Annotated in this window: 344 protein-coding genes, 2 tRNA genes and 11 pseudogenes (1 of these 357 only partly in view); 210 read left to right on the top strand and 147 right to left on the bottom strand. The window is 71.9% G+C overall.

The window, feature by feature from the left end; genetic code table 11:
• The 7 genes from cysC to ACZ303_RS13120 form a co-directional block, all read right to left on the bottom strand.
• The coding region (cysC, locus tag ACZ303_RS13150) for an adenylyl-sulfate kinase (protein ID WP_467338186.1) at window positions 1-409 on the bottom strand (409 nt) is incomplete at its 3' end.
• Window positions 410-429: 20 nt separating this feature from the next.
• Complete coding sequence (locus tag ACZ303_RS13145; RefSeq protein WP_467338184.1) at window positions 430-1113, bottom strand: phosphoadenylyl-sulfate reductase; 684 nt, start codon at window positions 1111-1113, stop codon at window positions 430-432.
• A complete protein-coding gene (locus ACZ303_RS13140; RefSeq protein ID WP_467338182.1) occupies window positions 1100-1276 on the bottom strand; it encodes a hypothetical protein in 177 nt (58 codons plus the stop codon). Before ACZ303_RS13140 ends, ACZ303_RS13145 begins: the two co-directional genes overlap by 14 nt.
• Complete coding sequence (locus tag ACZ303_RS13135; RefSeq protein WP_467338180.1) at window positions 1273-3015, bottom strand: nitrite/sulfite reductase; 1743 nt, start codon at window positions 3013-3015, stop codon at window positions 1273-1275. The genes ACZ303_RS13140 and ACZ303_RS13135 overlap by 4 nt, the downstream gene beginning before the upstream one ends.
• Window positions 3016-3212: 197 nt before the next feature.
• Window positions 3213-3296 carry a putative leader peptide gene (locus tag ACZ303_RS13130; RefSeq protein ID WP_467338228.1) on the bottom strand — a complete coding sequence of 28 codons (84 nt, stop codon included), beginning with the start codon at window positions 3294-3296 and terminating at the stop codon, window positions 3213-3215.
• Window positions 3297-3507: 211 nt separating this feature from the next.
• Window positions 3508-4074, bottom strand: coding sequence for a GNAT family N-acetyltransferase (locus ACZ303_RS13125; protein ID WP_467338226.1), 567 nt, complete (start codon window positions 4072-4074; stop codon window positions 3508-3510).
• Between the two features lie 32 nt (window positions 4075-4106).
• Entirely contained in the window at window positions 4107-5375 is a 1269-nt protein-coding gene (locus tag ACZ303_RS13120; protein ID WP_467338178.1) for a helix-turn-helix domain-containing protein, read from the bottom strand.
• 238 nt (window positions 5376-5613) lie between these two features.
• Between ACZ303_RS13120 and ACZ303_RS13115 the strand changes: the two genes are divergently transcribed.
• The 4 genes from ACZ303_RS13115 to ACZ303_RS13100 all read left to right on the top strand — a co-directional run bounded on the left by ACZ303_RS13115 (window position 5614) and on the right by ACZ303_RS13100 (window position 10229).
• Window positions 5614-6789 (top strand): YihY/virulence factor BrkB family protein, encoded by a 1176-nt coding sequence (locus ACZ303_RS13115; RefSeq protein WP_467338176.1) that lies wholly within the window; start codon window positions 5614-5616, stop codon window positions 6787-6789.
• Between the two features lie 215 nt (window positions 6790-7004).
• Complete coding sequence (gene rsgA, locus ACZ303_RS13110; protein ID WP_467338174.1) at window positions 7005-8096, top strand: ribosome small subunit-dependent GTPase A; 1092 nt, start codon at window positions 7005-7007, stop codon at window positions 8094-8096.
• 154 nt (window positions 8097-8250) lie between these two features.
• Window positions 8251-9729: an AlkA N-terminal domain-containing protein gene (locus tag ACZ303_RS13105; RefSeq protein ID WP_467338172.1), complete on the top strand. Its 1479-nt coding sequence runs from the start codon at window positions 8251-8253 to the stop codon at window positions 9727-9729.
• Between the two features lie 2 nt (window positions 9730-9731).
• Window positions 9732-10229, top strand: coding sequence for a methylated-DNA--[protein]-cysteine S-methyltransferase (locus tag ACZ303_RS13100; protein WP_467338170.1), 498 nt, complete (start codon window positions 9732-9734; stop codon window positions 10227-10229).
• Between the two features lie 22 nt (window positions 10230-10251).
• On the opposite strand, the gene ACZ303_RS13095 is transcribed toward ACZ303_RS13100, so the two are convergent.
• Both ACZ303_RS13095 and ACZ303_RS13090 read right to left on the bottom strand, forming a co-directional pair.
• Window positions 10252-10734 carry a DUF456 domain-containing protein gene (locus ACZ303_RS13095; RefSeq protein ID WP_467338168.1) on the bottom strand — a complete coding sequence of 161 codons (483 nt, stop codon included), beginning with the start codon at window positions 10732-10734 and terminating at the stop codon, window positions 10252-10254.
• Between the two features lie 99 nt (window positions 10735-10833).
• Window positions 10834-11565, bottom strand: a complete 732-nt coding sequence (locus ACZ303_RS13090) for a helix-turn-helix transcriptional regulator (RefSeq protein ID WP_467338166.1) — start codon at window positions 11563-11565, stop codon at window positions 10834-10836.
• Between the two features lie 2128 nt (window positions 11566-13693).
• On the opposite strand from ACZ303_RS13090, the gene ACZ303_RS13085 reads away from it, so the two are divergent.
• The 3 genes from ACZ303_RS13085 to ACZ303_RS13075 all read left to right on the top strand — a co-directional run bounded on the left by ACZ303_RS13085 (window position 13694) and on the right by ACZ303_RS13075 (window position 17314).
• Entirely contained in the window at window positions 13694-14674 is a 981-nt protein-coding gene (locus ACZ303_RS13085) for a protein phosphatase 2C domain-containing protein (protein ID WP_467338164.1), read from the top strand.
• Between the two features lie 89 nt (window positions 14675-14763).
• Window positions 14764-16506 carry a pyruvate dehydrogenase gene (locus ACZ303_RS13080; RefSeq protein ID WP_467338162.1) on the top strand — a complete coding sequence of 581 codons (1743 nt, stop codon included), beginning with the start codon at window positions 14764-14766 and terminating at the stop codon, window positions 16504-16506.
• 208 nt (window positions 16507-16714) lie between these two features.
• On the top strand, window positions 16715-17314 hold the full coding sequence (locus ACZ303_RS13075) for an ATP-binding protein (protein ID WP_467338160.1): 600 nt from the start codon (window positions 16715-16717) through the stop codon (window positions 17312-17314).
• Window positions 17315-17362: 48 nt separating this feature from the next.
• On the opposite strand, the gene ACZ303_RS13070 is transcribed toward ACZ303_RS13075, so the two are convergent.
• Window positions 17363-18415: a DUF2637 domain-containing protein gene (locus ACZ303_RS13070; RefSeq protein ID WP_467338157.1), complete on the bottom strand. Its 1053-nt coding sequence runs from the start codon at window positions 18413-18415 to the stop codon at window positions 17363-17365.
• A gap of 198 nt (window positions 18416-18613) precedes the next feature.
• Complete coding sequence (locus ACZ303_RS13065; protein ID WP_467338155.1) at window positions 18614-19480, bottom strand: (2Fe-2S)-binding protein; 867 nt, start codon at window positions 19478-19480, stop codon at window positions 18614-18616.
• Window positions 19481-19595: 115 nt separating this feature from the next.
• Here ACZ303_RS13065 and ACZ303_RS13060 point away from each other — a divergent pair, with 115 nt between their 5' ends.
• Window positions 19596-20369: a GntR family transcriptional regulator gene (locus ACZ303_RS13060; RefSeq protein WP_467338153.1), complete on the top strand. Its 774-nt coding sequence runs from the start codon at window positions 19596-19598 to the stop codon at window positions 20367-20369.
• Between the two features lie 288 nt (window positions 20370-20657).
• Here the strand turns inward: ACZ303_RS13060 and ACZ303_RS13055 are convergent, their stop codons facing one another.
• Together ACZ303_RS13055 and ACZ303_RS13050 are read right to left on the bottom strand one after the other, a co-directional pair.
• Window positions 20658-21470, bottom strand: a complete 813-nt coding sequence (locus ACZ303_RS13055; protein ID WP_467338225.1) for a hypothetical protein — start codon at window positions 21468-21470, stop codon at window positions 20658-20660.
• Window positions 21471-21736: 266 nt separating this feature from the next.
• Window positions 21737-23443: a PucR family transcriptional regulator gene (locus tag ACZ303_RS13050; RefSeq protein WP_467338151.1), complete on the bottom strand. Its 1707-nt coding sequence runs from the start codon at window positions 23441-23443 to the stop codon at window positions 21737-21739.
• A 240-nt stretch (window positions 23444-23683) separates the two neighbouring features.
• On the opposite strand from ACZ303_RS13050, the gene ACZ303_RS13045 reads away from it, so the two are divergent.
• The 6 genes from ACZ303_RS13045 (at window position 23684) to ACZ303_RS13020 (ending at window position 32167) form a co-directional block, all read left to right on the top strand.
• Complete coding sequence (locus ACZ303_RS13045) at window positions 23684-24571, top strand: FAD binding domain-containing protein (RefSeq protein ID WP_467338224.1); 888 nt, start codon at window positions 23684-23686, stop codon at window positions 24569-24571.
• Window positions 24562-25125: a (2Fe-2S)-binding protein gene (locus tag ACZ303_RS13040; protein WP_467338149.1), complete on the top strand. Its 564-nt coding sequence runs from the start codon at window positions 24562-24564 to the stop codon at window positions 25123-25125. The genes ACZ303_RS13045 and ACZ303_RS13040 overlap by 10 nt, the downstream gene beginning before the upstream one ends.
• A gap of 2 nt (window positions 25126-25127) precedes the next feature.
• Window positions 25128-27506: a xanthine dehydrogenase subunit D gene (gene pucD / locus ACZ303_RS13035; protein ID WP_467338147.1), complete on the top strand. Its 2379-nt coding sequence runs from the start codon at window positions 25128-25130 to the stop codon at window positions 27504-27506.
• Window positions 27507-27629: 123 nt separating this feature from the next.
• Window positions 27630-29090 carry an NCS2 family permease gene (locus ACZ303_RS13030; RefSeq protein ID WP_467338146.1) on the top strand — a complete coding sequence of 487 codons (1461 nt, stop codon included), beginning with the start codon at window positions 27630-27632 and terminating at the stop codon, window positions 29088-29090.
• 42 nt (window positions 29091-29132) lie between these two features.
• The gene (locus tag ACZ303_RS13025; RefSeq protein ID WP_467338144.1) at window positions 29133-30263 is read left to right on the top strand and encodes an XdhC family protein; all 1131 of its coding nucleotides are present in this window, start codon (window positions 29133-29135) and stop codon (window positions 30261-30263) included.
• Window positions 30264-30382: 119 nt separating this feature from the next.
• Entirely contained in the window at window positions 30383-32167 is a 1785-nt protein-coding gene (locus ACZ303_RS13020) for a trypsin-like serine peptidase (RefSeq protein WP_467338142.1), read from the top strand.
• A 119-nt stretch (window positions 32168-32286) separates the two neighbouring features.
• On the opposite strand, the gene ACZ303_RS13015 is transcribed toward ACZ303_RS13020, so the two are convergent.
• Window positions 32287-32787 (bottom strand): hypothetical protein, encoded by a 501-nt coding sequence (locus ACZ303_RS13015; RefSeq protein ID WP_467338140.1) that lies wholly within the window; start codon window positions 32785-32787, stop codon window positions 32287-32289.
• A gap of 172 nt (window positions 32788-32959) precedes the next feature.
• A complete protein-coding gene (locus tag ACZ303_RS13010; RefSeq protein ID WP_467338138.1) occupies window positions 32960-33322 on the bottom strand; it encodes a hypothetical protein in 363 nt (120 codons plus the stop codon).
• A 793-nt stretch (window positions 33323-34115) separates the two neighbouring features.
• On the opposite strand from ACZ303_RS13010, the gene ACZ303_RS13005 reads away from it, so the two are divergent.
• On the top strand, window positions 34116-34922 hold the full coding sequence (locus ACZ303_RS13005; protein ID WP_467338136.1) for an MgtC/SapB family protein: 807 nt from the start codon (window positions 34116-34118) through the stop codon (window positions 34920-34922).
• A gap of 201 nt (window positions 34923-35123) precedes the next feature.
• Here ACZ303_RS13005 and ACZ303_RS13000 read toward each other — a convergent pair whose 3' ends face one another.
• Window positions 35124-35333, bottom strand: coding sequence for a hypothetical protein (locus ACZ303_RS13000; RefSeq protein ID WP_467338134.1), 210 nt, complete (start codon window positions 35331-35333; stop codon window positions 35124-35126).
• Window positions 35334-35384: 51 nt separating this feature from the next.
• On the opposite strand from ACZ303_RS13000, the gene ACZ303_RS12995 reads away from it, so the two are divergent.
• The 4 genes from ACZ303_RS12995 (at window position 35385) to ACZ303_RS12980 (ending at window position 41739) form a co-directional block, all read left to right on the top strand.
• Window positions 35385-35615, top strand: a complete 231-nt coding sequence (locus ACZ303_RS12995) for a hypothetical protein (RefSeq protein ID WP_467338132.1) — start codon at window positions 35385-35387, stop codon at window positions 35613-35615.
• Window positions 35616-35787: 172 nt separating this feature from the next.
• On the top strand, window positions 35788-36594 hold the full coding sequence (locus ACZ303_RS12990; RefSeq protein WP_467338130.1) for a hypothetical protein: 807 nt from the start codon (window positions 35788-35790) through the stop codon (window positions 36592-36594).
• Entirely contained in the window at window positions 36591-38870 is a 2280-nt protein-coding gene (locus ACZ303_RS12985) for an NHLP family bacteriocin export ABC transporter peptidase/permease/ATPase subunit (protein WP_467338128.1), read from the top strand. The genes ACZ303_RS12990 and ACZ303_RS12985 overlap by 4 nt, the downstream gene beginning before the upstream one ends.
• Window position 38871: 1 nt before the next feature.
• Window positions 38872-41739, top strand: coding sequence for an NHLP bacteriocin export ABC transporter permease/ATPase subunit (locus ACZ303_RS12980; RefSeq protein ID WP_467338126.1), 2868 nt, complete (start codon window positions 38872-38874; stop codon window positions 41737-41739).
• 66 nt (window positions 41740-41805) lie between these two features.
• Here the strand turns inward: ACZ303_RS12980 and ACZ303_RS12975 are convergent, their stop codons facing one another.
• On the bottom strand, window positions 41806-42300 hold the full coding sequence (locus ACZ303_RS12975) for a MarR family winged helix-turn-helix transcriptional regulator (RefSeq protein WP_467338124.1): 495 nt from the start codon (window positions 42298-42300) through the stop codon (window positions 41806-41808).
• Window positions 42301-42468: 168 nt separating this feature from the next.
• Here ACZ303_RS12975 and ACZ303_RS12970 point away from each other — a divergent pair, with 168 nt between their 5' ends.
• The 3 genes from ACZ303_RS12970 (at window position 42469) to ACZ303_RS12960 (ending at window position 46433) form a co-directional block, all read left to right on the top strand.
• Window positions 42469-43536, top strand: a complete 1068-nt coding sequence (locus ACZ303_RS12970; RefSeq protein ID WP_467338122.1) for an alkene reductase — start codon at window positions 42469-42471, stop codon at window positions 43534-43536.
• A 285-nt stretch (window positions 43537-43821) separates the two neighbouring features.
• Entirely contained in the window at window positions 43822-45282 is a 1461-nt protein-coding gene (locus ACZ303_RS12965) for a cytochrome P450 (protein WP_467338120.1), read from the top strand.
• Window positions 45279-46433 (top strand): terpene synthase family protein, encoded by a 1155-nt coding sequence (locus tag ACZ303_RS12960; protein ID WP_467338118.1) that lies wholly within the window; start codon window positions 45279-45281, stop codon window positions 46431-46433. The genes ACZ303_RS12965 and ACZ303_RS12960 overlap by 4 nt, the downstream gene beginning before the upstream one ends.
• Before the next feature lie 375 nt (window positions 46434-46808).
• Here the strand turns inward: ACZ303_RS12960 and ACZ303_RS12955 are convergent, their stop codons facing one another.
• The gene (locus ACZ303_RS12955; RefSeq protein ID WP_467338116.1) at window positions 46809-47543 is read right to left on the bottom strand and encodes a dienelactone hydrolase family protein; all 735 of its coding nucleotides are present in this window, start codon (window positions 47541-47543) and stop codon (window positions 46809-46811) included.
• A gap of 277 nt (window positions 47544-47820) precedes the next feature.
• The gene (locus ACZ303_RS12950) at window positions 47821-48228 is read right to left on the bottom strand and encodes a hypothetical protein (RefSeq protein ID WP_467338114.1); all 408 of its coding nucleotides are present in this window, start codon (window positions 48226-48228) and stop codon (window positions 47821-47823) included.
• Window positions 48229-48274: 46 nt separating this feature from the next.
• Here ACZ303_RS12950 and ACZ303_RS12945 point away from each other — a divergent pair.
• Both ACZ303_RS12945 and ACZ303_RS12940 read left to right on the top strand, forming a co-directional pair.
• Window positions 48275-48403 (top strand): annotated as a pseudogene (locus ACZ303_RS12945) (MarR family transcriptional regulator); the annotation flags it as partial.
• A 199-nt stretch (window positions 48404-48602) separates the two neighbouring features.
• On the top strand, window positions 48603-50165 hold the full coding sequence (locus ACZ303_RS12940) for an FAD-dependent monooxygenase (protein WP_467338112.1): 1563 nt from the start codon (window positions 48603-48605) through the stop codon (window positions 50163-50165).
• Between the two features lie 90 nt (window positions 50166-50255).
• On the opposite strand, the gene ACZ303_RS12935 is transcribed toward ACZ303_RS12940, so the two are convergent.
• Together ACZ303_RS12935 and ACZ303_RS12930 are read right to left on the bottom strand one after the other, a co-directional pair.
• Window positions 50256-50471, bottom strand: a complete 216-nt coding sequence (locus ACZ303_RS12935; RefSeq protein WP_467338110.1) for a DUF6243 family protein — start codon at window positions 50469-50471, stop codon at window positions 50256-50258.
• 339 nt (window positions 50472-50810) lie between these two features.
• Window positions 50811-51938, bottom strand: a complete 1128-nt coding sequence (locus ACZ303_RS12930; RefSeq protein ID WP_467338108.1) for a magnesium and cobalt transport protein CorA — start codon at window positions 51936-51938, stop codon at window positions 50811-50813.
• A gap of 146 nt (window positions 51939-52084) precedes the next feature.
• On the opposite strand from ACZ303_RS12930, the gene ACZ303_RS12925 reads away from it, so the two are divergent.
• Window positions 52085-53200 carry a winged helix DNA-binding domain-containing protein gene (locus ACZ303_RS12925; RefSeq protein ID WP_467338106.1) on the top strand — a complete coding sequence of 372 codons (1116 nt, stop codon included), beginning with the start codon at window positions 52085-52087 and terminating at the stop codon, window positions 53198-53200.
• Between the two features lie 9 nt (window positions 53201-53209).
• Here ACZ303_RS12925 and lysA read toward each other — a convergent pair whose 3' ends face one another.
• The 3 genes from lysA to ACZ303_RS12910 all read right to left on the bottom strand — a co-directional run bounded on the left by lysA (window position 53210) and on the right by ACZ303_RS12910 (window position 56285).
• On the bottom strand, window positions 53210-54556 hold the full coding sequence (gene lysA / locus ACZ303_RS12920; RefSeq protein WP_467338104.1) for a diaminopimelate decarboxylase: 1347 nt from the start codon (window positions 54554-54556) through the stop codon (window positions 53210-53212).
• Window positions 54557-54661: 105 nt separating this feature from the next.
• Window positions 54662-55060: an SAV_915 family protein gene (locus ACZ303_RS12915; RefSeq protein WP_467338102.1), complete on the bottom strand. Its 399-nt coding sequence runs from the start codon at window positions 55058-55060 to the stop codon at window positions 54662-54664.
• A 388-nt stretch (window positions 55061-55448) separates the two neighbouring features.
• On the bottom strand, window positions 55449-56285 hold the full coding sequence (locus ACZ303_RS12910) for a helix-turn-helix transcriptional regulator (RefSeq protein ID WP_467338100.1): 837 nt from the start codon (window positions 56283-56285) through the stop codon (window positions 55449-55451).
• Between the two features lie 156 nt (window positions 56286-56441).
• Between ACZ303_RS12910 and ACZ303_RS12905 the strand changes: the two genes are divergently transcribed.
• Both ACZ303_RS12905 and ACZ303_RS12900 read left to right on the top strand, forming a co-directional pair.
• The gene (locus tag ACZ303_RS12905) at window positions 56442-58145 is read left to right on the top strand and encodes an AMP-binding protein (protein ID WP_467338098.1); all 1704 of its coding nucleotides are present in this window, start codon (window positions 56442-56444) and stop codon (window positions 58143-58145) included.
• The gene (locus ACZ303_RS12900; protein WP_467338096.1) at window positions 58142-59773 is read left to right on the top strand and encodes an AMP-binding protein; all 1632 of its coding nucleotides are present in this window, start codon (window positions 58142-58144) and stop codon (window positions 59771-59773) included. The genes ACZ303_RS12905 and ACZ303_RS12900 overlap by 4 nt, the downstream gene beginning before the upstream one ends.
• A 174-nt stretch (window positions 59774-59947) precedes the next feature.
• Here ACZ303_RS12900 and ACZ303_RS12895 read toward each other — a convergent pair whose 3' ends face one another.
• The 4 genes from ACZ303_RS12895 to ACZ303_RS12880 all read right to left on the bottom strand — a co-directional run bounded on the left by ACZ303_RS12895 (window position 59948) and on the right by ACZ303_RS12880 (window position 64398).
• Window positions 59948-60637 carry a hypothetical protein gene (locus ACZ303_RS12895; RefSeq protein ID WP_467338094.1) on the bottom strand — a complete coding sequence of 230 codons (690 nt, stop codon included), beginning with the start codon at window positions 60635-60637 and terminating at the stop codon, window positions 59948-59950.
• 182 nt (window positions 60638-60819) lie between these two features.
• Window positions 60820-62574 carry a glyoxylate carboligase gene (gene gcl / locus ACZ303_RS12890; RefSeq protein ID WP_467338092.1) on the bottom strand — a complete coding sequence of 585 codons (1755 nt, stop codon included), beginning with the start codon at window positions 62572-62574 and terminating at the stop codon, window positions 60820-60822.
• Window positions 62571-63470, bottom strand: coding sequence for a 2-hydroxy-3-oxopropionate reductase (locus ACZ303_RS12885; protein WP_467338090.1), 900 nt, complete (start codon window positions 63468-63470; stop codon window positions 62571-62573). The genes gcl and ACZ303_RS12885 overlap by 4 nt, the downstream gene beginning before the upstream one ends.
• Window positions 63471-63519: 49 nt before the next feature.
• The gene (locus ACZ303_RS12880; RefSeq protein ID WP_467338088.1) at window positions 63520-64398 is read right to left on the bottom strand and encodes a TIM barrel protein; all 879 of its coding nucleotides are present in this window, start codon (window positions 64396-64398) and stop codon (window positions 63520-63522) included.
• 243 nt (window positions 64399-64641) lie between these two features.
• On the opposite strand from ACZ303_RS12880, the gene ACZ303_RS12875 reads away from it, so the two are divergent.
• The 4 genes from ACZ303_RS12875 to ACZ303_RS12860 all read left to right on the top strand — a co-directional run bounded on the left by ACZ303_RS12875 (window position 64642) and on the right by ACZ303_RS12860 (window position 67070).
• On the top strand, window positions 64642-65889 hold the full coding sequence (locus ACZ303_RS12875; protein ID WP_467338087.1) for an MFS transporter: 1248 nt from the start codon (window positions 64642-64644) through the stop codon (window positions 65887-65889).
• Between the two features lie 130 nt (window positions 65890-66019).
• The gene (locus ACZ303_RS12870; RefSeq protein ID WP_467338085.1) at window positions 66020-66352 is read left to right on the top strand and encodes an ArsR/SmtB family transcription factor; all 333 of its coding nucleotides are present in this window, start codon (window positions 66020-66022) and stop codon (window positions 66350-66352) included.
• A gap of 53 nt (window positions 66353-66405) precedes the next feature.
• Entirely contained in the window at window positions 66406-66657 is a 252-nt protein-coding gene (locus ACZ303_RS12865; RefSeq protein ID WP_467338222.1) for a YkoF family thiamine-binding protein, read from the top strand.
• A gap of 74 nt (window positions 66658-66731) precedes the next feature.
• Window positions 66732-67070, top strand: coding sequence for a helix-turn-helix domain-containing protein (locus ACZ303_RS12860; protein WP_467338220.1), 339 nt, complete (start codon window positions 66732-66734; stop codon window positions 67068-67070).
• A gap of 53 nt (window positions 67071-67123) precedes the next feature.
• On the opposite strand, the gene ACZ303_RS12855 is transcribed toward ACZ303_RS12860, so the two are convergent.
• On the bottom strand, window positions 67124-67624 hold the full coding sequence (locus ACZ303_RS12855; protein ID WP_467338083.1) for a hypothetical protein: 501 nt from the start codon (window positions 67622-67624) through the stop codon (window positions 67124-67126).
• A gap of 11 nt (window positions 67625-67635) precedes the next feature.
• Between ACZ303_RS12855 and ACZ303_RS12850 the strand changes: the two genes are divergently transcribed.
• The 7 genes from ACZ303_RS12850 to ACZ303_RS12820 all read left to right on the top strand — a co-directional run bounded on the left by ACZ303_RS12850 (window position 67636) and on the right by ACZ303_RS12820 (window position 75122).
• Entirely contained in the window at window positions 67636-67803 is a 168-nt protein-coding gene (locus ACZ303_RS12850; protein WP_467338081.1) for a hypothetical protein, read from the top strand.
• 795 nt (window positions 67804-68598) lie between these two features.
• The gene (uraD, locus tag ACZ303_RS12845) at window positions 68599-69192 is read left to right on the top strand and encodes a 2-oxo-4-hydroxy-4-carboxy-5-ureidoimidazoline decarboxylase (RefSeq protein WP_467338079.1); all 594 of its coding nucleotides are present in this window, start codon (window positions 68599-68601) and stop codon (window positions 69190-69192) included.
• Window positions 69189-69548 (top strand): hydroxyisourate hydrolase, encoded by a 360-nt coding sequence (gene uraH, locus ACZ303_RS12840; protein WP_467338077.1) that lies wholly within the window; start codon window positions 69189-69191, stop codon window positions 69546-69548. Before uraD ends, uraH begins: the two co-directional genes overlap by 4 nt.
• Before the next feature lie 3 nt (window positions 69549-69551).
• The gene (gene pucL, locus ACZ303_RS12835; protein WP_467338075.1) at window positions 69552-70448 is read left to right on the top strand and encodes a factor-independent urate hydroxylase; all 897 of its coding nucleotides are present in this window, start codon (window positions 69552-69554) and stop codon (window positions 70446-70448) included.
• A 38-nt stretch (window positions 70449-70486) separates the two neighbouring features.
• A complete protein-coding gene (locus ACZ303_RS12830) occupies window positions 70487-71875 on the top strand; it encodes an 8-oxoguanine deaminase (protein WP_467338073.1) in 1389 nt (462 codons plus the stop codon).
• Between the two features lie 250 nt (window positions 71876-72125).
• Complete coding sequence (locus ACZ303_RS12825) at window positions 72126-73517, top strand: nucleobase:cation symporter-2 family protein (protein ID WP_467338071.1); 1392 nt, start codon at window positions 72126-72128, stop codon at window positions 73515-73517.
• 69 nt (window positions 73518-73586) lie between these two features.
• Window positions 73587-75122 (top strand): YfcC family protein, encoded by a 1536-nt coding sequence (locus ACZ303_RS12820; protein WP_467338069.1) that lies wholly within the window; start codon window positions 73587-73589, stop codon window positions 75120-75122.
• Between the two features lie 18 nt (window positions 75123-75140).
• Here ACZ303_RS12820 and aceB read toward each other — a convergent pair whose 3' ends face one another.
• Both aceB and ACZ303_RS12810 read right to left on the bottom strand, forming a co-directional pair.
• Window positions 75141-76760 carry a malate synthase A gene (gene aceB, locus ACZ303_RS12815; RefSeq protein ID WP_467338067.1) on the bottom strand — a complete coding sequence of 540 codons (1620 nt, stop codon included), beginning with the start codon at window positions 76758-76760 and terminating at the stop codon, window positions 75141-75143.
• Between the two features lie 153 nt (window positions 76761-76913).
• Window positions 76914-77552: a nucleotidyltransferase family protein gene (locus tag ACZ303_RS12810; protein ID WP_467338065.1), complete on the bottom strand. Its 639-nt coding sequence runs from the start codon at window positions 77550-77552 to the stop codon at window positions 76914-76916.
• 153 nt (window positions 77553-77705) lie between these two features.
• On the opposite strand from ACZ303_RS12810, the gene ACZ303_RS12805 reads away from it, so the two are divergent.
• Window positions 77706-78065 (top strand): DUF5955 family protein, encoded by a 360-nt coding sequence (locus ACZ303_RS12805; RefSeq protein ID WP_467338063.1) that lies wholly within the window; start codon window positions 77706-77708, stop codon window positions 78063-78065.
• A 30-nt stretch (window positions 78066-78095) separates the two neighbouring features.
• On the opposite strand, the gene ACZ303_RS12800 is transcribed toward ACZ303_RS12805, so the two are convergent.
• A complete protein-coding gene (locus ACZ303_RS12800; RefSeq protein WP_467338061.1) occupies window positions 78096-78878 on the bottom strand; it encodes an IclR family transcriptional regulator in 783 nt (260 codons plus the stop codon).
• 252 nt (window positions 78879-79130) lie between these two features.
• Here ACZ303_RS12800 and allB point away from each other — a divergent pair, with 252 nt between their 5' ends.
• On the top strand, window positions 79131-80483 hold the full coding sequence (allB, locus tag ACZ303_RS12795) for an allantoinase AllB (RefSeq protein ID WP_467338218.1): 1353 nt from the start codon (window positions 79131-79133) through the stop codon (window positions 80481-80483).
• Window positions 80480-81607, top strand: coding sequence for an allantoicase (gene alc, locus ACZ303_RS12790; RefSeq protein WP_467338059.1), 1128 nt, complete (start codon window positions 80480-80482; stop codon window positions 81605-81607). The genes allB and alc overlap by 4 nt, the downstream gene beginning before the upstream one ends.
• Here the strand turns inward: alc and ACZ303_RS12785 are convergent.
• The 4 genes from ACZ303_RS12785 to ACZ303_RS12770 are packed head-to-tail and all read right to left on the bottom strand — an operon-like array spanning window position 81588 to window position 83649.
• Window positions 81588-82127, bottom strand: coding sequence for a GNAT family N-acetyltransferase (locus ACZ303_RS12785; RefSeq protein ID WP_467338057.1), 540 nt, complete (start codon window positions 82125-82127; stop codon window positions 81588-81590). The genes alc and ACZ303_RS12785 overlap by 20 nt on opposite strands.
• Window positions 82128-82131: 4 nt before the next feature.
• Window positions 82132-82824, bottom strand: coding sequence for a thiaminase II/PqqC family protein (locus ACZ303_RS12780; RefSeq protein WP_467338055.1), 693 nt, complete (start codon window positions 82822-82824; stop codon window positions 82132-82134).
• A gap of 34 nt (window positions 82825-82858) precedes the next feature.
• Window positions 82859-83008, bottom strand: coding sequence for a DUF6126 family protein (locus ACZ303_RS12775; RefSeq protein WP_467338053.1), 150 nt, complete (start codon window positions 83006-83008; stop codon window positions 82859-82861).
• On the bottom strand, window positions 83005-83649 hold the full coding sequence (locus ACZ303_RS12770) for a helix-turn-helix domain-containing protein (RefSeq protein ID WP_467338051.1): 645 nt from the start codon (window positions 83647-83649) through the stop codon (window positions 83005-83007). Before ACZ303_RS12770 ends, ACZ303_RS12775 begins: the two co-directional genes overlap by 4 nt.
• Before the next feature lie 161 nt (window positions 83650-83810).
• Between ACZ303_RS12770 and ACZ303_RS12765 the strand changes: the two genes are divergently transcribed.
• The 3 genes from ACZ303_RS12765 to ACZ303_RS12755 all read left to right on the top strand — a co-directional run bounded on the left by ACZ303_RS12765 (window position 83811) and on the right by ACZ303_RS12755 (window position 87354).
• Window positions 83811-84230: a guanyl-specific ribonuclease gene (locus ACZ303_RS12765; protein ID WP_467338049.1), complete on the top strand. Its 420-nt coding sequence runs from the start codon at window positions 83811-83813 to the stop codon at window positions 84228-84230.
• A 68-nt stretch (window positions 84231-84298) separates the two neighbouring features.
• On the top strand, window positions 84299-86035 hold the full coding sequence (locus tag ACZ303_RS12760) for a coagulation factor 5/8 type domain-containing protein (protein WP_467338047.1): 1737 nt from the start codon (window positions 84299-84301) through the stop codon (window positions 86033-86035).
• A 116-nt stretch (window positions 86036-86151) separates the two neighbouring features.
• Window positions 86152-87354, top strand: a complete 1203-nt coding sequence (locus ACZ303_RS12755) for a cytochrome P450 family protein (protein WP_467338045.1) — start codon at window positions 86152-86154, stop codon at window positions 87352-87354.
• A 10-nt stretch (window positions 87355-87364) separates the two neighbouring features.
• Here the strand turns inward: ACZ303_RS12755 and ACZ303_RS12750 are convergent, their stop codons facing one another.
• Both ACZ303_RS12750 and ACZ303_RS12745 read right to left on the bottom strand, forming a co-directional pair.
• Window positions 87365-88075: a DUF6875 domain-containing protein gene (locus ACZ303_RS12750; protein ID WP_467338043.1), complete on the bottom strand. Its 711-nt coding sequence runs from the start codon at window positions 88073-88075 to the stop codon at window positions 87365-87367.
• A 125-nt stretch (window positions 88076-88200) separates the two neighbouring features.
• Window positions 88201-88830, bottom strand: a complete 630-nt coding sequence (locus tag ACZ303_RS12745) for a LysE family translocator (RefSeq protein ID WP_467338041.1) — start codon at window positions 88828-88830, stop codon at window positions 88201-88203.
• Window positions 88831-89078: 248 nt separating this feature from the next.
• Between ACZ303_RS12745 and ACZ303_RS12740 the strand changes: the two genes are divergently transcribed.
• From ACZ303_RS12740 to ACZ303_RS12715, 6 genes are all read left to right on the top strand, one after another.
• Window positions 89079-89798, top strand: coding sequence for a GntR family transcriptional regulator (locus ACZ303_RS12740; RefSeq protein ID WP_467338216.1), 720 nt, complete (start codon window positions 89079-89081; stop codon window positions 89796-89798).
• A gap of 254 nt (window positions 89799-90052) precedes the next feature.
• On the top strand, window positions 90053-91063 hold the full coding sequence (locus ACZ303_RS12735; RefSeq protein WP_467338039.1) for a sugar ABC transporter substrate-binding protein: 1011 nt from the start codon (window positions 90053-90055) through the stop codon (window positions 91061-91063).
• The gene (locus ACZ303_RS12730) at window positions 91060-92112 is read left to right on the top strand and encodes an ABC transporter permease (protein ID WP_467338036.1); all 1053 of its coding nucleotides are present in this window, start codon (window positions 91060-91062) and stop codon (window positions 92110-92112) included. Before ACZ303_RS12735 ends, ACZ303_RS12730 begins: the two co-directional genes overlap by 4 nt.
• The gene (locus ACZ303_RS12725) at window positions 92079-92906 is read left to right on the top strand and encodes an ATP-binding cassette domain-containing protein (RefSeq protein ID WP_467338034.1); all 828 of its coding nucleotides are present in this window, start codon (window positions 92079-92081) and stop codon (window positions 92904-92906) included. Before ACZ303_RS12730 ends, ACZ303_RS12725 begins: the two co-directional genes overlap by 34 nt.
• A 502-nt stretch (window positions 92907-93408) precedes the next feature.
• Window positions 93409-94527 (top strand): ROK family glucokinase, encoded by a 1119-nt coding sequence (locus ACZ303_RS12720; protein WP_467338032.1) that lies wholly within the window; start codon window positions 93409-93411, stop codon window positions 94525-94527.
• Window positions 94528-94535: 8 nt separating this feature from the next.
• Window positions 94536-95096 (top strand): hypothetical protein, encoded by a 561-nt coding sequence (locus tag ACZ303_RS12715; protein ID WP_467338030.1) that lies wholly within the window; start codon window positions 94536-94538, stop codon window positions 95094-95096.
• Window positions 95097-96000: 904 nt separating this feature from the next.
• On the opposite strand, the pseudogene ACZ303_RS12710 reads toward ACZ303_RS12715, so the two are convergent.
• Window positions 96001-97039 (bottom strand): annotated as a pseudogene (locus ACZ303_RS12710) (IS701 family transposase); the annotation flags it as partial.
• Window positions 97040-97909: 870 nt separating this feature from the next.
• On the opposite strand from ACZ303_RS12710, the gene ACZ303_RS12705 reads away from it, so the two are divergent.
• Together ACZ303_RS12705 and ACZ303_RS12700 are read left to right on the top strand one after the other, a co-directional pair.
• Window positions 97910-98485: a TetR/AcrR family transcriptional regulator gene (locus ACZ303_RS12705; RefSeq protein WP_467338029.1), complete on the top strand. Its 576-nt coding sequence runs from the start codon at window positions 97910-97912 to the stop codon at window positions 98483-98485.
• Window positions 98486-98820: 335 nt separating this feature from the next.
• Window positions 98821-99654 carry an NAD(P)H-binding protein gene (locus ACZ303_RS12700; RefSeq protein WP_467338027.1) on the top strand — a complete coding sequence of 278 codons (834 nt, stop codon included), beginning with the start codon at window positions 98821-98823 and terminating at the stop codon, window positions 99652-99654.
• Between the two features lie 77 nt (window positions 99655-99731).
• Here ACZ303_RS12700 and ACZ303_RS12695 read toward each other — a convergent pair whose 3' ends face one another.
• Window positions 99732-100436 (bottom strand): hypothetical protein, encoded by a 705-nt coding sequence (locus ACZ303_RS12695; protein ID WP_467338025.1) that lies wholly within the window; start codon window positions 100434-100436, stop codon window positions 99732-99734.
• Between the two features lie 36 nt (window positions 100437-100472).
• A complete protein-coding gene (locus ACZ303_RS12690; protein WP_467338023.1) occupies window positions 100473-100832 on the bottom strand; it encodes a DUF4190 domain-containing protein in 360 nt (119 codons plus the stop codon).
• 78 nt (window positions 100833-100910) lie between these two features.
• Here ACZ303_RS12690 and ACZ303_RS12685 point away from each other — a divergent pair, with 78 nt between their 5' ends.
• The 3 genes from ACZ303_RS12685 (at window position 100911) to ACZ303_RS12675 (ending at window position 103399) form a co-directional block, all read left to right on the top strand.
• Window positions 100911-101414 (top strand): ATP-grasp domain-containing protein, encoded by a 504-nt coding sequence (locus ACZ303_RS12685; RefSeq protein WP_467338021.1) that lies wholly within the window; start codon window positions 100911-100913, stop codon window positions 101412-101414.
• A 479-nt stretch (window positions 101415-101893) separates the two neighbouring features.
• Window positions 101894-102118 carry a DUF397 domain-containing protein gene (locus tag ACZ303_RS12680; protein WP_467338019.1) on the top strand — a complete coding sequence of 75 codons (225 nt, stop codon included), beginning with the start codon at window positions 101894-101896 and terminating at the stop codon, window positions 102116-102118.
• A 447-nt stretch (window positions 102119-102565) separates the two neighbouring features.
• Window positions 102566-103399, top strand: a complete 834-nt coding sequence (locus ACZ303_RS12675) for a hypothetical protein (protein WP_467338017.1) — start codon at window positions 102566-102568, stop codon at window positions 103397-103399.
• Window positions 103400-103633: 234 nt separating this feature from the next.
• On the opposite strand, the gene ACZ303_RS12670 is transcribed toward ACZ303_RS12675, so the two are convergent.
• Window positions 103634-103993, bottom strand: a complete 360-nt coding sequence (locus ACZ303_RS12670) for a hypothetical protein (RefSeq protein ID WP_467338015.1) — start codon at window positions 103991-103993, stop codon at window positions 103634-103636.
• Between the two features lie 588 nt (window positions 103994-104581).
• Entirely contained in the window at window positions 104582-104833 is a 252-nt protein-coding gene (locus ACZ303_RS12665) for a hypothetical protein (RefSeq protein WP_467338013.1), read from the bottom strand.
• A 279-nt stretch (window positions 104834-105112) separates the two neighbouring features.
• Here ACZ303_RS12665 and ACZ303_RS12660 point away from each other — a divergent pair, with 279 nt between their 5' ends.
• Genes ACZ303_RS12660 through ACZ303_RS12645 form a run of 4 tightly spaced genes read left to right on the top strand, consistent with a single transcriptional unit; the run spans window position 105113 to window position 108610 of the window.
• Window positions 105113-105466, top strand: a complete 354-nt coding sequence (locus ACZ303_RS12660) for a tyrosine-type recombinase/integrase (RefSeq protein ID WP_467338214.1) — start codon at window positions 105113-105115, stop codon at window positions 105464-105466.
• A 29-nt stretch (window positions 105467-105495) separates the two neighbouring features.
• Entirely contained in the window at window positions 105496-107106 is a 1611-nt protein-coding gene (gene pcaC / locus ACZ303_RS12655; protein ID WP_467338011.1) for a 4-carboxymuconolactone decarboxylase, read from the top strand.
• A 40-nt stretch (window positions 107107-107146) separates the two neighbouring features.
• Window positions 107147-107788, top strand: coding sequence for an MBL fold metallo-hydrolase (locus ACZ303_RS12650; protein ID WP_467338009.1), 642 nt, complete (start codon window positions 107147-107149; stop codon window positions 107786-107788).
• 42 nt (window positions 107789-107830) lie between these two features.
• A complete protein-coding gene (locus ACZ303_RS12645) occupies window positions 107831-108610 on the top strand; it encodes an exodeoxyribonuclease III (protein WP_467338007.1) in 780 nt (259 codons plus the stop codon).
• 36 nt (window positions 108611-108646) lie between these two features.
• On the opposite strand, the gene ACZ303_RS12640 is transcribed toward ACZ303_RS12645, so the two are convergent.
• Window positions 108647-110491 (bottom strand): SGNH/GDSL hydrolase family protein, encoded by a 1845-nt coding sequence (locus ACZ303_RS12640; RefSeq protein ID WP_467338005.1) that lies wholly within the window; start codon window positions 110489-110491, stop codon window positions 108647-108649.
• Window positions 110492-110630: 139 nt separating this feature from the next.
• On the opposite strand from ACZ303_RS12640, the gene ACZ303_RS12635 reads away from it, so the two are divergent.
• Complete coding sequence (locus tag ACZ303_RS12635) at window positions 110631-111071, top strand: DUF6278 family protein (protein WP_467338003.1); 441 nt, start codon at window positions 110631-110633, stop codon at window positions 111069-111071.
• 14 nt (window positions 111072-111085) lie between these two features.
• On the opposite strand, the gene ACZ303_RS12630 is transcribed toward ACZ303_RS12635, so the two are convergent.
• Window positions 111086-111832, bottom strand: a complete 747-nt coding sequence (locus tag ACZ303_RS12630) for a GntR family transcriptional regulator (protein ID WP_467338001.1) — start codon at window positions 111830-111832, stop codon at window positions 111086-111088.
• A 209-nt stretch (window positions 111833-112041) separates the two neighbouring features.
• Here ACZ303_RS12630 and ACZ303_RS12625 point away from each other — a divergent pair, with 209 nt between their 5' ends.
• From ACZ303_RS12625 to ACZ303_RS12605, 5 genes are read left to right on the top strand one after another with little or no spacing between them, the layout of a single operon-like run.
• A complete protein-coding gene (locus ACZ303_RS12625; protein WP_467337999.1) occupies window positions 112042-112785 on the top strand; it encodes an amino acid ABC transporter ATP-binding protein in 744 nt (247 codons plus the stop codon).
• 33 nt (window positions 112786-112818) lie between these two features.
• Window positions 112819-113748 carry a glutamate ABC transporter substrate-binding protein gene (locus ACZ303_RS12620; protein ID WP_467337997.1) on the top strand — a complete coding sequence of 310 codons (930 nt, stop codon included), beginning with the start codon at window positions 112819-112821 and terminating at the stop codon, window positions 113746-113748.
• Between the two features lie 8 nt (window positions 113749-113756).
• Window positions 113757-114401 carry an amino acid ABC transporter permease gene (locus ACZ303_RS12615; RefSeq protein WP_467337995.1) on the top strand — a complete coding sequence of 215 codons (645 nt, stop codon included), beginning with the start codon at window positions 113757-113759 and terminating at the stop codon, window positions 114399-114401.
• Window positions 114398-115267, top strand: coding sequence for an amino acid ABC transporter permease (locus ACZ303_RS12610; RefSeq protein ID WP_467337993.1), 870 nt, complete (start codon window positions 114398-114400; stop codon window positions 115265-115267). The genes ACZ303_RS12615 and ACZ303_RS12610 overlap by 4 nt, the downstream gene beginning before the upstream one ends.
• A gap of 49 nt (window positions 115268-115316) precedes the next feature.
• Window positions 115317-116333: an aldo/keto reductase family protein gene (locus ACZ303_RS12605; RefSeq protein WP_467337991.1), complete on the top strand. Its 1017-nt coding sequence runs from the start codon at window positions 115317-115319 to the stop codon at window positions 116331-116333.
• Between the two features lie 95 nt (window positions 116334-116428).
• Here ACZ303_RS12605 and ACZ303_RS12600 read toward each other — a convergent pair whose 3' ends face one another.
• From ACZ303_RS12600 to ACZ303_RS12590, 3 genes are all read right to left on the bottom strand, one after another.
• Window positions 116429-117637 carry a cytochrome P450 gene (locus ACZ303_RS12600; RefSeq protein ID WP_467337989.1) on the bottom strand — a complete coding sequence of 403 codons (1209 nt, stop codon included), beginning with the start codon at window positions 117635-117637 and terminating at the stop codon, window positions 116429-116431.
• Window positions 117634-117864 (bottom strand): MbtH family protein, encoded by a 231-nt coding sequence (locus ACZ303_RS12595; RefSeq protein WP_467337987.1) that lies wholly within the window; start codon window positions 117862-117864, stop codon window positions 117634-117636. Before ACZ303_RS12595 ends, ACZ303_RS12600 begins: the two co-directional genes overlap by 4 nt.
• An 84-nt stretch (window positions 117865-117948) precedes the next feature.
• Window positions 117949-125466, bottom strand: a complete 7518-nt coding sequence (locus ACZ303_RS12590) for an amino acid adenylation domain-containing protein (RefSeq protein ID WP_467337985.1) — start codon at window positions 125464-125466, stop codon at window positions 117949-117951.
• A gap of 562 nt (window positions 125467-126028) precedes the next feature.
• On the opposite strand from ACZ303_RS12590, the gene ACZ303_RS12585 reads away from it, so the two are divergent.
• The gene (locus ACZ303_RS12585; protein ID WP_467337983.1) at window positions 126029-127207 is read left to right on the top strand and encodes a tryptophan dimethylallyltransferase family protein; all 1179 of its coding nucleotides are present in this window, start codon (window positions 126029-126031) and stop codon (window positions 127205-127207) included.
• On the opposite strand, the gene ACZ303_RS12580 is transcribed toward ACZ303_RS12585, so the two are convergent.
• The 3 genes from ACZ303_RS12580 to ACZ303_RS12570 all read right to left on the bottom strand — a co-directional run bounded on the left by ACZ303_RS12580 (window position 127204) and on the right by ACZ303_RS12570 (window position 130713).
• Window positions 127204-128808 (bottom strand): CocE/NonD family hydrolase, encoded by a 1605-nt coding sequence (locus ACZ303_RS12580; protein ID WP_467338212.1) that lies wholly within the window; start codon window positions 128806-128808, stop codon window positions 127204-127206. The genes ACZ303_RS12585 and ACZ303_RS12580 overlap by 4 nt on opposite strands.
• A gap of 184 nt (window positions 128809-128992) precedes the next feature.
• Window positions 128993-130183: a globin domain-containing protein gene (locus ACZ303_RS12575; protein WP_467337981.1), complete on the bottom strand. Its 1191-nt coding sequence runs from the start codon at window positions 130181-130183 to the stop codon at window positions 128993-128995.
• 86 nt (window positions 130184-130269) lie between these two features.
• Window positions 130270-130713 (bottom strand): RrF2 family transcriptional regulator, encoded by a 444-nt coding sequence (locus ACZ303_RS12570; protein WP_467337979.1) that lies wholly within the window; start codon window positions 130711-130713, stop codon window positions 130270-130272.
• A gap of 191 nt (window positions 130714-130904) precedes the next feature.
• Between ACZ303_RS12570 and ACZ303_RS12565 the strand changes: the two genes are divergently transcribed.
• The 3 genes from ACZ303_RS12565 (at window position 130905) to ACZ303_RS12555 (ending at window position 134918) form a co-directional block, all read left to right on the top strand.
• Window positions 130905-131828: an SGNH/GDSL hydrolase family protein gene (locus ACZ303_RS12565; protein ID WP_467337977.1), complete on the top strand. Its 924-nt coding sequence runs from the start codon at window positions 130905-130907 to the stop codon at window positions 131826-131828.
• Between the two features lie 103 nt (window positions 131829-131931).
• Window positions 131932-133791 (top strand): gamma-glutamyltransferase, encoded by a 1860-nt coding sequence (ggt, locus tag ACZ303_RS12560; RefSeq protein WP_467337975.1) that lies wholly within the window; start codon window positions 131932-131934, stop codon window positions 133789-133791.
• A 146-nt stretch (window positions 133792-133937) separates the two neighbouring features.
• A complete protein-coding gene (locus tag ACZ303_RS12555) occupies window positions 133938-134918 on the top strand; it encodes a ligand-gated ion channel (RefSeq protein WP_467337973.1) in 981 nt (326 codons plus the stop codon).
• 16 nt (window positions 134919-134934) lie between these two features.
• On the opposite strand, the gene ACZ303_RS12550 is transcribed toward ACZ303_RS12555, so the two are convergent.
• Both ACZ303_RS12550 and ACZ303_RS12545 read right to left on the bottom strand, forming a co-directional pair.
• Window positions 134935-135486, bottom strand: a complete 552-nt coding sequence (locus ACZ303_RS12550) for an isochorismatase family protein (protein WP_467337971.1) — start codon at window positions 135484-135486, stop codon at window positions 134935-134937.
• Between the two features lie 86 nt (window positions 135487-135572).
• Window positions 135573-136070, bottom strand: a complete 498-nt coding sequence (locus ACZ303_RS12545; protein WP_467337970.1) for a MarR family winged helix-turn-helix transcriptional regulator — start codon at window positions 136068-136070, stop codon at window positions 135573-135575.
• 163 nt (window positions 136071-136233) lie between these two features.
• On the opposite strand from ACZ303_RS12545, the gene ACZ303_RS12540 reads away from it, so the two are divergent.
• From ACZ303_RS12540 to ACZ303_RS12505, 8 genes are all read left to right on the top strand, one after another.
• On the top strand, window positions 136234-137076 hold the full coding sequence (locus ACZ303_RS12540) for a nitrilase-related carbon-nitrogen hydrolase (RefSeq protein WP_467337968.1): 843 nt from the start codon (window positions 136234-136236) through the stop codon (window positions 137074-137076).
• Window positions 137077-137186: 110 nt separating this feature from the next.
• Window positions 137187-138461, top strand: coding sequence for an aspartate aminotransferase family protein (locus ACZ303_RS12535; RefSeq protein WP_467338210.1), 1275 nt, complete (start codon window positions 137187-137189; stop codon window positions 138459-138461).
• On the top strand, window positions 138458-139858 hold the full coding sequence (gene hydA / locus ACZ303_RS12530; protein ID WP_467337966.1) for a dihydropyrimidinase: 1401 nt from the start codon (window positions 138458-138460) through the stop codon (window positions 139856-139858). Before ACZ303_RS12535 ends, hydA begins: the two co-directional genes overlap by 4 nt.
• Window positions 139859-139869: 11 nt before the next feature.
• Window positions 139870-140871: a TIGR03842 family LLM class F420-dependent oxidoreductase gene (locus ACZ303_RS12525; protein WP_467337964.1), complete on the top strand. Its 1002-nt coding sequence runs from the start codon at window positions 139870-139872 to the stop codon at window positions 140869-140871.
• A 467-nt stretch (window positions 140872-141338) separates the two neighbouring features.
• Window positions 141339-141542, top strand: coding sequence for a cold-shock protein (locus ACZ303_RS12520; RefSeq protein ID WP_467337962.1), 204 nt, complete (start codon window positions 141339-141341; stop codon window positions 141540-141542).
• Between the two features lie 326 nt (window positions 141543-141868).
• A complete protein-coding gene (locus ACZ303_RS12515) occupies window positions 141869-143383 on the top strand; it encodes a DEAD/DEAH box helicase (RefSeq protein ID WP_467337960.1) in 1515 nt (504 codons plus the stop codon).
• 47 nt (window positions 143384-143430) lie between these two features.
• Complete coding sequence (locus tag ACZ303_RS12510) at window positions 143431-143835, top strand: CBS domain-containing protein (RefSeq protein WP_467337959.1); 405 nt, start codon at window positions 143431-143433, stop codon at window positions 143833-143835.
• A gap of 54 nt (window positions 143836-143889) precedes the next feature.
• Window positions 143890-144201: an SCO5918 family protein gene (locus ACZ303_RS12505; protein ID WP_467337958.1), complete on the top strand. Its 312-nt coding sequence runs from the start codon at window positions 143890-143892 to the stop codon at window positions 144199-144201.
• A gap of 110 nt (window positions 144202-144311) precedes the next feature.
• Here the strand turns inward: ACZ303_RS12505 and ACZ303_RS12500 are convergent, their stop codons facing one another.
• The 4 genes from ACZ303_RS12500 to ACZ303_RS12485 all read right to left on the bottom strand — a co-directional run bounded on the left by ACZ303_RS12500 (window position 144312) and on the right by ACZ303_RS12485 (window position 149092).
• Complete coding sequence (locus tag ACZ303_RS12500) at window positions 144312-144671, bottom strand: hypothetical protein (protein ID WP_467337956.1); 360 nt, start codon at window positions 144669-144671, stop codon at window positions 144312-144314.
• Between the two features lie 248 nt (window positions 144672-144919).
• On the bottom strand, window positions 144920-146335 hold the full coding sequence (locus ACZ303_RS12495) for a phytoene desaturase family protein (protein ID WP_467338208.1): 1416 nt from the start codon (window positions 146333-146335) through the stop codon (window positions 144920-144922).
• A 36-nt stretch (window positions 146336-146371) separates the two neighbouring features.
• Window positions 146372-147199, bottom strand: a complete 828-nt coding sequence (locus ACZ303_RS12490; protein ID WP_467337954.1) for an inositol monophosphatase family protein — start codon at window positions 147197-147199, stop codon at window positions 146372-146374.
• Window positions 147200-147286: 87 nt separating this feature from the next.
• Entirely contained in the window at window positions 147287-149092 is a 1806-nt protein-coding gene (locus ACZ303_RS12485; protein WP_467337952.1) for a gamma-glutamyltransferase family protein, read from the bottom strand.
• 130 nt (window positions 149093-149222) lie between these two features.
• Here ACZ303_RS12485 and ACZ303_RS12480 point away from each other — a divergent pair.
• Window positions 149223-149762 (top strand): annotated as a pseudogene (locus ACZ303_RS12480) (lipoate--protein ligase family protein); the annotation flags it as partial.
• A gap of 232 nt (window positions 149763-149994) precedes the next feature.
• Window positions 149995-150429 carry a VOC family protein gene (locus ACZ303_RS12475; RefSeq protein ID WP_467337950.1) on the top strand — a complete coding sequence of 145 codons (435 nt, stop codon included), beginning with the start codon at window positions 149995-149997 and terminating at the stop codon, window positions 150427-150429.
• A 72-nt stretch (window positions 150430-150501) separates the two neighbouring features.
• Here ACZ303_RS12475 and ACZ303_RS12470 read toward each other — a convergent pair.
• The 3 genes and pseudogenes from ACZ303_RS12470 to ACZ303_RS12460 all read right to left on the bottom strand — a co-directional run.
• A pseudogene (locus tag ACZ303_RS12470) lies at window positions 150502-151266 on the bottom strand (transposase); the annotation flags it as partial.
• Window positions 151267-151308: 42 nt separating this feature from the next.
• Window positions 151309-151656 (bottom strand): hypothetical protein, encoded by a 348-nt coding sequence (locus ACZ303_RS12465; RefSeq protein ID WP_467337948.1) that lies wholly within the window; start codon window positions 151654-151656, stop codon window positions 151309-151311.
• Between the two features lie 15 nt (window positions 151657-151671).
• The gene (locus tag ACZ303_RS12460; protein ID WP_467337946.1) at window positions 151672-152124 is read right to left on the bottom strand and encodes a hypothetical protein; all 453 of its coding nucleotides are present in this window, start codon (window positions 152122-152124) and stop codon (window positions 151672-151674) included.
• Window positions 152125-152692: 568 nt separating this feature from the next.
• On the opposite strand from ACZ303_RS12460, the pseudogene ACZ303_RS12455 reads away from it, so the two are divergent.
• The 14 genes and pseudogenes from ACZ303_RS12455 to ACZ303_RS12390 form a co-directional block, all read left to right on the top strand.
• Window positions 152693-152953 (top strand): annotated as a pseudogene (locus ACZ303_RS12455) (ATP-binding protein); the annotation flags it as partial.
• Window positions 152954-153306: 353 nt separating this feature from the next.
• Complete coding sequence (locus tag ACZ303_RS12450; protein ID WP_467337944.1) at window positions 153307-153855, top strand: GNAT family N-acetyltransferase; 549 nt, start codon at window positions 153307-153309, stop codon at window positions 153853-153855.
• 63 nt (window positions 153856-153918) lie between these two features.
• On the top strand, window positions 153919-154527 hold the full coding sequence (locus tag ACZ303_RS12445) for a hypothetical protein (protein WP_467337942.1): 609 nt from the start codon (window positions 153919-153921) through the stop codon (window positions 154525-154527).
• Between the two features lie 105 nt (window positions 154528-154632).
• Window positions 154633-154866, top strand: coding sequence for a hypothetical protein (locus ACZ303_RS12440; RefSeq protein ID WP_467337940.1), 234 nt, complete (start codon window positions 154633-154635; stop codon window positions 154864-154866).
• A 296-nt stretch (window positions 154867-155162) separates the two neighbouring features.
• Window positions 155163-155510, top strand: coding sequence for a hypothetical protein (locus tag ACZ303_RS12435; RefSeq protein WP_467337938.1), 348 nt, complete (start codon window positions 155163-155165; stop codon window positions 155508-155510).
• Between the two features lie 291 nt (window positions 155511-155801).
• Window positions 155802-156857, top strand: coding sequence for a lipoate--protein ligase family protein (locus ACZ303_RS12430; protein ID WP_467337936.1), 1056 nt, complete (start codon window positions 155802-155804; stop codon window positions 156855-156857).
• Window positions 156858-157039: 182 nt separating this feature from the next.
• Entirely contained in the window at window positions 157040-157297 is a 258-nt protein-coding gene (locus ACZ303_RS12425) for a hypothetical protein (protein ID WP_467337934.1), read from the top strand.
• 149 nt (window positions 157298-157446) lie between these two features.
• Window positions 157447-157770, top strand: a complete 324-nt coding sequence (locus ACZ303_RS12420) for a hypothetical protein (protein WP_467337932.1) — start codon at window positions 157447-157449, stop codon at window positions 157768-157770.
• A 60-nt stretch (window positions 157771-157830) separates the two neighbouring features.
• Window positions 157831-158901 (top strand): pyridoxal-phosphate dependent enzyme, encoded by a 1071-nt coding sequence (locus tag ACZ303_RS12415; protein WP_467337930.1) that lies wholly within the window; start codon window positions 157831-157833, stop codon window positions 158899-158901.
• A complete protein-coding gene (locus tag ACZ303_RS12410; protein ID WP_467337928.1) occupies window positions 158888-159814 on the top strand; it encodes a diiron oxygenase in 927 nt (308 codons plus the stop codon). Before ACZ303_RS12415 ends, ACZ303_RS12410 begins: the two co-directional genes overlap by 14 nt.
• A gap of 50 nt (window positions 159815-159864) precedes the next feature.
• Window positions 159865-160905: an ornithine cyclodeaminase family protein gene (locus ACZ303_RS12405; RefSeq protein WP_467337926.1), complete on the top strand. Its 1041-nt coding sequence runs from the start codon at window positions 159865-159867 to the stop codon at window positions 160903-160905.
• 59 nt (window positions 160906-160964) lie between these two features.
• Entirely contained in the window at window positions 160965-161924 is a 960-nt protein-coding gene (locus ACZ303_RS12400; protein WP_467337924.1) for an ornithine carbamoyltransferase, read from the top strand.
• Between the two features lie 78 nt (window positions 161925-162002).
• Window positions 162003-162926, top strand: a complete 924-nt coding sequence (locus tag ACZ303_RS12395) for a methyltransferase domain-containing protein (protein WP_467337922.1) — start codon at window positions 162003-162005, stop codon at window positions 162924-162926.
• 12 nt (window positions 162927-162938) lie between these two features.
• A complete protein-coding gene (locus ACZ303_RS12390) occupies window positions 162939-164060 on the top strand; it encodes a hypothetical protein (protein ID WP_467337920.1) in 1122 nt (373 codons plus the stop codon).
• Here ACZ303_RS12390 and thpD read toward each other — a convergent pair.
• From thpD to ACZ303_RS12375, 3 genes are all read right to left on the bottom strand, one after another.
• Window positions 164023-164949, bottom strand: coding sequence for an ectoine hydroxylase (gene thpD, locus ACZ303_RS12385; RefSeq protein WP_467337918.1), 927 nt, complete (start codon window positions 164947-164949; stop codon window positions 164023-164025). The genes ACZ303_RS12390 and thpD overlap by 38 nt on opposite strands.
• 170 nt (window positions 164950-165119) lie before the next feature.
• Complete coding sequence (locus ACZ303_RS12380) at window positions 165120-165755, bottom strand: Clp protease N-terminal domain-containing protein (protein ID WP_467337916.1); 636 nt, start codon at window positions 165753-165755, stop codon at window positions 165120-165122.
• Between the two features lie 2 nt (window positions 165756-165757).
• Entirely contained in the window at window positions 165758-165982 is a 225-nt protein-coding gene (locus ACZ303_RS12375) for a hypothetical protein (protein ID WP_467337914.1), read from the bottom strand.
• Window positions 165983-166117: 135 nt separating this feature from the next.
• Here ACZ303_RS12375 and ACZ303_RS12370 point away from each other — a divergent pair, with 135 nt between their 5' ends.
• Window positions 166118-167593: an AlkA N-terminal domain-containing protein gene (locus tag ACZ303_RS12370; RefSeq protein WP_467337912.1), complete on the top strand. Its 1476-nt coding sequence runs from the start codon at window positions 166118-166120 to the stop codon at window positions 167591-167593.
• 39 nt (window positions 167594-167632) lie between these two features.
• Window positions 167633-168136, top strand: coding sequence for a methylated-DNA--[protein]-cysteine S-methyltransferase (locus ACZ303_RS12365; protein ID WP_467337910.1), 504 nt, complete (start codon window positions 167633-167635; stop codon window positions 168134-168136).
• 16 nt (window positions 168137-168152) lie between these two features.
• On the opposite strand, the gene ACZ303_RS12360 is transcribed toward ACZ303_RS12365, so the two are convergent.
• Together ACZ303_RS12360 and ACZ303_RS12355 are read right to left on the bottom strand one after the other, a co-directional pair.
• A complete protein-coding gene (locus tag ACZ303_RS12360) occupies window positions 168153-168743 on the bottom strand; it encodes a hypothetical protein (protein ID WP_467337908.1) in 591 nt (196 codons plus the stop codon).
• A complete protein-coding gene (locus ACZ303_RS12355) occupies window positions 168740-169063 on the bottom strand; it encodes a hypothetical protein (RefSeq protein ID WP_467337906.1) in 324 nt (107 codons plus the stop codon). The genes ACZ303_RS12360 and ACZ303_RS12355 overlap by 4 nt, the downstream gene beginning before the upstream one ends.
• Window positions 169064-169199: 136 nt before the next feature.
• On the opposite strand from ACZ303_RS12355, the gene ACZ303_RS12350 reads away from it, so the two are divergent.
• The gene (locus tag ACZ303_RS12350; protein ID WP_467337904.1) at window positions 169200-169778 is read left to right on the top strand and encodes a TetR/AcrR family transcriptional regulator; all 579 of its coding nucleotides are present in this window, start codon (window positions 169200-169202) and stop codon (window positions 169776-169778) included.
• Between the two features lie 82 nt (window positions 169779-169860).
• Window positions 169861-170643, top strand: a complete 783-nt coding sequence (locus tag ACZ303_RS12345; RefSeq protein ID WP_467337902.1) for an oxidoreductase — start codon at window positions 169861-169863, stop codon at window positions 170641-170643.
• Here the strand turns inward: ACZ303_RS12345 and ACZ303_RS12340 are convergent.
• Window positions 170640-172358, bottom strand: a complete 1719-nt coding sequence (locus ACZ303_RS12340) for a BCCT family transporter (RefSeq protein ID WP_467337900.1) — start codon at window positions 172356-172358, stop codon at window positions 170640-170642. The genes ACZ303_RS12345 and ACZ303_RS12340 overlap by 4 nt on opposite strands.
• A 146-nt stretch (window positions 172359-172504) precedes the next feature.
• Here ACZ303_RS12340 and ACZ303_RS12335 point away from each other — a divergent pair, with 146 nt between their 5' ends.
• Window positions 172505-173662 carry a glycerate kinase gene (locus ACZ303_RS12335; protein WP_467337898.1) on the top strand — a complete coding sequence of 386 codons (1158 nt, stop codon included), beginning with the start codon at window positions 172505-172507 and terminating at the stop codon, window positions 173660-173662.
• A 489-nt stretch (window positions 173663-174151) separates the two neighbouring features.
• On the opposite strand, the gene pssA is transcribed toward ACZ303_RS12335, so the two are convergent.
• The 9 genes from pssA to ACZ303_RS12290 all read right to left on the bottom strand — a co-directional run bounded on the left by pssA (window position 174152) and on the right by ACZ303_RS12290 (window position 185016).
• Window positions 174152-175006, bottom strand: coding sequence for a CDP-diacylglycerol--serine O-phosphatidyltransferase (pssA, locus tag ACZ303_RS12330; RefSeq protein WP_467337896.1), 855 nt, complete (start codon window positions 175004-175006; stop codon window positions 174152-174154).
• Complete coding sequence (locus ACZ303_RS12325; RefSeq protein WP_467337894.1) at window positions 174993-175649, bottom strand: phosphatidylserine decarboxylase; 657 nt, start codon at window positions 175647-175649, stop codon at window positions 174993-174995. The genes pssA and ACZ303_RS12325 overlap by 14 nt, the downstream gene beginning before the upstream one ends.
• 170 nt (window positions 175650-175819) lie before the next feature.
• On the bottom strand, window positions 175820-177031 hold the full coding sequence (locus tag ACZ303_RS12320) for an acyl-CoA dehydrogenase family protein (RefSeq protein ID WP_467337892.1): 1212 nt from the start codon (window positions 177029-177031) through the stop codon (window positions 175820-175822).
• A 1-nt stretch (window position 177032) separates the two neighbouring features.
• A complete protein-coding gene (locus ACZ303_RS12315) occupies window positions 177033-177545 on the bottom strand; it encodes a MaoC family dehydratase (protein ID WP_467338206.1) in 513 nt (170 codons plus the stop codon).
• 5 nt (window positions 177546-177550) lie between these two features.
• Window positions 177551-178513 carry an HpcH/HpaI aldolase/citrate lyase family protein gene (locus ACZ303_RS12310; protein ID WP_467337890.1) on the bottom strand — a complete coding sequence of 321 codons (963 nt, stop codon included), beginning with the start codon at window positions 178511-178513 and terminating at the stop codon, window positions 177551-177553.
• A complete protein-coding gene (locus ACZ303_RS12305) occupies window positions 178510-180522 on the bottom strand; it encodes a protein meaA (RefSeq protein WP_467337888.1) in 2013 nt (670 codons plus the stop codon). The genes ACZ303_RS12310 and ACZ303_RS12305 overlap by 4 nt, the downstream gene beginning before the upstream one ends.
• 15 nt (window positions 180523-180537) lie before the next feature.
• On the bottom strand, window positions 180538-181875 hold the full coding sequence (ccrA, locus tag ACZ303_RS12300) for a crotonyl-CoA carboxylase/reductase (RefSeq protein ID WP_467337886.1): 1338 nt from the start codon (window positions 181873-181875) through the stop codon (window positions 180538-180540).
• A 392-nt stretch (window positions 181876-182267) separates the two neighbouring features.
• Window positions 182268-183104, bottom strand: coding sequence for a TetR family transcriptional regulator (locus ACZ303_RS12295; protein ID WP_467337884.1), 837 nt, complete (start codon window positions 183102-183104; stop codon window positions 182268-182270).
• Between the two features lie 85 nt (window positions 183105-183189).
• On the bottom strand, window positions 183190-185016 hold the full coding sequence (locus ACZ303_RS12290) for a 3-hydroxyacyl-CoA dehydrogenase family protein (RefSeq protein WP_467337882.1): 1827 nt from the start codon (window positions 185014-185016) through the stop codon (window positions 183190-183192).
• A 350-nt stretch (window positions 185017-185366) separates the two neighbouring features.
• Here ACZ303_RS12290 and ACZ303_RS12285 point away from each other — a divergent pair, with 350 nt between their 5' ends.
• On the top strand, window positions 185367-186011 hold the full coding sequence (locus tag ACZ303_RS12285) for a HEAT repeat domain-containing protein (RefSeq protein WP_467337880.1): 645 nt from the start codon (window positions 185367-185369) through the stop codon (window positions 186009-186011).
• Here the strand turns inward: ACZ303_RS12285 and ACZ303_RS12280 are convergent.
• Window positions 185981-186490 carry a GNAT family N-acetyltransferase gene (locus ACZ303_RS12280; protein ID WP_467337878.1) on the bottom strand — a complete coding sequence of 170 codons (510 nt, stop codon included), beginning with the start codon at window positions 186488-186490 and terminating at the stop codon, window positions 185981-185983. The two genes, ACZ303_RS12285 and ACZ303_RS12280, sit on opposite strands and share 31 nt — an antisense overlap.
• 197 nt (window positions 186491-186687) lie before the next feature.
• Between ACZ303_RS12280 and ACZ303_RS12275 the strand changes: the two genes are divergently transcribed.
• The 4 genes from ACZ303_RS12275 (at window position 186688) to ACZ303_RS12260 (ending at window position 193109) form a co-directional block, all read left to right on the top strand.
• Window positions 186688-187149 carry an SRPBCC family protein gene (locus tag ACZ303_RS12275; RefSeq protein ID WP_467337876.1) on the top strand — a complete coding sequence of 154 codons (462 nt, stop codon included), beginning with the start codon at window positions 186688-186690 and terminating at the stop codon, window positions 187147-187149.
• 221 nt (window positions 187150-187370) lie between these two features.
• Window positions 187371-189764, top strand: coding sequence for an MFS transporter (locus ACZ303_RS12270; RefSeq protein WP_467338204.1), 2394 nt, complete (start codon window positions 187371-187373; stop codon window positions 189762-189764).
• A gap of 162 nt (window positions 189765-189926) precedes the next feature.
• Window positions 189927-192305 carry a SpoIIE family protein phosphatase gene (locus ACZ303_RS12265; protein ID WP_467337874.1) on the top strand — a complete coding sequence of 793 codons (2379 nt, stop codon included), beginning with the start codon at window positions 189927-189929 and terminating at the stop codon, window positions 192303-192305.
• 84 nt (window positions 192306-192389) lie between these two features.
• Window positions 192390-193109, top strand: coding sequence for a class I SAM-dependent methyltransferase (locus ACZ303_RS12260; protein WP_467338202.1), 720 nt, complete (start codon window positions 192390-192392; stop codon window positions 193107-193109).
• A gap of 94 nt (window positions 193110-193203) precedes the next feature.
• Here the strand turns inward: ACZ303_RS12260 and ACZ303_RS12255 are convergent, their stop codons facing one another.
• Window positions 193204-193602, bottom strand: a complete 399-nt coding sequence (locus ACZ303_RS12255) for a rodlin (RefSeq protein WP_467337872.1) — start codon at window positions 193600-193602, stop codon at window positions 193204-193206.
• A gap of 119 nt (window positions 193603-193721) precedes the next feature.
• Complete coding sequence (locus ACZ303_RS12250) at window positions 193722-194165, bottom strand: hypothetical protein (protein ID WP_467337870.1); 444 nt, start codon at window positions 194163-194165, stop codon at window positions 193722-193724.
• A 121-nt stretch (window positions 194166-194286) separates the two neighbouring features.
• Here ACZ303_RS12250 and ACZ303_RS12245 point away from each other — a divergent pair, with 121 nt between their 5' ends.
• The 10 genes from ACZ303_RS12245 (at window position 194287) to ACZ303_RS12200 (ending at window position 208234) form a co-directional block, all read left to right on the top strand.
• Window positions 194287-195120, top strand: a complete 834-nt coding sequence (locus ACZ303_RS12245; protein ID WP_467337869.1) for a M55 family metallopeptidase — start codon at window positions 194287-194289, stop codon at window positions 195118-195120.
• A gap of 8 nt (window positions 195121-195128) precedes the next feature.
• A complete protein-coding gene (locus ACZ303_RS12240) occupies window positions 195129-196490 on the top strand; it encodes a M20/M25/M40 family metallo-hydrolase (protein ID WP_467337867.1) in 1362 nt (453 codons plus the stop codon).
• Window positions 196491-196495: 5 nt separating this feature from the next.
• On the top strand, window positions 196496-198478 hold the full coding sequence (locus tag ACZ303_RS12235; RefSeq protein ID WP_467337865.1) for a dipeptidyl-peptidase 5: 1983 nt from the start codon (window positions 196496-196498) through the stop codon (window positions 198476-198478).
• Between the two features lie 197 nt (window positions 198479-198675).
• Window positions 198676-199455, top strand: coding sequence for a 2,3-dihydro-2,3-dihydroxybenzoate dehydrogenase (locus ACZ303_RS12230; RefSeq protein ID WP_467337863.1), 780 nt, complete (start codon window positions 198676-198678; stop codon window positions 199453-199455).
• Between the two features lie 191 nt (window positions 199456-199646).
• Window positions 199647-200873, top strand: a complete 1227-nt coding sequence (gene dhbC, locus ACZ303_RS12225) for an isochorismate synthase DhbC (protein WP_467337861.1) — start codon at window positions 199647-199649, stop codon at window positions 200871-200873.
• Complete coding sequence (locus ACZ303_RS12220) at window positions 200870-202537, top strand: (2,3-dihydroxybenzoyl)adenylate synthase (protein WP_467337859.1); 1668 nt, start codon at window positions 200870-200872, stop codon at window positions 202535-202537. The genes dhbC and ACZ303_RS12220 overlap by 4 nt, the downstream gene beginning before the upstream one ends.
• Window positions 202538-202557: 20 nt before the next feature.
• Window positions 202558-203190: an isochorismatase family protein gene (locus ACZ303_RS12215; RefSeq protein ID WP_467337858.1), complete on the top strand. Its 633-nt coding sequence runs from the start codon at window positions 202558-202560 to the stop codon at window positions 203188-203190.
• Between the two features lie 6 nt (window positions 203191-203196).
• Window positions 203197-203427, top strand: a complete 231-nt coding sequence (locus tag ACZ303_RS12210; protein ID WP_467337856.1) for a phosphopantetheine-binding protein — start codon at window positions 203197-203199, stop codon at window positions 203425-203427.
• Window positions 203424-207530, top strand: a complete 4107-nt coding sequence (locus ACZ303_RS12205; RefSeq protein ID WP_467337854.1) for an amino acid adenylation domain-containing protein — start codon at window positions 203424-203426, stop codon at window positions 207528-207530. The genes ACZ303_RS12210 and ACZ303_RS12205 overlap by 4 nt, the downstream gene beginning before the upstream one ends.
• The gene (locus ACZ303_RS12200) at window positions 207530-208234 is read left to right on the top strand and encodes a 4'-phosphopantetheinyl transferase family protein (protein WP_467337852.1); all 705 of its coding nucleotides are present in this window, start codon (window positions 207530-207532) and stop codon (window positions 208232-208234) included. The genes ACZ303_RS12205 and ACZ303_RS12200 overlap by 1 nt, the downstream gene beginning before the upstream one ends.
• Before the next feature lie 25 nt (window positions 208235-208259).
• Here ACZ303_RS12200 and ACZ303_RS12195 read toward each other — a convergent pair whose 3' ends face one another.
• Window positions 208260-209909, bottom strand: coding sequence for an FAD-binding oxidoreductase (locus ACZ303_RS12195; RefSeq protein ID WP_467337850.1), 1650 nt, complete (start codon window positions 209907-209909; stop codon window positions 208260-208262).
• Window positions 209910-210264: 355 nt separating this feature from the next.
• Window positions 210265-211035, bottom strand: coding sequence for a glucose 1-dehydrogenase (locus ACZ303_RS12190; RefSeq protein ID WP_467337848.1), 771 nt, complete (start codon window positions 211033-211035; stop codon window positions 210265-210267).
• A gap of 79 nt (window positions 211036-211114) precedes the next feature.
• Between ACZ303_RS12190 and ACZ303_RS12185 the strand changes: the two genes are divergently transcribed.
• The 4 genes from ACZ303_RS12185 (at window position 211115) to ACZ303_RS12170 (ending at window position 216172) form a co-directional block, all read left to right on the top strand.
• Window positions 211115-211714 (top strand): TetR/AcrR family transcriptional regulator, encoded by a 600-nt coding sequence (locus tag ACZ303_RS12185; RefSeq protein ID WP_467337846.1) that lies wholly within the window; start codon window positions 211115-211117, stop codon window positions 211712-211714.
• A gap of 343 nt (window positions 211715-212057) precedes the next feature.
• On the top strand, window positions 212058-213440 hold the full coding sequence (locus ACZ303_RS12180) for a CoA transferase (protein WP_467337844.1): 1383 nt from the start codon (window positions 212058-212060) through the stop codon (window positions 213438-213440).
• Window positions 213441-213517: 77 nt separating this feature from the next.
• Window positions 213518-214090: a GNAT family N-acetyltransferase gene (locus ACZ303_RS12175; RefSeq protein WP_467337842.1), complete on the top strand. Its 573-nt coding sequence runs from the start codon at window positions 213518-213520 to the stop codon at window positions 214088-214090.
• Window positions 214091-214147: 57 nt separating this feature from the next.
• Window positions 214148-216172 carry a DUF5107 domain-containing protein gene (locus tag ACZ303_RS12170; protein WP_467337840.1) on the top strand — a complete coding sequence of 675 codons (2025 nt, stop codon included), beginning with the start codon at window positions 214148-214150 and terminating at the stop codon, window positions 216170-216172.
• 31 nt (window positions 216173-216203) lie between these two features.
• On the opposite strand, the gene ACZ303_RS12165 is transcribed toward ACZ303_RS12170, so the two are convergent.
• Window positions 216204-216920 carry a TetR/AcrR family transcriptional regulator C-terminal domain-containing protein gene (locus ACZ303_RS12165; RefSeq protein WP_467337838.1) on the bottom strand — a complete coding sequence of 239 codons (717 nt, stop codon included), beginning with the start codon at window positions 216918-216920 and terminating at the stop codon, window positions 216204-216206.
• Window positions 216921-217029: 109 nt separating this feature from the next.
• Between ACZ303_RS12165 and ACZ303_RS12160 the strand changes: the two genes are divergently transcribed.
• Window positions 217030-218685: a CocE/NonD family hydrolase gene (locus tag ACZ303_RS12160; protein ID WP_467337836.1), complete on the top strand. Its 1656-nt coding sequence runs from the start codon at window positions 217030-217032 to the stop codon at window positions 218683-218685.
• Between the two features lie 44 nt (window positions 218686-218729).
• Here the strand turns inward: ACZ303_RS12160 and ACZ303_RS12155 are convergent, their stop codons facing one another.
• The 3 genes from ACZ303_RS12155 to ACZ303_RS12145 form a co-directional block, all read right to left on the bottom strand.
• Window positions 218730-219080, bottom strand: coding sequence for a VOC family protein (locus ACZ303_RS12155; RefSeq protein ID WP_467337834.1), 351 nt, complete (start codon window positions 219078-219080; stop codon window positions 218730-218732).
• 104 nt (window positions 219081-219184) lie between these two features.
• Window positions 219185-220666 carry a phosphatase PAP2 family protein gene (locus tag ACZ303_RS12150; protein ID WP_467337832.1) on the bottom strand — a complete coding sequence of 494 codons (1482 nt, stop codon included), beginning with the start codon at window positions 220664-220666 and terminating at the stop codon, window positions 219185-219187.
• Window positions 220667-220708: 42 nt separating this feature from the next.
• On the bottom strand, window positions 220709-221071 hold the full coding sequence (locus ACZ303_RS12145; RefSeq protein ID WP_467337830.1) for a CBS domain-containing protein: 363 nt from the start codon (window positions 221069-221071) through the stop codon (window positions 220709-220711).
• A gap of 368 nt (window positions 221072-221439) precedes the next feature.
• On the opposite strand from ACZ303_RS12145, the gene ACZ303_RS12140 reads away from it, so the two are divergent.
• Window positions 221440-222012 carry a TIGR03086 family metal-binding protein gene (locus ACZ303_RS12140; protein WP_467337828.1) on the top strand — a complete coding sequence of 191 codons (573 nt, stop codon included), beginning with the start codon at window positions 221440-221442 and terminating at the stop codon, window positions 222010-222012.
• A gap of 6 nt (window positions 222013-222018) precedes the next feature.
• On the opposite strand, the gene ACZ303_RS12135 is transcribed toward ACZ303_RS12140, so the two are convergent.
• The 5 genes from ACZ303_RS12135 to ACZ303_RS12115 form a co-directional block, all read right to left on the bottom strand.
• Window positions 222019-222378: a DUF488 domain-containing protein gene (locus ACZ303_RS12135; RefSeq protein WP_467337826.1), complete on the bottom strand. Its 360-nt coding sequence runs from the start codon at window positions 222376-222378 to the stop codon at window positions 222019-222021.
• A gap of 107 nt (window positions 222379-222485) precedes the next feature.
• Complete coding sequence (locus ACZ303_RS12130; protein WP_467337824.1) at window positions 222486-223016, bottom strand: type 1 glutamine amidotransferase domain-containing protein; 531 nt, start codon at window positions 223014-223016, stop codon at window positions 222486-222488.
• On the bottom strand, window positions 223013-223636 hold the full coding sequence (locus ACZ303_RS12125; protein ID WP_467337822.1) for a diguanylate cyclase: 624 nt from the start codon (window positions 223634-223636) through the stop codon (window positions 223013-223015). The genes ACZ303_RS12130 and ACZ303_RS12125 overlap by 4 nt, the downstream gene beginning before the upstream one ends.
• Window positions 223637-223719: 83 nt before the next feature.
• Window positions 223720-225555 carry a thiamine pyrophosphate-requiring protein gene (locus tag ACZ303_RS12120; RefSeq protein WP_467337820.1) on the bottom strand — a complete coding sequence of 612 codons (1836 nt, stop codon included), beginning with the start codon at window positions 225553-225555 and terminating at the stop codon, window positions 223720-223722.
• 53 nt (window positions 225556-225608) lie between these two features.
• Entirely contained in the window at window positions 225609-226565 is a 957-nt protein-coding gene (locus ACZ303_RS12115) for an LLM class F420-dependent oxidoreductase (protein ID WP_467337818.1), read from the bottom strand.
• Window positions 226566-226808: 243 nt separating this feature from the next.
• Between ACZ303_RS12115 and ACZ303_RS12110 the strand changes: the two genes are divergently transcribed.
• The gene (locus tag ACZ303_RS12110) at window positions 226809-227690 is read left to right on the top strand and encodes a SigB/SigF/SigG family RNA polymerase sigma factor (protein WP_467337816.1); all 882 of its coding nucleotides are present in this window, start codon (window positions 226809-226811) and stop codon (window positions 227688-227690) included.
• A 30-nt stretch (window positions 227691-227720) separates the two neighbouring features.
• Here the strand turns inward: ACZ303_RS12110 and ACZ303_RS12105 are convergent, their stop codons facing one another.
• Complete coding sequence (locus ACZ303_RS12105; RefSeq protein WP_467337814.1) at window positions 227721-228890, bottom strand: PAS domain-containing protein; 1170 nt, start codon at window positions 228888-228890, stop codon at window positions 227721-227723.
• Window positions 228891-229021: 131 nt separating this feature from the next.
• Here ACZ303_RS12105 and ACZ303_RS12100 point away from each other — a divergent pair, with 131 nt between their 5' ends.
• From ACZ303_RS12100 to ACZ303_RS12090, 3 genes are all read left to right on the top strand, one after another.
• A complete protein-coding gene (locus ACZ303_RS12100; protein WP_467337812.1) occupies window positions 229022-229900 on the top strand; it encodes an ANTAR domain-containing protein in 879 nt (292 codons plus the stop codon).
• 121 nt (window positions 229901-230021) lie between these two features.
• Window positions 230022-231230, top strand: a complete 1209-nt coding sequence (locus tag ACZ303_RS12095) for an aminotransferase class I/II-fold pyridoxal phosphate-dependent enzyme (RefSeq protein WP_467337810.1) — start codon at window positions 230022-230024, stop codon at window positions 231228-231230.
• A gap of 88 nt (window positions 231231-231318) precedes the next feature.
• Window positions 231319-232323 (top strand): MBL fold metallo-hydrolase, encoded by a 1005-nt coding sequence (locus tag ACZ303_RS12090; RefSeq protein WP_467337808.1) that lies wholly within the window; start codon window positions 231319-231321, stop codon window positions 232321-232323.
• 54 nt (window positions 232324-232377) lie between these two features.
• Here ACZ303_RS12090 and ACZ303_RS12085 read toward each other — a convergent pair whose 3' ends face one another.
• The 3 genes from ACZ303_RS12085 to ACZ303_RS12075 are packed head-to-tail and all read right to left on the bottom strand — an operon-like array spanning window position 232378 to window position 234363.
• On the bottom strand, window positions 232378-233025 hold the full coding sequence (locus ACZ303_RS12085; protein ID WP_467337806.1) for a DedA family protein: 648 nt from the start codon (window positions 233023-233025) through the stop codon (window positions 232378-232380).
• Window positions 233022-233804, bottom strand: coding sequence for an MBL fold metallo-hydrolase (locus tag ACZ303_RS12080; RefSeq protein ID WP_467337804.1), 783 nt, complete (start codon window positions 233802-233804; stop codon window positions 233022-233024). Before ACZ303_RS12080 ends, ACZ303_RS12085 begins: the two co-directional genes overlap by 4 nt.
• Before the next feature lie 34 nt (window positions 233805-233838).
• The gene (locus ACZ303_RS12075) at window positions 233839-234363 is read right to left on the bottom strand and encodes a GNAT family N-acetyltransferase (protein ID WP_467337802.1); all 525 of its coding nucleotides are present in this window, start codon (window positions 234361-234363) and stop codon (window positions 233839-233841) included.
• 119 nt (window positions 234364-234482) lie between these two features.
• Here ACZ303_RS12075 and ACZ303_RS12070 point away from each other — a divergent pair, with 119 nt between their 5' ends.
• A complete protein-coding gene (locus tag ACZ303_RS12070) occupies window positions 234483-236624 on the top strand; it encodes a phage holin family protein (RefSeq protein WP_467337799.1) in 2142 nt (713 codons plus the stop codon).
• A gap of 84 nt (window positions 236625-236708) precedes the next feature.
• Entirely contained in the window at window positions 236709-238121 is a 1413-nt protein-coding gene (locus ACZ303_RS12065; protein WP_467337797.1) for an amino acid permease, read from the top strand.
• Here ACZ303_RS12065 and ACZ303_RS12060 read toward each other — a convergent pair.
• The 3 genes from ACZ303_RS12060 to ACZ303_RS12050 all read right to left on the bottom strand — a co-directional run bounded on the left by ACZ303_RS12060 (window position 238111) and on the right by ACZ303_RS12050 (window position 239881).
• On the bottom strand, window positions 238111-238872 hold the full coding sequence (locus tag ACZ303_RS12060; protein ID WP_467337795.1) for an SDR family NAD(P)-dependent oxidoreductase: 762 nt from the start codon (window positions 238870-238872) through the stop codon (window positions 238111-238113). The genes ACZ303_RS12065 and ACZ303_RS12060 overlap by 11 nt on opposite strands.
• Before the next feature lie 119 nt (window positions 238873-238991).
• The gene (locus tag ACZ303_RS12055) at window positions 238992-239573 is read right to left on the bottom strand and encodes a TetR/AcrR family transcriptional regulator (protein ID WP_467337793.1); all 582 of its coding nucleotides are present in this window, start codon (window positions 239571-239573) and stop codon (window positions 238992-238994) included.
• A gap of 107 nt (window positions 239574-239680) precedes the next feature.
• Window positions 239681-239881, bottom strand: a complete 201-nt coding sequence (locus tag ACZ303_RS12050) for a hypothetical protein (protein WP_467337791.1) — start codon at window positions 239879-239881, stop codon at window positions 239681-239683.
• A gap of 430 nt (window positions 239882-240311) precedes the next feature.
• Between ACZ303_RS12050 and ACZ303_RS12045 the strand changes: the two genes are divergently transcribed.
• Both ACZ303_RS12045 and ACZ303_RS12040 read left to right on the top strand, forming a co-directional pair.
• The gene (locus ACZ303_RS12045; RefSeq protein WP_467337789.1) at window positions 240312-241094 is read left to right on the top strand and encodes an AfsR/SARP family transcriptional regulator; all 783 of its coding nucleotides are present in this window, start codon (window positions 240312-240314) and stop codon (window positions 241092-241094) included.
• Window positions 241084-244761: an AfsR/SARP family transcriptional regulator gene (locus tag ACZ303_RS12040; RefSeq protein WP_467337787.1), complete on the top strand. Its 3678-nt coding sequence runs from the start codon at window positions 241084-241086 to the stop codon at window positions 244759-244761. The genes ACZ303_RS12045 and ACZ303_RS12040 overlap by 11 nt, the downstream gene beginning before the upstream one ends.
• 17 nt (window positions 244762-244778) lie before the next feature.
• On the opposite strand, the gene ACZ303_RS12035 is transcribed toward ACZ303_RS12040, so the two are convergent.
• On the bottom strand, window positions 244779-245171 hold the full coding sequence (locus tag ACZ303_RS12035) for a hypothetical protein (RefSeq protein ID WP_467337785.1): 393 nt from the start codon (window positions 245169-245171) through the stop codon (window positions 244779-244781).
• Window positions 245172-245298: 127 nt separating this feature from the next.
• Between ACZ303_RS12035 and ACZ303_RS12030 the strand changes: the two genes are divergently transcribed.
• Window positions 245299-248493, top strand: coding sequence for a tetratricopeptide repeat protein (locus tag ACZ303_RS12030; protein WP_467337783.1), 3195 nt, complete (start codon window positions 245299-245301; stop codon window positions 248491-248493).
• Between the two features lie 152 nt (window positions 248494-248645).
• Entirely contained in the window at window positions 248646-249014 is a 369-nt protein-coding gene (locus ACZ303_RS12025; protein WP_467337781.1) for a nuclear transport factor 2 family protein, read from the top strand.
• On the opposite strand, the gene ACZ303_RS12020 is transcribed toward ACZ303_RS12025, so the two are convergent.
• Together ACZ303_RS12020 and ACZ303_RS12015 are read right to left on the bottom strand one after the other, a co-directional pair.
• On the bottom strand, window positions 249004-249816 hold the full coding sequence (locus tag ACZ303_RS12020; RefSeq protein ID WP_467337779.1) for a helix-turn-helix transcriptional regulator: 813 nt from the start codon (window positions 249814-249816) through the stop codon (window positions 249004-249006). The two genes, ACZ303_RS12025 and ACZ303_RS12020, sit on opposite strands and share 11 nt — an antisense overlap.
• A 38-nt stretch (window positions 249817-249854) precedes the next feature.
• Complete coding sequence (locus ACZ303_RS12015; RefSeq protein WP_467337777.1) at window positions 249855-251633, bottom strand: hydroxysqualene dehydroxylase; 1779 nt, start codon at window positions 251631-251633, stop codon at window positions 249855-249857.
• 178 nt (window positions 251634-251811) lie between these two features.
• Here ACZ303_RS12015 and ACZ303_RS12010 point away from each other — a divergent pair, with 178 nt between their 5' ends.
• Window positions 251812-252117 carry a 4a-hydroxytetrahydrobiopterin dehydratase gene (locus ACZ303_RS12010; RefSeq protein WP_467337775.1) on the top strand — a complete coding sequence of 102 codons (306 nt, stop codon included), beginning with the start codon at window positions 251812-251814 and terminating at the stop codon, window positions 252115-252117.
• Between the two features lie 39 nt (window positions 252118-252156).
• Here the strand turns inward: ACZ303_RS12010 and ACZ303_RS12005 are convergent, their stop codons facing one another.
• From ACZ303_RS12005 to ACZ303_RS11980, 6 genes are all read right to left on the bottom strand, one after another.
• Window positions 252157-252654: an Asp23/Gls24 family envelope stress response protein gene (locus ACZ303_RS12005; protein WP_467337773.1), complete on the bottom strand. Its 498-nt coding sequence runs from the start codon at window positions 252652-252654 to the stop codon at window positions 252157-252159.
• Window positions 252655-252884: 230 nt separating this feature from the next.
• The gene (locus ACZ303_RS12000) at window positions 252885-254306 is read right to left on the bottom strand and encodes a cryptochrome/photolyase family protein (RefSeq protein WP_467337771.1); all 1422 of its coding nucleotides are present in this window, start codon (window positions 254304-254306) and stop codon (window positions 252885-252887) included.
• Window positions 254307-254354: 48 nt separating this feature from the next.
• Window positions 254355-255497: a DUF1266 domain-containing protein gene (locus ACZ303_RS11995; RefSeq protein ID WP_467337769.1), complete on the bottom strand. Its 1143-nt coding sequence runs from the start codon at window positions 255495-255497 to the stop codon at window positions 254355-254357.
• A gap of 103 nt (window positions 255498-255600) precedes the next feature.
• Complete coding sequence (locus tag ACZ303_RS11990) at window positions 255601-256443, bottom strand: aldo/keto reductase (RefSeq protein ID WP_467337767.1); 843 nt, start codon at window positions 256441-256443, stop codon at window positions 255601-255603.
• Window positions 256444-256555: 112 nt separating this feature from the next.
• Entirely contained in the window at window positions 256556-258397 is a 1842-nt protein-coding gene (locus ACZ303_RS11985; RefSeq protein WP_467337765.1) for an AMP-dependent synthetase/ligase, read from the bottom strand.
• 130 nt (window positions 258398-258527) lie between these two features.
• Window positions 258528-259409, bottom strand: coding sequence for a LysR substrate-binding domain-containing protein (locus ACZ303_RS11980; RefSeq protein ID WP_467337763.1), 882 nt, complete (start codon window positions 259407-259409; stop codon window positions 258528-258530).
• A gap of 85 nt (window positions 259410-259494) precedes the next feature.
• Between ACZ303_RS11980 and ACZ303_RS11975 the strand changes: the two genes are divergently transcribed.
• On the top strand, window positions 259495-260535 hold the full coding sequence (locus tag ACZ303_RS11975; RefSeq protein WP_467337761.1) for a bile acid:sodium symporter family protein: 1041 nt from the start codon (window positions 259495-259497) through the stop codon (window positions 260533-260535).
• Between the two features lie 163 nt (window positions 260536-260698).
• Here the strand turns inward: ACZ303_RS11975 and ACZ303_RS11970 are convergent, their stop codons facing one another.
• On the bottom strand, window positions 260699-262657 hold the full coding sequence (locus ACZ303_RS11970; RefSeq protein ID WP_467337758.1) for an exo-alpha-sialidase: 1959 nt from the start codon (window positions 262655-262657) through the stop codon (window positions 260699-260701).
• A gap of 164 nt (window positions 262658-262821) precedes the next feature.
• A complete protein-coding gene (locus ACZ303_RS11965) occupies window positions 262822-263778 on the bottom strand; it encodes a quinone oxidoreductase family protein (RefSeq protein WP_467337757.1) in 957 nt (318 codons plus the stop codon).
• Window positions 263779-263862: 84 nt separating this feature from the next.
• On the opposite strand from ACZ303_RS11965, the gene ACZ303_RS11960 reads away from it, so the two are divergent.
• Window positions 263863-264300, top strand: a complete 438-nt coding sequence (locus tag ACZ303_RS11960) for a MarR family winged helix-turn-helix transcriptional regulator (RefSeq protein WP_467337755.1) — start codon at window positions 263863-263865, stop codon at window positions 264298-264300.
• Between the two features lie 31 nt (window positions 264301-264331).
• Here ACZ303_RS11960 and fdhD read toward each other — a convergent pair whose 3' ends face one another.
• Window positions 264332-265171 carry a formate dehydrogenase accessory sulfurtransferase FdhD gene (fdhD, locus tag ACZ303_RS11955; RefSeq protein WP_467337753.1) on the bottom strand — a complete coding sequence of 280 codons (840 nt, stop codon included), beginning with the start codon at window positions 265169-265171 and terminating at the stop codon, window positions 264332-264334.
• A 171-nt stretch (window positions 265172-265342) separates the two neighbouring features.
• Between fdhD and ACZ303_RS11950 the strand changes: the two genes are divergently transcribed.
• Together ACZ303_RS11950 and ACZ303_RS11945 are read left to right on the top strand one after the other, a co-directional pair.
• Entirely contained in the window at window positions 265343-266911 is a 1569-nt protein-coding gene (locus ACZ303_RS11950) for an aldehyde dehydrogenase family protein (RefSeq protein WP_467337751.1), read from the top strand.
• A 286-nt stretch (window positions 266912-267197) separates the two neighbouring features.
• Window positions 267198-267285: transfer RNA gene (locus tag ACZ303_RS11945), tRNA-Leu, on the top strand.
• An 88-nt stretch (window positions 267286-267373) separates the two neighbouring features.
• On the opposite strand, the gene ACZ303_RS11940 is transcribed toward ACZ303_RS11945, so the two are convergent.
• The 7 genes and pseudogenes from ACZ303_RS11940 to ACZ303_RS11910 all read right to left on the bottom strand — a co-directional run bounded on the left by ACZ303_RS11940 (window position 267374) and on the right by ACZ303_RS11910 (window position 271791).
• Window positions 267374-267916, bottom strand: coding sequence for a hypothetical protein (locus ACZ303_RS11940; protein ID WP_467338200.1), 543 nt, complete (start codon window positions 267914-267916; stop codon window positions 267374-267376).
• A gap of 618 nt (window positions 267917-268534) precedes the next feature.
• A complete protein-coding gene (locus ACZ303_RS11935; RefSeq protein ID WP_467337750.1) occupies window positions 268535-268966 on the bottom strand; it encodes a hypothetical protein in 432 nt (143 codons plus the stop codon).
• 73 nt (window positions 268967-269039) lie between these two features.
• Window positions 269040-269471 (bottom strand): glycine-rich domain-containing protein, encoded by a 432-nt coding sequence (locus ACZ303_RS11930; RefSeq protein ID WP_467337748.1) that lies wholly within the window; start codon window positions 269469-269471, stop codon window positions 269040-269042.
• A 159-nt stretch (window positions 269472-269630) separates the two neighbouring features.
• A complete protein-coding gene (locus tag ACZ303_RS11925; RefSeq protein WP_467337746.1) occupies window positions 269631-269849 on the bottom strand; it encodes a hypothetical protein in 219 nt (72 codons plus the stop codon).
• Window positions 269850-270152: 303 nt separating this feature from the next.
• Window positions 270153-271001 (bottom strand): helix-turn-helix domain-containing protein, encoded by an 849-nt coding sequence (locus ACZ303_RS11920; RefSeq protein WP_467337744.1) that lies wholly within the window; start codon window positions 270999-271001, stop codon window positions 270153-270155.
• Between the two features lie 26 nt (window positions 271002-271027).
• Window positions 271028-271558, bottom strand: a complete 531-nt coding sequence (locus ACZ303_RS11915; protein ID WP_399957443.1) for a DUF6879 family protein — start codon at window positions 271556-271558, stop codon at window positions 271028-271030.
• Window positions 271533-271791: pseudogene (locus tag ACZ303_RS11910) on the bottom strand (hypothetical protein). The gene ACZ303_RS11915 and the pseudogene ACZ303_RS11910 overlap by 26 nt, the downstream one beginning before the upstream one ends.
• A gap of 171 nt (window positions 271792-271962) precedes the next feature.
• Here ACZ303_RS11910 and ACZ303_RS11905 point away from each other — a divergent pair.
• From ACZ303_RS11905 to ACZ303_RS11870, 8 genes are all read left to right on the top strand, one after another.
• Window positions 271963-275220: a hypothetical protein gene (locus ACZ303_RS11905; RefSeq protein ID WP_467337741.1), complete on the top strand. Its 3258-nt coding sequence runs from the start codon at window positions 271963-271965 to the stop codon at window positions 275218-275220.
• A 214-nt stretch (window positions 275221-275434) separates the two neighbouring features.
• Window positions 275435-276973: a TIGR02677 family protein gene (locus tag ACZ303_RS11900; protein WP_467337739.1), complete on the top strand. Its 1539-nt coding sequence runs from the start codon at window positions 275435-275437 to the stop codon at window positions 276971-276973.
• Window positions 276973-278328 (top strand): TIGR02678 family protein, encoded by a 1356-nt coding sequence (locus ACZ303_RS11895; protein ID WP_467337737.1) that lies wholly within the window; start codon window positions 276973-276975, stop codon window positions 278326-278328. Before ACZ303_RS11900 ends, ACZ303_RS11895 begins: the two co-directional genes overlap by 1 nt.
• A complete protein-coding gene (locus ACZ303_RS11890) occupies window positions 278328-282527 on the top strand; it encodes a TIGR02680 family protein (RefSeq protein WP_467337735.1) in 4200 nt (1399 codons plus the stop codon). Before ACZ303_RS11895 ends, ACZ303_RS11890 begins: the two co-directional genes overlap by 1 nt.
• Window positions 282524-283786, top strand: coding sequence for a TIGR02679 family protein (locus tag ACZ303_RS11885; protein ID WP_467337733.1), 1263 nt, complete (start codon window positions 282524-282526; stop codon window positions 283784-283786). Before ACZ303_RS11890 ends, ACZ303_RS11885 begins: the two co-directional genes overlap by 4 nt.
• Before the next feature lie 187 nt (window positions 283787-283973).
• Complete coding sequence (locus ACZ303_RS11880) at window positions 283974-284963, top strand: DMT family transporter (protein ID WP_467337732.1); 990 nt, start codon at window positions 283974-283976, stop codon at window positions 284961-284963.
• A gap of 94 nt (window positions 284964-285057) precedes the next feature.
• Window positions 285058-285606 carry an inorganic diphosphatase gene (locus tag ACZ303_RS11875; RefSeq protein WP_467337730.1) on the top strand — a complete coding sequence of 183 codons (549 nt, stop codon included), beginning with the start codon at window positions 285058-285060 and terminating at the stop codon, window positions 285604-285606.
• A gap of 10 nt (window positions 285607-285616) precedes the next feature.
• Window positions 285617-287188 (top strand): hypothetical protein, encoded by a 1572-nt coding sequence (locus ACZ303_RS11870; protein WP_467337728.1) that lies wholly within the window; start codon window positions 285617-285619, stop codon window positions 287186-287188.
• Window positions 287189-287205: 17 nt separating this feature from the next.
• Here ACZ303_RS11870 and ssgD read toward each other — a convergent pair whose 3' ends face one another.
• Entirely contained in the window at window positions 287206-287619 is a 414-nt protein-coding gene (gene ssgD / locus ACZ303_RS11865; protein WP_467337726.1) for a spore wall synthesis regulator SsgD, read from the bottom strand.
• 176 nt (window positions 287620-287795) lie between these two features.
• A complete protein-coding gene (locus tag ACZ303_RS11860; protein ID WP_467337724.1) occupies window positions 287796-289088 on the bottom strand; it encodes a sensor histidine kinase in 1293 nt (430 codons plus the stop codon).
• Between the two features lie 155 nt (window positions 289089-289243).
• On the opposite strand from ACZ303_RS11860, the gene ACZ303_RS11855 reads away from it, so the two are divergent.
• Window positions 289244-290365: a WD40/YVTN/BNR-like repeat-containing protein gene (locus ACZ303_RS11855; RefSeq protein ID WP_467337722.1), complete on the top strand. Its 1122-nt coding sequence runs from the start codon at window positions 289244-289246 to the stop codon at window positions 290363-290365.
• On the opposite strand, the gene ACZ303_RS11850 is transcribed toward ACZ303_RS11855, so the two are convergent.
• The gene (locus ACZ303_RS11850) at window positions 290354-290653 is read right to left on the bottom strand and encodes a YciI family protein (RefSeq protein WP_467337720.1); all 300 of its coding nucleotides are present in this window, start codon (window positions 290651-290653) and stop codon (window positions 290354-290356) included. The genes ACZ303_RS11855 and ACZ303_RS11850 overlap by 12 nt on opposite strands.
• 40 nt (window positions 290654-290693) lie before the next feature.
• Here ACZ303_RS11850 and ACZ303_RS11845 point away from each other — a divergent pair, with 40 nt between their 5' ends.
• The 8 genes from ACZ303_RS11845 (at window position 290694) to ACZ303_RS11810 (ending at window position 299374) form a co-directional block, all read left to right on the top strand.
• Window positions 290694-291404, top strand: coding sequence for an endonuclease V (locus ACZ303_RS11845; RefSeq protein WP_467337718.1), 711 nt, complete (start codon window positions 290694-290696; stop codon window positions 291402-291404).
• A 230-nt stretch (window positions 291405-291634) separates the two neighbouring features.
• Window positions 291635-291907, top strand: a complete 273-nt coding sequence (locus ACZ303_RS11840) for a hypothetical protein (protein ID WP_467337716.1) — start codon at window positions 291635-291637, stop codon at window positions 291905-291907.
• Between the two features lie 98 nt (window positions 291908-292005).
• Window positions 292006-292926: a dihydrodipicolinate synthase family protein gene (locus ACZ303_RS11835; protein ID WP_467337714.1), complete on the top strand. Its 921-nt coding sequence runs from the start codon at window positions 292006-292008 to the stop codon at window positions 292924-292926.
• A gap of 113 nt (window positions 292927-293039) precedes the next feature.
• Entirely contained in the window at window positions 293040-293420 is a 381-nt protein-coding gene (locus ACZ303_RS11830) for an MmcQ/YjbR family DNA-binding protein (RefSeq protein ID WP_467337712.1), read from the top strand.
• Between the two features lie 172 nt (window positions 293421-293592).
• A complete protein-coding gene (locus ACZ303_RS11825) occupies window positions 293593-294756 on the top strand; it encodes a CaiB/BaiF CoA transferase family protein (RefSeq protein ID WP_467337710.1) in 1164 nt (387 codons plus the stop codon).
• Window positions 294753-295895 (top strand): acyl-CoA dehydrogenase family protein, encoded by a 1143-nt coding sequence (locus ACZ303_RS11820; RefSeq protein WP_467337708.1) that lies wholly within the window; start codon window positions 294753-294755, stop codon window positions 295893-295895. The genes ACZ303_RS11825 and ACZ303_RS11820 overlap by 4 nt, the downstream gene beginning before the upstream one ends.
• 31 nt (window positions 295896-295926) lie before the next feature.
• On the top strand, window positions 295927-297141 hold the full coding sequence (locus ACZ303_RS11815; RefSeq protein ID WP_467337706.1) for an acetyl-CoA C-acetyltransferase: 1215 nt from the start codon (window positions 295927-295929) through the stop codon (window positions 297139-297141).
• A 67-nt stretch (window positions 297142-297208) separates the two neighbouring features.
• Window positions 297209-299374, top strand: coding sequence for a 3-hydroxyacyl-CoA dehydrogenase NAD-binding domain-containing protein (locus ACZ303_RS11810; protein WP_467337704.1), 2166 nt, complete (start codon window positions 297209-297211; stop codon window positions 299372-299374).
• 33 nt (window positions 299375-299407) lie between these two features.
• On the opposite strand, the gene ACZ303_RS11805 is transcribed toward ACZ303_RS11810, so the two are convergent.
• Window positions 299408-300124: a MerR family transcriptional regulator gene (locus ACZ303_RS11805; protein ID WP_467337702.1), complete on the bottom strand. Its 717-nt coding sequence runs from the start codon at window positions 300122-300124 to the stop codon at window positions 299408-299410.
• A 201-nt stretch (window positions 300125-300325) separates the two neighbouring features.
• Here ACZ303_RS11805 and ACZ303_RS11800 point away from each other — a divergent pair, with 201 nt between their 5' ends.
• Entirely contained in the window at window positions 300326-301117 is a 792-nt protein-coding gene (locus ACZ303_RS11800; protein WP_467337700.1) for a VOC family protein, read from the top strand.
• 109 nt (window positions 301118-301226) lie between these two features.
• Here ACZ303_RS11800 and ACZ303_RS11795 read toward each other — a convergent pair whose 3' ends face one another.
• Entirely contained in the window at window positions 301227-302726 is a 1500-nt protein-coding gene (locus tag ACZ303_RS11795; protein ID WP_467337698.1) for a M1 family metallopeptidase, read from the bottom strand.
• A gap of 188 nt (window positions 302727-302914) precedes the next feature.
• On the opposite strand from ACZ303_RS11795, the gene ACZ303_RS11790 reads away from it, so the two are divergent.
• Both ACZ303_RS11790 and ACZ303_RS11785 read left to right on the top strand, forming a co-directional pair.
• Window positions 302915-304903, top strand: coding sequence for a Xaa-Pro dipeptidyl-peptidase (locus tag ACZ303_RS11790; RefSeq protein WP_467337696.1), 1989 nt, complete (start codon window positions 302915-302917; stop codon window positions 304901-304903).
• A 75-nt stretch (window positions 304904-304978) separates the two neighbouring features.
• Window positions 304979-306616 carry an ABC-F family ATP-binding cassette domain-containing protein gene (locus ACZ303_RS11785; protein WP_467337694.1) on the top strand — a complete coding sequence of 546 codons (1638 nt, stop codon included), beginning with the start codon at window positions 304979-304981 and terminating at the stop codon, window positions 306614-306616.
• 450 nt (window positions 306617-307066) lie between these two features.
• Here ACZ303_RS11785 and ACZ303_RS11780 read toward each other — a convergent pair whose 3' ends face one another.
• From ACZ303_RS11780 to ACZ303_RS11770, 3 genes are all read right to left on the bottom strand, one after another.
• Window positions 307067-309424 carry a Tex family protein gene (locus ACZ303_RS11780; RefSeq protein ID WP_467337692.1) on the bottom strand — a complete coding sequence of 786 codons (2358 nt, stop codon included), beginning with the start codon at window positions 309422-309424 and terminating at the stop codon, window positions 307067-307069.
• Window positions 309425-309517: 93 nt separating this feature from the next.
• The gene (locus ACZ303_RS11775) at window positions 309518-309730 is read right to left on the bottom strand and encodes a hypothetical protein (protein WP_467337690.1); all 213 of its coding nucleotides are present in this window, start codon (window positions 309728-309730) and stop codon (window positions 309518-309520) included.
• A 91-nt stretch (window positions 309731-309821) separates the two neighbouring features.
• Window positions 309822-310685: an SCO6745 family protein gene (locus ACZ303_RS11770; RefSeq protein ID WP_467337688.1), complete on the bottom strand. Its 864-nt coding sequence runs from the start codon at window positions 310683-310685 to the stop codon at window positions 309822-309824.
• Between the two features lie 134 nt (window positions 310686-310819).
• Here ACZ303_RS11770 and ACZ303_RS11765 point away from each other — a divergent pair, with 134 nt between their 5' ends.
• The 3 genes from ACZ303_RS11765 to ACZ303_RS11755 all read left to right on the top strand — a co-directional run bounded on the left by ACZ303_RS11765 (window position 310820) and on the right by ACZ303_RS11755 (window position 313256).
• On the top strand, window positions 310820-311794 hold the full coding sequence (locus ACZ303_RS11765; RefSeq protein ID WP_467338198.1) for a GlxA family transcriptional regulator: 975 nt from the start codon (window positions 310820-310822) through the stop codon (window positions 311792-311794).
• Between the two features lie 58 nt (window positions 311795-311852).
• Window positions 311853-312479: a DJ-1/PfpI family protein gene (locus ACZ303_RS11760; RefSeq protein WP_467337686.1), complete on the top strand. Its 627-nt coding sequence runs from the start codon at window positions 311853-311855 to the stop codon at window positions 312477-312479.
• A gap of 78 nt (window positions 312480-312557) precedes the next feature.
• On the top strand, window positions 312558-313256 hold the full coding sequence (locus ACZ303_RS11755) for an ester cyclase (RefSeq protein WP_467337684.1): 699 nt from the start codon (window positions 312558-312560) through the stop codon (window positions 313254-313256).
• Window positions 313257-313307: 51 nt separating this feature from the next.
• On the opposite strand, the gene ACZ303_RS11750 is transcribed toward ACZ303_RS11755, so the two are convergent.
• On the bottom strand, window positions 313308-313679 hold the full coding sequence (locus ACZ303_RS11750) for a cupin domain-containing protein (RefSeq protein ID WP_467337682.1): 372 nt from the start codon (window positions 313677-313679) through the stop codon (window positions 313308-313310).
• A 79-nt stretch (window positions 313680-313758) separates the two neighbouring features.
• Window positions 313759-314511, bottom strand: a complete 753-nt coding sequence (locus tag ACZ303_RS11745) for an enoyl-CoA hydratase/isomerase family protein (protein WP_467337680.1) — start codon at window positions 314509-314511, stop codon at window positions 313759-313761.
• 74 nt (window positions 314512-314585) lie between these two features.
• On the opposite strand from ACZ303_RS11745, the gene ACZ303_RS11740 reads away from it, so the two are divergent.
• Both ACZ303_RS11740 and ACZ303_RS11735 read left to right on the top strand, forming a co-directional pair.
• Window positions 314586-315248 (top strand): HdeD family acid-resistance protein, encoded by a 663-nt coding sequence (locus tag ACZ303_RS11740; protein ID WP_467337678.1) that lies wholly within the window; start codon window positions 314586-314588, stop codon window positions 315246-315248.
• Between the two features lie 127 nt (window positions 315249-315375).
• Window positions 315376-315903 carry an ATP-binding protein gene (locus ACZ303_RS11735; protein WP_467337676.1) on the top strand — a complete coding sequence of 176 codons (528 nt, stop codon included), beginning with the start codon at window positions 315376-315378 and terminating at the stop codon, window positions 315901-315903.
• Here ACZ303_RS11735 and idi read toward each other — a convergent pair.
• From idi to galE, 3 genes are all read right to left on the bottom strand, one after another.
• Window positions 315878-316489: an isopentenyl-diphosphate Delta-isomerase gene (idi, locus tag ACZ303_RS11730; RefSeq protein ID WP_467337674.1), complete on the bottom strand. Its 612-nt coding sequence runs from the start codon at window positions 316487-316489 to the stop codon at window positions 315878-315880. The genes ACZ303_RS11735 and idi overlap by 26 nt on opposite strands.
• Window positions 316490-316545: 56 nt before the next feature.
• Complete coding sequence (locus ACZ303_RS11725) at window positions 316546-317493, bottom strand: cation diffusion facilitator family transporter (protein WP_467337672.1); 948 nt, start codon at window positions 317491-317493, stop codon at window positions 316546-316548.
• A gap of 142 nt (window positions 317494-317635) precedes the next feature.
• Entirely contained in the window at window positions 317636-318622 is a 987-nt protein-coding gene (gene galE, locus ACZ303_RS11720) for a UDP-glucose 4-epimerase GalE (RefSeq protein WP_467337670.1), read from the bottom strand.
• Between the two features lie 288 nt (window positions 318623-318910).
• Here galE and ACZ303_RS11715 point away from each other — a divergent pair, with 288 nt between their 5' ends.
• From ACZ303_RS11715 to ACZ303_RS11635, 17 genes are all read left to right on the top strand, one after another.
• Window positions 318911-320740 carry a DUF5941 domain-containing protein gene (locus ACZ303_RS11715; protein ID WP_467338196.1) on the top strand — a complete coding sequence of 610 codons (1830 nt, stop codon included), beginning with the start codon at window positions 318911-318913 and terminating at the stop codon, window positions 320738-320740.
• Window positions 320737-321474 (top strand): phosphocholine cytidylyltransferase family protein, encoded by a 738-nt coding sequence (locus ACZ303_RS11710; RefSeq protein ID WP_467337668.1) that lies wholly within the window; start codon window positions 320737-320739, stop codon window positions 321472-321474. The genes ACZ303_RS11715 and ACZ303_RS11710 overlap by 4 nt, the downstream gene beginning before the upstream one ends.
• Window positions 321462-322523 carry an iron-containing alcohol dehydrogenase family protein gene (locus tag ACZ303_RS11705; protein WP_467337666.1) on the top strand — a complete coding sequence of 354 codons (1062 nt, stop codon included), beginning with the start codon at window positions 321462-321464 and terminating at the stop codon, window positions 322521-322523. Before ACZ303_RS11710 ends, ACZ303_RS11705 begins: the two co-directional genes overlap by 13 nt.
• Window positions 322501-323286: a CDP-alcohol phosphatidyltransferase family protein gene (locus ACZ303_RS11700; RefSeq protein WP_467337665.1), complete on the top strand. Its 786-nt coding sequence runs from the start codon at window positions 322501-322503 to the stop codon at window positions 323284-323286. Before ACZ303_RS11705 ends, ACZ303_RS11700 begins: the two co-directional genes overlap by 23 nt.
• Window positions 323283-324179, top strand: a complete 897-nt coding sequence (locus tag ACZ303_RS11695) for a glycosyltransferase family 2 protein (protein WP_467337663.1) — start codon at window positions 323283-323285, stop codon at window positions 324177-324179. Before ACZ303_RS11700 ends, ACZ303_RS11695 begins: the two co-directional genes overlap by 4 nt.
• A gap of 78 nt (window positions 324180-324257) precedes the next feature.
• Entirely contained in the window at window positions 324258-325193 is a 936-nt protein-coding gene (locus tag ACZ303_RS11690) for an ABC transporter permease (protein ID WP_467337661.1), read from the top strand.
• Window positions 325186-325977 (top strand): ABC transporter ATP-binding protein, encoded by a 792-nt coding sequence (locus tag ACZ303_RS11685; protein WP_467337659.1) that lies wholly within the window; start codon window positions 325186-325188, stop codon window positions 325975-325977. Before ACZ303_RS11690 ends, ACZ303_RS11685 begins: the two co-directional genes overlap by 8 nt.
• A gap of 447 nt (window positions 325978-326424) precedes the next feature.
• Complete coding sequence (gene hpnC, locus ACZ303_RS11680; protein WP_467337657.1) at window positions 326425-327333, top strand: squalene synthase HpnC; 909 nt, start codon at window positions 326425-326427, stop codon at window positions 327331-327333.
• Window positions 327330-328280 carry a presqualene diphosphate synthase HpnD gene (hpnD, locus tag ACZ303_RS11675; RefSeq protein ID WP_467337655.1) on the top strand — a complete coding sequence of 317 codons (951 nt, stop codon included), beginning with the start codon at window positions 327330-327332 and terminating at the stop codon, window positions 328278-328280. Before hpnC ends, hpnD begins: the two co-directional genes overlap by 4 nt.
• Before the next feature lie 91 nt (window positions 328281-328371).
• Window positions 328372-329841, top strand: a complete 1470-nt coding sequence (gene hpnE / locus ACZ303_RS11670; RefSeq protein ID WP_467337653.1) for a hydroxysqualene dehydroxylase HpnE — start codon at window positions 328372-328374, stop codon at window positions 329839-329841.
• Window positions 329842-329912: 71 nt separating this feature from the next.
• Window positions 329913-330977 (top strand): polyprenyl synthetase family protein, encoded by a 1065-nt coding sequence (locus ACZ303_RS11665; protein WP_467337651.1) that lies wholly within the window; start codon window positions 329913-329915, stop codon window positions 330975-330977.
• A 115-nt stretch (window positions 330978-331092) separates the two neighbouring features.
• The gene (gene shc / locus ACZ303_RS11660) at window positions 331093-333099 is read left to right on the top strand and encodes a squalene--hopene cyclase (RefSeq protein WP_467337649.1); all 2007 of its coding nucleotides are present in this window, start codon (window positions 331093-331095) and stop codon (window positions 333097-333099) included.
• On the top strand, window positions 333099-333752 hold the full coding sequence (locus tag ACZ303_RS11655; protein WP_467337647.1) for a phosphorylase family protein: 654 nt from the start codon (window positions 333099-333101) through the stop codon (window positions 333750-333752). Before shc ends, ACZ303_RS11655 begins: the two co-directional genes overlap by 1 nt.
• Before the next feature lie 5 nt (window positions 333753-333757).
• Window positions 333758-334780, top strand: a complete 1023-nt coding sequence (hpnH, locus tag ACZ303_RS11650; RefSeq protein ID WP_467337645.1) for an adenosyl-hopene transferase HpnH — start codon at window positions 333758-333760, stop codon at window positions 334778-334780.
• Window positions 334781-334785: 5 nt separating this feature from the next.
• The gene (ispG, locus tag ACZ303_RS11645; RefSeq protein WP_467337643.1) at window positions 334786-335952 is read left to right on the top strand and encodes a flavodoxin-dependent (E)-4-hydroxy-3-methylbut-2-enyl-diphosphate synthase; all 1167 of its coding nucleotides are present in this window, start codon (window positions 334786-334788) and stop codon (window positions 335950-335952) included.
• Between the two features lie 121 nt (window positions 335953-336073).
• On the top strand, window positions 336074-338044 hold the full coding sequence (gene dxs / locus ACZ303_RS11640) for a 1-deoxy-D-xylulose-5-phosphate synthase (RefSeq protein WP_467337640.1): 1971 nt from the start codon (window positions 336074-336076) through the stop codon (window positions 338042-338044).
• Window positions 338041-339453, top strand: coding sequence for an aspartate aminotransferase family protein (locus tag ACZ303_RS11635; RefSeq protein WP_467337638.1), 1413 nt, complete (start codon window positions 338041-338043; stop codon window positions 339451-339453). The genes dxs and ACZ303_RS11635 overlap by 4 nt, the downstream gene beginning before the upstream one ends.
• A gap of 55 nt (window positions 339454-339508) precedes the next feature.
• Here the strand turns inward: ACZ303_RS11635 and ACZ303_RS11630 are convergent, their stop codons facing one another.
• A complete protein-coding gene (locus ACZ303_RS11630) occupies window positions 339509-340306 on the bottom strand; it encodes a tyrosine-protein phosphatase (RefSeq protein ID WP_467337636.1) in 798 nt (265 codons plus the stop codon).
• A 212-nt stretch (window positions 340307-340518) separates the two neighbouring features.
• On the opposite strand from ACZ303_RS11630, the gene ACZ303_RS11625 reads away from it, so the two are divergent.
• On the top strand, window positions 340519-341310 hold the full coding sequence (locus ACZ303_RS11625) for an SGNH/GDSL hydrolase family protein (protein ID WP_467337634.1): 792 nt from the start codon (window positions 340519-340521) through the stop codon (window positions 341308-341310).
• Window positions 341311-341338: 28 nt separating this feature from the next.
• On the opposite strand, the gene ACZ303_RS11620 is transcribed toward ACZ303_RS11625, so the two are convergent.
• On the bottom strand, window positions 341339-341824 hold the full coding sequence (locus tag ACZ303_RS11620; RefSeq protein ID WP_467337632.1) for an ATP-binding protein: 486 nt from the start codon (window positions 341822-341824) through the stop codon (window positions 341339-341341).
• A gap of 141 nt (window positions 341825-341965) precedes the next feature.
• On the opposite strand from ACZ303_RS11620, the gene ACZ303_RS11615 reads away from it, so the two are divergent.
• The 6 genes from ACZ303_RS11615 to ACZ303_RS11590 all read left to right on the top strand — a co-directional run bounded on the left by ACZ303_RS11615 (window position 341966) and on the right by ACZ303_RS11590 (window position 347187).
• Window positions 341966-342832 (top strand): helix-turn-helix domain-containing protein, encoded by an 867-nt coding sequence (locus tag ACZ303_RS11615; RefSeq protein ID WP_467337630.1) that lies wholly within the window; start codon window positions 341966-341968, stop codon window positions 342830-342832.
• Window positions 342833-342835: 3 nt separating this feature from the next.
• On the top strand, window positions 342836-343108 hold the full coding sequence (locus ACZ303_RS11610) for a DUF397 domain-containing protein (RefSeq protein WP_467337628.1): 273 nt from the start codon (window positions 342836-342838) through the stop codon (window positions 343106-343108).
• Entirely contained in the window at window positions 343105-343953 is an 849-nt protein-coding gene (locus ACZ303_RS11605; protein WP_467337626.1) for an SAM-dependent methyltransferase, read from the top strand. Before ACZ303_RS11610 ends, ACZ303_RS11605 begins: the two co-directional genes overlap by 4 nt.
• Before the next feature lie 95 nt (window positions 343954-344048).
• On the top strand, window positions 344049-344693 hold the full coding sequence (locus tag ACZ303_RS11600; RefSeq protein WP_467337624.1) for an alpha-ketoglutarate-dependent dioxygenase AlkB family protein: 645 nt from the start codon (window positions 344049-344051) through the stop codon (window positions 344691-344693).
• A 265-nt stretch (window positions 344694-344958) separates the two neighbouring features.
• Window positions 344959-346131 carry an MBL fold metallo-hydrolase gene (locus ACZ303_RS11595; RefSeq protein ID WP_467337622.1) on the top strand — a complete coding sequence of 391 codons (1173 nt, stop codon included), beginning with the start codon at window positions 344959-344961 and terminating at the stop codon, window positions 346129-346131.
• Between the two features lie 162 nt (window positions 346132-346293).
• The gene (locus tag ACZ303_RS11590) at window positions 346294-347187 is read left to right on the top strand and encodes a chitosanase (RefSeq protein WP_467337620.1); all 894 of its coding nucleotides are present in this window, start codon (window positions 346294-346296) and stop codon (window positions 347185-347187) included.
• Window positions 347188-347250: 63 nt separating this feature from the next.
• Here the strand turns inward: ACZ303_RS11590 and ACZ303_RS11585 are convergent, their stop codons facing one another.
• Window positions 347251-350463, bottom strand: coding sequence for an amidohydrolase family protein (locus ACZ303_RS11585; protein ID WP_467338194.1), 3213 nt, complete (start codon window positions 350461-350463; stop codon window positions 347251-347253).
• Between the two features lie 301 nt (window positions 350464-350764).
• Here ACZ303_RS11585 and ACZ303_RS11580 point away from each other — a divergent pair.
• Window positions 350765-350841, top strand: a tRNA-Pro gene (locus ACZ303_RS11580).
• A 348-nt stretch (window positions 350842-351189) separates the two neighbouring features.
• Here ACZ303_RS11580 and ACZ303_RS11575 read toward each other — a convergent pair.
• Together ACZ303_RS11575 and ACZ303_RS11570 are read right to left on the bottom strand one after the other, a co-directional pair.
• Window positions 351190-351960, bottom strand: a pseudogene (locus ACZ303_RS11575) (site-specific integrase); the annotation flags it as partial.
• Between the two features lie 688 nt (window positions 351961-352648).
• A complete protein-coding gene (locus tag ACZ303_RS11570) occupies window positions 352649-353011 on the bottom strand; it encodes a hypothetical protein (protein WP_467337618.1) in 363 nt (120 codons plus the stop codon).
• A gap of 422 nt (window positions 353012-353433) precedes the next feature.
• Here ACZ303_RS11570 and ACZ303_RS11565 point away from each other — a divergent pair, with 422 nt between their 5' ends.
• The 9 genes from ACZ303_RS11565 (at window position 353434) to ACZ303_RS11525 (ending at window position 370107) form a co-directional block, all read left to right on the top strand.
• The gene (locus ACZ303_RS11565) at window positions 353434-354654 is read left to right on the top strand and encodes a ComEC/Rec2 family competence protein (RefSeq protein ID WP_467337617.1); all 1221 of its coding nucleotides are present in this window, start codon (window positions 353434-353436) and stop codon (window positions 354652-354654) included.
• Between the two features lie 10 nt (window positions 354655-354664).
• Window positions 354665-360043: a DUF6603 domain-containing protein gene (locus ACZ303_RS11560; protein WP_467337615.1), complete on the top strand. Its 5379-nt coding sequence runs from the start codon at window positions 354665-354667 to the stop codon at window positions 360041-360043.
• Window positions 360040-362397 carry a hypothetical protein gene (locus ACZ303_RS11555; RefSeq protein WP_467337613.1) on the top strand — a complete coding sequence of 786 codons (2358 nt, stop codon included), beginning with the start codon at window positions 360040-360042 and terminating at the stop codon, window positions 362395-362397. Before ACZ303_RS11560 ends, ACZ303_RS11555 begins: the two co-directional genes overlap by 4 nt.
• A gap of 77 nt (window positions 362398-362474) precedes the next feature.
• A complete protein-coding gene (locus tag ACZ303_RS11550; RefSeq protein ID WP_467337611.1) occupies window positions 362475-366266 on the top strand; it encodes a hypothetical protein in 3792 nt (1263 codons plus the stop codon).
• A complete protein-coding gene (locus ACZ303_RS11545) occupies window positions 366263-367678 on the top strand; it encodes a hypothetical protein (protein WP_467337609.1) in 1416 nt (471 codons plus the stop codon). Before ACZ303_RS11550 ends, ACZ303_RS11545 begins: the two co-directional genes overlap by 4 nt.
• A gap of 616 nt (window positions 367679-368294) precedes the next feature.
• Complete coding sequence (locus tag ACZ303_RS11540; protein ID WP_311609420.1) at window positions 368295-368483, top strand: hypothetical protein; 189 nt, start codon at window positions 368295-368297, stop codon at window positions 368481-368483.
• A complete protein-coding gene (locus ACZ303_RS11535) occupies window positions 368459-369205 on the top strand; it encodes a hypothetical protein (protein WP_467337606.1) in 747 nt (248 codons plus the stop codon). The genes ACZ303_RS11540 and ACZ303_RS11535 overlap by 25 nt, the downstream gene beginning before the upstream one ends.
• 18 nt (window positions 369206-369223) lie before the next feature.
• Entirely contained in the window at window positions 369224-369871 is a 648-nt protein-coding gene (locus ACZ303_RS11530) for a transposase (protein WP_467337604.1), read from the top strand.
• A complete protein-coding gene (locus tag ACZ303_RS11525; protein WP_467337602.1) occupies window positions 369802-370107 on the top strand; it encodes a MafI2 family immunity protein in 306 nt (101 codons plus the stop codon). Before ACZ303_RS11530 ends, ACZ303_RS11525 begins: the two co-directional genes overlap by 70 nt.
• On the opposite strand, the pseudogene ACZ303_RS11520 reads toward ACZ303_RS11525, so the two are convergent.
• Together ACZ303_RS11520 and ACZ303_RS11515 are read right to left on the bottom strand one after the other, a co-directional pair.
• Window positions 370064-370419, bottom strand: a pseudogene (locus tag ACZ303_RS11520) (transposase); the annotation flags it as partial. The gene ACZ303_RS11525 and the pseudogene ACZ303_RS11520 overlap by 44 nt on opposite strands.
• Window positions 370329-370693: pseudogene (locus tag ACZ303_RS11515) on the bottom strand (DNA-binding protein); the annotation flags it as partial. The pseudogenes ACZ303_RS11520 and ACZ303_RS11515, both read right to left, overlap by 91 nt.
• A 379-nt stretch (window positions 370694-371072) precedes the next feature.
• Here ACZ303_RS11515 and ACZ303_RS11510 point away from each other — a divergent pair.
• Window positions 371073-371885, top strand: a complete 813-nt coding sequence (locus tag ACZ303_RS11510; RefSeq protein ID WP_467337599.1) for an SDR family NAD(P)-dependent oxidoreductase — start codon at window positions 371073-371075, stop codon at window positions 371883-371885.
• 189 nt (window positions 371886-372074) lie between these two features.
• Window positions 372075-372875: a GNAT family N-acetyltransferase gene (locus tag ACZ303_RS11505; protein ID WP_467337597.1), complete on the top strand. Its 801-nt coding sequence runs from the start codon at window positions 372075-372077 to the stop codon at window positions 372873-372875.
• Between the two features lie 232 nt (window positions 372876-373107).
• Here ACZ303_RS11505 and ACZ303_RS11500 read toward each other — a convergent pair whose 3' ends face one another.
• Window positions 373108-374298, bottom strand: coding sequence for a cytochrome P450 (locus ACZ303_RS11500; RefSeq protein ID WP_467337595.1), 1191 nt, complete (start codon window positions 374296-374298; stop codon window positions 373108-373110).
• A gap of 182 nt (window positions 374299-374480) precedes the next feature.
• Here ACZ303_RS11500 and ACZ303_RS11495 point away from each other — a divergent pair, with 182 nt between their 5' ends.
• The gene (locus tag ACZ303_RS11495; protein WP_467337593.1) at window positions 374481-375155 is read left to right on the top strand and encodes a helix-turn-helix domain-containing protein; all 675 of its coding nucleotides are present in this window, start codon (window positions 374481-374483) and stop codon (window positions 375153-375155) included.
• Between the two features lie 487 nt (window positions 375156-375642).
• Here ACZ303_RS11495 and ACZ303_RS11490 read toward each other — a convergent pair whose 3' ends face one another.
• Together ACZ303_RS11490 and ACZ303_RS11485 are read right to left on the bottom strand one after the other, a co-directional pair.
• Entirely contained in the window at window positions 375643-377589 is a 1947-nt protein-coding gene (locus ACZ303_RS11490) for an APC family permease (protein ID WP_467337592.1), read from the bottom strand.
• 987 nt (window positions 377590-378576) lie between these two features.
• A complete protein-coding gene (locus ACZ303_RS11485) occupies window positions 378577-378969 on the bottom strand; it encodes a nuclear transport factor 2 family protein (RefSeq protein WP_467337590.1) in 393 nt (130 codons plus the stop codon).
• Window positions 378970-379075: 106 nt separating this feature from the next.
• Between ACZ303_RS11485 and ACZ303_RS11480 the strand changes: the two genes are divergently transcribed.
• Window positions 379076-379531, top strand: a complete 456-nt coding sequence (locus ACZ303_RS11480) for a MarR family winged helix-turn-helix transcriptional regulator (RefSeq protein WP_467337588.1) — start codon at window positions 379076-379078, stop codon at window positions 379529-379531.
• Window positions 379532-379906: 375 nt separating this feature from the next.
• Here ACZ303_RS11480 and ACZ303_RS11475 read toward each other — a convergent pair whose 3' ends face one another.
• Complete coding sequence (locus ACZ303_RS11475; protein ID WP_467337586.1) at window positions 379907-380644, bottom strand: SDR family oxidoreductase; 738 nt, start codon at window positions 380642-380644, stop codon at window positions 379907-379909.
• Between the two features lie 218 nt (window positions 380645-380862).
• Here ACZ303_RS11475 and ACZ303_RS11470 point away from each other — a divergent pair, with 218 nt between their 5' ends.
• On the top strand, window positions 380863-381654 hold the full coding sequence (locus tag ACZ303_RS11470; protein WP_467337584.1) for a helix-turn-helix transcriptional regulator: 792 nt from the start codon (window positions 380863-380865) through the stop codon (window positions 381652-381654).
• 148 nt (window positions 381655-381802) lie between these two features.
• A pseudogene (locus ACZ303_RS11465) lies at window positions 381803-383155 on the top strand (Tn3 family transposase); the annotation flags it as partial.
• A 78-nt stretch (window positions 383156-383233) separates the two neighbouring features.
• Here the strand turns inward: ACZ303_RS11465 and ACZ303_RS11460 are convergent.
• Both ACZ303_RS11460 and ACZ303_RS11455 read right to left on the bottom strand, forming a co-directional pair.
• The gene (locus ACZ303_RS11460) at window positions 383234-384079 is read right to left on the bottom strand and encodes an ABC transporter permease (RefSeq protein ID WP_467337582.1); all 846 of its coding nucleotides are present in this window, start codon (window positions 384077-384079) and stop codon (window positions 383234-383236) included.
• A complete protein-coding gene (locus ACZ303_RS11455; protein WP_467337580.1) occupies window positions 384076-384984 on the bottom strand; it encodes an ABC transporter ATP-binding protein in 909 nt (302 codons plus the stop codon). The genes ACZ303_RS11460 and ACZ303_RS11455 overlap by 4 nt, the downstream gene beginning before the upstream one ends.
• Before the next feature lie 133 nt (window positions 384985-385117).
• Between ACZ303_RS11455 and ACZ303_RS11450 the strand changes: the two genes are divergently transcribed.
• Both ACZ303_RS11450 and ACZ303_RS11445 read left to right on the top strand, forming a co-directional pair.
• Window positions 385118-386371 (top strand): sensor histidine kinase, encoded by a 1254-nt coding sequence (locus tag ACZ303_RS11450; protein WP_467337578.1) that lies wholly within the window; start codon window positions 385118-385120, stop codon window positions 386369-386371.
• On the top strand, window positions 386368-387027 hold the full coding sequence (locus tag ACZ303_RS11445) for a response regulator (protein WP_467337576.1): 660 nt from the start codon (window positions 386368-386370) through the stop codon (window positions 387025-387027). The genes ACZ303_RS11450 and ACZ303_RS11445 overlap by 4 nt, the downstream gene beginning before the upstream one ends.
• A gap of 106 nt (window positions 387028-387133) precedes the next feature.
• Here the strand turns inward: ACZ303_RS11445 and ACZ303_RS11440 are convergent.
• A pseudogene (locus ACZ303_RS11440) lies at window positions 387134-388108 on the bottom strand (tyrosine-type recombinase/integrase).
• A gap of 423 nt (window positions 388109-388531) precedes the next feature.
• Window positions 388532-389149 carry a TetR/AcrR family transcriptional regulator C-terminal domain-containing protein gene (locus tag ACZ303_RS11435; RefSeq protein ID WP_467337574.1) on the bottom strand — a complete coding sequence of 206 codons (618 nt, stop codon included), beginning with the start codon at window positions 389147-389149 and terminating at the stop codon, window positions 388532-388534.
• A gap of 66 nt (window positions 389150-389215) precedes the next feature.
• Between ACZ303_RS11435 and ACZ303_RS11430 the strand changes: the two genes are divergently transcribed.
• The gene (locus ACZ303_RS11430; RefSeq protein ID WP_467337572.1) at window positions 389216-390478 is read left to right on the top strand and encodes a beta-ketoacyl-[acyl-carrier-protein] synthase family protein; all 1263 of its coding nucleotides are present in this window, start codon (window positions 389216-389218) and stop codon (window positions 390476-390478) included.
• 570 nt (window positions 390479-391048) lie between these two features.
• Here ACZ303_RS11430 and ACZ303_RS11425 read toward each other — a convergent pair.
• A complete protein-coding gene (locus ACZ303_RS11425; protein WP_467337570.1) occupies window positions 391049-393358 on the bottom strand; it encodes an FtsX-like permease family protein in 2310 nt (769 codons plus the stop codon).
• Window positions 393355-394065: an ABC transporter ATP-binding protein gene (locus ACZ303_RS11420; protein WP_467337568.1), complete on the bottom strand. Its 711-nt coding sequence runs from the start codon at window positions 394063-394065 to the stop codon at window positions 393355-393357. The genes ACZ303_RS11425 and ACZ303_RS11420 overlap by 4 nt, the downstream gene beginning before the upstream one ends.
• A 138-nt stretch (window positions 394066-394203) precedes the next feature.
• On the opposite strand from ACZ303_RS11420, the gene ACZ303_RS11415 reads away from it, so the two are divergent.
• The 3 genes from ACZ303_RS11415 (at window position 394204) to ACZ303_RS11405 (ending at window position 397627) form a co-directional block, all read left to right on the top strand.
• Entirely contained in the window at window positions 394204-395043 is an 840-nt protein-coding gene (locus tag ACZ303_RS11415; RefSeq protein WP_467337566.1) for a sensor histidine kinase, read from the top strand.
• The gene (locus ACZ303_RS11410) at window positions 395040-395762 is read left to right on the top strand and encodes a response regulator (RefSeq protein ID WP_467337564.1); all 723 of its coding nucleotides are present in this window, start codon (window positions 395040-395042) and stop codon (window positions 395760-395762) included. Before ACZ303_RS11415 ends, ACZ303_RS11410 begins: the two co-directional genes overlap by 4 nt.
• A gap of 509 nt (window positions 395763-396271) precedes the next feature.
• Window positions 396272-397627 (top strand): phosphatase PAP2 family protein, encoded by a 1356-nt coding sequence (locus tag ACZ303_RS11405; protein ID WP_467337562.1) that lies wholly within the window; start codon window positions 396272-396274, stop codon window positions 397625-397627.
• A gap of 11 nt (window positions 397628-397638) precedes the next feature.
• Here the strand turns inward: ACZ303_RS11405 and ACZ303_RS11400 are convergent, their stop codons facing one another.
• Window positions 397639-398067, bottom strand: coding sequence for a Rieske 2Fe-2S domain-containing protein (locus tag ACZ303_RS11400; protein ID WP_467338192.1), 429 nt, complete (start codon window positions 398065-398067; stop codon window positions 397639-397641).
• A 52-nt stretch (window positions 398068-398119) separates the two neighbouring features.
• On the opposite strand from ACZ303_RS11400, the gene vph reads away from it, so the two are divergent.
• The 3 genes from vph (at window position 398120) to ACZ303_RS11385 (ending at window position 400555) form a co-directional block, all read left to right on the top strand.
• On the top strand, window positions 398120-399004 hold the full coding sequence (gene vph, locus ACZ303_RS11395) for a viomycin phosphotransferase (protein WP_467337560.1): 885 nt from the start codon (window positions 398120-398122) through the stop codon (window positions 399002-399004).
• Between the two features lie 229 nt (window positions 399005-399233).
• Entirely contained in the window at window positions 399234-399851 is a 618-nt protein-coding gene (locus tag ACZ303_RS11390) for a GNAT family N-acetyltransferase (RefSeq protein WP_467337558.1), read from the top strand.
• A 104-nt stretch (window positions 399852-399955) separates the two neighbouring features.
• Window positions 399956-400555: a 2'-5' RNA ligase family protein gene (locus tag ACZ303_RS11385; protein WP_467337556.1), complete on the top strand. Its 600-nt coding sequence runs from the start codon at window positions 399956-399958 to the stop codon at window positions 400553-400555.
• Window positions 400556-400704: 149 nt separating this feature from the next.
• On the opposite strand, the gene ACZ303_RS11380 is transcribed toward ACZ303_RS11385, so the two are convergent.
• Window positions 400705-401832, bottom strand: coding sequence for a PP2C family protein-serine/threonine phosphatase (locus tag ACZ303_RS11380; RefSeq protein ID WP_467337554.1), 1128 nt, complete (start codon window positions 401830-401832; stop codon window positions 400705-400707).
• Window positions 401833-402101: 269 nt separating this feature from the next.
• On the opposite strand from ACZ303_RS11380, the gene ACZ303_RS11375 reads away from it, so the two are divergent.
• Window positions 402102-402590, top strand: coding sequence for a DUF6314 family protein (locus ACZ303_RS11375; RefSeq protein ID WP_467337552.1), 489 nt, complete (start codon window positions 402102-402104; stop codon window positions 402588-402590).
• Window positions 402591-402977: 387 nt separating this feature from the next.
• Window positions 402978-404051, top strand: partial view of a hypothetical protein gene (locus ACZ303_RS11370; RefSeq protein ID WP_467337550.1) — the 5' portion only. The gene runs 753 nt beyond the window's last position; 1074 of the gene's 1827 nt are visible here — the first part of the coding sequence; it begins with the start codon at window positions 402978-402980; its stop codon lies beyond the right edge, outside the window.

Below are 404051 nucleotides of genomic sequence, written 5' to 3'. Positions count from 1 at the left end.
CCCCGGCCGCCTGCTTCGCGTACAAACCCTTCACATCCCGCACCGAGCACACCTCCACCGGCGTCGCCACATGCACCTCCACATATCCGGTGCCGTGCTGCTGATGGCGCTTGCGCACCGCCTCCCTCGCGTCCGCGTAGGGGGCGATGACGGGGACGAGGACCTTCACCCCGTGCGAGGCCAGCAGTTGGGCGACGAAGCCGATCCGCTGCACGTTCACCGAGCGGTCCTCGCGGGAGAAGCCGAGCCCGGCCGAGAGGAACTCCCGGATCTCGTCCCCGTCGAGCACCTCCACCCGGTGCCCCTCGCCGCGCAGCCGCTCCGCGAGCGCGCGGGCGATCGTCGTCTTGCCGGCGCTGGGCAGGCCGGTGAGCCAGACCGTGGTTCCCTGGTCGAGGGCGGTCGCCATGGGTATCTCCTGAGCGTCGTTCATCCGTGCAGCCCGCACTCCGTCTTGGTGAGCCCGGCCCAGCGGCCGGCGCGCGCGTTCTCGCCGTCGGCGACCCTGCGCGTGCAGGGTGCGCAGCCGACGGAGGTGTAGCCGTCCATCAGCAGCGGGTTGGTGAGCACGCCGTGTTCGGTGACGTAGGCGTCCACGTCGTCCTGGGTCCAGGCGGCGATCGGCGAGATCTTGACCTTGCGGCGTCGCTCGTCCCAGCCGACGACGGGGGTGTTCGCCCTGGTCGCGGACTCGTCGCGGCGCAGGCCGGTGGCCCAGGCGTCGTACGCGGCCAGGCCGGCCGTCAGCGGCTCGACCTTGCGCAGCGCGCAGCACAGGTCCGGGTCCCGGTCGTGGAGCCGGGGTCCGTGGTCGGCGTCCTGTTCGGCGACGGTGCGGCGGGCACTGAGCGTGATGACGTTGACGTCCATCACGGCGGCGACCGCGTCCCGGGTGCCGATGGTCTCGGGGAAGTGGTAGCCCGTGTCGAGGAAGAGGACGTCCACGCCGGGCAGGGCGCGGGACGCGAGGTGGGCGACGACCGCGTCCTCCATGGAGGAGGTGACGCAGAAGCGCGGTCCGAACGTCTCGGCGGCCCAGCGCAGGATGTCGAGCGCCGGGGCGCCCTCCAGCTCGCGGCCCGCCCGCTCGGCGAGTGTCTCAAGGTCGGTCATCCGGTGCTCCCTTGCTGAGTCCCCGGGACAGCAGCCCGAGGAACGAGAGCCGGAACGCGCGGTTGCAGGCGCCGCATTCCCACGCGCCGTGGCCCTCTTCGGACGGCCGCAGGTCCTCGTCGCCGCAGTAGGGGCAGTAGAAGGGGGCGGCCCGGCCGCTCATGACAGGTCCTCCGCGCTCGCCCGTGCCGCCCAGGTCGCGAACCGCTCGCCGTCCTCGCGCTGCTCGCCGAAGCGGGTGAGGACCCGCTCGACGTAGTCGGGGAGTTCGTCGGCGGTGACCTTCAGGCCGCGCACCTTGCGGCCGAAGCCGGCCTGGAGGCCGAGCGCGCCGCCGAGGTGCACCTGGTAGCCCTCGACCTGCTGACCGGCCGAGTCCAGGACCAGCTGGCCCTTGAGGCCGATGTCGGCGGTCTGGATGCGGGCGCAGGCGTTGGGGCAGCCGTTGATATTGATGGTGACCGGCTCCTCGAAGTCGGGCATCCGGCGCTCCAGCTCGTCGATCAGCGAGGCGCCGCGCGCCTTGGTCTCCACGATGGCGAGCTTGCAGAACTCGATGCCCGTGCACGCCATGGTGCCGCGCCGGAACGGCGAGGGCCTGACCTGGAAGTCGAGCGCCTCCAGGCCGGCCACGAGCGAGTCGACCTGTTCGGCCGCCACGTCGAGGATGATCATCTTCTGTTCGACGGTGGTGCGCAACCGGTCGCTGCCGTGCGCGCCCGCCAGTTCCGCGATCTTGGTGAGGGTCGCGCCGTCCACCCGGCCGACGCGCGGGGCGAAGCCCACGTAGAACCGGCCGTCGCGCTGGCGGTGCACGCCCACGTGGTCGCGCCAGCGGGACACGGGCTCGGCGGGCGCGGGGCCGTCGAGCAGTTTGCGCTGGAGGTACTCGTCCTCCAGCACCTGGCGGAACTTCTCCGGCCCCCAGTCGGCCATCAGGAACTTCAGCCGGGCGCGGGTGCGCAGCCGTCGGTAGCCGTAGTCGCGGAAGATGCCGACGACGCCGGCCCAGACGTCCGCGACCTCGTCCAGGGGCACCCAGGTGCCCAGCCGTTCGGCGAGGCGGGGGTTGGTGGACAGCCCGCCGCCGACCCAGACGTCGAAGCCGGGCCCGTGGTCGGGGTGGTCCACGCCCACGAACGCGATGTCGTTGATCTCGTGGACCACGTCCTGCACGGGCGAGCCGGAGATCGCGGTCTTGAACTTCCGCGGCAGGTTGGAGAACTCCTTGCTGCCGATGTAGCGGTCGTGGATCTCGTCCACGGCGGGGGTGCCGTCGATGATCTCGTCCGCGGCGATCCCGGCGACCGGCGAACCTATGATCACGCGCGGGCAGTCGCCGCACGCCTCGGTCGTGGACAGCCCGACCGCCTCCAGCCTGTCCCAGATGGCGGGCACGTCCTCGATGCGGACCCAGTGCAGCTGGATGTTCTGCCGGTCGGTGATGTCGGCGGTGCCGCGCGCGTAGGTCTGCGACACCTCGCCGATGGCGCGCAGCTGGGCGACGGTCAGCCGGCCGCCGTCGACGCGCACTCGCAGCATGAAGTACTTGTCGTCCAGCTCCTCCGGCTCCAGGATCGCGGTCTTGCCGCCGTCGATCCCGGGCTTGCGCTGGGTGTAGAGCCCCCACCAGCGCATCCGGCCGCGCAGGTCGTTGGGGTCGATCGAGTCGAAGCCCGCCTTGGAGTAGATCGTCTCAATACGTGTCCGCACGTTGAGACCGTCGTCGTCCTTCTTGAACTGCTCGTTCCCGTTGAGCGGGGTGAAGTGGCCGACGGCCCACTGGCCCTCGCCGCGGTGGCGGCCGGCCTTGCGGCGGCTCGGGACGGCCGCGGCGGCGGCGGTGGGGGCGTCCCCGGCCGTCGGCTGGGGGAGGCCTGAGGGTGCGGCGGTGGCAGCCATGGCGTTGTGTCCTTCTGGGGGTGGCTCTCACGGCGCGGGGTGGGGCAGGCGCTTGTGGCCGGTGGTCCCGCGGTCGACCTGCGGATATGCCTCGGCGGCCCGCGGCGGCGACGCTGTCGCGGTGCGGATCGTGACGGGCGGAGTGGGCGCTCGTCCGCGACGGTGGGGACGGCGGGAAAGCGGTGGTGCTGAGCCGGTCAGCGCGCCGGACAGATGGCGCTGGACAGGCGGCCGAGGTCGACATGACGTCGACTCACCAAGGCAACTCCTGCGCGGGACATGACGGAAGCGTGGCACGACGGTCTCCGGGCAGTCCACCACTGTCCGCGATGCGGACCAAATCATCCCGGATGATGGGATGCGAAAGCCCCGGACCCCGGCTCCGCCGAGGCCCGGACCCCGTGGTTCCGCAGGTCTGGCGCGCCCGTCCTCAAGGCCGCGCGCGGCCCGTCCTCAAGGCGCCGCGTCCATGGGCCAGGCCGGCCCCCGACCCTACGCGCCGGGCCAGGGGCCGGGCGCCGGGGCGGCCGGCTCCTCCTCGGTCCTCGTCTCGAAGAGGCGGAAGCCGCGCCGCTCGTAGTTGGCCATCGCGTGCTCCCCGTCCTTGGTGCAGGTGTGCAGCCACACCCGCTTCGTCGGCGTCCGCTCCGGCCACCGCGCCGCCAGGTCCCAGGCCCGGGCCGTGCCGAACGACAGCAGGTGGCCGCCGATCCGGCGGCCCCGGAACGCCGGGAGCAGACCGAAGTAGGCGATCTCCACCGCGCCCTCGTCCTGCGGGTCCAGCTCGATGTACCCGGCCGGTGTCCCGTGCTCGTACGCCACCCAGGTCTCCACGCCCGGCCGCGCGAGGAATCCCTGCCACCGCTCGTACGGCCACGCCAGGCGGTCGGTCCAGAACAGGTCCCCGCCCACGGCCGTGTAGAGGAAGCGGCTGAACTCGGGCGAGGGCACCTCGGCCCGGACGATCCGGATCGCGGCCGGGTCGGGTCCCCGGGCCGGGATCAGATCGGCCGGGGACGTCTGCTCCAGGGACCAGGTGGTCACGGTGGTCGAACTGATGCTCATATCACCAGCCAATCACGATCCCCGCGCTAACCGGCGGGCACATCCCCGCGGGCGGCCACCACCGCCGGCGCCGACGAGCCGGGCAGCAGCTGCCCCGGGAGGGTGGGGGTCAGCAGTCGGACGTCGACGCTGTCGGCGAAGCGGTACGGGCGGTGGCCGAGCACCCCGGCCAGCGTTCGCCGCATCCGGGACATCTCCGCCCGTACCGTCACCGTGCGCGTGGGATCGCCGAAGAGGTCCGCGGCCAGCTGCGCGGCCGAGCGCCCCGCCGGGTGCCGGGCCAGGACGTACAGCAGCTCGGCATGGCGCGGGCTCAGCTCCTGCGACCACTCGCCCGCGGGGCCCGCGACCGTCACCGTCCAGTCGCGCGGGCGCCGCAGGTCCAGCACCACCCGGTAGGCCGACGCCTCCTGGCGGCCGCTCGCCGCCGCCTCGTCCACCCGCACCAGCCAGCCGTCCGGCAACGGCTCCAGCGAGCACAGGCCGAGCGAGGGCAGCCACACCCGCCCCGCCTGTACGGACTTGGGCAGCGCCACCCGCCCCACCGGCCCCATGCCCGTCACCGCCGCCGCCCAGCCCTCCCGGTCGACGGCCAGCGCCCGCCCGCCCACCCGGGACAGCATCGGGGCCGCCACCGACCGCAGCCGGTCCACGGACTGCCAGTGCCGGACCCGCAGCTCCGCCTCGGCGACCTTGGCGACGGCCGTCACCAGCGGCAGCGTCGCCGGATTGAAGGCGGGCGCGGGACCGCTGAGGTTCAGCACGCCCAGCAACCGCCCGTCGCGCGGATCGTGCAGCGGCGCCGCCGCGCACGTCCACGAGTGGTGGGTGCGGACGAAGTGCTCGGCCGAGTGCACCTGCACCGGACGGCGCTCCACCAGCGACGTGCCGATGCCGTTGGTCCCCACCAGCTCCTCCGTCCAGGAGGCGCCCACCGTGAAGTCCAGCCGGTCGGCGCTGCGCAAGACCCCCCGGCTGCCGTCCCGCCACAGCACCCGGCCCTCGGCGTCCGTGACCGCCATCAGATGCCGCTCCACGTCCACGATCGCGCCCAGCCCCTCGCGGAGCTGCGGCAGCAGCCCGCCCAGCTGTGACACATGGCGCCGGTGCTCGACCTCCTCGGCGCGCAGCGGCGGCGGGGCCGGGCGCCCGATGTCGGGGTCGACGCCGTGCAGCCGCACCCGGCGCCACGACTGCCCGATCACCGGGCGAGGGGGAACGGGAGGCGCACCGTCACCGAGGCAGGCCTCACGGACGGCCGGCAGCAGGCTCTCGTCGATCGTTCCGCGGTTCACGCTGCCATGGTGCCGTCGCGCGGGCCCGGCCGTAGGGGCATCCGCAGGATTGCAACGGCATGCAACCGTTGCGGGTGGCCCCCGCGCGGGCGGAAGCTTTCGGGGAGCGGTCGGAGGGTGGTGCCGAGTCGGCGCAGCATCACCCTCCGCCGGACCGCCCCGGCCCGTCGGCGCCCCTCCGCCCGGGCGCTTCGGCCACGGTGCGAACAACCTGGCCAGGGGCCGATACGGTTAGGGCGTGCAGGCAGCAAACGAACCATCGGGGCGGCGTACGGGCCGACTCCACAGGGCGAGGGTCCTGTACCGAAATGTCTCGAAACGCAGGATGGCGTGGCTGCTCCTCAAGGACACCGTCAACTCCTGCATCGAATACCGCGTCACCGGACTCGCCGCCGAGGCCGCCTTCTTCACCCTGCTGTCCCTGCCGCCGCTGCTCCTCGGCCTCCTCGGCCTGCTCGGCTATCTGGACCTCTGGACCGGCACCAACACGATCGGCTCCATCCAGGAGAACATCCTCAAGGCGTCGGCGACGGTGCTCAGCGACAAGGGTGTCAACGAGATCGCCAAGCCGCTCCTGCGGGACGTCACCAAGGGTCGGCCCGACATCATCTCGATCGGCTTCGCCATCGCCCTGTGGTCGGGCTCGCGCGCGGTCAACGTCTTCGTCGACACCATCACGATCATGTACGGGCTGGAGGGCAAGCGCGGCATCGTCAAGACCCGGCTGCTCGCCTTCCTGCTCTACCTCGTCGCCCTGATCGTCGGGGCGGTGGCGCTCCCGCTGATGGTCGCCGGGCCCGAGGCCGTGGTGGACATCGTGCCCTGGAGCGCGGACGTCGTCCGGTTCCTGTACTGGCCCGTCGTCATCCTGCTGTCGATCGCCTTCCTCACCACGCTCTACCACGTGTCCGTGCCGGTGCGTTCGCCCTGGCAGGAGGACATCCCCGGCGCGCTCGTGGCCCTGACGATGTGGGTGCTCGGCAGCTTCCTGCTGCGCATCTACCTCACCCATACGGTGGAGGGCCCGACCATCTACGGCTCGCTCGCCGCGCCCGTGGCCGTGCTGCTGTGGATCGGCGTCTCGGCGTTCGCCGTGCTCGTCGGCGCCGCCGTCAACGCCGCCCTCGACCGCGTGTGGCCGTCCGTCGCCACCGCAGCCGCCCGCGCCGAGGTCGACCGGCTCCGGGTCGCCGCCGCGGCGCAGGAGGCGGCCGAACGGGCCGCCCGCGCGCTGGAGGCCGGCCTGGAGGACGACGTCGACGACGAGCCGTACGACGAAGGCTTCGTGGGCCGGGACTGCGAGCCGCCCTCGGAATTCCCCGAGCGGTGGGCCCAGTTCCTGCCCCCGGAGGACGTGCGCTCCCGGATCCACAAGCCGGAGCACCGACCCAAGCACGCCAAGCCGCGCGACTAGCCGCTCAACCGCACACCACCACCGCGTCGTTCACCACCGGCCCCCGGCCCGCGAAAAATCATTCGCGGGCCGGGGGCCGGTGGTGTCAGGATCGGTTCCGCGCGAGATTCGCGCCGCACACGAAGGGAGGCGAGGTCCGATGACTGTCACGGCGACGGGCGCTGCCCGCACTCGGAAGTCCACTCACTCCACCTCCCTTCCTAAGGACCACTGTCTTGTCCGAGCTGTCACACCCGCTCTCCCGCTACGGCTGGGACGCCGGGTTCGCTGAAAGCTTCTCCCGCCACGCCGCCGAGGGCCTGACGCCCGGCCGCATCGTCCGCGTCGACCGCGGCCGCTGCGACCTCGTCGTCCCCGACGGCGACGGCGTACGGACCGTCCACGCCGACACCGCGCTCGTCACCACCGGCGACCCGCTGCGCATCATGTGCACCGGCGACTGGGCCGCCGTCGACCTCGCCCAGGGGTACGTACGAGCACTCCTGCCGCGCCGCACCGCGTTCGTGCGCTCCACGTCCTCCAAGCGGTCGGACGGCCAGATCCTCGCCGCCAACGTCGACCGCGCCGTCATCGCCGTCTCGCTCGCCGTCGAGCTGGACCTGGGCCGTGTCGAGCGGTTCCTCACCCTCGCCTGGGAGAGCGGCGCCGAGCCGCTGGTCGTCCTCACCAAGGCCGACCTCGCCGGCGACCCGGCGGTCCTCGGGCACCTCCTCGACGACACCGCCGCCGCGGCCCCCGGCGCCCAGGTGCTCGCGGTCAGCGCGGCGACGCGCGAGGGCGTCGACGTCCTCGCCGCCGCGCTCGCCGGCGGTACGACCGTCCTGCTCGGCCAGTCCGGCGCGGGAAAGTCCACCCTGGCCAACGTGCTCGTCGGCGAGGACGTCCAGGACGTCCACGCCACCCGCGACAGCGACGGCAAGGGCCGCCACACCACCACCACGCGCGACATGCTGCCGATGCCCGGCGGCGGTGTCCTCATCGACACCCCCGGCCTGCGCGGGGTGGGCCTGTGGGACGCCGAGGGCGGCGTCGCACGGACCTTCGCCGAGATCGAGGAGCTCTCCGCCGACTGCCGCTTCCACGACTGCGGGCACGTCGCCGAGCCGGGCTGCGCGGTCCTCGCCGCGGTCGACTCCGGCGACCTGCCCGGGCGCCGCCTCGACAGCTACCGCAAGCTGATCCGTGAGAACGAGCGGCTCGCCGCCCGCACGGACGCGCGACTGCGCGCGGAGAAGCTGCGCGACTTCAAGGTCAAACAGGCGGAGGGCCGCCGGGCGCTGGAGTGGAAGCGGGGGAAGGTGCGGTAGCGCCGGGCCCGGCATGGCCCTCGATCGCCGGGCAGGCTTGATCAAGCCTGCCCGGCGATCGAGGGCCGGGGTCCCCGGATCCCCGAAACCACCGCCGAGGGTCACGTCCGATTTCCGCCAGTCGAACGACAGACGCATACCGCAGACTGGAGGCATGACAGACACAGCGGCCACCCTCGACGACTCGCGTTACGACGCGGTCCGCAGTCGTGACGCCCGCTTCGACGGCCGCTTCTTCTTCGCCGTCACCACCACCGGCATCTACTGCCGGCCCAGCTGCCCGGCGGTCACCCCGAAGCGGCCCAACGTCCGTTTCTTCCCCTCGGCCGCCGCCGCCCAGGGCGCCGGCTTCCGCGCCTGCCGGCGCTGCCGGCCGGACGCCGTGCCCGGCTCGGCGGAGTGGAACGTCCGGGCCGACCTCGTCGGCCGCGCGATGCGGCTGATCGGCGACGGCGTCGTGGACCGCGACGGCGTCGCCGGGCTCGCCGCCCGGCTCGGCTACAGCTCCCGCCAGGTCCACCGCCAGCTCACCCAGGAGCTCGGCGCCGGGCCCGTCGCCCTCGCCCGGGCGCAGCGCGCCCACACCGCAAGGGTCCTGCTCCAGACCACCGCGCTGCCGGTCACGGAGATCGCGTTCGCGGCGGGGTTCGCCAGCGTCCGCCAGTTCAACGACACGGTCCGGGAGGTCTACGCCCGCACCCCCAGCGCCCTGCGGGCCGAGGCGCGCGGCGCCCGCACCGGCGGCTCCGCACCCACCGGCGTCCCGCTGCGCCTCGCCCACCGGGGCCCGTACGCGGCCCGCGAGATCTTCGACTTCCTCCAGCGCCGGGCCATCACCGGCATCGAGGAGATGACGGGCACCCCCGGCGCCCGCCGCTACCGCCGCACCCTGCGGCTGCCGTACGGCACCGGCGTCGCCGAGGTGCGGGAACCGGCGACGGCCCGCCGCGGCCGCTGGCTCGACTGCCGCCTGCACCTCGGTGACCTGCGCGACCTGTCCACCGCCGTCCAGCGGGTACGCCGCCTGTTCGACCTCGACGCCGACCCGTACGCCGTCACCGAGCGGCTCGGCGCCGACCCCCGGCTGCGCCCGCTCACCGAGGCCCGGCCGGGGCTGCGCTCGCCGGGCGCGGCGGACGGCGACGAGCTCGCCGTACGGGCCGTGCTGGGCCAGCAGGTGACCGTCGCGGCCGCCGCCCGGCTCGCCGGCGCGCTCGTCGCCGCGTACGGAAAGCCCCTCGCCGCGCCCTGCGGCACGCTCACCCACGTCTTCCCCGAGCCCGGCACCCTGGCCGGCGCCGGGCTGGAGGAGCTGGGCATGCCCGAGGCGCGCCGCAGGGCGCTGCGCGCCCTCGCGACCGCCCTGGCCGACGGCGACGTGAGCCTCGACCCGGGCGTCGACCGCGACGCCACCGAGCGCGCGCTGCTCGCCCTGCCCGGCGTCGGCCCGTGGACGGCCGGCTACATCCGGATGCGGGCGCTCGGCGACCCGGACGTCTTCCTGACCGGTGACGCGGGCGTACGGCACGGACTCGCCGCCCTCGGCGCGACACCGGACGCGGCGGCCGACTGGCGCCCGTGGCGCTCGTACGCCCTGCACCACCTCTGGAACCACACCGCTAAGGACAACTGACCATGCTCTACACCGAATTCGACAGCCCCCTCGGCCGTCTGCTCCTCACCGGCCGACCCTCCGCGACCGCGCCCGGCACCACCGCCATCTGCTCACTGACCGTGCCCGGCCAGAAGAACGCCCCCACCGTGGCGGCCGGTTGGCGGCGCGAGCCCGCGGCCTTCGCCGAGGCCGAGCGGCAGCTGACGGCGTACTTCACGGGGGAGTCGAGGGACTTCTCCCTCGAATTCGCCGTCGAGGGTACGGAGTTCCGGAAGAAGGTGTGGGACGCGCTCGACGCCGTGCCCTACGGATCCACCACCAGTTACGGGCAGTTGGCCGCCCGCATCGGAGCCTCACGGGCCGCGGTGCGCGCGGTGGGCGGCGCCGTCGGCGCCAACCCGCTGCTGGTGCTGCGACCCTGCCACCGCGTGATCGGCGCGGACGGCACGCTCACCGGTTACGCGGGCGGCCTGGAGCGCAAGCGGCTGCTGCTGGGGCTGGAGGGCGTGGCGGGCTGACCGCCGGGCCCGCCCGTCGCGTTCAGCCCCATACGGCCGTTCCCACCCACGCCCCGAAGACCAGCAGGCAGGCGAACAGCTCGACCAGCACGCTCGTCCCCAGGACCCGCATCACCTGGCGCGTCGACGCCCACGCCTCGCCGCGCCGGCCCAGCCGCCGGCGCTCGACCCCGTAGATCCCGGCGACGAACCCCGGCACGGCACCCAGGACCGGGACGACGAAGAAACCGGCGATCCCGGTGACGCCGGCCACCAGAAAGGCGCGGCGTGTGATGCCGGCGCCCCTCAGTCGGCGCGGCGGCAGCAGCCAGATCACGGCCTGGTCGACCAGCAGCACACCCGTGGACCCGGCCAGGACGGCCCAGGCCGCGGCGGTCCGCGTGGTCATCGACCACCACAGCACACCGGCCCAGACGATCGGCGGCCCCGGCACGCCCGGGGTGACGACACCGAGCAGGCCGAGCAGCATCACCAGACCGACCAGGACCAGCTGCCACGTCCCCATGGGCCAACTTTGCCGGAACGCGAGCGCCACCGCTTCCGGACGATTGCGGCCGCCGTGGCCGGTAAAGCCCCCACCTGCGGTGATGCGGGGGCGGGCGGGTCAGCGCCGAGGGGTCCAGCCACGCTCGGCCGCGTGCCAGCCCAGCTGGAGCCGGGTGGTCACCCCCGCGAGCTCCATCAGGCGCTTCACCCGCCGCTGGACCGTCCGCAGGCCCAGGCCCAGCTGCTTGGCGACGCTGGCGTCGGTCAGCCCGACGAGCAGCAGCGAGAGGACCTCCAGGTCCACGGCGTCCGGCCCGGCCACCGGGCCCTCGTAGCGGCTGCCGTCGGCGCAGACCCGGAGCGGGAGGGCCTCGTGCCACACGTCCTCGAAGAGGTCGACGAGGGAGGCGAGCAGCACGCCGGGGTGGACGACCAGGGCGGTGGGTTCCGTGGGGTCTCCGGAGCGCGGGGTCAGGGGCACCAGGGCGACCGCGCGGTCGGCGACGACCAGCTCGGCGGGGACCCGGTCGACGACCCGCACCCGGGCGGGACCACTCCGGCCGAACGCCGCCGACAGTCTCGGCAGCCCCATCAGACCCGCCAGTGCCGCGCGTTCGACGACGGCCCGGTGGGGCACGTTGTTGACCATGTCCGCCGCCGCGGATCCGGGCCGGTCCGCCAGGAGGGCGCACACCTCTTCGGTCGCGCCGATCCGCAGCCGCAGCAGCCGTTCCGCGACGGCGGACGCGCCGGTCACCAGTTCCACCGCACTGTGCCCGGCGAGCCGTTCGGCCCCCCGTTCGCACGACACCGCTTCCCGGACGGCGTCCAGGCCTATGGCACCCAGCACGCGACACCCCTCCCCACAAGCGTGTTCCGACTCGGTTCATCATCCCCGGGTGACGTCTGCCGTGCACTCTTCCCGTAAGCCACACAGTGTGGACAATAAGGGCATGAGTCAGCAGGGGGACCAACGCACCGGTCAAGAGGACGCCTGGTGGGGCGAGTTGTACGACAAGAATGAACCCGACACGGGTTCGTCCACCGCCACCAAGGACGACAGCCTCGACGAACGGTTCACCTCCGCCTCGGCGGTGGTGGGAGCGGCACCGAGGTCCACGAACAGAAAAGCGAAAACGGCGCCGAGGCCGAAGACCAGGCCACCCGCGCCCCCCGACCCGCCGGAGCCGGGCGGGCTGCCGCCCCTGCCGAAGGGGTACGGAGGGCCGCACACCAGCGGCCTGCCCGGGCCGCCCGACCTCCCGCCGCCACCGGATCTCGGCGGCCCGCCGCGGCTGCCGTCGCCGACGGCGTCGGAGCGGATCGTCAGCGACACGCACACCGACCCCAGAGCGCAGGTCCCACCCCCACGGACGCCCCCTCCGCCCAACCTCCCCGGCCCGCCGGACCTCCGGGCGCCGGTCGTCGGGCGACAGACCGACAAGCAGACGGGGGACCGGGGCGGGAGCCGGCCGCCGCAGGCCGAGGGCCGGGCCGGGGGCCGCGCCGAGAAGTGGCCCAGGAGGCCGGCCGGAAGGCCGACCGCCGCGCAGGCCGGCCCGCTGGCGGACAAACCACTGAAGCCGCCGCGCCGGCCGATGCCGCCGAAGCCGCGGCGGTCGCCCGGCGACGAGAGCCCGAAGAGGACGACGGAGCCCCTCCCGCCCGACGAGCCCCGTGGGGCCGCGGGGCCGGTGGACGCCCCGCGGCAGCCAGGATCCGCGGAGGCCGTGGACCCCACGGCGCCGGGGAACCCACCGGGGCTGCCGGGGCCGGCGAACCCGATCGGGCAGTCCGATCCGATGGCCCTGCCGCAAGCGACGACCGCCGCCGAGCCCAGTGCGCCCGCGGAGCCGCCGGTCCCGAAGGACGTGTGGGTCCGGCAGCCCTCGGAGCCCCAACCGGACCGGGAAGCGCCGGGACCCGTACGAGGCCGGGAGCCCGAAGGGCGGCGGGAATCCCCCGAGTCCGCACCGGGCCGTGAACCCCAGGATTCCATGTGGGGCCGGCAGGCCCCTGACCCTCAGCCGGGTCGGGAAGCGACGGGGCCCGTACGGGGCCGGGAGCCCGGAGGGCGGCAGGAGACTCCCGAGTCGGCACAGGGCAGTGAAAGCCGACAGCCAGGCCCGGAGCCCGTACCGGATCGGGCAGCCCCCGAGTCCGTACGGGGCTGGGCAACCCTGGAGCCCGCAGGGGGGCCTGAGGACCCGCAGTACGTGCAGGGCCAGGTATCCCCGGAGCCTGTGGGGCCTCAGGAGCCCCCGGAGGGCGTGGGGGACCGGCAGCCCTCGGAGCCCGAACCAGGCCGGGAAGCGCCGGAGCCTGTACGAGGCCGGGAGCCCGGAGGGGGGCAGGAAGCCCCCGAGTTCGCACCGGGGTGTGGGCCCCGGGATTCCGTGTGGGGTCAGCAGGCCCCTGACCCTCAACCGGGTCGGGAAATCCCCGGACCCGTGCAAGGCAGGGAGCCCGGAAGGGGGCGGGAAGCCCCCGAGCCCGAACCGGGCCGTCAACCCCGCGATTCCGTGTGGGGCCAGCAGCCCCCCGACCCCCAACCGGGCAGGGAGACCCCCGAATCCGCCCAGGGCGGGGACCCCCGGGAGTCCCCGGGACGCCGGGAGCCCCTGGACGCGCTGTGGGGCCCGGAACCCCTGGAACCCGGGGACCGGCGGGAGAGTCCCGAGCCCGTACCGGGTCGGGCAGGCCCCGAGCCCGTACGGCGTCAGGAGCCCTGGGACTCCCTCCTGCGCCAGGAACCTCCGGCGCCCAGCGAGCCCACCGGACCCGCAGTACCCAACGAGCCCGACGGACCCACGGCGCCCCAGGTGTCGACCCCGGCCGTGCCACCCGCCCCACCTGCCGCTCCACCCGCCCCGCTTGCCGCCCCACCCGCTCCGCTCTTCCCGTCCGCCCCCTCCGTACCGCCGGCGCGAGCCGCCCGGCTCGAACGGCCGCGGGTTGCCCTGCCCCGGCCGCGCACCGTGCCCCGGCAGCAGCTTCGGAAGCCCGCCCGGGCCGCCGAGTTCGTCGGTGAGGGGCCGCCCACCTACGACGCCGAGCCGACCGCCTGGCCGGCCGCCGAGCCCGGCCGGCTGGACGACCTCGTACCGGACACCGTCCTGGACGGCGCGCGGTACGGCGGGGTCACCCTGCGCGCCCTGTCGCTGCGCGGCGACTCCGCGCGCTACCGCGGCGAGCAGCGGCGCGACGCCCTGCTGACCGCCCGCTTCGGCGAGGGCGACAGCGCGCTGCTGTTCGTCGCGATGGCCAGCGGTACGCGCGCCGCGGGCGCGGCGCACCGCGCGGCGCGGGACATCTGCGCCTGGCTGGGCGGTGCCGTCGGCCGCAGCCACGCCCGGCTGGCCGACGACATCCGCAGCGGTCGGCGCGGCGAGCTGAGGTCCGGGCTGCACCGGCTCACCGACCGCTCGTACGGGCGGTTGCGGGGCCGCGCCGCCGAACTGGGCCTGCGGCCCGAGGAGTACACGGCGGCCGTGCGCTGCCTGCTGCTGGCCGCCGATCCCGAGTGCCGCACGCGGGTCTTCTTCGGCGTCGGCACGGGCGGCCTGTTCCGGCTGCGGCAAGGGCTCTGGCAGGACCTGGACCCCGACCCGGAGCCGGGTGGAGCCGGCCGTCCGTCGCCGGACGACCCGTTGGGCGACCGGATGACCGTGGATCTCGGCATCCCCACCCCCGGCCTCACCCCCGTCGTCGAACCCCCGGCGGTGCCGGGCGAGCCGTTCCGCTTCCGGGCGTCCGTCGCCCGGCCGGGTGACACGCTGCTGCTGTGCAGCACCGGCCTGGCCGAGCCGCTGCGCGGCGAGCCGGCGCTCGGGGCCCGGCTGGCCGAGCGGTGGGCCGGGAAGGAGCCCCCGGGCCTCGCCGCGTTCCTCGGCGACGTGACCCTGCGGGTGAAGGGCTACGCCGACGACCGGACCGCCTGCGCGCTCTGGGAGGCATAGCGGGGTGTTCCATGGGTTCATGGGGGCAGGGGTGGATGTGAGAGCAGGCCCGTGACCTGCCCCATGACCCGATCCGGAGGAGACACGCCGTGGCCAAGCAGTCGGTGGCGGAGCAGTTCGTGGAGATCCTGGTGCGCGCCGGGGTGCGACGGCTCTACGGGGTCGTCGGCGACAGTCTGAACCCGGTCGTGGACGCGATCCGCCGCGACGCCGCCATCGACTGGGTGCAGGTCCGCCACGAGGAGGTGGCCGCCTTCGCCGCGGGCGCGGAGGCGCAGCTGACGGGCCGGCTCGCCGCCTGCGCCGGCTCCTGCGGCCCCGGCAACCTGCACCTGATCAACGGCCTCTACGACGCCCACCGCTCCATGGCCCCGGTGCTCGCCCTCGCCTCGCACATCCCCAGCGGCGAGATCGGCACCGGGTACTTCCAGGAGACCCATCCCGACCAGCTCTTCCGTGAGTGCAGCCACTACAGCGAGCTGATCTCCAGCCCCCGGCAGATGCCGCGCGTGCTGCGGACCGCCATCCAGCACGCGATCGGGAAGGGCGGCGTCAGCGTCATCACCCTGCCTGGTGACATCGCGGGCGAGCCGGCGTCTGAGCGCACCGGGGACAGCGCGCTGCCTCCCGCCCGGCCGTCCGTACGACCGGGCGACACGGAGATCGACGAACTTGCCCGGATGGTCGACGAGGCCCGGCGGGTCACCCTGTTCTGCGGCAGCGGCACCGCGGGCGCCCACGAGGAGGTGATGCGGTTCGCGGAACGGGTGAAGTCGCCGGTCGGGCACGCCCTGCGCGGCAAGGAGTGGATTCAATACGACAATCCCTACGACGTGGGAATGAGCGGCCTGCTCGGCTACGGTGCCGCGTACGAGGCCACCCACGAGTGCGACCTGCTGATCCTGCTGGGCACCGACTTCCCGTACAACGCCTTCCTGCCCGACGATGTGAAGATCGTCCAGGTGGACGTCCGCCCCGAGCGGCTCGGGCGCCGCTCCCGGCTCGACCTCGCGGTGTGGGGCGATGTGCGCGAGACGCTGCGCTGCCTGACGCCGAAGGTGCGGGCCAAGAGCGACCGGGCGTTCCTGGACAAGATGCTGAAGAAGCATGCCGACGCCCTCGAAGGCGTCGTCAAGGCGTACACGCGCAAGGTCGAGAAGCACACGCCGATCCACCCCGAATACGTCGCGTCGGTGCTCGACGAGGAGGCCGCGGACGACGCGGTGTTCACGGTCGACACGGGCATGAACAACGTCTGGGCTGCCCGCTATCTCACCCCCAACGGGCGCCGCCGGGTGATCGGTTCGTTCACGCACGGCTCGATGGCCAACGCCCTTCCCCAGGCGATCGGCGCCCAGTTCCTCGACCGTGACCGGCAGGTCGTCTCCATGTCGGGCGACGGCGGCTTCTCCATGCTGATGGGTGATTTCCTCACCCTCGTCCAGTACGACCTGCCGGTGAAGATCGTGCTCTTCAACAACTCCTCGCTCGGCATGGTCGAACTGGAAATGATGGTGGGCGGACTGCCGTCGTACGGCACGACGAACCACAATCCCGATTTCGCGGCCATCGCCCGCGCGGCGGGCGCGCACGGCGTCCGGGTGGAGAAGCCCAAGCAGGTGCGCGGCGCGCTGCGGGACGCCTTCCGGCACAAGGGGCCGGCGCTGGTGGACATCGTCACCGACCCGAACGCCCTGTCCATTCCGCCGAAGATCAGCGCGGAGATGGTCGGCGGATTCGCGCTCTCCGCGGGCAAGATCGTGCTGGACGGCGGCGTCGGCCGGATGCTTCAGATGGCCCGCTCCAACCTCCGCAACGTGCCCCGTCCCTGACCCCCGGAATGGCGCGGGCAAATGCGCCGACGGCCTGACGCCATTGGCATATTCGCGCACAGCACAAGGGGCGCCAGCATTCCAGTCATATCAGCATGTTGATAGGTCAACAGGCGTCGTCGTGTGCGGCTCGGGGCATGCATTGCCGTGAGTGTGCGTGAGCGTGTTCGATGCCGGGGCGCCGGGGAGGGGTCGGGGGCAGGGAAGGATGAAACGGCAGACTGCGAACTGGGCGGGTACGGACGGCCACGCGACGCGGACGAGGGGTGCGGAGGGGAACGGCGCGGCGCTTTCGGAGCCGCGCTTCGAAAGACGGCTCGGGCATGGGGATCTCACGGCGGTCGCGGAGGTGCGGAATCTGCTGCGCGAGCTGCTGGCGCACTGGGGTGCACCGGGGCGCGCGTACACCGCCGAGCTCCTCGCCAGCGAACTGGTCACCAACGCCCTCGTGCACACGGACGGCGGCGCGGTGGTGAGCGCGACGCTCACCGGCGGCGCGGGCGCGCGGTCCAAGGGCCTGCTGCGGTTGGAGGTACGGGACTTCGTCGCCCGGCACCCTGCGCTGCGGCCCGCCGACGCGGGGGCGGGGGAGGGCGCCGAAGGCCGTGCCGGAGCGCGTGACGTCGCCGGACGCACCGCCGGGCCGGCGGCGCGGTCGCCGGAGGCCGCGGAGATCAACGCCGTCGAGACGGCCGCCACCTCCGGGCGCGGGCTGCTGCTCGTCGACTCGCTCGCGGACGCCTGGGGCGTGCGGTCCCACGGCGTGGGAAAGGCGGTCTGGTTCGAGCTGGGCGCACAAGAGCCCTGAACCGCCGCACCGCGACGATCCAGGGCCCGTGGTGTGCCGGCCGACGTGTCAGCCGAACTGCCGCTCGATCTGGGCGAGTTTGGCCTCCAGCGAGTCGAGCCGCGGGATGGCCTGGGTGTCGTCCTCGGCGGTGAGATCGATCGGCTCGGGGCCGTTCACCGCCTGGAGCGGACGCGCGCGTACGGGGAGCTGTCCCTGGTCAGCGGCTATGGAAGGGTCCGCGCCGAGCTGTGCGGGCGGTGGCCCGGCGGCGACGGCCGGCGCGCCGACCTCCACCTGCCGGCCGCCGCGGGTGACCCGGCCCCACACCCGGTTCTGCCGGTTGTACGCCTTGAGCCGGGCGCGCTCCAGCTTGCCCGCCTCGCGCCGGCGGACCCGGTCGCGCTCCATCTGCCGCTTGTCCTCGCGGACCTCCTCGACGGCCTCGTCCAGCGTGCGCACACCCTCCAGGAGCATCAGCGACCAGGCGCCGAAGGTCTCCCGGGGGGCCCGCAGCCACCGGACTATGCGGATCTGGGGCAGTGGGCGGGGCACCAGTCCCTGCTCGCGCAGCGCCGCCCGGCGGGTCTGCTTGAGCGCCCGGTCGAAGAGCACCGCGGCGGACAAGGACATGCCGGCGAAGAATTGCGGGGCGCCCGCGTGGTCCATCCCGCGGGGCGCGTGGACCCAGTTGAACCAGGCCGCGGCGCCCGCGAAGGTCCACACCAGCAGCCGGGAGCCGAGGGCCGCGTCGCCGTGGCTGGCCTCCCGCACCGCGAGCACGGAGCAGAACATGGCGGCGCCGTCCAGGCCGAAGGGCACCAGGTATTCCCAGCCGCCCGTCAAGCCGAGATTCTGCCGCCCGAATCCGACCAGTCCGTGGAAGGAAAGGGCGGCGGCCACCGCGGCGCAGCAGAAGAGGAGGAGATAGGAGGCCATGCCGTAGACGGCCTCCTTGCGGCGCCTGCGTTCCTCCGTGCGCTCCCACGAATCCGTGGACGCCCCCGCGTCGTCCGCGTTGCCGTGCCGGCCGCGCGCGAGCACCGTCACCGCCACCACGGCCCCGGCGAGCGCCACGACACAGGGGAGCATCCAATTCAGCGGTATATCGGTCACTCTCATCTTGCGTCCCTTGCATAGCTGTACGGCCTTTCGCGCGCCATCCTGACGGAATCGGACCGATCGCCATAGGGATTCGCCGCAACTGCCTGCCAATGGACGCCAAGGGCATACAGATAGGTGTGGGGAAATTCGAACGCTCCTCAGGGAAAAGGGAATTGCGTTCCCCTGTAATCACACGATCGGGTGGTGTGGGTCGATTCAGCTTGCGGACAGTCGCCGGACGCGATCCGCATCGCATGTGCGGGGGCAGGTGAGGCAGGTGTCCTCGGGGCGGACGGTGTAGAAGAGGCAGCAGCCGGCCCGGTCGCGGGTCGGCAGGGACTCGCCCGCCGGTCCGGTCAGCACGCGGAACCCGGCACCGCCGACATACGGGGATGTGGCGCCCGGCAGCAACAGCTCCAACTCCCGCCTCACCCCCGCCTCCTCCCCCAGCAGGCCCGCCACATGCCACAGGCCCTCGACGGTCTCGTCCGTCGCCATGCCCCACAGCGCCCGCGGTCCGCGCCGCATCCGAGGCCGGAAGCCGGCCAGCACCGGCCCGAGGTGCTCGGCCACCGCCTCCCGCACCCGCGCGCGCAGCGCCTCCTCGTCCGCCACGACCACCGCTCCCGGCAGCGTCGCCGCCGGGTCGCCCGGCAGGCACGCGAACTCCTCGATCCGGGCCGTCAGCAGGCCCTGGACGCGGTGGTACGACACCGCGTCCACGGGCAGCCGCGGCACCCGGCGGCTCAGGAACCAGGGAACGGTGATCAGCAGGCAGGCCGGCCAGGCGTAGCGGTGCAGCCCGATGCTCGCGATGACGTCCGGGCGGGCCCGCTGCCCGTAGTCGCCCAGGATCTGCTCGTCGTCCCGGGCGAGAAAGGCGTCGAGCTCCGCGCCGCCCGCCGCGAGCCCGGTCGCGCCCACCCAGCCCTCGCCGTGGCGCGGCGGCTCGACGACGACGGCCGGCGAGGGGAGGACCTCGGCCAGCCGGGCGTACGCGTCGGCGAAGGCGGCGGCGACGCGGGAGGGTGCGGCGGAGGGGAGAACACTGTGCGAGGGCGAGGCAGCCGGGGCCAGGGCCATGCGAGGACCACCGAATCGCGATCATTTACAGGTAAGCCTTACCTTACCGGAATTGATCGGGGTTTGAACTGTCAGAACGGGCGCCTATGGTTCGGATGGACACAGGAGGACCCCAATGGAGCAGGGCAGACCCCATACCGAGGCACCGCGGCTCGGCACCGGCGTGCCCGCGCAGGCCACGCCGGGCGCGCACGGCGAGCAGGTCCGCGGCGAGCACGTCCACAGCGAGCGCGCGTACGCCGCGCCGGCCCCCGCGCGCCGGATGCCCCAGCGCTACTCCGTACGCGGCCAGGTGCTCGACGCCCTGCGCAAGGCCCTGCTGAGCGGCGAGCTCGTGCCCGGCGAGGTCTACTCCGGCCCCGCGCTCGGCGAGCGGTTCGGCGTCTCCGCCACACCCGTGCGCGAGGCGATGCAGCAGCTCGCCCTCGAAGGCGCCGTCGAGGTCGTCCCCAACCGCGGCTTCCGCGTCACCCGCCGCACCACCCGCGACCTCGCCGAGCTCGCCGAGGTGCGCGCCCTCATCGAGGTCCCCGCCGTGCTGCGCCTCGCCCGCACGCTCCCGGCGGCGCGCTGGACCGAGCTGCGCCCGTACGCCGAGGCCGCGACCGCCGCCGCGGCGACCGGTGACCGCGCGCTGTACGCCGAGGCCGACCGGGCCTTCCACCGCGCGCTGCTCGGCCTCGCCGGCAACCGCCAACTGGTCATGGTCGCCGACGAACTCCACCGCCGCGCCCAGTGGCCCGCGGACCGGGCGCCCGTGGCCGGCGCCGCCGAACTCCTCGCCGACGCGGCCGAACACACCGCCCTGCTGGACGCCCTGACCGCCCGTGACCTGCGGACCGTCGAGGCCCTGGTGACCGGTCACTTCACGGGTACGAAGGCGGACTGAGCCGAACGGCGGACTGGGCGGGCGAACGGGCTCTCGGCACGCCCGCCCTTACTGCGGCACGCCCGCCCCTACCTCGGCGCGCCCACCCTTACCCGGCACGGCCGCCGGAAGCCGCTCGGCCGGGAGCGCCGCCCGGGAGCCGGGCCGAACCGCGGACGCGGTCGCCCTTCTCCGGCACGGAGCCCTCGTCGGGCACCTTGCCGCGCCCCATGCCACCGGTCAGCCGCATGGCCTCGGCCGTCAGCCGGACGCTTCACGCTCCTCCGGCGCAACCGCGCACGCCTCCGGTCACTCCGGCGCGGCCGCCGGCGGGAGTCGGTCGGCCAGCCAGGCGGGGACGCCGCCCAGGAGCCGGACCAGCCGGCCGGCCTCGGCCTTCAGCCGGGCCGCCTCGCGCTCGTCCGGCAGCACCGCGGCGAGCGAGGCCAGGGCCGGGGCGATGCCCACGAGATAGCCCAGTTCCTCCCTTATGCGCAGGGACTCCGCGAAGCCGTGCCGGGCCTCGGTGAGCTTGCCGTCGTGCTCGGCCATGGCCGCCACATGCCGCCAGGTGAAGGAGAGCAGCAGCCGCTGGCCGTGCGCCGTCGCCCCGGCGTGGGCGCGCTGGAAGGCGGCCGTGGCGTCCGAGGGGTTGTCGGACAGGTGCTGGGCGATCAGGCCCCGCCGGAAGTTCAGCAGCGGACGGGTCGGCGAGCCGGGAGCCAGCAGCGCCGCGGCCCGGCCGAGCGCGGAGCGGGCCTCGTCGGCCCGGTCGCGTACGCCCAAAAGAGTGGACGCGTAGGCGAGGTGACCCCGCTCGCAGGCCGCGGCCCCGCGCTCCTCGTCGTCCGTGGCGAGCGCCTCCGCCGACCGCAGCGCGTCCTCGGCCGCCCGCCAGCCCTGCGCCGTGAACACGCACTGCTCGATCAGCACCGCCGTCCGCCGCAGCGCGGGGCCCGCCTCGCCTGCGGCGCGCGGCGCGAGCAGCGCGGCCGCGTCGTTCCAGCAGGCGCGCGACCGCAGCCGCCAGACGGCTCGTTCCAGTGGATCGTCTCCGTGCGGGTCCGGTCCTTGCGGCCCCTGTGGTCCTCGTGGCTCCTCCGACAACCCGGAATTCCGCATGGCGGTATCCGCCACAGTGCCCTCCCCAAGCGCGCCGTCGAGCTGGAAGCCGTGACCCGAATCTCAGCACGAAGACACGGGCGGGGCCAAGGGTCAGGTGTGAACCGATTCACAATCATGGCTCCGCCCTGCCCGGACCCCCGCGCACGAGGAGCGTGTCCGACCCCCGTGACCTGCGACCCCCATTGGTGGACGCAGATTACCCAAGAGCGGCCGGCTTGAGCGCGAGACCGCTCATATGTGGACGACTGCGCGTGCCCAGGGGGTCAGCTCATCCGCAGGGCGAGGAAGAAGTCGAGCTTGTCCTCCAGACGCGACAGGTCACGGCCCGTCAGCTGCTCGATCCTGCCCACCCGGTAGCGCAGGGTGTTCACATGCAGATGCAGCCGCGTCGCGCACCGCGTCCAGGAGCCGTCGCAGTCGAGGAAGGCCTCCAGCGTCGGGATGAGCTCGGCGCGGTGGCGGCGGTCGTAGTCGCGCAGCGGGTCCAGGAGGCGGGCGGTGAAGGCGCGGCGCACGTCGTCGGGCACGAACGGCAGCAGCAGGACGTGCGAGGCCAGCTCCTGGTGGCCCGCTGCACAGACGCGCCCGGGGCGTGCGGCCGCCACCCGGCGGGCGTGGCGGGCCTCCTCCAGGGCGCCGCGCAGCCCCTCCGCCGAGTGCACGGCGGCGCTGACGCCGAGCGTGAGCCGCCCGTCGTCGGCCAGGCCCCGGGACAGCGGCTCACGGACGGCCGTCAGGAGGGTGTCCGCGTGCAGGCCGGGGGCGGGCGTCTGCTCCGCGCTCTCCGGATCCCCCTCCGGTCCCTCCGCCCGTGCGGACACGGCCGGCAGCGGCACCAGGGCCACCGCCTCGTCACCGATGTGGGCGACGGCGATCCGGTCGGACGGCTCGGCCCCGGCCGCCGCCGGGTCGACGAGGATCTCCTCCAGCAGCGCCTGTGCCACCGGCCCGCCGGGGATGTCGCCGCCGTCCCACTCCACGCGGGCCACGACGACCTGCCAGTGCGGGGCCGTGCCCAGGCCCGGCAGCAGCACGGGCGCGGCCACCCGCAGCCGCGCCGCGATCTCGGCCGGGGCCGCGCCGCCCTGGACCAGTTCGAGGACCTCCTGGGCGAGCCGGCGCCGTACCGTACGGGCCGCGTCGCGCCGGTCCCGCTCGACGGCGATCAGCTGGGTGACGCCGTCCAGCAGGTCGAGCCGCTCCGCCGGCCAGTCCCCGGCGTCCGCCTCGACGGCCAGCAGCCAGTCCGACAGGACCGTCTCGCGGACGTCCCGGGCGGCGCCGCGGCCGGCCCCGCCGATGGGGAAGAGGGAGTACGTGCCCGTCCCCGCGGTCACCCGGTGGGGGCCGCGCCGGCCGGTGCGGGAGGCGGCCAGGTGCTCGCCCGCGAGCGTGGCGGCCACCGCCGACGGCAGCTCGGGCCCGGCGCCCGCCAGCGAGGAGCCGGCGATCGGGCGGCCGGTGGGGGAGAGCACCCAGGCCCGCAGGTCCAGGTCGGAGCCGAGCAGGTCCAGGACGACCTCCGGGCCGCCGCCCGCCGGGCCCGAGGTCATCAGCCGCCGGTGCCGGTCCACGACCGCCGCCAGGTCCCCGGCCCGCTCGCCGGAGACCTGCCGCACCACGTGCTCGGTGATGGAGGCGAAGGAGACGTCCTCGACGACGGAGAACAGCGGCAGCCGGTGCCGGGCGCACGCCTGTACCAGGTCGTCCGGGATCGAGCGCATCTCCGCCTCGCCCGCCGCCAGCCCCGCCACCCCGGCGCCGGCCAGGATGCGCACGAACCGCTCGGAGTCCTGCGGCTCCCGCCGCCACGCGAGACCGGTGAGCACCAGCTCCCCGCCGGACAGATAGCGGCTCGGGTCGCGCAGGTCGGTGGTCATCACGCCGCGCACGGTGCGGTCCAGTTCGTCCTCGCCGCCCAGCAGTCGGAGGCCCAGCGCCTCGGTCTCCAGGAGTGCGCGCAGCCGCATCGTGGGTCGCCGCCGATCTGTTGTGTTGCCAGTGGAATGCGGTGAGGTTTCTGAACCCCGCCTTTCGTTCGAATCTACAAGACGGGTGCCATGGGCAGCCAACCGCTTCATGGTTTCGGTGACTGCACCCGGGCGCCCGGGCCTCGGTCTACTGGCCTCACCCCCTGTGAACAGGACATGAACAGCCCGGCCGGCACCCCCTCGAACCGCCTCGCGCGACCGATCGAGAAGAGAAGATCCATGGACTTCCTGCGCCCCGGCACCTGGGCGGAGGCTCTGGCCGCGAAGGCCGAGCACCCGACGGCCGTGCCCATCGCGGGTGGCACGGACGTGATGGTCGAGATCAATTTCGACCACCGCCGTCCGGAGTACCTGCTGGACCTGAATCGCATCGGCGATTTGTACGAATGGGAGGTCGGCGAGCGCGACGTCCGCCTCGGCGCCTCCGTCCCGTACACCCGGATCATGGAACACCTCCGCGCCCCGCTGCCCGGCCTGGCGCTGGCCGCGCACACCGTCGGCTCGCCGCAGATCCGCAACCGCGGCAGCGTCGGCGGCAACCTCGGGGCGGCCTCCCCGGCCGGCGACTCCCACCCGGCGCTGCTGGCCGCCGGCGCCGAGGTCGAGGCCGAATCGGTGCGCGGCACCCGGCTGATCCCCGTCGAGGAGTTCTACACCGGCGTCAAGCGCAACGCCCTGGAGCCGGACGAGCTCATCAGGGCCGTCCGCATCCGCAAGGCCGACGGGCCGCAGCAGTTCTCCAAGGTCGGCACCCGCAACGCCATGGTCATCGCCGTCTGCGCCTTCGGCCTCGCCCTCCACCCGTCCACCCGCACGGTGCGCACCGGAATCGGCTCCGCCGCGCCCACCCCCGTACGGGCCCGCACGGCGGAGGACTTCCTGAACGCCGCGCTGGAGGAGGGCGGCTTCTGGGACTCCGGACGGCCCCTCGCGCCCTCGCTCGCCCGGCAGTTCGCCGAGCTCGCCGCCGCCGCCTGCAACCCCATCGACGACGTACGGGGCAGCGCCCGGTACCGCCGGCACGCGGTGGCCGTCATGGCCCGCCGCACGCTCGGCTGGACCTGGGACGCGTACCGTGGGAGCGAGAGGAACACCCGATGCGCGTGAACTTCACGGTCAACGGCCGCCCGCAGGAGGCCGACGACGTCTGGGAAGGCGAGAGCCTGCTGTACGTGCTGCGCGAGCGGCTGGGCCTGCCGGGCTCGAAGAACGCCTGTGAGCAGGGCGAGTGCGGCTCCTGCACGGTCCGCCTCGACGGCGACCCGGTGTGCGCCTGTCTGGTCGCCGCCGGCCAGGTCGAGGGCCGCGAGGTGGTCACCGTCGAGGGTCTGGCCGACTTCGCCGGACAGCGCGCCGGCGGCGCCGCCGCCCGTACGGACCCGGACGCGGCCCGGAGCTGGCGGCCCGACCCGCACGACGCCCCGGACGGCCCCGAACTCTCCCCGGTCCAGCAGGCGTTCATCGACGCCGGTGCCGTGCAGTGCGGCTTCTGCACCCCCGGCCTGCTGGTCGCCGCCGACGAGCTGCTGGAGCGCAACGCCGAACCCTCCGACGCGGACATCCGCGAGGCCCTCTCCGGCAATCTGTGCCGCTGTACGGGCTACGAGAAGATCCTCGACGCGGTACGCCTGGCGGCCGCCCGTGCCGAAGGGGCGGTCTGACCATGGGCACCGCGCGCGTCCCCACCGGCCTCACCCAGTCCAGCCGCACCAAGGGCGGCATCGGCGAGTCCACCCTGCGCCCCGACGGCACCCTGAAGGTCACCGGCGAGTTCGCCTACGCCTCGGACCTGTGGCACGAGGACATGCTGTGGGGCTTCACGCTCCGCAGCCCGTACGCCCACGCCCGGATCGTCTCCGTCGACATCGCCGAGGCGCTCGCCACGGCCGGCGTCCACACCGTCATGACCTACGACGACCTCCCCGCCGCGACCCGCTACGGCCTGGAGATCCAGGACACGCCCGTCCTCGCCGACGGCGTGGTCCGCTACCACGGCGAGCCGGTGGCCCTCGTCGCCGCCGACCACCCCGAGACCGCCCGCCGCGCCGCCGCGAAGATCAAGGTGGCGTACGAGCAACTGCCCGTCGTCACCGACGAGGCCACCGCCACCGCTCCCGACGCGCCCGTCCTCCACCCCGGCCGCGCCGATGGCCATTCCGGCCATGTGCCCCACCCCAACATCGTCCACCGGCAGCCGATCCACCGCGGCGACGTCACCGCCGCCCGGGCCCGGGCCGATGTGATCGTCACCGGCGACTACGAAGTGGGCATGCAGGACCAGGCGTTCCTCGGTCCCGAGTCGGGGCTCGCGGTGCCCGCCGAGGACGGCGGCGTCGACCTCTACATCGCCACCCAGTGGCTGCACGCCGACCTGCGCCAGATCGCACCGGTCCTCGGCCTGCCCGAGGACAAGGTCCGCATGACGCTCTCCGGCGTCGGCGGTGCCTTCGGCGGCCGCGAGGACCTGTCGATGCAGGCCCACGCCTGCCTGCTCGCGCTGCGCACCGGCAAGCCCGTGAAGATCGTCTACAACCGCTTCGAGTCGTTCTTCGGCCACGTCCACCGCCACCCCGCCACGCTCCACTACGAGCACGGCGCCACCCGCGACGGCCGGCTCACCCACATGACGTGCCGCATCGTTCTGGACGGCGGCGCGTACGCCTCGTCCTCCCCGGCGGTCGTCGGCAACGCCGCCTCGCTCTCCGCCGGCCCGTACGTCGTCGACCACGTCGACATCGAGGCCCTCGCCCTCTACACCAACAACCCGCCCTGCGGCGCGATGCGCGGCTTCGGCGCCGTGCAGGCGTGCTTCGCCTACGAGGCGCAGATGGACAAGGTCGCCGCCGAACTGGGCCTGGACCCGGTGGAGTTCCGGCGGCTCAACGCCATGGAGCAGGGCGCGGTCATGCCGACCGGCCAGGTCGTCGACTCGCCCGCGCCCGTCGCCGAACTCCTGCGCAGGGTCAAGGCGATGCCGCTGCCGCCCGAGCGGCAGTGGGAGAGCGCGGGCGGCGCCCCCGACGTCCGCGCCCTGCCTGGCGGGCTGTCGAACACCACCCACGGCGAAGGCGTCGTGCGCGGCGTCGGCTACGCCGTGGGGATAAAGAACGTCGGCTTCTCCGAGGGCTTCGACGACTACTCCACGGCCCGGGTGCGGCTGGAGGTCGTCGGCGGGCAGCCGGTGGCCACGGTGCACACCGCGATGGCCGAGGTCGGGCAGGGCGGGGTCACCGTCCACGCCCAGATCGCCCGTACCGAGCTGGGCGTCACCCAGGTCACCATCCAGCCGGCCGACACCCGCGTGGGCTCGGCGGGTTCCACCTCCGCATCCCGGCAGACCTACGTCACCGGCGGCGCCGTCCGCCACACCTGCCGGGCCGTCCGGGAGAAGGTCCTGGAGCTGGGCCGGGCGCGCTTCGGCACCTACCACCCGGCGTGGGCCACCGCCGAACTGCTCCTGGAGGGCGGCAAGGTGGTCACCGACGGCGGCGAGGTCCTCGTCGGCCTCGCCGAGGTGCTCGAAGGCGAGGCCGTCGACATCGAGCTGGAGTGGCGGCACCGCCCCACCGAGGCGTTCGACCTGGTCACCGGGCAGGGCAACGGCCATGTCCAGTACTCCTTCGCCGCCCACCGCGCCGTCGTGGAGGTCGACACCGAGCTCGGCCTGGTCAAGGTCGTCGAGCTGGCCTGCGCCCAGGACGTCGGGAAGGCCCTCAACCCCCTCTCCGTCGTCGGCCAGATACAGGGCGGCACCACCCAGGGCCTCGGGCTGGCCGTGATGGAGGAGATCGTCGTCGGCCCGGACGGACGGGTGCGCAACCCCTCCTTCACCGACTACCTCATCCCCACCATCCTCGACACCCCGACCATCCCCGTCGACGTCCTCGAACTCGCCGATGAGCACGCCCCGTACGGGCTGCGGGGCGTCGGCGAGGCCCCGACCCTCTCCTCCACCCCGGCCGTCGTCGCCGCGATCCGCGCCGCCACCGGACTGCCGCTGCGCCGCGTACCGGTACGGCCGGAACACCTCACCGGCACCTGACGGCACACCAGCACCCACCGGTGGCGCGCCCCCCAGCCGCCGGTGTGGTGTGATCCCTTCGTCTCGGGCCGTCCCCCGGGTCGTGCAGCCGAACCACATCCCCGGAACATGGGAGCAGGCACCATGACCCAGTCATCCGTGGAGCCGACCACGACGGCAGAGGACGCGGGCGCGGGCTCGCGGCCGGCCGCCGGACGGTCCTGGCTCGACCGGTACTTCCACATCAGCGACAGAGGCTCCACCCTCGCCCGCGAGGTGCGCGGCGGCATCACCACCTTCATGGCGATGTGCTACATCCTCCTGCTCAACCCCCTGATCCTGTCCGGCCCGGACGTGCAGAAGCACACCCTCGGCCACGCCGGCCTGATCACCGCCACCGCGCTGGCGGCGGCCGTCTGCACGCTGCTCATGGGCTTCGTCGGCAAGGTGCCGCTCGCCCTGGCCGCCGGGCTGGGCGTCTCCGGTGTCCTGTCCACCCAGGTGGCACCCCATATGACCTGGCCGCAGGCCATGGGGATGTGCGTGGTGTACGGGCTGGTGATCGTGGTGCTGGCCGTCACCGGCCTCCGCGAACTGATCATGAACGCGATACCACTGGCGCTCAAGCACGCCATCACCATGGGCATCGGCATGTTCATCGCCCTGATCGGCCTGGTCAAGGCCGGATTCGTGCACGCCTCGACGGGCGGCGGGCCGGTCACCCTCGGCCCGGCCGGCGAACTCGCCGGCTGGCCCGTACTGATCTTCTGCGTCACCCTGCTGATCGTCTTCATGCTCCAGGCCCGCGAGGTGCCCGGCGCGATCCTCATCGGCATCGTCGTCGGCACGCTCCTGGCGGTCCTCGTCAACGCGGTCGCCGACCTCGGGCCGAAGACCTGGCAGAACGGCCCGCCCGAGCTCAAGGGCAGCGCGGTGTCCATGCCGGACTTCTCCCTCTTCGGGCACGTCGCCTTCGACGGCTGGGGCTCGCTCGGCGCCATGAGCGTGGGAATGATCGTCTTCACGCTGGTGCTGGCCGGATTCTTCGACGCGATGGCCACCATCATCGGCGTCGGCACCGAGGCGGAGCTCGCCGACGCCCAGGGGCGGATGCCGGGCCTGAGCAAGGCGCTGTTCGTCGACGGCGCGGGCGGCGCGATCGGCGGGGTCGCCGGCGCGTCGGGCCAGACCGTCTTCATCGAGTCGGCGACCGGCGTCGGCGAGGGCGCCCGCACCGGCCTGTCCTCCGTGGTGACCGGCCTGTTCTTCGCCGCCTGCCTGTTCTTCACCCCGCTCACCCGCATCGTGCCCGGCGAGGTCGCCGCCGCGGCGCTCGTGGTCATCGGCGCGATGATGATGAGCAACGCCCGGCACATCGACTGGGCCGACCGGGCGGTGGCCGTCCCGGTCTTCCTGACCGTGGTGCTGATGCCGTTCACGTACTCCATCACCGCGGGCGTCGGCGCGGGCGTCATCGCCTTCACCGCCATCAAGGCCGCCCAGGGCAAGTGGCGCGAGCCCGGCACCTTCATGTGGCTGCTGACCGCCGTCTTCGCCGTCTACTTCGCCCTCCACCCCATCGAACACTGGCTGGGCGTCAAATAGGGCGTGCGCATAACCTTTCCGTAGCTTGCAGAGGAGACCGTCATGCTGGACCTCGCCGAGGAGTTGCGCCGCTGGTGCGACGAGGGCCGCGACTTCGCCGTCGCGACCGTCGTCGCCGTGACGGGCAGCGCCCCCCGGCAGCCCGGCGCCGCGCTGGCCGTCGACGCGGCCGGCACGGTGATCGGCTCCGTCTCCGGGGGGTGCGTCGAGGGCGCGGTCTACGACCTGTGCCGGGCGGCTCTGGAGGGCGATTCCGGCGAGGGCGTGCTGGAACGGTTCGGCTATTCGGACGAGGACGCCTTCGCCGTCGGTCTGACCTGCGGCGGCACCATCGACGTGCTCGTCACACCGGTACGCGCCGACAGCCCGGACCGCGCCGTGCTCGCCGCGGCGCTCGGCGCCGCCGCCCGGGGGGAGACGGCGGCGCTCGTACGGGTCGTCACGGGCCCGGCCGGACTGCCGGGCCGGGCACTGCTCATCGGCGCCGACGGCACCGGCACCGGCACGCTCGGCGGTCCCGGGGAGCTGGACCGTACCGCCGGGCGGGAGGCCGCGGCGCTGCTGGACGCGGGCCGGACCGGCACGGTGGAGGTGGGGGAGAGCGGCTCGCGGTGCGGGGAGCCGGTGTTGCTGCTGGTCGAGTCGAGCCAGCCGCCGCCCCGCATGATCGTCTTCGGGGCGGTCGACTTCGCCGCGGCGCTGGTGCGGGCCGGCAAGTTCCTCGGCCACCACGTCACGGTCTGCGACGCCCGCCCCGTCTTCGCCACCGCCCGGCGCTTCCCCGAGGCGGACGAGGTCGTCGTGGACTGGCCGCACCGCTATCTGGACTCCCAGGTCCTCGACGCCCGTACGGTGCTGTGCGTGCTGACCCACGACGCGAAGTTCGACGTGCCGCTGCTGGAGCGGGCGTTGCGGCTGCCGGTCGCCTACGTCGGCGCCATGGGCTCGCGCCGCACCCACGAGGACCGCCTGGGCCGGCTGCGCGAGGCGGGCCTGGGCGAGGGCGAACTGGCCCGGCTCCGTTCGCCGATCGGCCTCGACCTGGGGGCCCGTACGCCCGAGGAGACGGCCCTGTCCATCGCCGCGGAGATCGTGGCCACCCGCCGCGGCGGCACGGGCGTCCCACTGACGGGAGCGCACACGCCGATCCACCACGACCACCGGGCGGCGTGAGCACCGGAACGACCTCTTCCGGGATCCGTGGAGAAGGCCGTGCCCACCCCTGTGATAGGCATGCGCAGACCGCTCACGACCCATCGAGCGGCACCCTCCCTCACCCCCAGAGAGTCGACTTGTCCTCTTTCAGAACCCCCCGCCGGACCCTCGGCCTGGCGATAGCCCTCGCCCTCGCCGCCTGCGGCACGACCGCCACCGCCGCGGTCGCCACCACACCGTCGTCCGGCCCGGCGGCCGCACGCGCGGCGGAGAAGTACTGGACGGCCGAGCGGATGGCCGCCGCCACGCCGGTCGAGCGGGGCGGCCACAGCACCTTCACGGCGCGCTCCCGCGGGCTCGCCGCCGTGGCGGCGCCCGCCGGGACGCCGCGGGGCTCGTACGGTGACGGCATACCGATGGTCGGCACGTTCTTCAGCAGCTCCGGGCCGACCGGGCCCACCTACTGCACCGCGAGCGTCGTGCAGAGCGCGGGCCGCGACCTCCTGCTCACCGCCGGCCACTGCGCGAAGTCCCTGGCCGGCGGGCGGCAGATCTTCGTGCCGCAGTACCGCAAGGGCCTGGACGCGGCGCACCAGCCGTACGGCGTCTTCCCGGTGGAGCGGGCCTTCACCGACCCGCGCTACACCAAGAACAGCAAGGGCACCGACTCCGACCTGGACTTCGGCTTCGTCCGCGTCGGACCCAACGCCAAGGGCACCGAGGTCCAGGACGCGACCGGCGCGTTCCGCCTGACGCCCACGCCGCGCTGGACCAGCACCGTCACCGTCACCGGCTACCCCGGCACGTACAACCCCGACGTGAAGGCCATCAGCTGCACCGTGCCCACCACGCGGCTCGCCGGCTACCACCAGACGCAGATGAAGTGCGGCGGCTTCTACGGCGGGACCTCCGGCAGCCCCTGGATCGCCCACTACGACGCCGCGGCCCGCACCGGCGACATCGTCGGCCTCCTCGGCGGCTGGAACGGCGGCGGCAACGCCGCCGGCGACGACTGGGTCAGCTACTCCCCGGTCTTCGGCCGCGAGATCCAGGACCTCTACCAGGACGCCCTGGCCGACCGTACGCCCGCGCGCCCGGCCGCCTACCAGCCGCCGTCCGACAGCGCGCGCCTCCCGGGCGCCGCCTCCACCTGGAGCCACGCCAAGCACCTGGCCTCGGGCGACTTCACCGGCGACGGCCACGACGACCTGCTGACCATCTGGAGCGACGGCGAGGTCACCCTCTACCCCGGTGACGGCCGGGGCGGCTTCGGCGCGGAGAAGCAGCTCGCGAAGGCGGACAGCTTCTGGAAGCGCGCGGTGGTGGTGACCGCCGGGGACTTCGGCGGCACCGGCCGCGCCGACCTCATGGTCCGCTGGGACAACGGCAAGCTCAGCTACTTCGAGGACCTCGGCTCCTCCGGCAAGGAGTACACCCTCGGCGCCGCGGGATCCTTCTGGAAGTACGCCACGCAGATCACCGCGGGCCGGTTCGCCTCCACCGACAAGCCGCGCGACCTGGCCGTCCGCTGGGTCGACGGCAGCGTCAGCGTCTACTCCGGCGCGAGCTCCTCCGGCCCGGGCACCGGGCGCAGCCTGGCGGCGGCCGGCTCGTACTGGCGGAACGCCACCGCCCTGACCGCCGCCCAGCCGGCCGGCCAGGACCGCACGAAGCTCCTGGTCCGCTGGTCCGACGGCTCGCTGGGCTCCTACGCCACCACCGGCACCACCCTGGGCAAGGGCACCCGACTGCAGGGCCCGAACCCCTCCTGGACGGACTCTGCCCTCACGGCCGGCGACTTCTCGACGACGGGCCGCCGGGACGACGTGGTGATCCGCTGGTCCAACGGCGAGATGTCGCTCTACGACGGGACGACGGCGGACACGCTGGGCACGTGGTCGCCGATGGTGAACACGGGCTGAACCGCAGGCCGGCGTCGACCCGAAGGTCGACGCCGGCCGCGGGGAACGGTCAGCGCACAGCTGCGCCGACCACCCGGGGTCCGGGGCCGGCGGCCCCACCTCTTCCGATCTGCTGCCCGTCAGTCGTTCAGGAAGAGGATGCGGGAGCCCGCCCAGCCCCAGGAGCCGCCGAAGACCCCGCCCCAGCCTCCGGCCCGGACCCACAGCTTGCCGTCGGAGCCGAGTGGTCCGGATTCGTTGACCGAAAGGCGACTATTGTCGTCGCATTTCGCCTCGACCTTCCTCCACGATTCCTTGCTTGAGCCGTATTGGAGGCCCATCCAGGGATGGATGGGGGTTGAGCCTTGATCGCAGCTGCCCTCTAGTGTGCCTGTGAGCGTGTAGGTGCCATTTTGACCGCTCGCCTGGCCTGAGAAGTGCACATGCCAGGTGGAGGCGGCACCGGCTTTGTGATAGCCGCTGCTGGCGTCCAGGTCCTTGGCCGAGGCTGGTGCTGTTGCCGTGGCCACCAGGGTCAACGCGGCCGTCAGTGCCGTGAAGAGGTACCTGGAAGACAGCCGTGTCCGGGAACGGAGCCGTGGCTTTGTGACGTGAGCGGTGCGTGATGCTGACTCGTCCATGAGATCTCCTGTTCGACCAACCGCAGGTGTGTATTGCCCGTGATCGTCGCTGAGGTGAAGCGGGGAGAGGCGAGACACTCCTCCCGGGCTCGAGGTGCGGCTCGGGCACTGGGCCCGCACGTTCTCGCGGAGGCGTGCCCGCGGCGACAGGCGACCGGGGCGCCGTCCGCTGTTACGTCAGTGCCGAGCCGACGGTGCTGAAGGCGCCGCTGGTGACAGACTGCACAGTGCTGCTGACGGTGTCCTTGGCGTTGGTCGACACGCCTTGGCGGGAGGCGGGGCTCTGGGCCGACGGCGCCGAGCTGGAGGTGTCGGCGGAGGAGCTTGCCGTGGGGCTGTACTGGTAGGTGTCGGTGATCCTGTGCTCCGTGGTGATCTTTCCTGGAGCCGGGGAAACCACCAGCACCGGCAGGTCGCTCAGGCCGTCACCTGACGGGCGGTCATCGGCGGAGGCTGACGGTGCCAGACCCAGCACCGCACCGCCGATCGCGGCGGCCAGCATCAAAGCCGCCAGGCGGCTACGCATCGAAGACATCCGAAGGGCTCCTTCACGAGGACTCGGCAGGGAAGTGCCATGTGGGCAGAGGGGTCATGTCACCGTGCACGAATCACGAATGGGGTGCGTCGCGCTGAACCACTGGGCCACTGTTGGGACCCGTTCGGACGTCTGACCCTCACATGGATAGCGATGTGATCAGCTTTTGGTCAAACGATCAGGCCCCAACTCGCTGGCTCACGGGGGGACTTGGGGGCGAGCGGCAAACGTGCAATCGGGCAGGCGCGGCGGAAACGGTGCTCTCCAGCATCACGCGCGACTCAAACCCTTCCGATCCGCTCGTCAGAGCGAACTCCTGGCCGTGGGCTGTACTGGAATCAATCGAATGGATGAGATTCTCGTCCCGTCCGGGCTGTGTCCCGCCACGGCCTGCCGTCAGCGGCCCTTGTGGAGGCCGGCTCCCGCACTCCTTGTGCGGCGCCGCGCACCTCGTTCGGCGGACGACGGCGAGAAGGGTGACGGGCCCGCAGGGGCAGGGTCCCTGGACGCTGCCGTGTATTTGTGGCGCCAAGTGCGGGGTACGCGCACGTCAGAGCAGAGGGCACCGTAAATATACGGTCCAGGGACCCTGCCCCGGAGGGCCCGGCGCCCGACCCCGCACCCCAGCCCCCCCCAGCCCCCGCCCCTCAAGCCCCCCACCCAAGCCCCGCCCCCAAGCCCCACCCCACCCGAACGGCGCCGCACCCGGAAGTGGTGAAGCCCTCGTACATCCGGCGGTTCAGCCCCCCACCGCGGGCAGCCGATAGAGAGACGGATGAGGAGGGTGTGAAACGTGGTCATCGTCAACGAGTGGCACATGGCAGCCAACATCGCGGCCGGCCTGGGCTTCGGCGCGATCATCGGACTGGAGCGCCAGTGGCGGGCGCGCATGGCGGGCCTGCGCACGAACGCGCTGGTAGCCGCCGGATCCGCCCTCTTCGTCCTGCTCTCGCAGTACGGCTTCGCCGCCGCGACCAGCACGGCGGGCTACGACGGCTCACGCGTAGCCGCGCAGATCGTCTCCGGCATCGGCTTCCTCGGCGCGGGCGTCATCATGCGCGACGGCCTGAGCGTACGCGGCCTCAACACGGCCGCCACCCTGTGGTGTTCCGCGGCGGTCGGCGCCCTCGCCGGCACCGGCTTGTACGTGGTCGCCGCACTCGGCACCGTGGGCGTGGTCGGCGCCAACACGCTGCTCCGACCGCTCGCCCGAGGGCTGGACCGGGGCCCGCACGGCGGCGCGGAGGTCGCCACCGAGTACCACTTCGAGGCCGTGTGCGCCGAATCCGAGGAGGCGCATGTCCGCACCCTCGTGGTCCAGGCCCTCGTCCGCCCCGGTTTCCGCCTGCGCTCGGTCCACAGCCGTGACGCGGAGACGGCCGGCAAGGTGACGGTGGCCGCCGACCTCACCACCGAACGCCGCGACGACAGCCTCCTGGAGGAGGCCGTCAGCCGCCTCTCCCTGGAGCCGTCCGTCTCCGCCGTCAGCTGGACGGTCCTCCAGGGCCCGGACGACGAGACGGGCGACGACGACTACCCCGCGGACCGCCGGGCGCGACGCCGGGTGCGGGACTTCTTCACGGGGCACCGGGACGTCTGATCCCCCGGGTCACCGCAACACCTGACCGGCACCTGACGTGGTGCACCCGTTACCGCCGGTCACCTCAGGAAATCTTCACATGTGTCGGTGGCGACGTCACCGCCCCGTTCACCGTTCCGCGACATGCCGGATATGCCCCCACGCGCTTCATGATCGTGTGTCCATTTATGTTCCGGGAGCGCGGGACACCCCTCATATCTGTTACTCGGTCTTGTGAAGAAGTTGTGATGGTTCGGCGGAGAAACCTGAAAGCCAGTCGATTGTCAGGCCGTTTCGTGCGCCCTCCGCGACCAATCCGGTTGGCCGCGCCACCCGTTCGCGTGCTTTCATCTGCGGCATCGCGGCAAGTTCCGAGAAACGGGGGCCGATTTCGATCGGGGTGCCGCGGTGGTGGTTGGCCCGTTTTGGCATGGGCCGACCCACATCATTGATAATCAGTCAGACAAATGAAGGGTGCGCAAAATGCGTAACGACCTCGAGACCCGTGAGATCGCCGACACCGAGCTGGACGCCGTTTCCGGCGGTGTCGCCGTCTCCGGTGGCCTCCTCGGCGCCGTGACCGGCGACGTTCACAACATCGTCGACGGTCTGCAGACGATCCACGCCGTGCACGCCGTTCCGGGTCAGGCCACCGGCCTCGCCGGCCAGGTCACCGGCATCGCCGGCGTGCACGCCGGTGTCGCCGGCCTCTGAGCCTGACGATTCCATGAACCCCGGAACCCCGGAACTCCCCCCTTGTTCCGGGGTTCATGGCTGCCCGCGGACCTGCGGGCACGTAGACCTCAAGGCCCATGGGATGGCGTCCGACGGGCTTCCGCTTCGCAATTCAGCCCCCGCGTCACGAATGCAGTCGAAGGAATAGTTCGTGCAGTTCCGCCAAAAGGCGCTTTCCAAGCTGCAATCGCCCGAAGAACTCGACTTGCCCGTACGTTTCGCCCGCCCCCAGGGCCGACTCGTCCTGGCCGTCACGGTGGTCGTCATGGCCGCCGCGAGCTTCTGGGCATTCACCGGATCCGTGTCCTCCAAGCTGAACGCGCCCGGCATCCTCACCCACGCCGACGGCAGTTACATGCTGCAGACGCCGTACGCGGGACAGGTCACCAAGGTCCTCGCCGAGGAGGGCCGGCTGCTGCCCCCGGGCGCGCCCCTGCTGGAGGTCACCGGTGACAGGGGCGCGCGGATGGTGCGCACGGTGGCCGGGGGACGGGTGACGGCCCTGGTGGCCAAGATGGGTTCGGTCGTCACGACCGGCGCGGACGTGGCGACCGTGGAACGCGTGAACGATCCCGACGACCCGCTGGTGGCCATGTTGTACGTGCCCGGCGGGAGCGGCGGGACGATCCCCGTGGGCGCCTCGGTCGACCTGAACGTCCAGTCCGTACCCCAGCAGCGGTTCGGCCTGCTGCGCGGCCGCGTCAAGGCGGTCGGCCGCGCCCCCCAGACGCAGGCGCAGATCGCCGGCTTCCTCGGGGACAGCCGGCTCGCCGCGCAGTTCTCCCGGCAGGGCGACCCCGTCGCGGTGCTCGTACAACTGGAGCGCTCCGCCACGACCAGGTCCGGCTACCGCTGGTCCTCCGCGGACGGCCCTCCGTACGCCGTCGACTCCACCACGCCCGTCACCGGAGCCGTCCACCTCTCCGCACAGCACCCCGTCGATTGGCTGCTTCCGTGACCACGTCGCAGCGACCCACCACCCAGCTCCCCCCTGCCGGCCGCCGCCGCCCCGCGCCCCAGGGCGGCGCGCGCCGCCGCCGCCCCGACACGACGCGCCGCGGGTCCGCGCCGCGCGGCAGGACGCCGCGGACCGTCCGCACCCGCACCGTGCTGCAGATGGAGGCCGTGGAGTGCGGCGCCGCCGCGCTGGCCATGGTGCTCGGCCACTACGGCCGCCACGTCGCCCTGGAAGAGCTGCGCATCGCCTGCGGCGTCTCCCGCGACGGCTCCCGCGCCAGCAACCTCCTCAAGGCCGCCCGGAGTTACGGGCTGAAGGCCAAGGGCATGCAGATGGACCTGGCCGCGCTCGCCGAGGTGCGCGCCCCGGCCGTCCTCTTCTGGGAGTTCAACCACTACGTCGTCTACGACGGCACGGGCCGCCGCCTCGGCCGCCGGGGCGTGTACATCAACGACCCGGCCAAGGGCCGCAGGTTCGTCCCCATGGACGAGTTCGACACCAGCTTCACCGGCGTCGTGCTCACCTTCGAGCCCGACGCGGGCTTCCGCCGCACCGGCCGCAAGCCGGGCGTCATGGGCGCCATGCCCGCCCGCCTGCGTGGCACGTCGGGCACCATGCTCGCCGCCGTGCTCTCCAGCCTCCTGCTGGTGGCCGTCGGCGCGGCGGTGCCCGCGCTGAGCCGTACGTACATCGACATGTTCCTGATCGGTGAACAGACGTCCCTGCTGGGTGTGCTCTTCGCGTCGATGGCGGCCACCCTGGTGCTCACCGCGACGCTCACCGCCGTGCAGCAGGCCAACCTGCTGCGCGGGCGCGTCATCTCCTCCACCCTGGGCAGCGCCCGCTTCCTGCGCCACCTGCTCAGGCTCCCGGTCACCTTCTTCGCCCAGCGCAACCCCGCCGACCTCGTCCAGCGCCTGCAGTCCAACGACGCGGTCGCCGAGACCCTCGCCAGGGACCTCGCCGCCGCCGGCGTGGACGCGGTGGTCGTGGTCCTCTACGCGGTGCTGCTGTGGACGTACGACCCGCAGCTGACGGTCGTCGGGATCGGCATCGCCCTGCTCAACGTGGTCGCCATGCGGATCACGATCCGCGTACGGGCCACCGGCACCCAGAAGCTGCGCGCCGAGAACGCCCGGCTCACCAACACCGCCTACAGCGGCCTCCAGCTCATCGAGACGATGAAGGCCACCGGCGCGGAGAACGGCTTCTTCCGGCGCTGGGCCGGACAGCACGCGGTCACCCTCGACGTACAGCAGCGGCTCGGCGTGCCCAGCGCGTGGCTGGCGGTCGTCGCGCCCACGCTGGCCGCGGTCAACAGCGCGCTGATCCTGATGATCGGCGGCCTGCGGGCGGTGGAGGGGCACCTCTCGGTCGGTCTGCTCGTCGCCTTCCAGGCCCTGGTGACCAGCTTCACCGCGCCGATCACCCGCCTCAACGGCGTGGCCGGGCGGATCCAGGACTTCGCCGCCGACGTCGCCCGCCTCAAGGACGTCGAGAACTTCCCCGTCGACCCGCTCTACGCACGGCCCGAACCCGCCGCGGGCACCCGCCGCCTCAGGGGCCATGTCGAGCTGGACCACGTCACCTTCGGCTACAACCCCTTGGACGCCCCGCTCCTCAAGGACTTCTCGCTGTCCGTCGGCCCCGGGCAGCAGGTCGCGCTCGTCGGCGGCTCCGGCAGCGGCAAGTCCACCGTCTCCCGGCTGATATCCGGCCTCTACGCACCCTGGGAAGGCGCCATCCGCATCGACGGGATGCGGCTGGAGGACATCCCGCGCGGCGCGCTCGCCGCCTCCGTCTCCTTCGTCGACCAGGACGTCTTCCTCTTCGAGGGCACCGTCCGCGACAACGTCGCGCTGTGGGACCCCTCCATACCCGACGAGGACGTCGTCGCCGCCCTCCAGGACGCCGCCGTGTACGACGTGGTCGCCCGCCGCCCCGGCGGTGTCCACAGCCGCGTCGAGCAGGACGGCCGCAACTTCTCCGGCGGCCAGCGCCAGCGCCTGGAGATCGCCCGGGCGCTGGTGCGCCGCCCCAGCGTCATGGTCCTCGACGAGGTCACCAGCGCCCTGGACGCGGCGACCGAGCAGATCGTCATCGACAACCTGCGCCGCCGCGGCTGCGCCTGCGTCGTCATCGCCCACCGGCTGAGCACGGTCCGCGACAGCGACGAGATCGTCGTCCTCGACCGGGGCACGGTCGTCGAACGCGGCCGGCACGAGCACCTGGCCGCGGCGGGCGGCCCGTACGCCGAACTGGTCAGGGAGCACTGAGGTGACGTCTCCGTACTACGCCACCGCCGCCCCGGACCCCGTCGTGGCGGCCCTGGGCGGACTCGGCACACCGGTCGACTGCGCGGGCCTGCGCAGCCTGTCCCTGGAGGGCCCGCTCGTGCTGTGGCTCGTCGTGGCCGGCGAGCTCGACCTGTTCGCCGTCGACGCCGCGCGGCAGGGGCACTGGCACTTCCTCGGCCGGCTGGAGGCGGGCACGCTCCTGCTGGGCCCGGCCGAGGGCCCCGAGCACACCCTGGTCGGCCGGCCCCGGCAGGGCTGCCTGCTGCGCCGCGTCGAACTGCGCGAGCTGTACCGCCCGGAGTACGGCGACCCGCAGGTCCACCCGGACGGCGCCTGGGGGGCGTACGACCAGGGGCAGTACGGGTACGACGACGCCGTCCCGATGCCGAGCCCCCTGGAGGACGCCTTCGCGCGCGGCATCGGCCGCGGTCTGCGCGTGCTCTACCAGGCACCGCTGGACGGCCGCGCCGCCACCGGCCCGGGCGGGGCCGACGACGACATCCTGTGGATGCGGATCACCCCGGGCAGCGTGCGGTACGGCGCGGCGTACGAGGCGGAGGCGGTCGGCACCCTCCTCGTCGACCCGGCCATGTGGCAGGGCATGGTCGACCAGCAGTACCGGCTCCTCTACGCCCTCGACCACTGGATCGAGCAGCTGGAGCGCGCCCACGAGGACCGTACGGCCGCCGGCATCCAGGCCGGCGAAACGGCCCGTACCCAGGCGGACCGGGACCTGCTGGCCTCCATCGACCGCTCCGGCAAGGGCCCCCGGCGCGGCGCCGCCAGCGACGACGCGACGTTCGCCGTGTGCCGCCTGGTCGCCGGTGAGGCGGGCATCGCCCTGTCCGAACCGGCCGGGACGGGCGCCGGGGCCGGGCGGACGGACCCCGTCGAACGCGTCGCGCTCGCCTCGCGGATCCGCACCCGCCCCGTCCGGCTCGGCGACCGCTGGTGGCGGGAGAACACCGGGCCCCTGGTGGGCAGCCGCGAGAAGGACGGCACGCCGGTCGCCCTGCTGTGGCGGCGCGGCGGATACGAGGCCGTCGACCCCGCCACCGGCGCACGGGAGCGCGTGGACCGGGCCAACGAGGGCGACTTCGCACCGCGCGCCGTGATGTTCTACCGCCCGCTGCCCGACGGCAGGCCGAGCCTCCTGCGGCTGCTGCGCTTCAGCGTGCGCGGCACCGGAAGGGAACTGCGCGGCATCCTCCTGGGCGGGCTGGTCGCGGTCGCCCTGGGCGGGCTCGTCCCCATCGCCACCGGCAAGGTGCTCGGCTCGTACGTCCCCGACGCCGAGAACGGCCTCATCGTGCAGACCGCCCTGGCGCTCATCGCGACCGGCGTCGTCTCGGCCGCCTTCATGCTGCTCCAGAGCATCTCCATCCTGCGCATGGAGGGCCGCATCGAGGCCACGCTGCAACCGGCCGTGTGGGACCGGCTGTTGCGGCTGCCGACGACGTTCTTCGCCGGCCGCTCCACCGGCGAACTGGCCAGCGCCGCCATGGGCATCAGCTCCATCCGCCGCGTGCTGTCCGGCATCGGCTCGGTGACCGTGCAGGCGAGCACCGTCGGCACGATGAACCTCGTGCTGCTGCTCGTCTACAGCGTGCCGCTCGCGATGGCGGCGGTCGCCATGCTGCTCGTCATCGCCGTGGTCTTCCTGGGCCTGGGGCTGTGGCAGCTGCGCTACCAGCGGCAGCTGATCAAGCTCGGCAACAAGCTCAACAACCAGGCGTTCCAGACCCTGCGCGGACTGCCCAAGCTGCGCGTCGCCGCGGCCGAGTCCTTCGCCTACGCCGCCTGGGCCCGGCAGTTCGCCCGCACCCGCGAGCTGCAGCAGCGCATCGGCCGGATCAAGAACGTCGTCACGGTGCTCAACGCGGTCTGTCTGCCGCTGTGCACGCTCGTGATGTTCATGCTGCTGGCCGGCCCGGCCCGGGGCAGCATGTCCGCCGGTGAGTTCCTCACCTTCAGTACCGCCGTGACGATGCTGCTGTCCTCGGTCACCCAGCTGACCGGCGCGCTCCTCTCGGCCGCCGCCGTGCAGCCGATGTTCGAGGAGGTCGAGCCGATCTTCCGGGAGCTCCCCGAGACGGCCGGTGCCGGTGCCCAGCCGGGCGAGCTGAGCGGCACCGTCGAGGCCAAGAGCCTGTCCTACCGCTACACCGACGACGGCCCGCTGGTCCTCGACGACGTGTCGTTCCAGGTGCGGCCGGGGGAGTTCGTGGCGATCGTCGGGGCCAGCGGCTGCGGCAAGTCGACCCTGCTGCGGCTGCTGATCGGCTTCGACAAGCCGGCGTCCGGCAGTGTGCTGTACGACGGCCAGGACCTGGCCGCGCTCGACCGGGCGGCCGTGCGCCGGCAGTGCGGCGTCGTCCTGCAGAACGCCCAGCCCTTCTCCGGCTCGATCCTCGACTGCATCTCCGGGGCCGAGACGTATCCGCTGGAGGAGGCGTGGGAGGCGGCCGCGATGGCGGGGCTGGCCGAGGACATCAAGGCCATGCCCATGGGCATGCACACCATGCTCTCCGACGGCGGCGGCACGGTCTCGGGCGGCCAGCGCCAGCGCCTGATGATCGCCCAGGCCCTCATCCGCAAGCCGCGTGTCCTCTTCTTCGACGAGGCCACCAGCGCTCTGGACAACGAGGCCCAGCGCGTGGTCATCGAGTCCACCCGCGCGCTACGGGCCACCCGGATCGTGATCGCCCACCGCCTGTCCACGATCATGGACGCCGACCGGGTGATCGCCATGTCGGACGGCCGGATCGTCCAGCAGGGCACCCCCGCCGAGCTGCTCGCCGACACGGGCGGCCTCTTCCACGAGTTGGTCCGCCGCCAGCTCAGGTGACCCCTTGGATGACCTCTTGAGGGGAGGCGGGCCTGGCAGATGACCTCTTGAGGGAGGCGGGCCCGGTCACGCGCCCGGTGGCGGCGTGTCGGCGAAGCGGGCCAGGCTCTGCTCGATACGGCCCAGGAGCCGCAGGGCCGTGGCCTGTTCCTCCGGGGCGAGGTCGGCGATCACACCGGATTCCAGCTCCGACCAGATGCCCTCCACCTCCCGGCGCAGGGCCTGGCTGGCGGCGGTGGGCTCGATGATCACCACGCGCTTGTCGGTGTCACTGGGGCGCCGGCGGACGAATCCCGCCTGCTCCAGGCGCTTGACGGTGCGGGTCATGGTGGCGGCGTCGGAGTCGAGGAGGCGCACGAGGTCGGTCTGGCGCTGGGGGCCCAGTTCCCACAGGTGCATCATCACCAGTTCCTGGCCGACGTGCAGGCCGACGCGGCGCAGCAACTGCCCGGCGATCATGCGGTGCAGACGGCTGACGCGGAAGATCGCGTGACTGACGGGCCCGCCGCCGGCCGCCGCGGGCACGGGGACGGTGGCGGTGACGGGCGGTGTCTGTGCCATCGGATTCCCTTTCCGTTGAGCTCTCACTGTCCGAACAACGTACCAGCGATGCAGACGCACGAACGCCCGTGATGCACGTCACCGAGCTACCCAGGAATGGACCGAATCGATTTACTTGTTCGGACAGGTAACCCGCGAGGGAACGTGAACCCGGAAGGAAATCGATCCATGACCACTGCGTTCGACCCGATCGTCCTCGGCGGCAAGCGCCTGGCCAACCGCGTCGCGATGGCCCCCATGACCCGCAGTCGCGCCTTCGGCCCCGGTGCCACGGCGACGCCGCTGATGGAGACCTACTACGCCCAGCGCGCGAGCGCGGGCCTGATCGTCACCGAGGGCACCCAGCCGTCGGTGGTGGGACAGGGCTACCCCGACACCCCGGGCCTGCACTCCGCCGAGCAGGTCGCGGCCTGGCGGAAGGTGACCGACGCGGTGCACCGCGAAGGCGGAGTGATCTTCGCGCAGCTGATGCACACCGGCCGCGTCAGCCACCACAGCCTGCTCCCCGACGGTGTGGTGCCGGTGGGCCCCTCGGCCGTGGCGGCCAAGGGCCAGGTGTACACGCACGAGGGCCCCAAGGACTTCGAGGTGCCCAGGGAGCTGAGCGAGGCCGAGATCGCGCGGACGATCACCGACTTCGCAGACGCCGCCCGCAACGCGATCGCCGCCGGCTTCGACGGTGTGGAGATCCACGGCGCGAACGGCTACCTGATCCACCAGTTCCTCGCCCCCAACGCCAACCGGCGCACCGACGGCTGGGGCGGTGACATCGACGGCCGCATCCGGTTCGCCGTCGAGGTCGCCGCCGCGGTGACCGAGGCGATCGGCGGCGATCGCGTCGGCTTCCGCGTCTCGCCGGGCAACCCGTACAACGACATCGCCGAGGACGACCTGGCGGAGGTCTACGAGGCACTGCTGGACGGGCTCGCCCCGCTGGACCTGGCCTACCTGCACATCATGGAAGGCCCGGACCGCGACCTGACACTGCGGCTGCGCAAGCAGTGGCCGACCGCGCTGATCCTCAACCCGTTCACCCACCCGCGGGCCACCGGCCCGGACGCCCTCACCCTGATCGAGGACGGCACCGCGGACATGATCGCCTTCGGCGCCCTGTTCCTGGCCAACCCCGACCTCCCGACCCGCCTCGCAGCCGCCGGCCCCTTCAACACCCCGGACCCGTCCACCTTCTACGGCGGCGACGGACACGGCTACACCGACTACCCCGCGCTTGACTGACCCGCTTCCCACCGGCCGGTGCCCGGCTACGGGCACCGGCCGGGGTGGCCGACGGCGGTCGGTTCACTCGTCGCTGGTGGCGATGGACGGTATGGGCGGCGTCAGCCTCTCGCGGCGAGACCCGCCCCTCGTAGGGCGTCATGCGTGTTCGCAGCTGGCTTTCAACCCCCCTCACCCGGGCTTGGGGGTGAGGAGCCCCTGTCGGCCACGCGACCTGTAGGCCACGGTGTCGCCGCACGCGCAGGTGTCGGGCGCTCCGGGCTCGCGGTTCGTGAAATTACATGCGTGCGCGAGCAGGCGGAGTCCGGTGCGCCAGTCACCGAGAGTCGCCTATCGAATGCACATAGTTGTATGCTCCGCGCGATAACCATCGGCGATCACCGGGGGAATGCCATGCAGCAGACGGTCCGGAGCTCCCCGGCAGGGCTCCCGTTGCTCGGGCATGCGGGGCGGCTGGTGGTGGATCCGCTGGGTTTCCTGGAGCAGCGGCGCGCCTCGGATCCGGTGGTTGCCTTGCGGCTGGTGGGCCGGGAGTGCTTCCTGGTGAACAGTGCCGAGGCGGCGATGGAAGTACTGGTCTCCCGGCAGGAGCGTTTCGACAAGGGCGGGCCGTTCATGGAGGCGGCTCGGCAACTGGTCGGGAACGGCGTGATCACCTGCAACGCCGAGGATCACCAGGTGCAGCGGCCGGTGATGAAGCCGGCGTTCCATCGCAGCCGGGTCGCGGGCTACGCGGATGTGATGCGTGAGTGTGTGGTGGAGGCCATCTCGCCGTGGCGGGCGGGTCAGGTACTCGATGTCGGTGCCGCGATGTACCAGGTGGCTGCGCTGGTGGTCGCGCGGACGCTGGTGTCGGCGCCGGCCGGGCAGCAGGCGGCGGAGGTGATGGCGGGCGCCCTGCCGCAGCTTCTGCGCGGCCTGCTGCGCCGGATGCTGATCCCGGCCGGCTGGGTCCATCGCGTCCCCACCCCGGCGAACCGGCGCTTCGACCAGGCCCGTGGCCGCCTGGACGAAGCCATCGACGAGGTCATCACCCAGTACCGGCAGCAGGAGCAGAGCCGACAGGACCTGTTGTCGCACATCATGGCCGGTGACGAGGGCAGCGGGCGCCGCCCCGATGACGCCGAGGTGCGCGACCAGGTCATGTCGGTGCTGGCCGCGGGCGTCGAAACCTCCGCCTCGCTGCTCGCCTGGACCTTCCAACTCCTGGCACGCCACCCTGAGATCGAGACGAGGCTGTGGGAAGAAGTCCACGGCGCGTTGGGCGACCGCCCGGTCACCTTCGACGACCTGCCCTCGCTGCCGTACACCAAGCGGCTGCTGACAGAGGTCCTGCGCCTGTACCCGCCCACCTGGCTGCTCAGCCGCATCGTGGTCGAGCCCACCGAGGTCTGCGGATACCGCCTGCCCAAGGGCGCCGACGTCCTCATCAGCCCCTACGCCTTGCAGCGCAACCCCGAGGTCTTTCCCGATCCCCGACGGCTCGACCCGGACCGATGGCTGCCCGAACGCCTCACCACCGCACAACGGCAGTCCTTTCTCGCCTTCGGCGCCGGACGCCGCCGGTGCATGGGCGAGTTCTTCGGCATGACCGAGACCACCCTGGCCCTGGCCACCATCGCCCAGACCTGGCAACTGCGCCCCACCGAGCGGGGGCCTGTCCGCCCTCTTCCGCGTTTCCTGCTCGTTCCCGCCGAACAGCCTCTCCTCCTGCACCGGCGCCAGCCGCGAGGAAGCCGGCGTTGACCACACTCCCCGCCCCCGGCAGGGGCCCGGACGACGCCGCGGAACCAGGCCCGTACCCCAGCTTCCGACTGCCCTCCTTCCCCCGGTTCCAACCCGCACTGCACCGCCCCGGCATCGGCCGCCTCGAAGCCTCCTGCCGCGCCTGGCTGGACGCCAGCCTGCGCCAGGCCCACGACGACTGCCCCCACGCCTTCGAGCACTTCCTCGACCAGCGGACCACCTTGTGGAACCTGCTGGCCTACGCCACCACCGACACCGACCGCACGAAGGTCATCTGCCACTGGATCGACGTCCTGTTCAGCATCGACGACCTCTTCGTCCACGCCCCCGACTCCCGCCTGGAACGCCTGGGTCTGCACCAACTGGACGTCCTCTTCGACGACGACCGGGCCGCTCCGCGGACTACCTACCCGCGAGTGCTGGCAGCCTTGAAGGAACGTCTCCGCGCCGGCATGTCAACAGCCTTGTGGGGCCGTTTCGCTCATGAGATGAAGGGGTTCTTCGCAGCCTGCCGCACGGAGCGGGGCTGGCTGCAGGACAGCACGTCTGTCGACCTGGCCGCCTACGAAGGATCGCGGATCAAGAGCGTGGGCGAATGCTGCTTCCCGCTCCTGGAGTACGGGCTCGACACCGACCTCACGCCCCACCTCGCCACCATGCCCGAACTGGGCCGGCTCAACCGCCTGGTGGCCCGCCACTGGATCGGCATCAACGACATCTTCTCGTACCGCAAAGAGCTCTACAGCGGCGACACCATCAACGAGATCACCCTCACCCTCGCCGCCAACGGCGGCAACCTCCAAGCCGCGGTCGACCGCGTCGCCGACACCGTCAGACAGACCGAAGACACGTTCTGCGCCCTCAGCACCCGCGTGCTGGGCACGGCGGCCGGCCAGGGCCCCGTGGTGACGCGATACGTGGAAGCGCTGCGATGGATGATCGCCGGGAACCTCGAGTGGTCCTACATCACTCCCCGCTACAACGGTCACGGCCACATCTGGACCGGCCACACGGACGCCACAGCCATCCTCACGCCACACCGCACCCTCTACCAGCCCGGGCCGGCCCACGTGACCCACGCTGTTACGGCGAAGGCCCCCTACCCGGGCATGGGGGGTGAGGGGGCCCTGTCGGTTACGCGACCGCTGTAGGCGGCGGTGTCGGCGACGGTACCGCCGCCTTCGTCTTCCCGTCCTCGACGCGCTGGACGACCTCGCCGGTACCCATCGTCACCGTGTGGTGCACGATGATCCCGTTCACCGGGCCCCACGGGCCTTGCCATTGCGGTTGTGCGTCCACCGGCCCGGACGCTCCACAACGTGCACACCCTCCTCGCGAAGGGCCGCAAAGCGGTGCCCTTCGACGCCGGCCACAGCTGCACCACCATCACCAGCAACGGCGCCACGAACGAGGACAGGACCAGCCGACGGGTAGCCGCCGAACTGCGGAGGGCCGGTACCTGTCCTCGATGAGCGGCAGGCCGGCCGACATCAGCTACCGTCCGCTGCCGGCCTGACGGCCCGGCCTCACTCCAGATGCCGGGTGAAGAACTGGGCCGCGGCGTCCCCCGCGAACTGCGGGACGCCGGTGTGCCCGCCGAGATGGGCGTGCAGGGACTTCTCTTTGGAGCTGAAGGAGTCGAACAGGTCCAGGGCCGCCTGCCGGTCGTTCCCTTCGTCGTCCCACTGCAGCAGGACGTGCAGTGGAATGGTGACCTGCCGGGCCTCCTCGAACAGGGCGCGAGGCACGAGACTCCCGGCGAACAGAACGGCGGCCGAGATGCGAGGCTCGACCACCGCCAGCCGGATGCCGATGGAGATCACTCCCCCCGAGTACCCGACCGGGCCGCCGATCCCGGGCAGCGAAAGGAGGGCGTCCAGGGCGGCTTGCCATTCCGGGACCGCCTTGTCGACCAGCGGGAGGACGAGGGCGTCGACGATCTCGTCGCTGACCGGTTCGCCGGCCTCCATCGCCCGGCGCAGGTCGGCGCGGGCCTGCTCGGCGGCGGGCCAACGGGGCCGGTCGCCGCTTCCGGGGAGCTCGATGGTGGCCGTGGCGAAGCCCTCCGCCGCGGCGTGCCGGGCCCGGGCCACCAGCCGGGGGTACATCTTGCGCAGCCCCAGAGGAGGGTGGCCGAGCAGGATCAGTGGCGCCGGTGCGGATGCGGATGCGGGTGTCCACAGGATGCCGGGGATCTCACCGAGGGTGAATTCGCGTTCGAGGACGCCGTCGTCGAGGCGCTGCTCGGAAGTGAAATGCATGGTCGTGCCTTTCGGGAGTGCACTGGAACGGCGCTCCCGGACGACCTGCCTATCGCCCGACCGTGACCCCGGAGGGGAGCACCCATGTCGATACTGCGTTCACGGGTACCACCTCCTCGATCTCTCGCACGGCCTCCGGAAAAATGTAGCGGTGGTCGCCGGCGTCCGCCAAACGGCTTTTTGAGGAATCACCGTGGCCGGATGCCAACGGAGACACTACGCAGAGCTACGCGGGACGGACCGCATGCGTTCTGCTTCGTTACTTGCACGGCGGATCCTACGGCGCCCCCTTCTCACCCGGCAGGATCCTCAGCGCGCCCACTCCGGTGACGCCTCCCAGCCCCGGCGGCGTCAGACACGCCATCGGGGACTCCGCAGGCAGCATCCGGACCGTGCGGTGCGCCGTGCCGCCCGCGCCGAGACCCTCCGTCACCCGTCCCGTGAGCGTCACGACCATGACGCCCGCGACCCGGACGGCGATCGACTCCCCGTAGACGATCACCGACTTCCGGCCGTCGGCGTAGCGCGCCCGCTCCCGTACACGAGGGGAGTTCACCGTCACGCACGAGGCGGCGGGCGACTCTCCCACGCTGTGCCCGGCCGCCGGGACCGGCGTCCGTCCGAGCCCATGGCAGCTGTAGTCGCTGACGGCCTTGAGGGACGCCTGCTTCGGCAGAAGGGTCAACCCCGGGCTGTACGTGGTGTTCTCCGCCCCCTCGCAGGCGATCACCTTGCCGGGTTCCGAGGCCGGCGCCGACGCCCGCGCCCTGGCCCACTACGCCGCCCGCGGCGTCCTGGAGCACGCCCTGACCCGGCACGGCATCACGTTCCAGCAGCAGATCGCCCTGCGCCCGACCGCCTGATCGCCCGACCACCTGATCGAGCCGATCGAGGACCGGCCGGGACACCGGCGGGAGGCGGGTGAGGTAGCCGGGCAAGAGCGCGGACGGCCCGTTCCCCCTCCGTCCTCGCGGGGCCGGTCCCTTGACATCGCGGCGCCTGTTGTGGCTGGTCAGGGCGGTGAAAGGGCCTTTTTGACCCTCAGTCATAGTGGGCGCCATGAACTATGACGTAGTAGTGGCCGGAGGCGGCCCGGTCGGACTGATGCTGGCCTGTGAGCTCCGGCTCGGAGGCGCGCGGGTGGCCGTCCTGGAGCGCCTCACCGAAGTGAACCCGACGATCAAGGGCGGGGCGATCACCACGCCCAGCGCCGAGGCGCTCTACCGCCGGGGCATGCTGCCCGCGCTGGCCGAGGTGCAGCAGCAATCGATGGACCGTTTTTACGCGTTCATGCGCGAGCGCAACGGCGGGGACGGAGGCAGGACTGCGAACCAAGGGCTCGGGTTCGTCGGGCACTTCGCCGGGATCATGCTGCGCGCCGACCTGGTCGACCGTACGGAGCCGGGCCTCGGCGACGCCGGGCCCGCCGCCGATATCGCTCTCGTGGCGCAGCAGGACATCGAGCGGCTGCTCGGCGAGCGGGCGGACGAGCTCGGCGTCGACGTGCGCCGGGGGGTGGAGCTGACCGGCTTCGAAGCGGACGAGGAGGCCGTCACCGTGCGGACGAGCGCCGGGCCGATACGCGCCGGCTGGCTCGTGGGCTGCGACGGCGGCCGCAGCACGGTCCGCAAGCTCGCGGGGTTCGAATTCCCCGGTACGGACCCGGAGATCACCTGTCACCAGGCGGTCGTGGAGATGACCGGCGCCGAGGACCTGGAGGTCGGCTGGGCCGCCACGGATACCGGGGTGTACGCCCACGGGCCGATGCCGGGCCGCATCGTCACCGTGGAGTTCGACGGCCCGCCGGCCGACCGGGACGCGCCGGTCACCATCGAGGACCTTCAGGCGCGGCTGCGCCGCGTATCCGGCGTGGACGTCACGATCACCGAGGTGCGGACCGCGACCCGCTTCACCGACCACGCCCGCCAGGTCACCGAGTACCGCAAGGGCCGGGTGCTGCTGGCGGGCGATGCGGCGCACGTGCACTCCGCGTTCGGGAGCCAGGGGCTGAGCCTGGGGATCGGGGACGCGATGAACCTCGGCTGGAAGCTCGCCGCGGTGATCTCCGGCCGGGCGCCGGAAGGGCTGCTGGACACGTACACCTCCGAGCGGCACCCGGTCGGCGCGCAGATCCTGGACTGGACCCGGTCCCAGGTCGCGGCCATGCGCCCGGACCCGCAGTCGAGGGCCCTGCGCGAGATCGTCAGCGACCTGGCGGAGACGGTCACGGGCACCACGTACCTCACCGCGCGGCTCAACAGTGCCGGGGTGCGGTACGAGCTGCCGGGCGAGCACCCGCTGACCGGCCGCAGCACCCCGGACCTCGAACTCACCGACGGCACCCGCCTCGCGGACCATCTCCACGGCGGCCGGGCGCTCCTGCTCGACCTCACCGACGACCCGGAGCTCCGCGCCCTCGCCGCGGGGTACGCCGACCGCGTCGACACCCTGACGGCCGGCTGCCCGTCCCGCCCGGAACTGGCGGCGGTCCTCGTCCGTCCGGACGGCTTCACGGCCTGGGCGGCCGACGCGGGGGCGCAGGCGCCGACGTCGACGGCCGGGCTGGCGGAGGCGCTGGAGGAGTGGTTCGGAGTGCCAGAGGATGCGGTGACGCCGGGCTGATCCGCCGCTCGCCTGACTACGGCAGGGCCCGGACCGCGCGTCGCGGTCCGGGCCCTGCCCTGTGCGGTGCCGCCCTGCGGAGGCGGTACGTCAGCTCTCGGCGGTGTCGTCGCTCGCCTGCCCGGCGCCCTCAGCTGCGGCTGCCTTCTCGCGCATCTTGCGCACCAGCTCGGCCTTCTGGTCGGCGGCACTCTGGCGGTCGCGGTTGCGGTGCGGACCGTTGTTCTGCCGTTCGGCGCGGGACAGCTTCTTGCGCTGGCCGCCGCCCTGGCCTATGGGGTTGTTGACGTTCTTGCTGTCGGTCACGGGTTCTCCCGGCAAATGAGGTGAAGTGATCTACGGATTTATCGGTGGGGGACGGGCGCGGCGACCTCGAAGGACGTCAGCAGGGGCCCGTCACGCTCTCACTCGTAAATCGGCGTCTGGAAGAACATGACAAAGACGTTACCCGGTTCCGGCGGCCCCGCACGCCAAGCATTTCGCCGACCCGGCGTCGGCCGGGCCTCCGGCGAGCGCCCGGCTCCGGCCCGGGAGGGGCAGCGGCAGAGTGTGGGGGAGTGCCCCGCGGATTCTCCCCAGAGGGCCCGGGAGCCTGCTTCTTGAGGGTGGCAAACACTAAGTTGATCAAGAGTGCCGAGCTGCGTTCTACAGCCAGTCGCGCTTCTTGAAGATGACGTAGAGGCTGACGCAGACCACCGCCATCAGCAGGATCGCGAAGGGGTAGCCCGCCGCCCAGTGGAGTTCCGGCATGGTTTCGAAGTTCATGCCGTAGATCGTTCCCACCAACGTGGGTGCAAAGAGGATGGCGGCCCAGGCGGAGATCTTCTTGATCTCCTCGTTCTGTTCGAAGCCCGCCTCCGCCAGCGCCCGCATTTCCGCGTTCTGCTGCTGGGTGACCAGGGTGGCGTTGACCGCGAGGATGTCGGCGAGGGCCGAGCGGAAGCCGTCGACGCGTTCGCTGGTGTGGGTGACGTGGTCGGCGACGTCGCGCAGGTAGCGCTGGAGTTCGTCGCCGGTGCCGTATTTGGCGAAGCCTGCCATGAGGCCGTTCAGCATGCCGACCAGGGGGCGGGTGGCGCGCTGGAACTCCACCATTTCGCGGGCCAGTTCGTAGATGCGGCGGGAGACCGCCGGGTCGCCGCCGAAGACCTCGGTCTCGATCTCGTCGATGTCGTTCTGGACGCCCGCGACGACCGGGGCGTAGCCGTCGACCACCGCGTCGAGGATCGCGTAGAGCACCGCCTCCGGGCCCAGGGCCAGCAGCTCCGGCGTGGCCTCCATGCGGGCGCGGACCGCGGAGAGGTCGGGGGCCGCGGCGTGCCGGACGGTGATCACGAAGTCGGGGCCGACGAAGAGGTGGAGCTCGCCGAAGTCGACCTCCTCGGGGGCGTCGAGGTAGCGGGCGGCGCGCAGGACGACGAAGAGGGTGTCGCCGTAGCGCTCCAGCTTGGGCCGCTGGTGGGCTTCGAGCGCGTCCTCGACGGCGAGCGGGTGCAGGTCGAACTCCTCGGCGAGGGAGAGGAGTTCGCGCTCGGTGGGGCGGTGCAGGCCGATCCAGGCCATCGCGTCGGGCCGCTCGCGCAGCTGCCGGTAGGTGTCGGACAGCGAGGTCGGGGTGCTCACGCGGTGGCCGTCGCGGTAGACGGCGGCCTGGACGACGCTCCCGTCACCGTTCGCCGGACCGGCCGCCTGCGGCTCGGCGCTGTCCGACCCCGGCCACAGGGAGTGCTTCTTCGGCGCGGGCCGACGACGGCGCGGAGGGTTCTCGGGCATGGGGGTACGCTCCCGCTCGCTCGTCCCCGGCCGGATCACCGAGTCATCTGATCACTGGATTACAGAACAGGGTATACGGACCGAATTGCGGCACCTGAACAGAGGCCAGGACCGTTTCTGTCGGTCATCTCTCCTAACGTGATCACATGACGACGAACGGGTCCCCAGTGCTGACCGTACGTGCCCTCAATCGCGCTCTCCTGGAGCGACAGCTGCTGCTCCGCCGCGCCGGGCTGTCCCCGCTCGACGCCGTCGAACACCTGGTCGGCCTCCAGGCGCAGTCGCCGATGGACCCCTACTACGCGCTCGCCGCCCGCCTCGACGGCTTCGACCCCGAGGAGCTGTCCGGCCTCCTGGCCTCCCGGGCCACCGTCCGCATCGCCGTCATGCGCTCCACCCTCCACCTCGTCAGCGCCCGCGACTGCCTCGCCCTGCGCTCCCTGTGCCAGCCGGTGCAGGAGCGCGCCTTCCGCGGCAACCAGGGCAAGCGCCTCTCCGGCGTGGACCTCGACCGCGTCGCCGCGCTCGCCCGCGAGCTCGTCGCCGGGCGCCCGTACACCTTCCACGAGCTCGGCCAGGAGCTCGCCGCGCACTGGCCCGACAGCGCGCCGCAGGACCTCGCCATGGCCGCCCGTACGCTGCTGCCGCTCGTACAGGTGCCGCCGCGCGGCCTGTGGGGTCGCGGCGGGCCGGCCGCGCACACCACCACCGCGATCTGGCTGGGCCACGAGCCCGACCCGCGCCCCGACGCGGGCGCCGCCCTGCGCCGCTACCTCGCGGCGTTCGGCCCCGCGTCCGTGAAGGACATGCAGAAGTGGTGCGGCCTGACCGGGCTCCGCGCGGTCGTCGACGAGCTCCGCCCCGGCCTGCGCACCTTCCGCGACGAGAACGGCACCGAGCTGTTCGACCTGCCCGACGCGCCGCTGCCGGACCCCGACACGGACGCGCCCGTACGCCTTCTGCCCGAGTTCGACAACATCGCGCTCTCCCACGCCGACCGCGCCCGCGTCGTCACCCCCGAGCACCTCCGCCGCGTCTGGCGCGTCAACCGTGCCGCGCCCACCGTCGTCCTCGACGGATTCATCCGCGGCACCTGGCGCCTGGACCGGACGCCGGAGAGCACGACGCTGCGCGTCGAGCCCTTCGAGCGGATCCGCCCGGCGGACCGGCGCGCGCTGGAGGAGGAGGCGGCCCGGGTGCTGGCCATGGCCGCGCCCGGTACCGCGCACGACGTACGCGTCGCCGCACCCGCCACCGGCTGACCTCGGCGCTCACTCCCCGACGTCGCGCCTGCGCAGGTCCTCCAGCGTCTCCCGGCGTACGAGCAGCCGGGCGCGGCCCTCCGACACGGCGACCACCGGCGGCCGGCCGACGAGGTTGTAGGCCGAGGACATCGACAGGTGGTACGCGCCGGACGCCGGGACGGCCAGTACGTCACCGGGCCGGACGTCCGCCGGCAGCGGCACGTCCTCGGCGAGGACGTCCCCCGCCTCGCAGTGCCGGCCCACCACGGTCACGGTCCGCGACGGCCCGGCGGAGGCGCGGCCCACGAGGCGGACGGTGTAGCGCACCCCGTACAGCGCGGGGCGCGGGTTGTCGCTCATGCCGCCGTCCACGGCGACGAAAGTGCGCTCGCCCGTGCACTTGACCGCCAGGACCCGATAGAGCGCGACGCCCGCCGGGCCGGCGATCCAGCGCCCCGGCTCCACCGTCAGCCGGGGCACCGGAAGGTCGAAGCGCGCGCACTGCAAGGCCAGTTCGCCGCCCACCCGGTCGGCGTACGCGCGCGGCGAGAGGGCCGGGTCGCCGGCGCGGTAGGCGATGGCGAAGCCACCGCCGAGGTCGAGCTCGGGGAAGGTGACCCCGTGCCGGTCGCGGAGCCGGGCCAGCAGCGGTACGAGCCGCCGCACCGCCTCCACGTACGGGCCGAGGTCGGCGATCTGCGAGCCGAGGTGGCAGTGCAGGCCGACCAGTTCGAGCCGGGGCTGGCCCAGGATCCGCGCCACCGCCTCCTCGGCCTCGCCGCCGGCGATCGGCAGCCCGAACTTCTGGCCCTCCACCCCGGTCCGTACGGCCGTGTGCGCGCCCGCCGCCACGCCCGGAACGACCCGCACCAGCACCCGCTGGCGGAACCCCGCCGGTACGAGCGCCGCCAGTCGGGCGATCTCGCCGGTGCCGTCGATGACGACGCGGCCCACGCCCAGGCGCAGCGCGGCCCGCAGGTCGCCGGGGCTCTTGGCGTTGCCGTGCAGCACGATCCGTTCGGCGGGGAAGCCGCTGAGCGCGGCGAGTTCCAGCTCCCCGGCGGAGCAGACGTCCAGGGACAGGCCCTCCTCGTCGATCCAGCGGATCATCGCGCGGGAGAGGAACGCCTTGCCGGCGTAGGCGACGTCGGCGTGCGGCAGGGCCGCGCGCCAGGCGCGGGCCCTGTCCCGTACCTCGTCCTCGTCGATGACGTAGGAGGGCGTGCCGAAGCGGTCGGCGAGCTCGGCGAGCGGCACCCCGCCGATGGCCAGGTCGCCGGAGGGCAGGGCCTGGGCCGAGGCGGGCCAGACGGGGGCGCGGGAGGGCTCGTCGGGCGGCGGCGGTACGGATACGGGGGCGAGCGGCAGTGACACGGGGGCCTCCTACGGGGGTGAGAGGGGATGCGAGGCGAGGGGGCGGGCGCACGGCATCCGCTGATGTGCGGGGGCGCGGGCCGGGGCCGGTACGCCCGCTCCGCCCTACCCGGGAGGCGTCGGCAGCGCGCCGGTGCGCTCCACCGGGACCGGCTTCACCGGCGGGGCGGTCAGCTGGGGGTCGACGGAGACGAGCTCGACGCCGAGGGGTTCGGCCAGGGCGCGTACGGCCGGCAGGGCCAGGCGGATGGCGGGCTGGCCGGGGCCCAGAATGTCCGAAAGCCGTCGCTCGGTGGTGAAGGCGACGGCGGTCCGGGCGCCGAGGGGGGAGCGGAAGACCCGCAGGGCGTAGCCGTCGGCGCAGGGCCGCACGGGCACGTACAGCGGCCGCGCCGGGGCGGTGCCGGCGGGATGGGATGGTTCGGAGGGCTCTCCGTCGTCGGCCTGCGGGCTGTCCACGGCGGCGATGGCCGCGGCTTCCGCGGGGGTCCGGCTCAGATGCATGACGGTCCTCGGAGGGTGTCGGGTGGGGTGCGGCCGCGGTGCGGCCCGCTCACGCTATGCCCGGCCGGCACCGCGCCCACCGCTTCATTGACAGTCCGTTGACCCTGAGTGCCATGGCTTTGACGGTACTTTGACGGGGCGTGGGCGGCGAGGGCCTTTCCCCCCTACCCGCCCCTTCCCGCTGTATCGATGTGCGGCTCCGCCGCGCGGGGGGCTCCGCCCCGGGCCCCGGTCCTCAATGGCCGGACGGGCTGGATGTGGCCGGGCTGGATTTTCCAGCCCGGCTGGCGGCACCTCCCAGCGGTAGCTGGGGGAGATCGAGGACATCAGTGACCCGCGCCCACCACGAACCGCCACGCCCCGAACCGCCAAGGCACAGCGCCCGGCGTCACGGCAACACCCCCACCCTCCGCGCCGCCACCACCGCCTCCATGCGCGTATGCGCCCCCAGCTTCCGCATCCCCGAACGCAGGTAGCTCTTGACCGTCTCCGGGCGCAAGCCCAGCCGTTCCGCGGCCGCCGCGTTCGTGGCACCCGATGCCACGCACACGAGGACGTCGACCTCGCGCGGCGAGAGCTCGACGCGCGGACCCGCCGCCGGTCCGGGACCCGCCCCGGCCGCCGCCAGGCGCCGGCACGCGGCGAGGAGGTCCTGGCGCAGGAGCGGGTCGGTGACGCGGTGGGCCAGGGCGCGGAGTTCGCCGTGGGCCTCGCGGACCTCCTCCCACATCGCGGGGTCCGCCGTGGTCGGCTGGTGGGCCACCGACAGCAGCCGCGCCACCTCGTCCTGCACGGCCAGCGCCTGCTCCAGCTCACGCGCCACGTCGACCGCGGCGGTCAGCGACCGGTCGCCGAGCGCGAGCGGCCGCCGCAGCGCGCCGTAGAGGACGCCGCGCACCCGGCCCCGTACGACCACGGGCACCGCCAGCACCGAGCACAGCCCCTCCGCCTCCACCGCCGCGTCGTACTCGTGGGTGATGACGTGCGAGGACTGGTAGTCGGTGACCGACATCGGGCGCGCCAGGGCGGCCGCCTTGCCGCCCAGGCCGCTGCCCGTGCGGATCGCCAGGCCGCGCAGCACCGGCGTCGTCGTCCCGGTCATGTCCGATATGCGGAACTGTCGCGCCCCCACGAGCAGTCCGCCGAAGGCGACCGGCAGCCCGGCGCCCTTGCGCATCCGCAGCAGCGCCGCCCGTACCTCGGCCGCGCCGTCCGGATCTCCCATCGCTGCCTCCCCGGTCCTGGACGCGAAGCCGGAATCTCCGTATCCAATGAAATGCGGCCACCCCCGTCCGGGGGTGGTGAGACTCGGATCACCGTCGCACGATGCTAACCAGCGGGCCGGCGACGCGCCCCGTTCACTGGAGGACATGTGACGTCTATGAGCCTGACGGACACGGACGGGCCGAGCGCCGCCGCGGCGCGCTTCCGGGCGGCGCGGGACTTCCTGCTCGTGCACCGCGACGACTACCCCACCGCGTACGAGGGCTTCGTCTGGCCCCGGCCCCGCGAGTTCAACTGGGCGCTCGACTGGTTCGACGCCATCGCCGAGGACAACGACCGCACCGCCCTGTGGATCGTCGAGCCGGACGGGGCGGAGACCAAGCTGTCCTTCGCCGCTCTGCGCCGCCGCTCCGACCAGGTCGCCAACTGGCTGCGCGCACAGGGCGTACGGGCCGGCGACCGCGTCGTCGTCATGCTCGGCAACCAGGCCGAACTGTGGGAGACCGCGCTGGCCGCGATGAAGCTGCGCGCCGTCGTCATCCCCGCCACCCCGCTGCTGGGCCCCGCCGACCTCGCCGACCGCATCGAGCGCGGCCGCGCCGCCCATGTGCTCGTACGGGCCGAGGACACCGGGAAGTTCGCGGACGTGCCCGGCGACTACACCCGCATCGCGGTCGGCGGCGCGGCCGACCGGCCCGCCGCGCCCTGGCTCGCCTACGAGGATTCCGCGCACGCCGACGAGACCTTCGTCCCCGACGGCCCCACCCGCGCCGACGACACCCTCCTTCTCTACTTCACCTCCGGTACCACCGCTCAGCCCAAGCTCGTCGAGCACACCCACATCTCCTACCCCATCGGCCACTTGACGACGATGTACTGGATCGGGCTGCGCCCCGGCGACGTCCACCTCAACATCTCCTCGCCCGGCTGGGCCAAGCACGCCTGGTCCAGCCTGTTCGCCCCCTGGAACGCCGAGGCCACCGTCTTCGTCCACAACTACGCCCGCTTCGACGCCGCCCGCCTGATGGCGGAGATGGGCCGGGCGCGCGTGACGAGCTTCTGCGCACCGCCCACCGTGTGGCGCATGCTCATCCAGGCCGACCTCGGCGCGCTGCGCACCCCGCCGCGCGAGGCCGTCGCCGCGGGCGAGCCCCTCAACCCCGAGGTCATCGAGACCGTGCGGCGGGCCTGGGGCGTGACGATCCGCGACGGCTTCGGGCAGACCGAGACCTCCGTGCAGATCGCCAACCCGCCCGGCCTGCCCCTCAAGACCGGCTCCATGGGCCGCCCCAGCCCCGGATACCGCGTCGTCCTCCTCGACCCCACCACCGGCGAACCCGCCGAGGAGGGCGAGATCGCCCTGGACCTCTCCGCACGGCCGGTGGGCCTGATGACCGGCTACGCCGGCGACCCCGAGCGCACCGCCGAGGCCATGGCCGGCGGCTACTACCGCACCGGCGACATCGGCTCCCGCGACGCCGAGGGCTACATCACCTACATCGGCCGTGGAGACGATGTGTTCAAATCCAGCGACTACAAGGTCTCCCCATTCGAGCTGGAGAGCGCGCTCCTCGAACACGAGGCCGTCGCCGAGGCCGCCGTCGTGCCCGCCCCCGACCCGCTGCGGCTGGCCGTGCCCAAGGCGTACGTCGTCCTCGCCGAGGGCTGGGAGCCCGGACCGGAGACGGCCAAGGCCCTCTTCGCCCACTCACGTGCCACGCTCGCGCCCTACAAGCGCGTACGGCGCCTGGAGTTCGCCGAGCTGCCCAAGACCGTGTCCGGCAAGATCCGCCGCGTCGAACTGCGCGAGCACACCGTGCGGGGCGGCGGTACCGAGTACCGAGAGGAAGACCACCGGTGAGCACACCCTCGTACACGGCAGGGAGCCACACCATCCCGCTGATCGACGACACGATCGGCGCCGACCTGGCCTTCACCGTCGAACGCTTCGGCGACCGCGAGGCGCTGGTCGACGTGGCCAGCGGCCGGCGCTGGACCTACGCGGAGTTCGGCCGGGCCGTCGAGGAGGTCGCGCTCGGGCTGCTCGCCAAGGGGGTGGCGAAGGGCGACCGGGTCGGGATCTGGGCGGTCAACTGCCCCGAGTGGGTGATGGTCCAGTACGCCACCGCCCGCGTCGGCGCCATCATGGTCAACGTCAACCCCGCCTACCGCGTCCACGAGCTGGGATACGTCCTGCGGCAGGCCGGCATCAGCGTGCTCATCGCCTCCACCGAGCACAAGACCAGCGACTACCGGCGCATGGTCGAGCAGGTCCGCGCCGACTGCCCGGCGCTGCGCGACGTCGTCTACATCGACGACCCCACCTGGGCCGGCCTCATCAGCCTCGGCGAGGGCGTGGCCTGCCAACGGCTCGCCGAACGCGAGGCGCAGGTCAGCTGCTACGACCCGGTCAACATCCAGTACACCTCGGGCACCACCGGCTTCGCCAAGGGCGCCACCCTCTCCCACCACAACATCCTCAACAACGGCTACTTCGTGGGGGAGCTCCTCGGCTACACCGAAGCCGACCGCGTCGCCCTGCCCGTGCCCTTCTACCACTGCTTCGGCATGGTCATGGGCAACCTCGCCATCACCTCCCACGGCGCCTGCGCGGTCATCCCGGCCCCCGCCTTCGACCCCGTCGCCACCCTGCACGCCGTCGAGCGCGAGCGCTGCACCTCGCTCTACGGCGTGCCCACCATGTTCATCGCCGAGCTCGACCTCCCCGACTTCGCCACCTACGACCTCTCCTCGCTGCGCACCGGCATCATGGCCGGCTCGCCGTGCCCGGAAGAGGTGATGAAGCGGGTGGTCACCGAGATGCACATGTCCGAGGTCGCCATCTGCTACGGGATGACGGAGACCTCACCGGTGTCCACCCAGACCCGGCGCGACGACGACCTGACGCGCCGCACCGGCACCGTGGGCCGGGTCCTGCCGCACATCGAGGTGCGGATCGCCGACCCCGACACCGGCGAGACGGTCGGCCGCGGCGAGCCCGGCGAGCTGTGCACCCGCGGCTATTCGGTGATGCTCGGCTACTGGGACGACCCGGAGCGCACCGCCGAGGCCGTCGACGCCGACCGCTGGATGCACACCGGTGACCTCGCGGTGATGGACGAGGACGGCTACGTACGGATCGTCGGGCGCATCAAGGACATGATCATCAGGGGTGGGGAGAACGTCTACCCGCGGGAGATCGAGGAGTTCCTGCACACGCACCCCAAGATCTCCGACGTCCAGGTCATCGGCGTCCCCGACGAGCGCTACGGCGAGGAGATCATGGCCTGCGTCATACTGCGCGACCCCGCCGAGACGCTCGGCCGCGACGAGCTCGCCCGTTACTGCCGCGGGCGGCTCGCGCACTACAAGGTCCCGCGCCACGTACGGATCCTGGAGTCGTTCCCCATGACGATCAGCGGCAAGGTCCGCAAGGTGGAGCTGCGCGAGCAGGCCACGGCGGTCCTGGCGGCGGCCGAGGGCTCCTAGGGCGCCTCGACGGCGCCGAGAGGGAGCTCTCGGAAGGCGCCGCGAGGGGAATTGGAGGGCCCGCGATCCCCCGTCCGTCTCGCGGGCCCATACGGAGTCTCCGCCCTCGGAGGGGCAACTGGCCATGGGATGGGGGGAGTTCAGAGGATAACTTGAGGTTGGCGGTGCGCCGGATCACACCGGACCCCGTTCGACCAGCTCGTCGGCCGGGGCGTTGAGCGGCTGCGGAGTGCCGGTCAGGTCCATCACGAACAGCGGCAGGCGCAGCTCGTCCGCCCGGTCGCGGGCGTCGCGCTCGTAACCGGCGAGGGAGAAGAAGACACCGGTCGCGGAGTCGATCAGACCGTGCAGCCACAGACACTCGACGGCCCGCAGGGGCGAGGGCAGGGTCGTGGGGTCGACGCGGGAGACCAGAGCGACGCCGCGCAGGTCGACGCCGGCCTCGGCGGGGTCGCCGGGGCGGGTGACGCCCGAGAAGCCCAGCCAGGTCAGATAGCGCTCGGCCGCCACGACCGCGTCGTCCGCGGTCCGGATGGCGACCGGGCGGAACTCGGGGCGCAGCACCGTCGGCGCCGCCTCGCCCACGTCGTCCGAGGGCTCGCGCACCGGCTGGACGGGCAGCCGCACCACCGTGCCGCACGCGCAGCCGAACTCCGGCCGTGGCCACTGGTCCTGCCGGTCGCAGGAGGGGCAGCGCACCGCGACCCACGAGTCGCGCCAGGTGCGGTGGGCCAGCAACTCGGGGGTGGCGTCGGGAAGGACGGGCAGCGTGAGGGGCGTGCCGCACGCGCAGGGGAAGGTGGGCGGGGTGAAGGAGTGCTCCCGACGACACGTCGGGCAGTGAACCGGCACGCTCTTGGCCATATTCGGCTCCAGCAACGGGTCCGTAGGGTAGGAGTACGGGCCCATCGTCCACGATGCCGGCGCGCTGGGGGAGCGAATGGCCAAGGCTGCGAAGGGTGCCCGGGAGCCGGGTGGGGCGGTGCCGGACGGCGGTGGCGCCTGGGCGCGACAGGACAGATGTCGGCGCCACCGCCGCCCGGGGCTCATGGGGCGGTGGACGCCTCCGGGACCGGCTCGAACTCGCGCACGGAGTCGATGTCCGGGCCGTGCGGTGTGTTCGCCTCGCGCTCGATGAGGATCTCGACCAGGACCGGCCGCGAGGTCGACACGGCCTCCTTGCGGGCCCACTCGATGGCGGGCCGGATGTCCGCCGGCTCCACCACCCGCCGGCCGGCGCAGCCGTACGCCTCCATCAGCTTGACGTGGTCCGTGCCGGTCTCGTCGTAATGGATGTCGACCTGGTAGTTCATGCCGTAGCCCACCGACGCCTGGCGGATCAGCCCGAGGTATTCGTTGTTCAGCATGATCAGGACGTACGGGATGTCGTACTGCGCCGCGACCGCCAGCTCCTCGACCAGGTACTGGAAGCCGTAGTCGCCGACGATCCCGACGACCTCGGTGTCGCCGCGGCCCATGCCCTCCAGCGCCTTCTTCACCCCGATCGCGGCCGGCACCTCCCAGCCGAGCGGGCCCGCCTGACCGCAGACCTGGTAGCGGCGCGGCAGGTGGGCCTTCTGGTGCTGGCCGCCCCAGATCTGGTAGAGGCCGATGGCGGTGACGAAGTACGTGTCCGCGCCGAAGATCTGGTTGATCTCCTTGTAGACGCGGGGCGCCTTCACCGGGACGGTGTCGAAGTCCTCGCGACGGGTGAGGGTGCGCTTGAGGGAGCGGCAGCGCTCCACCCAGGGCCCGCTGTCGGGGGCCGCCCGGCGGGCCCTGGCGGCGCCCAGCAGCGCGGCGAGGAACAGCCGGGCGTCGGAGACGATGCCGAGGTCCGGCTCGATGACCTTGCCCAGCTGGGCGGGTTCGACGTCGACGTGGACGAACGTCCGCTCGCCGCGGTAGACGGCGGTGTCCGCGCCCGTGTGCCGGTCGCCGAAGCGGGCGCCGACCGCGAGGACGAAGTCCGACTCCAGGAAGGAGGCGTTGGCGTACCGCTGGGAGGTCTGGATGCCGGTGGTGCCCATGTTGAGCTCGTGGTCGTCCTCGATGACGCCCTTGCCCATGAGGGTGACCTGGAACGGCACCCGCAGATACTCCACCAGTTCCCGCAGTTCGGCCGACGCCTCGGAGAGGATCACCCCGCCGCCGGCGAGGATCAGCGGCCGTTCGGCGGCCAGCAGCATGTCCAGCGCGGCTTCGACGCGCGGCGGGTGCGGCGCGGCGCGGCTGAGGGGGAGGGGGGCGTCGAGGGCGGGGTCGTAGCGGATCTCGCGGCGGGCGATGTCGACGGGGATGTCGATGAGCACCGGCCCCGGCCGGCCCTCCCGGGCGACGCGGAACGCCTCCCGGAACGCCCAGGGGATCTGCGCGGCCTCCTTGATCTGCACGGCCCACTTGGTGACCGGACGGGCGATCTCCACGATGTCGACCGCCTGGAACGCCTCCTGGTGCAGCTTGGTCGAGACGGCCTGACCGGTGACGCACAGCATCGGGATGGAGTCGGCGAAGGCCGTGTAGAGCCCGGTGACGAGGTTGGTGCCGCCGGGCCCGGAGGTGGCGAGGGCGACACCGACGCGGCCGTTGGTACGGGCCCACCCGTCGGCCATGTGCGTGGCGCCCTCCTCGTGCCGGACGATGAGGTGCTCGATGCCGCCGACGGTCTCCATCGCCTTGTACAGCGGCAGGATCGCGGCACCGGGACAGCCGAAGGCGATGTCGACGCCCTCGTCCTTCATGATGTGCACGGCGGCCTCCATGGCCGGCATCCGTGTCGCGGTCGCCTTCGTCGCCGTCATGACGCCGCCCCCGACAGGCGCTCGACGCCGCGCAGCAGCGCGGAGTGGTCCAGCCCGCCGTCCCCCTGCGCGCGCAGGGCCGCCACCAGGCCGGCGACGACCCCGCCGACGGGGATCGCGGCGCCGACGGCGCGGGCGGCCTCGGTGACGATGCCCATGTCCTTGTGGTGCAGGTCGACACGGAAGCCCGGGGTGTAGTCGCGGCCGAGGAAGTTGTCCCGCTTGCGGCTCAGTACGGCCGATCCGGCCAGGCCGCCGCAGAGGACGTCCAGGGCGGCGCCCAGGTCGACGCCGGACTTCTCCAGGAAGACGACCGCTTCCGCGCACGCCTGGATGTTCACGGCCACGATCAGCTGGTTGGCGGCCTTCACGGTCTGGCCCGCGCCGTGGGATCCGCAGTGCACGACGGTGGTGCCGAGCGCGTCGAAGAGCGGCCGGGCCGCGTCGAAGTCCGCCCGCGCGCCGCCGACCATGATGGACAGCACGCCCTCGACGGCACCGGCCTCGCCACCGGACACGGGGGCGTCGAGGACCCGGACGCCCTTGCCACCGGCGGCCGCGGCCTCGGCGACGGCGGCGGCGGTCCGGGGCGAGACGCTCGACATGTCGATCAGCAGCGTCCCGGGCCCGGCGTGCGCGAGCACACCGTCCTCGCCGAGCACGACGGCCTCGACCTGCGGGTCGGCCGGAAGCATGGTCACGACGACGTCGGCACCGCGCACGGCCTCGGCGACACTCCCGGCGGGCACCCCGCCGGCGGCGGCGAGCCGGTCGAGCTTGTGCGGTTCGAGGGTGTATCCCGTGACGGGGTAACCGGCCTTGATCAGGTGCTCGACCATGGGCGAACCCATGATGCCGAGACCTATCCAGGCGACCTTGGGGGGTGCGGTGGGCATGGGGGAGTCCTTTCCGAGTGGTTGACGGGAGCTGGGCGAGCCGGTGTCCTCAATCGCCGGACGGGCTCGCGGGCACCGCTCGGTGGGCGACCGCTTCCACCCAGCCGAAGCTGTCCGCGCTCGCGGCACGCGGCTTGTACTCCAGCCCCACCCAGCCGTCGTAGCCCGCCTTCGCCAGGTGGGCCAGGAGGGCGGCGATGTCCAGCGCGCCCGTGCCCGGCGCGCCGCGCCCGGGGTTGTCGGCGATCTGGACGTGGCCGGTGAGGTGGACGTAGTCGTCGATCACCGTGTGGAGGTCCTCGCCGGACATGGAGAAGTGGTACAGGTCCATCAGCAACCGAGCGTTGCCCAACCCCGAGGCCGCGTTCACCTTCTCGACGAGCGCGGCCGCCCTGGCCGCGCTGACCAGCGGATAGCGCGGGGACTCGGTCGCGTTGAGCGCCTCGATCAGCAGGACGGCACCGACCCGGTCCGCGGCCCGGGCGGCGCGTACGAGGTTCTCCATGGCCAGCGCGTCCTGCGCGGCGGGTTCGGCTTCCGCGACGCGGTTGCCGTAGAGGGCGTTGAGCGCCGTACAGCCCACGGACGCGGCGAAGTCGGCCGCGACGTCGAGGTTGGCACGGAAGCGGTCCGACTCGGCGCCGGGCAGCGACAGCGCGCCCCGGTCCGGGCCCGGTAGCCGCCCGGCGTAGAAGTTCAGCCCGACGAGCCGGGTGCCGGCGTCCGCCAAGGCCCGTCGCAGGGCGTCGAGTTCGGACCGGTCGGGGACGGGGTCGCCGGGCCAGGGCCACCACAGCTCGACCGCCGCGAAGCCCGCCGCCGCGGCGGCGGCGGGGCGCTCCAGCAGGGGGAGCTCGGCGAAGAGCATCGAGAGGTTGACGGCGAAGCGGTGGTCGCGCCGGTGGGCGGACGGATCCTGGAGACCCATGCGTGCACCTCTTCCATATTCCGTATTGTGGAATCCAAATTCTGTACAACGGAAGCAGGGTGCCTGTGCGCCCGGAGGCGTGTCAAGGGGTCGGGGTGGGTGCTCTCGTATGCCGACTTCCGCATCGCCGGGCCCAAAGGATCAATGGCTGCTACCCTGGTGATGTTCGATGTTTCACGAACTACGAAATTAACGGGCCGGTCCACCTTCCCTGCCCTCGATCACCAGATCGGAGCTCCGTACATGAGCCCCAACTCCCTTCCGCGCGTACGCGAACAGGAGTCGCCTCCGACCGCGGCCGCCACCGCCGACGCGGGCATCGGTCCGGCCGGGCCGGCCACCAGGACCGTCTCGCTGCTGTCCTTCGCCACCATGTTCGTGATCGGAACCGACACGTTCGTCGTCGCCCCGCTGCTGCCCACCCTCTCCGACGGCTTCCACGTCTCCTCGGACGTCTCCGGCTGGATGGTCAGCGCCTACGCCCTGGGGTACGCCCTGTTCGCCCTCGTGGCGGGGCCGATGTCGGACGGGCGCGACCGGCGCGGCGTTCTGCTGTCGGGCCTGGTCGGATTCACCGCCATGACCGCCCTGTGCGGCTTCGCCCAGGGCTTCTGGACGATGGTCCTCTTCCGGTTCCTCGCGGGGGTGAGCGCGGCCTTCGTCTCCCCGCAGATCTGGGCCTCGATCCCCGTCCTGGTGACGCCGGATCGGATCGTCCGGACCATGGGGTCGGCCACGGCCGGCCTCGCCGTCGCCCAGGTCGTCGGCATCCCGCTGGGCAGTTGGCTGGCGGCCGCCTCCTGGCGCGTGCCGTTCTGGGCGATCGGCGGGGCCTCCGCCCTCCTGTGGATCGTCCTCGCGAAGGCGTTCCCCTCCGTCCCCGCACAGTCGGCGAGCGCGCGCGGCGGGATGTTCGGCACGTACGGCACCCTGCTCCGCGACCGCACGCTGAGCCTGTACCTCCTCGCCTATCTCGTCTTCCAGACCGGCAACTTCGGGGCCATCTCCTTCTTCGGCTCCTGGTTCGCCAAGGACTTCGGGCTCGACGTCGGCTCCGTCGGCCTCGCCATGATGGCCCTCGGCCTCGGCAACGCGATCGGCTCGCTCTTCGGCGGCCACCTCATCCGCCGGCTGGGGCAGAACCGCTCCCTGCTCCTCGCGCTGCTCGCGCTGACGGTCCTCTACTGCGTCGTGCCCTTCTCGGTGAACCTCGCCATGGCGCTGGTGACGCTGGCGCTCGTGATGATGGTCGCGGGCTTCGTCTTCCCGATCCTCATGAGCACCCTCCAGGCGCGGGCCGGGACGGCTCGCGGCACGGTCTCCTCCCTCGCCAACGCCGCGATGTACGCGGGCGCGACGGTCGGTGGCGTGGTCGGCGGTGTCCTGCTCTCGAAGGCCGGCGGATTCTTCGGCGTCGCCGCCCTCGCCGTCGCGGCCTACGTGGCCGCCCTGGGCGTCTACGCCCGGGCCGGTGCCTTCCGTACGCGGTGACCGGGCGTCGCCGCCGCCGGCGGAAGCGTGGCGACGGCTTCCGCTACCATGGCCCTGGTTCGTGGAACGTCGAAATAATCCGGGCGCCGGTCCCGGACAGGGCACAAGGGACACCGGCGAGGAGTCGAGCATGCGTGCTGAACTGTTTCACCCCGCCCGGCAGGACATCTCGCTGGACAAGGTGTTGCACGCCCTGAGCGATCCCATTCGCCGCGACATCGCGCGCACGCTGCACGACGAGGGCCCGCGGGTCTGCGGTCAGCTCAGCTATCCGATCGCCAAGTCCACGCTCTCGCACCACTTGAAGGTGCTGCGGGAGTCGGGCCTGATGGCGACCGAGGTCCGGGGCACCTCCAGGGTGGTCACACTGCGGCGCGAGGACATCGGCGCCCGCTTCCCGGGGCTGCTCGACGCCGTCGGGGTGACCGCCCCCGCGCCGGAGGGCGAGCTCTCCGGAGGCTGACGGCCCTCATCGGAGGAAGCCCGGCCCAAGGGCGGCGCTACCGTGGGTTCATGGTGCGATTGAGAGTGGAGTTCACGACCGAACCCTTCGACCTCGACGAGCCCCCGCCGCACGCGGTGGCGGCGCGCGAGGTCGTCCAGGGTGCCGCCCTGGACGCCGTTGACGTCGGCCCGTTCGGCACCAGCGCCGAAGGCCACCCCGACGCCGTGCTGGCCGCCGTGGGCGAGCTGCTGCGCGAGTCCCTCCAGGCGGGGGCCACACGGGTCTCCCTCCAGCTGAACGTCGTAGGGGAGAACGGCTCGTGACCGGCGCCGCCGAGCGGGCCCCCCACGCCGCCGGGCAGGCGTTCCGCGCCGCCGTCAAGCCGCTCGTCGACGCGATGGGCGGCGAGCTGATCGAGCCGGAGCGGGCCCGCGGTGACGACGTGGTGCTGTCGTGGGAGGGGCGCGAGGCGGTGGCCGTGCGGCTGCCGCACCTGTCCGACTCGCTCGACCACATCCTGGCCGACCTGGAGCGCCGGCACGGGATGCCGCTGGCGGAGCTGGACCGCAAGGCCAAGCAGTCCGTCGTGGCCACGCTGGAGGCGCGCGGCGCCTTCGCTGTGCGGCACGGCGTGGAGACCGTGGCCGCGGCGCTGGGCGTCAGCCGCTTCACCGTCTACAACTACCTCAATTACCAAGACGAGCAGCGTGCGAAGCGGCGCGGTGATCAGCAGTGAACGGGATGTGGTGAAGAGGCGGGGCCTACGGCCCCGCCTCTTTCTGCTGTCCATCAGTCATTCAGATAGAGGATCCGAGAGCCCGACCAGCCCCAGTAGCCGGCGAAGGCTCCGCCCCAACCTCCGGCGCGGACCCACAGCTTGCCGTCGGAGCCGAGTTTTCCGGATTCTTTGACCTGAACTTTCGACGAATTGAGGCATTGCGCCTCGACAATCCTCCATGATTCGCTGCTCGAGCCGTATTGGAGGCCCATCCAAGGCTGTGCTGTGCCCGTGCTGTGCGAGCAAGAGCCTTCCAGGGTGCCTGTGAGCGTGTAGGTGCCGTTTTCGCTGCTCGCGTTACCGCGGAACTTCACGTGCCAGTGGCCGGTGCCACCAGCGTAGACGTAGCTCGACTTGGCGTCCTGCGTCTTCGCCGAGGCGGGTGTTGTTGCCCCGGTCACCAGGGTCAACGCGGCCATCAGTGCCGTGAAGAGGTACCTGGAAGACAGCCGTGTCCGGAAACGGAGCCGTGGCTTTGCGACACGGGCTGTACGTGATGCCGATTCGTTCATGAGGTCTCCTGTTGGCACAGGCGTCGCCCGGCAAGTGGCCGGGCGGCGTCTGCTGTTACGTCAGTGCCGAGCCGACGGTGCTGGAGGCGCCGCTGGTGGCGGACTGGACGGCGCTGTTGGCGGTGTCCTTATGGCGCAGGGGTGATGTCACCGTGCATGAAGGGGGCGCGCTGTGCTGAACGGCTGGGTCCAGGGTGGAATCCGCTCGGACTTGTGGCCATCAAATAAATAGCGATGCGATCAGCCTTTGGTCAAACGATCGGGTCGCATATCACCAACGTCTGTACGCACTTGAGGGCGAACAGCAAATGTGCAGGCGGGCAGGTGTGGCGGCTGACGGTGTGCTTCAGCATCACGCGCCATTCAAACCCTTCCAGCCCGTCCGTCTGAGTGAATTCCTTGCCGCGGGCTGTACTGAAATCAGTCGAATGAGTGAGATTTTCGTTCCGCCCGGGTTCGGGCCGCTCAACACGCGCGGCTGGACGGCGGAACAGTTGCCGCGGAGGAGCCCGCGCGACGGGAACGGCTGGACAGCGCGGGCCCCTTTGCCGGGATGCGGTCCCGCCGGGCTACCCGAGGGGCCCCAGGGCCACGACGCCGGCCAGTGTCGCGGCCCAGGCTTGGGCCTGTTCATAGCGCCTTTTGGGGGTCGCTTCGGCGGGCGGTGGTCGCGGCGCGTCCTCGGGCTGCCCGTCCGGGGGGCTCTTGCTGAAGGCTATGACCTCAGGGTCATGCAGCGGTGTCGGTCGGGCATGCAGTGTTACCCCGCTGGGCGTAGCACGCGTGATGGCCGGAGCCGTAGGTCACCTGGGTGACATCCGGGTCGGCCGAGAAGGTGCCCCGAAACGGCGAGTGACCCGCCGCCCGCTGCCCGGCAGAATTTCAACAAAGTGTTGACGCGGTGTTTCCGAGGGCGTTAGCTATGCGCAGCCCGTCCAAGCCCATGTCATCGAGCAGCGGCCACGGAGGCTCCCGTGACTTCGAGTTCGACACCGGGTCCGCCCCGGTTCACCGCCGGTCCGGCCTGGTTCAACACGGCGGAGGACGACGCGGCCCGCGCGGCGCTGCGCGAGGTCTGCGCCTCCACCGCCTGGGGCGAGGCGGTCCTCGCCCACCGCCCCTACCCCGACACCGACTCCCTGTACGCGGCCGGTGACGCCGCCACCGCCGCCCTCACCCCGGCGGACCTCGCCCAGGCGATGGCCGGCCACCCACCCATCGGCCGGCCCACCCCGGGCGACCCCACCTCGGCTCGCGAACAGCGCGGCATGGCGGACGCCCCCGCCGCGCTCAAGGCCGAGATGCTCGAACTCAACCTCGCCTACCAGGAGAGATTCGGGCACGTCTTCCTGATCTGCGCCACCGGACTCACCGCCGGACAACTGCGTGACGCCATCCGTAACAGGATCGACAACACGCCGGAACGCGAGCGCGAGATCGTGCGCCGAGAACTCGGGAAGATCAACCGCATCCGGCTCGCCGGGCTCGCCGAAGCATCCGACGGCATGGGAACAGCCGTCGGCGCCGGAGCGCCCGGCGGCATCCCCGACGGAGGAACGCCACCATGAGCAGCGAGCATCCACCCGCCTCGGTGTCCACGCACATCCTGGACACCAGCGTCGGCCGCCCCGCCGAGGGCGTCGCCGTCGAGCTGTCCGTACGCGGCGCCACCGGCACGTGGGAGCCGCACGGCGACTCCCGGACGGACGCGGACGGGCGCTGCCAGGACCTCCCGGCGCTGCCGGGCGACACCACCCACGCGCGGCTGCACTTCGCCGTCGAGCCCCACCTCTCCGGCCGGCGGGCCGGCGGCGCGGTCTTCTTCCCCGAGGTGACGGTCACCTTCTCCGTCGCACCGGGCGAGCACCACCACGTACCGCTGCTGCTCAGCCCGTACGGCTACTCCGTATACCGAGGGAGCTAAGCCATGCCCGTCCTTGGCCAGAACCAGTACGGCAAAGCCGAGAACCGCGTCGTGAAGGTCACCCGTGACGGGGCCACCCACCACATCAAGGACCTCAACGTCTCGGTCTCGCTCTCCGGCGACATGGACGAGGTCCACCTCTCCGGCTCCAACGCCCATGTCCTGACGACGGACGCCACCAAGAACACCGTGTTCGCCTTCGCCAAGGAACACGGCATCGCCTCCGCCGAGCAGTTCGGCATCCACCTCGCCCGCCACTTCGTCACCAGCCAGCCGGCGGTCACCGCGGCCCGGATCAGGATCGACGCGTACGCCTGGGAGCGCATCGAGACCGACGGCGGGGCCCGGCACTCCTTCGTCCGTACCAACCAGGAGACCCGCACCGCGCAGATCATCTTCGACGGCTCGGCCTGGGAGATCGTCTCGGGCCTGAAGGACCTCGTGGTGATGAACACCACCGACTCCGAGTTCCGCGGCTACGTCAAGGACCGCTACACCACGCTCCAGGAGACCGACGACCGCATCCTCGCCACCGAGGTCCACGCCCGCTGGCGCCACACCTGGACCGGTGACGCGGCCGACGCGCCGGACTGGGACGACAGTTACGAGCGGACGCGCGGGCACCTGCTGCGCGCGTTCGCCGAGACCTACTCCCGCTCCCTCCAGCAGACCCTCTACGCCATGGGCTCCCGCGTCATCGACAGCCGCCCGGAGATCGACGAGATCCGGTTGTCGCTGCCGAACAAGCACCACTTCCTGGTGGACCTGACCCCCTTCGGACTCAAGAACGACAACGAGGTGTATTTCGCGGCCGACCGTCCATACGGCCTCATCGAGGCCACCGTCCTGCGCGAAGGCGCGCAGCCCGCCATACCGGTGGACCTCACGAACCTTCCGTGACCCGACACACGCAGCGACAACAAGGACGAGGAACAGCCGTGGCCGCACCGACAGCACCCCCAGAGCGCGTCGTCATCGAGAACTGCGCCATCGCCACCGTGGACGCCCACGACACCGAGTACGCCTCGGGCCATGTCGTCGTCGCCGGCAACCGCATCGAATCGGTGGGCCCGGGCCCGGCCCCCGAGGGCCTCGCCCACGTCGTCCGCCGCGTCGACGGCACCGGCCACCTGGCCACGCCCGGCCTGGTCAACACCCACCACCACTTCTACCAGTGGCTGACCCGGGGCCTCGCCCAGCAGGCCCCCCTCTTCGACTGGCTCGTGGCCCTCTACCCCACCTGGGCGCGCATCGACGAACAGATGGTCCACGCCGCGGCCCAGGGGTCGCTCGCCATGATGGTCCGCGGCGGCGTCACCACCGCCATGGACCACCACTACGTCTTCCCCAAGGGCTCCGGAGACCTCCTGGGCGCCGAGATCCGCGCCGCCCGCGAGATGGGCGTACGGTTCAGCCCCACCCGGGGCTCGATGGACCTCGGCACCTCGGCCGGCGGGCTGCCGCCGGACTTCGCGGTCGAGACCACCGAGGCGGCGCTCCTCGCCACCGAAGAGGCCATCGACACCCACCACGACCCCGCTTTCGACTCGATGCTGCGCATCGGGGTGGCGCCCTGCTCGCCGTTCTCCGTCTCCACCGACCTGCTGCGCGAGGCCGCGGAACTGGCCCGCCGCAAGGGCGTACGCCTGCACACCCACGGCTCGGAGACGGTGGAGGAGGAACAGTTCTGCAAGGAACGTTTCGGCATGGGCCCCACCGACTACTTCGAGTCCACCGGCTGGCTCGGCGACGACGTGTGGATGGCCCACTGCGTCCACATGAACGACACCGACATAGCGGCGTTCGCCCGCACCGGTACGGGCGTGGCCCACTGCCCCTCCTCCAACGCCCGGCTCGCGGCCGGCACCGCCCGCGTCCCCGACATGCTCACGGCGGGCGTCCCCGTCGGCCTCGGCGTCGACGGCACCGCCTCCAACGAGTCCGGCGAGCTCCACACCGAGCTGCGCAACGCCCTGCTCGTCCACCGGCTCGCCGGCGGCCCCGCCGCCCTGACCGCCCGTCAGGCGTTGCGGCTGGGGACGTACGGCGGCGCGCGTGTGCTCGGCAGGGCGGCGGAGATCGGGTCGCTGGAGGCCGGCAAGCTCGCCGACCTGGTGCTGTGGAAGCTCGACGGCATCGGGCACTCCACCATCGCCGACCCGGTCGCCGCCCTTGTCCTGGGCGCCGCCGCGCCCGTCACCCTCTCCCTGATCAACGGCCGCCCCGTCGTCGAGGACGGCCGGCTGACGACCGTGGACGAGGACGCGATCGCCCGCACCGCCCGCCACGAGGCCCGCCGCCTGGCGCGGATCGCCGCCGACAGCTGAACCGCCGCGGCCCCTTCCGGGCCGGCACACCCCTGGAGACTCGGCCGAGGGGGACGGCCCTCGGCCGGGCCCGTGGACCGCGAGGCCCACGGGCAGCGGGCCGGGGCGCGCGCACGACCGCGCCCCGGCCCGCGTTCACGACGGCCGTTCCGTACCGCTCCCTCGAATCCCTCGAAACCCTCCTCGCAAGGCACCTCCCTGAAGCCGTGTCATGTCATCGGCGACACGAAAATCGACAGGAGGAACCGCCGTGGCCACAGTGCCCAGGTTCACCGAGCGAACCCCCGACCCGGCCGGTACCGACAGCGAGGGGAGCGGTGCCGTCCACCCGGTGGACCGGAGACTGCCGCCGGGCCGGCTGCTCGCCGGCGGCTTCCAGCACGTCGCCGCGAGCTACGCCGGAGTGGTCGCCCCGCCGCTCGTCCTCGGCGCGTACATCGGCCTCTCCCCGGTGGAGATCACCTTCCTGGTGGGCGCGGCCCTCTTCACGGCGGGGATCGCCACCCTGCTCCAGACGATCGGCTTCTGGAAGGTCGGGGCGAGGATGCCGTTCGTCAACGGCGTCTCCTTCGCCGGCGTCGCGCCCATGCTCGCCGTCGCCGACACCCAGGCCGACAAGAGGGACGCCCTGCCCGTCATCTTCGGCGCCGTCATCGTGGCGGGCGCCCTCGGCTTCCTCCTCGCCCCCTACTTCTGCAAGCTCGTCCGCTTCTTCCCGCCCGTGGTCAGCGGCACCGTCATCACCCTCATCGGGATGACCCTGCTGCCCGTGGCCTTCGGCTGGATACAAGGCGGCCAGGGCGACCGGCCCGCCTCCTTGACCAACCTCGGCCTGGCCGGGGGCACTCTGGTGTGCGTGCTGGTCCTGCGCCGGGTGCTCAGGGGCTTCCTGCAGCAGATCGCGATCCTGCTGGGCCTGATCGCCGGCACGCTCGTCGCCATCCCGGCCGGGGCCGTCGACTTCACCCCCACCACCCACGCCCACCTCGTCGGCTTCCCCGCCCCCTTCCACTTCGGGACCCCCCACTTCGCGCTCCCGGCGATCGTGTCGATGTGCGTCCTGATGCTGGTGTGCATGACGGAGAGCACCGCCGACATGCTCGCGCTCGGCGCGATCGTCGGCCGCGAGGCCGATGAGGAGGTCATCGCGCGCGGCCTGCGCGCCGACACCCTCGGCACCGCGCTCAGCCCGCTCTTCAACGGTTTCGCCAACAGCGCCTTCGCCCAGAACATCGGCCTGGTCGCCCTGACCCGGGTGCGCAGCCGGTTCGTCGTCGCGGCCTGCGGGCTGATGTTCCTGCTGCTCGGCCTGAGCCCGGTCTTCGCCTCGCTCATCGCCGTCGTACCGAGGCCGGTGCTCGGCGGCGCGGGCATCGTGCTGTTCGGCACGGTCGCCGCCAGCGGCATCGACGTCCTGCTCAGGGCCGGCCTCGACCAGGGCGACAACCTGCTGATAGCCGCCACCTCCCTGGGCATCGGCATGATCCCGGTGGTCTCCCGGACCTTCTACGACAACGCCGCCATCCCCGAGACCCTGAAGATCATCCTGGACTCGGGCGTCAGCGCCGGCTGCCTGACCGCCGTCCTCCTCAACCTGGTCTTCCATCACGTCGGAGCGCGCCGCCCCGTGCGTGGCGACTAGGGATCCCCCTCCGCCTGCGCCACAATCGGCGCAAATCGACCGCCCAGCAGTGCGGAGGGGTGTTCCGTCGTGGACCAGCAGGCCGAGGGCGAGGAGCCGCCCACGGGGGAGCCGCCCACCGGCGAGAAGAAGCGCTTCACCTTCCCCAGCGCGCTGACCGTCCTGGCGGTCGTGACCCTCGCCGTCTGGATCCTCACCTTCGTCATCCCCTCCGGCACCTACCGCCGCGACGACGCCGGCGACCCGGTCCAGGGCACGTACCACCGCGAGGCCGCCCCCGGAGGCTTCGTCCACCGCCTCGGCGACCTCTTCCTCGCCCCCGTCAACGGCCTCTACGGCGTACGCGACGCGGACACCGGCGAGGTCGCGCCGGACGCGGTCGGCGCGCTCTACGGCAGCGCCGGGGTCTTCCTCTTCGTCCTCGCCATCGGCGCGTTCATCACCGTCGTCTTCGCCACCGGCGCCCTGGACCGCGGCATCGAACGCCTCGCCCACCGCCTGCGCGACCGCGGCGCCCTGCTGATCGCCGGCGTCATGACCGTCTTCTCCCTGCTGGGCACCGTCGAGGGCTTCGCCGAGGAGACGCTGGGCTTCTACGGGCTGATCGTGCCCCTGATGCTGGCACTCGGCTACGACCGCATGGTCGCCACCGGCACCATCATCCTCGGCGCGGGAATCGGCGTCCTCGGCTCGACCGTCAACCCCTTCGCCACGGGTGTCGCCTCCTCGGCCGCCGACGTCTCACTGGGCGACGGCATCGCGCTGCGCTTCGCGATGTGGGCGGTCCTCACCGCCGTCGCCATCGCCTACGTCGTCCGGTACGCGCACAAGGTGCGCGCCGCGCCGGACCGTTCCCTGGTCGGCTTCCTGCCCGGCGACCGCGAACTGGCGGCCGAGGCGGAGGAACCACCGGAGCTGACCGGACTCCAGAAGGCGGTACTCGCCGGGGTCGTCCTCGTCTTCACCTTCATGATCTTCTCGGTGATCCCCTGGGCGGGCGCCCTCACGGGCGAGGCGGACGCGGAGCCGTACGGCTGGGAACTGGGCTGGTCCTTCCCCCAGTTGGCCGCGCTCTTCCTCGTCGCGGCGATCCTCATCGGCACCCTCGCCCGACTGGGCGAGCAGCGGCTGAGCGCGGTCGTCGTCCGGGGCGCGGGCGACTTCATGGGCCCCGCGCTGACGATCGTGCTGGCCCGCGGCGTCACCGTGATCATGAACAACGCCCGGATCACGGACACCGTGCTGCACTCCATCGAGGGCGCGGTCTCCGGTACGCCGGGCGCGTTCTTCGGCATCATGGTCTTCCTGGTGAACCTCCCCCTGGCCTTCCTCATCCCCTCGACCTCGGGCCACGCGACGCTCGCCATGCCGATCCTCGCCCCCCTGGCCGACTTCGCGGACGTGGGGCGCGCGGTGGTGGTCACGGCGTGGCAGTCGGCGAGCGGACTGATGAACCTGTGGGTGCCGACCACCGCCGTCATCATGGGCGGGGTGGCGCTGGCGAAGGTCGGCTACGACAAGTACCTGCGCTTCGTCTGGCCGTTGCTGGTGATTCTGGCCGTCCTCATCTGCGGGTTCGTCGCCCTGGGCGCGGCGACGGCGTGAGGTGGCGGGGGCGCGCCCCTAGCCGCGCAGCAGCCCGTACGCCGGCAGCGTCAGGAACTCCGCGTAGTCCTCGTCCAGAGCCACCCTGAGCAGCAGGTCGTGCGCCTCCTGCCAGCGGCCCGCCGTGAAGGCGTCCTCCCCGAACTCCGCTCGGACCGAGGAGAGTTCCTCCGCCGCGACCCCTCGAACGAGTCCCGCCGTCACCTTCTCCCCGTTGTCGAGGACGATCCCCGCGTTGATCCACTGCCAGATCTGCGACCGGGAGATCTCCGCCGTCGCCGCGTCCTCCATCAGATTGAAGATGGCCACCGCGCCCAGCCCCCGCAGCCACGCCTCGATGTAGCGGATGCCGACCGCGACCGCGTTGCGCAGCCCCTCGTACGTCGGGCGGGCCTCCAGGGAGTCGACCGCCAGGAGCTGACCGGCAGTCACCTCGACGTCCTCGCGCAGGCGGTGCTTCTGGTGGGGGCGGTCGCCGAGGAGGGCGTCGAAGGAGGCGCGGGCGACGGGGACCAGGTCGGGGTGGGCGACCCAGGAGCCGTCGAAGCCGTCGCGGGCCTCGCGGTCCTTGTCCGCCTTGACCTTCTCGAAGGCCACCTTGTTGATGTCCGGGTCCTTGCGGGAGGGGATGAACGCCGCCATCCCGCCGATGGCGTGCGCGCCGCGTTTGTGGCACGTACGCACCAGCAGCTCGGTGTACGCGCGCATGAACGGCGCCGTCATCGTCACGGCGTTGCGGTCCGGCAGGACGAACCGCTCGCCCGCGTCGCGGAAGTTCTTGATGAAGGAGAAGAGGTAGTCCCAGCGGCCGGCGTTCAGCCCCGAGGCGTGCTCGCGCAGTTCGTAGAGGATCTCCTCCATCTCGAACGCGGCGGTGATCGTCTCGATGAGGACGGTCGCGCGGACGGTGCCGCGCGGGATGGAGAGGTACTCCTGCGCGAAGACGAACACCTCGTTCCACAGGCGCGCTTCGAGGTGCGACTCGGTCTTGGGCAGGTAGAAGTACGGGCCCTTGCCGAGGTCGATCAGCCGCTGGGCGTTGTGGAAGAAGTACAGGCCGAAGTCGACGAGGGCGCCGGGCACGGCGCGGGTGCCGTCGGTGACGTGGCGCTCGTCCAGGTGCCAGCCGCGCGGGCGGACCACGACGGTGGCGAGCTCCTCGGCGGGCCGGAGCGCGTACGCCTTGCCGCGGGCGTCGGTGAAGTCGATGCGGCGCTCGTAGGCGTCCTGGAGGTTCAGCTGGCCGAGGACGACGTTCTCCCAGGTGGGGGAGGAGGCGTCCTCGAAGTCGGCGAGCCACACGCGGGCGCCCGAGTTGAGGGCGTTGACGGTCATCTTCCGGTCGGTCGGACCGGTGATCTCCACACGCCGGTCCTCCAGCGTGGGCGGGGCGGGGGCGACGCGCCAGTCGGGGTCCTCGCGGAGGTGCGCGGTCTCCGGCAGGAAGTCCAGCGTGCTCGTACGGGCGATCTCCGCGCGGCGCTCGGCACGGCGGGCGAGCAGCTCGTCGCGGCGGGGGGTGAAGCGGCGGTGCAGCTCGCCGACGAAGGCGAGCGCCTCCGCGGTGAGGACCTCGGCCTGCCGCTCCACGAGCGGGGCGTCGACGACGGCCAGTGGGGACGGCACTGGTGCGGACATGGGCTGTCACTCCCTCAGAGATGACGGCACGGGGTGCCGCGCGGCTTCTGATCAGTGGAGAATAGTTTTCTCATAGTGGAAGTTCAATGGGGAGTTGGGGGCGGCTGACGTCGGGAAACCGGTCCCCGGCGCTCAGTGCCACGCCGTCGGCCGTCAGTCCAGCAGCGGGAGATCGTCCGGGGTGTCGATGTCGGCGGGGTCCGCGATGTCCGCGCACTCCACGAGCGTGACCGCGTCCGCGCGCTCCCGCAGGTACGCGCGGGCCCCGCGGTCGCCGGTGGCCGACCGGGCGACGCCCTCCCAGTGCTCGCGCGCGAACAGCACCGGATGGCCGCGCTCGCCGTCGTAGGAGGCCGCCGCCAGCCGCGCGCCCGCCCGGTGCGCGGCCAGCAGCCGGGCCACCGCCCGCGCGCCGACGCCCGGCTGGTCCACGAGCGTCACCAGCACCGCCGAGACGCCCGGCGCCTCCCGCGAGGACAGTCCGGCGAGTCCGGCCCGCAGGGACGACCCCATGCCGCCCGTCCAGCCGGGGTTGTCCAGCAGGACACATCCACGCAATCCGGCGCGTGCCCGCACCTCCGCCGAGGCCGCTCCGAGGACTACGTACCTCGGTGCGCAGCCGCCCTCGCGCAGGATCCGGGCCGCGTGCTCGATCAGCGGCCGACCCCGGTACTCCAGCAGCGCTTTGGGCCGGCCGCCGAGCCGACGGCCGCCGCCCGCTGCCAGCAGGAGTCCGGCGACCTTCTCCGGCGCGGCCGGGTCGCCTTGTGTCGTGCCCGTGGTGCGCGTCATGGCCCCTGCATACCGCATCCGTCCGCCGGACCGCCGGGCGGCGCCCGCATCACCCGTGCGTGCGGAGTACGGACTCAATTTCGCTGTGCGTATAGCGCGTCGTACGGAAAGTGCGTTAACTGATCGACGCGAGCGCGTGGGAGGGGGAGTGTCGTGGCGGAGGGCGCCGGAGTGGTGGAAGAGGAGCGTGTGGGACGCGTCGGCGAGGATCCCAGAGTCAGTGAGCTGTGCGACGCGGTGTCCCGGCTGCGCCGGGCGCTCGCCGGCCACCCCGCCCTGTTACCCGACCGGGACGCCGCCGAGGACGAACTGGCCGCGCTGGACGCGATGGCGCGCGAGGGCCGGCCCGAGGTGCCGAGGCTGCGTCGCGCCCTCCTCCTGGTGGCCGGCGCGGTGGGCTCGGTGAGCGCGCTGGGCCCGGCCCTCGGCGAGGTCAGGGCGGCGGTCGACCGCTTCGGCGGGACCGCGGACGAGAGCGTGCCACGGGTCCCGGGGCCCCGGGAAGGGGCCTGAGGCCCGCCCTGGCGCCCGGCTCGTCCGCCGTCAGGCGGAAGCGCTGGCCAGGGTCACCGACAGCTCCGCCGCGACCTGTTGCAGCAGGGGGACGATCCGTTCGGTGGCCGCGTCCGTGACCCGGCCGGCCGGTCCGGAGATGGAAATGGCCGCCGCCGTGGGGGAGTCGGGCACCGGCACCGCGAGGCAGCGGACGCCGATCTCCTGTTCGTTGTCGTCCACGGCGTAGCCCGTCTCGCGCACCCGGGCCAGCGCCTCCAGGAAGCCCTCGGGCGTGGTGATCGTCTTCTCGGTCGCGGCGGGCATGCCCGTACGGGCCAGCAGTGCGCGCACCTCGTCGTCGGCGCTCCGCGCCAGCAGGGCCTTGCCGACACCGGTGGTGTGGGGCAGGACCCGCCGGCCGACCTCGGTGAACATGCGCACCGAGTGCCGCGAGGGCACCTGCGCCACATAGACGACCTCGTCGCCGTCGAGCAGGGCCATGTTCGCGGTCTCGCCGGTCTCCTCGACCAGGCGAGCCAGGTGCGGGCGCGCCCAGGTGCCCAGCAGCCGGGAGGCGCTCTCGCCGAGCCGGATGAGCCGGGGGCCCAGCGCATAGCGGCGGTTGGGCTGCTGGCGTACGTATCCGCAGGCGACCAGCGTGCGCATCAGCCGGTGGATGGTGGGCAGCGGCAGCCCGCTGCTGGTGGAGAGCTCGCTCAGGCCGACCTCGCCGCCCGCGTCGGCCATGCGCTCCAGGAGGTCGAAGGCGCGCTCCAGGGACTGCACGCCTCCACTGGGCGCGGCGGTTCGGGGCTCGGCGGACGAGGGCACGTTGGGTCCTTCCGGGACGGGGGTGGCAGCAGCCTACCGGGCCGCCACGACCCTTGGCGGTCACCTTCCGTAAGGAGAAATGTCTCTTCTGTTGTACGGAAAGGCCCTGTGTGGGGCGCGATCGTCCACAGGGTCTTGACGTGTACGGGAGGCGGTTGAAGACTGCCTGGACCGCCGTTCAACAGAACGTTGAAAGTCTCGCTCGTCATGGCAACGGACCGCCGAGAGACCGAGGAGGGGCGCGTGCCCTCAGTGGAGCCCGTGCGACCAGTGGATCTCCTGGTGCGCTCGACGCGCGTCGTCACCCCGGAGGGCACCCGCGCCGCCCGCGTCGCCGTCACCGACGGCCGCGTCACGGCCGTCCTGCCGTACGAGGCCGAGCCGCCGGCCGCCTCCGTGGTCGAGGACTTCGGGGACGACGTCCTGCTCCCCGGCCTCGTCGACACCCACGTGCACATCAACGACCCGGGCCGCGCCGAGTGGGAGGGGTTCACCACCGCCACCCGCGCGGCCGCAGCCGGTGGCATCACCACGCTCGTCGACATGCCCCTCAACAGCCTCCCGCCCACCACCACCGTCGAGCATCTGCGGATCAAGCAGGACGTGGCGCGCGGCGCCGTGCACGTCGACGTCGGCTTCTGGGGCGGTGCGCTGCCCGGCAACCTCACGGACCTGCGGCCCCTGCACGACGCGGGGGTCCTCGGCTTCAAGTCCTTCCTCTCGCCCTCGGGCGTCGAGGAGTTCCCCTCGCTCGGGCCGGCCGACCTGGAGGCGGTCGCCGCCGAGATCGCCGGCTTCGGCGGCCTGCTGATCGTGCACGCCGAGGACCCGGCCCATCTGGAGCGCGCCCCGGAGCCGGGCGGCCCGCGCTACACCGACTTCCTCGCCTCCCGGCCGCGCGCCGCGGAGAACGACGCCGTCGCCGGGCTGATCTCCGTCGCCCGGCGGCGCGGCACCCGCGTGCACGTCCTGCACCTGTCGTCGTCCGACGCGCTGCCGCTGATCGCCGCCGCCAGGGCCGAGGGCGTGCCCGTGTCCGCCGAGACCTGCCCGCACTTCCTGACCCTCACCGCCGAGGAAGTCCCCGACGGCGCCACCGAGTTCAAGTGCTGCCCGCCCATCCGCGAGGCCGCCAACCAGGACGCGCTGTGGGCCGGACTGGCCGCCGGGACCATCGACTGCGTCGTCTCCGACCACTCGCCCTGCACCACCGGCCTCAAGGTCCCCGACTTCGGCACCGCGTGGGGCGGCATCTCCTCCCTCCAGCTCGGCCTCCCGGCCGTCTGGACCGCCGCCCGGCGCCGCGGCCACACCCTCCAGGACCTGGCCCACTGGATGTCCGCCGCCCCGGCCGCCCTCGCCGGCCTCTCCCACAAGGGCGCCATCGCACCCGGCCGCGACGCCGACTTCGCGGTCCTCGCCCCCGACGAGACCTTCACCGTCGACCCGGCGGCGCTCCACCACCGCAACCACGTCACCGCCTACGCCGGGAAGACGCTGCACGGCGTCGTACGGTCCACCTGGCTGCGCGGCCGCAGGATCGCCGACCACGGCGAAACCACCGACCCCGCCGGCCTCCTGATCGAAAGGCAGCGCAGCGCATGAGCGGCATACCCTCCTTCACCGGCGGCGCCAACCCCTATACCGGTGGCGACCCGTACGCCGACTACCGCTCCGCCGACCTCCCCTTCGGCCACCTGCCCGACCTCGCCGACCGGCGGCTGGGCGCCGGGGTCGTCGCCGCCAACGACGAGTTCTTCGCCGAGCGCGAGAACCTCCTCAAGCCCGAGGCCGCCCACTTCGACCCCGCGGACTTCGGGCACAAGGGCAAGGTCATGGACGGCTGGGAGACCCGCCGCCGGCGCGGGGCCGGACCCGGCACCCCGCACCCCGCCGACGGCGACCACGACTGGGCGCTGATCCGCCTCGGCGTGCCCGGAGTCGTCCGCGGCGTGGTCGTCGACACCGCGCACTTCCGCGGCAACCACCCCCAGGCCGCCGCCGTCGAGGGCACGTACCTCCCCGGCGCGCCCTCCCCGGAGGAACTCCTCGCCGACGGCGTGACATGGACGCCGCTGGTGCCCCGCACCCCCGTCGGCGGCCACGCCGCCAACGCCTTCGCCGTCGACCACCCCGGCCGCTTCACCCACCTGCGGCTGAGCCAGTACCCCGACGGCGGCATCGCCCGGCTGCGCGTCCACGGCGAGGCCGCGCCCGACCCGGCCTGGCTCGCGGCCCTGGGCACCTTCGACCTGGCCGCGCTGGAACACGGCGGCCACGCCGAGGACGCCTCCGACCGCTTCTACTCCCCGCCGTCGCACGCCATCCACCCCGGCCGCTCCCGCAAGATGGACGACGGCTGGGAGACCCGCCGCCGCCGCGACCGGGGCCACGACTGGGTCCGCTTCCGCCTCACCGGCCAGGCCCACCTGCGGGCCGTCGAGATCGACACCGGCTGCTACAAGGGCAACGCGGCCGGCTGGGCCGCCCTGTCCGTCCTCGACGCCACCACCGGCGCCGACCCCGCCGACCACTCCACCGGCTGGCGGGAGATCCTGCCCCGCACCCGCCTCCAGCCCGACACCGTCCACCGCTTCGTCCTGGACGGCCGGCCCGTCGCCACGCACGTACGCGTCGACATCTACCCCGACGGCGGCATCGCCCGGCTGCGCGTCCACGGCTCGCTGACCGAGGACGGCGTCCGCCGGCTCACAGCGGGTGGCTCATGAACAGGGCGGTCTCGCCCTCGGACGCCGTGCCCGTGTAGAGGGAGGTGTCCAGGCCGCACACCGTGAAGCCCATCCTGCGGTACGCGCGCACCGCCGGGGCGTTGACGCTCGTGACCTCCAACCAGGCGGCCCGCGCGCCCAGTTCCCGCCCCCGCTCCAGGGCGCGGCGCATCAGGGCGGTGCCGACGCCCCGGCCGCGGTGACCGGGGGCCACGCGGAGGTCGGCGATCAGCAGGCGGCGGTTCCAGGCGGCGTACGCGTAGGTCAGGGCGCCGCACAGCCCGTCACCGGCGTACGCGACGATCGCCCGCGCGTCGGGGTTCTCCTCGTCCTCCTCCGCCGGGTACACCTTGCGCAGCGGCGGGTCGACGGGCGTGGCGTGGAGGTGGAACCCCTCGTCCGTGGCGCGCACCTCGATGACGGAGTCGGTGGTGAAGGAGTTGTCGAGTCCCTCGATGCCGGGGAGTTCCTCCGGCCGGGCGAGTCGGTAGGTCACGTCCGCGTCTCCGTGATGCGCCATCCGTTCATCGTACAGCCAGTGTCTCCCAGAACATCGACTCGTAGGCCTGGAGCGTGCGTCCGTAGCGGTGGGCCAGGGGCTCGGACAGCCGCCCGGACTCCAGGCCGGCCGTCACCGCCGCCAGGGCGCGGGCCGCCGCCTCCGGCGCGGGCTCGGCGAAGAGGTCGAAGAACCCGCACGCCCGGTCGTCGAGGCCGTAGTGCTCGCGCAGCGCCCGCCCGACGGTGGCGCAATAGCCGGACCAGGTCGCGAAGTTGGCGGAGAGCGCGACGACCGCGTCGGCCGGCTCGGCGCCGAGCGCCAGCCACGCCACGTACGCCGGATACGCCTGGCAGCCGGGCCGCGGCTCGTGGGCGCCGACGGCCCGCTCGTCCAGCCCGCAGGCCGCCGCCAGCGGGCCGAGGAGGTCCAGTGCCAGGCCCTCGCCCTGGGCGAGGGAGCGGAAGAAGCCGGTGACGGCGGGGGACGGGGCGGCCCGTTCGGCCAGGTGAAGGAAGCTGCGGCGGTCGCTCGCGATGATGTGGTGCTGCTCCAGCGCCAGCGCGCCGATCACCTCGCGGGGAGCCTCGCCGGCCGCGATCAGCGCCACGAGCCGGTTCGATCCACCGGCCGGGGCCGTCCGCCGTGCCGCGTCCGCGAGGACGTCCTGAGCCGTACGCGCCATCGCCACGACCTTCCAGCCGGGTGCGGTCCACAACCCCTCCAGGCTCCCAGAAGATCGCGGCCCGCGCTCACTTCGCCCCGGCGAGATAGAACAGGAGGAAGAGGAAGCCCGCGAAGAAGTGCACCGCGACGAGATAGATGATGACCCGGACGGTCATCCCCATCGGGGCCCGGTCCTCCTCGTTCATCGGCCTTCCGCTCCGGATCGTGTCGCTCATGGCATTCCCCTCCGGGTCGACGCGGCGCCCCCGAGGCACAGCTCGGTGGCGCCGCTCTGCATCAGTGTGTGCAGGAACAGCAGGTCCGCCCCGCCGGGCGAGGCGGCCGCGATGCGGTGCGGGGTGAGCGAGTCGAAGTGCGCGGCGTCGCCCGGCTCCAGGACGTGCGTGGCCTCGCCGAGCGTCAGCCGCAGCCGGCCGGCGGTGACGTACAGCCACTCCTCGCCCGGATGCACCCGCACCAACTCCGCCTGGCCGCCCGCGCTCGGCGGTACGCGCAGCCGCAGCGCCTGCATCGCCCGCCCCGAGCCGCCGGCCCGCCAGTACGTCCAGCCGCCGGCCTCCTGCGGCTCCATCCGCTCGCCCCGCACGATCGGGTCCCGCTCGGGAGGCACCTCGCCCAGCAGGTCGGATACCGTCGTACCGTACGTACGCGCCAGCGCCAGCAGCATCGGCAGCGAGGGCGTCCGGCGTCCGGTCTCCAGCCGCGACAGGTGCGCGGGCGAGAGGCCGACGCGCCCGGCGGCGGCCTCCAGGGTCAGCCCGCTGTGCCGGCGCAGGTCGCGCAGGCGCGGGGCGACGGCCGGCAGTTCGTCTCCGGGGCCGCCGTCCGGCGGGGGCGGGGTGGTGGACGGGTTCATGGCTCCGGTATAGCCCTGTCATACCCGAGAGGCAAAAGTTTTGCCTCAGAGGCAAAATCCCCTCCGGGTAGGTTAACGATCACCCCTGACCGGTTAACACCCGGAAAACACCCCCCTATTGGCGTTGACATGACAACCCCTATCCGGGTCAAGCTGGCCTCATGACCAACCCCCCACGCTTTGTGCGCACCTCTGCCCTGACCGCCGCTCTGGCCTCCGCCCTGCTGTTCGGCGGCACCGCCGTGGCCGCGAGCCCGGCCGCCCCCGCCGCCACGAACACCGTGTCCGTGAAGGCCATCGGCGACATCTGTTACTCGGCCCTGCCCTCGCAGGCCCACGACACCATCAAGCTGATCGACGCCGGCGGCCCGTACCCGTACCCCAAGGACGGCACGGTCTTCTCCAACCGTGAGGGCGTCCTGCCCCCGCACGCCTCCGGCTACTACCACGAGTACACCGTCAAGACCCCCGGCTCGCCCGACCGCGGCGCCCGCCGCGTCATCACCGGTGAGACGGCCCACGAGGACTACTACACGGCCGACCACTACGCGAGCTTCAAACTGGTGAACTTCTCCTGCTGAGCGCGATGACGCGCGGCGCGTGTCCCGTCGTCACCGGGTGACGGCGGGACATTCGCTTTAATGCCCGGGTGACCTCCACCGGTGCCCGGACCGCCGTCCTGCTGACGGCCACCGTCGCCTGCCTCGCCCTCGCGCAGACCCCCGGGGCGCCACCGGCTCCGTCCGGTGCCCCCGAACTGGGGCCGGACGTGCGCGTCTTCGATCCGTCGATGCCCAGGAAGACGGTCCAGGACGCCGTGGACGCGGTCTTCCGGCGGCAGGAGCGCGCGCAGTTCGGCGCCGGCCGCCAGGCGCTGCTGTTCAAGCCGGGCACGTACGACGTGGACGTCGACACCGGTTTCTACACCCAGGTCGCGGGGCTGGGGCTGTCGCCCGACGACGTCACGATCAGGGGAGCGGTGCACGCCGAGGCCGACTGGTTCGGCGGCAACGCCACCCAGAACTTCTGGCGCGCGGCCGAGAACCTCTCCGTCACCCCCGCCTCCGGCACCGACCGCTGGGCCGTCTCGCAGGCCGCCCCGTACCGCCGCATGCACCTGCGCGGCGATCTGCGGCTGGACGACGGCGGCTGGTCCAGCGGCGGGCTCATCGCCGACTCGCTGATCGACGGGACGGTGCGCTCCGGCACCCAGCAGCAGTGGCTCTCGCGCGACAGCGAGTTCGGCGGCTGGACCGGCGCCATCTGGAACATGGTCTTCGTCGGGGTGCGCAACGCGCCCCCGGGCGCCTTCCCCCGCCCGCCGTACACCCGCGTCGACCGCACGCCCGTCATGCGGGAGAAGCCCTTCCTCCACGTCGACCGGGCGGGCGCGTACCGCGTCTTCGTCCCCGCCCTGCGCACCGGCGGCCGGGGCACCACCTGGGGCCACGGCGGCCGGCCGGCGGGCACCTCACGGCCGCTCGGCCGGTTCTTCGTCGTCCGGCCCGGCACGGGCGCGGCCCGCATCGACGCGGCGCTCGCGCGCGGCAAGGACCTGCTGTTCACACCCGGCGTCCACCATCTCGACCGCACGCTGCGGGTCACCCGCCCCGGCACGGTCGTCCTCGGCCTGGGCCTGGCCACCCTCGTCCCCGACACCGGCCGGACCGCGCTGTCCGTCGCCGACGTCGACGGGGTGCGGATCGCGGGCCTGCTGGTCGACGCCGGGCCGGCCGGGTCGCCGGCGCTGATGGAGATCGGCCCGCCGGGCGCGCGGCGGCGCCATTCGGCCGATCCCGTCTCCCTCCACGACGTCTTCTTCCGGATCGGCGGCGCCGGAACCGGCCGGGCCGCCAGGAGCCTCGTCGTCAACAGCTCCGACGTGATCGGCGACAACCTGTGGCTCTGGCGCGCCGACCACGGCGACGGCATCGGATGGACCGTCAACACCGCGGCCGAGGGGCTGGTCGTCAACGGCGACCGCGTCACGATGTACGGGCTGTTCGTCGAGCACTACCAGCGCCACCAGACCCTCTGGAACGGCGACGGCGGACGCACGTACTTCTTCCAGAACGAGATGCCCTACGACCCGCCGGGCCAGGCCGCCTGGCGGAGCGGCGCCGCCCAGGGCTATCCCGCGTACAAGGTCGCCTCCGGCGTCACCCGGCACGAGGCGTGGGGGATGGGCAGTTACTGCTCCTTCGACGCCGACCCCGGCATCGTCGCCGCCCGCGCCTTCGAGGCCCCGCGCCGACCCGGGGTGCGCTTCCACGGCCTGGTCACGGTCTCCCTCGGCGGCAGGGGGACGATCCGCCATGTCATCAACGGAACCGGTGGCCCCGCGGACGCGAGGAGCGGGGTGGCCCATGTCGTGTCGTATCCGTAGCCGACCGTTCCCCGCGCGCCCGGCCACAGGGCATCGAGAACCGGACGACTGTCCTGATTTCGCTCTTGAGTTCGGCCACTCCCTGCGTGGATGATCTCGGAGAACAAGGGGGAGCCATGGGGACCGACACGAGTGCGGTAGTGGATCTGGCAGCGTCGGGGGACGAGTTCGCCAGACACCCGCACCGGGTCTACGCGGAGCTCCGCGAGCGGGGACCGGTCCACCGGGTGCGCATGCCGGAGGGCGCACTCGCATGGCTGGTCGTCGGGTACGACGAGGTACGCGCCACGCTCAACGACCCGCGGTTGTCGAAGGACTGGCGGAGCGCCTCCGAAGCGATCGGGCTGACGCCCGTGGCCTCGGGCCCCCACATGCTGATCCTCGACCCGCCGCACCACACGCGGCTGCGCAAGCTCGTCGCCAAGGAGTTCACCCCGCGGCGTGTCGAGGAGATGGCGCCGCGCGTGCAGCAGATGACCGACGAGCTGCTCGACGCCATGCTCGCGGCCCCGGACCGGCGCATCGACCTCGTCGACGCGCTGTCCTTCCCGCTGCCCATGGGTGTCATCTGCGAGCTGCTCGGCGTGCCCTCCCTCGACCGGGAGGCCTTCCGCGCCTGGTCCAACACGGCCGTCGGGTCCGCCCCGCCGGCGGCGAAGGCCGTCGCGGCCCGCGAGGTCGGGGCCTATCTCGCCGAGCTGGTCGCCGCCAAGCGCGAGACGCCCGGTGACGACCTGCTGAGCGCGCTGATCCGCGCCACCGACGCGGACGGCGACCGGCTCTCGCCCGAGGAACTCCTCGGCATGGCCTGGATCCTGCTCGTCGCCGGCCACGAGACGACCGTCAACCTCATCTCCAACGGCGTCCTCGCGCTCCTGCGCCACCCCGACCAGCTGGCGGACCTGCGCGCGGACTTCGGCCTGCTGGAGAACGCGGTCGAGGAGATGCTGCGCTACGACGGGCCGCTGGAGACCCCGACGTACCGCTTCACCACCGAGCCCATGGAGATCGGCGGCACCCTCATACCGGGCGGCGGCGAACTGGTCCTGCCCGTCCTCGCCGACGCCGACCGCGACCCGGCCCGCTTCGACGACCCCGGCCGCTTCGACATCCGCCGCGACGCCCGCGGCCACATCGCCTTCGGTCACGGCATCCACTACTGCCTGGGCGCGCCGCTGGCCCGCCTGGAGGCCCGGATCGCCGTCCGCTCGCTGCTGGAGCGCTTCCCGGACCTCGCCCTGGACGCCCACCCCGACTCACTGACCTGGCGTCAGGGCCTGCTCATCCGGGGCCCGCACCGCCTGCCGGTCCGCTTCTGACCCCGCGCGCTCAGCCGGCGGCCGGCGGGCGCCGCGCGAGCTCGCCCCGGGCCTGCGCCAGCTCCTCCCGGGCGCGCCGCCTGGTGTCGGCACTCGCCGACGGCTGGTGCTCCAGGAAGGACTCCACGAAGCCGGCGCGGCGGTCCGGCGGATAGCGGTCCTGCGTCAGGAACGGCAGGTCGTTGGCGACCATGCTGCGGGCGACGAGCAGCGGAATGGCGCTGTGCAACGGCCGGAAATCGGGGTTGTGCAGACCCGGCCCGGGGTGTCCGGGGAAGAACTCGCCGAGCATCATGCCGCCGGCCACGAACTCCGGCTTGGCGCGTTCGTGGACGCGGACGACGACCTCGGCGGGCGCTTCGGTCAGGACGAGGACGATGGTCTTGTCGATGGTGTGCTGGCCGCTGATCGGCTCCATGGCCAGCCAGTGCGCCTTGAGCGCGGCGACGGCGGCCGTCAGCGCGCCCTCGTCACCGGCCGGCGGATCGGCCAGGGCGAAGCGGATCAGGTCCAGGCGCTGCGACAGCGGCACGAAGGGGCAGACCGCGCCCCGGCGGCCGAGGTCGGGGTGGGGGCGCGCGACATGGCGGTCGACCCAGTCGTGAACCGGGCGGAGCGTCGCGTGCCCGGCGGCCTCCCGCTGGTCGTACAGCCGGATGCGCGAGAGATCGGGTGCCGGGCGGCTGCCCGGACGGTCGGTGTGTCCGTATCCATGGCTCATGGCTCGTTCCCCCGGTCATGGTGTCTGGTAAACACAAAAACGAGCCAGACCGGGACCGAGGTTGAGCCATGCGTACAAAGTCGCTCGATCGTGTCGCTACCGGACACTCATCGGGACCAGGGCGGCTACGCCGCCAGCTGGCCCCCGAACTCGGCCAGCAGTAAGGCGGAGGCCGCCAGCAGCAGTACCCCCGAGCCGCCGAGCAGCAGCCGGTAGCCGCGGGTCCCGATCCGGTGGCGGGCGCGGGCCACTGTCAGCGCCAGTGCCGCCTTGCTGCCGACGAGCAGGGCGTAGAAGCCGAAGAGGAAGCCCCCGGCGCCCGGCGGGCCCTGCCGCCAGGCCGCGACCAGCAGCGGCCCGCCGGTGGTCAGCCAGAACATCCACGGATGCGGGCTGAGCAGATTGACCAGCGCCCCCTGCCACAGCGTCCGCCTGCCCTCGGCCCGCGCCTCGGCGGTCTGCCGGGCGGCCGGGATCTCGGCGGTCCGCGCCTCGCGCAGGGTCGTCACCGCCAGCCAGGCCAGGAAGAGCCCGCCGACGACCCCGCCGGCGGCGATCGCCCGCTCCGGCAGCACCGACAGGACGGTCACGCACAGGACGATCACGGGCAGGTCCGTCAGCAGCGGCACCGCCGCCACCCGCAGCCCCACCCCCAGGCCGCCGCGCAACGTCCCCGAGAGCACCAGTGCGAGCAGGGGGCCCGGGCTGATCCCCGCGCTGAAGCCCAGTGCCACCCCCAGAGCCAGCTCTTCCACGGCCTCGCCCTTCCCTCGCTGCACCGGATATCAGCTGATATCCCATGAATGCATAGGACATCTGCGCTGACATCTGTATTGCACAAGACGCGACCGAGAGGCGCGGAGTTGACGGCACGCTCACTCATATCGGTCAGTTCGTCCCGGAGATGTGCGCATGTCCGGACAACCTGACCTCCGAACTTCCCGTCATCCGGTCCCGCGGCTACGCTCCCTTCGTGGCGAAGCATTCATCCCTCCAGTTCACCCTGGACCGCAGCAGCCCTGTCCCGCTCTACTACCAGCTGTCCCAGCAGCTCGAAGCCGCGATCGAGCAGGGCGGGCTGGCCCCGGGCAGCCTCCTCGGCAATGAGATCGACCTCGCCGCGCGGCTCGGGCTGTCCCGGCCCACCGTCCGGCAGGCCATCCAGTCGCTGGTCGACAAGGGGCTGCTCGTACGCCGCCGGGGCGTCGGTACCCAGGTCCTGCACAGCCAGGTCAAGCGCCCGCTGGAGCTCAGCAGCCTGTACGACGACCTGGAGGCGGCCGGGCAGCGGCCCGCCACCCGGGTCCTGCGCCACACCACCGAATCCGCCACCGCGCGCGTCGCCGCCGCCCTCGGCGTCCCCGAGGGCGCCGAAGTCGTCCTCGTCGAGCGGCTGCGCCTCGCGCACGGCGAGCCCATGGCCCGCCTGTGCAACCACCTGCCCACGGGCCTCCTCGACCTCGACGAGGGCAAGCTGACCGGAACCGGCCTCTACCGGCTGATCCGCACGGCCGGCATCACCCTGCACAGCGCCCGCCAGACGGTCGGGGCACGCGCCGCGACCGCCGCCGAGGGCGAGCTGCTGGCCGAGCCGGAGGGAGCGCCGCTGCTGACGATGGAGCGGACGACGTACGACGACACCGGGCGCGCGGTGGAGTTCGGCTCGCACCTCTACCGGGCGTCGCGCTACGCCTTCGACTTCCAGCTCCTGGTGCGTCCGTAGGGGCGCCCGCGGTGGTGCCCCCAGTGGTGTCCGCGGCGGCGCCGAACAGGTCAGTCCGTCAGAATGTTCGGACAAAGTATTGACGCGGTGCGCCGCCCGCCGCTAGAACTCCACCCACATGCAGCAGCCCTGAGCGGTACCCGCTGAAGCCCCCGGGGTCAGCGGTGACGGATGGTGACGGATACTTGGGCGGTCGGTCCCGCAGGACAAGGGCCCGGCCGCACCGTGACAGACAGTGAGAAGGGCAACTCCTCGTGGCAAGGGTTCGGACAGGCGTACGTGCGGTGAGCGCCGTGCTGGCAGCGGTGCTCGGCGCCACCCTGGCGGGGTGCAGCAGTACGGGCGGCAAGCGTGCGGAGGAGCGGGCCGCCAAGGCCGCCCAGGGGCGCGCCAACGTCAGCACGCCCCGCTGGACCTTCGCGATGGTCACCCACTCGGGCGATGGCGACACCTTCTGGGACATCGTCCAGAGCGGCGCCAAGCAGGCGGCCGCCAAGGACAACATCAAGTTCCTCTACGCCCATGACGTGGAGGGCAACAAGCAGGCCCAGAACGTGCAGGCCATGATCGACCAGAAGGTCGACGGCCTGATCGTCACGCTCGCCAAGCCCGACGCCATGAAGGACGTCGTCGCCAAGGCGAAGAAGGCCGGCATCCCGGTGATCACCGTGAACTCCGGCTCCGAGAAGTCCCAGCAGTTCGGCGCGCTCACCCACATCGGCCAGGACGAGACCATCGCCGGCGAGGCCGTCGGCGAGCAGCTCAACCAGCGCGGGAAGAAGAAGGCCGTCTGCGTCCTGCACGAGCAGGGCAACGTCGGCCACGAGCAGCGCTGCGACGGGGTGAAGAAGACCTTCAAGGGCGACCTGCAGAACCTCTACGTCGAGGGCACCAACATGCCCAACGTGCAGTCGTCCATCGAGGCGAAGCTCCAGTCCGACAAGGACATCGACGCCGTCGTCACCCTCGGTGCCCCCTTCGCGCCCACCGCCGTCAAGGCCGCCGAGCAGGCCGGCAGCAAGGCGGAGGTCGACACCTTCGACCTCAACGCCAAGGTCGCCGACGCGCTCAAGGACGGCACGCTCGGCTTCGCCGTCGACCAGGACCCGTACCTCCAGGGCTACGAGGCCGTGGACCTGCTGTGGCTCTACAAGTACAACGCCGACATGCTCGGCGGCGGCCGCCCGGTCCTCACCGGTCCGCAGATCATCACCAAGGACGACGCCAAGGCCCTGGCGACGTACACCAAGCGGGGCACCCGATGAGCGCCCCCGCGGCCGCCCCCGTACAGGACACGACCGACGAGCGGCTGGTGCGCCGCTCGTACCTGCGCCGGCTGCTCGGCCGGCCGGAGCTCGGCTCGGTCGTCGGCGCCGTCGCCGTCTTCGTCTTCTTCTCGGTCGTCGCGAGCAGCTTCCTCCAGGCGTCCAGCCTGTCCACGGTGCTCTACGCCTCCTCGACCATCGGCATCATGGCGGTGCCGGTGGCGCTGCTGATGATCGGCGGCGAGTTCGACCTGTCGACCGGTGTGATGGTGACCAGCTCCGCGCTGATCTCGTCGATGGTCAGCTACCAGATGACGGCGAACGTCTGGGTGGGCGTCGGGGTCTCGCTCCTGGCGACCCTGGCCTTCGGCTTCTTCAACGGCTTCATGCTCACCCGCACCAAGCTGCCCAGCTTCATCATCACGCTCGGCACCTTCCTGATGCTCACGGGCCTGAACCTCGGCTTCACCAAGCTCATCAGCGGCACCGTCTCCAGCAAGAGCATCGGTGACATGGAGGGCTTCGAGTCCGCCCGCACCCTCTTCGCCTCCCATCTGACGATCGGCGACGTCGACCTCCAGGTGACCATCCTGTGGTGGTTCGGCCTGGTCGCGCTGGCCACCTGGGTGCTGCTGCGCACCCGCGTCGGCAACTGGATCTTCGCGGTCGGCGGCGGCGCGGACGCGGCCCGCGCGGTCGGTGTGCCGGTCAACAAGACCAAGATCGGCCTGTACATGGCCGTCGCCTTCTGCGCCTGGATCTCCGGCCAGCACCTGCTGATGTCGTACGACGTGGTCCAGTCGGGCGAGGGCGTCGGCAACGAGTTCCTCTACATCATCGCGGCCGTCATCGGCGGCTGCCTGATGACCGGCGGCTACGGCTCGGCCATCGGCTCCGCGGTCGGCGCGTTCATCTTCGGCATGACCAGCAAGGGCATCGTGTACGCGCAGTGGAACCCGGACTGGTTCAAGTTCTTCCTCGGGGCGATGCTCCTCCTGGCGACCCTGCTGAACGCATGGGTCCGCAAGCGGGCGGAGGCGAGCAAGTGAGTGCGCTGGTCGAGCTGACGGACGTCAGCAAGTTCTACGGCAACATCCGGGCCCTCGAAGGGGTGTCCCTGGAGGTCCACGCGGGTGAGATCACCTGTGTGCTGGGCGACAACGGCGCGGGCAAGTCCACGCTGATCAAGATCATCGCGGGGCTGCACCGGCACGACGCCGGCAGCTTCGAGATCGAGGGCGAGGAGACGCGGCTCGCCTCGCCCCGGGAGGCCCTGGACCGCGGCATCGCCACGGTCTACCAGGACCTGGCGGTCGTCCCCCTGATGCCGGTCTGGCGGAACTTCTTCCTCGGCTCCGAGCCGACGAAGGGCACCGGCCCGTTCAAGCGCCTCGACGTGCGGAGGATGCGCGAGACGACGCGCACGGAACTGCTGCGCATGGGCATCGACCTGCGCGACGTCGACCAGCCCATCGGCACGCTCTCCGGCGGCGAGCGCCAGTGCGTGGCGATCGCGCGGGCCGTCTACTTCGGGGCGAAGGTCCTCGTCCTGGACGAGCCCACGGCGGCGCTCGGCGTCAAGCAGTCGGGCGTCGTCCTGAAGTACGTGGCCGCCGCCCGGGACGCGGGCCTCGGCGTGGTCCTGATCACCCACAACCCGCACCACGCGTACCTCGTCGGCGACCGGTTCGTGCTGCTCAAGCGCGGGGCGATGGCCGGCAGCCACGCGAAGTCGGAGATCGCCCTGGACGAGCTCACCCGCCAGATGGCCGGCGGCAGCGAGCTCGACCAGCTCAGCCACGAACTGGAACGGGCGGGCGTCACCTCCACCGAGGACGACTGAGCGCGCGCGGCGGGTGGTTCCCTCCCGCCCACCCGTAACCCGGTATGCCACGCCGGCCGGGCGGGGACGGGCCCGCGCCCACCGCCGCGGGCTCCTCGGCAACCGCACGGTTCCGGGTCACGGGTGGGCGGGAGGGAAGGGCCCGCCGCCCACGGCGCGGCACGGGCCCACGGGCCGGGCCCCGTCGCGCGGCGGCACAGCCGCACGCGATGCGCGGCGCGGGCCCACGGGCCGGACCCGGTCGCGCAGCGGCACAGGCCGCACGCGATGCGCGGCGCGGGCCCACGGGCCGGACCCCGTCGCGCGGCGGCACAGCCGCACGCGTCCGCACGCGATGCGGTACGGACCGCTCCCGTGAGGCACAATCGGCGACGACGGGGCAGCCCGTCACCCACCCGTACGCCCGAGGCGCACCGCCTCCCGAGACCCCGCAGGGACGACGACTCGTGCGAGCCCGCCCCCGTACACCCGCCGGAGGCCACGCCGTGGCGGAGGTGCCGCGATGAGCATGTACCGCGACCTCCACAGGGGTACGGCCAGAGCGACCGTGCTGCGTACCGTCGGCACCCGCGAGCGCCGCTCGCACCTCACCGCACCCCGCGTCCCCACCGTCGGGATCGACATCGGCGGCACCAAGGTCATGGCCGGCGTCGTCGACGCGGACGGCAACATCCTGGAGAAGCTCCGCACGGAGACCCCGGACAAGTCCAAGAGCCCCAAGGTCGTCGAGGACACCATCACCGAGCTGGTTCTCGACCTCTCCGACCGGCACGACGTGCACGCCGTCGGCATCGGCGCGGCCGGCTGGGTCGACGCCGACCGCAACCGGGTGCTGTTCGCCCCGCACCTGTCCTGGCGGAACGAGCCGCTGCGCGACCGCCTCGCCGGCCGCCTCGCCGTCCCCGTCATGGTCGACAACGACGCCAACACCGCCGCCTGGGCGGAGTGGCGCTTCGGCGCAGGCCGTGGCGAGGACCACCTGGTGATGATCACCCTGGGTACGGGCATCGGCGGCGCCATCCTGGAGGACGGCCAGGTCAAGCGCGGCAAGTTCGGCGTGGCCGGAGAGTTCGGCCATATGCAGGTCGTTCCCGGCGGCCACCGCTGTCCCTGCGGCAACCGCGGCTGCTGGGAGCAGTACAGCTCCGGCAACGCCCTGGTGCGCGAGGCCCGCGAGCTGGCCGCCGCCGAGTCGCCGGTCGCGTACGGCATCACCGACCGCGTCGGCGGCAACATCTCCGAGATCACCGGCCCGCTCATCACCGAGCTGGCCCGCTCCGGCGACGCCATGTGCGTCGAACTGCTCCAGGACATCGGCCAGTGGCTGGGCGTGGGCATCGCCAACCTCGCCGCCGCCCTCGACCCGTCCTGCTTCGTCATCGGCGGTGGCGTCAGCGCCGCCGACGACCTGCTGATCGGCCCCGCCCGGGACGCCTTCCGCCGCCATCTCACCGGCCGCGGCTACCGCCCCGAGGCCCGCATCGTCAAGGCCCAGCTGGGCCCCGAGGCCGGCATGGTCGGCGCCGCCGACCTGGCCCGGCTCGTCGCCCGCCGCTTCCGCCGCGCCAACCGCCGCCGCGTCGAGCGCTACGAGCGGTACGCGCGGGCGGGCCGCGGGTGACGGCCACCATGGAGCACGAACGCACCGCCGCGCCCGACGGGCCCCGGAGCCCGTCCGGTGGCCGGGGACACCGCTGGGTCAAACCCTTCATCATCTTCCTGCTCGTCGCCATCCCCGCCGGCTACCTCTACATCTCCGCGATGCAGAGCCGCGGCGGCAGCCAGTCCAAGAAGGAGCAGGCCGCCGCGTCCGGCCTGGAGGAGGGCTGGCCCTCCCAGCTCCAGCGCCGCATCTACGAGGTGTGGATCCCGCCGTACTCGGAGGACGTCGCCAACTACGAGACCAACTCGTGGAAGGCGAGCTCGCTGTACGTGCAGTTCACCACCACCCGCGACGGCCTGGAGAAGTTCCTGGCCAAGTCGGGCACCAGCATGGGCGATCTGGAGGAGGGCGAGGTGACCGTCGGCGAGGACGAGGCCGCCGAGGTCGGCTGGAACTTCGGCGCGGGCCACCACTGGGCGGGCGTCGAGGTGGACCGGGACAAGCCCGAACCGTCCCTGGAGATCACCGCCAATCTGGACAATCCGCAATACCCCAAGGTCTATCTGGTCTCCACGACCACACCGTGACGACGACCCCTTGGCACCGACCCTCCGCCCCGGCGGATAGCGTGGCGCGAGTGAGCGAGAAGCAGACCCTTCAGTACCGGACCGACGGCCCCGAGGACGGGCCCGTACTCGTCCTACTGGCGCAGATGGGGCGGGTCCGGGCGGAGTAGGAGCGGGCGGCCGCGATGAGGCCCAAGCCCAGGCCGGCGAAGGCTAGACCGCCGAAGGCGACCATCCAGGTGATCCCGGAACTGGTGGTGAACGCTCCCCCCGACGGTTTCAGCTTCGGCAGTACTCCGGTAGCGCTGAGCGGGGCGTAGATCAGCAGGACGACTCCGTATACCGACAGGCCGACGGAGCACAACCACGCTGGCAGCAAGGGCAGTAGGCGTGGGACTCGCCGCCCAGAGAGGATCAGGGTCCATCGGGGGAACACTTGCCCCCACGGGTACAGCAGTCCCAGCAACAGGAAAATCGCAGCCATCGCGGCCAGCACGGTGACATCGATTCCCACCGATGCGAGGGCCTTTGCCAGCCCCGACTCGCCTGCGTTCGTCTCCCGCCACCCTTGCGCCGTGACGCCGATCGCATCGCCACCCAGCGTCCAGATGGTCTTGACGCCAGCCCACGGCAGAAGCCCGCACATGAGCAGGTAGACCGCGACTCGGGTTCGCTTCGACGCGACGGAGGGGCCAGGGTGGGCAAGCGGACCGTCAAAAACACCCGCGTGGTCCTGTCCGCACCGAGGGCACCTGCCTCGCAGCCGTCGGCGGTACGACATTCCGACGAGGATGAGAAGAGCGGCGCCCACCGCGCTCAACAGCGCGGTGAACAGGCGCTGGATCTCATTGCAGGTGAGCGGGATCAGGCCGTCGGGGCTGGTCCCGTCGTCGGTCGGGGCCTGGTCGCGGCGTTCGCGGGCGGCGGTGATGGCGAGGAAGGCGTGGGCGAGCAGGGCCAGGGTGACCCAGCGGTGCCAGGAGTCCCAGCGGCGCACTTGGTGCTCGTCCAGTCCCGCCAGTCCCTTCGAGCTCTGGAACGTCTCCTCCACCGTCCATCGACTTCCCGCGACCCTGACCAGCGTGGACAGCGGCACCGGGCGGGCCGGGTAGCAGCGGTAGTGGGCCAGCTCGCCGTTCGTGCGGTTGCGGCGGATCACCAGGTGCTGATGGCCCGTCGGATCACCTGCGGTGATGGCGACCAACGCCCAGTCGTAGTAGCGGTGTCCCTTCGCCCCTTGTCCGGCGGACACTTTCTGCCAGGCCGGGCGCGGGATGCGTTTGGCGAGGTGGTCGGCGCGCTGGGTGCCGGCCGTGGTGGGGATGCGGTGGGTGCACGAGACCGCGAGCACGTAGCCGAGCCCGCGTGCCTCCAAAGCGGCCCGCAGTTTCGGGTTGTCGCCGTAGACCTCGTCGCCGGCCACCCACGCGGCCGGGGCTCCGGCATTCAGGACGCGTTCGATCATCTGCTGGGCCGACTGAGGCTTGGTCGCGAAGCCGACTTCGTCCGGGACGGCGGCCTGTTCGCGTCGGTCGACGTCGCCGGTCCAGGACTTGGGCAGGTACAGGGCGCGGTCGATGCCCGGCGTGCCCGTGCTGGGATGTGTAGGTGAGGTAAACGGCGACTTGGGCGTTCTCTATCCTGCCAGCGGTGCCGGTGTACTGGCGCTGCACGCCCACGGTGCGGGTGCCCTTCTTCAGGTCGCCGGTCTCGTCGACCACCAGCACCGCTTGGTCGTCCGCCAGGTGCTCCAGCACGTAGTTGCGCAGGTCGTCGCGGACCAGGTCGGCGTCCCACTTTGCCCGCCCTAGAAGGTGCTGCAGCCCGTCCGTGGTGGCGTCCCCGACATGCTCGGCGATCGTCCAACAGTTCTTGCGCGGCAGGTCCGCCAGCAGCCCAAGCACCAATTGCCTTACCCGACGCCGGGGTTCGACCCGGACGAACCGACCGGCGATCCGGCCCATCAGGCATTCGAACGCCTCCCGCCAGCGGACAGGGTCCACGCTGTGCCCTGCGACTACCGCATGATCTTCAGTCTTCACACGCCGATGATCAGCGGTGACCGCACCCGTCTCAGTGCCGGCCTCCACCAGCGAGATCACGATCTACGGCTGGAGTACTGGGCGAGAAGGCAGGCAAGCGTTTGGGCATCGACTCCATCCCGGTTCGGCACTCGACATTCCGGATGTAAAGACCCTTCCGTGCTTATAGGAGTAGAACGACAAAGAGCAGGATTTGTATTTATTCTTCGCGTCATCTTTGTCGGGGATAGTGCTTGGTCAAGTTTTCGGCTATTGTTTCATTGGCCATGAATCGGACGTGAATCAGGGGGGGAACGTGCAGATCTCGACGCGTAACCGAATTGCAGCCATCTTCGCGGCCACCACTATGCTGGTTGGCTGCGCTGTGACTCTGGGGGGCAGGCAGTGCAGTTGCCGCACCCCCAAGCGCCGAATTCAGCGCGCACCCTATGCAGTCGGACGGCTCCCGGTCTATTTACATCAAGCGGAACGGCAAAGTTGTCGGCGCAGGAAAGTGGATAGCCAACGGTGACATCCTGAGGGCTGAGGATGATGAGTCCGATGGTTACTACATTACGGCCGTACTGAGTACCGGTCGAGACGTAAACACAAAGGGCAAGCCTGCGCCTTCAAAGGTCGACGATGCCGGAAATCTGCCTGAGGACAAAACCTATACGATGTTTGTTTGCATTGGCAATGACAGTACTGGCCTGAATTGCTCGGGAAATTACTCCGTAAGGTCATGATTGCCGGGTTTACGTAGGATGCGGTGCCGAATCGGCGTCATTCACGGCCGCCTCCGTCCGGCGGACCATGCTCCGGCGGCAGCAACTGGCCGATGCGGCGATCGGCACCCTCGCCCGCTCCGGCATGCGCGGACTCACTCACCGCGCGGTCGACCAGTCCGCCGGGGTCCCGGCCGGCTCGTGCTCGTACTACTTCCGGACACGCCAACAGCTCCTGCAAGCCGCCGTCGAACGTCTGGTCGAACTGGACATCGCCGAAATCGACGATCGCCCTGCCCTCACCGGGCCCGCGAGCACCGCCCAGCTCGCCGAGGCCACTGCGGACCTCATCGAGCACTGGACCACCAGCGGCCGCGAACGCATGCTCGCCCGCTACGAGCTGGCCCTGGAAGCGCCCCGGTGCCCCGAGCTCCGTACCGCCCTGCACGCCGCGGGCAGTCGCCACCGGGCCGTGGCCGAGAACCTGCTCGCCACTGCGGGCGCCCCTGCCCCCGCGACACATGCAAACGCGTTCGTGGCGCTCCTGGACGGCATCCTCTTCACCCAGCTGACGGCGGCAGCCCCACATCGGCTCACCCCTGAGCAGCTGCGCCGAGCCCTCCTCAACCTGATCCACGCCTGCACCGGGCCGCAGCATCCCTGACCCCTGAGCCCTTTACGGCTCTGATCAATATTTCGGTATGGCCGAGCGTGACCGCCATGGGGTGAGCAACACGCGCCGTCGGACGAGGTCGAAGTTGGCTCGCCCATACCCTTGGCGCTTGAGGAACTTGACCCGATTTACATGCCCTTCAACCATGGCGCTGGAGTAGGGCAGGGTGAGGCCGGCGGTCACGGCGCAACCCCGGCCGCGAAGCGCCGGGGTTGCCTGTGTGCGTTCCTGGCAGTGGGAAGGGTCGGGAGCCTCCTTGACCTGAAGTGCGATTGAGCTTCTAGCGTGTCCTGGAGTTGATCATCTGACGACAGGAGAACGTGCTCATGATCCTCGTGACCGGAGCCACCGGAAACATAGGAAGTGCTCTGCTGAGGGAGTTGCACGGATGCGGTGTGGGGCCGCTGAGGGGATTCACCCGTGACGCCGCACGGGCCGCGTTCCCCGAAGGTGTCGAGACCGTTGAGGGTGATTTCGCGGAGCCGGAGTCGTTCGAGCCTGCTCTGGACGGGGTGCGCTCGCTGTTCCTCGTGTCGCGTCTGGGTTCGGATGCCGACATCCTTGAGGCCGCCAGACTGGCGGGTGTGGAGCACGTGGTGCTGGTGTCGTCCATCACGGTCCAGACCCATCCCCACCTGGGCCCGGCCGGCGAGAACCTGGCGGTCGAGCGGCTGCTCCTGGACAGCGGCATGGCCTGGACGATCCTGCGGCCGACGCAGTTTGCCTCGAACGCTCTGATGTGGGCGGCGTCGGTCCGTGCCCGTGAGACGGTCCGTGCGCCGTATGCGGACACCGGGCTGCCCACGATCCACCCCGCGGACATCGCGTCGGTGGCGCGGGTGGCGTTGACCGAGCCCGGCCACCAGGGGCGGACGTATGCCCTGACCGGTCCACAGTCGGTGACCGCCCGGCAGCAGGTCGATGCCATCTCGGCAGCGCTCGGGCGGGAGGTGCCCTTCAGCGAGATCAGTCGGCAGGAGGCTCACGCTCAGATGGCCGCGGTCTTCGGGGACGAGGCCGCGGAGGCGGTGCTTGACGTCACGGGCGGGGACGTCAATGACGAGCTGCTGGCGGTGCGGGACACGGTTTCACGGGTCACCGGCTCCCCGGCCAGACCGTTCCAGCAGTGGGCTGCGGAGAATGCCGACTTCTTCCGCTGAGCACCCGGCCCGTCAGGGCGGTCGGCTGGTGGTTCTCGAGCATGGGGGTCAGAGTCCAGGCACAGGGCAAGTTGGTGCTAGTCCTGCCGCAGGACCGCCAGTGCGAAGGCCAGTCGGCGCTCCAGCCAACTCGCTTGCGGCACGTACAACTTGATGCCCTGCGTATGCCCAGCCGTCAACGCGACCTCGTCGTCCGCACGCCAGGTGACGGGCTTCGTCGGACGTGTGGAGCTGTGGTTGTCACTCGCCGCGTCTCCGTAGAGCACGGAGTCGGCAACGCTGCCGATCAGAGAGCCTGCACCCCGCACGGTGGCGTCCGCACCGCGGGCCGCGATCTCCTTCGCGCTGCCCTTGGCCCAGTGGTAGCGGGCCACGACGTCGGGATGCCCCGGCTGCCGCAGCCACCAGCCGTGCTGCACCGCACGCTTGGCGGCCGGAGTACGGAACACCAGGCCCAGCTCCTGCCCGGCCTGGTCCCGTACCTGATAGCGCTCGCCGCCTCTGCCGCCGCTCGCGGGCTCGACGGTGCACAGCAGCTCCCCGGCCTCCATGGCGTCGTACAGCTCGTACGACCGGACCTCCAAGTCCCGCTGCTCGACGAACGCGGCGGGCGCGAAGTAGCGCTCCCCATCGAGGGTCACCGGCATACGCACCGCCCGCCGGCCGACCAGCCCCTTCTTCCGGAAGGCAGACGGGCGCACCACCTCGCCGACCACGAACCCGCCCTCGGTGTCCCAGTGCACCGGGACGACCGGCGGGTCCACCTTCTTCTTGCCGAACACTCCGGTCTCCTCCCAGACCCCGCACCGTCGGAATGCTCAGTTCATGGCCCCGAAGAGCAAGGCGAATCCGGCGAACACCCCGACGGCCACCAACATCACAAGACCCGCGTACAGCACGCACACCCACCCTGTCACGATCGAGGCGAGCGCCCACCACCGGCCGGGCAGCCCTTGACGCTTGGCCCGTCGGCGGGCCACATGGCCCGAGACGATCGCGGTCAGCGCGGCCAGCTCCACGAACACGAACCAGCCGATCGTCGCTGGCATGTAGAAACTCGCCGCCGACGCCCACATGCTGCCACTCGCCACGATGACCGCCGTCACGGCGGCACCCATGCTGATCGCGGCGGCCCGGTTCTCCGGCTGTATCCGTACCGCTTCCCCCGTGTCGATCATGGCGGGAAGCCTAGCAATCGCGGCCGCACCCATACCGTCCACTGCCTAGGTGAGGTTCAAGGACGGGCTCTCACGGTCGTGAGAGGCCCGGCCGGTGCGGCTGCGGCCGCCGACGCCGCCCGCGCGGTGGCCGGCAACGGCAGCGGCCGCCCGGGCGTCCTGGTCCAGGCGTGCGCCGTCGGCACGGAGTACAGCGTTGAGTCCCTCACACAGGACGGCACCACGACGCACCTCGCCGGTCACCCGCAAGCAGGTGACCGGCGGCCCGAGACGAGTCGAGACGGGGCACAGCCTCCCCGTCCACCTCCCCCGGTTGTGGAGGCGGCCGTGTACCGGGAGGTGGAGGCGGCCATCCGGGCGGCCGGTATCCGGCACGGCGCCTCGCACACCGAGGTCATCATCGACGCGGACGGGCGGTGCACGGTCATCGAGATCGGCGCTCGCCTCGCCGCCGGGCAGATCGGAGTCCTGCTCCAGCACGCCCTGGGCATCGATGTCTGGGCGGCCCTCCTCGACGTCGCCTTCGGCCGCCCGGCCGCGCTCGCGCCCACCGCCCGGAGTATGCCACCGTGCGGTTCGTGACCAGCCCGTGCGCCGGACGGCTGGCGTCGCTCTCCGGGTTCCCGACGGTGGGGCCGGGCGTGCCGTTCGTCCGCTGGCGGGCGGCAATCGGCGGCACGGTCCACGAGCCGGGCGCCAACGGGCACCGGTTGGGGTCGTTCTGCTGCCGGAAGAACGCCGGCCACGCTCTGCGCGGATACGTCCCCAGGTGCTCAGGGGCCGGGATGCCACCCAGGTGGGTCTGGATCATCCAGTCCCGGCCGATCACCTCATGCGATCAGTCCGCAGCGAGCACCTGCGGCATCAACGGCGTGATCACAGCCAGCCAGGGCTGGCTCGCGTACTCGTTCCGCATCAGGTGGCGCTCGCTGCGGAACTGGCGGCCCTCACAGGGTGCCCCGCTCGCCGGCTGTTCGTCACATACACCGCGTGCGGGATACGGCAGGAACGCATCCGTCCTGGTGACGCCCCGAGGAACAAGGCCACCGCCGCCTTCGGCGATGGGGTGCTCGGCGCCCGCTTCCTGCCGGACGCGGCCCACGCTTGGGCTGAAGTACTCGGGGAACGGCCACGAGTGCGTCGAGGTCTCCGACGACCTCATCAAGACCGACGGGCTCGTACCGGTCCGGGACAGCAAGAACCCAAGCGGACCCAAGCTGGTCTTCTCGGGGACGGCCTGGTCCGCGTTCATCCGTAGCGGCTGCGCACGCCAGCTCGCCGTTTAGCGCCGCACACAAACGCGGCTCGCCCCAGCGGAATTGGGGTGAGTCGCGCTGTGCTGTCCGGACCAACGCAGCATAGACATTCCGGCCTGGCAACGGCAGTGGACCGCCAGCGCGAGGAGGGTAACTGTCATGCCCGCGGTAGACACCTGCACTCCTTGCCCGGAATCGGCTGCCCCGAGTCTTGATCGGCACCTTGCCGACCGCTCGGGCGTGCTTGTGGATACAGCTCAACTATCGGTGCTTGGACGGCATTTGCGAGTAGTCCCGGTTAGGCCCTAGTCAACACGGAGGACGTTGCGAGGCCGTTACGGCCGGTCATGGCTCAGCTGTGCATTTCGCGATCAGCTCTGAACATGGAGCGACACGCTCCTGCCTGCCGCGCGACAAGGTGTGTGCCGTTGCGGTCTTGGACGTGCTCGCGCGCCCACCGGAGGGCACTGTGGGCGGGTGGGCGTACAGGATGTGGACACTGCCTTCACGGCGCTCGGGGCGGTCTTCTCAGGGGTGGCGGCCCTCGCTGCGGTCATGGTGGCGCGCTGGCAGACCACGTTCGGGCGCCGCCTCGCCCTGGAGTCGATGAGTACACAGGCCGCTGTGGAGCGGACGCTGCGGCTGGAGGCGGAGCGGTGCGAGGCGTGGACGGCGTTCCTGCGCGCTTCGGACGCGTTCACCGACGCGGTGTGGAGGCTGGGGGAGACGGACCCGCGGTCCCGGGCGGAAGAACTGCGCGCCAGGAGCCAGGCGCTGACGGAAGCCTGCTCAGGGTTGCGGATCCTCGGCCCTGATGCCGTCGTCCGGCACGCGGAGGCGGTACGGGAGCGGTGCGCGCGCATGGAACGGTATGCGGTCAGGCGGGCCGTGGTGCGGTCCGCGCTGGATGCCCTGCAGAGACGGTGGTGTCCGGGGAACGCGGAGCGGTGCGAGGAGCGGTGCGGGGGCAGTGACGCGCACGGCTGCGCCTGGTTGGCGTACGTGATGCTCGAAGGCTGGGGTGACCGCGACGAGGACGACCGCCCCGACGACCTCGACTACCTGGAGTACCTGATCCGGGAGAGTGGCGTCCTCGCGGGCGACGGCGCGCCGGCGGAGAGCGGCGTGCTGACCGAAGACGACCTGCGCCAGCTCCTGGCCGTCGCCAGCAACCCCGTCTCGTGGGACCTCCTGTCCGCCGAGGACCGCTGGCTCCGCCCGCGCACCGGCTACGACGAGGGCCGCGGCGTGTTCGTCAGCTCGGTCCGCGCCTTCCTGGTCGAAACCGGCGGGGCGACGACAGCGGCCTAGCGTCCGACACTGTCGGGGATCTTTTATCGAGCTGAAGGACGTAATGTCTGTCGCGATTCCGGGGGCCTCGCCGTGGGGTCATGACCGGTTGGGTCGTGACGGGGCGCCCGCCGGTACAGCCGCAAGCGCGAGACAGCCAAGCCCTTACTGGAGAAGACCTCTGGGGTATGAGCCCAGCGAGCCCGAGCTGCTCTACACGCGTCGGCACGGTCTCGGCTTGTCGAACCAACGGACTCACCGGCGGCCTGACAGCCTCCCGTCGCGGTAGGCCGCAGGGCCCGTACCGCTGTGCGCCGGGTCGGCGAGCTGGGTCAGGGCGGGCACAGCGGCGTCCATGCGGTCCGGGGAATCCATGCCCGCCACCCACCGCACCATCTGCTGCTCAAGCGCGGGCCACTGGCCGACGTGGTGGACGCGGCCCTGCTCGTATAGCTGGGCGATCGGCTCGGCCCTCAACCTCTTGCCCTGCTTCGCGACCACAGGGATCACCGCGGGCATCAGCACGCCCTCGGGGCGCTGCTCGCGCTGAAGCTCCTGCCACGCCTGCTGAACGACCTGGCGGGTCATGTCGCTGCCATAGTTCGACTTGATCACGATGGCGTCCGCGCGCAGCTCGATCGCCAGCAGGCACGTTTCTCCGCCCCCACGCGTCGGCGCGGAGATTGCCGCTGCGGTCGTCCAGGACGTAGAGGTGGCCGCCCCGGCGGGCACGCTCGTTGCCTGGGCCAAGTCCTTCCTCCGCCTGACGATCAGGACCGTGAGCAGTCCCCGGGCGCGAAGGGGTTCGTGGTGGTGCCGAGGCGGTGGGTGGTGGAGAGGTCCTTGTCCTGGTTGTTGCACGCGCGCCGAAACGTCCGTGACTACGAAAACCGGCCCGAGCACTCCGAAGCGATGCTCACCATCGCCGCAATCACGCTCATGACGCACCGACTCACCCGACGCCCTGTCCATCCCAACGTGGCGACCCCGAAGCCCATGGCAGCCGTCCAGGCCGCGTGAACCACCGCCTTCAGCGGCCCAATCGGACGCTCTACGTTTGGCAGCGCTTTCTCCACGAGGTTCTGGAACTGGAACGCCTCGTCGACACCCTGGTTCGCAAGCGGCGTGGCCCGCATGCCGAAACTTGGCACGCGGGTCGGCGTGGCCGTCTTGCTCCTGCCTCTGCGGCGCGGCGCGTGATTCCTAGAGGTTCTGTGCCACGGCGATGTGCTGGTTGGCCCTCTGCGGCAGCTCGCCGCCGGCCATCAAGTCTCCGGTGGAGCTGTGAGTATTGGAACCCGGAATGTTGAGGCTGTCTTCGGTGCTGAAGAAGTCCTTGGCCAGCTCCTGCTGCCTCTCCGGGGACTGGTTCTGCAGCCACTGCTTCTTGTCCGGGTCCAGCAGGGCCATCAGCGTCTGGACGGGGGAGTCGGCTCCTCCAAGAAGGTCGGGCATGGTCGGTGCCTCCTGTTCGTTGAGTGGGGCGCCAGGCCCCGGTGTATCGGGTCACCGACGCTCGAACGCCGGCACCGGAACCCGTGCCCGTCAGTCGAATCAGAGATGCGGCTACGGCAGTGCAGTGCACTCCAATGGCCGCCCAGGGCCCGCCGCCGCAACTCATGAACACTTCAGCGCGGACGCGACCGTCAGACACCTCCCGAACCGAAACTCGTTGTCCGTCCTCATGGACAAAGCCACCGCCCCACAGTCACCCACCAAGCAGTTCGAGGACGGATTCTGAAGGCGTTCCGGGCCACGCAGGCGAAGGAGCGCCTGGCAGCAGGTGAAGGGTGCGAGAGCGGCGAGTACGTGCTCGTGGATGAACTCGGCGCCGCGCTGAACGGTCGGCAGCTCCGGGTGCGGGCCTACAAGATCATGGACGAAAACGGCCTTCGCGGGGTCCGTCTGTACGATGCTCGGGCGTCGTGCTTGACCTACCTGGCGAACAACGGGGTGCCGGATCACCTGCTTGCCATGTGGGCCGGGCACACGAACGTGAAGACGACCAAGAAGTGGTACGTGAAACCGGACGTGGCGGACCTGCTTCCAGCAGCGGAGGCGTGGGGAGGTCTCGCGGGGGGCGTGTGACAGATCGTGACAGATGAAGGTGTGAACCCGTGAGCGAGACCAAGATCGATACGCTGCAATACCGCTCTGACGGGCCAGAAGACGCCCCGGTCCTGGTCCTGGGCCCGGCCCTCGGCACCACCTGGCACATGTGGGACCGGCAGATACCGGAGCTGACCCGCCACTGGCGGGTGCTCCGCTTCGACCTGCCCGGCCACGGCGGAGCCCCCGCCGAGCCCGCTCCGGCCGTCGCCGACCTCACCGACCGGCTCCTGGCCACCCTCGACGGCCTCGGCGTCGAGCGCTTCGGTTACGCCGGCTGCTCCATCGGCGGCGCGGTCGGCGCCGACCTCGCCCTGCGCCACCCGCACCGGCTCGCCTCGCTCGCCCTCGTCGCCGCCTCCGCCCGCTTCGGCACCCCGGACGGCTGGCGGCAGACCGGCGAGACCGTCCGTACGAACGGACTCGACCCGATCGCCCGGTCCGCGCCCGAGCGCTGGTTCACCCAGAACTTCGCGGTCGCCCAGCCCGCCATCGTCGACTGGGCCGTGCAGATGGTGAACACCACCGACCCGGCCTGCTACGTCGCCGCCTGCGACGCCCTCGCCGCCTTCGACGTACGGGCCGAGCTCGGCCGGGTCAGCGTGCCCACGCTGGTGCTCGTCGGCGCCGACGACCAGGTCACCCCGCCCGCCGACGCCCGGACCCTGGTCGCCGGGGTCCACGACGCGCGGCTCGCCGTCGTCCCCGGCGCCTCGCACCTCGCGCCGGTCGAGCAGCCCGCGGCCGTCACGGACCTGCTGGTGCGCCACTTCACCTCGGCCTGGCAGCTGACCACACCGCAGGTCCCGCCGACGGCTACCGCGCAGCCGTCCCCGGCACCGGGCCCGAACCCCCTCCCCGCGCCGACCCCGAACCCCGCGCCCGGGCCGGTGGCGGCGCCCGCCCCGGCGCCGAACGTGCCGGGCCCCACGGCGACGCCCGTTCCCGGCGCGCCGTTCACCCCCCACCCGCCGGCGCCCCAGCGGACCGGCGCGGTGCCCCCCGTCGCCCCGACGCCACCGGCCGGCCTCGGCCCGTACGCCATGGGCCCGGCCGCCACGCACACGCCGCCGCCCGCTCCCGTCCCGGCCACCTTCCCCGGCTTCGGCCCGCCGCCCGTCGTCGACGCGGAGCCCGCTCCGGTCCCGGTCCCCGCGCCGGTCCCCGCCGCCGCCGAGAGGCCCGAGAGCGCCCAGGACAGCGCGCCCGAGCCGGCTCCGGGCCCGTACGAGTACGACCACGGCGCCTACGAGCGCGGCGCGAGGATCCGGCGGGAAGTCCTCGGTGACACCCATGTGGACCGCGCGGAAGCCGCCAGGGACGACTTCACCGGCGACTTCCAGGACTTCCTCACCCGCTACGTCTGGGACGGCACCTGGTCCCGCCCCGGCCTGGACCGCCGCACCCGGTCGATCGTCACCCTGACCGCGCTCACCGCCCGCGGCCACCTCGACGAGCTGGCCCTGCACACCCGCGCCGCGCTGCGCAACGGCCTCACCCCTGACGACATCAAGGAAACGTTGCTGCACACGGCCGTCTACTGCGGCGTACCGGCCGCCAACGCCGCCTTCGCCGTGGCGCGGCGGGTCATCGCCGAGGAGGCGGGCGACCGGGCGTAGGACACGGGCGCGGCGGCGTGGCCGTAGCAGTATGGGAAGCATGAAGCTGACCAAGAAGAGCCACGCCTGCGTCCGGCTGGAGAAGGACGGCCGCACGCTCGTCATCGACCCGGGCGCCTTCAGCGAGCGGGACGCGGCCGTCGGCGCGGACGCGATCCTCGTCACCCACGAGCACCCCGACCACTTCGACGCGGACCGGCTGCGGGCCGCCCTGGAGGCCGACCCCGCCGCCGAGCTGTGGACCCTGCGCAGCGTCGCGGAGCAGGTGTCCGCGGCTTTCCCCGGCCGGGTGCACACCGTCGGCGAGGGGGACGCCTTCACCGCCGCGGGCTTCGACGTGCAGGTGCACGGCCAGCTGCACGCCGTGATCCACCCGGACATCCCGCGGATCACCAACGCGGGCTATCTCGTGGACGGTTCGGTCTTCCACCCGGGCGACGCGCTGACCCTGCCCGGGCAGCCCGTCGACACGCTGATGGTGCCGGTCATGGCCCCCTGGAACAAGGTCGCCGAGATCATCGACTACCTCCGGGAGGTGGCGCCCCGGCGCGCCATCGACATCCACGACGCGCTGCTCACCGACCTCGCCCGGCCGGTCTACGACCGGATGCTGGGGCCGGACGGGCCGGGCGTCGGCACGGAGCACTCCCGGCTGGCGCCGGGGGAGAGCGTCGACCTCTGAGGCACGCCGCCACTGTCACACCCGGCCGTTAGGGTGGGCCTCATGCGCATCGCCACCTGGAACGTGAACTCGATCACCGCCCGTCTGCCCCGGCTGCTGGCCTGGCTGGAGAGCAGCGGCACGGACGTCCTGTGCATACAGGAGACGAAGTGCGCCGAGGACGCCTTCCCCTTCGAGGAGCTGCGCGCGCTGGGTTACGAGGCCGCGGTCAACGCCACCGGCCGGTGGAACGGCGTGGCGGTGATCTCCCGCGTCGGCCTGGAGGACGTGGTCAAGGGCCTGCCCGGCGGCCCCGACTACGAGGGCGGCCAGGAGCCCCGCGCGGTATCGGCGACCTGCGGCGGCGTCCGCGTCTGGTCGGTCTATGTGCCCAACGGCCGTGAGGTCGCCCACGACCACTACGCCTACAAGCTCCGCTGGCTGGAGGCGCTGCGGGACGCGGTCGCCGCGGACGCCGAGGGCGGCCGCCCGTTCGCCGTGCTCGGTGACTACAACATCGCGCCGACCGACGAGGACGTCTACGACCCGGCCGTCTTCGAGGGCGCCACGCACGTCACCCCCGCCGAGCGGGCCGCCCTCGCGGCCCTGCGCGACATCGGGCTGTCCGACGTGGTGCCCCGCCCGCTGAAGTACGACCACCCCTACACCTACTGGGACTACCGCCAGCTGTGCTTCCCCAAGAACCGGGGCATGCGCATCGACCTCGTCTACGGCAACGCCCCCTTCGCCGAGGCGGGCAAGGACGCCTATGTGGACCGCGACGAGCGCAAGGGCAAGGGCGCCTCGGACCACGCCCCGGTCGTCGTCGACCTGGACATCTGAGGTCCGGGCGCCCTCGGCGGGCGGGAGCGGACCGGCTCAGATCAGCTGCCGCAGGTCGATCGAGTCGCTGAAGGCCCGCATGCCCGCGTCGTTCGGGTGCAGGTGGTCGCCGCCGTCGTAGGCCGGCAGCATCCGGTCGGGCTGCTTCGGGTCGCGGATGGCGGCGTCGAAGTCGAACACGCCGTCGTAGGCACCGGCGTTGGCCCGGATGTGCCGGTTGATGGCGGTGCGGTTGGCCTCCGCCGCCGGCGTGCAGTCGTAGAAGCCGCCGCAGGGGGCGATGGTCGCCGCGACGACCCGCAGCCCGCGCTCGTGCGCGCGGGCCGCCATCGCCCGCAGCCCCGCGATGACCTGCGCGGACGAGGTGCCCGAGCGGATGTCGTTGACGCCCTCGAAGACGATGACCGTACGGACCGAGGTCTGCGCCAGGACGTCGCGCTCCAGCCGGTGTTCGGCGCTGACCCCGCTCATGATGGTGCTGGTCCCGTCGCCCGGATAGCGGTCGGTCACCACCCGGTTGCCGGAGATCCCGTGGTTGAGGACCCCGAAGCGGGGCACCGACTGCTGCCCGCGCAGCCGCCGGGCCAGCAGGTCCGGCCAGCGCCCGTTGGACCCCGGCGTCGACCGCTCGCCGTCGGTGATCGAGTCGCCGAGGGTCACCACCGACCCGGGCCCGTCGGAGACGTCCACGCCCGTCAGCAGCGGCCAGTGGTCGAGCGTCCCGGTGTACGCGCCGGCGCCGCTCTCGCCCGTACGGTCACCGCTGCCGTCGGCCGTCAGATAGGACACCTGCGCGGTGTAGCTGTGCACCGGCACCGCCCGGACCGTCCCCGGCAGGTGGATGCTCACCAGCAGATTCGTGCCCGGGGGCACCCGGAACCCCAGCGGGTCGCTGAACTGCTGGGCCCCCGCGGGGATGTCCGCGCCCGCCCGGCCGCCGAAGGTCAGCGCCCTGGGCCGGCCGGCCGCCGCCGCGCCCTGCCCCTGGAGCGCCACGGTGGCGTGGCCGATACGGACCGGCCGGGGCGCGAAGGTGTTCTCCAGCCGGATCCTGGTCGCCGGTCCGCCCGCGCTGCTGTGCACCACCAGCCGCAGCGTCCGGTCGGTCCAGGGCCCCACCGCGGCGTAGCCCGAGGGTGACGCCGCCCAGCTGCCGGTCCACCCGAACGTGGGACCCCGCAACGCCATCGAGAACACATGCAGGTCGGCGGCCGGCCCCGGGTCCGCCGGCAGCACCACGGACGCGATCTCCTTGCCGCGCGCGACGGGCACCGTCACCGCGTAGAGCCGGGTCGTCTCCGCCTTGGCGCCGCCGGGGGTGTTGAGGTGGGGCAGGCCGACGGCCTTGGTCGTCAGCGGGCCGCGCCGCCAGTCGGGCGCGGTCAGCCGGTAGGTGCCGCGTGAGCCGTCGCGGTAGCGGATGGTGCCGGTGCCGGCGGTGTCCGCGCCCGGCGCGCCCTTGGTGGTGCCCGCGACGAGGAAGGAGAGCGCCTCCCCGCTGCCGGTCAGCCGCACCGCCTGCCCGGCGGCGCGGACGTTGTCCGGCTTCCCGGCCGCCGGGCGCGGCCAGGTCAGCCGGGAGCGGTCGATCGTCAGGGTGCGCCCGGGCGTCCAGCCCGCGGCCGCGAGGTCCTGGGCGGAGAGGGAGTTGCCCGCCCCGTCGAAGTCCGCCCCGCCGGGCCGGCCGTCGTCACCGACCGCCCGATTGTCGAAGAGCCGCTCCAGGGGGAGCGGCTCCTTCTCCGGTCGTGCCGGCGCGGCGAACGCCGGTGTGCTGGTGGCGACAACGGCGCAGGCCGTGCCCGCCGCGAGGGCCCCCGCCGCCGTCCACCGTCTGTGCCGTCTCCCGCCGGGTGTCGCTTTTCGGAGCACGTGTCTCATGGCTCTCAGCCTTCCCCGCTCTGTATGTGGCGGGATGAAGCTAAGGAGACCTCTGGGGAACGTCAAGGAGGCCATCTGGCCACGTCGGGTGCCGCGCGCCTGTGGTGGGGCCATCCGTGGCAGTGCGATCCTGTCCGGTATGAACATTCCCTTCTTGGACAGTTGGCGCAAGCGGCACGCCCCCGCGCACGGCGTGGCGCTCGCGGACGGGGTGGACAGGGATCCGGAGGGCCTGGCCGAGCTGTTGTCGGAGTGCGAACTGCTGCGCGCCCACGCGGAGTCGGCCGGGGTCACGCTCGACGACTCGCCGTCGTCCCTGGAGGCGCTGGACCAGTTGCAGCCGCGCTGGCGCGAGGACCCCGAGCTGCTGCCCTGGCTCGGCAACGACGCGGGCCTGTATCTGGGCACGGTGGTGGTCCGTACGGTCGCGGACGCGGGCTGGTGGATCTGGCCCAACGGCCAGCCGGTGGTGCGGCTCGCCAACGGGCGCGAGATCGATGTGGTCGAGGCGGGCCAGGCGTGGGCGGCGGACGGCGCGCCGGAGCTGTCGCAGCTGTACGGGGAGCTCGCGGAGAACTGACGCGCGGCGGTGGGTCAGCTGATGAACGGAATGTCGTACTCCAACCGCCAGCGGTCGGCGCGTACGACGATGTCGGAGGTCTCCACCGCCCGGCCGTCGCCGTCGAAGTGGGTGCGCTCGATGACGGTGACGCACTGTCCGGCCGCGCAGCCGAGCGCCTCGGCCTCCGGGGTGGTCGCCGGACGTGCCCCGACCAGCTCCTGGGCGCGCACGACGCGGATGCCGATGGCCGCCAGCCGCCCGCGCACCCCGCGCCGCGCGTAGGGACCCCGCTCGGGCAGGACCACGTCCGTGCCCTCGGTGATGGCCAGCGGCTCCCAGCTGGTGGCGAGCTGGACCGGATGGCGGTTGGCCAGATACTCGTAATGGGTGCACAGCACTCGCTCGCCCGGCTCGACCCGCAGCCGGTCGGCGACCCGCTCGGGGGCGCCGATCTCGCTCGACGTCGCCTCCCAGGTCAGTGTGGTGTCCCGAGCCGTCATCCGGGCGGCGAAGGGGGTGTCGACCGCGCCGGTGGAGCGCAGCAGACTGCCCAGCGGCACCCGGTCGGTGACGAACACCCCCCGTCCGAACTGTCCTTCCGCGTACCCCGCGGCCTTCAGGACGCGCACCGCGCGGTCCACGGTCTGGTCGCTGGCCGCGTAGGCGCGCTTCAGCTCCGACCGCGAGGGGATGCGGTCCCCCACGGCCAGCCCGCCCTCGTCGATACGGCGGCGCAGATCGTCCGCGATGCGCTGGTAGACGGGCCTGCTGTCGCCCACCCCGGCTCCCCTTCCCCCGAGTTCCCCCGGTTCGACCCCCACAGGCTAGGTACCCAGGCCCGGTCTGTGTACCTAGGGCAAATGGAGGGGAATGCGGAACGAATGTCGATATGCGCGCGTGTCACCGATGAAGTCCCGTATTGGGCCGATAGCTTGCGCCGAACAGCTTGCGTCGACCGCGAGAGAGCCGAGAGTGGGTAGGGCTGGGTATGGCCGTCGATCCATTGATCGAACTGCGCGGAGTCAATAAGCACTATGGGAAGCTGCACGTCCTCCAGGACATCGACCTCACCGTCGGCCGCGGGGAGGTCGTGGTCGTCATCGGCCCGTCCGGCTCCGGGAAGTCCACGCTGTGCCGGGCCATCAACCGCCTCGAACCCGTGGAGTCCGGCACCATCACCCTCGACGGGCGCCCGCTCCCCGAGGAGGGCCGGGAGCTGGCCAGGTTGCGCGCCGAGGTCGGGATGGTCTTCCAGTCCTTCAACCTCTTCGCGCACAAGACCGTCCTGGCCAACGTCTCCCTGGCGCAGCTGAAGGTCCGCAAGCGCGGCAAGGAGGAGGCCGACAAGCGCTCGCGCGAACTACTCGAACGAGTGGGTCTGCTCGCCCATGCCGCGAAGTACCCCGCCCAGCTCTCCGGCGGCCAGCAGCAGCGCGTCGCCATCGCCCGCGCGCTCGCCATGGACCCCAAGGCCCTCCTCTTCGACGAGCCCACCTCGGCGCTGGACCCCGAGATGATCAACGAGGTGCTGGAGGTCATGCAGCAACTCGCCCGGGACGGCATGACCATGGTCGTCGTCACCCACGAGATGGGCTTCGCCCGCTCGGCCGCCAACCGCGTCGTCTTCATGGCGGACGGCCGCATCGTGGAGGACCGCACCCCCGAGGAGTTCTTCACCGCGCCCGAGAGCGACCGGGCCAAGGACTTCCTCTCCAAGATCCTCAAGCACTGACCCGGGGGTACCGTGCCGATGAGACGCGTCCACATGAGCCCGAAGGCCCCCCGGCGTCCGCGCCGTCGCGTCGCCGCCCTGGCCCTCGGCGGCCTCGCCCTGCTCGCCGCCGCCTGCGGCAAGGAGGGCAGCCCGCCCGTCAAGGGCCCCCAGCCCGACCAGCTCCCCGTCTACCGGGTGGACACCGGCCTCCAGCTGACCGACTCGCCCACCTGGCGGGCCGCCAAGCGCCGCGGCCACCTCGTCGTCGGCGCCAAGGAGGACCAGCCCTACCTGGGCGAGAAGGACCCCGCGAGCGGCGTCTACTCCGGATTCGACATCGAGATCGCCCGCATGATGTCCGCCTCCCTCGGCTTCCCCCCGAAGACCATCGCCTTCCGCACCATCGCCTCGGCCAACCGCGAGACCGCCCTGCAGAACGGGCAGATCGACTACTACGTCGGCACCTACACCATCAACGCCCTGCGCAAGAAGCAGGTCGGCTTCGCCGGCCCGTACTACATCGCCGGACAGTCCCTGCTCGTCCGCACCGACGAGAAGGGCATCGACGGCCCGCAGGACCTGGCCGGCAAGAAGGTCTGCTCCGCGGCCGGCTCCACCCCGCTGCAACGCATCCAGCGGGAGTACCCCAAGGCCGTCGCCGTCGCCTACGACACGTACTCCATCTGCGTCGACAACCTCCTCAGCCTCCAGGTCGACGCCGTCACCACCGACGACACCATCCTCATGGGCTTCGCCGCCAAGGCCCCCGACGAGCTGAGGGTCGCCGGAAAGCCCTTCTCCAAGGAGCCCTACGGCATCGGCGTGCCCCGCGCCGACAACGCCCTGCGCCTCGCCCTCGACGACGCCATCGAGGCGCACGAGAAGAACGGCGACTGGAAGAAGGCCTACGACGCGACCCTGGGCCTGTCCGGGGTGCCGGCCCCCGCCCCGCCCACCGTCGACCGCTACCCCGCCGGCTGAGGTCCCCGATGAACGTACTGACCGACAACTTCTCCCTGTACGGCAAAGGGCTGCTCGGCACCGTCGAACTCACCGTCTACGCCTCCCTGCTCGCGCTCGTCGTCGGCTTCCTCATGGCCTCCTTCCGCGTCGCCCCCGTGGGCTCGCTGCGCGCCTTCGGCACGGTGTGGGTGGCGGTGCTGCGCAACACCCCGCTGACGCTGCTGTTCTTCGCGGTGCTGCTCGGCCTGCCGCGTTTCGGCGTCGTGCTGCCCTTCCAGCTCTTCGCGGTCCTCGCCCTGGGCTGCTACACCTCCGCCTTCATCTGCGAGGCGGTGCGCTCGGGCATCAACACCGTGCCGACCGGCCAGGGCGAGGCGGCCCGCAGCCTCGGCATGACCTTCGGGCAGACCCTCGGCGCGATCGTGCTGCCGCAGGCGTTCCGCTCCGTGATCCCGCCGGTCGGCTCCACGCTGATCGCGCTCGCCAAGAACTCCGCGATCGCCGGGTCCTTCAGCGTCACCGAGCTCCTCGGCACGTACAAGACCCTCAACGAGCTGGGCTACAGCATCATCTGGTCCTTCGTCTGGATCGCCGTCGGCTATCTGATCGTGACCCTGACCATCAGCGCGATCTTCAACGTGCTGGAGAAGCGCTGGGGAGTGCCCCGATGACCGACACCGCGCTGTACGACATCCCCGGGCCGCTCGCCAGGCGCCGGCACCTCCTCTACGGCCTGATCTCGACGGCCGTGATCCTCGGCATCGTCGCCTGGGTGCTGTATTTGCTCTTCGACACCCACCAGTTCACCGCCCAGAAGTGGCGGCCCTTCGTGTACGTGGGCATCCAGGAGCTGCTGCTGCGCGGCCTCGGCAACACCCTCAAGGCCTTCGTGTACGCGGCCGTGCTCTCCCTCGCGCTCGGCGCGCTGCTCGCCGTCGGGCGGCTGTCCGAGCACCGGCCGGTGCGCTGGATCGCCACGCTCCTGGTGGAGTTCTTCCGCGCGATGCCGGTCCTGGTCATGATCTTCTTCGTGTTCGTGGCCCTCAAGGTCCAGCCCCTGCCCGCCCTGGTCACCGGCCTGACCCTCTACAACGGCTCGGTGCTCGCCGAGGTCTTCCGTACGGGCGTGCACTCCGTGGACCGCGGCCAGCGGGAGGCGGCGTACTCGCTGGGCATGATCAAGACACAGGTGATGACCTACGTCCTGGTGCCGCAGGCGCTGCGCGCGATGCTGCCGACGATCATCAGCCAGCTCGTCGTGGCCCTGAAGGACACCTCGCTCGGCTTCCTCATCACCTATGAGGAGTTCCTGCACGCGGGCAAGCTGATCGCCAGCAACCTCGACTACGGACTGCCGTTCATCCCCGTCGTCATGATCATCTCGCCGATCTACATCGGGATGTGCATGCTCCTGTCGTGGCTCGCCAACTGGGTCGCGAAGCGGCAGGGGCGCAACCCCAAGACGGAGGCCGTGGACATCTCCGCCGCGGAGCCGGGAACGCTGCTGCCGGGATCCGGGCACCAGCCCCTCCAGTGAATTCGGCGTTCGGACGGACATGATCCAAGTGCGTTGCTAACGTGGTGATATGAATTTCCGTCACCTGGGACGCAGCGGATTGATAGTCAGCCAAATCGCGTACGGAAACTGGCTGACCCGGAGTTCTTCGAGGAGTGAGGAGACGGAACTCGCCTGTGTGCGGGCCGCGCTCGACGCCGGAATCACCACCTTCGACACCGCGGACGTCTACGCCGACACCTGCGCGGAGGAATCCCTGGGCCGGGCGCTGAAGGGCGAACGCCGCGAGGGGCTGGAGATCCTCACCAAGGTCTTCGCGCCCACCGGCCCGGGCCGCAACGACCTCGGACTCTCCCGCAAGCACATACGGGAATCGATCGACCAGTCCCTGCGACGGCTGGGCACCGACCACGTGGACGTCTATCAGGCCCACCGCTTCGACCCCTCCACCCCGCTGGAGGAGACCATGGAGGCGCTGGCCGACGTGGTCCACGCGGGCAAGGCGCACTACATCGGCGTGTCCGAGTGGACCGCCGGGCAGATCCGGCGCGGCCACGCCCTCGCCCGCGAGCTGAAAATCTCCCTGGTCTCCAACCAGCCGCAGTACTCCGCCCTGTGGCGGGTGCCCGAGGCCGAGGTGATGCCCGCCTGCGAGGAGCTCGGCATCGGGCAGATCGTCTGGTCGCCGCTGGCCCAGGGCGTGCTGACCGGCAAGTACGCGCCGGGCGGGCAGTGGCCCGAGGGCTCGCGGGCGACGGACTCCAACGACGGCTCGCCCATCCTGGCCGGCTGGCTGACGGACGAGGTCCTCGGCCGGGTCCAGCGGCTGCGGCCCCTCGCGGCCGACCTCGGCCTGACCCTCGCCCAGCTCTCGCTGGCCTGGGTCCTCCAGCACCCGGGCGTCTCCACCGCCGTGCTCGGCGCCTCGCGCCCCGAGCAGATCACCGACAACGCCAAGGCGGTCGGCGTCCGGCTGGACGAGGAGGTCATGACGAGGATCGACGCCGCGCTCGGCCCGGTGGCCAACCGCGACCCGGCAGCCACCGAGGAGAGCAGCCCCACCGACCCCGGCTGGCGACTCGCCTGAGGGCGCCGGCGGCCCGTCCGACGGCGCCGCACGGAAAGGCGGGCCTTCCCGCAGACGCGCAATACGTCCGCGGGAAGGCTCTTTTCATACGCCACTCACCAGGTGACCGGGAGGTGCAGCAGGCTCCGCACCTGCATTCCGTCCTTCCATTCGAGCGATTCCACCGGAACCGCGCACCGCAGCTCCGGAAGCCGGTCGAACAGCGAATCCAGCGCCACCTGCATTTCCAGCCGCGCGAGGGGCGCGCCCAGGCAGCGGTGGATGCCGTAACCGAATCCCAGATGCGGATTGTGCTCACGGGTGAGGTCGAACCGGTCCGCGTTCTCGAAGACCGAGGCGTCGCGGTTGGCCGACGGAATCGCCGGCAGTACGGATTCACCGGCGCGCACCAGCGTCCCGCTCAGCTCGACGTCCTCCGTGGCGTAGCGCGCGAAGGTGACGTGGGAGATCAGCGGCACGTAACGCATCAGCTCCTCGATCGCCCGCGGCATCAGCTCCGGCGTGCCGCGCAGCCGCTCCAGCTGGTCGGGGTGCGTGAACAGCACGTGGAGGGAGTCGATGAGCTGTGAGGAGACCGTCTCGTGCCCGGCGATCAGCAGCACGCTCGCGAGCTCGACCAGCTCCTTCTCGGAGAGCTTGTCCTCCTCGTCGCTGGCCTTGACCATGGCGCTGATCAGGTCGTCCTGGGGCTCCGCCCGCCGGCTGACCATCAGCTTGCCGATGTAGTCGTACAGCCGCTCGGTGTCCTCCTCGATCTCCTCCTCCGACATCACGGTCGTCGCGGAGAACGCGTCCAGCCAGCCGCGGAACTGCTCCCGGTCCTCGAAGGGGACACCGAGCAGGTCGCAGACGACGGTGCCCGCGAAGGGCACGGCGAAGCCCTCCATGAGGTCGCCGGGCGCGCCCGCGGCGACCAGGGCGTCGATGAGCCGGTGGGCCTCCCGCTCGATGCGCGGGCGCAGCAGCTCGACCCGGCGCATGGTGAAGACCTTCGACAGCAGCCTGCGCAGCCGGGTGTGGTCGGGGGAGTCCATCCCCAGGATGGAGGTGTGGATGGGCAGCGGGGTCAGCCGGGACTCGTCGTGCTCGGCGGCCAGGGCCCGGCTGAACCGGGGGTCCCCGAGGATCGTCTTCATGTCCGCGTGCTTGGTGACCAGCCAGGCGTCTTCGCCGAAAGGGCAGCTGACCCGTACGACGGGCTCTTCCTCGCGCAGCTTCGCGTAGAGCGGGTCGACCTCCAGTGCCACGGCCTCGCTGAAGGGGTAGTCGGGCGGTGCCGTCCGGTCGTTCAGCGGGCTGTTCATGCGGATCGCGCCTCCGAGAGCCGGTTGTGGTGTTCGACGAGGCTCTTGGGCCGCATGTCGGTCCAGTTCTCCTCGATGTACGCGAGGCACTCGTCACGGGCGGCCGGGCCGCGCACGGCGGTCCAGCCGGCGGGGACAGCGGTGAAGGACGGCCATAAGGAGTGCTGTCCCTCGTCGTTGACCAGCACCAAGAAGGTGCCCTCGGTGTCGTCCCAGGGGTTGCTCACGATGCGTGCCTTCCGTGGATGTGGGTGGGTGTGAGGTGCGCCGGCCGTGCGGGGCCCGCCGCCCCGGCACGGCCGTACCGTCGCTCAGCGCGGGGCGGGGGGCGGGAAGAAGCCCGCGGCGACGAAGTGGTCGGCGTAGGCGCGGATCAGCTCGCCGTCCAGCGGCGGGAACACCAGCCCCGAGTCCGCCAGTCCGGTGAGGGTGTTGGTCCGGTCGAGGTGGATCCGGCCCAGCCGGGCGAGTGCGGGCAGGGTGTCGGTCAGCAGCACGGCCGCGTCCAGCGTGCCCGCGTCCGTCTCCGCCCGCTCCCGCAGGGCGTGGGTCCAGTCGTCGAGGTCCATGGTGCCCAGGTGGTAGCCGTACGCCCGCAGATGGCCGAGGACGGTCTCGAAGGGCACGGGCGTCGGGCAGGTGAGGTGGTGGGTGAGTCCGAGGCCGGCCTCGCGCCGGGAGAGGTGGACGACGGCGGCCGCGACGTGGTCCACGGGCACCAGGTCGACCACGGGCACCAGGTCCTCGCCGGCGTCCGGGCGCGGCGCCGCCCCCAGGACGAGCATGGCGCGTACGAGCTGCCAGAACACGTCCCGGCTGGAGCCCGCCCCGCTGACGGTGTGCCCGCTCACCCGGCCGCAGCGGTGCACCGTGACCGGGAGGCCGCGCTCACCCGCCGACCGGACGAGCTGCTCGGCCACCCACTTGCTGGTCGTGTAGCCGCCCGGCATCACCGCGTCGGCGGGGACCCGGTGCGACTCCGGCACGGTGGTGAGGTGTTCCGCGGTCTCCCCGACGCCGACGGACACGGCGGCCGTGGAGATGTAGTGCACCGGCACCGCCTCGAAGCGGGCCGCGAGCCGCAGCACCTCCTGGGTCCCCGCCACGTTCGCCGCCCGCAGCCGGGCGTACGGATCGACGGCGCTGACGCGGGCGCCGTTGTGGTAGACGGCGTCGGCCAGGCGCGCCAGCTCGTCGAACCGCTCGGGCGCCAGGCCCAGCAGGGGCTTCTCCAGGTCACCGGGGACGGCGACGATCCGGCCGCGGGTGAACTCGTTCCACAGCCCGTACTCCGTCAGGCTCCGGCGGATCCGCAGCTCCGCCCGCGCGGTGTCCTCGGCGCGTACGAGGCAGTGGATGTCCGCGCTCGTGCGGTCGAGGAGCTCGCGCAGCAGGAAGGAGCCGAGGAAGCCGGTCGCGCCGGTGAGCAGGATGTTCTCGCGGCCGTGCGCGGCGGGCCGTTCGCGGCGCGGCCCGACGGTGATCCGCGGGTCCAGCACGGCCTCCGCCGCCAGCTCGGCGGGTGTCGGCTGCCGGTACACCACGGCACTCGGCTCCGGGCCCGCCGGAGAGGTGGCACCGTCGACGAACTCCAGCAGGGCGGTCACCGACTGCCGTTCGAAGAGCGTGCGCACCGGCAGGTCCACCCCGAGCCGGCGGCGCACCCCGCTGATCACACGGGTCACCAGCAGGGAGTGCCCGCCCAGGGCGAAGAAGCTGTCGTCGATGGTGACCTGGGGGACGCCCAGCACCTCGGCGAACAGCTCGCACAGGATGCTCTCGCGCGGGTTGCGCGGCGCCCGGCCCGCCGACAGCGCGCCGAAGTCGGGCTCCGGGAGCGCGGCCCGGTCGACCTTGCCGGACGCCGCGACCGGCAGGGCGTCCAGCACCAGCACCGCGGCCGGGACCATGTGGTCGGGCAGCAGACCGGCCACATGGGCGCGCAGCTCCGGACCCTCGGGCGCGGTCGCGCCGCCGGCGGGCACGGCGTACGCGGCGAGGTAGGTGGAGCCGCGCGCGTCCGTACGGGGCACGACGACCGCCTGGGCGACGCCCGGGTGGGTGCCGAGCGCGGCTTCGACCTCGCCCGGCTCCACCCGGAAGCCCCGGATCTTGACCTGCCCGTCGGCGCGGCCGATGAACTCCAGCTCCCCGTCGCCGTTCCAGCGGACCAGGTCACCGGTGCGGTACATCCGCGAGCCCGGCGCGCCGTACGGGTCGGCGACGAACCGCTCGGCGGTCAGCCCCGGCCGGCGCAGATAGCCGCGGGCCAGCCCGGCGCCGGAGACGTGCAGCTCCCCGGGGACACCGGGCGGCACCAGGCACAGGTCGCGGTCGAGGACGTAGGCGCGGGCGTTGACGGTGGGCCGGCCGATCGGCGGGGTGGCGCCGCCCGACAGCGGGGAGCTGAGCGTGGCGCACACCGTGGTCTCGGTCGGGCCGTAGCCGTTGAGGAAGCGCCGCCCGGCGGACCAGCGGCGCACCGTCTCCCCGGACGACGCCTCACCGGAGACGATCATCGAGGTGAGCGAGGGCAGCTGCCGCGGCTCCATCACCGTCAGCGCGGCCGGCGGCAGCGTCGCGTGGCTGACGCGGTGCCGCTCGACCAGCGCCGCCAGCTCCGGCCCGGGGGCCGCCGCCTCCGGCGGCGCCATCACCAGCGTCGCCCCCGTCAACAGCCCGCCGCACAGCTCCCACACCGCTCCGTCGAAGCTGTGCGAGGCGAACTGCAGGATCCGGCTCGACGCCGTCACCCCGAACCGCCGCCGCTGCGCCTCGACGACGCCGGCGACGCCGGAGTGGGTCACCACCACACCCTTGGGCCGGCCGGTGGAGCCGGAGGTGTAGATGACATACGCGGGGTGGTCGTACGTCAGCGGCCGGGCCCGCTCGGCGTCGGTGACGTCCGCCTCCCAGCACAGGCCCACCGCGCGCCGGGTCTCCTCCCGGTCCAGGACGACGCGGCGCGGCTGCGCGGCACCGGGGAGCGGCAGGGAGGTGGCGGAGTCCGTCAGGAGCAGGGCCGGGCGGGCGTCGTCGACCATGAACCGCAGGCGCGCCGCCGGATAGTCGGCGTCCAGCGGCACATACGCGCCGCCCGCCTTGAGCACCGCGAGGGTCGCGACGACCGACTCGACGGTGCGCGGCAGCGCGATCCCCACGAACCGCTCCGGGCCCACACCGCAGGCCAGCAGATACCGGGCGAGCCGGTTGGCCCGTATGTTCAGCTCCCGGTAGCTCAGCTTCCGTGCGGGCCCGGCGCCGCCGTCGTGGATCAGGGCGGTCGCGTCGGGCGTCCGCCGCACCTGGTCCTCGAACAGCTCCGGCAGGGTGCGGCACTCCGCCCGCTGGCCGCTGTCGCTGTGCGCCAGCAGCCGCTCGCGTTCGTCGGGCAGGACGACGTCGAGGCCGCCGAGCCGGCGCCCTGGGTCGGCGGTGACCGCGTCGAGCAGCCGCAGGAAGCGGTGTACGAGCCGCTCGACGGTGCTCCGGTCGAAGAGGTCGGTGCTGAACTCGGCCACGCCGTCCATGCCGTGCGGCCGCTGGTCGGCACCCTGCCGTTCCCGCAGGCTCAGCGAGAGGTCGAACCGGCACGCGCCGGTGGACACCGCCCGGTCCCGGGCGCTCAGGCCCGGCAGCTCCGGCGCGCCCTGCGGGGCGTTCTGGAGCGCCAGCATCACCTGGAACAGCGGGTGGTGGGCGAGGCCGCGCGCGGGGGCGAGGGCGTCGACGAGCCGCTCGAACGGCACGTCCTGGTGGGCGTACGCGGCCAGGTCGGTCTCCCGCACCCGCGCCAGCAGGTCACGGAAGGCGGGGTTGCCGGAGGTGTCCGTGCGCAGCACCAGCGTATTGACGAAGAAGCCGACCAGACCGTCCAGCGCGTGGTCGGTGCGGCCCGCGACCGGGGTGCCGATGGCGATGTCGGCGCCCGCGCCCAGCTTGGTCAGCAGGGCGGCCAGCGCGGCGTGCACCACCATGAACGGGCTCGCGCCCGACCGGGCGGCCAGGTCCGCGATCCGGCGGTGCAGATCGGCGTCGACGCTGAAGCGCAGGGTGTCGCCGCGGTGCGAGGCGACCTGCGGCCGGGGCCGGTCGACGGGCAGTTCGGCGCACTCGGGCAGCCCGGTCAGGGCGCCCGTCCAGTACGCGATCTGCCGTGCGGCCAGGCTGCCCGGGTCGTCCTCGTCGCCCAGCAGCCGGTGCTGCCAGAGGGTGTAGTCGGCGTACTGGACCGGCAGCGGCTCCGTCACGGGCGGGCCGCCGGCGCGGCGGGCGGCGTAGGCGGTGGCGAGATCCCGCCACAGCGGCGCCAGCGACCAGCCGTCGCAGGCGATGTGGTGGACGACCAGCGCCAGCACGTGCGCGCCGGGCCCGGTCGTGAACAGCCGGGCCCGCACCGGGATCTCCCGGGCGAGGTCGAAGGGGTGCCGGACCGCGGCGGCCACCGCCGCGTCCAGCTCCTGTGGCGCGACCTCGGTGACCTCCAGCGGCGGCCGGGCGGCGGCGCCGTCGAGGACGGCCTGCCGGGGCACCCCGGCCGTCTCGGGAAAGACCGTCCGCAGGCTCTCGTGCCGCTCAAGGACATCGGCCAGCGCCGCTTCGAGGGCCGCCCGGTCCAGCTCGCCGCGCAGGTCCAGCACCAGGGGGACGTTGTAGGCGGCGCCCGGCCCCTGGAGGTGTTCGAGGAACCACAGGCGGCGCTGGGCGAAGGACAGCGGCACCCGCTCGGGCCGGTCGGCGGGCACCAGCGGGGGCCGGTCACCGGCCGACGCCCGGCGCACGGCCTCGGCCAGACCGGCGACGGTGGGCGTCTCGAAGACGCTGCGCACGGGCAGCTCCAGGCCGAGGACCGAGCGCAGCCGGGTGGACAGGCGGGTCGCGGAGAGGGAGTGGCCGCCGAGGGTGAAGAAGCTGTCGTCGATGGTGACCCGGGAGACGCCCAGGATGTCGGCGAACAGCCCGCACAGCAGCTCTTCCATCGGGTCGCGCGGCGCCCGCCCGTCCTCGGCCGACCCGGTGCCGGGCTCGGGCAGCCGGCGCCGGTCCACCTTCCCGTTGGGCGTCAGCGGCAGCGCGTCCAGCACCACCGTCGCGGCGGGCACCAGGTATTCGGGCAGCCGCTCCCGCAGGAACGCGCGGACCGAGGAGACCAGCGCGCCGGTGTCCCGGGCCGTGGCGGGCGCGTTGACGAGCGAGGTGAGCGGTACCCCCGACGGCTGAGGCGCGCCGCCTCCCGGGGCGCCGGGGCGGCGGGCGGTCACCACGATGTCGAGGGCGTTCTCGACGCCGGCCGACCAGGTGGCCGAGGCCCGCAGGCCCAGGCTGTCGGCCAGCGTGTGGAACTCCTCCAGGCCGAGGGAGTCGGCGTCGTCCCGGCTGTCCAGGATCCGTATCCGGCCCGTACGCCGATCGCCGTCGCCCTCCAGCGCCCGCAGCGCCTCGGCCACGGGCGCCATCCGGCCGTCGGGCACGCCGGTCACCCGTAGGTCGGCGGCGCCCGCCGCGTCGAGGTGGGCGGCCAGCGACTCGGGGTCGGTGATGTCCCGACCCCACCTCAGCTCGCGTACGGGCAGGGAGGGCGTGGCCGGCGGGTCCGACGCCTTGCGCAGCACGGCGTCGTAGCGGTAGCGCGTGAGCTCGTTGACGTACCGGCCGCGCTTGACCCGCACCTCGCTGCCGCCGACGCCCGGGACGGTGTGCGCCAGCTCGGTGAAGAAGGCCGGGTCGACCAGCAGTTCCTTCTCCCGCACCATGCCGTGCTCGACGGCCGCGCGCACGGCGCCCGGGTCGGCCGGCAGGTCCGGGCGGCGCAGCTGGACATCGGTGTGGAAGCCGCGCAGCAGCCGCAGGTTGCGCACGTCGCCGACGAAGACCGCGCCACCGGGTACGAGCAGGTCGACGGCCTTGGTCAGGACGTCGGCGAGGTAGTGGGCGTCGGGGAAGTACTGGGTCACCGAGTTGATGACGACGGTGTCGAAGAAGCCGGTCGGCAGGGACTCGACGTCGTCGGCGGCGCCGGCGCGCAGCTCGACCCGGCCGGCCAGGGCGGGGTCCTGGCCCACCAGGGTGCGCAGCGCCTCGATGACCTGCCCGGAGAGGTCGGTGCCCCAGTAGGCGTCGCAGTGCGGTGCCAGCTTGGACATCAGCAGGCCGGTGCCGACGCCGATCTCCAGGACGCGGCGCGGGCGCAGTTCGCGGATCCGCTCCACGGTGGCGTCCCGCCACTCGCGCATCTGCTCCGGTGGGATGGGCCGGCCGTCGTAGCTGCTGTTCCAGCCGGAGAAGTCCTCGCCGAAGCGGGTCCGCGCGACGTCGCTGTAGAGGGAGTCGTAGATCTCCCGCCACTCGCCGACGGAGTCCGCCCGCTCCGGGCCGTGCTCGGTGGTGGTCTCCTCGGCGGGCACGACGTAGCCGACGAGCCGCTTCTGGCCGGGCCGGTCCTCGCGGACCACGACGGCGGCCTGGGCGACGCCGGGGTGCCCGGCGAGGACGGCCTCGACCTCGCCCGGCTCCACCCGGAAGCCGCGGATCTTCACCTGGTCGTCGCTGCGTCCGACGAACTCCAGCAGCCCGTCGGGGCCCTGGCGTACCAGGTCGCCGGTGCGGAACAGGCGCGCGCCCGGTTCGCCCAGCGGGTCGGCGACGAACCGCTCGGCCGTCAGGGCCGGGCGGTTCCAGTAGCCGCGGGCGACCCCCGAGCCGCCGACGTAGAGCTCGCCGACCTCGCCCGGCTCCACGGGCCGCAGCTCGGGGTCGAGGACCTCGGTGCGCATCCCGGCCATGGCGGCGCCGATGGGCACCACCGTGCCCAGCACCCCGGCGTCGGCCACCCGGTGGCAGGTGGCGAAGGTGGTCGTCTCCGTCGGCCCGTAGCCGTTGACGACCGCCGTGTCCGGGCAGGCGCGCAGGACCCGTCGTACGGCGGCGGGGGAGACCGCGTCGCCGCCGGTCCACACCTCGCGCACGCCGAGGAAGCAGCGCGGGTCCTCCTCCGCCAGCACCGAGAACAGCCCGGCCGTCACCCACAGCCCGGTGATCCCCGCGTCCGTGACCGCGGCCGATATGCCGCGCGCGTCGAGCTCCCCCGGGGGCGCGACGACGACCGCCCCGCCGCAGAGCAGGGGCACCCACAGCTCGTAGGTCGAGGCGTCGAAGGCGTGCGGCGAGTGCAGCAGGACGCGCCCGTGGGCGCCGCCGTGCCAGGCCCGGTCGCGGGCCAGGCCGACCACGTTCTCGTGGGTGACCGCGACGCCCTTGGGCGTGCCGGTGGAGCCGGACGTGAACATCACATACGCCAACTGCCGGGGCTCCGCCGGGAAGAGGGAACCGCTGAGGTCCTCGTACGCGTCCGGCGCGGCGCTCCCGTCCAGGGTCACCGGCAGCGTCCGCAGCCCCGCGCCGATCTCCGCGCCCGGCCGGGGGCCGGCCGTCAGGAGTACCCGCGCACCGGTCTGCTCCAGGATCCACTCCAGCCGCGAGGCCGGCTGCCGGGGGTCCAGCGGCACATAGCAGCCACCGGACTTCACGATCGCGAGGAGGGAGACGACGAGCTCGGCGGAGCGCTCCATCAGCACCGCCACGGTGGCGCCGGGACGCACCCCCTCCGCGGTCAGCCTGCGCGCCAGATTCCCCGCGCGCGCGTCGAGTTCGCGATAGGTCAGGGTCGTGTCACCGCTGATCAGCGCGGTGCTGTCGGGCGTGAGCGCCGCCTGTCGGGCGAACGCCTCCGGGAGCGTGGCGGGCGGTGTGCCGCCCTCGGGCGGAGCGGTGGCGAAGGGGGGAGCGCCGGCGGTGGAGGGGGGTCGGGCGGAGTGGTGCTGTGCGGACACGCGTCAACAACTCCTCTGCGCGGGCTTCCCGGAGCACGGCGGCGCCGACGCTCCGGTTGGCCGCATGTGGACAGGGCACACACCCATTCGCCCGGTGCGCGCACCAGCGAACGATGTGTAGCGATCATGTCGCAGCACGTCGTGATGCGGACCACCGCGATGGAGGATTCCGGCCGATCTCGTTCATCCTCTGATCGGATGAGCTGCAACCGCGGGTAATACCCAGGTGCGAACCGTGCGCGGTATGCCTCGGGGTGCGGCGATTTCCTGTTCAACTACCGTGCGGCGGGGCCTGGTTGAGCGGCCGCCTCTACGCCCGCGGCGCCGCATATTGGCTGGAACATACGCCCGATAAGGGGCTCCCGGGCAATTGCCGGGCAAAGCGCTGACAGGGCCTGCTCCCCGATGGCAGGATCGCGCTCGTTTTTGCCTTCGGTACGCACCGTTTCGCTTCGGAAGGCGCCCTCGGACGTCACGAGTACGCACGTCCCGCACGTCCCGCGCACCCCGCACGTCGCCACGCATGTTCGTCACGCATGTTCGTCACGCACAGGGAGACACGATGGATGCCGTAGACCTCGACGCCGGCGCCCCGGGCGCCTTCACGCCGGAATCGGGCGTCGTCGCCGAAATGGTCGGCCGACCGCTGCGCTTCGAGTCCACGCGCTATCGCCCGGCCGACACCTACGCCGAAGTCGCCTGCGACCGCGTGTGGCGGGCGTACCGGAGCCTCGGACTCACCGGCGAGAGCCGTGAGTCGATCCTCGCCCTGCTGCGCGACCTGACCGAGCCCTGGGGCCGGTCCCCGGTCGGCACGCCGCCCGAGCGCGCCTGCTGGGTGTCCATCGACGGGATGCCCTTCGAGCCCTCCATCGCCTGGGCGGACGGCGAGGCCGGCGTCCGGCTCTCCATCGAGTCCCCGGGCGACGGCACCGCGCTGTCGCGGATGCGGGACGGCATGGCCCTCAGCCGCCGGCTGGCCGGCCGCCCCGGCGTCTCGGTCGACCGCCTGCTGGAGATCGAGGACCTCTTCACGGACGACGACCCGCAGGGGTACTTCACCATGGCCCACGCGGTGGCCTGGAGCCCGGGCGGCCACCCGCAGTACAAGATCTTCCTCAACCCCGCGGTCGCCGGCCGCGAACTCGCCGCCGCCCGGACCGAGGAGGCCATGGTCCGCCTCGGCCTGGAACGCCCCTGGCGCGCCCTCGCCGACCACCTCGGCGGCACCTTCGGCCCGGCGCACGAGCCCGTCGCCGTGGCCCTGGACCTCGTCGGCGGCGACGACTTCCGCGCGCAGGTGTATCTGGCGCACTCCGGGGTGTCCGCCGAGGACATCGACGCCAAGGCGGCCGTCGCCCGCGACCACGTCCCGGGGCTCTTCGCGCGCGCCCTGCGGGAGATCAACGGCCCCGACGACGCCCCCGCCTGGAAGCGCAAGCCTCCGGTCACCACGTTCACCCTCGATACCCGGCACGACCTGCCGAGCGCCGCCGCGTACATTCCGCTGATCCCGGTCCACGACCACGACGCGGCGGCCCGGGACCGGGTGGCGGCCTTCCTGCGCGCGGAGGGCGTGGCGGCGGCCGAGTCGTACGTCGCCGTCCTCGACGCCCTCGCCGACCGCCCCCTGTCCGAGTCCCTGACCCAGAACTTCATGTCCTACCGGGGCGGCGCCTGCCCGCGCTTCTCGGTCTACCTGGCTCCGGGCACGTACCGCGCGGCGGACGTCACCGGCTAGTCGCGCACGGGCACCGACAGGGTCGACGGGTCGCTCTCCGGCGAGGAGAGCGTCAGCCGGGCGCCGGCCGGGTTGTGCTCGATGTAGAGCGGGTCCACGGTGTCGACCACGAGCGCGAGCCGGTGCCCGGCCGGGACGTCGTAGGCGGTGGAGAGCAGCGACAGGTCGACACCGAACGCCCGGCCCGGCTCCTTGCCGTGGAAGGTGTACGGGGCGTGGCTGACCAGCTTGCCCACGCCGAGCGGGCCCACGTCGTAGAGGTACGCGATGGCCGTGCCGCTTTCCTTGTCGCTGGTCAGCGTGGTGTGCAGCGTCGCGCTGCCGCGGACCCGCTGCGCGGCCGGATACGGCCCGGACTGCCACACCGCGGCGAAGGCGCGCGGCAGCAGCGGCACCGAGACCATCGGCGGCAGCTTCAGGAACTGGTCCAGGGCGTTGGTGAGCAGCACGGTGCCGCCGTTGGCGCCCGAGTCGACATCGGCGCGGATGGTGCGCGTGCCGTCCAGGGGCAGGGTGCGCCGCGTCCGGTCCACGGCCGCCCAGCTGGGGTAGGACTCGTAGCCGCTGTCCGTGCGCGACTTCAGCTGTACGGGCTGCTCGCGGTCGATGCCGTTGGCGGCGCCCTTGAGGTGGTGGTCGAACCAGCGGTGGGTGTTGGCCCAGAGGTCGTTGGGCAGGCCGAGCAGCCCGGTGCCCTCGGCGGTGGCGTGGTCGCCGGGCCGCAGCTCCAGGCGCTTGGGACCCTTGAGCCGTTCGTAGAACTTCGCGTACTGGTCCGGTGGGAAGAGCGTGTCGCCCCAGGCGTTGCCCAGCATGATCGCCGCGCCGTTGGCGTTGATGTCGTCGAGGTAGGTGGCGGGGGAGCGCTTGGCGCCCCACTCCAGCATGTTCTTCTCCCTCGCCAGGTCGGAGCCCAGGAAGTCCTTGAGGATCCCCTGGAGTTCCTCGCCCGGCCGACCGGTCAGCTTGCCCAGGCCGCCGAGCAGTTCGGCCGCCTGGCGGTGCTGGGTGCGCCCGCCGTAGATGGACTCGGCGAGGTCGGCCCAGCCGCTCATCGCGACGACCGCCTTGATCCGCTTGTCGAACCCGGCGGACAGCAGGCTGATGCCGGCCCCGTACGAGACGCCCGCCATGCCGATCCGCCGCGGGTCGGCGGGGGTGTTGGCGAGCGCCCAGTCGATGACCTCGGAGCTGTCGGCGATGTCCGGTGCCCCGGCCGTCTCGATCTTCCCGCCGGAGAGCCAGAAGCCGCGCGCGGTGTAACTGACCACGACATAGCCGGTGTCGGCGAGCTTCTTGGCCTGGGCGACGTACTCCAGCTGCGGCATGGCCCAGCTGGTGGGCAGCACGATCAGGGGGTGGCGGCGGGAACCGCCGGAGTCCCCCGGGGCGAAGACGTTGGCCTTGAGGGTGATGCCGCCGGACCCGGGGATGTCGACGAATCTCACACCCGCGCCGGCCGCCCGCGCGGCCTCGGGCCCGCGCTCCGCCGCCTGCGCGACGGGCGCGGTCCCGAGGGCGGTGCCGGCGAGCAGGGCGGCGGAGGCGGCGCCGACGGCCGAGGCGCGCAGGGCCCTCCGGGCCTTCCACGGGTGTCGCACGGTCAGTGGGTGTCGCACGGTCACTCCTGACGTCGGTGCCGCGGGGGTGACGAAAGGGGGGTGCGGCACGGCCGGTGCAAAGTGACCCGACGGTAACCTCAGTTGCTTACCGGGGGTAATGACCTGACGAGTTACGCGTGGGTAACGATTGACTTCTTGTCAGGAACGCGGGTGCCGGAGGGTGTCAGGACTCCGCCCCCAGCCACAGGTCGGGGCCGAAGACCTCGTAGTGGATGTCGGCGGCCGCCACGCCCGCCGTGAGGAGCTGGGCGCGCACCGAGCGCATGAAGGGCAGCGGGCCGCACAGATAGGCGGTGGTGCCGGCCGGGATGTCGATGCGGGTGAGGTCGGCGAGGCCGGTGCGGTCGGCGGGGTGGTCGTCCTCGGGGTGCTCGTACCAGACGTGTGCGGATGCGTCCGGCAGCTTGGCCACCAGCTGGGCGAGGTCCGTGCGGAAGGCGTGGGTGGACTCGGCGCGGTCGGCGTGGACGGCGATCACGCGGCGCCGCGCGCCGGTGGCCGCGAGGTGCCCGAGCATCCCGATCATCGGGGTGCAGCCGATGCCGGCGGAGGCGAGCAGGACGGGCGAGTCGCCCTCTTGGAGGGCGACGTCCCCGAACGGCGCCCCGACCAGCAGGGTGTCGCCGATCGAGACGTGGTCGTGGAGGTGGTTCGAGACCTCGCCGGCCGGGTCGCCGGCGAGCCGCTTGACGGAGAACTGGAGGGCGCCGTCGGGGCGGCCGGAGAGGCTGTACTGGCGGATCTGCCGTGCGCCGTCGGGGAGTTCCACCTGGACGGAGACGTACTGGCCGGGGCGGGCGGCCGGCAGCGGGCGCCCGTCGACGGGCTGGACGAGGAAGGTGGCCACGTCCGCGGTCTCCCGCAGCCGGCCCACTACGCGGTAAGGGGAAAGCGTGTCGCCGGGCGCGGTGCCGGCCTCCTCGTACAGCCGGGCCTCGATGGCGATGAGGGCGTTGGCCATCAGCCAGTAGACCTCGTCCCAGGCCGCGGCGACCTCGGCGGTGACCGCGTCGCCCAGTACCTCGGCGATGGCGGCGAAGAGGTGCTGCTGGACCAGGGGGTACGACTCGGGTGCGATGCCGAGCGAGGCGTGCTTGTGGGCGATGCGCGTGAGCATCGCGTCGGGGCGGACGTCCGGGTGCTCGACCAGCGCGGTGGCGAAGGCCGCTATGGCGCCGGCGAGGGCCTGGCGCTGGCTGCCGTTGGCCTGGTTGCCGCGGTTGAAGAGGTCGCGCAGCAGCTCGGGGTGGTCGGCGAAGAGCTTGTCGTAGAAGAGCGGGGTGATCTCGCCGATGGCGCCGCCGACCGCGGGGAGGGTGGCACGGACGATCTCGGTCGACTTCGGGGACAGCATCGGCGGCTCCTGACGTTCGGGCTGAAATTTGCATCTCAGAGTCGTATTCAAGGGTGTGCGAAAACAAGCGGACGGAAGGGGGTCTGTCATGTCGGCGGGCCGCTGCCCAGCGTCAGCAGGAGGGGGCCGGTCGGCCGGGCGGTAAGGTCCTCGATGGTGATCGGATCGAGCGCGGCGTAGAACGCCTCCTGGGCCGCGCGCAGCGCGCCCCGCAGCCGGCACGCGCCGCGCAGCGGACACGCCGGCTCGTCCTCGCAGCCGACGACGTCTCCGGTGCCCTCCAGCTCGCGCACCAGGTGCCCGACCGAGCCCGTACGCCCGGCGGCGGTGAGCGTGAGCCCGCCGCCCCGGCCCCGGCGGGCCTCCACGACCCCCAGGTGCTGAAGCCTGCTGACCACCTTGGCGGCGTGCGTGTACGGTACGCCGACGGCGCCGGCCACCTCGCGGGTGGTCGGCGCGTCCTGCTCGCCCGTCACCGCCAGGCGCATGGCCATGCGCAGCGCGATGTCGGTGCTCTTGGTCAGTCGCACGGTCCGACTGTAGACCTTCGCCGCGGTTAATTGGTATCCAGGACTCCAAATATGGCTGTGATCTTCACAGCGTCGCAGGTCAGCGGATTGACAGGCGATCACCGCGAAGCGAGTCTGTGCCTCGCATTGATTGTTGATCTCTGCATCTCTCGATCTTCATCTCTTGATCCTCGAATCGTGATCCTCGAATCGTGATCCTCGAAACACCGGAGGCAGTAGTGGCACAGGTGCACAGACGCGGCGGGCAGTACGGGAAGGCTGTGGCGGTGCTCGGCGCGGCCGCGGCCCTGGCCGCCGGCGCCGCCCCCGCGACGGCCGCCGGGGCCTCGGAGGCGACCACCGCCGGACAGCGCTACGTCGCCCTCGGCGACTCCTACACCTCCGCACCCGGAGTCCCCGAGCAGAGCGGCGGCGACTGCGCCCGCTCCAGCGTCAACTACCCCGCGCTCACCGCCAAGGCGCTGCACATCTCCTCCTTCAAGGACGTCAGCTGCAGCGGCGCGAAGACCGACGACATGTGGCGCGCGCAGGGCGACAACCCGCCCCAGCTCAACTCCCTCGGCACCGCCACCCGGATTGTCACCGTCGGCATCGGCGGCAACGACATCGGCTTCGGCGACATCATCGGCACCTGCGCCCAGCTGTCCGCCTCGGACCCGGCCGGCGACCCCTGCCGCGAGAAGTACAACGCCGGTGGCACCGACGAGCTGACCGCCCGCATCACCGACACCGCGCCCAAGATCGCCAAGGTGCTGCGGGACGTGCACCGGCGCGCCCCGCACGCCCGCGTCGTCCTCGTCGGCTATCCCGCGATCATGCCGGACAGCGGCACCGGCTGCTTCCCGTCCGTGCCGATCGCCGCGGGCGACGTCCCCTACCTCCGGGACACCGAGAAGCGCCTCAACGCCATGCTCAAGGGCGAGGCCCGCAAGGCCGGCGTCCGCTACGCCGACACCTATACCCCCACCGTCGGCCACGACGTCTGCACGCCCACCGCGGACCGCTGGGTCGAGGGCGTGCGGCCGGAGAGCCCGGCAGCGCCCTTCCACCCCAACGCCAAGGGCGAGTCGGCCATGGCGGGCGCGGTGCTCGGCGCCCTCGGCCGGGTGCGCTGATCCGCCGGTGAGCTGACCCGCGCGGTGCCGTCGCGCGGCACCCTGTCCTCCACCACGGCCGCCGAGTAGGCTCCGGGCCCCGCTCGCCCGCATGGAGGTAAGGATGGCCCGCGCCAGAACGACCGCACGACGGCACCCGCGACATCTGCCCGCACTCGGCGCGACGGCCGCGCTGATCGCCGGACTGGGCATGGCACCGGCCGCCGCCAGCGGCCCGGACGACTCGGCGGGCACGGCCGCCCGTACGCCCGCCAAGTCACCCGTCGCCGTCGGCTACGGCGGCGCGGTCGCCAGCGTCGACGCCGACGCCTCGGCCGCCGGCATCGAGGTGCTCCGCAAGGGCGGCAACGCCGTGGACGCGGCCGTCGCCACCGCCGCCGCCCTCGGCGTCACCGAGCCCTACTCCGCCGGTGTCGGCGGCGGCGGCTACTTCGTCCACTACGACGCCAAGAGCCACCGCGTCTCCACCATCGACGGCCGCGAGACGGCCCCCCGCAGCGCCAGCAAGGACCTCTTCCTGGAGAAGGGGCGGCAGATCCCCTTCGACGACGCCGTCACCAGCGGCCTGAGCGTCGGCACCCCCGGCACGCCCGCCACCTGGGACGCGGCCCTGAACGCCTGGGGCAGCCGGTCGCTGGCGCAGGTCCTGCGGCCCGCCGAACGCCTCGCGCGCTCCGGCTTCACCGTCGACGCCACCTTCCGGCAGCAGACCGCCGACAACGAGCGGCGGTTCAAGGACTTCCCGGCCTCCGCGAAGCTCTTCCTGCCGGGCGGCCGGCCCCCGGCCGTCGGCAGCACCTTCAAGAACCCCGACCTGGCCCGCACCTACGCCCTGCTGGCCCGGCGCGGCACCGACGTCCTCTACCACGGGGAGCTGGGCAGCGACGTCGTACGGACCGTCCGCAAGCCCCCCGTCGACCCGGCGTCGCGCCGCGTGGCACGCCCCGGCGACCTGACGGCCCGGGACCTGGGCGCTTACACGGTCAGGAAGCAGGCCCCGACCCGTACGTCCTACCGCGGCCTGGACGTCTACGGCATGGCCCCGTCGTCCTCCGGGGGGACGACGGTCGCCGAGGCGCTCAACATCCTGGAGAACAAGGGCGATCTCACCAAGCCGGACGAGACGACCTATCTGCACCGCTACATCGAGGCCAGCCGGGTCGCGTTCGCCGACCGCAACCGCTGGGTGGGCGACCCCACGCGGGAGAACGTGCCCACCAAGGCGCTCACCTCGCAGCGGTTCGCCGACGCGCGCGCCTGCCTGATCAAGGACAGGTCCGTCCTCACCAGCCCGGTCGCGCCCGGTGACCCGCGCCACCCGGCGCGCTGCGGCACGCACGGCAAGGCCGCCCCCACCCCGTACGAGGGGGAGAACACCACCCACCTGACGGTCGCCGACAAGTGGGGCAACGTCGTCGCCTACACCCTCACCATCGAGCAGACCGGCGGCAGCGGCATCACCGTGCCCGGCCGCGGCTTCCTGCTCAACAACGAGCTCACGGACTTCTCCTTCGTGCCGGTGAGCCCCGGCGTCCACGACCCCAACCTGCCCGGGCCGGGCAAGCGCCCCCGCTCCTCGATGTCGCCGACGATCGTCCTCGAACACGGGCGGCCCGCCTTCGCGCTCGGCTCGCCCGGCGGCGCCACGATCATCACCACCACGCTCCAGTCCCTGCTGAACCACGTCGACCGCCGGATGCCGCTCGTCGACGCGATCGCCGCGCCGCGCGCCAGCCAGCGCAACTCCGCGACGACCGAGCTGGAACCGGGCCTGTGGAACAGTCCCACGCGGGGCCGGCTGGAAGCCCTCGGCCATGTCTTCAAGCAGGTGCCGGAGATCGGCGCGGCCACCGGCGTGCAGCGGCTGCCCGACGGCCGGTGGGTCGCCGCCGCCGAGAAGAAGCGGCGCGGCGGCGGCTCGGCGATGGTGGTGCGCCCGAGCGGGCGGCCGCCCGTGCGCTGAGCGCGTGCTCTCACGCTCCGTCCCCCACATGGGTGTATCGGCGCCTGATCCCGGTTCGGCCGGCGCGCGCCGGGTGACGCTCCTGGCATATGGCCGGGACGGGTGGGGGACGGATCGGCCGGGGTCTCCCGGCTCTGCTGACGCTGGTGTCCGGCGTGTTCGCGGTGTGGCTGCTGACGGCCCCCGCCGCGAACGCGGCGCCGGCCCCCACCTGCCGGGTCGGCACGTATCTCAGCGATCTGTACGACCTCGACCCCGCCGAGCACACCTTCGCCGCCCGGCTGACGCTGTGGAGCGTGTGCCCCACGCGCGACCTCGACCCCCTGCCCACGGCGTCCTTCGGCAATTCCAACGACCCGGACGTGGGCGAGCCGACGCTGACGCGCGAGGAGGACCGGTTCCGGGATGTGACGGTGGTCCAAGGGGAGTTCCGGCAGAACTGGGACGTCCGGGCCTTTCCCTTCGACCGGCACCGGATCGAGATCATGGTCAACTCACCGCGCACTGTCGACGCGTTCCGGTTCACCCCCGACAACGAGAACTCCGCCGCGAACAGGGCGATCGCGCCACCCGGCTGGCGCCTGTCCGGCTTCCGGCTGACCGAGGTCGCCCGGCACTATCCGACGAACTTCGGTGATCCCACGCTCCCCAAGGGGGCGGGCACCACCCACAGCCGGCTGCTCATCCAGATGGACCTGCGGCGCAGCGACCCCACCATCTTCTGGAAGCTGACGGGACCGCTCTATCTGATGGTGCTCATCGCCACCGCCACCTTCCTGCTTCCCTCGCACAGCGAGGAACTGGGCATGGCCGAGCGACTGGACACGCTGCAGAGCCGGCTCGGCCTGCTGGGCGGCGGGCTGTTCGTCGTGATGCTGAATCTCCAGCAGGTGAACACCCTGATCAACAGCACGAACGGGCTGACACTCGTCGACTGGCTGCACCTGCTCACGCTGGTGTACGCCCTGCTGGCGGTGGTCGCCACGGTGCTGTGCTGGCGCTGGACGGTGCACGGCGGCGACCCCGCCCGGGCGGAGCGGTTCCACCACCGCGCCGCCCTGCTGGGGCTGTTGGGGTACGTGCTGGTCGCGGGCGCGATGGTGGCGTACGCGGCGTTTACGGGTTAGCCGTACGGCGGGCCGGTCAGCCGAGGAGCTCGAGCACGTCCTCCGTCGTGCCGGTCTCCGCCAGGCGCGGGAAGACCTTCTCGACGCTGTTGCGGTGGACGTCGCCGTCCATGTCGGTGACGGCGTCGGTCACGACCGTCACGTGATAGCCGTGCTCATGGGCGGCGCGGGCGGTGGATTCCACACCCATGCTCGTCGCGATGCCCGCGAGCACGATCTGGGTGACGCCGCGGCGGCGCAGCTGGAGGTCGAGGTCGGTGCCGAAGAAGGCGCCCCAGCTGTGCTTGGTGACGACGATGTCGGTGTCCTGGCGGTCGAGTTCGGGTGCGAGGTCCGCGAAGTCGGCCGGCGGCCGCCCGGAACGGGCGGGGGCCTCGGCGCGGCCGGGGGCGGCGCCCACCACGCGTACGAGCACCACCGGCAGCCCGCGCTCGCGGAAGGCGGCGGCCAGCCGGGCGCCGCGCTCCAGGATCTCGCCGGTGGGGTGGACGGTGGGCAGGGCGAGGATGCCCTTCTGGAGGTCGATGAGGACGAGTGCGGTGTTCGGGTCGAGGGTGGTGGCGGGCATGGTCTCGTGGCTCCTTGGGGTGGTCTGTTGTCGTGGCGGGCGCGCGGTCGGTGGCGGTGCGGGCGCTCACGTACCCTGCGGGCTCTTCACCCAGCCACCAGGCGTTTGAGCAGCTCGGTGGCGTCGGCGAGGGTGCGCTGTTCGTCGGGGGTGAGCCGGTGGGCGATGGCGTCGACCAGCCAGGTGTGCTTGGAGTGGCGTACGGACGCGATGGCCTCCCGCCCCCGGTCGGTGAGGGAGACGATCACCTGTCGGCCGTCGGTGGGGTGGGGCGAGCGGGCGACCAGCCCCAGGTCCTCCAGCACGCCGACGATCACCCGCATGGACTGCGGTCGGACGAGCTCCGCGCGGGCCAGGGCGGCGGTGGTGGCCGGACCATCGGTGTCCAGGCGGCTCAGGAGCGCGCGCTGGGAGGGGGTGAGGGAGCCCTGCGGCGAGGCCGTGCGCAGGCGCCGCATGAGGTGGGAGACGGTGGCGGCCAGGTCGGCGGCGACGCGTTCCTGGGTGGTGGCGGGGCCGGGGGTGAGGCTCGTCGTGGGTCTGTCGGCGGGGCCCGTCGCGGGTCCCGGGTCCTTGTCGGGCATGGTGACACCGTAGAAAAAGGCAGGGAAACTTGCAAGTTTTTCTTACTGGTTATCCACAGGGGGAGCGATGGTCTTGCCACAGAGCGTGACGGGTCATACGGTCGCAACCACACGTGGATCTACGCGTGTCAGCCTGGCTGACGCCCCGGCAAAGGAGCAGCTCATGGCCAATGTTGTGCGCGCCGCACTGGTTCAGGCGACCTGGACCGGCGACACCGAGTCGATGATCGCCAAGCATGAGGAGCACGCCCGCGCGGCCGCCGCGCAGGGCGCGAAGGTGATCGGGTTCCAGGAAGTCTTCAACGCCCCCTACTTCTGTCAGGTGCAGGAGAGCGAGCACTATCGCTGGGCCGAGCCGGTCCCCGACGGGCCCACGGTCCGCCGGATGCGCGACCTCGCCCGGGAGACCGGCATGGTGATCGTCGTGCCCGTCTTCGAGATCGAGGACTCCGGCTTCTACTACAACACCGCCGCCGTCATCGACTCCGACGGCAGCTATCTGGGGAAGTACCGCAAGCACCACATCCCCCAGGTCAAGGGCTTCTGGGAGAAGTACTACTTCAAACCCGGCAACCTCGGCTGGCCCGTGTTCGACACGGCCGTCGGCAAGGTCGGCGTCTATATCTGCTACGACCGCCACTTCCCCGAGGGCTGGCGCCAACTGGGCCTGAACGGCGCCCAGATCGTCTACAACCCCTCCGCCACCTCGCGCGGCCTGTCCGCCCACCTGTGGCAGCTGGAGCAGCCCGCCGCGGCCGTCGCCAATGAGTACTTCATCGCCGCGATCAACCGCGTGGGCCAGGAGGAGTACGGCGACAACGACTTCTACGGCACGTCGTATTTCGTCGACCCGCGCGGCCAGTTCGTCGGCGGCACCGCCAGCGACACCAAGGAGGAGCTGATCGTCCGCGATCTCGACCTCGGCCTCATCGACGAGGTGCGTCAGCAATGGGCGTTCTACCGCGACCGCAGGCCCGACGCGTACGACGGACTGGTCACGCCATGAGCCCCGCGGCCGGTGCCGGCGGCTCGCCCCCTTCCGGTGCCGGGGGACCCTCCGGGGCTTCCCCCGCCACCACGCCCGCCGCCCACCTCCACGCCCGGCACCGCGCCGTGATGCCCGAGTGGCTCGGCCTGTACTACCGCGAACCGCTGGAGCTCACGCACGGCGAGGGCCGCCATGTCTGGGGCGCCGACGGCAGGCGCTACCTCGACTTCTTCGGCGGCATCCTCACCACCATGACCGCGCACGCCCTCCCCGAGGTCACCAAGGCCGTCGGCGAGCAGGCCGGGCGCATCCTGCACACCTCCACCCTCTATCTCGACCGGCACATGGTCGAGCTGGCCGAGCGCGTGGCCGCCCTCTCCGGCATCCCCGACGCCCGCGTCTTCTTCACCTCCTCCGGCACCGAGGCCAATGACGCGGCCCTCCTGCTCGCCACCACCTACCGCCGTTCCAACCAGATCCTGGCGATGCGCAACAGCTACCACGGCCGTTCCTTCTCATCGATCGCCATCACCGGCAACGCCGCCTGGTCGCCCACCAGCCTCTCCCCGCTCCAGACCCTGTATGTGCACGGCGGGATCCGCTCCCGGGGCCCCTATGCCTCGCTGAGCGACGACCGTTTCATCGAGGCGTGCGTCGAGGACCTGCGGGACATCCTCGGCCAGACGCACGGCAATGTGGCCGCGCTCATCGCCGAACCCGTCCAGGGCGTCGGCGGGTTCACCGCACCGCCCGACGGGCTGTACGCAGCCTTCCGCGAGGTCCTCGCGAGCCGCGGCATCCTGTGGATCTCCGACGAGGTGCAGACCGGCTGGGGCCGCACCGGCGACCACTTCTGGGGCTGGCAGGCACACGCCGCGAGCGGCCCGCCCGACCTGCTCACCTTCGCCAAGGGCATCGGCAACGGCATGTCCATCGGCGGCGTCGTCGCCCGCGCCGAGGTCATGAACTGCCTGGGCGCCAACTCCATCTCGACGTTCGGCGGCAGCCCCGTCACCATGGCCGCCGGCCTCGCCAACCTCACCTACCTGCTGGAACACGACCTCCAGGGCAACGCCCGCCGCGTCGGCGGCCTCCTCATCGAGCGGCTCCGGGCCATCACCGCCGCCCTCCCGGTGGTCCGCGAAGTGCGCGGCCGCGGCCTGATGATCGGCCTCGAACTGGTCGAGCACGACGGGTCGCCCTCGCCGCACGCCGCCGCCCTCGCCCTCGAACACGCCCGGGACCGGGGCCTGCTGATCGGCAAGGGCGGCCGCGAGGCCAACGTCCTGCGGATCGCCCCGCCCCTCTCCCTGACCGTGGCCGAAGCCGAGGAGGGCGCGGCCGCCCTGGAAGAAGCCCTGCGCCGGACGCAGGACACCATCGCCGGAAAGGAGCGGCCATGACCACCACGGTCATCCGCGGCGGCCTCGTCATCACCGCCGCGGAGGAGATCCCCGCGGACGTCCTCGTCGAGAACGGCAAGGTCGCCGCCCTCGCCGCCCCGGACAGCGACTGCGCCCGGGGCTGGACCGCCGACCGTACGCTCGACGCCACGGGGAAGTACGTCATCCCCGGCGGGGTCGACGCCCATACCCATTTCGAACTGCCCTTCGGCGGCACGGCCTCCTCCGACACCTTCGAGACGGGCACCCGGGCCGCCGCCTGGGGCGGCACCACGACCGTCGTCGACTTCGCGGTCCAGTCACGCGGGAAGGCGTTGCGCGAAGGGCTCGACACCTGGCACGCCAAGGCCCAGGGCACCTGCGCCATCGACTACGCCTTCCACATGATCCTCTCCGATGTGAACGAGAGTTCCCTGAAGGAGATGGACCTGCTGGTGGGGGAGGGCGTGACGTCCTTCAAGCTGTTCATGGCCTATCCCGGCGTCTTCTACAGCGACGACGGCCAGATCCTGCGGGCCATGCAGCGCGCCGCCGGCAACGGCGGCCTGATCATGATGCACGCCGAGAACGGCATCGCCATCGACGTCCTCGTCGAACAGGCCCTCGCCGCCGGCCGCACCGACCCCCGCTACCACGGAGAGGTCCGCAAGGCGCTGCTGGAGGCCGAGGCCACCCACCGCGCCATCGCCCTCGCCCGCGTCGCCGGCAGCCCCCTGTACGTGGTGCACGTCTCCGCCGAGGAAGCCGTCGCCGAGCTGGTCCAGGCCCGCGACAGGGGACTCCCGGTCTTCGGCGAGACCTGCCCGCAGTACCTCTTCCTGTCCACCGACAACCTCGCCGAGCCCGGCTTCGAGGGCGCGAAATACGTCTGCTCCACGCCGCTGCGCCCCCGCGAGCACCAGGCGGCCCTCTGGCGCGGGCTGCGCACCGACGACCTCCAGGTCGTCTCCACCGACCACTGCCCCTTCTGCTTCTCCGGCCAGAAGGAGCTCGGCCGCGGCGACTTCTCCAAGATCCCCAACGGCCTGCCCGGCGTCGAGAACCGCATGGACCTCCTCCATCAGGCCGTCGTCGACGGGCACATCACCCGCCGCCGCTGGATCGAGATCGCCTGCGCCGCCCCCGCCCGGATGTTCGGCCTCGCCCCGCACAAGGGCACCATCACCCCCGGCGGCGACGCCGACATCGTCATCTACGACCCGCACGCCGAGCAGACCCTCTCCGCCGCGACCCACCACATGAACGTCGACTATTCGGCCTACGAGGGCAGGCGGGTCACCGGCCGGGTCGAGACCGTCCTCTCCCGCGGCGAGACCGTCATCGAGCGCGGGCGCTTCACCGGCCGTGCCGGGCACGGCCGTTACGTCCCCCGCGCCACCTGCCAGTACCTCGTGTAAGGAGCACCACCGTGGACTTCGGACTCGTCCTCCAGACCGACCCGCCGGCCGGCGACGTGGTGGACCTCATGCGCCGCGCCGAGGGCGCCGGCTTCCGCTATGGCTGGACGTTCGACTCGGCCGTGCTGTGGCAGGAGCCCTTCGTCATCCTCAGCCGCATCCTCGACCACACCGAGCGGATCATCGTCGGTCCCATGGTCACCAACCCCACCACCCGCACCCCCGAGGTCACGGCATCCACCTTCGCCACCCTCAACGACATGTACGGCAACCGCACCGTGTGCGGCATCGGCCGCGGCGACTCGGCGATGCGGGTGGCCGGCCGCAAGCCCAACACCCTGGCCACCCTGCGCGATGCGATGCGGATCATCCGCGAGCTGGCCGAGGGCCGCGAGGCGGACGTCGGCGGTACGACCCTGAAGCTGCCCTGGGTGCGGGACGGCCGGCTGCCCGTCTGGATGGGGGCGTACGGCCCCAAGGCGCTCGCCCTCGCCGGCCAGGAGGCCGACGGCTTCATCCTCCAGCTCGCCGATCCGTTCCTGACCGAGTGGATGATCAAGGCCGTCCGCACCGCCGCCTCCGACGCCGGCCGCGATCCGGACTCCGTCACCATCTGCGTCGCCGCGCCCGCCTATGTGGGCGACGACCTGGAGCACGCGCGCGAGCAATGCCGCTGGTTCGGCGGCATGGTCGGCAACCACGTCGCCGACCTCGTCGCGCGCTACGGCGAGCACTCCGGGCTGGTGCCCGAGGCCCTCACCGCGTATATTGAGCGGCGCCACGGCTATGACTACAGCCATCACGGCCGGGCCGGAAACCCCTCCACGGACTTCGTCCCCGACGAGATCGTCGACCGCTTCTGCCTCCTGGGCCCGGCCTCGGCACACCGCGAACGGCTGGAGGAGCTACGCGCGCTGGGCGTGGACCAGTTCGCGGTGTACGCCATGCACGACGCGAAGGAGGCCACGATCGACGCCTACGGCTCCGCGATCATCCCCGCATTCCATGCCTAAGCGGCTTCAGGCCCCATCACCATGATGTTCGGCACCCGCGCGGCCGCCACTGTCGCCCAGGTCGCCCAGGGTGTGGCCAGGGGCGATGGCGTACTGCCCATCGCCCATCGCCCGCCGCTCGCGCTGGCGGACATGGCCATGAAGGGCGGCCGCTCTCCCCGAAACGCTGTGCTCCGGGTGGACCAATATCTGCGACCGCGAGGTGAGGGTTTAACCCACCATGCGGGGAGTGTTTTTACCGCAATGAACAGAGTGGAATTATTTACCGTACACGGGCCACCATCGCATGCTACTGTCGATCTCAGTTGCAGTTGTGGTTCCCAAAAACTTCAAGCGCCTTCGCCGGCTGTTTTCAGCCGCTGGAAGCGTTTTTGTATTGCCGGTCATTTTCCGGGCGGGGCATCATCGCGGCGACCCGGTATCCGTGCATTGCGGGTCCCGGCGTACTGCCTCAAAGGAGATATGACATGGCGTCTGGCACCGTGAAGTGGTTCAACGCGGCAAAGGGTTTCGGCTTCATCGAGCAGGACGGCGGAGGCGCTGACGTGTTCGCCCACTTCTCGAACATCGCTGCCGAGGGCTTCCGTGAGCTGGTCGAAGGCCAGAAGGTCACCTTCGATATCGCGCAGGGCCAGAAGGGCCCGACGGCCGAGAGCATCGTCCCCGTCTGACGCTGACGCGCACTTCGCAGCTGGGGCCCGCATCCCTCGGGGTGCGGGCCCCAGCTGCGAGCATTTCCCGCGGTGGTTCCACCCGTGGGGCAATCGTCACCCGCAGCCACTTCTCCAAGGCTGCTCGCCTCTTCGGAGCCGCACCCGGTCGGCGTCGTGGTTTCACATCCACCTGACGTCACCCATTCCATCGCCTGCACCCCGCACCTCGGATTCACCGCAGGCCAGATGCTTTCGAAATTCATTCGGCCCGTTCTTGTGATTCCCCGCGCTGCTCTTCCGCTGCGGGAATTCCTTGATACGTGCCGTATCAAGGAAGGTTCTGAATGAACCCCACACGTACGAACGACCGTTCCTCCCGCACCCGTAGCCGCACCGGAGGCCCCGCTTTCGGCTCCGGCGCCGGTTCAGGCCGGGGCAGCCGCTTCGGCTCGCCCGCCCCGAGCCGTTCAGGGAGTCCGAGCCGCCAGGGCGGCCACGGCCGACGGCCCGTAACGGTCCAGGGCGAGTTCGCTCTGCCGGAGACGATCACTCCCGCCCTGCCCGCCGTCGAGGCGTTCGCCGACCTCGACATGCCCGAGCAACTGCTGGCCGCACTCACCGCGCAAGGCGTGAGCGTCCCGTTCCCGATCCAGGGCGCGACCCTGCCCAACACCCTCGCGGGCCGCGATGCCCTCGGTCGCGGGCGCACCGGCTCCGGCAAGACCCTCGCCTTCGGCCTGGCCCTGCTGGCCCGCACCGCCGGACAGCGCGCCGAGCCCCGCCAGCCGCTCGCCCTGATCCTCGTGCCGACGCGTGAGCTGGCGCAGCAGGTGACCGACGCACTCGCCCCGTACGCCCGCTCGGTCAAGCTGCGCCTGGCCACCGTCGTCGGCGGAATGTCGATCGGCAGGCAGGCCGGTGTGCTGCGCGGTGGTGCCGAGGTCGTCGTCGCGACGCCGGGCCGCCTCAAGGACCTCATCGACCGTGGTGACTGCCGGCTGAACCAGGTCGCGATCACGGTCCTGGACGAGGCCGATCAGATGGCCGACATGGGCTTCATGCCCCAGGTCACCGCGCTGCTGGACCAGGTCCGCCCCGAGGGCCAGCGGATGCTGTTCTCCGCCACCCTGGACCGCAACGTCGATCGCCTGGTCCGCCGCTACCTCACCGATCCGGTCGTCCACTCCGTCGACCCGTCCGCGGGTGCGGTCACCACGATGGAGCATCACGTGCTGCACGTCCACGGCGCCGACAAGCACCGGACGACGACGGAGATCGCGGCGCGCGAGGGCCGGGTGATCATGTTCCTGGACACCAAGCACGCCGTCGACCGGCTGACGCAGGACCTGCTGAACAGCGGTGTGCGGGCCGCCGCCCTGCACGGGGGGAAGTCGCAGCCGCAGCGCACCCGGACCCTGGCCCAGTTCAAGACCGGGCACGTCACCGTGCTCGTCGCGACGAACGTCGCGGCGCGCGGCATCCACGTCGACAACCTCGACCTCGTCGTCAACGTCGACCCGCCGACCGACCACAAGGACTACCTCCACCGCGGTGGCCGTACCGCGCGGGCCGGCGAGTCCGGCAGCGTCGTCACCCTGGTCACCCCCAACCAGCGCCGCGACATGACCCGCCTCATGACGGCCGCCGGCATCGTGCCCCGGACCACCCAGGTCCGCTCCGGCGAAGAGGAGCTCAGCCGGATCACCGGCGCCCAGGCTCCCTCCGGCATCCCCGTGACGATCACCGCGCCGGTGGCCGAGCGTCGTAAGCGCGGCGCGGCCTCACGCGGCCGACGCAGCCCCGCTTCGGCTACCCGGCGCGTGACCGTGCGGCAGTCCTCCTTCGACGCGGCGGCCTGAGACCTTCGTGATCAGGGAAACGGACCCATCTCCGCAGGAGGCACGTTTTGACGCTGGTTCAGATGCAGCCCCGCTCGGCGCATGCCACCCCCGTGCGCAGTACGGCGGCCGACGCCATGGACGCAGCCGGACCGCAGGTCTGTGACGACATGACCGTCGAGGTCGCCCTGTCCGTCATGGCCGGCGCCCGCACCGGGCACCTGCTCGTCTGCGACAACGACGACCTGTGCACCGGACTGGTCACCCAGGCTCAGCTCGCCGCAGTCCGCGACAGCCCCGCGTATACGGACCGGCTCCAGCTGCGCGACATCCTGGGCGCCCGCGGGCCGTTCACCTCGGCCATGACCACGATGATCGAAGCCGAGCACGCGATGTGCTGCCGCCGGCTCGATGCCCTGCCTGTCGTCGACGAGCGGGGCAGTGCTCCGGGCGTCCTCCCCCTTGCCGGCTGAACCGCCTCACCGCGGCAGAACCATCCCCCTTCGTTCTTCTCCTTGTGAGGCATCATGCGCTGTGTCATCGCCCGCTTCCCGTTCGACCTCACCAAGAGCGGCGTCCTTGAATCGATGAAGGGCGTCAAGCCCGAGCAGGTCTTCGGCGAATCCGTGATCATCGGCCGCCGCACCTACCCCGTCAAGCAGGTCGGCCAGGTCATCACACGCCAGGACCGCCGCGATTTCAGTGCCGGCGAAGTCCTCCGGGCCATGACCCAGCTGGGGTTCACCTGCCGCGGCCTGCCCCAGGCCGCCGCGCCCACGCGCGCCCTCAGCCCGTTCCAACAGGCTTCCGCGATGCTCGGCGCCCCTGCGGCCGTCTGACCGACGGGCAGGCGCGAGCCGCCACCAAAAAAGCAGTGAGGGTCCGACCGGGAGACGCCGGTCGGACCCTCACCGCGTAACGACGGGATTCTCAGCGCGCGGCGGCAGGGTCAGTGATCGGAGTAGCTGAAGTCACCCATGGTCCAGGCACTGACGTCCTCGATCGCCACGCGGTACATCCCGCCCGTCTCCGGGATGCCCACCGAGCCCTGCAGAATCCGCGCCACATGGAAATGCAGATGTGTGGGCGGCCCCTCCTTGCTCGTCGTGGCGGTGAAGACGGCGGAGAAATCGCTCAGGCGGGCCGAGTCCGCCAGGACCTCCGACACCCGCTGCCTCCAGACGGCTTCGGGAGCCAGCCGACCCGTGATGACAGCACCGCCGGCGACCACGGTCAGAGACATCTGATTGCTGTGCCCGGACTCCACCTGGGCGGCGACGTCAACGAGCAGTTCGTCAGGCTTCGACATGAGAGGCGATTCTAATCACCGGCTGTCCGGTCAGCCTAAGCAGTGGTGCTCCATGGACGTCGTCCGCGACCTGGCCGAGGGCCGCGCTTGAGCCCGTGGCGGCCCACCGCGAGCGCCTGGAGGAGCTGCGCGCGATGGGAGTCGGCCAGTTCGCGGTCGACGCGAAGAAGGCCATCGACGCGTACGGGCAGCCCCTGACCTGACCCCCGGGCGGTAGGCAGGGGGGAGCGGGGCGGAGCCCGTGGCGCCTAGCCGGCGGAGCCGCTCCGCAGGCGCCGCCACACCGCCTTGGCCGCGTGGTGGCCGCACATCCCGTGCACCCCCGGCCCCGGCGGCGTCGCCGAGGAGCACAGGAAGACGGCGGGGTGGGCGGTGGCGTAGGGCACGCGGGCGAGCTTGGGACGGATCAGCAGCCGCAGGCCGGCGACGGAGCCGGTCGCGATGTCACCGCCGATGTAGTTGGCGTTGCGCGCGGCGAGCTGCGGGGGGCCGGCGGTGGCGCGGGCCAGCACCAGATCGCGGAAGCCGGGCGCGAAGCGTTCGATCTGGCGCTCGATCACCTCGGTGGCGTCGCCCGTCCAGCCGCTCGGCACATGCCCGTACACCCAGAAGGTGTGCTTGCCCTCGGGCGCCCGGGTCGGGTCGAAGAGGCTGGGCTGCGCGGTGATGAGGAAGGGGACGTCCGGGTCGCGGCCGTCGACGGCGGCGCGCAGGGCGGCGCCGATCTCCCCGTAGGTCGGGCCGACGTGGACCGTGCCGGCCCGGCGGGCCTCCGGCGACGTCCAGGGCACCGGGCCGCTCAGCGCGTAATCGATCTTGAACACGCTGGGGCCGTAGCGGAAGCGGCGATAGGCGTCGCCGAGCCCGGCGATCCGGGCCAGGGCGGTCGGCGAGGTGTCGAAGACATACGCGCGGGCCGGCGGCAGCTCGTCCAGGCGCTTGACCTCGAAGCCGGTGTGCACGGTGCCGCCGCAGGCGCGCAGATACGAGGCGAGGGCGTCGGCGACGGCCTGGGAGCCGCCGCGCGGCACGGGCCAGCCGCCCGCGTGCGCCGCGAGCGCGAAGATCAGGGCCATCCCGCCGGTCCCGAGCCCGGTGAGGGGCGCGATGCCGTGTGCGGACAGCCCCGCGAACAGCGCCTTCGCCTTCGCGTCACGGAAGCGGCGGGTCAGCAGGGCCGCCGGCTGGGCGGCGACCAGGCCGAAGCGCGCGTACAGCGCCGGATCGCGCGGCAGCCCGTCCCACTGGGTGCGCAGGAAGTCCGCGGCCACCGTCTCCCACCGGCCGTGGAAGGGCGCCACGAGCCGCCGGTAGACGCCCGCGTCGTGCGGCCCGAGCGAGTGGGCGCTCTCGCCCACGGCACGGGCGAGCACCGCGGCGGTGCCGTCGGGGAAGGGGTGCGCCATGGGCAGCTCGGGGTGCAGCCACTCGAGGCCGTGCCGGGCCAGCGGCATCGCCCGGAAGGCGGGCGAGCCCGCGCCGAGGGGGTGCACGGCGGAACACGGGTCGTGGCGGAAGCCGGGGAGCGTGAGCTCCTCGGTGCGCGCCCCGCCGCCGATGGCCTCAGCGGCCTCGAACACCTCGACGGACAGGCCGCGGCGGGCCAGTTCCACGGCGGCGGTCAGCCCGTTGGGCCCGGCGCCTACGACGACCGCGTCGAGCATGCTTGGCACCGGCGCCACTCCCCTCGTCCCTGTGGGTCAGCCGGCGGACGCCAGCAGGCCCAGGATATGCCGGAGCGTCACCTCGTCCCGCGCGGAGGCGAAGGGCAGGGCGTTGCCGCCGCCGGTCCGGAAGGGCTCGCCCGCGACGGTCCCGCTCGCGCCGCCCGCCTCGGCGACCAGCAGCAGCCCCGCCGCGTGGTCCCAGGCGTTCTCCCACGAGAAGGCCGTGGCGTCGATGATCCCGCGTGCCACGTTCAGGTATTCGAGGCCGGCGGAGCCGCAGGGGCGCGGGGCGACACCGTCGGTGCGCAGGGCGTCCAGGACGCGCTTCTGCTCGTCGTCGGTGAAGTCGTAGTGCGATATGGCGACTTCGAGGACCTTGCCCGGCTCGGGCGCTCCGGAGCGCAGCGGCACGCCGTTGAGCAGCGCTCCGCCGCCGCGGCGCGCGATCGCCATCAGGTCCAGGGCGGGCGCGTACGTCCAGGAGGCGAGCAGCTCGCCGTGGTGGGCCAGGCAGACGAGCGTCGCGAACCCGGGGTCGCCGTGGACGAACTGCCGGGTGCCGTCGACCGGGTCGACGATCCACACCGGGTCCTCGCCGCGCAGCGCGTCGAGCACGCCCGCGTCGGCGTGCACCGCCTCCTCGCCCACGACCACGGAGCCCGGCAGCAGGGACGTGAGGGAGGCGGTCAGGTGCTCCTCGGCGAGCCGGTCGGCGACGGTCACCAGGTCGTGCGGGCCGTTCTTCTCGACGATCTCGTGCGCGGCGAGCTGCCGGAAGCGGGGCACGATCTCGGCGGCGGCCGCCTTGCGGACCGCCTCCTCGACGTCGTTCAGGTCACCTGCGAGAAAGTCATCGATCATACGTCCATCGAATCACGCCGCACTGACAAGCGGGGGTGTGGTGATGGCCTCATGACGTCCGGCCGGCGTCCCGGAGGTGAACGCCGCTCAGCGCCCCACCGCGTAACCCTGCATGCCGCGCGGGTTGGCGGCCGCCGACAGTACGCCCGTGCGCGGGTCCCGCGCGACCGCGCACAGCCGCCCCTCCGACCACGGGCCGCCGACCGTGACGTCATGGCCCCGGCGGCGCAGCTCCGCGATCGTCCGTTTCCCGACGCGCGACTCGACGGTGACGGCGCCGGGGTTCATGGCGCGCGGGTGGAAGGAGCTGGGGAAGGACTCCTGGTGCCAGTTGGGCGCGTCGACGGCCCCTTGCAGATCGAGGCCGCCGCGTACCGGCCGGCGCAGCGCGACGGCGAGGAAGAAGTGCAGCTGCCACTGGTCCTGCTGGTCGCCGCCGGGCGAGCCGAACGCCAGCACCGGCTCCCCGTCGCGCAGGGCCAGGGACGGGGTCAGCGTGGTGCGCGGCCGGCGGCCGGGGGTGAGGGAATTGGGCAGGCCGGGTTCGAGCCAGGCCATCTGCAGGCGGGTGCCGAAGGGGAAGCCGAGCTCGGGCACCACAGGATTGGACTGGAGCCAGCCGCCACTGGGCGTCGCGGAGATCATGTTGCCCCAGCGGTCGACGATGTCGAGGTGGCAGGTGTCACCGCGGGTGGCACCGTCGGCCGCGACCGTCGGCTCGCCCGCGCCCATGCCGGCGCCGGCCGCCCTCTGCTGGGAGAGGCAGGGCGGACGGGGCAGGAGCGGCGTGCGGCCGTCGGGGCTGCCGGGCCGCAGGGCGTATGAGGCGGTGTCGCCGATCAAGGTGCGGCGGGCGGCGTTGTAGCCCGCCGAGAGGAGGGTGCGCAGCGGCACGTCGTCGGCGGCGTCCCCGTACCACGCCTCACGGTCGGCCATGGCGAGCTTGCCGCCCTCGACGAGGGTGTGGACGTAGTCCGGCGTTCCGTATTCCGGGATGTCGGGGACCTCCGGGAGCAGGGCGAGCTGCTGGAGCAGGACCGGACCCTGCGACCAGGGGCCGGCCTTGCAGAGGGTCCAGCCGTTCCAGTCGTGGGTGACGGGTTCCTCGTACGTGGCGCGGAAGTGGGCGAGGTCGTCGCCGGTGAGGGTGGCGGTGTGCCGTTCGCCCGAGGTGTCGAGGGTGGGCCGGGCGGCGGTGCGCAGGAGGGCGTCGGCGACGAAGCCCTCGCGCCAGACGCGGCGGGCGGCGTCGATGCGCCGCTCGCGGCTGCCGCCGGCTGCGTCGGCCTCGGTGAGCAGGCGGCGCCAGGTGGCGGCGAGTGCGGGGTTCCGGAAGAGCGTGCCGGGGGTGGGCGGGCGGCCGTCCGGCAGGTACAGCGCGGCGGAGGCCGTCCACTCGGTCGTGAAGAGTTCCCGCACGGTCTCGACGGCCCGGCGGACGTTCCCGACGGGGGCGTGGCCGTGCTCGGCGTAACCGATGGCGTAGGAGAGGACGTCGGAGAGCGGCTTGGTGCCGTGGTCGCGCAGCAGCAGCATCCAGGCGTCGAAGGCGCCCGGCACGGCCGCCGCGAGCGGCCCGGTGGCGGGGACCAGGTCCAGACCGAGCGAGCTGTAGTGGGCGACGCTCGCCCCGGCCGGCGCCGGGCCCTGCCCGCAGAGCACCCGCACCGGGCCGCCCGCCGGGGCGAGCAGGGCGGGCACCTCGCCGGCCGGCCCGTTGAGGTGCGGCTCGACCACGTGCAGGACGAAGCCGGCGGCGACGGCCGCGTCGAAGGCGTTGCCGCCGCCCTCCAGCACGGCCATCGCGGACTGCGAGGCCAGCCAGTGGGTGGAGGAGACCATGCCGAAGGTGCCCTGAAGGGTGGGCCGGGTCGTGAACCCCGAGGAAGACATGGCCACCAGCCAGCCAGACGGCCGCACCCCCGCGCAATACCGCCGGAAGCGGTTCCCGCGGACGGAGCTACGGTGGATGACGCTGTCGGCCGTGCGGTCCGGCCGGAGAGAACAAGCTGGAGGATGCGCCGTGCACGGTGAGTGCAAGGTGCCGGGCGGCAAGCTCGTCGTCGTGGATCTGGAGGTCGACGGCGGGGCGCTGCGCGACGTGCGGGTGGCCGGGGACTTCTTCCTGGAGCCCGACGAGGCGCTCCTCGACATCAACCGTGCCCTGGAGGGCGCCCCCGCCGACACTCTCGCCCCCCAGCTCGCGGCCCGCGTCGACGCGGCGCTGCCGGAGGGCACCGTGATGTTCGGCTTCACCTCGGAGGCGGTGGGGATCGCGGTCCGCCGGGCGCTGGCGCATGCCACCGACTGGACGGACTACGACTGGCAGCTCGTCCACGACGGCCCCCAGCCGCCCGCCCCGCACATGGCGCTGGAGGAGGTGCTGACGGCCGAGGTGGCGGCCGGGCGGCGGCCCCCGACGCTGCGCGTGTGGGAGTGGGGCGCCCCGGCCGTCGTCATCGGCAGCTTCCAGTCGCTGCGCAACGAGGTCGACCCCGAGGGCGCGGAACGGCACGGGATGACGGTGGTGCGCCGGATCAGCGGCGGCGGGGCCATGTTCGTCGCATCGCAAAGGCACTACAGCACTGCGGCCCAAGGGTTGTCCCGTAACTGATCTTTGGTACGAGAGTGGTTGGCCGGGGTTGGATCCTGGGTCCCATCTCTCTTGGGAGGCACCGCCCTCGGTTCACCCCTGCGACCGCACGACACAGCAGCGGATGGCAAGGGCCGTAGTCCCGGCAACGTGCGACCCGCCCGCCCGGAGAGATGAGCAGGGCCCCTGTTATCGTGCGCCGATGTCAATGATCAAGCAGTTCCAAGTGACCTTCGACTGCGCGGATCCTGCGCGTCTCGCCGGCTTTTGGTGCGAGGTGCTGGGGTACGTCGTACCTCCGGTCCCGACGGGGTTCGCCACTTGGGAGGACTACCATCGCTCACTGCCGCCGGAGGATCAGGTGATCTACTTCGCGTGCAGTGATCCCTCGGGCGTGGGCCCGCGCGTGCTCTTCCAGCGCGTTCCCGAAGGGAAGGTCGTCAAGAACCGGCTGCATCTTGACGTGCGGGCCGGTCTCGGGCTCGTGGGTGAGGAGCGGCTGGCCACGCTTGAAGCCGAATGCGCACGGCTGGTCGCGCTTGGCGCGGTACATGTGCGAACGATGCGCGCCGATGGCGAGAACGAGTCCTGCATCGTGATGCAGGACATTGAGGGCAACGAGTTCTGTCTCGCCTGAGGATCCTCCGACTCGGCGAGGTAGGGAGCCGTCTCCCATAGACCCCTTTGGTCTCGTATGCGGCGGGAGTTGTCCCGCGAGAGCAAGGTTGTGCAGCCGGGCGATGCCGAGGATGGCGTGGTGGACGCCGTCGCCTTTGAGGCGGCAGTCACGCAGGATCTTCCAGGTCTTCATGCGGGCGAAGACGTGCTCGACGCGGGCGCGGACTTGCTTGTGGGACTTGTTGTGCGCCTGCTTCCCGTCGGGCAGTTCTTCGCCCTTGCGGCGCCGCTGGGGCATGAGGAGTCCGGTGCCGGGGTAGCCGCCGTCGGCGATCGTTGTCGTCTGTCCGACGGCGGCCCTCGCGCCGGATTCTGCCCACGCCTTGCAGTCATTGCGTTTGCCCGGCAGAGGGCGGCCGATGACGACGACCAGGCGGCTGTCGGCGTCGATGACAACCTGGTGGTTGGTGGAGTACCGGTAGTTCTTCGACTGCTCGGCGACCGTGTGGTCGCGGGTGGGCACCAGGGTGCCATCCACGATGAGCACGGCGTCCTTCGCGAAACGCTGTCGAGGCTGGAGAGCGAGCAGGGGACCGAGATGGTTGATGATGCGGTCTGCAGCCGACTTGGATACTCCGAACAATGGGGCGAGTTGGCGCATCGTCAAGTTCGTGCGCCAGTAAGCCGCGACCAATAGCAGCCGGTCCTCCAAGGGCAGGCCCCATGACCGCCCCCGGCGGACCGTGCCAGCTTCCTTGCGCCGCAGTACGGTCACCAGCTTGCGGAACTGGCGCGAGCCGAGCCCTGTGAACGGACCTGTCCAGGACGACTCCGACGCCGTGATCACACTAGCCACCGCAAGATCGTCTCACCGTGAGCAGCGGTTACGGGACAGCCCTTAGCTTCGAATGAAGCCTTCCGCATCAGGAGCGGTTCTCTTCGCCTTGGTGTGGAACCACTCGACGAGATGAGTGCCGTAGAGCATGGCCGCGAAATCCGGATCCCATTCTGCACTCAGGTCAGGCACCACTCGCTGATCCCACACAAAAGTGACTCCCGAGTGCGTTGCCATGGAGAACGAAGCGGAGACCCAGACTTCGTCACCTTCGTGCCGCAAGGCTAGGCCCTGTAGAGCACCGCAGCCCTCTTCAGATTCGAGATCATTCCGCAGTCTGGGTTCGACAGCCTGGCGGAATTGATCAATCCATTGGTCAGGCTCTACCTCGTCGTGCGACTCAATCACCATGCTCCCTCGATGGCGTCACTCAATAAACGCTGTGATGATGCCGACCGGGCGGTGGTCGGACGGCGCCTCACGCTCAGAGTAGACCACCCTGAACGTTCCCCCAGTGACCATCTGAGCCCTGACAATGACTTTGGTCTTGTCGAACTTGTCGTCCTTGTAATCACCGTCCCTCAGGGTGTCGGATATCCAAGCGAAGAGAGAGTAATCATTCTCGGGATGTCCCTCTTGGATGTGCTTGTAGCCGAAGGATGAGTCACCGTCCCTCAGTGGCACGTCGTCGCCATTCCTGGAGAAAAACGTGGTGACCACCGACCACTTATCGCGGTTGATTTCGGTCGAGGTCGACTGCGAACTAACCGCTTTCGGGCTTCCGGCCGCTACGGCCGGCTCCGCCGATACGCCAAGGAGTCCGGCACAGGCGAAGGAGGCAGCGGCAATACCTGCCAGGAGCTTCCGTGCTATGCGCATGATCTTCCCCTTTCGGTCGGTGTCGTCTGCGAATGAAAGCCAAGCAGCGTTTAGCCGAATGGAGGAGATCGAAATAAGACGCTCCGGTTCGCCATCAATAATCCATCGATTGGCTTCCGCCTGTGTTGCGGCACCCCTGGCGTGACCGAATCGCTTTATGTGCGACAGTGAATCTCCGCCCATCCGCCACCCCAAACGGCTCACTTTGAGCCCACCTGGCACATATGCAATGGCTGGAAATGGTAGTTGGTCAGGAACATGACCGCCGCACACCCCGACACATCGCAACGGGGGCCGCGATCGCCGCGAGGCACACGAAGTAGGGCCGCCCCTCGGCCGGCGCAGGCACCAAAGACAGCTAGGGCCCGGCCATACGAGTTTCTCCGCCGTTGCCGCCCAATCGGACGCATCACACAGGCGGGGGTAATCGGCTATGGCATGGCAGACCAGCAACCGCAAACAGCGCCTGCCGTCCACTTGGTCCGCCATCCGTGCCCGGATCCTGGTACTCCGCGGCCCACACCGAGACGTGCCAGCCGAGGGAGCGTTCCGGGATGGCGAACGAGCCGATGAGCTCGGCTGTATGGAGCTGGACCGCAGGGGCGCTGAGCTGCTGTTCCAGGTTCTGACGGAGCGTGAGGAGAAGGACAGCGTGGCCATCGCCTCCAACGAATCCTTCGGCGGGTGGACCAAGACGTTCACCGATCCCAGCCTCTGCGCGGCCATCGTGGACCGGCTGACGTTCGGCGGGAACATCATCGAGACCGGCACCGATTCCTACCGCCTGGCCGCCACCCGGGCCCGTGCAGAGCAGGCCGACGCCAGCTGACCCCGTGCTCCGGCCCAGCCACGGGCGAGTACACCGGCGCCACCCGCCACCCCGCCCCGTCGGTAACGGTCTTGAGGGAAAATGAGCTTCGGGCGTGCTGACCTGGCGGTTCGGCTGGTGGGTGATCAGCGGGCGGTGTCGCGGACGAGGACGAGTTCGGTGCTCGTCCGGCGGTGGGTGGCCCGCTGCGCGGATCGGTCGGAGACGAGTGAGGCGATCGCGAGATGGGTCTCTGCGGAGACGCGGCGCCCTTACGGCCCTCCTCATGTCGCGGCCCGACCGGAAGGATCATCATGTCCGCCGAGGCCGTAAAGTGGTGGACAGCCACCCGGAGCTGGGCGAGCATCTCCGCGATGAATAACGAACCTCCCCCCATCCCCAAACGCGTCCGCTTCGTCGAGCTCAGCGAAAAGGCGCTGCGGGCGCTTGCCGCCGGTGACCTCGCCGACGGCAGCGCCGAGACCGGGATCGCCCTTGACGAACACTTCGTCTGCGACCGGGCCCGCTCAATCTTCGGCTATCGCGCCGACCAGCTCGCCAAGCACCCCTCTGCCGCGCCCTGGATCACGCGGGCCGCGGTGTCCGAGCCGGACGGGGCGGTCGTCGGCGACGCCGGGTTCCACGGGCCGCCGGACGAGGCCGGCATGGTCGAGGTCGGCTACACCGTCGTGCCCGGGTACCGCCGCCAGGGCTATGCCCGCGCCATGTTGACGGCGCTGCTCGTCAGGGCCGCCGCCGAACCCGGTGTCAGGACCGTGCGCGCCAGGATTAGATCCGACAACACCGCCTCCCTGGCCTCCATCGATGGCTTCGGCTTCACGCGCGTCGGAGAGCAGGGGAACGAGCGCGACGGACTCACGATCATCTTCGAGGTCCCGGCAGACGCGATTCAGGCCGAGTAGCTTTACGGCCTCGGCGGGCACGGTGATCGTCCCGGTCGGGCCGTGACATGAGAAGACGACGCCATGGACCTCCGCCCGCTCGACCCCGCCAAGACCGCGTTCCACCTGACGGGCGGCTTCGACTCCGGCACCCTGGCCACCCGCGCGGCCGAACGCTTCCCCGGACAGCTCAACACCTCCGCACTCCTGATCGGCGACCCCGGCCACGAGCAGCAGATCCGCCGGCGGAAGGAGATGCGCGCCGCCGTGCCCTTCGGCGACCGGGACGACCTGATCGACGCCATGGCGCATACCCCGCTTCACCCCGACTGCGCCCGAGTGGGCGGCGCCCCGATCAGTCCCTACGAGGAGCCGCTTCACCACCCCTTCACCCGCATGACGAAGGCCCTGGCCGCACGCGGTGCACACACCGTCGTCACGGGGCTCTGCGGGGACGAGATGGTGGCGCTCTCGCAGGCCGAGTACCCGCACAAAGCCATGGGGGAGCTGAAGGACGTCAGGCTTCTCCCGTGGATCGGCGAGCGCGCGGCTGCCGCTCTGGAGTTCACGGACGACGGGATCGCCCCGCCGGCCGTCGTCAACTCCATGAGCCTCCTCTCCCTGGAGACGACGCCCCCGTCCTCCTCCGCGAAGGAATCCGGCCCGTCCACCCCTTCGCCGACCCCGGCATGATCCAGCTCGGCGAGTGGCTGCTGCCGATGGACTGGCGGGAACTCAAGCAGCTCCAGCGCCGCCGCCTCGCCGCGCTGGGCCTGAGCGAGGACGTCACCCAGCCCGTTGAACGCGAGTTCCTTCGCCGAAGTGGTCCAGCACGCCCCGACCACCCACGGCCGGCCGCTCTTCGCCAAGATGCTCCACGAAGGATCGGCGCTCTTCGATGACGGGCTCGTCAACCCCGACGGACTCCGCCGGGCAGTACGACGGCTGAGTGAAGGCACGTACCGCGACGACGGCGACGCCCAGCTCCTCCAGGTCATAGACCTCCACCTGGCCACCCAGGCATTCCTGTAACCCCAGGGGGTTCCGTCCAGCGATCGCAGCGGTACCCCCGCACCCGGGCCCCGGCCGTGGCAGGCTGCAACGGGCCCTCGAAGATGCGGAGACACAGATGTTCGCCATGCGCCCGGCCACCTCGGCCGACATTCCCGCCGTCGCGGCCATGATCCGGTCCCGCTCGACGTGGCTCGAAGAGCGCGGCATGCCGACGTGGCGCGACAGCGCGGACAACCTCGCCGCCCAGGCCGAGAACAGCCACGGTGCTATGTGGGTGCTCGAAGATCGCGCTTCCCGCCGTCGGCTGCACCACCGTGCAGGAAGAGACCCCGCCGTGGGGCTGGACGCCGGAAGAACTCGCCGAGCCTGCCCACTACCTGTTCACCACGGTGACGGACCCCGCGTACCGCGAGCAGAAGCCCGGAATCCTGATCGCGCTGTGGGCCGTGGACCGTGCTGCCCGCGAGGGCAAGGACTGGGTCCGGCGCGGCTGCGTGTTCACCGGCCTGGTCCGCTACTACGAGACCCAGGGCTTCACCCTGCTGCACGAAGTCCAGCGCACCCGTAACCGCGTGTACCTCATGGCACGACGCGCGAAGCGGCTCCCCGAACTTGAAACGCTGTTCAAGGACCCGTCCCAAATGGCCGAACTCCGCCCCTGACACGCTCTGCCCGAGCAGGCCGGCATACGGCGAGGCCCCGGTACTCCGCTGAGTACCGGGGCCAGCTTGTGCCTGGCCAGTAGGACTCTGAGCTGCCCTTGCTCTTGTGCCCCTTTAGGAGCACTGACATGGAACATCAGTCCCGAAGGGGCACATGGATCAGCCGAGGTAAGCATGAGGCGATGAGGCAGAGCAACGATCCGCCTCGCAATCAGCAAGCAGCCCCACCACGTACCGTGACTGTATCCGCCACTGGGATCGGCCCAGGGGCAAGTTTCGGGAGGGTGCGCAGTGCACGGGGAGTACAAGGTGCCGGGCGGCAAGCTGGTCGTCGTGGACCTGGACGTGGTGGACGGAGCACTCCGCGACGTGCGGGTGGCGGGGGACTTCTTCCTCGAACCCGACGAGGCGCTGTTCGACATCAACCGGGCGCTCGAGGGGGCCAACGCCGACCTGCCGGCCCCGGAGCTCGCCGCCCGCATCGATGCGGCGCTCCCCGAGGGCACGGTCATGTTCGGCCTCACCTCCGAGGCCGTGGGTATCGCCGTGCGCCGGGCCCTCGCGAACGCCACCGACTGGCACGACTACGACTGGCAGCTCATCCACACCGGGCCCCAGGCCCCCGCCCTGCACATGGCCCTCGACGAGGTCCTGACCACCGAAGTCGCCGCCGGGCGGCGGCCGCCGACGCTGCGCGTGTGGGAGTGGGAATCGCCGGCCGTGATCATCGGCAGCTTCCAGTCGCTGCGCAACGAAGTGGACATGGAGTCCGCCGACCGTCATGGCATGACGGTCGTCCGGCGCATCAGTGGAGGCGGGGCTATGTTTGTAGAGCCCCAAAGTACGATCACTTACTCGCTCTATGTACCGGACTCCCTCGTCCAAGGACTGTCCTTCGCCGACAGCTACGCCTACCTCGACGACTGGGTCCTGGCCGCCCTCGGGGACATGGGCATCAAAGCCTGGTACCAGCCGCTCAACGACATCGCCACCGAAGCCGGAAAGATCGCCGGGGCCGCGCAGAAACGAATGGTCGGCGAGAACGGTGCCGTCCTGCACCACGTGACGATGGCCTACGACATCGACGCCGACAAGATGCTCGAAGTTCTCCGCATCGGCCGCGAAAAGCTGTCCGACAAGGGCACGAAGAGTGCCAAGAAGCGAGTCGATCCACTCCGCCGGCAGACCGGTCTTCCCCGCGCCGAGGTCATTGATCGCATGATCGCCTCCTTCCGGAACCGCTACGGCTGCTCGGTCGGCGAGGTGACCGAGCAGGAGCTGGGTCGTGCGCAAGAACTGGCAGAGACCAAGTTCAGCTCTCAGGAGTGGACCGCTCGCGTTCCATAGATCACAGCCAATTCCGATCTTGGCCATCAGAGTCTCGATCATGGAATTGGGTGAGTACCGGCGCATGGGGGATCGACCTTCCCCCGCGCCGATCGAGCGTCCGGATAATGCGACTCGCTTCTTAGCGAATACCTTGGCGAACGTCGCGGTCTGACGAGCCGCAGAGGCTGCCCAGACGCCCTGTGACTCTCTACACGCGTGAGGAACTCCGCGCGACCGCCGCCTGCGCACGCCGCCTGCACGAGCGACTGGGAGTCAGCCATCCCGCCTACCTCGAACGCGTCGCCAGTGGCCTGGTCCATCCCGTCGCCGTGGAATGGACCACCGCCGACCAGTTGCACCTCCACCCCCGCATCAGCCGGATCGTGCCCCTCATCGACGAACGCGACCACCAGGGCGTCCCGGAACGCACGCCCGGCTCCGGCGACCCGGCGGACTGAGCCCGGGGACACGCACCCGCCCGACGAGAGACCGGGCCGCAAATATGGCTTGTTCGCTCTGACAGCCACTGCCGGAGGCTCTGCCACTATCGCCCTCTGAGGGGCGAAGGGTGGCGATGTGTGTGTCCGACGGACGTGTTCCGAGGCCGATGCGACACCCCTGGGAGTGGGAGGAGCCCGAGTGGCGGCGCCACGTCGAACGCGTACGGGCGGGCCGCGGTCTCAAACCGGCCGAGTGGCCCCAGGAGGCCCGGGCGGTCGTCGCCCTGTCCTTCGACTCCGATCACGAGTCGATCCCGCTGCGCGGCGGACAGAGCCAGCCGGGCAAGCTCTCCCAGGGTGAGTACGGCGCCCGGGTAGGGGTTCCCAGGATCCTGGCGGCCCTTGACATCGCGGGCCACCCGGACGTCTGGTACGCCACGCACGCCGACGTCGCCGCGTATGTGCGGCAGCGGTCGGAGCCCGGCGCGTAACCGCTCGCGCCCCCGGGCCCGAAGCGCTGTCGATCACGGCGGTACGAAGGAGGCGTCCTGGTGGACCTCGCGGTGGGTTCGGCGGCTCCGCCGCCGGGAGACGGCGGAGCCCGGGCGCCCCTCACCCCGGTGGTCGAGGTGAGGGTCTCCGTCGACGGACTCCCCAGAACCCTGTGGCTGAAAATGGAGTCCCACAGCCCGCACGGTTCCGTGAAGGGCCGTACCGCGCTCGCCCTGTGGGAGGACGTCGCGGGCCGGGTGGACCCGGAGATCGGCATCATCGAGTCCACGTCGGGCAACCTCGGACTCGCGCTGGCGGCGGTCGCCGCCTCGCACGGGGTCCCGTTCACCGCGGTCGTGGATCCCCGGAGCAGCGCGTCGGTCGTGGCGGCCGTACGCGCCCTCGGGGGCCGGGTGGTCACCGTGGACCGGCCGGACGGCTCCGGCGGGTACCTGCTCAGCCGGATCGCCTACATCGGGGAGCGGCTGCGCGCCGAACCCCGGCTGGTCTGGCCCGATCAGTACGCCAACCCGGCCAGCCCCCGGGCCCACGCACGGGGCACCGCACCCGAGCTGTGGACCCAGACCGGGGGACGGCCGATGAGCGTCCTGGTGGCGGTCTCCACCGGAGGCACCCTGGCGGGCTTCCGCGACTACGCGGCCGCGACCCGGCCGGCCTGGGAGCTGGTCGGCGTGGACGTGGTCGGCTCGGCGGCCCTCGGCGGCCCCTCCGGCCTGCGGGTGCTGTCCGGCATCGGGGCGAGCCGGCCTTCGGCGTTCCTGCCCGACGGCCACCGGCCCACCGTGCTCATCACCCCGCGGGAGGCGGTCAGCGCCTGCCTGTGGCTGTCCGAGACCACCGGCCTCGGCGTGGGCGGGAGTTCGGGAGCGGCGCTCGCGGCGGCACTGCGGCTGCTGCGTACGGTGCCCGCCCGGCGGGAAGTGGCCTGCCTGTGCCCGGACGGCGCCGACCGCTACCTCGACACCGTCTACGCGGCGGAGTGGCGCGAACGCCAGGGGCTGCGGCGGACGGACATCGCGCGCATGGTCGAGGTCACCGCCGTGGAGCACCGGACGGCGAGCCGGCCGTGGCGGACGGTGGGGAGGGGAGGGCCCGATGACATCGGATGACCGACCGTCGCGCGGATGGTACGAACGGGCCGGGGTACGCGCCGGACCGCGCCGTAGGCTGGGCGACGAACTGGAAGCGGGACAACTCTTCTTCCCGCCCGCGCTGATCCCCTATGGGGACCACCCACGGGTCCGGGCACTGTCCGAGCGGCGCCGCGCGGAACTCCACGCCCGGCACCTCTACCAATACCTCGGGTTCACCGCGCAGTTCGAGACCCGGGTGGTCAACCGCGCCACGGAACGCATAGCCGGCGGACGCAGCGGAACAGAGGTCGGCACCCCGGTCCGGCTGGATGCCTACCGCATCTACTGCGACGAGGGGTACCACTCCCTCTACAGCCTGGACGTCATCGATCAGATCGCCCGGGCCTCCGGAATCGCCCCCGCCGCCTACGACTTCGAGCCCTTCCTGAACCGGCTGGACCATGTGGGGGAGCAGGCCCTGCCGGGCGAGCCGGCGCTGGCCCAGCTGCTCCAGGTCGTGGTGTTCGAAACGCTGATCACGGCGATCCTCAACGACGTGCCGAAGGACCCCCGGGTGCTGACGGTCGTCCGGGACATCGTCGGCGACCACGCGCGGGACGAGGGCTGGCACCACGCCTTCTTCGCCCGTTTCTTCCGCGAGCTGTGGGCCCAACAGCCCCCCGAGCGGCGCGGGCGGGTGGCACGCTGTCTGCCCGGTCTGGTGCGCTCCAGCCTGCTGCCCGACCTCCGGCCGGTCCGGGCCTCGCTGGCCGCCGCCGGGCTGGCGCCGGCGGCCGTGGCGGAGGTCGTGCGCGATGCCTACCCCGACGACCGGGTGAACGCCGGGATCAGGACCGCCGCCCGGCACGCCGTACGGCTCTTCGAGGAGTCGGGTGTCCTGGAGGCGCCCGGTGGCCGGGACGCCTTCGAGGCGGCCGAGTTGCTGTGAGGAAAACCGGGCTCGACGGGCTCGGACCGTACTCCGCCGAGAGGTGATGGATGACGGAAGACCTGCTCTTTCTGGACCGGAGCGCCGTACTGGCCTGTATGACTCACGTGGACCCGTGCGCGGTCGTGGCCCGGGTGCTGCGGCTTCGGGCCCGGGGGCGCACCGAGCTGCCACCCGAGGGCTACCTGCCGTGGACCAACGGCGAGGGGGCGTACTGCCGTTCACTGGCCATGCTCGGCGCCGTGCGCGAGGACGACGGCCCACCGGTCCTCGGCGTGAAGCTCATCAACGCGGCGACGAGCAATCCGGCGCACGGCCGGGAGCGGGCCGGCGGCGTGGGCATGGTCTTCGATCCGGAGACCGCGCGTCCTTTGATGCTGGCCGAGGTCGGCCGGGTGAGCGCGGTGCGCACCGCCGCGTACACGATGGTCAGTCTGAGCCACCTCGGACCGCCGCGCTGGGACGCGATGACCCTGATCGGCTGCGGCACCTTGGCCCGCGCCCACCTGGACCTGCTCACACGGTCGTTCCCGGAGGTCGGCACCGTCCACCTGTACGACATGGTGGCGCCCCGCGCCGAGGCCCTGGCGCGGTGGACACGGGAGCACTGCCCCCGGCTCCGGCCCCACGTGCACGACAGCGCGCGGGCCGCGGTGGGCGCCGCCCCCGTGGTCGTGACCACGACGACGACCGACCGCGGCTACCTGCCCGCGGACTGGCTCGCCCCGGGGACGTTCGTCGCCCATGTGTCCCTGGACGACCTGCTGCCGGACGCCTTCCTCACGGCCCAGGGCCTGTTCGTGGACGACGTGGCCCTGGTGGCGGACAACCCGCGCCGGATCCTGGGGCGGATGCTGAACGACGGCCGGGTCGCCGCGGAGGGAACGCGCGCCGGCGTGCCGGAGGGGGGACGGGTCCTGGACGGCACCCTCGGCCAGGTCCTCACCGGCGAGCGGCCCGCCGTCCGCCCGACGACCGGCCATGTGATCAGCAACCCCTTCGGCATGTCGGTGCTGGACGTCGGGCTGCTCGGGGAGATCCACCGGGTGGCCGTGAAGCAGGGACATGGGCAGAGCTTGACCCTCTTCTGACGCGTGCCCCCGCGAGCCCGCATGGCTGGATCCCGTCCGTCACGACCGAGGGAGGTTCCATGGGTGACACCCACGAACGGCCGCGTCCCGGGCCCGCGCGCGGCCTGTTCTCGCTGGCCGACCTGACACCCCAACTGATCACGAGCCTGGCCACCCGATCGGTCGAGCTGTTCCGCGACCGCCATGCCCACGACCGCCCACTGGACGGCCGAGCCGTCGGCATCCTGTTCACCAAGACGTCCACCCGGACCCGTACCGCCTTCACCGTCGGAGCCATCCGGCTGGGCGCCACCCCGGTCGCCTACGGCCCGGACGACCTTCAGCTGAACACCGGAGAATCGGTCGGGGACACCGGCCGGGTGCTGGGCTCGATGCTCGACGCCCTGGTCGCCCGCACCGCCGGTCCCCTCGACGAACTGCGGGAGCTCTCCCGCCAGGGCCGGATGCCGGTCGTCAACGCCATGGCGGCGCGGGAACACCCCAGCCAGGGACTGACCGATCTCGCGACGCTCGCCCTCGCCTTCGGCGACCTGACCGGTATACGGGTGCTCTACGTCGGAGAGGGCAACAACACGGCGGTCGCGCTCGCCCACGGGCTCGCGGCGGTGCCCGGCGCCCGGCTCACCCTCGCCACCCCCGCCGGTTACGGGTTGCCGCCGGACGAGCTGGCCCAGGCGACGCGGCGGGCGGAGCGGACCGGCGGGCGGATCCGGCAGATCCACGACCTCGGCCCCGCCCCGAAGCGTGTGGACGTCGTCTACACCACCCGCTGGCAGACCACGGGCACCGCCAAACCGGACCCCTCCTGGCGGGAGGTGTTCCGGCCCTTCCACGTCGACGAGGCACTCATGGACCGCTGGCCGAAGGCATCGTTCATGCACGACCTGCCCGCCCACCGGGGTGACGAGGTCGCGGGCGGCGTCCTCGACGGTCCCCGCTCCCTGGCCTGGACCCAGGCGGGGATGAAGCTCGCCGGCGCGATGGCGATCCTCGAATGGGTGACGAGCCCCCACCCCTGACCTCGCGCTCCCCGTCGACCGGCACCACCCACACCGCAGGCCCGGCCCCGTGCCGCGCATGACTTTGGAGCGAGCCCCATGCCGAACGTCGCACGCGTCCACGGCTATGAGCACCTGGCCGAGGACGATCTGATACCGCCCGCCTCACCCGGGATCTTCTTCGAACCGGCCGACACCGAGGTCGGCGTATGGGTGGCCTGTGACCTCATCACCGAGGGCTGTTCCCTGCTGGACCTGGGATCGGGGAGCGGCGCCGCGGCGGCCGCCATGACCCGGGCCGGCGCGGCGCGGGTGCACGGCGTCGACGCGAGCGCGGAATCGGTGGCCTGGGCCACCGAGCACTATGCGTCCCGTGACGGCGACCACCAGGTCACCGTGGCCCAGGGCGACTTCTCCTTCCTGTCCACCGAAGCGCTCCTGGCCACCACCCCCGTCCCGCTGACCCGGCCGCTGGCCGTCACCAGCAACCCGCCCTACGTCCCCCTCACTCCGCGGGCGGCCGCACGCCGCCGCTCCATCAGCGGGGGCGCCGACGGGCTGATGTGGGCTCCGGCGATCATCAGGCACGCGCGGGCCCTGCGGTGCGACGTGGGGCTGACGATCGGCAGCTACTCGGCCCCGAGCAGAGCGGTACGGCTGCTGGAGACGGCCGGCTACCGCGTCGACACGGTCACCTTGGCCCCCTTGCCGCTGGGCGAGTTCACCCTGGACCACATGGAGCGGGTGCTGACCCTGGAACGCGACGGCGAGGCCGTCCTGTGGCGGAGGGGCCAGGAGCCGCCCGCCTACTTCATCGTCGGCCTGGCCTGCCGGTGGGCGGGGCCCGACGCGCCCGGGCCGCCCGGCCGACTGACCGGGGACGGGCTGCTGGACCTCCTGCGGACCGCCGCCCGCTCGCGCACCCCACGGCTGGAGGCCCTGGACGAGCCTGCCCCGGACGGCTGGCGGGGGCGCCTGCGGGTGCTGGACCTGCCTGCCGCGACCGTGCGCCGCCACTGGTGAGGGAGCCCCGTCATGAACGTCGTGAACCCGCTTCGGCCTCAGCCCCTCTCACCGGTCGGCGTCACCGCCCACGCGGTGCTGCACAGCGTCGACGTCATCCGGCCGCGCTTGCTGGCGAGCGGCCTCGACCGGATCGTCATGCACGCCGGAGTGCAGATCAACGGCGCTCCCCATCTGGGCACCAATGTCATGCAGACCGCCGTGTTCCTGCTTGCCGCGGCGGCGCGGGAACGTTTCGGTGTCCAGGTGCGCGTAAGGTTCGGCGCCCTGGACCACGCCCCTTACGAGAGCCGCGTGTGCCCGGAGACCGGCACGCTCTACGAGCGCTCCTTCCGGCATGCGCTGGGAGCGGTCCGGGTCGGAGAGCTGGTACGGCACTACTACGGCGGCCTGTTCGACGCGCTGTCCGCTGCCACGGGTGTTCCGTACGACGTCGAGACCTACACGGGCCAGCAGTCGAGACCCGACTTCAGGCAGGAGCTCCTGGACTCGCTCGGCCTGATGGACACCCTGCGCTGGGTGCTCGCGCCGTCCACCGGCACGGTGCCGGTGAGTTTCCCCTGCCCGCGCTGCGGTTGGGCACAGAAGCACGGCGAGGACACCCGGCCCCTGTCGGCCGGCCCGGGGGAGGCGCGCTTCGCGGCGGTCTGCCCGGACCACGGGAAGTACGCCGTCCGTGTCGCCCCGGACTCGGACGCCTTCATCGGTCTCACGACGCTGCACCGCAACCTGATCAAGGAACGCGTCGCCGCGCGGGACGCCGAGGCACTCCCGGTCGTCGTCAAAGGCGCGGACTGGGCGGCCGGGTGCCGCCTTGTGGACGAGGCCTTCCTGTGTTGTCCCGGGGCCACGCCGCCGGCGCGCGTCTTCACCCCCGTGGTGCTCTCCGACTCCGGGGCCAAGCTGTCCAAGTCGCTGATCCGGGAAGGAACGGGCGATGTGTCCGCCGGGACCGCGCCCTGGATGCTCGACGCCACGGAGTGGCACGGCACGGTGGGGAGTTACGCGCGCACGCTCCTCGCGCTGGGCTCCCTCATGCTGTCCGAGCCCCGCCACTTCGAGCGCGGATACACCACGCGAGAGGTGGCCCGGCTTCTCAGAGGGACCGCCGCCCCGACCGGGGAACCGGGGTGACGTCGCGGTTGGCGAGATACCCGGGGCGGGGTTTCGGCGCCGCGTAGGGGGCGCCGAGGGGGTTCTCGACGCTGTTGTAGACCACGAAGAGATTGACGCGCGGGAACGGCGAGATGTTCCCGCTGGAGGCGTGCAGACAGTTGCAGTCGAACATGACGGCCGACCCGGGGGCGCCGGTGAACTGTCTGATCCCATGGCGCTCGGCAAGAGCGGTCACCCCGGCCCGATCGGCGGACCCGGCAGGGAGGTTCTTCCCCAGCAGCGACAGCTTGTGGTAGTCGGCGGGCGTCTCGCCGACCGACGGAACGAAGGTCCGGTGCGACCCGGGGATGATCATCAGCGGGCCGTTGAACGGCAGGTTCTCGGTGAGGGCCACGGAGAAACTCAGCGCGCGGGGTGCGGGCATCCCGTCCTCCGCGTGCCAGGTCTCGAAGTCGGAGTGCCAGCCGAACCGGGAACCTTCGAACGCCGCCTTGTAGTTCACCCGGCTCTGGTGGACGTACACGTCCGAGCCGAGGATCTGCCGGGCCGGGCCGGCGAGCCGTTCGGAGCACACGATCCCGGCGAAGACCTCGGACAGCGCGTGCACCTCGAACACCGACCGGATCGCGGCCGAGTCCGGCTCCGGCACGACCCGTTCGGTCCCGCGCAGCGCGCCGTCCGCGTCGATCCGCAGGATCTCGTCCCGGCAGGCCGCCACCTCCCGGGGCGTCAGCAGCGCGTCGAAGGACACGAATCCGTCCTGATCGAAGGCGGCGAGGGCGTCGCCGCCGAGCGGACCGGCACCGTCGCCGCCCCACACCACGGCGTGACGGCGGTCCAGGGGAACGGACTCGGTCACATAGCGGGTGGGGTACGGATCGCTCGCCGAGCCGGTCGCGGATGACATCCCCGAACCCCCTCTGTTCGCCGAAGCGTTGGACGGATTCCCACGGTGCGGCTGTGGGGCACTGGTTCCGAGTTCACCACTGCCCGGCGCCCGGAGCCCGAAAACCGGCCGCAGGGGCCCGGCCTGCCGTTACGAGTCCGGTCGAGCCCCGGGCCGGTCGGCGCTCCCTGCTACGCGGCCTGACCCAGGTCGGCCAGGATCGCCGCGCGGACCGTCTCCAGCTCCAGGTCCAGCCGCCGCAAGACCTGCACGACCACCTTGTCCTCCGGGGTGAGCATGCCCAGTGCGATGTGCGCGAGGGAGATGCGGTTGTCGCGCTGCTCCAGCGTCACCTTGAGCGAGTTCTCCAGCCCCTTCTTGCCGCGCGGGGCCCAGGGGAGGTGGCCCGGGTGGGCGACCACGGGCTGCGGGCGGGGCTTGCGGCGGCCGAAGGGCAGCAGGCGCCGCTTGGGCTCGGGGGAGGGCTCGGTGTCGAGCTTCGGGGGCGCCGGCCGGTCCAGGGCGCCCGGACCGAACGCGCTCTCGGCCCGCTCGCGAACGGCGTCCAGGTCGATGCCGAAGGCGAGCAGCGGGTCCCGGTCGTCCTCGTCCACCCCGGAACCCCCGCCCACTGTGGAGCGGACCGCCGCCCGGCAGAGGTCGGGTGTGAGGCCGAGCCTGGCCAGGGCGGGCAGCGGCGCGTCCGTCTCGGCCACGATGGCCAGCAGCACGTGTTCGCTGCCGATCCACGGGTGGCCCAGGTCGCGGGCCTCCTGCTGTGCGCGGACCACCGCCATGCGCGCGCTCAGGGTGAACCGTTCGAACATCTCTACCTCCTGGAGTGCTTCTTGTGCGCGGCCTGCCTGCTGACGCCGAGCGCGACCCCGATCTCTTCCCATGACCAGCCCTGGCGCCGGGCGTTGTCGACCTGGAGCGCCTCCAGGCGCTCCACCAGCCGCCGCAGCGCGGCGACGGCACGCAGTCCCACGTGGGGATCCTTGTTCATGGCGGCCTGAGTCGTACCGACCGCGTCGTTCGCTTCCGTTCCGGCCATGCTGTCAACCTACGATGACAAGCCCCCGTTGGTCAACCACCGTTGACGAGGTGGATCGGTGACGCTCGTGGCCACCGAAGGTCCATGTCGGATTTCCGCGAGCCAGAACCGCCCCTCACGCCCGATGCTTGGAGCATGCACACCGACTTCGAGCGCTGCGTCAGGGCCGTACGGTCCAAGGACGCCCGGTTCGACGGCTGGTTCTTCACCGCCGTGCTCACCACGCGCATCTACTGCCGTCCGAGCTGCCCGGTCGTCCCGCCGAAGGACCGGAACATGACCTTCTACCCGAGCGCCGCCGCCGCGCAGCAGGCCGGCTTCCGGGCCTGCAAGCGCTGCCGGCCCGACGCCAGCCCCGGCTCCCCGCGGTGGAACGAGCGCGCCGACCTCGTCGCCCGTGCCATGCGGCTCATCGGCGACGGCACCGTCGACCGCGAGGGCGTCCCCGGCCTCGCCGCCCGCCTCGGCTACAGCACCCGCCAGATCGAACGGCAGCTCCTCGCCGAGCTCGGCGCCGGCCCGCTCGCCCTGGCCCGCGCCCAGCGCGCCCAGACCGCCCGGCTCCTCATCGAGACCAGCGAACTGCCCATGGCCGACGCCGCCTTCGCCGCCGGCTTCTCCTCCATCCGCGCCTTCAACGAGACCGTCCGAGAGGTCTTCGCCCTCACCCCCACCGAGCTCCGCGCCCGCGCCGCACGCGGCCACCGGCCCGCCACCCCCGGCACGCTCACCCTCCGCCTGCCCTTCCGGGCGCCCCTGTGCCCCGACAACCTCTTCGGCCACCTCGCCGCCACGGCCGTCCCCGGCGTGGAGGAGTGGCACGACGGCGCGTACCGCCGCACCCTGCGCCTGCCGTACGGGCACGGCACCGTCGCCCTGGCCCCGCGCCCCGACCACATCGAATGCCGGCTGACCCTCTCCGACCAGCGCGACCTCGCCGGTGCCATCAGCCGCTGCCGCGGTCTCCTCGACCTCGACGCCGACCCGGAGGCCGTCGACGCGCTCCTCGGCGCGGACGAGCGGCTCGCACCGCTGGTGGCCAAGGCGCCGGGGCGGCGGATACCGCGCACCGTGGACCCGGAGGAGTTCGCGGTACGGGCCGTGCTCGGCCAGCAGGTGTCGACCGCCGCGGCCCGTACGCTGGCCGCCCGGCTCGTCACCGCCCACGGAGAGCCCGTCGACGACCCCCTGGGCTCCACGCTGACCCACCTGTTCCCCACGGCCGAGGCGCTCTCCGCCCTCGACCCCGCGGCCCTCGCCATGCCCGCCGGCCGCCGCGCCACCGTCGTCCGCCTGGTCCGGGCGCTCGCCGACGGCGAGCTCGGCCTCGGCGTCGGCAGCGACTGGGCCCGCGCCCGCGACAGGCTCGCCGCCCTCCCCGGCATCGGTCCGTGGACCCGCGAGATCATCGCCATGCGCGCCCTCGGCGACCCCGACGCCTTCGTCCCGACGGACCTCGGCGTCCGGCGCGCCGCGGCCGCCTCCGGCCTGCCGGCGACCCCCGCCGCCCTCACCCGGCACGCCGCCGCCTGGCGGCCGTGGCGCTCGTACGCCGTCCAGTACCTCTGGTCCGCCGACGACCACGCCGTCAACCACATGCCGACGACCTGAACCGGCCCGAAGCGGCCTCGATCCGAACGGACCACGCCCATGCCCCGCGTCCACACCGTCACCGACAGCCCGTACGGCCCCCTCACGCTCGTCGCCACCGACGGCGTCCTCAGCGGCCTCTACATGACCGGCCAGCGTCACCGGCCCGCCCAGGAGACTTTCGGCCCCCGTGACGACACGCCCTTCCCCGAGGTGCTGCGCCAGCTGACGGCCTACTTCACCGGCGAGTCCACCCGCTTCGACCTCCCGCTGCACCTGGAGGGCACACCCTTCCAGCGCCGCGTGTGGGCCGGGCTCCAGGAGATCCCGTACGGTCTGACGCTCTCCTACGGCGAGCTGGCCGAGCGCCTGGGCGCCCCCAACGCCTCGCGCGCTGTGGGCCTGGCCAACGGCAAGAACCCCATCGGCATCATCGTCCCCTGCCACCGTGTCATCGGCGCCACGGGCAGCCTCACCGGCTACGGCGGCGGGCTGGACCGCAAGCGGCGGCTGCTCGCCTTCGAACGGGGCGGGACGGCGCCGGAGCAGGAGGAACTGTTCTGAGCCGGGGGAACTCTGTTCACCCCTGCTCCGAAGGGCTCCGCCCCTGCTTCAGGGGCCGCTTGTAATAGCGCCAGGGGAAGGATCCGGAGCCGACCTGGGTCCACCCCTCGCTCTCCATCCGGCGGTGCCGGCTGCCCACCGCGAACGGCACCCGGCGGTGCTCCCACGGGTGGTCGGACTTCTCCACCACATGGAAGAACGGGCCGTAGTCGACCGCGTGCCAGCCGTCCAGCCCCGCTTCCGTCAGCGCCTGCATCTCGTCGAACGCGGTCAGCGGCGTCAGCACCCGGCGCTCCGCGGCGCCGGAGGTGTCCGGGTCGGGCCCCTTGGCGGCGAACCGCTGCTGGGCGGCCTGCCGGCTCACGCCGAGGACGCCGCCCACGGTGTCCCAGCTGTGTCCCGCGGCCCGTGCGCCCTGTACCGCTTCGCGCAGGAGCCGGCTGGTCTCCTCGGCGCCGGCGCGCGACGCGGCGACCAGGCGGAGATAGCCCTCCGGGTCGTGCTCCAGCGACGCGGCCAGCCCGTCCGGCGCGCCGAGGACGGCGGCCGCGATCCCCTCCCGGATGCGGTGGGTCTCCTCGGGGCCGAGCAGCTCTTCGCCGCTCATCGCCGCCCACCCGCCGGGCCCTCGGCGCGCAGCGGCTCCAGCGCGTCCAGCGTCTCCAGGTCGCGCCGCCGGTCGGCCTCGGTGTCGGCGGCCTCGGAGGTGACGGCGGTGCTCCGGGCGTGCGACCACCCGAAGAGCGTCGCCATGCCGAGAACGATCAGGAGCTCGGCGGCGATCAGGGCGACGAATGCCGGGGTCCCCAGGTCGTCGGCGATCGAGATGCCCAGACTGATCAGGGCCGCGGCGGGCGTCAGAGTGGCGACGACGATGCCGGTGAAGGCGGGCCGGGAAACGGCCGAGGGCCGTGACGTAGTGATCATGATGTCAAGATTCCCTTGACGTCGATCATCTGTCAACTTTTTCTTGACATCTACCCTGTGGCGGGGGTGAAGGGGTGAAGGGGTCGACCCGAAAGGGTAATTGACCTGTGGGTCAAGAACCCTCTATGGTCTTCTCATGGGCAGACCGAAGCAGTTCGACCCGGAAACGGCCGTCGAGAAGGCCATGGGCGTCTTCTGGCGCAAGGGCTACGCCTCCACGACGCCGCAGGACCTCGTGGATGAGCTCGGCATCGGCAAGGGCAGCCTCTACCACGCCTTCGGCAGCAAGCACGCCCTGTTCGAGCGTGCGCTGGAGCGTTATCGCGACACGCAGTCGGCCGCCCTCGTCGAGCTGCTCGACCAGCCCGGACCCGTGCGGCCCAGGCTGCGTGCCGCGCTGGAGCTGCTGATAGAGACGGACTTCGGCGATCCCGCGCGGCGGGGGTGTCTGGCCGTGAACACGGCCACCGAGCTGGGTGGCGTGGACGCCGCGTCCACCGACCTCGTGCGCTTTATGTTCACGCGCACCGAAGCCGCCTTCCAGGCGGTGCTCGAAGAGGGCCGGCGGGCGGGTGAGTTCGAGGCGGACCGGGACGCCCGTACGACCGCCAGCCTGCTGTTGGCCACGCTCGTGGGCATGAGGGTCATCGCCAAGGCCGACACCGATCCCGCCCGGCTGCGCCGCGTCGTGGACGCGGTGCTCGACACGCTCTGAGTCCGGTCTGAGTCCCGGCCCGCCGGGCCGGGGTTCGCCCGTACCCATATTGTGTACCTACAGGTAAAGAAAAGAGACCGACATGGATCTCCACCTCACCGGCAAGACCGCCCTCGTCACCGGCGCCAGTCGCGGCATCGGCCTCGCCACGGTCAGGCGGCTCGTCGCCGAGGGCGTACGCGTCGTCGGCGCGGCCCGCACGATCACGCCGGAGCTGACGGAGACCGGCGCCGCCACCGTCGCCGTGGACCTCGCCGGCCCGCACGGCGCGGCCGCCCTCGTCGAGCGGGCCACGGCCGAGCTGGGCGGCATCGATCTGCTGGTCAACAACGTCGGCGGCGGTGACGCCGTGGAGCTCGGCGGATTCCTCGACGCCGACGACGACCAGTGGCTGGCCAACCTCGACCTCAACTTCTTCAGCGCCGTACGGACCAGCCGGGCCGCCCTGCCCGGCATCGTCGAGCGGCGCGGGTCCATCGTGAACGTCTCCTCCATCAACTCCCGGCTGCCCGCCGCCGGCCCCGTCGCCTACAGCGTGGCGAAGGCCGCGCTCACCGCCCTCGGCAAGTCCCTCTCCGAGGAGTTCGGGCCTCGGGGGGTGCGCGTCAACACCGTCTCGCCGGGCGTGGTCCGCACCGCGATATGGGAGGCCCCGGACGGCTATGGCAGCAAGGTGGCCGCCGCCGCGGGCGTCGGACACGAGGAGTTCCTCGGCCGGGTGCCCGAGCTGTTCGGCATGGCCAGCGGGAGGATCACGGAGGCCGACGAGGTGGCCGCCCTGATCGTCTTCCTCCTCTCCGACGTGGCGGGCAACATCACCGGCGCGGACCACGTCATCGACGGCGGCACGGTCAAGACCGTCTAATCCCGCGGGCCGTCGTCCTCCTCGCCGCGGTCGCGGGCGCTCTCCGCGACCCGTCGCAGGCGGGGATGGCGGACCGGACCCTGCTCGGTCATCGCCTCGCCGACCATCGTGCGCAGCGCGTCCCGCAGGCCGTGCATCGCGTGGTGGCGGGCCGGGCCCGCGCCCGGGTCCTCGCGCAGCTCCTTCAGCAGCGCCCAGCACAGTGCCAGCATCACCAGCACGAACGGCAGGGCGACCAGGATCGTCGCCGATTGGAGGGACTTCAGACCACCGGCCACCAGCAGCACCGCCGCGACCGCCGCCATCAGCACGCCCCACGTCACCACCAGCCAGGTGCGCGGGTGCAGCGCGCCGCGGCTGGAGAGCGAGCCCATCACCAGGGACGCGGAGTCGGCGCTGGTGATGAAGTACGTCATCACCAGGGCCATCGCGATCCACGACGACAGCGTCTCCAGCGGCAGCGTGTCCAGCAGCGCGAACAGCGACGCCTCGGCGCCGTCCTTCACCGTCCCCGCCATGTCGGCCGCGCCCGACATGTCCAGGCGCAGCGCGCTCCCGCCCATGACGCAGAACCAGACCACCGTCGCACCGCTCGGCACCAGCAGCACCCCGATGAGGAACTCCCGGATCGTGCGGCCGTGCGAGATGCGGGCGATGAACGTACCGACGAAGGGGGCCCACGACAGCCACCACGCCCAGTAGAAGATCGTCCAGGCGCCCAGCCACTGCGGGTCCGTGAACGCGCCGGTGCGCGTCGCCAGCGGCACCAGGTCGTGCAGATAACCCCCGGCGGCCGCCGGGATGGTGTTGAGGACGAAGACCGTCGGGCCGAGGACGAAGACGAAGAGCATCAGGCACGCGGCCAGCACGATGTTGAGGGTGCTCAGCCACTTCACGCCCTTGTGCAGGCCGGAGAACGCCGACAGGACGAACGCCGCCGACAGCGAGCCGATGATGATCAGCTCCAGGGTGGTGGAGTCCTTGACACCGGTGGTGATGTTCAGGCCCTTCGACACCTGGAGCGCGCCCAGGCCGAGGCTGGTGGCCGTGCCGAAGACGGTCGCGAAGACCGCGAGCAGGTCGATGAACCGGCCCGGCCAGCCGGCCGCCCGCGCCTCGCCCAGCAGCGGGACGAACGCCGAGCTGAGCCGGTTGCCGCGGCCCTTGCGGAAGCCGGCGTACGCGAGGGCGAGGCCGGACATGCCGTAGATCGCCCACGGGTGCAGGGTCCAGTGGAAGAAGGAGTACTCCAGCGCCGTACGCGCCGCGCCGGGGGAGCCGGCCGTGACTCCGCTGCCGGGCGGTGGCGAGACGAAGTGCTGGAGCGGCTCGCCGACGCCGTAGAACATCAGGCCGATGCCCATGCCCGCGCTGAACATCATCGCGATCCACGCGAGGTTGCCGAACTCCGGCCGGTCGTCGTCCCTGCCCAGCCGGATGCGGCCGAAGCGGCTGACGGCGATGACCACGCACAGGGCGAGGAAGACGTCGGCCGCGATGACGAACAGCCAGGCGAAGTTGGACAGCACCCAGTTCAGGGCGGTCGAGGACACCTGGTCGAAGGAGTGCTTGGCCAGGGCGGCCCACGCCACCACCGCGAGGACCGCGGCGCCACCGATCGCGACGAGGGTCAGGTCCGGCGGCCCGTCCTGGGACGCGGTGGTGGGGCTGGGCGGACCGGGCGGCCCGGCCGACTCGTACGCGTCGGTGCTCATGTCGCCCCACTATGGCCGGGATCGATCCGATTGCGTGGGCTGGCACGCCGTTTTCCGGGATGGGTAACCGCGCATACGTCCGGGTAGGGTCGCTGCGGCGCGACTGCCTGTGCGAGAGCACGGCCCGGAAGCAAGGGGATGGCGAGATGGCAGACGCTGCGAGGACGACGGCCGGGGTGCCTCGGGTGCTGGTGGCCGCGGACAAGTTCAAGGGCTCGCTGACGGCCGCGGAGGTCGCCGAGCACATCACGGCCGGGCTGCGGCGGGCCGCGCCTGGCGTGGAGGTCACCGCCCTGCCCGTCGCCGACGGCGGCGACGGCACGGTCGACGCCGCGGTGGCGGCGGGGTTCGAGCGCCGCGAGGCGCGGGTGACCGGGCCGCTGGGCGAGCCGGTCACCGCCGCGTACGCGCTGCGCGGCGACGGCACGGCCGTGGTGGAGATGGCCGAGGCGTCGGGGCTGCGCCGCGCGGACCGGCGTGCGCCGCTGACCGCCACGACGTACGGCACCGGGGAACTGGTGCGGGCCGCGCTCGACGCCGGCGCCCGCACGGTCGTCCTCGGCGTCGGAGGCAGCGCCACGACGGACGGCGGGGCGGGCATGCTGGGCGCGCTGGGCGCGCGCTTCCTGGACGCGCGGGGACGGCCGCTACGGCCCGGCGGAGGCCCGCTGGCGGAGCTCGCGAGCGCGGACCTCTCCGGTCTGGACGGGCGACTCTCCCGCACCCGCTTCGTCCTCGCCAGTGATGTCGACAATCCGCTGACGGGCCCCAAGGGCGCCGCAGCGGTGTACGGGCCGCAGAAGGGCGCCTCGCCGGCCGACGTCGCCGCGCTGGACGCCGCCCTCACCCACTACGCGCACGTCCTGGAGCGCGTGCTCGGCCCGCACGCCGCCGAGCACGTGCTCGCGCCGGGCGCGGGCGCGGCGGGCGGCATCGGCTTCGGGGCCCTGGTCGGCCTGGGCGCGGTCTTCCGCCCGGGCATCGAGGTGATGCTGGAGGTCCTGGGCTTCGACGCCGCGCTGACCCGGGCGGACCTGGTCATCACGGGCGAGGGCTCCCTGGACGCCCAGACCCTCCACGGAAAGGCTCCCGCCGGGGTGGCGGCAGCGGCGCGCGCGCACGCCGTCCCGACCATCGCGGTCTGCGGCCGCGTGACGCTGTCACGAGCCGACCTGCGCACGGCGGCCATCGACCGCGCGTACGCCATGACGGACCTGGAACCGGACCTGTCACGCTGCGTGTCCGAAGCGGGTCCTCTGCTGGAACGTCTAGCGGAACGCGTCGCGAGGGATTACCTGCGGTAGGCGGGGCAACCCTACGGGCCGCACGTTCGTACGGCACCGCTGCTGTGCCGCTGCCGCTGTCCTGGCGTCCGGCGCCTCTGGTCTCCCGGCGCCCCGCCGGGGGAGTGACGCCGACCTCTGCGGTCGGGCCAGCCGGCCGCGTGCTCGTAGGTGCGCCTGGTGATGCTGCGGGCGTGGTGCACCGGTGCCGGGTGCGCTGGTTCCGCACCGCCGGTCCGCGCCGTCCGGCGTCTCACCGTCGCGGCGGGAGGAAGGCGCGGCCCCGAGGGGCGTGCCCCTCGCCGCCCCCGTCCTGCCGTCCCGTCATCCCGTCGGCCTGCCGCCCCGGCATCCCGCCGATCCAGCGCCCCGCCCAGGACCCGGCCGGCCGCCCAGGGGCCCCGCCCACCCCGCTCAGGGCGCCTCCAGAGGCCCGGAAACGCCGACGACGTGGGGCCCCGGGCAGATGCCCGGGCCCCACGTCGTGGTCGGTTCAGCGGCGTCGTTGCGCTAAGGCAACTGCGCCGCCCGTGCCTCGCGGCGGTTGTCGCGGATGGTGTTCACCCTGCGCGCCGTCGCGAAGAGCGGGATCACCGCGCCCAGGACGACCTGGAGGGCGCAGCCGGTCTGGAGGAGGAGCTCGCCGCCGGGGGCGTCGAAGGCCCAGGCCGCCAGCAGGCCCATGCTCAGCACGATCCAGCTCAGCATCGCCACCGCGAGGCGCCCCCGCGGCTTGGGGTACTCGACGCGGCTCACCATCAGCCACGCCACCCCCACGATCGCCAGCAGCGTCGGGACGAACGGCAGCTCCAGCAGCACGATGGAGACGACCGTCAGCGCCCCGAAGGGGCTCGGCATCCCCTGGAAGATGCCGTCCCGCAGCTGGACGCACGAGAAGCGCGCCAGACGCAGGACCACCGCCAGCAGGACCACGACCGCCGCGACCGCCGAGACGCGCTGGTGCGCGTCGTCGGCGACCATGCCCCAGACCACCACGAAATACGCGGGGGCCAGGCCGAAGCTGATCAGGTCCGACAGATTGTCCAGCTCCGCGCCCATCGCCGAGCTGCGCAGCTTGCGCGCCACGAGCCCGTCGAAGAGGTCGAAGACCGACGCCAGCAGCATCAGTATCACCGCGGTCGCCGCGCTGTGGCGGGCCATGCCGCCGTCCTCGTTGCCCGTCAGGTGCGGGATGAGAACGCCGGTGGTGGTGAAGTACACCGCCATGAAGCCACAGATCGCGTTACCGAGAGTGAGCGTGTCCGCTATCGACAGCCGCGTGGACAGCGGCATGTCGACCTCGTCCTCCGCCGCCTCGGCCTCGGGCACCCAGGAAGCCTGTGTGTCCTGATCAATCACGGTCAAGGCGTGTCACCCCCGCCGTGGTGGGCTGGCCGACCTCGACCGCGACCTCGATCCCGGCCGGGAGGTAGACGTCGACGCGCGAACCGAACCGGATCAGACCGATCCGCTCGCCCTGCTCCACCTTCGTGCCCTGCGGCACGTACGGGACGATCCGACGGGCGACGGCGCCGGCGATCTGCACCATCTCGATGTCACCGAGCTCGGTGTCGAAGTGCCAGTGGACGCGCTCGTTGTTCTCGCTCTCCTTGTTGAACGCCGGAACGAATCCACCGGGGATGTGCTCCACCGACGTCACCGTGCCGGCCAGCGGCGCGCGGTTGACGTGGACGTTCAGCGGGCTCATGAAGATCGCGACGCGGGTGCGCCCGTCCTTCCACGGCATGATGCTCTGCACCACGCCGTCGGCCGGGGAGATGACCCGGCCCTGGGTGATCTCGCGATCGGGGTCGCGGAAAAACCACAGCATGCCCGCCGCGAGCGCGGTGGTGGGCACGGCCAGCGCCGCCCAGCGACCGGAGCGCCGGGCGCGGGCGAGGCTGACCGCCGCCGTGGCGACGGTCGGGAGGAGCCACGGCGATGCTCCGCGCGCGAGGCGTACGCCAGCAAGGCTGTCGCGTGGTGCAGAGGAAGAGCTGTGGGGCATGGGTGACCTTCGTAGCGGAGGGTGCCGCGTAACGATTGGGGGACGGCGGCTTTCCGGGGATGCTATCGGTTGCGGGCGGCAACTGGCCAAGCGCCAGGGCCAGTCGATGGCCGAAGTCCGATGACTGGGTGTGATCTTCTTCTCGGTCAAACAACCCCTAATCGGGACAATTAACCCTGGAGTCGGTACTCCTCGAGTAGCCGACGCCCAATGATCATTTTCTGGATCTCGGCCGTACCCTCCCCGATGAGCAGCATCGGGGCCTCGCGGTAGAGGCGCTCGATCTCATACTCCTTGGAGAAGCCGTAGCCGCCATGGATACGGAAGGCGTCCTCGACCACTTCCTTGCAGTACTCGGACGCCAGGTACTTGGCCATTCCGGCCTCGAGGTCATTGCGCTGCCCCGAGTCCTTCTTGCGTGCCGCGTTCACCATCATCGCATGCGCCGCTTCGACCTTTGTCCCCATTTCGGCCAGTTTGAATTGAATGGCCTGATGCTGCGCGATGGGTTTTCCGAAGGTGTGGCGCTGCTGGGCGTAGGAAACGCCCAGTTCGAAGGCGCGCTGAGCGACGCCGCAACCACGCGCTGCGACATTGACCCGGCCGACCTCCACGCCGTCCATCATTTGGTAAAAACCGCGACCGGTGGTGCCGCCCAGCACCCGGTTCGCCGGCACCCGCAGCCCATCCATGATCAATTCAGTGGTGTCGACCCCCTTGTAGCCCATTTTGTCGATCTTTCCGGGAATGGTCAGACCTGGCTTGACCTGCCCGAATCCCGGTTCCTTCTCGATGAGGAAGGTGGTCATCGACTTGTGCGGCGCGGTGCCCGCCGGATGCCCCTCGTCGGTCCGGCAGAGCACGGCCACGAGCGTGGACGAGCCGCCGTTCGTCAGCCACATCTTCTGGCCGTTGAGCACATAGTCACCGGAGTCGCCGTCCAGCACGCCCTTCGATGTGATAGCCGACACATCCGAGCCCAGCCCCGGCTCGGACATCGAGAAGGCGCCCCGCACCTCGCCCGTCGCCATCCTCGGCAGGAAGTACTCCCGCTGCTCCTGCGTACCGTGCTGCTTGAGCATGTAGGCGACGATGAAGTGCGTGTTGATGATTCCCGACACACTCATCCAGCCGCGCGCGATCTCCTCGACGCACAGCGCGTATGTGAGAAGCGACTCACCGAGCCCGCCGTACTCCTCCGGGATCATCAGCCCGAACAGGCCGAGTTCCTTGAGGCCCTCGACTATCCGGGTCGGGTACTCGTCGCGGTGCTCCAGCTCGGTCGCGACCGGAATGATCTCTTTGTCGACGAATTCACGGACCGTGGCGAGGATTTCCCGCTGGATGTCCGTCAGGCCGTCGGTCTGCGCGAGGCGTCGCATCTCACTTCTCCCGGGTGATCGGCTCGGGGCGGCCGGGCTGCTCTCCGCCGCGCTCCTCGATGTACGTGGCGGTGGGCACCATCACCTTGCGCCGGAAGACACAGACGACGGTGCCGTCCTGCTTGTAGCCCTTGGTCTCGACATACACGATCCCGCGGTCGCTCTTGGACTTCGAGGGCGTCTTGTCCAGCACCGTGGTCTCGCCGTAGAGGGTGTCGCCGTGGAAGGTCGGCGCGATGTGCTTCAGCGACTCGACCTCCAGATTCGCGATCGCCTTGCCCGAGACGTCCGGCACCGACATGCCCAGCAGCAGGGAGTAGATGTAATTGCCGACCACGACGTTCTTGCCGAAATCGGTCGTCTTCTCCGCATAGTTGCTGTCCATGTGCAGCGGATGGTGATTCATCGTGAGCAGACAGAAGAGGTGGTCGTCGTATTCGGTGACCGTCTTGCCGGGCCAGTGCTTGTAGACATCGCCGACGGTGAACTCTTCATAGGTACGGCCGAACTGCATGGTGCTCACGCCTCCGGAACTTCGAACTTGGACGTACGGGTCATGCCCGCCGCGCGCCCCTTGCCGGAGACGACCAGCGCCATCTTCCGGCTGGCCTCGTCGATCATCTCGTCGCCGAGCATGGCCGAGCCCTTCTTGCCGCCCGCCTCGGAGGTGCAGTACTCGTACGCGTCCAGGATCAGCTCGGCGTGGTCGTAGTCCTCCTGCGACGGCGAGAAGATCTCGTTCGCCAGCTCCACCTGGTCCGGGTGCAGCACCCACTTGCCGTCGAAGCCCAGCGCGGCGGCGCGGCCGGCCACCTCGCGGTAGCCCTCGGCATTACGAATCTGAAGGTAAGGGCCGTCGATCGCCTGGAGATCGTTGGCGCGAGCCGCCATCAGAATGCGCATCAGGATGTAGTGATAGGCGTCCGCGCCATAGCCGGGAGGCTGGTGGCCGACGACGAGGGACTTCATGTTGATGGAGGCCATGAAGTCGGCCGGGCCGAAGATGATCGTCTCGACGCGCGGCGACGCGGCGGCGATGTCGTCGACGTTGATCAGGCCCTTGGCGTTCTCGATCTGCGCCTCGATGCCGATGCGCCCGACCTCGAAGCCCATGGTCTTCTCGATCTGCGTCAGCAGCAGGTCCAGCGCGACGATCTGCTGGGCGTCCTGCACCTTCGGCAGCATGATGCAGTCGAGGTTCGGGCCGGCGCCCTCCACGACCGTGACGACGTCGCGGTAGGTCCAGTGCGTCGTCCAGTCGTTGACCCGTACGACCCTGGTCTTGCCCGTCCAGTCGCCGTTGTTGAGCGCGTCGACGATGGTGTGCCGGGCGCCCTCCTTGGCGAGCGGCGCGCAGGCGTCCTCCAGGTCGAGGAAGACCTGGTCGGCCGCCAGGCCCTGCGCCTTCTCCAGGAACCGCGGGTTGCTGCCGGGGACGGCGAGGCAGGAGCGGCGCGGCCGCAGACGGTTGGGCGTGGTCATGCGGGGACCTCCAGAGGGTCGAGGTGGTTCGCTTTCCGGATCTCGTCGACGATACGGCCGATGATCTCCGTGATACCGAAGTCCTTGGGTGTGAATACGGCCGCGACACCCGCCGCCCGCAGGGCGACGGCGTCCGCGGACGGGATGATGCCACCGACGATCACCGGCACGTCGTCCGCCCCGGTGCTCCGCAGCCGTGTCAGCACGTCCGGCACCAGCTCGGCGTGCGAGCCGGAGAGGATCGACAGGCCCACGCAGTGCACGTCCTCGGCGACGGCCGCCGAGACGATCTGCTCCGGGGTGAGCCGGATGCCCTGGTAGACCACCTCGAAGCCGGCGTCGCGGGCGCGTACGGCGATCTGTTCGGCGCCGTTGGAGTGCCCGTCCAGGCCGGGCTTGCCGACCAGCAGGCGCAGCTTGCCGCTGCCCAGTTCGTCGGCGGTCCGGGTGACCTTGGCACGGACGGCCGCGAGCGGGGTGCCCGCCTCCGCCGTGACGGCCACGGGGGCGCTGCTCACGCCCGTAGGGGCGCGGAACTCGCCGAAGACGTCCCGCAGGGCCCAGGCCCACTCGCCCGTCGTCACACCGGCGCGTACGCACTCCAGCGTGGCCGCCATCAGGTTGTCGGTGCCCGCCGCCGTCTTCTTCAGCGCCGACAGCGACTCCTGGGCGCGGCCCTCGTCGCGGTCGTCGCGCCAGCGGTGCAGCGACGCCACGACGCGGGCCTCGTTCGCCGGGTCGACCGTCATGATCGCGGTGTCGAGGTCGGCGGTGAGCGGGTTGGGCTCGGTGGACTCGTAGCAGTTGACGCCGACGATCTTCTCCTCGCCGGCCTCGATCCGGGCCCGCCGCTCGGCGTGCGAGGAGACCAGCTGGGACTTCAGATAGCCGGACTCCACGGCGGCCATCGCGCCGCCCATCCGCTCGATGCGCTCCATCTCGGCGAGGCACTCGGCGACCAGGTCGGTCACCTTCGCCTCGATGACGTGCGAGCCGGCGAAGATGTCCTCGTACTCCAGCAGGTCGCTCTCATGGGCGAGGACCTGCTGGATGCGCAGGGACCACTGCTGGTCCCACGGGCGGGGCAGGCCCAGCGCCTCGTTCCAGGCCGGGAGCTGTACGGCGCGGGCGCGGGCGTCCTTGGAGAGCGTGACGGCCAGCATCTCCAGGACGATGCGCTGGACGTTGTTCTCCGGCTGGGCCTCGGTCAGCCCCAGGGAGTTGACCTGGACGCCGTAGCGGAACCGGCGCTGCTTGGGGTTCTCGATGCCGTAGCGCTCCCGGGTGACCTGGTCCCAGATGCGGCCGAAGGCGCGCATCTTGCACATCTCCTCCACGAAGCGGACGCCCGCGTTCACGAAGAACGAGATGCGGGCGACGACCTCGCCCTTGCGCTCCTCCGCGATCTGGCCCGACGCGAACACCGCGTCGAGCACGGCGATCGCGGTGGACATCGCGTAGGAGATCTCCTGGACCGGTGTGGCGCCCGCTTCCTGGAGGTGGTAGCTGCAGATGTTGATCGGGTTCCACTTGGGGATGTTGTTCACCGTGTAGGTGATCATGTCCGTCGTCAGCCGGAGGGACGGCCCGGGCGGGAAGACGTGCGTGCCCCGGGAGAGGTACTCCTTGACGATGTCGTTCTGGGTCGTCCCCGACAGCCTGGTGATGTCGGCGCCCTGTTCCTCCGCGACCACCTGGTACATCGCCAGCAGCCACATCGCGGTGGCGTTGATGGTCATCGAGGTGTTCATCTGCTCCAGCGGGATGTCCTGGAACAGGCGCCGCATGTCACCGAGATGGGCGACCGGGACTCCGACCCGACCCACCTCGCCGCGGGCGAGGATGTGGTCGGAGTCGTAGCCGGTCTGCGTCGGCAGGTCGAACGCGACCGAGAGACCGGTCTGGCCCTTGGCGAGGTTGCGGCGGTAGAGCTCGTTGGACGCCTCGGCCGTGGAGTGTCCGGCATAGGTCCGCATCAGCCACGGACGATCCTTCTGACGCTCAGTCATGTGTGCACGTCTCTCTCAGACGTTCCGGAAGCGGTTGATCGCGTCGATGTGACGGGCGCGGAGCTCGTGGTCGGTGACGCCCAGGCCCTCCTCGGGGGCGAGCGCGAGGACGCCGACCTTGCCCTGGTGGAGATTGCGGTGGACGTCGTAGGCGGCCTGGCCGGTCTCCTCCAGCGTGTACGTCTTCGACAGGGTGGGATGGATCTTGCCCTTGGCGATCAGGCGGTTGGCCTCCCACGCCTCGCGGTAGTTGGCGAAGTGCGAGCCGACGATCTTCTTCAGCGACATCCACAGGTAGCGGTTGTCGTACTCGTGCTTGTAGCCCGAGGTGGAGGCGCAGGTGACGATGGTGCCGCCCTTGCGGGTGACGTACACGGAGGCGCCGAAGGTCTCCCGGCCCGGGTGCTCGAAGACGATGTCGACGTCCTCGCCGCCGGTGAACTCGCGGATGCGCTTGCCCAGGCGCTTCCACTCCTTGGGGTCCTGGTTGTGCTCGTCCTTCCAGAACTTGTAGCCCTCGGCGTTGCGGTCGATGATCGCCTCGGCGCCCATCCGCCGGCAGATCTCCGCCTTCTGGTCGCTGGAGACCACACAGATGGGGGTGGCGCCGCCGGCGAGGGCGAACTGGGTGGCGTACGAACCGAGTCCGCCGCTCGCGCCCCAGATCAGGACGTTGTCGCCCTGCTTCATGCCGGCGCCGTTGCGGGAGACCAGCTGGCGGTACGCGGTGGAGTTGACCAGCCCCGGCGCCGCGGCCTCCTCCCAGGTGAGGTGCTTGGGCTTGGGCATCAGCTGGTTGGACTTCACCAGCGCGATCTCCGCCAGGCCGCCGAAGTTGGTCTCGAAGCCCCAGATGCGCTGCTCGGGGTCGAGCATGGTGTCGTTGTGGCCTTCGGCGCTCTCCAGCTCCACCGACAGGCAGTGCGCGACGACCTCGTCGCCGGGCCGCCAGGCGTTGACGCCGGGGCCGGTGCGCAGCACCACGCCCGCCAGGTCCGAGCCGATGACGTGGTACGGCAGGTCGTGCCGCTTGCCGAGCGGCGAGGTGCGCCCGTAGCGCTCCAGGAAGGCGAAGGTCGAGACGGGCTCGAAGATCGAGGTCCAGACGGAGTTGTAGTTCACCGAGCTGGCCATCACGGCCACGAGCGCCTCGCCGGGCCCCAGTTCGGGGACCGGCACCTCTTCGACATGGAGCGACTTGCGCGGGTCCTTCTCCCGGGTCTCGAGGCCGGCGAACATCTCGGCCTCGTCCTTGTGCACGGTCACCGCGCGGTAGGACTCGGGGACGGCGAGGGCGGCGAAGTCCTCGGTCGTGCTGTCTGACGCCTGGATCGCGTCGAGTATGTGGTTCACGGTATTGCCTCCGGCGAAGCGCGTCGGGGAACGGCTTGAGGGAACGTCGGGGGTGGTGCAGAGGCGGTGCCGTCGGTTCGGCGGGTGGTGCTCAGGGGTCTGGCGTGGCGCGGGTAGCGCTGAAGGGGCCTGTGACGCAGGCGTCCGGGCGCACGGCGTACTTGGGGTACTTGTGGGGACAGCCGGCGCACGACGGTTGTGTCTGCGCGCCGGCCGCCCGGACACCCACAAGGTATGGCACCGCGTGCCACGCGACAAGACACTGGGTGCCAACAATTTCTCTCAGATGTCATCCGGATGGCACGCATGAGCAACAACGGCCGCCCCTGGCGGGACGGCCGTTGTGTGGAATGTCGGTATATATAGGTGTTCTTCCCGGGCGCTTTCCGGACTCAGCTCTTCTTGAGGGCCTTCTCGATGGCCCGCATGACCTCGTCCAGGGGCGCGTCCGTACGGGCCACCGTGACCAGCACCTCGCCCTGGGCCCGTGCCGTGGCGGCCGGGGCGGCCTCGCCGTCCGGCGCGGGGCGCCCGGCGCCGATGCCCGTGCCGAAGGTCTCCCGCACGATCGAGAAGGCGTGGTCGAGCTGTGCCTCGACATCGCCCACGCCGCCGCCGCGCAGCCAGCGCCGCAGCACGTGGTTGTGCGCGGTGACGACCGCGGAGGCGGCCACCTCGGCGAGCAGGGGGTCGTCGTCGCCGACGTGGTGGGCGCTCTCGTCGAAGTGGCCCAGGAGGTAGCGGGTGAACAGCCGCTCGTAGCGGGCGACCGAGGCGATCTCGCGCTCGCGGAGCGCGGGCACCTCGCGGGTCAGGCGGTAGCGCTCCACGGAGACGGCCGGGGAGGCCGCGTACATCCGCATGACCTCCTTGATCCCGCGGCAGACCGTGTCGAGCGGGTTCTCGTGCGCGGGGGCGGCGTCGAGGACGCCCGCCGCCCGGACGAGCGTGTCGTCGTGGTCGGGGAAGATGGCCTCTTCCTTGGAGCGGAAGTGGCGGAAGAAGGTCCGGCGGGCGACGCCGGCCGCGGCCGCGATCTCGTCGACGGTCGTCGCCTCGTAGCCCTTCGTCGCGAACAACTCCATCGCGGCCGCGGCGAGTTTGCGGCGCATGGTGAGTCGTTGGGCGGCGGCGCGGCGGCTGCCTGCGCTCTCGGTGCCGGCGTGCGGCTCCCGGGGTTCTTCGGCGGCCGCGCGCGTGGTGCGGGCGGCCTTGGCGGGCTGGGGCATGTGGGGAACGTAACACGCGTCCGTGTGGGCGTGCCGGGGCGGACTGCCGGCCGGTTCGAGCAGACCGCCCCAGCCCGGGGTTCCGTCAGGCCTTCGCATACTCGCGGAAGCCGCGGCCCGTCTTGCGGCCCAGGCAGCCCGCCGCCACCAGGTGCTCCAGCAGCGGCGCCGGCGCGAGCCCGGGGTCGCGGAACTCGCGGTGCAGGACCTTCTCGATGGCCAGCGAGACATCGAGGCCGACGACGTCGAGGAGCTCGAAGGGGCCCATCGGATAACCGCCGCCGAGCTTCATCGCGGCGTCGATGTCGTCGAGCGTCGCGTAGTGCTCCTGCACCATCTTGACCGCGTTGTTGAGGTACGGGAAGAGCAGCGCGTTGACGATGAAACCGGCCCGGTCGCCGCAGGCCACGGCGTGCTTGCGGATCCGGGCGCACACGGCGCGGACCGTGGCGTGGACGTCGTCGGCGGTGAGGACCGTGCGCACCACCTCGACGAGCTTCATCGCCGGGGCGGGGTTGAAGAAGTGCATCCCGATGACGTCCTGCGGCCGGGAGGTGGCGCGGGCGCAGGCGATGACGGGCAGCGAGGACGTGGTGGTGGCCAGCACCGCGCCCGGCTTGCAGATCTTGTCGAGCGCGGCGAAGAGCTGCTGCTTGACCACCAGGTCCTCGGCCACCGCCTCGACGGCCAGATCGACGTCCGCGAAGGCGTCGAGCGAGCCTGCCGGGGTGATCGCGGCGAGTGCCTCCTCGCGCTCGACGGCCGTGAGCCGGCCCTTCTCCACCGACCTGGCCAGGGACTTGGCGATCCGGGCCTTCGCGGCGTCGGCCTTCTCCTGGGAGCGGGCCGCCAGCACGACCTGGTGGCCGGCCTTGGCGAAGACCTCCGCGATGCCGCTGGCCATCGTGCCGGACCCGGCGACGCCGACGGACCGCACCTCGCGCATCGCCGGGCCGGCCGCGGCCGGGGCGGGGGTCCGGTCGTCCGGCACGACGACGGCGGAGTCCGGCGCGTCGTAGGTGTAGAAACCGCGACCCGCCTTGCGGCCGGTCAGCCCGGCCTCGGCGAGCTGGCCGAGGATCGGGGCGGGGGCGTGCAGCCGGTCGTGCGAGGCCGCGTACATCGCCTCCAGGACCGTACGGGCGGTGTCGATGCCGATCAGGTCGAGCAGCGCGAGCGGGCCCATCGGCAGCCCGCAGCCCAGCCGCATCGCCGCGTCGATGTCCTCGCGGGTCGCGTAGTGCGACTCGTACATCGCGGCGGCCTGGTTGAGGTAGCCGAACAGCAGTCCGTCGGCGACGAACCCGGGCCGGTCGCCGACCGCGACCGGCTCCTTGCCGAGCTCGCGGGCGAGCTCGGTGACGGCGGCGACGGCGGCGGGCGCGGTGAGCACCGAGGAGACGACCTCCACCAGCTTCATCGCCGGCGCCGGGTTGAAGAAGTGCAGGCCCAGGACGCGCTCGGGGCGGGCCGAGTCGGCGGCGAGACGGGTGACGGACAGGGCGTTGGTGCCGGTCGCCAGGATCGTCCCAGGGCGCACGACGGCGTCCAGGGCGGTGAAGACCTCGTGCTTGAGGGCGTAGTCCTCCGGGACCACCTCGATCACCAGGTCGGCGGGGGCCGCGTCGCTCAGATCGACGGAGGTGCGGAAGCGGGCCAGGACGGCCTGCCGCTCGGTCTCGGTGATCCGTTCGCGCCGCACGGCGCGGGCGGTGGAGATCTCCAGCGCGCGGACGGCGTGCGCGCCGGCGGCCTCCGAGACGTCGATGCCGATGACCTCGCGGCCGGCCTGGGTGAGCACGTCGGCGATACCGGTGCCCATGGTGCCGAGGCCGACGACGGCGACGGTACGCAGCGCAGAAAGGGAGGAAAGGGGAGAAGGGGACGGCTCAGGGGTGGACGGACGGTCCATCGCGAGACTCCAGAAGGTGTTCCCCTTGTGCGGGGGATACGTCGGTTGAGTGAGCGGGCCCTGGCGGACCGCGGCGACCGTGGGATTTCCGGGTACGGGTAAGGAGCGCCCACGGAAAGGGAGTTGAGAGACCGGCGGGCCCTGTCCCGGGGCCCTGCCGTCATGACGTGCCGAACCGACGAACCGACGTCAATGTCTGAGCGAGTGGAGCGATGGCGGCTGCGTCACCAGGCCGCCCGAGCGGGTGTGCCGCTCTTGCCGGGAGATTAACTCACGGGTAACCAAGAGCGCCAGGGTCCGAGCGCGCGACTTACGATGTGGTCCAGGCCACTCGGGGAGGAGAGCGGGCAATGGAAGAAGAATTTCGCGCGTTGTTGAAGCGGGTACGGGCGGAACTGGTCGGCCCCGCCGAGTTCGCGACCTTCGAGGAACTGCTCGCGCTCGTCCGCGCGGGCGACCCCGGCCCCCGCGGCGAACGCCGCGCCCGGCGCCGCGACGAGCTCGCCGAGATCCTCGTGGCCGACGAACAGCCGCTCTGGGCGCGGGAGATCGCCGCCTTCGCGCTCGGCGCCGAGGGTGACCGCCGGGCCTTCGAAACCCTCGTCCTCCTCCTCAACTACCGCGAACCCGTGCGCTGCGCCACCGCCGCCCGCGTCCTGGCCCGCCTCGGCGACCCCCGCACCGCCCGCGCGGCCGCCGCCCTCGCCACGAACCCGCTGCGCACCGCCTACGCCCTCCACCCCATCCGCCTCCTCACCGAACTCCGCGCCCCCGAGTCCGTCCCGGCCCTGATCTCCACCCTGGAACGCCTCCTCGCCGCCCGCGACCACTGCTGGCCCGTCGCCCGCGCCTGCGTCGAGGGCCTGGGCACCCTCGGCGACCGCCGCGCGGAGGACGTCCTGGTGGCGGCCCGCCGCCATGACCGCTTACGCGACGCGGCGCACGAGGCGCTGGCCATGCTCGATCAGCGCCCGCCCACCGACCCGCGGACGTAGCGCACCTCGGGCACGCCGTCCTCCACGGTTTCGGTGCCGTCGGGCACGAAACCGGCGCACTCGTAGAAGCGGCGGGCGCGCGCGTTGCCCTTCACCACCCACAGCGACAGACGCCGGAAGCCGCGCCCGGCCGCGCCGTTGATCACAGCGGCGCACAGGGCGCGGCCGACACCGGTGCCGATGAGGTCGGGCCACACGTAGAGGGCGTACAGCTCGCCCGTCCCGGCCGGCCCGGCGGTGCGGGACGGCCCGTAGCAGGCCCACCCCAGCACCGCCCCGGCCTCCTCGGCGACCAGGTTCACCACTTGGCCGTCGGCGGCGGCCAGGCTTCGCCGCCGCTGCTCAGCGTCCCGCTCCACGTCCATGGCGTCGAGGACGTCCTGCGGCATCAGTCCGGCGTACGTCCGCTGCCAACCGCGCACCCGGATCTCGGACACCTTGTCGACGTCGGCCTCGGTCATCTCGCGCACGCGCATCATGGGGCGACGTTAGTGCCCGCCCGCCCGGGCGGACCGGGATTTATGGCATCGCCTCGTCCGCTCGTACGGTCTCCTTCGGGATGAGAACATGAGTTCGCAAACGGCGACCCGCCCCGGATTTGGGCGGGTGTGGCGATGGTGGTTGGCTGGGGCGAGAAGGCAGGTACGCCACAGCACGACGTCCGGGAGGACAAGCCATGGGCCAGGTCGAGGCCGCCACGGAGCGGATCATCGCGGCGGACCCGGAGGAGGTGTTCGACGCGCTGGCGGACTACACCGGCACCCGGGCCAAGCTGCTGCCCGAGCACTTCAGCGAGTACGAGGTGCGCGAGGGCGGCGACGGCGAGGGCACCCAGGTGCACTGGAAGCTCCAGGCCACCAGCAAGCGCGTCCGCGACTGTCTGCTGGAGGTCACCGAGCCGACCACCGGGCAGCTGGTCGAGAAGGACCTCAACTCCTCCATGGTCACCACCTGGACCGTCACCCCGGCCGGCGAGGGCAAGGCCAATGTCCTCGTCTCCACCGTCTGGAACGGCGCCGGCGGCATCGGCGGATTCTTCGAGCGGACCTTCGCGCCCAAGGGTCTCGGCCGCATCTACGACGCGGTCCTCGCCAAGCTGGCGGCGGAAGTTGAGAAGGGCGGCGGGGCCCAGAGCTGAGGCTTCACCGTTTCGAGTGGTTTCCCCGGCGGCGCCCTGGTGTGCCGTATGCCTCCGACCGGCGAAAAGCCGCACAGAGGGCACTCTCCGGTCATTCGTCGCGCTTGCTAGCTGTCGTCGCGAAATGCGAGAAAAGGGCGGCGATGCAGGCGCGATGAGGGGAGCGTTACGTGGGCGGGACCACACTCGGGGCCACCTTGGTGCAGAGCGACGGACTGCCCGTGGCCCGGAACGTCGGGTCGCCGCTCGGCACCCCGCTCCCACCCGCGCCCGAGCCGGCCCCGGCCCCTCCGGAACCCCGGAGCGGCCCGGCGCGGGTGCGGCTGGTCTTCGCGGGGCTGCTCCTCGCGCTGCTCCTCGCCGCACTGGACCAGACCGTCGTCGCCACCGCGCTGCCGAAGATCGTCGGCGAACTGCACGGCCTGGACCGGATGTCCTGGGCCGTCACGGCCTATCTGCTGAGCTCCACCGCCGTCCTGCCGGTCCACGGCAAGCTGGGCGACCTCATCGGCCGCAAGGGCCTCTTCCTCTTCTCGGTCATCGTCTTCGTCATCGGCTCCGCCCTCGCCGGCCGGGCCAACACCATGGACCAGCTCATCGCCTTCCGCGTGGTCCAGGGCATCGGCGGCGGCGGACTGATGATCGGCGTCCAGGCGATCATCGCCGACATCGTCCCGCCCCGGGAGCGCGGCCGCTTCATGGGCGTCATCGGCGCCGCCTTCGGCCTCGCCTCCGTCGCCGGCCCGCTGCTCGGCGGCTTCTGCGCCGACCACGCCTCCTGGCGCTGGTGCTTCTACCTCAACATCCCGGTCGGCCTGCTCGCCTTCGCCGTCGTCGCCTTCGGGCTCAGGCTGCCCCGGCCCGCACGCCGGGCGCGCTTCGACACGGTCGGCGCGCTGCTGCTCATGGGCTTCTCGACGTGCCTGGTGCTGCTCACCACCTGGGGCGGCACGGAATACGAGTGGGGGTCCCGCGTCATCCTCGGCCTCGCCGCCGCCGCGGTCGGCACCGCGCTGCTCTTCATCGCGGTCGAGAACGTCGTCGCAGAACCGATTATCCCACCGCGGCTCCTCCGCGACCCGGTCTTCACCGTCTGCGCGGTCGTGGGCGCCGCGGTCGGCGTCGCCCTCTTCGGCGCGGCCGGCTATCTGCCGACCTTCCTCCAGATGGTCTACGGCGCCGACGCCACCGAATCCGGGCTGCTGATGCTGCCGATGACGGTCGGCGTCGTCCTCGCCTCGCTCGTCACCGGCCAGCTCATCAGCCGCACCGGCCGCTACAAGGTCTTCCCCGTCCTCGGCGGCGCCGTCGCCGCGGTGGGCATGTATCTGCTCTCGCACCTCGACACCGACACCGAACGCGCCGACTACAGCGTCTGGATGGGCATCCTCGGCATCGGCATCGGGCTGGCCCTGCCGGTCCTCGTCCTCGCGGTGCAGAACTCCGTCCACCCCTCCGACCTCGGCACCGCCACCAGCGCCAACAACTACTTCCGGCAGATCGGCGGTTCGGTCGGCGCGGCCGTCTTCGGCACCCTCTTCGTCCACCGGCTCACCGGCCGGCTCGCCGACGAACTGCCCCACCGCGCCGGGCTGCCCGCGCCCGACTCCCTCACCCCGCGACTGGTCCACGCGCTGCCCGCCGCCCTGCGCGACAGCTACGTACGGGCCTACGCCGACGCCATGCCGCGGCTCTTCCTCTACCTCGTACCGGTGCTCATCCTCGGCTTTCTGTTCGCCTTCCTGCTGAAAGAGAAACCCCTGGTGTCCCACAACGGATCCGAAGCCCCAGTCATCCCGTCCGCGCGTCCGGCACCGCCGGACGAGACCTCGGTCACGGCAACCACCCCCTTCGTCGCGGGAATCCCGGTCACCGGCACCGTCCAGCACCCGGACGGCACCACCGTCCCGCGCGCCGCGCTGACCCTCATCGACGTCCGCGGACAGCAGATCGGTCGCGGCGCGAGCGGTGAGGACGGGCGGTACGCCTTCAGTACCCCCGGCACCGGCTCGTACGTCCTCATCGCCGCCGCCGGAGGCCACCAGCCGCAGGCGGTCACCGTCACCATCGGCGAACGGCCCGTCGAGCTCGACGTCATCCTCGGCGGCGCCGGCCGCCTCGCCGGCACCGTCCTCACACCGGACGGCAACCCCGTGCGCGACGCCCTGGTGACCCTGACCAATGTGCACGGCGAGGTCGTCGCCTCCACCCGCACCGGCCGCGAAGGCAACTACGTCATCTCGGAGTTGGTCGCCGGCGAGTACACCCTCGCCTCCAGCGCCCCCGCCTTCCGGCCCGCCGCCCTGCCGGTGACCGTCCAGTCCTGCCGCGAGACCCGCCAGGACATCGAGCTCGCGGGCGGCGCGGTGCTGCGCGGCATCGTACGGGCGGGGGCCGGCCGGGTCGTGGAGGACGCCCGCGTCACGCTCCTGGACGCCGCGGGCAACGTCGTCGACTCCGCGACCACCGGCTCCGACGGCGTCTTCCGCTTCGTGGACCTCTCGGCCGGCGAGTACACCGTCATCGCCGCCGGATACCCGCCCGTGGCAACGGTGTTGCAGGTCGCGGGCGGCGGCCGTACCGAGCGGGATCTCCAACTCGGCCATTCCGACTAGCCGCCGGCCGGCTTCCGGGGACCGGTACGCGACGTGCGCCGGGGTGCTCACGCCCCCCGGCGCACGGCATCTTCGCCAATGCCACACGCCCGGGCCGCCCCGGGCCCTACGGTGGTAGTGGTGGCGCAGATCTTGCGTACGCGTACGAAGGAGCAACCACCCATGGACCGTGGCAGGCCGGAGCCCGTACCCGCGCAGCGACGAGCAGTCCCAGGCCGGATCCCGCTCGCCGTGGCCGTGGTCGACTTCGCCGGGCTGGTGACGCACTGGAGCGCCGGCGCCGCCAGGCTCTTCGGGCACACCCGCGAGGAGGCCGTCGGCAGCGCCGCCACCGATCTGATGCCGGTGAGCGGCGCGCTGTCCGCCGCGCCCGACTACCCCAGCTGCGGGCGGGCCCGCCACACCGACTCCGGGCGCGGCCCCGTCGATGTGCTGTGGTGGGCGTATCCGCTGGTCGGCTCCGGCCCGGAGCGGCTGCTCGTGCTGGCCTCCGACGCCGGCGGGCCGCCCGGCACCCCCGACCCGGCGGCCCCCGGCCTGGCCCCGGGCTTCGTCCCGCACACCGACCTCCCCGACGGCGCGGAGCTCGCCGAACGGCTGCCGGACATCCTGCCCAGCATGGGTCCCGCCAGGAGCGGCCGCATCGTCTCCCAGGTCCTCGAACTGGGCTATCCCGTCCTGGAGATCAGCCGGAGCGAGCGGATCCCCGTCACCCCCGACTGGGGTCTGCCGAAGTACGTCGAGCGCCGGGCCCGCCTGGCAGGGGCCGCCGGGGCCGGACGGCCGGTGCGGCCCGCCGGCGAGCCGCACCCCGACGGTGACCTGGAGCCCGATCTCGAATACGCCGCCGTGCGCGAGCGCCTGGAGTTCCTCAACGAGGTCAGCGGCCGCATCGGCACCTCGCTGGACCTGGAACGCACCATCCGCGAGGTCACCAGCGCCGCCGTGCCGCGCTTCACCGACTTCGCCGGCACGCACCTGCGCGCCGCCGTCCTAGCCGGCGAGGGCTTCCCCGACGGCCCGCCCGACGTCACCACCGTCTGGCACCGCGTCTGGGTCGAGCACAACGACGAGCCCGGCCGCTGGGACGACACCGTCCCCATCGGCGAGGCCATCGCCTTCCCCGAGCACACCCCGTTCTTCCAGTGCATGGTCACGGGTGAGCCCGTGCTCATCCCGCGCATCGGCGAGGAGCTGGGCAACCGCATCTCCGGCCAGTTCGAGAAGCGCGACCTGCGTCCGCTGATCAACGGCCGCTCCATGCTGGTCGTGCCCCTCAAGGCACGCGACGTGGTCCTCGGATTCATGGTCCTCATGCGCCGCGACGGCCGCGAGCCCTTCAACGACATGGACCGCACCACGGGCGCCGAAATGGCCGCGCGCGCCGGGCTCGTCCTGGACAACGCCCGCATGTACACCTACCAGGAGAACGTCGCCGAGACCCTCCAGGACAGCATGCTGCCGCAGTTCACGCCACGCATGCCCGGCTGCGACACCGCCACCCGCTATCTGCCCGGCACCCGCCTCGGCCGGGTCGGCGGCGACTGGTTCGACACCATCAAGCTGCCCGGTTCGCGCACCGCCCTCGTCGTCGGCGACGTCATGGGCCACGGCCTCAACGCGGCCGCCATGATGGGTCAGCTGCGCACCGCCGTGCAGACCATGGCCGCCCTCGACCTGCCGCCCGAGCAGCTCCTGCGCAACCTCGACGACCTCGCGCAGCGCCTCGGCGAGCACTATCTGGCCACCTGCCTGTACGCCGTCTACGACCCGGTCCGCTCGCGGCTGAGCATCGCCAACGCCGGGCACATCCCGCCCGTGCTCGTCCGCGCGGAGGACGGCCGCAGCGAGCTGCTGACGCTGCCCACGGGCGCGCCGATAGGGGTGGGCGGGGTGGCGTTCGAGACGGCGACGGTGCGAGTGTCGCCCGGCGACCGGCTGGTGCTGTGCACGGACGGGCTGGTGGAGGTCCGGGGCCAGGACATCGGCACGGGCCTGGCCGCGCTCTGCGAGTCCGCCGCCCACCCGGCCGCCTCCATGGACGACGCCTGCGACACCATCATCCGCGCCCTCAACACCGGCGACGGCCGCAAGGACGACGTCGCGCTGCTGATGGCCCGGCTCAACGGCATCCCTTCGGAGCACGTTGCCCAGTGGCGGCTGGAGCGGGAGCCCGCCGCGGCGCGCCGGGCCCGCGCGCTCGTCCGCGACCGGCTGCTGGAGTGGGGGCTGCCGGCGGCGGTGGAGACCGCCGAGGCCCTCGTCAGCGAGATCGTCACCAATGCCGTACGGCACACCGAGTCCCGCTCCGTGGGGCTTCGACTGGTGCGTACGGAGACGCTGTTGTGCGAGGTCACCGACGAGGACCACAGGCTTCCGACGCTGATGGGCGCCGGGCCGTCCGAGGAGTTCGGGCGGGGGCTGAGAGTGGTGGGCGCGCTGGCGCGGGAGTGGGGAGCGAGCCACGACCGGCAGGGCAAGACGGTGTGGTTCGAGCAGTCGCTGATCCGCGCCGGGCGCCCCAGGTCGAACATCGCGTGAAAGTAGGTGTCAGGCCCTTGCTCGGGGGCGTGGCGGGTGGTCAAGATCATGACGATCCGTCACGCCGTCGACCCGGGAGTGGCCATGACCGATGCGCAGCGGTACACCGAGGCTTGGGAAGGGTTCTGGGGGAACACCTCCGACGCGCCCGGCGAAGCGATCTGGGACTCGGACCCCGAGCTGACGGCGGCGCCCCACCTGGCCCTGCTCGAACCGTACGCCGACCCCCGACTGCCCGTCGTCGACCTCGGTTGCGGCAACGGCACCCAGACACGCCATCTCGCCACCCGCTTCCCGTACGCCGTCGGCGTCGACCTCTCGCACGCGGCGGTGGCGCTCGCGCGCCGCGCCGACAAGGCCGGGGTGGCGACGTACGAGCAGCTCGACCTGGCGGACGCGGAGCGGGTACGGGCGCTGCACGAGCGGATCGGTGACGGCAACGTCTATATGCGGGCGGTGATCCACCAGAGCCGCCCCCAGGACCGGGCGCCGGTGGCGGCCGCGGTGGCGGAGCTGGTCGGCGCGGCGGGCCGGGCCTTCGTGGTGGAGCTGACACCGGCCGCCAAGGACGTGTTCCGGGACCTCGTGGAACGCCCGGGCGGGCCACCGGAGAAGCTGCGGCGGGTGTTCGCGCACGGCCTGACCCCGGCCGAGGCGACGGACGAGGAGGTCCCCGAACTGCTGCGGGGCGCGGGCCTGGAGCTCTTCGCCGAGGGGGAGACCGCGCTGGCGATGACGCAGTACCGGGAGGACGGCAGCCGGGTCGACCTGCCCGCGCGCTGGTTCGTGGCGGGGCGCGCCTGAGCCGGGGGAGGCCCTCCGGGGGTTTACCTGGTGCCGGTGAGGCCGGGCCCTCTCCTACGCGCGCCGCGGTAGGAGAGGGCCGGGGGAACGCCCGCTAGCGGTTCTTGTTTCCGCTGCCGTTGCCCGTGGCGACGGCGATCTCGCTGAGGATGTGGCCGAGCGGATCGTCCCCGTCGTTGATCGTCGAATTGTCGGTGCACTGCTGCTGTTGCTGCGAGGTGAGGATCGGCACGTCCTGGACTCCGACGTTGATCAGGAGGGCGAGCGACTGGACGCCGAGCTTCCCGACACCCACGCAGAGCTTGTTCAGGCTGCCCTGGACCGCGCTGATCTGCGGGCTGGCCTTCCCGCCGGTCACGGTGTTCCCGTAGCCGGTCTTCGCTCCGTTGCCGTTCGCGACGTCGCTCTCGTTGCCGGCCGCCAGAGCGGGGGCGGTGGCGACCCCGGCCGCGGTGGCCGAGAGGGCGACTGTCGCGAATACCTTCTTGAGCACGTGCGTGCCTTTCAGCCGATGGGTTTCCGCCGAGGGCCTCCGCTGAGCGGGAGCGATCTGGGCAACTCCGCCGTGGCGATGTGGTTTCGAACCCTCACCCGTTCATCCCACCGCCCCGCCTACCTGCGGCTCGCCCAGACGCTGTAGACGCAGGCACCGACCAGACCGGCCATGCACGCGATCACCACCCATGAGGCGAAGCCCGTGTGACGCCCTCCGCGATCGGGGCGGTTCCGCGCGGGCCGCGCCCGGCCCGGTCCACGCGGCGCGGGATCGGCGGCGGTCTCGGCGAGCAGCCGGCGGCAGGCCGTGGCGAGCGCGGCGGTCCCGGCGGAGAGCGGCACGATCGCCTCCGAGCGTGCCGGTGCGGTCGTACCGCCGTCGAGGATGCGACCGGCCCGGATGAGGACCTCGTCGTGGCCGCCCGCGGGCGCGAGGCTGATCCAGCGCCGCACGTGCTCCCCCCGGATGACCACATGTCCGGCCCGGTCCCGGTAGACGATGTGCTCCCGCCACAGCACCCCGGCCAACTCGCCCGCGGTCTCTCTCAGTTTCGTCCTCATGAACGCTCCCCCTCCATCGTTCGGTAATCGAACAAAGATCTTACAAGCGTGCTCCGCACGCGCCGCGCGAGTTATCCACAGGCCTGGATCGTGGCCGCGTCGGCGCGTAGCGTGACGAGGCATGAAGATCCTGATCTCCGCGGACATGGAAGGCGTCACCGGTGTCACCTGGCCCGCCGATGTGCTGCCCGGCACCCCGCAGTGGGAGCGCTGCCGGCATCTGTTCACCTCCGATGTGAACGCCGCGGTCGCCGGGTTCTTCGACGGCGGTGTCGATGAGGTGCTCATCAATGAGGCGCATTGGTCGATGCGCAATCTGCTGCTGGAGAAGCTCGACGAGCGGGCGCGGATGCTCACCGGGAAGCACAAGAGCCTGAGCATGGTCGAGGGCGTGCAGCACGGTGACGTCGACGGTGTCGCCTTCGTCGGTTACCACGCGGCGGCGGGGGCCGAGGGGGTGCTCGCGCACACCTATCTGGCGAATTCCATCACCGGGGTCTGGGTGGACGGCGCGCGGGCCAGTGAGGGGTTGCTCAACTCTCTGGTCGTCGCGGAATACGGTGTGCCCGTGGTGCTGGTGACCGGCGACGACCGGACCTGCGAGGACGCCAAGGGGTATGCCCCCGGGGCGCCTTCGGTCGCCGTCAAGGACTACGTCTCGCGGTATGCGGCGGTGTGCCGCACCCCGGCCCGTACGGCCGCCGACATCCGGGCCGCGGCGCGGCGGGCGGCCGCGCTGGCGGTGCGGTACGAGCCGGTGCGGGGCGGCCCGTTCACGGTGGAGCTGGAGTTCGACGCCGAGCATCTGGCCGGGCAGGCCACCTGTGTGCCGGGTGTCGAGCAGTGCGGTGAGCGCCGGGTCTCCTACACCACGCCGACCATGTACGAGGGCATCCGCGCCTTCAAGGCGGTCACCACCGTCGTGTCGGCCGCGGTGGAGGAGCAATATGGCTGAGGTACGACATGGCTGACGCCGGTGTGCTGTCCGAGGCGGAGCGGATCGACGGGCGGGCGCTGGACGAGGTGGCGCGGTTCACCTCGGAGTTGATCCGCATCGACACCACCAACCGCGGTGACGGGGACTGCCGGGAGCGCCCCGCCGCCGAGTACGTCGCCGGGGCGCTGGCCGAGGCCGGCATCGAGGCGACGCTGCTGGAGAAGGTCCCGGGCCGGACGAACGTCGTCGCCCGGATCGCCGGCACCGACCCCGGCGCGGACGCCCTGCTCGTCCACGGCCACCTCGACGTGGTGCCCGCCGATCCCGCCGAGTGGACCGTCGACCCCTTCTCGGGCGAGATCCGCGACGGGGTCATCTGGGGCCGCGGCGCCGTCGACATGAAGAACACGGACGCGATGATCCTGTCGGTCGTCCGCGCGTGGGCGCGCGCCGGGGTGCGGCCGCCGCGGGACATCGTGCTGGCCTTCACCGCCGACGAGGAGGACACCGGTGACGTCGGCTCGGGGTTCCTCGCCACCGAGCACGCCGCGCTGTTCGAGGGCTGCGCGGTGGGCATCGGCGAGTCCGGCGCCTATACCTTCCACGGCGCCGGCGGTCTGCCGCTCTACCCGGTCGCGGCGGGGGAGCGCGGCACGGCCTGGCTCCGGCTCACCGCGCGCGGCACCGCCGGCCACGGCTCGAAGGTCAACGGCGACAACGCGGTCAGCCATCTGGCGGCGGCCGTCGACCGGATCGGCGCGTACCGCTGGCCGGTGCGGCTGACGCCCACGGTGCGGGCCGCGCTGACCGGCATCGCCGCCGCCCAGGGCGTCGACGCCGACCTCGACGCGCCCGGCTTCGACGTCGACGAGCTGCTGCACAAGCTCGGCCCCGCCCGCGCGCTGGTCGCCTCGACGGTCCGCAACAGCGCCAACCCGACCATGCTCAAGGCCGGCTACAAGATCAATGTCATTCCGGGCACCGCCGTCGCCCATGTGGACGGGCGGGTGGTCCCGGGCGGCGAGGAGGAGTTCGCCGCGACGATGGACGAGCTCACCGGCCCCGCCGTGGAGTGGGAGTTCCACCACCGGCACCCCTCCCTGGCCGCGCCCGTCGACGCGCCGGTGTTCGGGCGGATGCGGGCGGCGGTCGAGCGCTTCGACCCGGAGGGGCGCGTGGTCCCGTACTGCATGTCCGGCGGCACGGACGCCAAGCAGTTCTCCCGCCTGGGCATCACCGGCTACGGCTTCGCCCCGCTGAAGCTGCCCGTCGGCCTCGACTACCAGGCGCTCTTCCACGGCGTCGACGAGCGGGTGCCCGTCGAGGCGCTGCACTTCGGCGTCCGGGTGCTCGACCATTTCCTGATGGACCGTCCTGAGGAGGCGTAGCAACGATGGTGTCCACGGCACCTTACGGAGCGTGGCAGTCCCCGATCCACGCCGAGCTCGCCGCGTCGCACCGCGGCCGGCCGGACTTCGTGGCCACGGTCGGCGACGAGGTGTGGTGGGTGGCGCCGCGCCCGGTGGAGGCCGGCCGCTTCACGCTGGTGCGACGCCGGCCCGACGGCACCGAGGTGTCCGTGCTGGCCGCGCCGTGGAACGTCCGCAACCGCGTCGTCGAGTACGGCGGCCGCCCCTGGGCGGCGACGGCCCGTGGGACCGGCGGGCCGCTGGTGGTCTTCACCCACTTCACCGACCAGCGGCTGTACGCCTACGAGCCCGACGTGCCCGGCGCGCCCCGGCCGCTGACGCCGCTCTCGCCGGTCGGCGGCGGGCTGCGCTGGGCGGAGCCGCTCCCGCGCCCGGAGCGCGGGGAAGTGTGGTGCGTGCTGGAGGAGTTCACGGGCGACGGCCCGACGGATGTGCGCCGGACGATCGTGGCCGTGCCGCTGGACGGCTCGGCGGCCGCCGACCGGGGCGCGCTCCGGGAGCTGTCCGACGACCGGCACCGCTTCCTCACCGGGCCCAGGCTCTCCCCGGACGGACGGCAGGTGGCCTGGATCGCCTGGGACCACCCGCGCATGCCCTGGGACGGCACCGAGCTGAAGGTCGCCCAAGTCGCGGACGACGGCCGGTTCGCCGGCGTGCGGACGGTCATGGGCGGCCCGGAGGAGTCCGTCGCCCAGGTGGAGTGGGCCCCGGACGGCTCCCTGATCGCGGCGACCGACCGCACGGGCTGGTGGAACCTGCACCGCGTGGACCCGGTCACCGGACACGCCGTCAATCTGTGCCGCCGCGAGGAGGAGTTCGCGGGCCCCCTGTGGGTGCCGGGCCTGCGCTGGTTCGCGCCGCTGTCCAACGGCCTGATCGCCGTCGTCCACGGCCGGGGCGCCGCGGTCCTCGGCATACTCGACCCCGAGACCGGTGAGGTCGTCGACGCGGCCGGGCCGTGGACCGAGTGGTCGGCCACGCTGTCGGTCAGCGGCACCCGCGCCATCGGCGTCGCCGCGAGCCCCCGCACCGCGCACGAAGTGGTCGAACTGGACGTCTGCACCGGCCGGGCCCGCGTCATCGGCGCCCCGCACACCGACCGCGTCGACCCGGCGTATTACCCCGAGCCGCAGATCCGCGTCTTCACCGGACCGGACGGACGCGAGATCCACGCCCACATCTATCCGCCGCACAGCCCCGACTTCACCGGCCCCTCCGACGAGCTGCCGCCGTATGTCGTCTGGGCGCACGGCGGCCCCACGACACGCGTGCCGCTCGTACTCGACCTGGAGATCGCATACTTCACCTCGCGCGGCATCGGTGTCGCCGAGGTCAACTACGGCGGCTCGACGGGCTACGGCCGCGCCTACCGCGAGCGGCTGCGGGAGCGCTGGGGCACGGTCGACGTCGAGGACTGCGCGGCCGTCGCCGAGGCGCTCGCCGAGGAGGGCACCGCCGACCGCGACCGGCTGGCGATCCGCGGTGGCAGCGCCGGCGGCTGGACGGCGGCGTCCTCGCTCGTCTCCACCGACCTGTACGCCTGCGGCACCATCCTCTATCCGGTGCTGGACCTGCCGACCTTCGCCAAGGGCGGCACGCACGACCTGGAATCGCGGTATCTGGAGGGCCTCGTGGGGCCGCTCGACGAGGTGCCCGACCGCTACCGCGACCGTTCGCCGCTGTATCGCGCCGACCGTGTCTCCGCCGCGTTCCTCCTGCTGCAAGGGCTGGTGGATCCCATCTGCCCGCCGGAGCAGAGCGAGCGGTTCCTGGAGGCGATCGCCGGGCGCGGGGTGCCGCACGCGTATCTGACGTTCGAGGGCGAGGGGCACGGCTTCCGCCGGGCCGAGACCATGGTGCGGGTGCTCCACGCGGAACTCTCGCTCTACGCCCAGACCTTCGGGGTCACCGCGCCCGGCGTGCCCCTGCTGGAGCTCGTCAAATGAGCAGGGCGCACGCGGGGGGCGCTCACCTATAGGCAAGAGCGTGAGGTTAGCCTAACCTAAGCCTTGTTCTGTGCCCGCGCGCCCGGCGCAGGGGTGCGCGGAAGCATGCCCCGGCCCGTACGACCCCGTTCACTTCGGTCGAAACGGTCATGTAAGGTAAGCCTTACCTAAGCTCGAATGGAATCGGGGGAACCGCCGTGCAGCAGTCAGAACTCTCCGGCCGCGTCGCGCTGGTCACCGGCGCCGGCCAGGGCATAGGCGAGGCCGTGACCCGTGCCCTTGTAGCCCGGGGCGCACGCGTCGCGGCCCTCGACTGGACCCCGGACGGCATCAAGGGCCTCGAAGCCGAGTACGGCCGGGACACGGTCACCGCCCACACCGCCGACGTCGCCGACAGCACCGCCGTCGAGGCCGTCGTCGACGAGGTCGAGCGCACCGCCGGGCCCATCGGCATCCTCGTCAACGTCGCGGGAGTGCTGCGCACCGCCCCCGTCGTGGACATCACCGACGAGGTCTGGGAGCGCACCTTCGCCGTCAACTCCACCGGCGTCTTCAACACCTCACGGGCCGTCGCCCGCCGGATGAGCGAGCGCCGCGCCGGCTGCATCGTCACCGTCGGCTCCAACGCCGCGGGCGTGCCGCGCACCAGCATGGCCGCGTACGCCGCCTCCAAGGCCGCCGCCACGATGTTCACCAAGTGCCTGGGCCTGGAGCTCGCCCGCAGCGGAGTGCGCTGCAACGTCGTCTCGCCCGGCTCCACGGACACCGCCATGCAGCGCGGCCTGTGGACCGACGAACAGGCCCCCGAGCGCGTCATCGAGGGCGACCCCGCGAGCTACCGGGTCGGCATCCCCCTCGGGCGGATCGCCGAGCCGGCGGACATCGCCGACGCGGTGACGTTCCTGGTCTCGGACCGGGCGCGGCACATCACGATGCACGACCTCTACGTGGACGGCGGCGCGACGCTTCGGGTCTGACGGAGCGTTTCTCCCCGATCCCGCCCCTTCCCGTAACCGGGGGCGAGCCCCCGGGCCCCCTGCCGCGCCGCGCGCGGTGTCAATCGCCGGACGGGCTCGATCCAGCGGGGTTCCGGCCACCCACGAGGCAGCCCGCCCCGCCTCACCACCCACACCACCCGGTGCGACCCACCGGAGGAACGGAGCAACAGGTGACCACGGCTCACCACGTCGCCGACAGGCACACGGCAACCGGGAGACCCGGCCACCACACCGTCGGCGCCGCGACCTCGCTGCTCGGCGCCTACGAGCCCGGTGCCTCCCGGTTCTTCGCCTCCCCGACCCGCACCCTGCTCGCCCACGGCGTCCGGGCCGAGGTGCCGCACGGCGACGCGCCCCTGACCCAGCGCGTCACCGAGACGTTCGACGCCGAGCTGCTCGCCGGCAACGAGGCGCCCGTCGTCATCGGCGCCGTGCCCTTCGACCCCGCCGCGCCCGTCTCGCTCGCGGTCCCCGACACCACCCGCTGGGCCCCGCCGCTCGCCGAGGACCCGCTGATCGCCCTGCCCGCCGCCGCGCCCGCGGCCGCCCGCTGGGACATCCGCCCCGTCCCCGAGCCCGCCGTCTACGGCGCCGCCGTCGCCGAGGCCGTACGCCGCATGAAGCGCGGCGACTTCAGCAAGGTCGTCCTCGCCCGCACCCTGGAGCTGCGCTCCGACCGCGAACTGGACCTGCCCGCACTGCTGCAGCGGCTCGCCCGCCGCGACCCCCCCGGCTACACCTTCGCCGTCCCGTCCGGCCCCGGCCGCACCCTCCTCGGCGCCAGTCCCGAACTCCTCGTCGCCCGCCGCGGCGGCCGGCTGATATCCAACCCCCTCGCCGGCTCCACGCCCCGCAGCGCCGACCTCGCCGAGGACGTCCGCCGGGCCGCGGCCCTGCTCCAGTCCGAGAAGGACCTCCACGAGCACGCCGTCGTCGTCGACGCCGTCCGCGACGCCCTCACCCCCTTCGCCCGCACCCTGGACGTGCCCACCCGTCCCACGCTGGTGCGCACCGCCGCCATGTGGCACCTGTCCACGACCATCACCGGCGACCTGGCCGACCCGGCCGTCTCCGCCCTGGAGCTGGCCGCGGCCCTCCAGCCCACCCCGGCCGTCTGCGGCACCCCCACCGACGTCGCCCGCGACGTCATCAACGAGCTGGAGCCCTTCGACCGCGGCGCCTACACCGGCATGGTCGGCTGGGGCGACGCGAGCGGCGACGGCGAATGGGTCGTCACCATCCGCTGCGCGGAGGCCGAGGAGCGCACCTTGCGGCTGTTCGCCGGCGCGGGCGTCGTCGCGCAGTCATCGCCGGAGTCCGAGACCGCCGAGACCGGCGCCAAGTTCCGTACGTTCCTCGACGCCGTCGGCGCGGACCAGCGGGAGGCCGGCCGATGAGCCCCCGGACCCTCACCCAGGACGCCCCCGGCTACCCGGCCGAGTACGCCGAGCGCTACCGCGCCGCCGGCTACTGGCGCGGCGAGACCTTCGGCCGGATGCTCCGCGAGCGCGCCGGGGCCCACCCGGACCGCGTCGCGATCGTCGACCCGGCCGTTGAGCCACGCGGGGGGAGGGGCCGCGCCTGGACGTACGGAGAGCTCGACGAGCGCGCCGACCGGCTCGCCGCCGGCTTCCTGGAGCGCGGCATCGCCAAGGGCGACCGGGTCGTCCTCCAGCTGCCGAACATCGCCGAGTTCTTCGAGGTCGTCTTCGCGCTCTTCCGCATCGGCGCCCTGCCCGTCTTCGCGCTGCCCGCCCACCGCGAGAGCGAGATCCGCCACTTCTGCGCCTTCACCGAGGCCGTCGCCTACGTCATCCCCGACGCCGCGGGCGGCTTCGACCACCGCGAACTGGCCACGAAGGTGAGCGCTCAGGTCGACACCCTGCGCCACGTCTTCGTCGTCGGCGACCCGGGCGAGCACACCGCGCTGCGCGACGTCCCCCGCGACACGGCCCCCGTCGAGGACGGCCCGGCCCCCGACGACCTGGCCTTCCTCCAGCTCTCCGGCGGCTCCACCGGCGTGCCCAAGCTCATCCCGCGCACCCACGACGACTACATCTACTCGCTGTGGGGCTCCAACGAGCTCTGCGCGGTGGACGAGAACAGCGTCTACCTCTGCGCGCTGCCCGCCGCCCACAACTTCCCGCTGAGCTCCCCGGGCACCCTCGGCGCGCTCTACGCCGGCGCCCGCGTCGTCCTCGCCCCGCAGCCGAGCCCCGACGTCGCCTTCCCCCTGATCGAGCGGGAGGGCGTCACCATCACCGGGCTCGTACCGCCGCTCGCGCTGGTGTGGACGGAGGCCGCGGCGACCACCTCCTACGACCTCTCCAGCCTCGACGTCCTGCTCGTGGGCGGCGCGAAGTTCAGCGAGGAGGCCGCCCGGCGGGTGACGCCCGCGCTCGGCTGCACCCTCCAGCAGGTCTTCGGCATGGCGGAGGGCCTGGTGAACTACACCCGGCTCGACGACCCGTACGAGACCGTCGTCACCACCCAGGGCCGCCCCATCTCGCCCGACGACGAGATCCGCGTCGTCGACGACGCGGACAACGACCTGCCCCTCGGCGCGACCGGCCACCTCCTGACCCGCGGCCCGTACACCATCCGCGGCTACTGGCGGGCGCCCGAGCACAACGCCACGGCCTTCACCGAGGACGGCTTCTACCGCACCGGCGACATCGTCCGACTGACCGAGAGCGGTCATCTGGTGGTCGAGGGGCGGGCCAAGGACCAGATCAACCGGGGTGGTGAGAAGGTCGCCGCCGAGGAGATCGAGAACCACATCCTCGCCCATCCGGCCGTCCACGACGCCGCCGTCGTCTCGATGCCCGACGACTATCTGGGCGAGCGCACCTGCGCCTACGTCGTCCTGCGCGAGGGCGCCGCACCGGTGAAGTCACTGGCCATCAAGAAGTTCGTCCGCGAACGCGGCCTGGCCGCCTACAAGGTCCCCGACCGGGTGGAGTTCGTGACGGAGTTCCCGCAGACGGGCATCGGCAAGGTGTCGAAGAAGGACCTCCGCGCGGCGATCGCCGCCCGGCTCGCCCCCGCCGCACAGCACTGAGAAAGGCCCAGCCGACCACCATGGCGCTCCCTGCCATCCCCCCGTACCCGATGCCGACCGCGGACTCCCTGCCCGCGAACAAGGTCGACTGGACCGTCGACCCGGCCCGCGCCGTGCTGCTCGTGCACGACCTGCAGAACTACTTCCTCGACGCGTTCGAGCCGGGCGCCTCGCCCGTCACCGAGCTCCTCGCCAACGTCGCCACCGTGAAGAAGGACTGTGAACGGCTCGGCGTCCCCGTCGTCTACTCCGCGCAGCCCGGCGGCCAGAGCGCCGCCGAGCGCGGCCTCCAGCAGGACTTCTGGGGCCCCGGCCTGCCCGACGACGAGCGCGCCGAGGCCATCGCCACCGCGGTCGCCCCCACCGTCCGCGACACGGTCCTGACGAAGTGGAAGTACAGCGCCTTCGTCCGCACCGACCTCGCCGAGCGGATGGCCGACCTCGGCCGCGACCAGCTGATCATCGTCGGGGTGTACGCGCACATCGGCGTGCTGATGAGCGCCGCCGACGCCTGGATGCGGGACATCCGGCCGTTCCTCGTCGCCGACGCCGTCGCCGACTTCTCCGCCGAGGACCACGCCATGGCCCTGCGCTGGGCCGCCGCCAAATGCGCCGTGGTGACCACCACCGACCGGCTCTTCGAAGGGGCATGACAACCAATGGCTCTCACCCTCGAACAGATCCGGAACGATGTCGCCGACGTCCTCGGTGAGGACCCCGCGGACATCCCCGACGACGAGAACCTGGTCGACTACGGGCTCGACTCGGTGCGCATCATGACCCTCGTCGAACGCTGGCGCCGCGACCACGGCACGGAGGTCACCTTCGTGGAGCTCGCCGAGCAGCCGGCCATCGAGCAGTGGGCGCCGCTGCTGGGGGCCGGGACGTGAACGCCCGCACGCTCCACCGGGTCTCCCCCTCCGGCGCGCGGCCCTCGCCCGCGCCGGAGGGGCTGCCCCTGACCTCGGCCCAGTCGGGCATGTGGTTCGCCCAGGCCCTGGACCTGGGCAGCCCGGCCCTCAACACCGCCGAGTACATCGAGATCCACGGCGAGGTGGACCCCGTCCTCTTCGCCGACGCCCTGCACCGCACCGTCGGCGAGGCGGACGCCCTGCGCGTACGGATCGTCGACACCGGCGACGGCCCCCGCCAGCTGCCCATCGCCGTCGAACCGCCCGGCCACGGCTTCCCGCTGCACGCCGCCGACGTCCGCGACCAGGGCGATCCCGACGGCACCGCCGTGGCCTGGATGCGCGCCGACCTCGCCGAGCCCTTCGACCTCGCGACCGGCCCGCTCTTCGCCCACGCCCTCTTCCGCGTCGCCGACCGCCGCTGGCTGTGGTACCAGCGCGTCCACCACGCCGTCCTGGACGGCTACGGCCACTCCCTCGTCGCCCGCCGCGTCGCCGAGGTCTACTCCGCCCTCGCCACCGGCGCCGACCCCGGCCCCAGCCCCTTCGGCCGGCTCGCGGCCCTCGTCGAGGAGGACGCCGCCCACCGCGCCTCCGCCGCCCACGCCCGCGACCGCGCCCACTGGCTCGGCCACTTCGCCGACCGCCCCGCCGCCCCCACCCTCTCCGGCCGCACCGCCATGCCCTCGCGCACCTCCGTACGCAGCACCGCCCACCTGGCCCCCGCCGCGACCGACCGGCTGCGCCGCCTGGCCACGTCCGTGCGGGCCACCTGGACGGATGTGCTCTTCGCCGCCCAGGCGTTCTACCTGGCGCGCGCCACCCGCAGAGAGGACGTCGTGCTGGGCCTGCCGATGATGGGCCGCATGGGCTCCGTCGCCCTGCGCGTCCCCGGCATGGTCATGAACGTGCTGCCGCTGCGCCTGACCGTCACCGCCGACACCACCTTCGCCGAGCTGACCCGCCAGGTCGTCCTCGGCATCCGCGCCGCCCGCCGCCACCAGCGCTACCGCTACGAGGACATCCGCCGCGACCTCGGCCTGCTCGGCGAGGGCCGGGCCCTGGTCGGCCCGCTCGTGAACGTCATGCCCTTCGACTACGGCCTGACCTTCGCAGGCGCCCGCTCCGACGCGCACAACCTCGCCTCCGGGCCGGTCGACGACCTCACCGTCAACATCTACGACCGCGCCGACGGCTCGGGCCTGCGCATCGACTACGACGGCAACCCCGCCCTCTACCGCCGCCGCGAACTCGCCGCCCACCAGGGCCGCTTCCTCGACCTGCTGACCCGTATCGCCGACAGCGACCCGCACCTCCCGCTGGCCGGTCTCGCCCTGGCCACCGACGCCGAGTGCCAGCAGGTCCTCGTCGACTTCAACGACACCGCCGTCGACGTGCCGCCCACCACCCTCATCGGCCCGATCGAGGCCCGCGCCGCCCGCACCCCCGGCGCGACCGCGGTCGTCCACGGCACCGAGAGCCTCACCTACGCCGAGCTCAACGCCCGCGCCAACCGCCTCGCCCGCCACCTGATCACCCTGGGCGTACGGCCCGGCGCGCTCGCCGCCGTCGCCCTGCCGCGCTCCACGGAACTCGTCGTGGCCCTGCTGGCCGTGCTCAAGGCGGGCGGCGCCTACCTGCCGCTCGACCTCGACCACCCGGCCGCGCGCCTCACCGCCGTCCTCGACGGCGCCCGGCCCGTCTGCGTGGTCACCGACCGCGCCGGCCGCGACGCGCTGCCCGCCGGCGCGCCCCCCGCCCTCACCCTGGACGACCCGCGGCTGCGCGCCGCCCTCGCCGCGCACCCGGCGACCGACCCCGGCCGCGCCCTCACCCCGCAGCACCCCGCCTACGTCCTGCACACCTCCGGCTCCACCGGCACCCCGAAGGGCGTCGTCGTCCCGCACTCCGCGATCGACAACCGGCTGCGCTGGATGCAGGACCGCTACCGGCTCACCCCCGGGGACCGGGTCCTGCAGAAGACGCCCATCGGATTCGACGTATCGGTCTGGGAGTTCTTCTGGCCGCTGCGCGAGGGCGCCACCCTCGTCGTCGCCGACCCCGGCAGCCACCGGGACCCCGCCCACCTCGCCCGTACCATCCGCGAACAGGGCGTCACCACCGCGCACTTCGTGCCGTCCATGCTCCAGCTCTTCCTCGCCGAGCCCGGCGCGGCGGGCTGCACCGGGCTGCGCCGGGTGTTCAGCAGCGGAGAGGCGCTGCCGCGCGCCACGGCGGAGACGTTCCACCACGTGTTCCCGGGGGTGCCGCTGCACAATCTGTACGGGCCCACCGAGGCCGCCGTCGACGTCACCCACCACACGTGCGTGCCGGGCGAGAACGGCCCCGTACCCATCGGGCGGCCCGTCTGGAACACCCGCCTCTACATCCTCGACACCGCCGGCCGCCCCTGCCCGCCCGGCATCCCCGGCGAACTCCACCTCGCCGGCGCCCAGCTCGCCACCGGCTACCTCGGACGGCCCGACCTGACCGCCGAGCGGTTCGTGGACGACCCCTACGGACGGCCCGGCGAGCGCATGTACCGCACGGGCGACCTCGCCCGCTGGCGGCAGGACGGCGTCGTGGAATACCTGGGCCGCACCGACCGCCAGGTGAAGCTGCGCGGCCAGCGCGTCGAACTCACCGAGATCGAGGCCGTACTGGCCTCCGACGAGCACGTCGCCGCCGCCCGCGCCCTGGTCCGCGAGGACCGCCCCGGCGACCCGCGCCTGGTCGCCTACGTGACTCCGGCCTCGGCGGATGCCGCCGCCGAGGCCGGTCCGCTCGATGCGGCGGGGGAGGCGGGGCTGCTCCATGCCACCGCCGGGGCAGGTCCGATCGCCCCCGCTCACGAGGCCGGTCCGCCCCACCTTGCCACCGCGGCCATCCGGCCCGACCCCGTCGCGCTGCGCGCCCGGGTCGCCGCCCGGCTGCCCGCCGCCATGGTGCCGAGCGCGGTCGTCGTCCTCGACGCCTTCCCGGTCGGCCCCAACGGCAAGCTGGACCCCGCGGCCCTGCCCGCGCCCGCGGCGGCCGGGACCGGCGGCCTGGGACGGGCGCCGCGGCGCCCCCGCGAGGAGGCTCTCACCGGCCTGTTCGCGGAGATCCTCGGCCTGCCCCACGTCGGCGTCGACGACAGTTTCTTCGACCTCGGCGGCGACTCCCTGCTCGCCGTCCGCCTCGTCGCCCGCGTACGCGAGACGCTCGGCGCGGACCTCGCCATGGGCACCCTCTTCCAGGCCGCCACCCCGGCGGCGCTCGCCGAGCGGCTGCGCGGCGACCGCGAGGGGGACGAGTCGGCGCTCGGCGTCGTCCTGCCCCTGCGCCCGACCGGCACCGGCACCCCGCTGTTCGCCCTCCACCCGGCGGCGGGCCTGAGCTGGTGCTACACCGGGCTCCTCACCCACCTCGGCCCCGACCGGCCGGTCTACGGGCTCCAGGCACGCGGCCTGCTCCCCGGCGCCCAACTCCCCGCCACCCTGGAGGAGATGGCCGGCGACTACGTACGCCACATCCGCGACATCCAGCCGCACGGCCCGTACCGCCTGCTGGGCTGGTCGGCGGGCGGCGTCCTCGCCCACACCGTCGCCGTGCTCCTCCAGGAGGCGGGGGAGAAGGTGGAGCTGCTGGCGATGATGGACGCCTATCCGTCCGACCAGTGGCGGCGGCGCGCCGCGACCGTCGAGGCGGACGCCCTGGCGGCGCTGCTGGAGACCGCCGGCTGCGAGCGGGACGAGGGCGTGTCCCTCACCCGCGACGGTGTCACCGCCCGGCTCCGCGAGGAGGGCAGCGCGTTCGCGGCCCTGCCCGCACGCGCGCTGGGCGCCGTCGTCGACATCGCCGTCAACACCACCACGCTCACCCGCGGCCACCGGCACCGCGTCTACGACGGCGACGTCCTCTTCTTCACCGCCGTCGCCCCGCGCCCCGAGAAGTGGCTGACCCGCGACGCCTGGCGGCCCTACCTCACCGGTAACCTGATCAATCGTGACATCGACTGCCCGCACGCGCGGATGACCTGGCCGGAGCCGCTCGCGGAGGTCGTCGAGGCGGTGACCGGCCACCTGGGGGAGAAGAACTGATGCAGGTGGGTGTGGAGCCGCGCGTCCTCGACCGCGACCCGCTGCCCGGGGTGTGGGCCCCGGGCCCGCCCCAGGCGTGGCTGCTGCGGATCGGGGACCGGCCGGTCCCGCCGCCCGAGGTGTACGAGCGGATCCTGGACGCCCGCGAGCGCGAACGGGCCGCCGCGTTCGTACGCGACCTGCACCGGGAGCGCTATGTCGCGGCCCATCTCGGGCTCCGGCGGCTCCTGGGCGCGTACCTCGGCGGCCCCGGTGACGCGATCACGCTGACGCGGGAGCCCTGCCCCGGCTGCGGCGGGCCGCACGGCCGCCCCGCGGTCGCCGGCGCGCCCTTCCACTTCAACCTCTCGCACGCCGGGGACCTCGCGCTGTTCGCCTTCGCCGACGCGCCCATCGGCGCGGACGTGGAGCAGGAACAGGGCGTCGGCGTCATCGACGAGGTGGCGCGGATGCTGCACCCCACCGAGACCGCCGAGATCGCCGCCCGCGCGGAACGGGACCGGCCGGCGGCCTTCGCGCGCTGCTGGACCCGCAAGGAGGCCTACCTCAAGGGGACCGGGACGGGGCTGTCCGAGGACCCGTCGGTGACGTACGTCGGCGCCGGGCCCGCCCCGGCCGCGCCCCCCGGATGGACACTGGCGGACGTGCCCGTGGGCCCGGGGTACGCGGCCGCCGTGGCGGTCGCCACCACCTGGACGGCGTAGCCCCACGACGGCCGCCCGGCCGGCCTTACGCGGGCTTGACCGACAGCGTGTGCCGGAAGACGTCGGCCGGGTCCCAGCGCTTCTTCACCTGCTGGAGCCGCGCGTAGTTGTCCTTGTAGTAGAGCGCGTGCCACGGCACACCCGAGGTGTTGATCTTCGGGTCGGCCATGTCGCCGTCCGGATAGTTGATGTAGCAGCCGTCGGACTGGCCGTTGAGGGCCGGCGCGCCGCCGGTCTCCGAGAAGAACTTCCCGTACATCCCCCGGATCCAGCCCAGGTGGGAGTCGTCCTGCGCCGGATCGTTCCAGAACGTCTGGAACAGCATCTTGAAGGCCGAGCTGCGCTGTGCGTAGGCGGTGGCGTCCGGGGCGACGGCGTTGACCTGCCCGCCGTAGGAGAAGAGGATCACCATGGAGCGGGAGTTCTTGTAGTTGGGATCGGTCAGCGCCGAGTAGAGCGCGGCGACCTGGGTGTCCGTGAAGTTCTTGCGCAGGTAGGCGGACTTGTGGGCGCCGCGCACCGTGGGGTCGTTGAGGGTGGAGTTGCTCGTGGCGACCAGGCGGGTCGCCTGGAGCCACGGCATCGGCCGCGCCGCGGCCAGCTGGGGCATCGCCGGCAGCTCGCCGTTGGGCTTGTCCAGGGACTTGACCGTGGCACCGACGCCCGCGGTGACCGCGGCCAGGTACTCGTCCATCATCTGGCTCGCCCCCGACACGGTGGCGTCCACCTGCGTGAACATGCCGATGACGCCGTTCGCCTGGGACGAGATGTTCAGGATGCTGCTCAGGTGGCGGTATTTGGAGTCCGGGGCGCTGTTGGCCTCGAACCACGCGCCGTAGTTCTTCAGCAGTCGGGTGAAGCCCTGCTGGTCGAGCTGGCTCCACGGGATGCCGACGGCGCTGACCAGGACGTTCGACGGCGGCTGTACGAGCTGGTTGCCGGGCGTGGTGCCGCTGGCCCCCGGCGAGCGGAACCAGTAGCGGGTCACCAGACCGAAGTTGCCGCCGCCGCCACCGGCGTGGGCCCACCACAGGTCGCGGTTGGGGTCGTTCGCCTCGCGGGTGGCGCGTACGACGCGGACCTCGCCGGAGGCACTGGCGACGACCACCTCCACCGCGTACAGGTGGTCGACGACCAGGCCGTGCTTGCGCGAGAGGAGGCCGTAGCCGCCGCCCGCGATGTGGCCGCCGATGCCGACGCTGTAGCAGGTGCCACCGGGGATGGTGACGCCCCAGCCCTTGTACAGGGCCTCGTAGACGTTCAGCAGCCGGGCGCCCGGCTCCACCGAGAAGGCGCGCAGCTGAGGGTCGTAGCCGATCGCCGTCATCTCGGAGAAGTCCAGGATGACCTTGGCGTCGGGGTGGCAGACGAAGTCCGAGAAACAGTGGCCGCCGCTGCGTACGGAGACCCGCTTGCCGGCCTTGATGGCGTCGCTCAGGGCGCGTACGGCGTCACCCGAGGACTTGATCATCTTGATGTAGTCGGGACGGGCGACGAAGCGCTGGTTGAAGCCCGAGGTCAGCAGCGGATAGCGGGCGTCGGACGGCGCGATCGTGGCGCCTCCGGCCCGCTCCAGCGGGCTGCTCTCGCCGGGCGCGGGCTCGTCGGCCGCGTGCGCCTGGCCCGCGATTCCGGTGAGCGCGGCGCCTCCGGCGACGGCGGCGCTTCTTCTCATGAGGGTACGACGATCCATGTGCTGCAAGGTTTTTCCCCCGTGTCCGTCATGCGTGTCTGTCGTGGTGGAGACGTCGAACAGCGCTGAGCGCAAGGCAGTTGTGCGCCGGACCGATCGGCGTCTGGGGGGATTAACCCCCGGAATTCCGGGTTCAACCGAAGTGATGTCGGCCATAGGGTTCGTCGTGGTGGCCGAGAGGCCACGGGCACCCGTCCTACCCTGCGCGTTTGCCCGCGCGGCGGGGGATCGCGGACCGCCGCGGGCCTTGATCGGACTTTGTCATGTTCGGGCGTGGGAACGCCGGAAGGGCCCCTCGCCGTACGGCGAGGGGCCCTTCCGGGTCGGTCGTTTCAGGTCACCGCTTGGCGGCGGCCGGACCGTTGCCGAGCGCGGAGCCACCGCTGACGTCGATGACCTGGCCGGTCGTCCAACGGGCGTCGTCCGAGGCGAGGTAGGCCGCGAGACCCGCCACGTCCGCGGGCGTACCGGTGCGGCCCAGCGCCGACCAGCTGGAGGCCGTGGCCTTCATCTCCGGTATGGCGAGCCACGGGTTGAAGTCGGTCTCGACGATGCCGGGCGCGATCGCGTTCACCGTGATGCCGCGCGGTGCGAGGCCCTCGGCGAGGGTCAGGGTCAGGGTGTTGACCGCGCCCTTGGCGGCCGAGTACGCCACGATGTTGGGCATGGCGATCCGGGTGGTGGCGCTGGAGACGTTGATGATCCGCCCGCCGTCGCGCAGTCGGCCGAGCGCCTGCTGGGTGACGAAGAACAGCGACTTGACGTTGACCGCGAACACCCGGTCGTAGTCCGCCTCCTGCACGGCCTCGATCGGGCCCATCAGGCCGACGCCGGCGTTGTTGACGAGGATGTCGAGTCCGTCGGCGTGGCGGTCGAACTCCTCCCACAGCGCGGCCGCGTCACCGGGCACGCCCAGCTGGGTGCGGATCGCGAACGCCTGGCCGCCGGCCGCCTCGATGGCCGTGACGACCTCCTTGGCCGCCTCGTCGTTGCTGCCGTAGTGCACGCCCACGCGGGCCCCCTCGGCGGCCAGCCGCTCGGCGATGGCGCGTCCGATGCCCCGGCTTCCGCCGGTGACCAGGGCGGTCTTTCCCGAAAGTGCACCCATGGCACTGTCCCCTTCTGTAGCGATCGCTATACGTGCCGGACCCTAACACAATGATTAGCGGCCGATATAGAATTCAGTCATGACAGCGAGACAGCGTGGCCGGCCCCGCTCCTTCGACCGCGAGGCGGCCCTGGAGACCGCGACCCTCGCCTTCTGGACCCACGGCTACGAGGCGACGTCGGTCGCCGACCTGACGCGCGCCATGGGCATCGCCCCGCCCAGCCTCTACGCCGCGTTCGGCAACAAGGAGACGCTCTTCGCCGAGGTCGTCGAGGCGTACGCGCGCACGTACGGCGACTTCGTGCGCCGCGCCCTGAAGGAGGAGCCGACCGCCCGCCGCGCCGCCGCGCGCGTGCTGCGCGAGGCGGCCCACGAGTACACGGCCCCGGGCCGCCCCACGGGATGCCTGATGCTCATGGCCGCCACCAACTGCACGACGGCCTCCGCGGAGGTGGAGGCGTCGCTGCGGACCCGCCGCGCCGCGACGATCGCGGCGTTCGAACGCCGCATCCTGGCGGACATCGACGCCGGGGAGCTGCCGCCGGACACCTCCGCGACGGCACTGGCCCGCTGCACGCACGCGGTCATGCAGGGCATGTCCCAGCAGGCCCGCGACGGCGCGACGGAGGAGGACCTGCGGGCGGTGGCGGACACGGCGATGGGCGCTTGGCCGGCGTAGGGGCGGTCCCTGCGCCCGTCCTCCTCCCTTACGAGTGCGCCGCCCATGGGTGGCGGCCCATGGCCGCCGTCCAAGCGCGGGCCTTGTCGAGGTCGCCCTCCCTCATGGCCTTGTAGTGGGCGGCCTTGATCTTCTGGCATTCCGCGCATCGCTGACGCGGAGGCTCCGCCGGTGCGGTCACTGGTGCCCCCCGCCCCTGTCGGCTCTCCGCGTTGGCCGCGGCGACGCGGGCGCTGAGCGTTTCCGCGCGCGATAGGGCAACCTCACGTAACCGGTTCGCCCACTCCAACACGGCGCCCTCCGGCCCTAGCGGGCCAATGGCACCGAGTGCCACACTGGTTGGGTGATCAAGCGAGCGACTCACGCGACGGACGACGCCTGGGCCGCGCTCGGTGGGGACCCCGCGCTGACCGCCGCCGTCGAGTACGGCGGCCCCGCCGGGACGCTGCCGTCGACGCTTCCCGTCCGGGAGCTCGCGCGGGGTGCCGTCGCCGTCTGCGCGCTCGCCGCGGCCGAGTTGGCGACAGCGAGACGCGGCGGTGGGGCGCTTCCTGCCGTGCGGGTGGACGACGGGGCCGTGGCCACCGCGTTCGTCAGTGAACGGGTACTGCGGGTCGACGGCCGGGCCGCCTCGACGTTCGCGCCGTTGTCGCGGTTCTGGCGGGCGCGGGACGGGTGGGTTCGTACGCACGCCAATTACCCGCACCACCGGGCCCGGCTCCTCGCGGCGCTCGGGCTGTCCGAGACGCGCGACGACGAGGCCCTCGCGGCGCGGGTCGCCGACGAGTTGGCCGGCCGCTCCGCCGAGCAGGTGGAGGATGACGTGTACGCCGCCGGTGGGCTCGCCGTCGCCGTGCGTACCGCCGACGCGTGGGCCGCCCACCCGCAGGGCGCGGCCGTGGCGCGGCGGCCCCTGCTCACGCTGGAGCGGATCGCCGACGGGCCCGTACGCAGGCTCCCGGTAGGGGGTGGCCTGCGGGTGCTCGACCTGACCCGGGTCCTCGCCGGGCCGGTGGCCACCCGCACGCTCGCGCTGCTCGGGGCGGACGTGTTGCGGGTCGACGCACCGGGGTTGCCGGAGAGCCAGGACATCCACAACGACACGGGGCTCGGGAAGCGTTCGACGAGGCTCGACCTGGCGCGGCGCGCCGACCGCGCGAGCTTCGAGGAGCTCCTCGCCACCGCCGATGTGGTGGTGACCGGTTACCGGCCGGGCGCCCTGGACCGGCACGGCCTGGCACCGGAGGCGCTGGCCGAGCGGCGGCCGGGGCTGGTGGTGGGGCAGGTGAGCGCGTGGGGAGCGTACGGGCCGTGGGGCGCCCGGCGCGGGTTCGACAGCCTGGTGCAGGCGGCGTGCGGGATCGGCATGGCCGAGGCGGGGGCCGACGGCCGGCCGGGCGCGCTGCCCGCGCAGGCGCTGGACCACGGCACGGGCTATCTGCTCGCGGCGGCCGTGCTGCGGGCCCTCACCGAGCAGAGCACGGGCGGCGGCACGCACCTCGCGCGACTGGCCCTCGCGCAGACTGCCTTGTGGCTCACCGGGCGGGTGACTCCGGACGTGGAGGAGCCGAGCGGTGCGTACGAGCCGGGGGAGTGGCTGACGGAGGCGGAGGGGCCGTTGGGGCGGATGCGGTACGCGAGGTCGCCGGTCGTCTTCGACGGTGGGCCGGTCGACTGGGCGCGGCTGCCGGGGCTCTGGGGGACGGACGTCCCCCGATGGAGCTGACGGAGCTGAGGGGGCAGGTGGGCGAGGGGGCCCACGCGCTCAAGGGTGTTGTCAGTGCCGGACCGTACGATGAAGCGGTGCTCGATCATCAAGGGGCCGACGACGGCCGATACCTCGCCAGTGGGCCGCGCGTCGCCATCCGGCCCGTCACACGCGCGGACGGCGCGGAGTTCACGCGCCTGGCGCGGGTCAGCGCCGAGCTGCACCACCCCTGGCTGTCGATGCCGGTGACCGAGGAGGCGTTCGCGAGATACGCCGACCGGCTCGACGGCGAGCAGCGGGTGGGCCTGCTCGTCTGCCTGCGGGAGAGCGGCGGGCTCGCGGGGTTCATCAACATCAACAACATTGTGCGCGCCGCGTTCCAGTGCGGTGCGCTCGGTTACGGCGCCTTCTCGCCCTCGGCGGGCCGCGGTCTGTTGAGCGAGGGAATGGGGCTCGTCATCGACCACGCCTTCGGGTCGTTGGGGCTGCACCGGCTGGAGGCGAACATCCAGCCGGGCAATGTGAGGTCGTCGGCGTTGGTGAAGCGGCACGGATTCCGTTTGGAAGGGTTCTCGCCGGGGTTCCTTTTCCTTGACGGCGCGTGGCGCGACCACGAGCGATGGGCACTCACCGCCGACATGCGCCGGCTCCGGGAAGAACCTCAGTAAGGGCGTCAGCAGGGTTCGTTGAGAGACCTCCTCCGGGGTCAGAGAGAACGAGGTGCCGTGCCTACGACCATCAGGCGAGCCGTGCTGTCCCTTCCCGCCGCCCCTCTGGGGCCCGAGAACCCCTTGCCCGCGCTGCTGCCACCCGTGAAGCCGCACGACCTCGACGCCGGGCAGCGCGCCACGCTCCCCGCCGACATGGCCCGGCAGGTCGGCTACGCACCGCTGCGCAGCGTGCTGCCCGTGTGCCGGCGCGACGACTACACCCGCAAGCGCTCCCTCACCGACATCGACGCGATCGTCATCGAGAACGACCGGCTGCGCGCCACGGTGCTGCCCGGCCTCGGCGGCCGGGTCCACTCGCTCGAACACAAGCCGGCCGGGCGGCAGCTCCTGCACCGCAACCCCGTCCTGCAACCGGCCGCGTTCGCGCTGAACGGCGCCTGGTTCTCCGGCGGCATCGAGTGGAACATCGGCGCCACCGGCCACGGCCCGCTGTCCGTCGCCCCGCTGCACGCCGCGCGCGTGGCGGCGCCCGGCGGTGGCGAGATGCTGCGGCTGTGGGAGTGGGAGCGGCTGCGCGACCTGCCGTTCCAGGTCGACCTCTGGTTGCCCGACGGCTCCGACTTCCTCTACGTGGGCGTTCGCGTCCGCAACCCCCACGGCCGGCCCGCGCCCGTCTACTGGTGGTCCAACATCGCCGTCCCCGAGGACGGTCGCAGCCGCGTCCTGGCCCCGGCGGAGGAGGCGTGGCGGTTCGGTTACGAGCGCAGCCTGCGCCGCGTGCCCGTGCCGCGGTGGGAGGACGCCGACCGCACGTACCCCCGGCGCAGCGAACACGCCGCCGACTTCTTCTACGACGTGCCGGACGGTGCGCGCCGCTGGATCACCTCGCTGGACGAGGAGGGCCGCGGCCTGGTGCAGACCTCGACCGATCTCCTGCGCGGCCGCAAACTCTTCGTCTGGGGCTCCGGGCGCGGCGGACAGCGCTGGCAGCAGTGGCTGACCGAGCCCGGCCACGAGGGGTACGCCGAGATCCAGGCGGGACTGGCCCGTACGCAATTGGAGCACGTGCCGTTGGAGGCGGGCGGGGAGTTCGCCTGGCTGGAGGCGTACGGGCCGATGGCCGCGGACCCGGCCGCCGTGCACGGCGAGGACTGGGCGGCGGCGCGCGGCGAGGTCGAGAGCCGGCTGGAGGCCGCGCTGCCGCGCGCGGCCGTCGAGGAGGCGTACGCGGCGTGGCGCCCGTACGCCGACGTCGACCCCGAGGAGAGCCTGGCGACGGGCTCGGGCTGGGGCGCGCTGGAGGTCGAACTCCGCGGCCATGAGCTGCCCGGCACGCCCTTCGACCCGGCGACGCTGGGGGAGGAGCAGCGGCCGTGGCTGGAATTGCTGCGCACCGGGTCGCTGCCATGGCCCCGCGAAGTGCTGCCGCCCGGGCCGACGCCGGTGTCGCCGCGCTGGCGTGAGCTGCTGGAGCTGACCGGCGATGTCCACACCGGCTATCACCTCGGTGTCGCCCAGTGGCACGCGGGCGACCGCTCACAGGCCGTGCGCAGCTGGGAGCGGATGGTCGACGCCACGGGCGGGGACGACTGGCCCTCGCTGCGCTGTCTGGCCGTCGCCGACCAGGAGGACGGGCACTCGGAGCGGGCCGCGGAGCGCTACGCCGAGGCGTTCCGGCTCGCGCGGGAGGAGCGGCGCGAGGGCTCGTCGTGGACGGCGGCGATGGCCGCGCTGGGGCGCGAGGCGGTGGAGGCGTTGCTCGCGGTGGGGCGGGCGGACGACGCTGCCGCCGTGCTGGACGGTCTGCGGCCGGGCATACAGGAGCGCGGACGGTTCCGGCTGCTGCGGGCCCGCGTCCTGCTCGCGCGCGGCGAGGTCGCCGAGGCGCGCGCGATCTTCGACCGGGGCTTCGAGGTGGCCGACCTGCGGGAGGGCGACGAGACGCTGTCCGACACGTGGTTCGCCATCGCGGAGCGGCTTGTGGCGGACGGGGGCCCTGTGACGGAGGACGTCCGGGCGCGGGCCCTGAGGGAGCATCCGCTGCCCCGGCGCTATGACTTCCGGATGGGGGCGGGGTAGGGAGCGGCCGTGACCGGTGACGCCGACGGGATCAGTCGGTGTCCAGCCCGTCGACCAGGCGGTCCAGGAACCGGGTGAACGTGGCGTCGGGATCCAGGGGACGTCCGGGCGCGGAGAGGACTTCCGCCAGCTCCGGGTGGTGGCCGTCGGCGGCGACGGCGGTGAGGTAGCGGGCCTCGGCCGCGGCCCGCTCCGGCGCGTCCGCGACCGCCGCCTGCGCGATCTCGTAGGCGACGTGGTTGGCGACGAAGCCGGTGAGCAGGCTGAAGACCTCCAGCTTCGCGGCACCGTCCAGCCGGGTGGGCCGCAGGGCGGCGAGGGCGCGTTCCAGGAAGGCCAGGGTGTGCGGGCCGAGGGACCGGCGGGCGGACAGGGCGGCGGGCAGCCAGGGGTGCCGGAGCATGAGGGCGCGCTGGAGGTGGCCGATGGCCTTCAGGTCGGTGCGCCAGTCGCCGGTGAGGGGCTCCGACGCCGGGAGTTCGCCACTGACGTGGTCGACCATCAGCTCCAGCAGGGTCTCCTTGTCGGGGGCGTAGCTGTAGAGCGACATGACGCCGGCCCCGACACGGGCGGCGACCGCCCGCATGGTGACCGCTTCCAGCCCCTCGGCGTCCGCCAGGGCGACGGCCGCGGCCGTGATCGCCTCGCGGCTGAAGGCGGGCTTGCGCCCTCTGCGCGGCTGCGCGGGGCCCAGCCAGAGCAGGTGGGGATCGACGCCCCCGGCGCCGGATCCGGCATCGCTGGTCACGATCTCCTGATTCCCTTCCTCGCTGCTGCGACGTGGCTGCTGCGACGTGCGGACACCATCCAAGCATCAGCTATTCTCGTACGCAGTACGAGAATAGCGAGGGGGAACGATGACACCGCACACCCACGACATCGCGCTGAAGCGCACCCGGACCGCACCCGCCCGGAAACCGCCGCTGTCCTCACGGATGATGCGGGCGACCTGGCGCGGCCTCCCGGCCAAAGCGCACGAAGCCGGCTGGGAGCCGGGGCTCGTGGTACCGGCCGCGGACGGCAGCCCTTTGATCACGGACCACTACTTCCCCTGTGCGGAGGGCGACTTCCCCACCCTCCTCGTGCGCTCGCCCTACGGCAGGGGCCTGCCGTGGTCGCCGATGTACGGCATGCTCTTCGCCGAACAGGGCTTCCATGTGGTCCTGCAGAGCTCCCGCGGCACCGGCGGATCCGGCGGGCGGCGCGAACTGTGGCGCGACGAGGCCGCCGACGGCCGGGCCACGGTGTCCTGGCTGCGGGAGCGGCCCTGGTTCAACGGAACCCTGGGCACGATCGGCCCCAGCTACCTCGGTTACACGCAGTGGGCGCTCGCCCTGGACCCGCCGCCGGAGCTGAAGGCCATGGTGGTCCAGGTCGGCCTGCACGATCCCCACGCCTTCTTCCACGGGGGAGGCGCGCCCCACCTGGAGAACGCCCTCGTCTCCGGCGTCGGCATGACCTACCAGCACCAGGGGACGATGCCCTTCCTGAAGGCGATGCTGCGCATCCGGCGCCGACTGCGCGAGATCACCGACGCGCGGGGCCTCCACGGCCCGTACGCCTCCGGCCTGGGCGACGAAGCGGCCTGGCTGAACGACGCGTTGACGCAGAAGGACGCCGACGACCCGTACTGGCACGGCACCTCCGCGGGGCACGCGGCGGAGCGGCTGAGCGTGCCCACCGCCCTGGTCACCGGGTGGTACGACGCGCTGGCCGACCAGACCTTCGAGCAGTACGGCCGGCTGCGCCGGGCGGGTTGCGAGACCGCCCTGCTCGTCGGTCCCTGGACGCACACCTCGGCGTTCCAGCAGGGCTGGCCCGAGGTGTTCGCCGAGAGCCTCGCCTGGCTGCGCGCGCACCTGTGCGACGACTCCTCCGGCCTGCGCCCCACCCCCGTACGCGTGCACGTCGGCGGCGAGGACACTTGGCGGGACCTCGACGCATGGCCGCCCACCCCTGCCGCGACCGCCTGGTTCCCCGCCGCGAACGGGGCCCTCGCCCAGCGGGCCCCCGAGGACTCAGCGCCGCTGGCGACCGTCCGCCACGACCCGGCCGACCCCACCCCTTCCGTGGGCGGGCCCCTGCTCTCCCGCGGCGCCGGCCCCCGGGACAACGGCGCCCTGGAAGCGCGGGAGGACGTCCTGACGTTCACCGGCCCGCCGCTGACCGAGCCGCTCGACGTCCTCGGCCCGGTCTCCGCGCGCCTGCGGATCTCCACGGACACCGGCCACGCCGACGTCTTCGCCCGCCTGTGCGACGTGGACGCGCGAGGCCGTTCCACCAACCTCTGCGACGGGCTGACCCGGCCGCCGACCACCGGGCGGAGCCCCTCGGAGGTCACCGTGCCGATGGGCTCCACCGCCCACCGCTTCGCCGCCGGTCACCGCATCCGCCTCCAGATCAGCGGAGGCGCCCACCCGCGCTACGCCCCCCACCCCGGCACCGGGGACCCGGCCGGCAAGCCCGTACACATCACGCTGCACGCGGGTTCGGTACTGACCCTGCCCGCGTGACCCGGCCGGACGGGCTCATGCGAGCCCGTCCGGCGCGGGCGCGCCTACCCCTCCTTGCGGTCCACGTATTCGAAGACCGAGCCGTCCGGATGGCGGGCCACCAGATTGCGACCGATCGGGGTGGGCAGGGGGCCCGCGATGATCTGGGCGCCCACGGAGCGGAGGTCGTCCAGGGCTTCGTCGACATCCGTGACGGCGATGGTCGCCGTGATCTTCCGCAGGATCGACAGCTCCCTCTCCGGTCCGCTCATCAGAAAGAAGCAGCCGACCGCCGCGACCTCGACGCCGCCGCGCCGGAACCGCAGCGCTTCGGCGCCGGTCAGACGCTCGTAGACATCGATCGCCGCCGGCAGATCGTCGACGCACACCCGTAGCGAAGTCCCCAGAATGTTCATGGGAACCAGGCTAGTTGGCGGTGACGTCCGGCCCGGCCGAGGACAGTGATTGGCTCGAAAGGGTGAGGCGTCGAACGTGTCGTCCCAAGGGTTGCCGCGCGAGGTCAGTCGCCCGGCAGGCGGTAGACCACCAGCGCCTCGTTCTCCTTCCGCAAGGTCAACTCCGTCGGCGCCGATGCGATCTCACCGTCGTACGCCAGGTGCGTGCCGGGCCCGATGCCACCGACCCGCAGCTGCCGCACCCGCGAGGTCCGCAGGACGGGGGAGTGCTTGAGGCCGCCCGTCAGGGCCGCCACGAGCAGCCGCGTACGGGCGAGCCGGCCGCCGGAGACCATACGGACGTCCAGCACGCCGTCCGCGAGGTCGTGCCGCCGCACCGGGGCCAGGCCAAGGCCGCGGTACGTGCAGTTGCCCGCGAAGAGCATCCACAGCTTCCGCGGTCTGCCGTTGACCCGGATCCGCTCCGGCCGCGCGGTACGCAGCACGTGCACCGCCGCCAGCACCCCGGCCGGCCAGGCCCCGATCCGCGGCGCCCACCGCTCGCGCACCCGCACCAGCTCCGGATACGCGCCGATGCTGAAGGTGTTGAGGAACCAGCGCCCCTCACCGTCACCGAACCGCACCATGTCCACCGCCACGGCCTCCCCGCTCTCCACCGCGCGGGCGGCGTCGGCGACGGACTCGATGCCCAGGTCGTACGCGAAGTGGTTGAACGTGCCGCCCGGCAGGACCGCCAGCGGCAGCCCGTACCGGTGGGCCATGGTCGCCGCCGCGTTCACCGTCCCGTCCCCGCCGAACACGCCCAGCGCGCCGCGCAGTTCGCGCGCCCTGGTGGCAGCCGTCTCCAGCGCCTTCTCCAGCGGCTCACCACCGCCGTCGTCCCCCAGCACACAGGCCACGACCTCGGCGCGCGGCAGCGCCGCGCGCACCTCCTGCGCCGGATCCGACCGCAGCGCCGTGCGCTGCCCGGAACCGGCGTTCGCCACCACGACCAGGCCCTTGCCGCTCGGGAGCGCCGGCGCGTCCGCCTTGGGCCGCGCGGGCGGCGCCATCTGCGCGCGCGTGGGGACCAGGCCGCGTACGGCGAAGGCCGCGCCCGCGCCCAGCGCCGCGCCCGCGAGGACATCGCCCGGATAGTGCACTCCCGTATAGACGCGCGAGAAGCACACCGACAGGGCGAGCGGCGCGAGGGCCAGGCCCCAGGCCCGGTTCTCCAGGGCGACGCCCGTCGCGAAGGCGACGGCCGAGGCCGAGTGGCCGGAGGGGAACGACGTCGTGATCGGCTGCCGGGACAACTGTCTGACGAGCGGCACGTGCTCCAACAGAGGGCGGACGCGCCGCACCGACCGCTTGCCGATCGTGTTCACCGTCAGGGACGCCACGGCCAGCGACGCCGCCCCGCGCAGCGCGGCGCGCCGGGCCGGCCGGCCGCCCACCACCGCGGCGCCCGCCGCCATGCCGAACCACAGCAGCCCGTGGTCCGCGCTGCGCGACAGCCGCGGCAGCACACGGTCGCCGCCCGGCCAGTGCCGTGCCGCGACGGTCAGGAACAACGCCTGGTCCAAGGAGCCCAATACCTTACGCATGGGCCACGTGTACCCTCTCCGGCCCGCACGACGCGGGTGCGCTCAGGCCAGGTCCACGGCGCTGATCATGCCCATCGGCCGGCCGTCCGCCACGACCGGCAGCCGCCGGACCGCGTACTTCCGCATCAGCCCGGCGGCCGTGGACACCTTGTCGTCGGGGCCCACGGTCACCGGTTCGGACGTGCACACCGACTGGCAGCTGACGGTCAGCGGGTCCACGCCGTCCGCGACGGCGCGCAGGGCGATGTCCCGGTCGGTGAGCACCCCGAGCAGCCGCCCTCCCTCGGCGACGAGGACGTCGCCGACGCCCTGGGAGCGCATCAGCTGCGCGGCCTCGACGAGCGAGGCGTCCGGATGCACGGACACGATCGCCGGAGTCATCACGTCCCTCACGAGCTGTGCCATGTCTGACCGCCTTCCTTCGTCGGGTCCTGCCCGCAGTACCCGGCGTCCGCACGCCTATGCCGGTGGCCTGCGGCCGGTTTGCCGGATCCGGCCCGGCCTGTTCGCCTGCCGCTGCCTCGCCCGAATGGGCTACACCTCCCGCCCGGCGCCCCGAGCCCGCCCCCGGCGACGCCCCGGCCAGCCTCTGGGAGCCCGCCGACGGCCCGGCCGCCCCCGACTCCGGCGCCCCTGGGGCCTTCGACGGCGAGGCCACCGGCCGCGGCCCCAGCTCCGGCTCACCCGGCACCGCGCCCCGCTCGCCGCCGGAGCCGCCGCTGCCGTCGCGGCGGCGGTCGCCGCCGCACGGCTGCGCGCCGACAATGGGCGCCATGAGCTCTGAAACCCTGCTCACCCGGCACCGCGAGGCCCTCGCCCTGTTCACCGACCGGGTGCACGCCGTCCGCCCGGACCAGTGGGACGCCCCCACGCCCTGCACCGAATGGTCCGTACGCGACCTCGTCAACCACCTCGCCGTCGAGCAGATGTGGGTGCCGCCGCTGCTGGAGGGCGCGGAGATGGAGGACCTGGGTGACTCCCTGGAGGGCGACCTGCTCGGCGACGATCCGGTCGCGGTGTGGGACGACGCCGAGGCCGCGGCCCGCGCCGCGTTCGCCGCGCCCGATGCCCTCAAGCGCGAGGTGTCCCTGTCCATGGGCGCCACCCGCGCCGACGCCTACTGCTCCCAGATGACGGCCGACGCGGTCGTCCACGCGTGGGACCTCTCGCGCGCGATCGGCGCGGACGAGCGCCTGCCCCGGGCGCTCGTGGAGTTCACGCGCGAGGAGGTCGAGCCGTACGCGGGCTCCCTGTCGGGAACGGGTCTGTTCGCGAAGGCGGTGCGGGTCCCCGCCGACGCGGACACCCAGACGAAGTTGCTGGCCGAACTGGGCCGGCGCGCCTGAAGTCCCTCACAGGTGACGCAGCAGCACCGAAGTGTGGCTGTGATCGGGGTCCTTGGCGGCGGTGAGCAGCGTGAGCGGACCCTGTTGGGAGAGGTCGCGCAGGTGCGCGAGGGCCTGGGCGGCCTCGGGGGCGGTGAGCTCGGCCTCGTACCGCCGGCAGAACTCCTCGTACACGCCGTCCGGACCGTGGAACCAGTGGCGCAGCTCGGTCGAGGGGGTCAGGGTTTTGAGCCACTCGTCGATGTGCGCGTCGGCCTTGGACACGCCGCGGGGCCACAGCCGGTCGACGAGGACGCGCCGGCCGTCGTCGGCTTCGGGCGGTTCGTAGATCCGGCGGACCTGGACGCGGCGGTGGGCTCGGCTCATGGCGTGAGACCTCCGGTGAGCTGGTCGTAGGCGGACGGACGTGCTTGAGTCGGGGCAGGGTGATCGTCCGCCCCGACGGCGGCCCCCGGAGGACAGCGCCACGCCCCCTACCGGAACTCCGCCACGAACGCGTCGCAGAACGCCTTCAGATCGTCCGGCTTGCGGCTCGTGATCAGCGTCGCCGGGCCACCTGTGCAGACCTTCACCTGCTCGTCCACCCAAGTGCCGCCCGCGTTGCGGATGTCCGTGCGCAGGCTCGGCCACGAGGTGAGGGTGCGGCCGCGCACCACATCCGCCTCGACCAGCGTCCACGGCGCGTGACAGATCGCCGCGACCGGCTTGCCCGCGTCGAAGAAGCCCTTGACGAAGGCCACCGCCCGCTCGTCCATGCGCAGGGCGTCGGGGTTGGCGACACCTCCGGGCAACACCAGCGCGTCGTACTCCGACACCCCTGTGTCGCCCACGACCTTGTCGACGGGGAAGGTGTCGCCCTTGTCGAGGTGGTGGAACGCCTGGATCTTGCCGGAGTCGGTCGACACCAGGGTGGGGGTGCCGCCCGCGTCCTTCACCGCCTGCCAGGGCTCGGTCAGTTCCACCTGCTCGACGCCCTCGGGCGCCACGAGAAATGCCACCTTCATGATGCGGTCCTTTCACGGTATTCCGGCTGGTCATGGCTGTGCTTCCGGCGCCGCTGACGGCCGCCGCGCAGGCAGCGCAGCAGCTCCTCCCCGTACGGCAGGGCCACGAACCCGCCCACGGCGAGCGCGATCCCCGCCAGATACGCGCGCGGCAGCGGCTTGCGCCGGAGGACCAGACGCCAGGCGTCGGGGTCGCCCCGGCCGCCGCGCAGCAGTGAGCGGACCTGCTCGTGGTGCAGGCACATCAGCGAGGCCATGCCCGCGAAGGGCAGGGACTCCAGGAAGCTGTGGATGTGCTGCTCGATGGGCTTGACCTCCCGGTCGCTGTGCACGGCCGTACGGACGTCCCACAGCGCCGTCGCCTCGTGGGCGCCCGCCGCACCGAGCTGCACGGTGAGCAGCAGCGGGTTGACCTCGCAGAGGAGCGTGAGAGCGATCGGCAGCCCGACCTCGGCCATCATCAGCGAGTGGATGAGGGACTCCTTGGTGCCGGACGTCTCCTCGATGCGGGTGCGCCGGTGCATCACCCAGTCGGCGACCCCCGGCACGAACCAGGACGGCAGCAGCCCGTACATCAGATACCGGCTGGTGGCGTCCTGGACATCGCTTGCCTTGCTCATGCGGTGACTCCTCGCGACAGCGGTCAGAGGGAAGAAAGGGGCCCGGAGGGCCCGGTGGGCGCACGGTGCGCCCGGGCGTGTGGTCATCCCTGGTCCTCCTGGTCCTCCCGGTCCGAGGAGCCCTGCTGTCGCTTCGGCCCACCGGGCAGGAAGTCCTGCACCTTCGCCTTTATGCCCTGCCGCAGCACGGCCCCGCGGTCCGCGTCGCCCTTGAGGATCGAGGACACCGCGGCCTCGACCTGCTCCCAGTCGGCGTGCGGCGGGATCGGCGGCACCGCGGGGTCGGTCACGAACTCCACGACCGCCGGCCCCTCCGCGGCGAGCGCCTGCCGCCAGGCGCCCTCGACGTGCTCCGGCTTCTCCACCCGGATGCCGGTCAGCCCGATCTGCCGCGCGAACGCCGCGTAGGACACGTCCGGCAGCTCCTGCGAGGGCAGGAACTGCGGCGAGCCGCTCATCGCCCGCATCTCCCACGTCACCTGGTTCAGATCGTGGTTGTTCCACACCCCGAAGACCAGCCGCGGATCGTCCCACTGCGAGCGGTACTTCGCGGCCGTGATCAGCTCGGCCATGCCGTTCATCTGCATCGCGCCGTCCCCGACCAGCGCCACCACCGGCCGGTTGGGGTGCGCGAACTTCGCCCCGATCGCGTACGGCACGCCGCAGCCCATCGTGGCGAGCGTCCCCGACAGCGAGCCGCGCATCGTGCCGCGCATCGTGATGTGCCGCGCGTACCAGTTGGCGACCGAACCGGAGTCCGACGTCAGGATCGTGTTGTCCGGCAGCAGCGGCGACAGCGCCCGCGCCACATGCTCGGGGTTGATCGGATCGGCGCTCACCGCGGCCCGCCGCGCCATCACCTCGTCCCAGCGCTCGACGGCCGCGCACACCCCGTCCTGCCAGCCCCGCTCGTCCTTGCGGCGCAGCAGCGGCAGCAGCCGCCGGAGCGTGGCGCGCGCGTCGCCGATCAGGTTCACCTCGTACGGGTAACGCAGCCCCACCATGCGCGGATCGATGTCGATCTGCACCGCCCGCGCCTGCCCGAACTCCGGCAGGAACTGCGAATAGGGGAAGTTCGAACCGATCGTCAGCAGCGTGTCGCAGTCGCGCATCAGCTCGTACGAGGGGCGGGTGCCCAGCAGCCCGATCGAGCCCGTGACGTACGGCAGCTCATCGCTCAGCGCGTCCTTGCCCAGCAGCGCCTTCGCCACCCCGGCGGCCAGCACGTCCGCGACCTCCTCGGTCTCGGCCCGCGCCCCGGCCGCGCCCTGCCCCACCAGGATCGCCACCCTCTCACCGGCGTTGAGCACCTCCGCCGCCCGGTGCAGCGACTCGTCCGAGGGCACCGCCTGCCAGCCGCTGCGGTCCAGGCTGGAGGGCACCATCTTGAAGGCGTGCCCGGGCGGGGCGTAGTCCAGGTCCTGTACGTCGCCGGGGATGATCACGGCGGTGGGGGCGCGGCGCGCGTACGCGGTGCGGATGGCGCGGTCGAGGACGTTGGGCAGCTGCTCGGGGACGTTGACCGTCTCCAGATAGTCGGAGGCGACGTCCTTGAACAGCGTGTGCAGGTCGACCTCCTGCTGGTACGCGCCGCCCATCGCCGAGCGGTGGGTCTGGCCGACGATGGCCACCACCGGCACATGGTCGAGCTTCGCGTCGTACAGGCCGTTGAGCAGGTGGATCGCGCCCGGCCCCGAAGTGGCCGCGCACACCCCGAGCCGGCCGCTGAACTTGGCGTAGCCCACCGCCTCGAACGCGGACATCTCCTCGTGCCGCGACTGGATGAACCGGGGCTGGTTGCCCGCCCGCTCCCACGCGGCCAGCAGTCCGTTGATCCCGTCACCGGGGTAGCCGAAGACCTGCTCGACGTCCCACGCGCGGAGCCTCTCCAGAATGAAGTCGGACACCTTCTGACTCATATGTGTGTTCTCACCCGTCTCGCGTACGTTCCTGCGTGGTCCGGTGGGAGGGCTCAGGCGGTCAGTCGCGGCAGCACCTTGGTGCGGTAGAAGTCGAAGAAGCCGCGCTGCTCCGGCCCGATCTGGGACACGTGCACCCGGTCGAAGCCCGCGTCCGCGTACGCCCTCAGGGTCGCGACGTGCTCCTCCACGTCGTCCCCGCAGGTGACCTTCGCCGCCACCCGCTCGCGCGGCACCAGCTCGACGGCCTGCTCGAAATGGGCGGGTGTGGGCAGCACCTGCGGCAGCTCACCGGGCAGGTGCTCCACCGCCCACAGCCGGTGCGCGGTCTCCTCCGCGGCCTCCCGGTCCGGGCCCCAGCACACCTTCACCCCGCCCACCACGGGCTTCTGGCCGCCGCCGCTGCGCCGGAACCGCTCCACCGCGTCCGCGTCGGGCTCCATCGTCAGCAGCCCGTCACCGATCCGCCCCGCGACCTCGGTCGCCGCCTCCCCGAACGCCGACACGTCGATCGGCACGGGCTCGTCCGGCACCGTGTACAGGCGGGCGTTCTCCACCGTGTAGTGCTTGCCGTGATGGCTGACCTGACCACCCTCGAAGAGCAGCCGCATCACCTGAACGGCCTCCTCCAGCATCTCCAGCCGCACCGACGCCTGCGGCCACGCGCCACCCAGGATGTGCTCGTTCAGCGCCTCGCCGCTGCCCACCCCGAGCCGGAACCGGCCGTCCAGGAGCACCGCGCTGGTCGCCGCGGCGTGCGCCGTGACCACCGGGTTCATCCGGATCGTCGGACACGTCACCGCCGTCTGCACCGGCAGTGAGGTGGCCTCCGAGAGCGCCCCGATCACCGACCAGACGAACGGGCTCTGCCCCTGCTCGCCCGTCCACGGATGGAAGTGGTCGGAGATCCACAGAGAGGTGAAGCCCGCCTGTTCCGCCATTCGGGCCTGTTCGACGAGGGCAGAAGGGGAGTGCTCCTCGCAGGACAGGAAATAGCCGTACTCGGTCATCAGCGGTGCTTCCTCCTCGCCGCGGCACAGTGCGCGGCGTGACGGGTAACCGATCACCACGCATCGAAACCCCCCGCCCCGTTCGGCGCAGAGCCTGGTTTACCGCCCGGGACCCCGGGCACGCGCCCCATGTGCTTCGGACCGGAGGCACGCCCGCGGGAGCAGATCCATTGCTCCGGGCGCGCCTTGTCCGGACGCGTCATGCCCCCGCGGTCACCGTCCACCGCTGAGGGAGACCGGCACATGAACCCCACGACGACCGTCACGAGCGCCGGCACGTCCACCACCACGACCGTCCCCGCCTCCGTCGGCGCCGTCCCGGCCCGGAGGACGGCCCCCCGGGCGGCGCGCCGCCGGCACACCCACCACGACGCCCCCGACACCCGGGCCGACTTCGCCCGCCTCGCCACCCTGCCGGACGGCCCCGCCAAGGACGCCCTGCGCCAAAAGGTCGTACGCGCCTGGATGCCGATGGCCGAGCGGCTCGCCCGCCAGTTCCGCAACCGGGGCGAGACCGTGGAGGACCTCAACCAGGTGGCCCTGCTCGGCCTCGTCAAGGCTGTCCACCGCTACGACCCCACCCGCGGCACCGCCTTCGAGAGCTTCGCGGTGCCCACCGTCGTCGGTGAGATCAAGCGCCACTTCCGCGACCACATGTGGGACGTGCACGTACCGCGCCGCGTCCAGGAGCTCCGCAACCGGGTACGCGCCGCCGGCCAAGAACTGACCCACTCCACGGACGGCCGGGGCCCGCGCGTGGACGAGCTCGTCGCCCACACCGGCCTGACCGAGGACGAGGTACGGGCCGGCCTGGAGGCCCTCGGCAGCTTCAACACGCTCTCCCTGGACCTGGAACTGCCCGGCGCCGACGACGGCTACGCGCTCCGCGACACGCTGGGCACCGCCGAGGCGGGCTACGACCTCGTCGTGGACCGCGAGTCCCTGAAGCCCAAGCTGCGCGCCCTGCCCGAGCGCGAACGAGAGATCCTCTACCTGCGGTTCTTCTGCGACATGACCCAGAGCCACATCGCCGACCGGCTCGGCATCTCCCAGATGCACGTCTCGCGCCTGATCAGCCGCACCTGCGACCGCCTCTGCCAGCAGGTCTGCGGCCGAGCGGCATGAGAGGCGGCCCGGGGAGGGCCCTACGGGCCGTCATGGCAGCGGCCCCAGCGCCAGCGCCACATGCCGGGACATCCGGTCGACCGCCCCGGCCTCCGCCATCTCGAACGCCCGCCGCGCACCCGTACGGAAGAGCGTGAGCGCACCCCGCACCGGGTCCTGCCGCGAGGTGCGCAGCGGTACGCACAGCAGTGACGTGACCGCCGCCCGCACCAGCACCGGAGCCCCGAGATCATCGAGGCCGAACAGCTCCGCATCGTCCGGCCGCACATGGAACGCCGTCGCCCCGGCGGCCGTCGCCTCCACCACCAGCGGGCACTCCGCCGGATCCTGACGGGCGACCGCCTCGGCCAAGGCGCCGGCCTCCCCCGCCCCCGCCGAGCGCCCGCCGCCGGGCCCCAGCACCGCCACCCGGCGCAGCGTGCCGGAGTCGTTGAGGTCGGCCACCACCCAGTCCGCGAACCGTCCGTGCGGGACGGCCGCCGCCCGCCGGAGCACCTCCGCCGGCTCGCACCCGGACGCCCGGAGCAGGGCGGTCGCCATCGCGTCCACCAGATCCATCAACTCGGCGTGGCGGGTGACCTCCACGGGGTCCACGGTGCGCGCGCCCCGCCGGGAACGCGCACCCGGCCCGTCCGCCCGCGGCGCGGCCGCGCCGCCCGTCGGCTGGAACACCGCCAGCACCGCCGTCCGCGGCTCGCCCGGCGGCCGCAGCGCCGCCAGCGTCGCCCGCAGCGCCGCGCCCCGCTCCGTACCCGGGAGGTGGACGACCAGGCTGCGGCCCCCCTCACCGCGCGCGACCGCGGCGACATGGCTGCGGAACGCCGCCCGCCCGTCATGGCGCAGCGACCCGGTCAGCGACCGGCCCGTCGCGAACCCCGACCGGGTCCCGAACAGCTGCGACGCCGCGAAGTTCAGCCGCCGTACGACCGACTCGCCGTCGAGCAGCACCACGGCCAGCGGCATCCGCTGGAACAGCGCCCGCAGCAGCCGCTGTTCCGGGGAGTCCGGGCCCCGGCCGCCGCGCGCCACCAGCGCCTCGTAGCGCGGCCACAGGAACTCCGCCGCGTGCTGCAACTCGAACAGCGCGGTGTCCAGCGCGGACAACCGCTCGTGCGGCGGCAGCGCCCGCGCCGTGCGCAACTCCTCGACGCGTCTTCGGAAGTCCGCGAGCTCCGCACCCAGATCCTCGGCCTCGGCCATGCGCACACCGTAACCTCCGCCACCGACAACCGGGCCCCCGCCCCGGGCAGTTGTTTCCACTCGGGCACGCAGGGTAGCCGACCCAAGAGGGCTCGGCGAGACCGGAACCCGAACGAAAGGAGAACGAGCCCATGTCCGAACGCACACCGGAAGAGATAGCGGAATCGCTGGGGAGGGCAGGACCGGATTCCGCGCCGGACGATCCGTCCCCCGCCCGGCCGGGCCTGGGCCCGGACCTCACCGTGGGTCTTGTCGCCCCCTGCTCCCCGCGCACCGGCGGCATGGCCTTCCCGCCGTCCGCCGCGGACGACCCCGTGCCGTCGCTCGGCCGCGGCCTCGCCCGCCTCGCCGAACGCGCCGTGCGCTGCTCCCCCGACAGCTGCGGAGCCACCACGACCGCCGTCACCGACGACGAACCCGAGCCCTGCACCGCCGGCACCCACCCCGACCTCTCCGCGCTCGTCGCCGCCCAGCTGGCGACCGGCGAGGGCCCCGTGCCCGACGCGCTGGACACCGGACGTCCCACCGGCTCCGACGACCTCCTGCACGACCACCGCTGGCCGCTCTACCGCGCCCGTGCCCTGGACGCCGGACTGCGCTCCAGCACCACCCTCGTCTTCCGCCGCGACGCCCTGGACCTGACCCTGACCGTCTACGGCTTCCGCCCCGGCTGCCTGGAGAAGACCTGCCGCGGCGCCACCGAGGAGCTCGGCGACCTCGCCGCCACCGGCTTCGACCGCGACCGCCGCTACCGCGCCGCCCTCGCCGAGGTCGACCAACTCGACACCGCCCTGCGCCGCCGCCCCGTCGTCGACCAGGCCCGCGGCATCGTCATGTGCGTCCTGGACTGCGACGCCGACGAAGCACTCGCGCTGCTGCGCCGCCATTCCCAGCACACCAACCGCAAACTCTCCGACCTCGCGGACACCGTGGTCTCCACCCGCGGCCAGGACCTCGAACAGACCTTCGTGGACCTGGGCCGGGCGGGGGAGGACCACGCCCGCCCCTGACCGCCCGTCCGCCGCCGCCCGCCGCCGGTCACCCTCCCGGCCCGTGTCGGACCGCCGCACCACCCATGATCTGCCAAGGTGGAACCGGAACTGACGCGGGCGGACGCGGGCGGAGGTACGGATGCGGTCGAGCCTTCCGGCGCTTCCGGCCGTCACCGCCCCGGAGCGGGGACTGCCCGTGCTCCCGGAGCTCGCCGCCAAGGTGGCCGGCGCCGCCGCGTCCAGTGTGCCCGAACCGGTCGGCGGAGGCCCCGAGCTGCGCGCCGCCGCCTGCGGCTACTGGGCCCGCCGCGGGCTGCCGACCCGGCCCGACGAGGTCATCGCCGCTCCCGGCGCCCAGCCCCTGCTGTTCGCCCTGCTCGCCGCGGCCGGCGGGGACGTCCTGCTGACCCGGCCCTGCGCCGCCTGGTACCCGCCGATCGCCCGCCTCGCCGGCCGCCCCGCCTTCCACGTGCCCGTACCGGCCGAATGCGGCGGCATCCCCGACCCGTTCGCGCTGCTGGAGACCGTACGCCGCATCCGCGACGAGGGCGGCCGCCCCCGCGTCCTGCTGCTGTCGGTCGCCGACGACCCCACCGGCACCGTCGCGCCGCCCGAGCTCCTGCACGAGGTGTGCGAGGCCGCCGTCGCCGAACGGCTCATCGTCATCAGCGACGAGACCTGGCGCGACACCCGCCACGACCCGCACGGCACGGTGTTCTTCGGCCCCGCCGAGATGTGGCCCGACGACGTCGTCGTCCTCACCGACCTCGCCGGCGGCCTGACCCCCACCGCCTGGCCCGTCGCCGCGGCCCGCTTCCCCGCCGGCGGACGCGGCCCGGTCCTGCGGGCCCGGGTCACCACCGCGCTCGCCGCCGTACGGGCCGAACTCCCGCCGCCCATCGCCGCCGCGGCGGCGTACGCGCTCGCCGAACCCGAGCCCGTACGCGCCCGCACCGCGGCCGCCGTAAGGCTCTACGCCACCCTCGCCACCACCGTCAGGGAACGCCTCGACGCCCTCGGCGTGCTCAGCCGCCCCGCCGAGACCGGGCCCTATCTCTACGCCGACCTCGGCGAGCTGCGCACCGCGCTCGCCGGCCTGGCCATCACCGACTCCATCGAACTGGAGGCCCACCTCAGCGCGGCGCTCGGCCGCCCCGTACCCGGCGGCCACCGCTTCGGCGACGCCCCCGACGACCTGCGGGTCCGCCTGTCCACGCCACAGCTCCTCGGCACCACCGACGAGCAGCGGCAACGTGCCCTCGACGCCCCGGACCCACTGGCACTGCCGGAGGTCGGCGAGGCGCTGACCGGTTTCGGCTCGGCCTTCGGCCGGCTCGCCGCCGGCTGACCTACCGTCGATGCCGACGTACCGACCCGTGCCGACCCCGGGCCGCGCGGCGCACCACCCCGGTTCCCCACCGAATGGAGCCCCCTCGATGACCGAACAGACCGAGCGCTCCCTCGCCGAGCCCCGCCCCCTCGGCGAGCGACGCGTCTGGCCGAGGACCTTCGCCGACCGCCTCACCGCCCCCCTGCCCGGCGTCCGCGCCCTGGCCCGGCTCGCGCGCGAGGGCCGGCTGCGCCCGAGCCCCGAGGCGCTGCGCGACGTCCCCGACCTGCCGGTCGAACTCGGCCCCCTGCCCGTCGTCGACCCCACCACGACCGCGGTCACCTGGGCCGGCCACGCCAGCTGGGTGCTGAGCATCGGCGGCCTCACCGTCCTCACCGACCCCGTCTGGTCCCGCCGGATCCTCGGCACACCGGCCCGGCTGACGCCCGTCGGGGTCCGCTGGGAGGACCTCCCGGCCATCGACGCGGTCGTCATCAGCCACAACCACTACGACCACCTCGACGTCCCCACCCTCAAGCGCCTGCCCCCCGACACCCCGCTCCTGCTGCCCGCCGGCCTCGCCCGCTGGGCGCGCCGCCGCCGCTTCACCCACGTCACCGAGCTCGACTGGTGGGAAGCGGTCGAACTCCCCGGCCCGGCGGGCCCGGTCCGCTTCGACTTCGTCCCCGCCCATCACTGGAGCAAGCGGACCCTGACCGACACCTGCCGTTCCCTGTGGGGCGGCTGGGTCATGACCGCCCCCGGCGGACAGCGCGTCTACTTCGCGGGCGACACCGGCTACGGCCACTGGTTCGACCGCATCGGCAGCCGCTACACCGGCATCGACCTGGCCCTCCTCCCCATCGGCGCGTACGACCCCCGCTGGATGCTCAGCCCCGTCCACACGGACCCGGAGGAAGCCGTCCGCGCCTGCGAGGACCTGGGCGCCAGAGCCATGGCCCCCATGCACTGGTCCACCTTCGTCCTCTCCGCGGAACCCCCACTGGAACCCCTCCACCGCGTCCGCACCGCCTGGCACACCACCGGCCGTCCCCGCGAAGACCTCTGGGACCTCCCGATCGGCGGCTCCCGGGTGCTGCCGGCGGGGTGATGCGGCGGCCTCCGCGCATGGTGGCGAGGTCGTACGGAGGCGCCGCCGACGGCCTCACCCGACCGGCGGTCCCGTGTCCGGCCGGTGGGTGATCCGCCGCCACACCGAAGGTGCCGCGCCCACCGCCACCGTCAAGGCCACCGCCGCCACCACGCCCTGCCACGGCCGGGCGAAGAGCGAGCCGCCGAGTACGCCGATGACCTGGTACGTGGCCGCCCACGCCAGGCAGGCGGGGAGGTCGCCGCGGGCGAAGCGGGACGGGGGCAGGTGGGAGAGGAGGCAGGCCAGCATGACCGGGACGCGGCCCGCCGGGAGGAGGCGGGAGAGGACCAGTACCGTCACGCCGTGCTCGTCCAGGCGGGCGCGGGCGCGGGCCAGGCGTTCGGGGGCGGCGCGTTCGCGGAGGCGGCGGAGCCAGCGGGAGCCGTTGCGGGAGGTGACGCCGCGCCGGCCGAGGCCGTACAGGGCCAAGTCGCCCAGGAAGGCCGCGAACGCCGCCACCAGGAACACCCACAGCAGGGAGAACGGCGAGCTCTGGTGGTAGGCCACCACCGCCGCCGAGCTCACCACGGCGCCCGTCGGGACCACGGGCACCAGCGCGCCCAGCGCCACGAGCAGGAACAAGGACGGGTAGCCGGCGGCCTGTTGGGTCGACTCCGGGGGGACCGCGCCGGTCACCGCCTCGGCCAGTGGTCCGATCACGCCGACGCCACCGGCCGTACCGACTCGCCGTGGCCGAGCCGGTGCACCGCCGCCCCCGGGGCGAGCCGCGCCGCGAGCCGGGCGAACTCCTCGCCCGGCGCGTGGAATTCGTGCGGCCGCACCCCGTCCATGCCGATCGGCCAGTACGTGCCGTAGTGCACCGGCACCGCGGCGGGCGCGCCCAGCCGGGCCAGGGCACGGGCCGCGCGGGCCGCGTCCAGGTGACCGTGGCCCAGGAACGGGCCCCAGCCGCCCACCGGTAGCAGTGCCACGTCCACCGGCCCGACCTCCTCGGCCATCTCCTCGAACCAGCCCGTGTCCCCGGCGAAGTACGTCGTCGCCTCGCCGTCCACCACATAGCCGAGCGCCGGCACCCGGCGCGGCCCGTACGGCAACCGCCGCCCGTCGTGCTCGGCGCGCACCGCCCGGATCCGCACCGGCCCGGCCTCCACCACGTCCCCGGGCGCCGCCTCACTGATCCGCAGCCCCCGCGCGGCGGCCAGCCTGCGCAGCCCCGGCACCGCGGCGGGCGCGCCCCGCGGCACCACCAGACGGGTCCCCGGCGCGAGCCGGGCCAGGGAGGGAAGGTGCAGGTGGTCGGCGTGCAGATGTGAGACCAGCACGACATCGGCGCGGGCGGCCGCCGGCGGCGGCACCGGGCCCCGGCGGCGCCGCAGATGCGCCAGCCGCCGCACGAACAGCGGATCCGTCAGCACCCGCACACCGGAGTCCTCCACCGTCGCGGTGGCATGGCCCCACCAGGTGATCTCCACCGGCACCGGGCACCTCCTGGACTCGTCCGTCACCCCCACCCTACGGGCGCGCCTCCAGGACGTGGACGCACACCGGCAGCCGGTGGACAGGGTCCGTCGTCTCCCGCTCCCGCACCATCCCCAGCTTCCGCATGATCTTCTCCGAGCCGTCGTCGCCCACCCGGTGCACGCTCACCACCCGGCCCAGACCGCGGTCGCGCAGCGCGAAGTGCAGCACCGCCCGCGCGGCCTCGGTGGCCAGGCCGTTCCCCCAGTACGGCCGTCCGAGCCGCCAGCCGATCTCCACCGCCGGGAGGATCTCCGGCAGATGGTCGGGTACGGACAGCCCGGCGAACCCGGCCAGCCGCCCGGTCTCCCGCACCTCCACCGCGAACAGCCCCACGCCGCGTTCCTCCCACTCCCGCTCCCACCCCGCGATCGCCGCCGCCGTCTCCTCGCGGCCGAGCACCGCGCCGTCCGCGATCCAGCGCATCACCTCCGGGTCGGCGTTGATGTCGGCCATCGGCCCGAGGTCGTCCTCGCGCCAGCGGCGCAGCGTCAGTCGAGGGGTGCGCAGGGAGGTCATGCCGGCATCCTGCCCAGCGGCCACGGGACGGATGCCATGCCCAGGGGCCGGTGTTGTGACGTTCCACCGAACCGTGGACGCCGCCCGGCCACCGGGGCACTCTGTCCTACTCTTCAGGCATGGGTCGTGTGATCAGCGCGGTTCGCCGTGCCGGCAGGCTGGCCAGGGACCGGTGGCGGGAGGTCGTCGTGCCCTGGGCGGCCGGCACCGTCACGATGCTCGTGCTCGCCGCCCTGCTGCCCGACTTCCGGCTGCAGTCCGCCGACGGGGAGAGCGCCACCCGCGTCGCGATCACCGCGGCGCTCGGCGCGGGGGTCTTCGGGCTGCTCGGTGCCGTGGTCTGGCCCGCGCTCGTACGGGCCCTGCTGCTCGTGCCCGCGTTCGTCCTCGGGCTGCTGGTGTTCTTCCTCAACGGGTCGCTGCTGCTGATCGCCCTGAGCCTCATCCCGGTGGGCAGCGGCGCCGCCGAACCCGAGACGGCGGTCGTGGTGGCCGCGGCCATGTCGGCCGCGTCGTCCGCCGCCGGGACGTTCCTCGCGATGCGCGACGACGGCGCGTACCGGCGCCGGCTGGCCCGGCTCGCCGGCCGCGAGCGGCGCCGGCGCGGCGAGCCCGACGTCCGGCGGGAGACGCCCGGCACCGTCTTCCTCCAGCTCGACGGCGTCGGCCACGACGTGCTGCGCGACGCCCTGCGCCACGACCCGCCGCTGATGCCCACCGTCGCCGCGTGGGCGGCCGGCAGCCACCGCCTCACCCCGTGGCGCACCGACTGGTCCAGCCAGACCGGCGCCAGCCAGCTCGCGATCCTGCACGGCTCCAACGAGGACGTGCCCGCCTTCCGCTGGTACGAGAAGGAGACCGGCGAGGTGCTCGTCAGCGGCCGGCCGGCCGGGGCCGCCGAGCTCCAGCGCCGCGCCACCGCCCGCACCGGCGACGAGGGACTGCTGGCCGGCGACGGCGCCAGCCGCGGCAACCTCTTCAGCGGCGGCGCCGACCAGCTCGCCCTCGTCCTGTCCGTCGCCGCCCGCCGCGGCCGGCACAACCGCTCCCGCTCGGGCTATTTCGCCTACTTCTCCGACCCCGCCAACGCCACCCGCACCGCCGTCTCCTACGTCGCCGAGGTCCTCCGCGAGATCGGCCAGGCGACCCGGGCCCGGGTCCGCCGCGAGAGCCCGCGCCTGGGACGCGGCGGCCTCTACCCCTTCGTACGGGCCTTCGCCACCGTCGTCGAACGCGACGTGGTCGTCGCCGCCGTCCTCGGCGACATCCTCGCCGGGCGCACCGCCGTCTACGCCGACCTCGTCGGCTACGACGAGGTCGCCCATCACTCCGGGCCGCGCGGCCGCGACACCCACCAGGTGCTGCGCGGCCTCGACCGTGCCATCGCGCTGATCGCCAGGGTCACCGAGCACGCGCCCCGCCCCTACCGCGTCGTGCTCCTCTCCGACCACGGCCAGAGCCCGGGGGAGACCTTCGCCGCCTGCCACGGGCTGACGCTGGAGGAACTGGTCCGGCGCGGCTGCCGCGCCGCCGGGCCGGAGCGCCCGCCGGTCGTCCTCGCCTCCGGCAATCTCGGTCTGGTCTCCTTCCCGGACCTGCCCGGCCGCGTGAGCCGCGAGCGGATCGAGAGCCGTCACCCGGCGCTGCTGCGCACCCTCGCCGACCACCCGGGGATCGGGTTCCTGCTCGTGCGTTCCGAGGAGCACGGGCCGGTGGTGCTGGGAGCGGGCGGCCGCGAGCACCGCCTGGACACCGGCGAGGGCGCCGAGGACAGCCCGCTGCGCGGCCTCGGCCCGGGCGCGGTGGAGGCCGTACGGCGGACGGCGGGGTTCCCGCACACCGCCGACATCATGGTCAATTCCGCGTACGACCCGGAGACGGGCGCGGTGCACGCCTTCGAGGAGCAGATCGGCTCGCACGGCGGGCTGGGCGGGGAACAGGGGTGGGCGTTCCTGCTGTGGCCCGGGGAGCTGAGCGCGCCGGTGGGGGAGGGCGGGGAGCTGGTGGGCGCGGAGCAGGTGCACCGGGTGCTGCGGCGGTGGCTGCGGGAGGCCGGGAGGGAGGGCGCCGGGGAGCGCGTACAGGTAGGGGAGGAGGCCGGTGGCGAGGCCGGCGAGGAGGCCGGGGAGGTCGCCGGGGAATCGCACATACCGGTAAGCCGGCTTCCGGTTGTGCGGGCTCCGGACGAATCACTGCCGGTGGGCGAAATGCCAGCACCTTTTGCGGTCGGCGGTCCCACCCTGCGGGACAAAAGCGAGTGATTTTGCGGAGCGACGCATTCCGTTGCACCATGCGCTGTCGCACGACCCCGCGACCTGCCCGCAGGACGAGAGGCGCACCACCTCATGCACGACACCGACGGCACGAACGCCCGCCGCTTCGGCCTTCCGACAGCCACCGCACTGGTGATGGGCAACATCATCGGCGGTGGCATCTTCCTGCTGCCCGCCTCGGTCGCGCCGTACGGCACGGTCAGCCTGCTGGCGTTCGGCGTCCTGACCGTCGGCGCCATCGCGCTGGCTCTCGTCTTCGGCCGGCTAGCCGAGCGCCATCCGCACACCGGCGGCCCGTACGTCTACGCGCGCGCGGCCTTCGGCGACTTCGCGGGCTTCCTGTCGGCGTGGTCGTTCTGGACCATGACCTGGGTCAGCAACGCCGCCCTCGCCGTCGCCGGTGTCGGCTACCTGCACGTGCTGACCGGCGGCGGCTCCATGGTCGCCGACCTGGGCATGGCGCTGGCCATGATCTGGCTCCCGGCGCTGGCGAACCTCGCCGGCACGCGCTGGGTGGGCGCCGTGCAGATGATCTCCACCGTGATGAAGTTCGTGCCGCTGCTCTTCGTGGCGGTCGTGGGGCTCTTCTTCTTCGACGCCGACAACCTCGGCTCCTTCACCACCGGTGACGGCAACTGGACCGGCGGCCTCACCGCGTCGGCCGCGATCCTGCTCTACAGCTACGTCGGCGTCGAGTCCGCCGCGATGAGCGCGGGCGAGGTCCGTGACCCCGAGCGCAACGTCGGCCGCGCCAGCGTCCTCGGCACGATCGGCGCGGCGGTCGTCTACCTCCTGGGCACCGTCGCCGTCTTCGGCACGGTCGCGCACGACAAGCTGGTCACGTCGACGGCGCCGTTCTCCGACGCCGTCGACGTGATGTTCGGCGGCAAGTGGGGCGGCACGCTGATCGCCGTCTGCGCCGTGGTCTCCATCGTGGGCGCGCTCAACGGCTGGACGCTGATGAGCGCCCAGGCGCCCTACGCGGCTGCGAAGGACGGGCTGTTCCCCGCGGTGTTCGCCAAGAAGCGGCGCGGAGTGCCGACCGCGGGCGTGCTCGCCGCCACGGTCCTCGCCTCGCTGCTGACGATCGTCAACTACACCTCGGGTGTGGCCGGTGTCTTCGAGATCCTGGTCCTGATCACGACGTTCTCCGCGACCGTCCCCTATCTGCTGGCCGCGGCCGCACAGATGTACTTCCTGCTGACGGGGCAGCGCGAGAAGGTCCGTACGGCACGCTTCACGCGCGACCTCCTGCTCGCGCTCGGCGCGTTCGCGTTCTCCTTCTGGCTGGTCGCCGGCGCGGGCTACGCGGCGGTCTACCAGGGCGTGCTCTTCCTCTTCGTCGGCATCCTCGTCTACGTGTGGCTGGCGGCCCGCCGGCCGGCGGAGGCGGCGGGAGCCGCCGGAACCGCCGTGCCGGCACAGGACGCGAAGGCCGTAGGGACCACGGAGACCGCGGAGGTCGCCGAGGCCGTCAGGCCGTGACCCCGCAGTCGAGGACGAGGTCGGCGCCCACGGTGTAGCCGGCCTCGTCCGAGGCGAGATGGAGCACCGCGGCGGCGATCTCGGCCGTGGTGCCCGCGCGGCCGACGGGCACCTCGCGACTCATCCGCTCGGCCTTGTCGAGCGCGGACTCGCCGGGGCGGGTGGACATCGAGGTGTCGACGGGGCCGGGGCTCACGGCGTTGATCCGGACGCCGTCGCCGATGTGGTCCAGCGCGGCGCCGCGGGTCAGGGCGGTGACCGCCGCCTTGCCGGCCGCGTACGCGGCGAGGCCCGGCAGGCGCAGGTGGGTGCCGAGGTTGGAGGCGACGTTCACGATCGCGCCGCCGCCGTGTCCCCGCATGTGGCCGATCTCGTACTTCATGGACAGCCAGACCCCCTTGAGGTTGGTGTCCATGCTCCGGTCCCAGTCGTCCTCGGGGATGTCGGCGACCTTGGCGGGCGGTACGAACACCCCGACGTTGTTGACGGCCACGTCGAGCCCGCCGAAGCGCTCGACCGTCTGCTCCACGAGGGTGCGTACGTCCTCCGACCGTGACACGTCCGCGGTGATCGCGACGGCCTCCCCGCCCTCCGCCTCGATGAGGGCGACGGTCTCCTTGAGGGGCTCGGCCCTGCGGCCGGCGACCGCGACGCGGGCGCCCTCCCGGGCGAAGGCGAGGGCGATGGCCCGGCCGATCCCGGTGCCGCCGCCGGTGACGAGGGCGGTCCTGCCGGTGAAGCGTGCGGTCATGGGGTGACTCCTCGGTGATGTCGTCCCCGGTGATGTCCACCGAGTCGGCGAGTTATCTGGAATGATCGTTCTTGAATTCGGGCATGCGGGGACCCTCGTCCGGGCGGGTGGTCGCCGGCTCAGTCCAACAGGGTCAGTGCCTGCGCCGCCGCGTCCCGCAGTCGAGCCCGGCCGGGTGCGGCCTTGCCCACCACCCGCATGCCCTGCATGAGCACCATCAGCATGCGCGCGAGGCCGACCGGATCGCGCTCGGCGGGCAGTTCGCCCTGGGCCCGGGCGCGCATCAGTGCCGAGGTGAGAGCCGTCTCCAGGCCGTGCCAGCTCTCCTCCACGCGCCGGGCGGCGGCCGGGTCGTGCGGCGCCAGCTCGACGGCCGTGTTGGTGACGAAGCAGCCGCGCCGCAGGTCGTCGCGGGCCGCCTCGTCCGCGAAGCGGCGGACCAGGGCCCGTACCGCGGGCAGTGCCGGGCCCGGCTGCGACAACTCGTCGACGAGGCCCGGGTTGCTCTGCTCGCCGTAGCGCTCCAGGGCCTTGAGGTAGAGGTCGTGCTTGCTCCCGAACGTCGCGTACAGGCTCGCCCGGGCGACGCCCAGGCGCTCCACGAGATCCGCCATCGACGTCGCTTCGTAGCCGCGCTCCCAGAACAGCTCGAGGGCCGACTGCAGGGCGGCGTCCGGGTCGAATTCCTTGGTCCTGGCCACGTCTCGAACGGTAGACCTATCAAGAACGATCAGTCAAGAAAGGGGGCTTTCCCCGCCGGGCGCCGGCCATCCGTCCGGCGGGATGGCCGGCGCCCTCCGTGCGAGCCCTACGCCGTGCTCGCGTCCACCACGTAGTACAGGGCGTACAGCACGCCCGGGAGAGCCGCGATCAGCCCGCCGATGGCCGCGATCACCACGGGCAGACGCCGGGTCGCCCTCAGGACCCTGGCCAGATAGCCGACGAGCAGGAAGAAGGCCAGGGTCACCACGACCCCGGCCGGCAGCCATACGGATGGATTCGGATGCATCTCAGCGCTCTCCTCACGACAGTGCCAGTCCGACATCTCGACGCGGGGTGCACGCGGTCCGCCATCGGCCCTTGGTAGGAGAGCCCGGATCCACTCGCGACAGTGCGACGAGAGAATCGACGGTAGCCCAAATGCGCGTCGATAGGCCAGAGTTGACGCGACGTAGAAGGGGCGCAGAGCACGGCGCACAGGAGGCACGACAGGGACCGCCCGGGCTACCACCCCCGGGAGATCCCTGTCCGAAGCCATCGCGGACTGGCACGTCACGGAAGGCTCTTTCGAGTGATGGTGCCACGTTTCGATAAACAGCTGAGAAACGCCTGATCGCCTCTCGCTCTGTTCATGCTCTGCTCTCACTTAACGGCGGCTGAACGGCCTGCTACGGTGAACAGGGGCCGCTGAAGGCGGCGTTGGGGCAAGGGGGGCGAAGATGTCGGCTCTTCGATTCGGCCTGCTGGGCCCGGTGACCGCCGACCGCGCGGGGCGACCCGTCCCGCTGGGCCCACCGCAAAGGCGGGCGGTCCTCGCGGCCCTGCTGCTCGCCCGGGGCCAGGCCGTGACCGTGGCCGTCCTGCGCGAGCGGATCTGGAAGGGCGCGCCGCCCGCGTCCGCCACCGCCGCGATCCAGGTCCATGTGCACCACCTCCGGCGCCTGTTCGCCGGATCCGGCACCGCACCGCACCTGATCACCCATCCGGGACAGCCCTCCGACCGCGTCAGCTACGTCCTGCGGGCCGACGAGGACACCGTCGACATCACGCGCTTCCATTCTCTCCTCCGGCAGGGGGAGTCCGCCGAGGCGCACGGTGACACGGAGGGCGCGGTCGACTCCTTCGACGCCGCGCTCGCCCTGTGGCGCGGCGAACCGCTCATGGACCTTCCGGCCACGGACTTCTTCACCACCGCCCGGCGCGGCCTGGCGGACCTGCGCCTCGACGCACGCAAACGGAGGGCCACCGCCCTGCTGACGGCCGGTGCCACGGCCCGCGTCACCGCCGACCTCCTGGACCTGCACGCCGAACATCCCGGCGACGAGACCGTCGTGACCCTGCTGGCGACCGCGCTCTGCCGCTCCGGAGCCCGCACCCGCGCCCTCGACCTGGTGATCGGCGAACTCGACCGCTGGCAGCGCGACTACGGCCTCCGCCCCGCCGCGCTGCTGAGGCACCGCGAGGAGATCGCCTCCGGCGGCGGAGGCGCGCATGAGAATTGAGGCGCGGGTCCTCGGCCCACTGGAACTCCTGGTCGGCGGCGTCGACGTCACCCCCTCGGCCACCCGGCAGCGAAGCCTGCTCGCCTCCCTGCTGCTCCAGGCGGGCCGCGTCGTGCCACCCGAGGCGCTCGTCGAGGACATGTGGGGCGACGACGCGCCCGCCAACGCCTCCGCGCAGCTCCAGAACTACGTCCACCTGCTGCGCAAACGCATCGACCAGGCGGGCGGACCGGGAACGGGCAAGGATGTCCTGGCCCGCCACCCGGCCGGCTACGCCCTGCACGTGGAGGAGACGGACTACGCGCTGTTCCTCATGCTCCTCGGCACGGCCCGCGGCGAGTTCACCGCCTCCGCGTACGACCGGGCGCAGGACCTGGCGGCACGGGCTCTCCGGCTGTTCCGGGGGCCGGCCTTCGGCGGAGTGCCGCACCACAGCGCCCGGATGAGGGCGACGGCGCGGACCGTCGAGGGACAACAGCGCGAGGCCGTCCGGCTGCGGATCGAGGCGGAGCTCCACCTCGGCCGGCACGCCCAGGTCATCCCCGAACTGCGCCACCTCGTCCGGGAGCACCCCGCGCACGAGCAGTTCGCCGTCCAGCTGGCGAGGGCTCTGTACCGCACGGGCCGCACGGCCGAGGCCCTGAGCGTGTCCGAGCGCCTGGACCCCCGGCTGCGCGAGGCGTTCCTGCGGCTGTACCACGACGGCGCGGAGGACCTCCGCCCGGCGCCGCCGGTCATCACGGCACCGCAGCCGGCCGTCCGCACCCCGGCCGACCCGCTGCCCCGCCCGCCGGCGGACCGCCTCCGCTTCACCGTCCTCGGGCCCGTACGGGCCTGGCGCGGTGACGAGCCCCTGCACACCGGCTCCCCCCAGCAGCGCGGCCTGCTCGCCTCCTTGCTGCTGAAGGCCGGCCGCACCGCCACCGCACCCGAGCTGGTCGAGGAGCTCTGGGGCGACGAACCCCCGCACGCCGCGCTCGCGGCCCTGCGCACGTACGCCTCCCGCCTGCGCAAGGCGTTCGGCCCCGACGCGGACATCCTGGCCAGCGAGTCGGGCGGCTACGCCCTGCGCATCGGCGACGGCTGGTTCGACCTCGACGTCGCGCAGCGGTACGCCGCCGAGGCCCAGCGCGCCCGCGCCGACGGGGACGAGGAGGAGGCCCTGGACATGCTCGACCGGGCGCTGGCCCTGTGGGACGGCGAGCCGTTCGCCGGCCTGCCCGGCCCCTTCGCCGTGTCGCAGCGCGGCCGGCTGGAGGAGTGGCGCCTCCAGCTGACCGAGACCCGGATCGAACTGCGCATGGGGCTCGGCCGGCACGCCGAGGCCGTCTCCGAACTCACGGCGCTCACCGCCGCCCACCCCCTGCGCGAACGGCTCCGCGAGCTGCTGATGCTCGCCCTCTACCGCGGCGGACGACAGGCGGAGGCGCTCGCCGTCTACGCCGACACGCGCCGCCTGCTGGCCGACGAACTGGGCGTCGACCCGCGCCCCGAGCTGGCCGAGCTGCAACAGCGCATCCTGCGCGCCGACATGGAGCCGACGGCCCCGGCCCCGACCGAGGAACCGGCGCCGCCCGGGCCCGAGCTCGTACGGCCCGCGCAACTTCCGGCGGATGTGGACTTCGTCGGCCGGGAGAGCCTGGTGCGCGAGATCGGCGAACGGCTGACCACCGCCGAGGGCACGTGGATGAGCGTCACGGCGATCTGCGGCATCGGCGGGGTGGGCAAGACCGCGCTCGCCGTGCACACCGCCCACGCCGTCCGCCACCAATTCCCCGACGGTCAGCTGTACGTCGACCTCCAGGGCTCCAGGGACGCGCCCCTGGACCCCGCCGGGGCGCTGGAGGAATTCCTGCTCGCCCTGGGGGTCCCGCCCGCCCGCGTCCCCGAAGGGCTCTCCGCCCGCTCCGCCCTCTTCCGCTCCATGCTCGACGGCGAGCGCGTGCTCGTCGTCCTGGACGACGCCCACGAAGCCGGCCAGGTACGGCCGCTGCTGCCCGGCACGCCCGGTTGCGCCGCGCTCGTCACCAGCCGGGTCCGGATGCCGGAGCTCGTGGAGTCGCATCTGATCGATCTCGCCGGGATGAGTCCGGAGGAGGCCCTCCGGCTCTTCGGCCGGATCGTCGGCCGGGAGCGGGCGGCGGCCGAACTCGACGCGGCCACGCGCGTGGTGGAGGCGTGCGGCAACCTGCCGCTGGCGATCCGTATCGCCGCCTCCCGGCTCGCGACCCGACGGTCGTGGAGCATCGCCGCACTGGCCGGAGAACTGGCCGACGAGACAGCGCGCCTGGAACACCTCCAGGTCGGCGACCTGGCGGTGCGCGGCACCTTCGACCGGGCGTACCGCGACCTGACGCCGGGCGAGGCCCGCGCCTTCCGGCTGCTGGCACTGCCGGACGGCCCGGACATCTCGCTGCCGGCCGCCACCGCGCTCCTCGCGCCGGACGCGGAGGACCCGGCCGGGCCGGGCGGCGTGGAGGAGGCGCTGGAATCCCTGGTCGACACCGGCCTCCTGGAGTCCTGGGCCCCCGGCCGCTACCACTTCTGCCACGACCTGCTGCGCCTCTACGCCCGCGAGCGCGCCGCTCACGACGAGACACCGGCGGCGCGGGAAGCCGCCGTCACCCGGCTGCACCGCTTCTACGCGGCCTCGGCCGTCGCCGCCCACGACGCCGAGCATCCGGGCGACCGGGCCCTGGCGCCCTTCCGCCCGGCCGGAGACGCCGGACTGACCTTCGCCGGCCGCGAGACCGCCCGTCGATGGCTGCGCGCCGAGGCGGGAAACCTGCTCGCCACGGTCGAACAGGCCATCGCGCGCGGCGCCCGCGGGGGACCGCTGGCCATCCTGTGGGCCACGGAGGAAGTCCTCGAACCGGGCCCCGGCGCGGCCGCGCACGAGAGGATGGTCGCTCTCCTCGCCGCCACCGGCGCACCCCTCAGCGGCCGCGCGCGGTATCTCCTCGGCAGGGCGCACCTGGCCGCCGAGCGCTGGGAGGAGGCCGAGGCGGCGGCGCTGGCCGCCGTCGTCACCGGTGAGCACGGTGACGACTTCGTCCGGGGGCGCGCCCTCACGCTGCGCGCGGAGATCGCCATCCACTGCCAGGAGTACGAGGAGGCCGAGCGCCTCCTCCGGACGGCCATGGAACTCTTCCGGGCGGACGGCGACCGCTACGGCGAGGCCGCCGTCCTCGCCACCCTCTCCCGGGCCCGCCTCAGCCTGAACGCGCCGGGCGAAGCGGTCGACGCCGCCCGGCAGGCCGTCGCCCTCTGCCGCGAACTCGGCGCCCCCCTGCGGCTCGCCGACAGCCTCTGCGCGCTCGCGCCGGCCCTGGAGCGCGCGGACAGGCCGGACGAGGCCATGAGCGCGTACAGCGAGGCCCTCACCCTCTTCCGCGAAGGACACCAACGGCTGAGGGAGGGCCGGACCCTCGCCCACATGTCCGCCAACCTGCGGGCCCAGGGCCGCACCGCGGAAGCCACCGCCCACGCGGACCGGGCCCTGGCCACCCTGACCGACCTCCGCACCGACCCCCGCGCCCGGACCGTCCTCCGCGCCCTCGCCACCCCCACCCGCCCCCGCCCCCGACCCGCCCCGTCACGCCGGCGCACCCTCTTCGACTCCCTGTACACCCGCGAGGCCCCGACCGCCCGCTTACCGGCGGGGTGAAGACCGGGCGCCCTCGGTCAGTCGGTGGCGATGCGGTTGTTCTCGATCCGACTGTCCGATGCCTCGCGTTCCACCTCCGACGCGCCGGCCGCCTCGATCGTGGAGTCCTTGATGGTGCCGCTGTCCCGCGCGGTCTCGGTGACCTGGGTGCCGCCTCGGGCCGTGATGCCGCCGCCGCTGATGTCGGAGCCGCCCGTGGCCGTCTGCCGCACCGTCGTTCGCTGGACCGGTGGGTCACCGGCCCGGGAGCGGTCCCACCACGCCAGGGCGGTCGCCGCGGCGACCAGCACCACCAATCCCGCGCCCAGGGACCAACTCCACTGATCGGTGACGAGATTGGTCACGTAACCGCAGGCGGTGCTGAGCAGCACCGACAGCGCCGCGCCCGCACCAGGGCTGATTCTGGTCATGATTCTCCCCGTGAGGTGGGGGACCCGGCACTTCCGGGCCTACCATCGCCATGGTGCTCCACTGGCCCGCTGCGGCGCCAACTCCTCGTCGAGTGCCGTTGGTTGAACGACCTGGTGGGGGCGCGACATGCAGGACCATGTGGGGCGATTCACCGATCGCGAGGAGCCGCTCGCGGCATTCGACCGGTTGCTCGCGGTGCGGGCCCCCTCGGCGCGGATCCTGGTGTATTGGGGCGTATCCGGGCAGGGCAAGTCATCGCTGTTGCGCCATCTCCAGCAGAGCCCGGCCGCCCCGGAGCGCTGCGGGCTCATCGACCTGGACCCGCTGCTCGCCGTCGACCCGGGCGGTGCCGACCCGGGCCGTGATCTGGCGGCGGTCCTGGTGGACAGCATGGCCCGGGTCATCGCCGGATGGTCCGGACCGGCCTTTCTGGCGCGTCGTCGGCATGACCGCTTCCGGTCACGGCTGCGTACGGTCGCGCCGGCCTCGACGTCCGTCAACGCGCACATGAGCGCGACCGAGGGCAGCTCCCTCTCCCGGACGTCCATCCATGTCGATGCCAGGCCCATCGGGGGTTCGGTGGGCCGGGACGCGCTCACCGACGCGATCTGTCGGTTGGCCCGGCGGCTTCGGCGTCGCCACTGCGTCTTGTTGCTGGATACGAGCGAGCGGTTGCAGCTGCTCGCCCATGCCGCCGTGGCGGGAGCGGAGCACGAGGGCCACCAGGGCAGCGTCGCGCACTGGTTCACGGGCCAGTTGCTGCCCCGGCTGCTCGCGGAGGCCCCCGGGCTGAAGGTGGTGCTGGCCGGACGGGAGCCGGTCGAACTGCCCGACGCGCTGGTCGCGGAGCGGGTCGAGCTCACCGAATGGGCGGTGGAACACACGGCCGAATACCTGCGGTCATGCGGTCTCGACGCCCAGGCGCTCAGCCGCCCCGTGCACGCGGTGTGCCAGGGCGTACCGGTCTGGACCGCCCTCGTGGCCGAACTGGCCGCGGACGACCGGGGCCCCCACGAGCGCGTCACGCCGGAGTGGCTGGCCGAGGTCGCCGCCGGATGCCCGGCAGACGAATGGCTTCCCAACCAGTTCATGCGGCGCCTGCCCCGGGAACAGCAGCGTGTGGTGATGGCGGCGGCCGCATTGCGCAGTGTCTCCAAGGAGGCGGTGGAGACACTCCTCGACGGCACGGAGCTGTCACTCGGGTGGTACGAAACGCTGTGCGGCTATTCCTTCATACGTCTCGTCCGGGACCCCGGCGGACGGGCCGAGCGACGCATGCACGATCTCGTACGGCTGGCGATCCTCACCTACCTCGGCCGTGAGGAGCCGTCCTACCGCCGCAGGCTGCATGAGCGGGCGGCACGCCACTTCGCCGAGCACGACAGCTTTCTGGACGAGGCATACCACCGCTTCGCCATCGGCGACGAGGCGTGTGTGGAGGGTTGGCGGCGGCTGCGGCGGGAAACGGAGCGCAATCGCGACGCGGAAGCGGCTCTCCGGCTGACCGAAATCCTCACCGCCCCGGAGCAGGCGCCCCATACCTTCCGGCACTTTCCGGAGATCGCGGCGTCCGCGGCTCTGGCCGGCGGGCGTATCGCCCTGGACCAGGGGCGCTGCGCCGATGCCGGCGCACTGCTGCGACAGGCACGCGACGGCTTCCGTACCGCGGGCGACAGGAGGGGCGAAGCCCACGCACTCCGCTCGTTGGGCAAGACCGCGGAGGCCGACGAGCGCCCCCTGGAAGCGGTGGATCTTTACGCACAGTCTCTGGAGATCAACCGGTCACTCGGCAGACACCAGACAGTCGGCCACCTCCTGCGCGACCAGTCGAGAATCAAAAGATCGGTGGACCCTGAGAACGCCACCGAAATGTTCCAGGAGGCTCGGGAAATCTTCCGGGAGTTCGGCGACCGCAGGTGCGAGACAAGCACGCTGAGGCACCTGGCGGAGCTGAACAACGCCCACGGTGGGGCGTTGGACCGGACGGAAGGTCTCTACCGGGAGGCGCTGGCCGGCTCCCGGGAACTCGCGGACCGGAGTGGGGCGGCCAAGGCGGCGTACGCGCTGGCCATCGTGCTCGCCGAGGTGCCGGGACGGCAAGGAGAGGCCGAAGCCCTCTTCATCGACGCCGCAGGGGCTTTCGAGGACGCGGGCCAACGCGACGGAGAGGCGAACACCCGCAACAGGCTCGGCAGCCTGCTCCGTAAAGCAAACCGCATCGAAGAAGCGGAAGCGTATTACCGCAAGGCGCTGGAGCTGTACCGCGAGATCACGTCCATTGGCGGTGAGGCCATGGTCCTGCACAACCTCGCCGGCCTCATGCTGGAGACGAAGCGCGAGAGCGAGGGCGAAGCGGCCCTGCACCGGGCCGTCGAGCTCAACCAGAGATGCGGCCAGGCCAGGAATGAAGCGCACAATGGCCTCCTGCTCGCCGAATTCGCCCGGGCCAGGAAGGACTACGGCCTGGAGGAGCACCTTCTCCGCCAGGCGCGGGAACTGGCCGACATCCATGGCGAGCCACAGCTGCGAGCGTCCATCCTGCATGCCCTGGGGCACCACGCCACACGGGCGCACAGACATGCCGAGGCCGACACCCTGTACGGCCAAGGACTCGACCTCAGCGAGTCCTGCGACGACTCCGACAGCCAGGCGACGACATTGCGTTGCATGGGGCACCTGGCGCTGCGGACGGAACGGCTGGAGGACGCGGAGTTGCATTTCGGGCGGGCCCTCGAAATCTATCGCGTTCATGGCGACACCGAGGGGCAGGCGTCGGTCCTGCACCTGCTGGGCGATGTCGCCATGCGCACCAGGGGGCGGGCAGAGGAGGCGGCCGCGCTCTACAAGCAAGCGGTGGCTCTGCTGGGGGGAGCGGCGGACAAGCAGGAGGAGGTCCATGCCGTACGGGACCTGGCGGTTCTCACCCTGCGCAACGGCAGGGACGACGAGTCCGCCCGGGACGAAGCCGGCCGGCTCTTCGAGAGGAGCCTGCGGCTGGCCCTCGACATCGGCGACGGTGACTGCGGGTTCATCGCATGGCTCAATCTGGCGGTGCTGGAGACATGGCGGGGCGGCCGGGAAGCGGAAGCCGCCGACCTGCTGGACAGGACGCTGCGGCTGGTGGAGGAGAAGCACGGCCCCGGCCGCGCCCGCCGCCAGCGCTTTCTGGGGCGCCTGGCCCTGAGGCCGGGTTCGGCGGACTATCTGGCCGACGCCGTACTGCGGTCCTCGTACGAAAGCCTGCATTTCGGCTGGCCGCACAAAGGACTGCGCAACAGGGTCCGCGTCGTCCTCGGCGCGTTCCGCTCGCACACCACCTGAACAATGGGCGCCCGGCGCCCTCTCATTACCTGCCGGGTAATCGCCCCCACCCGCCCCACCCGGCAAGGTTGAGCCCAAGCGGGCGCCGGGCCGGCGCACTCCGGCCCGGGGCCCGTGACCGACTCATCCGAAGACGACCCCGGGAGCACCCCATGTCGCAGTACGAGACCGCCGTCGCCCGCTACTTCGAGGCGTGGAACGCCGCCGGGCCGGAGGCCCTCGCCAAGGCCGTCGCCGCCGCCTGGACCGAGGACGGATCCTACACCGACCCCCTCGCCGACGTGCGGGGCCACGAGCAGCTCGCCGCCGTCATAGCGGGGGCGCACGAGCAGTTCCCCGGGTTCGAGTTCCGGCCGATCGGGGGCGTGGACGGGCACCATGGGACCGCGCGCTTCGGCTGGGAGCTGGTGTCGGTGGCCGACGGGTCCGCGCCGGTGGCCGGGTTCGATGTGATCACGCTGGCGGAGGACGGCCGGATCCGGTCCGTCCTCGGGTTCCTCGACCGGGTGCCTACGGCCTGAGCGCGTCCAGCTCCCGAAGGTGTTCGGCGGTCTCCGGGTCGCCGGGGAGGAAGGTCTCCACCGCCAGCTCGGAGACGGTGACGTCCATCGGGGTGTTGAACGTCGCGATGGTCGAGATGAACGACAGGGTGCGGCCGCCGTGTTCGATGACCATCGGCAGCGCGTACGGCACCCGGTCGCCGTCGGCCGTCACCCGCTCCCCGCCACCGACGGGCAGCGGATAGGCGCTGACCTCCTCGTACAGGGCACGCAGGGGCGCGGACCGCAACACGGCCAGCTGACGTTCCATCTGGTGCAGCAGGTGGCCGCGCCACTCGCGGTAGTTGCGGATGCGCGGGGCCAGGCCACGGGGGTGCATGGTCAGGCGCATCGCGTTCAGCGGGGGCGCGAGCAGCGGTTCCGCGACGCCCTCCAGGAGCAGCGCGATGCCGCGGTTGGCGGCCACCACCTCGTACGTGCTGTCGACGACGAGCGCCGGATACGGCTCGTACGCCCTCAGGAGCCGCTCCAGGCCCTCGCGCAGCCCCGCCAGCGCCGGGTCGTCCAGCGGCCGCTCGGGGAAGCGCGGGGCGTAACCGGCGGCGATCAGCAGGGCGTTCCGCTCGCGTACGGGCACGTCGAGGTGGTCGGCGAGGCGCAGCACCATCTCCTGGCTCGGCCGGGAGCGGCCCGTCTCGATGAAGCTGATGTGCCGGGCGGAGGAGTCGGCGCGGAGCGCCAGCTCCAACTGGCTGATCCGCCGCCGCTCCCGCCACTCGCGCAACAGCGCGCCCACCCCGGTGGTCACAGCGGCAGTCGTCATGCCCCGACCGTAACCCGTGGCCCCCGGGCGGCGGCCGGCTACCCCAGGTCGAGCGCGTTGGGCAGGCCGAGCCGGTAGCGCACCGCGTCCTGCGCCTTGAGCGGCTCCAGCTCGGGCGCCCGGTAGAGCGGGGTGATCGCGCACCGCTCGGCCTTCGAACCGGCAGCCTCCAGCAGGGCGTTGACGGCCGCGCGGGCGGCGGCGTTGGCGCCCTCCATGGTGGCCAGGTCGATGTCGGTGGCCACGTAGTCGCCGCACAGGAAGAGATTGGGGATCGCGGTCCGCGCGGACGGACGGTTGAACCAGGTGCCCGTGGGGTGGATGAGCAACTGCTCGTCGTTGACCGGCCGCGGCCCGCCGATCTCCACGGCGGGGTCGAGGAACCACGAGTGGAGCTTGGCATCGCTCAGCACCGTGCGTCCGGTGTCGTTCAACCCCGCCTTCATCTGCGCCCACACCTCGCGCGCCACTTCCTCGCGCGTGCACTGCTTGGCGGTCTTGCCGTAGAGGATGCCGGGCTTGTCCCACTCGGAGACGTCCACCGAGAGGCAGTCCGCGGCCACGCCGTCGCCGTAGTCGGCGCGGAAGTCCCGCCCGGACCAGTACTGCGCCTGTCCCACGGAGGTGATCGACCACGGCGAGTCGATGTGGTTGACGTGCCCGTGGATGATGGGTGTCGGCTCGGTCAGATAGAACTGGATGCCCGTCATCCAGTCGGTCCGCAGCCGGTCGCAGCGCGCGAGCTGCGGGTCCGCTGCCCGCACGGCCGCGTTCCAGGTCGTACGGGCGTGCTCGACCGGCATCGCCGAGACGAAGTGGTCGGCGGTCACCGACCGGCGGGCGCCGGACGGGTCCTGGACCACGGCCTCGGTGATCCGGCCGCCGTCGATCCGCAGGTCGCGTACGGACCAGCCGACGTGGAAGGTCACGCCCAGCGACCGCAGGTGCCTCACCCAGGGGTCGATCCACGCCTCGTTGGTGGGCGCGTTGAGCACCCGGTCCGGCTCGCCGTCGGCACCCCGGCCCAGCGCGTTGAACAAGAACGCCTCGACGCAGGTCGAGACCGTCTTCGTGCTGGCCACCTCGGCCTTCGTGGCCACGATGTTGCGGGTGATGCCGATGGCCAGCAGCCGCTGGTAGTTCGGGGACATCTGCGCGGCCCGGATGAAGTCCCACCACGGCACGCGCTCCCAGGCCTCGGTCCGCCGCCGCTCGCAGCTGGTGAACCACACGAGCAGCCGGCCCGCGAGGTACGCGAGCTCGTGCGGCGGGATGTTGCCGAAGGCGTCGAGGAAGCCGGTCAGCGCGCGGCGGAGGGCGTCCGGGGTGAGGACGGGCGGCGGATTGCCGATCGAGCGGAACGGCAGCCGGATGTCCTCGTGGCCGATGCGGGCGAGCATCACCTCGGTCGACGCGACCAGGTTGTCGTGGCAGCCGTTGGCGTTACCGGGGAAGGGGATGCGCCGCATGGTGTCGGGGAGGTTGCGGTAGAAGCCGGGGAAGAAACGGAAGCCGTGCTCACCGGGCAGCGGCTTGCGGCCGCCCTTGGCGCTGCCCGGCACGTCCATGCTGCGCGCCTTGCCGCCGGGCGCCTTCTTCTCGTACACCGTCACCTGGAAGCCGCGCTCGGCCAGTTCGTGCGCGGCCGTCAGCCCGGCCACGCCGCCGCCGAGGACGGCGACGGTTCTCTTGGCCGCCGTTCCCGAGCCCCGGGCCGCCCCGGGCGCGGCGGCCGCCCGGCCGCCCAGCGCGGCCGTTCCCGCGACGACCGCCGCCCCACCGATGAAGCCTCTGCGCGTGCTGCCCGAACCGCCCATGCCCACTACCCCCTACCGCCGGTAACACGTCACGTCCGGCGCAGGAGCATAGAAGCGCCACCCCACTCCCGGAAGGGCGCCTTCGACCCGCCGTGCGCCGTCACGCACATTGGCGCGAAAGCGCCCACGTCCCGTGGGACCCTTGAGTCACCGGCACCCGCGACGAAGGGGATACCTCATGGCGGTCGAACCGCTCTCCCAGAAGGACGTCGAAGAGCGCCTCCAGGAGCTGCCCGGCTGGACCACGGACGGCGATCGCATCCGCCGTACCTACTCCTTCGACGGGCACTTCGCGGCGGCGGCGATGGTCATCCACATCGCCCAGATCCAGGAGGAGTTGGGCCACCACTCCGATCTGACACTGGGTTACAACACGGTGGGCCTGACCGTGAACACCCACAGCGCCGGCGGCAAGGTCACCGGCCTGGACGTGGAGCTGGCCCGGCGCGTCGAGGCGATCGCGCCGGGGCACGGGGCCCGCTGAGAGAGGTGGGGGAGGGGCCGGGGGTCCGGCCCGTCGGGCCTACTGGACCCGCGTCTCCGACTCCACGCCCTCCTCGTCATCCGGAAGGTGGACATCCACCACCGAGACGTTGACCTCCACGACCTCCAGGCCCGTCATCCGCTCCACGGCCGAGATCACGTTCTCCCGGACCTCGCCCGCGACTTCCCTGATCGGCATCCCGTACGAGACGACGAGGTCGAGGTCCACGGCCGTCTGCCGCTCCCCGACCTCGACCTTCACCCCTCGCGTGATGCTCGGCCGCCCGCCGGGCACCCGCTCGCGCACCGCGCCCAGCGTGCGGGCGAAACCACCGCCGAGCGCGTGCACGCCCGGCACCTCACGGGCGGCCAGCCCGGCGATCTTCTCCACGACGCCGTCGGCGATCGAGGTCCTGCCTCGGGTGGCCGCCGGGGTGCCCGGGCCCGGGACGCTGCCCTGGACCGTCGTCCCGCCGGTCGTCCGGGCACCGCCGGTGCGCGGCTCGTTGAGCTCGGAAACGGTCGGATCCGTCGTCATGACCTGATCTCCTTCGCCATCGTCGCTCCGCTGCCCGGTCCGCTGGGCTGCTTCCCTGCCCGGTCTTCTGTCCACTCCTCGGGCGGGAAACCCTTCGCGGGGTCGCGCGCGGGAAGGACGGGGCGCGAGGCGGGGCGTAGGGCGCGGGTCCGCCGGCTCGGGCAGGGCGCTGAGGCGTACGAACCGCGCCGGCCGCCCCGTGCGCGTACGAACGGAGGAACGCGGCCCCCTCAGTCCACGCCCCGCGCCCGCTTGAAGCGCGCCAGCGCGTCCGCGAGATCGACGATCGGCTCGGGGTAGGCGTAGCGCGCCCGCTCCCCGGCGGGCAGCCGCCACGGCTCGTGCACCGCCGCGCCCGTCAGACCCGCCAGCTCCGGCACCCAGCGCAGCACGTACGCCCCGGCCGGGTCGAACCGCCTGGCCTGGGCGAGCGGATTGAGGACCCGGTTGGGGCGGGTGTCGCTGCCCGTGCCCGCCACCCACTGCCAGTTCAGCTGGTTGTTGGCCACGTCCCCGTCCACGAGCAGATCAAGGAAGTGCCGTGCGCCGGCCCGCCAGTCGAGGTACAGCGTCTTGGTGAGGAAGCTCGCCGCCAGCAGCCGGGCCCGGTTGTGCATCCAGCCCTCGTGCGCGAGCTGCCGCATCGCCGCGTCGACCACCGGATATCCCGTACGCCCCTCGCGCCACGCGGCGAGCTCCTCGGCGTCGGCGCGCCAGCGGTCGTGCCGGGTGCGGTAGTCGCGCCGGGCCACGGCCGGCCGGGCGGCCAGCAACTGGTGGTGGAAGTCGCGCCACGCCAACTGCCGTACGAACGCCTCGGCGCCCTCGCCACCCGCCCGCCGCGCCCGCGTGACCAGCTCGACCGGCGACAGGCAGCCGAAGTGGAGGTAGGGGGAGAGCCGGGAGGTCGCGTCCGCGGGCAGGTCGTCATGGAGCTCGGCGTACCGGCTCAGCGCGCCCCTGCGCCACGCCTCGAACCGGCGGCGCCCCTCGCGCTCACCGCCCCTGGGCAGCGCCGGGGAGGGCCGGCCGGGAGCGATCGCGTCCGCCGGGGGCAGCGGCTCCGAGCGCACCTCGGGCACGTGCACCGCGCGCGGCGCGGCGATCACGGGCCGCGGCGCCTCCGCCGACCAGCGCCGGAAGTACGGCGTGAACACGGCGAAATGGTCTTTGCGTGAGGTGGCCGACGTTCCCGACGCATCCGAATCCCGCACCCTCCCCGACGACCCCGACGGCAGCACCGCGCCCGGCGCCACCGCCGTGACCACCGCGTCGTGCACCCGCAGCCCGCGCCCGTCGGCCGCCAGCGCCGCCCGCAGCCGCTCTTCGCGGCGCAGCGCGTAGCCGCTGACCCCGCCCGCGAGGTGGACCTCCCCGGCACCGGTCTCGGCGGCCACCCGGCAGGTCTCCCCGACCACGTCGCCGCGCCGGATCACCAGCCGGCCGCCGCGCTCGCGCAGCGCCGCGTCGAGGTCGGCGAGGCAGTCGGCCAGGAAGGCCGCCCGGTTGGGTACGGCGAAACCGGTGGCCGTGACACCGGAGTCGACGACGAACAGTGGCACGACGCGCCGGGCCGCGCGCAGCGCGCCGGCGAGCACGGGGTTGTCGCGCAGCCGCAGGTCCGAGGTGAACAGGGCGATCGCTACGTCCATCCACCGATTGTGCGCGCGCCCGGCCGTGCGGCAGGGCGCGCGCGGCCGTCACGACCAGGTGATGTTGAGCCAGGGGCTGCCGGGTTCCGTGGTCAGCGCCCGGTGGGCGAGCAGCGCCGGGTCGTACCAGGGACCGTCCTCGCCGAACCGCAGGGCCTGACCCAGCAGGAACCCGGCGGCGAACGCCCGCCACGAGGGATACGTCCGAAGGCTCCGCGCGCCGGCCTCGCCCACGACGCGCTCCGCTTCCGCCGGGGAGCAGTACCGGGCGGACAGGCCCAGACGGGCGACGCCCACCGCGCACCCGTGGTCGTACGCGGCGGCCGAGACGGCCCGGCCATCGGGCGGCAGCACCGCGTCATGGCGCAGCCGCTCCTCGAAGCGGGCGATCCGGTCGACGGTGGTCTCCAGCGCGCGGATCTCCTCCTCGGGGGCGGCCCGGTGCAGCATCACGTGGGTGAGGGACTGCCGCCATTCGCCGGCCGTCGGTACGCGGCCCTCGTGTTCGGCCATGCCCTCGCGGGCGCGCAGCGCGAACTCCGCCTCGCGACCGGCGCCGGCCCCGCTCAGCAGACGCCCCGTCAGCTGTTGCCAGCCGGCGGGGTCGACGACGCCCCAGACGTCACGCAGGGCGGCGCGGTCCCCGTCGTAGTCGTGGTGGACGGTGCCGAGCTCGTTCCAGGGCACGGCACCGGAGACGGCCCAGGGCGCGCCGCACGCGAGCCCGAGGGCGAGCGGGCCGTGGAAGGGGCCGGCGAGGGTGCTCTCCAGCCGGCCGGGAGCCCGGTAGGGCGTCTCGGCGCAGACCTCCAGCCACGCCTCCCGGTCCAGGGGCGTGGCCGCCACGGCCGCCGTGCCCGGCTGCCCGGGGTTCACCGCGAGCCACCACTTGTCGTTCGGCCACTCCTGGGCCAGCTCCGCCAGTGAGGTGCGCTGGAAGACCCATTCGGGCTGCCAGGGCGGCAGCCCGCCGCGGGTCAGCACGGGCAGGCAGGACTTCCCGGTGCCGGGGTCGCGGTAGGGGACGATCGGCGCCGCCGGGACGAACCCGTCGGCCTCGGCCCTGGACACGCCGACGTACAGATCGGCCGCGGCGAGCGCGGCGATCTGGCCGTCCCAGTCGCCGCGCGCCGTCGCTTCGTACAGTCTCCGCTCGGTCTCGGTCGGCGGTGTCCAGGGCGCGAAATACATGATCGCGATCCTAAGGAGCACGCCGCGGGGGACCGCCCGCGGGTCGGTACGGGCCGTATCCGTTCAGGCCGCACGCGGGCAGGCCGAATCCGCGGAGGCCGGATCAGTACAGGTCGAACTCGTCCGGGTCCGGGCCCAGCCGGGTGCCGTTGTCGAGGCCGGCGATCGCCGTGAGGTCCTCGGCGTCCAGCTCGAAGCCGAAGACGTCGAAGTTCTCCCGGATCCGCGAGGGCGTCACGGACTTGGGGATGGCCACATTGCCGGTCTGCACGTGCCAGCGCAGGACGACCTGGGCCGCGGTCCGGCCGTGCTTGGCGGCGATCTTGGTGATCGTCGGGTCGGACAGCAGGCCCTTGCCCTGGCCGAGCGGCGACCACGCCTCGGTGGCGATGCCGTGCCGGGCGTGGAAGGCGCGGAGCTCGGCCTGGGCGAGGTTCGGGTGCAGCTCGATCTGGTTGACCGCCGGGACGACGGGCGTCTCGGCGAGCAGCCGCTCCAGATGCGGCACCTGGAAGTTGGACACGCCGACCGCCCGGGCGCGGCCGCTCTCGGCGATCTCGGCGAAGGTCCGCACGATCGTCAGGTAGTCGTCGCGGACGGCGCGCGGCCAGTGGATGAGGTAGAGGTCGACGTGGTCGAGGCCCAGCTTGGCCAGCGAGGCGTCGAACTCCCGCAGGACGCTGTCGCGCGTCCAGGTCTCCTTGGCGCTGTTCCACAGCTTGGTGGTGACGAAGAGCTCGTCGCGGGCGATGCCGGAGGCGGCCAGGGCCTTGCCCGTGCCCTCCTCGTTCGCGTACACCGCCGCCGTGTCGATGCTGCGGTAGCCGGCTTCCAGCGCGGCCGTCACCGCGGCCGTCGCCTCGTCGTCCGGGACCTGCCAGACGCCGAAGCCGAGCTGCGGCATCTCGACGCCGTTGTTGAGGGTGATGACAGGGGTCGTGCTCACGAGCTGTCGGTCCTTACGGTTGGAGACGCGGTGCACCCGGGCACTGATGGGGCGCACCGGGGGTTGTACAAGGGATCAACAAACCCCTGCCCCCACTCCATTCCTGTTACACCTACTTCTCCTCCGGTGCCACCCGGTAGAGCGCCTCGACCTCGCGCGCGTACGCCTTCTCGATCGCCCGGCGCCGCAGCTTCAGCGACGGCGTCAGCAGCCCGTGCTCCTCGCCGAACTGTCCGCTCAGTATCCGGAACGCCCGGATCGACTCGGCGCGGGAGACCATCGTGTTCGCCGCCACCACGGCCCGCCGGACCTCCGCCTCCAGATCCGGGTCGCACACCACCACCGGCCAGTCCGGCACCGGCCTGCCCCGCATCCGCAGCCAGTGCGTGACGGCCTCCGGATCGAGGGTGACCAGCGCGGCGACGTACGGGCGGTCGTTGCCCACGACCACGCAGTGGGAGACCAGCGGATGCGCCCGTACCCGTTCCTCCAGCGGCAGCGGGGAGACGCTCTTGCCGCCGGACGTCACCAGGATCTCCTTCTTCCGCCCGGTGATCGTCAGATAGCCGTCGGCGTCCAGCGCGCCCAGATCCCCCGTGGCGAGCCAGCCGTCCCGCAGCACGGCGTCCGTGCCCTGCGGATCGTCGAGATAGCCGGCGAAGACCTGGCCGCCGCGCAGCCACACCTCGCCGTCGTCGGCGAGGACCACGCTCGTGCCCGGCACGGGCTGCCCGACCGTCCCGAAGCGGGTCCGCTCCGGCGGATTGGCCGTCGCCGCGCCGGTGGTCTCCGTCAGCCCGTACCCCTCGAAGACGGTGACCCCCGCCCCCGCGAAGAACAGCCCCAGTCGCCGGTCCATCGCCGAGCCGCCCGACATCGCGTGCCGCATCCGGCCGCCCAGGGCCTCGCGCACCTTGCCGTAGACCAGCCGGTCGTAGAGCTGGTGCTGTACGCGCAGCGCGGCGCCCGGGCCCGGCCCGGTGCCGAAGGCCCGCTGCTCCAGCGCCTCCGCGTACCGCACCGCGACATCGACGGCCTTGTCGAACGGCCCCTCCTTGCCCGCGCTCTCCGCCGCCCGCCGGGCCGTCGCGAAGATCTTCTCGAAGACGTACGGCACCGCGAGCACGAACGTCGGCCGGAACTCCCGCAGGTCCGGCAGCAGCGCGGCGGCCGCCAGCTGCGGTTGGTGGCCGAGCTTCACCCCGCCGCGCACCGCCGCGACCTGCACCATCCGCCCGAAGACGTGCGCGAGCGGCAGGAACAGCAGCGTGGCGGCCTCCTCGCCGGGGCGGGAGCGGAAGACCTGCTCGTAGCGCGCGACGACATTGTCGGCCTCGGCCATGAAATTGGCGTGCGTGAGCACACAGCCCTTGGGGCGGCCCGTCGTGCCGGAGGTGTAGACGATGGTGGCCGGCGAGGCGGCGGTCAGCGCCATCCGGTGCCGGTGCACCAGCTCGTCCTCGATCCGCCCACCGGCGGCGCTCAGCGTCTCGACGGCGCCCGCGTCCAGCTGCCAGAGCCGGGTCAGCCGCGGCAGCCGGCCGATGACGGAGCCGATGGTCATGGCGTGGCCCTCGTGCTCCACGACGCAGGCCGAGACGTCGGCGTCGCGCAGGATCCAGAAGACCTGCTCGGCGGAGGCGGTGGGATACAGCGGCACCGACTGCGCGCCGATCGACCACAGCGCGAAGTCGAAGAGCGTCCACTCATAGCGCGTACGGGACATCACGGCGACCCGGTCGCCGAACCGGACACCCTCCGCGAGCAGGCCCTTCGCCAGCGCCAGCACCTCGTCACGGAAGACGGCCGCGCTCACGTCCCGCCACGGGCCGTCGGGGCCCTTGCGGCCCAGCGCGGCTCTCTCCGGGTCCCGCGCCGCATGGTCGTACACGACGTCCGCCAGTCCTCCGACGGGGGGCGCCGTCACCAGCGAGGGGACGGTGAACTCGCGCAACTACCAGCTCCTGACCACGCCTTGCGGGCTCCGCACAGCGCGGTGACCGTACCCGATCCGGATCCACCCCGAACCCTTTCTGTGCCGCTTGATGCCGCAAGGGGGAGGGGATCTGCACCGAATCCCTCCATCACCGGCCCGGCGGCTCCTGGTGGTGCAGCCGGTCGCCGGCCGCCAGGATCGCCTCCGCGAGCGCCTCGGCCGGCCCCCGCGCCGCGCTGTCCGGCGCGGCCCCGTACAGCAGCGCCACCTCGACCGGGCCCAGCTCCGGCAGCCCGGCCCGCGCCGGGATCCGGACCAGGCCGGGCGGGATCATGCCCCGCGTGTGCGCCATCACGCCCAGCCCGGCCCGGGCCGCCGCCACCAGGCCGTTGAGGCTGCCGCTCGTACACGCCACGCGCCAGGCGCGGCCGTGCCGCTCCAGCACCTCCAGGGCGCGCGCCCGGGTCAGCGCGGGCGCCGGGAAGACGACCAGCGGCAGCGGCCGGTGCGGATCCAGCCGCAGCCGCTCGCCGCCGATCCACACCAGCCGGTCCCGCCATACGAGCCGGCCGTGCGGCTGGTCCGGGCGGCGCTTGGCCAGCACGAGATCGAACCTGCCCGCCGCGAGCTGCTGGTGCAGCGTCTCGGAGAGGTCGACGGTGAGCTCCAGATCGACCTCCGGATGGTGGTGCCGGAACCCCTCCAGGATCTCCGGCAGCCGCGTCAGTACGAAGTCCTCCGACGCCCCGAACCGCAGCCGGCCGCGCAGCGGCGTCCCCGCGAACCAGTTCGCGGCCCGCTCGTTCGCCTCCAGGATCGTGCGGGCGAAGCCCAGCATCGCCTCGCCGTCCTCCGTCAGCTCCACGCTGTGCGTGTCCCGGGTGAACAGCTGCCGACCGGCGGCCTCCTCCAGCCTGCGCACCTGCTGGCTCACGGTCGACTGCCGCAGGCCGAGCCGGTGGGCGGCCTGCGTGAAGCTCAGGGTCTGGGCGACGGCCAGAAAGGTGCGCAGTTGCACGGGATCGAACACGCCTGCCAGCTTATCGCCACATGTGATGACAGTCAGCGCGGTGAACGGGGTTCCGCATATCCGCCGCCGGAGCCACCCTGAATCCATGCCACGCCCCGCGTTCCTCTCCCGTATCCGTGTGGACCCCTACATAGCGGCGCTGCTCGGCACCGTCCTCCTGGCGACCCTGCTGCCGGCCCGCGGCGCGGCCGCGCCCGTCGCCGGCGGGGCCTCGACCAGTGCGGTCGCCCTGTTGTTCTTCCTCTACGGCGCCCGCCTCTCCACCCACGAGGCGATGGCGGGGCTCCGCCACTGGCGGCTGCACCTGGCGGTGCTGGCCTGCACGTTCGTCGTCTTCCCCGTGCTGGGTCTGGCCGCCGGCGGCCTCGTCCCGTACGTCCTGACGCCACAGCTCCACACCGGCCTGCTGTTCCTGTGCCTGGTGCCGTCGACCATCCAGTCCTCGATCGCCTTCACGTCCATCGCGCGCGGCAACGTGGCGGCGGCGGTCTGCGCGGGCTCCTTCTCCAGCATCGTCGGCCTCGTCCTCACGCCCCTGCTGGCGGCCCTGCTGCTGGGCGGTCACGCGGGCGGCTTCTCCGCCCACTCCCTGGTATCGGTCCTCACCCAGCTCCTGGTGCCGTTCGCGGCCGGTCAACTCCTCAGCCGCTGGGTCGCCGGCTTCCTCACCCGCCACAAGAGGGTGCTCGGCTATGTCGACCGGGGCTCGATCCTCCTGGTCGTCTACGCGGCGTTCGGCCAGGGCGTCGTCCGAGGCATCTGGCACCAGGTCACGCCCGTACGCCTGCTGGCGCTCATGGGCGTCGAGGCGGTGATCCTGGCGGCGATGCTCACCCTCACCACGTACGGCGCGCGCCGCCTGGGCTTCAGCCGGGAGGACCGGATCGCGATCGTCTTCTGCGGCTCGAAGAAGGGCCTGGCGGCCGGCCTGCCGATGGCGGGCGTCCTCTTCGGCCCCCAGGCGAGCCTGGCGGTCCTGCCGCTGATGCTCTTCCACCAGATGCAGCTGATGGTATGCGCGGTACTGGCAAAGCGGTACGGGCACGGGGCCCCCGGGAGGAGCTCGACCACCCCCGCCGAAGGCAGCCCACTGTGCCCAGCCACATCGAGCCCGTCCGGTGATTGAGGACACGTGAGGCCGCGGCGGGCAGCGGGGCTCAGCCAAATCAGCACCGTTCGCCCACCGCGCCCAGCCAAATCAAGCCTGTCCGGCGATTGAGGACGCCTGAAGCCGCTGCGGACAACGGAACTCAGCACTCAGCCCCGCGCAGCGGAAACGCCGCAATACCTCAAACCCCGCGTAGCGGAAGCCGCACCCGATCCAACGGCAACCACAACACCAGCCCCCGCCCGTCCACCGCCCCCGCAGAACGCCGCAACCGTTCCAGCTCCGCATCCGACAACGCCCGCCCGTACACCCGCACATCATCCAGCGCCCCGGCCAGATGCGCCCGCGCATCCGGCCGCTGGCCGAGATGCACCCCGAACGTGGAGTTCCGGCTCACCGGCCCCGGCACATCGGCCACGGCGGCGGAGGCCCCGTCCACGCTGAGGACGACCCGCCCACCCCCACGCCGCAACGCGGCAAAATGCCACCGCCCGTCGTCGAACGGGGCAGCCGCCCGCGCCACGGCGGTCCGGGCGGGTCCGGCCCCCGCGATAGCCGTGACCTGCCCGACGACCTGCCGGGCGGCAGAGACCACCCGCCGGGACGGCACCGGCTCAACCCGCAACACCACCCGCGGCGCACCCCCCACCCCGCCCATCCACAACAGAGGCTGCTCCCCGCGCGCAGCACCCCCGCGGAACCACACCGCCGCCGTGAAGTCGCGCTCCCCGAGCGGCAGACCGGCCCGATACGGCAACCTCACCGCGTCGTCGACACCGTCGAAGGCCAGCGCGCCCCCGGCCCGGCCACCGACACTCCGCGCGCCACCGAGCACGTACGCCCCGGGCGCGCCGCGCACGCCCCCCGCCTGGTCGGGGGTCGTCGGGTCCGCACCACCGCGCGGCCCGAGCCACGACTCCGTGAAGCGCGCGAACCGGATCTCGTCCCGGGCATCGGCCCGGCCGGCCTCGTAGAGCAGGCCCACCGTGCCGGGACCGACGACCGCCATGTCGGAGTAGCCCGACCAGTCGGCGGTGACGCGCCTGCCGTGGTCGACGCTCTCCCAGGTGCGCCCCTGGTCGTAGGAGGAACGGATCGTCATCGTGCGCCGCCGGTCGGGGTCGGCGGGCGCGGACAGCAGCCAGCGGCCGGGGCGCAGCGGCACGACGGACCCCTGGACCATGGGGGAGTACAGGTCGGGCAGGGCCCGGAACGGCGCGGTGAAGCTCTCGCCGCCGTCACGGCTGACCGCGTCGTCGCGGTGGCCGAGGTCCATGCCGTTCTGCTCGCGCCCGTTGACGTAGACGGCGCCGTCGGTCCGCTCGGCGAGGGTGAGTTCGGACGGCATCTGGGTGTACGTGCCGTCGGGCGCGATGCGGTGCGTGTCCACGGCGCCCAGCCGCCAGTGCAGGCCGCCGTCGTCGCTGAGGGCGAGGGCCGCGTGATTGGCCGTGCCGTGGCCGCCGACGTTGGTCTCGGCGTTGACTCCGACGACCAGGCGCCCGCGGTCGGTGCCGTGCGCGAGCTGGATGCCGTGGCCGGGCCCGGTGGCGTACCAGGAGTTCCACTCGCGCGGCCGCAGCGAGCGGGTGATGTCGCGCGGGCGGGACCAGCCGGCGCCCTCGTCGTCGCTGTACTGGACGTGCGGGGTGCGGTCGCACGGCACGTCGCAGTTGCCGGCGTCGGCACGCCCCTTGTTGTACGTGGTGAGGAGCACGATCCGGCCGGTGGCGCGGTCGACGACGGGCGCCGGGTTGCCGTGGGTGTCGCCGCCGCCCTCGTCGACGACCCGCAGCGGCTCCCACGTCCGGCCGCCGTCGGTGGAGCGTTTGAGGACGACGTCGATGTCGGTGGCGTCGCCGCAGTTCCCCTTCCTGCCCTCGGCGAAGGCGAGGACGGTTCCCCGTTCACCGGTGACGACCGCGGGGATGCGGAAGCACGCGTACTCCCCGGGCGGACCGTCCTGGCCGGCCTTGAACAGCACGCGCTCCTCGAATCCCGCCGAAGGCGAGGCCGTGGCAGCGGCCCCGCCCGCCGGGGCGAACAGCGCGGCGGCTGCCGGCGCGGCGACGCAGGCGAGCGCGAGCGCGTACGTACGTCTGACGGTGTGTCGGGGACCTGTGCGGAGGTGCGGCGCCATGGCCCGGCCTTTCACGTCGAGGCATGTTCTGACATGTCGTGACACGTGAAGACCGGACATCACACATCCACGCCCGGTCAGGCCGAACGTACGGTGAGGAGGGCCGCCCCACAAGGCGAGTCGCGCCAAAGAGCTCACACGGGCCCCGCGCGGCCGCGCGCGCCTCACATGGGCCGCAGCACCACCTTGCCCAGATTGACGCGCGACTCGATGATCTCGTGCGCCTTCGCGGCGTCCTCCAGCGGCAGCTCCGCGTGCACGCGCGTCCGCAGCCGCCCGTCGGCGAACAGCTCCCACAGCTCCCGCCGCCACCGCTCCATCAGCGCGGGCTTGTGCCGGGCGATCAGCGCCATCTGGAACCCGATGGCCGACTTCGCGCCGACCAGCAGGTCGTACGCCTCGATCGTGCCGCCACCCGAGCTGTACGCCACCAGCCGGCCGCCCGGCGCGAGGGCGGCCAGGGCGGGGGAGAGGAGCTCGCCGCCGACCGCGTCGAGGACGATGTCCACCGGCGCCGACGTCCCGAGCGCCGCGAGCTCCTCGTACGTCACGACCTCGTCCGCGCCGAGCGACCGTACGAAGTCGGCCTTGGCCGCCGAGCCGACCGCGCCGACGACCCGCCCGGCGCCGCGCGCCCTGGCGAGCTGCACGGCGAGGTGGCCGGCGCCGCTCGCCGCGGCCGTGACCAGCACCGCCTCGCCCGCGGCCGGGCGGGCGGCCTCGTACGCGCCAAGGGCGACCAGCCCGCAGCGGACGAGCGCGACGGCGTCCGTGGCGCTCGCGCCGTCCGGGACGGGGGAGGTCATCGAAGAGTGTAGGAGGGAGTACTCGGCGTAGCCGTCGCCGAAGCACAGGCCCGTGACGCGGTCGCCGACCGCGAAGCGATGGGTCAGGGCTCCGTCCGCTTCGGGCCCCACAGCCACGACCTCGCCCGCGATCTCGCCGCCCAGGCCCGCCGGGAGCGGCAGCCCGCCCCCGCGCACCTTGCGGACGACCGGCAGCGTCACGCCCGTCGCCTCGGTGCGCACGAGCAGCTCGCCCGGGCCCGGCTCAGGGACGTCGGCCTCCTCGACACGCAGGACCTCGGGGCCGCCGTTCTCGTAATACCGGACGCGACGCACGCGCACCTCCCAGATGTCGTTGGTGGACCCAACGTTATCGCACTTCGTTGGGAGGTCCAATGGTTATGTCGGTAGGCTCGGCCCATGGCAGAGAACGAGCCCGCGCTCACCCGCATCCGCGCCCTCCCCAGCTGGCTGCTCAACCGCGCCTCCGCGCGCGGCCGCCGGCTCGTCGGCGAGGCGCTCGCCCAGGAGGGCATGCGGATGCCGCACCACGCGGTGCTGTCCGCCGTCGCCGACCGCGGCCCGGTCGCCCAGGCCGCGCTGGGCCGCACCACCGGCTTCGACCCCAAGGACATGGTCGGCATCCTCAACGACCTCCAGGCCGCCGGACTCGTCACGCGCGCCCCCGACCCCACCGACCGCCGCAAGAACGCCATCTCCCTCACGCCTCTGGGGCGGACGCGCCTGGCGCGCCTGGCGGAACTGGGGGAGGAGGCCAACGAGGAGCTGCTGACGGCGCTCTCGCCGGCCGAACGCGAGCAGTTCCTCGCGCTGCTCGCACGGGTGGCGGAGGACTGACCCGTCGGCCCTCCGTGAGTTCGGCGCGGCCCTACTCGGCCGGCACGACCACCCGCTCCTCGCCCGCGTACACGTTCATCGACGCGCCGCGCAGGAACCCCACCAGCGTCAGCCCCGTCTCGACGGCCAGGTCGACGGCCAGCGAGGACGGTGCCGACACCGCCGCCAGCACCGGGATCCCGGCCATGACCGCCTTCTGCGCCAGCTCGAACGACGCGCGCCCCGACACCAGCAGCACCGTGCCGGACAGTGGCAGCAGCCCCTGCTGGAGGGCGCGCCCGACGATCTTGTCGACCGCGTTGTGCCGGCCTACGTCCTCGCGTACGTCCAGCAGTTCACCCCGCGCGGTGAACAGTGCGGCACCGTGCAGGCCGCCCGTACGGTCGAAGACCCGCTGCGCCTCGCGCAGCCGGTCGGGGAGGGTGGACAGGAGCGCGGGCGTGAGCCGCATCGGTTCCGGGCCGTCCGCGAGCGGATGGCGGGCGGTGGTCCGTACGGCGTCCAGGCTCGCCTTGCCGCACAGGCCGCAGGAGGACGTGGTGTAGACGTTGCGTTCGAGGGCGATGTCGGGCAGCGGGACGCCGGGGGCGAGCCGTACGTCGACGACGTTGTAGGTGTTGCCGCCGTCCTCCGTCGCGCCCGCGCAGTAGACGATGCGCTCCAGCTCCTCGGCGGTGCCGAGCACACCCTCGCTGACCAGGAACCCGGCCGCGAGCGCGAAGTCGTCGCCGGGGGTGCGCATGGTGATGGCGAGCGGCTTGCCGTTCAGCCGGATCTCCATCGGCTCCTCGGCCACCAGCGTGTCGGGGCGGGCGCCGACGGCGCCGTCCCGGATGCGGATGACGCGGCGGCGTGCGGTGACCCGTCCCATGTTCGATCAGTCCCGGTGGTGATGGTGGTTGCCCGTGCCCCAGAACGGTCTCACGTGACGTGGGCCTCATCCGAGCCGGGGACCCCACCGGCGCCCCGCCCCGTGGCTACTGTTCGGTAGCACTCAGCGCGACCTCCCCGCCGACCGTATGACCGAGAGCGGAGAACAGCGATGGCACCCAGCAGCGGCACGCCCGTATCCGGCGGCGCCCCCGTTCTGAAACCCGGCACCGAGTGGGCGACGGCCTGGCAGCGCTGCCAGGCCGTCGCCCCCGAGGCGTTCCGGGACGACCGCGTCCTCAACCTCTGGAACGACGCCTGGCGGCTCGACGGCCGACCCCTCCCCGCCACCACCCCCGTCGACGGCACCCCCATAGCCGGCCCGCCCCGCCTCGACGCGGCCACCGCACACCAGGCCGTACGAGCCTCCCTGGACCAGCACCGCGCCTGGCGGCAGGTGCCGCTCGCCGACCGCAAGGCCCGGGTGGGCGCCACCCTCGACGCCCTCACCGAACACCGCGAACTCCTCGCCCTCCTCCTCGTCTGGGAGATCGGCAAGCCGTGGCGCCTGGCCCGGGCGGACGTGGACCGGGCGATCGACGGCGTGCGGTGGTACGTGGACGGCATCGACCGCATGGTGGCGGGGCGCGCCCCGCTGCCGGGCCCGGTCAGCAACATCGCCAGCTGGAACTACCCGATGAGCGTGCTCGTCCACGCCATGCTCGTCCAGGCGCTGGCCGGCAACGCCGTCATCGCCAAGACGCCGACGGACGGCGGCGTGGCCTGCCTGACCCTGGCCTCGGCGCTCGCCGCCCGCGAGGGCGTACCGGTGACGCTGGTCAGCGGCAGCGGAGGCGAACTGTCGGAGTCGCTGGTGCGCGCCCCGGAGATCGGCTGCGTCTCGTTCGTCGGCGGCCGCGACACCGGGGCGAGGGTGGCCACGGCGGTGGCGGACCTGGGCAAGCGCCACATCCTGGAACAGGAGGGCCTGAACACCTGGGGCGTCTGGAACTTCACCGACTGGGACTCCTTCGCGCCGCGCATCCGCAAGACCTTCGACTACGCGAAGCAGCGCTGCACGGCATATCCGCGCTTCGTGGTCCAGCGGTCGGCGTTCGCGGACTTCCTGGCGGTGTACCTGCCGGCGGTCCGGTCGATACGTATGGGGCATCCGCTGGCGGTGGCGTCACCCGCGGACGAACTGCCGGAGCTGGACTTCGGCCCGCTGATCAACGCGACCAAGGCCAAGGAGCTCGGCGACCAGGTGGCGGAGGCGATCGACCGGGGCGCCGTCCCGCTGCACCGCGGCGCCCTGGACCCCGCGGCCTTCCTCCCGGGCCAGGACACCGGTGCGTACGTACCGCCCGTGACCCTCCTCAACCCGCCGCCGGCCTCGCCGCTGCACCATGCCGAACCGTTCGGCCCGGTCGACACGATCGTCCTGGTGGACACCGAGGCCGAGCTGCTGGCCGCCATGAACGCCAGCAACGGCGCCCTGGTGGCCACCCTCTCCTGCGACGACCCGGCGACGTACGACCGCCTGGCCCCGCAGATCCGCGCCTTCAAGGTGGGCCACGGGACGCCACGCTCGCGCGGGGACCGCGAGGAGCTGTTCGGCGGCTTCGGGGCGTCGTGGCGGGGCGCGTTCGTGGGCGGAGACCTGCTGGTGAGGGCGGTGACACAGGGCCCAAGGGACGAACGCCTGCCGGGCAATTTCCCGGACTACCACCTGATGCCGTGATCCCTCGCCGGTCGGGAACGAGGAAAAACTCCCGATCGGCGGCGCCGGGCACCGTACGCTCCACGGCCTGCCGCAGGAGCGTACGGTGCCGCGCCCACGGCGGGCGCGAGCCCCGACAGATCGTCGAGCGCGGCCGTCAGCCGCCGCGCACCAAGCACCCAGGAGTGTCCCTGATTGCCCATAAAGGGACCTTATGACTCCGCAGATACCCAGGTGAAAGGCACTCCGAAACCTTGGTATTGTTATCCATGTCGCCGCGGGGAACACCCCGCGAGACAGACACCTTGTCCGGGTGGCGGAATGGCAGACGCGCTAGCTTGAGGTGCTAGTGCCCTTTATCGGGCGTGGGGGTTCAAGTCCCCCCTCGGACACCAGCTGAGACCCCACTTCACGTGGGGCTTTCTGCTTTTCCAGGCTGTGGCGTGACCAACCACGTGACCAACAGCCCAGCAAATCCCCAGGTCAGACCAGGGATGACAGGCCGAGTCGGCCTGCTCCGGAGGCGGCGAGCTTCCGCACTCCGTCCTTACGTGAGTGCCCGTACCGGGCCATCGTGTAGCCCGGCGAGCGGTGCCGGACGTTTGCTGAGACCTCTACGGGGTTCTCCCCAGCCTCCAAATCGTTCGTGACCTTGCTGTGCCTCCAGTCATGGATGCGGAAATCCTCGGGCAGGTGCAGACGCGTCCGGAGGGTGCGCCAGCGTGCCGAGACTTTCTCGGGGTCCTGGGGCCCACCTGCCTCCCCTCGGTAGAGCTTGAGGCCGTCCCGGGCGAACACCAGGTCATGATCAACCCACGCGGTCCCAAGTCGTTTCCGCTCCTCGTCCTGGCGCTGCTTCTGCCACTTGAGGACGTTCATCACGGACTGATCCACATAGATCCGAGTGTTGGCGTCACCGTCCTTGGTGAGCTTCCGAAACCGGTAGGTGTTGCCTTCCTCAACTACCACCCAGCCCAGTTCGATCGATCCCTCATCCCAGTGGACGAGTGACCACTTCACCTCCAGGGCCTCACTGCGCCGGACCCCGGTCGCGGCGTAGACGGTCCACAGCGGGGCGTCCCGGAGGCAGTGGTGAGTCAGGCCGCCATCGTCCCGATGCTGGACGACGACCGCGTGAGTCTGCCCAAGGTGGATGTACGGGAACTGTCCGACGCTTACGGATGGGCCACCGCGCGACCCGGTGTGATCACCCTTTCCGAGGACGCCCGGCCCCTGTGGCGGATCGTAAGGCGCTACGCCCGCATCCTGGGGGAGACGCCCCCCCCGAAGGGCAGTCGGTGTTTATCGAGCGCACGGCGGAACAGACCCTTCGGGTAGCGGCGTGTCTCGCGGCCTCCGAGTGCTCCGAGACCATCACGGAAGAGATCCTGTCGGCCGCCTTCACCCTGGTACGCCGCTCCGTCCAGGACGCGATACGGATCACGAAGGGGGCTGACGCTCCCAAGGTGAAGCGGCAGCCGCTCGGTCTTGCGGACAAGGTACGGGCTCGAATCGAGATGAACGGCGGACGGGCCACTTCCTCGGCCAATCGGCCGGGGCTTCTTTCGTTGCTTCGACTATGCCAGTGGGCAGGGCAGTTCGGGACGGGAGCCGTTCGGGAAGCAGGACACCAGGGCTAGCGAGCTACGCTCGGTAGAGCGAAGGGCGCTCGGCTACCTGGTCAGGGCTGAGGCCGTTCACGGCCAGGTTGCCGGTCCACAGGTGGTCTCGGTTGGCGTAGGTGGTTTCGAAGCTGACGCGCTTCCCACCGGCCCCCAGCTTCCAGCCCTGGTCATGGAACTGCGCGATACGGTCGCTTCCGCAGACGAACGCCCGGGTCGCCTGGATCAGAATCCACTGTGCGAGTTCGGTGTCCTTGGCTGCGGGCCTGGCACAGGAACGGGCCATCTGCCACAGCCGTGGCCACTCGACAGCAGGGGGCAGGGGGCCGATCACGGCCACGTCCCCGATCCGCCGTTCGTCGAGATGGTGTGTGGCGTAGCCGAAGACCGTGCCGAACATCGCGAACACCGTGACCCGACTTCGTCCGGTCAGGCCCTCGTCATTGCTGCTCATCTTTGGAGCCCTTGGCTGTGGCGGTCCGGGCGCCTTAGTCACGCCCGGACCGCTTCCGTTCAGTGAGAGTGGATCAGCAGCCGTCGCCGTCGCCGCAGCACGCGGGCGGGTTGCAGTCCTTCGCCGCGCCCCACAGACGGTCATCGACGTGGAACCCGGCGGCCCTGACGCGGTCCACCACGGAACCGATCAGCGGGCGGGGGCGGACGGTGGCCTTGGGCTCGTGTCCGAGGAAGAACCCGAACTGTTCCTCGCACCACGTGGCGTATGCCTGGGTGTGGAGCACGAACGAGTGCCATCCGGGGTCCACGGTGTCGGACGGGGTCATGTCGAACGCGCGGGTGTCGCCCATGACCTTGAGGAAAGCAAGGGCCTGGTCCACGATCCGGCGGGCGGTGGACAGCTCGTGTCCGTACTCCTCCGCGCAGAACTCCGACACCTTCTCGAACAGCTCGGGACTGACGAGGTCCTGCCCGTGCCGTAAGGCGACGGGGGATTCCAGCATGGTCGTCACAGTGAGATTCCCTCTCTCGACGGTTGGGGGCTGGCTACGCGGCGGGCGGGGGCGGGAACTTCTCTCCGCCGCCCTCGGTCTTGTCACGGGGGTCGGTCATGCCCGCACCTCCTGATCTGCTTGACGGCCTGGTGAGGCCGTCTCCCGCCCTCAGCGGGCGGAAGTCTCCGTGGCCCTCATGGCCTCGGCGATCTGCTCCACCACGGCGGCGGGGAGCATCCCCAGGTGCACGTACGGGAGACCGTTGTAGGTGACCGTGGGCCGTATGCCACTCCATGCCGCATCGGGGATGCCGAGGGTGGCCAAGGCGGCCTGTATGGACTCGGCGGCATCAGTGGCTCGTGTCCGGCCGTCTCTCCAGGTCTGCATGTCCATCAGTGGCCGGTCCCGTGCATCCGCAGCAGGATGTTGCAGTCAGCGATTGTGCTGCTGTCCCGCTCCATCGCAGCGGCCTTCCGGAGCTGGCCCAGCCGCGCGCACTCGGGGCAACCAGCCACCGGCCGGGGCGAGGGGCGTTCCTTCCGCGTAGGCAGCATCACCGTTGGTTCGTGCCACCGAATCGGTTCCGTCGTCATTACGCCGCGCCCTCCCGATCGCTTCCGAGGTCGATGGAATGACCCTAGAAAGCGGGGAGCGGAGCGGGCCACGGTCTTGCACGACCTTGCACGCGAACTACCCGATGGACGTGATCGCATCCGAGATCAGAGCCCGGGCGGGTGCACCGTAGACAGCGAGCTTGGACAGCTCGGAGAACGCCTTGGCGTACGCGGCGACCTCGCTGGACGCCGTGACGTTCACTGCGGCCGTGAGTAGCTCCACGCTCGCTTGGCGGCCGTCGAAGAGATAGAAGGCTTCCAAGGGCCAGACACGCCGCTGGGCCGTGAAAGGGATTACCCCGAGGCTCACGTTCGGAAGCGCCATGACAGCCAACAGGTAGCCGAGCTGTCCCGCCATGGCGGCAGCGTCGCCAATGCGATAGCGAAGCACCGTTTCTTCCAACAGCAGAGCGAAGCGGTGGTTGCCGTCATGGAGCACGCGTGAGCGCTCGATTCGGGATGCTGCCGCCGTCTGCGAGTCGTCAGGGGTGCCTTGAAAGGCGGCAATGGTCGATAGCAAAGCTGCCGCGTACGCCTCGGTCTGGAGCATGCCCGGCACCACGTTCGAGCAGTACACGCGGAAGTGGCGGGTCTGCTCGTAGAGAGGGACAACCTCCTCCTGCGCCCGGCGCATGCCGTGCCGGTGCAGCTTTTGCCAGTGGACATACATCTGGTCGGCTTGGCGGTTCGCCGCGATCAGATCGTCGGTCTGGTCCTCTGCTCCGCACGCTTTGCACCAGGCGCGGATGTCGGCGGCCGATGCAGGGGTCTTGGCCCGCTCGATGCGGGACGACTTGGCAGGACTCCAGCCGCACCGAAGAGCCAACTCATGCCCGGTCAGCTCCGCGTCTTTGCGTAGGCCCCCGAGACGGGCGGCGATGGCTTCACGGGCGGCCTGGGCGCTGGACGAGGGGGACGCAGACATGAGTGGGCTCTTCGTCTTCCGTCAGGTCAGACCGTGAACTTCTCGTGCGGGATGCCGCGCTCCCAGACTGCCTCGAACGCTGCCGAGGCCAGCCGTGCCACAGCGGGCTCGGAACGAACCTCCCAGCCAGGCTCGGACCAGTTCCCATCACCGGAGAAGTGGTTGAAGAGCACGATCTCTCCGTCGAACACCCAGCAGTCGTTTCCGGGAAGCGCGATGTCCGAAGCCTGCCGCCTGGGCAGCCAGCGAACCTGCTCCCCGGCGTGAAGGTTGACCACGGTGCCGGCGTGCTCGTACCGGATGTAATCCGTTACCGGTTCCGATACGACGCGGGCACGCCGGACGGTCACTCCTCGGGCCACGGTGCTGCGAATCAAATCAACCCACGGCGTCCAGTAGGTGGACGCCGGGTCGATGTCGCGCTGGCCCGTACGCTTCCAGGTCTCGAAGTCCTCGGCCTCATCACCCACGCCGTACGAGTCGCGCAGCTCCAGGTGCACAGCCGAGTGCTTGGCTGCGGCCAGCAGCTCGTTAAAGCCCGGCTCGTTCTGCGACATCACACGCCTCCCTGAGCATCGGCACCATACGGGCCGGAATCCGAATCACGGCTTCGTGCGGCGGGATGCCTGGAGCGTGCCCGGGAACCTCGAACGCTGCACACTCTGACTCAAGCTTCTCGTCTGGCTTCCAGCCCTGAAGCACCAGTTCCCCCTTCTCCTCGTCCACCCATACGGTGGGGGAACCCTGCTGCCCGGTGTCTGGATCAATCCCCGATGAACCGTAGTGCCATGACTGCCTCCGGTGTCGAGTGGCTTACGCCAACTTGCACGAGCTTCGTCCTCAGGGCGTGGCAACGTCAAGGTTAACGAGCGCGTGCACGGCCGGTGTAGAGCAGGTTCTCGGCCAGCCTGGAGGCCCTGCTGTGTGAAGGAGCGGACCGGGAGGGTCACGTGACCAACGCATGACCAACAGCGGTCCGAAACAGCCTGAAACAGCAGGTGAGGGTGACCAACCGTGGCAGGCCCTGGACGGCCTCCACGCGGGCATTTATGCAGGTCAGCTAACTAAGAAGCTGGTGCCCGAGTGGAGAGTTCAAGTCCCCCCTCGGACACCAGAGGAAAAACCCCAGCATCGCTGGGGTTTTGCCGTATCCGACGACCAGGACGTCAAGCTCCAGGAACTGCTGGCCGACGCCCATCCGAAGGCGGAGGACGGTTCCTTCCGGGAACTGGGTGTGGTCCGGCACACGCTCGACCGCGTGGCGCAGTTGCTGCCCCGCTACCGCGCGGAGGCCGCCGACCGGCTCCGGGCCCGGCTCGACGCACTTCCCGACGTCACCTCCGACGAGCGTGCGCAGGTGCTGCGCCACCTGGAAACCGGCGGGCTCGCAACGGCCGCGGACCTCGTCTACTTCCTCGAACTGGGCGAACCCGTCCCCGAGATCGAGGCGGACGAATCGCACCTCGCCGACTTCTTCCCGGCCGTCCCGGAAGGACTGCCCGACGGCATCACCGCGGAGCTCCTCGCCGCCATCCGCGAGCGCGGCCGACACGACGCCGTACCTGTCCTCGCCTACTCCCACTTGTCGGCGGACGAAGCCACGCGGGCCGCGAGCGCCCTGGACCGGTGGCGGGAGCTCTCGGCCACCGAGCCCAAGGAACGGCAGAACGTCAACGTGAGGATCATGCTGCTGCCGGCGCTCTCCCTCCTCGGCTACGAGGCCAAGCGGGCACGGCCGCTCGATGACCTTCCGCGCAGTAACGAATACCGCTTCGTCGATGTCTCCGACATCGGTATCAATGGGCGCGCATGGGCACCCGCTTTCGGCACGAGAATCGAACAGGGCGACAGGCTCCGGGTCCTGATGGTCTGGGGCCGACCCTCGGCGCAGCTTCTGCTGAGCCGGGCGGCGAAGGAGCCCAGCGGAGAAAGTCTGCTCGTCGTCTACTTCGGCACGCTCGGCCCCCAGGCCCGCGCGGAACTCGCCGCCGCCTCGACCGGCCGTGCGCTCATGGTCGTGGACGACGCGGCCCTCGCCTACCTGGTGGCGTGCGGAAACCGTCAGGCCAGCATCGCGACGGAGACGCTGCTTCCCTTCTCGGGAGTCAACCCGTACATCAAGGAGAAGCGCGGTCGGATCGGCCGGGAGATGTTCTACGGACGCGATGCCGAGCGCAAGAGGATCCTTGATCCGGACGGCACTCAGATCATCTTCGGCGGTCGGGGGCTCGGCAAGTCTGCGCTGCTGAACGACGCGGGGGATCGCTTCGCCGAGCAGCAACCGGGCTACCACCACCCGGTCTACCTCAACCTGGACCATCACAACATCGGCAAGGGCAACGCGCTGGGGTCCGAGACGATCTGGAGTGTGCTGGACCAGGAACTGACCAGCCTGGACGTGCTGCCGCAGCAACCGCGGCGCAAGTCGCAGTCCACCGATCCGTACGAAAGGGTGCGGTCGGGCATAAAGGAATGGCTGGACGGTGACCCCAGCCGTCGCCTGCTGATCCTCATGGACGAATGCGACCTCTTCTTCGAGGCTGACGCCCCCCACTGCACACAGACCCGGCGCCTCAAGGGATTGTGCGTGGAGACCCGGAACCGGATGAAGGTGGTCTTCGCGGGGCTGCACTCCGTGCAGCGGTTCACCAGGCTCGCCCGCAACGGACCCTTCAGTCATCTGGCGCAGACGCCGACCGTCGTCGGACCGCTCCGTCCGCAGTACGCCGCCGATCTGCTCGCCCTTCCGATGCGTGCCCTGGGCTTCGAGTTCGCCGACGTGGACCTCGTCAACCGGGTGCTGGGCTACTGCTCGTACCAGCCGTTCCTGCTGCAGATGTTCGGCAGCCGACTCGTGGAGGTGATGCAGCGCAGGCGCGCCCGCGGGGACCTCGGCGGACCTCCTTATGCCATCAGGGCGGCCGATGTGGAGGCGGTGGAGTCCGACCCCTCACTGCGCGCCGGCATCACCGCGGCGTTCAAGGAGACCCTCACCCTGGACGACCGGTACAACGTCATCGCCAACGTGCTTGCTCAGCACGCCCGCGATCACGGCCTGGAGACCCGGCTGAGCGATGTGGAACTGCGCGACGAGTGCGCCAGTTGGTGGCACGCCGGATTCGAACGGCTCGACAGTGAAGGCTTCCGGGCCTACCTCCAGGAGATGGTCGGGCTCGGGGTGCTGGCGCCCAACCACGATGGGAGGGGCTGGCACCTGCGCGGCCCGAATGCCCTGCGCATGATCGGCACCGCACAGGAGGTGGAGGCCCAGCTGCTGAGCGCCGAGACCGAATGCAAGCTGGAGGAGACCGTCGTCCTGGAGAGTCGACCCGAACTCTCCGACGGCCGGGCGGCGCCGCTCACCGTCACGCAGGTCGACGATCTGCTGGGAGACCGGACCAATCAGACCCGGATCGTCCTCGGCACGGCTGCCACCGGCATCAGTGACGTCGCCGACACCCTGCGAGCCGTCACCGGACGGATCGCGGGGTGGAAGATGCCACCCATCGGGCGCATCAGCGTCTTCCGACAGGAGCTCACCTCGGGCCGACCCGGCGAGCGGCGCGTCATCGTCAGCGACCTCGCGGACCGCCAGGTGAACGAGGACACCTGCAGGGAGTCGCTCGAACTCGCTCGGACGCTCCTGCCGGATCGGGCGGGAGTCACCAGGACGGTGGTCCTCATCGCCGGCCCCGGTCAGCTCTCCCTCTGGCGCGATCTCCTGACGGATCCGGACACCGCCGCGTCCTCCGTGGTGGTCCTGCGCCGTCACGACCGACGCAGCCTCAAGTCCTGGGCGCAGCACAGCGAGCTGTTCAACACCGAGGATCGGCTGACCCGGCTGCTGGAGGCCACAGGAGGCTGGCCCATGCTGCTGGACCGGGCCGTCGGGCTGTACGCCAAGTGCCGGAACCAGGATCAGGCACTGCGCAGGCTCATCGACGAGATCCAGGAGAAGGGCGGTGGGGCGGAATTGGTGGAGGCCGCCGGTCTGGTCTCCGACCCGCTGATCGCGGCCGGATACAGAGCGATTGTCGAGGAGTTCGGGACCGACCTGGCTGACGAGGGCGTCCTGCTCACCGCCATGGAGCTGGCGGGTATGGAGGAGCAGGACGCACGGTGGGTGCGCGCGTGTCTGGAAGCGTTCCAGGCCTTCGAACGAGACGGGACACGGCTGCGGGTGGAGCCGGTTCTCCACGGCTGCTGGTCGCGCGGCTGAGAAGAGCGGAGGTGCCGGGTGGCCGCTCGAACAAGGGCGGTCACCCGGCTCCGCGTCACCTCCGGCCCCGGTCGACCGGTCTCCGCGATTCTCACTGCTCTGTCAGTGGCCCGCCGTAAGCTCGGGACTCGTGGAACGATCCGAACAGCAGGGAACGCCGAGTTCATCCACTGATGAGACGTGGCAGCGTCTGTCTGCGTACACCTATCTCAGTGTGTCCGAGCGCTTGGAGTACCTCGCCGTCATGCGGGTGTTCTGCGCCACTCTGCTCGCTGACCTGGCCGTTCCTGATGTGCTGGCCAAGCTGACCCGGTCGGCTGGGCCCGGTGCGGAGCTGGATGCCGAGACGCTCACGGCCCGGCTGGAGCAGCTGGTCACGTGGGGAAACCTGCTGCGCTCCACCCACACGGTGAAGGCCACCAGCATCGTGGAGTACCAGCGATCCCGGTCGCGTTACCAGCTCTCCAAGCTGGGGGAGAAAGTACAGCGTGACGCCGAGGAGGTGCTGGCCCAGGCGGATGTGGCGCGCGAAGTGAGCAATGAATTGCTCACGCTCGTCGACCGCGGGCTGGCGGAGCTCGTCGAACTGGTCGCCACCCCATCGGGGGCCGAGCCGCGGACGGCACTGGAGAGAATCAGCACGCTCTTCGTCCAATTCGGGGAATTCGCTGAATCCGTGCGGGACTTCTACGCCTACCTCGGCCAGGTGCTCGCGCGGTACGACCTGGACGGAAGGGAATATCAGGGCTTCAAGGAGCTGCTGCTCGACTATGTCGGGGCGATCACCGACGAAGTCGCCTTCCGCTCGCCGAGGATCGCGGCCAGCCTGGATGCGCTCTGGCCACGACTTCCCGGATTGCTGGTGCGGATCGATGCCTGCGCGGGCGGACTGGCCGTCGGGGAAGGCGGACTGCCCGATGTCCGGGTCATGCGGAGCCGGGGCAGGGAGATGGCCGACTGGGAGGGATTGCGGAGCTGGTTCACCGATACCGGCGGCCAGGGCAGCCAGGTCGACCAGCTGCGCAACGCCACCCTCCGGGCGCTCGACTCGCTGCTCGCCAACGCGAAGCGGATGCTGCGCTCGGCGTCCGGAGAGATATCGCGGCGCAAGGACCTCCTGCGGTTGGCGCAGTGGTTCGACAGCGCCTCCCCTGCGGATGCCCATGACATGGCGGTCGCGGCCTTCGGCCTGTACGGAGCCCGGCACCTGGGCGTCGCCCCGGAACCGGACGCCACGGTCCCGGCCTATGTGAGCTGGTGGAACGGGCCGGTGGTCGAGGTGCCCGTCGCCCTGCGGGAGCGCGGCAGCCGGGCCCAGCGTGGCCGGGCGTCGGCCGCCGAGGATCACTCCGTACAGAAGCGCAAGCTGCTGGACCAGGCCCGCGAGCAGGAAGCCGCCCGGGAGTCCGCGGCGGCGGAACTGCGCAGCGTCTCCGGTCGGCTGGGACAGATCCGACTCACACCGGATGCATTGACCTTGCTGCTGGAATTGCTGGCCACCGCCCTTGGTAACGCCCGGCTCACCCGTCCCACCGGAAGCGGATTCGCCGTGGAGGGCGCCCGCTCCGGCAACGCCGGCCTGAACATAGCCTTGGTCGTGCGGTATCTACCCGGTACACAGAGCGTCCTGCGCTCGGTCGACGGTGATCTCCATCTGGACGACCTGGCGCTGGTGACCGGCTCGTACACACTGCTGGACGAGACCCCCGAGATACGTGGGATGGTGCCTGATGATGCCGAGGCGAGCGCCTGATGGCCCTTCCCTCCGCACACGATGTCGCCCTTGCCGCTGAGCGCCGCGCGGCTGCCCGGCTGCTGTTGGCCCACCCCTTGGTGATCGCCGAGGGACCGCACGCCGACGTCTTTCCTCTGGTGAGGAGGCACGCCGACTGGCTGGGCCAGCACTTCCAGCAGGTCCTGGGCTACCGGCTGCTGGTCGAATCCACCTACGCCAGGCTTTTCAAGGCCGGCCTCGGGCCGGGCACGGGCCACCGACTGGAGCGCTCCACAGGCACCCCCTTCACCCCACGCACGTACGCGTGCCTCGCTCTGGCCCTGTCCGTTCTGGTGACCGCCCCCGAGCAGCTGCTGCTGTCCCGCCTGGTCGCGGACATACGGACGGCAGCAGTCGACGCCGGAATACAGCTGGAGGAAACGGGGCGGCAAAGGGAGAAGCGCACGCTGGTGGCGGCGCTGCGGCAGCTGGTCACCTGGGGGGTCCTGGCCGAGATCGACGGCACCGTCGACTCCGCTTCCTCCGACACCGACTCACGGGGCGACGCCGGGGACGCGCTGCTGAACGTGGACCGGGAGATCGCCCGCGCGATGGTCTCCGGTCCGCTCGCACAGAGCCGGGACGGTGCCGACCTGGTGGTCCGGGCGGCGGATCCCGGTTTCGGCGGACCGCGTACGTACGTTCGGCGACGCTTGGTGGAGACCCCGGTCGTCTATCTGGACGATCTCACCGATGCGGAGCGGGAGTGGCTGCGTACCCGCCAGCGGCGAGAGGCTCAGGCGTTCTCCGAACTTCTCGGGCTGGAGGCGGAGATCCGTGCCGAGGGAGCCCTCCTCATCGACCCCGACGGAGAATTGACCGATCTGAGCCTGCCCGGTACCGGCACGGTCTCCCAGGCCGCGCTCCTGTTGGTCTCCCGGCTCGTGGAACGGCTGCGACCAGACGCCCCGGGGCACCCGGCGACCGGCGGCCGACTGGTGATCGGTGTCTCCGTTCCCGAGGGAACGGTCGAGGAGATCCTGGCCGATCTCGTCGAGGAGTACGGCCGCCGTGCCACATGGCAGCGCGGTTACCTCGACGACCCCGCCGCGCTGCGGGCCGACACCGTCGACCTGCTCATTCGGATGAGGCTGCTCGCGCACGCCGGCCCGCTCCGGGCCGACGGCCGGGGCGTCCCCAGCACGTACGACGCCGAACCGGCCGACGGCCGAACCGTGACCGATGTCTCCGGTGCCCGCCCGGACAGCGCCCGCTCCGGCACCGGCGGCCTCGTCCTGCTCGCCGCGGCCGCTCGCTACGCCACCGCTGTCACCGTCACCAAGGCCGCCGCACCTGCGACCGGTTCCGCAGCACGCCAGGAGGATCCGTCCTGATGACGCCTCGCCCCCACCCCGCTTCGCGTTACCGCCTGCACCGGGCCGGTATCCGTAATGTGTGGCAGTACGACGAGCAAGAGTTCGCATTCGGCGAGGGGCGGCTGCTGCTGCGCGGCAAGAACGGCGCCGGCAAGTCCAAAGCCCTGGAAATGCTCCTCCCTTATCTCCTCGACGGCGACGCGCGCGCCCTGGACGCCACCGGCACAGGTCGCACCACCCTCGTCTGGCTGATGCTCGAAGGGTTCGAGCAGACCAACCGTCTCGGCTATCTGTGGGTGGAGTTCCGGCACACCGGTGACGATGGGGAGGAGCGCTTCCTCACCCTCGGTGCCGCGGTCCGCGCGTCGAAGTCCACCAAGGCCGCCAAAGCCTATTTCTTCGTCACTCCGCTACGGGTCGGCGAAGAGCTGCGGCTTACCACGGCGGGGCAGCCGCTGCCCGTCGACAAGCTGCGCGAGGCCGTTGGCAAGGAGAACGTCACCGACCGTGCGGTGGAGCACCGAGCGCGGGTGGCGCGGGAGCTTTTCGGGCTCACCGATCCGGGCCGGTACCGCAACCTCACGCAGCTTCTGCACCGGCTGCGCCGCCCCACCATCGGAGACCGTATCGAGTCCGGCGGACTGACCGGCGTGCTCGGTGAGACCCTTCCGGGCCTGGACGACGACATCGTCGACAAGGTCGCCCGAAGCCTCGACGATCTGGACACCGTACGCAACGACCTGGGCCGGCTGGAGCGCACCGACGCCGCTCTGCGCACCTTCCTCGTCAGCTATCGCTCCTACCTCCACGGGGTGCTGCGCCGCCGGGCCGACCGCGTGGGCACGGAACTGGACCTGCTCGTGGAGCGCCGCCGCGCGGCCGGTGACGGGGCGAAGGACGCTGCCGCACTCAGGCGGCAGGAGGACGAGGCCGACCAGCGACTGCACACGCTCAAGGAGGCTCATGAGGCCGCACGCAGCGAGCTGGCCGTCCTGCGTGAGGGAGCCGTCTATCGCAGCCTCAAGGAGCTGGCCGAACGGCGGGCAACGGTCGCGGCTCTGCGCGCGGCCGCCGAGGCGGCGTTCACCGCGCTGCGCCGGGCCCACGCTGCCGAGCGCGGTGCCGCCCACGCCGTCAACGACGGTGCCGCACGCCTGAGCGATCATCTCGCCGCGCTGAGCGCCTCCCATCGCGAGCTCTACGACACCGCCGAACGAGCCGGCCTTCACCCGCTCCACCTCGGTGAACCGGTGCCCGCAGCACAGACCGTGCTCGCGCCGTCCCGTGAGAGCGAACTGACCGGTCCGGACGGTGATCCCCATCTCGAGCGTCACGATCAAGTCCGTGGTGTGGACGCCTCCACCGGCACCGCCTTGGAAGCCTGGCAAGACCAGCTCACAGCCGCCGAACCCCTCGTCAACAGGCGCCTGCGGGCGGTGTCCGAGGTCGCGAGGCTGCGCAGCGCGGCCGGAGACGCCACCGTTCGGGCCGACCAGGCCGACTCCACTCGCGAGCGGGCCGAAGAAGAGGCGGAGCAAGCCACCAAACAAGCGGAATCCCGGCGGGGCGACGTCGTCCGGGCAGGCGTGGAATACGCCCAGCAGCTCCGGACATGGGCCGACCGCGTCCGCCGCGAGCTGGAGACCCCGCCCCTGGACTCGTTGCTGGCACTCACCGAAGCGGAATCTGCCGAGGACGCGCCGTTCTCCGAGCGCGCCCTGCCCGCCGACATCTCCGCAGAAGTGGCGCGGTCAGCCGAAGAACTCCTCGATCCCTACGCCGCGGCGCTCGCGGAGAGCCGTGACACCCTCGCCGTACGGGTGCGTGAGCTGGCAGCGGAGCGTGAGCGGCTGCGCCGCGACAAGGACGACTGGCAACGCCGCGTGGATCCCGCCCCGCCCAGCCCCCGGCACCGTGCGGCCCATCGTGCTCCGGGCACCGGCGCCCCGTTCTACCGGCTGGTCGACTTCGCCGACGGGCTGGCCCCGGCCGACCGGGCCGGGCTCGAAGCCGCACTGGAGGCAAGCGGACTGCTCGACGCCTGGGTCACCCCGCACGGCACCCTCATCGATCCCGAAACTCGTGACGTCCTGCTCCACCTCGACAGCACCGGCCCCTCCGGCGCCACTCTCGCCACTGCGCTGCGTCCTGTTGCCACCGCGGACAGCAAGATCCTGCCCGAACAGATCGAGCGGGTGCTCGCCACCGTCGGCCTGCGCCCCGCTGCCGCGTCGACGGCTCCCGGGCACAGCACCCTCGCCCTCGACGGAAGCTGGCGGCTCGGTGTGCTCAGTGGCTTCCACACCAAGGAACGGGCCGAGTACGTCGGCGCGGAGGTCAGGGCGGCCACGCGTCGGCGTAAGCTCGCCGAGATCGACCTGTGCATCAGCTCCGTGCAGGAGGAACTGCTCGCTGCGCGAGGAAAGTTGGAGGGGGTCGAGGAGCGTCGCGCTGCCCTCGCCTCCGCACTGCGAGCCCTACGTTCCTTGTCCGCAGGCCGTAACCTCGGAGACGCGTGGGTACGCCTGGAACAGGCCGAACAGACCGCACGCGAACGGCGGGCCGATGTCTCCCGCGCCGCCCGTGAAGCCGAGACCACCCGTGCCAAGGCCGTCGCCGCCCGCCGCGAGGCCGAGTCCGCCGCCACCAGCCACGCACTGCCCACCGATCCGGCCGGCCTGGACCAGGTCCGCGACTCCCTCAACCGGCTCGGCTCGGGCATCGGACAGCTGCGTCGCGCCCTGAGCACAGCCGTCGCCGCCGCTGCCGACCACGTCGTCGGCCAAGACCGCTGCCACACCGCCCGCATCGGCCGGGATGAGGCCGAGTCCGACTACCGCGAACACAGCGGTCGGCTCGCCGCCGCCCGCCGTGCCATCCGTACCCTTCAGGAGGCCGTCGGCGCCACGGAGCAGGAGATCCTCGCCCAGGAGGAATCCGTCCAGCAGCGCATCACCACCACCGCCGGCGACATCCCCCGAGCAGACCGGGTGCTGGAGGAACTGCGCGAACGCCGCATCCGCACGGAGGAGCGGACGCGCAGCCTCCAAGCCGAACTTTCCGCCCAGGAAGGCGAGGTGATCGACGCGGGACGTGCTCTCCGTACCGCCCTGGCCATGCCGGAGGTGAGCCGGGGCGCGGGTCTGACCGATCAGCCTCCGGGCCCTCAGGAGCCCGTCGACCCCTCGGTACGCGCCCGGATCCAAGCCCTGCGTGACCTGGCCGCGGCGGTGACCGACCGGCTGGACGCCCAACGCCGCGACGTCTCGGACACCACGCTGCTCAATCGCGGCACCGAACTGCGCGACCAGCTGTCCGGAGGATTCGATGCCGGAATCGAGGAACGCGACGGCATCAAGGTGTGCTGCCTCGTCGACGACCACGGCAGTCACGACGTGGCCCTGGTCGCCGAGCGGATCGCCGGACAGGCCGATGATGCCCGGCAGCGGCTCACCGAACGCGAACGCGAGGTCTTTCAGCGGTTCCTCACCGGTGAGCTGGGCGACCACCTCTCGGCACAGGTCCTGGCCGCCATGGACCTGGTCACCGCCCTCAATGACACCCTGCGTTCGGTCCGGACCTCGCACGGCCTGGGTGTCGAGCTCGACTGGCGGCTCGATGACAGCGCCGACGCCGACACCCGCGCGGCCGTCGAGCTGCTGCGCAGCCCCTCCGGCCTGCGCACCCGGGAACAGAGCGAGCAACTGCGCGAAGCCCTGCAGCGGCGCATCGAGGACGCCCGCCGAGCCGAACCCGGCGCCGGCTACGCCGCGCATCTGCGGTCCGCGCTCGACTATCGGCGGTGGTTCACCTTCCGCACCTGGGTGGTCGATGACGCGGCACCTGGCCGCCGACGCCGCCTGACCGGCCGTACTGGGCTCAGTCAGGGCGAACAGAGAGTGCTGTCCTATCTCGTGCTGTTCGCCGCCGCTGCCGCGCACTTCACCACGCTCGCCGAGCACGCTCCGCACGCCCCCCGCCTGATCCTGCTCGACGACGCCTTCGCCAAGGTCGACGAACCCACACATGGCCGTCTCTGCCGGATCCTGGTCGACCTCGACCTCGACTTCGTCCTCACCAGCGAACGGCTTATGGGCAACTGGCCGGACGTACCGTCGCTGCACATCTACGAGTGCCTGCGCGATCCGCACGCTCGTGGAGTGGCCACACTCCACTACAGCTGGAACGGCCGCCACCGGCGCCTGATGCCCGTATGACCGCCCCATTGGACGACGCCACTCGTGCATGGCTCGCAGGCCCCGCCTTCGACCGCCTGTGGCCGACCGTGCGTCAACGACTGGAGCGCAATGGCCTCAGTGCCACCGGCGGCCTACGACTCACCGGGCTCACCCCGGAGGAGCGTCAGGGTGTCTCCCTGCTGCTGGGCCGGCCGGTCACTCGCCGGGAAGTCACCCTGCGTCTGGAAGAGCTGGACGACCGGCTGCGAGCTTCCGCCGCTGACCGTGGCCTGGTGGACACCGTCACAGCACTCGGCCCACCGCTCACCGACCGCCGAACGGTACGCCGGTCCGCCCAGGAGCGGACCGCCCGGGTGTGGGCCGAGCTCACCGACACATTCGATGCCTCCGCTCTGAGCGGACAGGACTGGGCAGAACAGTGGTGGTCCGAGATACGCCGGGCCGGTTTGCCCGGCCGTCAGCCGCCGGAAGTCGCCACGGCCACCGTCCGGCAGGCGATCACGGTCCTTGCCGTGCTCTTCTCCGGAGAGCCGGTCCGTCGGGGGAGGGGGGAGCTGGCCACCGCCATCACCGGCACGGCCCACGGCCTCGACGACGGCACGTGGCTTGCCCGGCTCGTCCAGCGCGGCATCGCCCGTGCCCACGGGACCGAGGCGCCGCGTGATGCCGCCGCCCGCCGAGCCCTGTGGCGGCTCGCCTCGGTCACACCGGACGAAGTGTCCAGCACCGTTCTCACCTACGGGCTGCGTCCCACGGGGGACGGCTGGCGCGAAACCGCCCTCCGCGAGCGTGCCGACCACCGGGCCGAGACCCATCTGACTCAGAGGGATGTGCGTGCCCTCCGTTTGCGCATGCCGGCCGGCACTCTCGTGCGCATCTGTGAGAACCCCCGGGTCGTGGAAGCGGCTGCGGACGCCTCCTGTACGCAACCACTGGTCTGTACCTCCGGCAGCGCGGCCACTGTCGTCCTCGACCTGCTCGACGCCCTGGCCGCCGAAGGATGTGTCTTCGCCTGTCATGGAGACTTCGATTGGCCCGGCGTCGCGCTCGCCAATCGGATCGTCCAACGCTACCGGGCCCGCCCCTGGCGGATGCGGGCCGATGACTACGAGCGCCTCGCTCTGCATGCCCGGGCTCGCGGTATTCCTCCGCTGCTGCTGGACGGATCACCGGTGCCCGCTGCCTGGGATGCCGGTCTGGCTCCTGCCATGCATGGCTTGGGGGTCGCACTGCACGAGGAGACCACCCTCGACCTGCTGGTGGCCGACCTGGCCTGACAGCGCTTGCGGGCGGTCCGGTGTCCATCGGGAGTGCGCGCGACATACCCCACCGTCGTACTCAGGTACCCCCCTACTCCATCCGTAGTACCCCCCAATCCGTCCCCAGGTACGACGACGGCGCGCGGCCGGGGAGGCATCGTGGAGGTATGAAGGGCTACGGGACGGGCGACCGGCGAGGGGTGACGTGAGTTCGCTGGTGGTGTCGGTGCTGCTGTGTCTGGTGTCCGCTGTGTGTTACGCGGCGGCGGCCATCGTGCAGGAGCGTGTCGCGGCCACCGGTGGCGGCGGGGCGTACGGGCCGCTGCGGCGGGCCGGCTGGTGGGGCGCCGTGGGGCTGACCGGCGTCGGGGCCGGGTCGCATGTGGTGGCGCTCGCCTATGGGCCGCTCAGCCTCGTGCAGCCGATGGGCGCGCTGACGATCGTGTTCGCGCTGCCGATGGCCGCCCTGTTCGTGCGGCGGCCCGTCGGGGCCGCCGGGTGGCGGGGTGCGGTGCTGGCCACGGGCGGGCTGGCCGGGCTGTTGACGTTGACCGGGCCGCCCCGCACGGAGTCCCTCGACGCCGGGCACCGGCCGCTGCTCGCGGCCGCGGTGCTGGGCGCCGTCGCCGCGCTCACCGTCGTCGCGCGCTGGGTGCGGAGCCCCGTCGTACGGGGTGTCGTGCTGGCCTCCGCCGCCGGAGGCGCCTTCGGCATGGCGTCCGTCTTCACGAAGGCCGTCGCCGAGGACTGGACCGCGGGGCAGACCGGTGCGCTCGTACCGACCATGCTGACGATAGCGCTGCTCGCCTCCGCCGGGATGCTGCTCTCGCAGGCGTCCTACCGGGGCGCGGGCCTTGCCGCGCCCCTCGCGACCGTGACGGTCGTCAACCCCGCCGTGGCCGCCGCCGTGGGCGTGGCCGCCCTGGGCGAGGGATTCCGGTACGGGTTGACCGGCGGGCTGCTGGCCGTCGCGGCCGGTGCCGTCGCCGCGGCCGGGGTCGTCATCCTCACGCTCCAGGGAAGCGCCGGGAGCAGCGAGGACTCTGCCCAGGCCCCCGCCACCGCCCCCACCCTCGACGTTTCCGAACTCCCCGCCATACCCCACATCACGGCGGCCGACGCCGTTCCGCTTCCCGCCGCGCGCCCTCACCCCCGCTGCCTCGTCGGCACCCGGTCCGGCTCCAAGCCCGGTTAGACGCTCCAACTCCGGTGGGACGGAGCCATGGTGCCGGAGCGGCCCCTGGCGTCACCATGGTGACCGGCCGGCCGACACCCCCTGAGGAGCGCCCGTGGACTTCGACGTCGTCGTGGAGATCCCGCAAGGCAGCCGCAACAAATACGAGATGGACCACGAGCGGGCACGCATCCGGCTGGACCGGCTGCTGTTCACCTCCACCCGCTACCCCGCCGACTACGGCTATATCGAGGGAACCCTCGGCGCCGACGGCGAACCTCTGGACGCCCTCGTGCTCGCCGGTGAGCCCACGTTCCCCGGCGTCGTGATCAGGTGTCGCGCCATCGGCATGTACCGGATGCGCGACGAACAGGGTCAGGACGAGAAGGTGTTGTGCGTCCCCTCCGCCGACCCCCGCCACGAACACCTGCGGGACCTGCGGCATCTGCCCGAGTACGACCGGCTGGAGATCCAGCACTTCTTCGAGGTCTACAAGGAACTCGAACCCGGCAAGTCCGTCGACGACGGCGCCTGCTGGGCCGACCGGGCCGCCGCGGAGGCCGAGATCGCCGCCTCCCGCGAGCGCGAACGTTCCCGTGCGCACACCCCGGCTCCGGAGCGCCGTCCGCACCCTGACCCCCGCCCCGGGGGAGAATTCGGGTAGAAGAGGGGGCATGCCCCTCCCCGTACGGCGCATCGCCCTCACCCTCAACCCCGCCCTCGCCGCCGTCGCCCTCCTCTACGCCGTCCTCCAACTCGCCTTCGCGGTCGCGCACATGGACCTCGGCTGGGACGAGAGCGTCTACCTCTCCCAGGTCGACCCCCGCAACCCCGCCGCGTTCTTCAGCGCCCCGCGCTCGCGCGGTATCACCCTCCTCGTCGCGCCCGTCGTCGCCGCCACCTCCTCCGTACCCGCCCTGCGGGTGGCGTTGGTGGTGGCGTCGTCGGTGGCGCTGTACGCGGCGTTCAAGGTGTGGGAGCCGCTGCTCGGCCGCCGCCGTCCGGCGTTCGCGGCGGCACTGTTCGCCGGGCTGTGGATCACCGTGCTGAGCGGACCCGAGGCCATGCCCAACCTCTGGCTCGCGTTCACGGCGGTCGCCGCCATCGGCTGGTTCCTGCGCGCCCACCACGATGCCCATGGCGGCGCCCACGAAGACGTCCGCGACAGCCGCCACGGCAACCCCACCGACAGCCTCCGCGGCACCACCCCCGGCCGCCCCCGCGCCCTCCTCGCCCTCGCCGCGACCCTCGCCGCCGCCACGCTCCTCCGCGCCCCGGACGGCGTCTGGCTCGCCCTGCCCCCGCTCGCCGCCTGCGCGGCCGTACGGGCCTGGCGCCGGCCCGGCACCGTCGCCGCCGTCCTCGGCGGGCTCGCGCTGGGCGGCGCGCAGTGGGCGGTCGAGGCGTACGCACGCTTCGGCGGCGTCCCGCGGAGGCTGACCCTGTCCAGCGACACCGAAGGCGGCATGGGCGCCCGCCTCGGCGCCGGGCTGGCCGCCGCCCACCGTGCGCTCGACGGGCCCCAGCTGTGCCGGCCCTGCCACGGCGCCGGCCCGCCCCTCACCCACTCCCTGTGGTGGCTGCTGCTCCCGGCCCTCGCCGTCCTCGCCTGCGCCCTCGCGCTGACGCCCCGCGCCCGCCGCCCGGCGGACGGACCCAGGGCCGCGACGCTGCTGCCCGTCGCCTGCGCGCTCTCCGTCGCCGCGCCGTATCTGCTGCTGCTCGACTACTCCGCCCCCCGCTTCCTGCTCCCCGCCTACGCCCTCCTCGCCCTGGCGACGGCCGGCCTCGCGGCCCGCGCGCTCCGGGCGGCGTCCGGCGCGCGGCTCCGGCTCGCCGTGGCCGCGCTGCTGTCCGCCGTGCTCGCCGCCCATCTGGTGGTGCAGCTCAAGGAATTGCGGGCGAACACGGCCGACGCCCGCGACACCGCCGTCCGCTACCGCCGCGCCGCCGACACCCTGGGGCGGCTCGGCCTGAGGCCGCCGTGCCTGGTCACCGGCCCGCGCGCGCAGCCCGTCGCGTACGAGGCGGGCTGCGCCTCCGCCCAGACCGCGGGCAACAACCGCTCCACCACCCCCGCCGCCCTCGCCCGCACCGCCGCCCGGATCCCGACGGCCGTGCTGTACGACGGTGACGGTGACCTTCCGTCCTACGCGCGCGCCTGGCGCCCTCACCCGCTGCCGGGCACCGACTGGATCGCGTATCTCCCCCCGGAGCTTCCCACCCGGCCCCGCTCGTCCCCCTAGCCCTTCCGCCCCCCGTCTCAGGCTTCCCGCAGCAGGGCCGCCAGATCACCGTCCAGGTCGAGGTGGCCGGTCTCGCTGCCCGCGGGCACCAGCGCGTAGGAACGGGCCAGGAACCGGCGCAGCTCCACCGTGTCGATCTGCACCATGGCGATCCCCTCCCGGGCGTGGAACTCCAGCACCGTGCGGTCGGGGCCGCACGGCCACACGTGGACGTCGCCGCCGCCGGCGGGGGAGTTCAGCCCGCACGCCAGCAGCTCACGCCCGAACCCCCACTCGACGTCGGCGCCGTCGAGCGAGGCCATGGCCGGGAAGGCGATGTGCACGGCGAACGGGTCGGAGCGCTCGTAGCGGAGCTGCGCGGGAACGGCGCGGTCCTGCGGGGCCGAAACGATCAGCCGTGCCTGGACAGCCTGGTCGATGACACTGGACAACGCGTGCTCCCTTGCGGTCGGTGTGGGGTGGTGCTGCGGGTCCTTGCCTCTCTTGCATTCCTGTGAAGAGACGGTGGATCGATTACCTCAGTGCACACGATTCGAGCGTGACCTGTGTCACCACCCTTTGAAGATTGGAACATTTGACCCCTTACGCCTATGAACCTGAAGTAACGTCAGAATGTCGGCGATGGCGCTGATGCCGGGAGATGCCGGTAACGCCGATCACCTCGACCACCCTCACCACCGGCCACGGCCGCCCCTCCCGCGCGCACCGGCAGCACCGCCAGCACCTCCCATCCCCCGTCCCATGCCGGGCCGGCCGTCAGCGACCCGCCGATCGCGTCCGCGCGCTCGGTCAGACCCACCAGACCGAGCCCGCCACCGTCCTCGGGGCTCTGGTGCGCGGGGGGCGCCGTGCGGCGCGCGTCGGTGTGCGCGGAGTTGCGTACGGAAACGAAAAGGCGCCCGTCCGCGCCCCACAGCGCCACCCGCACGGCCGACGCGTCCGGACTGTGCTCGGCGACGTTGGTCAGGGCCTCGGCGACGATGCGGTGGACGGACGCGGCCAGTTCCGGGGCCGGTCCGGCGCGGAGGCCCGGGTCGACGCGCAGGGAGACGTGCCGCGCGCCCGGCTCCGTACGGCGGAAGTCGTCGACGAGTTCGGCGACGCGGTCGAGGCCGGGCGGCGGTTCGCGGTGGGGACGGTCCTGCTGGAGTACGCGCAGCAGCCGCCGCGCCGACGTCATCGCCTCGTCGCCCGCCTCCTCGATGTCGCGCAGCGAGGCGGCGACGCGCGCGTCCGCGGCGAGCGAACCGGTGGCCTTGGCCAACAGGGTCATGGCGGCGAGGCGATGGGAGACGAAGTCGTGCAGCTCGCCCGCCAGTTCCAGGCGTTCGGCCTCCCGCGCTGCGGCCACGGCCCGCGCGCGCTCGACGTCCCGGTGGCGCAGGCACAGCCCCAGCGCGGTGGACCCGGCCACGACCAGCGCGTACGCGACGACCGTGGCGCCCGGCACGTCGGCGCGGCGGACGGGCACCGCGAGCACGGCCGCCGCCAGCGCGATGCCCAGCGGTACGGCGGCCCGCACCGGCGTCCGCCACGCGACGAGTGTCAGCAGCACCAGCAGCGCCGCGCTCTCCGTCAGCCCCCACACGGGCAGGTGCCTCCCGGCGGTCAGCAGACAGCCGGTCACCGACGACGAGATCCCGATGGCCGCCACGGCCCGCGTGGTAAGCCGCGCCCACGGCAGCACGCACGCCGCGATCATCAGCCCCGCGCCCCACACCACCAGGTGCGCGTACGGGCCGCCCGCCTGCCCCACGTACGTGTCACCGCGGCCGAGCAGCCGCCCCTCGACCAGCCACAGCCCGCAGAGCCCGGCCATCAGCCGGCGCGGCCGCCGCCGGGTCCGGGGCGGCGGAGCCGGGTGGGTGACGGGGGCCGCGGGCAGGGAGAGCGGGGTCATGTCCCCACGCTAGGAGGCGGTACGGCCGTCGCGGATCGCCCGTACAGCCATCTCCGTACTGGCCGAAAGGATGAGAAAGATGAAACCTGGATGTTTTCAGGAGGGGTGGTCGGCTCCATGGACGGCCTCGCGCCGGTCGGCTAGCTTCCTCACCCATGAGGCGGACGGGGAAGACGCGGCGGGGGATTCGCGCGGGGCTCTGCGCGGTGGCGCTGGTGGTGACGGGGGTCGGGACCGGCGCGGCGCCGGCGCGGGGCGCGGCGCGGGAGGAGGTCCGAGAACCCTCCTGGGAGGTGAAGGACAGCGGCACCGACGCGCGGTTCCGGGGGCTCGCGGCCGTGAGCCGGTCCACCGCGTGGGTCGCCGGCACCAAGGGCACCGTCCTGCTCACCCGTGATGGCGGCCGCAGCTGGCGAAACGTCTCGCCACCGGGTGCCGCCGCGCTGGAGTTCCGGGACGTGGAGGCGTTCGACGCACGGCACGCGGTCGTCCTGGCCATCGGCGAGGGCGCGGCCTCACGAGTCCTCCGCACTGACGACGGCGGCGCCACCTGGAAAGAGACCTTCCGGAACGCCGATCCACGGGCCTTCTACGACTGCATGACCTTCTTCGACCCGCGCCACGGGCTCGCGCTGAGCGACCCGGTCGACGGCAAATACCGCCTCCTGGCGACCGGCGACGGCGGCCGCAGCTGGCGCGTGCTGCCCTCCACGGGCATGCCCGACGCGCTGCCCGGCGAGGCGGCGTTCGCCGCGAGCGGCCAGTGCCTGGTCAGCTCGGGCGGCCGCGACGCCTGGATCGCCACCGGCGGCGCGGCGGCCCCGGGCGCCTCCCGCGTCCTGCACTCCGCCGACCGCGGCCGCACCTGGACCGTCACCGGCACGCCCGTACCGGCCGGGGACCCCGCGCGCGGCGTCTTCGGGCTCGCCTTCCGCGACCGTACGCACGGGCTGGCCGTCGGCGGCGACTACCGCGCCGGGCAGGTCTCGGAGCGCGCCGCGGCAGTCTCCGGCGACGGCGGCGCCACCTGGACACCGGCCGCGAAGCCCCCGACCGCCTACCGCTCCGGCGTCGCCTGGCTGCCGCGCGGCCGCACCACGGCCCTGGCCGTCGGCCCGACCGGCAGCGACCTCACCACCGACGGCGGCCGCAGCTGGCGCGGGTTCGACACCGGCTCGTACGACACCGTCGACTGCGCACCCGACCGGGGCTGCTGGGCGGCGGGGGAGAAGGGACGGATCGCCCGGCTCGGCGTGCGGGCCGGGTCAGGAGGGTAGCTGCTGCCGGTAGTGCTCCAGGGCCGGGACCGTCTTCGTCGCGACGAACTCCGTGATCGCGTACTCGCACACCCCGGCCACGCTGAACGGGTCGCTCTGTGTGATCTCCTCGATCTTCGCGCGGTCGTCACCGACCGCGAGGATGATCCCGCCGTCGCGCGGCACCTTGCGGCCGGACGCGATGAAGACACCCGACGCGTAGTGGGCGTCCAGCCAGGCCACATGCTCGGCGAGGGCGGCGTCGATGCGCTCGATCGGCGCGATGTAGGTCAGCTCAAGTACGAACATGATCCACAGGCTACGCCGGTCACGTAGCGTGGGAGGCACTATGACGTACGCGACGACCGACACCCCGGGCGCCCTGCCGCCCGACTGGCCCACCACGGAAGCGGCGGCCCGGGCCGTCCAGGACGAGCTGCGGAGCCGGGTCACGCTCGACGAGCCGGGGCCGGTGCCGGGGGCCCCGCTGACCGTCGTGGGCGTGGACGTCGCCTACGACGACGAGCGGGACGTCGTCGCGGCCGCCGCCGTCGCGCTCGACGCCACCACCCTCGACCTGGTGGAGGAGGCGACGGCGCTCGGCCGGGTGGCCTTCCCGTACGTGCCCGGCCTGCTCGCCTTCCGCGAGATCCCCACGGTGCTCGCCGCGCTCGGGCGGCTGTCCGTCACCCCCGGCCTGGTCGTCTGCGACGGTTACGGCCTCGCGCACCCGCGCCGCTTCGGCCTGGCGAGCCACCTGGGGGTGCTCACGGGGCTGCCCACGATGGGGGTCGCGAAGAACCCCTTCACCTTCCGCTACGAACCGCCCGGCCCGTGCCGCGGGGACAGCTCGCCGCTGCTCGACGGCGACGAGGAGGTCGGCCGGGCCCTGCGCACGCGGGACGGCGTGAAGCCGGTCTTCGTCTCGGTCGGGCACCGGATGAGCCTCGACAACGCCTGTGCCTTCGCCCTGCGGCTGGCCCGCGACTTCCGGCTCCCGGAGACCACGCGGGCGGCGGACGCCCTGTGCCGCGAGGTCCTGCGGACGGCTTCTCGGTAGGCGGGCCGGTCGGACAGCCGGGCGGCCGGGCCGACGAGCCGGGCCGACCGACCAGCCGGGTGACCGACCAGCCGGGTGACCGACCAGCCGGGTGAGCGACCCATCGCCCGGCCCGGCCGGACCCGCCGGATCGGAGGGAGCGCGGGCCCGGAGGAGTAGGGTTCCGGCATCGGCCTGAATCGCTTGTTCCCACTGCACGCCATGCGCAAGCAAGAGGGGATTTCTCCAATATGTACTCACAGGACGCGATCTACAGCCGCCGCCCGAGTCGGGACGAGCTGACCGAGGAGATGCTCTCCGGGCTTCTCTGCATCGTCTGCCGCGCCGACTTCCGGGGCTCACCGGACAGGGTGGCGACGGTGGTCTCCTACCAAGGCGACCGGCAGTTGCTGGCCTGCGAAGGGGTGTGCGCGCGGATGGCCTGCGGGTCCGTCGCGGGCCTGGGCGAGACGCCTCTCCCCGAGGCCGAGCGTGTGGCCCGGCACAGCGCCGGGGGCTCGTGAGGCGCCCGTAGGTCCTCGGGCGCGGGGGCGAGTGCCGTCTTGACACCCGTCGGCCCCTCCGCCAGATTCGGCGCGAAGCGAGAGGCTGGAGGCTCGTGATGCGTCTGCCCGTTCCGCCCGCCGGCGTCGTTCCTCCGATGTGCACGCCGCTCACGGCCTCCGGCGACGTCGACACCCGTTCGCTCGGGTCGCTCGTCGAGCACCTCCTGGTGGCCGGCGCCGACGCCGTCTTCGTCCTCGGTACGAGCGGTGAAACCGCCTATCTGAGTGACGATCAGCGGGCCACCGCCCTCCGCGCGGCCGTCGAGGCCGTCGATGGGCGCGTGCCCGTCCTCGCCGGGGTCGTCGACATGACCACCGCCCGCGTCCTGGACCACGCCCGCACCGCGCGGGCGCTCGGCGCGGACGCGCTCGTGGCCACCGCGCCCTTCTACGCCGACACCCGCCCCGCCGAGACCGCCGATCACTTCCGCCGCGTCCGGGCCGGCGTCGACCTGCCGCTGATCGCCTACGACATCCCGTCCGCCGTCCACAGCAAGCTCGACCCCGCCACCCTCCTCGCCCTCGCGGAGGACGGCATCCTCGCCGGGCTGAAGGACAGCAGCGGTGACCTCGGCGCCCTGCGCCGGCTGCTCGTCGCGCTGCGCGCACGCGGCCTCCACCGCGCGTTCGGCGTACTGACCGGCTCCGAACTGACCGTCGACGCGGCGCTGCTGGCAGGCGCCCACGGCGTCGTACCGGGGCTCGGCAACGTCGACCCGGCCGGGTACGTACGGCTGTGCGCACACGCCCGCGCCGGCCGCTGGACCGAGGCGGCCGCCGAACAGGACCGGCTCGCCGCACTGTTCGCCCTCACGGAGGCGGGCGGGGCGACCGCCTCGGCGATCGGCGGCTACAAGGCGGCCCTGCACCTCCTCGGCGTCATCGAATCCCGCACCGCCGCCGCCCCCCGGACCCCGCTCGCGGACACCGCCGTCAGCTCCGTCCGCGCCCTCCTCGAACAGGCCGGCCTGCTGTGACCCGCGCCTGACGGACGTGCCGGGCGGCCGGGGCGACGGGGCGCGGACTAGCGTGTACGGACAGCCGCGCACCCGGCCGGACCCACCCGGCCGCACAGCCCCACGGAGGACCCATGGCAACCGTCTCAACTGCCCTCAAGGCCCGGGCGAGGATCCGGTCGTTCGCGCTCGGGCTGCCCGGCACCGTGGAGGAGTTCCCCTGGGAGGAGGACGCCGTCATCAAGGTCAACAAGAAGATCTTCGTCTTCCTGGGGGCCGAGGGGAACACCGAGACGCCCGGCATCAGCCTCAAGCTCAAGGACGAGGAGGCGCACGGCCACGCCCTCGCCGTGCCCGGCGCGGCGCCCACCGGGTACGGGCTGGGCCGGTCGGGCTGGGTGTCGATCCCGCTGACCGGCGAGAGCGCGCCGGTCGAGCTGCTCTGCGACTGGGTGGAGGAGAGCTACCGGACCATCGCGCCCAAGAAGCTCGTCGCGCAGCTCGACGCGGGCTGACGAGCGGATCGCCGCCCTGCCAAGTGCCGCCGTCCGGGCGGTGTTTTGCGCTCCCGGCCGGTGGACCGGGGGGCTTGTGAAAACTGGAACCCGTTCTTAACATCGCGAGTGTTACAGCACTTGTGTCATAAGGCCGCGAGGCCACGGGTCCCGGGACTGGATGGCGGTCTGCATGACAGAGGCAGGGAACGACCCACGCACCACCGGGAGAGCCGGCCCGCTGGCCGGAGTGCGCGTCGTCGAGCTCGCCGGGATCGGCCCCGGCCCGTTCGCGGCCATGCTCCTGGGGGACCTCGGCGCCGACGTCGTCCGCGTCGACCGGCCCGACGGCCCCGGGCTGCACATCGACCCCCGCCACGACCTCACCAACCGCAACAAGCGCTCGGTGGTCGTCGACCTCAAGTCCGCGTCCGGCCCGGCGACCGTCCTGGACCTCGCCGAGCGCGCCGACGTCCTCCTGGAGGGCTACCGCCCCGGCGTCGCCGAGCGCCTCGGCATCGGCCCCGACGCCTGCCTGGCCCGCAACCCCCGGCTCGTCTACGGCCGGATGACCGGCTGGGGGCAGGACGGCCCGCTCGCCCAGGCCGCCGGGCACGACCTGTCGTACATCGCCATCACCGGCGCCCTGGCGCTGACCGGCCCCGCCGACGGCCCGCCGTACGCCCCCGCCAACCTCCTCGGCGACTTCGCCGGCGGCTCCCTCTACCTCGTCATCGGCGTCCTCGCCGCCCTCCAGCACGCCCGCGCCTCCGGCACCGGCCAGGTCGTCGACGCCGCCATCGTCGACGGCACAGCCCACCTGACCGCCATGCTCCACGGCATGCTGGCGGCCGGCGCCTGGCAGGACCGGCGCGCCGCCAACCTCCTCGACGGCGGCTCGCCCTTCTACGGCACGTACGAGACCGCCGACGGCGGCCACATGGCGGTCGGCGCGCTGGAGAAGCGCTTCTACGCGGAGTTCCTGGACCGCCTCGGCCTGACGGACGAGGCACCGCCGCGCGAGGACCCCACCCGCTGGGACGACCTGCGCACCGCCATCGCCGCGCGCTTCAAGCGGCGCACCCGCGCCGAGTGGACGGCCGTCTTCGAGGGCTCGGACGCCTGCGTCGCCCCCGTGCTGTCGCTGCGCGAGGCCCCCGACCACCCGCACCTCGCCGCCCGCGCCACCTTCGTCGAGCACGGCGGCCTCACCCAGCCCGCCCCCGCCCCGCGCTTCTCCGCCACCCCCGGCGCCGTGCGCCGCCCGCCCGCACGGCCCGGCGCGGACACCGCCGAGGTGGCGCGCGACTGGGACGTCCGCGGTCTCGACCAGCCCGAGGAGGGCCCCCACCGATGAAGCGTCAGATCTTCACCGCCGACCACGAAGCCTTCCGCGAGACCGTCCGGACCTTCCTGGCCAAGGAGGTCGCACCCCACTACGAGCAGTGGGAACGCGACGGCATCGTCTCCCGCGACGCCTGGCTGGCGGCCGGCCGGCAGGGGCTCCTCGGGCTGACCGTCGACGAGGAGTACGGCGGCGGGGGCAACGACGACTTCCGCTACGGCGTCGTGCTCACCGAGGAGTTCACCCGCGCGGGCGCCGCCGGCCTCGCCATCGGGCTGCACAACGACATCATCGGCCCGTATCTCACCTCGCTCGCCACCGACGAGCAGAAGCGCCGCTGGCTGCCCGGCTTCTGCACGGGCGAGACCGTCACCGCCATCGCGATGACCGAGCCGGAGGCGGGCTCGGACCTCCAGTCCATCCGCACCTCGGCCGAGGACCGCGGCGACCACTGGCTGCTCAACGGCTCCAAGACCTTCATCTCCAACGGCATCCTCGCCGACCTCGTCATCGTCGTCGCGCGCACGACGCCCGAGGGCGGTGCCAAGGGCCTGAGCCTGTTCGTCGTCGAGCGCGGCATGGCGGGCTTCGAGCGCGGCCGCAACCTCGACAAGATCGGCCAGAAGGCGCAGGACACCGCCGAGCTGTTCTTCCACGACGTCCGCGTCCCCAAGGAGAACCTCCTCGGCGACCTCAACGGCGCCTTCGGCCACCTGATGACCAACCTCGCCCAGGAGCGCATGAACATCGCCGTCGCCGGCATCGCGGCGGCCGAGCACCTCCTGGAGCTCACCACGGCCTACGTCAAGGAGCGGGAGGCGTTCGGCCGGCCGCTCGCCAGGCTCCAGCACATCCGCTTCGAGATCGCCGAGATGGCCACCGAGTGCGCCGTCACCCGCGCCTTCCTCGACCGCTGCATCAGCGACCACACGGCCGGCGAGCTCGACGCCGTGCACGCCTCGATGGCCAAGTGGTGGGCGACCGAGCTGCAAAAACGCGTCGCCGACCGCTGTCTGCAACTCCACGGCGGCTACGGCTACATGACCGAGTACCGGGTCGCCAAGGCGTTCACCGACGGCCGGATCCAGACGATCTACGGCGGCACCACCGAGATCATGAAAGAGATCATCGGCCGCTCCCTGCTGTCCTGACCCGCCCATCCCCCCCGAAAGGCTTACGACCTTGAGCACCGAAGCGTATGTGTACGACGCGATCCGCACCCCGCGCGGCCGCGGCAAGGCCAATGGGGCGCTGCACGGCACCAAGCCCGTCGACCTCGTCGTCGGCCTGATCCACGAGATCCGGCGCCGCTTCCCGGACCTGGACCCCGCCGCGATCGACGACATCGTGCTCGGCGTCGTGAGCCCCGTCGGCGACCAGGGCTCCGACATCGCCAGGATCTCCGCCATCGCGGCCGGGCTCCCCGAGACCGTCGCGGGCGTCCAGGAGAACCGCTTCTGCGCCTCGGGTCTGGAGGCCGTCAACCTCGCCGCGGCGAAGGTCCGTTCCGGCTGGGAGGACCTGGTCCTGGCGGGCGGCGTCGAGTCGATGTCGCGGGTGCCCATGGGCTCCGACGGCGGCGCCTGGTTCAACGACCCGATGACCAACTTCGACGTCAACTTCGTGCCGCAGGGCATCGGCGCCGACCTCATCGCCACCCTCGGCGGCTTCTCCCGCCGCGACGTCGACACCTTCGCCGCACGCTCGCAGGAGCTGGCCGCCGCCGCGTGGAAGGAGGGCCGCTTCGACCGCTCCGTGGTGCCCGTGCGCGACCGCAACGGCCTGGTCGTCCTCGACCGCGACGAGCACCCCCGCCCCGGCACCACCGTCGAGACCCTCGGCACCCTCAAGCCCTCCTTCGCCGGGATCGGCGAGGCGGGCGGCTTCGACGCCGTCGCGCTCCAGCAGTACCACTGGGTCGAGAAGATCGACCACGTCCACCACGCCGGCAACTCCTCCGGGATCGTGGACGGCGCGGCGCTCGTCGCCATCGGCAACCGCGGGATCGGCGAGCGCTACGGGCTCACGCCCCGGGCCCGTATCGTCTCCGCCGCCGTCTCCGGCTCCGACCCCACCATCATGCTCACCGGCCCCGCCCCGGCCACCCGCAAGGCTCTCGCCAAGGCCGGGCTGACCATCGACGACATCGACCTGATCGAGATCAACGAGGCGTTCGCCGCCGTCGTGCTGCGCTTCGCCGAGGAGATGGGCGTCCCCCTGGAGAAGATCAACGTCAACGGTGGCGCGATCGCCCTGGGCCACCCGCTCGGCGCCACCGGCGCGATGCTGCTGGGCACGGTCATCGACGAACTGGAGCGGCAGGGCAAGCGCTACGGCCTGATCACCCTGTGCGTCGGCGGCGGCATGGGCGCCGCGACCGTCGTCGAGCGGCTCTGACGGCTCTCACCGCACACCCGTCAGACCGTCCGCATCCGCACCGCTGAACCCCCATGGAGACTTCGATATGAGCGAGAGCACCACCATCCGCTGGGAGCGGGACGCCGACGGCGTCGTCACCCTGACCCTCGACGACCCCGATCAGTCCGCCAACACCATGAACGCCGCGTTCAAGACCTCCCTCACCGCGGTCGCCGACCGCCTGGTGGCCGAGAAGGACTCCCTGCGCGGCATCATCGTCACCTCCGCCAAGAAGACCTTCTTCGCCGGCGGCGACCTGCGCGAGCTGATCGCGATCACCCCCGCCGACGCCCGGCAGGCGTTCGAGGGCGGCCTGGAGATCAAGCGCGACCTGCGCCGCATCGAGACCCTCGGCGTGCCCGTCGTCGCCGCCATCAACGGCGCGGCCCTCGGCGGCGGCTACGAGATCGCTCTCGCCTGCCACCACCGCGTCGCCCTCGACACCCCCGACACCCGGATCGGACTGCCCGAGGTCACCCTCGGCCTGCTCCCGGCCGGTGGCGGCGTCACCCGTACGGTCAGGCTCCTCGGCATCACCGACGCCCTGCTGAAGGTGCTGCTCCAGGGCACCCGGTACACCGCGCGGCGCGCCCTCGAAGCGGGCCTGGTCCACGAGGTCGCGGCCACCCGCGACGAACTCCTCGCCAAGGCCCGCGCCTTCATCGACGCCCACCCCGAGTCGGCCCAGCCCTGGGACGTCAAGGGCTACCGCATCCCCGGCGGCACCCCCGCCACCCCGCGCCTCGCCGCCGACCTGCCCGCCTATCCGGCCAATCTGCGCAAGCAGCTGGGCGGCGCCCCCTACCCGGCACCGCGCAACATCCTGGCCGCCGCCGTCGAGGGCTCGCAGGTCGACTTCGAGACCGCGCAGGTCATCGAGGCCCGCTACTTCACGGAGCTGGTCACCGGCCAGATCTCCAAGAACATGATCCAGGCGTTCTTCTTCGACCTCCAGGCCGTCAACGCCGGGGCCAGCCGCCCGGCCGGCATCGCGCCCCGCAAGGTCGCCAGGGCCGCCGTCCTGGGCGCGGGCATGATGGGCGCGGGCATCGCCTACGCCTGCGCCGAGGCCGGCATCGAGGTCGTCCTGAAGGACGTCTCCCTCGAAGCCGCCGAGAAGGGCAAGTCCTACTCCGCGGCCCTGCTGGCCAAGGCCGTCGCCAAGGGCCGTACGAGCGAGGCGGAGCGCGACGCCCTGCTCGCGCGGATCACGCCCACCGCCGACCCGCGCGACCTCGCGGGCTGCGACGCGGTCATCGAGGCCGTGTTCGAGGACCCCTCGCTCAAGCACAAGGTGTTCCAGGAGATCCAGCACGTCGTCGCCCCCGACGCCCTGCTGTGCTCCAACACCTCCACCCTGCCCATCACCCTGCTGGCCGAAGGTGTCGAGCGGCCGGCCGACTTCATCGGCCTGCATTTCTTCTCGCCCGTCGACAAGATGCCCCTCGTTGAGATCATCAAGGGGGAGGGGACCGGCGACGAGGCCCTGGCCCGCGCCTTCGACCTCGTACGGCAGATCCGCAAGACGCCCATCGTCGTCAACGACTCGCGCGGCTTCTTCACCTCGCGCGTCATCGGCCGGTTCATCAACGAGGGCGTGGCGATGGTCGGCGAGGGCGTCGACCCGGCCTCCGTCGAACAGGCCGCCGCCCAGGCCGGCTACCCGGCCAAGGTGCTGTCCCTGATGGACGAGCTGACGCTCACGCTGCCGCGCAGGATCCGCGAGGAGACCCGGCGCGCGGTCGAGGAGGCCGGCGGCACCTGGGAGGCGCACCCCGCCGACGCGGTCATCGACCGGATGGTGGAGGAGTTCGGGCGCACCGGCCGCGGCGGAGGCGCCGGCTTCTACGACTACGTGGACGGCAAGCGCGCCGGGCTGTGGCCGGGGCTGCGGGAGCACTTCGCCACGGACGGCGCCCCGGTGCCCTTCGAGGACATGAAGGAGCGGATGCTCTTCTCCGAGGCCCTGGACACCGTCCGCTGCCTGGAGGAAGGCGTCCTCACCTCGGTCGCCGACGCCAACATCGGCTCGATCCTCGGCATCGGCTTCCCCGGCTGGACGGGTGGCGCGCTGCAGTACATCAACGGCTACGAGGGCGGCCTGCCGGGCTTCGTCGCACGCGCCCGGGCCTTGCAGGCGGCCTACGGGGAGCGCTTCGCGCCGCCCGCCCTGCTCCTGGAGAAGGCCGGGAAGGGCGAGACGTTCCACTAGGGCGGACGGGTGGGCGCCGCGGTGGGCCCGGTCCTACCGCGGCGGCTCCTCCTGCGCGTACACCGCCCGCAGCTCGTGCTTCAGGGACCGCTGGAACGCCGTCACCAGGGCCTGCACCACCAGCGGCTGCATGTGCGCCGACAGCGACTTCATCGCCTCGACGTCGGGGGTGCCCACCTCGTCCTGGAAGAGCCGGGTGAGCTCCCGGGCCGTGGCGCGGGCGTGGTCCAGCAGGACCGTACGGGCGGCGAGGAGCGTCCGCGGCGCGATGGGGACGTCCAGCAGCCGCACCCCCAGATAGAGCAGCCCCGGGTCCACCCGGAAGGTGTCCGCGTCGTCGGGGTGGCGTTCGAGGACGTCCATGGCGGCGAGCCGGTCGATGTCCTCCTCGGTCAGGGCCCGGCCCGCCCGCCGCTCCAGCTGCGCCCACGTCGTCTCCTCCCGCTTGTCGGGCATCCAGGACGCGACCAGGGCGCGGTGGATGGCCAGGTCGTGCGGGCTCAGCCCGTCCGGCAGCTGCCGCAGATAGCGTTCGATGGCGGCGAGGGTGAGGCCCTGGTGCTGGAGCTCCTCGATCAGCGCCAGCCGGGAGAGGTGCTCGGGGCCGTAGCGCCCGACCCGGCGCGGGCCGATCTCCGGTGGCGGCAGCAGGCCGCGGGTGCTGTAGAAACGCACCGTGCGTACGGTCACGCCGGCGCGGGCGGCCAACTCGTCGACGGTCAGCTGCGATTCCCCGGTCTCCGTGGCCATCGGCGGCGCCTCGCTCTCTCTCCGCGTCCGTCGGGTTCAACAGTATTGCTGTACCACCATCGCTGTGAAACCCTCGCGGCGCGGCTCGCGCGCTCTCGGCCCCCGCGCTCTCCGGACGCGCTTGTCAGTGGTGGGTGTCACGCTGGATTCCCGCGACCGTTCCGCGACAGATCCGCGGTGTTCCGCAAAAGGGAGAGCGTCATGATCACGACCGATTTCGTTCCCGGCTCCCCGTGCTGGCTGGACCTCGGCGCGCCGGACGTGCCCGCCGCCGTCGACTTCTACGGATCGGTGTTCGACTGGAAGTTCGATTCCATGGGTGACGAGGCGCCCGACTACGGCGTCCTCCGGCTGAACGGCAAGACCGTGGCGGGCATCGGTCCGCTCACCGAGAAGGGCGCCCGCTCGGCCTGGATGATCTACTTCCGCACCACCGACGCGGACGCCACGGCGCAGGCCGTGGAGCGGGCGGGCGGCACCATCCGCCTGATCCCGATGGACGCGGACAGCGAGGGCCGACTGGCCCAGTTCACCGACCCTTCCGGGGGACAGTTCGCCGTCTGGCAGCCGGGGAACACCCAGGGGCTGGAGGTGACGGACGAGCCGGGCAGCCTGTGCTGGACCGAGCTCTATACGACGGACGCGGCCGGCGCGAAGGAGTTCTACGGCACGCTCTTCGGCTGGGACACCGAGGACATGCCCCTGCCGGGCGGCGGCGGCACGTATTCGCTGATCACACCCGCCGGCCTCGGCCAGGAGCGCATGCAGGGCGGCCTGATGCAGCTCCCGGCCGAAGACCTCACCCTGACCGGCGGCCGCCCCTACTGGCACCCGGTGTTCGCCTCCGCGAACTGCGACGTCACGGTGGACAAGGTCAGGAAGAGCGGCGGCACGGTCCAGATGGGACCGGAGGACGCGGAGGGCGTCGGACGGCTGGCGGTCTGCGTCGACCCCGCCGGCGCGGACTTCGTGGTGCTCACGCCCTCCGACTGACCGCCGCGCCCCGGTGGACGCAGGAGAGCCCGCCCCACCGCGGAGAGTGCGGTGGGACGGGCCCTGAGAGGCTCTCGCCGGGCTCCTGAGGGGCTCCTGACGGGCGGCGTCAGTGCCGGTGCGCGGCCTGCGACTCCTGGATCTTCTTCCAGGACTTCGGCTGCGCCGGTGCCTTGAGCGACTTGCCGGCCTTGCCGGTCTTCGCCGCGGGCGACGGCGGCGTGGTGGGCTTGGAGGTCGTGAAGAGCCAGGTGTCGAAGGTCTTGGCGAGCTTCTTGCCGGAGACCTTCTCGGCGAACTTCACGAAGTCCTGCACCGAGGCGTTGCCGAACTTGTTCTCGGTCGGCCACTGCTTGAGGATCTTGAAGAACGTCTCGTCGCCGACCGTGTTGCGCAGCACCTGAAGGGCGATGGCCCCACGGTTGTAGACGGCGCGGTCGAACTGCTTGTCCGCGCCCGGGTCGCCCGGCTTGACCTTCCAGAAGGAGTTGTCGGCCGGGACGGAGTTGTAGATGTAGTCGGCGAGCTCCTGGGCCGTGCCCTCGCCCTCCTTCTCCGACCACAGCCACTGCGCGTAGGTGGCGAAGCCCTCGTTGACCCAGATGTCCCGCCAGTCCTTCACGGACACGCTGTCGCCGAACCACTGGTGCGCGAGCTCGTGCACCACCAGGGAGACGTTCGCGCCGTTCGCGAAGCCGGAGGGGCTGTAGTACGGCCGGGTCTGGGTCTCCAGCGCGTAGCCCGTCTTCACGTTGGGCACATAGCCGCCGACCGCGTTGAAGGGGTACGGGCCGAAGACGTTGCTGCCCCAGTCGATGACCTCGGCGGAGCGCTCGACGCTGGCCTTGGCGGACGGCCCGTTCTCGCCGAGGTCCTTGCTGTAGGCGCTGAAGACCGGCAGGCCGCTCGCGGTGGTGTCGGTGGTGATGTCGAACTTGCCGACCGCCAGCGTGGTCAGGTAAGTGGCCTGCGGCTTGGTGGAGCGCCAGTTGTAGCGCGTCCAGCCGAGCTTGGAGGACTGCGAGGCCAGGACGCCGTTGCTGATCGCCTGGACGTCGTCCGGCACCGAGACCGACACGTCGTACGTGGCCTTGTCGGTCGGGTGGTCGTTGCTCGGGAACCACCAAGGCGCCGAGTCGGGCTCATTGGCCACGACCGCGCCGTCCGGGGTCTTCTGCCAGGCGGAGTAACCGTCGATCTTCACCTGCGAAGGGGTGCCGCTGTAGCGGACCACGACGCTGATCTGCTTGCCCTTTTCGAGCGGGCCGGACGGCGTGACCTCCAGCTCGTGCGCGCCGGTCTTCGCGAACGTCGCCTTCTTGCCGTTGACCAGCACCTCGCTCACATCGAGCGCGAAGTCGAGGTTGAAGCGGGACAGCGACTGCGTGGTGGTGGCCAGCAGGGTGGCGGTGCCCTCCAGCTTGTCCGACGTGGGCTGGTACTTCAGCCGCAGGTCGTAGTGGGAGACGTCGTAACCGCCGTTCCCGGACGTGGGGTAGTAGGAGTCTCCGACGCCCGGGGCGCCCGGGGTGGCGTCGGCCGCCGACGCGGGGATCGCCAGCAACAGGCAGGCCGCGGCCGCACTCGGAACGATGAGTCTGTGACGCACGAGTCACTCCAACTCGTAGAGGAGATCGATTACTCGAAGCCTATGTACTCACCCCCGACGGGGGAATGTCCATGGTGCATTCCGACATGTGATCGACATGTTCAGGTCATCAGCCGGGGAGCCGATCGCCTCATGAGGCTGCTCCGCCCCCCTTCTGCCCGGGAGTTGCCCCGCGCTACGGTCCGGCGGTGCGTACACGCCCGCGGGACACCCGCATATCCTGGATCACACTCGTACTGGCGGCGGTGGCCGCCCTGTTGACCGCGCTCCTCCCACCGGCCGCGACCGGCACGGCGAACGCCGCGTCCGTGAGCGGCGGAAGGGACGGGGAGAGCAGACCCGTCTATTCGTACGACCGCGCCGTGCGCGAGTCCGTATGGGTGGACACCGAGCTGGACGGCGACCGCGACGGCCGCTCCGACCGCGTCGCCGTCGACATCATCCGGCCGCGCGAGGCCGCCGAACAGGGCCGGCGCGTTCCGGTCATCATGGACGCCAGCCCGTACTACTCCTGTTGCGGCCGGGGCAACGAGAGCCAGAAGAAGACCTATGACGCGCAGGGCAACCCCGTGCAGTTCCCGCTGTACTACGACAACTACTTCGTACCGCGCGGCTACGCCGTCGTCCTGGTCGACCTCGCCGGAACCAATCGTTCCGACGGCTGTGTCGACGTCGGCGGCCGCTCCGACATCCAGTCCGCGAAGGCCGTCGTCGACTGGCTGAACGGCCGCGCCCGCGGCTACAGCACCCGCGCCGGCCAGGGCGCCGTCACGGCGGGCTGGACCACCGGGGCCGTCGGAATGATCGGCAAGAGCTACGACGGCACCGTCGCCAACGGCGTCGCCGCCACCGGCGTCGAGGGCCTCAAGACCATCGTGCCCATCGGTGCGATCAGCTCCTGGTACGACTACTACTTCGCCAAGGGCGCCGCCCTCTACGACGGCGGCCCCGACGGCCTGTCGAACCGCGTCGAGAGCTACGGGGCGCGCGGCCGCTGCCAGGCCGTCCAGCGCGAACTCGCCGAAGGCGCCCCGCGCAACGGCGACCGGACGCCGCTGTGGAACGACCGCGACTACGTACCGGACGCCGGCAAGGTGAACGCCAGTGTGTTCGTCGTCCACGGCATGCAGGACCTCAACGTCCGCACCAAGCACTTCGGCCAGTGGTGGGACGCGCTCGCCCAGCAGGGCGTCGAGCGCAAGATCTGGCTCTCCCAGACCGGCCACGTCGACCCCTTCGACTTCCGCCGCGAGACCTGGGTGCCCACCCTCCACCGCTGGTTCGACCACTACCTCCTCGGCTACGACAACGGCGTCGAGCGCGAGCCGATGGCCGACATCGAGCGCGCCCCCGACCAGTGGTCCACCGACCGCACCTGGCCGCCGAGCGGCACCCGCGACACGGCGCTGCGCCCGGCCGCCGGGCCCGCGGCGGGCGTCGGCACCCTGGGCCTCAAGCCCGCACCGCGCGGCACCACGGCCGCGTTCACGGACGACCCGAAGCTGAACGAGAGCGACTGGGCCGCCCACATCGACGAATCGACCCCCGGCAAGGCAGGCTTCACCACGCCACCGCTCACCCGCGACCTGCGGCTGTCCGGCTCCTCGACCGTGGACCTGACCGTCACCTCCTCCACGACCTCCGCCCACCTCTCCGCCGTCCTCGTCGACCTCGGACCCGCCACCATCCGCGACTACGCGGCGGCCGCCGAGGGCATCCGCACCCTCCCCGACCGCAGCTGCTGGGGGAGCGGCACCGCCGGTGACAGCGCCTGCTACAAGCGGACCGAGCCCGAACGGAAGCAGGTCGGCCACACCGTCTTCAGCCGCGGCTGGGCCGACCTCGGCCACTACGCCGAACCGGCCCCCGGCCGCGCCCTGACCCCCGGCAAGCCCTACACCATCAGCCTCGACCTCGCCGCCACCGACCACGTCGTACCGGCCGGTCACCGCCTGGCCCTCATCGTCGCCGGCACCGACGCCGGCCTCATCGAGCCCGCCTCCACCACCCCGCGGCTGACCGTCGACCTGCGCGGCACCTCGGCCCGGCTGCCGCTCGTCGGCGGCTACGCGGCCTTCGCCCGCGCCACCGCCGGCACCCACCGCCCCGCTCCCCGTACGGACGTCCCGCCGCACGGCATCCGCCCGCCCGCCCTCGACCACCTGCCCGCCGCCTGAACCCCTCCGGGTGCGGTCACCACGGTAGACAAGCGGTTCGGGACCGGCCGCTCCAGCGGTTAAAGTCGACGGGTTATGAGTGCCACTCTCGTCGCCAAGGACCTCGCCGCCGGACATGGCGACCGCACCCTCTTCTCCGGGCTCGACCTCGTCGTCGCGCCCGGAGAGGTCATCGGCCTCGTCGGCGCCAACGGCGCCGGCAAGTCGACCCTGCTGCGGTTGCTCGCCGGTCTGGACACCCCCGAGGAGGGTGCCCTCCGGCTCAGCCCGCCCACCGCCAACGTCGGCCACCTCCCGCAGGAGCCCGACCGGCGCGCGGGCGAGACCGTACGGGCCTTCCTCGCGCGCCGCACCGGCGTCGCCGAGGCCCAGGCCGCCCTCGACGCCGCCACCCAGGCCCTCGTCGACGGCGCGCCGGGCGCCGACGACGCCTACGCCCTCGGCCTCGACCGCTGGCTCGCCCTCGGCGGCGCCGACCTCGACGAACGCGCCGAGGAGGTCGCCGACTCCCTCGGCCTGACCGTCGGCCTCGACCGGCACATGACCAGCCTCTCCGGCGGCCAGGCCGCCCGCGCCGGGCTCGCCTCCCTGCTCCTCAGCCGTTACGACGTCTTCCTCCTCGACGAGCCCACCAACGACCTCGACCTCGACGGCCTCGCCCGCCTGGAATCCTTCGTCACCGGGCTGCGCGCCGGCACCGTCCTGGTCAGCCACGACCGCGAGTTCCTCACCCGCACCGTCGACAAGGTCCTCGAACTCGACCTCGCCCAGCAGCAGACCACCCTCTACGGCGGTGGTTACGCCGCCTATCTGGAGGAGCGCGAGACCGCCCGCCGGCACGCCCGCGAGGAGTACGAGGAGTACGCCGACACCCGCGCCTCCCTGGAGGCCCGCGCCCGCACCCAGCGGAACTGGATGGAGAAGGGCGTCCGCAACGCCCGTCGCAAGTCCACCGACAACGACAAGATCGGCCGCAAACTGCGTGCCGAGTCGACGGAGAAGCAGGCGGCCAAGGCCCGGCAGAGCGAGCGCCTCATCGAACGCCTGGAGGTGGTCGAGGAGCCCCGCAAGGAGTGGGAGCTGCGCATGGAGATCGCCGCCGCGCCGAGGTCCGGCGCGGTCGTGGCCACGCTGCGCGGCGCGGAGGTGCGCCGCGGCGACTTCGCCTTCGGGCCCGTCGACCTCCAGATCGACTGGGCCGACCGCGTCGCGATCACCGGTGCCAATGGCTCCGGCAAGTCCACGCTGCTCGCCGCCCTGCTCGGCCGGCTGCCGCTGGACGCGGGCGCGGCCTCGCTGGGCCCCGGCGTCGTGGTCGGCGAGGTCGACCAGGCCCGCGCGCTCTTCTTCGGCACGGAGCACCTCCTGGACGCCTTCGAGGCGGCGGTCCCCGAGATGGAGCCCGCGGAGGTCCGCACCCTGCTCGCCAAGTTCGGCCTCAAGGCCGCGCACGTACTGCGCCCGGCGATCACCCTCTCCCCGGGCGAACGCACCCGCGCCGCGCTCGCCCTCCTCCAGGCCCGAGGCGTCAACCTGCTCGTCCTGGACGAGCCCACCAACCACCTCGACCTGCCGGCCATCGAGCAGCTGGAATCCGCCCTCTCCTCGTACAACGGCACGCTGCTCCTGGTCACCCACGACCGCCGCATGCTCAGCGCGGTCGAGACCACGAGGCGCGTCGAGATCACGGCAGGCCGCCTCACGGAACGGTGAGCGCGCCGGGGTGCCTCTACGGACGGTTTCCCCGACGTCCGCCCGCGTCCCGGCGGTGAGCCCGGGCGGGCGCCCCGCCCGGCGCCACGGCGGGCAGGACACCGCCGGACCACGCGACGTGCCCGCGCGCCGCGGCGGCGGGGAAGTGGTCGCGCGGCAGCCCACCACCACGGCGAGGCGGTGGCCCGGTACCCGATTCCGCCGTGACGGCGGTCAGCCGCCGTGGCGTGGTCCGGCGGTGCCGAACGGCCCGGTTGGCCGGTCGGGGCGCCGCCATCCTCCGCTGCGACGGTGGCTGACCACCGCCGCGGCGGGAAGTGGTCGGCGGCAGCCCACACCGTGGTCCGGCGGTGCCGACCGGCCGGAGAGGCCCCGGTAGCGGGGCCCCGGGCACCCACCGTCGCCACGGCGGGAACCGTCCCCGTATTCCACCGGACCGCCCGGCAAGGGCTACCGCAGGCCCGCCCGGCGCAGTGCCTCCGCCATCGCGTCGTTGGCCGGTGCCGGCTGACGTGACGCCGCGGGCGGGCCGTCGCCCCGGCGGGGGCGTGGCGCGCCGCCCCGGCGGCCGGGGCCGCCCCGCTCCGCGCGCTCGCGGCCCGCACCGCCGCGCTCCGTACCGCCGCCGGACGGCGTCTCGTCCTCCAGCCTGAGCGTCAGCGAAATCCGCTTGCGCGGGATGTCGACGTCCATCACCTTCACCCGGACGATGTCGCCCGGCTTCACCACGTCCCGCGGGTCCTTCACGAACGTCTTCGACATCGCCGAGACGTGCACCAGGCCGTCCTGGTGAACGCCCACGTCCACGAAGGCCCCGAACGCGGCCACATTGGTGACGACACCCTCCAGCAGCATCCCCGGCGTCAGGTCGCCGATCTTCTCGACGCCCTCCTTGAAGGTCGCCGTCTTGAACGCGGGACGCGGATCGCGGCCGGGCTTCTCCAGCTCGCGCAGGATGTCCGTGACCGTCGGAAGACCGAAGGAGTCGTTGACGAAGTCCGCCGGGCGCAGCGAGCGCAGCACCGCCGTGTTGCCGATGAGCGCGCCGCCCGCCGACTTCATCATCGCCCGCACCACGGGATACGCCTCGGGGTGCACGCTGGACGCGTCCAGCGGGTCGTCGCCGCCGCGGATGCGGAGGAAGCCGGCGCACTGCTCGTACGCCTTCGGACCCAGCCGGGCCACGTCCTTCAGCGCCTTGCGGGACCGGAACGGTCCGTTGGAGTCGCGGTGGGCGACGATGTTCTCCGCGAGGCCCGAGCTGATGCCCGAGACCCGCGAGAGCAGCGGCGCGGACGCGGTGTTGACGTCGACACCGACGCCGTTGACACAGTCCTCCACCACCGCGTCGAGCGAGCGGGACAGCTTCACCTCGGACAGGTCGTGCTGATACTGGCCGACGCCGATCGACTTGGGGTCGATCTTGACCAGCTCGGCGAGCGGATCCTGGAGCCGCCGCGCGATGGACACCGCGCCGCGCAGGGAGACGTCCATGCCGGGCAGCTCCTGCGAGGCGAACGCGGAGGCGGAATAGACCGAGGCACCGGCCTCGGAGACCATCACCTTCGTCAGCTTCAGCTCCGGGTGGCGGGTCATCAGGTCCGCCGCGAGCTTGTCCGTCTCGCGGGAGGCCGTGCCGTTGCCGATGGAGATCAGCTCGACGTCGTGCTCACGGGCCAGCCGGGCCAGCGTCGCCAGCGAGGCGTCCCACTTCTGCTGGGGAACGTGCGGGTAGATCGTCTCGGTCGCGGCGACCTTGCCCGTGGCGTCGACGACGGCGACCTTCACGCCCGTACGGAAACCGGGGTCGAGCCCCATCGTGGCGCGGGTGCCGGCCGGCGCGGCGAGCAGCAGATCGCGGAGGTTCGCGGCGAAGACGCGGACCGCCTCGTCCTCGGCGGCCTGCCGCAGCCGCAGCCGCAGATCGATCCCGAGGTGGACGAGGACCCGCGTCCGCCAGGCCCAGCGCACGGTGTCGGCCAGCCACTTGTCGCCCGGCCGGCCCCGGTCGGCGATGCCGAAGCGACGGGCGATGGCCTGCTCGTACGCGCTCGGACCTTCCGCGGCCGACGGCTCCTCCGGCTCCAGGGTGAGGTCGAGGACCTCCTCCTTCTCACCGCGCAGCATGGCCAGCACACGGTGCGAGGGCAGCTCGGTGAAGGGCTCCGCGAAGGAGAAGTAGTCGGCGAACTTCGCGCCCGCCTCCTCCTTGCCCTCCCGGACCTTCGCCGCGACCCGGCCCCGCGTCCACATGCGCTCGCGCAGCTCGCCGATCAGATCGGCGTCCTCGCTGAACCGCTCGGTGAGGATCGCGCGGGCGCCGTCCAGCGCCGCGGCGGCGTCCGCGACGCCCTGGTCCGGGGAGACGAAGGCGGCCGCCGCGGCGAGCGGATCGACACCCGGATCGCCCAGCAGCCCGTCCGCCAGCGGCTCCAGCCCGGCCTCCCGGGCGATCTGCGCCTTGGTGCGCCGCTTGGGCTTGAAGGGCAGATAGATGTCCTCCAGCCGGGCCTTGGAGTCGGCGGCGCGGATCCGCCCCTCCAGCGCCGCGTCCAGCTTTCCCTGGGACCGCACGGACTCCAGGACCGCCGTCCGCCGGTCCTCCAGCTCCCGCAGATAGCGCAGCCGCTCTTCGAGCGTGCGCAACTGCGCGTCGTCGAGCATCTCGGTCGCTTCCTTGCGATAGCGCGCGATGAACGGCACGGTCGACCCGCTGTCGAGCAAGTCGACGGCCGCCTTCACCTGTCGCTCCCGCACGCCGAGCTCCTCGGCGATCCTGCCTTCGATCGACGCACCAGATGCCGTCACGATCACGCTCCGCTTCCTCTTCGACCTGCGGTCTGCATTGTGGCAGGTGCGGCCGGGATCGCCGTGGACGGCCGTCTCACCCGGGCGGCCCTCTCACGAGGACGCCCCTCGCTTGAGGGACGCGCTCGCGAACCCCAGCACCACACCCACGGCTATGAGCACGATGTTCGTGTAGATCTCATAGCCGCCCGGACTCAGGAACCGCAGGAACCCGAACAGGCGGAACCCGCCGAACCACTCGTGCAGCAGCCCGTTGATGCCACCGACGGTCAGGACGAAACCGAGAAACCCGAGCAGACTCTTCATGCTTCGAGGCTAGAGAGCGCGGGTCGGCCCCGTAATCCACCTTTGGGAGCCGGTCCGCCGACCAAAGTATGAGCGCGGATCGCCGAGAGGCTCAGCCCTTGCCGAAGAGGTCCGCCGGGAACGCGCCCGCCTCCAGCGCCGCCGTCGTGAAGCCGGTGGCCAGCTCGGTGAGCCGTGCGACGCCCGCGGCCCCCAGGTGCTCGTACGGCGCGGTGTCCAGGCGGTCCGTCTCGTTCTCCAGCTCCTTGCGCAGCTCGGTGCCCGCTTCCGTCAGCTCCCCGTCCGCGTCCAGCAGCCCCCGCTCCCGCAGCCGGTCCTTCCCCGCGCCGAGCTCCTCCTCACTCCAGCCGCGCGTGGCGAGCAGCCACTTCGTGGTGAAGCCGCGCCCGCTCGCCTGGTGGCTGATGAGCGCCTCCAACGGGTCGAGCCCGGCGTCCACCAGGACCATCAGGTGGCCGTCGCCGCGGTGTTCGCGCAGCAGCGTGGCGCCGTGCCAGAAAGCCAGGTGCGGCGCCTCGGGCACGGGCAGGTCGGCGTGCGCGGCGTAGAGGGGGCGCGCGGCGCGGGTGCACGCCTCGGCGGCGCGCAGGGCGAGCTCGGCGGCCTCGGCCATCTCCGGGGAGTCGACGGTCTTGTCGCCGAGCAGCCGGCGCAGGGTGGCGTCGCAGGCGCGCAGCCGGGCGTCGAGGACCTCCTGCGGGGAGGCGACGTCCCAGGCGGCCGGGATGTGCCGGGCCACCAGCTCGTGCTTGAAGTTGAAGAACGTCGCGGTGACCGTGCCCGCGCCGACCCGGCCCAACGCGGCCGCCCGCGTGGCGAAATAGGCGGCGCTGCGGTCCTCGAGACCGAGCCTCGCCAGCTCCTGGCGGTAGTCGGGGGAGAAGTACAGCGTCGAGTGCAGGGGGTTGATGACGTTGTGGCAGCGGCGTCCGGCGCGCGGAGGGAGAGTGGTCATACCCGCACGCTACCGACTGGTCGGTACGGCGGGGAAGGGGGTGGGTGGTAGCCCGGACAAGGAGCGAACCGATGGCAGGAAAGGTGGGATTCCTGTCATTGCGGCCATGGGCGGAGGCGACCAGCATGGTGGCCATGACGCACCGCCGCACCGTGCTGATCATCCTTTACGAGGGTGTCCAGAGCCTCGATGTCACCGGCCCGCTCGAAGTCTTCGCCGACGCGGCCAACGCCGGAGCCCCGGACGCCTATCAGGTGCGCACCGCCACCCTCGACGGCGAGCCCGTCCGCACCAGCAGCGGCCTGCGCCTGATGCCCGACGCGGCGCTCGACGACACGACCGCCACCCCGCACACCCTCCTCGTCCCGGGCGGCAACAGCACCCACCGCCCCGACCCCCGGCTCGTCGCCTGGCTGCGCGAGCACGCGCCGCGCGCCGAGCGGGTGGTCTCCGTGTGCACCGGATCGTTCCTGCTCGCCGAGGCCGGCCTGCTCGACGGCCGCCGCGCCACCACCCACTGGGCGTTCTGCGCCTCGCTCGCCGCGCGGTTCCCCACCGTACGGGTCGAACCGGAGCCCATCTACGTACGCGACGGCCGCATCGCCACGTCCGCCGGCGTCACCGCGGGCATCGACCTCGCGCTCGCCCTGGTCGAGGAGGACCTGGGCCGGGAACCGGCCCTCACCATCGCCCGCCACCTCGTCGTCTTCCTGCGCCGGCCCGGCAACCAGGCCCAGTTCAGCACCCAGCTAGCGGCCCAGACCGCACAGCGCCCACCGCTGCGCGACGTCCAGCACTGGATCGCCCAGAACCCCGGCGCGGACCTGTCCGTGGAGGCCCTCGCGTCCCGCGCGAACCTCTCGCCCCGGCACTTCGCCCGCGCCTTCCTCGGCGAGGTCGGCATGACGCCGGGCCGCTACGTCGACCGCGTCCGGGTGGAGGCCGCGCGCCGGCTGCTGGAGGACACCACCGACAGCGTCGAGGGGATCTCCCGCACCTGCGGTTACGGAACCCCGGAGGCCATGCGCCGCGCGTTCGTCCGCGCCCTTGACGTCGCGCCCACCGAGTACCGCCGCCGCTTCCATCCCTTGCCCCTGCCCACCGCCTGACCGCCTCACCACCGCCCGACCGCCGGCCCCGCACCGCCGACCATTCTCAGGGACCACCATGCAGATCGCCGTCCTGCTCTACCCCGGGTTCACCGCCCTCGACGCCATCGGCCCCTTCGACACGCTCAGCCCCCTGCCCGGCGCCGAGACGGTGCTGGTCGCCGAGCGCCCCGGCCCCGTACGCAACGAGACCGGCAACCTCGCGCTCGTCGCGGACGCCTCCCTCGACGAGGTCACCCGCCCCGACATCGTCGTCGTCCCCGGCGGTGCCGACACCAGCGGCCCCAGGCGGCCGGGGCCCCTCCAGGAGTGGCTCAGGGCCGTGGACCGGGTGACGACATGGACCACCTCCGTCTGCACCGGCTCGCTGATCCTCGCCTCCGCCGGCCTGCTCGCGGGCCGCCGCGCCACCTGCCACTGGCTGGCCCTGGAAGAACTCGCCTCCCACGGCGTCGAACCGACGGGCGAGCGGGTCGTCACCGACGGCAAGTACGTCACCGCCGCCGGGGTGTCCTCGGGCATCGACATGGGGCTCACCCTCGCGGGCCGGATCGCCGGTGACCGGACCGCGCAGTCCATCCAGCTGCTCATCGAGTACGACCCGCAGCCGCCCTACGACGCGGGCTCCCCGCGGAAGGCTCCCGCCGACCTCGTCGCCGAATGGCGGAGGAAGACCCTGGTCTGAGCGGGCCCCGGGCGAGGTCCGGTACGGGGGTCCGGACCTTGCCGGGGACTAAAATGGGCCATGTCTCTGGGAGGCGTCATGGCATTCGTACAGCTTGTGGACTGCAAGACCCGTAGATACGACGACATGAACCGTCTGATGGACCAGTGGCTCGAACTGACCGAGGGCAAGCGCACCGCCACCCATTCGGTCATCGCCCGGGACCGCTCCGACAGCGACCACTATGTGGAGATCATCGAGTTCCCCTCGTACGAGGAGGCCATGAAGAACTCGAATCTGCCGGAGACGAACCGCGTCTTCGAGGAAATGGTGGCCCTCTGCGACGGCATGCCCACCTTCACCGACCTCGAAGTGCTCCGCGACGAGCAGGTCGACAAGGCCACGGCCCGCCGGTTCTTCGAGGAGGTCGCCGAAGGGGGCGACCTCGACCTGATCGACGAGCTGCTCACCGAGGACTACCGCGACCACGACGTCGGCAAGGAGAAGGGCACCGTCGTCGGACACGCGGCCATGAAGGAGGACGTCGCGGCCTGGCGCACGGGGTTCGACTTCTCCTTCGCGCTCCACGACCAGCTGGCCGAGGGCGACCGCGTCGTCAACCACTGGTCCTGGCGGGGCACCCACCACGGCCATTTCATGGGCATCGCGCCCACCGGCCGACAGGTGGAGATGGAAGGCGTGACCATCTTCCGCTGCCACGAGGGCAGGATCCAGGAGGGCTGGTGGATCTACAACATGCTGAGCGTGCTGCGCGGACTCGGCGCGGTCCGGCTGTAGACCAGGTGGTACAGCTGGAATCCAGCTGTACCACGCGACGGAAGGCGGGCGTCAGGCCGCGCCCGCCTGGGCCTTGACGTGGCCGATCACTTCTTCCCACTTCTCCGTCGGCGAGAAGTCCAGCAGTACGCTGTCCTCCAGCGCCTCGGGGGCGTGGCCCGGCGCGAGATAACACGCCTGCCCCGCCTCGTAGATGTCCGCGCCCTGCTTCGTCCGGACCTTCAGCCGGCCCGAGAGCAGGTAACCCCAGTGCGGGCACTGGCACAGATCGTCGGGCAGGCCCTTGAGCGCCGGACCGAGGTCGGTGCCCTGGGCGAACTGCAGGAAGGCGACGGACATGCCACCGCCTATCTCCTTCGCGCGCACCTCCACGCCATCGCCCTCGAAGGTGACGGGTGCGTCCTTTTGAGTCGTTCCGGTCATGACAGCTCCTTGAGCGAACGGATCGTCTCTCCTTCCACCTTCCTCCTCTCCGCCCCCGCTGTCCTGCCGGGCCGGACGATCACCGGACCGTCCACGCGAACCGCGGCTCCCTGCGCTCCAGAAAGGCCGCGACCCCCTCTGCGGTGTCGCCGCTGCCGCGCGCCTGCTCCGCCCAGTGGGCGAGCCGGTCCGCGGCCACCGGGCCGGCGGCGAACTCCTTGGCCGCCGCCTGCGTGAGCTGCGACCGGGAGGCGAGCACCCGGGCGAACTCCGCCACCCGCTTGTCCAGCGCGTCCGCCGGCCACACCTCGTCCACCAGGCCCGTGCGCAGCGCCCGCTCGGCGTCGATCAACTCGGCCGAGAACAGCAAGTACTTGGCCGCCGACGGGCCGATCAGGTCGACGAGGCGCCGGGTGGACGACGCCCCGTAGACGATGCCCAGCCGCGCGGGCGTCACCCCGAACGACGCGTCCTCGGCGGCGAACCGCAGATCGCAGGCGGCGGCGAGCTGGCAGCCACCGCCCACGCAGTGACCGCGCACGGCCGCGATCGTCGGCTTGGGAAAGGCGGCGAGGGCCTCCTCGGCCGCGATCGCCAGATCCCGGGAGGTCTCCGCGCCGTCGGTGAGCGAGGAGATGTCCGCGCCCGCGCAGAACGTGCCGCCCTCCCCGGTCAGGACGAGCACCCGGACCGCCGGATCCGCGGCACAGCGCTCCAGCAGCGGCGGCAGCGCCCGCCACATGTCCGTGGTCATGGCATTGCGCTTGGCGGAATGGGCAATACGGATGGTCGCGGTGGCGTCGGTGAGGTCCAGATGCAGTGCGGGCTCCATGGCCGGATGCTATCCGGGGCGGGTTTCCATGATCCGCCCTACGATCGAACGGGGGGCGCGACGAGGAGGCGCTCATGACCAGGGGCAAGGCGCGGGAACGGTCGGCGCGGGGCACGACCCGGCCGGGGTCGGCGCACGGCCGCAGGCTCAGCCGCGGTTTCGGCGTGCTGGCGCTGCTCGGCGCGGTCCTGGTGCTCGCGGGGCTGGTCGGGCTCGCCTACGCCGGATTCGCGACGCTCACCACGATGATCCTCTTCGGCTGGCTGCTGCTGATCGGCGGGCTCGTCGGCCTGCTGCACGCGGTCCAGTCGAGGGACACCAACTTCTTCTGGCTCGGCGTGGTGGTCGCGGCGCTCAACATGGCCGCCGGTGTGGTGGTGATCCGCCGGCCCGAGGGCGCCGCCGAGGCCCTGACGATGTTCGCGGCCCTGCTCTTCCTCACCGGTGGCGTCTTCCGGCTGGTGGGCAGCCTGGTGGTGCGCGGCCCGCAGTTCGGCTGGACGCTGGTGCAGGGTGCGTTCGGGCTGCTGCTGGGCATCCTCGTCCTGGGCGACTGGCCGCACAGCAGCCTCTACGTCATCGGCACGTTCATCTCCCTCGCCCTGCTCTTCGACGGGCTCGGTCTGATCGCGCTGGGTGTCGGAGGCAGGCAGGTCGTCGGCATGCTGACGGAGGATGATATTCCAGCCCGTTCAGCGAACAACGAACAGGGCGGCCAGGAACAGTCGCGTGAGTGACCGTGGCATACGCACGCGATCAAATACCGTCGATAGGCGCTGACTTCTGTTCAGCTTGCCGGTGCGGACCCTCACGTTCCCAACACTCAAGGGTGCGGTCGACCAGGGTGAGGGGTTGGTATCGGACATGGACATCCTCGGGAGCGTTCCGCCCGAACCCGGGCAGGCCCCGCCCGCCCGCAGACCGATCGAGTTCGACGGTGCCTGGCGGTTCACGGCTCCCGCGCTCGACTCCTCCGTACCCCAGGCCCGACACGCGGTCCGCGACCTGCTCCGGCACCAGCGGGTGGCCCTGCGCGACGACCTGCTGCACGGGCTGCTGCTGATCGTCTCCGAACTGGTCACCAATGCCGTCCGGCACGCGGCCCTGCTCTCGCCGGAGGTCTCCGTGGAGGTCTCCCTCGGCCCGGAGTGGGTGCGGGTGGCCGTCGAGGACGACCACCCCTACCGTCCCAAGCCCCTGGAGGCGGGCGAGGACCAGATCGGCGGCCGGGGGCTGCTGCTGGTCAAGGCCATCTCGGACGAGGCCGGCGGCCTGTGCGACGTGGAGCACACCGCCGGTGGCGGCAAGGTGGTCTGGGCCGCCCTGCCGCTCGGTACGTCCCGTACGGGTGCCCGGCCGGCCGGCCCTACCAGCCCGCCGCGTCCCCGGTGATCTCCCGCACCACGGGCCGGGCGGTGTCCAGCACGTCCATGAACCACGCCGAGAAGGCGAACTTCTCCCGCAGCGCGTCGAGCTCGGCCGGGGTCACGAAGGCCGTCTCCTCGATCTCCTCCGGGTTCGGGCGCAGCTCGGCCCCGACCGTCCCGACGAAGAGGTGGTTGTACTCCTGCTCGACCAGGCCCGAGGCCGGATCGGGGTGGTTGTAGCGCACCGTGCCGGCCTCGCGCATCAGCGTGGGCGCGGCCCCCAGCTCCTCACCCGTGCGACGGGCGGCCGCGACGAAGGGCGGCTCGCCCGGATAGGGGTGGCCGCAGCAGGTGTTCGACCAGACGCCGGGGGAGTGGTACTTCCCCAGCGCCCGGCGCTGCAGCAGCAGCCTGCCGCTGTCGTCGAAGAGGAAGACCGAGAAGGCCCGGTGCAGCTTGCCGGGGGCGATGTGGGCGGAGAGCTTCTCGGCGGTGCCGATGGTTCTGCCGGTCTCGTCGACCAGTTCCAGCATGATCGGTTCGGCTGTGCCGCCGGAGTCGGGGACCGCCGCGTCGTCGGTGGTGAGGCCCTTGGCTGGTGTGATCGGCATTGACCATCCTCGTTGTCGGTCGTCGACCTTCAAGTCTGCCGTACGGGCGTCCGGCGTCAATGACAGAGTCGCGCCTCGTGCTGCGCATGGCCACCGGGCTCCAGCTGGAAGGTGCAGTGCTCCACATCGAAGTGCTCGCCGAGGCAGCCCTGCAGGTCGTGGAGCATTTTCTCGTGTCCCACCGAGTCCAGCGCGGCATGATCGACGACCACATGGGCCGACAGCACCGGCATTCCGGATGTGATCGTCCACACATGGAGGTCGTGCAGATCCTCCACGCCGGGCAGCGCCATGATGTGTGACCGGATCTCGTCTATGTCGACATTCTTCGGCGCCGCCTCCAGCAGGATGTCCAGCGCCTCCCGCAGCAGCTTGAAGGTCCGCGGCACGATCATCAGCCCGATCACCAGCGAGGCCACCGGGTCCGCCTGGGTCCAGCCCGTGGCCATGATCACCAGGGCCGAGACCACCACCGCCAGCGAGCCGAGCGCGTCCGAGAGAACCTCCAGGAACGCCCCGCGCACATTGAGGCTCTCCTTCTGGCCGCGCATCAGCAGCCCCAGGGAGATCAGATTGGCGACCACGCCGACCAGACCGAAAACCACCGTCGTGCCGCCCGGCACCTCGGTGGGGTTCGCCAGCCGGTCGATCGCCTCGACGAGGATGAAGCCGCCCACGCCCAGCAGCAGCAGACAGTTCAGCAGCGCCGCCAGGATCTCGGCGCGCGCGTAGCCGTACGTACGACGACCGCTGGACGGTTTGTTGGCGAAGTGGATCGCCACCAGCGCCATGCCCACCCCGACGGCGTCCGTCGCCATGTGCCCGGCGTCCGCGAGCAGCGCCAGCGAACCGGTCAGCGCGCTGCCCACGATCTCCGCCACCAGCACGGTGAGGGTGATCCCCAGGGCGATCCGCAACCGCCCCCGGTAGGCGGCGGCAGCGGTACCGCTCGAACCCGGCGGCGGCCCCCCGTGCGAGTGGCCGTGGTCGTGCCCTGCGCCCATGAATGCCGCCTCCCGTACGTGCCCCCTCGGCCGGCGGATGCCTGCCGAGGACCCAGTGAACTACGGGTGGGGGGTATCGGGCAACGCGGCACTGAACACCGTTGTCATATGCTCTGACCTGCGGCGATGCCCACCGCGCTGATCAGCGACGACGTGCTTCGGGGTGGTGGTGGCACCACCCCTCCCAGGCCGAAGTGACCATGCCGCGCACGTCGTGCGCCGGGCTCCAGCCCAACTCCTTCGCGATCCGTTCGTTCGACGCCACGACACGCGCCGGATCACCCGGACGGCGTGGCTCGACGACGGGCGCGGGCTCGTGGTGCCCGGTGATCTCGGCGATCAGGTCCGCCATCTCGCGGACCGACACGCCCTGCCCGGTGCCGACGTTCAGCGTCAGATCGCCCGCGCCGGGCCGCTCGGCGAGCCGGCGCGCGGCCGCCAGGTGCGCGGTGGCCAGGTCCTCGATGTGGATGTAGTCCCGCACGCAGGTGCCGTCGGGGGTGGCGTAGTCGTCCCCGAAGACGCGCGGGCTCTCACCGCGCGTCAGCCGGTCGAACATCATCGGGATGATGTTGTAGACCCCGGTGTCGGCCAGCGCCGGCGCCGCGGCCCCCGCCACATTGAAGTAGCGCAGACAGGCCGTGGAGATCCCGTACGCGGCGCCGGTGGCGCGAACCAGCCACTCACCGGCCAGCTTCGTCTCGCCGTACGGGTTCATCGGCAGGCACGGGGTGTCCTCCGTGACCAGATCGACGTCCGGCATGCCGTAGACCGCGGCCGAGGAGGAGAAGACGAAGCTCCCGATCCCCGCGGCGACGACCGCCTCCAGCAGGACCGTCAGGCCGTGCACGTTCTCCCGGTAGTAGAGCAGCGGCTTCTCGACCGACTCCCCGACCTGCTTCTTCGCCGCCAGATGCACCACGCCCGTGACGCCCAGCTCGGCGAACGTACGGTCGAGCAGCTCGCGGTCCCGGACCGAGCCGCGCACGAGCGGGCACTCCTTCGGCAGCCTCCCGGCCACGCCGCTGGACAGGTCGTCCAGCACGGCGACCCGCTCCCCGGCGTCCACCATCGCCCGCGCCACATGCGCCCCGATGTATCCGGCCCCACCTGTGATCAGCCACGTCATGACGGCACCCTAATCCAGCCGACGTAAGGGCTCCGTTCCGTTCACTCCCATACGCCCGGAAGTGCGCCCGGAACGGTGCCCGGAACCTCCCGGGGGGCCCGTGCGTCCTGTCAGTGACGGGAAGCGGGGGTGCACGTGCGGTGAACGGCGCCTTCCGGTGATCCGATAGCCTCTGCCGACGTGTCCGCACGCCGCCCGCCGTCGAGGCCGGGGCGTGCCACCACGCCCGCTGCCCGGACGCCCCGCGGACCCGAGGCGGCCGCATCCGCTTCCAAGGAGTGAGTTCGTCTGTCGACCGCCATCGTCACCGGTACGCCGCCCGTCGGCTCCTCCCTGGAGGGCGACCTGCGGTCCCTGGGCTTCGACGTGCGGGTGGCGGCCGACGCCACCGCCACCGCGACGGCCCTGGCCGCCGTGCCCGCGGCCGAGCGGGTCGCGCTCGTCGACGCCCGCTTCGTCGGCCACCTCCACGCCCTGCGGCTGGCCCTCACCGACCCGCGCTTCCCCGCGGCCGCCGTCGAGGGGGCGCTCACGGCGCAGCCCGAGGCGCGCGGTGCCCTGACGCGCGCGGTCACCGCGGTGACGGCCGGCGGCCGGACGCCGGACGCCACGGCGCCCGGAGCCCCCGCGAGCCTGCCGGACGCCCTCGGCGTGGCGCTGGAGGCCGACGGCGTCGCCCCGCACCGCCCCGACCTGGGCGTGCTCGTCGCCGCCGTGCCCGACGACCCCGAGGCCCGCGCCAAGACGCGGGCCGAGGTCGAGGCCGTCGACGACGAGGCCGTACGGCTGCGCACCGCCGTGAAGTCCCGCGACGGGTTCTTCACCACCTTCTTCATCAGCCCGTACTCCCGCTACCTCGCCCGCTGGTGCGCCCGCCGGGGCCTCACCCCCAACCAGGTGACCACCGCCTCACTGCTCACCGCGCTGATCGCGGCCGGCTGCGCGGCGACCGGCACCCGGCCCGGCTTCGTCGCGGCCGGCGCGCTGCTGCTCTTCTCCTTCGTGCTGGACTGCACCGACGGGCAGCTCGCCCGTTACTCCCTGCAGTACTCCACGCTCGGCGCCTGGCTCGACGCGACCTTCGACCGCGCCAAGGAGTACGCCTACTACGCGGGCCTCGCCATCGGCGCGGCCCACGGCGGCGGACACGATGACGTCTGGGCGCTCGCGCTCGGCGCGATGGTCCTCCAGACCTGTCGGCACGTCGTCGACTTCTCCTTCAACGAGGCGAACCACGACGCCGCGGCCAATACGAGCCCCACCGCCGCCCTCTCCGACCGGCTCGACAGCGTCGGCTGGACCGTCTGGGTCCGCCGCATGATCGTGCTGCCCATCGGCGAGCGCTGGGCGATGATCGCCGTCCTCACCGCGCTCACCACGCCCCGCATCGTCTTCTACGCGCTGCTCGTCGGCTGCGCGCTGGCCGCCTGCTACACCACCGCCGGCCGCGTCCTGCGCTCCCTGACGCGCAAGGCCCGCCGCACCGACCGCGCCGCCCGGGCGCTGGCCGACCTCGCCGACTCGGGGCCGATCGCGGAGACCGTGAGCCGGACCCTGGGCCACGCGGTGCCCGCGAGCTCCTACAGCGCCCCCTTCTGGGCCCTGCTGGCCGCCGCCTCGCTGCTCGTGGGCCCGCTCCTCGCGGACAACGGCGGCACCTGGCGGTCCGTCCTCCAGGCCGGCGTGTACGCCGTCTTCGCCGGTGTGGCCGTCGCACAGCCCCTCAAGGGCCCCCTCGACTGGCTCGTGCCCCCGCTCTTCCGCGCGGCCGAGTACGGCATCATCCTCACCCTCGCCGCGCGCTCCGGGGTGGACGGCGCCCTTCCTGCGGCTTTCGGCCTGGTGGCCGCGGTCGCCTACCATCACTACGACACGGTGTACCGCATCCGCGGCGGCACCGGCGCGCCCCCGCACTGGCTGGTGCGGGCGATCGGCGGACACGAGGGACGGGTCCTGGCGGTCACGACCGCCGCCGCCCTGTGGCATGACCAAGGTTTCACCATCGCGCTGACGGTCCTCGCGGCCGCCCTCGCGATCGCGGTGCTCATCGAGAGCATCCGCTTCTGGGTGTCCTCCGGGGCGCCCGCAGTACACGACGAAACAGGAGAACCCGCATGATCGGCCTCGTGCTGGCCGCCGGCGCCGGACGGCGTCTGCGTCCCTACACCGACACTCTGCCCAAGGCCCTGGTGCCGGTGGACGGTGACACCACCATCCTCGACCTCACCCTGGCCAACTTCGCCGAGATCGGTCTGACCGAGGTCGCGATCATCGTGGGCTACCGCAAGGAGGCCGTGTACGCGCGCAAGGAGGCCCTCGAGGCCAAGTACGGCCTGCGCATCACGCTGATCGACAACGACAAGGCCGAGGAGTGGAACAACGCCTACTCCCTGTGGTGCGGTCGTGACGCGCTCAAGCACGATGTGATCCTCGCCAACGGCGACACCGTGCACCCGGTCTCCGTCGAGAAGACCCTGCTCGCCGCCCGCGGCAACGGCCAGAAGATCATCCTCGCCCTCGACACGGTGAAGCAGCTCGCCGACGAGGAGATGAAGGTCGTCGTGGACCCCGACAAGGGCGTCCAGCGCATCACCAAGCTGATGGACCCGGCCGAGGCCACCGGTGAGTACATCGGTGTCACCCTGATCGAGGGCGAGGCCGCCGCCGACCTGGCGGACGCCCTCAAGGTCACCTTCGAGCGCGACCCCGACCTCTACTACGAGGACGGCTACCAGGAGCTCGTCAACCGCGGCTTCAAGATCGACGTGGCGCCCATCGGCGATGTCCAGTGGGTCGAGATCGACAACCACGACGACCTCGCCAAGGGCCGGGGGATCGCGTGCCAGTACTGACGAGGCTCATCCCCTCGCCGGTCGTCGTCGACATCCGGGCCGGAGCGCTGGACGATCTGGCGAAGATCCTCGCCGATCAGCGGATCTCCAGCTCCGGCAAGCTGGCCGTCGCCATCAGCGGCGGCTCCGGGGCGGTGCTGCGCGAGCGGCTCGCCCCGGCGCTGCCCGGCGCCTCCTGGTACGAGGTCGGCGGCGGCACCCTCGACGACGCCATCAAGCTCGGCGACGCCATGAAGAAGGGGCACTACGACGCGGTCGTGGGCCTCGGCGGCGGCAAGATCATCGACTGTGCGAAGTACGCCGCCGCACGGATCGGACTGCCGCTGGTGGCCGTCGCGACGAACCTGTCGCACGACGGGCTGTGCTCGCCGGTCGCCACGCTCGACAACGACGCCGGCCGCGGCTCGTACGGGGTGCCCAACCCCATCGCCGTGGTCATCGACCTCGACGTCATCCGCGAGGCCCCCGTCCGCTTCGTCCGCTCCGGCATCGGCGACGCGATCTCCAACATCTCCTCCGTCGCGGACTGGGAGCTCTCCCACCGCGAGACGGGCGAGTCGATCGACGGCCTGGCCGCCGCCATGGCCCGCCAGGCCGGCGAGGCCGTGCTGCGCCACCCGGGCGGCGTCGGCGACGACGGCTTCCTCCAGGTGCTGGCCGAGGGCCTGGTCCTCACCGGCATCTCAATGTCGGTGGCCGGCGACAGCCGCCCCGCCTCCGGCGCCTGCCACGAGATCAACCACGCCTTCGACCTGCTCTACCCCAAGCGCTCCGCCAGCCATGGCGAGCAGTGCGGCCTCGGCGCCGCCTTCGCGATGCACCTGCGCGGCGCCCGCGAGGAGTCCGCGCTGATGGTCGAGGTGCTGCGGCGCCACGGCCTGCCGGTGCTGCCGCAGGAGATCGGCTTCAGCGCCGAGGAGTTCGTCAAGGCGGTCGAGTACGCCCCGCGGACCCGCCCCGGGCGCTACACGATCCTGGAGCACCTCGACCTCTCCACCGACCAGATCAGGGACGCTTACGCCGACTATGCCAAAACCGTCACTAGCTGAACTCCGTCCGGTCGTACACCCCGGCGGGCTCAAGGACCGGCGCAGCGGTGAGCACTGGGCCGGGCGCATCTACATGCGGGAGATCTCGCTGCGGTGCACCCGGGTCCTGGTGAACACCCGGCTCTCGCCCAACGGCTACACCGGCCTGATGATCCTCGCCGGGATCGCGGCGGGCGCGGCACTGCTGGTGCCGGGCCTGACCGGAGCGATCCTCGGCGCCCTGCTCATCCAGCTCTACCTGCTGCTGGACTGCGTGGACGGCGAGCTCGCCCGCTGGCGCAAGGTCACCTCGACCACCGGGGTCTACCTCGACCGGGTCGGCCACTACCTCTCCGAGGCCGCCCTCCTGGTGGGCTTCGGCGTCCGCGCCGCGGACGTCTTCCACCGCGACGGCGCGTCCACGCAGTGGCAGTGGGCGCTCCTGGGCACGGTGGCCGCGCTCGGCGCGATCCTGATCAAGGCCGAGACGGACCTGGTCGACGTCGCCCGCGCCCGCAGCGGCATGGCGGCGGTGGAGGACTCCGCGGCCACCCCCCGCTCCTCGGGCATGGCCCTGGCCCGCAAGGCCGCGGCCGCGCTGAAGTTCCACCGGCTGGTCGGCGGCGTCGAGGCGTCGCTGGTGATCCTGGTGGCCGGGATCGCCGACGCGGTCCACGGCGATCTGCTCTTCACCCGGATCGCGGTGGTCGCCCTGGCCGCCATCGCCGTACTGCAGACTGTGCTGCATCTCGTGTCCATCCTCGCTTCGAGCAGGCTCAAATGAGTGCTCCCTCCATGAAGCTCGGCGCGGTCGTCCTCACCATGGGCAACCGCCCCGCGGAGCTGCGCGCGCTGCTGGAATCGGTCGCCAAGCAGGACGGCGACCCGATCGAGGTCGTCGTCGTCGGCAACGGCTCCCCGCTGCCCCCGCTGTCCGTGCCGGGCCTGACCGTACGGACCGTCGAGCTGTCCGAGAACGTCGGCATCCCGGCCGGCCGCAACGTCGGCATCGAGGCGTTCGGCCCCGCCGGCCGCGACGTCGACGCGCTGCTCTTCCTCGACGACGACGGGCTGCTGCCGGGCCAGGACACGGCCGAGCTGTGCCGCCGGGCGTTCGCCGCCGACCCGAAGCTCGGCATCATCAGCTTCCGGATCGCCGACCCCGACACCGGGGTCACCCAGCGTCGCCACGTCCCGCGGCTGCGCGCCTCGGACCCGATGCGCTCCTCGCGGGTGACCACCTTCCTGGGCGGCGCCAACGCCGCCCGTACGAGGGTGTTCGCCGAGGTCGGCGGCCTGCCCGACGACTTCTTCTACGCGCACGAGGAGACCGACCTGGCCTGGCGGGCCCTCGACGCCGGCTGGATGATCGACTACCGGTCGGACATGGTCCTGCACCACCCGACCACGGCACCCAGCCGGCACGCCGTCTACCACCGCATGGTGGCCCGCAACCGCGTCTGGCTGGCCCGCCGCAACCTCCCCGCCCCGCTGGTCCCCGTCTACCTCGGGGTCTGGCTGCTGCTGACCCTGGTCCGGCGGCCCTCGCTGCCCGCGCTGCGGGCGTGGTTCGGCGGTTTCAAGGAGGGGTGGTCGACGCCCTGTGGTCCACGGCGCCCCATGAAGTGGCGTACCGTTTGGCGCCTGACCCGACTGGGTCGCCCTCCCGTGATCTGACAAGCTCGTGTCTGAGAGCATCGGGCGCGAACCGGGGCCACACCCCGGGAGCGCACCTTGAGGACGAAAGTGTCAACTGTGAGCGAGACAACGCACGACAGTGCGGTCGCCATGAGTGCCCCGCCATCACCCGACGACGGGCTCCCCGCCGCCGAGCTGGCCCAGAAGTACGGCCTCGCGGTGAGCGGTGCCCGGCCCCCGCTGGGGGAGTACGCCCGGCAGCTGTGGGCACGGCGGCACTTCATCCTCGCGTTCTCCCGGGCGAAGCTGGCCGCCCAGTACAGCAAGGCGAAGCTGGGCCAGGTCTGGCAGGTGGCCACGCCGCTGCTGAACGCGTCGGTGTACTTCCTCATCTTCGGCGTGCTGATGCAGCAGAGCAAGGGCCTGGGGATCAGGACGTACATCCCCTTCCTGGTGACGGGCATCTTCGTCTTCACCTTCACCCAGAGCTCGGCGATGGCGGGCGTGCGCGCCATCTCGGGCAATCTGGGGCTGGTGCGGGCCCTGCACTTCCCACGGGCCGCGCTGCCGATCTCCTTCGCCCTGCAGCAGCTCCAGCAGCTGCTGTACTCGATGGTGGTGCTCTTCCTCTTCCTGCTCGGCTTCGGGCACCTTCCCAAGCCGACCTGGCTGCTGATCGTCCCGGTGCTGGTGCTGCAGTTCTTCTTCAACACCGGTCTCGCGATGATCCTGGCCCGCGCGGGCAGCAAGACCCCGGACCTCGCACAGCTGCTGCCGTTCGTCACCCGCACCTGGATGTACGCGTCCGGCGTCATGTACAGCCTGGTCGACGCGCTGGACAAGGCGCACGCCCCCAAGTGGGTCGTCGACGTGCTGAGCGCCAACCCGGCCGCGGTCTACATCGACCTGATGCGCTGGTCGCTGATCGAGAACCACAGCAAGATCCACCTGCCGCCGCACGTCTGGTCCCTGGCCCTCGGCTGGGCGCTGGTCTTCGGCGTCGGAGGCTTCGTGTACTTCTGGAAGGCTGAGGAGCAGTACGGCCGTGGCTGATCAGAACACCACCGAGCAGGCGTCCGCGCGGGTGCCCACCGTGATCGCGGACGACGTCCACATCGTCTACCGCGTCTACGGCGGCAGCACCGGCCGCGGCAGCGCCACAGCGGCTCTCAACCGGCTCATCAAGCGCACGCCCGGCACCGGTGTCCGTGAGGTGCACGCCGTCAAGGGCGTCAGCTTCACCGCCTACCGCGGTGAGGCCATCGGCCTGATCGGCTCCAACGGCTCCGGCAAGTCGACCCTGCTCAAGGCCATCGCCGGGCTGCTGCCCGCCGAGCGCGGCAAGGTCTACACCGACGGCCAGCCCTCGCTGCTGGGCGTCAACGCCGCCATGATGAACGACCTCACGGGCGAGAAGAACGTGATGCTCGGCGGCCTGGCCATGGGCATGAGCCGCGAGCAGATCCGCGAGCGCTATCAGGAGATCGTCGACTTCTCGGGCATCAACGAGAAGGGCGACTTCATCACCCTGCCCATGCGCACGTACTCCTCCGGCATGGCGGCCCGGCTGCGGTTCTCCATCGCGGCGGCCAAGGACCACGACGTGCTGATGATCGACGAGGCGCTGGCCACCGGCGACCGGTCCTTCCAGAAGCGCTCGGAGGCCCGCATCCGCGAGCTGCGCAAGGAGGCGGGCACGGTCTTCCTCGTCAGCCACAACAACCGGTCCATCCGCGACACCTGCGACCGTGTGCTCTGGCTCGAACACGGCCGGCTGCTGATGGACGGCCCGACCGAGGAGGTCGTGCGGGCCTACGAGAAGGAAACGGCCCGCTAGGCCGGCCCTTCCGGGTTTCCCGGCCGGAAGCCGAGGCCCCCGCCGCGCCGAGCGGATGGGGGCCTTGACCTATCCGTAACGATCAACTCGCTTATTGGCAGGGCCGATTCGTCCCTCGCGTGGCATTGTATGGATCAAGCACCTACCCGGTCGCACGGCGCACAGCTGTACGGCGTACGCTGTACCGTGCTGATTTGTGCGGAAGCGGGGCGATACCGGTGTATCCCCGTCACCGGAGGCGGCCCCGCGGGGGCCGGGGAGAAGGGCTGAGGGCGCCTGGGGGGAGCAGGGGCGGCAGCGGGGCGCCCGCCCTGCGGCGTGTCCGAAATAGGATGTTCTGGGTCGGCAGTGTAGAACGGGAGATGTGACGGCAATGGCTACGGGAACTCTCCAGCTCCGAGGCGTTCACGCCGTCGCTGACCTCGTGATCCGTCCGGGCAGCCAGCGGTGACGGCGGGGACGGCCGCGCACGAGCGCGCCGTGCTCGACAAGGCCGCGCATGAGAACTTCCCCGTGGCCCCCTTCTTCGTGCCGCGCGCGTGGCGCGACGACCTCATGGCGATCTACGGCTACGCCCGCCTCGTCGACGACATCGGCGACGGCGACCTCGCCCCCGGCGGCCGCGACGCCGAGCTGCTGGGTCTGGACCGCGCCCAGGCCGACGACCGCCTGACCATGCTCGACGCGTTCGAGGCCGACCTGCTTCGGGTTTTCGACGTATCCGCCCGCTCCGGCACCGGCCCCCGCCACCCCCTGCTGCTGCGGCTGCGCCCGACCGTGCGGCGGTGCGGTCTGACCCCCGAGCCGTTCCTCGGGCTGATCGAGGCCAACCGCCAGGACCAGCGGGTGCGCCGCTATGCCACCTACGCGGACCTGCTCGCCTATTGTGAGCTGTCCGCCAACCCCGTCGGCCGCCTCGTCCTGGGCATCACCGGCACCGCCAGCCCCGAGCGGATCCGCCGCTCGGACGCGGTCTGCACCGCCCTGCAGATCGTCGAACACCTGCAGGACGTCGCCGAGGACCTCGGGCGCGACCGCGTCTATCTCCCGGCCGAGGACATGAAGCGCTTCCACGTCAGCGAGGCCGACCTGGCCCTCCCGACCAGCGGCGCGTCGTTGCGCGCCCTGGTCGCGTACGAGGCCGAACGCGCCGGAGAACTGCTGAATGAAGGCACCCCACTGGTGGGTAGCGTCCACGGCAGGTTGAAGCTGTTGCTCGCGGGGTTCGTGGGCGGGGGGAGAGCCGCGCTGCGCGCGGTCGCCGCCGCGGGACACGACGTACTGCCCGGACCGCCCAAGCCCACCAAGCTCAGCCTGCTGCGCGAGGTGGGAGCGACACTGCGAAGAGAGGGGTGAGCGGGACCGTGAACGGATCGCCAGACGCGTCCGCGCCGGTGCTCGCCGCGTACAGCTACTGCGAGGCGGTCACCGGTCAGCAGGCCGGTAACTTCAGCTACGGCATCAGACTCCTGCCGACCGCCAAGCGTCGCGCCATGTCGGCGCTGTACGCCTTCTCGCGGCGGGTCGACGACATCGGCGACGGACCACTGGACGCGGCCGCCAAGCAGCTGAGGCTGGAGGAGACCCGCGCGCTGCTCGCCCGGATCCGCGAGGGCGCGATCGAGGAGGACGACACCGACCCGGTGGCCGTCGCGCTCAGCCATGCCGCGCGCCGCTTCCCGATCCCGCTCGGCGGGCTCGACGAACTGATCGACGGCGTTCAGATGGATGTGCGGGGGGAGACCTACGAGACGTGGGACGACCTCGCCGTGTACTGCCGCTGCGTCGCGGGGGCCATCGGCCGGCTCTCGCTCGGGGTGTTCGGCACCGTGCCCGGCGCGCGTGACGCCGCGCGCGCCTCCGAGTACGCCGATACGCTCGGTCTCGCGCTGCAGCTCACCAACATCCTGCGCGACGTCCGCGAGGACGCGGCCAACGGCCGCACCTACCTCCCCTCCGACGACCTCGCCAAGTTCGGCTGCTCGGCCGGTTTCCACTCCTCCCGGCCCCCGGCCGGCGCGGACTTCACCGGCCTGATGCACTTCGAAGTCCGGCGCGCCCGCGCCCTGTTCGCCGAGGGCACCAAGCTCCTGCCCATGCTCGACCGGCGCAGCGGCGCCTGCGTCGCCGCCATGTCCGGCATCTACCGCAGGCTGCTGGACCGTATCGCCGAGGACCCCGAGGCGGTGCTGCGCGGCCGGGTCTCGCTCCCCGGGCGCGAGAAGATCTACGTCGCCGTGCGCGGCCTGTCCGGATTCGACGCCCGCAGCGTCCACCGGCGGACCGCCGGGGGGCGCGCTTGATCACCCGGACGCCCTGTACCCGGACGGGCAAGTGGTGTGCAACCCTCCGCCGGTGGCACACGTCACTGACAGCAGCCGAGGGGATGGGCGCATGACGACACCAGGCACGACGACGCGGCCCGAGCCGCGGCGCGCGGACGCGACGGACCGTCCCGTCGGCGCGGCCGCGGTCGTCGTCGGCGGTGGACTGGCCGGCATCACGGCCGCCCTCCAGCTCGCCGACGCCGGGCTGCGGGTCACCCTGATCGAGAGCCGGCCCCGGCTGGGCGGGCTCGCCTTCTCCTTCCGCCGCGGCGACCTCACCATCGACAACGGCCAGCACGTCTACCTCCGTTGCTGCACCGCCTACCAGTGGTTCCTCGACCGCGTCGACGCGGCCGAACTCGCCCCGCTGCAAAGCCGCCTGGACGTCCCCGTCCTCGACATCGGCCACCCCTCGGGCAAGCCGCGCCTGGGCCGGCTGCGCCGCACCGCGCTGCCCGTCCCGCTGCACCTGGCCGCCAGCCTCGCCACCTACCCCCACCTCTCGCTCGCCGAGCGCGCCAACGTCGGCCGCGCCGCGCTCGCCCTGCGCGGCCTCGACCTGGACGACCCGGCGCTGGACGACGAGGACTTCGCGAGCTGGCTGCACCGCCACGGTCAGTCCGACCGCACCGTCGAGGCGCTGTGGGACCTCGTCGGCGTCGCCACCCTCAACGCCACCGCCGACCGGTCCTCGCTGGGCCTGGCCGCCATGGTCTTCAAGACCGGCCTGCTCTCCGAGCCCGGCGCCGCCGACATCGGCTGGGCGCACGTACCTCTGGGCGAGCTGCACGACACCCGCGCCCGCGCCGCCCTCGACAAGGCCGGCGTACGCACCGAGCTGCGCACCCGCGTCACCCGCGTCACCCGGGGCGAGGCGGGCGGCTGGCACGTCGACACCGAGGCCGGACCGGGCTCCGCCGAGCGGCTCGACGCGGACACCGTCGTGCTCGCCACGGCCCAGCGCGAGACCCACGCCCTGCTGCCCGAGGGCGCCCTCGACGACCCCGACCGGCTGCTGGACATCGGCACCGCGCCGATCCTCAACCTCCACGTCGTATACGACCGCAAAGTCCTGCGCCGGCCGTTCTTCGCCGCGCTGGGCTCGCCCGTGCAGTGGGTCTTCGACCGCACCCACTCCTCCGGCCTCGCCGCCCGCGGCGGGCACGGAGCCGGCCCGCAGTATCTGGCCGTCTCCCAGTCGGCCGCGCACGACGACATCGACCGGCCCGTCGCCGAGCTGCGCGAGCGCTATCTTCCCGAGCTGGAACGGCTGCTGCCCGCCGCGCGCGGCGCCGAGGTGCGGGACTTCTTCGTGACCCGGGAGCGGACAGCGACGTTCGCCCCCACCCCGGGCGTCGGCCGGCTCCGGCCGTCCGCCCCCACCAACACGCCCGGCCTGTTCCTGGCCGGCGCGTGGACCGCCACCGGCTGGCCCGCGACCATGGAGGGCGCGGTGCGCAGCGGTGTCCACGCCGCCGGCGCGGCACTCTCCGAGCTCGGCCGACCGCATCACGACCCCCTGCGGGAGCCGGTATGACCGAGGCGAGCCATCAAGCGTCGCGTTCCCGCCACGGGGCGCGCACGAGCACGACCACCAGAGGAGAGACCGTGACTTCGGCGATCCCAGCTGTCGACACCGCAGGCGTCAACGCCCTGCTGGAGCGCGGACGGACGCTTGCCACGCCGGTGATGCGTGCCGCCGTGGACCGGCTCGCGCCGCCCATGAACACCGTCGCCGCCTACCACTTCGGCTGGATCGACGCCGAGGGCCGCCCCACGGACGGCGACAGCGGCAAGGCCGTACGCCCCGCCCTCGCCCTGCTCTCGGCCGAGGCCGCCGGCGCGCGGCCCGAGGTGGGCATCCCCGGCGCCGTCGCCGTGGAGCTCGTGCACAACTTCTCGCTGCTCCACGACGACCTCATGGACGGCGACGAGCAGCGCCGCCACCGCGACACGGTGTGGAAGGTCTACGGCCCCGAGCAGGCCATCCTCGTCGGCGACGCGCTGTTCGCCCTCGCGAACGAGATCCTGCTGGAGCTCGGCACGGTCGAGGCCGGCCGGGCGACCCGGCGACTGACCACCGCCACCCGCAAGCTGATCGACGGCCAGGCACAGGACATCTCCTACGAGCACCGCGAGCGGGTCACCGTCGAGGAGTGCCTGGAGATGGAGGGCAACAAGACGGGCGCGCTGCTCGCCTGCGCCGTCTCCATCGGCGCGGTCCTCGGCGGCGCCGACGACCGGACCGCCGACACCCTGGAGGCCTACGGCTACCACCTCGGCCTCGCCTTCCAGGCCGTCGACGACCTGCTGGGCATCTGGGGCGACCCCGAGGCCACCGGCAAGCAGACCTGGAGCGACCTGCGCCAGCGCAAGAAGTCCCTCCCCGTCGTCGCCGCCCTCGCCGCGGGCGGCGCAGCCTCCACCCGGCTGGCCGACATCCTCGCCGCCGACGCCAAGCTCAGCGACGCCCAGTCCGCCGACTTCGACGAGGAAGAATTCGCCAGCCGCGCGGCGTTGATCGAGGAGGCGGGCGGCCGGGAGTGGACCTCCCAGGAAGCCCGCCGCCAGCACGCCACCGCCATCGAAGCACTCGACCGAGTCGACATGCCCGCAGAGGTCCGAGCGCAATTGGTCGCGCTCGCCGACTTCGTCGTCGTACGAAAGAGATGATTCCCATTCACCCGATCTGACGGATCGTAGTCGCCGGCCGACGCCCTGACGGGAGCGTCGGCCGACGGAGCCCCCAGCACGGCAGAGAAGAAAGATCACTGCAAAAGGGGAAACCATGACAGCGACGACCGACGGAAGCGCCGAGGCCGGGCCGCCTCTCGCGACCGCGGCCCATGACAGCACCACCGTTACGCCCGAACCCCCGGCCGACGAGCCCGGCACGCCGCTCGCCGCCGCCGAGCGGGCCACCGCCCGCGCCGTCGAGCACCTCCTGTCCCGGCAGGACGCCGAGGGGTGGTGGAAGGGCGACCTGGAGACCAACGTCACCATGGACGCCGAGGACCTGATGCTCCGCCAGTTCCTGGGCATCCAGGACGAGCGGACCACCCGGGCGGCCGCTCTCTTCATCCGCTCCGAGCAGCGCCCCGACGGCACCTGGGCCACCTTCCGGGGCGGACCCCCCGAGCTCTCCGCGACCATCGAGGCCTACGTCGCCCTGCGGCTCGCCGGCGACACGCCCGAGGCCCCGCACATGGCCGCCGCCTCCGCCTGGGTCCGCGACCAGGGCGGCGTCGCCGCGGCCCGTGTCTTCACCCGGATCTGGCTCGCGCTCTTCGGCTGGTGGAAGTGGGACGACCTCCCCGAGCTGCCACCCGAGATCATGTACGTGCCCAAGTGGTTCCCCCTCAACATCTACGACTTCGGCTGCTGGGCGCGGCAGACCATCGTGCCGCTCACCGTCGTGTCGGCGAAGCGGCCCGTACGGCCCGCCCCCTTCGCCCTCGACGAGCTGCACACCGACCCGCGCCGCCCCGCTCCGCCGCGGCCCCTGGCCCCGGCCGCCAGCTGGGACGGCTTCTTCCAGCGCCTGGACAAGGCGCTCCGGCAGTACCGGAAATTCCCGCTCCGCGGGCTGCGCCGCACCGCGCTCAACGCCGCCGCCCGCTGGATCATCGAGCGCCAGGAGAACGACGGCTGCTGGGGCGGCATCCAGCCGCCCGCCGTCTATTCCGTCATCGCCCTGCACCTCCTCGGCTACGACCTCGACCACCCCGTGCTGCGCGCGGGCCTGGAGTCGCTGGACCGTTTCGCCGTCTGGCGCGAGGACGGTTCCCGGATGATCGAGGCCTGCCAGTCCCCGGTGTGGGACACCTGCCTCGCCACCATCGCGCTCGCCGACGCGGGCGTACGGCCCGACCACCCGGCGCTCGTCAAGGCCGTCGACTGGATGCTGGACGAGCAGATCCTGCGGCCCGGCGACTGGACCGTACGACGCCCCGAACTGCCCCCGGGCGGCTGGGCGTTCGAGTTCCACAACGACAACTACCCCGACATCGACGACACCGCCGAGGTCGTCCTCGCGCTCAAGCGCGTCGCGCACCCCGACCCCACCCGGGTCGAGGCGGCCGTCCAGCGCGCCGCACGCTGGACCCTCGGGATGCAGTCGAGCGACGGCGCCTGGGGTGCCTTCGACGCCGACAACACCAGCCCGCTGCCCAACCGGCTGCCGTTCTGCGACTTCGGCGAGGTCATCGACCCACCGTCCGCCGACGTCACCGCGCACGTGGTCGAGATGCTGGCGGTCCTCGGCAAGCAGCACGACCCGCGCACCCGGCGCGGCATCGAGTGGCTGCTCGCCGAACAGGAGGAGAACGGCGGCTGGTTCGGCCGCTGGGGCGTCAACTACGTCTACGGCACCGGCTCGGTGGTCCCCGCCCTCGTCGCCGCCGGGATCCCCGCCTCGCACCCGGCCGTCCGCCGGGCCGTGCGCTGGCTGGAGAGCGTCCAGAACGAGGACGGCGGCTGGGGCGAGGACCTGCGCTCCTACCGCCACCCCGAGTGGATCGGCCGCGGCACCTCCACCGCCTCCCAGACCGCCTGGGCCCTGATGGCCCTGCTCGCCGCCGGCGAGCGGGAGGGCAAGGCGGTCGAGCGCGGGGTGGCCTGGCTGGTGGACCGGCAGGCCGCGGACGGCTCCTGGGACGAACCGGAGTTCACGGGCACCGGCTTCCCCTGGGACTTCTCCATCAATTACCACCTCTACCGCCAGGTCTTCCCCGCCACCGCCCTCGGCCGCTACGTCCACGGCGAGCCCCTCGCCGCCGACCACCGGGAGGCGTGATGAACCACGGCACGGGGCCCGGGCCCGTACCGCCGCTGCTGATCGCCTGCGCGCTCGGCATCGAGCGCCTCGCCCTGCGCGGCGGCGGTCTCGGCGGTGCGGCCGGCCCCGTGACCGTGCTGCGCACCGGCATGGGCCCGCACGCCGCGGACCAGGCCGTGACCCGCGCGCTCGCCGACGGCGCGGCGATGCGCGACGCCGCTGTGATCGCCACCGGCTTCTGCGCCGGCCTGGCCCCGGGGATGCACCCCGGGGACCTGGTCGTCGCCGACGAGACCCGCGACCCGCGGGGCCGCACGGAGTGCGTCGGTGTGGAGCTGCTCGCCAAGGAGCTCGCCCGGGCGCTGCCCCGGCGCGTCATCCACACCGGCCCGCTGGTCGGCTCGGACCACGTCGTACGCGGCGCGGAGCGGTCGGCCCTGCACGCCGCGGGAGCACTCGCCGTCGACATGGAATCCGCGGCCACGCTCCGAAGCGCTGTCCGGGCGGGCCCACGCCCGGTTGCGGCCGTCCGAGTGGTCGTGGACGCTCCGGAACATGAACTCGTGCGAATCGGGACGTTGCGGGGTGGAATATCGGCCTTCCGGGTGCTCCGCACCGTCCTTCCGGCTTTTATCGAATGGCACCGATCTTTACTGCTCCCCAGGAGGTGAGCCAGATGGCCATGCCGCTCCGTCAGTCCATCCGGGTGGGAACCTACCTTTTTGAACAGAAGGTCCGGAAGCGTGAGAAGTTCCCGCTGATCGTCGAGCTCGAACCGCTCTTCGCGTGCAATCTCAAGTGCGAGGGCTGCGGGAAGATCCAGCACCCGGCCGGTGTGCTCAAGCAGCGCATGCCCGTCGCCCAGGCCGTCGGTGCCGTGCTGGAGTCCGGCGCCCCGATGGTCTCGATCGCCGGCGGCGAGCCCCTGATGCACCCGCAGATCGACGAGATCGTGCGGCAGTTGGTGGCCAAGCGAAAGTATGTCTTCCTGTGCACCAATGCTTTGTTGATGCGCAAGAAGATGGAGAAGTTCACCCCCTCCCCGTATTTCGCCTTCGCGGTGCACATCGACGGGCTGCGCGAGCGGCACGACGAATCCGTGGCGAAGGAAGGCGTCTTCGACGAGGCGGTGGAGGCGATCAAGGAGGCCAAGCGGCGCGGCTTCCGGGTCACCACCAACTCCACCTTCTTCAACACCGACACTCCGCAGACCATCGTCGAGGTGCTCAACTTCCTCAATGACGACCTCAAGGTGGACGAGATGATGATCTCGCCCGCCTATGCCTACGAGAAGGCCCCCGACCAGGACCACTTCCTGGGTGTCGAGCAGACCCGGGAGCTGTTCAAGAAGGCGTTCTCCGGCGGCAATCGCGGCCGCTGGCGGCTCAACCACAGCCCGCTCTTCCTGGACTTCCTGGAGGGCAAGGTCGACTTCCCGTGCACGGCGTGGGCCATCCCCAACTACTCCCTCTTCGGCTGGCAGCGCCCCTGCTATCTGATGAGCGACGGCTATGTGCCGACGTACCGGGAGCTGATCGAGGAGACCGACTGGGACAAGTACGGCCGCGGCAAGGACCCGCGCTGCGACAACTGCATGGCCCACTGCGGCTATGAGCCGACAGCCGTCCTCGCCACCATGGGCTCGCTCAAGGAATCCCTGCGCGCGGTGCGCGAGAGCGTCGCCGGGAACCGGGGCTGACGGCCGTGGGTTCCGCGGTGCCGGTCTCCCTCGGGCTCCCCGGCGTCCCCGCCCGGCCCCTGGCGGCGCGCCGCCCCTCGCGGCGCATCCAGGTGGGGTCGGTCGCGGTGGGCGGCGACGCGCCCGTGTCCGTGCAGTCGATGACCACGACGGTGACGGCGGACGTCGGTGCGACGCTCCAGCAGATCGCCGAGCTCACCGCCTCGGGCTGCCAGATCGTACGGGTCGCCTGCCCCTCGCAGGACGACGCGGACGCGCTGCCGGTCATCGCGAAGAAGTCGCAGATCCCCGTGATCGCCGACATCCACTTCCAGCCCAAGTACGTCTTCGCCGCGATCGACGCCGGCTGCGCCGCGGTGCGCGTCAACCCGGGCAACATCCGGCAGTTCGACGACAAGGTCCGGGAGATCGCCAAGGCGGCCTCCGACGCCGGCACGCCGATCCGGATCGGCGTCAACGCCGGTTCGCTGGACCGGCGGCTGCTGGAGAAGTACGGCAAGGCCACACCGGAGGCGCTGGTGGAGTCGGCGCTGTGGGAGGCGTCCCTCTTCGAGGAGCACGGCTTCCGCGACATCAAGATCTCGGTCAAGCACAACGACCCGGTCGTGATGGTCAACGCCTACCGCCAGCTCGCCGCCCGGTGCGACTACCCCCTCCACCTCGGCGTGACCGAGGCCGGGCCGGCGTTCCAGGGCACCATCAAGTCGGCGGTGGCCTTCGGAGCGCTGCTGTCGGAGGGCATCGGCGACACGATCCGTGTGTCGCTGTCGGCCCCGCCGGCGGAGGAGATCAAGGTCGGGATGCAGATCCTGGAGTCCCTGGGCCTGCGCGAGCGCCGCCTGGAGATCGTCTCCTGCCCGTCCTGCGGCCGCGCGCAGGTGGATGTCTACAAACTGGCCGACCAGGTGACCGCCGGGCTGGAGGGCATGGAGGTCCCGCTGCGCGTCGCCGTCATGGGCTGCGTCGTCAACGGCCCCGGCGAGGCCCGCGAGGCGGATCTGGGGGTCGCCTCCGGCAACGGCAAGGGTCAGATCTTCGTGAAGGGCGAGGTCATCAAGACCGTTCCCGAGTCGAAGATCGTGGAGACCCTCATCGAGGAAGCACTGAAGATCGCCGAATCCATGGCGGCGGCGGGCGTCGCCTCGGGCGTGCCCGATGTGACCGTCAGCTGACCGGGGCGAGCCCGCGAGAACAGGGCCGGCGGGGGGACACGACGGCCCTGAACCGGTCCGACTTACGCCGACTTACCGCGACAAAGGCCGAATGACGCCGAGAGACGAGGAGGGGGCCCACGTGTCGTTGCTGGAGAACGTCCGCGGTCCGCACGACCTGAAGGCGCTGGACGCAGAGGACCTGACCGAACTGGCCGAGGAGATCCGCCACTTCCTGGTGCACGCCGTGGCCAGGACCGGCGGCCACCTCGGGCCGAACCTCGGCGTGGTGGAGCTCTCCATCGCCCTGCACCGCACCTTCGACTCGCCGGCCGACCGCATCCTGTGGGACACCGGCCACCAGTCGTACGTGCACAAACTGCTCACCGGCCGCCAGGACTTCTCCAAGCTCCGCGGCAAGGGCGGGCTGTCCGGCTACCCCTCGCGGGAGGAGTCCGAGCACGACGTCATCGAGAACAGCCACGCCTCCACCGTCCTCGGCTGGGCCGACGGTCTCGCCAAGGCCAACCAGGTCCTCGGCCGCTGGAACCGCCACGTCGTCGCCGTCATCGGCGACGGCGCCCTCACCGGAGGCATGGCCTGGGAAGCCCTGAACAACATAGCCGCGGCCAAGGACCGGCCGCTGATCATCGTCGTCAACGACAACGAGCGCAGCTACGCCCCCACCATCGGCGGCCTCGCCGACCACCTGGCCACGCTCCGTACCACCGACGGCTACGAGCGCTTCCTGTCCTGGGGCAAGGACGCCGTCCAGCGCGTGCCCATGCTCGGCAAGCCGCTCTACGAGTCCTTGCACGGTGCCAAGAAGGGCTTCAAGGACGCCTTCGCCCCGCAGGGCATGTTCGAGGATCTGGGGCTGAAGTACCTCGGCCCGATAGACGGGCACGACATCGCGGCGGTCGAATCGGCGCTGCGCCGGGCCAAGCGCTTCCACGGCCCCGTCCTCGTCCACTGCCGGACCGAGAAGGGCCGCGGCTACGCGCCGGCCCTGGAGGACGAGGCGGACCGCTTCCACACCGTCGGCGTGATGAACCCCCTCACCTGCGAGCCGCTGGCCCCCGCGGCCGGCCGGTCGTGGACCTCGGTGTTCGGTGACGAGATGCTGCGGATCGGCGCCGAGCGGCCGGACGTGGTGGCGATCACCGCCGCGATGCTGCACCCGGTGGGCCTGACGCAGTTCGCCGAGGCGTTCCCCGACCGTGTCTGGGACGTCGGCATCGCCGAGCAGCACGGCGCCACCTCGGCCGCCGGGCTGGCCACCGGCGGCCTGCACCCGGTCTTCGCGGTGTACGCCACCTTCCTCAACCGCGCCTTCGACCAGGTGCTCATGGACGTGGCCCTGCACAAGTGCGGTGTCACCTTCGTCCTGGACCGGGCCGGTGTCACCGGCACCGACGGTCCCAGCCACAACGGCATGTGGGACATGTCGATCCTCCAGGTCGTCCCCGGCCTGCGGATCGCCGCCCCGCGCGACGCCGACCAGCTCCGCGCCCAACTGCGCGAGGCCGTCGACGTCGCCGACGCCCCGACCGTCATCCGCTTCCCCAAGGAGACCGTGGGCGAACCCGTCCCGGCCGTGGGCCGCGTCGGGGGCATGGACGTGCTCACCGCCCCGGAGTGCCCCGAGGGCGGGGCGCCGGAGGTGCTGCTGGTCGCCGTCGGCGCCATGGCCGGGGTGTGCCTGGAGGCCGCCGACCTCCTCGCCGCGCGCGGCACCCCCTGCACCGTCGTCGACCCCCGCTGGGTCAAGCCCGTCGACGAGGCCCTGCCCGCGCTCGCCGGGCGGCACCGCGTCGTCGCCGTCGTCGAGGACAACAGCCGCACCGGCGGCGTCGGCTCGGCCGTGGCCCAGGCCCTGCGCGACGCCGGCAACGACGTGCCCGTACGCACCTTCGGCATCCCCGAGCAGTTCCTGCCGCACGCCAAGCGCGGCGAGGTCCTCGCCGACCTGGGGCTCACCCCGGCCGAGATCGCGGGCCGGATCAGCGCGGCCCTGGCCCGCAAGGAGGTGCGCGAGGAGGTCACGACCCCGGCGAAGGCCCCGGCCGTGACCGGCAAGCCCCGAAAGGCCCGTAAGGAGAACGACGCATGACACCCCCTGACGACGCCGGCGGCGGCCGAGCGGGATTCGACCTCGCCCGGCTCCTCGCGGAGCGCGGCGGCGAGCGCTACGACCTGCACGCCCGCCACCTCAACCACCAACTGCCGCGCATGCTGCACACCATCGGCTTCGACAAGGTCTACGAGCGGGCCGAGGGCGCGTACTTCTGGGACGCGGACGGGCAGGACTACCTCGACATGCTCGCCGGCTTCGGGGTGATGGGCCTCGGCAGGCACCACCCCGTCGTCCGCCGGGCGCTGCACGACGTCCTCGACGCCTCCCTCGCCGACCTCACCCGCTTCGACTGCCAGCCGCTGCCCGGACTGCTCGCCGAGAAGCTGCTGTCGTACACCCCGCACCTGGACCGGGTCTTCTTCGGCAACAGCGGCACCGAGGCCGTCGAGACCGCGCTGAAGTTCGCCCGCTACGCCACCGGCCGGCCACGCGTCCTGTACTGCGCGCACGCCTTCCACGGCCTGACCACCGGCTCCCTCTCCGTCAACGGCGAGGACGGCTTCCGCGACGGCTTCGCCCCGCTCCTGCCGGACACGGCGATCCCGCTCGGCGACCTCGACGCCCTGGAGCGGGAACTGCGCCGCGGCGACGTCGCGGCCTTCGTGATCGAGCCGATCCAGGGCAAGGGCGTGTACGAGCCGCCGCCGGGCTTCCTGCGCGCCGCCCAGGAACTGCTGCGCCGGCACAAGGCCCTGCTGATCGCCGACGAGGTGCAGACCGGCCTCGGCCGCACCGGGGACTTCTTCGCCTACCAGCACGAGGACGGCGTCGAACCGGACCTGGTGTGCGTGGCCAAGGCCCTCTCCGGCGGCTATGTGCCGGTGGGCGCGACGCTCGGCAAGGACTGGATCTTCAAGAAGGTCTACTCCTCCATGGACCGGGTGCTCGTCCACTCCGCCAGCTTCGGCTCCAACGCCCAGGCCATGGCCGCCGGGCTCGCGGTGCTCTCGGTGATGGAGGACGAGGAGATCGTCGCCAACGCCCGGCACACCGGCGAGCTGCTGCGGACCCGGCTGGCGGCCCTGGTGGAGAAGTACGAGCTGCTGCACGACGTACGCGGCCGCGGCCTGATGATCGGCATCGAGTTCGGCAAGCCCCGGTCGCTGGGGCTGCGCAGCCGCTGGGCGATGCTGCAGGCGGCGCGCAAGGGCCTCTTCGCGCAGATGGTCGTGGTGCCGCTGCTCCAGAAGCACCGCATCCTCACCCAGGTCTCCGGCGACCACCTGGAGGTCATCAAGCTGATCCCGCCACTGACCATCGGCGAACGCGAGGTCGACCGCTTCGTGGAGGCGTTCACGGCCGTCATGGAGGACGCGCACAACGGCGGCGGGCTGATGTGGGACTTCGGGCGGACGCTGGTGAAGCAGGCGGTGGCGAACCGCTGAGAGACCGGTTTCGGACGCCGTACGGGCTGGAAACCCAGCCCGTACGGGCAACCGCTCAGTCCGTGAGCAGACGAGCCCGCAACCGCTCCCGCGTCACCCGCGCGAGCCCGAGCCCCTCGGACAGATAGCGATCGGCGGACCCCCACCGCTCCTCGATCGTGGCGAACGCGGCCGCCAGATACTCCGCCCGCGCCTCGAACATCGGCGACAGCAACTCCGCCACCTCCTGGGCCGCCGGTCCCTCCGGCGTCCGCATCCGGTAACGCCGGTGCGGCGCGTTCGACTCCAGATAGTCCGCCTCGATGACCTCGCGCCGCACGCCCAGCGCCAGCAGCGTGACCGCGATCGACAGCCCCGCCCGGTCCTTGCCCGCCGCGCAGTGCATCAGCGCGGGGACGGCGTCCTCGGCGAGCGTGTGCAGGACCCGGCTGTGCTCGGCGGTGCGGTTGAGGACCACCTCGCGATAGCTCTCGGCCATCCGGTCGGCGCCCCGGTCCCCGGCCAGCACCGTGCGCAGCTGCGTCAGGTCGCGGGCGCGCACCATCTTCCAGAACTCGGCGCCGTCGGCGGGGTCGGTGAGCGGGATGTTCATGTGGCGCACCCCGACGAGCTCGACGTCCTCGCCGTCGAGCGCGATATCGGCGGCGTTGCGGAAGTCGAAGATCGTGTGCAGGCCCAGCGAGGAGAGGAAGCGGGTGTCCTCCTCGGTCGCGTGGGCGAGGTGGCCGCTGCGGAAGAGGACGCCGGGCCGCACACGTCGCCCGTCGGCGGCCGGCAGACCGCCCAGATCGCGGAAGTTACGGACCCCCGCCAGCTCGGGCTCGGTGGACGGGACATGCGGCGTCTGTGTCACGGGCGCTCCCAGGAAGACGGCTGCCGACGCTGCTCGTCGGCGAAGCGGCTGATTGACTTTACGCCACCGGTTGTACGGGCAACCGTCCTCCCGCCGCACCCTTGTTGACGTATTCCGCTTGCGGCGACTTTGTTGGGGTGGGATACATCACGGCACGTCAACCCCTGGTTACGGTGGCGTAGGTCACTCCCGGAGGTGAAAGATGTGCTGACGTGGCAGACGATTCGAATTCATTCAGCAAGAGCGCGATCGGGTCGTACGCAGCCGTCGGGGACAGCTTCACCGAAGGCGTCGGCGACCCCGGTCCGGACGACACCTTCATCGGCTGGGCCGACCGACTGGCCGTACTCCTCTCCGATCAGCAGGCGGAGCACACCTTCCGATACGCCAACCTCGCCGTCCGGGGCCGCCTCCTCGACCAGATCGTCGAGGAGCAGGTGCCCCGCGCCAAGGAGCTGGGCCCGGATCTGGTGACGTTCTGCGCCGGCGGCAATGACATCCTGCGCCCGGGCAGCGACCCCGACGACGTGGCCGAGCGCTATGAGGCGGCCGTCGTCGACCTCGCCGGTTCGGTCGGCACGGTGCTGCTGTGCACCGGCTTCGACACCCGGGGCATTCCGGTCCTGCGCCACCTGCGGGGCAAGATCGCGACCTACACCGCGCACGTCCGGTCCATCGCCGACCGGCACGGCTGCCCGGTCCTCGACCTGTGGTCCCTGCGCTCGGTCCAGGACCGGCGGGCCTGGAGCGACGACCGGCTCCACCTCTCGCCCGACGGGCACACCCGCGTCGCGCTGCGCGCCGCCCAGGTGCTCGGCCTGGCGGTACCGGCCGACCCGGACCAGGCGTGGCCGACGGAGGGGACGCGCTCGCCCGCCGAGGTGCGCCGCGACAACATCCACTGGGCGCGGGAGCACCTGGTGCCGTGGATCGGCCGCCGACTGCGCGGCGAGTCCTCGGGCGACCACGTGGAGCCCAAGCGGCCGGATCTGCTGCCGCTGTAGTGGGTTCGTACCGGTGGTACGGCCGGTACTAGAGGGGGAGCCGCCCGTGCGGCAGGTCGGCCCAGACGACACGGCCACGGCCGCTGTCGTCGGGCCGGACCCCCCATGCCTTCGACAGCGCGCCCACCAGCAGCAGCCCGCGCCCGCTCTCCTCGTCCGCGCCGCTGCACCGCGCCCGCGGCTCCGTCGGGGTGTGCCCCTGGTCGGCCACCTCTATCCGCAGGTGCGCGCCGCTCAGGCGCAGCTGACAGCTGACCTTGTCGCTGTCGGTGTGCCGCACCGCGTTGGTGAACAGCTCCGACACCACCAATTGGGCGTCGTCGCACGCCCCTTCGTCGATTCCCCACTCCCGCAGCTGCGCGAGAACTCTTCTGCGCGCCTCCGCCACCGAGGTGTTGAGGGCCGGGAAGTGGAAGGCGTCCTGGAGACGCGCGGCTATGGAGCTGCCGTAGCGTCCGAGCGAAGGTGCGTCATGGGAGGGGACCACTCCGCAACTATGTGCGATGCGGGTCATGTGTGGCAAGGTTCAATCTGTAAATTACAGAATCGTCAGTGCAGTCTGTTGGCTCCTGGGGGGTGCGTGACACACTGCGGGTCACCTGGCGGGCATATGCCGGGTGTTGGGGCTGGAGAAACCCGGGGAAAGGGAAGAAGAGTGGCGGACGCGCGACCGGCAGGCGCCCCGACCGTCCTGAGAGTCGTGCTCGGCAAACGGCTCCAGGACCTCCGGGAGAAGGCCGGGCTCTCCTACGAGCAGGCGGGCCGCGCCCTCGACGTCACGCACGCCACCGTCCGCAGGATGGAGAAGGCCGAGGTCGGTCTCAAGCTTCCCTACGTCGAGAAGCTGCTGGGCGTCTACGGCGTCGTCGACCCCACCGAGGTCGAGGGCTTCCTCTCCCTCGCCCGCGAGGCCAATCGCCCCGGCTGGTGGCACCGCTTCCGGGACGTCCTGCCCGAGTGGTTCAGCGCGTTCGTCAGCCTTGAGGGAGAGGCCAACCTCATCCGCGCGTACGAACCGCACTACGTCCCGGGCCTGCTCCAGACGGAAGGCTACGCGCGTGCCGTGCTCCGCGCCGGCATGCCGCACGCCTCCGACGCCGACATCGGCCGCGCGGTCACCGTCCGCCGGGAGCGCCAGTCGCTGCTCGCCCGGGACGGCGCGCCGCTGCTGTGGGTGGTGCTCGACGAGACCGTGCTGCGCAGACCCATCGGCGGACCGGGCGTCATGCGCGAGCAGATCTCCCACCTCATGGCCGCCACCGCGCTGCCCAACGTACGGCTCCAGATCATGCCGTTCGCCGCCGGGCCGCACCCGGCGATGTACGGACCGTTCCATATCTTCCGGTTCCCGCTCCCGGAACTGCCGGACATCGCCTACGCGGAGAACCTGGTCGGAGCCTCGTACTTCGACCAGCGCGACGATGTCTCGGCGTTCCTGGAGGCGCTGGACCGGATGTGCGCGCAGGCCGCGCCGGCACACACCACCGAGGCCTTCCTGGGTGGCATTCGTAAGGAGATCTGAACCATGGATCAGACCACCATGGATCGCGTATACAACGGCATGCCCGCCACCGACCTCGGCACCGAGGGGTGGAGCAAGCCGTGGAGCGGCGGCAACGGGGGAAGTTGCGTCGAGGCCATGCGACTGCGGGACGGCCGGGTCGCGCTGCGCCAGTCCACCGATCCGGACGGCCCCGCGCTGATCTACACGCACCACGAAATCGAGAGCTTCATCAAGGGCGCGAAGGCCGGCGAGGCCGACTTCCTTCTCGCGGGAACGAGTGTGAGCTGCGAATGAAAGGGCACGGCGTGAGCGAGCAGGGCTTCGCGGCGGAGGAGATCGACACCAGCCGGCCGCACCCGGCCCGGATGTACGACTACTACCTCGGCGGCTGGGACAACTACGAGGTCGACCGGCAGGCCGCCGAGCACGTCATCGAGGCGCACCCGCAGGTACGGCTGTCCGCCCGCGCCAACCGCGCCTTCATGACGCGCGCGGTGCGGGACGTGGTGCGCGGGGGCGTCCGGCAGGTCATCGACATCGGTACGGGCATACCCACCTCCCCGAACACCCATGAGGTGGCCCGGGAGATCGACCCGGACGTCCGGGTGGCGTACGTCGACAACGACCCGATCGTGGCCACCCACGCGGGGGCCAAGCTCACGAACACCGGCCCCGCCGGGTTCGTCCTCGGCGACGTGCGCGAGCCCCGGGCGATCCTGGAGCACCCGGTGATCCGCGAGCTGATCGACTTCTCCGAGCCGGTGGCCCTGCTGCTGGTGGCCGTCCTGCACTTCGTCAAGGACGAGGAGGACCCGGCCGGCATCGTCGCGGCACTGGGCGAGGCCCTGCCCCCGGGCAGCTTCCTCATCCTCTCCCACGCCACGGCCGAACCGTACGAGGGCTACGAGGACGGCTACACCGACGTCAAGGCCCGCGACAGCGTCCTGGGCGCCTACAAGAACGCCACCGCCGCGCTCAACCTGCGCGGACGCGAGGCGATCGAGCCGCTCTTCGGCGCCTTCGAGCTCCAGGACCCGGGCCTGGTCCGAGTCCCCCTGTGGCGCCCGGACGGCCCGGTCCCGGGTCCGGCGGAGCTCAACGACACGATCTTCTACGGGGGAGTGGGAAGAAAGAGGTAGGCACCCACCAGCCCGTCCGGCGCTTGAGGACCGGGGTCCGGGGCGGAGCCCCGATCAGTGACCGGCAGGCAGCCCGCCGTGCCTACGCTGGCGGCATGGAAGAGCTCTTCCCTGTACCCCCGACCGAGGTCGCCCCCGGCGCCTGGCACGTTCCCGGCTGGCTCGACCCACCCGCGCAGGCCCGGCTGCTCGCCGCCTGCCGCACCTGGGCCCGGCCGCCCGCCGGCCTGCGCACCGTGCGGATGCCCAGCGGCGGCGAGATGTCGGTGCGGAGCGTCGGTCTGGGCTGGCACTGGTTCCCCTACGGCTACGCCCGCACCGTCGTCGACGGGGACGGCGCACCGGTCAAGCCGTTCCCGCCCTGGCTGGACGAGCTGGCCCGGGACGCGGTCGCGGCGGCCTACGGCACTCCGGCGGGCCCGGACCCGTACGACATCGCCCTGGTCAACTTCTACGACGACGACGCCCACATGGGCATGCACCAGGACCGGGACGAGCGGTCCGACGCGCCCGTCGTCTCGCTCAGCCTCGGTGACACCTGTGTCTTCCGGTTCGGCAATACGAGCGGCCGTAACCGCCCCTGGACCGATGTCGAGCTGCGCAGCGGCGACCTCTTCGTCTTCGGTGGCCCGTCCCGGCCGGCCTACCACGGGGTGCCCCGCACCCACCCGGGCACCGCGCCGCCCGCCCTCGGGCTCGTCGGCAGGCTGAATGTGACCCTCCGGGTCAGCGGCCTCTGATCGACTTGAGATGCACGTGAAAATTCACGTGCATCCGGCGCCGGAAGGCTGCACAGTGGGGCACCGGGTGGTACACCGACGCCGTCCGGGCTCGTATCACGGGGGTGAGCCCGGCCGGCGGCACCCGGAGTTCGTCCGGGCGCGGCCCGCCCGTAGGCAGGGGGCCACCGTTCGCCGCTCCGGCGGGGGCAGATAATGACATGACCAGCGCTCACGCCCGGTCCCACCGGCAGCGGGAGCGCGCCCCCTCGCCACTGGAGGTGCCGTGACCGGCTTCCGTCCGACAAGATCCCCGCTCGACGCTCTGCGCCCGACCGCGTTCGGGGCGGATCCGTCCGGGGAGCGGATGGCGCGTATCCGGCGGTCACCGCACTACGCCGACGGCGTCTTCACCAACCCCGTGGGCGCCGACCGCACCCCCTCCGGGGCCATGCTGAAGTTCCTCCCCACCTATTTCCGCAAGGAGGAGCGCGCCCGCCGCGCCCCCGCCGGCACCGTGCCCGTCCACCCCACCACCATCGCCGACCTCGCCGCCCCCGCCGCCTCCGGTCTGCGGCTGACGTGGATGGGCCACTCCAGCGTGCTCGCCGAGATCGACGGCCATCGCGTGCTCTTCGACCCGGTGTGGTCCGAGCGCTGCTCGCCCTTCGCCTTCGCCGGTCCCAAGCGCCTGCACCCGGTGCCCGTACCGCTGGCCGAGGTGGGGACCGTGGACGCGGTGGTCATCTCCCACGACCACTACGACCACCTCGACATGCCGACGGTCCGGGCCCTGGCCCGTACCGGCACGCGCTTCGTCGTACCTCTGGGCGTCGGCGCCCACCTGGAGCACTGGGGCGTTCCGGCCGAGCGGATCACCGACCTCGACTGGCACGAGTCGACGACCGTCGGCGGCCTCACCCTCACCGCCACCCCCGCCCGCCACTTCTGCGGCCGGGCGCTGCGCAACACCCAGCACACCCTCTGGGCCTCCTGGGTGGTCGCCGGTCCCGAACACCGCGTCTTCCACAGCGGTGACACCGGATACTTTCCCGGCTTCGCGGACATCGGCGCCCAGTACGGGCCGTTCGACGCCACGATGGTGCAGATCGGTGCGTACAGCGAGTTCTGGCCCGACATCCACATGACCCCCGAGGAGGGCATGCGCGCCCACCTCGACCTCCAGGGCGACGCCGCCCGGGGGATCATGCTGCCGATCCACTGGGGCACCTTCAACCTCGCCCCGCATCCCTGGGGGGAGCCGGTCGAGGGCACCGTCGCCGCGGCTCGGCGCAGTGGCGCCGAGATCGCCGCGCCCCGTCCGGGGGAGCCCTTCGAGCCGGCCGCGGGGCTGCCGCTCGACCCGTGGTGGCGGGCGATCGCGGCCCGGCCGACAGCTGTCCGGCTCGAGCCCGCGGCGGATCTGCCGACCCCTGCGGAGGCCACCGTCCGGGCGTAGCGCGGGTGTTGGCGGCTGGGTCGCGAGTGGCGGGATCCGTACCGACGTGTGAACGCCTCACCCGAACCCCTTGTGGCGGAAGCGGCGGGGCCGCTTCAATGCCGTTGTTGGTTAGGAAAGCTTCCTAACAGCCATCGGGAATCATCGGGAACGGAGAGCAGCATGCTCAAGCGCACCTCGAAGAAGACACCCCGCACCGCACTCGTCGGACTGGCCGTCGCCCTCCCCGCCCTCGCCTTCGCCGGGGTGGGCGAGGCCGCCGCGGCTCCGGCAGCCCCGCCCGCACGCGTCGCCCCCGCCCCGGCCGCCGAGCGGATACAGCACGCCCAGGGCGCCCAAGCGGCGCCCGGGCTGGACGACCCGCACAAGAAGGACATCGCCATGCGGCTGGTGTCGAGCGCGGAGAACTCCTCGCTCGACTGGCGTGCCCAGTTCGCGTACATCGAGGACATCAAGGACGGCCGCGGCTACACCGCCGGCATCATCGGCTTCTGTTCCGGCACCGGTGACATGCTCGACCTCGTCGAGCGCTACACCCGGAAGAAGCCCGGCAACCCGCTCGCCCCGTACCTCCCCGCCCTGCGCAAGGTCAACGGCAGCGACTCCCACGCCGGCCTCGGCAAGTCCTTCGAGGACGCCTGGAAGAAGGCCGCCCGGGACAAGGACTTCCAGAACGCCCAGGAGTCCGAGCGCGACCGCGTCTACTTCGACCCCGCCGTCAAGCAGGCCAAGGCCGACGGCCTGCGCGCGCTCGGCCAGTTCGCCTACTACGACGCGATCGTCATGCACGGCCCCGGGGCCGGCAAGGACAGCTTCGGCGGCATCCGCAAGGCCGCACTGGCCAAGGCCCGGACCCCGGCGCAGGGCGGCGACGAGAAGACCTATCTGGACGCCTTCCTCGACGCCCGCAAGAAGGCCATGCGGAACGAGGAGGCGCACAGCGACACCAGCCGCGTCGACACCGCGCAGCGCGTCTTCCTCGACAACGGCAACTTCGACCTCGAACCCCCGCTGAAGTGGAAGGTCTACGGCGACTCGTACCAGATCAACGAGTAGCCGCGACGGCGCGCGGGCGGCGTCTCCCGGCGCCACCCGCGCACGGACCGCTGGGCCCGCTCCTCAGCGCGAGAGCTCCATGTCGCAGCAGGAGTCACGGCGCAACTGCCGCCCGACCTCCAGCCATTGCCCGAGCGAGCGCGCCGTGTGCCCGCCCGAGCCGGCCGCGCCGCTGTACGAGCCGACCAGCTCCGCCTGCTCGTACGGCACCCCGCCGCGCAGCACCGACACCGTCCGTACGAGCCGGTCGAAGTCCGTGAACGGATCGCCGTCCACCACCGTCACATCGGCCAGCTTGCCGGTCTCCAGCGTGCCCAGGTCCCGCTCCGCGCCGAACGCCCGCGCGGCCAGCACGGTCGCGGTGCTCAGGGCCTGCGCGGGTGACAGCCCGTACCGGTGCAGGGCCCGCAGTCCCATGTGGAGCGAGAGCCCCACGGGCACCAGCGGCGCGTCCGTACCCAGGGCGACGATCCCGCCGCCGGCCAGCACCCGGCGGTAGACGTCGATCTCGCGCTCCAGGGTGGCCAGCTGGTCGGCGGTCGGCCGTTGGCCGGCCGTCTGGCGCACGAGCGCCACGTCCCACGGCGGCATCAGCGCGGTGACCCGGGGGTCCTCCGCCAGCGCGGGCGCCTCGCCCAGCAGTGGCACCGAGGTGAACATCGTCGCGATCAGGTGGAAGTCCGTACCGGTGTAGATCTCCACGAGGTCCTGATAGGAGCGGCCCGTCGCCGAGGTGGCGTGCCCGAACTCCAGCCGCTGTGTGGCCTGGAGGTGGGTCGTGAGGTCCTGGCCGAGCTGGACGCCGGGCGAGCAGAGGTGGCTGCCGGTGCGCACGCCCAGCCGCTCGTGCGCGAAGCGCGCCGCGTCCTCCATCACCCAGCCCGGCGCGCGGACGTAGGTCTTCACGAAGTCCCACTCCAGCGCCGCGGCCCGGCTCAGCGATCTGCGCAGCCCCTCGCGGGTGCGGTGGGCGCGGCCCATGCTGTACGCGACGCGCGCGCCGTCCAGCAGCTCGCCGCTGGTCAGCATGCGGGGCCCGGCCAGCGCCCCCGCGGCGACGGCCTCCCGGATGCGGGCCTGCTCGTAGGCGAACCCGCCGAGCGAGACGGCGGTGGTGATCCCGTAGGCCAGCTGCAGCGCGGTCTGCCGGCCGCCGTAGGTGTTCTGGTACGGATGCGTGTGGGCGTCCCAGAGGCCCGGGATCACGGTGCGCTCCGACGCGTCGATCCTGCGCAGGGACGCCCGCCGGGCCCGGTGCGGCTCGACGGCGGCGATCCGCCCGTCGCGCACCACGAGATCGACGTCCTCCCGCACGGTCTCGCCGGTGCCGTCCCAGAACCTTCCGGCGTGGACGACGGTGTCGGCCGGGGTCGGGCGCCGGTAGTCGAGCGTGACGGGGACCGTACGGGCCGATCCGCCGGCCACCTCCAGCAGCCGCAGCCTCCCCGCCGACAGATAGAGGATCGTGCGGGAGTCCGCCGACCAGGACGGGTGGTCGGCCGCCTCGTCGGTCATGCGGCGCGGCTCGCCGTCGGGCGTCCCGTCGGCCCGTACGGGCAGCAGCCACAGCGCGGACTCGCAGACCACCGCCATGTGACGGCCGTCGGGCGACCAGACGGGCCCGGAGTCGTAGCGGTCGGAGAGGGAGGTGTGCGGGGCGACGGCGTGCAGCCGGACCTTGCCGGTTTCCGTGTCCACGATCCGGATGAGGTTGTAGCCCTCGCGGAATCGCTGGTTGAGGCGGTTGCGATCGCAGAAGGCGACGAAGCGCCCGTCGGGCGACCAGCTCGGTCTGCCGGGCAGGCCGCCGGCGCCGAGGGGCGCGGCGAGGACACGGTCGGTGCGGGCGGCGAGATCGCGCACGACGAGGTTCCCGGTCATGTCCAGACATGCCAGGTTCTTTCCGTCGGGCGAGAGGGCGGGGTAGACCCGACCGCCGTCGGCCAGCACGGTCTCCTCGCCGGAGGCGAGGTCGCGGCGGCGCACGGCGAGCAGCCCGTCGCGGTCGCCGGCGTAGATCAGGGCCCGCCCGTCGCGGGTCCAGGTCGGGCCGAGGAGGTAGCGGGTGGGGTCGGACTCGACGACGCGGCGCGGGCGCCCGCCCGCGACATCGGCGACCCACAGCGAGTTCAGCGCGGCGAAGGCCACCTGCCGGCCGTCGGGGGAGAGCGCGGGCAGGTGCAGGGCGCGTGCCTTGTGGACGCCGCCGCCGTCGAGGTCGTACCGCTTGACGCGGTAGCGGGGCCGCTCCAGGGGCAGCTTGGCGCTGAAGGGGATGGTGGTGGCCGTCCTCAGGGGCTGCCCGGGCCGGAGCAGCCGGAACTGCCCGCCCACGGTCAGCAGCAACTCGTCCCGCGACACCCACCGCGGCGGTACGGGCTCCACGTCGCCGTCGACCGCCACCGCGGCGCCGTCCACGACGAGGGTGCAGGTGGCGGTGGGCGCGGCGGTGACCCGCAGATAGGCCAGCCGACCGGCGGGGGAGACCGCCGGCGTCATCACCTGCCCGGCGGCGCTCTCGGTGTGCTCCACCCGCACCGGCCCCTGCCCATCGGCCGCGACGGACGCGACCGTACGGGCCTCCAGTGCGGTCCCGGCGACGCGCGCCCGGACGAAAAGCAGCCGCTTGCCGTCCGGCGACCAGACGGGATCGAAGTCCTCCCAGGCCCCGTCCTGGAGCGGCCCCTCCTGCCCGGCCACCCCCGTGACCTGCGAAAGGGCGCCACTACGGACGTCCACCACCCACACGCGGTACGGGCTGCCGGCCACCGGATCGCCGCCGCGCTCGGAGGCGAACGCGATCCGCCCACCGTCCGGCGACCACGCCGGCCCCCGGTCGTCCCAGGGCCCGTCGGTCAGCTGCCGCAGCCCGGACCCGTCCGGTCGCAGCGTCCAGAGGTGGAAGCCGCCCCCGCGATAGGCGCAGACGACGAGCTGCCTGCCGTCGGGGGAGTGGACGGGCCGGGTCGGCTCCAGATCCGCGGGCGTGATCGCCACGGCGTTCCCGCCGGCGCGCGGAATGGACCACAACACGTTCTGCACCTCGGCGACCAGCCGGTCCCCGGCCGGGGAGAGGCTCGCGGAACCATTGGTCGCGGCGGTGAAGGACAGCGTGGCCCCGGCGGTCCGGGGGCTCGCGGCGGCCGCGATGTCGGCCGGCAGGGTGGCGGTGACCCCGGCCACGGCGGCGGTCCCGGCCGCCGCCTGAAGGAACCTGCGCCGCGAGACGGGGGAGGGGAGGGGGGTGTGCGCGCCGACGAGACCAGGGGTGTCCAACTGTCCTCCTGTTGCGGGGGAGTTGCGCGAGTCACGAGCTGAAATCGGGACGCTCGATGGTCGCACGAGATACGGCCGGGAGGTCAACACCGCGCCGGGGGTGAAGGGGGTGCGCGGGGGCCCGGGCCTGGGCTGCGCGAAACAGGGTCGGGATAAATGGTGCATATCGGGAAAGATGTACGCAGGAGGGGCTGCCCGCCCGTGATCCACCCCGGCCAAACGCGTGCGCGGCCACCCGGTGGAGTGCGGTATTGTTCTCGTGCGCGGTCGGAAAGGGCAAAAGCCCGAGCCGGACGGGCACCGGGACGTGGCGCAGCTTGGTAGCGCACTTGACTGGGGGTCAAGGGGTCGTGGGTTCAAATCCCGCCGTCCCGACCAGCGATTTTCGCAGGTCGGAGGCCGTTCTCGCAGGGATGCGAGGGCGGCCTTTCTGATGTTGTGTCGGCTTGTGGTCGCAATGTGGTCGCACGCGCTCACCGCTGCCGGGGCTGTCCGGGGGTAAATCCTGGTGCTTGTGGGCTGTCTGATGGTGATCATCTGGTTGTGCAGCTGCGGGATGTGGTCGCAGAGCGGTCGCGGTGCCGGGATCGGACGTGGGGGAATGGGTGGCCGGTCGGCCTGGGTGAGGGTTTTGTCGATGGCATCGACGGCTTCGCGGGCGGCCTGAGTGGTGAGATGGCTGTAAACGTTCGCGGTCGTGGAGAGCGTCGAGTGCCGCAGAGTCTTCGACACCACGGTGAGCGGAACGCCAGCGTTAATCGAGATTGTGGCTGACAGGTGCCGGAGATCATGGATTGTCGTACGGGAGACGCCCGCTTTGCGGCAGAGTAGATGGAACCGGTTGAGGACGTACTCCGGATGGAGCGGTCGGCCGTCGGGACGGTGGAACACGAAATCACCTTCGAGCCCTGCCATTGTTGACGGGTGTCTGTCCCGGGCTCGGTAGTGGAGGGCGGTGGCGACGCGGCCGGAGACGGCGACCCAGTTCTTACTGCTCCTGGTCTTGGGCGTGGTGATCGCGAGACGGTTGTTGTCGATCGCGGAGAGCGTCGCGTGTATATAGAGGACGCGCTTGTCGAGGCGGACGTCGTCCCAGCCCAGAGCGAGTGCTTCTCCCTTGCGGATGCCGGTGCCGATGAGGATCTCGACAAGATCGCCCATGAGCGGATCGGCCGTATGGCAGTACCGCAGGAAGGCCACAGCCTCGTCGACGGTCCAGATGTGACGCTCGGCGGCTGCCGGCCGGGGGATGATCGTGGGCCGGGCGGGGTTGTGGTCGAGCCGGTGGTGCCGGACCGCCTCGCCGAGTGCGCTCGACAAGGTGGCGAGGATCCGGTGAACGGTGACTATCCCTCGTCCGCGCGAGAGCTGCGCCCGGACGAAGGCCGCGATGTGACCGTAGCCGAGATCGTCGAGCTTGATCTTCCCAAGCGCGGGGACGAGATCGTCCTCGACGTAGGCGCGGTAGCGGACCGTGGTCGTCGGCTTCAAGGTCATGGCCTTGGCTTGGAGCCAGGCAGTCAGGTAGTCGGCGACCGTCTGGTTCGGATCGGCGAGAAGACCCGCACCAGCGGTGTCGATCAGGCGCCGCAGGGCCTGTGCGGCGGTGTCCCGGTCGGGGAAGCCGCCACGACGGACGGTGTGACGCCCCGGCGCGCACTGAGGGACATCGACGGCGAACGTCCACGTGCCATGATCAGGATCGGCGAGGAGTCGTGGACAGCGTGATCCGAGCTGCTTGTGCAGCTGGTCCCGGCAGCTGCAGCGCCGGTAGACACGCCCCCGAGAAGCGGCGGAGCGCACACCATCGAACGATGCCCCTTATGCCCCATGTTGAGAACCCCTATTTGGCGGATATTGTCCGCATCTGATCAAGTGTCAACTTGACTGGGGCAAGGGGTCGCGGGTTCAAATCCCGCCGTCCCGACGGTACGAAAGAAGCCTCTGATTGGCGGGGAACCGCAGGTCAGAGGCTTCTTTCATGTGATCACCGGACGAGCCGCAGGTGCCGCACGGGCGCGGTCTCCGGGACCAGATTGGGACCAGCGGGTTCCTGGCGGCCCTCGGCGAGGTACAGGTGGCCTTCGGCGAGGTAGCGGTTGAGGGCGGCGTCGGCCAGGTGGATCGACCGGCGGCCGGGGTGTAATGGTGGAGTCGAGTATTGGAACCCTCGGAATGGGTGAGGCTATTCATCGAGGTACTGGTGTCTGGTGTCGGCGGGCGAGATGACGAGCTGGCCTTCGCGGACCTGCCACTCTGTCGTCCCGTCGACTTCGTGGCTGGCAAGGAACAGGCCTCGGATGCGGTCTCCGTCGTCGGAGGCTGCGACCCGGGCGATCTCCTGGAGCTGGTTCGTGAACCAGTCCAGGGCCGATGCGCGGATGTCGGCGCCGTAGAAGATGTAGTGGGTCCAGTTGGCCTGCTGCCGAGGTGTGCTCCATCCGCCGGAGTAGTGATCGTCCGCGTGGGACGAGATGATCTCCTGGATGCTGGCGAGTTGTGTCTCGTCGCACTCCAGCCATCCTCTGACCGACACGTAAACGCCCATCTTGTATGTCCTTTCTGTCGCTGTCAGTCCTGGTGTGAGAGCCGTCGGCTGACGTCGGCCGCGTAAACATGTTCCTGGACGCCGTTGTCGACCACGAGGTGTTCTACAGGGCGCTGCGGGAGCTCATTCTGGCGGCCGTGGGTGAGGATGGGGCCTGTTCTGGTCACTGAGGCCAACGGTTGCCGAGCGCGCCCTTACAACGCGCTTGCGTAGCAAGGTAGTTGACGAGGTGTCGGAATCGGACGTAGGGGCGGATCGACGGGCATCTAGCCAGATTGGCTCCAGAACACGCCATTGGCGGAGATTCTTGGGGATAAGTCCTCTCCGTGTGCGGTGGAATGGCCCGGCGACCGCGCGCTTGCGGACTGTCGTCCGGCGATGCGCGGTCCGTGACGGACCGACGCCATCGAGGGGATGACGACATGCCGGTCAAGGTGGTGTTCTTCAATGTGGGGCAGGGTGACTGCACGCTCATCACGTTCTACCAACCGGGGGCGACCAAGGCGCACGCGGCGGTGCTGCTGGACTGCGGGTCCAAACCCGGGGGAGAGGTGGCGCCACGGTCGCAGGCGGGGGCGCCTGCCGCAGGCACGGCCAAGCAGCGCTTGATCGCCCACCTCCGGAAGCGGATCGACGACCACCTGCGGGACCTCGTGAACCCCGGCGTCCTCGACTACCTGCTGATCAGCCACCCGGACGAAGACCACTTCAACCTCCTCGAAGACGTCCTGTGCGACCCCGCGACCGGGAAGCTCCGCTGCACGCTCAACAACGTCTGGTACTCGATGGGGCCCGACGACTACAAGGAGCGCAGCAAGACCTTCGTCAAAACCCTGCTGACCAACCCGGCAGCGCTGGTGGCCTCCGGTGGACATGTGCCCGAAGTGAAGCTGAAGCCGGACGAGGGCTTCCCGGAGAAGGTCTTCACCGGACACCCCTCCGCCGATCCGAACCTCTATCTGGTGAATGGCGGGGCGTTCGCGCATTCCGGCTACTCAAGCGCCGAGAAAGAACGCCTCGCCAACCTGTGCAGCCTCATCTTCCTGGTCGTCGGCGAGGACGACGGCACCGGCAAGCGCCAGAAGGCGCTACTGATGGCCGACGCCCTGGTGCAGAACGAGAAGGCCCTCATCACGCTCGACTCCACTGATCCCTCCCTCAAACGGGAGAAGAACCTCTGGCTCAAGGTCGGCCACCACGGCAGCAAGACCTCGACCTGCAGGCAGTGGCTGGAGTACACCACCCCTGACGCCCTGTTCGTCAGTACCGGACCCCTTCTCTTCGGCGGCAAGACGGCCACCTGCACCGACACCGATTTCCACCAGCGCATGCTGACCGACTGGGAAGACGTCCGCGACGCGCACAACGTCCCGGACCCCAAGGTCACCCGGAAGAAGCCGCGGATCGGGCACTGGGGCTTCGGATACCAGGACAACACGGGGACCCTTCCCTGGAAGTTCCAGTTCCAGGACATGACCGGGAGGGGCGTCTTCAGCACCCTCGGCGGGGCTCCGCTCCCCCCGGACCCATCGGTCCCCGGCAGCCCCGCGGGCGAATGGACGGGTCTCGACTGGGCCCTGTGGATCGGCCGCGACGAGTACGGCAAGGACGACGCCGGCGCGTACACGATCTCGTTCGAATAGGAGGCTTGCCATGGCGTTGACCGTCGACACGCTGCGCGCAACCCTGCGGGCCGCCGTAGGCCGACCGGAGCTCACCGTCCCACCGGAATTCCTCCAACTGGAGCCCGCCGAGGGGCTGTTCCGCGACCACCTCGCCGACGGCGTACTCCGGGTGCGCACACCTGAGATCGACGTGGACCGGCTCACGGCTGTCGGCGCTGTGCCACTCGCGAGCGGCACAGAGGCGCACACGGCCGTACGTTTCCTGGCCGACGACCGCCGAAGCCTCGTCGTCGGCGTACGGATCGACGCCGCCCTGCCCGCCGACGCGCACGAGCTGCCCAAAGAACTCCGCGACGCCCTTGTCCCGCTGGAGCGCTTCGGACTCGGCACCCTGCATCTCGTACTCGGAGTGGAACCAGCCCTCAACGAGCAGTCCGAGGCCCTGGTGGGCGCGGGCGCCGAGCTGAACTTCCCCAGCGCCCAGGCCGACCCCAAACCGTATCTGTGGGGTTACCCGCCCGGGCACGGCACCATCTGGCGGCTCGGCGCCGAATTCACGCCCGTACGCATCACGGCGCTGGACGACCTGAACGCCTTCGCGGCGCTAGGCAAGGGCGGCTTCGACTTGCCGTCCGACCTCGCACCCGGTACCGGCCTGGTGCTCACCGTCCTCACCGTCGCCTATACCGTGGGCCACGGCTCCCCGCAGGCCCCTGGCGCGAGTGGCATCCTCACGGTTCAGCCGACCGTGGGCCTCGATCGGGAGTGGAGCCCGCTGGACGGGCTCACGGTGAAGAACCTCCACGCGGAGTTCGCCGTGCTCAGCCCCTTCGCCGGTCCCCAGCTCCTCACCACGCTCGGCGGCACGGTCGAGCTCGCCCACGACATCGCCATCGACGTCGAAATCGGCCTCCCCGACAGTTCCTTGACCGGCACCCTGGCCCGGCCCGTCAACGCCGGGCAACTCCTCCAGGACCGCTTCCCCGGCATCCCCGTCCCCGACACCCTCACCGTCAGCGAACTCACCCTCTGGGCCGAACTCGCCTCCGACGCGGGGAACCGCGGCTACGGACTCGACCTCGCCCTCACCGACGTCTGGCGGCCCGTCCCCGGCATCGAGCTCAGCCAGGTCGTGCTCACCGTCTCGCACCAGGCCGGGATGACTCTGGCCGGGCTCGCGGCGCGGTGGCAGCTCGACGCGGGGGTGCTGGACGTCGCCGGCGCCTGGTCCTCCACCGACGGATGGGCCTTCACCGCACACGCAGTCGGCCTGCAACCTGCCGTCATCATGGGGCACTTGGGCATCGACGTGCCGGAAGCCCTGGTCGACCTGACCATCGAAGAACTCTCCGTCGCCTTCGACGTCCACGGTCACTTCGTCTTCGCCTGCACCACCACCCTCACCGTCGACGAGACCCCCGTCTCCCTCACTGTCACCGTCGACCGCACGCCCGGTCAGACCAAGGTCACCGGGCTCCTGCGGCTCACCGTCCCCCTCGCCAACGAAACAGAACGCGTCCTGGAGTTCGCCGTCGACTACACCGTCGACCCCACCGGCCGTACCCTCACCGCTCACTGGACCGGCACCCCCGGCATCACCTCCGGCGAACTCGCCGGAGCCGTCGGGCTGTCCATCCCCGCCGGCGTCCCCGCCGGGCTCCTGCCCACCCTCACCTCCGTCGGCCTCCGCTACGACACGACAGCCAGGCGGCTGCTGCTGTCCGCCACCACCGAGGCCGGCGGCGGCATTGTCGTCGCCTCCGTCCCCGGCACCCCGCGTGCCCTCGTGTTGCTCGTCGCCGCGAACATCTCCGACCTCAAACCCACCAAACTGTCCCAGCTCCCGCTCATCGGCGACCAGATCCCGCCGAGCGTGGACGTCGGCATCACCGGCATCCAATTCCTGGCCACGAGCAACGCGTTGGCCACCGCCCAGGTCCAGCAGGTCAACGCCGACCTCGACGCCACCGGCTGGACTGGCGGCAAGCTGCCCGACTCCGGGGCCGGACTGCCCAAGGGCGTGGTGCTCACCCTCCCGTACGAGATCGCCGGCCAGGCACAGGACCCGCTGGCCGTCTCCTTCGGCGGCGGAGGACAGAAACAACTCGCCGTACGGGACGGCAGCGGCGGCGCTTCGGAGTCCGCCGCCTGGGTCGACATCGGCCGCTCCTTCGGGCCCCTGCACCTGCAGCGCATCGGCGCCGGCTTCGACTCCGGCAAGGTGCTGGTGATGTTCGACGCCAGTATGGGCGCCGCCGGGTTCACCCTGGGCGTCATCGGCCTCGGGATCGCCCTCGACCTCGACACCATGACCGCCGAACCCCGCCTCCAAGGGCTCTCCGTCGACCTGCGCCGCAATCCGCTGCACATCGCGGGCGCTCTCGTCAACCGTCAGCCCCCGCCCGAGGATTACAAGATCCTCATCGAGGGCCTGCTCGTCGTCGAGATGCCGAAGTTCGGGGCGCTCGCGCTCGGCGCGTACCAGCGGCGCGGCGACGGCATGACGTCCTTCTTCGCCTTCGGCCGGCTCACCGGGACGTTCGGCGGACCGCCGCCGTTCCGCGTCACCGGCTTCGCCCTCGGCTTCGGCTACAACAGCGGCGTCCGCGTCCCCGAGCAGACGGAGATCGCCCAGTTCCCGCTGGTGTCCGGCCTGGACGGCGGTCTGCCCGACAACCCGCTCGAGATGCTCCCTCGGCTCACCGGAGGAGCCAACCCCTGGGTCAGCCCCGCCGAAGGGCAGATCTGGCTCGCCGGCGGCATCGACTTCACCTCCTTCGAGTTCATCCAGGCGCGCGTCCTGCTCCTCCTCGAAGTCGGCAACTCCCTCACCCTCGCGCTCATCGGCCGTGCCAACGCGAGCTTCCCGCAGAAGGGCGCCAAGAAGTACGCGCGCATCGGCGTCGACCTGCGCATCGTCTACCAGTCCGCGCGCGGCGAACTCGCCGCCACCGCACAGCTCGTGGACTCCTACGTCATCGACCCGTCCTGCGTGCTCACCGGCGGCTTCGCCTTCTACTCCTGGTTCGGGCCGAGCCCGCACGCCGGGGACTTCGTCCTGACCGTCGGCGGCTACCACCCGGACTACAAGCCGGTCCCGGCGCACTACCCGGTCGTCCCCCGCCTCGGCTTCACCTGGTCCGTCGGCTCGGCCGTCACCGTCAGCGGCGGCGCCTACTTCGCGCTCACCCCGAACGCCGTGATGGCGGGCGGATCGCTGGACGTGCGCTACAAGGCCGGAAACGTCGAGGCCTGGCTGACCGCGCAGGCCAACCTGCTCATCCAATGGGCGCCCCTGCACTTTCGCGTCGGGATCTCCGTCCGCGTCGGCGCCCGCGTCAAGCTGCTGTTCACCGTCAGCGGCGAGATCGGCGCCTCCCTCGACCTGTGGGGGCCGCCCACCGGCGGCACGGTCACCGCGAAATTCATCTTCATCAAGGTCACCGTCAAGTTCGGTGCCCCACTGTCCGGTCCGGACGCGCTCACCTGGGACGAGTTCCGTACCCAACTCCTGCCGGCCAAGGCCCCGCTCACCGCCCACCCGATCACCGGACTCCTCACCGACCCCGACGCCGACCCGGCCCTGAGGGCCGCCCGCATCAAGGCCGGTGAGGAACCATGGCTCGCCGACCCGGCGGGATTCTCCTTCGCGGTCTCCTCCGTCGTGCCCACGGCACAGGTGCGGTTCAACGAGCGCCCCCCGGAGAGCAACCACACCGTCGACATCCGGCCCATGAAGGAGAAGGGCATCGACGGACTGCTCCACGTCACCGTCGAGTACAGCAACACCCGCCGCCGGCAGGCCGCTTCCTGGCATTCCCTGCCGCACGACGACAAGTGGCAGATGGAAGCCGAGCACGGGAACGTGCCCTTCGCACTGTGGGGCGACCCCGACGTCCCCCAGGACAAGACCATCGGCCAGGACCCGCTGCTCGACCACCTCACCGGCCTGCGCGTCACCGTCCCCGCCCCCAAGCTCAACGGCCAGGACCTCGGCCCCATCGCCGAACGCGACCTCGCCTGGGAGAAGCTCCACCCCGACGCCACGCTCCCGCTCGACCCGAACGCCGGCCCCACCGGCTCGCCCGTCGAACTCGCCGAACCCCTCGGCGCGGGCGTGACCGTACTCGCGGAACAGATCGCGGGCCTCGCGGCGGGCTCGGCCCGTACCCGCATGCACGGCGTCTTCGCCGGCCTCTGCCCCGACATCCCGTTGCCCAACGGCACGGTCGGCGACTACGCCGAGCAGGCCCGTACCGCCGGACTCGACGCGGACCCGCTGCTGCTCACCGAGGACCATGTACCGCCCGCACCCGGCCCCGTCGTCCTCGTCCTCGACGACACCACCGGGACCATCCTGTCCGTGGACCCGGACACGACGGCCGTCGTCGGACGGGTGCCGGTCGGACAGCACGGCCCGTACCTCGCGGTGACCTCGGCGGACGGGGCGACGCTCTACGCGGCCGGTACGGACCCGAAGCAGCTCGCGGTCATCGACGTCGTGGCCCAGCGGGTACGTCCGCCGCGTACCGGAATCCAGCTCGCCGGGCCGCCGACGGTGCTCGCGGTCAAGCACGACAACTCCCGTGCCGTCGTGGCCCGTCCGGCAAGCCTCACGGCCGCTTCGGTCGATCTCACCGGGAGCGCTGGGCCGGTCGGCACCGACGTCGGTCAGGACGTGCAGAAGATCGGCAGGATCTCGGTCGATGTCGAGGCAGGCCGCCTGTACGTCACAGCCAACGACCTCAGCAAGACGTTCACCTACGACACTTCGACCGGCGACCGGGTCGGCGACGGCGTCACCGGGCCCGCGACGCCCACGTTCGTCACCGCCGGCGAGCCGGGCCGGGTGTACGTCTACGGGGCCGAGGCGAGCAGCAACGGGCAAGTGCAACTCGTGACGGTGCCGAGCAGCGGCGCGTGGTACCAGCCGTACAACCTCTCCGCGCGTGGCACCGCGCTGGCCTTGCTCACCAACTCGGGCCGACGCGGCGTCCTGTTGCGCAAGGTCGGCGACGGCGGGCAGGTGGTGACGCTGTACGAGCGCCAGGGCTCCACCAAGGACACCATCGCGGAATCCGTCGTAGCCATCGGCCCCGACCCCCGCTCCCTTACCCTCGACCCGCGCGACCGCGCCTGGGTCCTGCACGCGTCCGCCGTCTCCGTCGTCGGCGGCGGCAGGCTGCTGGGCGAACTCGTCCTCGACGCCGTGCCGTTGTCCGTCACCTTCACACCCGACGCCGCCCGCGCGTTCGTCGCCTGCGACGACGCGACCGTCACCGTCGTCGAGATCCACGACAACGCGCCGGTCACCGCCGAGCACTGGCAGCTGCCGCCCGGCACCCGCGCCTCCGCCGCCCTCTACACCGTGTTCGCCGCCACCTCCTCGGAAGGGGCCGCCCGATGACGGACCAGCGCCGAGCCCCCGCGCCGGCCACCGACCCCAGCTTCGTCCTGCGCTTCCAGGACAACCGCGAACCCGCCATCAACGCGGGGCTCTACCGAGTACGGGCCACCCAGACCCTGCCCGGCGTGGACACCGGCGACTACCTGGTGCCCGTCGAGGAGACCTTCGAGGTCCGCGCCCCGCAGTTCGCGCTCGCCGACGAGCAGGTACACGCCGTCAACCCGGCACCCGAGGCCCGCTCCGACTACTCCACGACCCTCGCCCACCTCACCCTCCCCGATCCGCTCCTGCCCTGGATGCGCCGCCTGGACGAGTCCGGCGCCGCCCTCGGCGAAGCACCGGAAGAGCCCTGGCTCGCCCTGCTGCTGTTCGCGGAGGGCGAGCTGCCCGGCGACCCCGAGTCCGTGGCCCTGACCGTGCCCATGACGGCGGAGGAACTGCTCACCGACGCCACCGGGGTACGCCACCCGCGCATCGATCCCTCCCGGATCGAGGGCGACCCGACCGCGCTCTGCCACACTGTCACGATCCCCGGCGACATCTTCGCCACGGTCGTCCCGCGCACCGACGAGCTGCGGCACCTGATCCACGTCCGGGACGTACGCACGGACACCGGGCTGCGCGGCGAACAGCTCGCCGAGGGCGCCTACGCGGTCGTCCTCGCCAACCGGCTGCCCGACCGCGAGCGCGAGGTCCGCTACGCCGCGCACCTCGTCGCCCTGGAGGGCTGCCGCTCCATCCTCGCCGACGCCGACGCCGGGCGGCTGACCGCCGACGTGCGCATCCGCCTCGCCGCGCTGCACAGTTGGTCCTTCACCAGCAATCCGGCACCCGGCGGCGGCTTCCCGGGCCGGGTACGGCACTTCCTCTTCGACGCGGACGGCAAGGAACGCGATCTGCTGCTGCGCGTCCCCACGCCACCGGCCGCGCCGCCCGCCGGAACCGATCCCGCCGCGTACACCACGGCCCGCGCCCGGCTGGTCTCGGGCCGGGTGCCGCTGGCCCACGGCCTGGAGACCGGAGAACGCGGTTACGCGTGGTACCGGGGCCCGCTCACGGCCGAGCCCGCGCGGCCACTGCCGACGCCGCCCGCCGCCGGCTGGACGAGCGCCGCGCAGCTGATGGCGTACGAGAAGGCGTGGGGCCTGTTCGACGCGGGCTGGGGCGCGGCCTGGACCCTGGGCCGCGCCCTGGCCCTCGCCGACGCGGACTTCGCGGCGATGCTGACGGCGTGGCACGCGAAGGCCCGTACGCGGGCGGCGATGCTGGCGCAGCAGCTGGCGGCGGCGGGGCTGGAGGCGGTGGGGCTGGCGGCGGGCGCGGACGATGCAGGCGCCCGAGCCCTCACCCCCCGCCCCTTCGGCACCCTCCTCGAAGAGTTCGCCGCCACCGGTGCCGCCGCTCGTCTCCTGCGCGCGGGCACCCACCCCGCCGAGACCCGCCACGCACCCCCGCCCGAGCCCTTCCACCGCACCCCCGTCGCCGGGCGGCGCGGGGCCGGGCGGTCCGCGCGGACCGCCGCACTGCTCGCCGACCCCCCGGCCGTGCTCCGTACCGCCCTCACCGCCCAACTCGCCGACGCCGCCGCCCCGATCAGCGAGTGGCTGCGACGGCTGCGGCTCCTGCACAACATCCCCTTCCCCGACCTCGTGCCCGACGAGCGCGCCCTGCCCGCCGAGTCGCTGCGGGTCTTCTACGTCGACCCCGGCTGGCTCACCGCGCTCGTCTCCGGCGCGGTCGGCATCGCCATCACCGGCGAGAGCGACGCCGCCCTCGCCCGGTTCGCCGCACCCTGGGCACGTACCGGCGATGAGGGGCCCACGCCCCGCGCGGGTGTGATCATCCGGTCCGCGCTTGTGCGGGAGTGCCCGGGGCTGCTCGTCCGCCCCTACCGGGGCCACGGCGACGGTCGGCAACCCATCGCCGTACTGCGGCAGGACGTCCTCGGTCCGGACGTCCTCCTGGTCCTCTTCGAGCAGGTACCCGACGAGGTCGAACTGGCCGAGCCGCCCGAGGGCCTGTCCTTCGGCATCGATCTCGACCTGGCCATGAAGAGGGTGATCGACCTGCGGCGTTTGGACGCACCCGATGTGGCCCAGCAGATCGACGGACAGGCGTTCCCGCATCCCGTCGGCCCCGACGGGCTCGACGCCCACCTGCGCCCCGACCCCGGCGGACGCCGGGTCGTCCTCGACCTGCGCCCCGCCGCCACGGACGGACTGCTGCGGAAACTCGGCACGAGGCTCACCGAACTCGGCCAGCAGGCCGCCGCCGACTTCGGCCCCGCCGGACTCGCCGTCCAGCTCGTCAACGCGCCCCGCCGCCAGCTCATCACCCGCGCGACGACCCGATGACCGCCAACCATCCGAAGGAAGGGCAGAACAGCGCCGTGACGCCACCCTCCGCAGCATCGGGCACCCAGCCACTCGTCGTGCCGATGCAGATCGAAGCCCTCGCCGTCAACGAACGCGTCCGCCACGCCGAGGTCTTCCAGCGCTGGCAGGCCAACTACGCCCTGACCCGGCTCAACCTTTCCCCGGAACCGCCCGCCTTCTCCAACACCGACACGGCCTTCAATGCCGCCCCCGACCGTGAAGGCGTCTATCTGCACTGGCAGTTGCCGCAAGCGCTCACCCACGGCGTGGACGAGGAGGGCGACGGCGTCCCCGTCTTCCCGCTCGTCCCCAACCGCTGGCTCGTCGTCCGCCAGGCGGTCGCCACCGCGACCGGCGCCCGCACCGACACCGGCTGGATCGTCGAGAGCGACTACCTGGACCCGGCCCTCGGCTCCAGCACCTACATGGACAAGGACGGCAGCCTCACCCGCATCGGCCGCCGCATCGCCCTCGCCGAGGGCGCGTGGAGCGAACCCGGCACGCCCGACGGGCTGTTCCTGACCGCGGTCGGCCCCGGACTGCCGACCTTCGCCGCCTACCAGCCCTACAACACCGACGTGTTCTCCGTGCACGACCGCACGGACGACCTCGACCCGCACACCGCCTACCAGCTGAACTACCTGGTCGCCGGCTGGTACAGTGACCCTGACGAGGACCCGCTGGCCGGGAACCTCATCAAGCGGCTGGCCGCGCACAACTGGAAGACCAAGGGCACGGCACCCGAAACCGCCCGTACGGTCTGCCACGGCACCGCCCTCGACGTGCAGTGGCAGCGCCAGGGCAGCGGCATGCCCGCCTCCGACCGGCCCGACTACGTCACCGTCGCCGTCGGCAACAACACCGAGCACGCCACCAAGGCCATCAAGGAGTACGCGGCGCGGCGCGCCGGATCCCCGCCCGAGCTCGCCGCCCTGCTGTCGGCCGCGCACTCCGGCGTCCTCGACCTGCTCGAAGAACCCGACGGCCAGTTCCAGGCCGAACGCGCCGTGCACGCCTCGTGGTTCACCCCCGAGCCCGGCGGATACACCTGGGTGCTGGAGGACGCCGAGAAGTCCGCCGCCCCGGAGGTCAGGCGCCGCCGGCCCCGGGCCGTACGCGCCGCGTACGCCCAGGCCCTCGCCAAGCTCAACGAGGACCAGGCCGCGCACGACGCCGCCGTACAGGACCTCATCGCCGCACAACGCCGGCTGTACGACCTGTGGTGGGCGGCGAACCTGCCGAAGGTGCCCGACGCGCCGGGGGAGCCGGCCGGCAAGTACCGCGAGGACCTCGGCGAGTGCGTACAGACCGCCACCAAGGCGGCCAAGGACCAACGCGACCGGGTGGAGCGGCTGCGCGCCGCGATCCCCTGGGGAGACACCCCGGAGCAACTCGCCGCCGCCATCGGGAAGTACCAGCACGACCACGGCCTCCCCGAGGGCGAGGTCGTCCTCAAACGCGCCGTCCTGCCCGACTTCCACCGGCCCAACGACCCTGTCGTCGTCATCCGGGGGACGAAGGACCGGCCTGTCCCGCCGGGCCCCGAGCAGCTGACCGAAGCCGACCCGTACGCGGTGCGCGAGGGCACGTACGACGACTCCGAGCAGGACGAGGACCCGCCGCTGGCGTGCCGCTGGCCGGACGCGCTCGTCACCGGCGTGAAGGTGGCGGGCAAGCCGGTCTCGGCGACCGAAGCGCAGACCCCCAAGCCGACCGGTCTCCCGTCCCCCGACGGCCTGTCCGGCATCCTGCCGGCCCTGCTGCGCGAGCTGTTCCACCTGGCCTCGTCCAACGCCCGGACGCTCGCGACGGTCACCGGCCACCCCGGAGACGTGGCGGAGCTCGCCGCCGCCATGCGTGACCCGCACGCCAACGCCGTCGGTATCCCCGGCGCGTACACCGCGCAGTGGCGGCAGCCCTGGCAGCCACTGTTCTTCGAGTGGAAGGTCGACTACTTCCCCATCGAGTGGCAGGGCGACCCGGACGGCGGCCAAGCCGGCCGCGACAACTGGGTCTTCGACGGCACCGGTTACCACTGGCTCGGTACCGGTGCCCACCCCGTTCCCCGCACCCTCAGCGGCCGGCAGTTCCTCACCCCGACACCCTCGGAAACGGTGGCCGCAGCGCTGCGGCAGTACGCCCGTACCCACCCGGGACCGGGAGCCGCCGCGCTGCGGGCACTCGCCCGGCAGATCGAGGACGACGCCGACTGGTTCTCCCAGCCCCTCGTCGGCTTCACCGAACAGCTCGCCGCACGGGCCGCCGGTCCCGCGACCCTCAACCCCCACTCCGAGCTGCCGGAAGACTTGCGCACCGCGCTCACCGAGGCGTCGGGCCGCACCCTGCCGCCCAGCCCGGGCGCCCTCCCGCGCCCGTTCATCGGCTGGAACGACACCCTCTACCAGCCCCTGCGGGCCGGGCAGTTCGCCTTCGCGCGGCTCGCGGTCATCGACCGCTTCGGACACGCACTGCCCGCGATCTTCCCGGACCCGATCGCCCTGCGATTCGCCCCCGGAAACGAGCCCGGTGACGTCATCGGCGTCGGCGTGCCCGCGCGCCGTTTCGCGCCCGAGCTGCCCGAGGAACTCACTCCCTCCTGGAAGGACCCCAAGGACCCGAACCAGGGTCACTGGACCATCAACCCGCCCACCTGGTACCGCTTCACCCAGCTCGCACCACGTCTGACCCAGCCCGCCCGGGCCGGCTTCACCCTCCTCGACGCCCGCGACGACCTCAACCCGCTCACCACGGCGAGCGACCCGGACACGAGCCCGGTATCGGCCTGGCTCGTCCCCGGCTATCTCGACCGCGCGCTGTACGCGTACGGGCCCGACGGCGCCCCGCTGGGCGAACTCCGCATCACCCTTCCGCCCAGCGGGATCCCGCGGGTCACATGGCACGCGCTGCCGTACTCGCAGTACCGCACGATCGACGATCTGCACGGCAACTACCCGATTCTGCACGGCTTCCTGACAGCGCTGACCGCCCCGGACCGGGGCCCGGCCGCCCTGCGCTCCCTCCTGACCGTCATCGACCGCACCCTCTCCACCACCGCGCCCCTGGGCGACGCCGCACCCCCGCACACCCCGAGCGTGCTCGTCGGCCGACCGCTCGCGCTGATGCGCGTACGCTTCGACATCGACCTCGACGGGCCGCCGTACCCGGACCCGTCGTGGAAGAACCTGCGCGACCCGGAGCCCCCCGCGTACCCCGGCTACCGCTGGCCGGTCCGGCTCGGCGAACGCAACGAGCTGACGGATGGGCTCGTGGGCTACTTCCACGGCGAGCACCGCACCACGGACTACCGCGTCCTGCACACGGTGCTGGGCGAGGCCGAACTCCCCGACGAGGCACGGGAGTACTTCGCCCCGATCGGCACGGGCGCCTCGTTGACCCTCCCGGCCCGGCCACCGGGCAGTGACCCCGACCACCGCAACGCCGCGTTCCTGACGCTGCTCGCCGACCCGCGCGGCACCGTGCACGCCACGACGGACGTCCTGCCGTCCGCCGAGGTCCGGCTGCCGGCCCGGCTCGTGGAGCCGCCGCTGGCCGAACTCCCGGTGTCCTTCCGGCTGGGACCGCTGCCGGTGAGCGAGTACGTACCGGATCCGGCGGGCGTACGAACCGGGGAGCAGCCGCCCGCGCTCGTCCTGCCCCGCCCGTCCGACCGGTACGGGACGTGGACCTGGGTGCAGAACGAGACCACCGGCACGCCGAGCACGGCTACCACGTACGCCTCCGACGGCGAAGCCCACCACCCGCACCCCGCCCCCACCCTGCGCACGGGTCGCTTGACGCTCCGTCCGATCCACGCCGATGAGACCGAGACCGAAGGAGACCGCCGATGAGCGACTGTGTGCTCAGCTACGCCCTGACGACCGTCCCCAACCCGCTGACCGTCAGCCCGCCCAAGGCCGGCCCCGGCAATGAGGACGAACTCGCCTACGGCGCCATCGACCTCGTCATCTCCAACAGCGGCAACACGCCGGTCCGTTGCAGCCGCATCGCCATCGTGCTGCCGGTCGGCTCCCTCGCCCAGGACCTCGCGCTCACGGGCGAGGGCATCGCGCCGTACGTCGAGCCCGAATCCGGGTGGACGATCGTCGGGCCGCAGCCCGATGTGCTGGTCGCCGTGCCGACGGCCGAGACGGCGGTGTTCCCGGCGGCGGGGGACACGGCGGGGGAGTCGTCGAAGGTGCGGTTCAGCGTGGAGCCGAGGGGAGGGGCGAGCGAGGTCACCGTCGATGGGCTGTACATCACGTTGAAGAACATCGCGGTCAGCAACAAGACGGGCGTCGCCAGGATCGGGATCGAGGAGTGGGCGACGACGGGTTCCACGATCCCGGAGGTGCCGAACACGAGGACGCTGGAGGTCGCGAAGTTCCCGTTCCGGAGCGGGGGAGACCCGTCGCCCGGCATCGGGCGGGCGCTGGTGGCGGTCACACAGCAGGGCGGGCCGCCGGCGACGCGGATCGCTTCCGGGGCTCCGGTGCGGTTGGAGTGGAACCATGTGCGGGGCGACAACCATGAGTTGTATATGGACGGGGAGCGCGTCACGGATGCCTCGATCGCGGGCGGGAGCGTGTATCCGGTTCCGGCGGGGAAGGTGCTGCGGGACACGGCGTTCGCGCTGAAGACGGTGACGCCGACGCCGGGTGGGGGGTTCGTGACGCGGTGGGATCACCTGGTGGTGTGTGTCACGGACCAGACGCTGGCGAGTCTGACGGTGAGCGGAGGGCTGACCGCGAAGGGGGCGGTGACGGCGAAGAGCACGCTGGGCGTCACCGGCAACGCGACGGTCGGGGGGACCCTCGAGGTAACGGGGCAGCTGACGGCGGACGGCGACGTCCAGGTCAACAAGACGTTCAAGACGGGCACGGTCGGTGAGTCGGTCTTCTACCACAACGTCACGGTGTACACGCCGAGCAAGCTTGTCGTGGGCAAGGACATGCAGGTCAACGGCGACCTGACGACCAGTGGGACCGTCCAGGGATCCGCCCTGAAGGTCGGCGCCACCTACGGAATCGCCAGCAATGGAGCCATCACCGGATCCAGCCTCAACGCCGGAAGCGGCAACATCACCACCAGCGGCAAAGTGAACGACAACGGCGAAATCCTGCGTTCTGGTACAGCGGTAACCCTCAGGAATCAGTATCACAATTCCGAGGGCCTGAACGAGGACAATAAGGCGAGCGGTGGCGTATCGCTTAAGGGAATCGATAGGAACAACATGCGTTGGTGGTGGTACCTGGAAAAGTAGGGCCGGGAGCTGACGCGGCGGCTGAGGTTCCGTTTCCAGCCCCCGCCGCTTCACATGAAGTAGACCGCCAACGAGGCGCCCGTGGTTCGGGTCCTTGCCGACGGCCACCGAACCGGAGGTGCGGCTTATGGCCGTACCTCCGGTTCTCCAGTGTCCTTTCTTCCGGCCCGGCCGGTACTGACGGCGGTTTCCGTAAGCGGTTCTGATCCATTTATTGGATGCTGTTGGTGATCTTCAGTTGCGGGGGTGGTGGTAGCGGCTTTCCGGGCATCTGGGGTGGCGGTTTCTGCTGTGCTGATCGGGAGGTTCGGCTCGCGGGAGGGGTAGTTCGATGTCTATGGCCTCGGAGTCCGGACGGGTGATCCCGTCGCTGACGGGGCGGGTGGCTCGGGCGAGCAACCCACGTGGCACGGCGGCGATGTGGGTGCGGGACCGGCTGGACGGCCTATTTACGGACGGTGGTTTCGCCGACTGGTTCTCTGCGAATGGATGTCGAGGTATCTCGCCGGCTCGGCTGGCTCTGGTGTGTCGGTGCTTCAGTACGCGGAAAACCTCAGCGACCGTCAGGCGGCCGAGGCGGTTCGCTGCCGACTGGACTGGAAATTACTGCCTGGGGATGGAGCTGGACGATTCCGGCTTCGACCACTCGGTGCTCAGCGAGTTCCGTGACCGGCTGGCCCAGGACGACCGGGCGGACCGGCTCCTGGCGCTGATGGTCGAGCGCCTGCCGAGGCCGGGCTGGTGCGGCGTCCGGGCCGGGTGCGGACGGATTCCACCCACGTGCTCGCCGCGGTCCGCCGGCTGAACCGCGCCGAGCTGGTGGGCGAAACGCTGCGGGCGGCCCTGGAGGAACTCGCCGTGGCCGACGACGAGTGGCTGGCGGCGGCAACCACGCCAGACTGGGGCAATCGCTACGGCCGTCCGGTCCGCTACGAGCGCCTGCCTCGGACCAAGGAGGTGCTGTCGGCCTACGTCCTGCAGGTCGGAGAGGACGGCATGCACCTGATGCGCGAACTCTTCCGCGACGGTGCCCCGCGCCGGCTGTGGCTGCTTCCTCAGGTCCAGGTGCTTCGGCAGGTCTGGGTGCAGCAGTACTGGTACGACGAGGACGACGAGCTCCAGTGGCGGGGGCCGAAGGACACAGGCGACCGGCAGAGCCGCCGCGCCACTGAACGCCGGAACACCGGCACTGCCGCTGCCGCGGGCAGACCCGACCCGGCGACGGCGCGGGTGCCGTGGTCAGGAATGGAGATCGTCACTCCGCACGATCCCGAGGCCCGATTCTGCCGCAAGGCGGGCAAGGAGGACTGGATCGGCTACCGCGATCACCAGACGGAGACCTGCGGTGACTCAGGAGCGAACATCATCGTCCACGTGGCGACCAGACCGGCCCCCGAGCAGGACATCGACGCCCTCGACCAGATTCACGAAGGCATTGTCGGCCAGGGTTTCCACCCGAGCGAGCGCCTCGTCGATTCCGGATACGTCAGCCCTGACGTGATCCACTACGCGCAACAGCGATGGTAAATCCCACTGATTGGCCCGGTGCGCTTGGACCCTCGCGGCGACCGCGGCCACCCCGGATTCACCAAGGAGGACTGCCACGTCAACTGGGGAGAAAGGACGGTAACTTGCCCGCGAGGTGTCACCAGCCCGCCATGGAAGCCCACCCACACCGACGGACACGCCCGCTTCTCCGTCCTTTTCTCCCGAAAGTCCTGCCGGGCGTGTGAAGAGCGCCTTCGCTGCACGGGCAACACCGATGACAAGGGCCGCTACATCACCTTGCTCCCCCAGCCCATCCAGGAAATCCAGACCCAGGCACGGGCAGAGCAGAAGACCAAGGCATGGCAGCAGCGTTACGCCCTGCGCTCCGGCTGCGAGGCAACAGTGTCCGAGACTGTCCGTGCCCACGGCCTGCGCCACTGCCGCTACCGCGGAATCTCCAAGACACACGTGCAACACATCCTCACGGCCGCCGGAACCAACATCATCCGCCTTGCCCAGCACCCCCAAGCGGGGTACCGCACCACTCCGACCACCCGTTTCCAGCGTCTCTGCCAGCAACTAAGACGATGTCTCAGTCGGCGTGATTGCTCGATGACCGGGCAAGATGCACCGCCATGGCAGACCCTGAACTTGAGCGTGTCAACAGCATTGCCCTCACGGCAGTGCAGGCCCTGCTGGGGCTGATCTCATCCGATGTAGTCGCGGTAGCGGTTGCGGCCGAGGAGGACAGAGTGCTGCTCTCCTTCTGGGTACGTCGTCATACCGCTGAGATCGACGAAGACATCGCCGATGCGATCGCTGACCTGGAGGCATTTCTGCATCCAGATAATCCGCTGATCGAATCGCGCGTCATGGTGGGTGCGCCGGAGGCAGCCGTTATGAGACCTCACGAGCGCATGATCTATTGGGCCAAGTCCTAGACCTGCACTGCTGTGCTCTGCGGTAGCAGATGAGGGTGCAAGCGATGCCGACGAAGGCGAGGAAGTGGTCGGCTGTGCGTTCGTAGCGGCGGTGCAGGCGGCGACAGCCGTTGAGCAAGACATAGTGCGTTCGATCACCCAGCGGTGCCGGCCCAGGCGGCCGGACGGCTCGATGCCGCGGCGGGCGATGCGCGGGACGATCTGCCTGCGTCGCAACCAGTGACGACCAGGCCGGCCGAGGCGCCCAGGTTGCGCGAGACGACCTCGTAGGACCCGCCGCCGCTGGGATAGGCGTGCACCACTTGGCGGTAGGACAGGACCACCACGGCCATCAGCGCCACGACCGCCGCGGCGATCCAGGGGGTGAAGTGCAGGTACGCCATGCCGCCCAGGGTCAGGACGAGCAGGATCTCCTGCGTGGCGTAGGCGACCGACGACAGCGGGTCGGAGGCGAAGATCGGCAGGGCCAGCCGCTTGGGCAGCGGTGTCTCGTGCAGTTCCTCGCTCGCATCGCCCGGCCGATGGCCAGCCGCTTCAGAAGCGCCGTCACATTGATCGCAAGGCGAGCGTAAGTCTTATTCGGCATATATAGAGACATTCGGGACGAGGTGTGGTCCCTCTGGCGGTGTGTCAGGGCTGCGTCAGGGATGCGGCGCGCCGCTTGCGCGGGGCCTCCTGGTTGCTTTGGATAGTGAGCGTGAACAGCCACCTGCGACACGACGACCGGCCGCCTCATACGGCGCTGTCCGGCATCGCGCGCTGTTCACTTTCCGCGCGCTGAGCGCGTTTACCTTCTGCGACACCGCGAGAGTGTCCGGCGCATCATCGTGATCTCTTCGCATCCCGCCTGGCCCGTCGGCACGCACGTTTCCGTGCTCCGTCGCTGACGTCGCCTTTTGTTCGCACGGCAGCCCGCCATGGGGCGGATTCCAGCTGCCGCTTTCGCATTCCCGGAGTGGATTCCCATGTCTTCTGCTGTCTCGCCCTCCTCCAGGACCGTTCTGGTCACCGGTGCCACGTCCGGTATCGGCTGGGAGACCGCCCGGCTGCTCGCCGAACGGGGTGACACGGTCATCGTCCACGCCCCCGACCAGGTGTCCGGTGACGATGCCGTCGCCCGCCTGGTGACGGCCGGCGCCGACATCCTGCGCCTGCGTCTGGTCGTCGCCGACTTCTCCCGGCTGGACGAGGTACGGGCCATGGCCGCGCGCGTCGCCGAGGAGCACCCCGTCCTCGACGTCCTGGTGAACAACGCGGCCGTCGCCGCGCCCGAGCGGCGCACCATGACCGCCGACGGCAACGAACTCTCCCTCCAGGTCAACTTCCTCGCCGCCTACCTCCTCACCCACGAGCTCGCCGGCCCGCTCAGCGCCCGCCCCGGCGCTCGCGTCGTGAACGTCTCGTCCTCCATGCACCGGACGGCGTCCATCGCCTGGAACGACCCCCACCGCGCCAAGCGCTACTCCCGCCTCGCCGCCTATGCCCAGTCCCAGCTCGCGCTGACCGTCTTCGCCCGCGAGCAGGCGCCATGGACGTCGGTCAGCGTGCACCCGGGCGTGTGCGATACCGCGCTGCTGCCGCTGTACGCCCACGAGGGCGACTCCGCCCTGCAGGGCGCCGAGAGCGTGGTCCGCCTCTGCGACCCCGCCACCGAGCTCGTCCCCGGCGCCTACTACGACCGCAGGGCCCTCTCCCCGGCAGCCCCCGTCGCCATGGAGGGCCGTACGGTGCGCCGCCTGTGCAAGCTCGCCGACCAACTGGTCACCCAGGCAGCCTGACGCCTGCAACAGCCCGCCGAACCCGTAGAGAAGAAGAAAGGGCATCTGTGTCCAAGCGCGCCCGTAAGAAGCGAACCCGCCGCAAGAAGAAGGCCAACCACGGAAGCAAGGCTTGCAACTGACCGCAGGCCGTCGCCCCCGGGGCGGGCGGTGCCGAACCGCCTGCCCCTCGGGTTCTCCGGAGCCGTCATGCCGAACGAAAACTTCCTCCGCGCAGCGCCGGCCGTCCGGGCACGGCAGCCCTGGTTCCCTGCCGGCCGCCCGGGCGTGGGAGCCCTTCCCGAGCACGCCGCTCACACCGGGCTGGGCACGTGGTGGAACGACCACCCGCTGCGCCCGCGGGCGGCCGCCGTCTCCTGCGCCGGCTACGCCGTCCTGGCCGGCGACCCCTGTGCGACCGTTCCCGGGGACCTCGCGCATCTGGCCCACTGCTACGTCGTCGCCCCGGACCGCTTCCTGCCCGTACTCGGCAGCGCGTTCGTACGGATCGTGCCCTGGGAGCGCATGATCTGGGCACACCGCGACCCCGTGCCTGTTGCCCGACTCACCCCCGCGGTGACCGTCCGTCCCCTCGCGCTCTCCGACGCGCCAGCCGTACGGGCCCTCGGCCCGGACCTGGCCTGGATCGCGGAGAGCTGGGGTGGCCCGGCCGGGCTCGCCGCGTCCGGTCGAGGCTGGGGCACCTTCCGTAACGGGCGCCTGCTCTCCCTCGCCTGCACCTTTTTCGCGGGCAGCTGCCACGAGGACGTCGCTGTCGCGACCCTGTCGGAAGAACGCGGGCAGGGCCTGGCCTCCGCCTGTGTGCGGGCGCTCTGCAGGGACATCACCACCCGCGGCCGCATCCCGTCCTGGACGTGTTCCCGTGACAACCACCCAAGCCGCCGCCTGGCCGCACAATCCGGATTCCAGTTGATCCACACCTACGTGCACTACGCACTCGGAGCCCCGGTCACCGGCAGCCGGCCTCTCGCCGAGGCCGCCCGACCGTAAGCGGCGGGCGGCTTCCCCGCCCGGGCGAGCGCTGACGATCCTCGGGCTCCGGCCACGGCTCGCGAAGTCCCGCTGAGGTCGGCTGCCTGGGCGTCCGGCCGACCGCTACGCGGTGTTGGTGAACTGTGGAAGTCATGGAGCCAACACGCCTCCGGCAAAAACCGCGCCCTCTGTACGCCGCGGGCGGGTGACCGCAGCGGCGGTGGCGGGTGGAGGCGTCACCGGCTCGTGGTCAGGCGTCCCAGGTGACCGGGAGGCTCTTGACCCCGTAGATGTCCGCGGTCTCCGGGCGCAGGCCGACTTCTTCTGCCGGTACGGCCAGGCGCAAGGTGGGGAAGCGGTCGAACAGTGCGCGAAATGCGACCCGCATCTCGATGCGGGCCAGTTGCTGGCCCAGGCACTGGTGGATGCCGTGGCCGAAGGCCAGGTGTCCGCCGTCCTGCCTTCGGAGGTCGAGCACGTGGGGATCGGTGAAGCGCTCGGGGTCGCGGTTGGCGGTGTTGTACGACAGGACGACCGTCGTGCCGGCCTTGATGGTCTGGCCGCCCAGCTCGACGTCCTCCAGTGCCGTCCTCCAGAACTGCTTGGCGACGCTCAGGTACCGCAGCAGTTCTTCCACGGCCCGGTCGGTGAGTGCGGGGTCGGCGCGCAGTTCGGCGAGCTGTGCCGGGTTCTGCAGCAGCGCGAAGGTGCCCAGCGACAGCATGTTCGCGGTGGTGTCGAAGCCGGCCGCGAGCAGGATCAGGCTGATCCCCTTCAGTTCCTCGTCGGTCAGGTCGCTGTCGGTGAGTTCGCTGAGTACGTCGTCGGTGGGGTTGGCGCGCTTGGCGGCCACCAGCTCCGCGAGGTAGGTCTGGGTGGCGGTGTAGGCCGCTATCAGTTCCTCGTCGCTCGTCTCCCCGCCCATGAACGTGTCGATCTGTTCCTGGAAGGAGTCCCGGTCCCGGTACGGCACTCCCAGCAGCTCGCAGATCACGATAGTGGGGATGGGCTTGGCGAACGCGGTCACCAGGTCCGTCGGCGGCCCGGTCCTCTCCATGGCGTCCAGGCAGTCGGTGGTGATCTGCTCGATGCGCTCGGTGAGCAGGCGCATCCGCCGCACGGTGAACTTGCCCATCAGCGGTTTCCGGTAGCGCCGGTGCTGTGGGTCGTCCATGAGGAGGAACTCGCCGGGCGGCGCGGGGGGAATCTCGAAGTCGCCCATGTTCATGAGCTCCTTGCGCGAGCTGAACCGCGGGTCGGCCAGGACCGACCTGACCAGGTCGTACCCGGTGACGAGCCAGCCCGGTGCTCCGCCGGGGTGGGTGCAGCGGCTGATGGGGCCGTGCCGTCGGGCGTCGGTCAGCTCCGCCGGCGGGTCGAAGGGGCAGCCGGGCCGCCGCGCCGTCGGTAGCGTCGTGACGGTGTGGACGTATTCACCCATGACCATTCCTCGTCTCGCGATATTTCGTGTTTGACACTGCTCGAAAGCTACGTTGCGTTCAGGATGTCGTCAATCATCTGAAAAGCATTTCCGCAGGTCAGATGCCAAAAATTGATGCAATGACGCTGGGGTCGAATGCAATCCTTGTTGCAATGACTGGCGGCGAAGGCAATACTGACGGCATGCCAGGAGGACGGTTGACCCAGCAGGAACGTCAACGCATCGCGGCCGGCCTCGCCGACGGGCTCTCCTACGCCGAGATCGCCAGGCGGTTAGACCGGCCTACCTCGACGATCAGTCGGGAGGTCGGACGCAACGGCGGCCCCGGAGGCTACCGGTCCCAACAGGCGCACCAGGCGACGGTTCAGCGGGCGCGGCGCGGCACACCAGCACCCCCGCGCGCGGCCGGGCCGCAGGGCGGCGCGGTGGAAGAGGAGATCGTCGAGCTGGCGGTCAGGTCGGGGATGCCGAGGATGACGGCGCGCGTGCACGTCGACCTGTTGTTGTCCGAGGACGGCAGGCGCACCGCGGCCGAGCTGACCCGCCGGCTGAAGGTCAGCCCGGCCTCGGTCTCCGTGTCCGTGAACTTCCTGGTCCAGCAGGGGTATGTCCGGCGCGAGCGTGATCCGCAGCGGCGTCGTGACCTCTACGTGGTCGACGACGAGGCCTGGTACCACTCGGTCGTGATCAGCGCGCGGCAGACGCTCGAAGCGGCGCAGGCCTCGATGGCGGCGGCGGAGACGTCCGGGCTCGACACGCCCGTCGGGCAGCGCCTGGCCAGGGCGGGGACGTTCCTGGAGCGGGTCACCCTGGACCTGATGGAGTCGGCCGATCGCTGGCGCGCCCTCCTGGCGTGAAGCGATCCCAGCCGGGCAACTTATCAGCGGGGCAGTACAGCCGGCCGGGATGCTGGGGGCTGCGGAGTGTACGGCTGCGTCAAGGAGTGCCCGCAGGAGTCCAGACCAACAATCGCAATGAGCTGATCGTGGTGATCAGGGTGTCGCTCTCTGATCGTCGTCTTCGCGGAGCCTGCGACTGCCGGACCTCGCCCTGGGCGCCTCGGCTCGATGCCGTCGCACTGGGCGCTCCGGCGTTTCGAGCGGCCTGGATGGTCACCCTGTGAACCGCGCGCCTTGTGAGAGCGGACGGTGACTGAGGTACTCCTCCCGGCCTGGTAGGCGCCGGTCTCATGGGTCACCGTTCTGACCCCGGAGTCGGAGCCCGAGCAGGTGTGGCAGCGACGTTGCAGCCCCAGCGCGGGGTGGTCGCCGCCCACGTGGTGCGTCGGGCCACGGGTGTGGTGGTGTGCCCGCTGCGGTTCCGGCTGGCGCGGTGGACGGTTGGTCAGCCGACGTGGATGCGGGGGCGGTGGTCGCGGTCCGGTTCGGCTTCGCGCAGGATCTCGCGGGTGACCGGGGCGACCTCGCCCTGGCCGAAGAGGAAGAAGCGGACGAAGTTGGTGAAGGGGTTGCCCTCGGTCCACTCGAAGAAGACGTGGGGGCGGGTGCCGGTGAGGTCGCGGGTGTGGAGGAGGAAGGCCGCGAGGGCGTTGGAGACGGAGGAGCTCTCCATGGTGAGGACGCGGTAGCGGTCGTGCATGATCTCGCCGCGTACGGTCAGGCCGGCCTCGAACTCGGAGGGGTCGGTGACCGTGACCTCGACGAAGACGAAGTCCTCGGTGGTGGGGATGTCGTTGTCGGCTCGGATCTGTTCGATCTTCTCGCGGTATTCGGTGGCGTCGCGCTCGTCGGGCTCGTTGGCTATGAAGCGCGGTATGCGGTGGGAGATGTCGCGAATGAACCGCTCGGCCATCTCGTCGAGCTCCACATGCGTGACGCGAAGCTCGAAGGCGCGGCCGAGGCGGGAGAGGAGGGAGATGAGGAGGATGCCGGCGGTGAAGCAGGCACCGATCTTCACGCCGTCCGGGCGCTCGATCACGTTGAGGACGGTGGTGTAGAGGAAGACGGCGGAGATGACGCCGAAGGCGATGGTCCAGCCGCGCTGGCCGGCCTTGCGAGCGGCGATGGTGACGGCGATGGCGGCGGAGCAGATGAGGACGAGGACACCGGTGGCGTAGGCGCCGCCCTGGGCGTCGACGTCGGCGTCGAAGAGCCAGGTGACGAGGAAGGCGACGAGGGTGAAGACGATCACCATCGGGCGCACGGCGCGGGCCCAGTGCGGGGCCATGCCGTACTTGGGCAGATAGCGCGGCATCAGGTTGAGCAGACCGGCCATGGCGGAGGCACCCGCGAACCACAGGATGAGGATGGTCGAGACGTCGTAGACCGTGCCGAAGGCATTGCCCAGGTACTCGTGCGCCAGGTAGGCGAGCGCGCGGCCGCTGGCAGCGCCGCCGGACTCGAACTCCTTGTGCGGGATGAGCACGGTGGTGATGAAGCTGGTCATGATCAGGAAGACGCTCATGATGAGCGCGGCGGTCGTGAGCAGCTTCTTGGTGCCGCGGATTCGCCCGGCGGGCCTGTCTTCGGCGTCGTCCGGGGCGCCCTTGACGTGCGGCATCACGGCCACGCCGGTCTCGAAGCCGGACAGGCCGAGCGCCAGCTTCGGGAAGACGATCAGGGCGACACCGATCATGACGAAGACGTTGCCGTGCTCGGTGGTGAGGGCGGCGGTCCAGTCGGTGACGACGTGGCCTTCGGTGAGGACGTGCCACAGGCCGGTGACCACGACCACCGCGTTCAGCGCGAGGTAGACCGTGACCAGGACGACGGCGACGCCGATCGCCTCCAGGAAGCCCTTGAGGAACACCGCGCCGAGCAGTGCGATGAGGATCAGGGTGATCAGCACCTGCTTGTCGTGCAGGGCCCCTTCCAGATTGGGGTTCTCCACCAGGTGGGTGGAGGCGTCCGCGGCCGACAGCGTGATCGTGATCAGGAAGTCGGTCGCGGCGAAGCCCAGCAGCGTGAGGACGAACAGCTTGCCCTTCCAGAAGGACAGCAGCCGCGACAGCATCGCGATCGAACCCTCGCCGTGCGGGCTCTCCTCGGCCACGCGCCGGTAGACGGGCAGCGCGCCGGCCAGGGTCACGATCACGAGCACGATCGTCGCGACAGGGGAGAGGAGACCGGCGGCCAGGGCGGCGATGCCCGGCTGGTAGCCGAGGGTCGAGAAATAGTCGACACCGGTCAGGCACATCACCCGGTACCAGGGCTGGCCCTTGTGCTCGGGCGCCGGGGCGGCCTGCGAAGGACGGCCCTTGCCCATGTCGGAGAGCCCCTCCAGCATCCACGCCCGTAGACGACTCGTGTGCGTGTCGGTCGGGGTGGCCATGTGGTGCTCCTGGGATCCTGCCGGGGGTCGGAATTCGGCCATCATGCGGACAGCCGAGCCAGCGTAAGCAATGGATTCTTCGACTGCCCGGGGAGAGGCGTCAGGAAAGCATCAAGATTCGCGTGTGGGCCGTAGCCAGACTGGGCCCGGGCCCACTAGAGCGCTGTGCGGCTGAACACGTTCACCACAGCGCGGCGGCCGCGCCCCGTGTGTGTTCCGCCGTACGGCAGATGCGTACGGGGCGTCGTCGCTGGCTGTTTGCCGGGAGAGCGTGAGAGTTCTCACGGACTCCGAACCTTCCGACTTGGCTTTGAGCAGGCGAGATACGGAGGATGGCTGGCAGCCGGGGGAGGGCCAGCTCGGCTGGGGGAGGGATCCTGTCACCGCGAGGCGCCATTGATACCCGCAGGCAGTACTCGGCGGTTCGGCTCGCGCGGCGTTACCCTCGTGTTGTAGCCAGCTGACAACCCCTGAACTTTGGGTGTCGGCGAGGCGATGGAGAGGCTGGGGGACCGTTTGGGGACCACACGCTGTGCACGTCAATGGACAACTGGAGCGTTACCGAACGAACTGCCACGGTAACTTGCTCCATTTGGGCAGTATTTGCCCTCCTGGCACTTGACTGGGGGTCAAGGGGTCGTGGGTTCAAATCCCGCCGTCCCGACGGTGTGAAACACCCTCTGACCTGGGAGAAATCCTAGGTTAGAGGGTGTTTTTCGTTCTTTGGGCTCGCTGTTGGCCTGATGTGGCGTCAGTCGGCGGGCGTCGGGCGATGTGGCCGGTGTGACGGTGAACTGGGCCCCGGCCGGAGCCGCCGGCGAGGCTTTCGGGCTTCGCGTGGTTCCGATGTGATTCGACGCAACACGGTCCATGTGCGATCAAGCACTCATGATCATGGGCGAAAAGGCGTTATGTCCGCCGACGGGATCCGCGGCCGGGGCGCATCCCGTCGCCCACTTCCCGGGCGGTGGCGTCGGGCGCGGAGGCTCAGCGGGCGCTGCCGAGGTTCCGGTCCTCTTCGGCGCCGGCGAGCATGAGGGTGGTCTCCTCGATGCGGCGGAAGCGTCCGTCGGGTGCGAACTCGGCGAAGACGTACACCTCCATGCGGACGCTGGATCCGTCGGTCTTGGTGACGTCTACGGTGTGCCGGTCGGCGTAGCGGTCGCCCTCCACGAGTTCGTCGTGCACCTGGACGGTGCCGCTTGCGACGGCCGTGCGCAGATGGGCGATGTGGGTGAGGAACTCCGCGCGGTCGGCCCAGCTGCCGTCGGTGCGCTGACGGTAGTCGGGGGCGAAGTGCCGGTCAGCGGCCTGGTCCAGGTCGAGTCCCGGGGTGAAGAGCAGGTCGGTGAGCGCCGTGCGGATGTCGGTGCGGTTCATGGGGATTCCTTTCGGTTCGCGGGTGTACCCGCCAGAAGATGCGTGCCTGAAGCACGCTTATGAAGGTAGCAGTAGAAGCGTGCGCCGCGCACGCTAATCTGGGGGGATGAGCAACACGACGGGGTACGACATCGCCGACGCACTGGGACTGCTCCTGCGCCGGAGCACTCGCGCCCGCCTCTACGCCCACCTCACCGAGGGCCTGGGGGAAGCGGTCGATGAACTCACCTATCCGGTACTCAGCGGCCTGGCCCGAACAGGCCCCGTCAGCGCCGCCGACCTCGGCCGCGAGGTCGGCCTCGACCGCACCACCGTCACCCGACGCGCTGACCGACTGGAATCCGCCGGCTTGGTACAACGCCGACAGGACCCCGCCGACGGCCGCGCCACCCTCCTCACCCTCACCCGCCAGGGCCACGACACCGTCGCAGCCACCCGGCATCGACTCGCCAGCGCCGTCGAAGACTCGCTCGCGTCCTGGCCGGAAGCCGACACGCGGACCTTCGCACGCTGGCTACGGCGATTCGTCGACGAAGGCCCCTTCGCACCCCCACGCGACTGACCGCCGACCGCGCGCCACCGAGCACCGCGACCAGGCACAGCCCGAGCAGTGGGCCGAGCCGGTAGCGGCGTCCTCGTACCCGGCGTGGATCGGGGAGGCAGTCGAACACCTCGGCCCGCGTGGGCAGTTCAAAGGAGTCCGGGGGTGGGCGTGGCGCGGCCGTCCTCGAAGTGCGCGTGAGGATGCCGATCAGGAAAGACCGCGCACGGGCGCGGCTCCAGGTCGATTCTCGGTCTCAGCAGCCTTGATCATCTGGCGTCGCCTCCGTCGTTTCCGCTCGGGCATGCCGCCCATCCCACGGGCCGCGGGGCTGTGTTGCCATGTGACCCACGGAGCAGCCCTGCGGGTGCGGTGTCCGCACCGGAAGGGGGGAGGTCAGCTCTGAGCGGTGGGCCGGACGACGATCTCGTTCACGTCGACGGCGGCCGGCTGTTCGATCGCGAAAGCGATGGCCCGGGCGATCGCGTCGGGCGGGATCGCTATGCGGTCCCGCATCTTCATGATCTCTTCTCTGACCTGGCTGTTGGTTGACGCCTCGGCGAAGTCGGTCGCAGTCGCTCCGGGGGAAATGGTGGTCACCCGCAGGGAGTCGCCGGCTTCCTGGCGCAGTCCTTCGCAGATGGCGCGGACCGCGAACTTGGTGCCGGCGTAGACGGCCATGGCCGGCACGATGCGAAACGCGGCCGTGGAGGCGGTGGTGACGAAGTGGCCGGTGCCCTGCGCCCGGAAGACCGGCAACGCGGCGCCGATCCCGTGCAGCAGACCCTTCACGTTGACGTCGACCATGTGGTCCCACTCGTCGACGCGCATATCGTCGAGAGGCGAGATCGTGCCGACTCCGGCATTGCTGACGAGTACGTCGAGTCGGCCGAATCGCTCACCGGCCAGCGCAACCAGGGCCCGCAGGTCGTCCCGCCTGGTCACGTCGGTGCGGATCTGCACGGCCGTGCCACCCGCCTTCTCGATTCGGGCCACCAGCTCCGCCAGGCGTTCGGACCGGCGTGCGCCGAGGACGAGTCGCGCGCCGCGTTCGGCGAGCAGCAGCGCGGTCGCCTCGCCGATGCCGCTGCCGGCTCCCGTGATCGCGACCACTTTTCCCTTGATTCCGGACATGAAGTTGTCCTCTCCGTCCTCGCCACCGGGGCCGGGGTGCCGAGCGGCAGCGGGTCCTGGAGCAGCGTCCGGAAGCCGTTGCGCACTGGACCACCGGGTGCCGGTGTCACCGTGTGAGGCCGTCGGCAGTACCGCGGCCCTTGCTTGCACACCAGTCTCCGGGGACTTTAGCCTGGTATCCAGACCGTGTTTATTCTAGAACTGAAGGTGTCACCGTCATGCCTGGGCAGCCGGACCAACGCCGTCAGCTGAGTGAGTTCCTGCGCAGCCGGAGAGAGCGCCTGACCCCTGACGAGGTGGGCCTGCCCCAAACCGGCCGCCGTCGGACTCCGGGACTCCGCCGAGAGGAACTGGCACTGCTGGCCGGGATCAGCGCCACCTGGTACACGTACCTGGAGCAGGGGCGGGAGATCCGCGCCTCCGAGCAGGTGCTGAACGCCCTCGCGGCGGCGCTGCGACTCGACCGGCACGAGCGCGATCATCTCCTCCATCTTGCCGGTCACACGCCTGCGACCGAAGCCGGGGAAAGCGAGCCACTGACGGCCGAGGCGGGTACCGTCCCTCTGTTGCTCCAGCCGAACCCGGCGTACATCATCGGCGGCAACTATGACGTCCTCAGCCACAACCGGGCGGCCGAAGAGCTGTTCCCGAGGCTCATCACCGAGGCGGACCGGCCGGCCAACTTCGTCCGCTGGGTGTTTCTCGAACCGGTGGCCCGGGACGTTCTGGTCGACTGGGAACCCGAGGCACGCGGCCTGCTCGGCCGGCTTCGGACGCTGGCCGCACGCCATTCCGGAGACCCGCGATACACCCGGCTGATCGAGGAACTGAACGAGGGCAGCCCGGAAGTGCGGGACTGGTGGCCCCAGTACGAGGTGCAGGCACGGCACAGCGGTCGCAAACGGCTACGGCACCCGCGACGGGGAGCGATCGACTACGCGTACACCGCTTTTCACTTGGCCGAACAGCCGGAGCAGACCCTGGTCGTCTATTTCGACGCCGCCGCTTGACATGCCTGTGGATCCAGAGCTCTGCGAGTGCGGCCATCCGGGCGCACCTGGACGGTCGACTCGCCCGGGGCGGTCGCCCGTATGGGTCGAACCGGGCAGCACGAGACGAGACATGGCTCCACCATGGACACGACCCCGCTCCGGCGGAACGCATGAGATTCGCCGGAGCGACCTCAACAGCCTTGTGGTGGGCGTGGAGCAGATCGAGGCGGTGGTGCCGCGCAACGAGCTGGCCGCCGCGATCGCGGCACTGTTCGAGCTGACCCCGCCGCTGGACTCCGATGCGGATCAGGCATGGCGGGCGATGCTGGCCACCCGGTTCGGGACGGTGCGGCCGTTCCTGAAGCTCCTGGTCAAGGTCGTGGATTTCGGAGCGACTCCGGAGGGTGCCCCGATTCTGGCCGCGCTGAAGACCCTGCCGGAGCTGATGGGCCGCAAGAAGGTGGGAACTGCCGAGATCGACACCAAGCTGCTGGCCGGGTCCTGGCGGCGTCTGGTGCTGGCCGCGCCGAACCTGGAGCCGGGGACGGTGGACTGGAAGGCGTACGTGTTCTGTGTGCTGGAGCAGTTCCACCGCATGCTGCGCCGACGGGAGATCTTTGCGAAGAATTCCTCCAAGTGGGGCGACCCGCGGGCGAAGCTGTTGGCCGGTGAGGCGTGGGAGCAGGCGAAGTCCACCGTCCTTGCGTCCCTGGGCCTGCCCGAGGGGGCGGGCGAACACCTGGCGGCGCGGGCCGCGCTGCTGGACGGTACCTACCGGGAGGTCTCGGGCCGCCTGCCGGAGAACGCGCAGATTTCATTCGACGATGACGGCCGCCTGCACTTCGCCGCGTTGGAGCCGGAGCCCGAACCGGCCTCCCTGCTCGACCTGCGTGCTGCGGTGAACGCGATGCTGCCCCGCGTCGACCTGCCGGAGGTGCTGCTGGAGGTGTTCTCCTGGACCGGCGCCGACCAGGCGTTCACCTCGGTCACCGGCAGCGAGGCCCGGCTCAAGGACCTCCCCGTCACCATCGCGGCGCTGCTGGTAGCCCATGGCTGCAACGTCGGCTACACCCCCGTCATCAGCGGGGTTGACGCGCTGAAGTACGGGCGGTTGTCCCACGTCGACCAGACGTATCTGCGTCTGGCGGACGAGCCGGCCTACCGACGGAAGATCAAGGTGCAGGCCAACCTCCAAGAGGGCCGCCATGCGCTCGCTCGGAAGATCTTCCACGGCAAGGCCGGGCAGCTCTACCAGCGCTACCAGGACGGCATGGAGGACCAGATCGGCGCCCTCGGCCTCGTCCTCAACGCCCTGGTGCTGTTCAACACCCGCTACATGGATGCCGCCATCACCCAGCTCCGGGTCGACGGCTTCGACGTCCGCGACGAGGACGTGGCCCGCCTCTCGCCGTTCGTGCGACACCACATCAACATGCTCGGCCGGTACTCCTTCCAGCTCCCGGACCTGCCGGGTGGCCTGCGGTCCCTGCGTGACCCCGATGGCGTCGATGAGGAATAACGGTCGTCAACCCGTCATCCTGGTCGCGGCCGCCTTGGCCGGGGTCTCCGTACCCGGGCAGTTGGCCGACCGGCCGTCTCACTGGTCGCGCCGTTGTGCGCTGGTGACGGCGAGCACGGCTGCGGTGAGCGCCCACACCGCGTAGACGGTCCAGGCTCCGCCGGTCGTCCACGGGAAGTCGGTCTGGCGGGGGCCGACCTCCACGTGCCGCAACCACGCCTGGTAGAGCGTGGCGTGCCCGGCGACCGCCGACCAGTGGCGGCCTTCGGTGAAGACGATGGGCAGCACGAGGATGACCGCCACCGTGGCGATCATGGTGGCCGAGGTGTGCCTGATGACGGAGCCGATGGCCATGCCGACGACCGCGCACACGGGTGCAAGGAGGGCGGACGCCACTACGACACGCAGGGCGCCCGGGTAGCTGATCGAGATGCCTGCGTCCCGGCCGTCGAGGATCGCCTGCGTCAGGCCGAACGAGGCCCCCGCGACGATCGAGCCGAAGACGGTGGTGACCGCCGTGACGACCACCGTCTTGGCGGCCATCACCGAACGGCGGGCCGGAACGGCCGCGAACGTCGTACGAATGGTTCCCGTGCTGTACTCGCTGATGATCGCGACGGCGCCGAGGGCACCGAGGGCGAGCATCATGACCATGGCGGCGTTCGCCGTGAACGCCTCCTGCAGCGGAATTCCGGCCCGGACGTAGTCGGCCCGGTCCGCCGCGCTCCGCTCTGGCCAGTAGTTGTAGGTGTCGTAGGCGGTTCCCGCGTTGAACGCGATGACGGCCAGGGCGGTGGCCCCGTACGCGATCCAGGTCGAGCGCAGCGACCGAAGCTTGATCCACTCGGCGGCCACCAGGTCGTAAAAGCGGGCGCGGGGTTCGTCGGCGCCAAGTCCGCCAACGGGAGCGTACGTCGTGGTCACTGGGGGTCTCCTGCGAGGTATTGCACGCTGTCGGCGGTGAGCTCCATGAACGCCTCTTCCAATGAGGCGGACCGGGTGCTGAGGTGATGCAGCAAAATGCGGTGCTCCATGGCGATCTCACCGATCCGGACCGCGGTCACACCGGTCACAGCAAGCAGGTCGCCCGCCGTGTCCACGGCCGCGCCCTCGGCCGTCAGCAGATCTCTCAGGACGGCAGCGGCGGGCGTGCCCACCGTGACGCTCTGCCGGGTGCCGCGAGCGGAGAACTCCGTGAGGCTTTCCGCCGCGATCAGCTCGCCGCGGCCGATGACGATCAGCTGGTCGGCGGTGTGCTCCATCTCGGACATGAGATGGCTGGAGACGAACACCGTTCGGCCCTCGGCGGCGAGACGCCTGAACAGGTCACGCACCCACTTCACGCCTTCCGGGTCGAGGCCGTTGAGCGGTTCGTCGAAGAGCAGTACCGGGGGTTCGCCGAGCAGGGCGGAAGCGATGCCGAGCCGCTGCTTCATGCCGAGCGAGAATCCGCCGATGCGGCGCCGGGCGACCTCGGCGAGGCCGACCTCCCGCAGCACCTCCTCCACCCGGCGCTGCGGGATGCGGTTGGAGCGGGCCAGGGCGGACAGCTGCGCCACCGCGCTGCGCCCGCCGTGCACATCGTGCGCGTCGAGAAGGGAGCCGACATGACGCAGGCCACGGGGGCGGTCGCGAAAGGAACGGCCGTCGACGGTGACGGTGCCGCTGGTGGGCTCATGCAAGCCGAGGATCATCCGCAGCGTGGTGCTCTTGCCGGCGCCGTTCGGACCGAGAAACCCGGTCACCTGGCCGGGCCGCACGGTGAAGGTCAGATCTTTGACGGCCGTCGTGCCGCCGTATCGCTTCGTGAGCTCGTTGACTTCGATCACGGGGACAACGGTGCCGGTGGGCGACCCCGCCCGTAATCGGACCACCGATGACAATCGGAGAGGACGGATGTCAACCCTGGTTGTACGGCCACGGTCGGATGTGCCGTCAGATGCAGGTGCTTACGATCAATGCATGTCCGCCTCACCGCCGCTGCCGTTGCCGCTGCTCAAACGCATACCGCCGGGCCTGTGGACGGCACTGGCGTGGTATGCGGCAGCAGTGGAACCCATCGTCGAGTATGTAGTGATGCCGCAAGTGCCGACGTACTCGCTCAACTACCCCCAGGACGGGCTCGACTCGCTCGGAGCCCAGGCGCTGCTCGCCGTCGCCTTCGTGCTGATCCTGGCCGGCAGCGCGGTGCTGCGCCGCAGGACCTTCGCGGCGTACGGTCTGGTGATCGTCGGTACGGTCATCTCGACGGTGGCCTGGCGTCAGGATGAGATTCCGCCCACGCAGTTCCTGGCCGTGGATATCGCCCTCTGCTACCTCGCAGCCACCCGGCCTCGGCGGAGCTCGCTCATCGCGGCCGCCGCAGCCCTCGGCACACTCGCCGGATACCTCGTCCTGCGGTTGATCACGGGCGACGTTTCCAGCATCGCGCAGGAGCCGTTCGTGGCCCTGACCGTGGTCATCGCCTGGCTCATCGGTAATTCGTCGCATCAGGCCCGTGCCCACACCGCAGAGTTGCACGCCCGGGTCGCCGCCGAGGCCGTCACCGCCGAACGGCTGCGCATCGCCCGCGAGATGCACGACACCGTCGCCCACAGCATCGGCATCATCGCCTTGCAGGCCGGCGCCGCGGCCCGGGTCATCGAAACCCAGCCAGCCAAAGCCCGCGAGGCGATGCTCACCGTGGAGATGGCCGGCCGCGAGACGCTGTCCGGGCTGCGAAGGATGCTCGGCGCGCTGCGCCAGGCCGACCAGGATGAGGAACGCCAAGGCCGCGCGCACGCGCCGGTGCCCCTGCGACCGGCCGCCGGCCTGGCGAACGTGGAACAGCTCGCCGCGACGACCACGGCCGCCGGAGTCCGCGTGGAGGTGCGGTGGCAGGGCAGGCGCCGCCCGCTGCCAGCCGACATCGACCTCGCGGCATTCCGGATCGTCCAGGAGTCGGTGACCAACGCCGTACGGCACTCAGGTGCCGATTCCTGCCAGGTGCGCCTCGACTACCGCGCGGACGAACTCGCCGTCGAGGTCTCGGACCGAGGGAAAGGCGGCGGCACCAGCACGGACACCGGATACGGCCTGATCGGCATGCGCGAGCGGGCCGCCCTGCTGCACGGCGATTTCACGGCCGGGCCCCGTCCCGGGGGCGGCTTCCTGGTAGCGGCCAGACTCCCGGTACCGGCAGGGACCGAGGCAGAAGCGAAGGCGGGAGCCAGATGACCATCCGTGTCGTGCTCACCGACGACCAGCCCCTGGTGCGGGCCGCCCTGCAGATGGTCATCACCGACACCGCGGACATCGAGGTGGTGGGCGAGGCAGAAGACGGCGCGGAAGCGGTACGCCTGACGGAGGAACTCGCCCCCGACGTCGTCGTGATGGACCTCCGGATGCCCGGCATGGACGGCATCGAGGCCACCCGGCTGATCACGATGGGCACCGGCTCCACACGCGTCGTCGTCCTCACGACCTTCGACGACGACGACTACGTCTACGGGGCGCTGCACGCCGGCGCGTCCGGATTCCTCGTCAAGGAGATGGCCCTGGACGACATCCTCGCCGCAATCCGGATCGTTGCCGCCGGGGACGCTCTGATCGCACCAGCCGTCACACGCCGGCTGATCAAAGAGTTCATCACCCGACCCGCAGCGTCACCGCCGCGGCGGTCGGAGCTCGACGGCATTACCGCCCGGGAACGCGAGGTGCTGACCCTCGTCGGCAGAGGCCTGTCCAATACGGAGATCGCAGGCGAGCTCTCCATCAGCATCGCCACCGCCAAGACCTACCTGACCCGCCTACTCGCCAAGCTCAATGCCCGCGACCGGGTGCAGCTAGTGATCCTGGCCTATGAGGCGGGCCTGGTGGCAACATGCCAGTGAGTGGACGGACTCCCCGCACAGCGAGCACCGGCCGACGGTGCGCGATCGACGCGAGTCCGATCCAACCTCGTCTGCCGTCAGTGCACAGGTTGATCAAGGTTCTGGCTCACCGCCGGCTGTCACCGGGGGCCAGAAGGCTGGTCAGCTCGGCGATGGCCGCTGGTGAGGGCTTGAAGTAACGGCGGAGGTTCTCCGGCTTCTTGTGACGCGACTTGGCCATCAGCATGAGCAGTGACGCACTTTGCTCGCCGAGGTGCGTGAGAGCAGAGTGCCGGTACTCGTGAAGGTCCCAACCGCTGCCCGGTCCACGAACTGCGGTGTGCCCATCCAGTAGGGCGCGGGCTTGGCCGTATGAGAGCCGGGCGAAGTCTGTGTCCGGACACACGTCTCGCGGGCCCACCACCTTCCCTGGGCCGGCTCGGCGGTGGGTGACGAACACTGGCCCGCGCGTGCGTCCCTTGAGCAGGCGGGGCAGGAGCCTGGCCGTGCCCGCGTCCCAGTACACAGTCTCCAGCACGAAGTCCTCGCGCGTCTGGCCGCGTCGTCGGGCCTTCGTCCGGGCGCCCTTGGCCTTGACCTGACAGCGGCGCCCGGCGAAGTCCAGATCCTCAATGTTCACGCCCAGAATCTCGTCGGATCGAGCGGCGGTCTCATAGAGCATCCGGTACAGGGTCTTCTCCCGCAGGTGCACTTCGCGCCGGGCGATCAGCCGGTCGATGGCCATGCGTGAGCGGGCCGGAGTCTCGGAGTCCGGCACCCCCAGCCGCTTCGCCCAGGCCGGGACCGCCGGACACTCGTAGCCGCGCTCGCGGCACCACGCCAGCCAGGACAGCACCGATGCTCGGCGGGAGTTCCAGGTGTTCACCGCCGCGGTGCCCCAGAGCAGTTCGAGGGCTTCCCCCACTTCGTCGTCCGTGACCGAGCCGAGCGGGCGGCCCTCGCCGAGTCGCAGCACAGTCTTGCCCACCCCGATCCCTTAGGTGCGGACCGTGTTCGGGTTGCCGAGCGAGTCGAGGAAGAGGTCAGCCGCCGTCCGCACGGTGAGCGCTTTGCCTGTCGGCAGTTGTACGACGGTGGGCACCGCTTCCCCCTTGCCACAGATAACAGGGCCGCTTCGCGTAGGAACCGAAGAGCGTCACCGCACGTGACGAATCAAGCTACCGCAGATATTGGGGTGTTATCTGCGAGAAGACTTCAGATCGCGGTCGCTACCGATGCTCCGTCAGCCGCCCACCAGGGGCGACAGGGGCTTAGCGCACGATCTGACATGGATGTTCCTCAAGCCCCGTAACCCTCGCCGTCGTTGCAGTGGAGCCGCCAGGTATCTGCCATCTTCTTGTCATGCGGCCGTACGCGGGTCACGGCGGGGATCCAGCGCCTCCTTCCTGACGCCTTGCTCTGGCCGCGACAGGTGGAGTTCGCCGGCGGCGAATATGCCGGCCGCGACAAGGTCGTCCTCGCACGGCGACCGCGCACGTCGCCGCCGTGGGCCCGGTCGGCTGAGCTAACCGGGTTCGGAGTCGTCGTGGATGGTCAATGTGCCGGCGAGGTCGAGGTCGGCGTTGGTGCCGTGTGCCCCGGCGCGGACGAGCAGCACCGCGCCGAGCGCGGTGCTCCAGAACGTCCTGGCCTCCACGTCGAGTGATCGACGGGCCCTCCAGCCGCGACCGTCGATGAGCTGGCGCACATAGCGCTCGGATTGCCGGAACAACAACTGGAGGTGCTGGTCGACCACGGGGGCGAGTTCGGGCTTGGAGATCCCGGCTGCGAGTGCTCGCGCGACTGATGGGAGTGAGGGCAGAGACAGTACGGCGCGGGCGATGTTGCGCCGAAATGTCGCCGCATCGGGGGCTTGGCGACCGATGCGCTCCATCCGTCGGGTGTCGTGCAGCAGGCCGAGGAAAGCGGCGTGCACGATCAGCGAGTCCTTGGAGCCGAAGTAGTAGGTGACCTGATTGGGGAAGAGCCCTGCCGCGTTCGCGATCTCCGCGACGCTCACCTCGGCACCGGGCCGCTCCTTGCAGAGCCGGGCAGCGGCCTCGATCAGCCGGCGCCTCGTCGCGCGACCACGGTCGAGCGCCGGAGTCGGCGTCGCTCGGGCTTCGGTTCGCTTCTTCTCCATGCCCGAATTGTATGTGATACAAACAAGGCTGCTCGCTTGTATCGCATACAAGAAAGGTCGGAGCGCATGCAACGGACCGAAGTCGTCGTGACCGGACTCGGCGCGATCACACCACTCGGTGGAGACGTGATGTCCACCTGGGAGGCCCTGCTTGCCGGCGAGTCCGGCATCCGTGGAGGCGTCCTGCGCGGTCACAAGGACAACGGCCTTCCCGACACCGTCGCGGGGACGATGGCGATCGACCCCGCCGAGTTGCTGCTGCCGGTGCAGGCCAGGCGGCTCGACCGCTCGCAGCAGGCAGCCTTCGCCGCGGCGGCCGAAGCCTGGGCCGATGCCGGCGCCCCGGAGGTGGACCCGGACCGGCTCGCATCGGCGATCGGCACGGGCATCGGTGGCGTACGGACGCTGTTGAAGGAAGACGACGTACTGGAGGGGGCCGGCACTCGGCGCGTCTCGCCACGCACGGTCCCGATGCTCATGCCCAATGCGGCGGCGGCGCTGATCAGTATCGAGTACGGCGCACGGGCCGGTGTCTACACGCCCGTCTCGGCGTGCTCCTCCGGTGCCGAGGCGATCGCCCTGGGGGCCAGGCTGATCCGCTCCGGCGAGGCGGACGTGGTCATCGCGGGCGGAACCGAGGCCGCGATCACCCCGATCACCGTCGCGGGCTTCGTCCAGGCACAAGCACTGTCGCGGCACACCGCCGAACCCGCCTCGGCGTCACGCCCGTTCGCCGCGGACCGCAGCGGATTCGTCCTCAGTGAAGGCGCCGCCGTCCTGGTGCTCGAAAGCGCCGAGCATGCCAGCGCCCGGAGCGCGCGCGTCCACGCAGTGCTCGCGGGAGCCGGCATCGCCGCCGACGCCCACCACATCACGGCACCCGCTCCCGACGGCTCCGGTCAGATCTCCGCCATGCGGAAGGCCCTCGCGCAAGCCGGCCTGGCTCCCGAGCGGATCAGCCACATCAACGCCCACGCCACCGGAACTCCGGTCGGCGACGTCGCCGAGGCGCATGCGATCGGGGAGGTCTTCGGCCGCGCCACCGTGACAGCCCCCAAGGCAGCGCTCGGCCATCTCTTCGGCGCGGCCGGCGCGATCGAAGCGCTCATCGCCGTCCTCAGCGTGGAGTACGGCGTCATCCCGCCGACCCGCAACCTCACCGAGGCCGGCGTCGGGCCCGACATCGACCTCGATGTCGTCGCAGAGCGACGAGACGTCCCCCAGGAGGCCGTGCTCAGCAACTCCTTCGGCTTCGGTGGGCAGAACGTCTCACTTATCGTCACCGGCGCACGGCACCGCGCGTCCCGTACAGCATCGACTACGCCATGACCCACGCGAACGCACCATTGTCCGTAAAGGGGCGCCGCCGGTTGATCGACGTTGCAAGACTCGTTCGGTCGCGCGTGTAGCCGCAGAGAGGGGAATCTCCCGAGCAACGGCGCCGAAGGGGGTGAACCGGCACCGGCGATACAGCGAACTCGGGTTGATCTCGCACGCCGGCGGCACGGGCGCGCAGCCGAGTCGGCTGTCGCTCGTCGCCATGCTGTCATCCACTCCCCGCACCACCGGGCGGGCTCTTGTGCGCCGCTGACGCTGTTCGGCCGTGTCCGTACGCTTTGCGGGTGAGGCTGCGGCCGCTTTTCCGTCCGAGTTCCTAGAGCTGTAGCAGTGCGGGTAGGGCGAGGAGGGGCTGTCCGAGTGCCACGTACCGTTCCCGGCGTCGTGCCCGCGTGGTGCTCTCGCTCGTGTCTCTGTTGGCAGGCGTCTCTGTTCTGGGCATGCGCGGGATCGGTGACCGGCTGTCGCCGGAGACGCTGGCGCCCGCCTCCGCCGAATCCCTGCGGCTGATCACCGTCGGCTGCCATGGGCCGGCTCCATGGACCGGTGCTGACGGGCGGTCTACTCGGTGTGCAGCACCGAGGCGATGGTCATGCGGGCCGCCGACCGGGCCGGGACCAGGGCGCCGAGGACTGCGATCGCCACGCCCGCCAGGAGCATCGCGGCCAGCTGCGGCGCGTGCCACACGTCCTTCATGTACTCCGGGAAGTCGACCACTCCGACATGGTCCACGACGAGGCGGTGGGCCGCGATCCCGAGCGGGATGCCGAGCAGCCCGCCGACCGCGCCCAGCCCGGCCACCGAGGTCACCGTCATCACCACCACCTGCCGGGGCGTCATCCCGATCGACTTGAGCATGCCCAGGTCCCGGCGGCGCTCACGGGTGTTCAGCAGGACGGTGTTGAAGACGCCGAGCGAGGCGACGAGGGTCAGCAGGACGGTGAACACCGTGGAGAAGGTGATGACGGTGGCGGTGCCGGCGTTGCCGGCGTCCATCACCGACGCGTGCAGGCCCGGATCGAGCGCGGCCACCGCCTCGGCGTAGGCGCGCGCGTCGGCGCCGGGGGCGAGCCGCACCGTGTACTCGGTGGCGTGGGCGTCCGGTGCGAGTCGGGCGAGGGTGTCCCAAGTGGCCTCCAGCGCCCGGGCGTTGCCCTCGATGAGCTGACCTACGACGGTCGCGGTGACCTTCCTGCCGTTCAGCTCCAGAGTGACCTGATCACCGAGCTTGAGTCCGCGCTGGGTCAGGAAGGCCGGCCCGGCCACGATCTCGCCCGCCGCGGCCGGCGCCCGGCCCTTGACGATGACGTGGTCGTACGAGGACGCGTCCCCGCGGTAGAAGTCGGCGAAGACGGGCTGGCTCTGCCCGGTCATGTTCGCCTGGGACAGCGCGCGGGCCCGTACCCCCTCCGCACCCGGCAGGGAGCGCAGCCGTTCCTCGATCTGCGCGTCACCGAGCCGGGACGGGGTCCGGGCGCCGCCCGACCTCCCGGTCGTCACGTGGATCCGGGCGCCCCCGTCTTCCCGCCCGACGTCGCCGAACGCCACCAAGGTGCTGGTCAGTCCTGTCGACAGGGTCACTGTGGTGACCCCGAGGACGATGGCCGCCACGGTCAGCAGGGTGCGGCCGGGGCGGGCGAACGGCTGGCCCAGGCCCAGACCGACCGGGCGCGGCAGCCGGGTGGCGCCGAGCATCCGCTGGACGCGCAGCCCGCGCCCGGTCCGCGGCGCGCCGCCCGCGCTGATCGCCCGTGCGGCGGGCAGCCGGTGAGCTCGCAGGGCGGGGACCAGCGCGGCCAGCAGGACGAGGGCGGGCATGCCCACCAGGCAGGCCACGGATACCCACGGGCTGATGTCGCCGACCGAGGCCCGGCCCACGTCGATGCCGGTGAACGCGACCTTCAGGATCGGCCCGACCAGCGCGTTGCCCAACAGGGTGCCCAGCACACAGCCCACCACCGCCGGTACCGAGAGCATCGTCAGGTAGACGGCGACGACCTGGTTCGGGGTGAAGCCCAGGGCCTTGAGCACCCCGATGTGCCGGTAACCGGAGACGACCGCCCCGCTGACCACGTTGCCGACGATCAGGGTGGAGACCAGCAGGCCGAGGACGCCGAAGAGCGTCATGAACGGGAGATAGGAGTCGGCCAGCGCGGAGAAGGCCTGCTTGAGGGTGAGGTAGGTCTGCGCACCGGTCAGCGAGTCCTTGGGCAGTCCGGTGGTGGCCCGTGCCAGCCCGGTGCTCAGCTGGGCCTCCGTCGAGGAGTCCGTGAAGCGGTAGAGCATCTGGGCGGAGGTCGGGTGCAGTGCGGCCATCTGCTCGGGCGAGACCCAGGCGCTCGCCGACTTGCTCATGCTGGCGGCGAATCCGACGACGGTCAGCGTCTGCCCGCCCGGGGTCTCCAGCTTGGTACCGAGGAGCTCCGGGCCGGGGGAGCCCTGGACGGACCAGTTGACGACGATCTCGCCGGGCGCGGTGGCCCAGCGGCCCTCCAGCAGCTCGATCCGGTCCACGGGGCCCGCCGCATCGGCCCGGCCCACCACGGTGAGGGTGCCGCCCGCCATCCAGAGCCAGTCCTTGGGGATGCCGACGACGGCCTGCCCGAACGGTCCGGCCGCTGCCTCCACCCCGGGCTGCCGGGCGGTCCGCGCCAGCTGCTCCCGCGAGACCTTCGTGGTGTCGAAGGCCGCCACCGTATGGGCGCCGCGCTGTTCGGCGTAGGCCTTGTCGAAGGGGCTCGAGGCGGCGGTCAGCAGTGCCAGCGCGAGCAGGACGGCCGTGGTGGAGCAGAGCACGACGAGTCCGATGACGAAGGTCTGGAGCCGACGGCGCTTCACGGCGGCGCGCGAGGCTCTCCATACGGCGCTCACGCGGTCGCCTCCAGCGTGCTTTCGCGGGCGACCCGGCCGTCGGCGACTTCGATCAGCCGGCTGGCGCAGCGGGTGGCCAGCTGCGGGTCGTGGGTGACGATCAACAGGGTCTGGCCGATCTGGTTGAGGTCGATCAGCAGATCCATCACCTGCTCGCCCGACCGGCTGTCGAGGGCGCCGGTCGGCTCGTCGGCGAGGAGCAGGGCCGGGCGGTTCATCAACGCCCTTGCCACGGAGACACGTTGGCGCTCGCCGCCGCTCAGCGTCGCCGGATAGTTGTTCCGGCGCTCGGCGACACCGAGTTCGTCCAGGAGCTCCAGGGCGCGGCGGCGCGCCTGCCGGGCCGGGGTGCCGGTCAGCTGCGCGGCCAGCGCCACGTTGTCCAGGACGGGCAGGTCGTCGATGAGGTTGAAGAACTGGAAGATCATGCCGACGTTCCGCCGCCGGAACAGCGCCAGACCGGTCTCGTTCAGCTTCCCGAGGTCGTGGCCCTGCACCTCGACCGCGCCCGAGGTCGGCCGGTCCAGGCCGGCCACCATGTTGAGCAAGGTGGACTTCCCGCAACCGGAGGGACCCATCACGGCGACCGCGTCGCCCGCCCGGATCTCCAGCGAAAGGCCGTCCAGGGCCTTCGCGTCGCCGTACTCCTTGTGAACGCCGTCCAGCCGCACCACTACGTCCCGGGCGCTGCCATGATCAGTTGTCATGGCTCGAACCTAGGTCCGGGGTCGATGACGGGGCGTCACTCCCCGGATGTATCCCTCCGGGCAGGTCATCCCGGGGATGTACGGAGCTGCATCCGGGGGCCGATGCGGGGCGCGTCGTACACCTGCGAAGATGATCCGGTGGGGGAATCCTGGACGATCTGGCTGGTCATCGCCCTGGTGGCGGCGGTCGGCGCCGCCGGGTGGCTGTGCGTGGTGGCGCTGCGGGCGCGGCGGCGGCACCGGGTGGCCATCGAGGAGCGCGGTTGGCTGCTGGAGCGGGAGCGCGAGAGCGCGACGCGGACCGCGGTGGACGCCGAGCGGGCCAGGATCGCCGCCGAGCTCCACGACATCGTCAGCCACAACGTGAGCCTCATGGTGGTCCAGGCCGGAGCCGCCCGCGAGGTGCTGGCCACGATGCCCGACGAGGCCGCGGCGGCGATGAGCGCCGTCGAGACCGCCGGGCGGAACACCATGACCGAGCTGCGGCACCTGCTCGGCCTGCTCGCACCCGCGCAGAACGGTGACGACGAGCCCTACGACGTGGACCTGTCACCGCAGCCGAGTGTGAGCCGGCTCGGTCCGCTGGTCGACCGGATCGCCTTCGCGGGCCTGCCCGTCGAGATGCGCATCTCGGGTGAGCCGCGCCCGCTGCCGACCGGGATCGACGTCACCGCCTACCGGATCATCCAGGAGGGCCTGACCAATGCGCTCAAACACGGGGACGGGGCGAAGGCCGAGGTGACGGTGCGGTACGCGGACCGCTACCTGCGCGTCGAGGTGCTGAACAGCGGACCGAGCGCCCTGTCGGGCGGCGCGCCCGCACGGAAGGAGCCGGGTCGGGGCCGGGCGGACGGAACGGGACGCGGGCTGCTCGGCCTGCGGGAGCGGGTCGCCGTCTACGGCGGCGACCTGGACGCCCGCCGTCGCCTCGGCGGCGGCTACCGCGTCCGCGCCCGTATCCCGCTGGACCGGCCATGACGACGCACACCGAGCGCGCCCCGCGCGTCGTGATCGCCGACGACCAGGAGCTGGTCCGCACCGGCTTCCGCCTGATCCTGACCGCGCGCGGCATCGACGTGGTGGGCGAGGCCGGTGACGGGGCCGGGGCCGTGGCCGCCGTGCGGAGGCTGCGGCCCGATGTCGTACTGATGGACAACATCCGCATGCCCGTCATGGACGGCCTGGAAGCCGCCCGCCGCATCCTCGCGCAGTCCCCGGACTGCCGGGTGATCATGCTGACCACCTTCGACCTCGACCACTACGTCTACGCCGCCCTCGCCGCCGGAGCCAGCGGCTTCCTGCTCAAGGACGTCACCCCCGTGCACCTGGCCGCCGCCGTGCGCCTGGTCGACACCGGTGACGCCCTGCTCGCACCCTCGATCACCCGGCGCCTGGTGGAGAGCTTCGCCTCCGGCGCCCCGGCCACCGGCCCGGCCCCCGCGACCCCGGCCGTCCATCGGGACCTGGCCGCGCTGACACCGCGCGAGCGCGAGGTGCTGACGCTCATGGGCCGGGGACTTTCCAATACCGAACTGGCGCGGGAACTGACGCTCAGCGAGGCGACGGTGAAGACCCACGTGGCCCGGATCTTCGCCAAACTGACCCTGCGCGACCGGGCCCAGGCCGTCGTCCTCGCCTACGAGACAGGACTCGTCTCACCGGGCGAGTCCGCCGACGCCGCCGATCCCTGCCGATAACCCGCAATACGTGGATCGAGCGTGAATCAGCCGGAGCGCGCAGTTCGGTGTCATGTGAGGTCCGGTCGAGGCGAGGCCAGAAGCCACGATGGGGCGCTTCTGAAAGCGTGACCATTCGGGGCATCGCCAACAGACTCCGCCAAAAACAGACAACCATGGCCTGGTCGTACACACTGGAGCAGGGCGCGAACCGGGAGCGACCGGAGCACTGGCACGCGCCTTTGCGCGCCCCACGGCTGGGGAAGCGACGCGAAGCGCCGCCGTTGTCTCCCCCTCGAGCCGCCACGGCGGACGGTGTGGCGGCCGGGACCGCTCTCGGCGACGGCGCCGACGCTCGCGCCGCCCGTGGCCGGCGAAGCCCGCGCCGCTCCCGATGGCATGATCGGGCTCGTGACAAGCGCCCTCATCGCCCATCCTTCACCGGAAAACGCGCCATCCGGCACGAAGAGGGACATTTTTAATTAACGTCTAACAAATCGGCCAAACAATTGATACCTATACTATCGCGGGTGTTTTCGCGAATAAACTGCAGCAGCAAGTTCGCCGCGTGGCGTCGACCGCAGGCGATCCTGTGGGCCACGGCGGGCGTGGTGACCCTCGGATTCCTCATCGCGCTGGAGATCGCCGCGCGTCGCTACACCGGCCAACCGGGGCCGTTGGTCACCCAGGTGCGAGAGGTGATATTCGCCCCCAAACCGGGACCGCTGTACGCCGGTATGGCGCTGATGATGGTGGCGCTCACCTGGCGGCAGCGGTTCATCGCGGCCGGTGTCGCGGTCGGCATCGACGTCGTCTTCGTGCTGGTGCGGTGGGCGGTCGACGCCAAGACGCCCGACGGCCATTTCTTCGGCAACGGCGCGTTGTGGGTGATGCTGGGCTGTGCGGTCATCGCCATCACGCGCCGCACCGGCCGGGAACGCGTCCTCTTGCTGAAGGCCGTCGGCCTGGGCCTGCTGCTGGTGGCCGGCCGCAAGACCGGCGACACCTGGCTGCTCATCACCGCGAAGACCCGCCCGGCGGTGCTCGACCCGTACGTGGCGACCGCCGATCACGCGCTGGGCAACCCGTCGTGGCTGGCAGGCCGGATCCTCAAGGCCACCGGCCCGATCGGCACCCACCTTCTCGACCTGGTCTACGCTCAGCTCGCGGTGGCCGCGGTCGTCGTCGCGCTGTACCAGCTGCGTAACGTGGCGGCCGAGCGCCGCTTCCCGAGCCATCACCTGGTGCGCACCTTTCTGGTCATCGGCCTCCTCGGGCCGGCCATCTACATGATCTTCCCGGTGGTCGGACCGATCTTCGCCTACGGCCCGGGCACCTCCGGCACCGGCGGCTTGCAATGGGCGGTGGCCGACCTGTGGCCGAACACGCCGCCGCCGATCAACCCCCCGCACCCGGTGCCGTACGACGGGATCACCCCTCGCAACTGCATGCCCAGCCTGCACACGGCGTGGGCCACCGCGATCTTCATTCATTCCCGCAAGGGCCCACGCGTTCTGCGATTCGCAGGCGCGTTCTGGCTGACCGCCACGCTCGGCGCGACGCTGGGCTTCGGCTACCACTACGGCGTGGATCTCGTTGCCGGCGTCGTGTTCGCGCTCACGATCGAGGCGGCGATGCGCTCGCAGGACCGCGGCTGGGATCGGTCGGGAATCCAGCTGGTCGCCTACGGCACGGCGGTCTTCGCCGCGCTCTTGGTGTCCTATCGCTATCTGCCGATGGAGATGGCCGAACACCCCTGGGTGTTCGGACCACTTCTCATTCTGGCGCTGACCTCAGTGATCTACGGCTACGTACGGACCACCAAACCGTGGGAGCCGAAGGCCGCGCCGGCGCGGCAGCCGGAACCGCAACCCGAACTGGTTTGAGTCACGTCGCATCAGGTGGTGGGCGCTCCGCACGGGGCACGCCATCGCCCAACTCCCTTGGTCGCGGTGGTGGCGCTGCACGCCTCCGTCTGGCAGGTCGCGCTGCTGTCGTTCGCCCAGAAACTCCCGCCCCTGCTGGTGGCGCTCCCCGCCGGGGCGCTCGCGGACCGGCACCGTAAGCGGCCCGTGATGGTGGGCGCGGCGCTCACCAGCGGTGCCGCGTTCCTCGTCGTCCCGATTGCCGACACCATGGGAGTCGGCGCGCCCAGTGCCCCATCGCGCGTCCTGCCCAGCCGCAATGCCACACCGCGGTGCGGGCAGAAGCCCTCCGCGACCGTCACGTTCCGCCCGTCGCCGTACACCACCAGCTCCTCGCCCAGGATGGCGCCGCCGGCGACACCGCCCTCGAGATCGGCGACCCGGGTGACCGGGGACCACATGTGCCGCGGCATTTCGTATCCGACCGGATCCATCGTCCTACCTCGTCCGCGGATGAAGGAGAGTTCACGCGCCATGGAGATCCTCGAGACGTACCGCACCCTGCTGAGCAGGCTGCTGCTCGACGACAAGCCGGACGAGCTCACCGTCCATCAGGGGCAGTTCCACCACGTGGTCATCGGCGCGGAGCGCGTCGTCTGCTTCGCCCGCACCGACGCCGCGGCCCAGCGGCTTCCCGGCCGGGCGGCGCGCCTGCGCGCCCTCGCCGGCCTCGGCCTCGGCTTCCGCACCCCCGAGCCGCTGGAGGAGGGCGCCGCCGCAGGCCCGGACGAGCCGGCATACGTGGTGCTCGACCGCATCCCCGGAGCCCCCCTGGAGGAAGGGGTCCTCCAGAGCCCCGAGGTGGCCGAGGCGGTCGCCGCCCAGTACGCCACGCTGCTGGCGGGGCTGGCCGCGGCCGGCGGCGGCAAGGCGCGCGCGGTGCTCCCGCACGCTCCCGAAGGGGAGTGGGAGGAGTTCGCCGACGGCGTCCGGGCGGAGCTGTTCCCGCTCATGAACGACGCCGGCCGCGCGCGGGCCGGGCGGGAGCTCGCCGCCCTCGACGGCCTTCCCCACCTCACCTCCGCCGTGGTCCACGGCGATCTCGGCGGGGAGAACGTGCTGTGGGAGACCGTCGATGGGTTGCCGCGGCTCAGCGGAGTGGTCGACTGGGACGAGGTCTCCCTCGGCGACCAGGCCGAGGACCTCGCCGCGATCGGCGCCGGCTACGGCGAGGAACTGCTCGGCCGGGTGCTTGCCTTCGGCGGTGGGGCCCAGGGCGGCGACGTGGCCGGCCGGATCGCCGCGATCCGCGGCACCTTCGCGCTGCAGCAGGCCCTCTACGCGCAGCGCGACGGTGACGAGGAGGAGCTGGCCGACGGGCTGACCGGCTACCGCTGAGCACATGCCGTCCGCTCTTGTGCCGTGTCCCTCTCCTCCCACCACCGCCTGCCGCTCTCGGGCAGGGCGGACAGCGGGTCGTAGAAGGGGTAGCGGCGGGTGAGGACCTCGAGGTCGTCGACGGAGCGGGCGGCACCGCCACCCGCCCGTGCGGGATGAGCAGCCCGCCATGTGGCGATCCGGCGTGACGGGGCCCCTGGCCCGGGCGTCCAAGATCATCAGGTGCAGAATGACGCGTATGTCGATAACGAATACTCCGAAGACGGCAACGATCGACGACGCTTCACTGATCGGCCGCACCCTTGCCTGTGCCTTCGACGACGACCCGATGATGCGCTGGTTCTTCCCCGACGAGGCCACGCGCGAGGCGGACCTGGGGCGCTACTTCGCCACGATCTTCACCCGGCAGTACGTCCGCCACGGCGTCTGCGAACAGACCGAGGCGGCGGCCGCCTTCTGGGTGCCGCCGGGCGCGCAGGACAAGGCCGTTCCCGACGCGGAGACCATCGAGGAGCTCGCGGAGATCCTGGGCGACCGGGCGCCGCTGTTCCGGCAGGCCGCGGAGGCGGCCGCCGGGCACGGTCCCCAGGAGCCGCACTGGTACCTGGCCGTGGTCGGCGCGGACCCCGCCGCCCAGGGCCAGGGCCACGGAGCCGCCCTCCTCCGCTCGGGCCTCGCCAAGGCCGATTCGGCGGGCCTGCCGGTCTATCTGGAATCCTCCAAGCCGTCCAACCTCCCCTTCTACGAGCACTTCGGCTTCACGGTGCTCGGCGAGGTCCAGCTCCCGGGCGGCGGCCCGACCCTGTGGGCCATGCGCCGCGCGCCGCGCCACCCGGCCGGCGCCTGAGGACTGCGCGAGGGCGCGGGTACGCGCCGACGGGTTCGTACCCGTGACCGCGGCCCGTTGTTCGCCGACTCGTGTGATCCGGACGCGGTCCGGACCATGGGAGTGTGGATGGGAACCCGGTTTTCGGTGGGGCGGGGCCGGTGGGCGCGCTGGAGGTGGCGCCGACGGCCCGGACGGCGGTGGTGTGGCTGCCGCCGCGGGAGCTCTGGCCTGCGATCCAGGCCATCCGCTGGGAGCACGATCCGCAGGTACGGCGGTGGCCGCCGCATGTGAACCTGCTGTTCGGCTTCGTACCGGAGGAGGAGTTCGCGCGGGCTGTGCCGCTGCTGTCCGCCGGGGCGGCGGACAGCGCGGCGTTCACGGTGCGGCTGGCCGGTGTGCGGTACTTCCGGCACCGGCATGACGCGACGGTGTGGCTCGACCCGGCCGCGGCGGGCCCGGCACCGTGGGCCCGTCTCCAGCGGGAGCTGGGAGGGTGGTTCCCGCTCTGTCGCGGGCGCGGCGGTGATTTCACCCCGCATCTGTCCCTCGGCCGTACCCGGGATCCACGGCGTCTGGCCGCCGAGTGCGCCGGCCGGCTCGGCGCACTGTCCGCCGTGGTCGAGGAGGTGGTCCTGCTCTCCCGGCGGGGCGAGGAGCCCATGCGGCCCCGGGCCGTGATCACGCTGGGCTCGGGCGAGGTCCGCCGACTGCCGGAGCGCTAGCGGTGGGGCCGCGGATCCCGGGGCCGCACCGGCAGTGGATGTGCCCCGCGCGGTGGTGAGCGCGCCGGTGTGGGCGCCGCGCCCTGTGATCTGTTCGACGAGCGATACGGTGCATCACGGTCGACGCCCACGATCGGCCGGCGATGTGTCTATGCGGACTGGGTCCTCCGGCCGTCCAGCGGGTCCGGCTTCTCGCGCAGGCGTACGGCGAGCGCGGCGATGTCGTCGTCAAGACCTCCGTCGCTGTAGCGGAGGAGGTCGCGGTGGAGCCCGTCGAGCAGCTCGCGGGACCGCACCGGGGTCTGCCGCCGCATCCAGTCCGCCAAGGGGAAGAACTCGCCGTTGCGGTCGCGGGCCTCGGTGACGCCGTCGGTATAGAGGAGCAACTGGTCGTCGAGGCCGAAGTCGAAGGTGTCGATGCTGTACTGATCGCCGATCAGGTCCGCCAGATTGAGAAGCGGCGAGGGAGCGGTGGGGTCCAGCACGCGGAGCCCCTCACCGTTCAGGAGCAGTGGCGGGGGATGCCCGCAATTGAGGATTCTGATGAGACCGTCCTCTCGCGGGATCTCGACGAGAACGGCGGTGGTGAAGCGCTCCATCAGGTCCTCGGGAGCGATCGCGGCGCTGTAACGGGCGCTGCTGGCCTCCAGGCGGCGCGCGATGCCGCCCAGGTCGGACTCGTCGTAGGCCGCTTCCCGGAAGGAGTTGACCACCGCCGCGGCCGTCCCTACCGCCGGCAGGCCCTTGCCCCGCACATCACCGATGAGCAATCGGACCCCGTACGGCGTGTCGGCCACCTCGTAGAAGTCGCCACCGATCCGGGCCTCCTTGGCGGCCGCGAGGTACAGGGACTCGATCTCGAGGTCCCCGAAGCGGCGCGGCATCGGGCTCAGGACCACTTGCTGCGCCGCGTCGGCGACGAGCCGGACCTGCAGGAGGGACTGCTCGCGCTGGAGCCGCACGTGGCTTCCGTACGCGGCCGCCACGGTGACCGCGACGATGCCCGCCACCGTGTACCACGCACCCAGTCCGGGGAACACGAGACTGAGGCCGATCATGAGCAGGAAGCAGACCGTTCCCAGCAGCACGGTGGGAAGCACGGGCCACATGGCGGCCGCGAGGGCGGGAGCGGCGGGCAGGATGCGGCTGAAGGCCATGTCCGGGGGCGTGGAGTACGCCAGGCCGGCGATGACGACGGTCAGGATCACCGGGGACAGCAGAACGAAGGACCACCGGCCGTGGGGGCGACGGGGCCGCGGCTGTCCAGGCTTGACCATGGTGTATATGATATCCGCACAACATGGACATAGCGCCCCTTTTCCGGCGGGGGTCGGCCCCGCCGGGCGGCTTGCCGCCGGTGGTCGCGGCTGTCGTGGGACAGGAATGCGTGGGCGGCCCCGGGGGCGGCCGGGCCGTGAGCGTGTCCGGGCTGTGGCGTGCCCCGGAGCGGCTCTCGGGTGTCCCGGCACGGCGGTGGGTCCCGATCCGCGCCGGCAGCGGCCCACTGTGCCCCCTTCGGCGCACAGCACTGAGCGATAATGCCGGCATGAGCTCCACCGCCCATGATCCGTTCCCCACCGGGGCGCCGGCCCCGCATCCCGTCCCCGACGCGGTGGCCTATCTGGGTGGGTGGTGGACGGTCGACCGTACGCTCTTCGATCTGGCCGCCGGCACCGAGGGCGCGTTCCACGGCACGGCCGAATTCCGGGCGGGCGGTGACCCCGCGTACATCCTGCACGTCGAGGACGGCGAGCTGACCTGGAACGGCGCCGTGAACCGGGCGGGCCGCACGCTCCGGCTGTACCCCGGGCCGGACGGCACGGCCGAGGTGGCCTTCGCCGACGGTCGGCCCTTCCACGCCCTGGACCTGCGCACGGGCCTCTGGGACGTCCGCCACCCCTGCGCCCCCGACATCTACGACGGGACGTTCACCGTCGTCTCCCGCGACGAATGGCACCTGCGCTGGCGCACCACCGGGCCGGCCAAGGACCAGCTCCACCGCTCGGTGTACCGGCGGCGGTCGGCCGCCTCGTGATCCCGGTCGGGCCGTGAGTCGTCTGCCACGGTTCAGGGAGATATGACGGACCCGTATGTGACTGAGGGTCAAAAGCGTTCCGGCCGGGCGCCAGGGCGTCGGTGTGCGCGGGGTCGCCGCGGCTTGACCTGCCGTGAGACTGCCCCCGCCCCGCCCTTGCCGCGGTGACAGGCAACCTGGCGGCTGTATTTGCCATGTACCTCAGTGTCGGCACGAGTGCGCTGCTCATCGCGGCTGCCCTCGGCGGACGGTCGTCAAGGGTGCGCGAAGAAGCGCACGTTCCGCCTACGTTGTTCATCCCGAGGTTCCTATGCACACCCACCCGCCCGGCACGCCCCGGCAGGGCCGCCCGGACTCCGCGGCCTCCGCCGCCACCCGGCGGCGCTCGTGACCACTGAGGTACTGGTCAGCGGTTCTTCGACGATCGCACTGCCCATGCCCGACCAGAGATCGTCCTACATCCTCACCGGCATGGCTCTCGCCCTGGTGGCGCTGATCTGGTGGCTGACCCGGGCGATCCGGCGGCAGGGTGGCTTCCGGCCCGCCTGCCGCCGGCTGGCCTGGGAGGTCCGGATGACGCGCCGGGCCTTCACCCAGCCCTTCCGCGCCCGTGGTCTGCACCGGCGCCGGATCCGTACGCTGACCTCGTTTCTCGCCGACCCGGCCGTACCCGCCCTGGTGGACCACGCCCTCGTCGACGCGGAGCGGGTGGCCGGTGAGGGCTGTTACGCACCGGCGGTCACGGTGAGCGCCGACCGGCGGCGGGTCGCCGTCGTCGTGGCCGGGCGCAGTCCGCGGGCGGCCACGGCACCCTGGCGGGGGCGCGGCCAGGAGCCGGGCGACTGGACCTGGTGGGCGGAGGCCGAGGCGTTCGGGCCCGACGCGCGGTCGCCGCTCGCGCGGCGGACGCTGCCGCTGGTGGTGGGTGTCGACCGGCTCTCGGCCGGGGCGGTGGTCGCCGACTGGATGTGCGGTCCGCCCGTCGTGAGCCTCGAAGGGGACACCCGGGTGGTCCGGAGCGTCCTCCAGGCGCTGGCCGCGCAGCTCGATCTGCTCGACGGCGGCCCGGTGGTGGAGGTCGCCCGGGGAGTGCATCCGCGCTACCCCGGACGTGAACTCGACCGGATCCTCGACGAGCTGGAGGCGTCCGGAGCTGTCGCGCCGGGTGATTCCGGGGATCCCGATTCCGTCCTCCCCGTGGTGCCCGTGGTGTTGGTGTGCTGGACGCCGACCTCCGACCAGCGGGAGCGGCTGGCCGGGCTCTGCGCCTCGGGCCGGGTCCGCGCCCTGGTCGGCGGGCGGTTGCCGGGGGACTGCTGGAGCCTGCACGCCGAGCCGGGCGGCCGGTTGCTCGGGCCGGGCATCGGCGTCGACGTGGAGTCCGCCGCGCTGAGTACGGCGGTGGGCACCGCCGTCAAGAGGTTCCGCCGCCGCCGGGTCGGCTGGTGGACGGCCCGTGCC

This window comes from Streptomyces sp. NPDC023527 (genome assembly GCF_055560115.1).
Note: the sequence above shows the minus strand (reverse complement) of the source record. Positions and strands in the feature narration are given on the sequence as shown.

Coding starts and splice junctions, on each gene's coding strand:
- ACZ303_RS13145 (WP_467338184.1), bottom strand. CDS start 1,113: ATGACCGACCTTGAGACACTCGCCGAGCGGGCGGGCCGCGAGCTGGAG.
- ACZ303_RS13140 (WP_467338182.1), bottom strand. CDS start 1,276: ATGAGCGGCCGGGCCGCCCCCTTCTACTGCCCCTACTGCGGCGACGAG.
- ACZ303_RS13135 (WP_467338180.1), bottom strand. CDS start 3,015: ATGGCTGCCACCGCCGCACCCTCAGGCCTCCCCCAGCCGACGGCCGGG.
- ACZ303_RS13130 (WP_467338228.1), bottom strand. CDS start 3,296: ATGTCCCGCGCAGGAGTTGCCTTGGTGAGTCGACGTCATGTCGACCTC.
- ACZ303_RS13105 (WP_467338172.1), top strand. CDS start 8,251: ATGACAGACACAGCGGCCACCCTCGACGACTCGCGTTACGACGCGGTC.
- ACZ303_RS13100 (WP_467338170.1), top strand. CDS start 9,732: ATGCTCTACACCGAATTCGACAGCCCCCTCGGCCGTCTGCTCCTCACC.
- ACZ303_RS13095 (WP_467338168.1), bottom strand. CDS start 10,734: ATGGGGACGTGGCAGCTGGTCCTGGTCGGTCTGGTGATGCTGCTCGGC.
- ACZ303_RS13075 (WP_467338160.1), top strand. CDS start 16,715: ATGAAACGGCAGACTGCGAACTGGGCGGGTACGGACGGCCACGCGACG.
- ACZ303_RS13070 (WP_467338157.1), bottom strand. CDS start 18,415: ATGAGAGTGACCGATATACCGCTGAATTGGATGCTCCCCTGTGTCGTG.
- ACZ303_RS13065 (WP_467338155.1), bottom strand. CDS start 19,480: ATGGCCCTGGCCCCGGCTGCCTCGCCCTCGCACAGTGTTCTCCCCTCC.
- ACZ303_RS13060 (WP_467338153.1), top strand. CDS start 19,596: ATGGAGCAGGGCAGACCCCATACCGAGGCACCGCGGCTCGGCACCGGC.
- ACZ303_RS13055 (WP_467338225.1), bottom strand. CDS start 21,470: ATGCGGAATTCCGGGTTGTCGGAGGAGCCACGAGGACCACAGGGGCCG.
- ACZ303_RS13050 (WP_467338151.1), bottom strand. CDS start 23,443: ATGCGGCTGCGCGCACTCCTGGAGACCGAGGCGCTGGGCCTCCGACTG.
- ACZ303_RS13045 (WP_467338224.1), top strand. CDS start 23,684: ATGGACTTCCTGCGCCCCGGCACCTGGGCGGAGGCTCTGGCCGCGAAG.
- ACZ303_RS13040 (WP_467338149.1), top strand. CDS start 24,562: ATGCGCGTGAACTTCACGGTCAACGGCCGCCCGCAGGAGGCCGACGAC.
- pucD (WP_467338147.1), top strand. CDS start 25,128: ATGGGCACCGCGCGCGTCCCCACCGGCCTCACCCAGTCCAGCCGCACC.
- ACZ303_RS13030 (WP_467338146.1), top strand. CDS start 27,630: ATGACCCAGTCATCCGTGGAGCCGACCACGACGGCAGAGGACGCGGGC.
- ACZ303_RS13025 (WP_467338144.1), top strand. CDS start 29,133: ATGCTGGACCTCGCCGAGGAGTTGCGCCGCTGGTGCGACGAGGGCCGC.
- ACZ303_RS13015 (WP_467338140.1), bottom strand. CDS start 32,787: ATGGACGAGTCAGCATCACGCACCGCTCACGTCACAAAGCCACGGCTC.
- ACZ303_RS13010 (WP_467338138.1), bottom strand. CDS start 33,322: ATGTCTTCGATGCGTAGCCGCCTGGCGGCTTTGATGCTGGCCGCCGCG.
- ACZ303_RS13000 (WP_467338134.1), bottom strand. CDS start 35,333: ATGCCAAAACGGGCCAACCACCACCGCGGCACCCCGATCGAAATCGGC.
- ACZ303_RS12995 (WP_467338132.1), top strand. CDS start 35,385: ATGCGTAACGACCTCGAGACCCGTGAGATCGCCGACACCGAGCTGGAC.
- ACZ303_RS12975 (WP_467338124.1), bottom strand. CDS start 42,300: ATGGCACAGACACCGCCCGTCACCGCCACCGTCCCCGTGCCCGCGGCG.
- ACZ303_RS12970 (WP_467338122.1), top strand. CDS start 42,469: ATGACCACTGCGTTCGACCCGATCGTCCTCGGCGGCAAGCGCCTGGCC.
- ACZ303_RS12955 (WP_467338116.1), bottom strand. CDS start 47,543: ATGCATTTCACTTCCGAGCAGCGCCTCGACGACGGCGTCCTCGAACGC.
- ACZ303_RS12940 (WP_467338112.1), top strand. CDS start 48,603: ATGAACTATGACGTAGTAGTGGCCGGAGGCGGCCCGGTCGGACTGATG.
- ACZ303_RS12930 (WP_467338108.1), bottom strand. CDS start 51,938: ATGCCCGAGAACCCTCCGCGCCGTCGTCGGCCCGCGCCGAAGAAGCAC.
- ACZ303_RS12925 (WP_467338106.1), top strand. CDS start 52,085: ATGACGACGAACGGGTCCCCAGTGCTGACCGTACGTGCCCTCAATCGC.
- ACZ303_RS12915 (WP_467338102.1), bottom strand. CDS start 55,060: ATGCATCTGAGCCGGACCCCCGCGGAAGCCGCGGCCATCGCCGCCGTG.
- ACZ303_RS12910 (WP_467338100.1), bottom strand. CDS start 56,285: ATGGGAGATCCGGACGGCGCGGCCGAGGTACGGGCGGCGCTGCTGCGG.
- ACZ303_RS12905 (WP_467338098.1), top strand. CDS start 56,442: ATGAGCCTGACGGACACGGACGGGCCGAGCGCCGCCGCGGCGCGCTTC.
- ACZ303_RS12895 (WP_467338094.1), bottom strand. CDS start 60,637: ATGGCCAAGAGCGTGCCGGTTCACTGCCCGACGTGTCGTCGGGAGCAC.
- gcl (WP_467338092.1), bottom strand. CDS start 62,574: ATGACGGCGACGAAGGCGACCGCGACACGGATGCCGGCCATGGAGGCC.
- ACZ303_RS12885 (WP_467338090.1), bottom strand. CDS start 63,470: ATGCCCACCGCACCCCCCAAGGTCGCCTGGATAGGTCTCGGCATCATG.
- ACZ303_RS12880 (WP_467338088.1), bottom strand. CDS start 64,398: ATGGGTCTCCAGGATCCGTCCGCCCACCGGCGCGACCACCGCTTCGCC.
- ACZ303_RS12875 (WP_467338087.1), top strand. CDS start 64,642: ATGAGCCCCAACTCCCTTCCGCGCGTACGCGAACAGGAGTCGCCTCCG.
- ACZ303_RS12870 (WP_467338085.1), top strand. CDS start 66,020: ATGCGTGCTGAACTGTTTCACCCCGCCCGGCAGGACATCTCGCTGGAC.
- ACZ303_RS12860 (WP_467338220.1), top strand. CDS start 66,732: ATGGGCGGCGAGCTGATCGAGCCGGAGCGGGCCCGCGGTGACGACGTG.
- ACZ303_RS12855 (WP_467338083.1), bottom strand. CDS start 67,624: ATGAACGAATCGGCATCACGTACAGCCCGTGTCGCAAAGCCACGGCTC.
- uraH (WP_467338077.1), top strand. CDS start 69,189: ATGAGCAGCGAGCATCCACCCGCCTCGGTGTCCACGCACATCCTGGAC.
- pucL (WP_467338075.1), top strand. CDS start 69,552: ATGCCCGTCCTTGGCCAGAACCAGTACGGCAAAGCCGAGAACCGCGTC.
- aceB (WP_467338067.1), bottom strand. CDS start 76,760: ATGTCCGCACCAGTGCCGTCCCCACTGGCCGTCGTCGACGCCCCGCTC.
- ACZ303_RS12810 (WP_467338065.1), bottom strand. CDS start 77,552: ATGACGCGCACCACGGGCACGACACAAGGCGACCCGGCCGCGCCGGAG.
- alc (WP_467338059.1), top strand. CDS start 80,480: ATGAGCGGCATACCCTCCTTCACCGGCGGCGCCAACCCCTATACCGGT.
- ACZ303_RS12785 (WP_467338057.1), bottom strand. CDS start 82,127: ATGGCGCATCACGGAGACGCGGACGTGACCTACCGACTCGCCCGGCCG.
- ACZ303_RS12775 (WP_467338053.1), bottom strand. CDS start 83,008: ATGAGCGACACGATCCGGAGCGGAAGGCCGATGAACGAGGAGGACCGG.
- ACZ303_RS12770 (WP_467338051.1), bottom strand. CDS start 83,649: ATGAACCCGTCCACCACCCCGCCCCCGCCGGACGGCGGCCCCGGAGAC.
- ACZ303_RS12765 (WP_467338049.1), top strand. CDS start 83,811: ATGACCAACCCCCCACGCTTTGTGCGCACCTCTGCCCTGACCGCCGCT.
- ACZ303_RS12755 (WP_467338045.1), top strand. CDS start 86,152: ATGGGGACCGACACGAGTGCGGTAGTGGATCTGGCAGCGTCGGGGGAC.
- ACZ303_RS12750 (WP_467338043.1), bottom strand. CDS start 88,075: ATGAGCCATGGATACGGACACACCGACCGTCCGGGCAGCCGCCCGGCA.
- ACZ303_RS12730 (WP_467338036.1), top strand. CDS start 91,060: ATGAGCGCCCCCGCGGCCGCCCCCGTACAGGACACGACCGACGAGCGG.
- ACZ303_RS12725 (WP_467338034.1), top strand. CDS start 92,079: ATGGGTCCGCAAGCGGGCGGAGGCGAGCAAGTGAGTGCGCTGGTCGAG.
- ACZ303_RS12720 (WP_467338032.1), top strand. CDS start 93,409: ATGAGCATGTACCGCGACCTCCACAGGGGTACGGCCAGAGCGACCGTG.
- ACZ303_RS12715 (WP_467338030.1), top strand. CDS start 94,536: ATGGAGCACGAACGCACCGCCGCGCCCGACGGGCCCCGGAGCCCGTCC.
- ACZ303_RS12705 (WP_467338029.1), top strand. CDS start 97,910: ATGCTCCGGCGGCAGCAACTGGCCGATGCGGCGATCGGCACCCTCGCC.
- ACZ303_RS12700 (WP_467338027.1), top strand. CDS start 98,821: ATGATCCTCGTGACCGGAGCCACCGGAAACATAGGAAGTGCTCTGCTG.
- ACZ303_RS12690 (WP_467338023.1), bottom strand. CDS start 100,832: ATGATCGACACGGGGGAAGCGGTACGGATACAGCCGGAGAACCGGGCC.
- ACZ303_RS12680 (WP_467338019.1), top strand. CDS start 101,894: ATGGGGTGCTCGGCGCCCGCTTCCTGCCGGACGCGGCCCACGCTTGGG.
- ACZ303_RS12665 (WP_467338013.1), bottom strand. CDS start 104,833: ATGCCCGACCTTCTTGGAGGAGCCGACTCCCCCGTCCAGACGCTGATG.
- ACZ303_RS12650 (WP_467338009.1), top strand. CDS start 107,147: ATGAAGCTGACCAAGAAGAGCCACGCCTGCGTCCGGCTGGAGAAGGAC.
- ACZ303_RS12645 (WP_467338007.1), top strand. CDS start 107,831: ATGCGCATCGCCACCTGGAACGTGAACTCGATCACCGCCCGTCTGCCC.
- ACZ303_RS12640 (WP_467338005.1), bottom strand. CDS start 110,491: ATGAGACACGTGCTCCGAAAAGCGACACCCGGCGGGAGACGGCACAGA.
- ACZ303_RS12635 (WP_467338003.1), top strand. CDS start 110,631: ATGAACATTCCCTTCTTGGACAGTTGGCGCAAGCGGCACGCCCCCGCG.
- ACZ303_RS12625 (WP_467337999.1), top strand. CDS start 112,042: ATGGCCGTCGATCCATTGATCGAACTGCGCGGAGTCAATAAGCACTAT.
- ACZ303_RS12620 (WP_467337997.1), top strand. CDS start 112,819: ATGAGCCCGAAGGCCCCCCGGCGTCCGCGCCGTCGCGTCGCCGCCCTG.
- ACZ303_RS12615 (WP_467337995.1), top strand. CDS start 113,757: ATGAACGTACTGACCGACAACTTCTCCCTGTACGGCAAAGGGCTGCTC.
- ACZ303_RS12610 (WP_467337993.1), top strand. CDS start 114,398: ATGACCGACACCGCGCTGTACGACATCCCCGGGCCGCTCGCCAGGCGC.
- ACZ303_RS12605 (WP_467337991.1), top strand. CDS start 115,317: ATGAATTTCCGTCACCTGGGACGCAGCGGATTGATAGTCAGCCAAATC.
- ACZ303_RS12600 (WP_467337989.1), bottom strand. CDS start 117,637: ATGAACAGCCCGCTGAACGACCGGACGGCACCGCCCGACTACCCCTTC.
- ACZ303_RS12585 (WP_467337983.1), top strand. CDS start 126,029: ATGGATGCCGTAGACCTCGACGCCGGCGCCCCGGGCGCCTTCACGCCG.
- ACZ303_RS12575 (WP_467337981.1), bottom strand. CDS start 130,183: ATGCTGTCCCCGAAGTCGACCGAGATCGTCCGTGCCACCCTCCCCGCG.
- ggt (WP_467337975.1), top strand. CDS start 131,932: ATGGCCCGCGCCAGAACGACCGCACGACGGCACCCGCGACATCTGCCC.
- ACZ303_RS12550 (WP_467337971.1), bottom strand. CDS start 135,486: ATGCCCGCCACCACCCTCGACCCGAACACCGCACTCGTCCTCATCGAC.
- ACZ303_RS12545 (WP_467337970.1), bottom strand. CDS start 136,070: ATGCCCGACAAGGACCCGGGACCCGCGACGGGCCCCGCCGACAGACCC.
- ACZ303_RS12540 (WP_467337968.1), top strand. CDS start 136,234: ATGGCCAATGTTGTGCGCGCCGCACTGGTTCAGGCGACCTGGACCGGC.
- ACZ303_RS12535 (WP_467338210.1), top strand. CDS start 137,187: ATGCCCGAGTGGCTCGGCCTGTACTACCGCGAACCGCTGGAGCTCACG.
- hydA (WP_467337966.1), top strand. CDS start 138,458: ATGACCACCACGGTCATCCGCGGCGGCCTCGTCATCACCGCCGCGGAG.
- ACZ303_RS12520 (WP_467337962.1), top strand. CDS start 141,339: ATGGCGTCTGGCACCGTGAAGTGGTTCAACGCGGCAAAGGGTTTCGGC.
- ACZ303_RS12515 (WP_467337960.1), top strand. CDS start 141,869: ATGAACCCCACACGTACGAACGACCGTTCCTCCCGCACCCGTAGCCGC.
- ACZ303_RS12505 (WP_467337958.1), top strand. CDS start 143,890: ATGCGCTGTGTCATCGCCCGCTTCCCGTTCGACCTCACCAAGAGCGGC.
- ACZ303_RS12500 (WP_467337956.1), bottom strand. CDS start 144,671: ATGTCGAAGCCTGACGAACTGCTCGTTGACGTCGCCGCCCAGGTGGAG.
- ACZ303_RS12495 (WP_467338208.1), bottom strand. CDS start 146,335: ATGCTCGACGCGGTCGTCGTAGGCGCCGGGCCCAACGGGCTGACCGCC.
- ACZ303_RS12490 (WP_467337954.1), bottom strand. CDS start 147,199: ATGATCGATGACTTTCTCGCAGGTGACCTGAACGACGTCGAGGAGGCG.
- ACZ303_RS12485 (WP_467337952.1), bottom strand. CDS start 149,092: ATGTCTTCCTCGGGGTTCACGACCCGGCCCACCCTTCAGGGCACCTTC.
- ACZ303_RS12475 (WP_467337950.1), top strand. CDS start 149,995: ATGTCAATGATCAAGCAGTTCCAAGTGACCTTCGACTGCGCGGATCCT.
- ACZ303_RS12465 (WP_467337948.1), bottom strand. CDS start 151,656: ATGGTGATTGAGTCGCACGACGAGGTAGAGCCTGACCAATGGATTGAT.
- ACZ303_RS12460 (WP_467337946.1), bottom strand. CDS start 152,124: ATGCGCATAGCACGGAAGCTCCTGGCAGGTATTGCCGCTGCCTCCTTC.
- ACZ303_RS12450 (WP_467337944.1), top strand. CDS start 153,307: ATGAATAACGAACCTCCCCCCATCCCCAAACGCGTCCGCTTCGTCGAG.
- ACZ303_RS12445 (WP_467337942.1), top strand. CDS start 153,919: ATGGACCTCCGCCCGCTCGACCCCGCCAAGACCGCGTTCCACCTGACG.
- ACZ303_RS12420 (WP_467337932.1), top strand. CDS start 157,447: ATGCGACACCCCTGGGAGTGGGAGGAGCCCGAGTGGCGGCGCCACGTC.
- ACZ303_RS12410 (WP_467337928.1), top strand. CDS start 158,888: ATGACATCGGATGACCGACCGTCGCGCGGATGGTACGAACGGGCCGGG.
- ACZ303_RS12405 (WP_467337926.1), top strand. CDS start 159,865: ATGACGGAAGACCTGCTCTTTCTGGACCGGAGCGCCGTACTGGCCTGT.
- ACZ303_RS12400 (WP_467337924.1), top strand. CDS start 160,965: ATGGGTGACACCCACGAACGGCCGCGTCCCGGGCCCGCGCGCGGCCTG.
- ACZ303_RS12395 (WP_467337922.1), top strand. CDS start 162,003: ATGCCGAACGTCGCACGCGTCCACGGCTATGAGCACCTGGCCGAGGAC.
- ACZ303_RS12390 (WP_467337920.1), top strand. CDS start 162,939: ATGAACGTCGTGAACCCGCTTCGGCCTCAGCCCCTCTCACCGGTCGGC.
- thpD (WP_467337918.1), bottom strand. CDS start 164,949: ATGTCATCCGCGACCGGCTCGGCGAGCGATCCGTACCCCACCCGCTAT.
- ACZ303_RS12380 (WP_467337916.1), bottom strand. CDS start 165,755: ATGTTCGAACGGTTCACCCTGAGCGCGCGCATGGCGGTGGTCCGCGCA.
- ACZ303_RS12375 (WP_467337914.1), bottom strand. CDS start 165,982: ATGGCCGGAACGGAAGCGAACGACGCGGTCGGTACGACTCAGGCCGCC.
- ACZ303_RS12370 (WP_467337912.1), top strand. CDS start 166,118: ATGCACACCGACTTCGAGCGCTGCGTCAGGGCCGTACGGTCCAAGGAC.
- ACZ303_RS12365 (WP_467337910.1), top strand. CDS start 167,633: ATGCCCCGCGTCCACACCGTCACCGACAGCCCGTACGGCCCCCTCACG.
- ACZ303_RS12360 (WP_467337908.1), bottom strand. CDS start 168,743: ATGAGCGGCGAAGAGCTGCTCGGCCCCGAGGAGACCCACCGCATCCGG.
- ACZ303_RS12355 (WP_467337906.1), bottom strand. CDS start 169,063: ATGATCACTACGTCACGGCCCTCGGCCGTTTCCCGGCCCGCCTTCACC.
- ACZ303_RS12350 (WP_467337904.1), top strand. CDS start 169,200: ATGGGCAGACCGAAGCAGTTCGACCCGGAAACGGCCGTCGAGAAGGCC.
- ACZ303_RS12345 (WP_467337902.1), top strand. CDS start 169,861: ATGGATCTCCACCTCACCGGCAAGACCGCCCTCGTCACCGGCGCCAGT.
- ACZ303_RS12340 (WP_467337900.1), bottom strand. CDS start 172,358: ATGAGCACCGACGCGTACGAGTCGGCCGGGCCGCCCGGTCCGCCCAGC.
- ACZ303_RS12335 (WP_467337898.1), top strand. CDS start 172,505: ATGGCAGACGCTGCGAGGACGACGGCCGGGGTGCCTCGGGTGCTGGTG.
- ACZ303_RS12325 (WP_467337894.1), bottom strand. CDS start 175,649: ATGCCCCACAGCTCTTCCTCTGCACCACGCGACAGCCTTGCTGGCGTA.
- ACZ303_RS12320 (WP_467337892.1), bottom strand. CDS start 177,031: ATGCGACGCCTCGCGCAGACCGACGGCCTGACGGACATCCAGCGGGAA.
- ACZ303_RS12315 (WP_467338206.1), bottom strand. CDS start 177,545: ATGCAGTTCGGCCGTACCTATGAAGAGTTCACCGTCGGCGATGTCTAC.
- ACZ303_RS12310 (WP_467337890.1), bottom strand. CDS start 178,513: ATGACCACGCCCAACCGTCTGCGGCCGCGCCGCTCCTGCCTCGCCGTC.
- ACZ303_RS12305 (WP_467337888.1), bottom strand. CDS start 180,522: ATGACTGAGCGTCAGAAGGATCGTCCGTGGCTGATGCGGACCTATGCC.
- ACZ303_RS12295 (WP_467337884.1), bottom strand. CDS start 183,104: ATGCCCCAGCCCGCCAAGGCCGCCCGCACCACGCGCGCGGCCGCCGAA.
- ACZ303_RS12290 (WP_467337882.1), bottom strand. CDS start 185,016: ATGGACCGTCCGTCCACCCCTGAGCCGTCCCCTTCTCCCCTTTCCTCC.
- ACZ303_RS12285 (WP_467337880.1), top strand. CDS start 185,367: ATGGAAGAAGAATTTCGCGCGTTGTTGAAGCGGGTACGGGCGGAACTG.
- ACZ303_RS12280 (WP_467337878.1), bottom strand. CDS start 186,490: ATGATGCGCGTGCGCGAGATGACCGAGGCCGACGTCGACAAGGTGTCC.
- ACZ303_RS12275 (WP_467337876.1), top strand. CDS start 186,688: ATGGGCCAGGTCGAGGCCGCCACGGAGCGGATCATCGCGGCGGACCCG.
- ACZ303_RS12265 (WP_467337874.1), top strand. CDS start 189,927: ATGGACCGTGGCAGGCCGGAGCCCGTACCCGCGCAGCGACGAGCAGTC.
- ACZ303_RS12260 (WP_467338202.1), top strand. CDS start 192,390: ATGACCGATGCGCAGCGGTACACCGAGGCTTGGGAAGGGTTCTGGGGG.
- ACZ303_RS12250 (WP_467337870.1), bottom strand. CDS start 194,165: ATGAGGACGAAACTGAGAGAGACCGCGGGCGAGTTGGCCGGGGTGCTG.
- ACZ303_RS12245 (WP_467337869.1), top strand. CDS start 194,287: ATGAAGATCCTGATCTCCGCGGACATGGAAGGCGTCACCGGTGTCACC.
- ACZ303_RS12240 (WP_467337867.1), top strand. CDS start 195,129: ATGGCTGACGCCGGTGTGCTGTCCGAGGCGGAGCGGATCGACGGGCGG.
- ACZ303_RS12235 (WP_467337865.1), top strand. CDS start 196,496: ATGGTGTCCACGGCACCTTACGGAGCGTGGCAGTCCCCGATCCACGCC.
- ACZ303_RS12220 (WP_467337859.1), top strand. CDS start 200,870: ATGAGCCCCCGGACCCTCACCCAGGACGCCCCCGGCTACCCGGCCGAG.
- ACZ303_RS12215 (WP_467337858.1), top strand. CDS start 202,558: ATGGCGCTCCCTGCCATCCCCCCGTACCCGATGCCGACCGCGGACTCC.
- ACZ303_RS12210 (WP_467337856.1), top strand. CDS start 203,197: ATGGCTCTCACCCTCGAACAGATCCGGAACGATGTCGCCGACGTCCTC.
- ACZ303_RS12200 (WP_467337852.1), top strand. CDS start 207,530: ATGCAGGTGGGTGTGGAGCCGCGCGTCCTCGACCGCGACCCGCTGCCC.
- ACZ303_RS12195 (WP_467337850.1), bottom strand. CDS start 209,909: ATGAGAAGAAGCGCCGCCGTCGCCGGAGGCGCCGCGCTCACCGGAATC.
- ACZ303_RS12190 (WP_467337848.1), bottom strand. CDS start 211,035: ATGGGTGCACTTTCGGGAAAGACCGCCCTGGTCACCGGCGGAAGCCGG.
- ACZ303_RS12185 (WP_467337846.1), top strand. CDS start 211,115: ATGACAGCGAGACAGCGTGGCCGGCCCCGCTCCTTCGACCGCGAGGCG.
- ACZ303_RS12160 (WP_467337836.1), top strand. CDS start 217,030: ATGACACCGCACACCCACGACATCGCGCTGAAGCGCACCCGGACCGCA.
- ACZ303_RS12155 (WP_467337834.1), bottom strand. CDS start 219,080: ATGAACATTCTGGGGACTTCGCTACGGGTGTGCGTCGACGATCTGCCG.
- ACZ303_RS12150 (WP_467337832.1), bottom strand. CDS start 220,666: ATGCGTAAGGTATTGGGCTCCTTGGACCAGGCGTTGTTCCTGACCGTC.
- ACZ303_RS12145 (WP_467337830.1), bottom strand. CDS start 221,071: ATGGCACAGCTCGTGAGGGACGTGATGACTCCGGCGATCGTGTCCGTG.
- ACZ303_RS12140 (WP_467337828.1), top strand. CDS start 221,440: ATGAGCTCTGAAACCCTGCTCACCCGGCACCGCGAGGCCCTCGCCCTG.
- ACZ303_RS12135 (WP_467337826.1), bottom strand. CDS start 222,378: ATGAGCCGAGCCCACCGCCGCGTCCAGGTCCGCCGGATCTACGAACCG.
- ACZ303_RS12130 (WP_467337824.1), bottom strand. CDS start 223,016: ATGAAGGTGGCATTTCTCGTGGCGCCCGAGGGCGTCGAGCAGGTGGAA.
- ACZ303_RS12125 (WP_467337822.1), bottom strand. CDS start 223,636: ATGAGCAAGGCAAGCGATGTCCAGGACGCCACCAGCCGGTATCTGATG.
- ACZ303_RS12120 (WP_467337820.1), bottom strand. CDS start 225,555: ATGAGTCAGAAGGTGTCCGACTTCATTCTGGAGAGGCTCCGCGCGTGG.
- ACZ303_RS12115 (WP_467337818.1), bottom strand. CDS start 226,565: ATGACCGAGTACGGCTATTTCCTGTCCTGCGAGGAGCACTCCCCTTCT.
- ACZ303_RS12110 (WP_467337816.1), top strand. CDS start 226,809: ATGAACCCCACGACGACCGTCACGAGCGCCGGCACGTCCACCACCACG.
- ACZ303_RS12105 (WP_467337814.1), bottom strand. CDS start 228,890: ATGGCCGAGGCCGAGGATCTGGGTGCGGAGCTCGCGGACTTCCGAAGA.
- ACZ303_RS12100 (WP_467337812.1), top strand. CDS start 229,022: ATGTCCGAACGCACACCGGAAGAGATAGCGGAATCGCTGGGGAGGGCA.
- ACZ303_RS12095 (WP_467337810.1), top strand. CDS start 230,022: ATGCGGTCGAGCCTTCCGGCGCTTCCGGCCGTCACCGCCCCGGAGCGG.
- ACZ303_RS12090 (WP_467337808.1), top strand. CDS start 231,319: ATGACCGAACAGACCGAGCGCTCCCTCGCCGAGCCCCGCCCCCTCGGC.
- ACZ303_RS12075 (WP_467337802.1), bottom strand. CDS start 234,363: ATGACCTCCCTGCGCACCCCTCGACTGACGCTGCGCCGCTGGCGCGAG.
- ACZ303_RS12070 (WP_467337799.1), top strand. CDS start 234,483: ATGGGTCGTGTGATCAGCGCGGTTCGCCGTGCCGGCAGGCTGGCCAGG.
- ACZ303_RS12065 (WP_467337797.1), top strand. CDS start 236,709: ATGCACGACACCGACGGCACGAACGCCCGCCGCTTCGGCCTTCCGACA.
- ACZ303_RS12060 (WP_467337795.1), bottom strand. CDS start 238,872: ATGACCGCACGCTTCACCGGCAGGACCGCCCTCGTCACCGGCGGCGGC.
- ACZ303_RS12050 (WP_467337791.1), bottom strand. CDS start 239,881: ATGCATCCGAATCCATCCGTATGGCTGCCGGCCGGGGTCGTGGTGACC.
- ACZ303_RS12045 (WP_467337789.1), top strand. CDS start 240,312: ATGTCGGCTCTTCGATTCGGCCTGCTGGGCCCGGTGACCGCCGACCGC.
- ACZ303_RS12040 (WP_467337787.1), top strand. CDS start 241,084: ATGAGAATTGAGGCGCGGGTCCTCGGCCCACTGGAACTCCTGGTCGGC.
- ACZ303_RS12035 (WP_467337785.1), bottom strand. CDS start 245,171: ATGACCAGAATCAGCCCTGGTGCGGGCGCGGCGCTGTCGGTGCTGCTC.
- ACZ303_RS12030 (WP_467337783.1), top strand. CDS start 245,299: ATGCAGGACCATGTGGGGCGATTCACCGATCGCGAGGAGCCGCTCGCG.
- ACZ303_RS12025 (WP_467337781.1), top strand. CDS start 248,646: ATGTCGCAGTACGAGACCGCCGTCGCCCGCTACTTCGAGGCGTGGAAC.
- ACZ303_RS12020 (WP_467337779.1), bottom strand. CDS start 249,816: ATGACGACTGCCGCTGTGACCACCGGGGTGGGCGCGCTGTTGCGCGAG.
- ACZ303_RS12015 (WP_467337777.1), bottom strand. CDS start 251,633: ATGGGCGGTTCGGGCAGCACGCGCAGAGGCTTCATCGGTGGGGCGGCG.
- ACZ303_RS12010 (WP_467337775.1), top strand. CDS start 251,812: ATGGCGGTCGAACCGCTCTCCCAGAAGGACGTCGAAGAGCGCCTCCAG.
- ACZ303_RS12005 (WP_467337773.1), bottom strand. CDS start 252,654: ATGACGACGGATCCGACCGTTTCCGAGCTCAACGAGCCGCGCACCGGC.
- ACZ303_RS12000 (WP_467337771.1), bottom strand. CDS start 254,306: ATGGACGTAGCGATCGCCCTGTTCACCTCGGACCTGCGGCTGCGCGAC.
- ACZ303_RS11995 (WP_467337769.1), bottom strand. CDS start 255,497: ATGTATTTCGCGCCCTGGACACCGCCGACCGAGACCGAGCGGAGACTG.
- ACZ303_RS11975 (WP_467337761.1), top strand. CDS start 259,495: ATGCCACGCCCCGCGTTCCTCTCCCGTATCCGTGTGGACCCCTACATA.
- ACZ303_RS11970 (WP_467337758.1), bottom strand. CDS start 262,657: ATGGCGCCGCACCTCCGCACAGGTCCCCGACACACCGTCAGACGTACG.
- ACZ303_RS11960 (WP_467337755.1), top strand. CDS start 263,863: ATGGCAGAGAACGAGCCCGCGCTCACCCGCATCCGCGCCCTCCCCAGC.
- fdhD (WP_467337753.1), bottom strand. CDS start 265,171: ATGGGACGGGTCACCGCACGCCGCCGCGTCATCCGCATCCGGGACGGC.
- ACZ303_RS11950 (WP_467337751.1), top strand. CDS start 265,343: ATGGCACCCAGCAGCGGCACGCCCGTATCCGGCGGCGCCCCCGTTCTG.
- ACZ303_RS11935 (WP_467337750.1), bottom strand. CDS start 268,966: ATGAGCAGCAATGACGAGGGCCTGACCGGACGAAGTCGGGTCACGGTG.
- ACZ303_RS11930 (WP_467337748.1), bottom strand. CDS start 269,471: ATGCTGGAATCCCCCGTCGCCTTACGGCACGGGCAGGACCTCGTCAGT.
- ACZ303_RS11925 (WP_467337746.1), bottom strand. CDS start 269,849: ATGCAGACCTGGAGAGACGGCCGGACACGAGCCACTGATGCCGCCGAG.
- ACZ303_RS11920 (WP_467337744.1), bottom strand. CDS start 271,001: ATGTCTGCGTCCCCCTCGTCCAGCGCCCAGGCCGCCCGTGAAGCCATC.
- ACZ303_RS11915 (WP_399957443.1), bottom strand. CDS start 271,558: ATGTCGCAGAACGAGCCGGGCTTTAACGAGCTGCTGGCCGCAGCCAAG.
- ACZ303_RS11905 (WP_467337741.1), top strand. CDS start 271,963: ATGACCAACAGCGGTCCGAAACAGCCTGAAACAGCAGGTGAGGGTGAC.
- ACZ303_RS11895 (WP_467337737.1), top strand. CDS start 276,973: ATGGCCCTTCCCTCCGCACACGATGTCGCCCTTGCCGCTGAGCGCCGC.
- ACZ303_RS11890 (WP_467337735.1), top strand. CDS start 278,328: ATGACGCCTCGCCCCCACCCCGCTTCGCGTTACCGCCTGCACCGGGCC.
- ACZ303_RS11885 (WP_467337733.1), top strand. CDS start 282,524: ATGACCGCCCCATTGGACGACGCCACTCGTGCATGGCTCGCAGGCCCC.
- ACZ303_RS11870 (WP_467337728.1), top strand. CDS start 285,617: ATGCCCCTCCCCGTACGGCGCATCGCCCTCACCCTCAACCCCGCCCTC.
- ACZ303_RS11860 (WP_467337724.1), bottom strand. CDS start 289,088: ATGACCCCGCTCTCCCTGCCCGCGGCCCCCGTCACCCACCCGGCTCCG.
- ACZ303_RS11855 (WP_467337722.1), top strand. CDS start 289,244: ATGAGGCGGACGGGGAAGACGCGGCGGGGGATTCGCGCGGGGCTCTGC.
- ACZ303_RS11850 (WP_467337720.1), bottom strand. CDS start 290,653: ATGTTCGTACTTGAGCTGACCTACATCGCGCCGATCGAGCGCATCGAC.
- ACZ303_RS11845 (WP_467337718.1), top strand. CDS start 290,694: ATGACGTACGCGACGACCGACACCCCGGGCGCCCTGCCGCCCGACTGG.
- ACZ303_RS11840 (WP_467337716.1), top strand. CDS start 291,635: ATGTACTCACAGGACGCGATCTACAGCCGCCGCCCGAGTCGGGACGAG.
- ACZ303_RS11835 (WP_467337714.1), top strand. CDS start 292,006: ATGCGTCTGCCCGTTCCGCCCGCCGGCGTCGTTCCTCCGATGTGCACG.
- ACZ303_RS11830 (WP_467337712.1), top strand. CDS start 293,040: ATGGCAACCGTCTCAACTGCCCTCAAGGCCCGGGCGAGGATCCGGTCG.
- ACZ303_RS11825 (WP_467337710.1), top strand. CDS start 293,593: ATGACAGAGGCAGGGAACGACCCACGCACCACCGGGAGAGCCGGCCCG.
- ACZ303_RS11820 (WP_467337708.1), top strand. CDS start 294,753: ATGAAGCGTCAGATCTTCACCGCCGACCACGAAGCCTTCCGCGAGACC.
- ACZ303_RS11810 (WP_467337704.1), top strand. CDS start 297,209: ATGAGCGAGAGCACCACCATCCGCTGGGAGCGGGACGCCGACGGCGTC.
- ACZ303_RS11805 (WP_467337702.1), bottom strand. CDS start 300,124: ATGGCCACGGAGACCGGGGAATCGCAGCTGACCGTCGACGAGTTGGCC.
- ACZ303_RS11800 (WP_467337700.1), top strand. CDS start 300,326: ATGATCACGACCGATTTCGTTCCCGGCTCCCCGTGCTGGCTGGACCTC.
- ACZ303_RS11785 (WP_467337694.1), top strand. CDS start 304,979: ATGAGTGCCACTCTCGTCGCCAAGGACCTCGCCGCCGGACATGGCGAC.
- ACZ303_RS11775 (WP_467337690.1), bottom strand. CDS start 309,730: ATGAAGAGTCTGCTCGGGTTTCTCGGTTTCGTCCTGACCGTCGGTGGC.
- ACZ303_RS11770 (WP_467337688.1), bottom strand. CDS start 310,685: ATGACCACTCTCCCTCCGCGCGCCGGACGCCGCTGCCACAACGTCATC.
- ACZ303_RS11765 (WP_467338198.1), top strand. CDS start 310,820: ATGACGCACCGCCGCACCGTGCTGATCATCCTTTACGAGGGTGTCCAG.
- ACZ303_RS11760 (WP_467337686.1), top strand. CDS start 311,853: ATGCAGATCGCCGTCCTGCTCTACCCCGGGTTCACCGCCCTCGACGCC.
- ACZ303_RS11755 (WP_467337684.1), top strand. CDS start 312,558: ATGGCATTCGTACAGCTTGTGGACTGCAAGACCCGTAGATACGACGAC.
- ACZ303_RS11750 (WP_467337682.1), bottom strand. CDS start 313,679: ATGACCGGAACGACTCAAAAGGACGCACCCGTCACCTTCGAGGGCGAT.
- ACZ303_RS11745 (WP_467337680.1), bottom strand. CDS start 314,511: ATGGAGCCCGCACTGCATCTGGACCTCACCGACGCCACCGCGACCATC.
- ACZ303_RS11740 (WP_467337678.1), top strand. CDS start 314,586: ATGACCAGGGGCAAGGCGCGGGAACGGTCGGCGCGGGGCACGACCCGG.
- ACZ303_RS11735 (WP_467337676.1), top strand. CDS start 315,376: ATGGACATCCTCGGGAGCGTTCCGCCCGAACCCGGGCAGGCCCCGCCC.
- idi (WP_467337674.1), bottom strand. CDS start 316,489: ATGCCGATCACACCAGCCAAGGGCCTCACCACCGACGACGCGGCGGTC.
- ACZ303_RS11725 (WP_467337672.1), bottom strand. CDS start 317,493: ATGGGCGCAGGGCACGACCACGGCCACTCGCACGGGGGGCCGCCGCCG.
- galE (WP_467337670.1), bottom strand. CDS start 318,622: ATGACGTGGCTGATCACAGGTGGGGCCGGATACATCGGGGCGCATGTG.
- ACZ303_RS11710 (WP_467337668.1), top strand. CDS start 320,737: ATGATCGGCCTCGTGCTGGCCGCCGGCGCCGGACGGCGTCTGCGTCCC.
- ACZ303_RS11700 (WP_467337665.1), top strand. CDS start 322,501: ATGCCAAAACCGTCACTAGCTGAACTCCGTCCGGTCGTACACCCCGGC.
- ACZ303_RS11695 (WP_467337663.1), top strand. CDS start 323,283: ATGAGTGCTCCCTCCATGAAGCTCGGCGCGGTCGTCCTCACCATGGGC.
- hpnE (WP_467337653.1), top strand. CDS start 328,372: ATGACGACACCAGGCACGACGACGCGGCCCGAGCCGCGGCGCGCGGAC.
- shc (WP_467337649.1), top strand. CDS start 331,093: ATGACAGCGACGACCGACGGAAGCGCCGAGGCCGGGCCGCCTCTCGCG.
- ACZ303_RS11655 (WP_467337647.1), top strand. CDS start 333,099: ATGAACCACGGCACGGGGCCCGGGCCCGTACCGCCGCTGCTGATCGCC.
- hpnH (WP_467337645.1), top strand. CDS start 333,758: ATGGCCATGCCGCTCCGTCAGTCCATCCGGGTGGGAACCTACCTTTTT.
- ACZ303_RS11635 (WP_467337638.1), top strand. CDS start 338,041: ATGACACCCCCTGACGACGCCGGCGGCGGCCGAGCGGGATTCGACCTC.
- ACZ303_RS11620 (WP_467337632.1), bottom strand. CDS start 341,824: ATGACCCGCATCGCACATAGTTGCGGAGTGGTCCCCTCCCATGACGCA.
- ACZ303_RS11610 (WP_467337628.1), top strand. CDS start 342,836: ATGGATCAGACCACCATGGATCGCGTATACAACGGCATGCCCGCCACC.
- ACZ303_RS11605 (WP_467337626.1), top strand. CDS start 343,105: ATGAAAGGGCACGGCGTGAGCGAGCAGGGCTTCGCGGCGGAGGAGATC.
- ACZ303_RS11600 (WP_467337624.1), top strand. CDS start 344,049: ATGGAAGAGCTCTTCCCTGTACCCCCGACCGAGGTCGCCCCCGGCGCC.
- ACZ303_RS11590 (WP_467337620.1), top strand. CDS start 346,294: ATGCTCAAGCGCACCTCGAAGAAGACACCCCGCACCGCACTCGTCGGA.
- ACZ303_RS11570 (WP_467337618.1), bottom strand. CDS start 353,011: ATGGGCGTTTACGTGTCGGTCAGAGGATGGCTGGAGTGCGACGAGACA.
- ACZ303_RS11565 (WP_467337617.1), top strand. CDS start 353,434: ATGCCGGTCAAGGTGGTGTTCTTCAATGTGGGGCAGGGTGACTGCACG.
- ACZ303_RS11560 (WP_467337615.1), top strand. CDS start 354,665: ATGGCGTTGACCGTCGACACGCTGCGCGCAACCCTGCGGGCCGCCGTA.
- ACZ303_RS11555 (WP_467337613.1), top strand. CDS start 360,040: ATGACGGACCAGCGCCGAGCCCCCGCGCCGGCCACCGACCCCAGCTTC.
- ACZ303_RS11545 (WP_467337609.1), top strand. CDS start 366,263: ATGAGCGACTGTGTGCTCAGCTACGCCCTGACGACCGTCCCCAACCCG.
- ACZ303_RS11540 (WP_311609420.1), top strand. CDS start 368,295: ATGGAGCTGGACGATTCCGGCTTCGACCACTCGGTGCTCAGCGAGTTC.
- ACZ303_RS11525 (WP_467337602.1), top strand. CDS start 369,802: ATGGCAGACCCTGAACTTGAGCGTGTCAACAGCATTGCCCTCACGGCA.
- ACZ303_RS11510 (WP_467337599.1), top strand. CDS start 371,073: ATGTCTTCTGCTGTCTCGCCCTCCTCCAGGACCGTTCTGGTCACCGGT.
- ACZ303_RS11505 (WP_467337597.1), top strand. CDS start 372,075: ATGCCGAACGAAAACTTCCTCCGCGCAGCGCCGGCCGTCCGGGCACGG.
- ACZ303_RS11500 (WP_467337595.1), bottom strand. CDS start 374,298: ATGGGTGAATACGTCCACACCGTCACGACGCTACCGACGGCGCGGCGG.
- ACZ303_RS11495 (WP_467337593.1), top strand. CDS start 374,481: ATGCCAGGAGGACGGTTGACCCAGCAGGAACGTCAACGCATCGCGGCC.
- ACZ303_RS11490 (WP_467337592.1), bottom strand. CDS start 377,589: ATGGCCACCCCGACCGACACGCACACGAGTCGTCTACGGGCGTGGATG.
- ACZ303_RS11485 (WP_467337590.1), bottom strand. CDS start 378,969: ATGAACCGCACCGACATCCGCACGGCGCTCACCGACCTGCTCTTCACC.
- ACZ303_RS11480 (WP_467337588.1), top strand. CDS start 379,076: ATGAGCAACACGACGGGGTACGACATCGCCGACGCACTGGGACTGCTC.
- ACZ303_RS11475 (WP_467337586.1), bottom strand. CDS start 380,644: ATGTCCGGAATCAAGGGAAAAGTGGTCGCGATCACGGGAGCCGGCAGC.
- ACZ303_RS11470 (WP_467337584.1), top strand. CDS start 380,863: ATGCCTGGGCAGCCGGACCAACGCCGTCAGCTGAGTGAGTTCCTGCGC.
- ACZ303_RS11450 (WP_467337578.1), top strand. CDS start 385,118: ATGTCCGCCTCACCGCCGCTGCCGTTGCCGCTGCTCAAACGCATACCG.
- ACZ303_RS11445 (WP_467337576.1), top strand. CDS start 386,368: ATGACCATCCGTGTCGTGCTCACCGACGACCAGCCCCTGGTGCGGGCC.
- ACZ303_RS11435 (WP_467337574.1), bottom strand. CDS start 389,149: ATGGAGAAGAAGCGAACCGAAGCCCGAGCGACGCCGACTCCGGCGCTC.
- ACZ303_RS11430 (WP_467337572.1), top strand. CDS start 389,216: ATGCAACGGACCGAAGTCGTCGTGACCGGACTCGGCGCGATCACACCA.
- ACZ303_RS11420 (WP_467337568.1), bottom strand. CDS start 394,065: ATGACAACTGATCATGGCAGCGCCCGGGACGTAGTGGTGCGGCTGGAC.
- ACZ303_RS11410 (WP_467337564.1), top strand. CDS start 395,040: ATGACGACGCACACCGAGCGCGCCCCGCGCGTCGTGATCGCCGACGAC.
- ACZ303_RS11400 (WP_467338192.1), bottom strand. CDS start 398,067: ATGTGGTCCCCGGTCACCCGGGTCGCCGATCTCGAGGGCGGTGTCGCC.
- vph (WP_467337560.1), top strand. CDS start 398,120: ATGAAGGAGAGTTCACGCGCCATGGAGATCCTCGAGACGTACCGCACC.
- ACZ303_RS11390 (WP_467337558.1), top strand. CDS start 399,234: ATGACGCGTATGTCGATAACGAATACTCCGAAGACGGCAACGATCGAC.
- ACZ303_RS11380 (WP_467337554.1), bottom strand. CDS start 401,832: ATGGTCAAGCCTGGACAGCCGCGGCCCCGTCGCCCCCACGGCCGGTGG.
- ACZ303_RS11375 (WP_467337552.1), top strand. CDS start 402,102: ATGAGCTCCACCGCCCATGATCCGTTCCCCACCGGGGCGCCGGCCCCG.